We start from the raw sequence: 461,373 nt of genomic DNA, 5'->3' as shown, positions 1-461,373 counted from the left end.
CGCGCTTTGTTGTGAGTGCCGTCGAGCTCAATGAGTGTGTGATCCAAAAATGCTTGTTCGCTTGCATCAAGACCAAGAATAGATTCGGCGATTTCAATATTAATATTTTGTACGGCTTTCAATACGCCCTTACCTAAGTAACGCTCTTTGTCGCCATCACGTAATTCAATAGCTTCGCGCGAGCCGGTGGATGCACCAGAAGGAACCGCTGCTCGACCCATAACACCAGATTCAAGTAAAACATCGCACTCAACCGTTGGGTTACCGCGGGAATCTAAAACTTCTCTACCGATGATGTCAACAATGGCGCTCATGCACCTTCTCCTAAATAAAAATAAATGGGGGTTACTTAAAACTATCTTCTAAAAATGTGCCAGATTTCTTCACTACAGAATCAATAGCAACTAAAGACTCAAGCAATTCTTTTATGCGATTTAAAGGCACTGCATTGGGCCCATCTGACAATGCTTTGGCGGGATCCGGATGGGTCTCCATAAATAATCCACTGATTCCGACAGCTACCGCTGCACGGGCCAAAACAGGCACAAATTCACGCTGACCGCCACTAGCATTGCCTTGACCGCCTGGAAGCTGAACCGAGTGAGTAGCATCAAATACCACCGGGGCATTCGCTTCGCGCATGATCGCTAGGCTTCGCATGTCGGAAACTAAATTGTTGTATCCAAAAGAAGCACCACGTTCGCAAACCATGAATTGATCGGGAAGATTTTTTTCAAGCGCTGCAGCGCGTGCTTTTTCGATCACGTTCAACATCTCATGAGGAGAAAGAAACTGTCCCTTCTTGAAATTTACCGGCTTACCACTTTGTGCGCAGGCGCGAATGAAATCCGTCTGTCTACACAAAAATGCTGGTGTTTGCAAAACATCAACCACCTGAGATACAGGCTCAATCTCGCTGATATCGTGAATGTCTGTTAATACGGGAACACCAATTTCACGTTTAACGCGCGCCAAAATCTCAAGGCCCTTTTCCATGCCAAGCCCACGGAATGAAGTCCCCGAAGATCGATTGGCTTTATCGAAAGAGGATTTATAAATGAACGGTATACCAAGAGATGAGGTAATTTCCTTGAGTTGACCAGCGATATCCAGTGCCGACTGCTCAGACTCAATGACGCAAGGCCCCGCAATCAAAAAGAAACGGCGATCAAGACCGACATCAAAACCACATAACTTAAATGTGCTCATCTGACTTCCTTAGGCGATCTGCTTAGCCGTAGCAGCTTGGTGAATTAATGACGCCTTAATGAATGCTGAAAACAATGGATGCCCATCACGCGGCGTTGATGTGAACTCCGGATGAAATTGGACACCAAAGAACCAGGGATGCATTGAACTTGGTAACTCCATCATCTCGGGGAGAGACTCATTCGGAGTTCTAGCGGAAATAATCAATCCAGACTTTTCCAAGCGAGGAACGTATGCATTGTTGACTTCATAACGGTGACGGTGGCGTTCGTTCACTTCGGCGCCATAGATGTCATGGGCCAGGGTACCTTCTTTTACAGGGCAACGCTGCGAACCGAGGCGCATCGTGCCGCCAAGATCGGATTCATTGTTACGCTTCTCAACACGCCCCTCTCGGTCAACCCACTCCGTAATTAAGGCTACAACTGGGTGCTCGGTCTCTGGATCAAATTCCGTACTATTAGCGTGAGAAATATTTGCCACATGTCGTGCAAATTCAATAACAGCCAACTGCATACCCAAGCAAATTCCAAGGTAAGGCACATTATTTTCGCGAGCATATTGAATTGCGGCAATCTTGCCTTCTGTGCCACGCTTACCAAAACCGCCGGGAACCAAAATTGCGTCTAAATTTTTAAGGCAATCTACACCGTCTTTTTCAATCACTTCTGAGTCGATGTAGTTAATGTTCACCCGAGTGTGATTATGAATGCCAGCATGACGCAAGGCCTCAATCAGAGATTTATAAGACTCGGTTAACTCGACATACTTTCCTACCATGCCAATAGTCACCTCATGCTGAGGATTGGCTAATTCATACACTAGATTTGCCCAAACAGATAAGTCTGCAGGCTTAGCTTCAATTTCAAGCTCACGGCAAATCAAATCATCCATACCCTGCGCTTGGAGCATTTCAGGAATCTTGTAAATAGTATCTACATCCCATACGGAAATAACCGCCTCTTCCCGAACATTCGAAAAGAGCGAAATCTTCGAGCGCTCATCCTCGGGGATTGGGCGATCGGCACGGCACAACAAAACGGTTGGCATGATGCCAATCTCACGCAGCTTTTGAACGGAATGTTGAGTTGGCTTAGTTTTCAATTCGCCTGCGCTACTGATGTATGGAACCAATGTAAGGTGCACAAACGCGCAGCTATGCTTGGGTAGGCGAATGCTCATTTGACGAGCTGCTTCAAGGAACGGAAGCGACTCAATATCACCCACTGTTCCGCCAATTTCACAAATAGCGATATCAGCATTGCCATCATGACTGGCTTTGGCGCCCCGCTCTACAAAAGCTTGGATCTCATTCGTAATATGGGGAATGACTTGAACCGTCTTGCCAAGATATTCACCTCGGCGCTCTTTGCTAATTACAGATTCATAGATCTGACCGGTAGTGAAGTTATTACTTTTGCGCATTTTTGCCGAAACAAAACGCTCATAGTGGCCAAGGTCAAGATCTGTTTCGGCGCCATCTTCAGTCACAAAGACTTCGCCATGTTGAAGCGGACTCATGGTGCCCGGGTCAACGTTGATATAAGGGTCTAATTTTAGGAGGGTGACTTTCAGGCCGCGGGATTCGAGAATCGCGGCAAGCGAGGCAGCTGCGATTCCTTTCCCTAAAGAAGAAACCACACCACCAGTGACAAAAACGTATTTGGTCATCGCTTAAGCTCTGTTGGAAAAAGTAATTATAACGATAGCTTGAGCAATACTCCAAAATTGTGAGGGGTAAGATAGACCTACCCTGGTCAATGAAACAAATTAAAAAATGAACAAAAACCGTCACTTAGCCTTGAATTTTCTATTTTTTATTATTGCCATGGGCTCCCAAGCCTGTGGTGCACAAGATCTAGGGTCTATTAATGGCGTTTGGAAGACCTATGATGACGAAACCAATCAGCCCGCCGCCCTCGTCGAAATCAGCTCTAAGGATGGGGTTTATAGCGGCACAATTAAAAAGCTTCTAGACCCCAATTCCCCAAGCACGTGCGATAAGTGCACGGATCAACGCAAAGGCAAGCCGGTTCTGGGCATGCAAATTCTTACGGGACTACGCTGGGTAGAAGGCTCTTATGTCGGTGGTCGCATTCTGGACCCTGATGACGGCGAGATCTACCGAGTGCAAATCAAGCCAATCGATCAAGGCGCCAAACTAGATGTGCATGCCTATATTGGAATCCCCCTACTAGGCAGAACTCAAACCTGGATAAGAGAAAAATAAGCTAACAACCCCATTATTTTAATTTATTTATATAAATCAATTACTTACACAAATTCAATTGAATTTTTGACCAGCTGTCAATCGACACCAAGGAAAATTAAGTCTTATATAAGACATGAATTCCGAATTACAATAGACTGGATAGGGAAATATCCCTGCTTAGCCTTACTGTCGATAACTCTTACCCAATAGGAAACACGATGCTAGAAGCCTACAACGCCCAAGTTGCCGAACGCGCAGCCCTTGGAATTCCAGCCCTCCCACTAACTAAAGATCAAACAGCTGAGCTAGTAAGCTTGCTGAAAAACCCGCCGAAAGGCAAAGAGGCTGAGTTAGTTGAGCTAATTACCCATCGTGTTCCAGCAGGCGTTGATGAGGCAGCTAAAGTAAAAGCTGAATTTTTAGACGCAGTTGCAAAAGGTGCGGAAAAGTCACCATTAATTTCTCGCATCAAGGCGACCGAATTATTGGGTACCATGCTCGGCGGTTACAACATTAAGCCTCTAGTTGAATTGCTATCTGACTCAGAGTGCGCCTCGGCTGCTGCGGCCGCCCTCAAAAAGACTTTATTGATGTTCGACTACTTCCATGATGTTCAGGAATTAGCGGAAAAGGGTAACGTTCACGCCAAGGAAGTATTGCAAAGCTGGGCTGATGCTGAATGGTTCACAAGCCGCCCTGCTGTCCCTGAGAGCATGAAGCTGACAGTCTTCAAGGTTACGGGCGAAACAAATACCGATGATTTATCACCAGCACCAGATGCCTGGAGTCGTCCTGACATTCCATTGCACGCAACAATCATGCTCAAGAATCCGCGTCCAGGAATCGAGCCTGATGAAGTTGGCGTTCGTGGCCCAATGAAGCAAATCGAAGCCCTGCAGAAAAAAGGCAATCAAATCGCCTATGTTGGTGACGTTGTTGGTACAGGATCATCACGTAAATCCGCCACGAACTCTGTATTGTGGTGGACTGGACAAGATATTCCTTTTGTCCCTAATAAGCGCTTTGGTGGCGTTTGCTTGGGCACAAAAATTGCTCCAATCTTCTTTAATACTATGGAAGATGCAGGTGCACTACCAGTTGAATTAGATGTTTCCGATATGAATATGGGCGATGAGATTGAATTACGCCCGTACGAAGGTAAAGCATTTAAAAATGGCAAGGAAATCGCCTCTTTCTCACTCAAGTCCCCTGTCATCTTGGATGAAGTGCGTGCTGGTGGTCGCATTCCATTGATCGTTGGTCGTGGACTCACAGCAAAGGCTCGTGCAGCCCTGGGCCTGCCAGCCTCAACAGAATTCCGTATCCCTGTCAGCCCTCCTGATAACAAAAAAGGCTTTAGCTTGGCGCAGAAGATGGTTGGTCGCGCTTGTGGCTTGCCAGAAGGTCAAGGCGTACGCCCAGATACCTACTGCGAGCCACATATGACTACCGTTGGCTCACAAGATACTACTGGCCCAATGACTCGCGATGAGTTAAAGGACTTGGCTTGTTTAGGTTTCTCTGCCGATTTAGTGATGCAGTCTTTCTGCCACACATCAGCCTATCCAAAGCCAGTAGATATTCGCACTCACCATGAATTGCCAGCCTTCATGACAAACCGTGGTGGCGTTGCATTGCGCCCAGGTGACGGCGTTATTCATAGCTGGTTGAATCGCTTACTGATGCCAGATACCTGCGGTACTGGTGGCGATAGCCATACGCGCTTCCCAATTGGCATCTCCTTCCCTGCGGGTTCAGGTTTGGTTGCATTCGCTGCAGCAACAGGCGTGATGCCACTAGATATGCCTGAGTCAGTATTAGTTCGCTTCAAAGGCAAGATGCAGCCTGGCATCACTTTGCGTGACTTGGTAAATGCAATTCCTTTGTATGCAATTAAAAAGGGGTTGCTCACAGTTGAGAAGCAAGGCAAGAAGAATATTTTCTCTGGCCGCATCCTTGAAATTGAAGGCTTGCCTGACCTTAAGGTTGAGCAGGCATTTGAATTGTCCGATGCTTCAGCAGAACGCTCAGCAGCTGGTTGCGCTATTGCGCTGAGCAAAGAGCCAATCATTGAGTACATGCGTTCTAACATCACTTTAATGAAGTGGATGATCGCCAATGGTTACGAAGACAAGCGCACTTTGGGTCGTCGCATTAAGGCTATGGAAGCTTGGATTGCTAAGCCTGAGTTACTTAAGGCAGATGCTAATGCTGACTATGCTGAAGTCATTGAGATTGATATGGGCGAAATTAAAGAGCCAATTTTGGCCTGCCCTAACGATCCAGATGATGTGAAATTCCTCTCCGAAGTTGCTGGCGAAAAGATTGATGAAGTATTTATCGGTTCCTGCATGACCAATATTGGTCACTTCCGTGCGGCTGGCAAAGTTCTCGAAGGCAAAACAGATATGCCTACTCGTTTATGGATAGCACCTCCAACCAAGATGGACCAAATGGTTCTGACTGAGGAAGGCTACTACGGCGTATTAGGTCGTACTGGTGCACGTATGGAAACGCCTGGATGTTCACTCTGTATGGGTAACCAAGCGCAAATCCGCAAGGGTTCCACAGCCGTTTCTACATCAACACGTAACTTCCCGAATCGCTTAGGCATTGATACTCGCGTGTTCTTGGCGTCAGCTGAGTTAGCTTCTGTAGCCGCCCTCTTGGGTCGCCTACCAACTCCGAAGGAATACTTTGAACAAGTTGAGTCACTCAATGCTAAGGCAGGTGAAGTTTATAAATACATGAACTTTGACAAGATCAAATCATTCAGCGATGTAGCGGATACCGTTACCATCTAAGACTGATTTACTTTTTGAGGGAATAAAAAAGGCGATCATTTGATCGCCTTTTTCTTTGCCTGAAATCACGGTTTAATGATGGCAAGATTTAAAGCACTAGATGCAGAGCCCAGTTTCTTGATGGGCATTCTCACGGTTTAAGCCAGATGCCCATGTATTTGTTGGTAAGCCAGTTTTTTCCATAATCAATTTGGCTCGCTTGGAAACCTCTTTCCATTCAACGTCCAAAATGGGGCCCTTAAATGCAATAGCTACAACATTGCAGTCGTGAGATTCCGGAAAGAGCAACACCCTATTATCAAATGCCTCACAAATATTATTGAGATTGACCTCAAAGCTTTTGTGACGCGAAAACAGATTCACCGTTAAGACGCCCGGGGACTTGAGAATGTTGTAGCAGCCTTTATAGAATTCCAAAGAGCTAGCTGCCGGGCCATCGCAAATCGCATCATAAAGATCGACTTGCACTGCATCGAATTGATGATGATACTTAGAGTTCTGAACAAAAGTCTTAGCATCTGTTTGAAGCGTTTCCAGTCGACGATCATCATCTGGCGTGAAGAACATGCTACGTGCGGAAACAATTACCGATGGATTCAGTTCTACAACGGTAGATTTCACAGCTGGGCAATAGCGATGAGTAAATTTGGTTAAGGCGCCAGTACCTAGGCCTAGCTGTGCAACGCGCATGCCAGGCTTCGTTTCTAGAAAAAGTAGCCAAGCCATCATTTGCTGGTTGTACTCCAGATAAATTTCATCCGGATCTCGAATACGCATAGCCCCTTGAATGAGTTCGCTACCAAAGTGCAGATAACGAACGCCGCCACTCTCCGAAAAAGTAACGGGCTCCATTGACATTGCTAATTCAGTCACAGAATTACTTCGCCCAAACCCTAGCGTTGCGGAATAAACGCATCCAAGGGCTTGCTCCATCGGGGGTATCAAGCCACTCAGGAGGACACCAACTCATTTGTACCGCCCGGAATACACGCTCTGGATGCGGCATCATTACCGTGAATCTACCATCGGGGGTTGTCACGCCAGTAAGACCGCCGGGCGAACCATTGGGATTCATAGGGTAAGACTCAGTAGGATTGCCCTTGTGATCCACAAAACGTAAGGCAGCTAAACCCTGTTGTTGCAATGCCTCAAGATTGCCCTGCTGACTAAAATTAGCAAAACCTTCGCCATGCGCAATTGCAATCGGCAGTTGACTACCAGTCATACCTTGAGTAAAGATTGATGGTGAAGCCATCACCTCAGCCATTACCAAACGTGCTTCATACTGTTCAGATTGATTGCGGGTGAACTTTGGCCAAGCCTCAGCGCCAGGAATAATTCCGGAGAGGTTGCTCATCATTTGGCAACCATTGCATACACCCAAGGCAAAGCTGTCTTGGCGACTGAAGAATGCGGAAAATTGATCACGCAATTGTGAGTTAAATAGAATGGTTTTGGCCCACCCCTCACCAGCCCCCAACACATCGCCATAACTAAATCCACCACAAGAAACCAATCCGCGGAAGTCTTCCAGCCGAGCTTTTCCTGAAAGCAAATCCGACATATGCACGTCGTAGCTATCAAAACCAGCCCAATTCATGGCATAAGCCATTTCTACGTGAGAGTTAACACCCTGCTCTCGCAAGATGGCAACTTTTGGTCTCGCATTTTTGTTAATAAAAGGGGCTGCAACATCTTCCGCAATATCAAACGAAAGCTTTGGAGACATACCTGAATCAGCAACATCATCCAGCAAAGCAAATTCACTATCAGCGCAATCAGGATTGTCTCGTAAGCGTGCAATCTGATAGCTGGTATTGCTCCACATCTTTTGCAATACCTCACGTGGCTCTGCAAATATATTTTTGGCATCTCGCCAAATTTCAATCCGGCCATTGGTATTCGGCTTGGCAATGACATGGCTATAAGCACTCAAGCCAAGCTTTCGCAAAATAGCAAAGACCGCATCACGATCTGCCTTACGAATTTGAATGACCGCACCAAGCTCCTCATTGAATAAAGCCCGCAAGGTTTGTTCGTGACGACGACCCGAGACTTGTTCAGCCCAATTCTTTGCATCACCGTAATCAGGCTCTTGGCCAATATCAACAGCAATCATATCGACATTCATGGAAATACCGCAGTGAGAAGCAAAAGCCATCTCAGCGATACAGGCAAACAATCCGCCATCAGAGCGATCGTGATAAGCCAGTAACTTATCTTCTTTGCGCAATTCGATAACGGCATCAGCTAAGGCCTTGAGATCCTCGGGATGATCCACATTCGGGGCGGATTTTCCTGATTGATTGAGAACTTGAGCCAGAATACTACCAGCCATGCGGTTCTTGCCGCGACCCAAATCTATCAAGATGAGCTCTGTTTCTAGTGCGGCACCAGACTGATCCCGAAGTTTGAGCAATGGCGTAGTCGTTTTACGCACATCTTGCACCGAAGCAAAAGCAGAAATAATCAAGGAAACCGGAGAGACAACCTTCTTGGCTTGATCCCCCTCCTGCCAAGCGGTAGCCATTGATAAGGAATCCTTACCTACAGGAATGGAGATTCCCAAAGCAGGACAAAGATCCATGCCGATAGCCTGTACTGAATCGTATAACTTGGCATCTTCACCCCGTGCGCCGCAAGCTGCCATCCAGTTGGCGGATAACTTAACATCTTCAAGACGACGTACATCAGCTGCAAGCAGATTAGTAATCGCCTCACCAACAGCCATCTTCGCAGCTGCAGGCGCATCAATAACAGCCAATGGCGTCCGCTCACCCATTGTCATTACTTCACCACGATAGCCTTTGTAATCCATGATCGTGACAGCACAGTCGGCTACCGGAACTTGCCAAGGACCAACAAAAGGATCGCGCGCATTTAAGCCTCCAACCGTACGATCGCCGATAGTAATCAAGAAAGATTTACTAGCTACCGTAGGTTGCTGCAATACCCAGGCGATGCATTGAGACAGATCGGCATCAGTTACGTTGAGCTCATCAAAATGCTGTTCAACACGCTTTACATCACGATGCATACGTGGTGGTTTACCAAGCAACACTTCCATTGGCATATCGATCGGCAATGCAGCATCAGAGTCTGTTGACTGTTTACTGTCACTCAATTGCAATTGACGTTCTTGAGTTGCTTCGCCTACTACCGCAAACGGGCAACGCTCACGCTCACACATCGATTTGAGTAAATCGAGATCTTTAGATTCAATAGCCAGAACATAACGCTCTTGAGATTCGTTACACCAAATCTCTGCAGGACTCATACCGCTCTCTTCTAGAGGAACGTTACGCAATTTAAATTGAGCGCCTAAACCCGCGCCATCAGCAAGCTCTGGGAAGGCATTAGATAGGCCGCCAGCTCCAACATCGTGAATGGAAACAATGGGGTTATTCTCACCCATAGCGCGACAAGCATTAATGACCTCTTGCGCACGACGCTCCATCTCTGGATTGCCTCGTTGAACAGAGTCAAAATCTAAATCCGCAGTATTGGTTCCAGTGGCAACTGAACTCCCTGTTGCGCCACCCATGCCGATACGCATTCCTGGTCCACCCAGCTGAACAAGTAAATGCCCTGGCTTAATTTCTTTCTTTGCGGTGTGAATAGCATCAATGCTACCGATACCACCAGCGATCATGATGGGTTTGTGATAGCCGCGACGGACACCTTCTAAGGTTTGTTCAAATACACGGAAATAACCACCCAAAATAGGACGACCAAATTCATTATTGAAAGCGGCGCCACCCAATGGGCCGTCGATCATTATTTGCAAAGGTGTAGCAATGCGCTCTGGTTTGCCGTACTTCTCAGACTCCCACGGCAAATCTGTTCCGGGAATATTCAGGTTAGAAACAGAGAATCCAGTCAGACCAGCCTTAGGCCGACCGCCAATACCGGTTGCGCCTTCGTCGCGAATTTCACCGCCCGCGCCTGTGGAAGCCCCGGGAAATGGGGCAATAGCCGTAGGATGGTTATGTGTCTCCACCTTCATTAGCGTATGAACTAAACGAGTATCTTTTTCGTAACGATGCTCAATGCCTTGCGGGACCCAAGTTTCGGCTTCACAACCAACCATTACTGCTGAATTATCAGAATAGGCAACGATAGTGCCCTCTGGTTGCAATTGATGCGTATTGCGAATCATTGCAAATAATGATTTTTCCTGATCATCGCCATCAATCGTCCAGCTGGAATTAAAAATCTTGTGACGGCAATGCTCGCTGTTTGCCTGAGCAAACATAATGAGCTCTACATCACTAGGATTTCGCTTCAGGCGAATAAAATTTTCAGTAAGGTAATCCACTTCATCATCAGATAAAGCGAGACCCAAGTCCTGGTTTGCTTTATCCAAAGCTGCGCGACCTTCAGTCAACACTGGAATTCGCACCAGAGGGCGATCCTCTAATGTCTGATACAAAACACCCGCTTCGTTGACGTCACTAATCACGGCCTCGGTCATGCGGTCATGAATCGCCGCCATGACAAGTTGCTCTTGATTCGGGCTTAACGCTTTTTTACTCTGCCACGAATATTGAACACCGCGTTCTATACGTAACACGCTCAATCCACACTGCTGAGCAATATCCGTTGCCTTACTCGCCCATGGCGAAACAGTACCAAATCGAGGAATGGCAATAGCGGTATTAAGAGATGAGCCCTTGCTAAACCACGAGCCACCTTCTTTCAGTTGAGCCTCAAAAGGCTGCCCATAAGTCAAAAGACTTTCTAGGACTTCTTTGTCTTTCGCATTGAGCGAAGACTCGGACCAAACAAAATGAAGATATTGAGCCTCGATAGACTCAAGTTGGACACCTTGGGCTGCCAGCGAAGCTAAAAGTCGCTGTTGGCGGAAGGCTGAAAGGGCATTTGCCCCGGGCAAGCAACAGTATGAAGACATCCCTAGATTATAAGGTTTTGATCAAGCCAGGCGACCGCCGCTGAGGCGGATTTGACGATTACACCGTGCAGCCAAGGCTGGATCATGAGTTACCAAAACCAATGTTGAGGAATTCTCACGATTTAGCTCAAAAAGTAGCTCAATTACCCGCTTCCCACTAGCCTCATCCAGACTCCCCGTTGGCTCATCAGCAAATAGGATGGCCGGTTGATTTATAAAGGCCCTAGCCAAGGCGATTCTCTGTTGCTCGCCACCCGATAAGGTATTAGGAAAGTGGCTGGCCCTACTTTGCAGGCCGACCTTTTCAAGCCAAACCTCACCTGCCAACTTAGCCTCAGACTGGGATGTGCCAGATAGCTCAAGCGGCAACATGACATTTTCCAAGGCATTCAAATGTGGGAGGAGTTGAAATGACTGAAAAACAAACCCCACACATTCACCCCTGAGTTTGGCCCTGCCATCTTCGTCCAGCTCGTTGAGATTTTTACCCATGAGCGTCACCTGCCCGACCGAGGGCAAATCTAAGCCAGCCAACATACTTAATAAGGTACTTTTTCCAGAACCAGATGCGCCAATAATGGCGACACTGTCGCCTTGACTGATTTCAAAATCAATGTCGTGCAAAATGGCCAAATCACCATCGGATGTTTTGACAGACTTACCCACATGGTTAGCGGCGATTGATTTAGGCTGATGGCTCATGTGGAAATTTTTCTAGAATGAATAATGCGAATAAATACTTGTAATTTCAAATCATTACTAATGGGCCTATTTTGCCTGTTATTAAGCATTCATTCATGGGCCAACACCAACCCAGTGATTTTAGTACTCGGTGACAGCCTCTCAGCAGAATACGGGCTGCCACGAGGCTCCGGATGGGTCGGCCTGCTACAAGCTCAGTTAAAGCAAGATTCAAGTTCGTGGACGGTATTTAATGCCAGCATCAGTGGCGAGACAAGTTCAGGTGGACTCACTCGATTACCCTTGCTTCTATCCCAAAAGAAGCCCGGCATTGTTATCATTGAACTGGGTGCAAATGATGCCCTTCGCGGGCTTTCGATTTCTCAAACAGATGCCAATTTACGCAGGCTAATCTCTCTAAGCAAGCAATCAGGTGCCAAGGTTTTGCTACTAGGAATGCAAATACCGCCGAACTACGGTCAGGGCTACACAGCTCAATTCAAAGCGCTCTACCCCGCCTTGGCTAAAGAAGAGAAGATTGAATTGCTGCCTTTTTTCTTGGAAGGTGTTGCCACAAGACCGGAGTTATTTCAACCCGATCGAATGCATCCAAATGTGGATGCTCAGGTGCTCCTATTTAAAAACGTATGGGGCTCGATGGCCCCATATCAAAATATACTCAAGCAGACGGGAAAATAATTAGCTGCCAGCCGATCCAGAGTTTGTTTGCTTCAGGGGGTTAATCACCTTAACCCCAGCGCTATTGCGCCAATATGCCATAAACCCAGCAAACTCTGATTGCGCAGCCAGGGCTTGTATCTGTTGCGCCTGGGCCTTGTGAACTTTTGCATCTACGGATGCTGGTTGACGCAATTGATCGATTCGATAAAGGGTTGTACCAACACCAGGATTGGACACAGATACAACAGCAGGCAACTTATCTGCGTTGATGGACATCACATCATCTAGGGACTGACCAACTAAGTTACCAGGCTTGTTCCGTGAAACCCAAATCGGAGCAGCAAAACCAGCGCCACCCTTTGGATCTTTTTCAAGCTCTGCATATTTTTCCGTGGCGGCTGAAACAGCTAACTTCTCAGCAGCGCGCTGGCTAACCTGGCGCTTTACTTCAGCCGATACTTCAGAGAATGGCAAAACTTGTGCTGGGTGCAGTGTCACAACACGAGCTGAAACAAATACGCCGGGAGAAGTTTGCACTGCCTCGATATTGCGTTTATTTCTAAGCGCCTCATCACCGTAGAGTGACTGAACCACTTTGGGGTTTGCTAATGGGTGATCCTTTGATAACCCAGGCGCACCACTGCGAGTCACGCCTTTTTGCGTTTGAATAGAAAGTTTGAGCTTATCCGCAGCCGGCTTCAAACTGTCTGATTGGTCATACGTCAGGTTGGCGAATTGATCGGCCTTCTCGTTAAACGCCTTTGAATCTTCTTTGGAATCCGCCTTAAGCACAATGTATTCAACATCAATAAATTCTGGCTGTTCAAATAACTTCGCGTTAGAGTCATAGAACGCTTGTAACTCCTGGGCACTAGGATTGACCTTACTTAGGTAATCCTTAGCATTAAATTGAAGTGCTTGAACTTGGCGCTCCGTCTCATACAAAGAAGAAACAATCTCAGCAAGTTTTGGATTTGCTAATTCAGTACGGGCAACAGAATTTACCAGCTGCTGAATTTTTAAGTCGAAACTTTGTCCAGCGTAGAACTGCTCTTCATTCATGCCATTGCTCGCCAGCAACTGCTTAAAGCGGGCGTCATCAAACGTACCGTCTTGACGATAAAGCGCACGAATCTGTGGAATTTTTTGTAGGCTATTGACCAACTCTTGTTTGCCAACTTGCAATCGTAGGTCACTCACAGCGAAACCTAAAATTCGTTGCTGCAATAACTCATTCAATATAGCTTGACGAAACGGCAGGCTTTGCGCAATTTGCGCATTGCCACCTACACGCTCAGCTTGGCGTTTAGCAGCTGAATCCACCTCTTGCACAGTGATCGGCTTGCCATTGACCTTGATGACGTCAGTCTCCTTGTCCATGAAGCTGGAATAGCTGGAGATGCCAAACATGGCGAATGATGGAACGATAAACAGCATCAACACAAGCTGCAAAATCTTTTGGTGCTTACGTACGGTATCAAACATGAATTAATCGCTAGGAAATGAAGTCAATGATGCGAGTTTACTAGGCTGAGAGTCTAGGTGATCTAGAGGGCCTGAAAAGAGAAGCAAGTGCGATTTGGGAAACTGGTGGGCGCTGACGGGATCGAACCGCCGACATTCTGCGTGTAAGGCAGACGCTCTACCATCTGAGCTAAGCGCCCCAAATTAATACAGACGAGATTGTAACCTAGAGTGAGAACAAAAGAGGGATTCTTCATCAAATCTTGTAAAAAGAGGTGAGCTAATAGATAAAAAATCCCTCAAATACCAACCAATCTCAATGCTTTAAGGCCTCCGGAGGGGAAATCTTCTCGTTGGCTTTGCTGGCCTCAGCAGCCTTTTTAGCAAGCTCCTCCGGAGTTGGATCCGGCAAGGCGACTGGTTGTCGCTCTAAAGCCAATTCCAACACCTTATCAATCCAACGAACGGGAACTATTTCAATAGCGTTCTTCACGTTATCTGGAATATCGATCAAATCTTTGACATTCTCTTCCGGGATTAACGCCAGCTTGATGCCGCCACGATGCGCAGCTAAAAGCTTTTCCTTGAGGCCGCCAATTGGCAGAACTTCACCGCGCAAGGTAATCTCACCAGTCATAGCTACATCCGAGCGAATAGGAATGCCTGTGAAGACTGACACCAGCGCAGTAGTGATGGCAATACCTGCAGATGGTCCATCTTTAGGTGTAGCACCGTCCGGGAAGTGAATATGAATATCCTTCTTCTCAAACGCCTCATCAGCAATACCAAGCGATCGAGCGCGAGAGCGCACAACGGTTTTCGCCGCCTCAACAGACTCCTTCATGACATCACCAATCGAACCTGTGCGCGTAATAACCCCCTTACCTGGCATTACGGCAGCTTCAATAGTCAACAAATCTCCACCAACCTCGGTCCAAGCCAAGCCAGTAACCTGGCCAACTTGATTTTCCTTGGCAGCTAGACCGAAGTCATACATTCGCACAGATAAGAATTTCTCAAGATTGTCTGCGTTCACCGTAACTGGGGCGGCTTCCTTCTTGAGGAGCAACAACTTCACTACCTTGCGGCAGATTTTGCTAATTTCACGCTCTAAAGAACGCACACCCGCTTCACGCGTGTAATAGCGAATCATGCTACGCACTGCACTTTCCTCGATCTTCAGCTCGTCCTTCTTCAGGCCATTATTTTTAATCTGTTTAGGGATTAAATAATTGGTAGCAATACTGGTTTTTTCATCCTCGGTGTAGCCCGCAAGACGAATAATCTCCAGGCGATCTAACAATGGGCCAGGAATGTTTAAGGAGTTTGATGTGGCAACGAACATCACATCAGATAAATCGAAATCTACCTCAACATAATGATCTTGGAAGGTATGATTCTGCTCGGGATCTAGCACCTCAAGCAAGGCGCTTGCAGGATCGCCGCGGAAGTCCATGCCCATCTTATCCACTTCATCCAAGAGAAATAGTGGGTTACGTACTCCAACCTTGGTAAGGCTAGTCAAAATCTTTCCAGGCATAGAGCCAATATAGGTGCGACGATGTCCACGAATCTCGGATTCATCGCGAACACCACCCAAAGCCATACGCACAAACTTCCGGTTTGTTGCTCGCGCAATCGATTGCCCTAAGGAAGTTTTACCAACACCAGGAGGCCCAACTAAACAAAGAATAGGCGCCTTCACTCGGTCAACACGTTGCTGGACTGCGAGGTACTCTAGGATGCGTTCTTTAACCTTATCAAGACCATAGTGATCCTCGTCCAATACCTTTTCAGCATTGGCTAGATCATTATTGATTTTGGTTTTTTTCTTCCAAGGGAGGTTCACCAAGGTGTCAATGAAATTGCGAATCACTGTTGCTTCAGCAGACATGGGTGACATGAGCTTGAGCTTCTTCAACTCAGACTCAGCCTTCTTCAAGGCCTCCTTAGGCATACGTGCCGCCTTGATGCGCTTCTCAAGCTCTTCAAGATCGGCGCCCTCTTCACCTTCACCCAATTCTTTCTGAATGGCTTTAACTTGCTCATTGAGGTAGTACTCGCGCTGACTCTTTTCCATTTGACGCTTAACACGTCCACGAATACGCTTTTCCACTTGAAGAATGTCAATTTCACTTTCGAGATCAGCCAACAAACTCTCTAAACGCTGAACAACATCAGTCATCTCAAGTAAACGTTGCTTTTGCTCGAGTTTCACTGGCAAATGGGCGCAAATCGTATCCGCCAAGCGGCTTGGATCATCAATCCCACCCAGAGAAGACAAGATCTCCTGAGGAACCTTCTTATTCAGTTTTACGTATTGATCAAACTGCGCCATGATGGCGCGGCGCAAGGCTTCAGTTTCATGGGCATCCAGCGCAGAAATAGCGGTGGGCGTAGCCTCACAGCCGAAATAACCTTGGCTATCTTCAACTTGACTCACCTCAGCGCGCTGAACGCCTTCAACCAGAACCTTTACGGTGCCGTCTGGCAGTTTTAGCATCTGCAAGATGTTGGCAATACAGCCGACTTCATAGAGATCTTCTACGCCAGGCTCATCCTTGGCTGCAGTTTTTTGGGCAACCAAGAGTACATTTTTTCCGGTTTCCATAGCCGCCTCAAGGGCTTTAATGGATTTTGGGCGACCCACAAATAAGGGGATCACCATATGTGGAAAGACCACGACATCCCGCAATGGGAGCAAAGGCAATTGAATAGGTTCAGAGGGTAGTAATAAGTGGCCAGGCATGGGGCAATTCCTCCAAAATAGTCATTCCGTAAAATTCTCTAAAAATGCCGCACCACTACATACGGACATTATTTAGGAATAGGATACTACCTATATGGGTGCCTACCACGGAAAAACAAGGGGGAAAAACGCTAAAAATGTGTAAAAAGTGGTCGAAAACCACTAAAAAAGTGAAAAATTAAGCTTTTTTGCTCAATTCAGCAGATTCTTCGCCTGGTTTGTAGATCAGAATGGGCTTTCCGCCATCCTGAATCGTAGCTTCGTCGATCACTACCTTCTCTACATTCTTTAAAGAGGGTAAGTCATACATCACATCCATGAGGGATCCCTCGAGGATAGAACGCAAGCCTCTTGCGCCGGTTTTACGGGCAATCGCCTTCTTGGCAATTGCAGATAAAGCTGCTGGACGAACCTCCAACTCAGAGCCCTCCATTGTCAGAAGGGCTTGATACTGCTTCACTAACGCGTTTTTAGGCTCAGTCAAAATCTGAATTAAAGCAGCTTCATCGAGTTGCGCCAAAGTTGCCACTACTGGCAAACGACCAATCAACTCTGGAATCAAACCGAACTTAATCAAGTCTTCAGGCTCAACTTCTATCAAGAGATCGCTGACACCGCGGTCATCTTTGCCTGGAACAGTGGCATTAAAGCCAATGCCTGTTTTCGCAGTGCGCTGTTGAATAACCTTCTCTAGACCATCAAAGGCACCGCCACAGATAAATAGGATGTTGGTGGTATCCACTTGCAGGAAATCCTGATTCGGATGCTTGCGCCCGCCCTGCGGAGGAACAGAAGCCATCGTACCTTCAACTAACTTGAGCAATGCCTGTTGAACACCCTCACCCGATACGTCACGAGTAATAGATGGGTTATCTGATTTACGAGAAATCTTGTCGATCTCATCGATGTAAACAATGCCACGCTGCGCTTTTTCGACGTTGTAATCACAAGCTTGCAATAGCTTCTGAATAATATTTTCAACGTCCTCACCTACATAACCAGCTTCGGTCAAAGTAGTTGCATCAGCCATTACAAATGGCACGTCGAGCATTCGGGCAAGAGTCTGGGCTAGTAAAGTTTTACCGGATCCAGTTGGTCCGATCAGCAAAATATTACTTTTCGCCAACTCAACACCATCCACCATGGCCTTAGCCGGGACTTTAGACTCTTTCTTATCGGCAGCCTCTACCGGCTTGCCGTCTTTATCCAACTTCTCTTTTTTTAGCTTTGGTAAATACTGCAAGCGCTTGTAATGGTTATAAACCGCAACAGCCAATGTCTTTTTGGCGTGATCTTGACCGATCACATACTGATCTAAGTTTTCACGAATCTCATGAGGCGTTGGTAAAGAATCGTCGCCATCACTTTTCGGAAGCTTAGCAAGCTCTTCTTGAATGATGTCAGTACATAAATCAATGCACTCATCGCAAATGAAAACGGAAGGACCCGCTATCAACTTCTTCACTTCATTCTGGCTCTTGCCACAGAAAGAGCAATACAGAATTTTGTCGGTGCTAGGAGTGTTGGTATCGCTCAAAATAAATGCCTAATATGTGCAGCGTCTTATTAAGGACGCTTGTCGATAACTTTATCAATCAAGCCATATTCTTGAGCCTGCTCGGCAGACATGAAGTTATCTCGATCAGTATCTTTGGCGATAGTCTCAATGGATTGACCTGTGCGATCAGCCAAAATCTTATTGAGACGTTCGCGCAAATAGAGAATTTCACGCGCTTGAATTTCAATATCAGAAGCTTGACCACGTGCGCCGCCGAGCGGCTGATGAATCATTACGCGGGAGTTAGGCAAAGCATAGCGCTTGCCTTTTTCGCCAGCACACAACAAGAAGGCGCCCATACTGGCAGCCATACCCATGCACAGCGTGCTCACGTGAGGCTTAATAAATTGCATCGTGTCATAGATAGCCAAACCAGCAGAAACGGAGCCACCAGGAGAATTGATATATAGAGAAATTTCTTTATCAGGGTTCTCGCTCTCCAGGAAGAGCAGCTGAGCAATCACTAAATTTGCTGTTTGATCATTTACTTCGCCAACTAAGAACACTACGCGCTCTCTTAGTAAGCGAGAGTAAATGTCATAGGCCCTCTCACCTCTGCCAGAAGTTTCAATCACCATTGGAACCAAACCCAAACCTTTTGGCTCTAAATTCTCAGACTGGAAGTGATTGTGATTCATGTGATTAGACCTTTATTTAATAAATACTCAAGCTTAGTTTAATTTGCTCAACTCTTCGAAGGTGACAGCCTTATCAATCACTTTAGCTTGTGATGTGAAATATTTGATGACGTTATCTTCTAAAACTAAGTTCTCAATATCTTTGAGGCGACTTGGATTGCTGTAGAACCAACGCACCACTTCTTTTGGATCTTCGTATGTAGCGGCTTGCTCATCGATCTCAGCTTTAATTTGATCCGCAGTAGCGGCCAAATTTTGCTGCTTAACCAAATCACTCAAAATCAAGCCGAGACGCACGCGCTTGAGCGCTTGCTCAGCGAAAATTTCAGCAGGAATTGGCGCATCTTTTGCATTAGGAACGCCTCGTTGCATTAAGTCTTGACGAGCTGACTGAACTAAACGCTCTTGCTCTTGCGCCACTAAAGACTTGGGCGCATCCAATTCGCATAAGCTATTGAGCTTGTCCATTACTTCGCTCTTTAACAAGGACGTAATACGACGTTTTGTTTCACGGTCCAGATTCTCTTTAACTTCTTCGCGCATCTTAGCAACGCCACCCTCAGTCACACCGAGAGACAATGCAAACGCATCATCAACGGCTGGCAGATGAGCCCAGTTCACTGACTTCACAGTGATTGTGAATTCAGCTGTTTTACCGGCAACATCTTTGCCATGGTAATCCGCTGGAAAGCTTAATGGGAAGGACTTGCTCTCACCTGCTTTGAGGCCCAAAGTAGCCGCTTCGAATTCAGGAAGCATGCGACCTTCACCGAGAACATACTCAAAGTTTTCAGCCTTGCCGCCAGCGAATTCAACACCATCGATCTTGCCAACAAAATCAATGACGACTTGATCGCCATTTTGAGCAGCAGTGTTTGCACCGCCATCGCCATGGGCACCAGCTTCACCACGTGGGTGGTAGTGCACTTGCTGTTTGCGCAATACATCTAATGCGCGATCAATTTCCGCATCGGAGATATCGGTTACGTATTTGGTTACTTCTGCTTTGCTGAAATCGCCAATTTTGACTTCTGGCAACACTTCAAAGAACACATCAAAAACAATCTTGTCTGCGTCTAACTCACTCTTTGGGTCAAGACGTGGCTGACCAGCCAAAAGAATATTTTCCTTCTTAGCCAATTCAAAAAAGAGTTCAGAGGCTTTATCGAACTGGAGCTCAAAATCCACTTGCATGCCATATTGCTTTTCAACCATGGCCTTTGGTACTTTGCCTGGACGGAAGCCTGGAGCCTTCATGGTTTTACCCAATTTGGCCAATTGGGCTTCTTTTGCCTTAGCCAAATCGGCACGAGCGAACTCTAAGGTCACTTTGCGGTCTAACTGACCTAAATTTTCTATCTGCACAGCCATTCTCGTCTCTTAATTGAAAATCAGAATATGTGAAGCCCAAGCCAAGTAGCTATCTTGTGGTGCGAGGAGGGGGACTCGAACCCCCACACCATTTCTGGCGTCAGGACCTAAACCTGGTGCGTCTACCAATTTCGCCATCCTCGCGCGAATTCCGCAAACACTACCGAGCTAGACTTCACTCTAAAGACCGTAATTCTACAATGCTTAGCGGTTTTGGAGGATCTTTTAGGCCTTATAGAGCAAAGCAACCGCATGAACAGCTATGCCCTCGCCCCGCCCTAAATGGCCCAGAGATTCATTCGTTTTGGCTTTCAGGTTGACATGGCTTGGGGTTACCGCCAAATCTGCAGCGATATTACGTACCATCTCCGGCAAAAAAGTAGCCAATTTAGGCTTTTGACAAATGATCGTTGCATCAACATTTCCAACCTGAAAACCTGCTGCCTGGATCTTCTGTAAAGCCGCTCTAAGCAAAATCCGGCTATCCATATCCTTGAATTGAGGGTCGGTATCCGGAAAAAGTTGGCCAATATCGTTCAATCCGGCCGCACCAAGCAGCGCATCCGTTAGCGCATGTAACAAGGCGTCAGCATCAGAATGGCCCAATAGACCTTTGTCATTAGGGACATGAACGCCACCTAAAATCAATTTGCGATCAGAGACCAGGGCGTGAACGTCGTAACCTTGGCCGATTCTGAACTGGGGGATATGGGGTGTGCTTTGAGTCATTGAAAATCTTTATTTATGGGGCTCTTGACTGCAGAATAGTTTGCATCAATTCCCAGTCGGCCGGATGAGTCACTTTGAAATTGATTGTTGCGCCCTCAACCAAAAGGGGTCTAGCGCCAGTCAATTCCATAGCACTGGCTTCATCAGTAATATCAGCCTCTAATCTGATGCCATTTTCAATAGCATCATGCAGCGCCTTCAAGCCAAACATTTGCGGGGTCTGAGCCTGCCAAAGGTGGTCACGAGAAATAGTCTTTTCAGCCCGAGTTGGGTTGCCTGCAATAGCGGAGGTGCTATCAGCTCTTTTTAAGGTATCAGCCAATGGCATGGCAAGCAAACCACCCTCACCCGCCTGCTGAACAGCAGTTAGCAATTTCTGAATTAATGCCGGGGAGATTCCAGGTCGTGCCGCATCATGCACCAATACCCAATCATTTTCTGAAATACCCGCCTTAAGCATCTCAGCCAGCGTATTTCTGACGGTTTCTTGCCGAGTTGAGCCACCAGTGGCTAAGAAATGCAGTGGTTTTGCACTATCGGAGAGTTGACCAAGGATGGGGTTGTCAATGAATCCAGGGCTTACACCAACCCAAATGGATGTAATTTCAGGAGTTGCCTTAAAAGCATCTACAGCATAAGACAGCATCGGCCTGCCAGCTAGCGATTGAAATTGCTTTGGTAAGTTGCCACCAAGACGAGATCCGCTGCCTGCGGTAGGCAACAAGGCATGGCACTTTGGCAAGCGCTGCTGCGATTGAATTCCTTGGTTCATACCTGATTCTATAATGAGCCAAGATGTCTGATGCATTAAAACCTGTACCCCCCATACCTGCACCGCGGGCTGGGCAGCGCTTTACCTTTTCAGGGTTGGTCGGATCATCCGATGCAGCGCTGATTGCTCAATCCGCCCTTCGTTACCGCGCAGACTTCTCGGTGATGGTGATATTTTGCGCACAAGCCCAAGAGGCGCAGCGCCTGCTCGAAGAAATTCCTGCTTTTGCCCCACAGCTGAAAACCCGCTTATTGCCTGACTGGGAAATCCTGCCTTACGACCATTTTTCTCCACACCAGGATTTAGTATCAGAGCGTCTTGCAACTCTATATGAATTGCTCAATGGTAGTTGCGATATTGTTTTAGTCCCCGTGACTACCGCACTTCAAAAGCTTGGGCCACCCAACTTTTTATCCGGCCACACCTTTTTCTTTCGTCAAGGCGACAAACTCAACGAGGCAGCATTAAAACTACAGCTTCAGCAAGCTGGCTACGACCCCGTTAGCGCAGTCATGCGCCCAGGCGAATACAGTATTCGCGGAGGATTGATAGACCTATTCCCCATGGGATCCAGTCTGCCATATCGCCTAGATCTGTTTGGCGATGAAATTGAACAAATCCGCGCGTTTGATCCGGATACGCAGCGAAGCCTATATCCAGTCAAAGAGGTTCGCTTGCTGCCGGGTCACGAATTCCCATTTGATGATGCCTCTCGCACCGCCTTTCGTGGTCGTTGGCGTGAGGTATTTGAAGGTGATCCCACTAGATGTTCTATCTATAAAGATATCAACTTAGGCATTCCAAGTGCTGGCATCGAATCATACTTGCCACTCTTCTTTGAAGAGTCATCCAGTGTTTTTGATTATTTCCCACGCTCTGGCGATCCCGTTTGGATCGTTAGCATTGGCGATATTGAGGAATCAATTAAAAGCTTTTGGAAAGATACTCTTTCACGCTATGAATTCTTAAAGCATGATCTTGATCGCCCTATTCTTCCGCCAAATGAATTGTTTCTTGATGTTGATGAATTCTTTACCGCTGCAAAACCGAATGCTCGCTTAGTTCTAGACAAAGAAGCAAAAGAAGCTCCGCAATTTTTAGCAGTCCCTGACCTATCAATCCATCGCCGCGATACAGATCCGATTAATCGTCTGCGTGCATTGGTATCAAAAGAAAAAACGAGAATCTTAATCTGTAGTGACAGCGCTGGACGCAAGGAATCCATTCGGCAATTGTTTGAGGAAAGTAATGATGTCTCGGGTCAGAGCGGCAAGCCCCTCTATCCATTAAAGCCAGAAAGCTTCGACGGCATAGCTGACTTCATCAAGAGTAATTCCTTATTTGGTCTAGTAACCGCCCCACTATTTAATGGCTTTACTTGGCCCTCTGAAAATCTCATTGTTGTCACAGAAGCGGAGTTATTCACAGCGACTGCGCGCCAACGTCGTAAAGGCAAGGATAGCGAAAGTGCTGATCCGGATATGCTGTTTAAGGACCTGTCTGAGCTCAAGATTGGTGATCCAGTAGTGCACTCTGACCATGGAATTGGTCGCTATCAAGGTCTTGTTCTGCTCAATTTGGCGCCGCCAAAAGAAGAGCCTATTTTTGAGGAATTCTTGCACTTGGTCTACGCCAAAGATGCCACCTTGTATGTGCCTGTGCAGCAACTACAAATGGTCACGCGCTACGCAGGCTCCGATCCAGACTCAGCACCCCTCCATCAATTAGGCTCAGGCCAATGGGATAAGGCAAGACGAAAGGCTGCCCAACAAATTCGAGATACTGCGGCGGAGCTATTAAGTCTTTATGCAGCTCGCGCCATCCGCAAGGGTCATGCTTTTGAATTCTCGGCCCATGATTACGCAGCCTTTGCTGAAAGCTTTGGTTTTGAAGAAACTCCCGATCAAGCCAATGCCATTGCAGCAGTCATAGGCGATATGACTAGCGGCACTCCAATGGATCGCTTGGTGTGCGGTGATGTCGGCTTTGGCAAGACCGAGGTTGCTTTGCGCGCCAGCTTTGTAGCGGTAATGGGTGGCAAACAAGTAGCGATCTTGGCGCCAACAACATTACTTGCAGAGCAACATGTCGCAACCTGGAAAGATCGCTTCGCTGACTGGCCGGTACGCATTGTCGAACTCTCTCGCTTTAAGACCGCCAAAGAAATTAACGCTGCTTTAGAGGGGATTGCTAAGGGTGAAGCAGACATCATCATTGGCACACATAAATTACTATCCAAAGAAACACAATTTGCCAATTTAGGATTAGTGATTGTTGATGAAGAGCACCGTTTTGGTGTGCGCCAAAAAGATGCTCTCAAAGCCCTTCGTGCCGAAGTCGACATATTGACTTTGACGGCCACGCCAATTCCAAGAACATTGGGGATGGCAATGGAAGGATTACGGGAGTTCTCCGTAATTGCTACTGCACCTCAAAAGCGTTTAGCGATTAAAACGTTTGTGAGGCGTGAAGGTGATGGCGTTATTCGCGAAGCAATCTTGCGTGAAATTAAACGTGGTGGCCAGGTGTATTTCCTGCATAACGAAGTTGAGACTATTCAGAACCGCAAGCATGCGCTACAAGAATTAATTCCGGAGGCTCGCATCAGCGTTGCCCACGGACAAATGCATGAGCGAGAATTAGAATCCGTCATGCGTGAATTTGTCACACAACGAACCAACATCTTGTTGTGCACTACTATTATTGAAACCGGTATTGACGTCCCTACGGCCAACACCATCATCATGCATAGAGCAGATAAGTTTGGTCTAGCTCAATTGCATCAATTACGAGGTCGCGTTGGGCGCTCACACCATCAAGCCTATGCTTACCTACTCGTCCCCGATCCAGAGGCGCTAAGCAAACAAGCACAACTGCGTTTAAATGCCATTCAAGCGATGGAAGAATTGGGTTCAGGCTTTTATTTAGCGATGCACGATTTAGAAATTCGTGGCGCTGGCGAAGTTTTAGGCGACAAACAATCCGGCGAAATTCATGAGATTGGCTTTCAGCTGTATACGGAAATGCTTAATCGCGCAGTAAAGTCCTTAAAGAGCGGGAAAGAACCTGATCTGCTATCGCCACTACAAGCCACTGCCGACGTTACCCTTGGTGTCCCAGCCCTTCTGCCTAATGACTACTGTCCTGACGTGCACGAGCGACTCTCACTATACAAACGATTTGCTGGAACAAATGACTTCTCTGAGCTCATGGGATTACGAGAAGAGTTAGTGGATCGCTTTGGCGATCTACCCGATCAAGCGAAATCGCTTTATGAAACCCACCGTTTACGCCTAGAGATGACCGGATTTGGCATCAAGAAGATTGATGCGACCCCTGTATCGATTCAAATTCAGTTCATCCCCAATCCACCCATTGATCCGATGAAAATCATTCAATTGATTCAATCGTCAAAATATATTCAGCTCAACGGCCAAGATAAGTTGAAAGTTCTCCCCCAAAAGGAACGGGATTTTGAGAAGCTAGAGCAACGTCTTGAGCATATCCGCAAAATACTTCGCAGCTTGAATGAATCCGCCATGCTAACGACGGCTCAAGCAAATTAACCAAAGCAATCCTATGTCAAAGCATCTCACCCTTGTCGCCCTATCTAATGAGTCCATCAGCCTAGAACTCTCTAAAGCGCTCTCTAATCACGCTCAGATACTCGGAATTGAGCTGGAGACAATCAATGGTGCCGCCAAACATGGCTCTTATTTCTCGCAGCGATGGAGCAGTAGCAAGACTCTGCTACCAGAAGCCAAAATGGCGATGAGAGAGATCGCCCTAAAGCATGGATCGGATCTAGCCTTTTTATCCCCCGGATTTAAGCCGCTGGATACCAAAGTGTTAGCGATGGATATGGATTCAACCCTGATCAATATTGAATGTATTGATGAGATCGCCGACTTCACAGGCAAAAAAACGGCAGTATCAGAGATCACAGAAGCTACTATGCGCGGCGAAATCAAAGACTTTAAAGAGAGCTTACGTCGGCGAGTCGCCTTATTAGAAGGGGTCTCCGCTGAAGTGCTGGAATCCGTTTACAGAGAGCGCTTACGACCAAACCCCGGTGCCAAAGAGCTATTGGCCGGCGCTACCGAGCGCGGACTCTACACGCTACTAGTCTCAGGCGGCTTTACCTTCTTTACTGAAAAGTTACGTCTGGAGTTGGGATTCAAACAAGCGCAAGCCAATACCTTAGAAATTGTCGATGGCAAACTCACCGGCAAAGTAATCGGCGAGATTGTTGATGGCGCCGCGAAGGCGGCTTATCTTGATCAAGCCTGCAACTTCATGGGCTGCCAAAAACATCACTCCATCACCATGGGCGACGGATCCAATGACCTTCCCATGATGCATGGCTCAGGCATCAGCATTGCCTATCGAGCAAAGCCAATCGTCAAAGAAAAAGCCGACGCGGCTTTTGACCGTGTCGGCTTGGATGCTGCCTTACTGCTAATCGCTTCATAGTCGACTAGCTATGAGCTGGGGCGCTGCCTTTATTTATAGGCGCTCGAAAATAGTTGCAATACCCTGTCCACCACCAATACACATGGTGACCAGTGCGTATTTACCTTGAACGCGTTGTAGCTCATGAATTGCCTTGGTCGCAATCGCAGCGCCAGAACAACCAATTGGGTGACCCAAAGCGATAGCGCCGCCATTCACGTTGGTTTTAGCTGGATCCAATCCCAAGCCTTTCATCACTGCCAATGCCTGAGCAGCAAATGCTTCGTTGGATTCAATAACATCAATTTGATCCAGTTTTAAACCAGCACGCTCAAGTGCAATTTTCGTAGCCGGAATCGGGCCTTCGCCCATGATGTGGTTTGGAACGCCAGCGACCGCGTAAGAAACAAGGCGGGCGATCGGCTTGTGGCCAGCCTTCTTCGCAGTTTCTGCATCAGCCAATACAAAGAATGCGGCACCATCATTGATGCCAGATGCGTTACCCGCTGTAACACTACCACCCTCTTTTTTGAAGACCGCCTTCATCTTGCCCAAGGTTTCCATGGTGGTGTCAGGTTTGCAATGCTCATCCGTATCGAACACAACATCACCTTTACGTGTTTTGATAGTGATGGGAACGATTTGAGATTTGAAGCGACCCTCTTTGATTGCATTGGCGGCGCGACGATGAGACTCTACTGCCAGCGCATCCTGCTCTTCGCGAGTCAGCTTCCATTTTTCAACCAAGTTCTCCGCTGTTACGCCCATATGACCAACACCAAATGGATCGGTTAACACGGATACCATTAAGTCGAGCATTTTGGTATCACCCATACGTGCACCGCTGCGCATCGCTGGAGAACCATACATACCGCGTGACATGACCTCGACGCCACCACCAATACCGTAGTCACAGTCGCCCAACATAATTTGCTGAGCAGTCGTCACGATTGCTTGAAGGCCAGAGCTACAGAGGCGATTCAACGCCATCGCTACAGATTCCATTGGAAGGCCCGCCTGAATTGAGGCGACGCGCGCAACATAGGCATAACGATTATCTGTAGGAATCGTGTTTCCAACTGTCACATAATTAATCAGCGCTGGATCAACTCCAGAGCGGGCAACCGCTTCTTTCATCACAATCCCGCCGAGCTCAGATGGCTCAAGGCTGCTTAGCGATCCATTGAAAGCACCAATTGCTGAACGTACAGCACTTAATACGACGACATCACGACTCATATCAATCCCCTTAGCTGTGCCTTGTTAGGCTAATTTATGGTCTTGAATACAGACCCAAATACTGTTTTTATTCCAATAGTCAAGTTTCGGCTATTAGGTCATGCCCTTGGGAGCTAATCACCGTAACCTTGATGATTTCACCTGCTCTGTAGCGTTTTGATGGCTTACTGGGCGGTAAAACCCTTACTAAGCCGTCAATTTCTGGGGCATCACCGATGGTTCGACCTATACCGCCCGACTCATCGACCCTATCAATCAATACTTGAATACGTTTGCCTATTTTTTTAGCAAGTCGTTTAACAGAGATTTCTTCAGCCTTAGCCATAAAACGAGCCCGCCTCTCTTCTCGAATGGCATCAGGGATGGGATTTGCAAGCTCATTGGCAGTAGCGCCATCAACCGGCGAATACGCAAAACAGCCTGCACGATCAATTTGAGCCTCTTCCAAAAAGTCCAGAAGGTATTGAAACTCTTCGTCGGTCTCACCCGGAAATCCAGCAATAAAGGTACTGCGGACCACTAGATCTGGACAGGCGTCGCGCCATGACTGAATGCGATCTAAGTTCTTTTCACCGCTCGCGGGACGCTTCATGCGTTTTAGAACATCAGGATGAGCGTGTTGCAAGGGGATATCTAAATATGGCAACACACCATAACCATGATCAGAGAACTCAGCCATCAAAGGGAGAATATCGTCCACATGAGGATATGGATAAACATAATGCAAGCGGACCCATGCCTGGTGCTCGCGGGCGATTTGATTCAAAGCATTCACCAAGTCAAACATCCGCGTTTTAATGGGCTTGCCGTCCCAAAAGCCAGTGCGGTACTGAATATCCACACCATAGGCGCTCGTATCTTGAGATACCACCAACAACTCTTTTACGCCAGACTCAAAAAGTCTTTTTGCTTCGAGCAATACCTCGCCAATGGGGCGTGAAACTAAATCACCCCTTAAGCTTGGAATGATGCAAAAAGTGCAACGGTGATTGCAGCCTTCGGATATTTTGAGATAGGCGTAGTGCTTTGGAGTGAGCTTGACACCGACTGGTGGCAATAAATCCGTAAACGGATCATGTGGCTTAGGCAGATGCTCATGAATTGCCTGCATCACCTCATCAGTAGCATGCGGCCCCGTCACGGCCAGAACCTTAGGGTGAATGCTTTGAATCAAATCCGTACCATCAGCATTCTTGCGTGCGCCGAGGCAACCCGTAACAATCACTTTGCCATTCTCAGCAAGAGCCTCGCCTATAGCAGCAAGACTCTCTTCTACGGCTGAATCAATAAAGCCGCAGGTATTGACTACTACGAGATCGGCACCAGAATAATCTTTAGCTGTCTCATAACCCTCAGCACTCAGTTGCGTGAGAATAAGTTCAGAGTCAACCAAAGCCTTGGGACAGCCCAAGGAAACAAAACCTACTTTTCCAGCCACAACTATTCTTTTTCTGTTTTGTTAGGCGGTGTAAACGGGAAGCCGCTAAAGATCGCTGGTGAATTTTGCATTTGCTCTTGCATTTTCACAAACAGGTCCTTGCTCTGCTCCATATAGTTACCCATCAAACCCTGCATTAATGGATTCTGAAGGTTCAACATTTTTGCCCACGCCTCTGGAGTACTGCCAGCCCCCAAACCCTGAGTTTGGTCACCGAGCTTATTGTGAATATCCACAAAAGACTGCATTGTCTTCTCTAGATAACTTCCCATTAAACCCTGCATAGAGTTTCCATAGAAGCGAATAATTTGAGAGAGCATTTGGGTTGAGAAAACTGGTGCACCGCCAGCCTCTTCTTCCAAAATAATTTGTAACAAAATATTGCGTGTTAAGTCATCTTCAGTTTTGGCATCAACCACACTAAAAGCATCGCCAGACATCACCAAATTTTTGATATCAGCTAGCGTCACATAAGTACTGGTTTGGGTGTCATATAAACGACGATTGGGATATTTTTTAATGAGACGACTCTCGCCGGTCTTCTTAGAACGTGTAACCATATGTTTTCCTAACTCTCGATACTGCAACGCAACATCGACATAGTTTATCCCTAGTTTGGCCTAAAGGTAAATATGCCGACGAGCGAACAACAAAAACAGCGAAATTTACGTGGTTTAACCCGTATGAAGGCCACCATTTAGCGAGAAGTCAGCTCCAGTGGCGTATCCACCATCATCGGATGCAATCCAACAGCAAATAGAGGCGATCTCTTCTGGGGTGCCAAGACGTTTAACTGGAACGCCAGCGACAATCTTTTCCAAGACATCCTCGCGAATCGCTTTGACCATGTCGGTACCAATATAGCCAGGGGAAACCGTGTTCACAGTAACACCCTTGGACGCCAATTCTTGTGACAGGGCCATCGTGAAACCATGCAAGCCAGCTTTGGCGGTTGAGTAATTGGATTGTCCAAACTGCCCTTTTTGACCGTTTACTGAGGAAATATTGATAATTCGACCCCAACCGTTATCTGCCATGCCATCAACAACCTGCTTTGTGACATTAAATAAGGAATTAAGGTTGGTATCGATCACCGCCTTCCATGCATCCGGAGTCATTTTGCGGAATACGCTATCACGCGTAATACCGGCGTTATTGACTAATACATCTACACGCCCTACTTCTGCCTTCACTTTATCGAACGCGGCGACCGTGCTATCCCAATCGGAAACATTTCCCTCGGAGGCGATGAAGTCATAACCCAGGGCTTTCTGCTCTGCAATCCAACGATCCTTGCGCGGTGAATTAGGGCCACATCCAGCAATTACCTTAAAACCATCCTTTGCTAGGCGCTGACAAATAGCAGTACCAATACCACCCATACCGCCGGTTACATATGCAATCTTTTGAGACATGTGTTTCCCCTTGTAAAAATATTATGAAGTAGCTGCTGTTGCTTTTTCTTTCACGTACTTACCAGGCGCAGCTTCTAGTTTTTTGTACCGTGCATTGCCAAACGTTTTGCTGGCCTTAATCTTTTTGCCACCAAACTGTTCTAACCATTGAGCGTAGTTGGGCCACCAACTACCCTTGATATCTTTCGCGGCCGCCAACCATTCATCGGCGGTTTTGGCTAACTTATTATTTTCAAAATAATGGCGCTTATTTTTAGCTGGCGGATTAATCACGCCAGCGATATGTCCAGATGCGCCTAATACAAATCGGTTTTTGCCCTTCAGAGTATGCGTTGATTCATAAGCAGATTTCCAAGGAACAATATGATCATCGTGCGAGGCATAAATATATGCAGGCACAGTAATCTTGCCCAGATCAACCTTCTCGCCACATACAGTTAGCTTGCCCGGTTTGATCAAATCATTTTGCAGATAGGTATGACGCAAGTACCAGCAATACATGGGTCCAGGAAGATTGGTTGAGTCACCATTCCAGTACAGCAGATCAAATGGCGGCGGAGAATTTCCTTTGAGATAGTTCTCCACGACATAGTTCCAAACTAAATCGTTTGGACGCAGGAATGAAAAGGTATTACCAAGATCAAGTCCAGACATCATGCCGTAGTTACCAGCCTCGCCGCCAATAGTGCTCTCACGCAACTTCACCATGCCCTCATCAATGAAGACATCTAAGATGCCTGTATCACTGAAATCCAACAGGGTAGTTAATAGAGTCAGACTCGCGACGTAATCTTTCTTACGCGCAGCTAAGACCGCCAATGCGGTTGAAGTGAGTGTTCCGCCAACACAAAATCCCAGCACATTAATTTGATCGGTTGCGCCAATATCCCTAACCACTTCTATTGCCTTAATAACGCCTTCACCAACGTAGTCATCCCAAGTGATCTTTGACATCGAGGCATCTGGGTTCTTCCAGGAGACCAGGAATACTGTATGTCCTTGTTCAACCATATAACGCACTACCGAATTATCTGGCTGCAAATCGAGAATGTAATACTTGTTAATGCAAGGCGGCACCATTAAGTAGGGGCGCTCATAAACTGTGTCGGTTAATGGCGTGTATTGAATGAGTTCAAATAAATCGTTGCGGTAAACAACTTGACCTTCTGTGGTCGCGATATTTTTACCAACCTCAAAAGCACTCTCATCGGTTTGTGAAACTTTGCCTTTTTTCAAGTCACCCAATAAATTCACAATCCCGTTTTGAATGGATTGGCCTTGGGTGCTAATAATGTTCTCAAGAACCTCTGGATTAGTAGCAATGAAATTGGCTGGCGATAATGCATCAATCATTTGTTCTGTGGTGAACAAAATTTTGACTTTAGTTTTTTCATCTGCGTCTACAGCTTTTGCAAGCGCAAGGAGATGTTTGGAGTTCAGCAAATAAGTTGCCGCAATCATCTTGCTCCAAGCTGAATGCCAAGCCTTTCCAGAGAAGCGACGATCTTTTACTTCAATACCATCAGGATTAGTAGCAAGATGAGCCAGCTCGGTGAAGTATTCATTTTGAATTTCTGACAAACGCTCTGGTGGAATTAATGCCATATGTTGCGGCGCCAAAGATGGCGCAACACCTGAATTCATGCCTGGAAACATATTGATCTCGTAAAGTTGTAGAGACCATTCTCCTTCTATAAGGCTTGAAGGGTTATACGCACTAACCCTAGCCTTAGGGCTAAGCTAGTAATAACCCCGAGATTATTTCTCGGAGGAAATCCAAATCAAAGAAGCAAAACGCCCCGTGACCTGATCGCGACGGTAGGAAAAGAAATGAGCCCTGTCTACGACAGTGCAAAGCCCCCCGCCCTGGATGCTATTAATACCTAATGACCGTAAGCGGTCTTGAGCTAAGAGATAGAGGTTGGCTAAATATTTCCCGGGGCTAGCAGGAATAGGTATAAATGCAGCCGTTAGATCGGAATGGCTCTGACCTAAAAAGACATCGACTACATCTTGACCCACCTCGAACGCCTGAGGCCCGATAGCCGGACCCATCCAAACCAATATATCTTGAGGCAACAAACCAGGAGACAGGGCACGCATTTCCTGAACGGTATTTTCCAATACTCCAGCGCTAAGACCCCTCCACCCAGCATGCGCAGCACCAACAACATCGCCGGCACGACTAGAAAATAAAACTGGCAGGCAATCAGCCGTCAAGACTACCAAAACATCATTTGGGTAGTTGCTTACAGAGGCATCTGCTTCATATGGTTGAGCGCCTTGCAATGCTCTCGATGCGGGGGTGCTCACTTGGGTGCCATGAACCTGCTTTAGCCACTGAGGCTCAGCGGGCAGTACACCCCTCAAAATTTCGCGATTTCTCAAAACATCATTCAAATCATCCCCAGCATTCAGGCCGAGGTTGAATGAGTCAAATGGTGGCTTACTGACTCCTCCGACCCTCGTCGTAAAGGCTGCTTTAACACCAGCCGGCAACAACCAGTCGGGAGATTGATGTAGAGCGAGAGACTTAGTCACGGTGATCATTGTGAATAGAGGCCATTAATGCCTCCTCTTTGGGGAGATCTTGCTCCCCCATAGAGACCTGGTGAAGTAAGCCCATTAAATCTTCGGGAGGCAACTTGAACCATGTCATCCACTCAGAAGTGCTTGGATGTTGCAAGCTCAAGGCGTAGGCATGCAAAGCCTGACGCTCGAAAGGGAGTGATTTAGCTACGCCTGGCGTTCGTTTACGGTAAACCGGATCTCCCAACAAGGGAAAGCCAAGGGATTCGAGGTGAACACGGATTTGATGAGTGCGACCGGTTTCTAGTCTGCACTCTAAGAGTGCAACTGGGGAGTCTAAATAAGAACCTTTAGCCAATCGACGGAACAAGGTGGCCGCGGGCTTGCCTTGGGGGGAGCCAGCAGCCATTTTGAGCCTATCCCGTTGATCACGCCCCACCGAGGCAAGAACCTTCCCTTGGGATGGAGCTTCACCCCATACCCAGGCTAAATAACGACGACCTACGGTTCTATCTTGAAGCTGCCTAACCAATGAAGTCTGAGCAGTATCTGTTCGGGCCACAACCATTAACCCGGAGGTGTCCTTATCCAATCGATGGACAATCCCTGCTCGGGGGAGATTCTTGAGCTCTGGAAAACGATGCAGTAAGCCATTGAGCAAGGTGCCCGTCCAATTGCCAGCCGCGGGATGCACTACCAGCCCAGCCGGCTTATTAATCACAATAATGGCTGAATCCTCATAAATCACATCCAATGGGATATCTTCTGGAGCAAAAGCATATTGCTCCGGCATTTCTTGGGGGAAGACCTTCACGCTTTCCCCGCCACGCAGTAAATACCTGGCTTTAGTGACTTTTCCATCAACCGTAACAGCGCCAGCCTCAACCCAGGCTTTTAGGCGATTACGGGAATAATCAGGCAAAGCGCCGCCCAGATACTTATCTAAACGCTCGCCAGAGACCTCATCGGGTATTTCTAGGGCAATGAAATCCTCTTCATCGATATAATCAATGGGATTCGAATCGGGAGTATGCGGCAATGCCACGCTTAAAGAGCCTTTTAGTTATGTCGGACGTTATTACAGACGCCAGTTTAAGGCTTGCTGCCATTTTGAAGTCATCTTCTAAAAAATCCATCCTTGCCCTGCTGCTTGGCGCCAGCGTTAGCACCCTCTTATTAAGTGGCTGTGCCGGTAGCGATGGCACTAAAGACGATAGCGATCTTTGGTCCGAAACAAAGCTTTACTCAGAAGCTAATGAAAAGCTAAACGACGCTGATTACGCTAAGTGCGGCAAATACTTTGAGAAATTAGAAGGCCGTTTCCCGTTTGGCCCTTACTCGCAACAAGCGCAAATCAATGCTGCCTATTGCTACTGGAAGGGTCAAGAGCAAGCGCAAGCTTTGGTGGCAATTGATCGCTTCATTAAGCTGCACCAAGGCAGCCCAAATTTAGATTATGCCTATTACCTCAAGGGACTCATTAGCTTTAATGATGACTTGGGTTGGCTTGGAAAATTCACTGGTCAAGATCTCAGTGAGCGCGATCCTAAAGCGGCTAAAGAGGCTTTTGAATCATTTAAGGTGGTTGTAGAGAGATTTCCGGATAGTAAATATGCGCCAGATTCTTTAGACCGCATGCGCTATATCGTGAACTCCCTAGCAGAAGCAGATGTCATCGTTGCACGCTTTTACTATCAGCGCGGCGCTTATCTCGCATCCGCAAACCGTGCACAACTAGTAATTCATGATTATGATCGCGCGCCTGCAGTAGAGGAAGCGCTCTATTTGCTAGTAAAGTCTTACGAAAAGTTGGGAATGACTGATTTAAGTAATGACTCATTAAGAGTATTCAAACTGAACTTCCCAGACAGTCAAATGATGGTCACAGGCCAACGCGTTCAAAAAGAGCGCAGATGGTGGCAAATCTGGAACAAATAATTGTGTTGGGGTAATTTGGCTTACCGAATTACCCTGCTCATTATTCAGTAACAACCGGCACACGAGGCGCCAAAGCGCAAATCAACTCGTAACCAATCGTTCCACTCATTTGAGCAACATCATCTACAGGCACCTCGCTACCCCATAACTCAACAACACTGCCAATTTTTGCATTGGGGGCGTCGCGTAAATCAATCGTCAACATATCCATAGATACTTGACCAACGATGGGGCAAACTACGCCGTCATTATCACTGCCTGCGCCTTCAACCCAGACCGGCGTTCCGTCCTGAGCATGTCTAGGATAGCCATCGGCATATCCACAAGCAATCACCGCAATACGCATCTCTTCTGGGGCTTCAAAGCGACCGCCATATCCAACGCGGTCACCCTTCTGAAGAGTCTGTATATCAATAATTTCACTGCGAAGTTGCATTACCGCCTGAAAATCAGATCGCACGATATCGGCATAACTACCCGTTGGAGAAACTCCGTATAACAAGATTCCAGGCCTTACCCAATCGCTTGGCACATTACGGTGCCATAAAATGGCTGCTGAGTTAGCCAATGATGTTGGCGCTGAAAGCCCTTCGATAGCACCCTCAAAACACTCAAGCTGCTCGCCCACGCTTGGCGAACGATCCACCTGATCAGCATTGGCAAAATGCGTCATGTGATGCAAATGGCATCCAACTGAATGAAGGCGATGAAAAGCGGTGCGGTATTCATCAGGCTTGAATCCCAAGCGATTCATCCCCGAATTTAGCTTCAAGAAAACATCGATTGGCTGGCTGGAATGGTGTTGATATGACTCAAGCCATTGAACTTGCTTTTCGCTGTGAACAACCAGGTCACAATGCAACTGCGCCGCAAGGGTCAACTCTTCTCTCTGAAATAGCCCCTCCAACAGCAAGATGCGTCCACGCCAACCATGATCCCTCAGCCATTGCGCATCAGCAATATCAAGCAGGGCAAATCCATCAGTCGATTCAAGCCCTTTTATAGCTGCTTCGATGGTGTGGCCATAGGCTTTTGCCTTAATAACCGACCAAATCTTAGATTGCGGGGCGAGTTCACGAATTCGGTTTAAATTATGACGAAAGGCCTCGGTGCGAATAGATGCCAAAATTGGCCTATTAATCAAGCGATTAGCTGATAAGCCCATATCCACCCCTCCTTTCATGTTTTAATTGCATTAATGACTAGATTGTACGAATGAACCGCAGTTTTTACATCATTATGGCGGCGCAATTTTTTTCGTCGCTTGCTGATAACGCATTGCTGATCGCAGCAATCGCCCTCTTGGTCCAGCTTAACGCTCCGGCCTGGATGACTCCTTTACTCAAATTATTCTTCGTTTTGTCCTACGTGTTGCTAGCTGCTTTTGTTGGCGCCTTTGCGGATTCACGTCCAAAGGGCAATGTCATGTTTATTACCAACACCATCAAATTCATTGGTTGTGTTGTTATGCTGTTCGGTAGCCACCCTTTGCTGGCTTACGCCATCGTTGGCCTAGGGGCTGCAGCCTACTCGCCGGCTAAATACGGAATCCTGACAGAACTGCTCCCCCCAGAGAAATTGGTGGCAGCCAATGGCTGGATTGAGGGGCTCACAGTAGGCTCCATCATCATGGGTACGGTGCTTGGCGGTGTACTGATCAGCAAAACTGTTTCACAGAGCCTACTCGGTCTTGATATGCCAATCCTGGATACCTCGATTGATACAGCGGCAGAATCCGCCATTCTGATCATCATGATGATTTATGTATTGGCCGCCCTGATTAACCTTCGCATCCCCGATACCGGTGCCCGCTATGTATCCCAAAAAACCAACCCGATTGAGCTGGTAAAGGATTTTGCGATTTGCTTCAAGACGCTCTGGGATGATCGCCTTGGCCAAATCTCCCTAGCGGTAACCACTTTATTTTGGGGTGCCGGGGCCACTCTTCAGTTCATTGTGATTAAGTGGGCACAAGTAGCGCTTCACATGACCCTTTCCCAGGGCGCCATTCTGCAAGCAATCTCGGCTTTTGGAGTCGCAGGAGGGGCAGTTTGGGCAGCTTGGCGCGTTCCATTGCGGCACTCCCTTAAAGTATTGCCTTATGGCATTGCCATGGGCCTTGTAGTCTGCGTTATGGCAATTTACAACTCTGACATGTTGCCCAACACTACTTTGTGGACGGTCGGAGGCCTAGAAGTCAGCTTAAATCTAGTGCCGGCGTATTTTCTACTCATTCTGGTTGGCTGGTTGGCTGGCTACTTTGTCGTACCCATGAATGCCCTACTCCAGCACCGCGGTCACGTATTAATGTCTGCAGGACATTCGATAGCGGTTCAAAACTTTAATGAAAATATTTCCGTCTTAGTCATGCTAATTGTCTACTCAGGATTAATCTGGCTCGACGTTCCAATTCAGTTTGTGATTATTGGGTTTGGCGTGGCTGTGAGTGCAATTATGTGGCTCGTCATCAAGAGACATGCCGCCAATCAAGCTGAATATGACTCGATGCATCTCATTGGTGAACACAAGCACTAATGCATTGTGGTGAACACGACAGCTGATCGTTAGGTATTTTGTAGCACTGATTTAGCTAGCAATAAATCCTGCCAGAATAAAGCTTTATCTTTGGGTCTAGAGGCCAAATGCCCCAACTCAAATGTCGCAATCAGTGGCACATCTTCCGCACCATCGGCATCGATTGCCAATACTGTTTGCCTTAACTCCGGAAGAGAGTCTCGCTCACCAGATAGTTTTTGAGCTGCAGAACCACCGAAAGCAAGCGCGACAATCGGAGTCCCATCCTGAGGAAGTTGCTCAGGAAGAATACTGTCTGCTGGACTTTTCCAGGACCACTCTTGAGGACTCAATCCAAGCACACGAACAATGTTTTGCAATAGGATCTCCGCATCACCCTTCGGTGTATTTCCAAAGAACCACCAAAGCCCAGAAGAAGCCCTTTCAGATACTTGCTCGGGCGCAGATGTCGCTGTAATCGCCTCACGCTCCATCACCACAGGCTGACTAGAGGAAGCGGTAATTGAATGGGACTCCATACCATCACGCGACGTCCATTCAGTGATACCCATTTCTTTTAAGAAGGCGGAATTTGAGCTCATGCCTCTAGCTTAATCGATTTAGCCATCACCAAGGCATCCTCGCGCATCCCCGTAGCAGAATCAGCAGGATAATAATTTTTACGCATACCAATTTGCTGATATCCCAAGCGTTCATATAGCTTCAGAGCGCTAGTATTAGTCGGCCTGACTTCAAGCAGGATACGTGGCATTGACTGTTGAGCAGCCACGCCTTCGATGGCATGCATCATTTTTTCGCCGATACCCAATCTACGTAATTTTGGTGAGACCGTAATATTTAAGAGATGCAGCTCATCAACCGCCGGATACAAAACACAGTATGCCCAAAGAATTTGTGGGTCAAGAAAGCTCCCATGAACGGCATCATCTATTTGCGGGCGAACACAATATGCCCAATGCCCCGCCTCCAAGGAATCCGAAAAATTACCCCGTGTCCAAGGGTGAATATGGGAAATTGACTCAATAGCAAGCACCGCATCTAAATCAGCTACGGCCATAGGCATAAATGACAGTTCAGAAACGTCCTCAGTTGAGCCGCTAGTAAATGAAGATGAATTACTCATTCTGCTGACTACGCTCCGCTGACGTAAATGCAACCTTATTGCGGACATACAAAGGCTCAAGTAAATGAACATCCTGTTGATTGCCGTGAGTCCACTGCATTTTAGCGCAAGCCAATACGCCTAAGGCGTCAACAGCAATCTCTGCATCCATGCGTTCAAGCGGCAATGGTGCCCCAAGGGATGTAAAGAGGCGATCACCAAACTCTGCAATGGCACTGCCTGCTACAAATTCCGTCCCAAGCAAGTCAACGGATTCTGGCGCGCTCAGTTGAATATCTCCGATACGGGCGGGTAAATTTTCTTCCTGTGTTATGTATTTCGCCCAATACACTTCGCCCATCCTGGCATCAACAGCAACCACAAAGGACTGGGCCTGACTTTTCCTAAAGCTAGGCGCTTCAATTAATTGCGCCGCAATAGCATCTAGGCTTGCCACGGAAATGACGGGCAATTTTATCGCAGTCGCCAAACCCTGGACAACAGCAACACCTAAACGTACCCCAGTAAAAGCGCCTGGACCGACATCTACAGCAATAGCATCCAAAGACGCCATCTTAATCTCTGACTCGACCAAAAGCTCGTCAATCCACGGAAGCAGAAGCTGGCTAGCGCCAGCCGATACCCTTTGGCGTCGGACAAATGGCGCTGCATCATCTAAAGATAAAGCCACCGAACACCACGCTGAAGAGGTGTCGATGGCTAAGATTCGAGTCAATTTGGGCTCTCTTACAAACTTATGAACTTAGACCCTGAATGATATCCGGTGGAGCTTGGACCAACTCAATTAAGACACCTTCGCCACACAATGGAAATTCTTCATTCCCTTTTGGATGAACAAACGTGATGTCATAACCAGCCGCACCCTTACGAATGCCGCCTGGAGCAAATCGCAAGCCCTGAGCCGACAACCACTCAACCGCTTTAGGCAGATCATCAACCCATAGGCCGATATGATTTAAAGGAGTTTGATGAACAGCAGGCTTCTTCTCAATATCAAATGGCTGCATTAGATCCACTTCAATTTCATGAGCACCTTTACCAATCGCACAAATATCTTCATCAACATTTTCACGCTCGGAGACAAATGTGCTTTTGTATTCAAATCCAAGTAAATCAACCCATAGCTTACGAAGGCGATCCTTATTTTCGCCACCGATCGCGACTTGTTGAATTCCTAAAATCCTAAATAGCTTAGTCATGTTGAGTCCTATTCGAAGCGGATGATCAATTGATCCACCGCTAAACTTTCACCAACATTGGCACAAATTTCCGCAACAACGCCGTCCTGAGCTGCTACCAAAGTATTTTCCATTTTCATGGCTTCGATTGCTGCCAATTTTTGACCCGCAGTTACAGCCTCACCGACCTTAACGGAGACGTTGGTTAACAAACCAGGCATTGGCGACATCACCAACTTAGAAGTATCCGGCGGAACTTTTACTAGCATGCGACGCTGGAGCTCAGCACCCAAAGGGCTGAGAACCATGCACTCATAATGAGCGCCATCTAATACTAAGGAATATTTCACACCCTTACGATCGACTTGGGCAGTAATTTTGCTGGTGCCGTTAATCGTTGCATACAGACAAATTTGACCAGGACGCCAATCACTGACGATGTTGTAACGACTAATGTCATTTTCCTCTTCGATATAAACAGAGTAAACACCCTCTTTTAACTCCACACGAATCGGAACCTCTTTCATATCATCTTTAGATCCGACGCGTGAGCCCGTCACTACAACGAACTTCTTCGCAATAGTCATTTCATGACCGGCCAATTGACCGTCAATCATCTGAATATGTTCGAGGTAGCGATAGCGCATAAATGCGGCTAAGGCTGCGAGACGCTTAGGATCTGCTGGCTGAACAGAATCTTTCTTAAAGCCATCTGGGTATTCTTCAGCAATAAAGCCGGTGGTGAAGTCTCCAGAGACGAAACGTGGATGCTGCAGCAATGCTGCCTGGAATGGAATATTAGAGTGAATTCCTCGAATAACAAAATCATTCAATGCGCCGCGCATTTTTTCAATTGCCTCAGTACGGTCTTTACCATGCACAATCAACTTTGCAATCATGGAATCGTAGTACATCGGAATTTCGCCGCCTTCGTACACACCAGTATCAACCCGGACACCATTGACCGCTTCGGGCGGACGATATTTCACCAGACGGCCAGTTGAAGGCAAGAAGTTACGGAATGGATCGTCCGCATTAATACGACACTCCATCGACCAGCCATCTAACTTAATGTCCTCTTGTTTAAATGCTAATTTTTCACCAGCGGCAACGCGAATCATCTGCTCTACCAAATCCAGACCGGTAATGCCCTCGGTAACAGGATGTTCCACCTGCAAACGGGTGTTCATCTCCAGGAAATAGAAAGACTTATCTTTGCCGACGACAAATTCAACGGTTCCCGCTGATTGGTAGTTCACAGCCTTTGCTAAAGCAACCGCCTGCTCACCCATCGCCTTACGAGTTGCTGGATCGATAAATGGAGATGGCGCCTCTTCAATTACCTTCTGATGACGGCGTTGGATAGAGCAATCACGCTCACCCAAATAAACGACATTGCCATGAGCGTCGCCCAACACTTGAATCTCAATATGCCGCGGACCTTCAACAAACTTCTCAATAAAGATGCGGTCATCACCAAAGCTATTCATTGCTTCTGTCTTACAGGCTGCAAAACCCTCTGCAGCCTCTTTATCATTGAATGCAACCCGCAGGCCTTTGCCACCGCCGCCTGCTGAGGCCTTAATCATGACTGGGTAGCCAATGCCTTGAGCAATCTTGACAGCCTCTTCGTTGGTGTCAATGGCCTCGTTGTAACCTGGAATGGTGTTGACCTTTGCCTCTAAAGCAAGCTTCTTAGACGCAATCTTGTCACCCATCGCAGCAATAGATTGGTGTTTGGGGCCAATGAACACAATGCCCTCTTCTTCACAACGTTTGGCAAACTGCTCATTCTCAGACAAGAAGCCATAGCCAGGATGAACCGCTTCGGCGCCGGTATCTTTACAAGCCTGAATGATGCGATCCATCACGAGATAGGATTCACGCGAAGGCGCTGGTCCAATAAAAACAGCCTCATCAGCCATTTGCACATGGCGCGCTTCTTTATCCGCCTCTGAATATACGGCAACCGTCTTGATACCCATTTTCTGGGCAGTTTTCATTACACGGCAAGCAATCTCACCGCGGTTTGCAATCAAAATTTTCTTAAACATTTTCGTAGTCATGATGTATCGGCGCCTTAGAGAGGAATGTTGCCGTGTTTACGCGCAGGGTTTGTGAGTTCTTTATCTTTGAGCATGGCCAAAGAACGAGAAATACGTTTACGAGTCTCGTGTGGCAAGATCACGTCATCGATATAGCCACGACGACCCGCTACAAATGGATTCGCGAATTTTGCTTTGTACTCAGCCTCGCGTGCGGCGATTTTCTCCGGATCAGACTTTTCTTCGCGGAAGATAATTTCTACGGCGCCTTTAGGGCCCATTACAGCAATTTCAGCCGATGGCCAGGCAAAGTTCACGTCACCACGTAGATGCTTTGAAGCCATCACGTCATACGCACCACCATAGGCTTTGCGGGTAATCAGGGTAACTTTAGGAACGGTGCAATCAGCGTATGCATAAAGTAACTTGGCGCCATGCTTAATGATGCCGCCGTATTCTTGCGATGTACCAGGCATAAATCCAGGAACATCGACTAAAGTCACTACAGGGATATTGAACGCGTCGCAGAAGCGCACAAAACGCGCAGCCTTAATCGAGGCTTTAATATCCAAGCAACCAGCTAGAACTAAGGGCTGGTTGGCTACGATGCCAATTGAACGACCTTCCATGCGAGCAAAACCAATTAGGATATTTTTTGCGTAATCTGGCTGCAATTCAAAGAACTCACCATCGTCCACAATCTTTTCGATCAACTCTTTCATGTCATACGGTTGATTTGGGTTGCTGGGAACCAAAGTGTCCAGTGAAAAGTCAGGCTCTTCAGTACGCATCGCACCATTGATCATGGGCGGCTTTTCGCGATTGGATAAAGGCAAGTAGTTAAAGAAACGGCGCAACATCATGATGGCATCGACATCGTTATCAAACGCCAAGTCGCAGACGCCTGAGATCGTTGAATGGGTTACAGCGCCACCGAGTTCTTCAGCAGTCACATCCTCGTGAGTAACAGTCTTCACCACTTCAGGACCTGTTACAAACATGTAAGAACTATCTTTCACCATGAAGATGAAATCCGTCAGGGCTGGAGAGTACACAGCGCCGCCAGCGGATGGGCCCATGATGAGGGAGATCTGAGGAATCACACCAGAAGCAGTGACATTGCGCTGGAAGATTTCTGCATAGCCACCCAAAGAAGCTACACCCTCTTGAATACGAGCGCCACCAGAGTCATTTAAACCAATCACAGGAGCGCCAACCTTCAAGGCTTGATCCATGATCTTGCAAATCTTCTCAGCATGCGCTTCAGATAATGACCCACCCAAAACAGTGAAGTCTTGCGAGAAAACAAAAACCAAACGGCCGTTAATCATGCCGTAGCCAGTCACAACGCCATCGCCTGGAACAGTCTGCTCATCCATGCCAAAGTCATGACAACGATGCTCAACAAACATATCCCACTCTTCAAAGGTGCCAGCATCCAGGAGCAGCTCAATACGCTCACGCGCGGTCAACTTACCTTTGGAATGTTGTGCCGCAATACGTTTTTGCCCGCCACCTAATCTGGCGAGTTCACGCTTTGCTTCAAGCTGTTGAATGATTTCCTTCATAACTACTCCTTAGAAAAATTCGTGCCCCATCGCCTCGAGCAAACGTCTCGCGGCAACTGAAGCGGCCATGGTTCCTTGATTCACCTCAGCACTAAGGCTGGGCAACATTTTTTGTACTGCTGGATGATTCTGAAAAGCGTTTTTGAGACCTGCATCAATTCTGTCCCACATCCATGCGCCAGATTGTTGTTGGCGACGCGACTCCAATTTGCCATTGGCCTTCTGGAGCTTTTGAAAATGTAGAATTTTTTCCCATAACTCTGGAACGCCCCTGCCTTCAAGAGCACTTAATGTCATTACCGTAGGGTGCCAAAATTCTTGATCATGGGATGCATGGTCTGGATTGCCCTGAAAACCCAGTAGACGTAAAGAGCTAGTAATAAATAATTGCGCACGCATTGCGGCGTCTGGATCAATATCCACTTTATTGATCACAATGAGATCGGCAATCTCCATCACCCCTTTTTTGATAGCCTGCAGATCATCACCAGCATTTGGTAGTTGCAGCAGCAAAAACATATCTGTCATGCCTGCTACTGCTATCTCGCTTTGACCAACACCAACCGTCTCCACAATTACTACATCAAAGCCGGCGGCCTCTGCAACTAACATGGCTTCACGGGTTTTTTCTGCAACACCACCCAAGGTACAAGATGAAGGACTTGGTCGGATAAAGGCATTGTCCAAGACCGACAACTTCTCCATGCGGGTTTTATCACCCAAAATAGATCCACCGGACAAACTGGATGACGGGTCAATCGCCAATACAGCAACACGATGCCCCTTCTCAATCAGATACAGACCGAGTGACTCAATGAGAGTGGATTTACCGACTCCTGGGACGCCAGAGATGCCGAGGCGAAATGACTTGCCCGTCTTTGGCAATAGGGTATTTAACACCTCATCGGCACGTTGACGATGATCCATGCGCGTAGATTCAAGCAAGGTAATGATCTTGGCCAAAGCCCGGCGCTGCGCAAGCGATGGCGCGTCTGTTAGATCATTAACCAGCGCCTGGTCAACGGCATTAAGCATGCTATTTATCCGAACCGATGCTAAATCAGCTTGGCTTTACAGACTTACGAATCTGCTCGAGCACATCTTTTGCAGATGCTGGAATCGGCGTACCTGGACCATAAATTCCCTTTACACCCGCCTCGTATAGGAACTCATAATCTTGACGCGGAATCACGCCGCCCACAAACACAATGATGTCATCAGAGCCCTGTCTCTTTAACTCAGCAATGATGGCCGGAACCAAGGTTTTATGACCAGCAGCAAGTGTTGAAACACCTAAGGCGTGCACGTCATTTTCAATAGCTTGACGAGCACATTCTTCTGGAGTTTGAAATAGCGGTCCAATATCTACGTCAAAGCCCAAGTCAGCATAAGCAGTTGCAACCACCTTCGCGCCGCGATCGTGGCCATCTTGACCAAGCTTAGCAATCATCACGCGTGGACGACGGCCGAAATCTTTCGCAAAATCAGCAATCTCTACTTTGAGTTTTTCCCAACCTTCGGCTGAATCATAAGCAGCTGCATACACACCAGTCACCTTTTGAGTATCGGCGCGATGGCGCCCGTAAATCTTTTCCAAAGCATCAGAAACTTCACCAACTGTGGCACGCAAACGAATTGCCTGAACCGCCAACTCTAACAAGTTACCAGTGTTACCTTCTGCGGCCCTTGTTAAGGCCTCTAATGCAGCCTCTACTTTTTTGCTATCCCGCTTTGCCTTAATTTCTTTTAAGCGAGCAACCTGGCTTTCGCGCACTTTATCGTTGTCAATCATGAGAACATCAACAATATCTTCTTTACCAAGCTTGTATTTGTTCACGCCGACAATCACATCAGAGCCAGAATCGATCTTTGCTTGCTTTTCAGCGGCGGCGGCTTCAATTTTCAGCTTAGCCCAGCCACTTTCCACAGCCTTAGTCATACCACCCATAGCATCGACCTCTTGGATAATCTCCCAAGCCTTGTCAGCCATTTCTTGAGTAAGGTTCTCCATCATGTAAGAACCCGCCCATGGATCAATTACGCTAGTGATATGGGTCTCCTCCTGGAGAATGAGTTGAGTATTGCGGGCAATACGACTGGAGAACTCTGAAGGTAAGGCGATTGCCTCATCAAATGAATTCGTATGCAAAGATTGGGTACCGCCAAATACCGCAGCCATTGCCTCAACGGTTGTACGGACAACGTTGTTGTACGGATCTTGCTCAGTCAAAGACCAGCCTGAAGTTTGGCAATGCGTACGCAACATTAAGGATTTAGGATTCTTTGGCTCGAATGATTTCATGATGCGCCACCATAACAGCCGCGCAGCACGAAGCTTGGCAACCTCTAGATAGAAATTCATACCAATCGCAAAGAAGAAAGAAAGTCGACCGGCAAAGCCATCAACATCCAAGCCTTTAGCCAAAGCAGTTTTTACATACTCTTTGCCGTCAGCCAATGTAAATGCCAATTCGAGCACTTGGTTTGCACCCGCTTCTTGCATGTGATAACCCGAAATCGAGATCGAGTTAAATTTAGGCATGTGCTTCGCGGTGTACTCGATGATGTCGCCAATAATGCGCATCGATGGCTCAGGTGGATAGATGTAAGTATTGCGCACCATGAACTCTTTCAGAATATCGTTCTGAATCGTTCCCGATAACAATTCCTGCTTAACGCCCTGCTCTTCACCTGCAACGATGTAGCCAGCTAAGACTGGCAGTACGGCGCCATTCATCGTCATTGATACAGATACTTTATCTAACGGAATTCCATCAAACAAAATCTTCATATCCTCAACGGAGTCAATGGCTACGCCTGCTTTACCAACGTCACCGGTAACACGTGGATGGTCTGAGTCATATCCACGATGCGTTGCCAAGTCAAAGGCCACAGAGACGCCTTGACCGCCCGCATCAAGCGCCTTGCGATAAAAGGCATTGGATTCTTCAGCAGTTGAGAATCCAGCGTATTGGCGAATCGTCCATGGGCGAACTGAATACATGGTGGCCTGAGGTCCACGGACAAACGGCTCAAATCCCGGCAATGAATTGGTGTATTGCAAGCCATCAACATCTTCCGATGTATATAGAGCTTTTAGATGGATACCGTCAGGTGTTTTCCAACCTAACTTATCGATATCACCATTGGGTGCCGATTTTTGCGCTGATTTCTTCCAAGCATCCAAATTACTATTCGGCACATTTGGCCATGTATTGGATGCAGACTTTTTTTCACTTGAACTCATAAAGCACTCCTGGTTGGCTTTATTGCATTGTTGCTAAATTTGTAGGGCTATTTTGCTTGACTTTTTTTTATTTGTCTAGATACTGTATACATAATTATGAATACAAAACTGATTAATAGACCTCTTTATGAAGATGTGGCTGAACGCTTACGCGAGCAGATATTCGCCCACGAATTAGCTCCAGGCAGCTGGTTAGACGAGCAAAGTCTTGCAATGCAGTTTGGGATCAGCAGAACGCCGATGCGCGAAGCCATTAAGGTATTGGCCTCTGAGGGCCTAGTAACCACCAAGATGAACAAAGGTGCTTACGTAACCCAGGTAGATCGTAGGGATTTAGAGCAGATCTTCACCGTCCTCTCTTTATTGGAAGGCCAGGCGGCGAAGGAAACGGCTATAAAGGCTACCGAAGATCAGTTAACGCAATTAGATAATCTCCATCACCGCCTTGAAAAAGCTGCCGCCGATAGAGATTTAGAGCAGTTTTTCGAGATTAATGTGAAATTTCATGATCTTGTCCAGGAAATTGCGGGAAATAAATGGATGAATGGCGTTATTGAGGACTTGCGCAAAGTCCTCAAGCTACAGAGACGAGACTCACTCAGCCGCAGTGGACGTCTATTGAGCTCGCTGGTTGAGCATCGTGAGATTCTTCAAGCAATTTTGAAGCGAGATGCGACAGCCGCAGAGGCCGCAATGCGTAAACACTTGGCCCATGGCCTAGAAGCAACGAAATAAATCTATAAATAACAAAGGCTTAGGAATTTAACCTAAGCCTTTATCGGATCCTACAAAAAGCCGATTATTTCTTAACGACGAAATTTCCTGGCAATGTAGAAACATATGCGGCAATGTCTTGCATGTCAGCATTAGAGAAAGTCTGAACTTGCGATGACATCACGGCATTGTTACGGCCAAACTGAGGGTTGGAATTGCCAACCTTGTAGGCACGCAAAGCGTAATACAGATAATCAGAGTACTGACCAGCCAACTTAGGATAAGTAGGCAAAATCGGAGCATTTAAGCCAGCACCGTGGCAAGAAGCGCAATTTGCCTTCTCAACAAGAGCTTGACCTTTATCAGCGCTAGCGGCTTGAGCCACACCAATGCTGGATAACAAAATGGCGGTAATTAGTGCGAATTTCATAAACGTGCCTCTAAATATCACTTCAATGGGTTATTTGGTGAGCTGGCTGTTTGCGCAGCATAGTATTCGCCAAGATCGGCCATGTCTTGATCAGACAAGCTTGCAGCAATAGAACGCATAGTTGGATGCTTTCTTTCGCCCTTCTTATAGGCAGCCAGTGAACCAGCGATATAGGCAGCGTTTTGACCACCTAACATTGGCACTTTATAGACCAAAGGATAGTCTGCGCGATAGTCAGGAATCGAATGGCAACCAATGCAAAGCCAAACTTTGCCTTGACCAGCCTGAGCTGAACCTTTGACATCATCAGCCTGGGCTGAAAAACCAGCAAAAGCTAAGCTTGCGCATACGGCGATTTGGGAAAGAATGAGGTGTTTTTTCATAGAAATCATCATTAACGAGTTTGATTTAGATCAATTTGGAGAGAGTATAGCGGAGAGAGAGCTCTGCCCTCCACTTCAGGCCATCAAAATCAGTGAAAACACTGAAATTAAAGACCCTTTTACCTATACTTGAACGCTCTTTACAGAATTTGAATGCCAAAAACAATGACTAAGACCAAATCCCGCTTTGATGGATCCCAAAGCTATGTCGCTACCGAGGATCTCAAACTAGCCGTGAATGCTGCCATGGCCCTACAACGCCCTCTCCTCATCAAGGGGGAGCCCGGCACCGGAAAAACGATGTTGGCCGAAGAGGTAGCTGCCGCCCTCAATATGCCCCTGATGCAATGGCACATCAAATCCACCACCAAGGCTCAACAAGGCCTCTATGAATACGACGCGGTTAGCCGCTTGCGTGATTCGCAATTGGGGGATGAGAAAGTCAAAGACATTCGAAACTACATTGTCAAAGGCGTGCTTTGGCAAGCGTTTGAGGCAGATGAGCCGGTAGTTCTATTGATTGATGAAATCGATAAGGCTGATATTGAATTTCCAAACGATCTTCTGCGAGAAATTGATCGCATGGAATTTTATGTTTATGAAACACGTGAGCTCATCAAAGCCAAGCACCGCCCTTTAGTCATCATTACCTCAAATAATGAAAAAGAATTGCCAGATGCCTTCTTGCGTCGCTGCTTCTTTCATTACATTGCCTTCCCTGATGCAGGAACGATGCAAAGCATTGTTGATGTGCACCACCCCAATATCAAGCAGGATCTACTCGAAGCCGCCCTGAAGTCTTTCTATCAAATTCGCTCATTACCCGGTTTAAAGAAAAAGCCTTCCACCTCTGAATTGATCGATTGGCTCAAATTACTACTAGCGGAAGAAATTCCTGCGCAAGCACTCTATAGCTCCGAAGAAAAGATTGTTGTACCGCCATTGCATGGTGCATTACTCAAAAATGAACAAGACATTCATTTGTTCGAGCGTCTTGTGCAAATGAACCGAAATCATCGGTAAATATTTCACAAGTAAATGAGTCATGCTGATTCAATTTTTCCTTAACCTAAAAGAGGCTAAGATCCCCGTTTCCGTGCGGGAATTCTTAACCTTGCTAGAGGCATTGAAAGCAGGCGTGATAGAGCCATCGATCGATGATTTTTATCAGCTCGCTAGAATGGCTTTGATAAAAGACGAACAACACTTTGATCGCTTTGATCAAGTTTTTGGCTCTTATTTCAATGGCATTGAACGGATCATCGCCCTATCGCCAGATATTCCAGCCGATTGGCTGGAAAAGAAGCTGCAACGCATTCTCAGCGATGAGGAAAAAGCAGCTCTACAAAAATTAGGCGGCCCCGAGGCTTTACAAAAACGCCTTCAAGAGTTGATGAAAGAGCAAAAAGAATGGCATGGGGGAGGCAATAAATGGATTGGCGCTGGTGGCTCCTCCCCATTTGGTCATAGCGGCTATCACCCCGAGGGAATTCGGATTGGCGGTGAGAGCGCAGGAAATAGGACCGCAATAAAAGTGTGGGAGGCCCGCGAGTTCAAAGACTATGACAGCGACATTGGTCTAGGAACGCGAAATATCAAAATGGCATTACGTCGCTTGAGACGATTTGCAAGAGAAGGCTCCAATCTTGAGTTGGATTTAGATAAGACCATTCACTCGACTGCTGCTAATGCTGGGATGCTGGATATTCAAATGCGTCCAGAGCGTCACAATCAGGTCAAGGTTCTACTGCTGATGGATGTCGGCGGATCTATGGATGACCATATTCAGCGCATCTCTGAACTCTTTACCGCGGTGAAAACGGAATTCAAGCATCTTGAACACTACTACTTCCATAACTGCGTTTATGAGCATCTCTGGCAAAGTAATCGTCGTAGGCGCGATCAGGCGACCCCAACACAAGACATCATTAATAAATATGGTCCGGACTACAAATTAATTTTTGTTGGCGATGCGACGATGTCACCCTATGAAATTCTGAGCCCAAATGGCTCTGTTGAATACAACAATAAAGAAGCTGGCGCCACCTGGATCAATCGACTAATTGAACACTTCCCGCATTTCGCATGGTTAAATCCCGAGCCCGAGTCTGTTTGGCAATATCGTCAGTCAATCGATATTATGCGAGGACTCATGCAAGATCGGATGTACCCCGTAACCTTAAATGGCCTTGAAAGTGCCATGCGTCAACTTTCCAAGTAAGATTTCAACATCCCACAACTAGAGATAAACATGTCGACAAACCACATTAGCGATCGCCTTAAAAACCTTGGCATTGAATTACCACCACCAGGCCCTCCTGCCGCCGCATATGTCATGGCTGCAACTACTGGCAATACCGTATTTCTTTCTGGCCATATTGCGAAGAAAGATGGCAAACCTTGGGTCGGAAAACTGGGCTCCAATATGGATACTGAGACAGGCAAAGCGGCTGCCAAATCGATTGCGATTGATCTGATCTCCACCTTACAGAATCATCTGGGATCACTAGATAAAGTGAAGCGCATTGTTAAGGTGATGGGTCTTGTCAATTCCACCGCAGAATTCACGGAGCAACATTTGGTCATTAATGGTTGCTCTGAATTACTCTTTGAGGTGTTTGGTGACGCCGGCAAACATGCCAGGAGCGCCTTCGGTGTAGCGCAAATCCCCCTGGGTGCTTGCGTTGAAATTGAACTAATTGCTGAAATCTAATACAGCAATTTAATTCTTGCTGAGTTGAAAAGTCTGGATGTCTTGCGGTGTATCGACATCCAGCACAAAAGCGGTATTTTCAGTTTCCATGAAATGAACCTGGTCCTCATGCGCATCCATGTACGGACGACAAACCATATTCGGTAGCGCCAAAATATTCTGAATCGCCTGCCTCGAAAACAAGATAGGATTGCCTCGCTGTCCATTTGCAATCGGGAGAATGATTTCCTTGCCCTCCTGCCGAACGGAAAACTGATCAAGTAATTGGGCAATTTCAGCGGCACCTACTTCAGGTTGATCAGAGAGCGCAATCAACAGCACATCAAATTGACCATGGAGAGTTTCTAAACCCAACCTGACCGATGAGGCTTGACCTCGATCAGCATGAGGATTGTGGATTAACTGGATTTTGTGTGAAAGCTCCAGATTCACCCTGGCAACTTCAGCTTTTATCGCTTCAACATGAAATCCTGTCACCGCAACAAACTCAACTGGCTTGAAGGATTGAGTTGCTTTAGCAAAACGCTCAATCAGCGTCTTGCCCTCTCTCATAAGTAGACCTTTTGGGTAAGAACCCAAACGACTACCCTCGCCAGCTGCGAGCAACAAAATCGCCAAGCGTAGCGGTTGCTGAGTGATGGAGCTTAAAGTTGTCATTAGGGTGATAATAATTAAACTGGCGACAAATAAATAATAAATACAAAAAGTAATAAGACAAAACTAAGATCAAACATGAATAGCACCGATTTAAGCGTTTTAAAGGCAGCCGTTGATTGGCTTAAAAATGGGCATCAAGTGGCAATTGCCACTGTTGTACAAACCTGGGGCTCGGCACCAAGACCTGTAAGCTCATGGGTGGCAATCCGACAAGATGGGCAGGTGATGGGCTCAGTTTCAGGTGGTTGCGTCGAAGATGATCTCATTCGCAGAGTTCAGACTGAAATTCTCACCAAAGACACTCCGGAGATGGTTGTGTATGGAGTAAGCCAGCAGGAGGCCGCCCGTTTTGGCTTGCCTTGTGGTGGCACCCTGCGATTGCTCGTGGAGCCCAAGCCTGAGCTCTCCGTTTTAGAGGAAATTCTGCACGCAATCTCCAATCATCAAATTACTTCCCGCACGATTGATTTGAGTAGCGGCAAATCTTCACTTGAGCCAGGCACCCGAAATACCCCTTTTGTCTGCAATGAGAAATTGATGAAGACGACTTATGGTCCCCGTTGGCGCATGGTCATCATTGGCGCAGGACAGCTCTCCCTATATACGGCTGATTTTGCCTTGGCCTCTGATTTTGAGGTCATTGTGATTGATCCCCGTGAGGAATATGCCGAAGGAATAGATCGCGAGCATATTCAATTTATCAAGGGTATGCCGGATGACGTACTGCTGGAGATCGGTGTAGATTCACACACGGCTGTAGTTGCCTTAACCCATGATCCCAAATTGGATGATATGGCGCTCATGGAGGCTCTCAAGTCATCAGCCTTCTATGTCGGCGCCTTAGGCAGTCGCGTGAACACACAAAAACGCAAAGAGCGCTTACTAGAGTTTGATGTATCAAGAGAGCAAGTTGAGCGCTTACATGGCCCCGTGGGGCTTCATATTGGTGCTCTCACTCCGCCGGAAATCGCTGTATCTATTTTGGCGGAAGTGATTGCCGTCAAATATGGTGTTGCTATACCCAAGAAAGTTTAAAAAAAACCCGATCAAGCTACTGATCGGGTTTTGTATGAACGCCAAATTGAACTCAGTTCGCCTTTAACTTTCCATCTTTCAGACGCGGCTCGACAAAATGACCTTTGCGTGCGCGATTGCCCGCAAATGACTTTAAGGTCTTCGCATCGAGACTAAGCTCAGTTGGTTTACCCGCACGACCAGCACCAGAATAGGTTGCGCCGTCAGGTCCTACCGCAATAGCGGATGCCAACTTCTCTTTATCATCCAGACCCATCAAAATCACACCTTTACCGCCAGTCGGCAAGCGCTTCAACTCATCGAGAGGGAAAACTAATAATTTGGAGTTTTCAGATAAGCAAGCAACCTGCTTCATGCCGGCAGTGACTTTAGCTGCGCCCAAAGGGGCATCTCCGCCAGGGAATTTGCTGTCAATTCCAACAAAGGATTTACCAGCCTTATTGCGAGTCGTCATATCGGCAACGTTGGCCAAGAAGCCGTTACCAGCTCTTGTAGAAATGAGCACCAAATCATCTGGCTGACCTGCGTAATAGGCAACCATCTGAGAGCCGGCCGCCAAATTCACAAAGCTTGTTAATGGCGAACCATCACCCCGGGCTCCAGGTAACTCACTGACAGGGACTGTGTAAACGCGGCCATCGCTACCAAAACCTTGCATCACATCAACAGTGCGACACTCGAAAGTGCCGTACAAGCCATCGCCCGCCTTAAAGCCAAACTGAGTTGCATCATGTTCATGACCTTGACGAACACGCACCCAACCCTTTTGAGAAACAATGACTGTGACAGGCTCATCCAGAACCTTGGTTTCCGCTACAGCGCGCTTATCTTCCAAAATGAGAGTGCGACGATCATCGCCGAACTCCTTCATGTCAGACTCAATCTCTTTGATGATACGTTTACGCAAAACAGTATCGCTTTGCAATAAACCTTCAAGATCTTCGCGTTCAGACTTCAGCTCTTTGAGCTCCTGCTCAATTTTGATTCCCTCTAAGCGAGCTAACTGACGCAAGCGGATATCCAAAATATCTTCGGCCTGACGTTCGCTCAACTTGAATTCCTTCATCAAGTCCGCTTTAGGCTCATCGCTATTGCGAATGATCTTAATGACTTTATCAATATTCAGAAGAACGGTTAAACGTCCCTCCAAAATATGCATACGGTCTTTTACTTTATTTAATCGATGCTGAGTACGACGAGTCACTGTGCCGACCCTGAAAGAAATCCATTCTGAAATGATTTCCTTTAGACCCTTTTGGCGTGGACGACCGTCGGTACCAATCATCACCAAATTCATTGGGGCATTGGATTCCAATGAAGTATGAGCAAGCAGCAAGTTAACAAATTCATTGACGTCAATATTCTTGCTCTTTGGCTCGAACACTAGGCGTACTGCCGCATCTTTGCTCGACTCATCACGCACACCATCCAAGACATTCAAGATAGTGGACTTCAGATTGTTTTGTTCTGGCGTTAAGGTTTTCTTGCCAACCTTTACTTTAGGATTGGTAATCTCTTCAATCTCTTGCAGCACGCGCTGAGATGAGGTTGAAGGCGGCAATTCATTCACCACAATTTGCCATTGGCCTCTTGCTAACTCTTCAATAGACCAGCGGGCGCGCACCTTTAGGCTGCCACGGCCAGTTTCATAGATCTGAGCAATCTCTGCCGTGGAGGAAATAATCTGACCGCCACCCGGATAGTCTGGTCCTGGGATGATTTCCAAAAGCTCGGGGGTAGTCATCTTCGGCGACTTCATTAATGCAATCGCAGCACTAGCCACCTCACGCAAGTTATGCGAAGGAATTTCGGTCGCCATACCCACGGCAATACCTGATGCACCATTAAGCAAAACAAATGGCAAACGAGCGGGCAATAGTTTTGGTTCTTGGAACGAGCCATCGTAGTTGGGTGCGAAATCGACCGTACCCTCATCGATCTCACTCAATAACAAGCTGGCAATCTTGGTTAGGCGCGCCTCGGTATAACGCATCGCAGCTGCGCCATCGCCATCGCGAGAACCGAAGTTACCTTGACCATCAATTAAGGGGTAGCGCAAAGAGAAGCTCTGCGCCAAACGCACCAAGGCGTCATATGCTGATTGGTCACCATGCGGGTGAAATTTACCCAGCACATCACCCACTACACGAGCACTCTTGACTGGCTTAGCATCCGCACGCAAACCCATCTCACTCATGGAGAACAAGATACGACGTTGAACTGGTTTTTGACCATCGGATACATCAGGCAAGGCGCGACCTTTAACCACGCTAATCGCGTAATCAAGATAAGCACGCTCCGCATAAACTGCTAGCGTTAAGCTATCTTTGTCGTCCTCGTTAAGCTCTACCACCTTAGGGTCGTGCGGATCATTAGGGCCGCCAGTAGATGCCAAAGCTGGCGCATCCACCTCAACAATATCCATCTCGATAGGATCGGCAGCGCTTGAAAATAAATCCGCCTGCTCAATAGCACCTGCATCGCCAGGAGTTTTTTTAATAGCCATTAGATATCCGCCTCCACTTCATTACCGCGCTCTTCCAACCAATCTCGGCGCGCCCCGGATTCGGATTTGCCCATCAACATATCCATTGTTTTAATTGTTTCATCTTCAGTCCAACTTCCCAATGTCACCGGTAACAGGCGACGGGTATCTGGATTCAAAGTGGTATCCCACAATTGCTCGGCACTCATCTCTCCCAGACCTTTAAAGCGAGAAATTTGCCAAGCGGATTCTTTAACTCCATCCTTGCGCAACTTATCTTCAATTGCTTGCAGTTCATTTGCGTCCAAGGCGTAAATCTTTTGTGCCGGCTTTTTGCCGCGCGCTGGGGCATCCACTCTAAATAATGGTGGACGAGAGATATGCACGTGACCCAGTTCAATTAACTTCGGGAAATGCTTATAGAACAGGGTTAATAACAAGACTTGAATATGCGCACCGTCTACGTCCGCATCCGACAAGATACAAACTTTGCCATAACGTAAGTTGGACAAATCAGGAGTGTCATTTGCACCGTGTGGATCAACGCCAATCGCCACGGCAATGTCATGCACTTCATTATTGGCAAACAGGCGATCGCGCTCTGCCTCCCAGGTGTTTAATACTTTGCCGCGCAGCGGCAAGATTGCTTGATATTCTTTATTGCGACCCATCTTCGCCGAACCACCCGCAGAGTCACCCTCGACAAGGAAAATTTCATTGAGGCCAGTATCTTGACTCTCGCAATCCGTCAATTTTCCAGGCAAAACAGCTACGCCTGATGATTTTTTCTTTTCTACTTTTTGGCCAGCACGTGTTCTCGCTTGCGCCTGCTTAATGACCAAGTCAGCCAGCTTGCGACCGTAATCAACATGCTCATTGAGCCAAAGCTCTAATGCGGACTTCGCATATCCGGAAACCAAACGCACCGCATCTCGAGAATTCAGACGCTCTTTGATTTGCCCTTGGAATTGGGGATCCAACACTTTAGCGGACAAAATAAATGATGCTCTAGCAAACACGTCCTCTGGCATCAACTTCACACCTTTAGGCTGCAAAGCATGCATTTCAATAAAACCTTTAACAGCATTAAAGAGACCTTCGCGCAAACCGCTTTCATGGGTTCCGCCAGCAGGAGTAGGAATCAAGTTCACATAACTCTCGCGTACTGGCGCACCGTCTTCGGTCCAACAGACTACCCAAGCCGCGCCCTCACCTTCAGCAAATGAATCGTCATCTCCATTCCCAGTGGCATATTGCTCGCCTTCAAATGGTGGAATAACTTCTGCGCCATGACCTGCTTGAGCCATTGCCTCATTGAGGTAGCCACGCAAACCTTGCGCGTATTGCCAAGTTTGACTCTCGCCGGATTTTTCTTGAATGAGGGTTACTTTGACGCCTGGCAGCAACACTGCCTTGGAGCGCAATAAGCGAATCAACTCTGGCATTGGAATGGCAGAGCTATCAAAAAATTTGCCATCAGGCCAAGCGCGTACGCGCGTGCCATGGGACTTATCTTCTTTTCCGGACGCAACGGATTTGAGCTTCTCGATCACTTTGCCGTCCGCAAAGGTCAAGGTAGAGACCTGGCCTTCGCGCCAGACCGTGACTTCTAAACGCTTAGATAAAGCATTGGTAACGGATACACCAACACCGTGCAAGCCGCCGGAGAATGCATAAGCACCGCCAGTGCCTTTTTCAAACTTGCCGCCAGCATGAAGTTGAGTAAATACGATTTCTACAACTGGTAACTTCTCAGTTGGATGCATTCCCACCGGAATACCGCGACCATCATCCTCAATACTGACACTTCCATCGGTATGCAAAGTAACGATGATCTGCTTGCCAAATCCTCCCAATGCCTCATCAGAAGCGTTATCCAACACCTCCTGAATGATGTGCAAAGGATTGTCTGTGCGGGTGTACATTCCCGGCCGTTGACGGACGGGTTCTAGCCCTTTTAGGACCTGAATCGATGATTCGCTGTATTCGGAAGTTTTACGGGTAGCCATGCGCGCAAATTGTAGTCATGTCTGAACTAAAACCGGAATTTTCACAAATTACCCCTCTATTCATGCCAAAATCACAGGATGGGAGCCTTAAGTCATATTCGCGTTTTAGACCTCAGCCGTGTTCTTGCCGGCCCATGGTGCGCACAAAACCTCGCCGATCTCGGTGCCGATGTCATTAAAGTGGAGCGGCCGGGGGCTGGTGACGACACCCGCCACTGGGGCCCTCCCTTTGCCAAAGACGAAAACGGTAACGACACCGCAGAATCAGCCTACTTCATCTGTATTAACCGCAATAAACGCTCGATTACGGTCGATATCAGCAAGCCAGAAGGCCAAGAGATCATTCGTCAGTTGGCAAAAGAGTCTGATGTGGTCATCGAAAACTACAAAGTTGGGGATTTGGCCAAGTATGGCCTGGATTACGAGAGTCTTAAAAAGGTCAAAAATGACCTCATTTACTGCTCCATTACCGGTTTTGGCCAAAACGGGCCCTATGCTCATCGACCTGGTTATGACTTCATCATCCAAGGCATGGGTGGCTTTATGAGTGTTACGGGTGAGGCAGATGACTTTCCAGGCGCTAGCCCACAAAAGGCTGGTGTAGCAATTGCCGATATCTTTACAGGAATGTATGCCAGCACCGCTATTTTGGCCGCTGTAGTACACAGAGACCAAACTGGACAAGGTCAATATATTGATATGGCCTTACTCGATACCCAAATTGCAATCATGGCCAATGTTTCTAGCGCCTATCTCTGCTCCAATCAGGTTCCGCGCCGTTGGGGCAATGCTTCCCCCATTATTGTTCCCTATCAAACCTTCCCGACTTCGGATGGCTGGATGATTGTTGGCGTGGGCAATGACGGCCAATTCAAGCATTTCGTGACCGCTGGAGGAGAGGCTCATTTAGCTGAAAATCCCCTCTATTTAAGCAATCCCTTGCGCGTTGAAAATCGTAAGTTATTGATTCCATTGCTTGAAGTGATGACCCGTCAGAAGACCAAGGCAGAATGGATATCCCTTCTTGAGGCGGCTAATGTGCCCTGTGGGCCAATCAATAACTTCCAGGAAGTTTTTGAAAATGAGCAAGTAAAAGCACGTGGCATCCAGATTGATGTGCCCCATCCTACCGCTGGCACGATGAAGCTGGTTGCTAGCCCAATTCACTTATCTGAAACCCCGGTAGATGTCCGCATGGCACCCCCCACTCTTGGTCAGCACACCAATGAAATCCTACGAGAGCGACTCAAATTAGACGATCAGGCAATTGACGCTCTACATAGCAAAGGCATCGTCTAATTGGCCTCCACCAAACTATCACTCAAGCAAGTCCTGATTTTTGGTGGGCTGATGGTGACCTTTTCCATGGGTATACGCCATGGATTTGGTCTTTTTAATCTACCTATTACTTCTGCCAATGGCTGGGGCCGTGAAACGTTTGCACTCACCATCGCACTGCAAAACCTAATTTGGGGAGCGGTTCAACCCGTTACGGGCGCACTGGCAGATCGTTATGGCGCGTTCAAGATCATGCTTGTTGGCGGCGCACTCTATGCAGTTGGCTTAGCAGGCATGGCGCTCTCAACGGATGCAGTGAACTTTTCACTAGCTGGCGGCTTACTCATTGGGCTAGCGCAAACCGCAACAACATATAGCGTTGTATATGGAATTCTGGGGCGCAACGTTGCCGCAGAAAAACGGGTTTGGGCAATGGGTATTGCTGCGGCCGCAGGTTCATTTGGTCAGTTCTTAATGATTCCTGTTGAGCAAGGTTTACTCAGTAGCTTTGGCGCAAACGATGCATTGCTCATGTTGGCCCTTATGGCCAGCCTCATGATCCCGATTGCCTTCATGTTGCGCGAGCCGACGGTCGCGTCTACACACCAACGTGGTGATCAAACCATTAGACAGGCCTTAAATGAGGCCATTGGTAATCCAAGCTTTCGTTTGCTTACCCTTGGATATTTTGTGTGTGGATTTCAGGTGGTATTTATTGCGGTGCACTTAGCGCCATACCTGAAAGATCTCTCCAAAATCTATCCCGAGGTTGGCGCACCAGCGGTAGCAACTACTGCCTTAGCCTTGATTGGTCTTTTTAATATCTTTGGCACCTATAGCGCCGGAATACTCGGCCAACGCTTTCCGAAGCGCTACCTGCTCTCTGGCATCTATCTGAGCAGATCTATCGCCATTCTCGGTTTCTTATGGCTACCGCTAAGTCCAACTAGCACTTACGTATTTGCTGCCATCATGGGCTTTCTTTGGTTATCCACCATACCCTTAACCAATGCGATTGTGGCGCAAATTTTCGGCGTTAAATACCTCACCATGCTTTCGGGCTTGGTATTTTTCTCTCATCAACTAGGCAGCTTCTGCGGGGCGTATTTGGGCGGCTATCTATTCGATCGCACTGGCTCTTATTCTATTGTTTGGAATATTGCGATCGCACTAGGTATTTTCGCCTTCCTAGTTAACTTGCCAGTGAAAGAGCGTGCAATTCATCGTGTCGCAACCACCTAAAAGTTTTATGCAAGTAAATAACTCAGTCTGGCGTAGCGTTTTTTATATATCCGCATTATTTGTTCTCATCATCGTCTTCGCCTCTTACTTTGCCCCGGACATGATGGTGGCCCTCACGAATCAAGTATGGGCAATGTGTGGCTGGTAAGTTCGAGATGCGTGGATAATGCTTTCGCTGACTACCCTTTTGTACGCGCATTAGATTATTTCTACTGTAGATTTAGTTTTGCCGTAATGATTTTTTGCAATTGCTTTTTATCTCGCCGTAGCACAATGGATAGTGCACATGCCTCCTAAGCGTGGGATACAGGTTCGATTCCTGTCGGCGGGACCAATTTGAAAAAAACTTATCCACAGCCTGTGTGGATAAATACCAAAAAGTTTTCGTAAGTCGTAGATTTGTATAGAGTGACCTGGCTTGCTTAATTTATAAGCAGCACTCTTTGAGAAAAAATATTCACTCGCGCTCTATTGACAAATGAAATTGATTTCAGAATTTTTAATCAATCGGTTTTGAATTCTCTTACACTAAGCGCATGCACAAGATCACTACCAGCACACTAGCCGCGTTAGAAGAAATGCTTCAAAACGTATCAAGATCCGCCCCACAGGACTTCATGCCAATTTATTTTGCTGGCGGACTTGAGTCCAATCAAGTGATTGGTCATTTGAATCCTGAATTCATTCCTTACTTGCAAGAATCATTAGGAAAACAAGCAATTCCGCACATCAGATTGGGGCATGATCGCCTCACTATTGAACATGCTCGACCTATTGCACTTTCAGATAGCCTGTCCAAGCTAGCAGATCGCATGCATCAAGGTGGATTTATTCCAGGTTGGAGACATGAAGATTTTGCCTGGATAGATCAAAATGGGCATGAATACTTCCGCTTAGAGCGCTCCGCTTTCCGCACCTTTGGCTTCAGAAGCATGGCAACCCATATCAATGGATACACCAAAGCAGGCAATCTTTGGTTAGGTCGACGCAGCGAAACCAAGGCCACAGACCCAGGTCGGCTAGATAACTTGGCAGCTGGTGGCATTGGAGCGGATGAAACACCCTGGGTGAATGCCCGTAGAGAATTATGGGAAGAAGCCGGCGTTCCCCCTCAAATTTCTGACCAAATTGAGCCTGTTGGCAGAATTCATATGCGTAGACCCATCCCCAACCGGGGTTTTCATGATGAACAGCTCTATATCTATGATTTAGAGCTGGCAGAGAACTTCATACCCACCAATCATGATGGCGAAGTCAGTGGTTTTATTGAAATTCCCCTCTCTGAGGCTGCGGCACGCATTTTGGCTGATGAATTCACCAGTGATGCGGCTTTCGTTACCGCTGATTTCATCTTGCGAAATACCAGGGCACGCTAAAACCCAATTTACCGTCTTTTCACTTGACCGAAGTCACCCAGCTGACGGTAATTTCGTGGTTAAATTGGCATTAAGGATGAAACAGGGGTGCCCTCTAAGTCCAGTGTTAACTTTGAGGCGCTGAGAAAGACCCTATAACCCGATCCAGGTAATGCTGGCGTGGGGAGATTTCTATCAGACCGACACCCGGTTTCGTCCATCTTAAACAGTCAGGAGATGGACATGAGCAATACCAACAATAAAACCAAACAAGAGATCCCAAGCTTAAAAAGCTTAGAGCGCGATTTCGGTCAAAAATTCGCCTACCCGGCATCCACTAAAACGTATTTAGAGGGCTCACGTCCGGATATCAAAGCGCCGATTCGCATGATTGAGCAACTCCCCACGCGCGTGGGTGAAGAAATGGTTGCCAATCCACCGGTACCGGTTTACGACACATCAGGCCCCTATAGTGATCCTGACATATTGATTAATCTTGAAAAAGGCTTGCCTTTACTCCGGAAAAACTGGATTGAAGAACGTGGAGATACAGAGCAATTATCCGGTCCAAGTTCTGAGTACGGCGTTGCGCGTTCAAAGGACGAAGCGACTCAAAGCTTACGTTTTGCGCATATCAATGCACCACGCGTAGCTAGAGCTGGTCGAAATGTGAGCCAAATGCATTACGCCCGCCAAGGCATCGTGACCCCTGAAATGGAATACGTAGCCTTACGCGAATCCATGGGCTTAGAGCAATTGCGCAAAAACCCAGAGTACAAGCAGTTACTCAAGCAACATCCAGGCAAAAGCTACGGCGCCAACCTGCCGGACATCGTCACCGGTGAATTTGTTCGCTCTGAAATCGCCGCTGGTCGAGCGATTATTCCCGCAAATATTAATCACCCAGAATTAGAGCCAATGATTATTGGCCGAAACTTCCGCGTCAAGATCAATGGCAACTTAGGTAACTCAGCTGTCACCTCCTCCATCAATGAGGAAGTAGAAAAAATGGTCTGGTCAATCCGCTGGGGTGCCGATACGATCATGGATCTTTCCACCGGCAAACATATCCATGAAACACGTGAATGGATTATTCGCAACTCACCAGTGCCAATTGGTACCGTTCCTATTTATCAAGCGCTTGATAAGACCGGCGGCATTGCTGAAGACCTTACCTGGGAAATGTTCCGCGACACTTTAATTGAGCAAGCTGAACAAGGCGTGGATTACTTCACCATTCATGCTGGCGTCTTGTTGCGCTATGTACCCTTAACTGCTGACCGTATTACCGGCATCGTATCTCGTGGTGGCTCCATCATGGCGAAGTGGTGCTTAGCGCATCATAAAGAAAACTTCCTCTACACGAAGTTTGATGAAATCTGCGAAATCATGAAAGCATATGACGTTTCATTTAGTCTAGGTGATGGCCTGCGTCCTGGCTGTATCGCTGACTCAAATGATGCCGCTCAGTTCGGCGAACTCCATACGCTTGGTGAATTAACCGCTAAAGCATGGAAACACGATGTTCAGGTCATGATCGAAGGTCCTGGCCATGTACCAATGCAACGCATTGAAGAAAACATGACCAAGGAACTGAAGCACTGCTTAGAGGCACCCTTCTATACCCTTGGACCATTGATTACCGATATTGCTCCAGGCTACGACCACATCACTAGCGGCATTGGTGCGGCACAAATTGGTTGGTATGGCACTGCCATGCTTTGCTATGTCACACCCAAAGAGCATTTAGGCTTGCCCGACAAAGAAGACGTTCGTACTGGCATCATCACTTACAAAATTGCAGCTCATGGTGCAGACTTAGCTAAGGGCTTGCCTGGTGCGCAAGTGCGTGACAACGCCTTATCCAAGGCGCGTTTTGAGTTCCGCTGGGAAGATCAATTTAATCTAGGCTTAGACCCTGAGCGCGCTCGTGAATATCACGATGCGACTCTCCCGGCTGAAGGCGCGAAAATTGCCCACTTCTGCTCAATGTGCGGACCCAAGTTCTGCTCTATGAAGATCACTCAAGAAGTGCGTGACTACGCTGCCACTTTAGATGCAGATGGCAATCCGAAGACTTCTAAAGTGATTCCGATTGCGGCTGAAGTAGCGCAAGATCCACAAAAAGGCATGGAAGAAATGTCTGCGGAGTTCCGCAAGCGCGGTAGTGAGATTTATCAGTAAGTAATCTTCATACTGAAAAACATTCATTGAAATGAATAGCACTTTCGCAAAAGGTAAATATGCCATCGTCGGTGCCGGCCTCATAGGTCGGTTACTGGCGGTTGCGCTTGCCAAACGCGGGGCGCAAGTCGAGCTATTTGAAAAAGGGGGCTCCGATGCGCTCGAATCCCCCGCTCGAATTGCTGCAGCGATGCTGGCTCCACTCGCAGAGTCAGCCATCACTGAAGATAATGTCGTGGGTATGGGCATTCATAGTCTTCCGCGCTGGAAGCAGTTGATTGATGAACTCGCGAAACCCGTCTTTTTTCAGCAAGATGGTACGTTGATTTTGTGGCATCGCCAAGACGCTAGCGATGCAGAGCGCTTTGCTTCACATCTCGAGCGCAATAGCATGCGCAATGAGTTCTTATCCGCTCCACAACGCTTGGATAGCCATTCATTAAAAGCAATCGAGCCAGGTGTTGCTGATCGGTTTACGCAAGGGCTGTATCTTCCTAATGAGGGTCAATTAGACAACCGCCAATTACTAGAGGCCTTGTTGGTAGAACTCAAGCTCATGAAGGTCAAATGCCATTGGCATACACCAGCCGATCCAGAGCAACTTCGTAAAGAGATTGATCGATTTGATTGGGTGATTGATTGCCGTGGCCTAGGGGCAAAAAAGGCTTGGAAAAATACTGATTCTGCCCCCAAGGATCTACGCGGTGTTCGCGGTGAAGTCATTCGACTGCATGCACCAGAGGTTAAGTTGCGCCGCCCCACCCGTTTAATTCATCCACGCTATCCGATCTATATCGCCCCTAAAGAAGATGATGTTTACGTTATCGGCGCCACTGAGATCGAATCCGAAGACTTATCACCGATGAGTGTGCGCTCGGCCATGGAGTTACTGAGCGCCACCTATACGGTACACAGTGGATTTGCCGAAGCGCGCATCCTTGAGATGGCGACACAATGTCGACCAACTCTCAAAGATAACTTGCCAGAGATTCATGTTGAACGAAGATCGGGAGTTGCGGACTTAATGCTAATTAATGGACTATATCGTCATGGCTTCATGATTTCTCCGGCGATATTAGACTGCGCTCTAGAGTTGATCAGCACAGACTCTAGTCCCACCGCAGAAATACTAGGGCTTGAGGTGAACTCCGACTTGCGCGAGGCGAGCACATGCGCGTAATCGTCAATCAAATTGAGAGACAAGTGCCAGAAGGTAGCACGATTGATGATGTCTTATTACTCATTGCTGCAACTCCACCATACGCTGTGGCAATCAACTATGAATTTGTTCCAAAAACAAAACACGCAGTACAACAATTAAATGAAGGCGATGAAATGGAAGTCATTGCACCAGTTACCGGCGGCTAAATAGACAGCTGACCGACATCCCCCTTCAAAACCTACATCAACCTATTTCATTCAAATGACCGCACCGTTGCCAACTCCACTCAATACAGCAGATCCATTGGTACTCTACGGCGAGACCTTTGCAAGTCGCTTGTTGCTTGGCACTTCACGCTACCCTTCACCACAGGTGTTAGAAAATGCAGTGAAACAATCTAACCCTGGGATGATTACCGTCAGTCTGCGTAGACAAGGCACATCCACTACTGAAGCCCACTCTGGCTTTTGGGATCTCCTGAAGAAAATGGCAGTCCCTGTATTGCCTAACACCGCAGGTTGCCATAGCCCACAAGAAGCTATCACTACAGCACAAATGGCTAGAGAAGTATTTGAAACTGATTGGATCAAGCTTGAGCTTATTGGTGATGACTACACATTGCAGCCTGATACTTTGCGATTAGTCGCCACTGCAGAAACGCTCATCAAAGATGGCTTTAAGGTTCTCCCATATTGCACTGAGGATCTGATCTTATGTCAACGCCTCGTAGATGTGGGCTGCCAGGCAGTCATGCCCTGGGCCGCGCCGATTGGCACCGGCCAAGGCCCACTAAATCCTTATGCCATGAAATTACTGCGCGATCGTTTACCCGTCCCGCTCTTGGTTGATGCCGGCTTAGGGCTACCCTCCCATGCTTGCACGGTAATGGAATGGGGGTTTGATGGCGTCTTACTTAATACCGCTGTAGCGCTCGCCGATGATCCCGTTGCAATGGCTAAAGCGTTTGCTATGTCGGTAGAGGCTGGACGCACCGCCCATCTCTCTGGGGCAGTGCAGCCACAGGAATCCGCGCAGGCAAGTACCCCGCTCGTTGGCACGCCTTTCTGGCATCAAAGCTAAGTACGATAGTCATGAGCCTAGTACGGGACCTTGCCGACCAAATTGTTGCCGCACATATTAAGGATGATTTGTGCATACCTATTCCCAAATTTAGCCTGGAATCGCCTCCGCCAAAAATTGATAATGAGCATGCTGCCGACCACTATGAACTGGCGGGTATGGTTGCTGCGATTTCCATGGGTTTTATCGAGTCCGATGCTAAGACTTTAGGTAAAGCTTGGTCGCGCATGGTTCACCAAGATGGCGGCTTTAATCCTTTCAAGTGGCCTTCGAGACCGGAGCACTTTGATCTGCTTCCCTGGACGCGCAATATGAATCCCAATGCCTTTGCGGAGTGCCCGAAACGTTTGGGCTTGTATGCAGTTATGCCGGATGCGGAATGGGTAAAGCGCATGGTTGAAGCCGAAGTTCCGACCGTGCAATTGCGCTTTAAATCTGATGACAAAAAACTTCTCAAGAAACAGATTACGCAATCTGTTGAGGCCGTTAAGGGCAGTAAAACCCTGCTCTTCATTAATGATTTTTGGGAGGAAGCCATTGAGGCCGGAGCCTATGGCGTTCACCTTGGGCAGGAAGATTTAGAGTTAGCTGATTTAGACGCTATCAGATCAGCCGGTCTGCGCTTAGGTTTAAGCACGCACGGTTATTCTGAAATGGTCTATGCAGATCGATTCTGCCCAAGCTATATCGCCATGGGTGCGGTATTCCCCACCAATCTCAAAAAGATGCCTACTGCACCTCAAGGTTTAGGTCGCCTATACAAATACGCCAAGCTGATGAGTCACTACCCCTTAGTTGCCATTGGCGGGATCGATGAGAGCAGTATTCATGCGGTGGCACAGAGTGGCGTTGGATCTGTGGCGGTAGTCAGAGCAATTAATGGGGCATCTGACCCGAAGGCTGCAGTCAAGCGCCTTCAAGAGTTAATGAAAACTTAAGTTCGCTCAAGGGCGAACTCAGTATTTGCCCTCTTCTTCTGGCAGTGCGGTTGGATAAAAATCATGCATATGCCACAAGGGCCCTGGACCCTCGCCAATACTTAAAAAACATCCGGCCTCCAGTCCCGCCTCTACATAAGCAATCGCCTTAGCAACTGCGTGCGGCAGATCATGACCATCAGCTAAATAGGTAGCAATCGCAGATGCTAAAGAGCAACCTGTGCCGTGGGTATTGGCCGTATTAACGCGGTAGTGCTTGAATTCTTTTGACTGAACTACTTCGAGACCATCTTCCATCGTGCGCCACATCAAGAAATCAGTCAGCTGAGTATGAGTGCTATCTAAATGGCCACCTTTAATCAGCACGGCCTGTGGCCCCATATCGAGCAACTCTTCGGCCGCTTGTTTGAAGTCATCTAGACGAGCAATATCTCGACCTAATAACAATGAGGCCTCTTCTAGGTTGGGCGTGATCAAGCTAGACATTGGAAATAACTCAGCAATCATGGCTTGGGCAGTATCGTCACCACCAAGACTGGCACCTGAAGTGGCTCTTAAAACAGGATCCAAAACAACTCGCCTTGCTCCATGGCGCTTAAGGGCGGAGGCGACGCTGCGAACGATTTCCGGGCTGGCCAACATCCCAATTTTGACAATATCTACCCCGATATCAACAAAGACGGCATCAATCTGGGCTTCGACCACATCCAGATCGACATCCTGAATACGCATGACGCCCAAAGTATTCTGGGCTGTGATGGCTGTAACGACTGTCATCCCATATCCACCAAGGGCTGTGATGACCTTCAGATCGGCCTGGAGCCCCGCCCCGCCGCCACTATCGGACCCAGCAATGGTCAATACTTTGGGAATCTGCACAGAAGTTGGAGTAGTTGGTTTCATCTTGCTATAATATCGGCTTATTCCTCGATAGCTCAGTCGGTAGAGCGCCGGACTGTTAATCCGTAGGTCCCTGGTTCGAGCCCAGGTCGAGGAGCCAAATGCTTGTGTGGTCTGTGTTTAGCGTTGACTTTAATTTGCAACTGTCTGTTGCTCTTTACTGGAGAACCAAACATGGAACATCAAAAAATAGCAGTAAACGCCCCACTGGTCCGGGGCGAGCAGTTCACCCTCAGCGCCCTTGCTGATGCCTATATGGCCAGCTTTACGGGCCGCGACCCCTACCAACACCAACGTTTACACTTTTTTGTCGAGAAAATCGGGCATTTATATGCCTGCGAGATCGACGCCGACCACGTTGATGACTGCCTAGACGCCCTAAAGGCCCGTGGCAAGCTCATGAATAAAGGCGGAACCAGACGTGGTGGCGAGATCATTGCCACCCATAAACCCCTTTCAAACTCGACCTTAAACCGTTATCGCTCGACATTACAGGCCACCCTTACCTGGGCCCGTAAAAAGCGCCTCATGCCGAAAGGATGGAGCAATCCGGTCAATGACACGCAGCGCTTACCGGAAGATAACGCCCGCACCCGCTACCTCAAGCCTGATGAATACGAGCGCTTAATCCAAATGTGCCGTATATCGCATTGGAATAAGCTCACCGCCTTAGTCATGATGGCCGTCACTACGGGCGCGCGCAGAGGCGCCCTCATGGGCCTCAAATGGGAGGATGTGGACCTAGAAAAAGGTGAAGCCTTTGTCTCGCGCACCAAAAATGGTGAACCCTTTGTCTTAGTGCTAATACCCGAAGTCGTTGCGGAATTAAAGCGCTTTGAATCCAAAGTGCGTAAAGATGAATTGGTCTTTGGCGGACTTAATCCCTACAAGCCCGCAAACTTTAATAAAGTTTGGAACACGGCACTACAAGACGCAAATGTAGCTAACACAAATGTAGTGTTTCACACACTGCGTCACACTCACGCGAGTTGGTTAGCTAAACAAGGGGCGCCGCTATTAGCAATCGCTGATTCGATGGGTCATAAATCTTTGGCTATGACTAAGCGTTACTCCCATCTATGCATTGACTCTCGAAAAGAGATAATTCAAAAGACCTTTCAACGCATGTGAAGTCTGGCTAATTTTCACTTTTTTAAGAGGCTATGTATATGAACCCTATAGAAATAAATAATATCTATAGCGCCTATATCTTGGATTTTTTGAATACAGCAACTGTGAAAATTAAATACACAGTTGCTTTTTCTCAAGCTAAAGTTGATCCAAAATTAGACCAGTTACTCGATATCAAAAAATGCACCCTATCGTTTTTAAAAATAGCTAAAAAAATAAAGCTCACCGAACAAAAAATTAAAGGATTTGATGATGCCTGCAATCGATCTAGTTTCGAGTTGGAGCGCTTAAAACTTATTGATGAATGGGCACATAAGAATTCCCCTGTATCCCCTCTATTGGCAGCGATTAAGTGCGCTGCAAGCTATTCAGCTCTTTGTATTTATTTTGGAAAATTAGGCAACGATAAGCAATCACTTCATTACAGTCTGGGTGCAGCAAAATATTTTGGCTACATCGACTCTATCTATGATGAATCCTACAGATACATTATTCAGACCCCAGAAATAAAAAAGGCGTTTGAGCCTGAATTTAAGGAAAAAGCATCAAAAGATTTGGCTGAAAAAGCTTCACAAAGAGCACGAAAACGCCATGCTGAAAGCCCACAAGCAATAGAAAAGGAATTCATATTTAATGAATATATGGCCTGGCGTAGGGGCGAGAAAATGTATAGAAATGTTAGCCACTTCCATCACAAGATGAAAGCTAGATGTACCCATCTAGCACTTCACAGATCAACCTTAGACAACTGGATTAATGTGTGGAAAAAACTACAACCCTAAGCTTAGGGTGTTATTTATTTGAACCTCAAACCTTTTAATCGCCACTTCTAAATTCCATAATTTCCTCACGCCAACATTTGCTGGCTCGTCTGCTAGACCTGCAGACCACACAAAGCACTTAGTAACAAAGGAAATTCAAAATGGAAGATATTTCACTCAAGAATATTCAGAGTCGATCTGAATTTCTCAAAACCCCTGAAGGCAAAAAACTATTTGGCTCCAGTAACGCTCTAGATTGGTTTGAGCGCGTAAACCGGAAATTACTGGTTGAAGCCGGCGTACTTATCAAGGTGCGCGGTGGCTGGTACCGCATTCGGCCAGCCTATGACGCTAAGGTCATAGAAATTGCCAGACAGCTGGCTCGCAAGCAAGTCAATCTGTAACACCCACATCCATCTTACAAAAGGAAGTAAATATGTCTAATGACGTATTCAATATGATTTACATCAAAAATACTGGTAAAGATTTTCAAAAAATTAAGTTGCTACTAGAGACTGCTGAGCACAGCGAAAGGTATGAAGAGCATAACTCAGGGCTATTTAACTCCATTATCCCAATGCCAGAGGGCCTAATTGGATTCCAGGCCATAGCTTCTCAAAAAATCGAAGAGCATATTAACTCACTAATTAAATCAGAATTTGCTGATATTCCCCGTCCTGAAATTGATGAAGAAGGGAGGTTATATAAAAAATATCAGTTTGATTTATCCAGCCCCACAGATCCGGAACTAATCAAGGCATTAGGCATAGAGGAACCTGAACTTACCCCTGTAAATGCCGAAGAAGTCATTTGGAATAAAAAGTACCAATTTCTAAAAAGCATTGCAAATCAGGCAAAAATTATGATGAGGTGCATGAAAAATGTACGCAAATACGGCGCGGAAGATTGGCATGAGTGGCGTCTGGAAAACTGGGGCACCAAGTGGGATGCCCGTGAAATGGAGACAATTTGCTCCAATAAAGATGAAATATGCGTTAAATTTCAAACCCCTTGGAATTGGCCAACAGCAGTTTATGACGCGCTCGCAGTTCAATACCCACAGACACCTATGCTATTTTTTTCGTGGTCATGGGAATCTCGTTTTGCAAAATATGCTGCATATATTCCAGGCAAAGGAAAGTTTTCAGAGCGCCATGATCTCGCTTCAGCAGAGAGCAGTGAGGATGCTTTCTTCATAAACTTGACTCCAGAAATTTTAGAACTATCCAAAGAATTTAAAACCCATCTTCGGACGGAGTTTTGAGTGGCCACTATAAATAACCAAATCCAAATCAAGTGAGCGGGGCAAATTTATGAACCCCATTTATCAATTTCAAAATGCAATCGCTCAAGCAGGCTTAACCCCGCCTTCCGAAATCATTGCCGATGGTCAGATTCACCGCTTCTCAGCCGATGGCAAACCAAGTAATAAAAACGGATGGTATGTGTTCTTTGACGGCGAACCAAGCGCTGGTGTTTATGGCGATTGGAGTAAAGGCCTTCAAGCAAAATGGTATGAAGATGTTGGCAGACCTTATTCTCCTGAGGAAACGAAGATCTACCGCCAAAAAATGGGCTTGGCTAAGGCTGCCTCCAAGAAAGCAAAAGCAGAAAAACAGCTGCAAGCACAAGAGGAGGTTTCCCAATTATGGGCGAGTGTTGAGTCAGTTGAAGCTCATCCATATTTAGATAGAAAATCTATTCGGCCCCACAATATTCGGATATCGGACGATGAGTTGCTCATTCCTATGTATCAGAATAAACAGCTCAAGTCCTTGCAGCACATAAAAGCCGATGGCTCCAAGAAATTTCATACGGGAGGTCAGGTTAAAGGCGCTTACTTTACTATTGGCGGCAAACCCGCCGATGATGGTGTTCTTTGTATATGTGAGGGGTATGCGACTGGAGCATCGATTTATGAGGCTACAAACCACCCTGTAGTTATTGCTTTTACCGCAGGCAACCTACTTCTTGTAGCTCAAAACATGAGAAAAAAATTTCCTAGGGCGAAGATGGTTATTTGCGCCGACGATGACCACAAGACCAATGGCAATGTTGGAATTACGAAGGCTACCGAAACCGCCCTAGCTGTTAATGGATTATTGGCTCTTCCTGTATTTGACGAGCCAAGGCTAGAGCGCCAAACAGACTTTAACGATATGGCCTTAGTGAGAGGTCACGAAACTATCAAAAGCATCATTGATAGTGCTACCCTACCAAAGAAATCTGTATTAAGTCATGAGGGTTGGAAAATACCCATTCCACTCTTAAAGGATCCGCCTGTGAAGAGGTTTGAATATGACTTATTGCCTGAGTCTTTGAGGTCTTGGGTGCACGACATATCCAATCGGATGCAATGCCCTCCTGATTTTGCCGCAGCAGCTGCTATTGTGAGCGCATCCTCATTAATTGGCGCAAAAGCTGTAATCAGACCCAAGGAGAAAGACTCGTGGGAAGTGACCCCAAACCTTTGGGGGTGTGCTGTTGGCAGGGCCGGGGTGATGAAAACACCCGCAGTTAAAGAGGTCTTAAATCCACTCTGGAAGCTCGATTTAAATGAAAGGCAGAACCATGAAGCCGGAATGGCTGACTGGGAGCATGAAAAGTGTTTGATGGAGCTGATGTTCAAAGACAGCACAGCCAAAGCAAAGAGGCTGGCATCCAAGGGAGAGGTCGCTCAAGCGAAAAAGCTAATCAGTGATACCCAAATTCCTTCAAAGCCTATAGCTAAACGACATATCGTTAATGATTCCACGGTAGAGAGTCTACAAGAATTGATGGCAGAGAACTCGTGGGGCTTCCTATGTTTTAGGGACGAACTCTACGGACTATTTAAGTCAATGGAGAAACAGGGTCAGGAAGGCGCGAGAAGTTTTTATTTATCCGCTTATGACGGCAATCAGCCCTTCACGGTAGATCGGATTGGGCGAGGCTCTATTCATATCCCTAGAACCTGCTTATCCCTCTTTGGCACGATTCAGCCCTCAAGACTTGAGGAATACATCCGCAGTGCTATGCAGGGCGGGATAGGTGATGATGGGCTGCTCCAACGCTTTGGATTGATGGTTTATCCAAATATTGATGGTGAATTTAAGTATGTCGACGAAGAACCCAATGTCGATGCTAAAGAAATGGCATGGCCAGTCTTTGAAAGACTTGCGGGACTCGAGTCTAATGGAGATAAACCAAAGGTATGGCGGTTTAGTGAAGATGCTCAGGCTCTATTTCTTGAATGGTATATACCATTTAATAACGAACTTAAAAGCGGTGACCTGCATCCCGCAATGGAAAGCCATTTAAGCAAATACAGAAAGCTAATTCCTGCCCTTGCATTGGTTTTTGCTCAGATTGATACCCCATATTCAAATCAAATAGTCGGCGTGGTTGAGCTGGCTAGAGCATTGGACTGGTGTGAGTATCTAAGAAGCCATGCCGAAAAAATTTATCAATCCGCCACAGCTCCCGAAACATTGGGGGCTCGAGTCGTTCTTAAGAAAATCAAGGCCAAGGCTTTAGTAGATGGCTTTACCCCTAGAGAAATAGCGCAAAAGAATTGGACCGGGCTAAATGATGTTGAGGCAGTCAGAAAGGCTTTGACCCTACTGGTCGACTATGGCTATCTGAGGGTGGAAAGAGGACCGCCTACTTCAGTTGGTGGAAGGCCTAGCGATAAATATTTCATCAATCCAAATATCGGAGATGAAAATGCATAAACCCCTGACTTTAGACGCTACGAAACCTACGAAACTTCAAAAAATAGGTTTTGTAGGTTTTGCAGCCCCCTACTTCGTATACACCCCTGAATCAGAAATGTTTTTTGTAGGTTTTGTAGCCTCATTTTGTGGGGGTAAATCAAAATGACATGGTTGGAGTGGGTCAAGACACAAAACACCATTCGCAGTCATGATTGGTTTAACAAACAAGATGCCTTATTTTGTGACAGAGTGGATTCATTTCAAGCTAGGGGCATTAGCGAGTACGAAGCCAAGTGCATAGCCCTAGAGCTCTACTTAAGAGACTATGACGACCTGAGATTGATTCATTGTCTGGAGTGCCACCACTTAAGGGGTTCATTCCCATTATTTGATTGTCGCAAAGGCAAATCTCATCAACTGGAAGGTTTGCAAAAGTGTACAAACTTCATTCCCCAGACCGGCCTCTAAGAATGAGAAAGCATCAAGATTTACGTCAAATTAAATGGCATAGCATCGGTGCGCAAGCTAGTTCGCACCAAAATGCCCATTTTGAAAATGGCCCGCAGACTCAGAAGTACAGTAACGCCCTCGATAGCGCTGGTCAATACTTAGAAATTTCATGTTAATCACACAATCTCACTGGTACGCAACTAAAAGTGCGCACCAGTGAAACTCAAGCATATGAAATCAATAAAACTAGAAAATCATAGCCAGTTTACGCAAAAATGATTATCAATAACATGGGTGAAGATTAGAATCCAGACCTATCTTAGATCATCGCTTGCATCTTTTATCTTCGACTCAACAACTTCTAGCGAGTCAACAATATCATCTAAATCCGATAGAATTCCACGAAAAATACCAGATCTAATTTTGACTTGCAAATCTTCAACATCCGATTGGGCAGATTGAATTTCAGTTCGAGCATGCATTAAATTGTATTCGGCTGAATCGATCTTCGATTCAAGCTCATGAATTTGCCCCTCCGCCTCCTCAATCTTTGACCGTAACTCATCATTTTCAACATCAACCTTCGATTTCCCACATCCAAATAACAGGATTGAGGAAAGCGTCAGTAGTATGAAGAGCCTCATTTAATGACAACTAGGAATTAGGAAAAGACATGCCAGCAATGATGAACGCCGTTGGTTCATTATCGTAATCAGCTTCAACAATGTGATTTTCTGTTTTAGTGGTCTGCTTTTCGGAAGCCTTTACCGTATCCAGCACCCCCCCATCAACCTTGGGGCACGAACTCTTCGCCTTGATCTTAGAATCAATTGAATTAGCTTTCATCACTGAGCCCTCCGTAAAGCACCTAGATGAATGACTCTACGCCTTAAGACATCAAAATTCAAGGCTGGGGAAAATATTAGCTCAATGAGCAACGGATAGATTATCCATTGGTCTTAAATGGCAGCTAACGACCTTGATTTCAACCCGTCGATGCAACAGTTAGGGCAAAACGTTCTGCCGGTGTTTGATAGTTTAGTGTTTTTCTAGGACGTTCATTGAGTTGCCTTGCTACAGCATTGAGTTTGGCTTGGGAGTAATTAGCTAAGCTCATTCCTTTAGGGAAGTATTGTCTTAATAACCCATTGGTATTTTCATTCGAGCCTCGTTGCCAAGGATGCTGAGGATCGCAAAAATACACTTGCACATCGGTAGCTAGAGTAAAGCGTTTGTGTTCAGACATTTCTTTACCCCGATCCCATGTTAAGGACTTGTAGAGCTCTTGCGGTAACTTGCGGGCATGCTTGATGAGTGCATTGACCACCGTCTCACTGTCTTTACGAGCCACCTTGACTAGCATCACATAGCGAGTCTGGCGCTCCACGAGAGTAGCGATCTGACTATTGGCATCCCCATATAAAAGATCACCTTCCCAATGGCCGGGAACAGCTCTATCTTCTGCTTCGGCTGGCCGCTCTCTGATCGAGACTGCATCCTTAATTTTTCCAAGCCCTGCATCCTTCAGCGTGTGATGCCGTGATCGGCGCATGATGCGGGTGCGTCGTAAATGCTGGGTGAGCTCTTTCTTTAAGGCTCCGCGGGCTTGGATAAAGAGGCTAAGGTAGATCGTTTCGTGTGACACCTGATAGTCCTCCTGATCTGGATAAGTCTCTTTTAGCCATCCGGCAATCTGTTGTGGTGACCAGTAGTGCTGCAGTTTATCTGCCACCAGATGCGCTAAGGCTTTATTCAAGACTAGTTTACAAGTCTGAGGACGCTGCGCTCGATCCCAGGCAGCCTGATTAGATTGGTGGGCTCGATAACTCTTTGGACCGCCATTGCGACCAATCTCACGACTAATTGTGGAAGGTGATCGACCTAACTGAGTTGCAATCGATCTCATGGATTGACCGCTTGCTAGGCCACGTGAGACTGCTTCACGCTCGGCCAAAGTTAATGCCAAGGTTGATCGAGTTCGCTCTGGGGGTCTGATACCGCCACTCTCAGCCAAAATTCGCTGAACTGCCGAGTGGTGGCGATCAAATAACTGGGCAATCTGCTGGAGAGAATCTCCCTTTTTCCAGCGCTCCCACATTAAAGCCTTCTGGGTAGCTGTGTAATAGATTCGAGGTCGTTGTTTCATGAGCAACACTCCTTGCGCTTACGCAGTTTGTAGTGTGTTGCATCGACGGGTTGAAATCAAGACCGATAGTGGACCAACAGATATATCAACCGTTACTCTGGGTCGAGCTCCTAATTACATTCAATGCCAACAGATAGCTTATCCGTAGGCACCATGGACCGGCAAGAACACGGCATTCATTAACTGAACCGGCCAATATTAGGCGGCAACATCTTTGAATATGGATAAACAAGCAAGCATTTCATTGTTTATTTCTTGTGGACTTAGGTCAAGATTGATCGTTTTAATCGAAACCTTATGGCCTTGCATATTGTAGGTGGCATCAACCTTTTCGCCATTTTCGGGATAGATTAGCAGTCCAGATAAGATGCTTTTATCTTTGATTTCCAAGTTTTTTAAATACGCAAAAAGCTGGTAAAGATGGGTGGATATGAATGAGCCTTTGATATTAAGATTGCCTACCGACTTAGCTTGAATAGCTGACTCATAAAACTTACACTCAATCACCAATTTACTTGTTGAATTGAAAAGACTAACATCCGTCTCCATTGTTGGTAAAAAATCTTCTATACCGCCCTCAAAGTTAGTTTCTTGCCAACCAAGGCGCTCTTTCTTGATATTGGTGTAGATAGTCTGATTTAAATGCTTTCTGTAGAAGTTAAAAATGAACCTTTCAAAAATTCTAAATAGCTTTTCATCTGTAATATTTACAAATTCATACCTGCCTGTTGATTCATTTGGCATTAGCTGATCGTAAATTAGCCTGCATACTGAAATTGGAAGGCGGTAACCTCTTATATTTGAATGAAATCTTACTTTGGAAAAAATGTTTGCATCCAAATCTATGGGCTTAATGGCTTTTAGGCGATGAGTTAAGTCAAGAACCTCTTCACGCAACTGATTGTCTAGACCATCAGCATGCACAAGTCTTTCAAGTGTTGTCTTAATAATTTGGTTATGCAGTACTGAATGATCTAGTTCTTCGTAAGCGCAAGTTAACCTTGCTTTGGCAAAACCATTTCTTTTAATTGTGCTGGATATATCAATGCGACCACGAATGCCAAATAACTCCTCACTAACCTCTTTATAGCCCCTATCAAGACCCCTACGAATAACCCTATCAGTAGATATTGTCAGAATTCTTGCTAACAAATTAAGGGCGTCTCCACTTTTATTTGCATCAATCGAAGCCCATTCCATTTCCCATTCCACATCCCAAACATAGGACAGGAGATAGAAGAGGTTGCGAATTGGGATCTTCATTGAAGCAGCTGAGCAGTCAAGGTATCAGCTTTTTCGGGTGCATCAAACCAATATTCTTCGATAAGCGGTTTAATCTCAGCCTTTATTACATTTGCATACCATTCATCTTCTGAGGTTATGGTTTCTGTTGGACAGAAATAGCTATGGCCAATTTGAAAGCCCGGACCCAAATCTCTCCGCTCTCCAGAAATCACTTGATTAAGCGATCCTATTCGGTTTCTGATTTTTTTAACCAACTCCATCGTGCCGCCGGCCTTAGTAATTGCTTGCTGGAACCTATCAGAATCCAATTGGGGGGCAAGACTAAAGAAAGCAAATCTTCTTCTAAGCGCGTAATCGACCAAAGCCAATGATCTATCGGCAGTGTTCATCAATCCAATCAAAAATACATTTTCGGGAACGGAGAATCGCTCAGCTTCAGATTCTGAATAGGTCAACTTAATCGCGTTATCTATGCCACGCTTATCACCTTCAATAAGCATAAGTAATTCACCAAATATTTTGGACAAATTTCCCCGGTTAATTTCATCAATGATGAATACATAGGGTCGACCTAAGTCTGATCTTGCTTTCTCGCAGAAGTTATAAAAAGAACCATTCTTTAAATTAAACCCGCCAGTACTATTTGGCCTCCAGCCTTGAACAAAATCCTCATAAGAGTAAGACTGATGAAACTGAATAAATTCAACTCTTGATGGGTCTTTTTCGCCCATGATTAGATAAGCCAAGCGCTTTGATACAAATGTTTTACCAACTCCGGGAGGGCCTTGAAGAATGATATTCTTCTTCCGTTTGGTGGCGCCTACAATTTCTTCAAGCTCACTCCTGCTCAGGAACAGATCTTTCAACGCATCCTCATACCCATAAGGCTCACTAGCAACGCGCACAACAACTGTTTTATCTGCAATATATGATTCGGCCATATCTTTAAAGGTTGGATACCTGCTAATTTCAGTTAATGTTTTGGTGGTAATGCCAGTACCGGGAAACTCAGCCTTCTGTGTAGTTACCCAATTAACCCTCCTGATGCTCTTGTGTTCTCGACGCTCTGGGTCAAAAATGTAATCAGAGACAATGATTCCTCCGCCAATAACCTTCTTGCGGCCTACTTTTGCCAAAACCAAATCACCCACTTTCATCTCATGGGAGAACTCGTAGCAACAGAGTGAGTCATTGCGTGGAAATGGGCCGACATCACCTTTTAGCTCAAATAGCTTTGTACCAATAGCATCTTGAGAGTCATATTTCGAAAGATCACCTAATTCATCCCACCCAATCGAAATAATCCCTTTTTCGTAAGATTCATTCCATAAGCGACCACCTTCACCCAAGGCTATCGCCCAGATCTTACGGCCATCATCTGCATCATCAGGATTTAAGCCTGCCAGCCGTTGATCTACATATTGCTCATAGCAATCTGTTAATTGCTGAATATCGCCAGCCAACTCTTCGTTACTTGGAATTTCCTCTCGTTTGTAGTATTTGGAGTAGATGGTTGAGGCTTCATACATATTCGTTAATGTGGCGCGCTTTTCATTACTTTCAATCGGGGCGCTATCAAATGCCGTATTCAGCATCTTTGGGAACATAGTCCTGACTTTTTCAGCCCTTCTTTGCAGTTCTTCAGTAGCCGCGATACCGGACCCGTATAACTCTTTGATCTCGGTTACACCTTGACCCAACTTCAAATGGCACCCGTCACCATCAGCCCTGAATAGTATTACTACATAGGTGCCATTTTGTGTGGAGGTCGTCTCTCGAATATCAAGAATGGCAATCCAAGGTGTCTCAGCCCAATTACCCTTGCCATAGGAATACTTAACAAGTAGGTTTTTATTATTTTTAACGAAATCAAGGCTGGCAATCTCTCCCTTGAGTCTCTCAAATAAGTTGCGTATTTCGTGTTGCCCGCCAAATGAGCTGCCAGCCCTTGCCGCCGGGTATTTCTCAAGAATTTCATTTAGTAGATCGTGCATCGTTATTTTTGCCATATATTAGTTATGTATTTCATCAATATATACCGAAAGGATGGCTGTCTTAAGCAAAATGCAGCCATTAGCGCCGTAAAAAATAGGCAATCACGAAGCCTCTATTGCATCCATTAAAATTGTGATAATCTGAGACGGTCAGCGTTAAATAGCGTCCAGACAAGCCTGTTAATCCGTAGGTCCCTGGTTCGAGCCCAGGTCGAGGAGCCAAATACAAGAAAACCACCTTTAAGGTGGTTTTTTCTTTTACAGCCTTGAATAAAGGATTTGGGTTTAGATCAAACCCTTCTTACGTAGATTGGCTAGACGATTATTTAAACTTTTGAGCGTCAGTAGATTGTATTTACCACCTTCAGACCAGTTGCTACCTTTCCACTCAATACCTTCAGGTGTGACATTGGCAAATGGCTCTTTACCTTCTTTTGCATAGCCTTCCAAAATAGCAATTAGCTTAGGACGATCATCGGATCCTCCCGCATCTTTAATTGCATCTAGGATTGGCTTAGTGATCGTATCGCTATAAGTGACCTTGGAATCTAGATGTTTTGCTGTTACTGGCTCATCAAAGATGTATTCATGCGGCCACTCAAATACGTTTCTTGCTGAATTCTTGACCGACCCAGGGCTTACTGTGCCACCCATCGGATTTTTTGGATCATTCGGTAAATTTAATTGTGCAATCCAGGCTTCGAATTCTGCAATACGAGCATAGCGCTTTTCTTCACTGTCACGTTTTTGCTCTTCTTGAGAGAGCAATAAGGTCACCCAGGCCCAGGCTATATCTTTGGGAGTGGCAAATTCTTGAGCCAAGAGACTGCTAGCCTTCTTCAAGATAGTTTTAGATGTGAGTTTGCTCATGGGCGCTTTCCTAGATGCTTATAAATTGGGGTATCGGTGATGCATCGGAGAAAAAACATCTACTTCTACATAAACCGCTTCAGACCCCAAGAATACTCCGATGGAGCTACATGCATTCATTTTGTAATGTATGTGGCGTCCAAATAGAACAAAGCCCCAGATTTTGTCTGAGGCTTTTTTCATACTATTAACAAAATATCGACTAAATTTAACTCTTATTTCTCGGGTTTGAATGTGCTATCCAAAAATTCTTGAACGCCTGCAAACATTAACATCCGATTTTTTTCCATGATGATGGTATGAGTGCCTTCGCTGATCTGCAGCATGATCTTGTAAGGCGCGTTCTCGAGCTTGGTGAAATACTCATACAGCATATAGCTAGGCAAATCCGCATCCCACTCTGCATGTACCAACATCACTGGTACGCGGATGTCTTTAGGTTCATACACTGGCTTTCCGGCAGTCCAATATTCACGGGCATCTTGCACAGTACCATTTGGGGCTCTGAGTTTCTTTGGGTTTTGCATTCTGCCCCATGGATCCGTATCAAATGTGGCATCAGCCCATTTCTCAAACCAGCCATCGGGAATGAGGCTAGCCTTTGCGTTCTCTGGCACACCAGTCAGCCAGCGATTTTTTGCGTCGGCCATAGAAGCAACTCGATAGGCGCCTAACTGACCACCCTTATCAGTTAAAGGAGCACCACCCTGACGAAGCCATTGAGGCGCATATAAAACCAACTTATTTACCTTCTGATTATTTTCAGTGGTGTATTTACCCATAATAGTTGTTCCCCAAGACCAACCCAAGAGATTGATCTTGGATACATTGCGCTTCTTAAGGATGTAATCAACGGCGCTAGAAACATCCCTAACCGCGACATCTGTTCTGACAAGTGGTGCATTTTGCTCTGCAGGTTGATCCATCTCGGGAGGTCTGGTGGATTTACCATAACCACGCAAGTCGACTAGCCAAACGTCATACCCTCTAGCAGCCATGTATTCCATCCAAGAGGTTCCGCCAAGAGATAAATCAAAAGCGGTTTCCGCTGGATAGGTAGAGCCATGAACATAGAGCAATGTTTTCTCGGCAGAAAATTTCTTCATGCCGCTTAAGTGCTTATTGCGAACGTAGAGCGAGATCCCGGGGGTATCGCTTTGAACCATATACTCATTCATTTGAATCTTTTCTGCCGCAACTGCGTGGCCGAAAAAGATACAAGAAATCAGGGCTAGCAGCGACTGGACTGTCAGTTTCATTTCGTCTCCTTTGGGTCAAGACCCGTTTATTTATTTTTGTTAGTCAATATAGCACCCCAAAAGCGCTTCAAAATAGAGGGAAACCCCTCTATTTCAAGGCTTTTTAGGTCTGATTTGCTTGCGGGACCTGAAAACCCAAAAATCGACAAGCCCTTTAAAATGGACCCCATGACTAAAATTCCAGAACTCCTAGCCCCCGCAGGTAGCTTAAGCATGCTCCGCACCGCGTTTGATTTCGGTGCAGATGCAATTTATGCCGGCCAACCGCGCTATTCACTCCGTGTACGGAACAATGATTTCGGCAAGATGGAAACCCTTAAAGAGGGTATTGATACCGCCCATGAATTGGGAAAAAAGTTTTACCTTGTTTCCAATTTATTGCCGCATGGCGGCAAGACGCGCACCTATATTAAAGATATGGATCCAGTGATTGCACTAAAACCTGATGCAATCATTATGTCTGACCCAGGCCTCATCATGATGGCAAGGGAGGCTTGGCCAGATATGCCGATTCATTTATCCGTTCAAGCCAATACTGTCAATGGCGCATCCGCCAAATTCTGGCGCTCGGTTGGTATCAGTCGAGTTATCCTGTCACGCGAACTCTCTTTTGATGAAATTGAGGAAGTGCGTCAGGATTGCCCCGAAATGGAATTAGAGGTATTTGTGCATGGCGCTTTATGCATCGCTTATTCGGGCAGATGTCTTTTGTCTGGCTATATGTCCCATCGCGACTCCAACCAAGGTGCCTGCACCAATGCCTGTCGCTGGGATTACAAAGTAAAACCAGGACAACAAAATACCAGCGGTGATGTCGTTCTACTTCAAGAAGCGCGCAGACCAGATGATTTAATGCCTATGGAAGAAGACGAACATGGCACTTACATCATGAATTCAAAAGATTTGCGTGCCATTGAGCATATTGAAAGACTTACTGCAATGGGGGTGGACTCATTCAAGATCGAAGGTCGCACCAAATCCCCCTATTACGTGGCTCGCACTTGCCAAGCCTATCGTACAGCGATTGATGATGCGGTAGCCGGCCGCCCAATGAATATGTCATTAATTGGTAATTTGGAAGGCCTTGCTAACAGAGGATATACCGATGGGTTTTATGAACGCCATCACGATAAGGAATATCAGCTATACATGCGCGGCCACTCCCTGTCAGGTAGAAGCTTGTATGTTGGAGAAACAGTAGCTATAGATGAAGCTTCGGGACGCGTGAAAATTGATGTCAAGAACCGTTTCTCTGTCGGCGACAAGCTAGAGGTAATTGAACCAGAAGGAAACCAAGATCTAGTATTAGATGCGATGTGGAATATGGCCGGCGAACCGATTGAGGTGGCGCCTGGATCTGGTCACTTCGTCTGGATCAAATCCCCTCTTAAGAGCAAGCATGCCTTTATCGCTCGCTATACCAATGAGCCTGCACCTGTTGAGGCCGTCAGCTCTTGCAGCAACTGCTAAATCTTAGAAAGCCTTCATGAATTCAAATAACAGCACCGCAACCTCATCACACAGCTTTAAGGATAAGGCCAAAGAAGAGTTCATCAAGGCATTCCAGCTGACTATTTATTTTGGTGTTTGGTTTTGCGCTTTAGCATTCTTAGCGGCAACTTCTTTGGATGAACGACCAATCCCTTCATCAATTTTTGGGTTTGCAATCATCAAGGCTGCAGTATGCGCTAAATTTATGCTGATTGGTCAGGCGATATTTCCTATCAAGATTAATAAAAATCATGGCATCGTCAACTCCCTCATCCTTGAATCGATTGTCTATCTAGTGATTGTTTTGGCGCTTAATTACCTCGAGGCTGGAGTTCACGGTCTGATCAATGGAAAAGACTTTATTTCCTCTATGGCTGAATTTGGTCGATCCAATCCATTGCGCGTACTAGCCATGTCTATTGTTTACTGGTTAATTGTTTGGCCTTATTTATTGTTAGTTGGATTTAGATTAGCCGTAGGCAGCACAGCTTCGCTAGAAATCTTATTTGGTCGCAAGACTAAATAACCAGTAAATCGCAGACCCCCTTTAGCCCAAGCCCAGTGAGTAGGAATTTTTCAACTTTAGTTGGGCTGTTGTTGATGGGGATCGCGGTCTTTTCTTCAAGCATATGCGCTCAAGAAATCGAGGCGCGGACCTATTCGAATACGCCTATTGGCATTAACTTTTTAACAGCCGGAATAGCGCAAGCTAAAAGCGGTAGCTACACCCTCACCAGTGAAGTCCTTAACCTCACTCACATCTTCGATGTAGGCGGCCAATCCGGCAAACTCACTATTGTTCTGCCTTATGGCCAGCTCACTGGCTCAACCAGTGTTGGCGGACGGACTGTCAACGCTAGCACCGAAGGCTTATCGGACCCACTGATTAAGGCCGCAGTAAACCTCTATGGAGCTCCTGCGCTCACTCTTGACCAATTTAAAGACTACCAACAAGACCTCATTATTGGCGCCAGCCTTACAGCCTCAATACCTTGGGGAAAATATGATGACAATCAGCTGATTAATGTGGGAGCGAATCGCTGGTTCGTGCAGCCCGGCATTGGCGCATCGAAAGCGATTGGCCCATGGAGATTAGAACTGGCAGGATCGGGAATTTTCTACACCAGCAACACCAATTTTATGGGTGGCAATTCCCTGTCTCAAAATCCAGTGTATTCAGCGCAAACACATGCCATCTATTATTTTCAGAATACCGCCTGGATCTCGGTTGATGCGACCTATTTCACTGGCGGACAGTCTTATGTGAATGGCAATCCCATCAGTGGAAACCAAGAGAATTGGCGCTTTGGCGGAACGATGTCCTACCCAATTGATAAGCGTAACTCCATACGACTAACAGCCAGCACCGGGGCCTATTCAAGAACAAATAATAATTACGACCTATATGGGATATCTTGGCAATACCGCTTTGGCGGCGGCCTATAAATCCCGTAAATAGCGGCGCAAGATTTTGCCAACATTGGATTTTGGCATCTCGTCTATAAATACAATTTTTCTGGGGCGCTTATACCCCGTCATTTGCTCTTTGCAAAATTGAATAACCTGAGCCTCGCTCAGCGTTGGATTTTCTTTGACAATAAAGGCCTTCACGATCTCACCTAACTTGCGATGGGGAAAGCCAATCACTGCGCACTCCTTAACCCCGGGCATCAATGAAATCACTTCTTCGATTTCATTTGGGAATACTTTAAACCCAGCAACCACAATCATGTCCTTTTTACGGTCGACAATTTGCACATAGCCTTCTGGGCTCATGATGCCAATATCACCCGATTTGAAATAGCCATCAGGCGTCATGAATTGCGCAGTTTCTTCCGGCCTATTCCAATATCCAGCCATGACCTGCGGACCCTTAATACAGATTTCTCCAGGCTCGCCAAAAGGAACTTCAACGCCATCATCATCCAAAATCCGAATATCAGTACTGGGCATAGGCATGCCAATTGAGCCAGTAAATTGGGTAATGAGCGGTGTATTGACACACACTACCGGCGATGTCTCAGACAAACCATACCCCTGTGCGATGGGCACACCAGTCATTTTCTGCCACAAATCAGCGGTTTTCTTCTGAACCGCCATTCCCCCACCAATGGTGACAAGAAGATTAGGGAGCTTGACATTAGCAAACTCAGGTCGATGAATCAGCGCATGAAATAAAGTATTTACTCCGGGGAAAATGCTGATCTCGGGATGCTTCATCAATAACTTCATGAAGCCATTGATATCCCGTGGATTTGCAACCAAAATTAACTTCCCGCCTTTGCGCATCCCTAGTAATGCACAGGCCGTCAAAGCAAATATATGTGTCAATGGTAAAGCGCACAAGAAAACCAATTGGTCTTGATGTCTTTGACTCAATCCAGGCTCTAGCCACGATTCAATTTGCAGAACGTTCGCTAAAATATTTCGATGCAGTAATACGGCGCCTTTTGAAATCCCCGTTGTGCCACCGGTGTATTGCAAAAATGCAATATCGTCCAGGCCAATTAAGACCCTCTTAAATCCATGCCCTCTACCAATTTTGAGTGTCTGATTAAACTTCACGCAAGAGAAGCTCCAGTGCGGAACAATCTTTTTAATGTGCCTCGCTATTAAATTGACAATCACGCCCTTGGGCCCTAGAGCTTCACCCAAGCTACTTACAATCACTTTTTTAACTAGCGATTGATCAGCTATTTCTTGATAGACATGCGCAAAATTTTCTAAGATGGCCAATACAGCTGCGCCACTATCGCGCAACTGATGCTCTAACTCCCGAGAAGTGTAGAGGGGGTTAACATTGACAACAACAAATCCTGCGCGTAGCGTCCCTAGCATAGCGATAACATATTGCGGCACATTGGGGAACATAATGGCTATACGTGAACCAGCATCCAAGCCGAGCGTTTGCAGGTAAGCGGCAAATTCTTGGGATAGAGAATCCAATTGGCGATACGTCATGGTGTAACCCATGGAATCGATAACTACTCGATTGGGGAATTTTTGAAATGATTCCTCCAGCAACTCCACTAGAGAGGTATGACCATCCAAATTGACCTCATGGGGAACCCCTTCAAGATAGTGATCGAGCCAAGGTTTTTGAGCATTCATCTGCATCACCAAATCCATTGCCACAGGTTAAGCACTCATGATCTCTTTGAGCTTTTCCAGATAAAGCTCTTGGCCATGATTAACACGATGTGCCCACTCTGTTCCAGAATTTGCATTGGCATCATCTGTAATGTATTTAAATGATCGCCATGGAATATTAGATTGATGGGCGACATTTGCAATCGCGAACAACTCCATATCAACCACATCCACGCCCTCTGCAATCAGCCAAGGGTCGGACTCCATTACAAAACTATCGCCGGTACCGCAAATATGCTCCCCACCCATAGACAGGTATTGAGATGGTTTAGGGCAAAACGGAGTTTGCCCTCTTGGAGCCAGAGGCGCCGTCATCATGTCCCGCTGAATCACTTTGCCTATTTCTAATAAACCGTGTAGATCGGGATTAATCTTTCCAACCGTGCCAAAGTTAATAATTTTTTTAGGCTGAAGCTCATGAATAGCGCGAATACTGGCTACAGCTGCATTGATCTTTCCTACGCCGGAATACACAATGTCCACGCCTGCAGGTAAAGCGCTTTTATCAAGCTCAGACTCTAATGCGGTAATAATGAGTAATCGTGTGTTCATATCGGCCAATAATGAATTTATTAGATTATCTACCCGGAGTTCCGGACTTTCCTAAGCCCGGCATCCTATTCCGAGACATATCCCCTCTATTAGCCGATCCAAGCGCCTTTCAAGAGGCGATCTCACGGCTGAATGCCCTAGCCAAGCAGTTTGACTACACCCATATCCTGGGTATAGAGGCCCGTGGCTTTATCTTTGGGTCGGCCTTAGCGTACAGCGCCCACAAGGGTTTGGCTTTGGCCAGAAAGCCCAACAAACTGCCCCTAGCAAGCTGCCGTGAGTCCTATGGCCTGGAATATGGCTCAGATGCGTTAGAGCTGCAGGAATCCACCCTAGCAAAAGACGCCCGAGTATTAATTGTGGATGACGTTTTAGCCACCGGAGGAACCGTGATTGCAGCTAAGCAATTACTGGAAAAGGCGGGGTTTAAGGTGGCGGGCGCCATTGCCTTACTGGAAATTGCCGGACTGAACGGTGGAGAAAATCTGACAGCGCAAGGAATTGCTAATAAAGCAGTATTAACTGCCTAAATCAGGCTTTTGGCGCTTTTTAACAGCTTCATAGCACCCCAACCCACTGCCAATGCTTTGCTAGCTAACTTTGGACGGTAGTGAGCCAAAACCGCAAAAGCACTTGTCCATAAGATAGGACTGTTTTTCATAAAATTGAAGGCATCCACACCTTTATCCGCCCAAGATAAAGGTTTTTCAATCGGCTCAAAATGCAATGCGAATTCAGTGCGCTCTTTAGCCGCTCTGAGCTGCAATTGCTTTTGCCGAGCCTGTAGCTCTGTCAGTTTGCGATTCATCGATTCGCTAACTCCTGGCGATCTTTAGAAAACTCGGCAATACTAGCCTCAAACAACTTAGGCATTGTTCTAAGCGAGCGGAAAACAACTAAAGCGAAAACCAAGCCTACAGCCAAAAATCCACTAGTTAACAAACTCAATGCCAGCATGCGATTACTTTCCCAACTGTAGATCACAATTAAGAGAGCCAGCATAACCAAACCGAAGAATAAAAAGAATAAGGCGCAAGCAATCATCACCAGCAAACCAAGGAACTTGCTCCGGGCAATTTGCACATCCGTTGAAAGGAGCTCAAGTCGGGTTTGAGCAATTGAAACTCCCGTGGATACTAAATTCTTAATCGAGGATAAGAGATTTTCTTGTGACATAAGTGACTTAGCGACGCCCAATGAAAAGACCGATCAACAGACCAAGCCCAGCAGCGACACCTACTGCCTCCCAAGGATTGCGATGCACAAACTCATCAGCCCCATCGGCAACAAGCTTGGCCTTTTCTGTCAGCGTACCTTCAGCAGATGAAAGGGTCTCTTTCGCATTGGTCAGGGACTCCAAAGCCTTGGAGCGAATTGTGCTCAGCGGACCCTCTTCATGGCTAGCGGTAGCCTTTATCAGGGCCTCAGCGTCAGCCATCAGGGCCTTAAAGTCGCTCATCAGAAGATCCGAACTTATTTGAACTTCATCATGCGCAGCTACAGATTTTTTCGCAGTCATTTCTAATCCTCGATATTGCCGAATAAATTACTTGGTAAGACCATTCTAAGCAATTCTGGGCTTAGATCCCAGTATTAGTACGGTCATTCCAGCGTTGCCTTCTTTAAAGTGCTTCAGATGAACCTTTAAGCCGGGCCGTCGCCTCAATAGCGAATGGTAAGCATCACTCCCATAAGCCGCTTGCTCACCAAAATGGTATTCATCGACCCGGTCTGAGAAATAGTTGTTTTCAAGGGCATCATGCACAGCCCACTTAATTCTTCCGCCCTCACCGCTTGCGCCATAACCATGAATCAAGATCATCGCCTTAATACCCACTTCAGAGGCCCTGCGCAGCGTATTGGTCAATCGATCTAAGGCCACTTCGGCACTTGGATTGTCGTGCTTCAGATTAAACACGATCGTATCGCTTAGCGGCACGGGCAAGGAGACGCTTGCGCATTGACGACAGTCGCCAATTAGCCCCCTGAGGTTGCCACACTCCGGACATTCAAATGAATGAGTCAATTAAGAAATCCTGTTATAAAGTTTAAATAAAAAGGATATGGAGACATCATGAATATAGCTATTATGCGTGGCCTCGTGCTTGGGCTGGTTTTTGCAACAGGCGCAACATTTGCCCATAAGCCAGATGAACCGGCGCATCAGAAATATGCCGAAGGAAACTTCGCCCTCGAGAACGGCTCAGTCATTAAGGACTTTGAACTGTCATATACAACCCAAGGAACCTTAAACGCCGATAAGAGCAATGCCATACTCATGGTTACTGCAATTGGAGGAAATCATCATCGCATTGATTATTTAATTGGGCCAGGCAAGGCATTAGACACCAATAAATACTTTGTCATTTGCACTGATGCTATTGGTAATGGCTTAACCAGCTCACCATCCAATAGCAAACAGCAAGCCAATATAGATTTTCCTGAATTTAATATACGCGATATGGTGAATAGCCAGTATCGACTTGTCTCGGATCATTTTGGAATCCAGAAGCTGGTTGCCGTCGTAGGCGCATCTATGGGCGGGATGCAAGCTTTGCAGTGGGCTGTCTCGTATCCCAACTCAATGCAGGCAATCGCTCCAATCATTCCACTGGCAAAAACTACTGCGTGGACAACTGGCGTACTAGAAATGCTGCGCCAAAGCATCATGACCGATCCAGCATATCAAGGCGGCAAATACGATAAACCCGTAGAGCAAGGAATGCGACTTTGGGCTGGCTGGCTCAGTGGCGTAATAGTAAGAACCCCCGCCTACCTGGATCAACTAAACACTAGCGCCGCAGCAGAAATTGAATATCTTCACAAAGTTCAAGATGGAGGCTGGAAGCGCATGGATGCCAATGATTGGATCTGGCAGTCACGCGCTTACGATCGACATGACCTTGGTCAAACCCAAGGTTTTAATGGCAATACTTCGGCCGCATTAAAGTCCATCAAAGCAAAGACTTTAATACTTGCCGGCACTGGCGACTTACTCAACCCCGAATCTGATGCAAAGCTTACCGCTAAGCTAGTTCCAGGCGCGAAATATTTAGCAATCAATGACCGTCTACCAATGGGTCATCTATCGGGTGCTGGCGCAACTAAAGATGAAAATGCATTTCAAAATAAAGTCATTACGGAATTCTTATCCACACTGAAATAAACAGTCCCGGGTAATTCAATCAACTCAGAATTACCCCGTCCACCCCTACCTAAGGCACTAAAGAGCTAAATCAAAGAACAATCCATTTGATTTAGCTCTTTTTTTGATTAGGAGCAATACTTCGCTTCCAGGGCGGACACTGTATTTACCTGGTCATCCACCATGCGATTTAAGGTTTGTTGAGCAGCCTCTTTGTTTTCTTGAACTTTGAGGTTCACATTGATGAGTCCAGCTACATCTTTACGTATTGAAGTATTGCCATAGCGCAAGCCCTTCAGCGTGGAGACGGCTTCAGCAGAAATCTTACATTGCTGACTCAATAATTCTGATGAATCAGATGAAGTATTGGCGTAGGCAATTGCCGCTACCGAGATTGAGGTAATCGCTAATAGAGTTTTTTTCATCTTATTTCCTTAATTTGTGACCACATGTTGGACAACAACCTAAATCTTTTGCTCTGGTTTTTCTGAGGGCGGCATAAACGCTAGATTCCGAAATCTCCATCTTTCTAGCGGCTTGAGCTGCGGTCATCCCCTTCCCTATCCAATCTAAAGCTTGATGTGTTTTTGGTATCGCTCTTCTCATTTCGCCTCCAATGGTGTCACTATACCACAAAAGTTGTGAAGTTGTGAAGTTGTGAACTTTAAATATACGGTATTTACAGAGTAAAGATATGAAAAATCAGGGTTTGTGCGACAAAACTCAGCCGGTGATAAAGTGAAAGGACTACGTCACTACCAATCAATAAAACATATGAAATCAGCACTTGGACTTACGGAAGCATGCGAACTTATTCAAGCAAAAGAGCTTTCGCCAAACGATTATTTGGGGCAGTGTGTCGCGCGCGCAGATGAGGTAGAGGCGACATTAAAGGCCTTTACAGTCAGAGCAAAACTAGCCGACTTACAGAATCAATCCAAACCCGGACCATTGATGGGTATTCCAGTGGCGGTGAAGGACATCATTGCCACCAAGGATTTTGTGACTACAAACGGATCCCCCATCTACAAAGATTTCACCCCGAAAGAAGATGCCACCATAGCGAAGAAGATACGGAGCCTTGGCGGCTTGATTTTCGGCAAAACGGTGACCACTGAGTTTGCCTGGCGTCATGCGGGGGTTACAACTAATCCATGGAACAGCGCGCATACTCCCGGTGGCTCATCCAGCGGTTCTGCAGCTGCAGTAGCAAGTGGGATCGTTCCCTTGGCGCTGGGATCCCAGACTGCTGGGTCGATTATTAGACCAGCCTCATTTTGTGGAATTGTCGGCTATAAGGCGAGTTTCGGCGCGGTACCTCGAGCCGGGGCATTTCCAGTGTCTGGATCGCTTGACCACATTGGTTTTTTTACGAGATCTGTAAAGGATGCGGTCTTTGCGTTTAATTTACTGAGAAATACTGAAATCGATGAGGAAGATGCCATTCTTATTCCCGAGCTCCATATTAAGCCGATAAGCATGCCGCGTATTGCCATTTTAAGAACACCTTTTGACGATTTACTTAGTAGCGAGCAGATTAAGACCGTAGAAATCGCTGCAACACGCTTGAGTGATGCCGGTGCAAGCATTCATGAGCTCACCCTTCCCCAGCGCTACTGGGATGGGATTGAAGCCTTAGCAGTATTAATGTCCTGCGAGGCAGCGGTCATACACGAACAGCATCTCTTGCAGTCTCGCGACCTGTTAAGCAATGACATCATCGAATTGGCCGACAGGGGTAATGCCTGTCCATCAAGCGTGTATATCAAAGCAAAAAATCTTCAGAGAGAATTGCGCACATCAATCGGAAAGTATTTTGAAAATGTTGATGTGATTATGGCTGCGCCCGCAACAGGTGAGGCGCCTAAGGGCCTGGACTTTACTGGCAACCCGATCTTCTGCTCGCTATGGACGTTTATTGGCACCCCTGCAATTGCATTGCCAGTGAATCAATCGAGCAATGGACTTCCACTAGGAATTCAGTTGATAGGCAATTACAAGGAAGATGAAAAGCTGGTTAGCGTTGCCGCCTTTGCGGAAGATTGCTTTAGAGCGAGTTAGGAACGTTGCCAATCCGCTATTAGGTTGGCAAATAACTTTGTAGCGTCCTCAATCTTATCGACGTAACAAAACTCATCTGTTTGATGAGCCATCTCAGGCTGGCCTGGACCCAGAATCACCGTTGGCGGATTACCAATTGCCGATTTGAGGGCTGAAGCGTCAGTGAAATAGGAAACTGTCTTTTCAATAGGACGTACGCCATTGATACTTTCGCAATGATCAAACACCTTTTTCATCCATGGATCATTTGCGGGGGTATAAACCCCTTCAATATCAATAATCGTATCTAGCTGTACCGTCGACCCCAAAGCCTTACACAAGCAACCATAAATATGAGAATGGCTCTGCCCGGCAACTGTGCGAATATCCAGAGTCATTTCCGCGGCATCTGGAACTGAATTAATGTTTAAACCCGCTTTTGCCGTACCCACATTTAAGGTCCCCTGCCCCATTAATGCGTGAGGCGGCGTATCGAAGGCGAATTTCTCAAGCGTCAACGCAGCTTTAGCCAGCTTGTAAAAGGCATTTTCACCTCTTTCAGGCATAGATCCGTGTGCAGTAATACCTTCCGTCTTAGCCTTTAACCAGTAGGCGCCTTTATGACCTAGTAATGGCTCATTCGCGGTTGGCTCGGCGACAACAAAGCACCCAGCAGGGCCCAAGAACTCAAGAATATCCTGACTTGCAGCCACATGAAATGCGCCCTCACAACCAGTTTCTTCTCCAGCGGTAATAATCATGCTGACACCGGCCCCTTGCTTTGCTTGGTTGGCCATCTGAATGGCAGCAACAACAAAAGCAGCTACGCCACTTTTCATATCGCTAGATCCACGACCATACAGCTTGCCATCGTTGATCACGCCAGCAAAAGGCTCAAACTTCCATGAGCGGGCACCCAAGGGCACAACATCCACATGGCCAGTAAAACAAATGCTCGGTTTATCAGCGCTGCAGGCACCAATTTTCGCTACGAGACTCGTACGACGCGGGGCAAACTCCACCTTGCGACATTCATATCCATTGGCCTCTAGGATTTCCTGCAAATATTCACAGATCTGATCCTCGTTGCCGGGAGGATTGATCGTATTAAAGCGAATGAGTTCCTGCGTTAACTCTACTGGATTTAGATTCTTCATGGTTATCGTCTATCCGAAATAGGCCGCTTGCACTTCAGCGTTTTCAGCCAACTCTTGAGCATCACCCTGAGCAACCACCCTGCCTTTGGAGATGACGTAGCCACGATGGGCTATAGCCAAGGTTTGACGTACATTCTGCTCCACCAAGAGCACTGTCGTTCCCAGTTGATTAATCTCTTTAATGATCTTGAAATTCTCTTTTACAAATAGCGGGGACAAACCTAAGGATGGTTCATCAAAGATCAATAAATCTGGTGAACTCATGAGGCTACGACTAATTGCAAGCATGGCCTGCTCGCCCCCAGACATTGTTCCAGCCAGTTGTGTCGATCGTTCAGCTAGGCGGGGGAAAAGAGTCTTTACATGTTCGCGGCGCTCTTCAATCACATTCTTATCTTTAACCAAATATGCTCCGGCCGACAGGTTCTCGTCTACAGTCATGCGAGAGAAGACACGACGCCCTTCAGGAACACAGGCAATGCCCTGCTCAATAATTCTGTGGGAAGGAAAACTGGTGATATCCACGCCCTTAAAGAGAATCTTTCCTCGATTTGCCGGGGTTAATCCCAGTATGGATCGTATTAGGGTTGATTTACCAGCCCCATTAGCACCTAAGATGCATGTAATTTCACCCTGCTTCACCTCAATTGATACATCTTCCAATACATCAATGCGATCGTAGGCGGTATAAATATTATGAATGTTTAATAAGTTCATGATTACTCTTGCCCCAAGTAGGCGACTTGAACTTCAGGGTTGTTAACAATCTCTTCGTAAGTACCTTCAGCGATTTTTTTGCCGTAATTCAAAACAATACATCGCTCGGTCATGCGCTGAATCAAGCCCATCTCATGTTCAATCAAAATAATCGTGAATGGTTTAATTTTGCTGCGTACCTGCAAAATATCATCCATCACCTCAGCGGTTTCATCATGTGTCATACCTGCCGAAGGCTCATCGAGCAATAGTAGATCAGGCTCGCTAATCAAGGCTCGACAGATCTCGATACGACGTCGGTCAATCATTGGAAGACTCGCTACCGGCTCAAATATTTTTCCAGCCAATTTTGGATTAAATGTCAGCAGTAATTGATTTACCTGCTCAACAACCCGGTCATACTCAGCTTTAAATTGATTGCGTTGAAACAAGTTAAATAAAAGACCGGTATTAAGACGACGATTATCGCCAATTGCGATATTGTCAAATACGGTTAAGGGCAACGATAATCTGGAGCGCTGAAATGTACGAGTAATCGCCTCCCTGTATACGTCCTGAGCACTTGCGTCAGTAAGATCCTTTCCGCGGAAAGTCACATTGCCGGAAGTAGCGCGATACAAACCTGTAATCACATTAAAAAATGTAGTCTTACCCGAGCCATTGGGGCCCAAGAGCCCAAGCACTTCGCCCTCGTTGACATAAAGATCCAAAGAATCAAGCGCGGTGACACCACCAAATCGCATAGTGAGCTGGTGAGCCTCTAGTATTTTATTTTTAGACTGACTCATTTCTTACCCCCTACCTTATTCCCAGGGAAATACTCTCGAATTCGTCGGGGGAGCAAGCCGTCGGGGCGGAATAACAAAATCAAGATGACCACAATTGCATATAAGAGAAAGCGGTACTCTTGGATAAATTGCAATTTTTCAGGAAGGATAACCACAATAGCTGCCGCGGGAATAATTCCCCATGGATTACCAATGCCGCCCAGAATAACGATAGAAACAAGAATCAATGAATCAGCAAAGGTAAAGTTATTCGGAGCCACATAGGCAGTCATCATCCCGTAGAGGGCGCCAGCCATACCAGCAATAAAGTTACCCAGGGTAAAGGCGACAATTTTCCAGTGGGCAATATTGACGCCAAATGTTGATGCAGCAATCTCATCCGTGCGAACCATATCCATACTGAGGCCTACCCATGAACGCTCCAAATTACGAGTGATTTTGAAGCTTAATATCAACAGGATTAACGCGATCAAAAGATATGGAATGTAAAAGGAAACTTCGAATCCAAAGATTTCAATTCCATCGGATAAATTCCATCCAAATAGATTCAGCGGTGGAATCTTCATTCCCTGGGGGCCGCCAAGAGTGTCATTCACCTCTAGAAAATTACGGAACAAAATGCCGAAAGCAATCGTTACCAATGCCGCATAGTGACCCCGAGTTCTCAAAACGGGGTAGATCAAAATGCAACCAATCAAAGCCGAAGCGCAGGCAGCCAAGATTAAGATGGCCAGATGAGGAATGGCGGTATGGGAGGCCAAAATTGCTACTGTATAGCTGCCGATACCAAAGAACGCTGCTCCAGCAAAGTTTACGATGCCGACATAACCGAACTGGATGTTTAAGCCAAGGCACACCATCGAATAAATCAACACTGTTGCGAGCATCAGTAAAGCAAAATGGGAGTTATGAAACACCACCATCGTGATGAGCACGCCAGCAACTGAAGCATAAGCAGGAAATTGCGGATGCTCGCGGACCGCCGATGCGAGGCGCTCCATTAAACCCATTTTCTTTCCAACCAGACTGACAATGAAAGCAAGGGCAACTAAACCCCCTACCTCAAGCTGATTCTCGGAACCTAGCAATAGAATGCTATAGAGCAAACCCAATACAAAAGTAGTCATTAATAGCTTCATACTTACACTCGCTCGCTTGATTTTTCAGAAATCAAGCCAGTTGGCTTTAATCCCATAATAATGATGATGACTGTGAAGGCAAAAACGTCTTTATAGGCACTAGGGACATCCGGCAAGATGGCTGGCAACAAGACGGCGCCAATTGTCTGGAGTCCAGCAAAGAGGAAGCCCCCAACAATTGCTCCATAAAAATTGCCAAGGCCACCAACCACAGCAGCAGAAAATCCAATGACTCCGAGAAGTAAGCCCATACTGAAATTGACTTCGTTGTAATACAGCCCATTCATTAATCCAGCTAAAGCAGCCAGAGCGGAGCCCAACATGAATGTAATTAAAACGATTTGGCGAAAGTTAATGCCCATAATGCGAGCGGTTTCACTGTCTTGTGCAACTGCTCTAATCGCCAAACCAATCTTGCTGCGGGTAATCAAACGTTGAACAGCAACAATGCAAATAATGCCTGTTAGGAGCAAAATCAAACTATCAGATCGCAAGGTGAAATCACCAAGAACAATCCCATCTGTTGGCAGCAACCGTGGGAAAGGCTTTGGATTAGAGCCATTTGGGTAAAACAAGCGTACCGCTTCACGTAGCGCCAAACCCAGCATTAACGTTACCAATAAGGTATTGATGGGAGGCGCTTTTTGCAGAGGTAAGATTAAATATCGGGCGATCACGGCACCCAAAAAAGCAGCAACTGAAAGACTAATTAACACTAATACCAGCAGCTGCAGCCAAGGGGAGTCAAACGTACCCGCAATACCGATATAAGCAGTGAGGCCTGCGAAGGCACCCACCATCAAGATATCGCCATGCGAGAACTTAATAACATCCAAGACACCAAAGTAAAGAGTGAAGCCAACAGCAACAATCGCATATATGACGCCTAACATTAAGCCGTTAAGCAGGTATTGCAAAAAGATATCAAACGACATGTACGACCACCCTCTTCACTTCGGTTGCAAATACAACAAACTAATTATTGCCCTAACTTGCGCTGCTTTTTGGCATACAAGCTATCTTCCCAAACTACCCACTTACCATCTTGGGCGACATATTTAGAAATCAAGGGAACAATGTTCTGACGATGATCATCAAAGCTCACCTTGCCGATAATGGTCTCAACGTTATTCGTTTTATTTAATACATCCATTACCTTCTTGCGATTCGGACCAGCCTTCTCAATCGCGTCCATGATGAGATTGGCAGCAGTGTATGCGAACGGGCCATATGCTTCAGGGGCATCAGGATATTTTTGCTGGTTGTACTTCGCAATAAACTCTAAGCCACCGGGTAATTTTTCCCAAGGCGCGCCTTCAATAAATGACAAGGAGCCTTCTGATAGTTTGCCCAAGCCTTCGATATAGGCGTCAGACTTAATGCCTGAGGTGCCCTCGAATACCGCTTTAATCCCGAGGCGATCCATCTGCGTACGAATACGAATACCAATAGGAGTTAAGCCGCCGAAGTAGACCACTTCAGGCTTGAGCTCTTTAATTTTGGTGAGCTCAGCGGTAAAGTCTTGTTGGTCAGCAGTGACACCGAAAGTACCCAAAATCTGACCGCCATTTTTAGTCAAGAACTGAGTAAAGTATTTGTTATGGCCTTTGCCGTAATCGGTTGTGTCATGAATGATGACCCACTTCTTGTAGCCCAAGCCAGTCAGAAACTTAGCTGCAACCTCATTCTGGTTAATCATCGTGCCGTTTACACGGTGAACCTCTTTGAAGTCATTGCCGTAAGTAATCTCCGGGAGAACTGCGCCCCAAACCATGACTGGCAAACCAAACTTGTGATAAACATCAACAGTACTCATTGCAACAGCTGAGCAGTAATGAGTGACGCCAGCAATAATTGAACTATCAGAAGCAATCTTGGTTGCAACCTGAACACCTACGTTTGGCTTGCACTCATCATCAGCGGTAACGAGTTCATATTTGTATTTCGCATTAGGGTCTTGATTTCTCATGCGTACAGCAAGATCAGCCGAGTTGCGGCCACCTATTCCGTTTGCGGATACCCCGCCGGTCAAAGGTCCAATATAAGCAATTTTGACTGTATCTTTTGCGGAGACGGTAAAGGAAAGACTGGAACAAAGAGCAAGGACTAAAGCTGAAACGATGGATTTCATAACTAATCTCCTAATGATTTACTTGAACATCTATTTCAAACCAGTGTAGCAATAAATTATTTTAAAAATATTGATCTTCATCACCTCTTTTTCATGCTCGTAAACCCTAAAAAGAACCCTAAGAATGTCGGTCAGATGAAGTGTGATCACCTCTGAGCATATAGATCTATGAATATCGAAAATTATGTGCGCCATCTATTCTGGTGCAGAAAATAGCGTCATTAGAGTGCACTGCACCAAATTGATGTTTCGCTCTGAATATAGCGTGATAAGGCGCGGGATGAAATGAAGTGTTGCGGTGTTATAAATGGTGACGTAAAGCTACTTCCAGCAATGCGTAGTTTTCATCATGTAATATTTTTGCTACAACAACAGCACATTAATAAACAGATAGCAATCTCATGTGCGATGAAGAACTAAAACCGGAGATTAAACATGTCGTTCCATTTCGAAAAACGCAGGGGCTTATTGGCTTTACTGTCCACCTTAGTGTTTGCCACTGCCTTTACAGCAAACGCCCAAACCAGTTCAAACTGGCCTGATAAATCCATCAAAATTATTGTTGGCTATTCTGCGGGTGGCGCAACGGATGTATTGACACGCTTGGTTGCTGTAAAGATGAGCAACACACTAGGTCAGCCAATCGTGGTCGAAAACCGTCCTGGCGCTAACAGCAACGTAGGCGCTGAACTCGTTGCGCGCGCACCGGCAGATGGTTACACGCTTTATGCTTTTTCGATTGCCAATACGATCAACATGTCTCTGTATCCAAAACTGGGTTACGACGCCATTAAGGATTTTGAACCAATCGGCATGATTGCGAAGATTCCTAATATCTTGGTGGTAAATCCAAGCCTCCCGATTAAATCAGTCGCGGACTATGTGCGCTATGCAAAAGAATCAAAAGATGGCGTGACATTCGCCTCATCTGGTAGCGGCTCATCTATTCACCTCTCCGGCGAAATGTTTAAGATGCAAGCCAAGATTCAGATGCTGCATATTCCTTATAAGGGTAGTGCTCCAGCGGTTACAGATTTACTGGGTGGCCAGGTCGACTCTATGTTTGATAACACCCCTTCGGCACTGCCTCATGTTCAAAGCGGAAAACTGCGTGCAATCGCCGTCACCAGCGCTCAACGATCACCATCCGTACCGGACGTTCCAACCTTAGCTGAATCTGGATATCCAAATTTTGATGTGCAGTCATGGTTTGCCTTGGTAGCGCCAGCCGGCACCCCAAAACCAATTATTGACAAGCTCAATAGCGCACTCAATAAGGCGCTGACAGCTCCAGATGTTCGCCAACGATTGCAAGAGCTAGCAGCTACTCCTGAGCCCGGCACCCCTGAAAAAATGCGCGACTTTTCCATAGCTGAAGTGAAGCGTTGGCGTGAAGTAGTAAAAGCATCAGGCGCAAAAGCGGAATAAGCACACACCCATCTCAAGGAAGCGACTCACTGCATGTATCCAATTGATTTCTTTTGGCGAGCGTCATTACGCTGGCCAGATCGCATTGCCATTGACACCCCTAATGGCCCCATCAGCTATAGCGTACTGTCCGACAAGGTCAAGGCTTTGGCCGCAGGACTCACCGCGCTTGATTCGACACTGCAAAGTCGCGTGGCGATCTGTGCAGGCAATAGCGCCGATCACATCATTGCTTTGCTGGCAATTTTGGCCTGCGGAAAAGTATGGGTGCCACTCAATCCTAAAAGTACCCGACCAGAAATTCGTCGCATTATTGATATTACGGAGCCCAGTCTTATTATTCATGATGAGGCTTGCGAAGATTTATTAGTCGATGCACCCGGCATGTTTATTCGCACCGGCAAGAATGACGAAAAACAGTCAGGAAATACTGTTGGTGGATTGGTTCAAGCACATGATGGAGCTCCGCTTCCATCGTTTGACTTACCCCTAGATGCTATTCAAGCCATTAAATTTACCGGCGGAACTACCGGTGCACCTAAAGGCGTCATGCAACCCTACCGAGCATGGATGGCCAACATCACGAACCAAATCCATTCATGGGGATTTGATGAGCATGAGCGCTATATCGTGGCAGCACCTATCACCCATGGCACTTCAACCTATATCGTGCCAATCCTCGCTCAAGGCGGATGTCATGTGATTTTGGATGGTGCCGGGGCTGAAGTGGTTCGAACAGCCTTTAAGGAGCGCGGCGGTACAGCATGCTTTATGCCCCCCACCTTGCTGTACATGTTGATGGCACTGCCGAATGCCTCACGCGCTGACTATCCCAACTTACGTAGATTAATTTATGGTGGAGCACCAATGCCCCCTGAAAAGGTCCGGGCCGTACGTGAATTTTTTGGCCCAGTGCTTTGCACCACTTATGGCCAAACTGAAGCACCTCAAATTTTGACGGTAATGCAGCCAGAAGACTTTGAAAATCCAGATAACTGGGCGTCTGTTGGTCGTGCCACCTGGTTTACCGATGTCGCGGTTATGTCGCCTGATGGCGCCCTTCTTCCCACGGGTGAAATTGGCGAAGTTGTAGCGCGCGGCGATCTACTGATGACCGGTTACTGGCGCATGCCAGAAAAAACTGCGGAGACTATTAAGGATGGGTGGCTACATACGGGTGATCGAGGACTGATCGACCATCGCGGATATTTATATCTAAAAGATCGGCTGAAGGATATTGTCATTACCGGTGGATTCAATGTCTACCCAGTGGATGTTGAAAATGCGTTAAGCCAACATCCTGCTGTCCACGAGTGTCTTGTATTTGGGGTGCCTGATGACAAGTGGGGAGAAAGCGTACAAGCTGCCGTGCAAATTCGCCCCAGGCAACAAGCCGATGAAGCAACGTTGATTGCCTTTGTGCGTGAACTCTTGGGGCCCGTACAAACCCCAAAGCGCATCCACTTTTATGACAGTCTGCCACGATCCAATGTGGGCAAATTACTGAAGAGTGCAGTTCTACAAGACATTCTTAACCCCTAATTCTTAATACTTATTTATATTTTCCAAATCAATACACCATGACTAAATCAGCAAACAACGCACCTGTCACGAGTTTATGCACTCACACTCTTACTAGCCTTCACTATAGGGATGCCGATCTTGTTGAGGATTTAATGGGCAAGAAAACCTTTACAGAAGTAATGTTGATGCAGATCTTGGGGAGAACACTCCGACCAGTAGATATCAGAATTACCGATGTAGTGTTGATTGTTCTGATGGAGCATGGACTAACACCAAGCGCAATCGCTACAAGGTTGGTCTACATGAGCGCCCCAGAAAATCTTCAAGGTGCTGTAGCATCAGGTTTGTTGGCTGTGGGTAGCTCATTTATTGGAACAATGGAGAACTGCTCGGGCCTCCTGGACCGTATCATTGCTGCACAAGACCCAGATGCTGAAGCACTCTCCATCGCGCAGCACTACAAGTCCATTAAGGGCGCAGTACCAGGATTTGGTCATCATCTTCATAAGCCAGTTGATCCAAGGGCATACAAGCTATTAGAGATGGGTCGCTCCGAACAAGATTTAAAGGGTAATCACATTCAAGCACTTGAAATGCTTTCTAAGGCAGTTGATCAGATTGCTGGGCGCCCGATCACCATTAATGCTACCGGCGCTGTTGCGGCACTCTTAGGGGAAATCGGCATTCCTACCGCAGTGATGCGTGGCTTTGCCGTCATCTCTCGATCCGCTGGTTTGGTTGCGCATATTGTTGAAGAGCAACAGAGTCCTTCAGGGCGGTTTATTTGGGACACGGTTGAGCATGCCATTCCCTTTGTTGATGGTGCAACAAAAATAGATCCAGCATGAGCACAAAGCAAAGCCGTTCTTCAGGAGAGTTTGCGCTAGTAACCGGTGCTAGTAGTGGCATCGGTCGTGCTGTAGCTCTTCGTTTAATTGAGGATGGAATGCATGTGATTAATTTTGATCTCAATACGCCAGCTGCAATCAATCCACATGAGACCTTCGTTAAAGTCGATGTATCCAACGAGAGTGAATTGCGCTCAGCCCTTGCCAATGTAAGCGCGCAACACTGCATTACCCGTCTCGTTAATAATGCTGGCATTGTTCGTCCAGCCACCATTGAGCATGCCACCACTGCGGACTTACATGCGGTGATGAATGTCAATGTGGCTGCTGCGATTATCTGCGCACAGTCCCTACTCCCAGGAATGCGTGCCGCCAAGTTTGGGCGGATTGTCAATATCTCTAGCCGCGCCGCACTTGGGAAAGCCGAACGAATTGTCTACGCAACTACTAAAGCGGCAATACATGGATTTACTCGCACATTAGCATTGGAGGTTGCAGCCGACGGAATCACGGTAAATGCAATTGGCCCAGGACCCATTGCAACCGAGCTATTCACCAGCGCAAATCCCCCAGAAGCTCCAGCAACGAAACGCATTCTAGAGACGGTTCCCTTGCGCCGCATAGGCAAACCCGATGAGGTCGCACATTTAGTAGCATCCCTCTTAGATGAGCGAGCTGGCTATACAACCGGACAAGTAATTTACGTCTGTGGCGGTATGACTGTAGGGCTGGCGCTATGAAGCCTATAGAACATCCTGCAGCCCTCCCCTTGGATCTTACGGGCCGACTGGTATTTGTAGCAGGCGGAGGATCCGCCGGTCCGGGATGGAGTATTGGACGAGCATCCTGCGTTACCTATGCGCGCCAAGGCGCTAATGTTTGCGTTGTGGATCGTGATCGCGCATCCGCAGAGGAAACAACCTCACTAATTAATGCCGAGGGCGGTAAAGCCACAACCTTGATTGGCGATGTTGCCGAAGAAAAAGATGTCAAAAGACTCTTTCAGGAGGCGCGGGATCATTTTGGTCAGACCATTGATGTCCTGCATCACAATGTCGGCATTGGTAAAGTTGGCGGCCCAATGGAAACCAGCATTGAAGATTTTGATCGCATTCACAACGTCAATGTGCGGAGCGTACTTCTTGCATCAAAAGAAGTTCTGCCAGACATGGTGGCACGCGGCAAAGGCTCAATCATCACGATTTCTTCTGTAGCCGCCATGCGTTATCTTGGCTACCCCCACTTATCCTATAGTGTCACCAAAGCCGCCATCATTCAGTTCACGCGCATGCTAGCGCAACAATATGCGGCCCATGGAGTGCGGGCCAATACTGTAGTCCCCGGTTTAATCGATACTCCACGCATCGCCACAACTGTTGCTAAGATGTTTTCCGAAAACGGTATCGATGAAGCAAGGGCAGCACGAGATCGTCAAGTGCCGATGGGGCACATGGGAACGGCTTGGGATGTAGCCCATGCCTGCGCATTTCTGGCATCGGATGCAGCCTCATACATTACCGGAACAGAGCTCGTTGTTGATGGAGGAATTACCGGGAAATATGTCTAAGGATAGAATTGAATTTGACAATAAAAAAGCCCCGGTTAAGGGGCTTAGTTATTTGTTGTAGCAGCTCAAGCAGTTTAAATCTCAAGGATTTTGGCGGAGACGAGAGGATTCGAACCTCCGATCAGAGTTTTAGCCCCGATGCTCCCTTAGCAGGGGAGTGCCTTCGACCAGCTCGGCCACGTCTCCCTACTTGATGCCTTTACAACGCCCCACAGTTTAACGGATTCCGTCAGCCGCGGGGATTTACAGCTTTTTTACTGCAATTTCTTACTTTTGATCGAGCTCGAAAGCCTTATGCAAGGCGCGTACAGCCAATTCCATGTACTTCTCGTCAATCACTACAGAAATCTTGATTTCACTAGTGGAGATCATCAAAATATTGATACCCTCCTCTGACAATGTACGGAACATCTTGCTAGCGATACCCACATGGGAGCGCATTCCAACGCCAACCACGGAAACCTTGGAGACCTTAGGATCACCAGTAATTTCCTTGGCTTCAATATGGGACTGAACATTATTTTTGAGCAAGTCCAAGGCCTTTTGGTAATCGGCGCGCGGTACTGTGAAAGTGAAGTCTGTCTTACCTTCAAATGACTGATTCTGAATGATGATATCTACATCGATATTGGCATCAGCGATCGGACCCAAAATTTGATAGGCAATTCCTGGACGATCAGGAACTCCAAGAACGGTAATTTTTGCTTCATCACGCGCAAAGGCGATACCGGAAATTACTGCAGCTTCCATGGTGCTGTCCTCTTCAAATGTAATCAAGGTGCCCGACTTCATCTCTTGATCAAGTGGCATCAAAGGATCTGTCAATGATGACAGAACACGGGTTTTAACTTTGTACTTACCAGCAAACTCAACTGAACGAATTTGCAATACCTTTGAGCCCAAGCTGGCCATTTCCAGCATCTCTTCAAAGGTGATCTTGTCCAAGCGACGCGCATCTTCACAGACACGTGGATCAGTGGTGTAAACACCATCTACGTCTGTATAGATCAAGCACTCATCCGCTTTTAATGCTGCAGCCATGGCTACCGCTGAGGTATCAGATCCACCACGACCTAAAGTAGTGATGTTGCCATTAGGATCAACACCCTGAAACCCGGTAACAACCACTGCTCTACCCGCATTGAGATCGGCTAGAATTTTTTTATCGTCAATGCTCTTGATGCGTGCCTTGGTAAATGCAGAGTCGGTGTGAACCGCCACCTGCCAACCAGCGTAACTCACTGCATCGATACCCTCACGCAAAAGCGCTAGAGCCAAGAGCCCTGAGCTAACCTGCTCACCTGTAGATGCAATTTGATCCAGCTCGCGCGGATTGGCATCTGGATTAATGTCTTTTGCCAAGCCGAGTAAGCGATTAGTCTCACCCGACATGGCGGATGGAACCACCACTACTTGATGGCCAGCGCGCATCCACTTGGCAACACGTTTAGCGACATTCTGAATGCGCTCGACCGAGCCCATTGAGGTGCCACCATATTTATGAACGATAAGAGCCATAAAAAACCGTTGTATTGTTGAGGAACAGGGAATCACATTCCCTGGGGTCTAAAAGGGGCTTATTTTACAGGGTTTTATGGGCAGGCTACGTGTTCACAGACCACTCGGGCATGACCCTCTTGCCGCTCGAACACAAATGCGGGTAACTCACTCCCACGCCCGCCACGGCGACTAGCTCGCCATCGATATAGAGCAAGGGTGCCTGCCGCTCCCAAGGAGGGATATCAGCCTCCTGAAAGAGATTCTTGAGGGTTTTATGAGGGGTATTTGCCTTTAACTGAATTTTTTCAGCGCCCTGGCGAGATTTTTGCTCCACGAGCCCTCGCTCTTCAGCATCCTTTACCCAAGCGGCTGGTAAGCCTGGCTTTTTGCTATTTCCTGCAATAGCCTTAAAAATCCAGCGGCCAGAATGAGTCTTGACGATCTGGAGCACCCCGCGCCAGAGTCGAATGCTGGTGTCATCGTGCAACCATTCCAAAGCAGCGCCAGGCTGAACTTTGCTGAGATCTAAGTACCAGGAATCAAGGCGCTCCTGGGATGGCATTGCTAAGCCATTCAACTTGAGCCAATATCGCAAGAGATTATTTGCAGCTGCCCTATCTTGAAGATGAAGCTTCAACAGGGGTGCAAGCTTTAAGGCGCCCGTAAGAAGAATATTTTTACCATCTTGCCGAGCGAGTCGATCTAGTAAAGTTTGTGCCTCAGCAAGCAAGCCTGCACTGCGCGCTAGGTTAGCAACCGCTTCAGGCTGGATCTTGGCAAGCTTTGGAATAACTTGCTTACGGATGGCATTGCGACGATAGCGCGAGTCTTGATTGCTAGGGTCTTCAATCCACTTTAGCCGATGTGCTTTTGCATATGCCTCGAGATCTGCTCTGCTTTGATTTAAGAGCGGCCGCCATAAGGTAATGGGATGCCCATGCTCCGCATGAATGCGTTGCTCAGGCATTCCGGATAAGCCAGCCACCCCGGCGCCTCGCAATAACTGCAGAAGAATGGTTTCAGCCTGATCATTTTGATGATGGGCTAACAGAAGATCTTCAATCTGGTGCTCAGCACAGAGTTCAGCCAATGCTTCGTACCGCCCTGCTCTTGCCCGCGCCTCGATGTTGCCCGTTGATTGGTCAGCGAAATGCAGCAAGCGGAAATCAAATTGGGCTTGATATTTTTTAGCTAAGCTCTCGCAGAAAACTAGCCACTGATCAGCGGGCTTTTGTAAGCCGTGATGAATATGGAAAACCCAAACTTCGGTATGGAGTTCGGGATTATTTCTTGAACTTGCTTGCGCAGCCTTGCAAACCGTATCGAGCAATACAACCGAATCGAGGCCGCCACTAAGGGCTACCGCGATTCGTTTAGCCATATTTTGGCCAACGTTAAGACTTGGCTTCGATTTCCTTGAACTTGCCATAGCTCATTAAGCGCTCATGGCGACGCTCGAGTAGCGCATCCACTTTCATACCATCGAAAGTTTTGAGGGACTCAGCTAGCGCCTTACGCATATTCGCCATCATAGTCTCGTAATCACGATGGGCACCACCAGTAGGCTCGGCAACAATCTTATCGATCAGACCTAGCGTCTTCAAACGTTGGGCGGTTAAACCCAGTTGCTCTGCTGCTTCAGGCGCCTTCTCCGCAGTCTTCCACAGAATAGAAGCGCAGCCTTCTGGCGAAATAACTGAGTAGGTTGAATTTTGGAGCATGAGCACTACATCACCCATGGCAATAGCCAAGGCACCCCCAGAACCGCCCTCGCCAATAATGGTGGCAATAATAGGCACCTCGAGCTCTGCTTGAACATATAAGTTTCGCCCAATCGCTTCTGACTGATTGCGCTCTTCAGCATCAATACCAGGGAACGCTCCAGGCGTATCAACAAAAGTGAATACAGGTAGCTTGAATTTTTCTGCCAAGCGCATTAAGCGCATCGCCTTACGATAACCTTCGGGACGACTCATGCCAAAGTTTCTTAAGGCGCGCTCTTTAGTATCACGCCCCTTTTGATGGCCGATCACCATACAAGGCTGATTATCAAATCGCGCCAAGCCAGCAACAATGGATTGATCATCTGCAAAATTACGATCGCCATGCAACTCATGGAAATCTGTAAATAACGCATTCACATAATCCAAGGTATAAGGACGCTGTGGATGACGAGCCACTTGTGAAACTTGCCATGGCGTCAGATTGGCATAAACATCTTTAGTCAGTTGCTGACTTTTTTCGGTAAGTGTTTTGATCTCGTCGGAAATATCTACAGATGATTCATCTTGCACAAATTGCAGCTCTTCAATCTTTGACTCTAGTTCAGCGATTGACTGCTCAAAATCCAGGAAAGTCGTTTTCATAGCTTGATTTTAATATTCAACGGGGATGGGGTCGATACTTCTCCACATATACCAGGTGGCAACCGTGCGCCAAGGGGCCCAATTTGCAGCCACTTCGCGAGCTTCATGCCGGCTAACAGGCTCTCCACTGAAGTAATTGAGGGAAATTGCCTTGATTAGACCCACATCATCCAAAGGGAGGATATTAGGGCGAACCATGTTGAAAATGAGGAACATTTCCGCAGTCCAGCGTCCAATTCCCCGAATTGCGCTCAATTCCTTAATGATCGCCTCATCTTCCATACCCTTCCACTGATTGGCATGTAATCGACCAGAATCGAAGTGCTCAGCCAAATCTCGGATGTATTCAACCTTACGACCAGAAAGGCCTGCGGCGCGCAATTCTTCAACTGTGAGGGCCAAAATATTCTTGGGCGTGACTTTCTTTTTGAGAGTCAAGAGCATTTTATTCCAAACTGACTGGGCCGCTGCTACAGAAATTTGCTGACCAACTATAGATCTTGCGAGAGTGCCAAAAGCATCTCCCCGAGTCATTAAAAAACCAGCGCCATATTGAGGAATGATTTTTCGCATAATACGATCATGCTTCATGAGTTCGGCGCAAGCTTGCTCCCAATATTCAGGAGCCACTTCTTCAATCACGATCTGCTCTGCTGCTTTACTCAAAATAAATCCACTAGTTGATTTCTTATTCGCTTGATATTGATGATCAACAGACCCTAGGCTCTGCGCCACTCGGTAATGCCGCCTGGTTTATCTTCCAATACTACGCCCTGCTCTAATAATGTCTTGCGAATCAAATCAGCCCTAGCAAAATCTTTTGTTTGTTTAGCGGCAACTCGAGCAGAAATCTGCTCTTCAATTGCTTGCGCATCCAAGGCTTCATCGCCACCGCGAGATCCTGATTGCAAAAATACGGTTGGGTCTCGCTGCAAGAAATTCAGCGCTCCCGCGAGGCCTTTTAAAACATGGGCTAACTCTGATTTTTCAGCGCCTTGCGTACGATTTACTTCACTCGCTAAATCAAACAACACTGCGATCGCTTCAGGCGTATTGAAATCATCATTCATTGCATCCGTAAATCGTTTAGCCCACGAGGAATGTAGATCAACCGGCTTATCTAATGCTGGGACCTGGGCCAAAGCGGTATAGAGCCGCAGTAGGCCTGAGCGCGCCTCCTCAAGCTGAGCATCGCTGTAATTAATAGGACTACGGTAGTGAGCGCGCAACATAAAGAAACGCAACACCTCTGGATCAAAGTTCTTGAGCACATCGCGAATCAAAAAAAAGTTACCAAGAGATTTGGACATCTTCTCTTCATTTACTCGAATGTGTCCGTTATGCATCCAGTAATTTACAAAAGGCTGGTAATCCGCTTTGTGGTTCTGGCCATATAAAGCACCCTCACTTTGAGCGATTTCATTTTCATGATGCGGAAACTGCAGATCAGCACCACCACCATGAATATCAAAATGTTCGCCCAGAAGATCGCAAGACATCGCAGAGCACTCGATGTGCCAGCCTGGACGACCTTCGCCCCATGGGGACTTCCAGCGTGTATCCGCTGGCTCTTCCGCTTTTGCGCTCTTCCACAATACAAAATCCAATGGGTCACGTTTTCCGCCACCAATCGCGACGCGTTCACCAGCATTTAATTCATCTAAAGACTTGCCTGATAGGCGACCATATTGCGGAAAAAGGCGCACAGCAAAATTCACATCGCCGTCATCGCCTTGATACGCTAATTCTTTTTCAACTAGGCGCCCAATAATGCCCTGCATTTGCGCAATGTAATCCGTAGCCCTTGGCTCATGATCTGGGTGCATTAAACCAAGCTCATCAGAGTCGGCATGCATTGCATCGATAAAGCGTTGCGTCAAGGCCGCAATAGGCTCACCATTCTCAATAGCGCGGTTAATGATTTTGTCGTCAATATCGGTGATATTGCGAACATAAGTCACCTCATAGCCGCTAGCCCGCAACCACCGCACCACCATATCGAACACAATCATTACCCGCGCATGCCCAATATGGCAAAAGTCATAAACCGTCATGCCACAGACATACATCTTGACCTTGCCCGGTTCGATGGGTTTGAAGGCCTGCTTGGAACGACTCAGAGTGTTATAGATTTGCAGCATAGGGGCTATAAAGGTGGGGCAAGTAGCGCCAATTTGTTAGACTGAGCGCTGAGTATATCGAATGAGCCAGTTTTCTACCCCTCCCCCTTATGTTATTTAACGTCTCAGTAATCCCAGTTGCAGTACGCAGAGCCCTTGTGGGGGTCACCAGCTTCGCCTTCGCCCTTGTAACGATGGTTGGGTGCAGCACCCCGGGCCAACAGCTGGCTGAGGCTGAAATTAAGGCCGCGAACACCAATTGTGCTTGTGAAGCTGCAAAAACAGCCCCCCAGCCGTATTTGGGCTCTTACAACCCAGGAGAACCCCCTAGACTCTCTACAAATGCTTCAGCCTATGACCAGTTCAACCCAGAGCTCTCAGACTCTGTTGCGGTGCCTTTTCTCTCATTTCTGATTATTGAACCGGACCCAGTAACTAAAAATGGTGTCCCATCAGATATCGAAAAGCAAATTAAGGCCAAGAGATATCCTGAGGCGATCGACCTCATTAATCTGCAACTCAATAAAACCCCAAGAAATGTCCAGTTACGCTACGTCAAAGCCCGCCTTCAAATCGAGTTGCGCCAATGGACTGCAGCCAAAAAAACCTTAATTGAAATTACTCAACAGTTCCCTGAATTACCTGAGCCTTATAACAACTTAGCCGCACTAGCCGCAAATCAAGAAAACTGGATTGAGGCCAGAGATTATTTAGAGCTTGCTCTTAAACTCCGCCCTACCTATGCGACCGCCTCAGCGAATTTAGGAGAGGTTTATATTCGCCTTGCTGCTCAAGCTTACGATAATGCCGGCAGAGATGCCACGCTAAACCAACGCCAATACACCAATCGCGCTAAAGCACTAATGGAAATATTGAAGCCTCAAAAAAGAGCAACTCCTGTAGTCGCTCCTGTGGCTCAATAGATATCCTTTGATTCATTCTCCATCTTTTTAATACTCATTCATTAACCAACATCTTAGAAAGTCGATCACATCATGGCTAAAGTTCTCCTCAAAACCAACAAGGGTGACATCACTCTCACACTCGATGCTGTTAAAGCGCCAAAGAGCGTTGCTAACTTTTTGCAATACGTTAAGAGCGGTCACTATGACGGCACCATTTTTCATCGTGTCATCGATAACTTCATGATTCAAGGCGGCGGCATGACTGCTGGCATGAAGCAAAAGCCAACCGGTACCGAGATCGAGAATGAAGCAAACAATGGACTCAAAAACGAACGTGGCACAGTAGCAATGGCTCGCACGAGTGATCCTCATTCCGCTACAGCCCAGTTTTTCATTAACGTCAATGACAATGACTTTTTGAATCACACAGCCCAAAATGCTCAAGGTTGGGGTTATGCGGTATTTGGAAAAGTCACTGACGGACTCGATGTGGTCGATACCATTCGCAAAGTCAAAACTGGTAGCGCAGGCTTTCATCAAGACGTTCCTACTGAAGATGTTGTGATTGAGAAGGCAACCGTTCTCGAGGAATGATTCCGCAATACGCGAGCGCCCTGCTCATTTCCGACTTACATCTCACGCCGTCAATGCCCCTGACGGCCCAACGTTTTTTCGACTTCTGTGAAAAAGATGCTCCCAAAGTAGAGGCTGTATTTATTTTGGGAGATTTATTTGAGTATTGGGTTGGCGATGATGCAGCTTTGCAATCTCCATTCCAGCAAGAGGTCAAGCGCGCGCTAGCGACACTATCCACCAAGGTAAAAACGTATTACCTGCACGGTAATCGCGATTTTCTAATTGGCAGTGACTTCATCAGCAAAACAGGCATGACCTTGCTGCAGGATCCATCAAAGATTAATATCGCTGGCAGCGATTATGTGATTGCTCACGGCGATGCTTTGTGCACTGCGGATGTGGGGTACCAAGTCTTCCGAGGATGCGTACGCAAGCCTTGGATTCAGAAACTATTTCTCAGGCTACCTTTGCATTGGCGCCGATCTATTGCAAATCATTTGCGCAGCAATAGCGGGGCTCAGTATCAACGCGCCCCACACTCTTTGGAAACGCTTACACAAGTAAAAACCAATGTCACCAATATCGCATGCGCCGCAGTACTTAGGGATCAGGCTGGAGATAAGCTCATCCATGGGCACACGCACTTACCAGCGCATCACCACGAAAAACTACAAGAGCAAGAATGGCAACGCTGGGTCTTGTCCGACTGGGATTTAGATCACCCTGAAAGCGCACCACCTAGGGCAAGTGCGCTACTCATAGATCAAGATGGGGTGCGTTACAGCAATTTAATCAAGACCTAGACGAGGTTCATCAGTCTGGATTGAGTCAGATTAGCAGGTCGAATATTTAGACAGGCATTGCACCATCTGAGCAAAGATACGGGGATTTGCACACATTACTTCACCACTTTGCAAGAAGCCTTCTTCCCCACGGTAATTACCAATCAATCCACCAGCCTCAGTAATCAATAAAGCGCCTGCCGCCATATCCCATGGCTTGAGATCACTTTCAAAGAAACCGTCATAGCGACCAGCAGCTACATAAGCCAAATCTAAAGAGGCGGCGCCGGGACGGCGTAAGCCAGCGCATTGGCGCGACATGTCTGCAAAGATTTTTAAATACTTTTCGAGATCTTGATCATCGCGGTATGGAAAGCCTGTACCCAGCAAAGAATTTGCGAGACGATCCTGAGTGGCAACACGCAAACGCCGACGATCCAAATACGCACCAGCGCCACGCGTTGCAGTAAAAAGTTCATCGCGATTAGGGTCATATACAACCGCTTGTTGTGTAACACCATTGACTGTCAAAGCAATCGAAATCGCATACTGTGGAAAGCCGTGAATGAAATTCGTAGTGCCGTCTAAAGGATCAATGATCCAAACATTTTCAGCATCCGTATTTTGAGCGCCAGTTTCTTCAGCCAAAAATCCATGGCTTGGATAGGCCTCGCTAAGCGTCTCAATAATGGCCGCTTCAGCTTGTTTGTCCACCTCAGTTACGAAGTCATTATGTTGTTTGCGGTCAACCTGAAGTCGCTCTAAATTGAGAGACGCTCTATTAATGACGGTTCCGGCACGACGGGCAGCCTTGACGGCCACATTTAACATGGGATGCATAGTTTTGATGGACAAATTAAATAAGAACGAGCTCAGCATATTGCAAAGTGCGTCACAATAAGGAGCTAACACCCTGATTCTAAACGATTGCCCCCTAAAGTGCCCATAACGAAGTAGCCCACACCCCATATGAATAGCTCTCAAGCTCAATTAATACGCTGGGTACTCGTCGAGACCAGCCATCCCGGAAACGTAGGTTCAGCCGCGCGGGCGCTCAAAACCATGGGCTTTAGCGACCTCCGCTTGATTCAACCCAAAATCCCTGGCGTTGCCCATGAGCCTGAGGCAATTGCCCTGGCAAGTGGCGCGGTAGATATCTTGGAATCGAGCCAAGAATCTCATTCCCTAGCCTTGGCAGTACAAGATTGCAGCCTCGTTTTAGGCCTTACTAGCCGCGACCGTGAATTCGGCCCCCCGGCTTTGGGTTGGGAGGATGTCCGCCCACTTATACAAGCCGCAACGGGCAACGGGCAGAACGTAGCCCTAGTCTTTGGCCCAGAGCGTACTGGACTGGACAACGAGCACCTGTCTTTATGCACACACCGCGTTTGGCTTGATGCCAACCCTGCCTACCCTTCCCTCAACCTTGCGCAAGCCATGATGGTATGCGCCTTTACTCTCAGGGAGGCATTGGGTAAAAGCTCCAGTACAAGCACCCCAGAGCCAGATTCTGCAGACTATGCGGATCCTGCGGCCGTTCTGGCAATGCTGGACCACTGGCGCCAGGGTTTGGAGGCAATCGGCTACCTTGATCCGGCTAACCCAAAGAAACTAATGCCGCGACTCCAAGCTCTCTTTGCCAGAAGTCGCCTTCACAAGGAAGAGATCGACCTCTTGCGGGGGATCGCTAAACAGATGCTTCTTAAAAAATAAATTCAGGCTTTACCGTTAAAATCGCCTGATGTTTAATACGCTTTTCGACCAAGTCGACTCCATCATTGTTCGAGATCCTGCCGCCAGAAATCGCCTGGAGGTCATCACCTGCTATCCAGGCCTGCATGCGGTATGGATACATCGGGTATCCCACAGCTTATGGAATCTCGGCTTGAAATGGATTGCACGCTTGCTATCTATGATTTCTCGCTGGATCACCGGTATTGAGATTCATCCGGGGGCAAAAATTGGGCGTCGCGTATTCCTAGATCATGGTTTAGGCATTGTGATTGGCGAGACTACAGAAATTGGTGATGATTGCACGATCTATCAAGGCGTCACCTTAGGCGGAACTTCTTTATACAAAGGTGTAAAGCGTCACCCGACTTTAGGTAAAGGTGTGGTTGTGAGTGCCGGCGCTAAAGTGCTCGGCGGCTTTACCGTTGGAGATGGCGCGCGCGTAGGATCCAATGCTGTTGTTCTAAAAGAGATCCCCGCTGGTGCTACCGCTGTTGGAATTCCAGCTCGAATTCTGCACCCAGATCTTCCTCAAGTAGCCAGCACAGACAGCAAGACAAAAGAGTATTTCTCCGCCTACGGAGTCACGCCAAATGTAGATGATCCAGTATCGATGGCGCTGAAAGGCTTGATTGATGCCACGCTCGAACAGGAGGCAAAGATTGCCGTTCTAGAAAAAGCCTTGGCAAAATTAAGTAATGCGCCGGCAACAAGCCAAGATACTGGTGAAGCGAGCGATACAAAGCGCGACCTAGGCGCGCTTAAAGAATGGCTTAAGGAATAAAAAGGTAGACTGCAAGCGCGAGGAGGAAATCCCTCGCCTGGAATTAGTGCAAGGTTGGTGAAGAACTACCTGCACCAGAAATATCGCCAGTGAAGTCATCATCGGCATCGTCGTCATCCGGCATGCCAAATGCAAAACCTTCGCTACCTTCGGGATGGCGATTTTCGATCTCCTCATCGGTAGCAGCACGAACATCCTCAACTTGTACCCAGAAACGCAAAGCCATACCTGCAAGCGGATGATTTCCATCAAGCACTACTTGACTATCGGCAACATCGGTCACCGTATAGATCAAGGGCTCATCATCCACATCAGTCGTATTGTTTTCTTCTTCAGAGTCTGGAACGCCTTCAAATTGCATTCCAACCTCAAGCGGCTCTGGAAAGCGTGCTCGTGGCTCAATCTTCAAAAGCTCAGGGTCATACTCACCAAAAGCCTCGCTCGGCTCAAGCTGAATACTGGCCTCATAGCCTATATCTTGACCATCTAACACTGTCTCAATCTTCGGGAAAGTACCCTCATAGCCACCATGCAGGTATACCATCGGAGAATCTGGTTCCTCGATAATATTGTTTTGCGCATCAGTTAACTTATAGCGTAGGGATACAACCGTATTTTTTTCGATCTTCATGCGTAATTCATTCAACATTGTGTTTTAAACAGCTTCTTATATTTACTTTATGACCTCATTTTACTTGAGCAAGCCCTACCAACCCCCTCAGGCACCCCAAACCCTTCTCCTAGGCCACCCATGGGCCCTATTGGGCGGAATGAGTCCCGAGAAGTTCATGAAAGACTATTGGCATAAAAAGCCGCTATTAGTCCGTGGAGCTATTCCCGCGTTTAATCTTGCCAAAAAATTAAACGAGCCCCTGGGGAGCGCCATCAGCCCCGCAGAATTATTTAAGCTAGCCAGTAATGAAGATGTGGAATCTCGATTGATCAAATCAAAGCCTTGGAGTTTTACTGAGGGACCCTTCAAGCAAAAATCCCTTCCTTCCTTGGAAGCGCGCGACTGGACCTTATTGCTACAGGGCATGGAAGCAAGACATCCTGCTGCTGCAAAAGTGCTGTCTTGGTTTCGCTTTATTCCAGATGCGCGCTTAGATGACCTCATGATTAGCATCGCAGGTCCTGGCGGCGGCGTTGGCCCGCATTTTGATTCCTATGATGTTTTTTTAATTCAGATGGCCGGGCGCAGACGTTGGCGAATATCTGAACAAAAAGATCTTAGCCTCAACCCCAAGCTTCCTCTCAAAATTTTGCAAAACTTTACCGTCGAGCAAGAATGGGATTTGGAACCGGGTGACATGCTTTATCTCCCGCCACACGTGGCGCATGATGGAATCGCACTTAATCCAGGATGCCAAACTTGGTCGGTCGGATTTAGAGCGCAAAGCTATAAAGAGTTATTACAAGAAGGTTTGTGGCGCCTCGCCGAATCACTCGAAGATATTCCTGAACTAGAAAAACGTTTTGCCGATCCAAAACAAAGAGCGACGCATGCTGCAGAGCAACTTCCCGAAGAGATCGTTCGTCAATTAAAAAGAAAATTGCAAGATTTGAAACTGGATCAAATAGAAACTTTTCTCCCTGGTATCGCCGCCTATCTTAGCGAACCCAAACCTCAGGCATTTTTCAACGGCACAGAAGTATCTCTTAGTGAATTCATACAATTACTGACCCAGCACGATCTTACCCCCCACCCTCAAACACGGCTACTGGCTCTTGGTAAAACCATTTTTTGCAACGGTGAGAACATGACAAGCGGGCAGCCCAGCGAGACGCAAAAAGCCTGGCGCTTGCTCGCTGGCAAGAAGCTGCTAAAGGCGGGCAAGGGCCGAAAAATTGAGCTTGATAGCACCCTACTTGAAGCCTATCATGCTGGCTGGCTGGTTTTTCAGCAGTAAATCTGGAGATGGCTATAATCATTACTGGAAAGTACCTAAGGGTTTCCCTGTGCAATCCAAGCATCAATTACCGGTAATTAATGATAATTTTTTAAGAGGAAATTACAAATGAAGAAGTCACTCGTACTCGTAGCAATGTTTGCAATCGCTTTGGCCGCTTGCGGTAAAAAAGAAGAAGCAAAACCTGTAGAAGCTGCTCCTGCTGCTGCTCCAGCTGCTCCTGCTGCTGAAGCTCCTGCTGCTGCTCCAGCTGCTCCTGCTGCTGACGCTAAGAAGTAATCTTCTCTTTGAAGAAAAAAAGCCGCTGCAAAGCGGCTTTTTTATTGTCTGCAATTTCTTGCGTATATCTATCAGCGAGTCAACTGCTCAGTAAGCAAGGTTAAGAGTTGCAAACCGGCGGCTGTATTTTCAGGTCTACCATCGGCATCCTGAACATACACGGTAGAAGAACTATCACCAGTCGATTTAACGACCACCAAGTATTTCTTCGCTTTTAGACTTGAGTCGTCTTTGCTACTAAAGAGATTAGAGAAGAAGCCTTTGGTATCACCCAAATCCTTTGGATTGACATAGCGCACGTAATAGACACCATTGGTGCGATTACGATCTTCAACTGTGAAATTCGAACGATCCAGTGCCAAGCCAGTATCACGCCAAGCACGATCAAATCCAGCAGCCATTTCGATATGGGCGGTGTTAGGGCCATCTTGAATGAGCTTTGCCTTCGGAGTCTTGGGACCCAAAGGTACTGCCACTTGAGCTTTAGCTTGCTCCTGAGTCATACCCAAGCGCTCCATCAAGCGTGCCAAAAAGATTGCCTCAAGCTCAGGATCATTGGGGCGAGCAGTCCAGATTGTGGAGATGCAATTACCAGTTGAGTCGGATGTACATTTTTCAATGGCGCCGCGCTGTGTGATGTAAATCTCCGTTTCACCAGGCTTTGAAACCTCTAGGCGTGTCTTATATTTATCACGCTCGCCAGTATCGTAAATGGAATCTAATGCGCTGCCCACAATAGAGCGGATGAAATCTTGAGAAATCTTCGCGCGATTCTCAGACCAATCTGTCTCCATGATTCCGGTAGACGGGGAATCGATTACCAATAAGAAACCATTTTCTTGCCAGAAATCTTTAATTTGTGGATAGAGCTCGGGTGCAGGTTTTTCAACAACCAGCCAACGACGCTCACCATCACGAGCAATACGCATACCCGGAATACCGGTCATCACATTCTTGCGTGTATCTACTGATTTTTTGACGGCAGCATTGTATTCAGACATGGTCGCAGTACCATCCTGAACGATATAGCGACGATCTGCCTGAGCAGTAATCAAGTCAGGTGGGTAAGCTAAATTCGGGCCGCGTACCGCCCCAGAAGACTTATAGTCCACCGTATCGTTGGTTGTTACAGATTTGCAAGCAACAACACCTAAAGTGGTAACTCCAATAACCAGGGTCATGGCGCCATACTGGCGCAGGAGTTGCATCAAATTCATCATAGTAAGCCGGCCTGTTTCATTGCAATCTTCAAAGGTTCACGCAAGGCAACGCTCAAAGGGGTTAATGGCAAACGAATTCCAGCGGTAATTTTGCCCATTTCATATAGAGCCCACTTCACTGGAATTGGATTTGCCTCAGTAAACATGGCCTTATGAACAGCCAAGAGTTGATATTGAATAGCGCGTGTTTTCACAACATCATCGGACATTGCGGCCTGGCAAAGGTCGTGCATTAAGCGTGGTGCGATATTGGCGGTAACAGAGATATTTCCCTTACCACCCATCAACATGAGCAAAGCGGCGCTAAGGTCATCGCCAGAAAAAACGGAGAAATCTTCGTGGCCAGCACGCTTTAAATCAGCAAGCAACAAGGTACCGCGCTCAATACTGCCAGTAGCATCTTTAATCCCGATTACACCAGGAACGCCCGCTAAACGAACGACAGTCTCACCCGCTAAATCAGCAACAGTTCTACCGGGTACGTTGTAAAGGATGACCGGGAGATCTACCGACTCAGCAATTTTCTTGAAGTGGGCATACATACCCTCTTGAGTTGGCTTGTTGTAATAAGGGACCACTTGGAGGCTGGCATCAGCACCAACCTCTTTAGCAAAACGGGTCAATTCAATAGCTTCAGTCGTTGAGTTTCCACCCGTGCCAGCAATCACAGGGATTCTTCCAGCGATATGTTCAACCGTGGCTTTAATCAGCTCACAATGCTCTTCAACCGATACCGTTGGAGACTCACCGCTAGTGCCGACAATCACAATGCCATCCGAACCTTCAGCAACATGCCAGTCCAACAAAGAACGCAAAGCTGGAAAGTCCAAGCTTCCATCCTCAAACATCGGCGTCACTATAGCCGGCATGCTGCCAGCAATGGGCTTTTTACTTCCTTTAGATTGAGCTGTATTTGTCACCGAATATGCACCGATTTTTAGCTATATTAACCATGAAATTGTAACGGAATGCGCCCTTTTAAATGCCCTTTTAAATGCCCTTTTACGGCACATATACGCTGAACCATAGCTGGTTTGGGTTGATCGAGGTAAATATCCTCATAGGCAATCACTTTTAGACCTGATGATGCTGCCAAACCAAGCAATTCTGCGGGTTTTAGAAGGAAATTGGGGTTAGAGGGTTTGCCAAACTCAGCATTTCCTTCGGCAAAGGTTTCATAGATCAAAACACCCCCATCCACCAACATCTTTGGAAGTTGCTCTAGAAAGGGTCGATAAAGGTAATTAGTCACCACAATCCCGGCAAATTGCAGGCCTTGCAATGGCCAAGTTTCACCCTCTAGATTTTCTTGCCGCGGATGAATCAATGAATCACTCCATTGCTGTATGGCATTGATATCCTGATCAACAGCCAACACCGAATAACCTAAAGAGGCCAAGAGAGCAGCGTTTCTTCCACCGCCACAGGCTAAATCCAGGACGGAACCTTCTTTGGGAATCGATAAGGCAAAACGCTTCACCCAAGGTGAAGCGTCCAGCAAAACATCGTGCGCATTAGTCAAATCTATCTCGCGCTTAATCGTAAGCTAGGCCCATTGACTCGCGAACCTCGCGCATCGTTTCTTGGGCAACTTTGCGAGCCTTATCGCAACCATCCGCAATAATCGAACGCAAAAGACTTGGATCATCCAAATACTTCTGGGCACGCTCAAACATCGGCTGTTGTTCAGCAAGAATCGCATCAATCACCGGCTGCTTACATTCCAAGCAACCAATTCCAGCAGACTGGCATTCTTTTTGCACCCAAGCCTTAGTATCTTCGCTGGAATACACCGTATGCAACTGCCAAACTGGGCAGCGCGCAGGATCACCTGGATCGGTTCTGCGAACACGCGCCGGATCCGTTGGCATCGTACGAATCGAGCGAATCACCTCTTCCGGCTTCTCGCGAATGCTGATCGTATTTCCATAAGACTTGGACATCTTCTGGCCATCGATACCAGGCATACGAGAAGCTGTTGTTAGCAAAGCCTGAGGCTCTGGCAGAATAATTTTGCGAGCGCCTTCTAAGAAACCAAATAATCTCTCACGATCGGCCATCGAAAGGCTTTGCGCTTCCTGCAGTAAGGCTTTCGCTTGCTCAAGAGCTTCGTCATCTCCACGCTCCTGAAAAGCGACACGCAATTCAGCGTACATCTTGGCACGCTTGCTACCCAATTTTTTAACTGCCTCAAGCGCCTTCTCTTCAAAACCTGGCTCGCGACCATAGAGATAGTTAAAACGACGGGCTACTTCACGAGTCATCTCCACGTGCGGAATTTGATCCTCGCCTACCGGCACAAATTGCGCGCGGTAAATCAAAATATCAGCAGCCTGCAACAATGGGTAACCCAAGAAGCCATAAGTCTGTAAATCCTTTTCTTTTAACTTTTCGATTTGGTCTTTGTAGGTCGGCACACGCTCAAGCCAACCCAAAGGCGTACCCATCGACAGCAATAGAAAGAGTTCAGCGTGTTCAGGAACCTTGCTTTGTATAAATAAAGTAGCCTGGTTAGGATCAACACCACAGGCCAACCAATCGATCACCATATCCCATACGGACTGCTCAATCACATCCGGAGTTTCATAATGAGTGGTCAACGCATGCCAATCGGCCACGAAAAAGAAACAGGGGTACTCGGACTGCAAGCGTACCCAGTTCTTTAAAACACCATGGTAGTGGCCTAAATGCAAACTACCAGTTGGTCGCATGCCAGAGAGAACGCGTTCAGCAAACATCTTGATCTTTATTCTTTAAAAGTAATTAAAACAGGTTGAGGTGTGAGAAATTTATCAATGAAACATCGACCATACAGGTGTCAGGTGATCAGGCAAGCGTGGCAAAGCACCTAGATCAATATAACTCTCTTCGGGATCATGAAAATCTGAACCCCGCGAAGCCAAAAATCCATAATGCTGGGCAATCTTGCCATAGGTCTGATATTGGCTCGGACTATGGCTACCGGTAATCACCTCAATTGCCATGCCACCAATCTCCTTGAAATGCTTATAGAGCTCATCCATCTGCATGGCACTGAGTTTGTAGCGGCCAGGATGCGCAATCACGGCAACGCCACCAGCCGCTTTAATCCAAGCAACAGCTTCATCTAGGCTGGCCCACAAATGTGGCACGTAACCAGGCTTATCTTCGATAAGGTAGTTTTTAAATACATGGTCTGTATCACGGCACACCCCCTGCTCCACTAAAAAGCGGGCGAAGTGGGTGCGAGAAATTAATTCAGGATTACCAGCAAAATGCAGCGCGCCTTCATAGGCGCCAGGAATGCCCGCTTTGAGCAGTTGCTCAGCCATTAATTTGGCACGATTCCCCCGGCCATCGCGAGTACGGCGCAACCCCTCCAGAATCCCCGCATGGGCAGCATCAATTCCGAGACCAACAATATGAATGGTTTGCCCCATCCAAGTAACTGAAATTTCCACCCCCGCCAGATAATCCATTCCGAGTGCACTGGCCGCAGATCTTGCTCTAGCTTGACCACCAAGTTCATCATGATCAGTAAGGGCCCACAAATGCACCCCATTCGCATGGGCGCGCTCCGCCAATTCCTCGGGCGTCAAAGTCCCGTCGGAAACTACGGAGTGGCAATGTAAATCTGCGTTTAGGCTTGAAATACTGGTCATGACCCTATTTTAGGTCAAGCTGGTGTCAATTACACGACGAGGCGCATCTAGGTAATCGCGGGACTGCATCTCAATCAAGCGAGAAACCGTTCTGGAGAACTCGCTAGTGATCTGACCCTCGGTATAGAGCTCTGTTGCCGGAACCTCTGCGGAGATGATTAACTTGATCTTATGGTCATATAGGACGTCTATGAGCCAAATAAAGCGCCGAGCCTCATTAGTCATCCTGGGAGGCATATAAGGTGCGCCAGACAAAATCACCGTATGAAACTGATTAGCGATCTCCAAGTAGTCATTTTGAGACCTTGGACCACAACAAAGGGTTTGAAAATCAAACCAAACCACCCCCTCCGCCATGTGGAGAGGTCGCAATTCTCGGGACTCAATCCGCAATACTGGACGGACCGTTTCTTTTTGATTGCCAATCAACGTTTGGAACATCTGCATCAAGATCGCATGGGTTTGCGCATTGACGGGCGTGAGATATGCCTCAACCTGCGCCATCTGTACCCTGCGGTAATCATTACCCGCATCTACATTCATCACATCTAGCTTTTCTTCTAAAAGCTTAATTGCGGGCAATAGACGATCCCGATGCAAACCGTTTGGATAGAGTTCGCTTGGTTGATAGTTAGAGGTCATAACGAACTGAACGCGATCCTCAAAGAGCGCACTCAGCAAGCGATACAAAATCATCGCATCGGCAATATCGTTAATGTGAAATTCATCAAAACAAATTAAGCGGTAGCGCTTGGCAATTCGCTTTGATAGCTCATCCAATGGATCTGCTAAGCCTGATAATTCATGAAGTTCACGATGGACTTCGCGCATGAATTCATGAAAGTGAATTCGAATCTTTTTTTCCAAAGGCGAAGCGGCATAGAAGCAGTCCATTAAAAAGGATTTGCCACGGCCTACTCCACCCCATAGGTAAACACCACGGGGTAATTTTGGTTTAAAGAGCTTCTTTTTTAACCCGCTGCTGCGGATTTCTTTATAAGCAATCCACTCATCTTCGCAGCGCTGCAAACGCTCGATGGCGGCAAGTTGCGCGGGATCACTGTGATACCCGCGCGCCTTTAACTCTTGATGGTAAAACTCTAATGCTTTCAATTACATATTTAATGCACGTGAATCCGTCGCTAGAGCAGCTTCGCGCATCACCTCAGACAGGCTAGGATGCGGATGACAGATACGAGCAATATCCTCGGCAGCGGCTTTAAATTCCATTGCTACAGCTGCTTCGGCGATTAAATCAGATGCATTTGGTCCAATGATATGAACGCCAAGAATTTCGTCAGTCTTAGCATCAGCCAACACCTTAACAAAACCGTCAGCACGATCCATACCTAAAGCGCGGCCGTTTGCAGCAAATGGGAATTGACCCGCTTTGTAAGCAATGCCAGCTTCTTTAAGTTGTTGCTCTGTCTTGCCAACCCAAGCAATTTCTGGATCAGTGTAGATAACCCAAGGGATGCAGTTGTAATCGATATGCGGTTTTTGGCCGGCAATCACTTCAGCAACCAATACACCCTCATCTTCAGCTTTGTGGGCCAACATTGGTCCACGCACTACGTCACCTACGGCGTACACGCCAGGAGCCGCAGTTGCGCAAGTATGGTCGTCAATTGGAATGAAACCTCGCTCATCCACCTTGAGGCCGATCTTATCAAGACCCAACTTCTCAGTGTTTGGCACGCGACCAACAGAAACAATCAAGCGATCACACTCTAACTTCTGAGCCTTACCTTCGCTATCGGTGTAGTTAACCACAACACCTTTTTTATCTGCCTTCACTTCACCAATCTTAACGCCCATATTGATCTTCAAGCCTTGCTTGGTGAAAATCTTTTGCGCCTCTTTCGCAATACCTTGATCGCAAGCACCTAAGAAAGATGGGAGCGCTTCCAAGATAGTGACGTCAGAACCTACACGGCGCCATACAGAACCCAACTCCAAACCAATCACACCAGCGCCAATAACGCCAAGTTTCTTTGGAACAGAATCAAACTTCAGACCACCTTCGTTGTCGCTAATAAGAACATTATCGACGGGGATATTTGGCAAATGACGCGCTTTAGAGCCAGTCGCAATAATGACGTTCTTTGCGGTAACAGTTTCCTTGTCTTTGCCATCAATTTTCACTTGATAACCGTCAGCACTCTTACCCTCGAATGATGCATGACCTTTGAGCAAAGTAACTTTGTTCTTACGGAACAAGAACTGAATACCGGCAGTCATCTTCGTCACGATTGCATCTTTACGCGCAATCATCTTGTTTGAGTCCAGCTTCACAGACCCTACGGTTATGCCGTGATCGGCAACATGATGACTGATCTTCTCGAACTCCTCTGATGAAGCCAGCAACGCTTTAGAAGGAATGCAACCGACGTTCAAGCAAGTTCCGCCTAGACGTGGCTCACCCTTAGGATCGTCATACGCATTAGATTCTGCGCAAGCAACTTTAAAACCCAGTTGCGCTGCGCGAATTGCGGCGATGTAACCACCAGGGCCACCACCAATAACTAATACATCAAATGATTGGCTCATGATCTTCCCTCTTACAAATCAAGGAGGAGACGTGAAGGATCTTCCAACGCATCCTTCATCGCAACCAAGCCAAGAACCGCTTCGCGACCGTCAATGATGCGATGGTCATAAGACAAAGCCAAGTAGTTGATTGGTCGAATCACAATTTGGCCATTCTCAACAACAGCGCGCTCTTTAGTCGCATGGATGCCCAAGATTGCAGACTGCGGAGGATTGATGATTGGAGTAGACAGCATGGAGCCAAATACGCCGCCGTTAGAGATGGAGAATGTGCCACCAGTTAATTCCTCAATAGACAACTTACCTTCACGTGCCTTAACGCCAAACTCAGCAATCTTCTTCTCGATGTCAGCCAAGTTCATTTGATCAACGTCACGCAAAATTGGAACCACCAAACCACGTGGTGAGCTCACTGCGATACCGATATCAAAGTAACCGTGATACACAATGTCATTGCCATCAACAGAAGCGTTCAGCAATGGGAATTTCTTCAAAGCGTGTGTAGCTGCTTTAACAAAGAAAGACATGAAGCCCAACTTTACGCCATGAACTTTTTCAAACTGATCTTTGTACTTATTGCGCATTGCAATCACAGGAGCCATATTGACTTCATTGAATGTAGTCAAAATCGCATTGTTCGCTTGTGACTCAAGCAAACGCTCAGCAATACGAGCACGCAATCGGCTCATTGGTACGCGCTCTTCTGGGCGATCGCCCATAGGGATTGGTGCGCTTGGCAATGCAGCAGCTTTTGTGCCGCCAGCTACTGCATTGAGTGCATCACCTTTAGTAACGCGACCATCGCGACCAGAGCCGGCAACTTGACCAGCACTGATATTGTTTTCAGCAAGTATTTTTGCAGCAGATGGCGCCGCAGAAGCGCCAGCAGATTTAGCAGGTGCAGCAGCTGGAGCTGCTTTTGCAGGAGCGGCTGCAGGTGCTGGCGCAGCTGCTGCAGGAGCGGCAGTAGCTACCGCAGTACTATCAATCTTCGCGATCAACTGCTCAGCGACAACTGTGCCGCCGTCTGCAACAACGATCTCTGTCAAAACACCAGCAGAGGGAGCTGGCACTTCCAACACCACCTTGTCTGTTTCGATTTCAATCAAAATTTCATCTTGACCGACGGCATCGCCGACCTTCTTTTTCCATTGCAACAATGTAGCTTCAGCTACTGACTCGGAGAGTTGGGGAACTTTAACTTCAAAAATAGCCATGATTAATCCTATTTAGTGTTTGTGTATTGAGTGACGTCTACGATTACTTCGTAATGACATAACCCTTAAGTTTTGCGAATGCTGCTGTAAGGAGAGACTTCTGTTGTTCTTGATGGAGATGCGCATATCCACAAGCTGGCGAAGCTGATGCTGGACGACCTGCATATGCCAACTTCATGCCCTCAGACATGTTCTCCAAAATATTATGCTGAACAAAGAACCAAGCGCCTTGGTTTTGCGGCTCATCTTGACACCACACAACCTCCTCGAGCTTCGGATACTTCTTCAACTCAGCAGTCAATGCTTTATGCGGGAATGGATATAACTGTTCCAAGCGAATAATGGCGACATCGTCTTGCTTTTTCTCTGTACGTGTTTTAGCCAAGTCGTAGTAGACCTTGCCAGAACACATCAACAAGCGAGTGACCTTCTTCGGATCAATAGCTTCATCACGCTCAGGCAGGATTGTTTGGAACCCACCCTTAGTGAACTCAGTCAATGGCGAAGCAGCTTCTTTGTTGCGCAATAATGATTTAGGCGTCATCAAGATCAGCGGTTTGCGGAACTGACGAATCATTTGACGGCGCAATACATGGAAAATCTGCGATGCGGTTGTTGGTTGAATGACCTGCATATTCGTATCCGCACACAGTTGCATGAAGCGCTCTAAACGCGCGGATGAATGCTCAGGACCCTGACCCTCATAACCATGCGGCAACATCATGACTAAACCGTTTGCACGACCCCACTTCACTTCACCAGAGGCGATAAATTGGTCAATCACCACTTGAGCGCCGTTTGCGAAGTCGCCGAACTGGGCTTCCCAAATCGTCAAGGTATTTGGCTCGGCAGCGGCGTAACCATATTCAAAACCAAGAACCGCCTCTTCCGACAGGATTGAATCGATTACCAGGAATGGAGCCTGATCTTTGGCAACGTGCTGGAGCGCAATATAGGTGCCGGTGTCCCACTTCTCACGGTTTTGGTTATGCAATACCGCATGACGGTGCGTAAAGGTACCGCGACCACTGTCCTCACCAGATAAACGAACTGGGTAGCCACTGGCAACCAAGGATGCGAAAGCCATGTGCTCACCCATACCCCAGTCAATATTTGTCTCGCCACGACCCATTGCCGCGCGATCCCTATAGACCTTCTCCACTAATGGATGGGCTTTGAAGTCCTCCGGAATAGTGGAGATCTTCTCAGCCAAACGCTTCCACTCAGTTAACGGAATAGCGGTATCAGCTTCATCGGTCCATTTCTTATTCAAGAATGGTGACCAATCTACTGCAAACTTACCTTTGAAGTTACTCAAGACTGGATCTGAAGTTTGCTTACCGGCGTCCATCGCAGCGCGATACTCTTTCACCATCAAATCGCCGGTACCGGCTGGCAGAACACCTTGGGTTTCTAACTTGTCTGCATAGAGCTTACGTGTACCAGGATGAGCGGCAATGATTTTGTACATCAAAGGTTGAGTCATCGCAGGCGTATCTTGCTCGTTGTGACCAAGTTTTCTGAAGCAAACAATATCAATCGCCACGTCTTTGTGGAATTGAGTGCGGAACTCAACAGCTAATTTTGTTGCGAGCACAACCGCTTCAGGATCATCGCCATTGACATGCAATACAGGCGCATCAATCACCTTCATGATGTCTGTGCAATATAAGCTTGAGCGAAGATCGCGTGGATCAGAGGTTGTAAAACCAATTTGGTTATTAATGACGATATGGATCGTGCCGCCAGTAGAATAGCCACGTACTTCAGCCATTGCCAAGGTCTCCTGCATAACACCCTGACCCGCAATCGCCGCGTCACCATGAACCAACACAGGCATCACTTGCTCACCCAACAAATCACCACGACGCTCCATACGAGCACGCGCTGAACCCTCAACCACTGGGTTCACGATTTCTAAGTGAGATGGATTAAATGCGAGTGATAAATGCACTGGGCCTGCTGGTGTGGAGATATCACTAGAGAAACCTTGGTGATACTTCACGTCGCCTGCCGGCAATGTTTCAGGACCTTTGTGCTCAAACTCGGCAAACAAATCTGTAGGCATCTTGCCCAAGGTATTAACGAGTACGTTGAGACGACCACGGTGGGCCATACCAATCACAATCTCTTGAACACCTTTAGCGCCAGCTTCGCGAATCAACTCATCCATACAAGCGATAAAGCTTTCACCGCCCTCGAGAGAGAATCGCTTTTGACCAACATACTTAGCCTGGAGATAGCGCTCCAAACCTTCGGCCGCTGTAACACGGTCAAGAATCTGACGCTTCTCATCAACATTGAAATGAGGAACCGAGCGAATAGACTCTAATTTCTCTTGCCACCATTTTTTAATTTTTTGGTCGGCAATAAACATGTACTCAGCACCCAAAGTACCGCAGTAGGTTTGACGCAAGGCCTGCAATAAATCACGCAAGGTCATCTCGGTCTTACCGAAGAAAGTATTACTGGTGTTAAAGACGATATCCATATCGCCATCACCGAAGCCATAGAAGGCGGGATCTAATTCTGGAATATCCGGACGCTCAGTGCGTTTCAACGGATCAATATCTGCCCAGCGATTACCAACGTTGCGATACGCGGCGATTAACTGCTGAACTGCTACACGCTTACGACCCATCTCAGAATCAGCTGAATCCGCTGAAACAGTTCTAATCGGGCCTTGCTTAGCGCGCTCTGCAAAGGAAGCAACAATAGGTCCATGGGCTACGTCAGTTCGAGATGAACCATCGACTGCTGGGATCTGCTTCACATTATCAAAATAATCTCGCCAATGATCGGCTACAGAAGCCGGATCGTGCAAGTAGGATTCGTAGAGTTCCTCTACGTAAGGGGCGTTTCCGCCGAAGAGATAGGAATTATCCCTTTGATCCTGCATCATGATGCTCACCTTTCATCGGGTTTCCCGAATAAAAACTGTGGTTAAAACCATTCGCTCTACGGCTAAACCGCTTTACGAATTGATCTGTGCGAATACTCTTATAACTCTGCTAATTTAACACGATTACCCATTGATACATAAAGGGCTTTCCCTGATTTTGCGGGCCACAGGGGTATTTCCCTATCTCAGCCACTGAATAAGAATTTTCCTACCTGGATTTAAACCACTCCTGACAGATTCTCATAGATTTGATTCGTATTCTCTAAATCTTCAATTGAATTAATGAGATTAAGGAAATATGAAAGCAATTACCCCAGAAATGGAATATCTAAGCACCAGACAAAGCGCCAAAGTTTTACAGGTTTCTCTTGGCACCGTCCAGAAAATGGTTGAATTGGGTGAATTAATCGCCTGGAAAACCCGTGGCGGCCATCGACGCATCCTTGCGAGCTCACTGGACCAGCAATTAGCTAGACGCAAGAGAGCGATGCGCCAGAAAACCACTCAAAATTGCATTGCCATGGGGATATTCAGGAGAGTCGAAAATAGTCAGGAGTTAATAGAATCCATTCAATGCTGGCAACTGAAGGTGGATATGGAGGTTGCCGTTGATAGCCTCGAGGGACTAATGAGATCAGTCTCAATAGCACCCGACCTCATCTTCCTCGATGCCCTAATACCGCCAGTAGAGCAAGTTCATCTCATCCATTATCTGAGCAAAAACAAGGACACCCAGCGAATTCCTATTCTGGTGGATGAGGGATTCATCAAGCTGCACCCAGGCGTTCTGGGGCTGGCAGATGAAAACACTGTAGGCGTGCGCTCTAGCTATCCTGATGTATTGCAAGAAGAGGTAGAAAACGGTCTTATCGACCAAAATCCACTGATTATTGGATATCCGGCCACAAATCCTGAGTTAGAAGCCACCCCAGGAGATCAAAATAGACATGAACTTCTAGAGCCTATTTTTATACAAGCCCTCAATAGAAAGTGCGCTTAAACCCAGAAATATCAGTTATTTCAACATAAAAGCCACCCAAATAACTGGGTGGCCTTTCATATACTTCAGTAAAATCAGAAACTTAGATCAAATAGTTACTGCGATCTCTACCTTCAATCCATTTCGGAGCCTTACCGCGGCCAGTCCAAGTTTCACCTGTTGCGGGATTGCGGTACTTGGGGGCAACCTTACCGCCGGCACTACGGGCACCCGCTTTACGGCTAAAAAGATCTGAAACCATTAAATCATATTCCTCAATAATGAGTTTCGCTTTAGCTATTCCATCAGCCTTTTCGCGTTGAACAGCTTCTTTTATCTGCTTATCCAATTGCTCGCGCTGAGCTAAAAGTTCTTTATAAGAGGACATGTATTGATTTCTCCGAATATTAGTTTTATGAAATAACCTTAATTGGTAATTTCTAAGAAAACATTATATAAGGAGATTATTGAATATGCGAATATATTTCAATATTGCATATAAACCTTTATGAAATAATGGTTTATAACTTAAATAATCAATCAAGTTACATAATGATTATAAATAATATATTCATTATATCTATCTAAAACTACCTTCTTAACATGAAAGTGCCGCTGGATTTAGCGGTTATCTCACCAGCCTCATTTAAAACAACTGCCTCGCAATAATTGATGGTTTTCCCAGACTTCAGAACACTACCCTCAACAATGATTTTGCCGATACTGGGTCGCAAGAAGCTGACGCTCATATCAATGGTCATTGCACCTAATGGCTGATTTACCGTACTTCTGGCAGCCGCCCCCATTGCGAAATCCAAAAGGGTCATGACCACTCCCCCGTGGGCAATATGAAAGCTATTCTCAAATTCAGGCCTGATCTCCAGGCTAATACGGGATTTACCACCTTCCGCAAACTCAGGAATAACGCCTAAGTGCGCCAAAAAGGGAATATTTAAGCCAAAGTACGTCGTGTTGTTCTGATTTGAGCTCATGAGAATGGGAGTTTTGAGGAGATTGAATGGTCGGGGCGAGAGGATTTGAACCTCCGACCACATGCACCCCATGCATGTACGCTACCAGGCTGCGCTACGCCCCGACGAAAGACGAAATTGTATCAGTAACTATTTAGACAGAATTTGCAGAACGGCTTGAAGTTCATCACGTAAACGCAACTCTCCGCGAGCCTCATCAAGGCGATTTCTAGCACCGCTGATGGTAAAGCCCTCTTCATACAGAAGTGCCCGAATCTTGCGAATGAGGACCACTTCATGATGCTGGTAGTAGCGACGGTTACCGCGTCGCTTTTGAGGGCTTAATTGGGAGAATTCCTGCTCCCAGTAACGCAAAACGTGGGAGCGCACACCACAAAGGTCTGCCACCTCACCTATGGTGAAATAACGCTTAGCTGGAATTGGAGGGAGCTGCGAACTTAGCAGCACCGCCCCAGCATCAAATGCTGTTTTCTCGAGCATGTGACTCAACTACATCTTTGAGTTTTTGGCTTGCGTGGAAAGTAACTACGCGACGCGCAGCGATCGGAATCATTTGGCCGGTCTTAGGGTTCCTGCCTGGTCGAGCTGATTTATTGCGCAACTGAAAGTTGCCAAATCCAGAAATCTTAACCTCAACCCCAGTCTCTAAAGATTGGCCAATGCGGTCAAAGAAGGCATCAATCATGTCCTTTGCTTCGCGCTTATTCAGACCTACTTGATCAAAGAGTGCTTCAGATAATTCGTTTTTAGTAACAGTATCGTTATTAACTAATTCATTCATTGCGGCACTCTCTTTGTACTTATTTATCGCTGTTAATCTGGGGGCTGCTTGATGCTTTGATTTTAGCTATACGCTCAATACTAAACCTAGCGCAGACGAGCCGCGCAATTTTTCTCGAGGGAAGCCAACAAAGCTTTCATAACCGGTTCAATTTGGGCATCTTGCAATGTTTCCTGCGGATTTAACAAAGTGACTCGGAATGCCAAACTCTTTTCATCATCAGCCATACTGCTTGATCCGACTTTGGGTCTGAATTCATCAAATAACTCAATGCCCTTAACAAAAGGTTGCTTACTTTTAGCCATTGCATCCAATAAAGACTGAGCAGAAACAGATTGCTTTACAACCACCGCCAGATCTCTCTGCACAGCAGGAAACTTGCTCAGCTCCTCAGGTTGAGGAATTCCCAAATGACGAATGGCTTCTAAATCCAATTCAAATAGGACGGGGGCTTGAGGCAATTCATAGGCCTGCTGCAGACCAGGATGCAATTCCCCTATCCAGCCGATATTGATCTTACCGTTTGGGCTTAATAGTTGAATTTGCGCACTACGACCAGGGTGTAGAGCTGGATGAACGGCAGATTCAGTATTGAAGTGCAAAGGATCCAAGACACGCTCAAGATCACCCTTCACATCAAAGAAGTCAACCGCGCGGTTATCGCTTGCCCACTGCTCAGGCACAAAAGAACCATAGGCGAGACCGCCAACCTGCTGCGGTTGATAGAAGCCAGCGACTTTGCCAGCCTCTTCTTGAACGCTAGTATCACGCTTATATACACGCCCCGCTTCGAATAAGCGCACACGACTTGCGCCACGATTCAAGTTTGACTTGAGGTTGCCCAATAGGCCACCCCACAAATTGCTCCGCATCACACCGTATTGATTGGCAATGGGGTTTAGAACTGCAATGATGTCTTTTTCTGTTGCGCCTGTTAAACGCTTTTCACTATCGAGATCCGTAAAGCCAAAGTTCACCGCCTCTTGATAGCCCTGCAAAGCCAAACGCTGGCGCAATAAATGGATACCGCGTTTTGCTTCGGCCTTAGCACTCATCTTTAATGAGGCAACAGGCGGTACATCAGGAATATTTTCGAAGCCGTACATACGCGCGACTTCTTCAATCAAATCTTCTTCAATTTCAATGTCAAAGCGATAGCTTGGAGGGGTAACAATAAATGTATCGCCCTCTTGCTTAAATTCAAAACCAAGACGCTTAAATACATCGGCAACAATTTCAGTCGTGAGTGGAATCCCAATCACTTTCATGGCACGTGCTAAACGCATGCTGACAGGTTTACGCACCGGCAACGCCAATACCTGATCATCGATTGGACCAACTTGGCCACCGCAAACCTCAACAATCAGTGCGGTTAAATACTCTAAACAGTTCACCGTATTTTGCGGATCCACTCCCCGCTCAAAACGATGAGCGGCATCAGTACTGAAATTAAAGCGGCGCACACGTCCTTGAATTGCGGAAGGCTGCCAGTAAGCAGCTTCAACATAAATATTTTTTGTATCGTCAGTTACAGCGCAGTGATTACCGCCCATAATCCCAGCCAAAGCAACCGGGCCAGCTTGATCGGCAACTACACCAGCATCTTGGATCTTGCCCGCAGAATCCAGGCCCTGCAATGTGACTGTCTGGCCATTCAGCAGCTCAAGACTTTCGCCTGGTTTTGCCCAACGGACCGATAAGTCGCCTGATAATTTATCAATATCAAATACATGAGTAGGTTGCCCCATCTCTAGCATGACGTAGTTTGATAAATCCACTAATGGAGAAATACTTCTTTGTCCGGCTCGCGCTAAACGCTGTACGATCCAATCTGGTGTTGTTGCTTGCGGATTAACGCCACGAATGACGCGACCGGCAAAGCGGCCACAGAGATCAGTATTTTCAACAGTAACTTTGAGCTTATCTTGAATCGCTACAGTGGCATCAGTCCACTTTGGCGCAGATAACGCTGCGCCAGTAATGGCAGACACTTCACGAGCCATACCCATCAGAGATAAGCAATCCGCTTTATTAGGGGTCAGCTTGATAACAAAGATTTGATCATCCAAATCCAAGTACTTGCGAATATCTTCCCCGACCGGCGCATCAGCTGGCAGTTCGAGAATACCCTCATGATCATCACCAAGACCAAGTTCGCGACCAGAGCACAACATGCCTTGGCTTTCTACACCGCGTAACTTGCCAACCTTGATCATGAAAGGCTTACCACCTGCTTCAGCCGGCGGCAGTTCTGCACCAACCATGGCACAAGGAATTTTGATACCAGCACGCGCATTAGGCGCACCGCAAACAATCTGTAATTCTTGGCCAGTCCCAGCATCCACTTTGCATACGCGCAAACGATCCGCATCAGGGTGTTGCTCTGCAGACAGAATCTGCGCAATCACAATCTTAGTAAAAGCTGGTGCAACTGAATGCTGCTCCTCTACTTCAAGACCTGCCATGGTCATTGCATGACCTAGGGCATTGCTATCAAGAGAAGGGTTTACATATTGGCGTAACCAAGATTCAGAAAATTGCATATGCGCTATCTACTATTAGAAGGTTAGCTAATTAAGCTGGGAATTGCGCTAAGAAACGGAGATCGTTCTCAAAGAAAAGACGTAAGTCATCGACGCCATAACGCAACATCGTCAGACGCTCTAAACCAGAGCCAAAAGCAAAGCCGGTATAGCGCTCTGGGTCGATACCCATATTGCGCAAGACATTAGGATGCACCTGCCCTGCTCCAGAAATCTCTAACCAACGACCGGCTAACTTGCCGCTGCCGAAGGCCATATCAATTTCAGCAGATGGCTCAGTGAATGGGAAATAGGAAGGACGGAAACGAACTTGCAATTCGTTCGTCTCAAAAAAAGTTCTCAAGAAATCGGTGTAAACACCTTTGAGATCGGCGAAAGAAACACTCTCCGCGATCCATAAACCTTCAACCTGATGGAACATCGGTGAGTGCGTTGCATCGCTATCCACGCGATAAGTTCTGCCAGGCGCAATCACTTTGATCGGAGGCATTACATCAGCGTTGGCATATTTCTTAACATGCTCGCTTGCATATCGAACCTGAATCGGACTGGTATGCGTGCGCAACAACAAAGGCTTTCCATTGGAATCTTTGCCATCAATATAAAACGTATCCTGCATTGAGCGCGCAGGATGATTTTCTGGACTGTTTAATGCCGTGAAGTTAAACCAATCGGTTTCAATTTCAGGGCCATCAGCAACATCAAAACCAATCGAACGGAAGATCTCTTCAACACGTTCCCAGGTACGCATCACTGGATGCAGGCTACCTACTGCTTGGCCACGGCCAGGCAAGGAAACGTCAATGGACTCCGCCGCAAGACGTTGCAAAAGCACGGCATCAGCCAACGCCTGACGACGCTCTTGTAATGCAGCTTCTACTTGGGTTTTGATTTGATTAATTTGGGCGCCAGCACTCTTGCGCTCATCAGGCGACATTCCACCAAGCGCTTTTAAACGCTCAGTGAGAACACCTGACTTACCGAGATACTTGGCTTTCGCGTCCTCTAGAGCTGCCGCATCGGCAGCTCCGAGGAAATCACGTTTAGCATCCTCGACAATTTGGTCGAGAGAAACCATTGCAGCTTAGTTTTTAAATGAATTAAAAAATTAAGCTGCAGCGTTTACTACGGATTTGATCCGAGTAACCAAAGCAGCGAAAGCCGCTTTGTCAGCAATGGCCATATCAGAAAGCACTTTGCGGTCGAGTTCGATCGCGGCCTTCTTCATACCATTCATGAATACGCTATAGGTCATGTCATGCTGACGAACTGCCGCATTGATACGAGCAATCCACAAAGCGCGGAATACACGTTTCTTATTACGACGGTCACGGTAAGCATATTGACCGGCACGCATAACTGCTTGCTTAGCAATACGGAATACATTTTTACGACGTCCACGATAGCCAGATGCGGCATCGGTGATTTTCTTATGGCGGGCTCTTGCTGTAACCCCACGTTTGACTCTTGGCATTTAATTCTCCTAATTTAGTCTGAGGTTAAGCGTAAGGAAGCATGGAGCGAATTGACTTAACGTCTGCCTTCGCAACTTCAGTGGAACCACGCAAATGACGCTTGTTCTTTGTGGTTTTCTTAGTGAGGATGTGGCGTTTGAAAGCCTGACCTCGTTTAATCGTTCCGCCTGCGCGAACCGTGAAGCGCTTTTTAGCGCTACTCTTGCTCTTCATCTTGGGCATAAAGCACCCCTTCATCTGCTTGTGCAACATAGGTGGCAACCGACGGTTACTCTTCCTGTACCTAGAAGCACTTCTAACTACCAGAGTCTTACGACTCCTCCCTACTTAAACAACAAACCCAATCTTGCGAATCGGCTTGCTATGTTTATTACTTTGCCTTACGGATGGGGGCCAATACCATCACCATCTGGCGACCTTCCATCTTGGGAAACTGCTCAACTTGGCCGTACTCTTGTAAGTCCAACTTCAAGCGCTCCAACATTCTGACTCCAATTTCTTGGTGGGCCATTTCACGACCCCGAAATCGCAGCGTAATCTTTGTCTTATCGCCATCTTCCAAAAAGCGGATTAGATTGCGTAGCTTCACACCATAGTCACCATCATCTGTGCCGGGACGGAATTTCACTTCCTTCACCTGAATCACTTTTTGCTTGAGCTTAGCTTCATGCAAACGTTTGGCTTCTTGGTATTTGAATTTGCCGAAGTCCATGATGCGGACTACAGGTGGCACAGCAGTCGGAGCAATTTCAACCAAATCGGTTTCTTTCTCTTCAGCCAAAGCCAAGGCTTCACTCAACTTAACTACACCGATGGGTTCACCATCAAGTCCAATCAGACGCACTTCAGGAGCAGTAATTTCCCGGTTTATGCGCTGCGATTTATCAGTAGCGATCTTCTTAATTCCTTTAAAAAAACAATAAAAACCATTCCACCCCTAGCTAGGCTCGGGTCCGACTTTCTGGGAAATATCCTGCTGGAGTCGGGCAACGAAGGCATCAAGAGGCATTACGCCTAAATCCACTCCGCCACGGGCACGAACGGCCACCGAATTACTTTCAGCCTCTTTATCGCCAACAACTAGCAAAAATGGGATCTTCTGTAATGCGTGCTCGCGTATTTTATACGTAATTTTCTCATTCCGCAAATCAGACTCGACTCTAAACCCTTGTTTTTTCAGAGATTGCTGGACTTGTTGTGCATATGCAGCAGAATTTCCCGAGATATTGAGGACTACAGCCTGAGTTGGAGCAAGCCAAACAGGCATGTTTCCAGCGTGATTTTCGATCAAAATACCAATAAAACGCTCTAAAGAGCCCACAATTGCCCTATGGAGCATGACGGGAGCTTTGCGAGTGTTCTCCTCGGTCACATACTCAGCACCTAAACGGGCCGGCATGGAGAAGTCAACCTGAATAGTGCCGCACTGCCAAGTACGCCCAATGGAGTCCTTCAGGTGATATTCGATCTTCGGACCGTAGAAAGCACCCTCTCCTGGCAATTCTTCCCATTCTTGGCCTGATGCGGTCAAAGCGCCGCGCAAGGCATCTTCTGCCTTATCCCAAATAGCATCGTCTCCAACACGCTTCGCTGGACGCAAAGCCAACTTCACAGCAACCTCAGTAAACCCAAAATCCTGATAAACCTCACGCACCGCTTTATCAAAAGCAGCTACCTCCGACTGAATCTGATCTTCTGTACAGAAAATATGGCCATCATCCTGAGTGAAGCCACGAACGCGCATCAAGCCATGCAAGGCTCCCGATGGTTCGTTGCGGTGGCACTGTCCAAACTCGCCGTAACGCAATGGCAACTCACGATAGCTGTGTAGGCCAGAGTTAAAAATTTGTACATGGCCCGGGCAGTTCATCGGCTTTAAGGCGTAAGCGCGATTCTCCGACTCAGTCGTGAACATATTTTCTTTGTAGTTATCCCAGTGGCCAGACTTTTCCCAAAGTCCGCGATCCAAAATTTGCGGCGCCTTCACCTCTTGGTAGCCTTCGCGTTGATATACGCGACGCATGTATTGCTCAACCTCTTGCCAAATAGACCAGCCTTTTGGGTGCCAGAATATTAAGCCGGGAGCTTCTTCTTGAAAATGAAACAGATCAAGCAACTTACCTAAACGACGGTGATCACGCTTCTCCGCTTCTTCAAGCATATGGAGATAAGCATCTTGATCTTCTTTTTTCAACCAAGCCGTGCCATAGATACGCTGGAGCATCTCATTCTTGCTATCGCCACGCCAGTAAGCGCCAGCAAGCTTCATGAGCTTAAATACTTTTAACTTACCCGTAGACGGCACATGCGGCCCACGACACAAATCCGTGAACTTACCCTCTGAGTACAGGGAAACATCTTCACCTTGAGGAATGCTCGCAATCAGTTCCGCTTTGTAGTTTTCACCCTGATCTTTGAAGAATTTGACTGCCTCATCACGCGGCATGACAGTGCGGACAACGGGCTCATCTTTTTTGGCGAGCTCAGTCATCTTCTTTTCAAGCGCCACCAAATCCTCAGGGGTGAAGGGGCGATGAAAAGAGAAGTCGTAATAAAAACCGTTTTCAATGACAGGACCAATAGTGACCTGCGCTTCAGGGAATAATTCTTTGACAGCATAAGCAAGCAAATGGGCTGTGGAGTGACGCACAATCTCTAGCGCCTCAGAACTTTTATCCGTGATGATCGCAAGTTGACTATCTTTATCGATGACATAGCTAGCATCAACCATCTTGCCATCCACGATGCCGCCCAATGCGGCCTTAGCAAGGCCACTACCGATACTTTGCGCAACATCAAGGACGCGAACGGGAGCTTCGAACTCGCGCTTAGATCCATCCGGAAGAGTAACTACCAGCATGACAACTCCATCTTCTGTGCTTTACATCTACATGTCACCAAAAAGAAAGCGCGGTAGCTGGAGGCAACCGCGCTCTTTTGGGTCTTTATTCGTTGGTAGGCTCGATTGGACTCGAACCAACGACCCCCACCATGTCAAGGTGGTGCTCTAACCAGCTGAGCTACGAGCCTATATAGCCCTAGAGTTTATCACCGGCGGCGAACCTGCGTGACACCTTTGACTTCTTCCAAGCTATTTTGGACTAGGCGCAAGGCTTCTGAGTCTTTAATTTCAACGGTGAGCAGTATTTGAGCAAGACCCCGTTTGGCAGACTTACGCAGGTCGATAACATGTACGCCCTGCCTCGTGAGAATCTCAAATAGCTCCCGCATGAGCTCGGGGCGATCCAATGCTGTCACCGCTAAATCCGCAGGAAATACCCGCTTAGACTCGTTTCCAGACTCAATTGCAGGGCCCGGTTCATTCCACGCCGTCTGAATTACCCGCTCAGGAGCCCTCTCGAGAAGCCCTCTAAAGGTTTTGCATGAGCGACGATGTATGGACACCCCGCGTCCCTGAGTCACAAAACCAGCAATAGCATCGGGAGGTACCGGCCTGCAACAACGCGCCAACTGGGTTAATAGAGAATCAACCCCCACAACCAATACATCCCCCGCTTGACCATGCTTACGAGTACTTTGCCACAAAACAATCTCTTGTTGCGATGTAGCGGTTTTCAGTTCTGACTTTTGCTCAACCTTTGCCTCTGATGATTTATTGCCAGCCTCTTCATCATCTAAGGCATTAAACCAAGCACGCACACGAGTACGGGCCCGTTGAGATCTTAAGTAATTGCGGTTCGGACTAATCCAGTCCCTCGATGGCCCGCCATGTTTGACCGCGATGATTTCAACGGTTTGACCATTCTGAAGTGGTGTATCCAGAGGCACCATCGCTCCATCAACACGCGCACCCCGGCAACGATGACCCAAATCCGTGTGGACCGCGTAGGCAAAATCGATTGGCGACGACCCCTTCTCCAAGGAGATCACCTTACCCAATGGAGTCAGCACATAAATATGATCATCAATCTCATGGTGCTTCAGTTGCTCCCAGGCATCCTCTTTCCAAGAGATGAGCTGCCTTGCCCAAGCGATTTGGCGCTCGTAAGCAACGGCGGCACTGTGCGTACCAGTTTGATGAGTTGGACTGGAGTTTGTTGGCGGCGGTAAGCCTTTGTTTGTTTTTGGGGGCGTAGCAGCACCCACATAGGCCCCCTCTTTGTAACGCCAATGCGCAGCCAAACCATACTCGGCTTGTTGATGCATTTCTTGGGTACGAACCTGAATCTCAAACGCGGTACCGTGCTCATCCATCACTACGGTATGCAATGATTGATAACCGTTTGGTTTGGGTCTAGCAATGTAATCATCAAACTCACGTGGTACTGGCTGCCAAACGTTATGCACTAACCCCAAAATCGCGTAACAAGATTTGACATCCTCCACTAAAACTCTAAAAGCCCTGACGTCATATAGATTGGCGAAGTCCAAAGACTTGCCCTGCATCTTTTTCCAGATGCTGTAAATATGTTTTGGACGACCCTGAACCTCGCCATCAATGTGCGCGGCACTCAACTCAGCCTGAAGACGCGCAACAATGTGCGCAACAAAAGATTCACGCTCGATACGTTTGCCATCTAACATCTTGGCAATATCACGATAAAAGTCCGGAGAAAGAACGCGGAAGGCTAAATCCTCCATCTCCCATTTCATTTGCCAAATACCTAAGCGATTTGCAAGGGTGGCGTCGATATTCAGAATCTCTTGAGCCCAAGCCTTAGGCATGGCGATTTTTTCTTGAGTAATCCAGCGCAAAGTTTGTAGGCGCGAAGCGAGATAGATGAGCACTACACGCAGGTCATCACCAAATGCCAACAACATCTTGCGCAGCATCTCTTCTTGCCCAGAGATGCTCAAGCCACCATCATCACGAACCAGTTTTGCTTGTGCCTGCCTTAATCCACGATACCCAATCAGAAGCTTAGCCGGCTCTTCGCCAATCAGTTTGATGAGTGACTCTTTCCCATGGGTTCGAGCAATATGATTTGCAGCGGTTAATGTCGCCTCGTCTAAATGAAGGGCTTGAAGAATGCGAAGAACGCCAGCAGCATGATTCTCGGCTGGCTCGCCATACCACCCATCTATGATTTTAAATTGCCCAGATGCATTTCCAGCATTTGACATGGGTAGATATGATCCTTAGCTAAAGAACTCTTTTGCCAAGGCAATTTGTTCAGCCTTAACAAATGCAGGCGCATGACCTACACCCGGAATCTCAATGCTACGAACATGTGGATTTACTTTACACATTTCCTCAACCGTTTTGGCAGATAACAAATCAGAATCGCCACCTCGAACAATCAACATCGGAATATGAATCTGCTTAAAGGCATGCCACATCGCCATCTCGCCAGCTTTCGCCATGATGGGATTCACAGAGGCAAAAGGCACCGCAATATCCGGATCGTAATGCATGCCCCAAACGCCATCTTTCTGCACTAGCATTGGCCCGTTATAGATCTCCCACTCTTCTGGCGTATGAGTACCAAAGGAAGAGCAGATTACATTTAAACGCTCGAGCGCATCAGCGCGATTACTAAATGCAAATGGCTGGCCTACGTAAGAGCCCAAACGCTTAATAGCCTCAGGTTCAATGCGCGGACCAACATCATTGATCAGCATACGACGAATCGGATTATTTGGGATGGAGGCATAGACCATACCAATCAGACCCCCCATGGACGTTCCAAACCAATCTACTTGAGTAACACCCAGTTGCTTAATCAAGCAAGCCATATCGGCCACATACTGAGGAACGGCATACAGCATGGGGTTTTTTAATCGATCTGAATCGCCGCGACCCACGACATCTGGGCATACGACGTAATACTCCTTACTCATTGCTTCGGCAAGGGTTTTGAAATCACTGCCACGCCTAGTTAAGCCATGAACACATACAAGCACCTTGGGATTACTTGGGCTCCCCCAAACGTGGTAAGCCATACGGTGTGAGCCATCAGGACTGGAGCAGTTCACATAGAAGGTGTCGCCTTCATGGCGCACGGTGGAGGCATTTACCTTGTCATTCAAGTGCTCGTCATGCGTATGCTCATCGACTTCACCAACTACCTCTGGCTGTAAAGTCACATGATCAATTCCATGTTTATCTAACAGCATGACATTGATGCGATCCATAATTTCTGGCCACTCATTAATACGCTCGATCTCAATATGCCCAATCAGCGCTGGAAAGCTCGGCGTCATTTCCCAAACATGCAAATCGTGCACAGCCAATACGCCCGGGACCTTCTTCAGATCATTACCGACCGCCAAATAATCAATATGGAGCGGCACCCCCTCCATTAGGAAGTGATAGGACTCATGGAGAATGGAAATGGTCGACTTGAGAATTAAGAGAGAAACCAAGATGGATAAAATCGCATCGATTGGCATCCATCCAGTAAGCTGAATCACAACACCAGCGATCAAGGCCGCTACGGAGCCCAATAAGTCACCCATCACATGAACCAGTGCAGCGCGCGTATTGACGCTCCTCTTATCGCGTGACAACACCCAGGCGACAACAATGTTCATCACCAGACCAATGGCGGCAACAACCGTAACAGTTAAACCGTCTACTTTATGAGGGTCATAAAAGCGACTGATCGCCTCAACCATAATCCAAACAACTAGAGCCAGCATCACGATGCTGTTCACAAAAGCTGCTAATGCCTCAGCCCTTCCAAATCCAAAGGAATGCTTTGGTGATGGAGGACGGCGGGAAATAATTTGAGCTAACAATGCTAGGCCGAGAGCTGCGGCATCGGTGACCATATGTCCAGCATCGGAGATCAAGGCCAAAGAATTGGCGAAATAAGCTGCCGCACCCTCAACCCCAGAAAAGCCCAAAGTGAGAACCAAGGCAATCAGCAATAAATTTTGGTTCGAAACTTCTTTGCTATGGGAATGTTTTGCATCGCCCTTCTTGTGCGCATGCAGAGAATGGTCTACGGCATTCATAAGGGAGTCTTTAAAAAAGAAATGGGGTCATAGAGACCCCATTATTTCATCATCCGGTGAAAAACGTTAGAAACCCGTTGTATCTACAGGGGCACCCGTTTTAGCCAATACCTCATCCTTAGAAACACCTGGAGCCAGCTCAACCAGCTTCAAACCTTTAGGAGTGATATCTAACACGCATAAGTCGGTAATGATGCGGCTGATAACACCCACACCTGTTAGCGGCAAAGTACATTTAGGCAGAATTTTGATCTCTTCAGTGCCGTCTTTCTTTTTGGCTACATGCTCCATCAAAACCACTACATGCTTCACGCCAGCAACCAGGTCCATTGCGCCGCCCATGCCCTTCACCATTTTTCCTGGAATCATCCAGTTGGCTAAATCGCCATGTTCGCTTACCTGCATTGCGCCCAAAATTGCAATGTTGATTTTGCCGCCACGAATCATCCCAAATGAATCAGCAGAAGAAAAAATGGATGAGCCAGGCAAGGTAGTGATAGTTTGCTTGCCCGCATTAATTAAGTCCGCATCAATTGTTTCTTCTGTTGGAAATGGACCGATTCCGAGTAGACCATTCTCAGATTGCAGCCACACTTCCATTCCTTCTGGCACATGATTCGCCACTAGGGTTGGCATACCAATCCCCAAGTTCACGTAGTAACCATCTTTCAACTCTTTTGCGGCACGTGCCGCCATTTCATCTCTATTCCAAGGCATATCGATCTTCCTAAATATTCTGTACGGTAAATGAGGCTGATTAGGCCGCGGATAAAGTGCGTTGCTCAATACGCTTCTCAGGCGTAGTGTTGAGCACTAGGCGGTGTACGTAAATGCCAGGGGTGTGAATCTCATCCGGATCCAATTGACCGTTCTCAACAATCTCTTCAACTTCAGCAACTGTGATCTTTCCTGCCATGGCAACTACTGGATTGAAGTTACGAGCGGTATAGCGATAAACCAAATTGCCAGACTTGTCTGCTTTCCAAGCCTTCACTAAAGAAATATCAGAGATGATTGAGCGCTCCATGATGTATTTCTCACCATCGAATTCTTTTTCTTCTTTGCCTTCAGCAACCAAAGTGCCGACACCCGTTTTTGTGTAGAACGCAGGAATGCCGCAACCACCAGCGCGCAACTTTTCCGCCAGAGTACCTTGAGGTGTAAATTCCAACTCCAGCTCACCGGCCAAATATTGACGTTCGAACTCTTTATTCTCACCCACATAAGAAGCAACCATCTTTTTAACTTGGCGTGAATTCAGCAATAAGCCCAGACCAAAGCCATCAACACCAGCGTTATTAGCAATCGCAGTCAAATTTTGCGCGCCAAGATCCTTCACCGCAGCGATCAGGGCCTCCGGAATGCCGCAGAGACCGAAACCGCCAACGGCGAGCTTTTGTCCATCCTTGAGAATGTCCCGCAAGGCATCCACTGCTGTTGGGTAAGTCTTATTCATAAATTCGTCCTAATATTGCCAAAAAGGGTAAAAAAGCAATCATAACGCTTTAGGCCCCTAAGCCTAGTGGCAAGGGGCACCAACCTGGTTTTTACGGCTTGGAACTAAACTAGAGAGGTAATTTGAGGGGTAAGCCATATGAAATTACGGAAAATTGCCCCGGCACCTTATTTTTAAGAGTTATTGGAGAGATTAGATGAACGCCCAGGAATTGCTCGAACAGTTTGGACCCAGAGAATCCATGGACTATGACCTGGTCATCGTGGGAGGTGGCCCTGCAGGGTTGTCCGCGGCAATTAAAGCCAAACAGTTGGCAAATGAATCTGGCAAAGAGATTAGCGTTTGCGTCTTAGAAAAAGGTTCAGAAATCGGCGCTCATATTCTGTCGGGTGCCGTCATGGATCCTAAGGCACTCACCGAACTCTTTCCGAACTGGAAGGAAATGGGCGCACCTTTGGACACAGAGGTCACTCAAGATCAATTCTTATTTTTGACTAAAGACAGCTCTATTCAAGTTCCGAACTGGATGCTGCCCCACTGCTTTAAAAATGAAGGCAATTACATTGTTAGCCTCGCAAACGTCACGCGTTGGCTTGGGCAACAAGCAGAAAATCTGGGCGTGGAAATTTTCCCCGGCTTTCCTGCTGCTGAAGTGTTGTACAACGAGCAAGGCGCTGTGTGCGGAGTAATCACTGGCGCAATGGGTCTTGATAAAGAAGGTCAACCTACTGATCAATTCCAACTTGGCATGGAGTTGCGTGCCAAGTACACCCTGTTTGCCGAAGGTGCTCGCGGCCATCTCGGTAAACAACTTATTTCAAAGTTCGCGCTAGATAAATATGCGGATCCTCAAAGTTACGGTATCGGCATTAAAGAGCTATGGGAAGTTGAACCCTCTAAGAGCAAGCCTGGTCTAGTAGTACATACCGCAGGTTGGCCATTGGAGAGTGACACCTATGGCGGTTCGTTCTTGTATCACCTAGGTGACAACAAAGTTGCTGTTGGTCTTGTTGTCGGCCTGTCTTACAAAAACCCATACCTCTCACCCTTTGATGAATTCCAGCGCTATAAATTGCACCCTAAGATTCGTGAAACCTTTGAGGGTGGAAAACGGATTGCTTACGGTGCGCGTGCATTAACTGCTGGCGGCTTAAACAGTCTTCCAAAAACCGTATTCCCAGGTGGCGCATTAATTGGTTGTGATGCAGGTTTCTTAAATGCTTCACGCATTAAAGGTAGCCATGCTGCTATCAAGACCGGCATGTTAGCTGCTGAGGCTGCAGTAGCGGCTCTAGGTGAAAACCGCTCTGCAGATGTACTGGCTGCGTATCCAAACGCATTTAAGCATAGCTGGTTGCATACTGAGCTGAGTCAAGCGCGCAACTTCAAACCTTGGATGTCCAAAGGACTCTATTTGGGCACGCTGATGGTGGGTCTAGAGCAAAAACTATTAGGCGGCAATATGCCCTGGACGGTGCATTTGAAACATGCTGACCATGAGTGCCTTGAACCCGCCTCACAGCACAAGCGAATCGACTATCCGAAACCTGATGGCAAAATTACTTTTGATCGCCTCTCTTCGGTATTTATTTCCAATACCAATCATGCTGAGAATCAACCGATTCATTTGACCCTGAAAGATGAATCAGTTCCCGTCAATCTCAATCTCAAAACTTATGCGGGCCCAGAGCAACGCTACTGCCCCGCTGGTGTTTATGAATACGTTGAGACCGATGGAAAAGCGCGCCTGCAAATCAATTCACAAAATTGCGTGCATTGCAAAACATGTGACATCAAGGATCCGAGTCAGAATATTGTTTGGATCACACCAGAAGGTGGTGGTGGACCAAACTACGCCTCAATGTAATTCTGTTATTGAATTACCTAGATGGGTAATGGCGAGGACGCAACTTCTGAATCGCCATACCCGCTAGACCGCAGGCGAGAGCCGACATCACAAATACATTGCGCGGTTGCGTAGCATCCCAAAGCCAGCCAGCACATAGGCCGCCTAAAGTCCCGCCCAGACCATAAGACACCGTAGCCATCAACGCTTGTCCACGTGCCTGTAATGGACCTGTAAACCAACGTTGCAGCAATTTAGTCGCAGCACTATGGTGAGCCCCAAAGGTGCCTGCATGCATCAGTTGCGCAACAATCAGCACCCAAGTGATAGGGAAGAAAGCGATTAAGGCAAAGCGGATTACACCAATCCCAAATGCGGCCTGCAAGACCACTTCAGCATCTAGGCGACTTAGCACCTTGCTTTGGAAATAGAAGAAGATCACTTCAGCAGAAACACCCAAGGCCCAGAACAAACCAATCTGGAGCTTGTCGTAACCGAGATCAGCCAAGTACAGCGAATAGAAAACATACAGCGCCGCATGAGCAAACACCATAAAGAATCCCGATAACAAGAACCAGCGCACATCTGGATTGAATAAAACAATTAAGAGCTCACCCTTCACCATCTTGCGACGCTCCATCTTTGGCTCATGCAGGCGAAATGTAATGAAAGCCAAGAGAATTAAAACAATCGTGCCGACGATAGGATAGAGTTCGATCCCTTTGCGCTGGAATAACTCGCCAGCGAGAAGTACCATAGCGATAAATCCAATGGAGCCCCATAAGCGCAACCGGCCATAGCGCTTATCAAATGAATTGTCTTTGAATAAGGCGTGAACAGTTGCCGACTCACCTAAAGGCATCAGGCTACTCAAAATGGTATGGAGCACAAACATCCATACGAAGAAAGCGGAATAACTATGCAAATAAAAGATGAATAAGAAAATAACTGCCGCCAAGCAAGCGCAAAAGCGAATAATGCCAATACGGTTCGAAAGATAGTCGGACAACCATCCCCAAGAGAAAGGGCCAACAATGCGGGTGATCTGCAACATCGACATCAAGACTGCGATCTCGATAACGCTAAAGCCGCGATCTACAAAGAAGAGGCTGGCATACGGAGATACCAAGCCAACATAAGCGAAATATAAAAAGAAAAAGGACCCGAAGGCCCACCGCACTGAAGGTGTCATTTTCTTTTTCTGAGCTTATCTTGTGAATTAATCAGATGCTGAGCCAGGGCGAGCCGCTGGAATTGGGGGAACAGCGTGAGTGACATCGCCACACTGAGCGCGATGACGCAAGGCATGATCCATGAGTACCAGAGCCAACATCGCTTCGGCAATCGGTGTCGCACGAATTCCTACGCAAGGGTCATGACGCCCTTTGGTTTGAACAGTAATCGGCTTGCCGTCGAGATCAATCGACTGCTTGGGACTCAAGATGCTTGATGTTGGTTTGATAGCAATGGAAACACGTAAGTCTTGCCCGCTACTAATACCGCCTAGTGTGCCACCAGCATTGTTGCTAGCGAAACCATCGGGATGCAATTCATCACCATGCTCGCTACCGCGCTGCGCAACTGATTTAAAGCCAGCGCCGATTTCCACGCCCTTGACGGCATTAATACCCATCATGGCATGTGCAATATCGGCATCCAACTTATCAAATAAAGGTTCGCCCAAGCCAATCGGCACATTACGCGCGCGCACTTCAATCCGCGCCCCGCAAGAATCCCCTGCTTTGCGCAGTTCATCCATATAGGTTTCCAATTGAGGAACGATATCGGCATTAGCGGCGAAGAATGGATTACTCTCGATCAGGCCTGCATCTTTAAAGGGAATCTCAATCTCACCAAGTTGACTCATGTAGCCATAAAACTCGGTGCCATATTTTTCATGCAACCACTTCTTCGCGATGGCTGCGGCTGCAACCACTGGTGCAGTTAATCTTGCTGAGGAGCGACCACCGCCACGCGGGTCACGCAAACCGTATTTGTAGTGATAGGCGTAATCGGCATGCCCAGGCCTAAATGTCTGCAGAATATTGCCGTAATCCTGACTACGTTGATCTGTATTGCGAATCAACAAGCCAATAGGTGCGCCAGTCGTTTTACCTTCATACACTCCTGACAGAATTTCTACCTTATCAGCCTCTTGGCGCTGAGTTACATGACGAGAAGTGCCGGGCTTTCGGCGATCCAAGTCAATCTGCAAATCCGATTCGCAGAGCGACATGCCGGGAGGGCAGCCGTCAACAACAGCACCAATCGCGGGACCATGGGATTCACCAAAAGTGGTGACAGTAAAGAGAAGGCCTAATGTATTTCCTGACATAGCGACATTATGTCATCTGTCAGGGTTGTTGGGCTAGCCCAGCCCATGAGCGCTTGTTTTGCTTAAGTCGATGCTTTTTCAGCATCCTCAGGCCAATCGCGGATATAGGCCTTGAGCATGGTGTTCTCAAAATCCTGCGCCTCAACAACCGACTTGGCGACATCATAGAAAGAAATCACACCCATCAGCATCTTTTGATCAATCACCGGCAAATAACGGGCATGATCTACCAACATCATGCGGCGCACTTCATCAATCTCCGTTTCCATATTGCAAGTGAGCGGCTTGGCATTCATAACAGACTGGACCTTAAGATCATCCAATTTGCCATGGTGTTTTGCCAGAGCTGCAATCACCTCGCGGAAAGTCAGAATACCGACCAGCTTGTCGTACTCCATGACTACTAGCGAGCCAATATCGTGCTCACTCATTACCAAGACGGCGGTTTGGAGCGCGGTCTCAGGAGCAACAGTAAATAGTGTGCTGCCTTTTACGCGCAATATGTCACGAACTTTCATTTGGTCTCCAGCAATGAATTTCTTATTAGGACAATATATTCCCAAGCCCTTGCAGAATCAAGGGTGAAATCAGGCATTTCAGTAACGAATAACCCTAACCACCCCACTCCGTATGCTGGGCAGGTTAGCTACTAAGACAGCCCCTGCCAGGGTAATCCACCAAGTCAGGTAGATCCAGATCAGCGCCAAGGGGAAGATAGCAAAGGCGCCATAGACGGTCTTGTAGAAAGCCACATTCGTCAAAAAAAGTCCGAAGCCGAACTTCATCAACTCAAAGGTCATCGCGGCAAAGAAGGCACCACTCAATGCATCAGTCCACAGAATTTGCGCATACGGCAGGATTTTGTAGGCCACCGAAAACACAGAAATCGCCAATAGGATGGGCACGACTGTTGCAACCAAACTCAGACCAAAGCTCAACGACTCAGTCCAGCCCTCAGCCGCACTCAGCAGAAGTCCGCTCAAATACGTCCCAACACCGAGCAAGATAGGACCCAAAATAGTTGCTGCAGAGTAAATGGCAACCTTCTTCAAAATTGGCCGCTTCTTCGTTACCCTAAATATTTGATTAAAAGCGCCCTCAATCACAGCCATGGTCATGATGGTGGTAATCACCAAGCCAATTAAGCCAATTAAGGTAAGGCCCTTGGCCTGCGAGGAAAATTGATCCAGATAATTAAAGACCTGTTGATTTAAACCTCCAGGAATATAGGTATCGAGCAACCAAGCCTGAATGGCGTACTTAATTCGAATCACGCTGGGTAGGTAACCAACCAAGATAGAAGCAACCGTCAGCATGGGAACAAGTGCAAGCGTTGTCGTGAATGCAAGGCTAGCGGCAATCTGCTTGAGATTTTGGCCACGATTGCGCTCCCAGATCTCTTTCCCAAGAGAGAGCCATAATTGAGGATTACGAATCAAGCGCATCGCCGTATCATAAGAGAAGAATATGAGCCAATCCGATATTTTAGTGTTGTACTACTCCCGCTACGGCGCAACTAGGGATTTGGCGCGCCTGATCGCCGAAGGAATTGAGAGCGTCCCAGGGGCTAATGCCAGACTGAGAACAGTGCCAGCAATTTCCACCGTTTGTGAGAGCACAGAAGCCGCCGTCCCAGCCGATGGCGCCCCATATGCGGAGTACGCGGACCTCAAAGAATGCATCGGCCTGGCCCTGGGTTCACCTACCCGCTTTGGCAATATGGCTGCACCCATGAAGTACTTTTGGGATGGCAGCTCTTCAGAATGGCTTAGTGGCGCCCTCATCGGCAAACCTGCCTGCGTCTTCACCAGCACGGGCAGCCTGCATGGCGGTCAAGAAAGCACCCTGCTCACCATGATGATCCCCCTACTTCACCACGGCATGATGTTGATGGGCTTGCCTTATAGCGAGCCAGACCTGATGAGCACATCAACTGGTGGCAGCCCCTATGGCCTAACGCACCTCGCCCATGCCGATGGGAGAGCCCCCATCAGCGCAGAAGAACAACGTTTAGCCAAGGCTCAGGGCAAGCGCCTAGCTCAAACCGCCCTTAAGCTAATCTAAGGGTAATTCACAATGAAAAATTGGCTCACCAAGAATCCTTATCAGCTCCTCGCTACTGCAGCTTTTATTGATCTTTTTATCCTTTGCGTTGCCTGGGAATGGTTCATTTCCCCGCTCAGGCCAGGCGGATCCTGGTTAATCCTCAAGGGCATCCCCCTGCTATTTGCCATCCCGGGCCTTTGGAAAGGCAAGGTTTACACCATGCAGTGGGCCTCTATGCTGATCCTGCTCTACATCACTGAGGGCTTGGTACGCATTTTGGAAACGGGTGCCAATTTTTGGATGGCTGCCCTAGAAACCACCCTTGGAACCATCGCCTTTGTATGCCTGCTGATTTACCTCAAACCCATCAAAGCACGGGCCAAAGCAGCTAAAAAAGAACGGGAAGCAGCCCAAAACCCTTAAATTTGCCTCGATTGGGTTGATTTATTTAAAAATTTCTGTATTTCCTGTCATCTCAGTCACTTTTCCATGCGTTGTATGGGCATGGAGGTGACAAATATGTCAACAAGACTTAAACGTTGGGCCCGCGCAATTCAACAGATCGACTTGTCCAAGAGGACAGATCCTGAGGTGGCTATTGGCTACCTAGACAGCAAATACCGCGATATCGCTTGGCGCTACATCCGCATTCTGGGCTTTGAGCGCACCATCAGCTTCATGGCAAGCAACAACTTCCACCCAGAATAAGCCGTATCCTGAATCAAAAAACCCCAGATTGATGCCTATTCTGGGGTTTTTGCATTAAAAGAGGTTCACCAGTGAATTAATTGGTTTTAGCCTTTAAAGCCTCTTCAAGCTGATTGAGTCTATTTTGCATATTGGCCATCTTGGCGTTTAATGCCCCCACATTCAAGAAGGTCTCATCGGCAACTGGCGCTTTCAAGTTATTGCCCCAACCTAGCCATGCCGAGTCATACACCTTGACCTTTTTAAATCCTAGATCTTTTAAAACAACAGCGGTCTCCGCGGCACGAACACCACTTTGGCAATAGACAACAGTTTCTTTATTGGGATCAAGACTGGAATATAACTTTTTCAAGTCAGTCCGATTTTTAAGAGCCATGCCTGAATTGTCTGTCACTTGCTTCTTGCTCAACTTGATTGCAGCACTAGGATCCTGCCAATTATCCTCGAACGGAATATTGACCGCATTCGGAATATGTCCACCACGAATCGCTCTCACATCTTTACCTGAATACTCATCCGGTGTTCTTGCATCAATAATTTGAGCAGACTTTGATTGCGCGATCTTCATCATCTCCTCGTTTGAAACCACGAGTTGTGGCTGAGGGGTCAAGGCTACTGAAACCGGGGTTAAGGTGGCGCGCTCTTTCTGAAGAGTGAGGCCAGCGGTCTTCCAAGCATCGATACCGCCGTGATAAATCTGCGCTTGCTTGCCGCCAAAATAATTGACAGTATACAAACCAAAATAAGCATAAGGATTGCCCCGAGCGCCATACACCACAATATCTCGATTGACATCCAGCCCTGCGTCATTAAACAGCTTCTGGATTTTCTCGGTAGCAATGTAGTCTTCTTTATTGGGATCACGCAGCACTACTCCCGCATCACCAATGTTGATCGCACCAGGAATATGCCCTTCCAAATAACTCTTTTCGTCACGTACATCCCAAATGATCGCGCCACGGGCAATGGCCTGCTGGACTTGTTCCGTGTCAATAATTGCATCATTCTGTTGCGCAAAGGCAAAGGCGGAAATGAATAAAGAGAACAGCAATAGAAAATGTTTAATGGTGCGATTCATATAGGATGCCTTCATTGAAAACTTCATGGGTCAGTACTAGATTCTAATTTGATTTTCATGATCAGACTTAAATACCCAAAACGCCAACAAAAGAAATGCCGAGGCTGCGCATGAGCCTGAGAACAAAAATGCATAGCTTGGGCCGAGATCCTCATAAAGCCAGCCAAATATGAATGATGCTGGCAGCAACATCACACCCGAGATCAGATTGAACCAACCAAAAGCAGTACCCGCCATTCCTCTAGGAGCCATATCCGCAACGAGCGCCTTCTCCACCCCCTCGGTTGCAGCCTTAAACAAGCCGTAGACACCAAATAGCGCACAAAGCATCCAAATCGAGATTCCGGAATAACTCATGGCAATGTAAAAAAAAGCAAAAGCACTCCAAGCAAGCGAAATGAAATGCTTTCGACCGAAGCGATCTGATAGCGCTGATAGAGGTGTGCCAAATACAGTCGTAATCAGAGAGATGGCTGCCCAGAGCAAAGGAATCTGCGCTTGCGGGACGCCAAGTTCTCGCGCTCTAAGTAATAAGAACATGTCCGATGAATTTGCCAAAGCAAAGATTCCAGCTACCAAGATATAACGCTTAAATTGTGAAGGCAAGCCCTCAAGGGACCAGGAAAATGGCTGAACTATTCCCCGCTCACCCGGCGGCTCTTTCAGACACAGAGCCAAGCCCACGGTGATAAGACCCGGAATAATCGCCCATAAAAAAATATCCCTTAAAGGGATCTGTATGGACAATAAAAAGGCTGCCAATAGCGGGCCAACCACCGCGCCGGCATTGTCCATGGACCGATGCAAGCCAAAAGTAATTCCGCGTTGATTGGCTGCAACACTCTCTGCGAGTAATGCATCTCGAGGAGAGCTTCTCAAGCCCTTGCCCAGCCTGTCCGTAAACCGAATACATAAGACCCACGCCCATGAACTTGCGATGGCCACCAACGGCCTCCCAAGCCCAGCCAAAAGATATCCCATCACTATCCATGGCTTTGTCTTTTTGGTTCGATCAACGATCACGCCAGAGACTAACTTAAAAATACTGGATGTCGCCTCGGCGATTCCTTCAATTAATCCCAAAGCCTTAGGTCCAGCCATCAGTACGGAAGCCAAATATAGAGGCATGAGCGGATAAAGCATTTCACTAGCCGTGTCATTCACAAAGCTAATGAGGCCAATAAGCCAAACTGTGCGGGGTAGAGAAAATAAAGCTGCAAACATATCAACTCAATGTAGCACTAAATATGGAACAGATAAAAAAGTAGCTTGAAGTGTCACAATCGCTTGAAACTAGATCGAATAAAACGTAGCATCAAAGAGTAGGCATTAGCCAATGGAAGATTAATCACTCTTTATAGGAATACACCATGAGTCAGAAAAAATTAGTAAAGCAACTATTGAAAAAGTTAGATAAGCTCGAGGCGGACAGAGAGAAATTAATCGATAAGCTTGCTAAAGCCCTTGATAAGTTAGAAAAGAAGGCTCCCGCCAAAAAGGCCCCTGCAAAGAAAGCCACCGCCAAAAAAACTCCGGTCAAAAAGGTTGCAGCAAAAAAAGTAGTGGCCAAGAAAGCGCCCGCGAAGAAAGTTGTCGCAAAGAAGGCTCCTGCTAAAAAAGTGCCTGCAAAGAAAGTTGCCCCAGCAACAAGCGTTTAATTAAAAGCTAAATACCAGTAAAGGCTGCCCGTGAGTAAATCTGCGATATCTGAAAATACTTACGAGGCAGAACTTCGCCTATTACAAATTGAGCTGGTCAAACTCCAGCGTCAAATTATTAGCAAGGGTATGCGCCTACTCATCATTCTGGAAGGTAGAGATACGGCAGGCAAAGATGGCAGCATCAAAAGTATTACAGAGCACTTAAGCCCGAGAGACACTAAAGTAGTTGCTCTCAATAAGCCCTCGCCGCGCGAAGAGGGAGAGTGGTATTTTCAAAGGTATGTCGCGGAACTCCCCAGCGCTGGTGAATTCATTCTTTTCAATCGCAGCTGGTACAACCGTGCCGGAGTAGAAAAGGTAATGGGGTTTTGCTCTAGCGACCAGTACAAACAATTTATGGCCACAGTCAATGATTTTGAGTCGTTGTTGATTGGCTCTAATATCCAATTGATGAAGTACTACTTGGATATCTCCAAAGAAGAGCAGGCAGTACGCCTTGATGCGCGAGCCAAAGATCCGCTAAAGCAATGGAAAATCAGCCCTATCGATCAACAAGCCCAAAAGAAGTGGAATGCGTATTCAGAAGCGCGCGATCTGATGTTAAAACATACCAGCAGTAGCGATGCTCCCTGGACAGTCATTAGCGCCAATGACAAAAAGCTTGCCCACCTCAATCTCATTAGAGATCTTCTTGCTCGAGTCACCTATCCAAACAAGGATAAGAAGCTACTGAAGATTGACCCCAATATCGTATTGAGCTGGCCGGCAAACTCTAAAAAATTACCAAAACTATATAAGTAAGCTTGTTTATTTAAAGAACTGCTCCACTTCCGCCAACAGCTCCTCAGGCATCTCTTCCGGTATGTAGTGGCCGCATGCAACCGTTCTGCCAGACACCTCATTAGCGGCAACCTGCTTCCAATCCTCAACCGGCGAGAAGCATTTCTCAACCAGGCCATGAGCGCCCCACAGAACTCTTAATGGCATAGTCAGTTTTTTACCAGCATCACGATCTGCACGATCATGAACCAAGTCAATTGTGGCTGCAGCACGATAGTCTTCACACATCGCGTGCATTGATGTCGGGTTACTAGCCCCGGCAAGATACTCATCCCAACATGCGGGAGCAAATATTTCTGTGCTGGCATGGCGTCTCATATGGTTTCTCAGCCAATACTCTGGATTGGCGCCAATGAGTGTCTCTGGCACTGGAGAGGGCTGGATCAAGAAAAACCAATGCCAATATCCTTTGGCAAATTCCATTGTGGTGTTCTCATACATGGTGAGTGTTGGAGAGATATCTAGCACCATTAAACGCATCACACTTTCAGGAAAATCGACTGCCAATCGGTGTGATACTCGTCCGCCTCGGTCATGACCCAGTAGGAAGAATTTCTGATGGCCAAGGGCTTGCATCATGGCGTGCTGATCTGCCGCCATTGCTCTTTTTGAATATGTCGAATGATCTGCTTTACTAACGGGCTTAGATGAAGCGCCGTAACCGCGAAGATCGGCTACAACCACAGAGAAATGTTTCGCCAATTTTGGGGCAATACGATGCCAAATCGCCTTGGTCTGCGGAAAGCCATGAAGTAGCAGGAGAGCCGGGCCAGTTCCACCTGTCTGACAGGAAATCTCAATCGGACCATCTGCAGATGGGACAGTAATGCGCTTTTCTTCAAATCCTTCAATCACAAATGACATAGTATTCACCAATAAAAAAGAGCCTCGTAAGAGGCTCTTGGAAAGTATCTTTTCTATTTATCAGCCATTGCCTCAATTTCAGCAACGGTGACATAACCCTTATTCATACTGTCAATATAACTGAAATTTCTGTAGATGCGGGGCATGCACCCGTTTGCTTCCTCAAGCGTTAATTTGCCATCGTGATTGGTATCGCATTTCATAAAGCGCTCCTGAATTTCTTTGTTCCGAGATGCATCATCGGCAAAAGAAAATATCGGCGACAGCAATGTCGCAGCAATCCCAATACAACAGAGTAGTTTTAACGGTAGTGACATCAATATCCCTTATTTAGCAGCAGTTGGTCGTGGATCGGCGGAAGTTTCCATTGCGACTCGTACAACTTTCTTCGCCATTCCTACAAATGATTCAACCGAACCACCACCAGTTCTAAAAGACTCGCCCTGCACCGTCACCAAGCCCTCGCCTAATAATTCTTTAGATTGACTATCCGTGATCTTGCTTTCAACCAACATGGCAGGAGTCTTAGAGTTCACACCACCCGCATACGCGGCAGCATTTAATGCCAAACCGATTGGCGTGAAACTCCATGGCTGCAAACTATCCGTAGAACTTTCCGCGCCTGTGATGCCAACAGAGATACGCGCAACACCTGGTCCTGGCTGTGTCACGATCTTAATATTGCCGCGATCCATCACTGCATTGGCCATCGAGTCTTGTAACGCGATCTTGGCTTGATTAATTACAGTGGGTGTAATTTCTTTAGTGGCATTTTGATTCAGATAAATCGGATCCAAAATAACAGCGGTGTATGCACCGGGATTAACTCCTGTTGCGCGATATCTCCATATGCGGGTGTCGGATTCGCTAGTAGCCATAGGCACTAAGATTGAATAATTGGGCAAGAAACCTGACTTTGGCATTGGCTGACTCGCCAACTTAGGAGTATTGCTACAGGCAGCCAACAATGCCGCAAAAGATAGTGCCGCAGCTACAGTAGCGAGTTTTTTCATGTGGATTCCAGTAAGGTGATTAGCTCTAGGGCTAGTATATCAATCACGAGACCTTGACGGAATTCAGGGATGGGGCGTCAAAGAAAGATGGCACCTACGCGAGGAAGGGAGAAAAGACTGAAGAGATCGAATCTAGTGATTCGATCTCGGCGTTCGAGCTTCGATTAATGAGCCAGGATCTTGGATAAGAAATCTTTTGCGCGTGGAGAGCGTGCATCGGGATTACCAAAAAACTCATCCTTGCTGCAATCCTCAATAATTTTTCCCTGATCCATGAAAATGACGCGATTGCTGACTTTACGAGCAAAGCCCATTTCATGAGTCACGCAACACATCGTCATACCCTCATGAGCGAGCTTCACCATCACATCTAAAACCTCACCAACCATTTCTGGATCTAGGGCAGAGGTTGGTTCATCGAATAGCATCACAATCGGATCCATGCTCAATGCGCGAGCAATGGCAACTCGCTGCTGCTGACCGCCTGAAAGCTGACCAGGAAACTTATCTTTTTGCGCCATCAGACCAACGCGCTCTAAGTATTTCAGTCCATGCTCTTTTGCTTCATGAGCCGATCTACCAAGCACCTTCATTTGGGCAAGCGTTAAGTTCTCAGTAATGCTTAAGTGTGGGAAAAGCTCAAAGTGCTGGAATACCATCCCTACCCTGGCCCTTAGCTTTGGCAAATTGGTTTTCGGGTCATGCAGGCGAATGCCGTCAACAGAGATCTCTCCAGATTGAAATGGCTCAAGGGCATTAATCGTTTTAATCAGCGTCGATTTTCCAGAACCGGATGGTCCACAAATCACAACCACCTCGCCTTTTTGGATCGATGTAGAGCAATCCGTTAAGACCTGGAAAGAGCCATACCATTTTGAAACGTTTTGAAGTTCAATCATGATGATCTATCTAATTTCGACTAAAAAAGTAATTAACGAATGATGGCAACTTTGGCCTGAATAATACGAACCACCTTGGAAAGCGAGAAGCAAATCACAAAGTAAGTAGCAGCAGCCAAGATGTAGGTTTCGATTGGGCGACCGTAATTCTTGCCGGCAATTTCAAAGCCCTTCAGCAAGTCATATGCACCAATGGCGTAAACCAAAGAGGTATCTTGAAACAGCACAATGGTCTGAGTCATGAAGACAGGGATCATATTTCTAAAGGCTTGTGGCAGCACAATAAAACGCATGTTCTGACCGTATGTCATTCCTAAAGCTTCGGCGGCATAACCCTGTCCCTTCGGCACTGATTGAATACCAGCCCGTACGATCTCCGAAAAGAATGCCGCCTCAAATGCGATGAAGGTAATCGTTGCCGAAAGATCTGCGCCAATAGGTCTCCCAATCAGCATTGGAATCAATAAGAAGAACCAAAGAATGACCATCACCAGCGGTATAGAGCGCATGGTGTTGACGTAAAAAGTCGCGGGGTATACCAGCGCAGGCTTTCCAGACAGGCGCATCAAAGCCAGGAACGTACCGAACAAGATGCCACCAACAGTAGCAAATACAGTTAACTGAACACTGAACAACAAGCCCTTAAGGATGTAGTTAGTAAAGAGTTCCCAGTTATAAAAACTTAGATCTAAGCTCAACATATGGTCCACCCTTAATGAGCCAAGCTTGCATCATTCGATGCAATGAAGCCGGGAATGCGAGTGCGTCTTTCAATCAGCGCCATTACACGATTTACCGAGAATGCTGAGAGCGCATATAAGAAAGTCACAGCGAGATAAATTTCAACACCTCTCGAGGTTTCCTCTTGCGCCTGCATTGCAAACAAGGTGAGCTCTGGAACCGATACAGCAAAAGCGACTGATGAGTTCTTGATGAGGTTCATGCTTTCGGAGGTGATTGGCGGAATCACAATACGGAGCGCCATCGGCAGAATGATGTAACGATAGCTTTGAGCGGTAGTGAGACCCAATGCGGTCGCAGCAGCTCTTTGACCACTAGGAAGCGCCTGAATGCCCGCCCTGACCTGCTCTGCAATACGCGCCGAGGTAAAGAATCCCAAAGCAATACTGACCAACCAATAGGATGGCAGCGCCTTGAGGGGTAGAACAAATGCGGGGATGACGTGATACCAAAGAAACACTTGGACCAAGATGGGAATGTTTCGGAATAATTCAACCCAGGTAGTCGAAAACCGCACTAACCATCGGTTTAGAGAGCCAGTATCAGGCAATGTGCGCAAAGTGCCCATTACCGCCCCAAGAATTAAAGCAAGCATTAGGCCAAGGCCAGCTACAGCCAGAGTCCAACCCCAGGCCTTCATCAACCAATCGAGATAACTTGGATCACTATTTTTAGCAAGACCAAAAATAGCGGAGAAGCAGTGATCTACCACTTCCCCATCCAAGGTGTTCCTACAAAAAACACCCAAATCTAACGCCATAGCTTTAACTCGTCTTTAGTAAATTATTTCTTTTGATAGTCTTCAGCAGGCTTGTCATTGAGGTTGGCCCAAGCATTTTTAGTTGCTGGTGATAGCTCGAGACCGACAACAATATTTTTCGGTGGAATTGGCTTCAAGAACCATTTGTCCCACAGCTTAGGCATATTGCCATTTGCGACAATCTTAGCGATCGCAGCATTTACAGCAGCCTTGAACTCAGGGTCATTTTTTGGAACCATGATGGCGATTGGCTCAGTACTCAAAACCTCACCAACGATTTTGTAATCTTTAGGATTCTTAGAGTTGGCAATGTTGCCAGCCAAAATAGAACCATCCATCACGAAAGCATCAGCGCGGCCAGACTCAAGCAACAAGAAGCTGTCAGCATGATCCTTACCAAACACTTCATCAAAATTCACGCCATTCGCTTTTTCATGTCTACGCAACAACTGCACTGAAGTCGTACCAGTAGTTGTGGCAACTTTCTTGCCTGACAATTGAGAAATGGAATTGATTCCTGAGTTTGCTTTAACGGCAATACGAACCTCTTCAACATAAAGAGTATTGGCAAAGCCAACATCTTTTGCGCGGGCAGTATTGTTTGTTGTTGTACCGCACTCAATATCAACGGTACCGTTTTGAACCAAAGGCACGCGGTTTTGTGAGGTTACAGGCTGATAATTAATGCGCAGCGTGTTCAAACCCAACCTATCTTTAACATCAGCCAAAATCATTCGGCAAATTTCAACATGGTAGCCATCAAAACGGCTATCACCAGTGGTGTAGGACATTGGTATGGAGGATTCACGAACACCCATTGTCACTGTGCCAGTAGACTTAATCTTATCCATAGTAGCGCTTGCAGCATTGGCATTCACAGCGCCCAACAATAAGGCTGTAGCAACCAAACAATTTCTAGTCAGTTTCTTGCTTTTCACAAATATCTCCTATTAACTATAAATACCAAAAATTACGCCCCTAGTATATCGAGTGTAGATTGAGTGAATAGCGTACAAACCCCAAATAGAGGCATAAAACTGCAAATTAAGCCCAAAAAGCCGAGGGAGAGACTGGCCTCACGACCACAATGCGTGAAACTCAATGCATTTCAATGAATTAAAGACCGACTATTAAAGCAAGGCGCCATTAATCAATCCAGCTTGGATGCTTATCCATTACTGAATGAAAGAGCTCGGAGGCAATGCGTTGCTCTAGCCATTTTTTGATTGCGGGATACGGCATTTCACCAAACCTTTGCGGGTTAACCGCTGCAAACTGCCTAATAAACGGAAAAATGGCAATGTCTACCCAGCTTAGCTGATTCCCCATGACATAAGGACTAACCTGCAGAGCAAGCTCCAAAGGCTGAAGCATCAAATCGACCACATCCCTTAGTACCTCTTCCTGATTGAGGTCGGGATATCGATTGGGGTATTTATATTGATCCAATAGTTTTTTAAATGGGCCATCATTTTTCTGAATCCACCCATCAGCAATGGATTGATCGACAAACCTCCAACCATCGGGGTCGGCTCGCTCTAGCGCCCAAAACATAATATCCAAACTTTGGTCGAGAACAAGCCCATCTGCGCACAACACTGGAACAGTTCCCTTGGGTGATGCACTCAAAAGAGAGCGTGGCTTATCTCGCAGCACTATCTCCCGGTACTCCACTTCAATGCCCGCATATTTCAATGCCATGCGTGCTCTCATCGCATAGGGACATCTTCGGTAGGTATATAAAACTGGCTTCATTGATTCATTGTGCGACATCACTCAAGTCTCCAGCATATGCCAAAGTAAACCAATGGAGCAGCTTGGGGAAATTTGAATAAAGGGTTTTGGCCTGCCCAGCACGATTCGAACGTGCGACCTACGCCTTAGAAGGGCGTTGCTCTATCCAGCTGAGCTATAGGCAGTGTGTACTGGGACTAAATAAAACTATAAGAGAAAGTGGTCGGAGTACAAGGATTCGAACCTTGGACCCCCTGCTCCCAAAGCAGGTGCGCTACCAGGCTGCGCTACACTCCGACGGAATCGATATTCTACACCGAGATGGCCCATTGGGGCAAATCCTGTAAGATTCGGGGCATGGAAGCCTTATTTTTAAGCAAATATCAAAAGCAGTTCAAGGGATTTATTGCCCTGAGTTTGCTCCTGATTTGCTTGATCGGCACCCACTGGATAGGCTTTTCCCACGGCATTTCTCATTCGGGCCTTGGCAATCAGAGCGCTGAACTCAGCTGCATTGATCAAGCTAGCAACGTTCAGCACAGCTCCGCGAGCTGCCATCTATACGATGCACTCACACTGGCTGGGTTTGTGGCTTCTAGCTCCACACCATTTCTGGTGCCTGCGCAGTTTGGCGCCGCACATTTTGCATTCGATCAATCAATCCTTCCTAGGATTCAGGCTGGGCTTTATCAATCCCGGGCACCACCCTTCTTCACCCTGTAAATCATCATAGTTGTTCAGCTTTTGCTCAGCATATCGATTTAGAGATTGGCCCGCACACAAGTGCCAAACTCACCAGAAGAAGGTATTACCAATGCATGACCTCTTACGCCTCAACACCAAACCAAAGTTGGTCTGCCTGCTCATGGCAAGCCTCTTTACTGGAAGTGCTTTTGCTCAAACCGAAAGCGCATCCCTGGAAATTACTGCCACCGGATCTCAAGAGGCTATCCAAAGCATATTGACTCCAACGAAGATTTTGCAAGGTGATGAGCTACTCAATAAATTAGGCACTACCTTAGGCGCAACACTTGCAAATGAGCTCGGCGTATCCGCCACTGGATATGGCGCAGGATCATCACGACCCGTTATTCGAGGCCTCGAAGGCTCGAGAGTACAAATACTGCAAAACGGATTGTCAGTGGGCGACGTATCGAATATCTCCCAAGATCATGCTGTGGGCAACAATATGCAGAACGCCCACCAAGTAGAAATCTTGCGTGGTGCAGCCGCCCTACTCTATGGTTCAGGATCTAGCGGTGGTCTGGTCAATGTTGTGAACGATCGTATATTGACCAATCTACCAGACCGCCCAACAGGCGCAGTCAATACTAGCTACGAAACCGTCAACAATGGCAGAGCTGGAGCACTTGAGTTGGATGGCGGGTTTGGTTCTGTAGCAGTACATGTGGACACTGCAATTAACAATGCGAATAACTATCGCATTCCCGGAAATGCTACCCAATCTCAGGGTGAGCCTGCGGGTGGGTGGACGGTTCCGCCAGATCGTAACGGTGGCAATAATTACAGCGGCAAACTACCCAATAGCTTCAGCACTCAAAATAATTTTGGTGCTGGCATCTCCCATATTGGCGAATCAGGCTATACCGGGGTTTCTGTAGAGCGCCTTAATAATAATTACGGAATCCCGACACCCGAGGGTGGATCGATTAATCAATCCCAGAATCGCTACGATCTACAGCATCAAACGCGCAACCCTTTTGAGGGATTCTCCTCCTTTAAATTGAGCGTAGCGAACTCCAATTACAACCATACTGAATTTAATAATGTGGGAGCAGCTGCAGCTGTTTGGAAAAATATCGCCAATGAGGCGCGCCTTGAGCTAGCTCACAATCCGATAGCGGGATGGAAAGGAACCTTCGGCGCTCAGATGACGGCAGCTTCACTCAATGCTACTGAAGTGGGTACCGGCAGTTATGCCATCGTTCCGCCAACCAAAACCAATTCAAATGCCTTGTTCTGGATTGAGGAAGGGAAATGGAATGCATTACAAGGTAGCCTGGGTCTTCGTTATAACAATGTTGCTCAAAACCCAAATCTCGGAACCACTCTAGATCCACAGCCCACCGTTTATCCTACAGGGGTTACGCCAAGCATCACACTCCAAAATAGAACATTTAATCTACTCTCCTATTCTGCAGGTGGCTTGTGGAATTTCATGCAGGGTCATGGTGCGGGAATTGCATACACAGTCTCGCAGCGAGCTCCAAGCGCTCAAGAACTCTACTCATACGGAGCACATGAATCCACCGCGACCTTTGATATTGGTAATCCCAATCTCAATAAAGAGACTTCGCACAACCTGGAGTTGAATCTTCAAAAAACAAGTGGCTTAGTACGCGCTAAAGCTAGCGTGTATGCCAATCGCTTTAATAATTACATCTATGGCTACTACACCGGGTCTTACATCAACAATCCCGGTCAAGAAGGCAATGGCTTTAACGTGGTTAGTGCGCAGCAAGCTGGTGCAACGATCAAGGGAATTGAAGGGGAGCTCACCTACAACTGGAATCAAACGGGTTTAGGTGGTCGAGTCTTTGGGGATGCCTCTCAAGGAACCTTTGACGCTGGCGGCAATCTCCCTCTGCAGCCTGCCCCTCGCCTAGGAGCGGAGATAGCGCACCAAAGAAATGGCTGGCTAGTCAATGCCACTTACATCTATAGTTATCAGCAAAATCGCTTAGCCACTTGGGAGCAAGGTCCTGCACCGAGCTACAACCTCGTTAATGCTGGCGTCTCCTATACAGAGAGAATCAAGGATGTGAATTGGACGGTATTTATGAATCTGAAGAATTTGCTCAATGAGCAAATTCGTTATGCCACTACCCCCATGGCAGTCAGACTATACGCACCCCAACCTGGAAGAAGTTTGATGGTTGGATTGCGAGGCGCTTTCTAATTAATAGACTTCAGGAACGTACATCTCTGGGGGCACTGGACCACGCAAATAATCGGGGTTATGCACGCGCTCAGGTAAGGTAATTTCTGGATGATCAATTTCTTGATAAGGAATTTGATCTAGCAAATGGGTAATGCAATTTAGGCGCGCTTTTTTCTTGTCATTGGCAGCCACAACCCACCAAGGCGCTTCTGGGATATGGGTGCGCTCTAGCATGGTCTCCTTGGCTTTTGTGTAGTCTTCCCACAAGCGCCTTGCCTCTAAATCCATCGGACTCAACTTCCACTGCTTTAATGGATCATGAATGCGCATCATGAAACGGTTGTATTGCTCATCGTCAGAAATGGAGAACCAGTATTTAATAAGAATAATTCCTGAGCTAATCATCATGCGCTCAAGATCGGGAACAGTCCGAAGAAACTCCTCGTACTCATCATCAGTACAAAATCCCATCACCTTCTCCACACCAGCGCGGTTGTACCAGCTGCGGTCAAATAGGACAATTTCACCGCCAGCAGGCAGTTGTGAGATGTATCTCTGAAAGTACCACTGCGTTTTTTCACGCTCATTGGGCGCCGGTAACGCAACCACCTTACAGACTCGAGGATTTAGTCTTTGAGTAATGCGCTTAATCGCCCCACCCTTACCAGCCGAATCACGACCTTCAAATAAGACGGCAACTTTGAGTTTATTTTGTACAACCCAATCCTGAAGCTTGACCAACTCCCCTTGAAGGCGAAACAACTCCTTAAAGTACAGCTGTCGAGGCATCTGAGACCCGCTACCCCCGTCTGGAGACATGCGGTCATCATCAAGCTCCATTTCAAGCTCTTCATCCATGCTATCCAAGATTTCTTCTTGGGCACGCTGATACCACTCAGCCATCTCTTTATGCTTTGACGTCATTTCATCCTCTAGACAATATTAACTTTGTATCCCAAGGATGTGACACTTTTATTACAGATGACGTTTAAAGGCCGTTTGCAATGGATTTCTGACAATAATCCGCCAACTCCTTGCGATCGAAATCTGACCGCGAATCGGTTAAATAAGGCGAAAGAATGGTGATTTTGGCTATCAAAGAGCGATGCTTGATCACCCTAGACATCGACTCTAATAGACCCATATCCCCAATAAAGGCCGGCGCATCACTTCTCAGGCCTGTGGATTTGGCGATGTATTGCAATGCAAGCGGGAAAACCGTCACGCGAGAGGCGATAGCCGATTCAAATAGATTGGGCTTAAAAGGCAAAACATGCTCCCCATTAGAGGATGTGCCCTCTGGGAAGATGCAGATAGATTCCGCTTGAAGTACCTCAGCCATTTGATGGACAACTTGTCTTGCATGACGAGAGCTATCTCTGCGAATGAATACCGTACCCAGTTGGCTCGCCATCCATCCAAATACCGGCCAATTCTTGACCTCCGATTTAGCAACAAAGCGAATAGGCTTAAATGCATTAATTACATGAATATCTAACCAAGAAATATGATTAGAAGCGAGCAAACATGGCGTGTGGCCATAGGATTCAGGGGCGCTCACGACAAGCTTGACATTCAATATCCGTAACAGCTTCTTTGACCAAAGCTGAATCTCTCGATTTTTTTTCTTGCGATCCAAAAATGGAAAGAATAAAGAGAGAATAAACACCCCGCAAATAACATGAACAACTATCTGCATCCATACCCATGCTTGCACGAATATTGAGGCCTCGATTGTCTCTTGGGTGTGATCAACGTTTTTCATAAACAAGCAACAATATAAATCAAGTCATCAAACTGACTTAAAAGTGTCACGAGGCTTTCATGATGTTTGGGCTTAATGCTTACTCATGATGCATTACAGAGCTATCTGGATTTCAGATGTACACCTAGGAACATCAGGGTGTCAGGCGAAGTACCTTCTCGATTTCCTAAAACACAATGAAGCCGATACCTTTTACTTGGTTGGCGACATTATTGACGGCTGGAAGCTGCGCCGCTCATTCTATTGGCCACAATCCCACAATGATGTAGTGCAAAAGTTATTAAGAAAAGCGCGTAAGGGTGCCGAGGTCATCTATGTACCTGGCAATCATGATGAAAGCGCCCGCCAATATTTTGGTATGTCTTTCGGTGACATCAAGGTTGAAGAAGAAGTCATTCACACCACACTGGACGGAAGAAAACTCTGGGTCACACATGGCGATCTCTTTGATGGCGTGATGCAATACGCGAAATGGCTCGCCTATGTAGGTGACTCCATGTATTCATTCATCCTCTACGTTAATCGTTACTTCAACATGCTGAGAGTGCGAATGGGCTTGCAGTACTGGTCCCTCTCTCAATATTTGAAACACCAAGTAAAGAATGCGGTGAGTTACATCGCCGATTTCGAGCACATTATGGCGCGAGAAGCACGCTTACGTGGTTGCGATGGCGTTGTTTGCGGCCATATCCATAAAGCGGAAATCCGTGAAATCGATGGACTGCTGTATTGCAACGATGGCGATTGGGTAGAAAGTCTGTCCGCTCTCGTTGAAACCACTAGCGGCGAACTCAAAATCATTTACTGGACGCACATTAAAGGCGACCCAATTGAGCTTACTGAACTTTCTCCCCAACCAATCGTTGAAGCACTAATGAAAGAGGCTGCCTTATGAAAATTATGATCATCACCGATGCATGGGACCCACAAGTAAATGGCGTGGTTAGAACGCTCAAGCAAACTCGTGCTGAACTTATCGCCATGGGTCACGAAGTAGAAATGATTACCCCCAATGGATTTAAATCCATTCCATGCCCCACCTATCCGGATATCGCCTTGTCACTGTTTCCGGGCAAAGAAGTGGCCCGCAGAATTAAAGAATTTGCTCCAGACGCAATGCATATTGCAACCGAAGGACCACTGGGTCTATCAGCTCGGGCATATGCGGTGAAAAACGATCTGCCCTTCTCTACCGCCTATCACACCCGCTTTCCTGAATACGTTAAAGCGCGGGTAGGCATTCCACTCTCCTGGACATATGCTTTTCTACGCTGGTTTCATGGTCCGTCAATGGCAGTCATGGCACCTACGATCGTCGTTAAGAATGATCTCGAAAAATATGGAATGACCAATGTAGTGCTGTGGTCTAGAGGCGTTGATTTGGATATCTTCAAAATGCAAGATTCAAAAGCCCTGAATACAGCGCACCCGATCTTCCTCTATGTAGGTCGCGTGGCTGTAGAAAAAAATATCAACGCATTTTTAGAAATTGATCTGCCTGGCTCCAAGTGGGTAGTCGGCGATGGCCCAGCCATGGCAGCAATTAAGGAAAAATATCCCAACATTAATTACCTAGGCGTCTTACAGCAACACGAGCTGGCGAAAGTGTATGCGGCAGCAGATGTATTCGTGTTCCCTAGCAAAACAGACACCTTTGGACTGGTATTGCTTGAGGCGATGGCTTGCGGTACGCCAGTTGCCGCCTATCCTGTTACTGGGCCTATTGATGTGCTGGGCAAATCACCAGCGGGTGCAATGAATGAGGATTTGCGCAAGGCTTGTTTGCAAGCTCTCAAGATTCCACGGGATGTTGCTCGATGCCATGCTGAGAAATTCTCCTGGAGAGCCGCATCCGAGCAATTTGTGAGCCACCTCAAGCCAGTTCCCTCTACAGAAGTTCACGTGACTGCATTGGCATAAGGCGCCCACTTGAATACCCCCTATCACATCGACCAAAACCCGCATAAAGGGAATCGCGGGATTGCTAGAGCTTGGCATGCCGCCAAGAACTCTTGGTGCGGAATTGTGTATGCATTGAAAGAAGAAAGCGCCTTCAGGCAAGAGTTGACGCTACTTGTCTGCCTCACTCCAGTAGCCCTCTATCTACCACTCAATTCACTAGAAAAATGCGCACTGATTGTTTCTTTGATCATGGTTCTAGTAGTGGAGTTATTGAACTCCAGCGTTGAGGCGGCAATTGATCGAATTTCATTTGACCATCATGATCTCTCTAAGCGCGCTAAAGATTTTGGGTCGGCCGCGGTCATGCTAGCCCTACTAGCAGCCGCCCTATTGTGGATCACGATTTGCGCCCCGCTTGTGATGCATTGGTAATGCGGGACTTTAACCATTCAAGAACAATATTTAAGGAACTAATATGTCAGACATCCCAAACCCATTAGGCGCATTTGATATCTTCAATTCTCGCTTTGAAGGTAAGCCAAAAAAGAAGAAGAAAAATAAAGCAGAGGCTATCAAGAAGCTTTTTTCCAAAAAATTAGCTAAAAAGTTATTTGGTAAGAAATTCGCTACTCTTGCACGCGCCGAGCTAGAGGTGCCAGCAGCAACGATCGAGAAGAGCATCGCTAAGCCTAAGCGGCCAGCACTTCAAGTGACATGGGCAAGCAATGTCAGTGAAATCAAAGAGGCACAGCGACTGAGATATAAAGTGTTTGCAGAAGAGATGGGCGCCAATCTACCGGCGAATCCTGAAAACCTAGATATTGATGAGTTTGATGCCTATTGCGATCATTTACTGATTCGCGACCAAGAGGCGCTCAAAGTCGTTGGAACCTATCGAGTTCTTCCGCCACATAAAGCACTGGAAATTGGCCGCCTCTATTCCGACTCTGAATTTGATTTGTCACGCCTGAATCATTTACGACCAAAAATGGTTGAGCTTGGTCGCTCATGTGTACATGCGGACTATCGCTCTGGCGCTGTGATCATGGCGCTATGGAGTGGACTGGCACAGTACATGCAAAAACACGAATATGAAATCATGCTAGGTTGCGCAAGCATCCCTATGGCCGATGGCGGTCACTTTGCAGCAAGCCTATATAACTCGCTCACCAATGAGCAAATGGCTCCAGTAGAGCAGCACGCTTTCCCGCGCCTGCCACTTCCGTTGGATCGCCTTAATGGCGGACTTCAAGTGGAGCCGCCGCCATTGATTAAAGGCTACCTCAAATTAGGCGCAAAGATTTGTAGCGCCCCAGCCTGGGATCCGGATTTCAATACCGCGGATGTCTTAACCATGTTGCGCTTATCAGAAATTAATCCGCGGTATGCAAAGCATTTCTTAGGGCTGTAAAGATAGGCACCCCAGTTCGGGGTTTTCTGATGATTATTTCAGACTAATGCTGTAAGGCCGTCCAATGCGTTCCCATTCGGCGGCTTCTTTTTGCAAGCTAAATTCGGTTAAGGGATGCTCTTTAGCCCACTCTTTTGACAGGCTTACTAAATAAGAGCCATTGCTCTCAGAGACTTTAACCTTGGGTAAATGCCCATCGCTACGACCGCGGCAAAGTACTTGCGCCAAACGTAAACAAAATAACATGCGCCAATCTAAGAAATTGGCATTATTTGCCAGCTTGCCTAATTTGCCAGCATGCCCAATCAGTAAAGCGGCTAAGCGCGCTTGATCATTCTTTGAGAAACCAGGCATATCGGCATTACCAGCGATATAGGCAGAATGCTTGTGATATCCGTTATGTGAAATCGATAAACCGATTTCGTGTAAATTGGCGGCCCACTGCAGCAAAGCAATATTGTCCGCCCTACTTTCAGCATCAGGCTTTGGCAATTGCGCTAAAAATTCTGCAGCTAGATTGCCAACCCGTTTCGCCTGTTCGCGATCAACCGCATACCGCTGCATAAATTGCTCTACCGTGACAAAACGCATATCGTCGTGCTGAGAGCGACCCAATAAGTCATAGAGCACACCAATGCGCAAGGCTGCATCGGTTACTTCCATACTCTCAATACCCAGCTCATCGAAAACGGCAATCATGATGGCAAGACCACCGGGCCAGACAGAGCGACGATCATCCTTCAGACCCAATAACTCGACCTGACTTACATGTTCATATTTCAATAAGTGCTTTTTCATGGCCCTTAAGCCATCGCGAGTGATTAGGCCGCTTGAGCCATTTACCCTGCCCATCGTTAGGCCATCCACTTGACCATTGAAATTATTATCCGCAATCAACTCGGCCAATGCGCGCGCCGTTCCAGAAGATCCAATGACCTGCTTCCAACCGCTTTTCAAGTAAGCGCCGGAGATCACCTGAATCTCTCGTCTAGCAGCCAATTCAGCCTCTTTAAAAGCATGTGAATCGATATTTCCTTTTGGAAAAAACCGCAGACTGTGGGATACACAGCCAATGTAGAGGCTTTCCATCAGCCTGGGTTCATATCCTTTGCCAATAATGAGCTCTGTAGAGCCGCCGCCGATATCAACAACCAACCGATTACCCTGGATTGCGGATACCTCATGGGCCGCCCCAATGTAGATCAGTCGGGCTTCCTCTACGCCCGCAATGATCTCGATCGGGAAACCTAACGCCTCTTGCGCATCATGTACAAAATTAGGGGCATTTTTTGCCACACGCAGTGTATTGGTCGCGACTGCGCGAACCTGTGATGGATCAAAGCCCCGAATACGCTCCCCGAATCGACGAATCGCCGTCAGACCACGCTGGTAGGCGTCATTACCTAAAAGTTTGTTATCCGTTAAGCCAGCCGCCAGACGAACGGATTCACGAAGGGTATCTATAGGTCGTAATTGAGTGCCTGATGGCGTATGCACTACTTGCGCTACCAGCATACGGAAACTGTTGGAGCCCAAATCAACGGCAGCTACCAGATCTGATGCGTTTTTTTCTAAGACGTCTTGATGAGATGCCAAAATAGTTCCAATAGAGCCACGCTAAATGAATATGTCTATTTTATGAAATTATCGTGACATATTCGTGAAATGAGCTTGTAGTCTACTGGTTCCGGCGGAAAACAGCTATGCCGCTAAATTTTGCTCTGAACTAGCGCAATCTAAACTACCAAAACTACAGAAAATACAGCAGTCGCCAGATTTTGGCTTCAAAATTGTGCTGCAAGATGGGCAGCGATACAGGTGCTGCGAAGTGCCTTGAGGGACTTCGAGAATTTCATGTCCCTGACAATGGGGGCATGTAATGATGGAGTGCTGGTTTAGGGTTTTAGTATTCACAGGTGGATATTGAACCTGAAATATTTCAGAAAAAAGTCAGCCTGACTTAATCCGTGGTGCTAGGACTCCAAAAAGCCTGATTAACGAAGTCCATGCTGGCGATCTTTGCAATCAGAGCATCCATCTGCTCACCCTCTACAGCGGATGCCGTCAACACGGCTTGAATTTCAACTTCCTCAGACCCAAACTGATGAACCTCAACATCTTGTGTTTGGTACCCAGCAGCTTCCAAGGTATCTATAAAACGCTTCAAGGCAAATTTTTGAGAATGCTTGGGTGCAATGATGTATACGGAATTAGTCACCTCAACCGACGCAGTATCTAGAGGCTGTCGGTTAATGAGACTCACGACTGGACGCAATAATGTATTGGCTGCCAAGACAAAGATGGTTGCCAAACCCGCCTCCAAAATCAGATCCGCACCCGCTAAGGCGCCAACAGCACCAGAACCCCATAGAGTAGCCGCCGTATTAATGCCGCGAACATTCCCCTCCTCGCGCATAATAACCCCCGCGCCAAGAAAGCCAATCCCGGACACGACATACGCCATTACGTGAACAGCGCCTTCGTGGCCAACTAAACGATTCGCAGCATCAACAAATATTGCCGCACCAAGCGCCACCAATATATTGGTACGCAGTCCAGCTGTTCGCTGCCGATACTGGCGCTCTAAACCAATTAAACCACCAAAGATAAAAGCAGCAGCCAGGCTAATGGCCGTATCTCGCAACGAGAGAAGATTAATGTTGTTGAAAGATTCCATGATTACCGACAGGAGATTTACTTTTGACCTAGGCCAAGGGAGTCGACCATCACCTTAAAGACTTCAGTGTTGTCCATAAAACCTCGAAATTTTTCTGACCCAGGACCCATTGCATTCAAAACGGCATCATCTGCCGTATGGACACCGACGTCCTGATGCGATGGCAAGTTTCCACCAATATGAATCGCATCCTCCTGCAGTTGTATATATTTTGGGTTAGCCACATATTTACCGCCATCACCTTTAATCGCAGGCTTAAAAGTCCCATCTAACTTTGGATGCATGGTTTCGTAGTGATCGGGGTAATTCCCGTAAAAGTACGCCAGTCGCTTTGATACGTCGATCTGATTGGGATAGCCGTTCACATCTGCTTTTGGATAGTTGGGATATCCAGCATCAGCATAGACGCCCACCCTCTCTCTTAAAGGGCCTGGCTTAGCATCATCAATAACTCCGCTAATCGATCCGCTATGGGTATGATCCGGCGTAACAATAATTAATGTATCCGGATGAGTTTTGGCGAAATCTTTTGCGATTTGTACCGCATTACTGAGCATGATAGTGTCGAAAGCGGCACGCTCCCAATCTAAGGGGTGATTGAATTTATCAATCAATGCAGCCTCAACCATCAAAAAGAAGCCATTGGGATTCTTAGATAGGACATCAATTGCCGACTTAGTCATATCAGTTAAATCAGGCTGATTTGGATACTGCTCAACCGTATTCTTCTTGAGAAAAAAGCGATCTAAAGAGCCGTCCATATTGTCAGGATGAAATACCCCGAACACTTTCTTGGTTGAATTTGAGTTGCTGGCACTCATCAACTGTTCTTTAGTAAAAACAACTTGGTAGCCATCTGATTTGAATTGCCCTATGAGGTCTTTTTCATCCTTACGCTTTGAACCTTTGATTGACTGTGGATAAAAATATGCCGATCCACCGCCGAGGATTACTTCGGCCCCACTAGCAAATAATTGTTCCGCAATATATGACTTATCTGCGCGACGTCGTGTATGGGATACCATTGCTCCTGGGGTGGCATCCTGCAATTCAGCATCTGACACAATACCCACCGACATCTTGGTATTCCGCTTAATGATTTCAACGATGGTTTCAACCTTGGGATGAGATAAATTATCTTCAGCCCTAGAAACATAAACACCCATAGCATTAACAGCAGTCTTATGTCCAGTTGTATAAGCGCTCATGGAGTTCGCTGAGTCGGTAATGAGAGAATCTGAACCTGATGTACCAATGAGAGCCATATTCGGCATATCGTCAAAGGCAAGCTTACCTTGATAGCGGCCTTCGTATATCCCCTTAGATAAAACACGTGCGGAAGTTCTATTGGCAATAGTCATTCCATCACCAATAAAAAGAATGACATTCTTAACTCTTCTTGGGCCGCTCTTATAAACATCCCAACTCACTTGCAGCGATTGCTTAGGGGATGTCGCGGATAAAACATATTTTCCCGCCCTATTCAATTGGACGTCCCTATAGGTAATGGAGCTACCTTTGCCAGATTCATTAGAAATAAAAATCGCATCCCTAGCGATAGGCTTAGAATTCAATCGAACCGTTACATCTTCTAAGGTGACAACATCATCTAGTTCAATTTTGATATCGAACTTTGAACCTGCCAAGATGGATGCGCTTTCAATTGGGTAAATTGCCGCAGCACTAAGTTGAAATGATTGAATGAAGGCGAAACATGCAAACGCTACCCGAACAAGGCGAAATATAGTCATATGGTAAATAAGATAGGAGGCTAGAAATAATGACCTCCTAATATCGTCAAACTATGTGACAAACTGATGACGCCTATTTATTGCACCCTGATTAAGCCGAGTTTTCTGAATTTCCGAACTTGAGTCGATGATGAATACTTTGTAGGCGGTCTTTTATTTCGAGTCGATCAAGCTTTTCGACGGGCAGGTCCAATAAAAGCTCAATTCGATTGCGCAGCCCCATCTCCACTTTCTTAAATGCCAATAACATATCCTCATCACCCGTATTAACGGCTGCAGGATCCTGAAACCCCCAGTGAGCTGTAGCCGGATGACCGGGCCAATAGGGGCAAGTCTCTCCTTGCGCAGAATCACAAACAGTAATAATGAAATCCATTTTGGGGGCGCCCTCCCGACCATATTCATTCCAACTCTTGCTTCTCAAAAGCTGCGGGGGATAGCCCATGAATTTAGTAAGCTCGAGAGCAATTGGGTGAACAGTGCCTACAGGTCTTGATCCCGCCGAATACCCAATAAATCGTCCGTGGCTCAGGGTGGTTGCCAGAGCTTCAGCAAGAATTGATCTAGCCGAGTTCCCGGTACACAAAAATAGAATGTTGTATTGACGATCCATCGTAGCTACTGATTAAATTAACTCATCAAGTTGTAGGGTGTATTTTCGATCAATGACAAACACACTTGCCCGATACTCTGTATTTACAAACTCTACTGACGGAGCCCTCCCCAGATGGTCTCGACCATCTTCAGGTAATCGCTCTTCTCCTCGACGAAAAATGCTGGCTAAATTAATATTGGCGGCTTGATCCATGTGCATCCAATCCTCTGATCTGGGTATGATGACCCAGCATACAAACTGAATATTTCAATTTGATTAAGCCCTTTAATAAAATTTTCTGCAATCTTTAATTTAACAATTACATGATGCTGTAACAAAAGCCCACTAACTTAGTGCTTTATGGAAGATATGGCCTTTTTCGCTATGCGCTTGGCCCTAGCCTCTTTTCTACTGCTACCAATCCTCGCCAAGGCATTTGAGCCCCTCAATACTGATGATGCTGGCACAGTATTAAAGGGCTCCAATCAAATTGAGCAATATTTCTTTAAAACAGCAACTCATGGCGAGGGTGCTGCAAGCATGGACATCATCACGCCGGGTGAAGAATATTTCGGGGGAGGAAGTGCTCAAGCATTTCCACTAAGCTATACAAGGGGCATAGATGACAATATGGAGGTCTCTATGGGGGCAACCTATTTTGCCAAGCCCCAAGGAAACTACTCCCCCATATCAAATAAAGTGGTCTCCCTAAAGTGGAGATTTTCCGAAGATACTGATGGTCACTGGGGATTAGCCATTAAACCCAGCATCACCTTAGCGGGAACGCCGCAGCAACAAGTGCACGGCTTAAATCTAGCCTTACCGAGCTACAGCCTCAACCTCATTAGCTCCCATTACTGGGATATCGTTGAGGTTCATCTCAACGCTCTATATATGAATTCACCATACAACACGAATTATCAAATTGGGGGCAGCCTGACCCCAAATAGAACCAATATCGTCTTTTTTTCAGCAGCCCCGGTATGGCGAGTGAGTCAGACTCTAAGATTAGCGCTAGATGTTGGCATCACAACAAACCCACCAAGCACCGAACAATATCTTAGCAACTACGCACTTGTAGCCGCAATCATCTCTGTAAAAGAAGATTTAGATATTGGCCTATCCTATATGCTCAGCGCTGCGAATATAGGCTTAGTCATCTCCAATTCGGGCGTAAATGCCTCGCGATCCGAGCTTGGGTTTACCTGGAGGTTTTAACTTCCTAGTCTGTGGCCAATGTATCGATTTCGATATGACACCCTAACATCATGCCAAATAAGCATTAGCTGAATAATCAATCTTTTCATGATTTAGATTCCATTCTAGAGTTAATCAATAACACTAAATGCAGTCTACTGAGAAATTAAGTCAGGCTTGTGTCATGTGCAATCAAATGGACACATCATGCCCCTACAATCGCGCAATGTCATTCATAGCCAACCACAACGCCAACATTAGTACTCCGCCAATCATGCAACCCTTCCCTATTAACGGAGTTGTGTTCGCATGGGAAATGACCCTCTCAGGTAAAAACCGTGAAATCCCACTTTTTGAAATAGCTGATGCACTCATCGATCCGGAAGCGTCTATCTGGCTACATCTCAATCTATCCAATTCTCAGGTACAGCGCTGGCTAAAAAATACACCACTGATCCCTGATCGCGTTGTTGAGATGATCGATGAAGGCGTAACGCGTAGTCGACTGGAAAGAATTGAAAAATTAGACGACTGTCTGTTGATGGTAATGAATGATTTCCACCATGAATTCGGTGACAAAGATGGCGACTCCGGCTTGGGGACATTATGGGCAATTCTCACGCCAAGATTGATGATCTCCTTGAGAAACAACCCACTTAGAACAACCGACCGACTCAGATCCGACCTGAGAAGTGGATTGCTTAACCCATGCTCTACCATTGAACTATTTCATGAGTTAATTGATTTGCGCGCAGAATACCTTCGCACTTTACTCATTCGCCTTTCCGAAACGATGGATGATTTGGAGGAAATCCTACTCAAAGGAAAAGATTTACCTGAACACGAACATCTTGGCCGCATACGCGTTCAATGTAGCCGTCTTAGGCGCCAGTTTTCGCCAGAATTAATTGCCCTACATCGCCTTCATAAAAGACTGCCCTATTGGTTTTCAGACGATGATAAAAATAGGCTAAATGACGACTTAGACCTACTCTCTTATTTAGTGCAAGAGGTATCCAACCTATATGATCGGGCCAAGATATTGCAAGATGAGCAGGCAGCTCACGTAGCAGAATTTAATGCGCGCAATCTACAGGTACTCTCAGTAATGACAGTCATATTTCTGCCCATGACACTTTTGACTGGAATCATGGGAATGAATATGGAAGACCTGCCCGGCCTAAAAGAATCCTTCTATATTATTATGGCCTTAATGGCAACGGCTGGAGCTGCCGTTTACCTTGGCCTGAAGGTTCGAAAGATTATTTAGTTGTACTAGCAAAAATCACTGCGGGCGTCATCCACCCCCAAACGATCAATATGCACAATTTTAGTGCAAATCCCCCCAAACCGATTTATGGGGAGGCAACCCCTCTTAACGACCCCTAAAAGACACTTTTGTCACATTACTTTGCTAGGATTCAGTCGTTCTCACCACTTAACTTGGAATTCAATGAGCGAATATAAATATGAAGATGCCGTGAAACAGCTTCAAGAGTCCGGCGCAATTGGCTTGCAAGACTTCAAAAACCTGTCTTACGAAGACCTTCACGAACTACTTGAAGAGATCAAAGTATGGTGCCTATATGCCAATGGGAAATTAGATAAACTCCCGAAAGAATCTAAGAAGAAAAAGAAGGACAAGAAGAAAGACAAGAAGGACTAAAACGCCCATTTATCCTTGCTGCAAAATCCTCTCTTTTGGGAAGCGCAAGGTAAAAGTGCTTCCCTTCCCCGGAGTACTCTCAATAATTAACTGGGCCTGATGGCGATTAGCAATATGCTTCACAATCGCCAGACCCAAACCAGTTCCACCCGTTTCCCTGGATCTACTTCGATCTACCCGGTAAAAGCGCTCAGTTAACCTGGACAAGTGTTCTGAAGCAATACCAGGTCCGGTATCAGTAACCGAGAACTCACCTTCACCATCCGCATTAACGCGCCAATTTGCACTAATAGAAGCCACATCAGGTGAGTAACGAATTGCGTTAGAGACCAAGTTTCCAAACGCCGAGAGAATCTCGCGCTCCTCACCCATCAACTCCCCGGAACTGGAAATATCAAAATTAAACGCATGGCGTCCCTGCGAAAGTGCTTCAGCATCATTCTTCAACAAAGCCATTAAGGTCGGGATCTTAATGGCCTGCATGGGAGCGGGCAAGGTATTAGCCTCGAGATTGGCCAAGGTTAATAGGTCCTCAACCAGACTTTTCATTCGCTGGGCTTGGGACATCATCATTTCAAAATATTGGTGCTGTTGAGACTTATCAAGATCAAGCGATTGCATCGTTTCCAGAAAGCCCATCAACACCGTAATTGGAGTCCTCATTTCATGCGAAACATTCGCCACGAAATCACGACGCATCGCATCCGCCTTTTGCAGATCCGTTACATCCTGAATCAATAGTAGATGTCGTTTATCGCCATAAGGAAAGGCTTGCAGCATGAGGCTTAGGTTAGCCCCCGGACCCATGCGCTCAAGCAATAAAGGCTCCTCAAACTGCCGCTTATGAAGATATTGAATAAACTCTGGTCGACGTATCAGAAAGTTGACTCGCTGGAGCGCGTCACGCTTGAAGTTCAAACCGAAAAATCGCTCTGAAATGGCATTGCACCACTCAATTTGATCTTGATCGTCAAGCATTAAGATGCCGTTTGGGGAGGCCTGGAATGCCTCTATGAATCTACTGTGCTGCTGTTCAACAGTTCTGATTTCTTGCTTTAGATTTCTGACAAGACGTTGAAGCCTAAAAAAAACCTCCTCCCAAAATCCGCTGGGCAGAGGCATTGTTTCAACGGCATCAGACAGGACATATCTTCTTAAGCGCGCAAGATTGATATATGAGTAAATAAGCGGGACAGCGAGAACGCTCATGCCAGCGATGATCGCCGAATCAACACCCCAGTTAGACAAGACGATATATGCAGCCAAAAGCGCAAGGCAAATAAGGAAGGCAAAACGAGTTAAGGCGGATAACATACGTCAATCTTAGAGCATCTCGAGGATCCCCGATAAAAACCGGGGCTACCTCACCCTTTAGGTCTGGGTTGGGGTCTTTGTGATGCGATATCCACTACCCCTGACAGTCTCGATATAGCGATCACATTCTGATGGGGCTAAAGCGGCTCTAAGCCTTTTGATATGGACATCAACAGTGCGCTCCTCGATATACACCTCATTGCCCCAAACCTTATCGAGCAAATTGCCTCTTGAGTGAACGCGCTCAGGATTAGCCATCATAAATTGGAGCAAGCGATATTCCGTTGGTCCCAAAGATAGTGTTTGGGGCTCCATATTTGGCCAAACCGCACTAACCCGATGAGAAAGTGGATCCAACCTTAGGGGGCCTACTGCCAATGGCCCGCTATCCTCAACCGGTGTTTGACGGCGCAAAAGCGCCTTAACACGCGCCACCAACTCTTTAGGGGAGAATGGTTTTGTAACATAATCATCAGCGCCAGAATCAAGACCAAGAACCTTGTCGGACTCTTCGCTCTTGGCGGTCAACATCAAAATAGGCAGCACCCGAGTTCTCTCGTTTCCCCTCAACTCCCGAGCAAACTGTACGCCGGACTTTCCGGGTAACATCCAATCCAAAATTAATAGACTGGGAAGCTGATCACGCATCATATTTAACGCGATATCAGCCTGAAGGGCCTTCTCAACTTCATAGCCAGCATGTGTGAGATTAATCGCGATCAACTCTGCGATTGAAGGCTCATCTTCCACAATCAATATGCGGTGCGTCATCTTAAATTCCGTATTGATTTGTCTTGCTATTTTATTTATTCGCTTCGCGTACTAAATCCTCGTGAGGAATATGACGCACATCAGAACCCTTCGCTACATAGATCACAAACTCAGCGATATTTTTTGCATGATCACCAATACGCTCAATGGCTTTCGCAATAGTCAGCATATCCAATCCTGTTGTGATTGTGTGCGGATCTTCCATCATGTAAGAAATGAGCTTACGAACAAATCCCCTAAACTCCTCATCAATCTGACGATCTTCTTGAACCACTTCTGCTGCCGCAACCGTATCTAAGCGAGCAAAAGCATCCAAGCTACGACGCAGCAAGGAGATGGCCATTTGACCGGATAAACGAATTTCAGCCACATTAATGTTATGGGTAGCTCCAGCCTCAATCAGACGCTTCGTTCTTTTAGCAACGCGCTCGGCTTCATCTCCAGCACGTTCTAAGTTAGTAATTGCCTTGGATACAGCCATCACCAAGCGCAAATCTCTAGCTGTGGGCTGGCGACGAGCAATCACCTCAGTACAAGCCAAATCAATCTGAATTTCCAGATCATTCACTGCTTTTTCATTTGCAATAACGACATTGCAAGTTTCAATATCCATTTGCGTAAAAGCGCGCATCGCGGTAGAAATCTGCGACTCAACTAAGCCGCCCATTTCTAATAAACGACTAGATAAGGAATTTAAATCGGCATCAAATTGTGATGAAAGGTGTTTATCTGGCATTCTTGTCTCCAATTAACCGAAACGGCCGGTAATGTAATCTTCTGTCTCTTTACGCTTAGGCTTAATGAAGATCTCGTCAGTTTTACCGTATTCGATCAGGCTTCCAAGGTACATATAAGCGGTGTAATCAGAAACTCGTGCTGCTTGCTGCATATTGTGCGTCACGATTGCGATAGTGTATTCATGCTTCAGTTCATTGATCAACTCTTCAATCTTTCCGGTAGAGATTGGATCCAGTGCAGAAGTAGGTTCGTCCAGCAAAATCACCGATGGCTTGACAGCCACGCCACGAGCAATACATAAGCGCTGCTGCTGACCGCCTGATAAAGAAAGGCCACTTTGGTTTAGCTTGTCTTTAGCTTCATTCCATAGGGCCGCTTTATTCAACGCCCATTCAACACGCTCATCCATTTCAGAGCGAGAAAGCTTTTCGTACAAACGTACGCCAAAAGCAATGTTCTCGTATATCGACATTGGAAATGGTGTTGGCTTCTGGAAAACCATACCAATACGGGAGCGCAATAAATTTAAGTCCTGACCTGGAGTCAGAATATTTTGACCATAAAAATTAATCTCCCCTTCCGCGCGTTGACCCGGATAGAGGTCATACATGCGATTGAGGGTTCTGAGCAAGGTGGACTTACCGCAGCCTGATGGTCCAATAAAGGCGGTGACCTTACCCTCTTCAATATTCAAATTGATGTTCTTCAGACCCTGAAATGCGCCGTAAAAGAAATTAAGATTGCGTACCTCAAGAGCGTTTACAACCGCTTTTGGGGCTTGCCGATTATTTGTTGAATCCACTCTAGCTCCTTGACTATCCACCTGATTTAAGTCAAACATTGTTTTCATATTACTCATCATCCCTGCACCTTCTCGCGGAACACTACCCGAGCCAGGATATTTAAACCCAATACAGCAAAAGTAATTAATAAAGCACCACCCCACGCAAGCTCAACCCAGTTGTCGTAAGGGCTCATTGCGAACTGAAAAATCACTACTGGTAAGTTCGCCATGGGGGCATTCATATTGGTAGAGAAAAATTGATTATTCAGCGCAGTGAACAGTAAGGGTGCAGTTTCTCCGCTAACACGCGCTAGCGCCAACAAGATACCAGTCATCACACCACTTTGGGCTGCTCTGAGGGTGATCATAAATGCCACCTTCCATTTTGGGGTACCTAGGGCGTATGCGGCTTCACGCAAACTTCCAGGAACGAGACGCAACATATTCTCCGTGGTACGAACGACCACTGGAATCGCAATCAGCGCCAATGCAATCGTACCCGCCCAACCGGAGAAGTGGCGAACTTGCGCAACCACAAACGCATAGACAAACAAGCCAATCACGATGGACGGTGCTGAAAGCATGATGTCGGTGACAAAACGAGTAACCGCAGCAACACGGCTTCGGTCACCATACTCAGAAAGGTATAGGCCAGCCAAAACACCAATTGGGGTGCTAATCAGCGTGCAGCAACCAACTAACAATAAGCTGCCAACGATAGCATTGGCGAGACCGCCGCCATCCGAGCCAGGAGCTGGAGTACTTTGGGTGAACAGCGTGATGTCTAGCGCTGAAAAGCCTTTAAATACCAGGACACTCAAAATCCAGAGCAGAAAGATCATTCCTAGGCCCATGGCACCCATGGATAAAGTTAAACCAATCTTATTGGCGCGCTTACGTCTAGCAAAAACTGCTGGGTCGATATTAGAAGCGTTGTTCATGTTTTTAAGCCCTGCTTTTTCTCCATATTGCTCAGCATCCATTTAGCGAATGCCAACACAACAAAAGTAATGATGAAGAGTGCCAAGCCTAAGGCAAATAAGGAAGATAAATGATTGCCAGCCTCAGCCTCACCGAATTCATTGGCAAGAGTAGATGCAATAGAAGTTCCAGGCGCAAACAAGGAGGGAGATAAGCGATGTGCATTACCAATCACAAATGTGACGGCCATTGTTTCACCAAGCGCCCTACCCAAACCGAGCATCACACCGCCAATCACGCCAGCCTTGGTGTAAGGTAAAACAACGTTCTTCACCACTTCCCAGGTTGTGCAGCCAATGCCATAAGCGGACTCTTTCAACACCGGCGGAACAATCTCAAATACATCGCGCATGACAGAAGCAATGAACGGCAAGATCATCATCGCGAGGATCAAGCCAGCACACAAGACGCCGATACCATTAAAGGCCCCAGAAAACAGAATTCCTAAACCAGGAATCTGCCCAAGTGTTGCAGCCAAAGCAGGTTGAATGTATTCAGCAAACAGTGGCGCAAAGATAAATAAGCCAAACATTCCGTAAATAATCGAAGGAACTGCGGCCAGTAACTCCACAGCGGTGCCCAAGGGTCTGCGCAGCGATCCTGGACATAACTCCGTCAAGAAAACAGCGATCCCAAAACTCAGGGGAACGGCGATTAATAACGCAATCAAGGAAGTCACTAGCGTTCCATAGATGGCAATCAAGCCACCAAACTCACCATTCACAATGTCCCACTCTTGAGTAAAGAAAAATCCAATACCAAAAGTACTTAATGCGGGCCAAGCGTTAATCACCAAAGAGATCATAATTCCCAGCAAGGCGATCAACACAGACAAGGCAAAGAACTGCGTAATCCCATGAAAGAGAAAATCTTGAATGCGCTGCACCTTGGCGATACGAAGCGCTTGAGGCGTAGGCGCTGAGTGAGACTGGGTTGATTCAATCATAAATTGTGCTTATTTAAATATTGAAACAGCCCCACCTGTGGTGGAGCTGTCTTTAATGATTATTGAGATTTATCAATGATCAAGTTTTACTTAGTAACAACCTTGGAAAATACATTCTTGCGAATAAAATCTGTTGTTGCGTCAGGCATTGGCACGTAGTCCAACTCTTCAGCCATTTTCTTGCCATCTTTAAACGCGAAGTCAAAGAACTTGATGACTTCGGCAGCATTCGCCTTGTTTTCAGGATTCTTGTAAATCAAGATGAAAGAAGCGCCAGTGATAGGCCATGACTTAGCACCAGAAGCATTGGTAATAAATGTACCCATACCTGGAACCTTAGACCAATCAGTGCCAGCGGCAGCGGCAGCAAAAGTCAAATCGTCTGGTGCAACAAAATTGCCATCTTTGTTTTTCAAAGAGATATAGGTCATTTTGTTTTTCTTAGCGTATGCATACTCAACATAGCCAACAGAGTTTTTAACGCGAGTCACGTTTGCGGCAACACCTTCGTTACCCTTGCCACCTACTGATGAAGCGGCAGGCCATTTAACCGCTGCGCCAGAACCAACAGCATCTTTCCAAAGAGCACTGGTTTTTGCTAAGTAGTCAGTAAAAATTGCTGTCGTGCCTGAACCATCGGCACGGTGAACTACGGTAATTGGGCCGGAAGGAATCTTCACGCCAGGGTTCATGATCGCAATGCGCTTATCACCCCAATCAGAAATAACACCCTGGAAGATATCGGCCAATGTTGGGCCGTCTAATTTGATTTCGCCAGGCTTAACACCTTCAACGTTAATCACCGGCACTACACCGCCAATAATTGCTGGGAACTGTAGCAAACCGTCTTTTTCTAAATCTTCGTATTTCACTGGATTGTCAGATGCGCCAAAATCCACTGTTTTAGCTTTGATCTGCTTGATACCACCGGAGGAGCCGATAGATTGGTAGTTCAAGTTTGAGCCAGTTTTTGCTTTATAGGCTTCTGCCCATTTAGCGTAAATTGGATACGGGAATGTTGCGCCAGCGCCAGTCATATCCGCCGCAAAAGCAACTGGAGCAATTGAAATCGCGCTGATGACCAACGCTTTTTTCAAGAAAGATTTCATGTAGATCGATCCTCAGATTAATAACGCAAGATTGCGATATCAGAACGATACGATTTGAGTGTGACTCTTTTGTGACAATTGACTTAATTCTAAATTAGTCAATAAATTCAATGGCTTATGCAGTAGGAACCAGGTTGGCAATACTCTTGGCTGAACTCATAGCGACATCACCATCCTGAGCCTCCACCATGACGCGCAAGACGGGTTCAGTCCCCGAGGCGCGGATGAGCACCCTACCCGTACCTTGAAGCTGCTGCTCAACCTGGCTAATCTTGGATTTGAGCTGATCATCAGACTTCCAGTCGTAGCCTGCCCTAAATTTAATATTCAAAAGCACCTGAGGGAAAATTTGCACAGAATCTAAGAGCTGAGCCAAGCCCTGCTTGTTTTGGCTCATTGCTGCCAAAACTTGCAATGCCGCAATAGTGCCGTCCCCGGTTGAATGCTGATCCAAACACAATAAATGGCCCGAACCTTCTCCACCAATTAACCAGCCCTTTTGTTTCAAGAGCTCAAGCACATAACGGTCGCCCACATTGGCGCGCTCAAACCCAATACCTAAGGCCTTAATGGCGTTCTCAACGGCAAGGTTGGTCATTAGCGTACCTACTACACCACCCAAAGCTTGGCCACGCGCAATGCGATCTTTGGCGAGAACATATAAAAGCTCATCGCCATTAAACAGACGCCCAGAAGCATCCACCATTTGCAGGCGATCAGCATCACCATCCAGCGCAATACCTAAATCCGCACCCACCTCTTTTACTTTCGTAATTAGGGCATTAGGAGCAGTGGCACCACAACCATCATTAATGTTTCGACCATCAGGATGTACACCAATAGAAATCACTTCTGCACCCAATTCATGAAACACATGAGGGGCAATGTGGTACGCGGCACCATTAGCGCAATCGACCACCAGCTTGAGGCCTTTTAGATTGAGACTTCCAGGGAAAGTGGATTTACAAAACTCAATGTACCGACCTGCTGCATCATCCAATCGAAAGGCTTTACCAAGCTCTTTAGAATTAACGCAACCCATCGGCTTTTGCAGTTCCGCTTCGATAGCAAACTCAAACTCATCCGTGAGCTTGCCACCTTCGGCGGAGAAGAATTTAATACCGTTATCTTGGTAAGGATTGTGTGAGGCGGAAATCACCACACCAGCCGTCAGGCGTAACGCCTTAGTCAAATACGCGACACCTGGGGTTGGCATCGGACCACACAACATCACATCAACGCCAGCTGCGGCAAAACCCGCCTCTAGAGCAGCCTCTAATAAGTAGCCCGAGACCCGAGTATCTTTACCAATGAGTACTTTGCAACGCTCGCCAGACTTGGCATTAGCAACCAATACTTTTCCAGCGGCATAACCGAGGCGCGTAATGAACTCTGGAACAATCGGAAATTGCCCCACTTCGCCGCGGATGCCATCAGTGCCAAAGTATTGTTTTTTCATGGGGTTGATTATAAAACCTACGGGTATTTAGCCCTGAATTGCTTCCCAGATCTTCAAAGCATCAACCGTTTCCGCTACATCATGGACTCTGATAATCTGGGCGCCACGATCTGCGGCCAAAATGGCTGCGGCAATACTCGGGGCTACCCGCTCATTGGTATCGCGACCCGTCACCTTGCCCAGCATCGACTTACGAGAAATGCCTGCCAAAACGGGATAACCCAACTCAGAGAATTGATCAAAATCCGCCAGCATCTTTAGATTGTGCTCAAGACTTTTACCAAAACCAAATCCTGGGTCAATCGCTATTCTATTGGGGGCGACACCCCTACCCTCTAACAAAGTAGCGTGCTCTTGCAGGAATATTTTTACCTCAGCAATCACATTCTCATAGTGAGGATCAAACTGCATAGTCATTGGATCGCGTTGCATATGCATCAGCACAATGCCGCAGGAGTTTACCTCCGCATTACTTTCCAATACAGCCTCAAGGGCGCCTTCTTGCCGTAATGCCCAAATATCATTCACACAATCAACACCCGCCCTGAAAGCCTGACGCATTGTTTCGGCTTTATAGGTATCGATTGATAAAGCGACACCACAATCTTTCAGCACCTCAATGACCGGCAGAACGCGATCCAATTCTTCCTGCAAAGAAACAGGCTCAGCACCAGGACGAGTAGACTCGCCACCAATATCAATAAGATCTACGCCATTAGCAATCATGCGCTCCGCTTGCGCAATCGCATCACTTGGAGCGCGAAATTTTCCACCATCAGAAAAAGAATCGGGAGTGGCATTGAGAATGCCCATCACCAAAGGTGACTTACGTTTACTAAAGTCAAAAAGAAAACGCCCGCAACGCCATGTTGCGGGCAGATTTTGCTTATTCACTTAAAAATACTAAGAGAGTAGTTAAGCAGTAGCCGGTGCGCTACCAGCTGCTGGACCAGTGGCTCCAGCTGAATTACCGAACTGTGTAGCAGGCGGAGGCTTAGGCGCACGAGGAGGACGACCCTCCATGATGTCGTTAATTTGCTCGGCATCAATAGTTTCCCACTCGAGCAAAGCGGCAACCATCGCTTCTACCTTGTCACGGTTTTGCTCGAGAATGGATCTTGCCAGCGCATACTGACTATCCACGAGCGCACGAATCTCGGCATCCACTTTTTGCTGAGTCAATTCGGAAACAGTTTTTGAGCTAGTGCGACCGAACATGCTCTCGGATTCGGTATCCACATAAACCATCGTACCCAAACTATCACTCATACCGTAGCGAGTAACCATGTCACGCGCCATTTTGGTGGCTCGCTCGAAATCGTTTGAAGCGCCGGTACTCATCGAATGTAAGAACACTTCTTCAGCAGCACGGCCACCAAACAAGATCGCCAACTCTTCCATCATGCGATCTTTATAGAGGTTCACGCGATCAAACTCAGGGAGCTGCCATGTCACGCCCAATGCCATGCCACGAGGCATGATGGTGACCTTGTGTACAGGGTCCGCCTTAGGCAAAACCTTAGCAACTACTGCGTGGCCAGACTCGTGATAAGCGGTATTGCGACGTTCTTCTTCGCGCATCACCGCAGACTTACGCTCAGGACCCATGTAGATCTTGTCCTTAGCATCTTCAAAGTCTTTCATATCGACAGCACGCTTATTGCGACGCGCCGCAAACAAGGCGGACTCATTTACCAAATTGGCTAAATCAGCGCCCGAGAAACCGGGAGTGCCGCGCGCTAGAACAGCGGCATCTACATCCGGATCAATTGGAACTTTACGCATATGTACTTGCAAAATCTGTTCGCGACCACGAATATCTGGCAGGCCAACATGCACTTGGCGATCGAAACGACCTGGACGCAGTAAAGCGCGATCCAATACATCTGAACGGTTTGTTGCTGCAACCACGATCACACCGCTGTTACTTTCAAAACCATCCATCTCTACTAGCATTTGGTTGAGCGTTTGCTCACGCTCATCATTACCGCCACCCATACCGGCGCCACGATGGCGACCTACCGCATCAATCTCATCGATAAAGATAATGCAGGGTGAATTTTTCTTAGCGTTCTCAAACATATCGCGTACACGAGATGCGCCAACGCCCACGAACATTTCTACGAAGTCTGAACCAGAGATCGAGAAGAAAGGCACCTTTGCTTCGCCTGCAATCGCACGTGCTAACAAAGTCTTACCAGTCCCTGGAGGGCCTACTAGCAACACACCATGAGGAATACGGCCACCGAGTTTTTGAAACTTTTGCGGATCTTTCAAGAAGTCCACAATCTCAAATACTTCTTCCTTCGCCTCATCGCAACCAGCAACATCGGCAAAAGTAACAGTATTACTGTTCTCGTCAATCAAACGCGCTTTGGATTTTCCGAATGAGAATGCCCCGCCCTTACCGCCGCCCTGCATCTGACGCATCATGAAGAACCAAAAACCAATAATCAATAAAGTAGGTCCAAGGTAGTACAAAGCAGATACCAACATATTTGGTTCATCGTCCGCTTTTCCAGTTACCTGAACGCCGTACTTCATCAGGTCACCAACCATCCAAATATCTCCCGGAGAGATGATGGAATACTTATTGCCGTCATTCGGGGTCACTTGCAATGTGCGACCTTGCACATCCACGCGCTTCACTTTGCCAGCTTTGGCGTCATCCATGAATTGAGAATACGTGACTTGGTTTTGATCCTTAGGCTTGTCAAACTGCTTGAAAACAGTAAACAGCACCAGACCCACAATGAGCCACACACCGATTTTTTGCAACATATTGCTGTTCAAAAAGAGACCTTTGCCGGATTAATCCGGGAGTTAAAGCGGATTGCTATACCTAAGTATTTGATTCTACTACCAGCCTTTTTCAAGGGCTTGAGCTAGGTTTATTTAATAAACCCCTATTTAAAGTGGGTTATTGAGTATTTTTCCTGATCGGAGGCTCACTTCGGCGGCTTGAGGTTTCGGCCCAAAAGGAAGATTTCAGAGGATCGGGCTCTAGAGGCCTTAGGCTTTCTAGAGGCAACGGTTTTAAATACCTTTTTGAAGGATTCCACGATTTGACTGTAGCCGCTACCGTTAAAGCACTTAATCAAGAGAGCACCCTCTGGTTTGAGGTGCTGAACAGCAAAATCCAAGGCAATTTCAGCTAAAAATGCCATCCGGGCAGCATCAGCTACACCAACCCCAGAAAGATTGGGCGCCATATCAGAAAGGACTAGGTCGACTTTTCCATCGGCATCCGCTGGCAAAAGTGCTTCCAAGGCCTTTAAACCCTCCTCTTCCCGGAAATCCCCTTGAATGAAGCTGACATCGGCAATATCTTCCATCGGTAAGATATCGATCGCAATAATCGTGCCATCTGGTTTGCCAGATTCAATTTTAGGATTGCTCTTACCCAACTCCGTTAGTCGATTGCGGGCGTACTGAGACCAGCTCCCTGGGGCGCTTCCTAAATCCACAATCGTCATACCGGCTTTGATGAGATGGTCTTGATCGTCAATTTCGCTGAGCTTGTAAACGGCTCTAGCGCGATAGCCCTCTTTTTGAGCCATCTTGACGTACGGATCCGTCAAATGATCCTGCAACCAACTTTTATTAAATTTATTCTTTGCCACAACTTACCCACTTTCGACGCCTATTTTCCTTGTTTATGCCCAGTAAGGCAAAAGGATTCGGCTTAAAACTGCCTGATTCCTGCATATATATGGGCGAAAGCCCCGTTTTACAAGCCCTAATGCTCTATCATCGAGGCCATGACTGCACTTACTATTACCCCTGCACAACGCAAATCCCTTAAAGCCGACGCTCATGACCTCAGTCCAGTGGTCATGATCGGTGGCGACGGCCTCACACCTGCGGTGATCAAAGAAGCTAAATTAGCCATCTCTCACCACGGCCTGATTAAAGTTCGCGTCTTTGGTGACGACCGTGAAGCCCGCATCGCGATGTATGAAGAACTTTGCGACAAACTCGACGCCGCCCCAGTTCAGCACATTGGCAAATTGCTTGTGCTCTGGAAACCAAAAGATATGGTGGATGAGGCTTTTTCCAATCTCGGCAGATCCAGCAAGCAGACCAAGAAATCATTACAAGCGCCACGTACTAAGCGTCAGCCAAATCGCACCGTTGCAAAAGCTGGCGTTCGCACCAGCGATTCCGAGAGATCTGATCGTCGCTCCGCTGCAAACAAATCACCGTTTGCTAGAGCTGCTGCTGTAAAGAGCGCCACTCCGAAGAAGCGCGTTTTACGCTCGGAAGCTGCTGAATCCAAAATTGGCTGGTCATCTCCTGGCTATCGCAAAGCAGCTGCCGCACCTGCACCAATCAAGAAACGTAAAGTGCGCATGAGCAGCACCAAGAAAAAGTCTTTGGGGTCTTAAGCTTGGAACTGCCCAAAGCTTGTTGAAAAGAAAAACGCCGCTAGTCGGCGTTTTTTGTTGCTCGCCACACTAAGGCAAGACCCAGCAAAAATTGAATCATGAACAAGGTGCTGGAGGCGCCATGAAGTCGATTGAACACAACAGCGTTGGCAGACTCTCGCACAGATAATCCGAGGTACAGCGCTTGGTCTCTTAAAGAATTCATCCAAGGAATGATGATGAATGCAGACCCTACAGCGCAAGCCAACATTCCCAACAGAATCCAACGGATCAGGTGATAGTGAGCGATGCCCTGCTTCACCAGGTAGTTCGCCATGAGCATCAAGAGAGCGCTGATGGCAACACCCATATAGGCGATTGTTTTAAAAAGGCTTGCCGCAACCAAGCCAGCAACCTGACGATCGCCAAGCGTAGAAAATAAAACAGGAACAACCAGAAATCCTACGGTAATAAAGCTTCCAACCCAAAGACCAGAAATGACACTGAAAGTTCTTTGGGTTCGAAGCTGTAGCATTAGATGTAACGTACCGCCAGAATTTCTACTTCGCGATTACCGCCAGGCGCCTGAACCGCAACCACATCACCCTCTTCTTTGCTAATTAAAGCGCGCGCGATTGGTGAGCTAATGGAAATCTTGTTTGATGCGATGTCAGCCTCGTCATCACCCACGATTTGGTAAGTCAGCTTAGTGCCATCTTCTAAATCCTCGAGATCGACAGTGGCACCGAATACAACACGGCCTGTGACATCAAGCGCGGCAGGATCGATAATTTGCGCAGCAGATAACTTACCTTCAAGCTCCTGAATACGACCTTCGATAAAGCCCTGCTTTTCTTTGGCAGCATCATACTCAGCATTCTCAGAGAGATCGCCTTGAGCGCGCGCTTCAGAAATCGCGTTAATAACCGCTGGACGCTCAACATGCTTGAGGCGATGCAACTCATCTTTCAAGAGTTCTGCACCGCGCTTAGTAATTGGAATTGTGCTCATGCTTCTAACCTAACTTAAATTAATTGAGAGTCTTGTGCAAATTTTGCAATGAATACACTTCAAGAGACTCTTTACTACCGTTTTGCGAAGCCATCAAACCATCCATTACCGCACGAGCAGCGCTAATCGTCGTGTAATACGTCACGCCATTAGCCTGTGCACTAGTGCGTATGGATCGTGAATCAGCAATCGCAGTACGAGTTTCATCAACAGTAGTAAACACTAAAGAGATTTCACCATTCTTGATCAAGTCAACGATGTGTGGACGACCATCCTTTACCTTGTTCACAACACGAACTGGTAAACCAGCCCCTTCAATAGCTGCGGCAGTACCCTTGGTAGCCACCATTGGGAAACCCAATTGATGCAAAAGCTTGGCTACTTCAACTGCCTTGGGTTTATCACTATCTTTAACTGTCAACACCACGGTGCCACTCTTTGGCAACTTGATGCCGGCACCTAGCTGGGACTTAAACAAAGCCTCGCCAAAGGTTTTGCCAACACCCATTACTTCACCAGTGGAGCGCATCTCTGGCCCAAGAATTGGATCGATACCTGGGAATTTATTGAACGGGAATACCGCCTCTTTTACAGAGTAGTACGCTGGCTTCACTTCGCTCTTAATACCCTGTTGATCCAAGGTTTGCCCAACCATGCAACGTGCCGCAATCTTTGCCAATTGCAAGCCAGTAGCCTTTGATACAAATGGCACAGTACGGGAAGCGCGTGGATTTACCTCGAGCACGTAAATAACATCTTTGCCATCCACATTCTGAATCGCGAATTGCACGTTCATCAAACCAACCACATTGAGACCCTTAGCCATCGCCGCAGTTTGACGCTTAATTTCTGCAATCGTCTCATCTGATAAAGAGTATGGCGGCAATGAACAGGCAGAGTCACCCGAATGCACGCCAGCTTGCTCAATATGCTCCATTACGCCACCGATAAACACGCGCTGACCATCGCTAATACAGTCAACGTCGCACTCAATCGCGTCATTTAAGAAACGATCTAGCAATACTGGTGAATCGTGAGACACCTTCACCGCTTCACGCATATAACGCTCGAGGTCACGGCCATCGTGAACGATTTCCATAGCCCGGCCACCCAATACATAGGAAGGACGCACAACCAATGGGTAACCAATTTCGTCGGCCAACTTCAATGCCTCATCTTCCGCACGCGCTGTGCGGTTTGGCGGCTGACGCAAATTCAAGTCATGTAATAACTTCTGAAAGCGCTCACGATCTTCCGCGGCATCAATCATGTCTGGTGAAGTGCCAATAATCGGAACGCCATTTGCCTCAAGATCCAACGCCAACTTCAATGGAGTCTGTCCGCCATACTGAACAATCACACCCTTTGGTTTTTCTTTGGCCACAATCTCCAAAACATCTTCCAAGGTCAAAGGCTCAAAGTACAAGCGATCGGAAGTATCGTAGTCTGTTGAAACAGTCTCTGGGTTGCAGTTGACCATGATGGTTTCATAACCATCTTCACGCATTGCCAAGGCAGCATGTACGCAGCAATAGTCAAACTCGATACCCTGACCAATACGGTTTGGACCACCACCCAAGACCATGATCTTGTCTTTGCTGGTCGGCTGAGACTCGCACTCGCCATGCTCTGCTTCATAGGTGGAGTACAAGTAGGCTGTATTGGTAGAAAACTCGGCGGCACAGGTATCCACGCGCTTGTAGACAGGCGTGACTTTTAAGCGATGACGCGCGGCGCGAACTGAAGATGCATCTACACCCAATAATTTCGCTAAGCGGCGATCTGAGAAACCTTTTTGTTTGATGAAACGCAACTCCGCAGCAGATAAGCTATCGATCTTGCGTTGCTTGAGCTCAGCTTCCATAGTGATGAGCTCTTCGATTTGCTCCAAGAACCAAGGATCCACCTTAGTCTCGTTGTAAATCTCATCTAGGCCCATACCCATGCGGAATGCATCAGCCAAATACCAAATACGATCTGGACCTGGCTCGCCAATCTCTTGAATGATGTCATCCAAATCAGTCGAGACTTCATCTAAACCATCTACGCCGACCTCTAGGCCACGCAATGCCTTTTGGAAGGACTCTTGGAAGGTGCGGCCAATCGCCATCACCTCACCTACGGATTTCATCTGCGTTGTCAAACGAGAATCCGCTTGCGGGAATTTCTCAAATGCAAAACGCGGAATCTTCGTAACAACATAGTCGATAGATGGCTCAAATGAGGCCGGAGTCGCGCCACCAGTAATGTCGTTTTTCAACTCATCCAAGGTGTAACCAACAGCTAGCTTTGCGGCAATCTTTGCGATTGGAAAGCCAGTTGCTTTAGAGGCCAATGCGGATGAACGTGAAACCCGTGGGTTCATCTCAATCACGATCATACGGCCATCAACTGGGTTGATCGAGAACTGGACGTTCGAACCACCTGTATCAACCCCAATTTCACGCAACACCGCAATCGAGGCGTTTCGCAGAATTTGATACTCTTTATCGGTCAATGTTTGCGCAGGCGCAACCGTAATGGAATCGCCGGTATGAACACCCATTGGATCTAAGTTTTCGATCGAGCAAACGATGATGCAGTTATCGGCGCGATCGCGCACCACTTCCATCTCAAACTCTTTCCAACCCAAGAGTGACTCTTCAATCAAGAGTTCACGCGTTGGTGACAGATCCAAACCACGTTTACAAATCTCTTCAAATTCTTCGCGGTTATACGCAATACCACCACCAGATCCACCCATCGTAAATGAAGGACGAATCACTACTGGAAAGCCAAGGCTGCCAGTTTCTTTTTGGATGCGCTGTTGCACTTCATGCGCCTCATCCATAGAGTGGGCAATACCAGACTTTGCAGAACCAAGACCAATCTTGGTCATCGCATCTTTAAACTTCTGACGATCTTCCGCCTTATCAATGGCTTCTGGAGAAGCGCCGATCAGTTCGCAACCGTACTTCTCAAGAACGCCGTGACGATGCAAATCGAGCGCACAGTTCAAGGCGGTTTGACCACCCATCGTTGGCAAAATCGCATCGGGTTTTTCTGTCGCAATAATGCGCTCAACCACTTCCCAAGTAATAGGCTCAATGTAAGTCACATCAGCCATCTCAGGATCAGTCATGATGGTTGCAGGATTGCTGTTGACCAAAATAACTTTGTAACCTTCGTCTCGCAAAGCTTTACAAGCCTGCGCGCCAGAATAATCAAACTCACATGCCTGGCCAATCACAATTGGACCAGCGCCAATAATCAGAATGCTTTTAATGTCGCTACGCTTAGGCATTATTTGCCCTCCTTCTTGGCAGCATCGTTAACATTCATGAGCTCCACAAAACGATCAAATAAATATGCAATGTCATGAGGGCCTGGTGAGGCCTCTGGATGACCTTGGAAACACAAGGCAGGCTTATCTTTCCAAGCAAGCCCCTGCAAGGATCCGTCAAACAATGAAACATGCGTTACCCGAATGTTGTCAGGCAATGTATTCGCATCCACTGCAAAGCCGTGATTCTGGGAGGTAATGGCTACGCGCCCCGTATCCAAATCCTTTACAGGATGGTTTGCACCGTGGTGACCAAACTTCATCTTCAAGGTTTTGGCGCCAGCAGCTAGGCCCATGATTTGATGGCCCAAACAAATACCAAAGGTAGGAATACCCTTTTCAATTATTTCTTTTGCGGCAGCAATAGCGTAATCACAAGGACCAGGATCGCCAGGTCCATTCGAGAAGAACACGCCATCTGGATTCATCGCTAATACTTCAGCAGCGCTCGTTTGTGCAGGTACCACCGTTAATTCACAGCCACGTTCAGTGAGCATGCGCAGAATATTGCGCTTGACGCCCAAGTCGTAAGCAACGACCTTCTTGACGGGCTTGCTTTGATTCAGAGTTCCGTATGCCGGTTTGCCATCAGCACCTTGCAAATTCCACTCGGCTTCACGCCACTCGTAAGGCGTTTTAGCGGTGACAACTTTCGCTAAATCTAAGCCATTCATACCTGGGAAGGCTTTTGCAAGCTCCAAGGCTTTTTTGCCGAGAGTCTCTAGATCATCACCCATCTTGCCAGCCACAATGGCGCCCGACTGAGCACCCTTATCGCGCAAAACGCGTGTGAGCTTACGAGTATCAATCCCAGAAATACCCACGACTCCCGCTTTGGAGAGGTAGGCATCAAGACTTTCTTCGGAGCGGAAATTAGAAACCCGCTTAGAGAGGTCCTTAACCACGAGGCCAGCCGCATGAATTTGAGTAGACTCAGTATCTTGCCCATTCACACCAACATTTCCGATATGCGGATATGTCAAAGTGACAATTTGGCGGCAATAGCTAGGATCAGTAATGATCTCTTGATAACCAGTGAGTGCGGTATTGAAAACGACTTCGCCGGCAGTTTCGCCAGGGGCGCCAATGCTAAGGCCGGGAAATAATGTGCCGTCGGCTAAAGCCAACACGGCGGGAGGAAAAGAAGGAAGCAAGGGTGACAAACCATCTCCAGTCCCTGCTCCATCCGACGCTCAACACCCCAAAAAGACCAACCCAGGACTGTTTGTGCGGGAGGTGAGTGTCTTTAAGCGCTAGGGTAATTTATTAAGTTTTGAACCTAGTAATGATACCAGTTTTGCGCCCTAAACCCTTGAATCCCCAGCCTATTGGGCTCAAAAGGAGATTACCCCCTCAGCCATCAGACTAAAGGGGTAATTTTTACATCTTTTTAGAGCTAAATTAGGACTTTGCGCTTTGCTCGATGATGGTCTTAATTTGCGCTAAAACGTTCTGATCTTCCATGGTGCTGATATCGCCAGGATCACGGCCTTCTGCTACAGCCTGGAGTGCGCGGCGAACAATTTTGCCGGAGCGTGTCTTTGGCAAGGCAGTCACTACATAAACACGGCCAGGACGGGCAATCGCGCCCAAAGTGCTATCTACGGTCTTCATGCACTCCGCTTCCAAAGTGGCTGTTTTCGAGGCATCTTTAGGAATTACAAATGCAATGGCTGCCTGACCCTTGAGCTTGTCCTCAATGCCCACCACTGCCACTTCTGAAATATTGGGATGACTAGAGATGCTTTCCTCAATCTCACGAGTGCCCAGGCGATGGCCCGCAACGTTAATCACATCATCGGTACGGCCCAAGATAAAGAAGTAACCGTCTTCGTCCTTGATGCCCCAGTCAAATGTGGAATAAATCGTCTTGCCGGGAATGGTTTCCCAATAGGTGCTTACAAAACGCTTGTCATCACCCCACACGGTTTGCATACAACCTGGAGGCAGCGGGCCTTCAATAGCAATGACACCCTTCTGGTCTGGACCCAACTCTTCTGAAGTGGCATCATCCAAGAGCTTCATGTTGTAACCAAAAGATGGGACGCCGGGTGAGCCAAACTTGTGTGGCATCACTTCTACGCCACGCTGAATCGCCAGCATTGGCCAACCAGTTTCAGTTTGCCAGTAGTTATCCACAATCGGCTTCTTAATCGCATCATGAATCCAAGTAGCCGTCGGCTCATCCAGAGGCTCGCCCGCCAAGAACAACGCGCGCAAACTCGAGAGGTCATATTTGGTTAAGAAAGCGGGATCTTGTTTCTTGAGCACGCGCACTGCTGTTGGCGCGGAGAACATGACAGATACTTTGTACTTCTCAACCAATTCCCACCAGATGCCCGCATCCGGACGCAATGGCGTACCCTCGTACATGATGGTTGCCATACCATTTAGCAATGGCGCGTAAATAATGTAACTATGTCCCACAACCCAACCAATGTCTGAAGTGCAGAACATCGTCTCACCTGGATTGCCGCAGAAAATATGCTTCATGGTTGAAGCTAAAGCAACCGCGTAACCCCCGGTATCGCGCTGCACGCCCTTGGGCTTACCTGTAGTTCCTGAGGTGTACAAGATGTACGAGGTATGGGTAGCATCTACCCATTCAATAGGCACTAAATCATGAATATGTTTTTGACGCTCTGTAGCGTAGTCCAGATCACGGCCCGCCACTGTAGTGAACTCCGTTAAACCGCGATTCACGATCAATACTTTTTCCGGCTTATAACTTGCGAGTGAAATAGCTTCATCCAACAAAGGCTTGTAAGGCACCGCTTTGCCGCCGCGCGCGCCCGCTTCAGCGGTCACAATCATTTTTGGCTTTGCATCGTCGATACGCGATGCCAGACTATGTGATGCGAAACCACCAAACACTACGGAGTGGATAGCACCGATACGCGCGCAAGCCATCATCGCAAAGCACGCTTCAGCAATCATCGGCATGTAGATCAATACACGATCACCCTTTTTAACACCATTGGCTTTATAAATGGCAGCCATACGATTCACTTCTTCATAAAGCTCTTTGAAAGTGTAGGCTTTCTCTAAATTGGTTTCTGTTGAAACGGCAACTAGCGCAATTTGATCAGGGCGATCCTGGAGATGACGATCGACTGCGTTGTAGCAAAGATTAGTTAAACCACCCTCAAACCACTTCGCAAATGGAGGGTTGTCGTAATTCAGAACCTTATTAAATGGCTTTTCCCAGTGAATTAACTTTGCCTGCTCTCCCCAGAATCCATCTGGGTCTTTAATCGAGCGCTCGTGTTCTGATTTATAGGACATGGTCAACCTAAATAAGTAAATAAAAGTGTCTGAAATTACTGAATCTTGCTAGTTCCTTTGCCAGTGGATGTGTTGGCGACGGTGCTAGAAGTTTTCGCTGAATCATTTTTCGCAGATTTTGCAAGCCCTGTCGATGCGGATTTATGCTGAGATGCAGCATTTTTTGCGGAAGAATTACCCTTAGTCGCCCCTTTTGCCGGGTTTGCAGAGTGGCATTTAGCGCCTTTTGCACATTTTTTAGGCGGTGGCGGTGGCTTATCCAAACTCAGGCTGCCATTTTCTGCCATTGCCAGGGAAATATCTCCAGGACGACGACTTGTCTTTGGAACCAGGACCGTTGAGCCGGATCGGATGCGCATACCCTTGGGAATGCCATTCACCTCTCGCAGGGTATCCACATCTACACCAAGTGTTTTAGCGGCCTGATCCACCGACTCTGTCTTGGTAACTTGCACCGCGGACCATGAAGACAGTGGCTTAGTGTATTTCTTCAGATTTGCCTGAAAAATTTCCGCATGACCGAAAGGCAGCAAAATTTGCTGATTGGCGTTACTCAAAATCACAGGCTTATTAAAAGAGGGATTGAGGCTATGAAATTCATCCGGAGGTATCTCGGCCAATTTAATCGCCAACGCCACATCAATATCCGCGCCAACATCTACTGCTACAAAGTATGGGTGATTCTCCAGTTCGGGCAACACAATGCCATAGGCTTTAGGGTCCAAGACAATCTGGCGATAGGCCATTAGCTTAGGCACATAGTTCCGAGTCTCATTGGGCAACTTCAGACTCAAGTAGTCCGTGGGCAGGCCTGCGGCCAAATTACGCTTTTGCGCTTTTGCGATATTTCCCGCTCCCCAGTTATAAGCCGCCAAGGCAAGTTCCCAACTACCAAACTGTTTATTTAGACGCTGAAGATAATCCAGCGCGGCATCGGTAGATTGCAAGATATCCCTTCGCTCATCCCTAAAGACGTTTTGCGTTAAGCGAAAATCTTTTCCAGTGGCTGGCATGAATTGCCATAAGCCCATTGCTTTTGCGCTCGATTTGGCATTAGTTACAAATGCGCTTTCCACAAAAGGCAGCAAGGCAATTTCTGTTGGCATGTTGCGAGCGTTGACCTCTTGCACGATATAGAAGAGATAACGAGAAGAGCGCTCCATCGAGCGGTGAACATAATCAGGCCGCGCGCTTAACCAACGCACTTGCTCAATCTCCAAAGGAGTATTCATGGGCTCCAGTTCGAAGCCATCCCGAATGCGAATCCATAAATTACTAGACGGAGCATAAAGATCACTGACAGATTGATCTTGGAGATTTACCCGCTTTGCCTTGGCTGCGCGCGGATCTTTCCGGGTAGGTGTATCCGAAGACCAATCCCCTGTACTAGCGCAACCAGAAAGTGCGGCAATCAGCAAAATTGCCGCATAACGCCAAAACATCAGAATCGATCCTTCCAGGCACGAATCACCGCAAGCACATGCGCAGGCGTTGGCAAGGATTTTTCACCCGAAACTTGCAATGCAGATTCGATCACCTCTTTATGATCGCAACGCATAAATGGGTTGACCTGCAATTCTTGCCCAATCGTGGTTGGCAATGTCGAGAGGTTTTGTTCGCGCAATGCTTTGGCCGTCTGCGCCCAAGTAATCAAGTTGGCATTATTAGGCTCAACAGCTAGAGCAAAGCGGATATTCGATAAGGTGTACTCATGCGTGCAGTACACCAAGGTATTTTTTGGCAAGGCAATGAACTTGGCTAAAGACTGACTCATCTGAGTCGGAGTGCCCTCGAATAGGCGACCGCAACCCGAAGCGAATAAGGTATCGCCACAGAACAGCATTGGCTCAACCACATTGGCCTGCATGTTCGCAAAATAAGCAATGTGACTCAAGGTATGGCCAGGAACCTCATATACCTCAAGGCTAATACGTGGCCCAGCAATTTCAATCTTGTCGCCATCCATCATGGGATTGGTTCTACCCGGAATATCGATCGTTGCAGGACCATAAACAGGGATTTCGCTTCCGAGCGCCTTCAGCAATGCCAGAATACCGCCGGTATGGTCGGCGTGATGGTGGGTAATTAAAATACCGGTGAGGGTCAGATTTGCTTGGTTGAGGTACTTCAATGCCGGAGCGGCATCGCCTGGATCAACAAGCAAAGCAGAATGGCCATCATGGATGCACCAGATGTAATTGTCATCAAAGGCCGGTATCGGCCAAACTTGCAATAAAGTATTCTTCACCATAGACCGATGATACCAATCCCACCCTCCCCATCCCAGATGCCTGCACCACCATGGAGTTCATGGGAAAAGTGGTTGCAATCCCCTCCCGGGCAGTATGTGCTCGCGTGGGAGCAAAAATGCTTCGATCACATCGTGGCGGATGTCTTTGGCTTTCATGCAGTCCAAATTGGCTTACCGCAAATGAACACCCTGATGGAAAATCGCATGCCTTTGCATGCCCTCTTAATGGATTCCAATGATCGTCAAAAGCGAGTAAGTCAATTTAATTGGCACCAAATTGAAGGCAATGCGAACGAACTCCCTTTTGCATCAGAGTCGATTGATTTACTAGTTCTGCCACATGTCCTCGAATTTGCGGCTGATCCGCATCAAATTCTGAGAGAGGTAGAGCGAGTGCTACGCCCAGAAGGTCGCCTCGTCATTTCTGGATTTAATCCAGCAAGTCTTTGGGGTGCTCGCCAATACTTGAGCAGACTGATCGGTAGCCCTTACCTCCCAAGAGACGGCCAATTTATCAGCCTCATTCGCGTAAAAGACTGGCTCCAGCTCCTCAACTTCTCACTGGATCGTGGTCACTTTGGTTGCTACAAACTCCCTTTAAGTGGTGAGTCCGAGATGGCTAGAATGGATTTCTTAGAGCCCATGGGCAACCGCTGGTGGCCTATTTTTGGCGCAGTCTTCTTGGTTTCTGCAATTAAGCGTCAGCAAGGGATTCGCCTAATTGGGCAGATTCAGACCAAGCGCATCCCCGCCATTTCCCAGCTTAGTCCGGCAGCCGAGAGTCGTCAAAATCTCCAGCATCACGAAGACCAAGTAAATTAACGCCATGCCCCTCACCAAAACTCCTCCTCATATCGTCATTTACACCGATGGCGCCTGCAAAGGGAACCCAGGCCCTGGAGGCTGGGGTGCGGTACTGCGCTCTGGCGGACATGAAAAACATCTCCATGGCGGCGCAGAACTGACTACCAATAACCGCATGGAAATTAGCGCCGTCATTCATGCGCTGCGCGCGCTCAAGCAAACCAGCTCCGTTGAACTCTGGACAGACTCTCAATATGTCCAAAAGGGAGTGACGCAGTGGCTTGAGGGTTGGAAGAAGCGGGGCTGGAAGACTGCCAGCAAGGATCCAGTTAAAAATGCAGATCTTTGGCAGGAATTGGATGCCCTCCTCCCCAATCACAAGATCTCCTGGCACTGGGTTCGGGGCCATAACGGCCACCCCGGAAATGAGTTAGCCGACCTCTTGGCAAACCGTGGTGTCGAGGAATTTCTGCCTTAAGCGCCATACCAGCCCTGCAGTCCGTTTTTAGCGGTCTTATGAGAGAATGGACGGATTCAGAATTCGCCTTTAAACCCATATAAAACCAAGAAAAACTCCGAGACCGTGTCAAAAATTGAATCAAAACTCGATAAAGCGGTAGCCAAGCTGCCAGGACTTAAAAACTGGATCAAGACTCGTCTTTGCGATCTTTGGCAAAAGCTCTCTCCCCACCTTAATCAACTCAAAAAAGTTGATCACGCCACCGCTAAAGAATTCACCCTCAAATACAAGTGGCGCATTCTGGCAGCGTTGATTGTTTTATATGCCGGATCAAAAGCATATGATTATTTCTTTCCAGCGGCGGACAAAGCTGGCGGCCCAGTCACCGTCACCACAATCGTCGTAGAGAAAAAAGAGGTTCCTCTCATCATTGAGGCGACCGGGACTATTGTTTCCAACAGCATTGTTGATATTCGCCCAATGGTGACCAATACCGTTGCCAAAATTCATGTCAAGGATGGCGAAGAAGTCAAAGCCGGACAACTCCTTTTCACCCTCGATGATCGCAATGACAAAGCCAATTATGAAAAGCTAAAAGCCTTGGCTGATGATGCGCAAAAGCAATATCTACGCGCTAAGGAATTGGTTGCCAAAAACTTCATCTCAAAAGCTGGTCTTGAGACTTCGCTAGCCAATGCGAAGTCCGCTCAGGCTGCAGCACGTTCCGCGGAAGTGCAACTCTCATTTGATTCAATCCGCTCACCCATTGATGGGCGCGCTGGTATCGTCAACGTCTTCCCTGGATCCTTGGTGCAAGCGAGCAACGTTGTCACCACTGCCACCAGCTCTACAGCAACATCTAGCGTTGGTTCGATGGTGACCATCACCCAACTGAACCCCATTAATGTTCAGTTCGTCATCCCAGAAAAAGATATTCCGGTCCTACTTGAGAATCAAATGGATGGGGAGCCTCTTGCCGTCAAAGTCACCGTTGGTGATGCCAGCAAAAAAATCTACGAAGGCAAAGTGCTTGTAATTGACAATCAAGTAGACCCTTCTATTGCCGCTGTTCGCGTCAAGGCGCAAATTCCAAATGATGCAATGACACTGCTTCCAGGCCAATTCGCCCGCGTGTCTTTAGTTGCTAATAATCTGAAGGATGCTCTATCCGTTCCATCACAATCTATCGTCATTAGCCCACGTGGCAAACTTGTCTACACAGTAGATAAGGATGGCAAAGCAGTATCAAAACCAGTGAAGGTAGTTTATGAATACCAAGGCTCTTCCGTCATCACTGGCATTGAATCCGGTGATCGAGTAGTTATTGAAGGTAAGCAAAACTTGCGAGCCGGCAGCAAGGTTAAGGAAGCCAAGGGCACTACCCCAGCCCCTGATGCAGCAGCCAATACCAATCCTCAAACCCCTGCACCAACACCTTCACCAGCGGCTGAAAAGAAATGACCTTATCCGAGTTATGTATTCGCCGTCCGGTGATGACGGTGTTGCTGTCTGTAGCAACTGTCATCGCAGGAACGGTCGCTTATTTAAATATTCCAGTAGCGGCTCTGCCGAGTTTTAATACTCCCGTCATTTCTGTCAGCGCATCCCTACCAGGCGCCTCACCAGAAAATATGGCCTCAGCAGTTGCCCTGCCTCTGGAAAAAGAATTCTCCACCATTGATGGTGTAAAGGTCATCAGCTCCACCAACTCCCTGGGTAGCACCAGCATTACCCTTGAGTTCAACAATGATCGTGATATTGATAAGGCTGCGGTAGACGTACAGGCTGCTCTGCTTCGAGCACAGAAGCGTCTCCCTATTGAAATGACGGTTCCTCCGTCTTATCGCAAGATCAACCCTGCCGATACTCCAGTATTGGTGGTGCGAATGCAGTCCCCCTCCATTAGCCTTTCTGAATTAAACGCCTACGCAGAAAACTTACTCTCACCAAACCTATCGACCATTAGCGGTGTGGCACAAGTACTGGTTTACGGTGCTAAACGTTACGCAGTGCGTGTTCGCGTTCATCCAGATGCGCTGGGTAATCGCAATCTCACCATGGATGATGTCGCGGTTGCGGTAAACAAAGCGAACTCCAACAGTCCAGTGGGCGTCCTGGATGGCCCTCGCCAATCCATCACTATTTATGCCAATCCACAATTAGTAAAACCTGAAGAGTTTGGCAACCTCATCATTAGCCAAAAAAATGGTTTACCGATCTATCTCAAAGATGTAGCGGAAGTAATTGAGAGCTACGAGGATGTCAAAACATTGGCGAGCGCTAATGGTGAACGATCCATTGCGATTGCCGTGCTGCGTCAGCCAAATGCGAATACGGTCGAGGTAGTGAAGTCAGTTAAAGAATTGCTCCCGCAACTGCAAAAGCAAATGCCGGAATCCATCAAGCTACAGCTTCTAAATGACCGCTCCCTATCCATTATTGAAGCGATCCATGATGTGAACCTCACGCTCGCGCTCACCGTATTGCTCGTGGTGCTAGTGATCTTTTTATTCTTAAAGCATATTTCCGCAACGATCATTCCATCGATCAGTCTACCCATCTCTCTAATTGGCGCCTTCTTCTTGCTGTATTTCTTGGGCTACAGCCTAGACAATATTTCGCTCTTGGGAATCACGCTTGCCGTTGGACTAGTAGTTGATGACGCGATTGTGGTTCTTGAAAACATCATGCGTTATGTCGAGCAAGGCATGGATCCACTGAAAGCCTCTCTTAAGGGAAGCAAAGAGGTTGGCTTCACCATTATTTCGATTTCGATTTCCTTGGTGGCAGTCTTTATTCCCCTCTTCTTCATGCCTGGTCCGATTGGCTTGCTCTTTAGAGAATTTGCCGTGGTGGTATCGCTGTCGATCTTGGTTTCCGCGCTGGTATCACTCACAGTCGTTCCAATGCTGTGCAGTCGCTTCCTACCAAAACCGGGGGAGCACGCCAAAGAATATGCCATCAATAAGAAGTTTGATCATTTTTTTGATTGGATGCTCAAGACCTATGTTCATTATTTAGACTTAGCCCTGCTGAACCGCAAAAAAGTGTTATGGGGCGCCCTATCTACTTTTGTCCTAACGGTTGTCCTATTCATCAATAGTCCTAAAGGCTTCTTCCCCGAGGAGGATATTGGTCAGATCCTAGCAACCACCGAGGCATCCGAAGACATCTCCTTCAAAGCAATGCTGACATTGCAGGATCAGGCTGCAGCCATGGTCAATCAAGATCCCAATGTAGCGAGCTCTATCTCTGTTGTTGGCGGTGGTAATAGCTCCGGAAGCAATACTGGTCGCATCTTCATCATCCTCAAGCCAAAGAGTGATCGCGCGAAGATGGCCAAGATCATGGAAGGCTTGCGTGCGAAATTCAAAGAGATTCCTGGGCTGCAGGTGTATATGCGCCCTGTTCAGAACTTACAACTCGGTGGTCGCAGCAGTAAGAGTCGTTACCAATTCACACTACAAAGTGTTGGCTTTGAAGGCGTCAATGAATGGGCCGACAAGCTGATGCAAAAGATGCGCGCCGACCCTATCTTCCGCGACGTCACCAGCGATTCACAGTTAAAAGGCTTGAACGTCAAGATTGATATTGATCGTGAAAAAGCTGCTAGCGCTGGCGTGACTATCACCGATATTCGCTCCGCTCTCTATAACTCGTACGGCGAAAAACAGGTATCCACGATTTATACCCCTGTGAATACGTATTACGTGATCCTTGAAGCTGCAGAAGAAGATCGCCAATACGAAACGGATTTGAATAAGATCTTTGTTCGAGGTCGCGCGACAGACAAGCTCATCCCGCTTTCTAGCGTGGCCAGCTTCACCAGAACCATTGGCCCTACGGCAGTGAACCATCAGGGTCAAATTCCGGCCGTTACCCTCTCCTTCAACTTAGCTCCAGATGTGTTTTTGGGTGATGCCACTAAGAAGATTGAGGCGTACACCAAAGAAATTAACCTGCCACCCTCCATCATTACTAGCTATGGTGGCGATGCCGCGGTCTTTAAAAGCAATCAATCGGGTCAGCTGATCTTAATTTTTGCCGCTCTCGGTGTGATTTACATTCTCCTTGGCGTACTGTACGAAAGCTATATACATCCCCTCACCATTTTGGCCGGCCTGCCTTCAGCTGCTATTGGTGCGATTTTGGCGCTACGTATTTTTGGATTCGAGCTCACCATCATCGCCTCCATTGGTATCTTGCTGTTGATTGGTATCGTCAAGAAAAATGCGATTTTAATGATCGACTTTGCATTGGATGCTCAGCGCAATCAAGGCATGTCTCCAGAAAAAGCGATTCGCGAAGCTTGTATCTTGCGTTTCCGCCCCATCATGATGACTACCTTTGCCGCCCTCATGGGTGCGCTTCCGATTGCTTTTGGTATTGGTGCGGGCGCGGAGCTCCGCCAACCTCTTGGTATCAGCGTTGCAGGCGGACTGATCTTCTCTCAATTTGTGACCTTGATTATTACGCCCGTAATTTACCTCTATTTGGATAAATATGCCGGCACAGGTCCAATGGAAATCTCACCATCTGTATTGGAGGGCACCTAATGCGCCAAGTGATCTTAGATACTGAAACAACTGGACTGAATCCCGCAACAGGGGATCGCATTATCGAGATTGGTTGCGTGGAGATGATTGGCCGCAGACTAACTGATCGCACCTTCCACCACTACATCAATCCCGAGCGCGATATTGATGCCGGCGCTTTTGCGGTACACGGCCTGTCGCGCGAGTTTCTATCGGATAAACCGGTCTTCGCCAACATTGTTGAAGAGCTCATTGAGTTTGTGGATGGCGCAGAAGTTGTTATTCATAATGCAGCCTTTGACTTAGGATTCTTAGATAACGAGTTTGCTTTACTCAAGCGCCCTCCTTTTAGAGGTCTAGCTGCTAAAGTAACCGACACCCTCTTAGACGCTCGCCAAATGTTTCCAGGCAAGCGGAACTCATTAGACGCACTCTGCGAACGTTTCTCGATCAGCAATCAACATCGAACCTTGCACGGCGCGTTACTTGATGCCCAATTGCTGGCAGAAGTTTATGTGGCAATGACCCGTGGTCAAGAAGATCTGTCGATTGATTTAATTGATTACACCGTAGGAACCGACTCCTCCGGTCAGATAAAAGCATTGCCAACCAAACTTAAACTCATGGCAGCAAGCGACGAAGAGTGCCAACTGCACGAGAAAATTTTGGCGGAGATTGCTAAGGCAAGTAAAAAGGACCCCGTATGGAGTCCTTCTAGCACGACCAACTAATCAATCCAAAACTTAGCTAATTGCCCGGCGGATCTCATCTGCCTTGGGCTTGGTACTGCCAAGGGATTCGCTATCGAAGTCGGTGGTATTTTCAATAGTCTCCGGAATATCTTCTTGCATACGGATATTGTCTTTAGGACAAATCGGCGCGCCGTAGGTTGCCCACTTTTTTAATAAGGTCACTTCGTAACCGCACTGGCCGCATTTAGCCTTATTCCGACTGGCATTGCTTGGTCGTGGCGGAGGAAACACAATTGCTTGATGCGGATACGGTCCGAGTTCTTGGCTAATCATCATCAAGCGCACCATTAACTCTTCGGTAGCATGGGCCATTCTTGCGGGGCCTTCAAGACCAACCGTTTGAGCAATACCCTTGAAGTCTTCTCCGTGACCACTAAAGCAATCATCCACTGCATGACAAAGCTCGTGAACCAAAGTATCTAATAGCTGAACAGGATCATCCAGCTTGGGTGAGATAAAGATCTCATTGACACCGCCACCAGAGCGCTCCCGTGGCCAGCACTGTCCCAAGGTAGTTCTTGGGCTGCTGGAGGCCGGAAAGCCGCACGACACCCTAACCGGAGGAATAGCATATCCAGCCTTAGAAAAAACTGGCTCTAGATGTCTCACGGCGTCTTCCAGCCAGGCTTCTCGTACGGTATGTTGCTTCATCAATGATTCATTCAATATTTATTTAAGAAAAGTGACACTCTTTAATCCAGCGAAATATTCGCGGCTTTAATCGCCTTATGCCAATAAGGAAGTTCTTTTTTCAGCAAGGCGTCCATCGCAGTTGGATTCAGATAACGCAGCTCAACACCCGCTGCGTCAGCGCGCTCCTTCACCTCGGGTAAGGCCAGGCTCTTTTTAACCGATTCAGTCAATTTAGCAATTACTGGAGCCGGTGTTCCTGTTGGCGCATATAAAGCCACCCAGGACTCTAGTTGAAATGATGGCAAGCCAGCTTGGGCAGTGGTTGGCACATTGGGCATACCAGGATGGCGATTTTTTCCAGTCACCGCCAACCCCTTAAGCTTGCCGCTTTGCACATGCTGCATTACAGAAGGCGGCGTTGTAATAAAGAGCTGAACCTGACCAGCCAATACATCTTGCACTGCAGGACCAGACCCTTTGTAAGGAACATGGACTATATCTACGCCTGTATTTTGTTTAAAGATTTCAGTGCCAATATGGGATACAGAACCATTACCTTGAGAAGCGTAATTGAGCTTGCCGGGATTGGCTTTGGCGTAAGCGATTAATTCCTTAAGATTATTTACTGGCACAGATGGATGAACCGCGATCACATTCGTGGAGACGGTGAGCAATGCCACTGGTGAGAAATCGGCAATTGGATCCCAAGGCAGCTTATCCATGAGTGCTGGGTTGCCAACGTGATAGCCAGAATAGGAAATCAATAAGGTGTAGCCGTCAGGCTTGGCCTTAGCAACATATTGATAGGCCACATTACCGCTAGCTCCGGGCTTATTGTCAACAATAACGGGCTGACCAATGACCCTCGTTAAGGGCTCACTTAAGAGACGGGCCGAAGTGTCGACTAAGCCTCCTGGAGGATTTGGAACGACTAAGGTAATAGGTCGATCTGGAAAGGATTGGGCGTGCGCTAAGGTGGTTGCAAAAACAATGCTAGTGATAGCTAATGCCTGGCGGATTACGGATTTCTTTTTCATCAATATCTCCATTGATTCAATCTTGAATGCTTCAGCGTCATTATCGCTGGCCTACCTTGACATCGCCAAAAATAGCCTGAGCCTCTCGCGGCAAACAGCGCCAGTAGCGCTCATTTGACGGTACAGTACCGCCCAGTGCTGCAGCAGCCTCCCAAGCCCAGCGTGGCTTGTACAAAAAGGCTCTGGCCAGCGCAATTAAATCCGCGTCTCCTTTTTGCAAGATATCCTCAGCCTGGTGTGGGTCAGTAATTAAGCCCACCGCCATCGTCGGAATGCCAGACTGGTCTTTAACAATCTTGGCAAATGGCACCTGGTAATTGGGTCCGATCGCAATCTTCTGCAATGGCGATATTCCGCCAGAGGAGATGTGGACAAAATCACAACCCAAAGGTTTGAGCTGAGCTGCAAAGTGAGCAGTCTCCTCTGGTGTCCAACCACCCTCAATCCAATCACTTGCAGAAATACGAATACCGAGAACACCCTGATAGGCGGCACGGACCGCCTTAAACAATTCCAGAGGAAAGCGAATGCGGTTCTCATAAGATCCACCGTATTCATCTGTGCGCTGATTGGCAATTGGCGACAAAAACTGGTGAAGAAGATATCCATGGGCACCATGCAACTCAATGCCATCGATACCGATACGTTCCGCTCGTTGGGCAGCAGCTACGAAGGCGGTAATGATGTCCATTAATTCGGCTTTAGAGAGCTCATGGGGCAATCGCTCACCTGCCAACTGAGGAATAGCTGAAGGCGCAAGCGTTTCCCAACCGCCCTGCTCCGCCGCTAAGAGCTGACCACCATCCCATGGAGTGGCGCTAGAGGCCTTACGGCCAGCATGCGCAAGCTGTATGAATACTGGTGTAGCGGGAGCCAATGTACGGGCCCTAGTCAGCTTATCGTTCAGGGCAGCCTCAGTGCGGTCATCCCACAAACCCAAACAAGCTGGGGTAATACGGGCCTCTGGAGTGACTCCCGTGGCTTCAATGATAAATAGTCCCGCGCCGCTATTTAGCAGGTTGGCCCAGTGCATTAAATGCCAATCCTGAGCCTCCCCATTAACCGCGGAATATTGGCACATGGGCGCAACCACAATGCGGTTGGCCAAGCTCAGAGAGCCCTTTGGGGAGCCTAAGACAAAGGGGGAGAATAAAAGACTCATAACAGGACCTTTTTGACACTAAATATAGGGGGCAAGAATGCGAAATTCAGCCGAAAGCGATAGAATAACTAAAGTAGGATAAACGAGACTTTAAAGACGTGTTGGCGAGCAGCCACAGCCTTTATTTAACTAAAACTATTAGAAACTATTAAGCAAAACACTATGAGCGCACCGCAAGCTTTTGAATCAAAAGAAGATATTGGCCACTTTGTTGGCGGCAAGATCCTGAACCCTAAAAACGGTCGCTTTGCAGACGTATTTAACCCTTCTACTGGCGCTGTTGCTAGGCGTGTAGCGCTGGCAAGCCGTAAAGAAATTGACGATGCCGTAGCTATTGCCCAAACCGCGTTTCAGACATGGAGCCAAACCTCCCCACTGCGCCGCGCGCGCATCATGTTCAAGTATCTTGAACTGCTCAATGCCAATCGCGATGAACTAGCCGCCATCATTACTGCGGAGCATGGAAAAGTATTTACCGATGCCCAAGGTGAAGTCACCCGCGGCATTGATATTGTGGAGTTTGCCACTGGCATTCCCGAGCTTCTCAAGGGCGATTACACAGAACAGGTGTCTACAGACATCGATAACTGGGTCATGCGCCAACCGTTGGGCGTCGTTGCCGGCGTCACGCCATTTAATTTTCCAGTCATGGTGCCAATGTGGATGTTCCCTGTGGCCATTGCATGCGGCAACACCTTCATTCTGAAGCCAAGCCCAACCGATCCATCCGCATCCCTATTTATGGCTAAGCTCCTCAAGGAGGCTGGCTTGCCTGATGGTGTATTTAACGTGGTACAAGGCGACAAAGAAGCGGTTGATGCTTTGATTGAGAACCCTGACGTGAAAGCAGTGAGCTTTGTTGGCTCAACCCCGATTGCAAACTATATTTATGAGCGTTGCGCTCACTTTGGTAAGCGCTCCCAAGCACTCGGCGGCGCCAAGAACCACATGGTTGTCATGCCTGACGCCGACATCGACAAAACAATTGATGCCCTCATTGGCGCAGCTTACGGCTCTGCCGGCGAGCGTTGCATGGCAATTTCTGTAGCAGTCCTCGTGGGCGATGTTGCAGAAAAAATCATGCCAAAACTGATTGAGCGCACCAAGACACTCAAAGTGAAAAACGGCATGGAACTCGATGCTGAAATGGGCCCGATTGTTACCAAGGCCGCTTTAGAGCGCATTACTGGCTACATCGAGAGTGGCGTTGCTTCTGGCGCAAAACTCTTGGTAGATGGTCGCGGTCTCAAAGTACCAGGCCATGAAAATGGCTTTTTCATCGGAGGGACTCTCTTCGATAACGTGACCCCTGACATGAAGATCTACTTGGAAGAAATCTTCGGACCAGTACTGTCTTGCCTGCGCGTAGCGAACTTTACCGAGGCTTTGAATCTAGTGAACTCTTGCGAGTTTGGCAACGGCGTAGCTTGCTTTACAAGCGATGGCAATATTGCCCGTGAATTTGCGCGCCGCGTTCAAGTTGGCATGGTTGGTATTAACGTACCTATCCCTGTTCCAATGGCTTGGCATGGCTTTGGTGGCTGGAAGAAATCCCTCTTTGGCGATATGCATGCGTATGGCAAAGAAGGTGTTCGCTTCTACACCAAGCAAAAGAGCGTCATGCAGCGCTGGCCTGAGAGCATTGCTAAAGGCGCAGAGTTTGTGATGCCGACTTCGAAGTAATGTGACGAGTTAGCCACATAACAAAATAGCGATCTTAGGATCGCTATTTTTTTGTCTCAGCTAAATGATTTACTAGGCCGGAATGAAGTAACGCCGCTCGATTGCGCGTGAACACAAGACGATCGCGGAAACTAAAGCCAAATAAACCAAAGCCGCCACTAAGTAAGCCTTGAAGAATTGAAAATTGGTGGCGGCCAATTCTTGGATTCTGGCGAAAAATTCAGTGTACTGAATCAAGAAGGCAACAGAGCTATCCTTCAGATTGGCAATCACTTGATTGGTCAGCGCCGGAATGGATAGGCGAATGACCTGTGGCAATGTAATGAGTCGAAATATTTGCAAAGGAGTAAAGCCTTGAGCGCTAGCCGCCTCAAGCTGGGTCTTATCTAAGCCGTTATATGCAGTCTTAAGGTAAGCCGCGTTATAGGCGGCCACGTTGAAGCTAAAGCCGATAAAAGCCACTGTAAATGGGGATAAACGAATGCCCCACTGCGGCAAACCGTAGTACATCAAGAACAGCAATACGATTAAAGGCATCCCAATAAAGAAAGAGATGTATCCGTTGATGCAATTACGAACAGCAGCATTTTTACTAAGCGTCAGATAAAAAACCACAATACCTAAGAGCAAGCCAGAAATACTAATGAGACCGGCAAGCTGAATGGTTTTGAGCAAACCAGCGAAAATTAAAGGCAACTGCTCCGAGAGATCCCTCGCAAAGGAGGACCAAGAACCCATCAAGTCCTTTCCTTACTTCCAAAGAATGCTTGAATTTCTGGATCGGAATGCTTTGCAAGCACATCTATTCGATCATCTGCACGAATGACACCGCGATCTAAAAACATCGCCGTATCGGAAATATTGCGTGCTAAATTGAGATCATGCGTTACGCAAATCATCGAAATACCATCGCCATGTAGGCGATTAATCAAATCAGCAACATCTCTTGACATGACCGGATCTAAAGCGGAAGTGGGTTCATCTAAAACAAGCACCGCAGGATCCATTGCCAGCGCACGAGCAATTGCCACCCGCTGCTTTTGACCACCCGACAGCTGGGAGGGATATTTATCTTGATGCGACGTCATATCAAAATGGGAAAGCTCTAATAGCGCCCTCTCCTTAGCGGCAGATTTGCTCATGCCATGCAATTTACGCAAACCAAGGGAAACGTTATCCAGAACATTGAGATGGCTATATAGAGCGAATTGCTGAAATACAAAACCAATTTGCTTGCGTAACTCTCTGACGTTGACATTAGGACCCAGCACTTCATTGCCCTCAAAGATGATTGAGCCGGAGGTCGGCTCAATCAAGCGATTTAAGCAACGCAATAGCGTGGACTTGCCTGAGCCTGAAGCGCCCATCAGAACTCTGACATCACCCTCATTTAAATCGAGGTTGATATTAGATAGAACGGTTTGGCCGTCGAATTCTTTAACGAGATCTCGGACTTGAATTAATGCCACGCGCTAGCCTCGCACAAAAAAGGAATTGGATATTGGTGTTGGGGTTCTAACTGAAATTGCATGATCATGCAGGACTAATCCCTGGAATCTGAAAACGTTTACTCAGAACCTGCACACCAACCAAGCAGACTCGATAAATAACAAAATATAAAATGCCAACTGCCAGATAAATCTCCACTCCACGCAAGGTCGTTGAGGTTAGCGTCATTGCCTGTTTAGTAATTTCTGGAATACCCACGGTATATGCAAATGGGGAGTACTTCAATACAGAGGTAAATTCATTCACCATGCCGGGAACAGAAAATCGCAGCATCTGCGGCAACTCGATATACCAAAGCACTTGAATGCGACTCATACCCATAGCTTGCGCCGCCAGAACCTCTGCTGAGTCTACCGAAAGGAATGCGCCCCTAAATACCTCCGCCAAATAAGCTGAGGCAACCAAGCCCAAACTTAATGCCATTGCCATCAACGGTGGCACCTTAAAGCCCAGGCCTGGCAAGCCGAAATAGACCATGAATAGCAATACTAGAACCGGTACACCTCGAAAAATATAGGTGTAGCAATCAATACAAGCGGTAAGAACTGGAAGATGTAGTCGATGAAGGCTAGCCAGTATGAGGCTAACAACTAAGCCAGTGGAAGAACAAACAAGCGTCACAATGACCGTGTAAGAGACTCCTTGCGCTAGTTGAGCAAGAATATCGAAGAAAGTCACGGAAGAAGCCTTCTTATATCAACGATGATTGAGGGCGCTGAGCTAGCTTATTTCATCCACTTATCAAGGATTGACTTGATTTTTTCAGGACCAAGTTCGTTGAGGTACTTATCAAAGTCATCACGCAGTTTTGAGCCCTTAGCAAAAGCAAATCCCAGCTTATCAAAACCCTTGAATACATAACTACTCTGAATGGGCAGCTTAAGCTTATTTTCATAATTGAGGAACACAGGCTCTTCAATAAAAGCTAAATCCAGATTTCCATTTTGTAGATCGGTGATCACTTCGGCATATGAAGGATAGAGCTTGACCTTGCTTAATGAGTAGTAGCCCTTTGGCTCTAATTCATTCTTAATAAGATCATCGTAGGCCATGCCACGCGGATAGCCAATCGAGTATTTTTTCAGCTGATTCAAATCGGTAATCTGAATATTTTTATTCTTCATACTCACGAGATGCCAGGCATTGTCGTAATAAGGCTGGGAAAAATCCATCGCCTCTTTACGCTTATCGGTGATGGAGATTCCGGAGAAAGCAACATCGGCCTGACCGCTAGAAACCGCGCCAAGCATGCCAGCCCAATCATACGGAGTTACCTTCAATGTACAGCCGCGGGATTGGCAATATCCCTGAAATATATCCATATCGACGCCAACAATCTGACCTTTATCATCAAACAACATTGGAGGAGATGCAGGAGAAACAGCCACCTTGATTTCTTTAGAACCTGGAGACTTGGAGCAAGCCAAAATGCTTAGCGCTAGAACGGCGGCAATCAATGCCAGAAAAAGGCGTTTCATGAGGTGTTACTCCTATCCTGTTGAGATGGTAAAGCCCCGTATTGGGCTCTCAGGCAAGTATAGGGGATTTAGGGTGAAACTTGACTACTGCAGAGTGTTTTTCAGGGCTGGCAACATTGGCATAGCCATTACCTCGATACCCTCTTCCCGCAAAGCCTCAGCCTCATCGAGCGTAGTTTGCCCCCGAATACTTCTCTCAGGAGACTCTTTGTAATGAATCTTGCGAGCCTCTTCAGCAAAAGAGTTGCCCACATCCTCAGAGCGCCCCATTAGCTCACGCATGCCCTTCAAAAAGGCCGCCTGCACCTGGGCTTCCAGCTGAGAATGGTCGCTACCCGTTAAGGCAACCACATCGCCGCTTAAAGCACTGCCCATACTGCCAACATCCGCATTCGCTACGGCTAACTCTGTTGAGGCCGGTGCTTCTTTGCTGGAACCTGATTTAGCAATATGAGGTGCGGAAGGCATCCGGGTAATTTCGGTGCTATCGCAAATGGGGCACGCAAGCATCCCTTTGTCTTGCTGAGCAAGGCAATCCTCTTCCGAGGCAAACCATCCTTCAAAGCGATGGTCTAGTGGGCAAGCGAGGTTATAAACTTTCATAAGAGCTATATAGGGGCAAAACTGCTAAATTCAATACCCCTATTTTAATAGGTTTCAGAAGGTCCTACTCAATGGCTTGGGGAGCAACCAGCCCACGGCGATAGCGATCTAGCCAGTAGGTGGCAATCGTTGTCTTAACGTCAGTAATCTCGCCCTGCTCCACCCATGCCAATAATTGATCAAGAGATGCGGCAAAGACATCTAAAAATTCCTCTTCGTCTAAATGGCTTTTGCCTGAGACCAAACCTTCGGCCAAATAGATATCAATGAATTCGGTTGAATAAGAAATCACCGGATGAATGCGGCGGATAAAACTCCATTTACTAGCTGAATAACCAGTCTCTTCCTCGAGCTCACGCTTGGCGCATAAGAGTCGATCTTCACCAACCTCAAGCTTGCCTGCAGGAATCTCAATACACGCTTTTGCAATCGGATAACGGTATTGCCGCTCCATCAGCACCCTACCATCATCCAAAATTGCCAGAATGGCTACAGCGCCAGGATGCGTAAGATATTCACGCACCGCTTGCCTGCCATCAGGAAGACGCACCTGATCGCGCTTCATATTCAGAAAAATACCGCTGTAAATTTCCTCACCCGAGACACGTTCCTCCTTTAAATGCAAGTCTCCTGAAGGAAGATCTTGAAAAGTTTTTTCGGTCATAAGTCAGCTTTCTAATAAGGAATGGGCATCTTACAAAACCTTTGTGACATAAAAGACAAAGGCCCCTTTTTGGAGCCTTTATTTGATGCTGTAGTGGTGATGCTTAAGAACCCAAAAGAGTCCTACGCATCGCGTCAAGGCAGATCGCCATCAAACCTGCCGGGAAAGTCCCCAAGGCAAGAACCAATACCGCATTCAGACTCAGGAGTCCGCGGGCAAATCCAGATCCAGAAACCTCGGATGCATGCTCCTCTTTTGGCTCATCAAAGTACATTACCTTAACCACTCTGAGGTAGTAGAAAGCACCGATCAAAGAAGCGATCACGGCAATCACAGCCAAGAAGGTGTGCTCTGCATCAACCAAAGCCTCTAATACACCCAACTTAGCGGCAAAACCGACCGTTGGTGGAATACCTGCCAAAGAGAACATCATCACCAAACCAATAAATGCGAACCATGGGTGGCGTTTATTAAGCCCTTTGAGGTCATCCAAGGTCTCACAATCGTGACCTTTACGGGATAGCATCATCAAGAGGCCGAAACTACCCAGGGTAGTTAAAACATAAGTCACGGCGTAAAACATGGATGCGCTAAATGCATGGTCATCAAACACCGACAACATACCCAGCAATACAAAACCCATCTGCGCAATCGCGGAATACGCCAACATACGTTTGATATTCGTTTGAGCAATCGCCGTAACGTTACCCACTACCAAAGACAATAGGGCCAGCAACACCAACATGGGTTGCCAGTCACCCAACAGTGGCAACAAGGTATTGACTAGCAAGCGGAATAGCAAAGCAAACGCCGCCAATTTCGGCGCCGCCGCAATCATTAAAGTCACAGCAGTTGGCGCACCTTGATATACATCGGGCACCCACATATGAAATGGCACGACGCCCAATTTAAATGCAAGGCCAGAGACAATAAACACCAAGCCAAATGCCATCACCAAATGATTGACACGTGGATCGGCAACCGTTCTAAAGATTTCGATTAAATCGAGAGAGCCGGTTACGCCATACAACATCGACATGCCGTAGAGCAAGAAACCAGATGCCAAGGCGCCCAGAATGAAGTACTTAATACCAGCCTCAACGCTCTTCTCGCTGTTGTGACGCATCGCTACTAAAGCATAGGTTGGCAATGCCATTAGTTCAAGACCGAGGTAGAGCGTCAGAAGATTGGCGCCGGAGATGAGTACGCATTGACCCAAGAGGGCCAATAAAGCCAGCACAATAAAATCTGGGCGGAACATCGCGCGATCGGTGAGGTATTGCTTGGAATACACCAGGCTCACCAATACCGCGCCGCATGAGCAGGCCTTCAACAGATTTGAGAGCGGGTCTGATTGAAACAAACCATTCATCGCAACTAGCGATACATCACCCATGCGACCGACAAATGCAAGGATCAAATAAACCAAGAGGATGATAGAGAAGAAGTAAACAAAGCCAACACCGCGCGGTGTATGGAATATATCCTGCTCTGCTCCCGGAGTTGCTGGCTGACGCTCAGGCACATAAACGCTAGCCACCAATAGCAAACAGGTGGCTAGGAGTAAAACGAGTTCCGGCAGGATGGCGTATAGGTCGAATGCTTGCATTAGCTTTTACTCAGAGTTTGCTGACAGCAACATGCTGCAACAGATTAATCACGGCTGGATGAATAATGTCGGTAAAAGGTTTTGGATAAACACCCATACCGATGACACAGATAGACAGCACCGCCATCATGAAATACTCGCGCGCATTGAGGTCTTTCAACTCTTCAACATGCTCGTTGGTAATTGCGCCAAAGAACACACGCTTGACCATCCACAAGGAATAAGCCGCGCCGAGAATCAATGCTGTAGCCGCCAAAATACCGATCACAAAGTCGTAATCAACTGCAGCCAAAATCACCATGAACTCACCCACGAAACCAGAGGTTGCTGGTAGACCACAGTTCGCCATCGCCATCAATACCGCAAAGGCAGTAAACGCAGGCATACGATGCACAACGCCTCCGTAATCAGCAATTTGACGGGTGTGCATACGGTCGTACAACACGCCGATAGAAAGGAACATTGCACCAGCAACAAAGCCATGTGAAATCATTTGCACGATACCACCCTCAATGCCCAATGGGCTAAAGAGGAAGAAACCTAAAGTCACAAAACCCATGTGAGCCACTGATGAATACGCTACCAGTTTCTTCATGTCTTTTTGAACGAGCGCCACAGCACCAACATAGATCACGGCAACCAAGGATAGGAAAATCACAAATGGACCCAAGTACTGACTTGCGTCAGGTGCAATAGGTAATGAGAAGCGTAAGAAGCCATAGGCACCGAGCTTCAACATAATCGCAGCCAAGACTACAGAGCCACCTGTTGGTGCTTCAACGTGCACGTCTGGCAACCATGTATGCAATGGCCACATTGGCACCTTAACGGCAAAGGCCATAAAGAAGGCAAAGAATAGGAGGATTTGCTCAAGAATATCGAGGCGAGCATTTTGCCAAGCCAAGATATCAAAGGTATTGGTAACGTTGTAGAGATAAAGCATGGCAACCAAAGTCAACAAGGAGCCAAGCAAGGTGTACAAAAAGAACTTAAAGGCGGCATAGATACGGTTATGACCTCCCCATACACCAATGATGATGTACATCGGAATCAAGGTTGCCTCGAAGAATACATAGAACAACAATGCATCTAAGGCGGCAAAGACACCAATCATTAATCCGGAAAGGATTAAGAAAGAAGCCATGTATTGAGAAACCTTCTTATCAATCACTTCCCATGCTGCAATCACCACAAAAATATTGATAAATGCTGTCAATACGATGAACCATACTGAGATGCCATCAATACCTAAATGGTAGTTAATGTCATAACGAGGAATCCAGCTAATCTTCTCTACGAACTGCATTCCAGGATTGGCAATATCAAATTGGATCACCAATGGCAGAGTGGCGATAAAGCCCAGCACCGCGCCAAAGAGTGCCAACCAGCGAACTCCGGCTGAGGGCTTCTCTGAACCGTAGAACAGAATGATGATGCCGAAGAAAATCGGAATCCAGATAGCGTAAGAAAGAATCATGATGGCTACTTAAGTAACAAAGGCCTAGCGAACAAAAGGCAGGTAAGCGTACAAAACCCAAGCTAACAATATCGCGAGGCCCGCAATCATTGCGAAGGCGTAGTGATAGAGATAGCCGGATTGCAAATGGCGAATCACGGCAGAAAAGCGCCCTACTGCATGCGCGCTGCCGTTAACAATAAAGCCGTCGATTGCCTGTTGATCGCCACGATGCCACAAGACACCGCCAATCCACAGCAAACCTTTAGCAAATACAGCTTGATTCAAGTCGTCGAGATAGTATTTGTTATCCAAAAGTTTCTTGAGTGGCGCCAGCGCCTCTGCAAACTTGCCCGGCAATTTTGGAGCCCAAAGGTAACCAATTGCCGCGGCCAGAACACCCAACACCACCAACAGCAATACTGGCGAAGTGAAAGCGTGAATAGCCATAGCCACAGGACCGTGGAACTCTTCTGCAAGCGCTTTCATCGCCGGGTGCTTGCCGATATCTACAAAAATTGAATCACCGAAATAGGTGGCGAACAGCAATGGGGTGATTGTGTAAAAGCCAATGATCACTGATGGGATCGCCAACAAAATCAATGGCAAAGTTACAACAAACGGGGACTCATGTGGCTTTTCGCCTGGAGCCAAACCATGGTGAGCGTGGTCATCACCCTGCTCTGCATGCTCATGATGATCATGGGCGTGCGAATCTGCATGGCCCCAACGTGCTTTGCCGTGGAATACATAGAAGTACAGGCGGAATGAATATAAAGCCGTAACAAATACGCTAGCCATTACAGCGAAATACGCAAAGCCAGAGCCGGGAATATGGCTGGCCGCTACCGCCTCAATAATGGAATCTTTGGAGTAGAAGCCGGAGAAGAAAGGTGTACCAATCAAAGCCAGGTTACCCAATAACATCATCAGACAAGTAATTGGCATGTACTTCCAAAGGCCACCCATCTTGCGCATATCTTGTTCGTGATGCATACCTAAGATCACACTACCGGCAGCAAGGAACAAGAGTGCCTTAAAGAATGCATGTGTCATCAAATGGAAGATCGCTACTGGGTAAGCAGAAACACCCAGTGCTACAGTCATATAACCCAATTGAGACAAAGTGGAATATGCCACTACCCGCTTGATATCGTTTTGGACAATTCCCAAGAAGCCCATAAAGAGCGCGGTAATAGAGCCGATCACCAAAATGAAGCTCAAAGCAGCATCAGACAACTCAAACAATGGTGACATGCGTGACACCATAAAAATACCTGCTGTAACCATTGTTGCCGCATGAATCAATGCGGAAATTGGCGTTGGACCTTCCATTGAGTCTGGCAACCAGACATGCAATGGGAATTGCGCAGATTTACCCATCGCACCAATGAATAGGCAAATACAAGCAACCGTTACCAGGTTCCAACTAGTACCAGGCAATGTTTGTGCTGCTAAGGCATTGTTCTGAGCAAAGATCACGTCATAGTTCATCGAACCAGTGCTAGCCAACAATAGGCCAATACCTAAGATAAAGCCGAAGTCGCCCACACGGTTTACCAAGAAAGCCTTCATATTGGCAAAAACTGCGGATTGACGCTCGAAATAGAAACCAATCAATAGATATGAAACAACGCCTACCGCCTCCCAGCCAAAGAAGAGCTGCAAGAGGTTATTGCTCATGACCAACATCAACATGGCAAAAGTAAAGAGCGAGATATAAGAGAAGAAACGGTTATAGCCTTCTTCACCTTGCATATAGCCAATGGTGTAGATGTGAACCATTAATGAAACAAAAGTCACTACACACATCATGGTGGCAGTGAGTGGATCAATCAAGAAACCAATATCTAGATTGAGTTCGCCCAATTGCATCCAGCGGTATACAGTGCCGTTGAAATAGAAACCGTCCATGACCTGCACTAATACAAAGCAAGACAATACAAAGGCAATCATCACACCAAGAATGGTGACAAACTGGCAAGCGCCATTCCCAATCCGCTTACCGCCTAATTTGGTACCAAAGAAGCCAGCAATCGCAGAACCAAATAAAGGCGCCAGCGGAATAGCGCAGAGAACAGGAAGAGATAAGGTCAATTGCATGACTAGCCTTTTAGGTGGTCAAGATCTTCGGCATTGATGGTGTCGACCTTACGGAAGAGCACTACCAAGATTGCCAAGCCGATTGCTGCCTCAGCAGCAGCCACAGTCAAAATAAAGAATACGAATACTTGACCAGCCATATCACCCAGATAGTGGGAGAAGGCTACAAAGTTCATGTTCACCGAGAGAAGCATTAATTCAATGGCCATCAATAGCACGATGACATTCTTACGGTTTAGGAAAATACCAATCACGCTGGTCGCAAACAAAATTGCGCCAAGCACTAAATAGTGAGCCAGAGTAATAGTCATTTCTTCTCTCCGCGAGCATCTTGCTTTGCGGCCATATCTGAACCCATCTTCACGATGCGCATACGATCCGCTGCATTGACATTCACTTGCTCATGAATATTCTGAGACTTGGAATCCTTACGGTTACGCAAAGTCAAGGCTACGGCAGCAATAATCGCCACCAACAAAATGACGCCAGCAACCTCAAAGGCGTAAACATAATCAACAAAGATCAACATGCCCAAAGCTTGGGTATTGTTTGCCATCATCTCTTCTGGCATTGGCTGAACTGGTGAACTTGTGCCAATAAAGCTACGAATCAATACGATGGACAACTCCAAAACAATCACGGCACCCATGAGGAATGCCACCGGCAGAAATTTCTTAAAGTCGCGACGAAGATGCTCTAAATCCAAATCCAGCATCATCACTACGAACAAGAAGAGCACCATAACGGCGCCAACATAAACCAGAATCAAGGCCAAACTTAAGAACTCAGCCTTCAGAAGCATCCACAGACCAGAGGCGCAGAAGAAAGCCAAAACCAAGAACAAAGCGGCATGGACTGGGTTGCGCGCGGTAATCACACGCAAACCGGAAATCACTAATAGGCCTGCAAAGGCATAAAAGAATGCGGCAAATAATGTAGAAGTATCGAATGTCATATGTCGTTTTGCTCTATTCGATTAACGGTAAGGCGCATCAGCTGCGCGGTTAGCGGCAATATCTTTTTCATACTTATCACCGACTGCCAAAAGCATTTCTTTAGTGAAATACAAATCACCGCGCTTATCGCCGAAATACTCAAAAATATTGGTTTCAACAATCGCGTCTACCGGGCAAGCCTCTTCGCAGAAACCACAGAAAATGCATTTAGTTAAATCAATGTCATAACGACTTGTACGGCGTGTGCCGTCATCACGCTCAGCGGTTTCAATTGTGATGGCATATGCCGGGCACACTGCCTCGCACAACTTACAACCAATACAACGCTCTTCCCCGTTCTCGTAGCGACGGAGTGCGTGTAAACCACGGAAACGCGGAGACAGAGGAGTCTTCTCTTCTGGATATTGAACGGTAATTTTTGGCTTGAAGAGATAACGACCGGTGATGGACATGCCAGTCAAAATATCTTTGAGCATTAAGCTATCGAGGAATTGGGAAATTTTCTTAAACATGATTGATCAACTTATTTCCAAATATTCCATGGGGATACCACCCACGCGCCAACGACAACCACCCAAAATACAGAGATGGGAATAAAAATCTTCCAGCCCAAACGCATGATCTGGTCATAGCGATAGCGTGGCAATGTGGCACGCAACCAAATGACGCAAGACAAGAGGAAGAATGTTTTAGCGAACAACCAGAAGAAGCCTGGGATATCGCGCAAGATTGGCAAGTCAACAATCGGCAACCAACCACCTAAGAACATGGTTGAAGCTAATGCAGCGATCAAGATCATATTGGCATATTCAGCCAAGAAGAACATCGCAAACGCCATACCGGAGTACTCAACCATATGACCAGCAACAATCTCGGACTCACCTTCAACCACGTCAAATGGGTGACGGTTGGTTTCAGCAACGCCAGAGATGAAGTAGATCAAGAACATTGGGAGCAATGGCAACCAGTTCCAGGACAGGAAGTTCAAGCCGATGCTAGCAAAGTAACCCTGCTCTTGCGAGGCAACGATGGTACTGAGGTTCAAAGAGCCTGATGTCAGTAACACGGTTACCAATGCAAAGCCCATCGCAATTTCATAAGAAATCATTTGCGCTGAAGCGCGCATAGCACCAAGGAATGGGTACTTAGAGTTAGAAGACCAACCTGCCAAGATCACGCCATAAACACCGATAGATGAAATAGCCATCACATATAGCAAGCCTGCATTGACATCGGCCAATACCATTTTGGCCTGGAAGGGAATTACAGCCCAGGCAGCGAAAGCTGGCATGATCACCATTACCGGAGCGATAACGTAAAGCACTTTGCTTGCTTGTGTTGGAGAAATAATCTCCTTCATCAACAACTTCAAGGCATCAGCAATTGGCTGTAGCAAGCCCAATGGGCCAACGCGATTTGGACCAAGCCGAATATGCATCCAGCCAATTAATTTTCTTTCCCAGAGGGTGAGATAAGCAACGGCGCCAAACATCGGCAATACGATGATGACGATGCGAACCAATGCCCATACTCCTGGCCAGAGAGAGCCAAAGATGGCCTCACCCTGGGTAGTAATGAGGTTCAAGAAATTATCCATCTCGTCCCTTATGCCTTGCTAACAGTTACAGGACCGAACATGGATCCCAATTTAGCGCTAGCTGCAGTGCCCGCAGAAATTCTGACGGCACCATTAGCTAAATTCGCTTCCAATGTTGCTGGTAAATCTAGCGACTGGCCACTCTGGGTCACTCGAACGGCATCACCCTCTTTCAATCCCAACTCAGTAAAGAGTTTTTGGCCAAGGCCAACTTGATTACCACGCTTTGCATCACGCGTTAATTGCAACGCAGACGAGCGACGCACGATTTGATCTCCACCATAGATGGTGACATCAGATAGACGCTCTAGGCCAGCTGTTCCAGTCGTTATCGCAGAGGCTGCGACAGTGGCTGTACCTTGATTATTTAGACGCTTGCAATAGTCTTCTGGCAACGCCTCACCCAAGACCTCTTCAGGCATATTGAATAAGAAGCCGTTTAGATTTAAGAGGCCGCCTAACACTCGCAACACTTTCCATGCTGGACGGCAATCGCCCAACAGCTTGACTGCAGGCTGAATAGTTTGAGTGCGACCTTCGGCATTCACAAAGCTAGAAACAGTTTCTGTATAAGTAGCGATCGGCAAAATAACATCAGCCACTTCCAACAAGTCGGCACTCTTGTAAGCGCTCAATGCGATTACTGTACTGGCCTTAGCCAAGGCGGCACGAGCCTGCTCTGGGTTCGGCAAATCAGCATCTGGCTCGATATTCATCAAGAGTACGGCACGACGATCACCAGAAAGAACAGACTCAACACCTGCGCCATTGGCATTTACCAAACTAGCACCAACAGCATTTCCACCGACTGGCAAGAAGCCTAAAGTAGCGCCTGTTTGAGCGGCAATAAATTGCGCTAAAGCATGCAAGCTAGATGCAGCCGGATGAGCCTGCGCCGCAGAACCCATGAATACTGCAGTTGTTGCGCCAGATAGCAAGCTATCGGCAATTGCTTGCGCTGCTGGAGAAATGCTTGATACAGAAACCCCTGCAGGCAACGATCCAGATTTTGCCTTGGCAACAGCACTTGCCACTTCTGCAAGCGCGCCAATCCAAGCACTCGGAGCAGATGAAATGCTTGCGGCAGTTGGAATGAGCCAATCGTCACCGCCAGCATCAATACGTGAAACTTGTAAGCCACGCTTACTAGCAGCGCGCAGACGCAAAGCAACTAATGGTTGATCTTTGCGTAAGAAGCTGCCGATTACCAGCGCACAATCCAATTCGCTTAATTTAGCAATGGGCATACCGAGCCATGGTGCAGAAGCCGCACCATTGATATCAGTCTGACGCAAACGAGTTTCAACCTGCTGAGAACCCAAACCACGAACAATCTTTTGCAATAAATACAATTCTTCAGTGCTTGAGATTGGGTGTGCCAAAGCACCGATTGCCTCTGGACCGCTTTCAGATGAAATGGTTTTGAGTGAACGAGCGACGTAATCCATAGCGGATTCCCAATCAGTTTCCAGCCACTGACCACCCTGCTTCACCATTGGCGTTGTAATGCGATCGGCGCTATTCAAGCCCTCATAGGCAAAGCGATCACGGTCACTAATCCAGCATTCGTTAATGGCTTCATTTTCTAATGCCACTACACGCATTACTTTATTGGCTTTAGTTTGGATCGTCGTATTTGCACCCAAGCTATCGTGCGGGCTAACCGAACGCTTGCGTCCCAATTCCCAAGTACGCGCTGCGTAGCGGAATGGCTTGCTCGTCAATGCGCCTACTGGGCACAAATCAATCATGTTTCCAGATAACTCTGAATCAATAGTCTGACCAGTAAAGGTGGTAATTTCTGAATGCTCGCCACGGTTCACCATACCCAATTCCATTACGCCAGCCACTTCTTGGCCAAAACGTACACAACGGGTGCAGTGAATGCAACGTGACATCTCTTGCATAGAGATGAGTGGACCTACATTCTTATGAAATACAACACGCTTCTCTTCTTCGTAGCGTGAGTTTGATTTACCGTAACCAACCGCTAAATCTTGTAACTGGCACTCACCACCCTGGTCGCATATTGGGCAATCTAAAGGATGGTTAATGAGGAGGAACTCCATCACAGAACGCTGAGCATCTACCGCCTTAGCGGAATGCGTAAACACTTTCATGCCTTGTGTTACTGGTGTTGCGCAAGCTGGCAATGGTTTTGGTGCTTTCTCTACTTCCACCAAACACATACGGCAGTTAGCGGCGATAGATAATTTCTTGTGATAGCAAAAGTGTGGAATATAAGTGCCGAGCTTGTTCGCGGCGTGCATCACCATCGAACCCTGCGGAACTTCTACTGCCTTACCATCTAATTCGATTTCAACCATGCTCACTTTAAGATGTCCCGTGCTCAATGTCTTATAAAGGTTTCGCAGAATCTAAGCAGCGCTTATGTTCTACGTGATACGCAAATTCATCCATGTAATGCTTCAACATGCCACGAACCGGCATAGCAGCTGCATCGCCCAAGGCACAAATCGTACGACCTTGAATATTGGCTGCTACATCATTCAATAAATCCAAATCTTCTGGACGGCCTTGGCCATGCTCAATTCGATGAACAATGCGCCACAACCAGCCGGTACCCTCACGACATGGGGTGCACTGACCGCATGACTCTTCGTGATAGAAATAAGACAAGCGTTCCAGCGCACGAACCATGCAGCGGGTTTCATTCATCACGATCACCGCGCCAGAACCCAACATGGATCCAGCTTTAGCAATACTGTCGTAATCCATTGTGAGATTCATCATCTCAGCACCAGGAATAACTGGCGAAGAAGATCCACCAGGAATAACAGCTTTTAATGCCTTGCCGTCACGCATACCGCCAGCAAGTTTTAATAATTCTGCAAATGGTGTGCCTAATGGGATCTCATAGTTGCCTGGATGAACCACGTCACCAGAGATGGAGAAAATCTTCGTTCCACCATTGTTCGGCTTGCCTAAATCCAAGTAAGCCTGACCACCGATAGCCATGATGAATGGCACAGCAGCAAATGTTTCAGTGTTATTGATCGTTGTTGGTTTGCCATACAAACCAAAGCTTGCTGGGAATGGCGGCTTAAAGCGAGGCTGACCCTTCTTACCCTCAAGCGACTCCAATAAAGCGGTTTCTTCACCACAGATATACGCACCCCAACCCGGGGCAGCATGCAGCTGGAAGTTGAAATCACTTCCCATGATCTTGTCACCAAGATATCCAGCGGCACGAGCCTCCTCAAGAGCCTCTTCAAAACGGGAATAGACTTCCCAAATTTCACCGTGAATATAGTTATAGCCCGTGGTGATGCCCATAGTGTAGGCGCCAATGATCATGCCCTCAATCAAGGCATGCGGGTTGTAACGCATGATGTCGCGGTCTTTAAATGTACCCGGCTCACCTTCGTCACTATTACAAACTAAATACTTTTGGCCTGGGAATTGGCGTGGCATAAAGCTCCACTTCAATCCTGTTGGGAAGCCCGCACCACCACGACCACGTAATGATGAAGCTTTTAACTCGGCAATGATGGCGTCTGGAGAAATCTTGTCATTGATGATGCGACGTAGCTGCTGGTATCCACCGCGACTCTCGTAATCTTTTAAACGCCAGTTATCGCCATTTAAACCAGCAAGAATTAAGGGCTTAATGTGTCTGTCGTGCAAGCTGGTCATGCTGCTTTCCCTTCTGCACGGAGCTCATTTAATAGAGCATCAATCTTTTCTTTGCTCATAAAGCTGCACATACGCTTATTGTTCACGAGCATCACAGGTGAATCACCACAAGCCCCCATGCACTCACCCTCCTTGAGAGTGAAAGTGCCACAAGGAGTGGTCTCGTTGTAACCAATACCTAAAGTTTCTTTTAAATAGGTCGCAGCAGTCTCACCATGCGTTAATTGGCAAGGTAAATTCGTACAAATCACCAACTTGTATTTACCAATCGGCTTGGTGTCATACATGTTATAGAAAGTAGCAACTTCATCGACGGCAATCGTTGGCATGCCAAGGATTTGCGCTACGGTCTCAATCACCTCTGGTGAAACCCAACCTACTTCGGTTTGCGCAGCAATGAGAGAGGCCATCACAGCAGACTGCTTTTGTTCTGGGGGATATTTCGCGACATTGCGCGCAATGTCTGCGAGCGTTTTGTCAGATAGTTGAAGCGTTGTTGTCATGAATTCATCCTTGGCGCGCTGCATTAGCGGTCAATCTCTCCGAACACGATATCTTGGGTACCAATAATAGTTACAGCGTCAGCCAACATGTGGCCGCGTGACATCTCATCCATTGCGGACAAGTGCACAAATCCTGGCGCACGAATCTTCATGCGGTATGGCTTATTAGCTCCGTCAGAAATCAGGTAAATACCAAACTCGCCTTTTGGATGCTCGACGGCTGAATATGCTTCACCATCAGGAACGTGAATACCCTCAGTAAAGAGTTTGAAGTGGTGAATCAACTCTTCCATATTGGTCTTCATATCCACACGCTTTGGTGGGGATACCTTATGGTTGTCGCTCATGACAGGACCGTCATTCGCCTTCAACCAAGCTACGCACTGCTTGATGATGCGATTGGATTGACGCATCTCTTCCATGCGAACTAAATAACGATCATAAGAATCGCCGTTGACGCCGACCGGAATATCAAAATCAAGTTTGTCGTAAGTTTCGTAAGGTTGCTTCTTGCGCAAATCCCACTCAATACCAGAACCGCGCAGCATAGGGCCTGTAAAGCCAAGCTGCAAAGCGCGCTCTGGAGAAACAACGCCGATACCCACTAAGCGCTGCTTCCAAATACGATTATCAGTTAATAGATTGCAGTACTCGTCCACATTGGCATCAAAGCCATTAGAGAACTGCTCAATAAAATCCAGCAAGGTACCGCTACGGTTTTCATTCAAACGCTTAATGGCGGAGGCGCTGCGAATCTTCGACTTAGAGTACTGCGCCATTTGTGTAGGCAAATCACGATAGACGCCGCCTGGACGATAGTAAGCAGCATGCATACGCGCACCAGAAACCGCTTCGTACATATCGAAAATATCTTCACGATCACGGAAGGCGTACAAGAATACCGCCATAGCGCCAACGTCGAGACCATGGCAACCAATCCACAACAAGTGATTGAGCAAACGAGTTAACTCGTCAAACATCACGCGAATATATTGCGCGCGCAATGGCACATCCACTTGCAGCAATTTCTCAATCGCCATTACGTAAGCATGCTCATTGGACATCATGGATACATAGTCCAAACGATCCATGTATGGAACGTTTTGAATCCACGTACGTGTCTCTGCTAATTTCTCGGTTGCACGGTGCAGTAAACCAATATGTGGGTCAGCGCGCTGAATAACCTCACCATCTAACTCAAGCACCAAACGTAATACGCCGTGTGCCGCAGGATGTTGAGGTCCAAAATTGAGGGTGTAGTTCTTAATTTGTGCCATGACTTAAACCGGGCCTCCGTACTGCTCTTCGCGGACAATACGCGGCGTAATTTCACGCGCTTCAATCGTGACGGGCTGATATACAACGCGCTTTAACTCTGGGTCATAACGCATCTCTACGTTGCCAGAGATTGGGAAATCTTTTCTGAATGGATGGCCAATGAAGCCATAGTCCGTCAGGATGCGGCGCAGATCTTCGTGACCCTCAAACAAGATGCCATAGAGGTCAAATGCTTCGCGTTCAAACCAGTTAGCCGCAGCCCAAACTGGCGTCAATGAGGCAACCACAGGATAAGAATCTTCTGGCGCAAATACGCGAACACGCAAACGCCAGTTGTGCGCAATAGACAAGAGATGACTCACAACGCCAAAACGCTGACCGCCCCACTGCCCTTCACGGAAGTCCTGATAATCCACACCACACAAATCAATCAACTGCTCAAAAGCCAATGATGGATCGTCACGCAATAGCATGGCGGATTCAAAATAAGTATCTGCATTAACAACAACAGTCACTTCACCTAAAGCAACCTCAATGGACTGAGCGCGCCTACCTAAAACTTTTTCTAAATTAGCCGCGAGCTGAACTAAACGATCTGACATTGCTTAGGCCTTCCGTGCAATCGTGCTGGTACGAGCGATCTTGGATTGCAGCTGAATAATTCCGTAGATCAACGCTTCCGCAGTTGGGGGACAGCCAGGCACATAAATATCTACTGGCACGATGCGGTCACAGCCGCGCACTACTGAATAGGAGTTATGGTAGTAACCACCGCCGTTAGCGCATGAACCCATAGAAATTACCCAACGTGGCTCTGGCATTTGGTCGTACACCTTACGCAGTGCCGGCGCCATCTTGTTGCACAAAGTGCCAGCAACAATCATGAGGTCTGATTGACGAGGAGATGGGCGGAAAACCACGCCAAAGCGATCCAAGTCATAACGAGAAGCGCCTGCGTGCATCATTTCCACAGCACAGCAAGCAAGACCAAAAGTCATTGGCCATAAAGAACCATTACGCGTCCAGTTAATCAACTGGTCAGCTGTAGTGGTAACAAATCCTTCTTTGAGAACGCCTTCTAATGCCATATCGATCACTCCCAGTCGAGAGCGCCCTTTTTCCAGATATATACAAAGCCCACGATGAATTCCAATAAGAAAATCACCATAGAGGCGTAGCCGAGCCAGCCAATATCACGTAGAGCAACACCCCAAGGAAATAGGAATGCGGTTTCTAAGTCAAATAAGATAAAGAGAATGGCAATTAAGTAGTAGCGCACATCGAACTTCATACGCGCATCTTCGAAAGCTTCAAAACCGCACTCATATGGAGAGAGTTTTTCAGCATCTGGCTTCGAAGGGGCCAAAATTTTGCCGAGGAACATGGGGACTAAACCAACCCCAATACCTACGAGGATAAAAAGCAGAACGGGAAAGTAATTAGCGAGATTCAAAATGGCCCTGAGTCGTTCGTCTGGTAAGTCCTAGAAGCTATAAATTATCAATTATTCCAGTACATAAAACCTTGATTTACAGCATAAACCACTACAAATTTTACAATTTGGTGCCGACGGCGAGACTCGAACTCGCACAGCCTAAGCCACTACCCCCTCAAGATAGCGTGTCTACCAATTTCACCACGTCGGCATCTTGTAAAACTTGTCAATTCTACTGCATTGCACCACTCAACTACCCCAAAATTAGCGGTAGGAATACTCTAAAACGCTTTTTACTTTGGAACAGCCGGCTTTGTTGGGTCCTGTGGTGTCGCTGGCGCAGCAGCTGGAGCAACCACCGGAGCAACAGTCCCTGACAGAACGCCTGGGCTGACTTCTTTCTTATTACCAATCCAGGTAATGCCTAGAGTGCAAATAAAGAAGACGGCTGCAAAAATAGCAGTTGCGTGAGACAGGAAATTGGCAGAACCACTAGCACCAAAAAGACTGCCAGACGAACCTGAGCCAAAAGCAGCCCCCATATCAGCACCCTTACCCTGCTGAAGCAATACCAACAGGATCACAGCCACAGCTGAAATTACCTGCAAAACGATCAATAAAGTCTTAAACCATTCCATGGCTTATCTCCAAATAAAAAATCTAGGCCTGACAAATGGCTAAAAAATCCTGGGGATTCAAAGAAGCACCCCCAATCAATCCACCATCAATATCCGGCATTGCAAACAGTTCAACGGCATTATCAGGCTTGACACTGCCGCCATACAAAATCCCCACATGGGAAGCTACATCTTCGTTAAATTCAGCCAGCTGAAGGCGAATAGCGCGATGCATATCTTGAGCAACATGGGCGCTAGCGACTTTACCTGTGCCAATAGCCCAAACAGGCTCGTACGCGATCAAGCAATCCGCCAAGCGGTCCTGCAAAACGGCGACCTGCCTTGAAATCTGAGCTCTGACTACCTCAACCTCACGACCAGAATTACGCTCATCAGCTGACTCGCCAACACAAATAACCGGAGTCATCCCGCTATCCAGAACCTGAAGCGCTTTTTCTGCAACCTGCTCATCCGCTTCTTGGTGATATTGGCGACGCTCAGAGTGACCCACGATAACGTAGGTGCAACCCAACTCTTTGAGCATAGAAGCAGCAACCTCGCCGGTATAAGCCCCAGCAGCAAAAGCTGATGCATCTTGCGCACCCAAAGTGAGAAAAGCCAAAGAACAATCTCGAATCAGTTCGCCGCACTGCGCCAAATAGGGCGCTGGAACACAGACAGCATATCTACGACCAGCAGGCATTCCCTGCTCCATGCCACGGCAAACGGTCTTCACCCAGTCCGCATTAAATGCAAGACTGCCGTTCATTTTCCAGTTGCCAATAACAGTGAGAGGACGCATAACTATTGAGATTGCCTAATGCTTAAACAGTTAAAACAATCTTGCCTACATGCTCAGAAGATTCCATCAAGCGATGGGCATCCGCAGCCTGGTCCAAAGAAAACGTCTTGTAAATCACCGGCTTTAATTTGCCAGTATCAAGCAATGGCCAGATATGCGCATGCAGCTGTTGCGTAATTTGCTTCTTAAATGACACGGGGCGTGGACGTAAAGTCGAGCCTGTAATAGTCAAGCGACGACGCAAAATTTGATTGGTACTAACTTCCGCTTTTGATCCGCCTTGGATAGCAATAATCACAATGCGACCATCATCAGCCAGGCAATCAATTTCTTTTTGAACATAAGCGCCTGTGACCATATCAAGAATGACATTAACACCCTTGCCATCAGTAGCCTTCTTCACCTCTTCCACAAAGTCTTGTGTCTTGTAGTTGATAGCCAAGTCAGCGCCCAATGCCATACAAGCAGCGCACTTCTCATCAGTGCCGGCAGTCACAAATACTTTGTGACCCAAAGCCTTAGCAATCAAAATGGCGGTAACGCCAATGCCACTTGAGCCGCCCTGCACCAACAAAGTTTCGCCTTCAGACAATTGACCGCGCATGAAGACATTGCTCCACACGGTGTAAAAAGTTTCAGGCAATGCAGCGGCTTCTTGATCAGTGAATCCCTTGGGGTAAGGCAAGCACTGGGCAATCGGCGCAGTACACAATTCCGCGTAACCACCACCCTGCACCAATGCACAAACCTTATCGCCAATCTTCAAGCCAAACATATTGTCAGCATGAGCTAAATCACCGCCCACGATTTCACCAGCAACTTCAAGACCGGGGATATCAGATGCACCAGCAGGAACGGGGTAATGGCCTTTACGCTGTAAAACGTCTGGGCGATTAATCCCAGCGGCAATTACCTTGATCAAAACTTCGCCCGTTCCAGCGACAGGAGCCACTGGATCAGGACGAGTGGCAACCACCAGCATTTCTGGGGCACCAAATTCTTTGATTTCCATTACGCGCATATGAACTCCCGCTCGCTCAATTGACTTAAGCAGTTTCGCCAGATGCAGGAGCCGCTTCAGCAGTCGCCTCAGCAGCACCGGCTAGAGGAGCAATCGTGCCGCCCTCATCCGCCATTGCAGCCTTAAGAGATAAACGCAAACGACCACGCTCATCAGCAGCTAACAATTTCACGCGAACTACCTGGCCTTCGGCCAAATAATCTTTCACTTCTTTGACACGCTCATTAGAGATTTCAGAGATATGTAAGAGTCCGTCTTTACCTGGAAGAATATTTACCAAAGCACCGAACTCGAGCAACTTCACAACTGGGCCTTCGTAGATCTTGCCTACTTCAGCTTCAGCAGTAATGCCTTCGATGCGCGCTTTTGCTTCAGCCATACCCTCAGCAGAAGTAGAAGCAATCGTTACAGTACCGTCATCTTTGATATCGATGCTGCAACCAGTTTCTTTGGTCAAGGCTTGAATAGTTGCGCCGCCCTTACCGATCACTTCACGAATCTTGTCTGGATGAATCTTGAAAGAAACCATGCGTGGAGCATGAGCAGATAACTCAGTGCGAACTGAACCCATCGCTTCTTGCATCTTGCTCAAAATGTGCAAGCGACCTTCTTTAGCTTGAGCCAAAGCAACTTGCATAATTTCTTTAGTAATACCTTGAACTTTGATATCCATCTGCAAAGCAGTAATACCGTTAGCGGTACCCGCCACCTTGAAGTCCATATCGCCCAAGTGATCTTCATCACCCAAGATATCGGTCAACACGGCGAAACGGTTGCCATCCAAAATCAAGCCCATTGCTACACCAGCAACGTGCGCTTTCACTGGAACACCAGCGTCCATCATTGCTAAACAGCCGCCGCAAACAGAAGCCATGGATGAAGAACCATTGGACTCGGTGATTTCTGAAACCACACGAATGCTGTATGCAAAATCTTCTGCACTTGGCAATACTGGAATCAAAGCGCGCTTAGCCAAACGGCCGTGGCCAATCTCACGACGCTTAGGGCTACCTACGCGACCTGTTTCGCCAGTAGCGAACGGAGGCATGTTGTAGTGGAACATGAAGCGATCACGGTACTCACCTTCGAGCGCGTCAATGATCTGCTCGTCACGCGCTGTACCTAAGGTAGCAACTACGAGAGCTTGTGTTTCACCACGAGTAAACAATGCTGAACCGTGTGTACGTGGCAATACTCCATTACGAATTTCAATTGGACGAACAGTGCGTGTATCGCGACCATCAATACGCGGCTCACCATTCAAAATCTGGCTACGCACAATCTTGGCTTCGATTTCAAACATGATGTCGCTCACAGCAACCGCATCAACATCACCCTCTTCAGCCAACTTAGCCAATACTTCTTTGGAGATCTCTTTGAGCTTGTCTGAACGCGCGCCTTTTTGACGAATCTGATATGCCTCACGCAGTGGGCCTTCAGCCAATGCAGTAACTTTGGCAATGAATGGCTCATCTTTAGGAGCGGCAGTCCAATCCCACTCCGGCTTACCAGCCTCAGCTACCAATTCATTGATTGCATTGATGGCAGTTTGCATTTGGTCATGGCCATATACAACCGCGCCCAACATCACTTCTTCAGATAATTGATTGGCCTCAGATTCAACCATCAATACCGCAGCTTGCGTACCAGCAACAATCAAATCCATCTCGCTAGTAGCTTGCTCAGTACGAGTTGGGTTCAACAAGTATTGACCGTTAGCGTAACCAACACGCGCCGCGCCAACTGGACCAGCAAATGGAATGCCTGAAACAGCCAATGCCGCAGAGGCAGCGATTAAAGCAGGAATATCAGAAGGAACATCTGGGTTGATAGACAACACATGAACCACTACCTGAACTTCGTTCAAGAAACCTTCTGGGAACAATGGACGCAATGGGCGATCGATCAAACGGGAGATCAATGTCTCACCTTCAGATGGACGGCCTTCGCGACGGAAGAAACCACCAGGAATTTTTCCTGCAGCGTAAGTTTTTTCTAAGTAATCAACTGTCAATGGAAAAAATGATTGGCCAGGCTTTGCTGATTTAGAAGCAACTACTGTACCCATTACTACTGTGTCATCGACGTTGACGATGACGGCACCACCAGCTTGACGAGCGATCTCGCCTGTTTCCATAGTTACCTGATGATTGCCCCATTGAAACGTTTTTACTGCTTTTTTAAACATAGTCATTCTGATCTTCTCCAAATTGTTCACGTAAAACCCACATGGGTTGCACGCTTGTCGTGGGATAAAGCAGTGTCACGACAACACTGGAGCGTTTGAAGATCACAAGGGATGCCATTCCAGGGAGGCACTGGATTCATCAACCCAGAAACTCATTGGAATGACACGATCCCCTACTCAAATAATCTTGAAGCGCTCAAAAAACATGCCATCTACTTAAGACTGATTCTGTTAAGAAACAACCCTAAGAAAGATGGCATTGCATACCGATAAAGAATTACTTACGGAGACCTAATTTCTCGATCAATGCGCGATAGCGACCCAAATCCTTGCCCTTGAGGTAATCCAAGAGGCGGCGGCGGCGTGAAACCATCTTCAACAAACCACGACGGCTGTGATGATCTTTAGCGTTAGCTTTGAAATGGGGGGTTAATTCATTGATGCGGGCTGTTAGCAATGAAACTTGAACTTCAGGGCTACCCGTATCGTTTGCGCTGCGCGCGTTTTCTTTGACGATTTCCGCCGTTTTAATATCAGCAACTGCCATTTTCATACTCCTTACTTGCGAACACCTGAGCTTTCACCCAATCTGTGTCGTGCACTTATTAATCAAATAAAAACAAAAAAGCTTTAAAAATCAAAGCCCTCGAATTGTAGCAGAGACAGGTCAAAAATTGGGTTGCCCAGCCCAGAACTTGCTATTCTCTAGGGAGCCACTCAGTATCCAGAATAAAATTATTTAATAAAATCAATAAGTTATGAAAATTCATCACATTGCCCCCACCCTATTTGCCCTCGTTTTAGGCGTTTTTAGCCTACAAAGTACTGCTTTTGCTCAATTTTCGAACCCTTTTGGCCCACAAAAGACGCTTACTCAGCAACGCCAGGACATCCTCAAGAAGAATGATGAAATCCTCAAGCAACTGTATGTTGTCCAGCCCAAAGCCAAGGATCTCATTGAAAAGTCTGTTGGCTATGCCACTTTTAGTAACTTTGGGATGAAGATTTTGATTGCTGGCGGAGGCACGGGTAGCGGCGTTGTCATTCAAAAGGATGGTACTAAGCCCGTTTATATGAATATGGCAGAAGTCCAGGCTGGACTCGGTATGGGCATCAAGTCCTTCCAAAACATCTTCGTATTTCAGACAAAAGCTGCTTTAAATGACTTCGTAAACTCCGGGTGGACCTTTGGCGGCCAGGTCACTGCAGCAGCCAAGTATGAAAATAATGGGGATGCTTACCAAGACGCAGTGGCAGTTGCCCCTGGCGTATTAATGTATCAACTGACAGACTCAGGCCTTGCAGCAGAAATCACCGGCAAGGGCACCAAGTACTACAAAAATACCGACCTCAATAAGTAATGGGGTCACCTCAGATGACCCCAAGCAAACCTCAGGGAGTCATCTGCGCATTGAGCTTAACTTGGCTAGGGTCATGCAATTTATTCAATGCGGATAGATACGCTTTAGCTGAAGCGGCAATGATGTCTGGGTCTGTTCCCACCCCATTCACAATGCGTCCACCCTTAGACAATCGCACTGTCACCTCACCCTGAGACTGCGTGCCTGAGGTAATCGCATTTACGGAGTAAAGCAACTGCTCCGCCCCACTCTTCACGATTTCCTCAATCGCATTCAAGCTTGCATCAACCGGTCCATTACCCTCGGCCTCGGCACTTGCCTCTTTATCGCCTACGCGGAAAGTGACTTTAGATTTTGGACGCTCACCCGTTTCAGAGTGCTGACTTAAGGAGATAAATTTATAAAACTCACCGGCTTCAGCGGCCGCTGAATCAGACATGATGGCAATAATGTCTTCATCAAAAATTTCTGCCTTTTGATCAGCCAATGCCTTAAATCGCACAAAGGCTTCATTCAAATCCGCTTCAGCTTCGATGGCGATACCCAATTCCTGCAAGCGTTGCTTGAACGCATTGCGGCCAGATAACTTGCCCAATACGATCTTGTTAGCTGACCAGCCCACATCTTCTGCGCGCATGATTTCATAGGTATCGCGATTCTTCAAGATACCATCTTGATGAATGCCAGAGGTATGCGCAAAAGCATTTGCACCTACTACCGCTTTGTTTGGCTGAACAACAAAACCGGTAATTTGTGACACCAATTTAGAGGCTGGAACGATCTGGGTAGCATCGATGCCGCACACCATATCAAAGTAATCTTTGCGAGTACGCAAAGCCATCACAATCTCTTCCAGGGCGGTATTACCAGCGCGCTCACCCAAGCCATTAATAGTGCATTCGATTTGACGAGCGCCACCAATCTTTACGCCAGCCAATGAGTTGGCTACAGCCATGCCCAAGTCATTGTGACAATGGACTGACCAAACCGCCTTATCGGAATTTGGCACACGCGTCCGCAAAGTTTTAATGAACTCACCATACAATTCTGGTGTGGCATAGCCAACCGTATCAGGGATATTGATCGTTGAGGCACCTTCATTAATCACCGCCTCTACCACCCTGCACAAGAAATCCATTTCAGAGCGGTAGCCATCCTCCGCAGAGAACTCAATATCTTCAGCCAAGTTTCTGGCAAAACGAATGGAGCGCTTCGCTTGCTCTAAAACCTCTTCAGGAGACATGCGCAACTTCACTGCCATATGCAATGGGCTAGTTGCCAAAAACGCATGAATCCGTTTTGCATTCGCAGCCTTCAAAGCATCAGCAGCGCGAGTAATGTCTTTATCGTTAGCGCGAGCGAGCGAGCAAACGATAGAGTCTTTCACTGCCGCAGCCACAGCAGAAATCGCCTGAAAGTCTCCCTCAGAGCTAGCAGCAAATCCAGCCTCGATCACATCAACCTTGAGACGCTCTAACTGACGAGCAATACGAACCTTCTCGTCCTTAGTCATAGAAGCGCCAGGCGATTGCTCGCCATCACGCAAGGTGGTGTCAAAAATGATTACTTTGTCGCTCATCACTACTCTCCGATTCAATATTGCTTAATTATGTTTGCTACTTATCTATATTTACTAATGACCCATCTCTAAAAACAAAAACCCCAGCAATGTGCTGGGGCTGGTATGGACGGCTAATGAACTACTGTAATCTCATTAACTCAGGCCTTACCTGCCCCAAGCTTTAGGCTTAGTGCGAGTAGAAGAAGGCTGGATAAAAGTGAGAAATTCATCAACATGGATTAAATATAACCTAAAAATACCGTTTTAGCTAAAACGGCGCCCGCTCAGACGCTCCCAAGCCCAGATCACATACCCTGAAATTGAGTAAATGACGAATAAACCAAATAATGTTAAGGGTGGATTAGAGGAAATCAATACAAAGGTCAAAATCATCAAGACCATGACACCAAAAGGTACGCGGTAACGAACATCCAAAGCCTTACCGCTATAAAAACGAGCATTAGAGACCATGGTTAATCCTGCATATACCGCCAGAAAGAAGGTAATCCAAGGAATAGCGCTATCGCGCACTGGAATCTTATTGTCGTCAGCTAGCCAAATAAAACCAGCCATCAAGGACCCAGCTGCCGGGCTTGGTAAACCCTGGAAGAACTTCTTATCCACAACGCCAGTATTTACATTAAAGCGCGCCAAACGCAAAGCAGCTCCAGCGCAATAGGTAAATGCAGCCAGCCAGCCCCACTTACCCAAATCCTTCAAAGCCCACTCGTAGGCAACTAAAGCCGGAGCAACGCCAAAGGACACCATATCAGCCAAGGAGTCATACTGCTCACCAAAGGCGCTTTGTGTATTAGTCATCCGTGCAACGCGACCATCCATTCCATCTAATACCAAGGATGCGAAGATGGCGATAGCAGCCATCTCAAATTGGTGGTTCATCGCATTCACGATGGCGAAAAAGCCACAGAATAAAGCTGCGGTAGTAAACGCATTTGGCAGAAGATAAATGCCCTTGCTGCGTTGACGCGGCTTGTCAGCATGCAACTCTTCAACTTCAAAATCGATGCCGTCACCCAAATCTTCCGCCCACTGATCTTGAGGACGCTCAGTGCGCTTATGAGCCAGACGACTGCGATCTATACGGCCACGACGGCGAAATGTAGTCAAAAAATATCCCAGTAAAAGAGACCTAGATTAATCTAAGCCGGGTACACGAGCTAATGCGGTATTGGTAGCAAATACTTTATCGCCAACACTCACCAAAGGCTCCGCAGTTAAAGGCAAATATACATCTACGCGCGAACCAAATCGAATAAAGCCATAGCGCTCGCCTGCCTTCAGCCTATCACCTACATGGATATAGCAAAGAATACGACGGGCAATCAAACCGGCTACTTGAACCAGGGTCACGATCTGACCGTTTGCATCAATCACAACGGCATTACGCTCGTTCTCTGTGGATGCTTTATCCAAATCGGCATTGACGAACTTGCCAGGAAAATACTGAATCTCTTTAACCAAGCCATTTACTGCACTTCGGTTGGAATGAACATTAAATACGTTCATAAAAACACTAATCTTTAAAGCTTCACGACCCGCATACGGATCATGCGCCTTTTCCACAACGACGATACGTCCATCCGCTGGAGATAGCACTAAATCACGACCAAGCGCGGCAATGCGCTGGGGATCGCGAAAGAACTGCAGAACAAAGATAAAGATGATCCACAAAGGCCATGACCATGCAATGCCGCCAAGATAGTGGATTAGCAAAGTCACAGACCCCACTAGCGCCAAATACGGCCAACCTTCTTTCGCAATAATGGGGTGTGGATACATCATCTTTGTTCTGAGCCTTTTAATGAAAACAACTAGTTTCTAACTGAGTGATTGCTTAGTTCTTGGTTTGGTCAACCAACTTGTTCTTCGCAATCCAAGGCATCATGGCGCGCAACTTAGCACCAACCACCTCAATGTCATGCTCAGCATTCAAGCGACGACGTGAAATCAAAGTAGGCGCACCTGCTTTGTTTTCCAAGATGAAGCTCTTAGCGTACTCACCAGTCTGAATATCTTTCAAGCACTGACGCATTGCGTTTTTAGTATCTTCAGTCACAACACGTGGACCAGTCACATACTCACCGTACTCCGCGTTATTAGAGATTGAGTAGTTCATGTTCGCGATGCCGCCTTCGTAGATCAAGTCAACGATCAGCTTGAGCTCATGCAAGCACTCGAAGTAAGCCATCTCAGGAGCGTAACCAGCTTCAACCAGAGTTTCAAAGCCAGCTTTGATCAATTCCACTGCGCCACCGCAAAGCACAGCCTGCTCACCGAACAAGTCAGTTTCAGTTTCTTCGCGGAAGTTTGTTTCGATAATCCCAGCGCGACCGCCACCGTTAGCTGTTGCATATGACAAAGCAACATCACGTGCAGCGCCAGATTTATCTTGATACACAGCGATCAAATGCGGAACACCGCCACCTTGAGCGTATGTACCACGAACAGTGTGGCCAGGCGCTTTAGGAGCAATCATGATCACATCCAAATCAGCGCGTGGCTGAACTTGACCGTAGTGAACGTTAAAGCCATGAGCGAAAGCAAGCGCAGCGCCCTGCTTGATGTTGCCATGCACTTCTTTGTTGTATACATCAGCGATTTGCTCATCAGGCAAGAGCATCATGACGACGTCAGCATCTTTAACTGCTTCAGCAACTTCTTTCACTGTCAAACCAGCATTTGCCGCTTTGCTCCAAGAAGCACCATCTTTACGCAAACCAACAGTAACGTTAACGCCAGAATCCTTGAGGTTCAATGCGTGCGCGTGGCCTTGTGAACCGTAACCAATGATGGTTACTTTTTTGCCTTTAATAAGGGACAAATCCGCGTCTTTATCGTAAAAAACTTTCATGCTCTTTCCTTGTGTTGAGAATGTAATTAATGCAGTAATCAGTTAAAAAAATTAAACCTTCAAAATACGCTCGCCGCGCCCGATACCAGAACCACCCGAGCGGACGGTTTCTAAAATCGATGCACGATCAATCGAATCAATAAAGGCGTCTAATTTGGCACCATCACCAGTTAATTCAATGGTGTAACTCTTATCGGTCACATCGATGATGCGGCCACGGAAGATATCCGTTGTTCTTTTTAGCTCTTCACGCTCTTTCCCTACCGCGCGCACCTTAATCATCATGAGCTCACGCTCAATATGAGGACCTTCGCTCAAATCGAAAACTTTCACTACTTCAACCAAGCGATTTAAGTGCTTTGTGATTTGCTCAATCACATCATCGGAACCAAAGGTAACGATCGTCATGCGAGAGAGAGATGGATCTTCAGTAGGAGCAACGCTTAAGGTATCAATGTTGTAACCGCGAGCGGAAAATAAACCTACCACTCGTGACAATGCACCTGGCTCGTTCTCTATCAGTACAGAAATAATATGTCGCATTAGAGGTCCTCGCTACCCAAAAGCATTTCAGTAATACCCTTACCTGCTTGAACCATTGGCCAAACGTTTTCCTCTGGGTCTGTCTGGAAATCCATAAACACGGTACGATCCTTCAAGCGAATTGCCTCTTTAAGAGCGCCCTCAACATCAGACTTCTTCTCAATGCGCATGCCAACGTGACCATACGCCTCAGCCAACTTCACGAAGTCTGGCAATGAGTCCATGTATGAGCTGGAATAACGCTTGTTATAAGTGAGCTCTTGCCATTGACGAACCATACCGAGGTAGCGGTTATTCAATGAAACAATCTTCACTGGAGTGTCGTACTGCTTGCAAGTAGACAACTCCTGAATACACATCTGAATAGAGCCTTCACCAGTGATAGTGAACACATCTTTTTCAGGGAATGCTTTCTTGATACCCATGGCATAAGGCAAGCCTACGCCCATGGTTCCCAAGCCACCAGAGTTAATCCAGCGACGTGGTTTATCAAACTTGTAGAACTGTGCTGCCCACATTTGATGCTGACCTACGTCAGAGCAAATAAACGCATCACCGCCAGTGAGCTCCCATAACTTTTGAACTACATACTGTGGCTTGACGATCTGAGATGCTTCGTCGTATTTCAAGCAATCTTTCTTGCGCCACTCGTTAATCTGCTCCCACCATGCCGCTAACTTAGCATCATTCTTAGGTGGGCCAGCTGCTTTGAGCTGAGCAGTCATCTCTTGCAAAACTTCTTTGAGATTGCCAACAATAGGAACATCCACTTTCACCCGTTTAGAAATAACGGATGGGTCGATATCGATATGAATGATCTTGCGCGGGTGACTTGCAAAGTGTGCAGTATTACCAATCACGCGGTCATCAAAACGCGCACCAATCGCAATCAACACATCACTGTGTTGCATCGCCATATTGGCCTCATAGGTGCCGTGCATACCCAACATACCCAAGAACTGAGGGCTAGTGCCTGGGAAGCCACCTAAGCCCATCAAGGTATTGGTTACTGGATAGCCCAATAAATCCGCAAACTCTTTTAACTCAGGCGCAGCATCGGCCAGAATCACACCGCCACCGGTATAAATGTATGGGCGCTCCGCTTCTTGCAATAAAGAAACCGCTTTACGAATTTGTCCGCTATGCCCTTTAACAACCGGGTTATAGGAGCGCATCTCCAAAGTCTCTGGATATACAAAGGGCGCTTTTGCTGCTGAGACATCCTTCGGGATATCAATCAACACTGGACCCGGACGACCTGTCTGCGCAATGTGGAAGGCCTTCTTGATTACCAAAGGCAGATCCCTCACATCCTTTACCAAGAAGTTGTGCTTTACCACTGGGCGAGTAATACCAACAGTATCCGCCTCTTGGAAAGCATCCTCACCAATCGCATAAGTTGGAACGTTACCGCTGATGATCACCATAGGGATCGAGTCGGTATATGCAGTAGCAATTCCGGTAACGGCATTGGTTACACCAGGGCCAGAGGTAACTAGGGCTACGCCAACCTTGCCGGTGGCGCGCGCATAACCATCGGCCGCATGAACTGCTGCTTGCTCATGGCGAACCAGAATATGTTCAAACTTGTCCTGCTTAAAAATTTCATCGTAGATAAAGAGAACTGACCCGCCTGGATAACCCCAAACGAACTCAACCCCTTCGTTGTGCAATCCATTCACCAGCATCTCGGCACCAATCATCTCTGGCGCGGCTGCTACGGAATTTGGATTTGCTATGTCTTTATTAGCTTTGGTGGCTAAAAATTCGGCGCTGCTTGTATTCATTTTCTTTCGTCCTTTGCAATTTTCGGCAAAAAATTGTTTGGTCTGTTCTGTCTCCTGCTTGTGGCCTGAGTTCGAACGGCGCTGCTACCGGAAAAAACCACTTCTTGAATGAGATTCTAGGTAGTAAGCCCTATATTCTATAGCAATCCCCTAAAATGGACGAATTCCATCTGATTCAGGTCTAATCCACTGAATGGCTTCATCCCAAGAACTTTCTGACTTTTTGAGCAGCGTCGAGCAGCGTGCCTTTAAGCAAGCGGTCTACGCTGTACGAGATGATGATGCCGCCCTAGACATTGTTCAGGATGCCATGATTAAGCTGGCGGAGAAGTATGGGGATCGCCCTGCCGCAGAATTACCTTTGGTTTTTACTCGAATCCTTCAAAACCGCATTCATGACTGGTTTAGACGGCAAAAAGTTCGAAATACCTGGGTCACTCTTTTCTCCAACATGGGGAAGAAGTCCGATGAAAGTGATGATTTTGACCCTCTGGAGGCACTTTCTGCCCCGGATGACAGTGAAGCCCACCAAGATGGGGAGCAAAAGCTAGAGCGGAGTCAGCTTTTACAGGCCCTAGAGTCAGAAATATCAAAATTGCCTGTCCGTCAACGAGAAGCCTTCCTGATGCGTTATTGGGATGAGCTGAGCATTACTGAAACGGCCCTTGCCATGAGTTGTAGCGAGGGTAGCGTCAAAACCCACTGCTCAAGAGCCACTCAGGCTCTAGCTAAAGCATTGAAATTAAAAGGAATTACGCTGTGAATCGCACCAAAGAAGATCTTTTAAACCCTACAGAAGTCGACCAATTCGGTCTGGCTGCTGCCACCCTGCTCCGCCATGGATCCCAATCCCTGCCAGCAGGCATCAAAGATCGTCTATATGCGGCGCGTTTGAAGGCGCTTTCAGTTAAAAAGCCTGAAAAAGTACGCATTCAGCAGCATGTATTCGCCAATTCCACTGGAAACTGGTCTTCTGGATCACGTTCATTTTGGGACAGCATCAGTTGGATTGCGCCATTAGCGGTTCTTGTTTTTGGCTTAATTGGCATCGCTCAATGGCAAGAAGACTCTCGTATCAACGATATTGCCGAAGTGGATGCAGCGCTTCTAACAGACGATGTTCCGCCTGATGCTTACGCTGACAGCGGTTTTATGGGCTTCCTTAAAAATGGCCCTCTAGCCGACTCCGAACAAGATGGCATCACGTCCAGTAAATCACCAAACTAATTCCAAGCCTTAGTGCATGCCAAAAAACTATAGATCGTTACCCACAAAACTCCTCATTAGTGCAACGCTAATGATGTCGGTGGGCGCATTTGCTCAGGCACCGGCAGGCGGCCATAGCAAAGCAACCGGCATTCCCGAGAAAAAGCTGGACGGCACATGGGAAGGTTTAAAGCCAGAGCAACAACGCATCCTAGCCCCGCTTGAAAGCGACTGGGATTACATGCTTCCAGAAAGTCGCAAGAAATGGATTCAGGTTGCCAACCTCTATCCAAAAATGAGTGCGGCAGATCAACAACGTCTTCAGTCACGCATGACGAGTTGGTCAAACCTTTCTCAAAAAGATCGCCGTATTGCTCGTGAAAATTACTTAACTAGTTTGAACTTCCCTGCTGAGAAAAAAGCAGAAGCCTGGAGCGCTTATCAAAAATTAAGTGATGAGCAAAAAAAGAAATTGGCTCAAGCTGAAGTGAACAAGAAAAAACCGACGGCTGCTAATGCACCTACACTGCAACAGCATCCAATCACTCAGAAATCAAATTTGGCACCCACCCTGCCAGCACCTAGCGCACCTGCGCAAGATGCTCCACCTCCTAGCGCTAACGAAGCTAGTTCGAGCAATCCATAACCCTCAATGACGCCTGCTGAATTAAACGCATTACCGGCACCGCAATTTTGGCGACGTGTATCGTGTGCGCTCTACGAACAACTAGTGCTACTGGGTGTAATTGCCTTCACCTTCTTAGTTCCTAACTTGGGTCTGGGTATTTTGTTTGGTGTCTCACTACCTAGCTGGCTCACTTTTCTCTATCTCTATACCGTCTTAGGCATTTATTTTGTTTGGTATTGGACCAAATCCGGTCAAACACTGGCGATGCAAACTTGGCGTGTGCGCATGATCGGCCCCGGAGGCTATCACTTAACGCGTCGCCAAGCAGTTTGGCGCTATGTATTCGGATCTCTATGGCTAGTGCCCTGCGTGTTTCTGCAATGGCTTCTTGAATTACAGAGATGGCAAATCATTGAAATGCTTTTTACAGTTACATTATTTCTTTGGCCACTAACCATCTATTTAGACCGAGTAAATCCCCTGCTGCGTCAAAGCTTGCCAGATCGATTTGGCGGCACTCGCCTAGTTGAGCTACCAAAAAACCTGGTTACGCTGTCGTAAGACTAAAAGAGGCCTGTGAGCGTCAGATCTCGCGCAGGCACTCCATCGCAGTCGCTGTTTGGATTCTTCTCTGAAATCGATAACCTGCCAAGAGACAGGCGCCCACTCCAAAAATAATGCCCATTACTAGAGATTGCGCAAACGCATGAAACTCAATCTCGAGCACAAAACGGCCTAAGGCCCAAGCAGCTATACCGGCGGCAAGTCCAGCGAGGGTGCCCGCTAATATTCCAATAATTAAAAGCTCGGTCATGGCAATCTTCCCAAGAAGATTGCGAGACGCACCCACTGCCTTCAATAAGGCCGCACTTCTAAAGCGCTCATCCTGGGTAGCCGCAATTGCCGCAAGCAATACCAACACCGCGGCAGCAATCGTAAATGCGAATAACAATCCTAATACTGAAGACAGGCGATCCAATACATCCTGTATTTGACGCAGAGATGTCGCCACATCCACGATGGTCAGATTGGGATAAGCTTGCGTCAACTGAAAATCTATACCGTCAATAGCAGGACTTTGATAGTAAGACGTGATCCAAGATTGGGGCATGCCACTCAGCTGGGCTGGAGACATAATGACAAAGAAATTGACCTTCATGGAGCCCCAATCCAACTTGCGCAATGAAGTTACGGGCGCAGTAACTTTCTCACCGGCAAGCTCGAAGCCCATTTGATCTCCCAGCTTGATATGCAAGGTCTTGGCAATTCCAGCTTCTAAAGAAATTTGAGGGGCGTCACCCTCAATCCACTTTCCAGCGGTAATGCGATTGCCATCAGGTAGTTGATCGGTGTATGAAAGATTAAATTCACGATCTACTAAGCGCCGAGCGTTTTCTTCTGAATAATCACTGGAATGAATTTCCTTACCATTCACTTCAATGAGTCGCGCTCGAACCATAGGATAAAAATGAGGCTGACTCAAACCTGCACTTTCTAAAACTTGAGCAATCCCTGGCTTTTGATCTTCTTGAATATTAATCATGAATCGATTGGGAGCATCGACTGGAATATTGCCGCGCCAAGTCGCCAATAGATCTTGGCGTAGAAGCAAAATCATGAGTAAAGCCATTAAAGCGATACCCAAGGCAGTAATTTGCATGACCGCAAAACCAGCGCGCCGGGCTTGGGTGCCTAAGGCAAATCTCAGAGCAAAACTATTTGAACCCCAACGAGACAGCACAAACTGTAATGCGCGCAGAGCCAACCAAGCGATGAGTGCAAATAGCGCGACGGCTAGACTAAAACTCAGTCCGACCCAAAAGGCAAGCTTCCAATCTTGTGCGGCAACCGCAATCAAGGTGAGGCAAGTCAGCAAGCCTAATAACGCCACCCAAATCGACCGGATACTAACAACCCCAAGCTCTTTTCGAACAAGGCGTATCGGGGCAATCGTTACCAAACTGAATAATGGAGGCCCAGCAAATCCGATCAGTAAAAATAGGGAAAATAAAATACTCCACGCAAGAGGCCAGAGAGAAATGGATGGAAGATTGGCCAAAACAAAATTGCCCAATAGAGCTATTAGCACTTCTTGAACTGCAAAACCGATAGTTGCGCCAATCACTGACGCTAGCAGCGTTAAGCCCATCAGAATTTTGAGCTGCCCCAGAAGAATGGTGTTTTGAGTTGCACCAAGACATTTCATGACAGCGCAAACATCAGCTTGCTTGAGTACATAACGACGAGCCGATAAGGCAATAGCAACTGCGGCGACCATGGCCGTGAGTAAAGCGACTAAAGATAAAAAGCGCTCAGCCCTTTCTAAAGTTTTACGCATCATCGGCTGCGCATTCTCCAGCGTCTCAATCCGAACGCCACGAATCCCTTCTCTTGCAATCCATTGGGACGCCCATGCGTCATAGGCGGCAATCGCAGTATCGGGGCCAGCCACGAGCAGACGATAAGTCACTCGGCTGCCCAGACCGATCAGCCCAGTTGAAGGCAGATCTTCTAAAGACATCATGACGCGTGGCGCAAAATTCATGAAGCCCGCGCCACGATCTAATTCGCGCTCGAGAATACCCGCAATGGCAAATGATCGATCGCCTAAAGCCATCCGATCTCCCACCTTAGCATTGAGACTTGCCAGCATCGCTGGATCAACCCAAACGGAGCCTGTAGGCGGAACGGTGTCGGACGATGTGGCAGCAAGCTCAAGTCGGCCGCGCAGAGGATAAGTGGGGCTCACCGCCTTTAGAGAAGCAAGTTTGCTCTGAGAGCCCACAGTGGCCATGCTCGAGAACACAATGGTCTGAGCAATCTGAAGCTGACGCCCCTTAGCTTCTTGAATAAACCGCTCAGGAATTGGCTGATCACCAACCAAGAGTAAATCCGCGGCAAGCAACTGACGCGCATCAAACTGAAATGCGCGCTGCATACGATCAGCTAAAAAGCTAACGCTAGATAGCGCCACCACTGAGAGTGTTAGCGCAACAAAGAGCCACACTAACTCACTAGATCTGAAATCCCGCCTAAGACCCTGTAAAAAACGAATCAGCACTGCGCTTAGATTGCCTGAATCTGACCGCCATCAACGCGTATGACTGATCCAGTAATGAAAGATGCATTTTGACTGGCCAAGAATGTCGCTGTATCGCCATACTCCTGAGGATCTCCATAGCGCCCCATCGGAATTTGTTTCAGGCTAGCTTGAACCACAGAGTCATAGCTCACATTCTCACGCTGGGCACGTGCTTCATCTAGCTGACGCAAACGATCAGTGGCAACTCGTCCCGGCATGATGATATTGACCGTAACCCCATCGGCAGCCACTTCAGCAGACAATGTCTTAGACCAGGCAAGCAAGGCCGCTCGCAAGGTATTGGAAATAGCGAGATTTTTAATTGGGGCAATAGCACCCGATGTCGTGCTGGTGATAATGCGACCCCATTTACGCTGACGCATACCTGGAAGAACACGATCCGTAATACTGATCAGAGACAAAACCATATCGTTGAAACTCTTCTGCCACAGCGCTGGATCTTGGCCTACAGCTAAAGTTGGAGGAGGACCACCAGTATTGTTAATCAAGATGTCCACAGGGCCCAATTCTTTTTCCACCCTGCTAACCAAGCCATCGATGACCGATGCATCAGACAGATCCCAAGACAAAGCTAATGCTGTGCCGCCCGCAGCCTCAATCAGCTCAACAGATTTTTTCAGGCCTTCAGGATTGCGTCCGGTAACTGCGACCTTAACACCCTCTCGCGCCAAAGAAACTGCCATTGCCTGCCCTAATCCACGGCTTGACGCCAACACTAAGGCAACTTTGCCCTTAAGTCCTAAATCCATATCTTCTCCACCTACTTGTATTAATGAAATGCCTAAATAATTATTGTCCCAAAGGTTTGGGTAAATTGCCGGCGTACTGATAAAGCTGCGCCTCATACTCTTTAAGAATTTGCGCCAAAGCCTCTTGCTGACCGGTCACTAAAGCACCTGGAGTGTTGTCCTTCAGGGCAATACGCTTGCTATAGCGGTTAGCCCCAATCACAGGGTTGGTTTTTGCGGCGGTAGTCGCTGTTAAAAAGAACTCGACAGTCACCACAGCCTCAGGGCGAACGCGGTAATCGCCATAAAACTCCTCAACAGATGCCTGCAAGGTGTAATAAGGGAAAAAACTATTGCTTTGCCCTACCGTCATGGCAAAGATTTGCGCATTGTTCATCCACTGACGGGTAGCACTAGCAATCATGTCGTTAGGCAACGCTGAATAGATGTTGTAAAAATCTTTTTCATAGCGCTGGTCACCCAAGCGATACACCAAAGACCTCCCATCAAATGGGGGCGATGTCGATACAGGGCCCATCTTGAGCCAAATATCAGTGCGAGGTTTATGTGCCTGCCCAGTTCGCTCGGGAGCTAGCATCCAACTCGCGGTCTCCAGCGCGGGACGCTTAGGTAGAGAACAGGCAGCTAATGCTGCCACAAACAATGTCAATGAGGCGAACTTTACTAAACGCACAACAGGCATTTGATGAGTCTTCATTTTTGCGCTCCATTCATCGGAGGAGTAATACGAGGCGGAGGTTCACCCCAAATCAAGGTTGAAGGAGATTGACTTGCGATGCGCGTGAACTCATTAAGTTGTTCGCTTGCCTGGCGTAAATTTTCCATGGTCGCCGTCGTATCACCCTGCACGCTACTGACGGTTTGGCGTAAAGACACCATAGTGGCAACCAACTCGCGCATGAGCACCTCCAGCTCACCTTTATCAGTCACCTTGGCAATGCGTGCCAACAATACATTCAGGTCCTTGACGGAGTTAGCCAGACCGGAGTTATCTTTACCGTCACCAGCCATCAAGATGTTCAGGTTTGATAAAAGAGCGTCAAACTTCTTCTGAGTGCCATCAACATCCAAGCTATTTAACGCGCCGATCAACTTCTGAATGCCCGACAGAATTTCATCAGCTTGATTTGGCATTGAGGGAACAACTGGATATTCAGGCTCCCATGAATATGGCAACGGGACATACTGAGTTGCGCTAGGATAAAAATCTAACTCCACATAATTAACACCTGTAATACCCATAGATTTGATGCGCGTACGAAGATTATCTTTTAGATAGGTTTGCAAATTACTCAACTGAAGGTTATCTCCAAAAATTTGCATTCTTACCACTACATATTCGCGTCTATCGGGCATAGGCACATCTCTTTCATAAAGGCCTCCCGAAAGGCTAATTGAGCTAACCTGACCAATTTTTACACCCCGGAAACGCACAGCAGCGCCGGCGTCCAAGCCGGTAATAGACTGCTTGATGTAGGTTTCAATCGTGAAGGACTTTTTAAAGAACTGTCCCGAACCAAAAATCAAAATCACCGTGATGAGAACGCCGATCGCGGCAAGAACAAAAACGCCAAGACGAAAATAATTGGGATTGGAGTTATTGCTCATGCTGCGTCCTTGCTCATAATGCGATTGAAGAATTGATGCACTCTAGGATCTTGACTGGTATCTCGTAATACTTTGGGGTCGCCCTCGGCGATGATGCCCTTAGCATCCTTATCTAACATAATGACCTTATCCGCAATGGAATAAATGCTAGCTAGCTCATGGGACACAATGACAAAGGTAAAACCCAAATTTTTAGAGAGGTCCAAAATGGTGCTGTCCAAATCCGCGGATGTGATGGGATCAAGGCCTGCTGATGGTTCATCTAAAAATAGAATCTTAGGATCTAATGCCATCGCTCGCGCGATTGCCGCACGTTTTTGCATGCCGCCGCTAATCTCACTGGGCATATAGGACTCATAAGGCAGCAGGCCAACCAAATCCAACTTACAGCGGGCCAATAAATTCATCTGCTCTTTAGTGAGCTGGGTGTACTCCTCCATAAATAGCGTCACGTTATCTATCAGATTCATCGAACCGAATAAGGCACCCTGTTGATACATCACCCCAAAGCTCGTCATAATTTTTTGACGCTCAGCCCCTGCAGCCGTAGTGATGTTTTGCCCCTCAATCAAGACATCACCCGATAAGGGCTGGTACAAGCCAAACAGATTTTTAAGGAGGCTAGATTTTCCGCAACCCGAACCACCCAAGATAACAAATATCTCACCATTCTTGACGGAAAAATTGAGATCTTGCAATAACACTTTGGAGCCGTAGCCCACCGTGAGATTTTGAACGTCGATAGCGAGATCGTTGCTAATAGCGCCCATCAGAAACCCGTTCTATAAGATATGTAGGCAAAGATACCGTCCACCAACACAATCATGACAATGCTACTCACGACTGCACGTGTAGCGGAAATACCAACCGCTGCCGCACCTGTACCTGTTTGCATTCCGCGCAAGCAGCCGACGGCGGAAATAACCACGCCAAATAAGGTGGCCTTTAATAAACCAGAGAGAATATCTTCCACATCTACAGCAGACAGCATGCCGTTATAGAAGTTAATAAAAGGAATCCCGTAAATTTGCATCGTCATCATGGAGGCAAAAATACTCACGATGTCTGCGTACAAAGTCAGAATGGGCATTACCAAAATCCCAGCAAGCACTCTTGGCACCACCAGAAACCGAATTGGACTTAAGCCACCCGTTACCAAGGCATCAACCTCGCTATTTACCGTCATTGTTCCAATCTCCGCAGCGAATGCGGCAGATGATCGGCCGGCCAGCAGAATTGCGGTGATCAAGGGGCCCATTTCGCGAACAATCCCTAGTGCGGCTAATGGCCCTACAAAAGAAACCGCGCCAAACTGCTCCATTCCGATGGCGGCCTGAAACGACAAAATAACGCCAATCAAAAATGCCACCAAACCAACAATAGGCAAGGCCGCTATACCAGCCTCTACAGCGGCATTCACAAAATCCCCCCAGCGCACTTGATTGATATGGCGTATGGACCACGCTAGGTCTGCCGAGAGGTGGCCAGCAAAAGTAATGAGACCGTTGGCATCATCTAACAGTGCTTGCGTACCTTTGCCCGTACTGACCACAAAATTGGTTTTTGGCTTAGGGCTTGGTGCGGGGAACAAATTATTGATTGGATCAAATTCTTTTAAGAGCGGCTGATACTTCGGATCTAAACCCTGAATATCAAACTGACCACCTGCTTTTTGCTGCGCCTCTTCAAGATCGATCAAGAAGGCAAATGCGGATCCATCAAGAGAGCTCACCTTGGATGCATCGAAAATGAGGGTTTGAGACTTGCCACCACCCTGCTGCAGCCAAGCGGTTTGCTTCTGACGAACATCGGTCCAAACACCCGCTAAAGAATAGACGTTAACGACGCCACTTAAAGAGACCTGAGCATGTGCCTGGTCAACCTGCGACCAAACCGCTACCGGCGCAAGAGAAGGCAATGAAACGGCATCTGAAGTGCTCATAAGCAAACTATACGGGATCCATATGAAACTGCGGTGAAACGCCTCAAAAAGAAAAAGGGCCCAGTTTTTCAACTAGGCCTTGTATGGGATGGTGCGGCTGGCAGGAATTGAACCCACGACCCCTTGGTTCGTAGGCATCACCACTGAACAGCGATTTACTCAAACAATACAAAGGCTTGCAGCATTATAAGTGCACGATAAAACTTACAAAAAATCGCTGTAACTCTTTGATACTTGGCAAAACTCAAAAAAGTATCGTGCAGTTTGTAGTGTGTTGCATCGACGGGTTGAAATCAAGACCCAAAGCAGACATTCAAAGAAAAATCACCCGAAGGTGGCGTTCCGACTGCTGTGGGGTACTTTTTATCGTACAAACCCCCGAATATCGTGCAAATCGAAATTTGCATGGGCCGGAGAGTCCCGTGTAATGGTGCAGCCGGCAGACATTCAACCACGACCCTTTGGTACGCAGAAAACAACTGACTCGCACCATTACTCAAATAGAACAAAGGCTTACGTCATAATAAGTGCACGATAAAACTCCTAAAAACTCGCCAAAACTGCCTCATAAGGGAAAACGGATCGTCTAACTCAGGCTAATTTTCAAATAGCGAACAATTGCCTCATCCAGACGACTTTCTATAGTCGATTCCGACAGGGTAATTAAATCCTCATACAACGCCTTAGAGATTGACTTAAATATCTCTACAACCTGTGGATCGAAATGGCTACCACTCGCCGCATCAATAAAAGCTAGCGATGTTTCGTAATCAAAAGGCTCTTTGTATGGCCTTTTAGAGGTTAAGGCATCAAACACATCGGCCACGGCAAAAATTCGAGCAGCCAACGGAATTGCTGCCCCCTTTAGCCCTCTTGGATAACCGCTACCGTCCCACCGCTCATGGTGTCCACTGATCACATCATATGCGTCATGTAGCCACCCTTTATCTTCAATAATGTTCTCACCCTGGTTTACATGGGATTTCATGATTTCAAATTCTGCGTCCGTTAATTTTCCGGGCTTTAGCAAAATGTTGTCGGAAATCGCAATCTTCCCAATATCGTGCAACAGCGCCCCTACGATCAAGGACTCCATGCTTTTGGGGGGAAACTTCATGGCCTCCGCAATATTAATTGCTAGTAATGTGACACGATTGTTGTGCGCTCCAGTTTCGCTATCTCGCCTTGCAATAGCCTCGCCCAATGATTTCATGACTAGAACATTTGATTGAAAGAGCTTCTCTGCCTTTCTCTCCCTCTCCTTATTTAGATCTAGCATGATTGGATACAGCGCTAACCCACAGATCAGCACAGCAAGCGTTACAAATAAAACGCTGCCATAAGAGAGATTGCGCATTTGCTCAACTCGCCACTCAGGAGCAATGTAAAGACCCTCGAAATACCCCAAAGGTTTGCTAGTTAAATCGTCGGGAGTCTCAAGATAGGGAACGAACACATTGATGGCAAGTCGCCCATCTTTGAGTTTATTCGTCGTATAAATTGGCTGGGTATATTGCTTAAAATGATCCACCCGAGTGAGTTGAGAAAGCTCATCAACAAAGTCATTATCAACTTCCGCAAGCTTGTGCCAGTCAGCATCATATAACTCGGCTGCATCGAAATTACCAAACTTGATAATGTTATTAAGCTGAGAAATAAGCTGCGAGTTGTCTTTTCTAAGACTCGCTACTGTCTTTGAATTTAGTGCCCATCTTAATGAATTTGAAGTTTCAGCTGCCTGCCTGGCAATTGCCCCCTCAAATGCAATTTGAGTAATCCAATATGTGGCGACACCAAATAATATCGCTAGGCCTAATGCTGACGCCATAATTCTGATTGCTGCTTGCTGTTTAAAAGAGCCCATGCTCTCAATCTAACAGAATTTGATGAATACCCTAAACCATATTTTAGATATTAGACCGATTTAAGCCATTGCTTTAAATGCTGTGAAGTCACAATGTAAATCTAAATAGATGATTTCGAGCTCAAATCGCCTCTGACCTGTCAACTGCCAAAGATCGTCTTCTCCTAGGTCGACATTGACAACGAAAAGCAACAAGACTTAGCCAAAGCCCTTCAACCTTTTTTCCGAGCTTTCGCTACTGCCTATTTGGATAAAGCCTGGATAACAACATCAATATTTGGGGAAAACCAATCACTCAATTGATAAAAATAATGCAATAGATTGCAAAAATCTTACCCTGGGGCCTTTTTCTATATAGGATTTCACCAAAATCTAGGCAAAAAAAACGCCACCCGAAGGTGGCGTTCCGACTGCTTTGGGGCACTTTATATCGTGCAAACCCCCGAATATCGTGCAAATCGAAATTTGCATGGACCGGAGAGTCCCGTGTAATGGTGCGGCTGGCAGGAATTGAACCCACGACCCCTTGGTTCGTAGCCAAGTACTCTATCCAGCTGAGCTACAGCCGCAACAGCCATAATTATGCCATGGAAGAGAAGAACTACATCACACCCGCTGGTCATGAACGTATTAAAAGTGAGCTTTTACAGCTCCTGAACCTTGACCGGCCTGAGGTTGTCAGGGTTGTGCACTGGGCTGCTTCGAACGGGGATCGCTCTGAAAATGGGGACTATATCTATGGAAAAAAGCGACTTCGGGAGATTGATCGCCGAATTCGCTTCCTAAATCAGCGCCTGGAATTTGCCGTAGTGGTCGATAATTTGGCCAGAAAATCGGGGGAAGCTGACGCTGAACAGGTGTTTTTTGGGGCTACCGTCACTTATGCCAATGTCGACGGAGCAAATTCCGGCAAAGAAACCACCATTACCATCGTAGGAGTCGATGAAGTCGACCTAGATAGGGGTTATGTCAGCTGGGTATCCCCTATCGCCAAGGCCCTCATTAAGGCTCGATTGGGTGATTGCGTCAAGATTCAAACGCCTACCGGCCCCACTGAAATAGAAATTCTAGACGTTCAATATCTGTAAATCGGAACTTAAGTCGTTCTGGTTCTTGTCACACGCATCACGTCATGGTTGGCCCGTAGGCTGCGCATCACCTTAGAAAGGTGCAGTCGGTCGAATACCTGGATCGTAAATCGTATGGTGACCGCATCCTCTTTGTAGCGATCATCCATGGAAACATTCATGATGTTGGAGTCGGCTGCAGTCACGCTGCTAGCAACTCTCGCCAAGACACCTTTACCTTGACGAGTATCGATGGCTAGGTCTACTTCAAACTCACGATTGACCTCTTTACCCCATTCGACCTCCACCCACTTGTCACTGTCTTTAGAAAGCCTCCTAAGAGCTACCGGGCAGTCATTGGTGTGAACTTGCAGTCCCTCGCCCTTACCAAGGTAGCCAATGATATTGTCGCCAGGAATGGGGTGGCAGCAACTCTGAAAGCTAATGGAGTTTCCTTCGCGACCATCCACTAGGATCGCCTGACGCTGATGATGGCTAGCAATCTCCTGTTGAGGGGAAACCCAATCCGCCGCGCCCAAGCGCATTTGCTCATCACCGCCTTCATCATCAATCAAAATCTTCAAGCGAATCGCCAACTCTTGAGCGGATCTACGGCCCAATGCAATATTGACGCAAGCTTCTTCGCGCGTTTTATCGCCAGTCCAATGCAACAGTTTTTCCCAGATCTCTGGTGACAACAATCCAGCATCAACACCCTGCTGGCGCAAGGCGCTAGCCAAGAGGCGTTCGCCCAACTGCAATGACTCTGCATAATGTTTCGTTTTCAAGGAGTGGCGAATCGAAGCACGAGCTTTACCGGTTCTCACGAAAGCCAACCAGCCAGGATTCGGTTGAGAGTTAGACGAGGTAACCACTTCGATAATGTCACCGTTCTTGAGTTCACTACGCAACGGGAGCTGCATGCCATTAATCTTGACGGCTACGCAGGTATTGCCCACATCACTATGAATGGAATAAGCAAAGTCTAATGCGGTAGCGCCCCGTGGCAAGGCTCTAATCTGCCCCTTCGGAGTGAAGACATAAACCGCATCAGGGAACAAATCAATCTTGACGTGCTCTAAGAATTCTTGAGAGTCACCGCTGCTATCTTGAATATCAATCAACGATTGCAACCATTGATGCGCGCGGCTTTGCACCTCACTCATATCAGGCGAACCGTCTTTATATGCCCAATGAGCGGCAACACCCGCCTCAGCAACTGCATGCATATCACTAGTACGAATCTGAAACTCCACCGGCACGCCTGAAGGCCCTAGCAAGGTGGTGTGTAAAGACTGGTAACCATTGAGCTTCGGGATAGCAATGTAGTCCTTGAATTTACCCGGCATTGGCTTGTATAGAGAATGCAAAATACCTAAAGCGCGATAACACTCATCAATAGAGTGAACAGTAACCCTAAAGGCATAAACATCGAGCACCTGAGAGAAACTCAAATGCTTGCTGCGCATTTTGTTGTAGATGCTAAAGAGTGTTTTTTCACGACCCTGCAGATCCACCTCGAGATTCGCTTTTGCAAAAGCCATACGAGTGTTCTGCAGAATCTTTTCGACCATCTCCTTGCGATTGCCGCGCGCCCTCTTCACAGCCCCTTCAATCACCCTAAAGCGCATTGGCATGGAGAAGCGGAAACTTAAATCTTGTAAATCGCGGTAAATAATATTGAGGCCAAGGCGGTGTGCAATCGGCGCATAGATCTCAATGGTTTCAGCGGCAACCCGACGACGCTTTTCCATGGGAACAGCGTCCAGGGTGCGCATGTTATGTGTGCGGTCCGCCAGCTTAACCAGAATGACGCGGACATCGCGCGCCATCGCCATAAACATTTTTCGAAAGCTCTCCGCTTGCGCTTCAGCATGACTCTGAAACTCCAGCTTATCGAGCTTGGTTAGACCCTCAACCAGTTCAGCAACCTTACTTCCAAACTTTTCGACTAGATCCGCCTGAGTGCAACCAGTGTCCTCGATCACATCATGCAGTAAAGCGGCCATGATGGAAGGCGCATCCAAGCGCCAAGTGGCGCAGAGTTCCGCTACCGCCACAGGATGAGTAATGTAAGGCTCGCCGCTATGGCGATATTGACCCAAGTGAGCGGCATCGGCAAATTGAAACGCTTTTTTAATGAGCGTAATTTCTTCAGGCTTGAGATAGCCAAGCTTAGAAATTAATCCTTCAATGGATACAACCTGGTGTTTTAGCGGCAGATTGGGCGCAGAGGTAGGCCCAAATAAATGTCGACTCGATTGAGCCAACAGCGTGGCAATAATGGATGCCTTATCGCCCTTGGTGGTCTCTTTAGGCGAGACCTGGCCATGAGAGTCCGATGTGTTTGGGTCGCCTAAGGGGAGCTCCACACCGGAACCCCTAAATTACAAAGGTACTTTGGTCAACATGTCACGGTCAGTTACACCAGCAGCAACTTCACGTAACGCAACTACAGTTGCTTTATCTCTGGACTCAACACGTGGGGAGTGACCTTGAACCAATTGACGTGCGCGATAAGTCGCAGCCAATACCAGTTCAAAACGATTAGGAATAGTTTTTAGACAATCTTCTACAGTAATACGGGCCATGCTGGACTCACTTAATTTAGCTTCAATACCTATAGGATAACTGATTAGACCCCAAGACGCCTTAAAAGCGCGGGGTTGCGAGCCATAATCGGGCCTGAGCGGAGACGGCTGGCAGCGACCACATGTCGTAAATCGGTCAAGGCCTGCTCAAAATCATCATTCACCACAATGAAATCCGCCTCGTGGGCATGCTGGAGCTCTACATGCGCTGCCGCCAAGCGTCTTTGAATGGTCGCCTCGTCATCCTGCCCTCTTTTGCGCAAACGCTCCTCTAGAGCCTCAATTGAGGGCGGGAAAATAAAAATCCATTGCACCTCAGGAATAATTTGCCGAATCTGTTGAGCGCCCTGCCAATCAATCTCTAACATGACATCGCGCCCGGTCTTCATTTGGGCTTCAATCCATGCTCGGGAAGTCCCATAAAAATTTCCATGCACTTCGGCGTATTCCAAGAAATTTCCCTGATCGCGCTCCGTAATAAATTCTTCTCTAGCGACAAAGCGGTAATCCTTGCCATCTACTTCACCTGGCCTTGGTGCGCGCGTAGTCGTTGATAGGGATAACTTCAAAGCAGCATCTTCTTGAAGCAAGGCATTTACCAAAGAAGATTTGCCGGCTCCAGATGGCGCCACAATCATCAACATACTGCCTTGATAGGCTGGAGATAAATTTGCTTTGGGTTTAGGGCTAGCCATCATGATTGGTATTGGTAATGATTACTCTAAATTTTGCACTTGTTCACGCATCTGCTCAATCAAGAGTTTGAGCTCTAAAGCCGCTTGCGTACATTCTTCTGAAACCGATTTGGAGCTCAGCGTATTGGCCTCACGATTAAGCTCCTGCATGAGAAAGTCTAAACGCTTACCAACCGGTCCTTTGCCTGTCAGAGCGTTGTCCACAGCCTGAAGATGAGTCTTTAAACGGGCGAATTCTTCTGCAACATCAATCCGTACCGCATACAGCACGACCTCTTGGCGAATGCGCTCCATCAACTCTGTGCCGCCCTTAGATTGCTCCTGGCTAGCCAAGGCTTCGGACAAGCGCTCAGTCAGCTTTTCTTGATATTGCGCCACGTACCCAGGCACCTTTGGTTCAATTGTTTTCACAATTTCACGCATCTTCGTGGTGATGTTGGTCAGAACCGTAACTAGCGCCTTACCTTCTGCATGGCGACTATCCATCAAAGCAGCCAAAGCTGCTCGAGCTGCCTCTACAGTTGCGGCAATCCAACCCTCTTCCTCGCCTCTGGGCTCAGAAACAATGCCAGGCCAACGCAAAATATCAGCCATGGTCAGCTCTTGCGCCTTGGGGAAAGATCCTTGGGCTTTTTCCTGGAGGGTGTACAAGGCGTCTAGGCGATCCTTATTGAGGGCTCCCAGAGCATGAGGATTAGTCTTAGCGGCTCCTGCAGCACCAGAATTCACCCGCCAAGCGGCACGGAACTCCACCTTGCCTCGCGACAAGCTTTGGGTAGCCATTTCGCGAAGCGCTGGCTCAGCCCCACGACACTCGTCCGGAAGACGAAAGCCTAAATCCAGAAAGCGGCTATTGACAGCCCGACATTCCACCTGCAGATCAGCAACTACACCAGCTCCCAGGGAGACTTGGCAAGAAGCGCTGCCATAACCAGTCATGCTCGATATCATATGGACATTGTAGATCTTTAGGACCACACCCCATGAGCAAAGCCAACATCACCCGCCCTAGCGGCCGAACCGCAACTGAATTGCGCCCCATTAGTATTAGTCGCGCCTTTACCAAGCACGCAGAAGGCTCGGTTCTGATTGCCTTCGGAGATACCAAGGTACTGTGTACAGCCAGCGTCCTGGAAAAGGTACCTCCCCACAAAAAGGGCTCCGGCGAAGGTTGGGTAACCGCGGAATATGGCATGCTGCCCCGCTCTACGCACACCCGCAGCGATCGTGAAGCGGCTCGCGGCAAACAATCTGGTCGCACCCAGGAGATCCAACGTTTGATCGGTCGCGCTATGCGTAGCGTCTTTGATTTAAAGATCCTGGGCGAACGCACCATTCATTTGGATTGCGATGTATTGCAAGCCGATGGCGGAACAAGAACTGCATCCATCACGGGCGCCTATGTTGCTGCACGTGATGCCATCAATACCCTCCTCGCAAGCGGCGCGCTAAAGGCTGACCCTATCATTGATAGTGTTGCTGCGATTTCCGTAGGCATCTATCACGGCGTACCCGTGCTCGATTTGGATTATCCAGAAGATTCTTCATGTGATACAGATATGAATGTCGTCATGACTGGTAAGGGCGGCATGATTGAAGTGCAAGGCACTGCCGAAGGCGCAGCATTTTCTCGTGATGAATTAAACGCATTACTCGATCTTGCGAAAGCAGGTATTCGTGATTTAACCCAATTACAAAAAGAAGCTTTCAACTAAGGGATGATGGTGCAAAAGCTGGTTCTCGCCTCTAACAATGCTGGCAAGGTTCGCGAGTTTCAAGAACTGCTGGCGCCATTTCATTTTCAAGTAATTCCCCAAGGGGATCTAGGCATTCCATCCGCAGAAGAGCCGCACTTGACCTTTGTGGAGAATGCTTTGGCGAAAGCACGCCATGCCAGCGCTGCGAGTAGCTTGCCTGCACTAGCTGACGACTCGGGAATTTGTGCGCACGCCTTAAATGGAGAGCCTGGAGTTTTCTCTGCCCGCTACGCGGGGCTTGATGGCGACAACACAGCGAACAATCGGAAACTGATTGAAGCTTTGCAAGGCAAAACGGATCGTGGAGCGCATTATGTTTGCGCACTCGTGATGGTCAATAGCGCTAATGATCCAGAGCCACTCATTGTGCAAACGCGCTGGTATGGTCAAGTGATTGATGAGCCCAGAGGTAATCATGGATTTGGGTATGATCCACACTTCTTTTTGCCTGAGCTTGACAGCACTGCTGCTGAACTAGAGCCGTCTGAGAAAAATCTCATCAGCCACCGCGGTCAAGCCTTACGCGAACTCATTGCACAATTACAAAGCCGTGTTTAATTCTCTTCAACCTGCCTTGGGCCAACAGCCTGCGTTAAAGGCATTACCTCTACTGTCTTTGTATATTCACTTCCCCTGGTGCGAAAAGAAGTGTCCTTACTGCGACTTTAATTCACATCAAGTAAAAGATAGCAAAGGGCCTGGCGGCGGCTTTGACGAAGTACGCTATATCAAAGCACTCATTGCCGATCTCGAAACCGAGTTGCCACGCACTTGGGGTCGACAGGTGCATAGTATTTTTATTGGTGGCGGCACTCCTAGCCTGCTATCACCTCATGGCATGGATGAATTACTCTCTGCCACCAGAGCGCGCGTCAACTTAGAACCCAATTGTGAAATCACAATGGAAGCCAATCCTGGATCAGTGGAGACGGAAAAGTTTGCTGCTTTTGCCAGATCCGGCATTAATCGCGTATCCCTAGGCATACAGAGCTTTCAAGATGAGCAACTCAAGGCCTTGGGACGCATTCATAACGGCGCAGAAGCAAAGCACGCCATCAAGATCGCCTTGGAACACTTCAAATCGGTCAATCTCGACTTAATGTATGGCCTACCCAATCAAAGTTTGACTGCCGCAAAAGCCGATATTGAAACCGCCCTCTCCTTCAAGACGCCTCACTTATCGTTTTACAACCTGACCCTCGAACCCAATACTTACTTTGCGAACTTCCCGCCAAAACTTCCCAATGAAGATGAGATAGATGCGATTTTTGAACAAAATCTCGCGCTCTTGGAGCAAGCCGGTTATCAACGCTATGAAGTATCTGCCTACGCTAAAAAAAATCAGGAGTGCAAACACAATCTCAATTACTGGCGCTTTGGCGACTACATCGGAATTGGTGCTGGCGCCCATGGCAAGATTTCTTTTCCAGACAAGATTACAAGGCAAGTGAGAGAACGTCATCCAGAAGCCTATATGGAAGCAATGGAAACCAAAGGGAATGCATTGATTGAATCCAGAGAGATTCCCGCGAAAGACCTTCCTTTTGAATTCATGCTCAACGCTTTACGCCTGACGGATGGCGTGGACACCCATACCTATTGCGAACGCACCGGCTTAGCACTCAGCACAGTATCCAAAGGATTGGATGAGGCAAGCAAAAAAGGGTTGTTGGATTCAAATCCGAGCAAGCTGAAGGCTACTGAACAAGGCTTGCGCTATCTCAATAACCTCCAAGAAATGTTTCTCTAGATTAAGAAAAACTTACTTACCAATCCAAACTGGCGGTTTGCCGTCCAAGAATGCGGTCACCCCATTCTTAAAGTCCTCACTCCCGTAGCACTCTCGAATGAGATCGCTGCAGTCAGGTAGATTGTTTTTTATGATGCGCGCTAGCACTAGCTTGCTCGATTTTTGGGTGATAGGTGCAAGACCCATCAAACGCTCAGCCAGCTGACGTGCATGCAACTCCAAATTCTCTGCTGGATAAGTGGCCGTGAGATAACCCGTCTTTAGCAACTCTGGAGCCAAAACCAATTCAGCCAATAACAGCATGCGTTTTACTATATTGACACCTAAGTGAGCTACTAACCATGCAACATTGCTTGCTGATAAGCAATTCCCCAAAGTCTTCGCAATCGGCACACCAAACCTAGCGTCGGGAGTAGAGATTCTGAAGTCACAACAACTCGCAATAGCTAAGCCGCCGCCAACCGCCATTGCATCGATCACCGCAATGGTCGGAATCGGCAACATGGCCAGCGGCGCCAAGTAGTCATCAATACCTTCTTCATAACGAATTCCATCATCCCCAGACCTAAAGCTGGAAAACTGCGCAATATCACTACCCGAGACGAATGACTTCCCGCCCGCACCACGCAAAATCACCACGCGCGCCAAAGGATTCTGAGCTAGGTCTTGGCAAATGGTTTTCAAACTGTGATACATACCTACCGTCATCGCATTTCTGGCGGCAACGTGATCAAAGGTAATGTACGCAATACCATCGCTAAGCTCGCATCGAACTTCGGCAACGTGCTCAGGAGAAATAGATGGATTAGATGTCATGGAATAAAAAACCCTCCCTCATGAACGAGAGAGGGTTAAAAAGATTGTATTGGGGTTGAGCTTATTTCGTAAATACTGGAAATTACTCAGCCTTGATATTTAAGCTCTTCACTAAGCGTTGGTATTTAGCCAACTCGCCAGCCAAAAACAAACTAAATGCCGCTGGAGTTGCAGGGCCTTCAGGCTGCAAGCCTTGCGAATCTAAAGTCTTTTTAATCTGAGGATCAGCCATCGCCGCTTTTACCGCCTGATCGATTTTATTAACTACCGCCGGATCCATGCCCTTAGGCCCCATAACGGAATACCAATTGGTCACATCAAAACCTTTGATACCCACCTCATTGAATGTGGGGACATTTGGCAGAATGGAGAGACGTTTAGGTGTTGAAATCGCTAAAGCCTTGAGGCTGCCATCTTTTATCTGCTGCAAGTTTGGCGGTAGCGTATCGAAGTTCATCGTGATTTGGCCACCAAGCAAATCGATAATAGCCTGACCACTGCCCTTGTAAGGAACATGATTTAACTCAATACCTGCAATCTTGGCAAAGAGAGCGCCAGCCAAATGCTGAGTACTTCCAATTCCAGATGAGCCATAAGTCATTTGACCGGGATTGGCTTTAGCCAAAGCAATCAACTGGGCAACAGAATTCACGGGCAAAGAGGCCTTTACAACCAAGACATTCGGCACATAGCCAAGGTAGGTAATTGGCGTGAAATCTACAGCCGCATTGTAGGGAACATTAGGCAAAACAAATGGGGCAATCGCATTGGAATTAGAGTGTCCAACCAACAAGGTGTAACCATCAGGCGCGGACTTTGATACTTGATCAGCGGCAATCGTTCCCGCAGCACCAGATTTGTTTTCCACAATCACACTTTGACCCAAGATCTCACCCATCTTAGGGGCGATCGCGCGAGCCACGATATCAGTACCGCCACCAGGAGCGAAACCAACAATCAAACGAATCGGCTTGCTTGGAAAGTTTTGTTGAGCGCTCGCAGAAAAAGGTAATGCGCTAAACACACCTATCGCCAAGAAAGCGAAACTGCGCAAAATCCACCGAGGGGATTTATTGATCATACGGTCTCCATTTTTTGTTTTATATTCATGGCTATAAATCAGCATTTCATTCTAAACATATAAAAACAACCGAGACAATGATGAAAACACCTACCAGCAAGCCTTTGCCTCTGGCTGGCGTCAGAGTTCTTGACGTGAGTCAAGTAATGGCTGGTCCCTACTGCTGCATGCTACTTGCTGATTTAGGCGCGGATGTCATCAAAATTGAGCCGCCTGGTACAGGCGACCAAACTCGCGGCGCCATGGGATTCAAGATGAAGGGCTCCGATAGCATGGGCTTTCTGAATATGAATCGCAATAAGCGCAGTGTCACACTCAACCTAAAAACAGAAGGAGGTAAGAAAGTTTTTTTTGAGCTGGTAAAGACGGCTGATATCTTGGTTGAAAACTATCGTCCCGGGGTGATGAAAAAGCTTGGAATTGACTACCCCTCTCTTCAAGTGATCAACCCAAGCTTGGTATATGCCAGCATCTCTGGATTTGGGCAAACAGGCCCTTGGGCTGATCGCCCCGGCTTTGACCTAATGGCCCAAGCGATGTCAGGCGTCATGAGTGTGACTGGCTATCCTGATGGACCCCCAGTCAAAGCAGGTGTCCCTGTTGCGGATATCGGCTGCGCCCTATTTGCTGTTTACGGAATCTTGTCCGCCTATATTGGCAAAACGAAATCCGGTGAAGGTCAATTTATTGATGCTTCTTTATTTGACTCCGCCCTTGCCTTCTCTATTTGGGATACGGCGCAATACTGGGGCACTGGCGTTGAGCCATATAAGCTTGGCACAGCCAATCACATGAGTGCACCTTATCAAGCCATGAAAGCATCTGACGACTACTTTGTGATGGGCGCAACCAATCAAAAGCTCTGGAAGTTGCTTTGTGAAAAGATTGGGCGCCAGGAGCTGTTTGAAGACGCGCGCTTCAGAACCAACCCCTTACGCCTAGCCAATCGACTAGAGCTAGCTACAGAGCTTGAGAAAACGTTTGCATCCAAAACCAGTGCGGAGTGGGTTGATTTGCTGTTAGCCGCAGGGATACCAGCGGGCCCTATCAACACCTATCCAGAGGCGTTTGACAGTGAACATGGCAAGCACCGCAAAATGCGCATGGAGATTGATCACCCCATTGAAGGCAAGGTACCAAATATTGGTTTTGCTGTGAAAATGATGGGGACTCCACAACAAGTTTCCCGGCACCCCCCGCTGTTAGGTGAACATACTAACGAACTCCTGAAAGAATTAGGAATTACCGGAAATGAACTAAAGATACTTGAGGAAGGTGGCGCTTTTAATCCCTAGGGCGTTAGCGCAACTGCCCGTTCAGAAACAAAAAAGGACTCATGCGAGTCCTTTTTCTTATGCCGCCGGAGACTTACTCACCAGACGTTATAGCAAGTTCCTGCGCTTCAAATGGATCCTTGTTTGGTTTTGCAGGGGCAACCTTCTTGGGCTTTGTTCCAGGCATTAATTCAAAGTCTGGAGTGAAAGTGGTCAATGTACTTCTGAGCTGATCAAACGCCTTACGATCGCCCTCAAACTTCACCTTGCCTTCAGCCAACAACTGATCGAAAGTCGTTTGACCACCCATAATTCTTTCCAAGTCGCTGCGATTTATCACGATCGTTAACGTTGGGTTCTTTGCTTGCTGACCTTTGATGTTAGTCAACGCAGAGTTGCTCATCTCCACCACAAACTTCTCACCGTTATCTGGCGTATCAAGATTGATAATGAATTTCATGCCCGCGGCTTTCTTACTATCCATGCTAATAGCCAAGGAATTGAGCCACAACTCAGTAGTCATTGCCTTAATCATGTCAGGGCCATTAGATTTTGGCGAAGCACCAGATGGCATACCATGACGCAATTCATAGGCGGCGCCCAAGAAACTATTGCGTACGCTAGGACTTTCTTTTTGGTAGCCAATTTGCTCAAAAATGTCCGCCAATAAATCTTTGGCGGCAGTATTATTCGGCTCGGCATATACCAACTTATTGACAATCTCCATCGCCTCACGATATTTGCCTTGTTGATAGAGTTGCTTACCTTTAGCCATAATCTTAGCCGAGCCACCCATCATCTCCACATACAGTGGCGCAGAATCTCTTGGTGACAAAGGAATCAAGGTCGCAGGATTGGCATCCCAGTAACCCAAGTAACGATTAATCACAGCGCGACTATTGTGCTCTTCTGAGCCATGGTAGCTATGGGCTGCCCACTGAGATTTCAAACTCTCAGGCTGCTTATATACGTTATGCACTTCGTTAATGGTCACGCCATTATTCGCTAAATGCAAAACTTCGTTATTCAGATGCGCATAGCTATCGCGCTGAGTACGCATTACTTCCTGAATGCGATCATTACCCCAACGTGGCCAAGAGTGAGAGGCAAACATTACCTGCGCCTCATTGCCATAGCGATACAAAGAGTTATTAATATTCTTTGACCAAGCTAATGCATCGCGCACCAACGCGCCACGCAAGGTGTAAATATTGTGGATCGTTCCAGTGATATTTTCAGCCGCCCAGAATGCCTTGAATTGCGGGAAATAGGTATTCATTTCCGCTGGCGCTTCCGTACCTGGCGTATTTTGGAATTCCATTTCAACGCCATCAACAGTCATTTTTTCGAATGGTTGATTAATGTATACATTAGGCTCAATTAAACCCAAATTACCAGCTGCAGTATTTTTACCGATCGACTGATCAACGTGGCCAAATGGACTACGTGGCAACAAGACACCATACTGAAAATACATTCGGCGCGTCATCGCGTTTCCGGCGTAAACGTTTTCCGCTACGGCATGATCCATGAAACCTGCAGGAGCAATGACTTTCACTTTGCCACTCTTCACATCAGCCTCATCCACTACGCCACGCACACCACCAAAGTGATCGCCATGCGAGTGGGAGTAAACCACCGCCACTACTGGGCGTTTACCTAATTTTTCATTAACCAACTCTAGAGCAGCCCTTGCGGTTTCTTTAGCTGTCAATGGATCAAAAACTATCCAACCGGTATCGGTTTTGATAAAACTGATATTGGCCAAATCGAATCCACGCACCTGATAAATCTTTCCCGGCACAACTTCGTATAAGCCATAGCCCATATTGAGAATGGCCTGGCGCTGCAAGGAAGGATGCACACTATCAAAATCCTTACCCTGCAAGAGGAACTCGTAACTACCCATATCCCATGCAACATTACCCGCATCGGCCATGATAGTTTTATAAGAAGGTGCAGCAATAAATCCCTTTTGAGATTCTTCAAAATCACGCTTGTCCTGAAATGGCAGCGATTTACGCAACCCATTCTGTAGCTCAACGGTAAAGGTAGATGGCGCCTTACCTTTAGGATCAAAGTGCTTACCTTGCATCGCTCCTGGATCAGCGACCACCCCGCCACCCCCGGCGGCAATGGCAGAGTTGCCAGAGATCAATGCGATCGACAATGCAATAAGCGTGAGTTTAGTTTTCATGGGAGACCTTGAATTCGAGTAGTAAATGCTGCAAAAGTGACACTACAAATGTAAAGACTGGCCTATCTTTGGGCAATTAGCCTCAGAGCTAATAATCTATTCTTGCGCAAAAGGTAAAAAGGCGACAAATTGAGCGCCACCCTGAGGCAATGTCTCATACCAAATGCGACCACCATGGCGAGCAATGATGTGCTGACAAAGCCAAAGGCCTAAACCCATGCCGGCTTTATTGTTGCCACCCGCCAATAATTCAAAAAGGTGGGATTGAGATTCCGCATCGATACCAGGACCATTGTCAGCAACCAGAATTTCAACGCCCTCAGCCACATTCCTACTCTCAATTTTGAGCTCTTTCGAGATGATGGCAGACCTAGATAGCGCCTGTATAGCGTTATTCATTAAATTAAGTAGCACCTGCTGAATTTCACCACTATTAATATTGATCAAGGATCTTGCCCTAAGCTCGAGCACCACCTGAATATTTTTGGAGTGAATTTCTGGTTTAGTGATTCTCAGCACTGATTCAATTAAATCATTGATATCGACCCCTATTGCTCCAATTTTTCCGTCTGAAAAGATAGATCTCAATGATTGAATAATATTGGCCGCACGCTGGTTATCCGACAACAAAGCTAAAAGCACCTCATTATTTTGCTCTGGAGTTAATACACCTTCAGATAGTTTTTTCTGGAGAAATTGAATGTTGAGATGAGTAGCCCCCAAAGGTTGATTTAGCTCATGAGCAATTGAAGCCGACAACGCGCCGGTTGCAGCTGTTTTATTAGCACGCAATAAATTTGCAATCAAACCCTCTCGCTCTTGCAGCAAGACTTTAATCTTCTGATTTTCAGTTTCTGATTTAAGATTTGCCAAAGCAATTTTTTCGGCCCAATAACCCCCAAGAGCGATATACGACAAAGTATTCATTACCATTTGAGCAACGGTCAAGAAAATCAATAGCTGCGGAATTTGTTCTACTTGTTTAATGGTAAGGCCAGACGCAATGAGGGCGATGATGCGTCCAAGCGCAAACATGAGTTCAGCGCTGGTAGCGTACTGCACATACGTCAATTGTTTGGAGGGATCCGATGCTCTTTTGGTATTGAGTTGCAAAATTTGCCAAACAAAAAAGATGCTGGACATGATGCATAAAAAAGCCGTACGCATCTCAAAGCTTCCATAGAGACGCATTAACTCGAAAGCAGGGACAAAGATAATGACAGAAAAAATGAGGAGGTGCTTTAGGTTCTTACTAATTTCAGCATTCAAAGAGCTACAAAACAGTAACTGCAAAATGGCCGCAATATAAAACAAAGAGTTTGCTATCGTGAAATTAAACTCTGGCTTCTCAACATCTCCGATTCCTACAATGCCACCCCCAAAAATAATGAGGGCCAAGATATTGATGGCCAAGGACCCCATCCAATAGGAGCTTGGTCTAAGCGTATTCTGAGTACGATAGTAGTGATAAATGCCAAGTAATAGCCCCAATTGAATAGTGGCAAGAATAAAAAAATAGATGGCAATCAGTAACTTCATGCTATGAATGGTACATCCTCGCAAATGCAGAAAATCCAAGTCCGATCAAGAAAATATCGGAAATCAATTTCAGCATCATAAATAGCTCTTGTTGTTATAACTACCTTATCAGTATGCACCTTGACTATGACGGCAGCCAATCATAAATAAGTGAAATAGTCAGGTATTGGTTACCCCCCTAGTGAAATCAACTGGCCCCAATGAATGCTAATGATTATCAGAAGTAATACAATGCCCACTAATGCCAAACATGGCATGTATTAACCAATATTCCAAAGGATCAATACCGTAATGAAAAAATTATTAATTGTTGTTGTATTAGTTGCAATCGCAGCAGGCGCATATTTCATGCTGAACAAACCAAAAGCTCCAATTGCTGGTGTTACTGCTGAAGAATCTGCTCTCATCTATGACGGTGAAGTAACTAAGATTGATGCGGCAACTCGCACTGTTACCCTCAAAAATCAAGATGGTGAATCCACTATCGTTGCTGGCCCTGAAGTAAAGAACTTTGCAGAAATTAAAGTGGGCGACCATTTTGACGTTGTCTACGAACTTGCTGTAGCCATCGAGTTGGTGAAGGTTAAAAATCCTGGCGCGCCGACTGAGCAAATCACCACTAGCACTACAACTGCTCCCCAAGGCGACAAGCCTGGCATGGTTACAACGAATGTTGTTACTGCAGTAGCGAATGTTGAAGCAATTGATACAGCAAAAAGTATCGTTTCTTTAAAAGGTCCTCAAGGAAATATCTTCAAGGTAAAAGTGAAGAATGCTGACCTCTTGAAAGATATCGCCGTAAATGATCAAGTAAAAGTTGTTTATGCCGAAGCGATTGCTGCAGTAGTAAGCGCACCAGCTGCTAAGAAGTAATATCGACAAAGGGGTTTGACCCCTTAAAAGACAAAACCCCAGTAAGTTTCCTTGCTGGGGTTTTTAATTTGGCGGAAGAGGTGAGATTCGAACTCACGGAGGACTTTCATCCTCGCCAGTTTTCAAGACTGGTGCATTCAACCGCTCTGCCACTCTTCCTTGCGATTTGAGTCCTAGATTATAAAGAACTTTTGATTTGGGTCTCTAAATGCTTCGCTATAGCCAAGCAGGAGGTCAGCCCAGGGGATTCAAAGCCATAAAGGTTAAACAATCCTTGAAGCTGATGCTGCCGGGGTCCGTCGAAACAGAAGTCGCCGGCTGGAGCATTCGGAGGAACAATTTTGGCCCTCACCCCCGAATAGTCGGCCTGCAACGCCCCATCTTTTAGACCTGGCCAGTACTCTCTTACTGCGGCATAAAAGCCCTCTCCGCGCTGAGGATCAACCGTGTAACTAATTTGCCCCTCTTCTTCAATATCAAGCCACTCCACATCGGGACCAAACTTTGCCTGACCCCCCATATCCAAGGTGAGATGAACGCCCAAGCCGCCTGGCTCTGGAATGGGATAAATCAAATGGCTAAAGGGGGATTTACCAGATAAGGAGAAGTAATTACCTTTTGCAAAATACGCTTTTGGAATGAGCTCCTTTGGCAAACCCTCTATACGCTGGGCCAATGCGGGGGCACTCAAACCCGCGCAGTTAATGAGGAGCTTGGTTTGAATGCGCATCCCATCAGCGCCACCAATCTCTAGCTCAAACCCACCCTCAGCATTTGCACCAATCGGCTTGGCGCTGACTAGAGGGGATTGATAGGCCACCATGCCGCCAGCATCCTCAAAACCGCCCAACAATGAAAGCATCAAGCCGTGACTATCGACCACTCCAGTTGATCCAGACAACACAGCGGCCTCGCACTGAAGCTGGGGCTCCAGAGTTTTGGCTTGCGCACCAGAGATCATTTTGATGTCTGGTACCTGGTTATTTTGAGCTTTGTAGAGAATCGCCTGTAAGTCATCGAGCTGGCTCGCGTCTTTAGCAACAATCAACTTGCCATAAGGCTTGGTACTCACTTGATGGCTGCGGCAGTATTCATACAAAAGGCGGCTACCCTCAACACATAGCTTTGCCTTGAGGGAATCCTTGGGGTAATAAATGCCAGCGTGGATCACCTCGCTATTACGGGCGCTACTAATCGTGCCAAAGGAGTCTTCCCTCTCCAGCAGAATCGTTTCACGGCCTTGCAGAGCCATCTCACGGGCAACCGCTAGCCCAACTACACCAGCCCCGACCACTACGCAATCAACCTGCTCCATTCTGCTTTTCCTGACTCTAGCGCTAATTTGTCTCTATTTTGTAATAGCCCATGTCTACACTTGAGGCCTTATATAGCTGAAATCGTAACATTTTCAGTGTTTTGAGGGGATTTTGATGGCCTTATTGATAAAATCTAGAAATGTCTTTGCAATCCCATTCCGCAACCAATAGCGTGCATTCAGCCATTGAAATCGTCCTAGATACCGCCTATCAAGGCATCGATGCTGCTCATTGGAAGAAGTTGTTTACCAGCGCCCGCAAATCTCACCTCGAGCAATTTATCGCTGACATGTTTGCCGGCAAACATATTAATAACAGCGAAGATCGCCCTGCACTCCATTCGGCATTACGCAATCTGACCAAAACACCAGTGATGATTGATGGCAAAGATGTCATGCCAGCAGTCGCGGATGTTTGGCATCGCATCGAAGCACTTTGCAATAAGTGGGTTGGAGTCACGGACGTCATTCATATTGGTATTGGTGGATCTGATTTTGGCCCCCGTCTAGCAATTGAAGCGCTTGCCCATGTACCCGGCATTGAGAGCCGCGGTATGCGCATGCATTTCTTAGCAAATATCGATACTGCTGAATTAGCCCGCATTTTGGCTCGCGCCCAACCCCATAGCACTAGGGTCGTGATTGTTTCGAAATCATTTACGACTCTAGAAACCACCATGAATGCCAAGGCAGTGCTTGCTTGGCTAAAAAATAGTGGCTGCACTAAGAGTCAAATTTCACATGCTTTATATGCGGTGACAGCCAACATTCCTGCCGCAAAAGAGTTTGGCATTGAAGAGGACAACATCTATCCATTTTGGGATTGGGTGGGTGGCCGCTACTCAGTATGGTCAGCAGTTGGCCTACCAATCGCCCTGCAATATGGCTTCGAGACATTCAAACAGTTTTTGGCTGGTGCCGAAGCGATGGATTTGCATTTTAAGAATGCGCCTTTAGAAGAAAACCTGCCTGTCATCATGGCACTTTCTTTGCTACACCAGCAAGAGCAGCACGACATCAAGGCCTATGCAGCCATACCCTATGCGGATGCCTTAGATTGGTTTCCAAAATGGTTGCAACAGCTCGATATGGAAAGTAATGGTAAGAGCGTTGATCGCAACGGTAAGCCGGTCAAGCACTCCTCACCCGTGGTATTCGGTAGTGCCGGCAGCAACGCTCAGCACTCCTACTTTCAGCTCTTTCATCAGGGTACTGAAATTATCCCCATTGACTTCATCGCAGTGCGTGAGCCCATGAGTGATCGCCCTGAGGCTCTGGCACATCATCGAATTTTGCTTTCCAACTGCTTAGCGCAAGCTCAAGCATTAGCAAACGGTAAAACTGCCAACAACCCAAATGATGTTTACCCAGGTAAACGCCCAAGCAACCTTTTATTGCTACCCAAGCTCAATGCCTTCTATCTCGGCGCCCTACTAGCGCTTTATGAGAACCGCACAGCTACTCTAGGCGCCCTCTGGAATATCAATAGCTTTGATCAACCTGGTGTTGAATACGGCAAAGTACTGGCTAAACCGATTGAGAAAGCCCTTGCAAGCCATCAACATGATATTGCTGCCAGTGCAGATATTGACGCAGTTACTGCTGCTCGTATCAATCTATTAAATTCAAACAACTAATTACCCACCCAAGCAACTCTTGGGTATCTTTACTGAAGGATCTGTAATGCAATTGTCTCCATCCATTTTTAAAGCATATGACATCCGCGGCATTATTGATGAGACCTTAGATCCCTCTATCGCCAAACTGATTGGTCAAGCATTTGGCACAGAGATGCGCGAGCTTGGTGAAAGCGATATCGTCATCGGTCGCGATGGCCGCTTATCTGGTCCTAGCTTGATTGAGGCTTTAACAGAAGGTCTGCTTTCTACTGGCATCAATGTGATTGATCTAGGCATGGTTGCAACGCCGATGGTCTACTTTGCTGCCAATCACACCATTGATGGCAAGACTCCGAAGTCCGGCATCATGATTACCGGCAGCCACAATCCCCCGAACTACAACGGCTTCAAAATGGTCTTGGGTACATCAGCTATTTATGGTGAACAGATTCAGGATTTACGTAAACGGATTGAAGCTAAGCAGTTTGCGACCGGCCAAGGAACAAGAAGCACTTTTGATATTTTCCCGATGTACATTAATTACATCGTTGGCGATGTGAAGTTGGCTCGCCCAATGAGAATTGCCGTAGATTGCGGTAATGGTGTTGGTGGTGCTTTTGCGGGCAAACTATTCAGAGCTCTTGGTTGCGAAGTGCAAGAACTCTTTTGCGAAGTAGATGGTCATTTTCCGAACCACCATCCTGACCCAGCGCATATTGAGAACTTACAAGATCTCATCAAGAATCTCCAGACTACCGATAATGAACTAGGCCTCGCTTTTGATGGCGATGCTGATCGCTTAGGTGTCGTGACTAAAGATGGTCAAGTAATTTTCCCTGACCGTCAGATGATGCTGTTTTCTAAGGACGTTTTGTCCCGAAATCCAGGTGGTCAAATTATTTACGATGTGAAGTGCACTCGCAATCTCGCCACCTATGTAAAAGAACATGGTGGTGAGCCCATCATGTGGAAAACCGGCCACTCCTTAGTCAAAGCGAAATTAAAGGAAACTGGCGCCCCACTTGCTGGCGAGATGAGCGGCCATATCTTCTTCAAGGACCGCTGGTTTGGATTTGATGATGGTCTCTACACGGGCGCACGCTTGCTTGAGATCCTCAGTAAAGAGAAGAATCCGAGCGACACCCTCAATAACTTACCCAATGCGATCTGCACTCCAGAGTTACAGCTTGCTTGCGCTGAAGGCGAACCTTTTTCATTACTTGAAACCATCAAGGCCAATGCGAAGTTCCCTACTTCTGAATCCATCAACACAATTGATGGTGTTCGCGTGGAATATGCTGATGGCTTTGGTCTAGCTAGACCATCCAATACCACTCCAGTGGTGGTGATGCGCTTTGAGGCTGATAGCGAAGAGGCTATCAAACGCATTCAGGCAGAATTTAAGGCGGTACTGTTGGCTGCTAAGCCGGAGGCGAAACTTCCCTTCTAAAGCGCTGAATGCAATACCCACATAATTTGTGCGCATATTGACTGCGTATATATTATGCATATAGTTGGCTCATGATCATTCATAACTCCACCCGCGCTCAAGACAAAGTCTTAAAAAAGGCGACTAACCTCACCTTAAATGCTGAGGTTTTGGCTGAGGCCAAGAAGCTAGGAATCAATATCTCAAAGGCCTGTGATGCATTCCTTGAGTCCCTTGTTCGGCAAAAAAAAGAGCTGCTTTGGAAGCTGGAAAATGCTGATTTCATTGCCGGCTATAACAAAACCATTGAAGATGAAGATTTGCCGTTGGATGGCTGGAGAACTTTCTAATGGCGAGATTTTGCGTTTATGAAAATATTGGGGGGTATACCAAGACCGCACCTTTTCTGCTGAATGTATAAACCGACCTATTCAGTGGTCTTGATGCCCGAATGGTCTTAACCCCAAGAAAAGCCGGCCTCTATAAAAAAGTGCGGTCTCCTCAAGATCTCATGCCGATCTTTTTAATCAAGGGCACTGACTTTGCACTTGAAACTCCAAAGATGGCAGCTGCACCAAGCAAAATCCTTAAAAAAGAAATTGTTAGCTTAAAGAGCCAGCAACATCTCGTGATGACTGCAATCGATAGACTCTTTCATGGATTCTAGGAGCTTATCAATGAACCGAAGGTTTGATACCCTCTTTTATATTGTCAGCACCACGAGTAGCCGCCTCAGCTACTGAGGGCACCGCACCCCAAACAGCATGTTCACGCAGTTGATTGAGTAAAGCGCACAAAGCCTGCAAGGTTGGGCCCGCCATCTTGACGTTGATATTGGCGCCACCTGGCAAGACTAGATCTAGTGACACTCCATCTTCTGAGCCCTGCTTCTCAGGCGTGCATTTAGCATCCATCACCAATAAGGGGTCTGCCCCCAAAGGATAGTTTGCGGCGGGCTGATACGCCTCAGCCTTCGAGACACCCTGAGACTCTGGGTTGCTCTGCATGACTTCTTTGTCAAAGTCCGCTATTGCCTTGGCGATCTCGGGAGCATGAGTCTGCTCAAGGCTTTTAACAATCAAATGCTGAGTTGCAGCCAAGATAAAGAGCGTTATCCGGCGCGTGAACCAAAAGCGAAACTCCGTATCTTCGGTGGTATTAAAACGAAATAGCAGCCGATCATCTGGTGCCAGATAAGTAGCGTTGAATTGTTTAATACTCATAGCCGTAGCTTACCGCATAAGTTAATCGAATTTCCGTATTAAGCCACCAAATCCCCTCAATAGATGTAGCAATTCCGCTCTCCAGCATGAACTTAGCATTGAAATAATCCATTCTCCTGCAAGATTCAGTCAACAGCTCCTGGTGATAGCTAACTGCCGACTGATTTGACAACATCTCTCGTAAATACGATTTAATGTCAGCTACAAGTATGGAATTAATTTGAGCCTGGCTAAGATATTGTCTAACCTATCTATAGGTTTGGGCTGATGAAATCCGCATCACGATTCACTTTCTGAGACAGTCGCCATTGTTGCCAATGAGGGCAGGAAGCAACTCGTGATCCAAATCTTGGCTGGGATATCCTTCCGCCCCCAAAATAAACCTAGCAGCAATAGGCCGCAAAATATACTGACGGCGCTATAGAACAGGAAGACAGATTGAATTGTAAAAAATGACATAACTTATTCTAACGGTGATGTCAGCATGACTACAAACTTAACTCGCTATGTGAGCCCAGTCTTGTGAGCATGAGTATTTCTGGGTTGGGCTTCGCATATATGAGAAGTAGATCGGGCTTGATGTGGCAATCTCGAAAATCTTTCCACTGCCCAATTAAAGCGTGATCGAAATATCGTGATGGCAGTTCCACATCAACTATTAGCAGCTCAAGCACTTCAATCAACGCAGACTCTAATGTCGACCTATATCTGCCCTTCGTCTCTCGCTTTTAGTCTTTTTTAAATTGAGAGGTGCGCTCAATTCTCCTCATTAAGGTCCTTTAATAACCCCTTTATTGATCCGAATGACATTAAATGCCGCTCTCTCACTTCTCTCATTGCCGCTATAGTCTTTGCATTCGGAACTAGCGGTTCAAATGGGAGCGATTTTTCAACCGCCACCCTTATCAACATCATCCTCAATGCATCTGACACAGTTAAGCCCATAGCCTCCAACACTAGGCTGGCTTCATTCTTAATGTCCTCATCTATCCGAGCTCGCACCACCGAATTTGCAGCCATATATGCCCTCTTGATCTCTTATTATTTAAGTAGCTACATTGTAGCTACATTCATTAACAGAATCAAGCCCATTAAATCTACGATTAAGAGGGCTAAAATTGCGCATGACCTCCATTATTAGTTCCCCCATCGCCTTTGACTACCCCCAGCAGAATGCTGATGGTGCGACCTGCACGGCCCAGGCTTGGGCTAAGACTCCTCCCCCTCTACATGGGGATCAGAAAGCGACTGTGATTGCCCGCATTAAGCAATTGTTGATCGAGAAGGATGCTGCATTAGTGGCTCACTACTATGTAGACGGTGATATTCAGGATTTAGCTTTATCAACTGGTGGGTTTGTAGCCGACTCTTTGGAGATGGCGCGCTTTGGTAAGAATCATCCTGCTAAGAATCTCATCGTCGCTGGTGTGCGCTTCATGGGGGAGTCTGCCAAGATTCTGAGTCCTGAGAAACGCGTGTTTATGCCAGACTTAGATGCAACCTGTTCTCTAGATTTAGGTTGTAATGCCGCTGACTTTGCGGCATTTAGAGAATTGCATCCTGATCGCGTTGTAGTTGTCTACGCCAATACCAGCGCTGCCGTTAAAGCCCAGGCTGATTGGATGGTAACGAGCTCTTGCGCCTTAGCAATCGTGCATCAACTCAAAGTCGAGGGCAAGAAAATTCTGTGGGCACCTGATCGTCATTTAGGTCGATACATTCAAGAGCAAACTGGCGCTGATATGTTGTTATGGAATGGCGCTTGCATTGTTCATGATGAATTTAAAGCAGTTGAATTAGAGATGCTGAAAGCTGCACACCCCAATGCCATGATTTTGGTTCACCCAGAATCACCGCAAGCAGTGGTGGATTTAGCAGATGTTGTTGGCTCCACATCCGCAATGATTAAAGCGGTCGTGGAAGGCTCTGCCACTGAATATATCGTGGCGACTGACAATGGCATCTTGCACCGCATGCGCCAACTGGCACCCAATAAGGTATTGATTGAAGCCCCCACCGCTGGCAACAGTGCGACCTGTAAGAGCTGTGCACACTGCCCCTGGATGGCCATGAATGGCTTGCAAGGAATCCTGAACTGCCTTGAAAATGCCTCTGGTGAAATCTTCATTAAGGAAGATGTTCGAGTTAAGGCGCTAGGCTGCGTTGAACGCATGCTGGACTTCACCCAGAATCATCCTGACCTGCTTGCCAAAGCACAGCATGGCTTTGTCAAGAATATTGGTGTGGCTTAATTGCTTATTTTGTCTTTTGATTTTTTCTTAATTTAGATCGATTCATTCATGTTTGAGTACAACGAGACTTTAGAGCAAGCCCGTCAACGCAATATTGCTGATGCGCTGATGGAAGATATTGGCAAGTGCGATTGGACTGCACAATTAGTTCCTAGCAAACCGGTTGATGCCCAATTAATTGTTCGTGAGCAGGCTGTTCTATGTGGGGTGGATTGGTTTGAGGGCACTCTCAAGAAATTAGATCCCTCAGCAAAAGTGACTTGGCACTACCTCGAGGGCGACTTGATGAAGCCCGATACCAAAGTTTGCGATATTGAGGCCAACTCTCGCGCCCTTCTCTCTGCTGAGCGCCCCTGCATTAACTTCCTGCAAACGCTCTCTTGGACGGCCAGCATTGCGCGTCAGCATGTCGATGCCATCGCAGGTGTCAGCCCAAATCCTAATGGCTGCGCAGTGCTCGACACTCGCAAAACGATTCCTGGATTACGGCAGGCGCAGAAATACGCAGTACGTGTCGGCGGCGGTCAAAACCAACGTCTCGCTCTATGGCATGGCATCCTCATTAAAGAGAATCACATCGCTGCTGCAGGTGGCGTTGCTGCGGCAGTCAAGGCTGCCCAGGCATTGAATTCTGGGGTGGATATTCAAGTAGAGGTAGAAAGTCTTGCGGAATTGAAAGAGGCTTTGGATGCTGGAGCAAAGAGCATCTTGATTGATAACTTCACTACTGAGCAAATGAAAGAAGCCGTTGCCTTTACCAATGGTCGCGCTTTATTAGAGGCTTCTGGTGGTATCGACTTAGATCAGATGCGTGCGATTGCCGCTACTGGCGTTGATCGCATCTCTCTTGGAAAGCTGACTAAAGATATTAAGGCTGTGGATTTCTCGATGAGAATTTTATAAGTCTTTCACCCTATTCCCCGGTCAACATCAAGCCCATTCTTTGACCTAGTGTATCCTATTGGATACACTAATGCATGATCGAAATTAGAAAAACAGAAGAATTTATAGTCTGGCTAGATAACTTATTTGATTTAACAGCAAGAGCGAAGATACAAGCAAGAATCAAAAGGCTGTCCGAAGGACATCCAGGTAACACCAAATCAGTGGGTGAAAAAGTATTTGAGATGAAGATTGATTTTGGCCCCGGGTACCGGGTGTACTACACCAAACATGGCCAAAAAATTACCATTCTTTTATTGGGTGGCGATAAAAAATCACAAAATCAAGATATCAAACTAGCGCAACGTTTAGCGAAAAATCTATAAATGACTATTATGAAAAAAACAATCACAACTCCATACGATGTAGCTGAACATCTGCGTACACCTAAAGAAATGGCTGCCTACCTAGAGGCTTGTATTGAAGAAGCAAATGGAGATGCTGCATTTATTGCCAAGGCACTAGGGGATATAGCAAGAGCCAAAGGGATGACTCAGGTTGCTAAAGATTCAGGACTTACTAGAGAGAGCTTATATAAATCTCTCTCAGGCGAAAGAAGCCCAGGTTTCGACACCATCCTTAAAGTCATTGCTGCATTAGGCTTAAGCCTTCATGCTGAACCTGCCATCAAGAAGTGATTAAGTCTCAGAATTTTCCGATGTACCTTCAGCCTGAGGCGTCAGAATAGTCGGATAAGAAACTGCCCAAGTACCCGGGTAATCGCGGCTGTAATGCAATCCCCTGCTCTCTCTGCGCATCAGCGCTGATCTTACAATCAGCTCTGCACATTCCAACAAGTTACGAAGCTCTATGAGGTCGCGCGTCACTTTAAAGTTGGCGTAGTACTCTTGCACTTCGTATCGGAGGAGTTTGATTCGATGTAGCGCTCTCTCAAGACGTCGATTGGTTCTCACAATGCCAACGTAGTTCCACATCAATGAACGCAGCTCATCCCAGTTATGGGCAATTACCACTTGCTCATCCGCATCCTCAACCTGACTCTCATCCCATAAAGGCAAATTGGGCATAACAGGAGTCTTGAGCGATGAGATATCTTCAGCAACCGCTTTGCCAATGACTACGCACTCCAATAATGAGTTGCTGGCCAAGCGGTTAGCGCCATGAAGGCCTGTATAGGTCGCCTCACCTACCGCATATAGACCCGCTAAATCAGTGCGTCCTTTAAGATCAGTTACAACACCGCCACAGGTGTAATGCGCTGCCGGCACCACTGGAATAGGCTCTTTAGTGATGTCCAGACCCAGACTCATACAGCGCGCATAGATCATTGGGAAATGCTCTTTAATAAAGTCTTCACCCAAATGCGTCGCATCAAGATGCACGTAATCTAAGCCGTGCTTTTTCATCTCAAAGTCAATTGCTCTAGCAACAATGTCACGAGGAGCTAACTCATTGCGCTCGTCATGCTCAGGCATAAAACGAGTGCCGTTTGGTAGCTTGAGTAAGCCACCCTCACCTCGCATCGCCTCTGTTATGAGGAAAGTGCGATCACTAGGGTGATACAAGCACGTCGGATGAAACTGAATAAATTCCATATTGCCAACGCGGCAACCTGCACGCCAAGCCATGGCAATGCCATCGCCTGTAGCAGTGTCTGGGTTGCTGGTATATCGGTAGACCTTACCCACGCCGCCAGTAGCCAGTACGACTGACTTAGCTTCAATTGTTTCTACGCGGTTATTTTTAATATCGAGGGCATACACCCCGTAGCAACGATTTGGCTTGGTGCGCTGCGTCTTCGCATCTAAGTGACGATTGGTAATCAGATCTAAAGCAATCCAGTGCTCTAGCAGTTGAATATTTTTATGGGCTCTTGCCTTATCGAGCAATACCTCGTGAATGGCTTTGCCAGTGGCATCAGCTACGTGCGCAATGCGACGTTGACTGTGGCCACCTTCACGGGTGAGATGCAAACCCATTGGGCCTGTCTCATCAGCAGTAAATGGTACGCCCTGCTCCACCAACCAACGAATCGCTTCAGCACTTTCTTGGGCGATATATCGAGCGGTGGATTCCACCACAAGGCCTGCGCCTGCATCTAAGGTGTCAGCAACATGAGAGTCCACACTGTCATGCTCTTTATCAACTACCCCAACAATGCCGCCCTGGGCCCAAGCAGTTGCGGCCTCACCTAGACCGCGCTTAGCCATCACGATGACTGGCTGGGTCTCGGCCATATGCAAAGCTACAGTTAGACCCGCAAGACCCGCTCCAATAATCAGGACGGGTAATTCTGCTTTGGGATTAACTGCTGAAGGTTGGGGTTTTGAACTGGCCATAGATGATCAATTCTAAAGGGCAATCGAATATTGTGTTGATTATCTCTTGATATCTCGATAGAAGTTTTCATGAGCGGCGATTGCCTCGAGATATATCAACCTCAAACCGTCATCAAGCGAGTAACCAAGCAAATAGAGTTGGCCGTTACTTTTGAACTTGTATACCAACAATGCAGCTAAATCACCCTTCTTTCTTTCGCCGATTGAAGGTTTATTTGAAACAATTCCTACGGCACCATCTACATCCTTGGCGATATTGTCATTTAGCTTTTTATATTGTCTGGCAAATCGGCGCGTTTGAATAACTGAATGCGCCATTAAACCTTCTTAGAGCGAGGAATGAATGGAGTGGCATCTGTCCTTGGCTCTGCTAATGATGCCAAAGAAGCGGTAATAAATGAAATTGGGAGATCTGGGTTATCAATTGCAGCCCTACCTACTGTAGCCCAAAACTCAAGCTGGCCAGCAATGGTCCGATGCTCAGATTTGGCCTCTGATTTCGCCGCTTCATATAGATTCTCGTCAATTCTGACTGGCATGCTCATCAAAAACCTCCCTTTCGGGCTATTTTACTACAAAAGTAGCAAGATAGAAAGCAAGGCCATTTCAAAAGAAAAAACCGCCCGAAGGCGGCCTTTTTTAAAGTGGACCCATGATCAGTGAGCCGATTCAACCTTCTGCCTCTTAGGATCATTAGTGCCGTAGCCCATTACTGGGGCAGCCTGTCCGCCTTTAGCAAGCTTGACAGCGCAGTACTTAAATTCCGGAATCTTGCCAAAAGGATCTAAGGCAGAGTTGGTGATTAAGTTAGCTGCAGCTTCATAGTAAGCAAACGGAATAAAGATCACACCACGTGGAGTGCCATCATCTCTACGGACATGGATACCTACCTCACCACGACGAGATTGAACAGTGATGACATCACCAGCAGAAACCCCTAGCTGAGTCATGTCTTCGCCATTCATGGAGACGGTAGCCATTGGCTCAATTGCATCCAAGACGGTTGCACGGCGAGTCATACTGCCGGTATGCCAATGCTCTAACTGACGACCTGTAATCAATACAAATGGGTAATCAGCATCCGGACGCTCATTTGCGGGAATGATGTCAGCAGGAACCAACTTGACCTTGCCATCTGGCGTCGCGAAGTTGTCATCAAATACGATTGGACGACCTGGGTCTTCTGCAGACAAACATGGGTAGGTCACGCTAGATTCTTTTTCTAATCGATCCCAAGTAATACCATTGATGGCTGCATGCATTGCTTGACGCATTTCGTCATATACAGCTGCCACCCCATCATCTGGACCTTGGTAGTTCCAGTTCAGACCCATGCGTTTCGCAATTTGCTGAATGATCCACAGATCAGGCTTGGCATCTCCCGGAGGATTAATCGCCTTCTTACCCATCTGCACCATGCGATCCGTATTACTTGCAGTACCGACCTTCTCTGGCCATGCGCTTGCTGGCAATACTACGTCGGCCAAGAGTGCGGTTTCTGTCATGAAAATATCTTGCACAACCAAAAGATCTAAAGAGGCCAATGCGTGACGAGCATGGTTCAAATCCGGATCGCTCATTGCAGGATTCTCGCCCTCGACATACATACCGCGAATCTTGTCTGGATCACTATCCGGCGCAGTGATCTTATGCATGATCTCTACTACGGTGTAGCCAGGCTTCTTATCTAATGGGGTATCCCAGAACTTCTCAAACCACGCATGTGCTTCTGGATTGTCAACACGTTGGTAGTTCGGGAACATCATCGGGATCAAGCCAGCATCACTAGCGCCCTGCACGTTATTTTGTCCACGCAGTGGATGCAAGCCAGAACCAGGCTTACCAATTTGTCCGGTAATGCTGACTAAGGCAATTAGGCAACGGGCGTTATCGGTACCGTGAACGTGTTGGCTCACGCCCATGCCCCACAAAATCATAGCTGACTTAGTGGTAGCAAACTCTCTAGCTACTTCGCGCAAAGTCTCTGCCGGAATACCGCAGAGTGGTGCCATTGCTTCAGGGCTATAGCCTTTGATATTTTCTTTAAGCGCTTCAAAATTATTAGAGCGGTTCTTGATAAAGTCTTTATCAACCAAACCCTCTTCAATGATCGTATAGATCATGGCATTGAGCATAGCAACGTCAGTATCTGGCTTGAACTGCATGGTGCGCCAAGCATGCTTACTGATCTCGGTTTTACGTGGGTCGCACAAAACAATCTTGGCACCCCTTTTTGCCGCATTCTTAAACCAAGTGGCTGCTACTGGATGATTTGCGGTTGGATTCGATCCAATCAACATGATCAAACTGGAATGCTCCACATCATTCACTTGATTACTTACAGCACCAGAACCCACACCCTCTAAAAGCGCGGCCACTGATGATGCATGGCAAAGACGAGTGCAATGGTCGACGTTATTACTTCCAAAGCCAGTGCGTACTAGTTTCTGGAATAAGTAAGCTTCTTCATTGCTGCCTTTTGCAGAGCCAAAGCCAGCCAATACTTTATTGCCGTATTGATCTTTAAGCTTCTTCAGTCCACCACCAGCAACTTCCAGCGCCTCCTCCCATGTAGCTTCACGGAAGATATCGGACCAATCTTGCTTGCCTTCTAGCAAAGCCTCATCTTTAGCAACACCCGCTTTACGAATGAGGGGCTTTGTTAAGCGCTGTGGGTTATGGATGTAATCCATACCAAAGCGACCCTTTACACAAAGACGATTGTGATTAGCCGGGCCATCACGACCCTCAACACTTACAATCTTTTCATCTTTCACGTTGTAAGTGATTTGGCAGCCGACGCCGCAGAAAGGACAAACTGAATCCACTTTGCGGTCTACGGTTTGTGAACCAATTAAACCTTTTGGCATTAATGCGCCCGTTGGGCAAGCCTGTACACATTCACCACAGGCAACGCAGGTGCTATCACCCATCGGATCATTAAGATCAAATACGATTTCACTATGCGCGCCACGCATTGCATAGCCAATCACATCATTAACCTGCTCTTCACGACAAGCCCGTACGCAACGATTACATTGAATGCAGGCATCCAGATTAACCGCCATCGCCGGATGCGAGATATCACTACTGACTTTTTCACGACGTAATGCTTTGAGCTCTGGTCGAACTGAAACATCCAAGCGCGTTGCCCAAGTGCTGAGTTGGCCATGTTGATTTTTTTGCTCTTCTTCCTTGCTGTCTCCAACCCACTTAAAACCCTCATCCGGCATGTCAGACAACAACATCTCCAAGACAAGTTTTTGACTCTTTAATGCACGCTCGCTATTTGCCTGCACTTCCATTCCAGGCGTCGCGCTTCTGCAGCAACTTGGTGCCAAGGTACGCTCGCCGTTGATTTCCACAACGCATGCGCGGCAGTTGCCGTCTGGACGATAACCATCTTTAAAACATAAATGTGGGATATCAATACCATGGCGTTTTGCCGCCTTGAGAATGGTCTCGCCTTCGTAAGATACGATGGTTTTTCCATCTAACTTGAACTCAACTGTTTGCAGTTCGAGTTCTTTAGGATTTGTTGGTGCGTTCATATTTGTCTCGTCTTTCCCTTGGCTTTCGTGTGCTTGCTAATTAAGCAACCTCTTGTGGGAAATATTTATGGATACAACGAATTGGATTTGGTGCAGCTTGACCTAGACCACAAATAGAAGCATCAACCATCACAGTTGCTAGATCTTCTAGGGTATCTTGATCCCAGGACTTGGACTGCATTAACTTCGCAGCCTTGCTGGTACCGACACGACACGGCGTACATTGTCCGCAACTCTCATGCTCAAAGAAGTGCATCACATTAAGCGCCATATCACGCGCCTTATCTTTGTCACCAAACACCATGACCGCAGCAGAACCAATAAAGCATCCATAAGGCTGCAAAGTATCGAAGTCCAACGGAATGTCGTTCATGGTTGCTGGCAAGATACCGCCTGATGCGCCACCAGGCAGATAACCATAGAACTGATGGCCATCTTGCATGCCACCACAGTACTCATCAATCAACTCTTGAATAGTGATGCCAGCCGGGGCTAATTTGACGCCAGGATTTTTGACTCGGCCACTAACGCTGTAGCTACGCAAACCCTTGCGATCATGACGGCCAAAGGAGCTAAACCACTCTGGGCCGCGCTGAACAATATCACGCACCCAATATAGAGTTTCAAAATTATGCTCGAGGGTTGGGCGACCGAACAAGCCTACCTGTGCAATGTATGGAGGGCGCATACGAGGCTCACCGCGCTTGCCTTCGATACTTTCAATCATGGCAGACTCTTCACCACAAATATAAGCACCGGCGCCGCGACGCAACTCAATTAACGGCAATGCAAATGGCGGATTTGCTTTGAGCTTGGCTAACTCAGATTCCAGTAACTCACGACAACCGTGGTACTCATCACGCAGATAAATATAACAAGCATCGATGCCAACTACATTGGCAGCAATTAACAAGCCTTCCAAGAAACGATGTGGGTCACGCTCCAAGTAGGTGCGATCTTTAAATGTACCCGGCTCACCTTCGTCAATGTTTACCGCCATCAACTTAGGAGCAGCTTGATCTTTCACGATGCGCCACTTGCGACCCGCTGGGAAGCCGGCGCCACCGAGGCCGCGAAGGCCGGAGTTTTCCATAGCCTTGATGATGCTCTCATCATCTTTTTTGCCTTCAGCAATTTCTTTTGCTAAAGCGTAACCACCTTGAGCGCGATAAGACTCATAGCCTACATAGTCCGGCGAAACCGCTTGATTCTCACCCTGAGGAGATACGCCTTGTTCAGCTAAAGCTGCAGGATCAAAATTGGCGCCGTCCTTGGCCATTGGCTGGGTAGTCATGTTATTTTTGACTGCGGCAGACACTTTATCGGTAGTAGCAAACAGTACTGGGTACTGGTGCACTACAGCTACCGGAGCCTGTTCGCAACGACCTACACATGGTGCGGCCGCCACTTTGACATTCGGGTTGCCCAAAATTGCTGGCAACTTTGCCAAGAGATTTTGCGCACCCGCCAATTCACAAGCAATGCCGTCGCATACGCGTACAGTGATATCAGCAACAGGATCGTTGCCACGCACCACCTCAAAGTGATGGTAGAAAGTAGCAACCTCATAGACTTCAGCCATGGGCAAATTCATTTCTTTTGCGAGGGCAACTAAATGTCGGTCATGCAAAGCACGATACTCATCATTGAGCTTGTGTAAATTTTCAATCAACAGATCACGGCGATGCGGTGCGGCACCAATGAGCTGGCGAACCTCTGCAACAGAAATGTCATCCGCTTGACGACCCTTCAGTTTGCTTTTGCGACGAATGGTTTCCCTTAAATCATCTGCGGTTGCCACAGCAACAGCCTTGATTTCTCCAGAGGGTTTTGGGTGATTCATAGTGTTTGTCTCTAATTTCTTGTCGCAATAATGATGCTGTTTTGATGTACTTAAAGCCCTGCTTGAGAACTCACGACATGGCGAGCAATGGATTGCGTCGCTATATATAGGAAATTCCCAAAATCACAAATGATTTTGGGTTATTTCTGCACTCAAGTCCTTGACGGAGCTCAAGTGAATTTAATAAGGGTAAACCCTTGATTAGATCACTGATGGGGATGGCTTGTCGCCAGGCGGGAGAGAGTAATCCAACTGACGCTCATAAACACGTGCTTTAAAGCAGTCGTTGTAGCCTTTACTGCCAATTTGCCAACCAATGGAGGTGCAATCATCCTGAGCTGCCGACTCTATCGAGCTACACCCAGTCAAGGCAATGACAGCAATCGATACAAGAATAGTGAAGGGGCGCAATGTAGTTGAATTCATACCTCAAGTCTACTTGATTCTGACCTCCACCTCGAGGGGAACACCCTCCTTACCTGCCGTGACAGTCTTGACCTCGCCCAAGCTAATCCGATCTTTCAGAGCGGGATTACTTTTCACCATGAAACTTAAGGCCAGCTTTGCTCGATTGTTAGCTAGGCCCGTTAAATCTTCCACTGACACGGGAATGCTGGCAATGAGTTCTGTATGCAACTGTTCATTTCGTTCAGCACCGGCCGGTAGGGTCAGCAATCTCTGGCCTAATTTAATTCTGCCAACATATTGAGCGTAGACCGACTTCAACCCAGACTGCACCTTCGAGTCCAAGAAATCCGGACTAGGGATTGGGTCATTGGGGGCGATATTCATACCAGCCGCCTTCAGAATGGCAAGATCGGCAGTTGCACGGGCTAAAGCCGCTTTATCTGCGACTGGATCATAAGTTCCCGCGAGCTCCAACGTAGCATTCGGCTTCTTAGCCAAGAAGTCACCAAACTTCTCTAAACGATCCTGATCCGCCGGTAAGAACACTGCCTCGCCCAATATGGCATTTACCCCGTCATCAGCCCCCATCCCTAGGAGAGCGCCCAAAGCTCTAAAGGGTGCAGTGGCAACATTGGTCAAGATATTACTAATGGCCTGCCACAACAAGCCGCTCGCACTGAACTCCGGCGCATCCACATTGCCGGCAATGTTGATGGTGACATCAATCGTATCGTCAGAATCCTCAAGCAAAGCAATCGCTAAACCTAGCGGTAATTTTTTACCCTGAAAATCAGCTACCTCCTCGCCAAGCTCGATCTTTTTGATGATGATTTGATTGCCGCCCTTGAGTTCGCCATCCTTTGCGCTGTAATGCAAGTTCAAATTCACTCGACCACTAGCGATTTGGTAGCCAGCAAAGGTCATCACAGCAGGATTAAAGGCATTGAGCGGAATATTTTTAAAATTCAGTGTGACATCGTTATTACGACGTGGGTCATCGAATGAAATCTGCCCCCTACCCCGCAGCGACCCAGAGTCTGCCAAGACTCCATCCAAGGTCATTGCTGTTGAATGACCAGGAAGAGCACTCACATTGGTGAAACTCGCATTGAACTTTCTCAGATTAACTTTGAAGTTAGGTTTCATGGCCAAGTCAGCAAACCGCACTTCACCTTCGCGCAATTTCAATACTTTAATATCTAGAGCAAAAGATGTCTTCTCCTTTGAGGGTGCTGGCAATCGATCAACTCCTGCCACCTCAGAACCTCCTTTGGAAAACAAGCGCCTGAAATTAGAAAAGCCTTTGTCATCGATTTCAAACTGGAGCACAGGCTGGTCAATGGAAATTGCATTAGCAATCAAACTGGATCCGGCACGCTTTGAGTTCTGATAGATAAATTGCTGAATATCCCCCGATTTCCACTTCATGAGCGATTGCTTTTGCCCCTGCTCGTGCAAATCTAAATCCAGTAGATGCAAATCTCCAGATACAGTCAGCTCATCACCCTTTAGCCCGATCTCTAGAGCGGATTGAATCACCCCACCCCGAGCTTGCAGTTCTTTATTAGCAGGTAGCAATCCGATAAAAGGTGCAAGCGAAAAGTTCTCCACCTGAACTCTTCCAGCGATCGATTTGTCGGACTTCAAATCCCAGTGGGAGTTAACGCGCCCATCATCAACCTCCAAATCAAGCTGAGCTCCAATAACATCTGGCGCAGGATTATCTAAAGCGCCCTTGATGGCAACATGCCTAAATGCAATCTTCTGATTTAGCCCCGGCAAATTAAAGTGCAGCGCACCCAGATTCAATCCGTACTGGCCACGTACACCATTGACATCACCCCGCTTGTCGTAGTTTGCAATATCCAATAGCTCAATAGAAAAAGACTTTAGTTGTTCGTGTAATTTTTTATTGAGATCTACTACCTCCAAGCCGGCATCAGAGACTCGGAATTCATCAATTGAAATTTTGAAATTCTTTTTTAGTGCAGTGGGATCTGACGGCGGAACACTGCGCGTAATGGCAACAATCAATTCCTGCCAATTCCATTGGGAAGCACTCCCTTTAGCTCCGCGTTTCTCGAGCAGCACATTGGGCTCATCAAAAAGGACCTCCTCAAACCCCAGCTCACCAATTGCGAGGCGAGACCACTTCAGCATCACAACTGCTTTCTTTAGCCCAAGTAATTTCTCCTGATGACCATCGATTACACGAAGCCCATCAATCTCAATGCGCAATCGCAAGGGAGAAATACTCAGATCTTGATAAGTAATTTCGTAGCCAATTTTTTTGCCGTACGACTCTACTGCACTCTTGATGGCGCCGGGAACCCAAAGGTGGCATACACCCCAAAATAAAAAGAGCAGTGCAAGAATGCCCCCTGTAATTCGGAGCAACCAGGTTCCCACAGCAAGTCGCTTGAATGAAATCATTGTTGTAGTAATTTAAATCTTGAATGGAAATATAGAACGCGATTTAAGCTACTGGTGGAAATCCTACCTTTTGTGTCCATACATTATTAAATGCATGAATAAGGGGTTTTTCATAAACACCTGCTTTAGTGAATGGCTCATCTGCCAACCAAGCCTCAACATCCGCCTTGCTTGGGAAATCCATCACCAATAAGCTACCAACCGTAGTGCTGCCATCCTCGGATGTCAGTGGGCCAGCAAAAGCCATCTTGTCAGCAAGCTTGCCTAGATAGGCACGATGCTCTGGTCGAACTTGAATACGCAACTCTGCTGTGCCGGGACGATCCATCAAAAGGATTGCAAAGATCATGTTTTCTCCAATTTAGTCGTAATACCTAGATCTTACGGCAAGCGCAAAAAGAAAAACCGCCCGAAGGCGGTTTATTACTTAAAGCAATTAAAACGAATTAAGCAGCTTTGCGGCTTTTTGCTGCTGGTTTAGCAACAGCGTATTGACCTTGAACGTTTGCAAAAGCAGCGTCAACGCTCTTCTCAAAGTTTGCAAATGCATCAGCTGCAGAAGCGCGCACTTGATCAAACTGTTGGAGTGAAGATTCAAATACAGTTTTAAATGCAGATACAAAAGCCTCTGAGCCAGCAGGAGCAGTCTTAGTAGCTTCTTTAACAAACTTCACCAAATCAGCACGTGCGTCATCGATAGAAGCGTCAACTACTTGAGCAACTTCTTTATTACCGTTACGCACTACTTTGTTTACTTTAGCTTGGTAAGCAGCAGCGTACTTAGCAGCTTCTTGAGCAACTTCTGGCTGAGCCAATTTTGACAATTGTTGCGCATCTTTAATTGCCAACAACTGAGCGCTAGCTTCTTGAGCAGCAGCCAAAGCATCTTTAGCAGCAGCTTGATTGATTTCAGCTAATTCTTGGGCGCTTTCAACGGCTACTTGAGCTAAATACTTAGCGTTTTCAACGGCTTTAGTTTGAGCTTGTGTGAGTTGGTCATTCAATTGAGCTTGAAACATGATTTTTCCTAACTTTTTAAATTGATAAAATTTATTGCGATGCACCATTTTAAAAAGTTTTATGTGGCAACGCAACAATTATTTGCGGCAATGCAACATAAATAGCTCAATTTTTCGCTTTATCCATATAAAACAGTTACTTGCGGATTTCTTAGATTGCAGTAATCCGGATAAATACTTAAAAAGGTAAGAAAAAACCACCCGAAGGTGGTTTTGGACTACTGGCGGAAGAGGCGGGATTCGAACCCGCGGTAGGCTATTAACCTACGCACGCTTTCCAGGCGTGTGACTTAAACCGCTCATCCACCCTTCCGTACAAACGATGATTATACGTTTCCTGAAAGGATTGAGCTCTAAAAGCTTACAGAGACTCTTTGAGCTGATCCAAAATGGCTGGATTTTCCAGGGTTGACGTATCTTGAGTAACCTCTTCACCCTTAGCAATCACGCGAAGCAAGCGACGCATGATCTTGCCAGAACGAGTTTTAGGCAAGTTATCACCGAAACGCACATCCTTTGGTTTAGCGATTGGGCCGATTTCCTTACCCACCCAGTTACGCAACTCAGTGGCGACCTTCTTAGCCTCTTCACCCGTTGGGCGACCGCTCTTAAGAACCACGAATACACAAATGGCTTCACCAGTTAAATCATCTGGACGACCAACTACTGCCGCCTCAGCAACCAATGGATTGGCAACCAAGCAAGACTCAATCTCCATCGTGCCCATGCGGTGACCTGAAACGTTCAACACGTCATCAATACGACCGGTGATGGTGAAGTAGCCAGTGTCTTTATTACGAATTGCGCCGTCACCTGCGAGATACAGGGTGCCACCCAACTCTTCTGGGAAATAAGACTTCACAAAACGATCTGGATCATTCCAAATGGTACGGATCATGGAAGGCCATGGACGTTTTACAACCAAGATACCGCCCTGGCCGTTTGGAACATCCACACCAGCTTCGTCAACGATTGCCGCTTGAATACCCGGCAAAGGCAATGTGCAAGAACCTGGAATCATTGGTGTTGCACCAGGCAACGGAGAAATCATGTGTCCACCAGTCTCAGTCTGCCAGAAGGTATCCGCGATTGGGCAGCGTGAACCACCAACATTCTCGTAATACCACATCCAAGCTTCTGGATTAATTGGCTCGCCGACTGAACCCAGGAGGCGCAATGAAGATAAGTCATAGCTCTTTGGATGCACTGAGGCATCGTTACTAGATGCTTTAATCAATGAACGAATCGCGGTTGGCGCTGTGTAGAAAATAGTAGCCTTATGTTTTTGGATCATGTCCCAGAAACGACCAGCATTCGGATACGTTGGCACACCCTCAAACACAATCTCAGTAGCGCCTACTGCGAGTGGGCCATAGGTGATGTAGGAGTGACCTGTTACCCAGCCAATGTCGGCAGTACACCAGAACACATCATTGGGCTTGATATCAAAGGTCCACTTCATTGTGAGAATTGCCCACAAGAGATAGCCGCCAGTGGAATGCTGCACCCCTTTTGGCTTACCAGTAGAACCGGATGTATAGAGAATAAATAGTGGATGCTCTGCGCTTACCCACTCTGGCTCACAAGAAGTCGCTTCATTAGCAACGATTTCTTGCATCCAAACATCGCGCCCTGCTGTCATAGCGATATCGGCGCCAGTGCGCTTGCTAACGATCACATGCTTAACCTTAGGACATTCGCCAGTAGAAAGTGCTTCGTCACAAATTGTTTTTAATGGCAATGCCTTGCCGCCACGGAACTGCCCATCGGCAGTAATCACTGCAACCGCGCCGACGTCCATAATGCGATCACGCAACGCTTGGGCGGAGAAGCCCCCAAACACTACGGAGTGAATCGCACCAATACGAGCGCAGGCTTGCATAGCAACAATGCCTTCGATGGTCATTGCCATATAAATAATGACGCTGTCACCAGACTTGATGCCCATCTTACGAAGTGCATTTGCCATTTTGCAAACGCGCTCAAGCATCTCTTTGTAAGTTACCTTGGTGACTGTGCCGTCATCAGCCTCAAAAATGATGGCGGTTTTGTCGCCTAAACCATTCTCAACCTGACGATCTAAGCAGTTGTAAGAGGCATTCGTTGTGCCGTCTTCGAACCATTTATAGAAAGGCGCTTTTGATTCATCTAGCACTTTAGTGAAGGGCTTCTTCCAGTAGATGTTCTCTTTTGCAAGGCGCCCCCAAAAACCGTCATAATCCATTTCAGCTTCAGCGCAGAGCTTGTTGTAAGCATCCATCCCCGAGATAGCGGCACTCTTAACAAAGTCTGCAGGTGGGTTAAATACGCGGTTTTCTTGCATTAATGGTTCCATGCTTCACAGCCCTTCTATCAATAATCAGTCGTCTTTTTCCGCGAAAATAACGCAGAATTAGGGTATTACAAGCCCAAGAGCTAACAAGATAAGTGAAAACACGCAGGATTTGCTCTATGGCAAACCCTTAAAATAGGAAAAACCTTACTTAAACTAAGCCCATAACCATGACAAACATTAAACAAAACGACCTCATTCAAAGCGTTGCGGACGCATTCCAGTTTATCTCTTACTACCACCCCAAGGACTTCATTTCCGCTATGGGCAAGGCTTATGAGCTAGAACAAGGTGCCGCCGCCAAGGATGCGATTGCCCAAATCTTGACCAACAGCCGCATGTGCGCAGAAGGTCATCGTCCGCTTTGTCAGGACACGGGCATTGCTGTGGTTTTCCTCAAAATCGGTATGAACGTGCAATGGGCCGATGCCACGATGAGCGTTTCTGAGATGGTGAATGAGGGTGTGCGTCGTGCTTACATGAACCCAGACAACCCACTGCGTGCTTCCGTATTGGCTGATCCAGCAGGAAAGCGGAAGAATACGGGCGACAACACTCCGGCTGTCATTCATTATGAAATCGCCCCTGGTGACGATGTCGAAGTCATTTGCGCAGCTAAAGGTGGCGGCTCTGAAAACAAGGCCAAGATGGTCATGCTCAACCCTTCTGACTCAATCGTGGATTGGGTAGTCAAAACTGTCCCTACTATGGGTGCAGGCTGGTGCCCTCCTGGCATCCTGGGTATTGGTATTGGTGGCACTCCCGAAAAAGCGATGTTGATGGCTAAAGAGTCTCTGATGGGTCCTGTAGATATTCAAGAACTCATCGCACGCGGCCCACAAAATCGCATTGAAGAACTTCGTTTAGAGATCTTCGAAAAAGTAAACAAGCTTGGTATTGGCGCCCAAGGATTGGGTGGCTTATCTACCGTTCTTGATATCAAGATCTTGGACTATCCAACTCATGCCGCATCTTTGCCAGTAGCCATGATCCCGAACTGCGCTGCTACACGTCACGTGCATTTCCACTTGCATGGTGATGGCCCAGCAAAATTAGAAGCGCCCTCATTATCCGATTGGCCAGATGTCACTTGGACACCAGATACCAAGAAATCCAAACGCGTGAACTTGGACACCCTAAGCGCTGAAGAAGTGGCTGGCTGGAAAGAAGGTGAAACATTGCTGTTGAATGGCAAGATTTTGACTGGACGTGATGCCGCTCATAAGCGCATTCAAGACATGCTCGCTAAGGGCGAGGAGCTTCCAGTAAGCTTTAAGAATCGTGTGATCTATTACGTAGGTCCTGTTGATCCAGTTGGCAATGAAGCGGTTGGTCCAGCAGGTCCGACTACCTCAACACGCATGGATAAGTTCACCGAGATGATGCTTGCTAAGACCGGCCTGATCTCCATGATTGGTAAAGCCGAACGTGGTCCCGCAGCTATTGAAGCAATTAAAAAACATAAGTCTGCCTACCTCATGGCTGTTGGTGGTGCAGCGTACTTAGTATCCAAAGCGATTCAGACAGCCAAGGTCGTAGGGTTTGCTGATCTTGGCATGGAAGCGATTTATGAATTCGATGTGAAAGATATGCCAGTCACTGTAGCCGTTAGTTCAGCTGGTATCTCCATGCATGAGACTGGTCCGAAAGAATGGGCGGCAAAGATTGGCAATATTCCAGTCAAGATTGCTTAAGTCTAGATTCATACAGTAGCGACTAATTACTTGGCACTCATCGGAGTATTTGATTCTGGCGTAGGTGGCTTATCCATTTTGGACGAGGCACTGCGCCAGCTTCCAAAACATGACTACATCTATCTAGCAGACTCGGCTAATGCGCCCTATGGGGAAAAGTCAAGCGAATGGATTGCCTCTCGGAGTATGGAGTTATGCCAGTACCTAGCCAAACAAGGTTGCGATGCCATCATGGTGGCATGCAATACGGCAACTGCTGAAGCCATTGCTCATATTCGTGCAAAGCTCAGCAGTATCCCTATTATCGGCGTTGAGCCGGGTATTAAACCAGCAGCTATGCAGTCGGCCAATAGCATTGTTGGCGTGCTTGCAACTGAGGCTACGCTCAAGAGCGAAAAATTTAACGCCTTATTAGCAACCCTCCCTTCTAACTGCCTCTTTATCAAACAGGCTGGTGCCGGTCTTGTTCCCCTCATTGAAGCGGGTCGGGCCAATAGCGAAGAAACCTTGGAATTACTCGCCCAACATCTCGCCCCTATTCAAGAAGCGGGGGCTGACACCATTGTTCTGGGCTGCACTCACTATCCATTTCTCAGAAAAGCAATTCGTAAGCTACTAGGCGACTCCATCAACCTGATTGATACTAGCGACGCAGTAGTACGGCAACTCAAGAGAAAATTAGAGTCACAAGAGGGTGGCGTAGAGAAATCTTCACACGGTTCCGTGAAATTCATTAGCAGCAAGAATGCGGAAAATCTCCTGAAGATGGCCCAAGAATTAATTCAATCGGATCTCAGCAAGCATCGAATTGATTCTGCATTAGTGAGCGCATTCCATTGAGCCCATTCTTATCTCGCATGAGCGTGCAACTCCCGTTCAATAAAACTGAACGCATCATCATCGGTCTGGTGGTTGCCTTGCATCTACTGTTTTTAATCGGCTTTCAAAGTAGCATGAAGCCTGATAACGACAATAACCAAGATGATGCGCGCGTCATGGCCAATTTGGTGAGTCCAGAAGCTGCCAAGCAGCCACAAGCAGCACCCACTCCACCGCCACCCAAGCCCAAGCAAGAACAAAAGAAGAAGGTCGTGGACGAGAAGTCCACTCAAGCACCAACACCCCCTCAATCCCAACAGCAAGCCGCAACCCCGCCCACTCCCCAGCAAACCAAGAGTGAGTCCCAAACCCCAAACGCAACCGTTGCACCCTCAACCTCATCCGGATCGAGCGGCACACCGATTCAGACTGATATTGGTAAACTGGTTGTGGTGTTTCAGCCAGATGCGGATGCTTACTACCCCTCCTTCTCCAAGCGCTCTGGAGAGCAAGGTGAGGTGGTGGTGAGATTAATTATTGATGAAACCGGTAGCGTGGAAGATGTCGCCTTATTGCGCTCTAGCTCATTCCCACGCCTAGATCGCGCAGCAACCGACATTGGTCGGCGTTATCGCTTCAAACCTTTTTTAGTTAACGGCTCACCCCAAAGAATATCCACCAACCTTTTAATTAAATTTAATCTCAAGAATTAATATTATGAATACACCATTTGGCTTAGCTAATCTGTGGCTTGAAGGCGATGCAATTACCCGCTTTGTGGCGCTTGCTCTACTCACCTGCTCTATTGTGACTTGGGTGATTTTGCTTTCTCGTTTTTGGGATTTGCGCAACCTACGCAAACTCAAACCAGAATTAGATCAATTCTGGCGGGCAACTTCATATGATCAGGGCCTTAGTGCTTTTACCAATCCCGCAGCCAATCCCTACCTTCAGATTGCCAAAGCGGCGAGCGGCGCTTCTGCCCACCATCAAAGCCAGTCCAATAATCATCGCGAGTTATTGCAAACACTCAATTATTCAGAGTGGATGGCTCGCAGCGTCAAGAACAGCATTGATGGCGTAGCGGCTAGCCTGCAAAAGGGTTTAACTTTCTTGGGCTCTACTGGCGCAACCGCTCCATTTATCGGCCTGTTCGGCACTGTATGGGGCATCTACCATGCTTTGATTTCGATTAGCAGCTCCGGTAGCGCGCAAATCGATCAGGTTGCAGGCCCCATTGGTGAGGCCTTGATCATGACAGCCTTAGGGCTGGCTGTGGCGATCCCAGCGGTGCTTGGCTTTAACGCTATCAACCGCGCCAACAAATTACTAGTTGCCGATCTCAATCGCTTTGGCAACGATCTCCTCGCCTATTTCGTGACTGGCGCACGCGTTAAGTCCGGGGAATAAATATGTCTTTTCATCTACAAGACGATCAGAGCGAAGACAGCATCATGGCTGAAATCAACATGACACCGATGGTGGATGTCATGTTGGTGCTTTTGATTATCTTCATCATTACTTTGCCTGTTATTCAACAGGCAGTAAAGGTGGAGTTGCCAAAAGCCAATAGCGTACGCAATGAAGTCAAGCCTGAGTCAGTACAGCTGTCTATTGATGCTAAAGGTCAAATCTTTTGGAATAGCACACCCATTGATTTAGAAACATTTAACGGCTATGCAGAAAAAGCAGCTCAGAAAGAGCCACAACCAGAAATCAATCTACGCGCTGATAAATCCGTGAAGTATGAGTATGTCGCTCAGGTACTAGCAGCATCAAGACGAGCCGGCCTAACCAAGCTAGGCTTTGTCACAGAACCTAATTAATGTATTCAGAGTCGACCAATTATAAAAACCACCTTCGGGTGCTTTTTATTAACTAGCTATTATCAAGCTACGAGTGAATTGAGGCGCTGAAAAGACCCATTCTAGGGCTGAGCAACGCAACTCTCTTCAGTTGTCTTAGTGCCATTACCCATATGCACCCCCAAGAGTCCGCCTTGAATGGTTTCAACCTTCTTCAGTTTGCCGGTGTTTTGATTCAGAGTGAGCTGAGTCAGCACTTTTCCGGGGGGATAAGTAATGCCATCAATCAATTCGGGCTCGAAACGCGCTTCAACTGTCATCAAGATATTGGGCCCTGAAAATGTGACGCTCTTGACCTCTTGATATCCGCCATCATCTTTTCGATCTAAGTCTCGATCATCTAAATAGATTTTGGCTTTTTGCCGCTGACTTGCGGGAATGATCCCAAGCACGTAACTCTCCGTGTAATCCTTTTCAACTCTAGTGCAATCAAAAACAAACACATCCTGGGCATAAGCCATGGATGAACAAGCAGGGAGAATCGAAAGTGAGGAGAGGGATTGCTTCATGGTCTTGAAAAAAGTAATTCAAAGTTAATCGATTGGTGCCCGAGGCCGGAAACGGCATTCTTTTAAAATCAATACTTTACATTGTTTTTTCGGGATTTAATCGGGATGATTTATAAACAACAAAGCATCAATACCAATTGACCAAATAAAAAATGCGTTTAGAATCAAGCCCGTTCCGCAATATTAACCTAATAGCGCCAAATTAATGGCATACAGAAATAAATAGTTAATGACCACTAATGTTTTTGATAAAGAAGCAGGAGTTTTGGCAACTGATTCAAGATGGAGTTATTCGCTACCAGGAGTTGCGAATATATACGTTGATAATGTGGAGTTTGAAAAAATTGCTTCAGATGGAATCTTGGCTTTCATGTTTGCCGGAGATTCATTAAAGATTAACGAATGGAAAAACTGGATTAATAGCCCAAATAAAGTGGTTATGAATCAACCAAAGCCCGTTGAGAATGGATTTTCGATTTGCATGGTAGATGTAAAAACGCAAGAAATCGTTTTAGAGAAGTATCAGGAAATTAGGCGAGATGGCGCTAGATTTGCTGGTACTGGAGCTATTGCAGCAAATAGGTGCTGGGAAGAGAATAGAGACCCTAAAAAGGCCGTGGAATCTGCAATAGTAGAAGATTGCTTTAGTGGTGGGGATGTAAAATACTTAGACTTGTTGAGTGGAAAAAACAATCTTTCAAAAAAAGATGAATTTAGCTCAATTAAGTCTGGAGTTCAAACGAGAGGTTATGTTATGTATTTTCAAAATCAAAATCAAAACCATATTCCAGTTTCTGAAGCTGCAAATGCTGATGAGCGGATTTCACAAACCATAGCAAAAATTGCAAAAGGTGATGTGGGTATGACTGCCCCAAGTCCTGCAGCTGAAAGCCAGTGGAGCGATCAGGATAGGGAAGATCTGACAAACGCTCTTTTAAAATATTACCCAGCAAAATAAATTAACCCGCTAAGGCGGGTTTTTTATCGCCCTGCTATTCTGCGAATTTTCTCTTGCAGCTCATAATCTTCACGGCATTCAGCCGAGCAAAATCTACGATCTGAAAGCGCCTCATTGCACGATAGGCAAAATCCAGTGATTTTTAAAGGTTGATTTTTAGAGCGTGCGGCGCGAATAGCCAGATCACGATCTCGCTCTTCTTTTTCACTTGCCCTATCAAATATATCTGTCATGATGGCACCTTCAATTTAAATCTCCAATAAATGCTGTCCTTGTATGACCAAGGGTTTCTAGGTTTGTAGATCTTGAATCCACAGTTAATGAGAGAGTTCGATGAGGGTGGGTTTTGCGTTGTATCGGTGATGACCCAATGCCAGCCCAGGGCTTTTGCCTTACGTACCCTAGCCTGTATCAGGCGTTTTTGAAGGCCGTGACCTGTATAACCATCAAGTACCCCTGCTCTGCATAGGTACCCAGCATTTGTCCAAGTAGCAGATCGCATCAATCCGGCAAACCCTACCGGCTTACCGGACTCAGTATAGGCAATCCACCAATGACCATACTTACAGCTCATAGGGGTATCTGCAGGCAATATTGATTTTTGTAACTCTATTAGCAGCTCAACAAATTCGCTCTTTTTGATGTTGACTTTCTTGATCTTGAAAATCATTTGGTCCATCCAATCCACTCAGTTTTTTGAACTTCTTTTTTGCGCTCTACATTGACTGCGCATGAAAAGGTAATCCCATGGCTAGGATGTGTAATCCAGAGCGCTTGGCGGGGAGGCTCAAATCCAAAGTTATTGGAATAGGCGTATTCGTCATACCCTTTTAGGCTGCCGTTGACGATTAAGCGTTGTAATTGAATCAATTGATGCCAGTGACCCAGTAGCATCGTGTCGTATTCTTGATCGATCTGAGCATTGCGTGAGCGCTTTTTGTGATCTCCTCGGATGATGGGCCCAAGAGCGCCGATAACGCCGTCACCGCCCCTAAATTGGTCCCCATGAGTCAATAGATAGCGGTGTCCATAGATTGAGTAATACGCATCTGACCCATCTGGAATAAAGAATTGCACTCGCTTATCACCCTCAAATCGCTTGGCCAAGAATTGATATAGCAGCCAATCAAAGTTTGTGTAATTGCGGTTTTTGGCCTGAATCTTAAAAGTATTTCTGCCATGATTACCAGTGACGCATGGGACAAATACCTTGCCAAATTCATTGGCCAAAGTTTCAATACACCAAACCAATACGCCCCATAGATCCAATACAGAGGGCATGACTTCAATATCGTTGGTGGTGGCTAGCTCTTGATGAATATTGCCACTAAACATATCCCCGCCCAGGGCAAAGACTATGCCTGGGTACTCTGGATTATTGAGGTGGTTGCGCAGCAGATCGATGGCCGTTTCAACCATGGCCCTTGCTCGCTCTTGAGCTATTTGAATGTTGTATTCATTCACACCGCCAATTTGCTTAGCATCAACATTTTCAGCCCAGTGCCAATCAGAGGCAAAAAGCGTTGGTACGCCGGTTGTATCTTTTTTGGGTAGCTTTACGAGCCAATTAGGCACATCAATATTAGAGTCGGCCAGTTTAATGATTTGCTTTTTAACGTATTCGGCTGAAAGCGTTTCTTTTGCTTGTGATTTGGCAGCAGTTTCTAATGCTCGAATCGTAGCTTGCGCTTCAGCCAATTGCTGAGCAATATCAGCATCTTGATTAATTTTGGCTTTTTTAATATTGGGCAAAATATTGCGCTTTTCAGCTTCAATTAATCTATGCCGTAGAGTTGAATAAGGGATTTTTAAAAAGTCTGCAGCTTTCTTTTTTTCACCAAACTGGTGATATAGGTCGACTGCTTGTTGTAATATTTTTTCAGGTGTTTTTAACGCAGACATTATGCAATTACTCCACCGGCGTTTAAATATGCCGTTTTTAGGTTGCTCAATTGGTTGGTGTGTTGACCATACTTAGAACCAGGCAAGCTTGCCCAGATGTTGTTGCACTTCTCAATGGCCTGCTCGAGACGGCCTGCATTAATGTCATCGATGGCTTTACGCTCTTTAATTTGCTGTAAAGCAATCGCATCTTGAGAGGCGGGAGAAAAATCAGGAAGGTCCAATTGCTTTTTGTAAACATCAAAATACCTTGAAAGCAATTGATAGCGCCCTGCAGCCGTGGATTGCAAGAATTCTCCCAGGCGAACCAGTTTTCGAGGGTGATTAGCGTAGGAGGTAAATAGATCTGGCTTGGTAGGTGTACTACCCACAATCACGTTATAGCCATTGTCTGAAACAGCTAGCAAAGCTTCTCCAATTTCAGAATAAGCCAACATATCTAAAAAAGCTTTTTCGTTAGGAGTCATTGAGGCCACGCTTTCTCAAGCATTTTGGTTTCAGCTATTGCGGTGTCAGCATCGTTTGCCACTTCAATAAGTCTTGCTGAACAATCTGCGACCACGGAATCGAGGGATGCGATTCGCTTAATAAGGGCTTCTCGGGATTGACTGGACACGCTGCTGTCGAAGGTATTGAAGTTGTCCCGCAACTTGCCAACATAGCTACGATTAGTAAGAGTAAGAGCCAATAAATCAGATTTTGCTTTTGAAAGTTCATTTTGTGCCTCATTGAGTTGATGTTGAAGGTTTTGAGTTTTGGCTTTCGCTTCAATCAAATCCTTATTAAGATTGATCTGATCCTCAGATACGCGCCGGTCATATCCAACTTGTTCAATATGCATCGTTGTGGCGTACAAAGCTCCAACGATCAAGCCAATAATGGCAATCCAGCCAACTACTTTGAAAATCAAAGATTGGGGGGTGAGATCCGATAAGTTCATGGTTTGGTCTCCGGAGAGTCTTTTTTTAGCCCTAGGGCAATTCCTACACCCGCAAAGACAGCTCCCATACCGACTCCAAAATCTTGAATCACAAAGGCTTCTTTGAGATACAGATGATGAAATCCAGCAGTAGCCAAGGCATAGATAACAGTAAACCCAGCGCCAATCTTGACAATGCAATAAGTAGCGTTATCCGGCTCGGTAAAAATGTTTTTAAATAAAGCTTTAATAGCGTTCAATTCAGTTCCTTTGGACGTAAAAAAACCCGCGCATAGCGGGCTTTATGAAGCAGTCAATATATTTAAACTGGAAACTTAGACTTTAAAAAATCTTCAAACAAAAACAAAGCCCGAGATCCCATATGCCCCGATACGCCGACTAATGCAGCCGTCATTAAAGGAGCGATCTGAGCATTCTCGCAAAGCCAAAAAGTGATTACGCCTGCAAATCCAGCGGTCACTATTTCACCCACAAGCTCAACCAGGTTAAATGCCCTGACATGGCCTGCCTGAAGCTTACGCATGAAATTGACAATTCCGCCAAGGATGGCGAGCATAAATACCCATGAGTAGGTAATTAACGAATAAGAGGTTGGATCTTTATCTACCATATTGGCCACGCTATAAAAAAGCCCCCGTAGGGGCGTTGATCAAATCACTTCCGAAGGATTAAGCAAAATCCGCTTTAGAAAAGCCGTAGCGTTTAATGGTGGAAAGGTCTTCAACATCAACCCAAACAGGGTCGACTTTAGCGCCTTCATAGCCTGGTTGGCCATAACCTTCAGGATAGACGGCTGTATCTTGTTTACGGGTCATGCTGCCCTTGAGGTAAGCCATGAATTGATCATGCTCAGGGGTGCCGTTAATTGCATCTAAATCATCGCGATTGTTAATTACAGGAAATACCATGATGTTTCTCCATCCAGTTAAAAAGATTGTTTGTATCTGCCCATCTTGCATGGCCAGCCCATGAAGCTAAAAACTTAGTTAATGCAATATCGTCTTGATATTTAATATATTTTGTAATTTTTCTTTTAGCGCGCAATACTGAATCATGTCTTAGCAATTTATGCGTAGGCCATATTCGATACCCTAAAAAATTAATCCCCCGTACCACTCCAGAGCTTGACCATTTACTAATGCGCATGCCCATTCGCTCATTAGAAAATGCTTGAATCTTATAAAAGTCATCTCGCAACTTCACAGGGTCATCACCCAAAATTACAATATCATCCATATATCGAGCCCACCTACGATGCCCTAGTTGATCATGAATGTAGCGATCGATCAAACCGCCATACACATTGGCGAATAATTGACTTGTTAGGCTACCAATTGGAATGCCGCAACCACTAGCTGGAATAATCTCTCGCAAGATTCTTAAAGTCTTTTCACAGCCGATCTTACGATTAATAAGGCCATGCAATATTTCTCGATTAACCGAAGGAAAAAACTTGCTGTAATCCGTTTTTAGGTAATGCGTTGCTCCTGGCTTACGTAGCTCAGATTGCACGTAGCGCACGCCAGCATGCGTACCCATCCCAGGTCTACATGCAAACGTGTTATGCAACAACGTGCGCTCAAAGATGGGCCCAATAATGTTGCAAACTGCATGCTGAGTTAAGCGATCCTTAAAATCTAATGCAGAAATTAATCTAGGTTTTGGCTCATAAATAACAAATTCTCGGTACCGACCAATTTGATAGCCCCCATCTAATAACTCTTCACGCAGGGTAGTTAGATTGACTGAAGCGTACTCTTTAAACTCCAAATATCCGTACGTCATGCGCTTGGCTTTAGCGGTTTTCCAATAAGCATTTTGCAAATTTTCCACTGTAGCAATCTGCTCAATCAGATTTTTGTGTCTTTTCATAAAAATTGCCGGTTGCGCTGTTCTCAATAGTGTTTTGGCTGTTGTTACCAAGCGCAATACCGAACCCAGAAAAGTATTTCCCGAAGGAGGATAAGCAGGCTGACCACATTACAAAGGTCTGCTTGTAATGCCTTAACATTTACAAAGCGGTAAAAATTTGCCGTCACAGACACCGCGAGCCCCGATGTTGTTGTTCGAGTTCGTAGGAGAGTTGTTCCAATTCGAGTAGCGCGAACCAGCGTTCGCACCGTTGTCCCAGTTGCCCCCAAAGATCACGGCGTTTTTACCCTGCTTGCCCCTTACGTTTTACCTTAACGATCCATGAACCCATAAATTTACCAACTTCAGAAATCAGCATGAGGGCTGTTTCATTTTGATGTAAAGACATAGCTCGCACAGATTTTCCCGATAAAAAGCGTAACCAAAACCGCAAATGCGAAAGCCCTGCATCTGCAGCGTATAGGCGAGAAATCTGACTCGATTTACCCGCTTCTACAAATAACTTCACTTGACCTAGCAAGCACTCCAAAAACATATCCCTAGCTATGGAGTGCTTTCTAGGGATGTTTTGAGCGATTGGGTAAAGATAAGCAATGATGGCCTCATACTTTTCCACAATCGCCATTTGGTCATATGACGTATTTGCCTCTTTGATCGGTTGCATTGGGTCTATCGACCCAATTAACCAAGTTGCAAGTGGTCACAGACACCGCGAGCCCCGAAGGTGCTGTACGAGAGCGTAGGAGAGTAGCCCCAACTCGAGGAGCGCGAACCAGCGTTCGCACCGTTGGCCCAGTCGCCCCCAAAGATCACGGCGTTAGGCAGTTGATAGGTTTGACCGCGGCCAATCGTATTGTTAGTCCAACCTGCAGCAGCTGCGCCTCCGCCAAAGTCTGCGCCCCATTGCTGCAATACTCCGGATACTTGATTGCATCCCCAGCGTGATACATAAGCTGCATTCCAGATGGTGGAGTTTTGATCTGATCCAATAGAGGCTGCTTCAGTAGTGCCATATGCTAAAGCGGCAAACTCATCATAGCGTGGCAAGCGTTTGCCCCATGAGCGCATGACTTCACCGGCTTCCCACCAGTTAAATTCGCTATAAGCGTTTGTGCCAGAACCACCAAACAAGGTAGGAATCTTTGGAGGGCTTGCACCATCAGCCATGGTGACGTTGTACTTAGAAGAGCCATTAGTGAGGTGGTCAACGCCTAACAAATAGATGTCAGACCAAAAGCTATTAGCCACTAAGGTCATACCGCGGGGGTCTGGGCATTCCGGCTTAAAGTTCAAATCCCAGAATGAATAGGCATTGATCTGAGGCGTTGTATTGCCTCCAGAGGTACCTGCAGCATTATCGCCAGGCGCATAGTGAAATCCGCCAATTTTGCGCCAATTACCCGAGCCAGGAGCCGAGGTAAAGGATGCTGTAGCTTGAATCGTGGCATCATCTTTCACCCAGATTGCATAGTCGGTACCTGCGGTCAAAGTAGGCATCGTAATGGCCGTTTGCGCGGCAAAAGAGACGAGCGTAGATCCTACGAATATGAAGGTACCCGCTTTAATACTTGCAGTGCCTGCAGCCGTTTTAACAAACCCCACAGTGGATGGATCCGCTTTAAAAAAGGTGCCATAGGGATTGGGTACGCCCAAAACGCCACGTGCAGTTAAAGGATTGCCATCTGAGCCCAATAAACCTGATAGGTAATCATTGAGTTGATCTAATGCAGCCTTAAATGCACCTTCGGTAATCGTTGATGCGGTTAGTGCTGTTTTTGCTGGTAGTGCCTGAGTCATGATTGCTCCTTAGAAATAAAAAAACCGCCAAAAAGGCGGTTTAAAAAATAATGAAAGTTAAATTTTGCTTATTGCGTCCACATTAAATTTGCATCAGCAGTCCACATGGGGGCAGCGCTACCCAGTGGGTTTTGTCCAGCTAAAACCAGTACAGTCTCAACACCGCCAACGGATTTTTTAAAGAATATCTTGCCGTCATTAGTATTAATCAGCTCTTCACCTAATCCCAATGAAGAGGCTGCAGGCACCGCTCCAGGACTACTGCTTTGCGTTTGCGGGAAATCAAAAGAGACACTAGTGCCATTGGTTTTGATGACCTTACGCGCATTGCCTGTTTGACTAGGTATACCGCTATTACTGACCGCGGTATTGAGTGCCTTAATATCTGCACCGACTGCTGTAATGAACGCCTGCAATTGAGTAAGCAGGCTCATGGTTTAAGCCTTAGCGGTAGCGTAAGCTGCGGCTAAATCCGTTGTGGGATCACCCACACCAATATTTTGACAGGCCTGAATTTGCTGAGGCGATGTCAAAGATTGTGAAGAATCAAAACGAATTCGATTGCCAACGGCGGTAACTAGGCCAGCAATACCAGACTCATCGCTTGCAATGGCGGTCGCCAGCTCATTTAACGTATCGAGTGCAGTAGGTGCTCCAGCAACTAAAGCGCTAACGGCTGCACTAATCTGAGAATTAATCTTATCGATCGAGTACGTTTTACTAGTTGAGGAAGCAGTTGAATCGCTAATTAAGGCCGTCAAATCAATTGAGTTAATCGAGCTTTTTAATTCATTTAATGCGGCTACCAGATTGGTTTTGGTAGTGGTATTTAGGGTGGTTAAATTACCTTGATTTGCCAATAATGCTTTGATATCGGTGGCAATGGAGGTAATCAGGGACTGCAGTTGACTTTGTAATGACATGGCTTGCTCCTATTAAAGTTTGTAAATTTCGTACAGCAGGGGTAAATCGAGACTTGGATCAATTGGGTCTCCAGGATCCCCTTTATCTCCTTTAAGACCTACCGCAGCAAAAGCCAATTCAATGCTTGGCGCGGTAGTTTGATTAATTTCTATTGCGAATTCTTTGGTCTGATTGATCTCAATAGAAAATAATTGTTCACTATGAATTTCAATGGTGTCGGTCATTTGGTGACATCTTCAATAACGGGGACGATGAAAGAGTCAGATGAACGCTTAAGACCATCGGCATTAATCACCTCTAAATCGCAAATCATTTCTCCTAAAGGCCATGTCGAAGTATCGGCAATGGTTGGAGTCAGCGTAAATACGCCCAAATGAGCCGTTTGATCAGCGGCTGGAGTTACTGTCATGGCGGCCACTAACTTCATATTTTGTGGATTGCGAATTTGCGCAGCAATCGTCAAACCTACTAAAGAAGCAGCCACTCCATTTTCCTTCCAGGTACACGTCAAACTAAATCCGTCACCTCGTTTAAATTGCGCTAGTGAATTCATATGCATTCCTTTTTTAATAACCTTGAATGGTTGCGTCTACTTTTCCGATGATGGGCGTATTGGTGACATCAAAGCACTGCACCAATGGTCCAAGGACAGGATCTTTATCAATGACTTTGGCAATAAAAGTATTGCTGGTATCAGCGATCAAGGTCAAATTGACTGTCTTAATGCTGAAATAGTCTTTTACGATAGGCAAGCGAGATCCAGAGGCCGAAATATTGATCTCGCTTAAGACTTCGGATTTATCGGGTACATCAAAACTAGCAACTAAGCTAGAAATCATGCCTTGTGTAGATCCGCGTCCAATCGTAATCTTGACCTGATATTGATCTTCAGTAGTAATTACTGATCCAGGCCATGGCAAATAATCTGGAATGCTCCACATCGATTTTTGATCATCAGTCCACATGAGGTTTGCATCGGTAGTCCACATGATGGGACCGCTAAATGACCACATGGGATTACCATCGGCAGACCACATCAGATTGTCATCTGAAGTCCACATCGGCGGTGTTATTTTGCGATATTCAATCTTCCAGTTATCGCCATTAATGAGGGCAGGCAAAGTCAATTGACTGCCTGCAGATCCTAAGGGCGATTGGAAAGTGGCCTCATAAACCATTTGCGCAAAAGTTTGCGCAGGCCACATATTTTGCAGGTTGGAGTGCCACATGTTGACTGAATCATTGGCATTCCAATAGATGCCCTCTTCATCAGCTACCACGACTCCATCAACTACAGAACCGTGAGATAGGCCGCCTGGAAAGCCTAACGCTCCAATATCAACCTCAGCAATGACATTGGCGACTAAAGCATCGCCCAAATTAATCACAATGGCTGAAGAATTGACGCTTTCATTACCAGAGGTATCTACCGCTTTGATCATGAGGGTGCCAAAACCAGTAGGCCGAACCGCCGATATATAGGGGCTTGATAACAGTAAGCCATCATGAATCGGAGTGGCAGATCCCCAGTCTCGAGAATCGCCATTGATCCAACGAATGCGATAACCCGCTACATCAATATCACCGACTTTTTGCCAGTTCAAGGTAAAAGCATTAGCCTTTAAATCTACTGTAAAACCTTGCACATTTTCAGGTGGTAGGGTTTTCCCATAGACTTGAGCGCTTGCGCTAACTTGTTGGCCTACAAAAATGCCATTAATAGGCAATGCCGTCACTTCAACCAAGCCGTACCCATCAAAATCGTAATCAATCGAATTGGAGTTATAGGTGGTTTTTGCTTGCCAGGTGCCGTTATTAATTCTGCAACGAAGCTCTACTCGCTCAACTTGACCAATGTTTTGTGCCCAGCTAATAGTGACCCTTGTGACAATCTGCCCAGCGCCAACAATTGCCAAACGCTCAGTGATCTTGAGATTTTTAATTACTGGTAAATTGGATTTTAATAAGGTGCTAGGTGTTGCTGATTGCCAGGTGCCATCCCAGGCTGCATAAAACTGGGGATCCTCATCGGTAGCAATGACAGTCAGACGGGACTCGCTAGTAGGTTGTACCGAAAGGATTTTGACTTTTTTCCCAGGTGTAGGCAATGGGGAGAAAAACCAAATATGGTCGATTAAATCAACACCATCCTGAAAGGTCGGATGCGTTGTTAAAGTAATCGTATCGCTATCAGCACTACCGGCTAACACCTGATAAGTGGTCATGGTGCCGTCAGGACGCTTGAGCATCAAATACTCTAAAGCGCCACTACGAGGAATGGCGCGATCTAGAACAAGCGTGGACCCTGAAGTGCTCACAATCCGCCCAGAATAGCCCCATTGCGTGAGATCGTGAGATAGGAGTACCACGTCCCCACGTTGGCATACAAAGCCCTCAAAATCGCAATCCCACTGAATTCGGCGTTTGCGATAATACTGTTGAGCGGCAAAGTAATTGGCAAATTTGCCTGCCATAGCAGTATTGGTACAGCCGAGTAAATCAATGGTGCTACTACGTCTTGGAGTGGTAATGCCAGGCACCAAAACCCGTACTTGATCCTGATTCCAGCTATTGTCCGGATTGATATATTGAACAATGACTTCTTCGGCCAATTGCTCCGTGATGTAGCTCACCTGAAAGCTACCACGAATAATATTACTCATGCCAAAAGCAGCTACTGGAGATGCATTACGCGCATCCCAAATGACACCGATCTTGCCCGAATCCCATGAAGGGGATCCAAATCCACATCTAGCGATTGCCGTTAAGATGTCGGCGGCTGTTTGCGAGCCATCTAACACCGCATTAAAACTTAAATTTTCAGCTGCGCAAAAGGCCGCCCAAGCGTTTAAGCCCGCAAGATCAATCTGTGCCTCTGGCATACCTACGCCATACATCAAATTGCCATTGCCATCCCTACGCCCAATTGCAAAATCCATAAACCAATGCGCAGGGTTGCTAGTCGGCCCAGAGACCCAGCTAGATCCATTCCAATAATTGGCATTGGCGCTTGCGGTAACAGATAATTGCTGAATCGTGCCGTTGAGTTGCTCGGATGCACGAATGGTCAATCCTCGGCGATTTTGGCCATTGTAGTTAGTCGAGTCGACCTGATAGCTACGCAGCGTGCTCCAAGAGGTTTTATTTTGCAATCTTGCATCAGTGCTATCAGCTGTATTGCGCCGAATTCTGACATCATAAGTGCCCGATGGCACGTTAATAAAGAGTGTGGCGCGGCGAGCTGTTTGAGTAGCTCCAGATATAAGAATGACGTTTCCAGATCCCGCAACATAGCGACTTTTGGTTTCGTAATGACTAGTATCGTGCCAGCCATACGTTTCATAAGTGTATGGATTGCCATTGTCATCAGTGGTAGTAGCGGTGTAATAACCCTCTTCACCACTTTCGACCCATTCTTGATATTGCTCAAAATGTCCGGCAACAAAGCCACTGCCTTGAGTGATAACGCTATCTGGAGCAAGCCATGTTGAGCTACCAGATGGCTTATATTGAATTTCTAATTGAACACTAGTGCTATCGAGTCCGCCATTATTGTTGGCGTAATACAGGACACCTTCAATATCAATGCCAAGTCGATAGGTTTTGGCTGAACTAGTGAGTGTTACCCATCCATTGGCAGCGGTTAAATCTGCTCCAGGAATGCTATCTACGTTATTTGGAAAATTGGTAATCCGTCCGGCAGCATCCGGATATTGCCAAGAGTATTCCTGATAATTGGTAATCGGATTGGTGCCAATTCTCCAATCGGCTAGCAAACAACTAGAAAGCCCCAAATGAAATATCTGATACAGATACTGATCTTCACCCTGATATTCCAAAAATGGTTTGGCTGCCAAGTCTGGAAAAAATTGATGAGCGCCCATAACCACTGGCATAGACTCATAAGGGCGCATGCGATTGCTACCACCACTTAAGCTATAGGTGGGAGAAGCAGCGCCATAGACACCGGAGGCATTATTTAATGAAGTGCTGGGATTACTAGCGGCAAATACAGCATTTACAAGCATAGCACCAGTAATACTCAGAACAGCAGTTCCAACTGCTGCTGCAGTAGCCCCAGTAAAGCCAGCAAAAGCACCTACTGCGGGACCAAAATATGCTGCTAATACAACAACAGCAATTAATGCCACCACTTGAACGGGATTTGATCCACCACCACCGCCGCCACCACCCATCACAGTAGCTTGTACGTTGATGATTTGACCAGGTTTTGGACAAATGGTATTCCATTCGCTCACCTCTAAAAGGCGATCATCTAACCAAATAATAATTGGCTGCTTAGTATCAATCCCTGCAGAAATCAAAATATCTCGCACTGTCGATCCAGGCGATAAAAGACAGGCAAAGCTTTCTTTATTGGCCGATGACAGTGCCGGATGAGGCCGCCAAATCACATCGAGGGACTTGGCTTTTGATGGCATACGCTCAATCACTTCCATTTGTAATAACCCTCAACCTTTAAAAAATACTTATCTAGCTCACGAATTTTGTGCAATACAACCATGCCAGCATTTTCCATGGCGTGTAGCACGCACTTTTCATTGTTTACTTCGCAGTACACGCCTATATGGCTTGGCCTACCAGCACAAACCATTAACACTGCATCGCCTTCTTTTGGGCAATCGGTAGATTCGCCATAGGTGGCTACCAAATCATTCATCTGCCCTACTCGACCCAATCGAGATTCCAATCGATCTACTTCAATTTCGTCAGGTACGGGCAGATTAAATACTTCTTTACGTACGCGACTCAATAGACGAGCACAATCTGCGGATCCTAGCTTATAGGGTTGTCCGATATAGCGAGATGACCAATGCATTAGAAAATTCCGGCGCTGTTATCTGGGCGGTATTGCATGGATATGGCGGGCTTTGAAAAAAGACTTTCAAAACCCAATTCAGCAGTTATTTCTTGCATAGTTACCACTACGTTATACAAATTCATAGTGATTTCCCATTCAACCAGATCAGGACGAGAGCGCATCACTTGCATAAAGCGTACAGAACTACCTTGGCCGCCATTGCTTGTTTCAATCCAATACATTAAATCGCGGCCTACGTTATCAACTGCAAGCCTAGCTTTTGGTAATTGACCTTCATAATCATCTGGCAAAATGCATTTAAAAGGACATCCAATAAAAAGATTGCCATTGCTAGTAAGGTCTTGCGTGTCATTAATCACACGTACAGGCGAACTTAATAGCGGATGACTAATTTCTAGCAAAATAAATGGGGCTTCAGGGGCGCTTACAGCCGCTAAAGTGGATTTAAATTGAGAAGAATAAGCACGTGTCACTTTTAACCCCAGGTCTCAATTTTTAAATCAATTTGCCATTTACTTAAATCCGGCACTAAAGGAGTGGCGGTATATCCACCACCAACAAAGCGACCAGATTTTACGGAGCCACTGACTGGATCAGTAAAATTAAACCAAAGTGAACCTTCATTAGCATCGCCTGCATACCAAGCTTCAAATGAATTAAAGTCCGCCTCACTATCAAAAAATAGATTGCAAGTGCGTGTGACCATGACCCGTGAACGTACTTTATTTTGCCTGGGAGGTCCAGACTCCATATCAGTGCGTAGTAATGCAGACTCTCTTTGCTGCTGATAGCCCGCAAATAATATTTTTGCGTATGAAGGAAGTGTAGGAGTAGTCATAAATATCCGTTAAACAGCCCGCTTAAGGCCAAAGGTATTAGACATTTGCTGAGTTATTTGTCCGTTTTGACGCAAATCTTTTTGAATGGCGCGGCGCACTAATATTTCAACGTCTAGACCGCTACCATTATCTTTTGCCGAAGCCACGGCCTCAAAGCCAGAACTGCCAGCTTGATTATTAACAGTAATATTAATTTGATTTCCAGCGGTAGATTTTCCGATTGTTTTGACACCAAGTTTGCCAGAAGAATCTCTGGATAAAGGCATAACTGCTTCAGTGCCAGCCTCACCCATCAACCCTGTATTTCCGCCTGCCATAGGAAATAATGTTGGACTAGAAATTACGCCGCCATTAGCAAAAGGAATGACATTGCCACCAGAAAATATATTTCCATTGGCATTTGCTAGAGCAGCAGGAGGTCCAATAAAGTTTGAAGAACCTTCAGTTGCAGAACCGTAGCCACCCATGCCTAGCGCTTGACCTAGACTACCGGCTATGCCAGAGATAGCGGCTCTAGCCTGTATTCGAATTAAATCACTAATGACGCTTGTTGCAAAATTTGCAAAACTCAATTTTCCAGTCATGGCAAAATTAACAACCGCATCCTCCATGTTTCTAAATCCGTTAGAAAAGACAGTAGAAGCACCAGCGGCTGTATTGGCAGCATTGTAGGCATAATCGCCCATAGCTTTACTAGCCCCAACATTCCAATCCGTTTCAGCCGCTTGACGTTTACGAATGGAAGCAATTTGATAAGCAGTAGCTGATTCAGTGGCATCCGTCATGCGTTGAATAGTCTCATCGGACAAAGTGCCATTTGTTTTGGTAATTTGTTCAATTTGTTTTTGTAACTCAATGGTGTTTTTATGCTGCACATTGAGTATTTCAACTTCTTGAGATGTCTTGCCAATTAATGTTTGTTGAAAATCAAGATCACTATTTTGACGATTAAGAGCATCTTCGTATAATTTTGCAGAGCGCCCTTCGTCTAATTGTTTTAATTTTTGAATTAATGGCTCAGCTTGATCTGCAACTCCTTTTTCAGCGGCTTGCAACTCTAGCATTGCAAATTTTCCTTGATCTACTTTAGAAATTTGCGCTTGAAGTCCTTGTAAAAAATTATCGCCTGCTGTCTGATTTTTTGATCCCAATGCTTTTCTAGTATTAGCATTCTTATCTTCATCTAATGGGTTTGCCAGCCCAAGATTATTTTTTTCTTTGTATTTTTGTAAAACTTCAAGAGTACGCTCTAATTCTTCACGTGTTTTACCAGACAAGCCAAATGGATTTTTATCACCAAGCCCTTTAAATAAAACAGACTGATTGCCTTCTTTATCCAACAATTCCAATTGATACTTAACACTCATAATCTCTTGATTGACATGAGATAAATCAATTCCAGCGATTTGCCCTTCCATCTGCCAGGCAGCTTTTAAGCTAGAGAAAAATCCTTCTCCTTCCATGCGAGCATTTCTAAAAGCTTCAATTGTCAGATTAATTTGAGGCAATAATTTACTAGCAAATGCAACACCAAGGTATTTAGTATCCTCAGTCATGATTTTTAAGTTATCACTAAACTCTTTTGCATCTGTTGCAAATTGAGTTGAAATTTTTGCATGAGTATCATCAAAACGCTCATTTAACTCGCGCAAAAACACTAGCGCTTCAGAACCACCTTTACCGCCAATTTGTTTCATGACATCTTGCACAACCATGGGATCTAAACCCTGAACGGCCTTTGCAACTCTTGTCATTAATTCATCAGGAGCAAGCGTTTTTAATTCTTTTATGCTAATGCCAATTGCTTCATAAACAGCCGCTAAGTTTTTATTGCCTGCAGTAGCTTCCACTGCAGAAATAGACAGCTTTTTCATTAGTCCAGATACTGTGTCCATATCAGTACCGGCCAATCGAGCAATCGTAGAAAACTTACTAATTGATTCCACGCTTAAGCCCGTTTTGATAGACAAATCAGCCATGGATTCGCCCATTTCTACCGCCTTAACGACCGCTTCAGCAAAGGTAGCTCCTACACCGATAACAACCCCAGCCGCTGCTCCCATTTCTCCAAACTTCATGATCGATCTAGAGACAGGGTTTTCAAGCAATCCAATTTTTTCACCTAAGACAGTAAATCCGTGAGAAGCTTGATTGGCCGCGTCAAGCATGGTTGCTTTGATGTCCTGCCCTTTAGTGCGCGCAATTTGAGCCATCCGACCCATATCAGAATCAAATTTGGCAGTATTGGCCGATATTTCAACTACTAAGCCTGGAGAGGTTGCCATTTTATTTTCCTTTTTTACTAAAAAGCGCTTTTAATCGAACTACTTGAGACTTCACGTCCATTTGAGGTGGCTCTTTTGGTTTTTCTTCTTCTTTTGCTTCTTGTGACCATGGCATGAAATCAATTGGAAATGCAGGTTCTGATTTTTCTGGATCACGATGCACGTTATTGAGCAATGCCAATGTTTGAGCAGATAAATAATCCGCTCTGTTATCGGCATCTGGTTCAATTTGAAAATAGGCGGCCCACTCTGCAAATTGTGCTGAAGTAAGCCGTGGAAGTAGCTCATCTGGATGAACTACTCCAAGTTTTAAGCAGAGGCGGAATGCAAGCCGTCTCCAGGGACGGCTTCGGAGTTTTTTTCAAGCTCTTCCAAATCTTTTTGAGAAATTCGGTTAATTTCAGAAACTTTTTCAAAAATCCGATCAATTGCTCCAGCAAATTTAGTTCCTAACATGGGCAACTCTTCATCTGTAAAGAGGCGTTGCCCATGCTCATCCACAATTGCTAGACCAACGTATGCAGCCCTAAGACCAACACCACTTTTTTTACTCAAGTTCATGAGATTAAATTCAATGGCATCTTTAGCATCAGCGGAAAAGCTAGTAACCCAAACTTTTCCACCCCACTCGGGCACATCCACTTCAACTCGCTTTAAATCATTAGCAGCGAGAATATCTTGCTTGCTGAGAAATTTAGACATTACATGCCTGCCCAAGTAACTGAACCAGAAATGCGAATGTCAACAGAGCCTTTAACAACCTGATCAACACCGCCAGCCATGCTAAATTTCTTAACATAACCAGTAAAAATAGCGTTTTCGCCATTAGGCAGCAACAATTTAAATTGTTTGCCAGCCTGGCTATCGCGGGCAGCTAAAAGCGCAGTTTGACCAGCGTCAGAAAAATCACGATCTAATTCAAGAGTGAATTGGCCGTTATCTTCGAGTCCTGGACGCACTTCTTTTGCAGGGCTGGAAAGATTAGTGACATCGATCTCTGAAGCGCTGCCATCAAATCCTGAAAAGGTTTTGATATTAGAAATCGCAGTAAATGATGGGCCACCAGAAATCGATGTATCAATCGAGAATGTAGTGCCTTGAGCTGGAATTGCGGTAGAAGTCATAATGTTTCTCCATAAATAAAAAACCGCCAAAAGGCGGTCATAAAAAATCACGTCTTAGGTGATCAAACTAGTTGTACTGCAAACTTATTTTTTAAACCAAATTGAAAAGTCTTGCGTGACGCGATACAGCTTTACTTCACCTTCATACAAATCACCGGCTGAAAGAGGAATTGCGCCCAGATTCATCATTGCTGATCGAATTTGATCAGACAAATCTTGAACTTCGGAATATGTTTTTGAAAACACATCTACCTGAACGCGAGTACTTTCAACTGGAATAGTGTTTTCCATTGTGACTTCAGGGGTATTGCTTACCTGCATATAAATTGCATATGGCGCTACTGGCTTTTCAGGCACTGTTAATGGGTAGCATCTTCCAACAACACCCGCTACAGCTGCTTGAATGTCTTTCATTGAAATCATGATTTAAAAGCCTCTTCAATTCGCTGAGATAAGCGAGTGCATATTGCATCTTGCGCTTCTGTTTTTTTACTATCAAATGCAGGACGCATGAATGGATGGGCAGCTATATACATTGACCCGCTAATCACTGCAGATCCAGATCGAACCGCTTGCATGGCTTTGGCCCTACTGCCGTATCCATGTTTTCCTTTAGGAGCATAGTGATGCCCATATTCAACCCAATTGGCATAAAAAGCATCTTGGCTTAAATTCCCTTTTTTGCCTTGCTTTTGATATTTTTTTCCTTTGCGCACTGTCACATAAAAGGTTTGATTAAATTGATTCGATTTTTCTGGAATTTGTTTAGTAATAATTGAGCGTTTTAATGTGCCAGGGGGTGGATGGCCTTGCGATACGGGTCCGGTATATACCGGTGCGCGTAACTTAGCCTCATCTGCAACTGTTTTAGCTCCTGCATAAACAGCGGCTCTTAAAGCATTTTTTGCTATTTTTTTTGGCAATTCAAGCAATAAAAGCTGCAATTCCTCAATACCGCGCACATCGACATTGATTGAGTTATCCATCACTTAAGCCCTCTACGCAAAGTAAGGTTAGCATGCGGTGACGCTCATTTTCATCAATTACATCTTGAATATCAAAAAAACGATTGTCATATTTAATGCGCATTTTTGCCGTAATACCAGGTCGATAACGCATTACCACTTGATATGTCACTGAAGATTGCATTGCATCTGCAGAAATCGATTCTCTGCCGCTAACAGGCTCTACAGCACCCCAAACAGTCTCTACATCTACCCATGCTGTCAGTGGTTGGCCATAATCATCTTGTACTTGGCTACGACTTTGAATAATGAGACGTTTACGTAATAGGGCTGCTTGCATAATTAGAACTTAATACAACGATAGGGGTCTAATAGACCATCAACAAAAGGCATACTTTGTACTGATCCGCGCTGCACTAATACATCTGCCTCGCGGTTTTCATACATGGCTGCAATCTTATGCAACATCCATTGCTTGACAGCCTGAGGTACAAGATCAGGCGTGCCATAACCACAAGTAAAAGTGATTCGAACGGCATTAATGACGTTTTGAACGCCAGGCCAAGTCTTTCCGAATGCAGGCATCAATCGCGCCGGTTCAGCTACATCATCAACAATAAAATCAACATCTTTTGTTAATGTTCGCAGAATACCTGTGGTATCGATATATTCAAGTACGTCAACTGATTGCAATGGCGGTAATGGCAAATAGATTTCGTAACCAGTTTTTCCATCTGGACTGAGGACAGTTAGTGGTCCAGGTGATACACCCCATTGAGGACCATACCAAGTAGCACTGCCAATATTCATATTTGGCATTGGAAAACGATCCAATACCACTTTCCATTGTTGCGACACAAATGCTCTGCGACAAATAGTCTCAGCTTGTTGGCGAGCCGTCACGATCAAATCACTAATGAGCTCATCATCCTCACTAATATCAACACGCAAATGGGCCTTGGCTTTTTTTAAGCTAAGGGGCTCATCATCAGGGCCGGTTAGGATCTTGGAGGACATTTATTTTGTTTCTGGAGCTTGCACAAATGAAGCAACTTCGGGCGCTTTTTCAGTAGCTACTGTTTTTTCAGGCGCTACTGATTTTGTAATAGGTTCTATTGAAGGTACGGCTTTTCCAGATGCAATGGCATCGGTAGCAACTTGATCTTCAACAATGACAATTTCGTTTGTTTCAATATATTTAATTTGACGCATGATGACTTCCTTTAAAAAGAAGGGGAAGGCATGGCCCTCCCCTATCTTAAGTTTTAACAACTAATTAGCTAGCAGCAAACTTCATTACTTTGTAAGCTTCGCTATTTACTACTGCACCACCAACACGCTTGGTTGTGTAGAAGCCAATGTATGGCTTGTTGCTAAATGGATCACGGATGATGCGTGTACCAACGCGGTCAACAATCGTATATGCACGTTTGAAATCACCAAACAATACAGATAAGGAGTTGGCACCAATGTCTGCTACATCTTCAGCTTCAATTACAGGGTAATTGAGCAAATTGCCAGGTACGCCAGGAGCGGATACTGGATTGAAGATATAACGACCTGAAGTGTCCTTAAAGGCTGCAATTGCAAACAAGACAGACTTAGGCATTACCCAGCTTGCGTTTGCACGATAGCGAGCTTTTAATTTGCTTACCAAAGCAATCAGGCTATCTGAAGGATTAGTAGATGCAAATGCACCAGCTGCACCAGATGCCAAATACTCTACAGTGCCAAAAGCACGTGTTTTATCAGCAGTAGCAGCCATTGTTGGGTTTAGCAAGCCCTGAGCTTGATTAGTGCCGTTGCCGTTGATAAACAAGTTACCTTCTTGACGACCAAACTCTTCTGACAATTCTTCAGCCATCCAAGTTTCAGCATCAAAGAATGCATCATCAAGCATTTGCTGAGTGATTTGTGGATTGCCATAGATATCATATGGAGTAATCTTGATGTCAGCCAGCGTTGGAGTAGCTGTTGCTGCACGAGCTGCAGTTTCAGCAACGGATGCGGAGCCAGTACCTTTCAAGTTCACCAATTTATGGTAATCGCTAGTGCTGATTTGAACCACATTAGCTAATTGACGAATTGGAGAGATATTAACTACCAAGTTTTCAATCATTTGATCGATCACTTTTGGTACTGCATAGCCGCCATCTGCGCCAGAGTTAGTGCCAACAGCAAGAGCCTTAGCGTCTAATTCTTTTGCATCACCTTTGGTCATGTAGTTGCGGAAAGCAGACTTATATTCTGCATCAGCAACATCTTGATCGTTACCCGATTGGCCAAAGCCAGGGCGATTGAGCTTAGCTTCAAGAGTTTCGTGAGCCTTTTTAACATCAGATAATTCATTAAATACTTTTTCAAAGGATTCTTTGAACTCACCGGCTGTTTTTTTATCTTGCTCTTCACGAACGGCGATAAAGTCAGCAACTGTTTTGTTTCCTTGCTCTACCAGAGCTTTTAATTCTTGATCCATGGTTTTCTCCTAAAAAGATCAATAGAAATGAAAAAACCCGCTCTAGGCGGGTAACTTTTTACAAAATGACAGCTATTTAAGCTTTTAGAATCGCGTAACGATCTGAGAGCAAGTCAATAAGCTGTTTTGCTTCGGTGTCTTTTGCAGAATCACTCTGCTTGAGACCATTTAGACGTGACATAAATGCCACAGCTGCAGAGCGCGATAGGCCACAAGAATCTCTCAGGTAGCGTTCCGCACTCTTTAAATCGGTAACTTCTTCAATATTTTTGACAGTATTGATGCGTGCTGAATCATTGCAAGGGAAAGTAACCAAAGAGACTTCCCACAAATCACCTTTTTTAATGGTGCGCACCCCCGTTTTTTGATCGTATGAATCTTCACGGGTCATAAATCCAATCGAAAGTCCCGATATGGCTTTCATTTGCATCAATTCATATGCTTCAGCGCCGCGCTGAGTTTTTAATGCCAATTTACCTTCAACGTATAAGCCAATCTCATCTTCGCGCATGGCGGTATATACGCCACACGGATCAGCAGAGTTGTGCTGCCATAACATGGCGGGCATACGTCCTTTTGCCGATAACTCTGCTAGCGAGTCTGTGAACGCGCCTGAAGCAACAATGTCATCCCCTTGATCGATCACGTTATAAACAGATCCATAGCCGGAAAATGTGCCATTAGACTTGAGGTCTTTAATTTCAAAGCCGATGTTATGAATATTCATATGCGGCCCTCCTTATTGAAGATTGGTAAGTTTGTAAATCGTACGTTGGTAAATGGCAACTAAGCTATCAATCAAGTTACCAATCGATGCGCTACCATTGGCTAGCTGATCTCGATTAGATGCAATCCAATCCATTTCTGATTGAATCCAGGCGGTAATGTTGGCTACTGGAGAAGTTTCAATTTGATAATCACCCAATAATCCAAATTGACCTTGATAGCTCTCTACGATTTCATCGATTTGATCAATGATTTCATCATAAAAAGCATTTAAAGCCATATGTTGTGAATATGATTGCGTACGCAAATGCTCACGATGCGCTACATCACGCGCAGCAAATACGCGTATAACTAACTCTTCCATTATTCACTTTCCTTTCCATCGGAACTTGATGGATCTGCATTGGCCAGATCTTTTACGGGATCGGCACCAGTGGTGGCATCGAGCAACCGATCGGGATCATCCGTACCATCAGTCATATTGAGTGGCATCAATGGAATGTCCAATCCTTCAATTGGATTGAGGACATTACCAAGCTCAGATTCTGCGCTGCGCGCTTCATTGCGCGTCATCCAGCCATCCAAAATACCCGCATGGTAATACTCAGAACGGGCTTTTGCATCTCCGCGAAGCAAAGATCCTACGTTAAATTTCACTGAATATTCTTTGCGTTCTTGGGGAGTCAACAAATCACGACAAATTGCTTTTTCAAAGCGTGTAAGCCATGGCATCAATGTAAAAGTGACAAATTCCAAGCTTTGTTGCTCGATATTGCTAAAAGTGGCTTTTTCCAAATCACCAATCATGTGTGGAGGCACACGAAAAATCGAAGCAATTTCTGAGCGTTGATATTTTCGAGTCTCCAAAAATTGACTGTCATCAGCAGTCATACTGACTTTGGAAAACTTCATGCCCTCTTCTAATAAGGCAGTTTTATGAGCGTTATCGCCCGAATATGCTTCATCAAACGAATTTTTAAGGCGGTTATAGGACTCTTCAGATAGTTTGCCTGGGTGCTCTAAAACACCGCCCATTTTTGCGCCATTGCGAAACAATTGACCACCAAATTTTTCAGTAGCCAATGCCAAGCCAATTGATTCACGTGCATAAGCAATTGGAGATACGCCAAGCCAGCCATTTAAGGTTAAGCCGCGCACATGAAATAACTCTCCTGGTACCAAAGATTTAAAACTGCCATCTGGCAATGTGACTTGATATTCAAGCCTAAATCCTTGGCCCATACTGACTCGGACCATATCGGGGTGTAATGGCAACAATTCCACCACACGGCCAGACTTAGTGCGATTGACATAGGCATATGCATTTCCTCGCAAACATAAACTTGCTACCAACATTTCAAAAAATTCAATGCTGGTTTGCCAATCATTAGGCTGCTCTCGCAAGATGCGATATAAATCATGATTCATGGCGGTCTTTTTAGAACCATCAGTAGCCTGCTGATACAAAGTACAAGGCAACATCGCAATAGACTGCGCCAATACCTGAATGCACGCATAAACAGTACTTGCCTGCATGGCAGTTTGTGGGTTCACCACAATGCCGGAAGCTGAAGCGCCACCACCAAATGCCCAGGCAATATATCGCTCTAATGTGCCCCAATCAGGGCTAGCATTTTTCAGCCGGACAGCGCTAGTTATTTTTTGGAGAATACCCATAATCTTCCTTAAAGCATTAATACGCCACGCTCTTCATACACACTTGAGCCTGTCGAGTCTTTGTTAATGACACCAATTGCCATTACTGCCGCTACGATTCCGTCAACTCGGCCGCTTGACTTTTCTTTAGTTACTTTTCGATTACCGGCTGGGTCTGTTGAAACGATGGCATTGGCTGCGCACCAGGTCATCAATGGATTGCCAGTGTGTTTAATTTGATTGCCAAGTAACTTACGCTCAAATTCATCAATCGCTGGGGCCATATCTTTAAAGCCTTGACCAAATGGAGCAAGCGGCAATGAAATACCTTCTTGATCTAAGATCATTTTTAAATCTTCAATTCGCCAGCGGTCATATGCAATCGATTGCAAGTCATAAGATCCCATGGCTTTTGCAATCACCTGCACTACTGATAAACGATTAATTGCTTTACCTTCAGTTACTTGCAAATATCCGTCATCGCGCCATAAGGTGTAGGGCACTCGATCTTGATCTGCTTTATTGTGCAGATCATCTCCAGGAAGCCAAAACCATTCGCGCATACGCCAATGTGGATCATCTTCGGTTGGTTCAAATACCAATACAAAAGCGGTCAAATCCTGTGTACTTGAAAGATCTAGTCCACCCCAGCAACGGCGACCCTCAAGTAAATTGAGGTCATACTCTTTGTCTTCGCAAGCAAACCAAATATCCGAGCTAATCCAAGGATTTTTAGCTTCTACCCATTGGCAGAAATTTAAACGTCTGACTACGCTTTCCTTGCTCGGCATTCCTCGCGCTTGATGCACTTGCTCACGCAAATACGTCATGGTTGGTAAACCATTTTTTAAGCTAGGGTTTGCTTTATGCCAACATTTCTCAGACTTAAAAGGGTCATCCGTAATATCCAATGCGCAGATATACGCAAAGAATGAATCATCTTGCATTTGCCCAGAACAAACTTTAGAGCCGTAATCGTGATAATCCCAGCACACTGATTTTTTATCGGTACCGCTATTGGTAATACCAATCAATAAAGGCTGCCTGCGGCTTTTCTGACCCGCTTTAAGCATCTCGACCACATATGCATCCTTATGCTCATGAATTTCATCAAGCAAAGAAATATGTGGTCGAGGTCCTGATTGGCCATCATCCGAAGAGATCGGCCTAAAGAAGCTTCGTTTTTCAACCCAGGCAAGAGACCAAACCGCCAAGCCCCTGCCAGATTGCGTAATACGATTACGTAAATCGGGTGACATGTTGACCATCGAGACAGCATCTCGAAATAAAATCATGGCCTGATCTTTTTTGGTAGCAGCTGCATAAACTTCAGCGCCGGATTCGTTATCGGCCATCATGCCGTACAATCCAATTCCGGCAATCAGTGGTGACTTACCGCTGCCCTTGCCTGTTTCAATATAGGCAGTACGAAAACGGCGATAACCATCTTGCGTTTTCCAACCAAAAAGTGAGCCAACAATAAACGCTTGCCAATCGCCTAAAACAAAAGGTAAACCTTCATACCCACCCCCGCTTAGTTTGAGGACATCGGGATAAAAATTTATCGCCCTACTAGCGGCTTCGATGTCCCATATGAGGCCCCGTCCTAAACCCTCTTTTAAATCTTTAAGGTGACGCGCACAAGCATCCCTAACGTGAGGCCCAGCAGTAATCTTCTTGGAGACAACTTGTTTTGCATATGTAGTGACCGGATCAATTAAAGTACTTTTGCGTTTTGTGGTTATCTTGGTCATCGAACATATCACCTTGCGGGTTAATCGCAATGCGAACTCGCGCTGCAGGCGTTTTTCCAAACTCTCTATAAAGCATCATGATTTGCTTCAAATACATGGATTGCTGGTTTAACAATGGATTGGTGTACACCGACTTTTCGCCAGAGATTACAAACTCCAATCCAATTTTGTCGGTCACTTCCCAATAATTCATTTCGGCAATGCACAACTTTTCAAGCGCTGAGACATCCAACTCTGTCAATAACCTTGCCTTCCTTAGCTTTGGTGCAAGATCGTTCCAAAATTTTTTTGCACGCTCGGGCAAGTGCGCTGGGGCTCCTAAGTCATCCAGGTAATCAGGGTCGGGCTCTTGCCGATTGATGGCCCGCTTACCAGGATTGCCGGTTACGAGTTTTAAAGCTGTTGGTTTTGGGGGTCTACCTGCCATAAATCATCAGGGGGGTACCCCTATCCATTTCGCGGTTGTGAAAACAGTGGCTCACGGTCGGTCTGGGAACATAAATCTGCAGAGATTTACTACCCCCTACCCTTCTTCCAATGATGATTGGGATCAAGCGGGATGCCACTTATATTGCAGCCAGGCAGTACGCCTGACTTCTCTAGTCGTTGCTTGTGAGCATCATGACAATGCTTGCACAAAGCTTGGTGATTCCTGGGATCCCAAAACAATTTATGGTCTCCCTTATGTGGCGTAATGTGATCAACGACTTCAGCTGCTACCACTTGACCGAGCTCAGCATGCATCACACATAACGCATGAGACCTAAGGTAAGTCAATCGGTAACGCTGCCACCTGCCTCCGTAGCCACGCTTAGCCGAGCTTAAACGGGATTGATCAAACATGTTTTGCCCACAAAAAAACCTGATTAAAAACATAACCAGGTTGTAGACGGAATTCGAGGACTATCGAATTAGTGCCAACTTTACGCATGTTTTGACCAAAGCGCAATTTACGCAATTACCGAGATTGATTGCAACTTATCCGAAATCGCGCCATAAGCCTGCGACTCCATAATCTTTAAAAACTTTGAAACCTTTGAAACATATGCGCCTGCGCTATTTCTTGCGATACCGCAAGAATCTGCCAGGGCTTCCAAAGTAATTCGTTGTTGTTTTCCTTGAAAGTGTCGAATGATGCAAGAACGGCGTACGCGATAGTCGGCATAGGTACCAGAGAGTGCTGTGTTGCGTACATGATTGGCTAACCATGCAATCGAGCCTGACCATTCTGGATTGATCTGCTTGCCACTACAGCATTTAGAGCGGCATGAGCATGGATGAAAACTGGGGGCAAATCGAGCCGTGAGGATATTTTCAGCAAGATCCCCTAGCGCATGTATCTCCGCACGAATCATGCCAGCCTGGGCGGCTCCATCAAGTCCAGATAAACCTTTGGAGTCACTGCGTGCTGGAGTAGCCATACGTGCCAGCAAAGGACGATCAAAGCACTGGGTAGAAATATTGAAAGCAAACACCATGGCGGCATGTGCACTATCGAACAACGCTTCTTGCTCACAAACTGTCATTCTTATTCCCCTTTAATTTACTCATTACCTTCTAAGCCTTAATGTGAAAGCATGTGACGGGTAAATAAATAACATGTCACACCACTAACCCTTATACATAAAGGAATGTGATAGGTGTGACGGGTGTGACGGGCAGTTTCCGTATGCGTGAGAGAATAAATACTCACCCATAAAAACACTCACTCGCGTATACGCGTGCGATTTACCCATCACACCCGTCACAACCTTGACAACATCAGCCTTTCAAGCCAATTTACCCATCACATTACCCGTCACATCACCTGTCACACCCGTCACATTTCGAGATGGCCTCCACTCCGATAGCTCGAAAATGTCTCTTTAAAACTGTTGACGCACTCTGATAACCACTCCACCTGAGTTTTTCCCTCGGGTGTTTCAAATTGATTTGGAGGGAAAATGAAGCTCGATTGCTTATCTCGCACGCCATCGAGATACCGCCCTTTACTCTTCTTAATATCTGGACGCTTACCCAGTTTTCCGGTAAGCACATGCATCGGAGCAAATTTCGTGATCCCCACTCGACCGCACCAGGTGCGATACAGTTGAAAAATATCCTCAGATTTAATGGGCATCGGCTTAAAGCCATCGATGAGCTCTCCGGTATAGGAGGTCCAAAAGCGCTCAGTTGAGTCCATACTGAGTTCGATGAGCTCTCTCTTACTCTGAGTCATAGGGGGTAGGGAATGAGCCTTAAAGTCACCCAAATCCAAGTTCAGCAAATAATGATGCAAAGCTGCAATTCCACCATCATCAATCTCAGCTTTTACATCAGCATAAAAATTGGTAGGCAGCTTAGCTGGGGTCCAGATAACTGCATAGCGCCGGTCATCTTCATCTAGCACTAACGGCTGAGCCTCATTAGATAAAAAGACCACGTTCACGTGATTTTTTTCAGTATGAGCAGCCATATTCTTTGGGTTGATACGAATCGTATCTCCAGTGACAAACCCTTTTAATTTATTTTTGGTGTGATACAGCTCTTGCCGCGCAACTACTTCATCACCAATCAAAAATAACTTTGCTGAAAAAAGACTATTAAATTTATCTTCTACAGCCTCTTGATCCACCACTAGGCCATATTTACCGTATATAGATGAATAGGCTTCGAAAAACATATTCTTACCAGCGCCTTGAGGGCCATGAAAAATCAATGCTGTTTTCATCTTTGCGCCTGGGTGCTGAATCGGGTACGCAAGCCACTTTAAAACCCATTGATAAACTTCTTCAGACTGATCTTCATTCATGGTGAGATAGCGCAGCAAATCTAATAAAACTTCGCAGCTACCCTCTTTTGGCTCAGTTGGCCAACCACCCCACAAATTGCACTTAATCGTTTCATCAGTGCAGCTAGGATCAAACCCCACTTCATCTGGACGCACCAATCGGCGCACTAAACTTTCTTGCCAGCGGCGGTGAATGTCCCTGGACAAACAAGCATCACGCATATCAGACAAAGCAAGCACCCTGCGCTCTTGAAAATCAAAGACGCTACCACCATGGCCATAAATCAAAGCAAAACGCTCTAGTAATTCGTCATAGGTATCAATTGGCTTTAATACACTAGAATCGCCATCCTCAGGAAGCACGTAGCTTGACTTATGGTCCATGTGTTCACGCCATCCAAGTTCAGCAATTTTCTCGCGCACTTGTTTTTCAACTACAGCTAAACCTTCCATCTTGGCCAGATCATTGAAGTCGGTATTTTTTTGCCCTTGCTCAGAAAATAATTTATCTCTTAATTCTTCATCTGCAAACTTGGGACTAATCCATGAACCATTGACAGAGAGCGCAGCAGTTGAAGCACACTCCACTCCAGGATTCCACGCGGATCCATCATTTTTCTTTGTCCACTTATCATCATCTGCGCAAATCAAGATACGCAAAAAACGATAGCGATCCTTAAATGAGTCAGCAACCGGCTGTAAATTATTGGCATCAAAAGCAATTGCTACTGGTAATCCGGTAGCCATATGTAAACTAGCTCCAGTGGCAAATCCTTCAGCCACTAGTAAGATGCCATCAGGCTTGCCAATCAAATGAAAGTGAGCCTTCTTTTGCAATCCAGCAGGCCAATACTCTTTATCGCGATTGGTCTTAGCCATTCGGCTACCATGAGTTGATTTTGATAGAACAAACTGCAAACCATGCACGCGACCGCTATGGTCAACCATCGGAATAACCAATGCGCCATTGGGGCTAAATCGAGCGCCGTATGCCTGGTCAATTCCCTTACGATCTAAGTAGTCTGAATGACCACTAGGCAAACACTTACGCCAGGCTGATTCTGCACGTCCAGCAGCTCTATAGGCCTCTGCATCACGCTCTGCCTTAGCACGCTTATTATCTTCAGCCAAACGCTTCTTAAAAGCCGCCTTTTGTTCTGCAGACAAAGAAACATTATTGAGAGCAACCTTTTGCGCATTATTGCTAGAACCTTGCCATACACCAAAGCTCCCAACAAGCAATTCTTCACCATCATCTTTACGCCATTCATGCAATAGATACCAACCACGCTTCTCACGGCTGTTCTCAACCTTGCAACGCTTAACCTTGCCATACTCAAGATGATCAACCACCAGCCCTATCGAGCGGAGTTGACTTAACACGTCATCGTAATTAGATGCCACAAAATACCTCTATTTCTTAATGATTATTTGTTGCTTGCTTTTTTATTCGCAAGTCCAGAAAGCAATGCCTGTAAGTGCTGCGTACGCGCTAACACTTGGATCACTTCCTCTTCCAAATACTTTCTTTCAGTTTGAGTGATTTCTCCATTTGCCAGAGTCTTATCAATCAAATCCATGTAACGTCCAAACTCACCAACATCCTTACGAATGGCGGTTGACAAATCTTCATCATCATTTACAGCTGGAAGCTTTACTAGCGCATAACCCATGTCATCCGCCATCGCTTCAAGAATGTCGCTGCGATTGGTCAACATCCCCATCCGATGCGCTTCATCTAATGTCAGGTGATGCGTTGGTGTATTAGGGTTTAGCTTGCTGTTAAACACTGCTTGGTTAATTCCTAGGCGTTGCGCCAAAAGCTTTGCGCCACCTGGATAGCTATGGCCTATGTTGTAGGCGGCATCGAGAATGTTCATGAGGGCTCTCTTTATACGTTGCAAGGGTTATTCAAAAAAACTAAGCTACAAATATGAAATTTGTGAGCAGTACACTCAAAAGGCTCACAAAAAGGAAAAATATGGAAAACACAAAAAACACCTTTATCGTGGTAGTACGATTTGTATCAATAGATAAAGAAGAAATGATGCGAATTAGAGGTGTTATTCGAGCCTTGACCAATAAAGAGCCAAATCCTATTACTGACAGGGTTGACACAGCCATGTACCTAGTCCATGCGGTATATGAGGATTTGCTGCATGAATTAGATTCTGTAAGGGCATCAAGCACTAGCGTATTCATTGCACGCCTTTCAGAACCCTGCACCACCATTGGGTTCTCTTCTTTGAGGGCGACCCTTCAGGCATATGATCTAGGTCATGCCAAGCGCCACAATAAACAATAAGCTGCGCATGTCTATATTCAACAAAAATGTTATATGCCGGAGATCTTGTAATGAACTCAGCAACTGCTATCGCTATTTTGAAAAAAAGTTTTTTCATAGCGCCTTTCCATGGAAGAACTTAGTCATCCCAGCCCTCCCGTTGAATATGGTGACCACCCCAATTCTGAAAACTTGGAACCCTCACGCAACAAGCCTTCAGAAAAGGGGCAATCGTAGAAAAGAATGTTTTGGATTGACTCATTGGGGCTCGCTTTCAGCCGTCATCTTTAATAAAGCCTGTCCAATTCCAAATCCAGGCTGGGCCGTTTTACCTCGCAAAATATCTGAAATAGTGGCCTGCCCACAATTACATCGCCTAGCTATTTCCTGCTGGGTTAAGCCTTTTTCTTTCAAGTTTTCGATGATTTTTTTCCAATCCATTAAATCAATATATCGGAATTCCGTATTTTACGCAAGTGGTTTTCCGATATTTGAATTCAATAGACTTTAAAAATGACTACAGAATTTGGAAAACGACTAAAAAAGGCTAGGGAATTTGCGGGTTTGACTCAAGTTCAGCTTGCCAGAGATACGGCTACTCCATTGAGTACGCTTGCGTCCGCAGAATCAGAAGGTAGCGGATCTTCTCATGCAGTACTTTGGGCAGATAGATGCGGGATAGACCCTATGTGGCTAACTACTGGAAAAGGGAAAATGAACCCATCCAAAATGGAAGTTATAAAATCTAAAACTAGTGAAATAACAATTCCGCAATTTAATGCTGCAGGCTCTATGGGGAATGGCCTAGTTATGCGAGATCAATCTGGAATCATTGAAAGCTGGAGAGTATCTCCTGATTGGCTTACAAAAAATGTGAAAGCTCATTCATCTGTTTCTAATTTATGCATAGTTACCGGATTTGGTGATTCAATGAGGCCCATGTTTAATTCAGGAGACCCTCTTCTTGTAGATATAGGAGTGAAATCTGTAGAATTCGATGCAATTTATTTTTTTCGAGTTGGAGATGAGGGATTTATTAAGCGCCTTCAACGCATTCCAGGCGATGGCATTAGAGCTATATCAGAAAATAAAGGGTACGATAGCTGGACTATAAAACCAAATATGGATTTTGAAGTGTTTGGTAGAGTCCTTAAAGTTTGGTGCAGCGAGGATTTTTAATATGTTTGATTTATGGATTTTTATTAGTTGGCTTTTATTGTCTATTGTTGTGGGTGTCTACGCCGGAAATAAAGGCAGATCTGTTGGTGGGTTTATTGTTCTTTCATTAATTTTAAGTCCGCTAATTGGATTTGCATTTGCAGCAGTTGCAGAAAATATTTTTGATAAAGAATCTGTGCCAAATTCAAGCACTCATAAAAAATGCCCATTTTGTGCAGAATTGATTTTAAAAGATGCAAAGAAATGCAAACATTGCATGAGTTTAATAGGCTTGGAGCATTGAAAAATATTTTATTAACTTGCATTTTATGTACTTTGCAAGCTTGTGCCAATTTAGATTTTGGCGCAACAAAATTTCAACCGCTCAAGACAGATGCTAATGCCAATTATTTTACTTTTACTGCTTACGGCGATGCTGCCTATCCAGAAAATTCAAACGAAGCAGAGCAAATACGTATTGAATGGCTTAATCGATGGTTAAGCGAGAACAACATTACCAATAAAAACTTAACAATAGTTAGCCGGTCTGCAGTCAAAAAGCAAGTTGGACTTTTTGGAACCATTTACGATATTTACTATGTCGTAAAAGTGGATAAATAGCTTTAACCTAGCTATTTCTAATGCCCGTTTTGTGCGGGTTTCTTTTGCATTTTCGAGACATATTAGGGTTTTCCTTACTCTTTTTTTTCAAAATATATCGTTTTTTCGATAAATAGCACTTGCAAGACTATCGGAATACCGATACGATCACTCCCATTGCTAACAAAAAAGGAGTGTCGAAATGAAAAACGATTACATCACCCCAGACCAACGCTTGATCCGCTCACGCGACCACATTGATTCATCCGATGTTTGGTTTAAATGGTTTTTGATCTTAGCTGCCATGTTTTTTTTCTTTGAACTTGCTAGAGCGGCATTTGTTTAAGCAATGAAAACAGCATCACCTTACCTAGAAAACCTATTGGCCATTAGCGAAAAAGCTTTTGATGCCGGTATTGATGAGCAATTTGATGGCGAATTGATGAGTGAGCAAGATAGCATTTCCAATCAAATTGTCATTTCAGCCAATGAGACTGAATAACCGCCCGATTGGTGAATGAAATGATAAATATTCAAATTAAAAATTTAAGCGGCGTTTGTTTAATTAAAAAGCTAATCAACAGGACTGATATTTCCGCCAAAAACTTTATCGATATAGAACTCAAGGCTATTACTTGTTCCGGCAACAATTTGCAAATCGAGTCCAGGAGCCAATGTAGTCGTAATGACTGTCCCATCGGAAAAAACAATTCTTATGTTTGTAGATAGTCCAGGTTCTGCAATGTACCTAAATTTTGATCCCGCTGTTAATGAAGATTTCACGACGATTTCCATGGTTGTTAGAGGTAACAGCATGGTAGCACCACCCCTTAAAGGTGCTGAGTTATGGGGTGACACCTCGGAGAGACGGGGATTTCTAAAGGAGATTAGCAAAATGAGTGAATTAGCTAGTGTTGAGATTGCCAAATGCAAAGCCATTCTTGGCATGCAATTAGATGTAGACCGATTTGGTCAAACATGGGATCGCGCCAATTTGAATGCAAAAGAAATTCTTGCCAGGAGCGCAAAGCTGGAATTAGACATCACCCTACTCCCATGGAGTGAAGTGCCGTATGCAAAAAAATTGGTTTTAAAGGGCGCTGCCAAGCGATTTAAAGCCGATTTTCAAGAAATTATCCGAAGCATTACTCCCTAAATTTATTACACATCAATACTTACATGAAAAGACTTCTTCTTCGCTTAAAAGACACGATTTGGTTTAAGAGAAATTGCAAAGATTACAGTTGGCGCAAAGCGTGGCACGTCTCCGGAAATGTTTTTTATGGCTAATGCCAATTCTTTCTACTACCTAAGCGGGGGCGGGTTGATGGCAAACCAAATGGCCTGCTGCGCGAAGGTAATTCATTTAATCCTTCAGACCAAGAAAGCCGCCAATGTCAGCGCTTGAGAATGATTTAAAAGTATTCAAGTACGTCATCGATAACCCAGGATGCACCGCTTATGAAATCATGCGCGGACTGGCAATGAAAGAGAGTACCGCCAGGGGAATCTTAAGACGCACTCGCAAATACTATGAGATTGAGCGCGAATCAATTGGCTCAGCAACAAATCATGGTGGGTATTCTTTTTATTACTACGCAAAAGATCCCAATATACCGCCCAAAAAGGTTCCAAAACCTTTGCGCATTATTCATCATCCGATTACCAAAGCATTGTTTGCGCATCACTTTGCGCAGCTGGAGATGGCATGAAACACGCTTTGATTTGCCTGGAGCATTTTGATCGTTGGTGGAATAACAAACCCGAGCCACATATCTCTGCACCCAAAGAATCTTGCGTACATCACGAAAAGATGATGGCCGCTTGGATATGCGGATGGAATGCAGCCCTAACTCATAAGGAGCAAATTCATCATGAGCCCAAATGAAGCTCTCGCATTTTCTGCAATTGTGATTGTTGGAATCATTGTGGTTGTGATCATTCTCATTGGGAGCGATCGATGAGTCAATCACGTTTAGGCTCATTTATCGAAGCCTGCATCAATGTAGCGATTGGTTTTTGGATTAATTATTTTGCCAATCTACTGATCTTTCCTCATTTTGGCTTTCACATATCGCTAGAAGCCAACTTTGTGATGGGCTTGATCTACACAGTGATTTCGGTGGTACGCAGCTACCTCATAAGACGATTTTTTAACGCCAAGATACACAAGGCGGCCATGAAATTAGCAAAGGAAATGTAATGGGTAAATATCAAGATGTTAGAGCTGTTCTAGTAGGGTTAGACATCAATTGGATCAAGATTTTAGATGGTTTAGCAGGGTTAATTGCTTGGACCATAGCGCTCTATTACTTATTTAATAAAGACTACCCAGCGGCCCTGTGTTGGATAGCGTTTGTTATTGCAAACAAAATGAAGTGAGCCAAATATGACAGATACAAAACAAACCAATCCAAAAGATATGGTAGGCACTCGCAAAGCGGGGATCTCATGTGTCCCACAAGCGGTATTAGCTGAGTTGGGAGTGGCCATGCTCGAAGGAGCTTGTAAATATGGGCGCTTTAATTGGCGTGCATCTGGAGTAAGAGCGTCCGTTTATTTAGATGCACTTCATCGTCATATTTTTCAGCAATGGTGGGATGAAGGCGAAGACATCGATCTTGATAGCCAGCTTTCTCATTTGACCAAAGGAATTTCAACATTGGTGGTGTTAAGAGATGCCATGATTCAAGGGATGTTAGTGGACGATAGGCCTCCTAGGAGCAAACCTTTCATGAGCGATTTGAATCAAGCAGCTGGAGCAGTGATTGATCGTCATGCTGATAAAAGCCCACGTCATTTCACAATTGAGGATACGGGGTTAAAGCTATGAATCCCGTCATGCTTTGCCCAAAGTGTCATGCGCCCGAGAACAGACTGCTACGACTAACACAGCACAAACAACACAATTATTTGCGCCGAAGAAGGGTTTGCAAGGCTTGTGAGTATCGCTGGAATACTTTAGAGATTGTTGAAAAAGAAATAGAGATAGAGGAACAAGAGCAATGAAAGCACCACATAAACATGCAGAGCTCATCAAAGCTTGGGCAGATGGAGAAGAAATCCAAGAGCTAGTCATTAGCAGGTACACGCTGGGAAAAATGTTTTTATCAGAATCGACTTGGATTGATACCAAAAATCCTAAGTGGAATGAGGATTGGCGGTATCGAATTAAGCCAGTGCCAGACGTTGTAGTACTCACCTACATCGATATGAATGATGGAGTCCATTTACGTCAAAGCAATGCCATGCCAGCAAACGTGAAATTTGTATTTGATGGACATACTAAAACCATTAAAGATGCAAAGGTAATCAAATGAATATCACTATTGAAGAAAACACATTGCAAAGCATGTTAATTGAATCTGCCAGACGCGGTGCTGAGCAAGCATTTAGGCGCTTTGTGCGATACAACTACACCGAAGCCGCCAGGCTGCTGAGCATCACTCCAAAAACACTATCAAAACGGGTGATGGAGGGAAAACTAAAAGCCGTTGATGGGTTGATTACTGGGGAAGAGATCGATCGCTATTTGAGGGGATGTTAATGCGGATTTATGAATATGGCTTCATTCCAAAAGACATGTTTGCACTTTTACCAACAATCATGTGGTTTAGAAATGGATCAGATGCAGAGCATAAAAGTGCTAAAGAAAACGATTTAACTTTTATTTGGTTCAATGTAGGAATTACTTTTCGGTGGGGTGAAAGATGATTGAATCGGTAACTATTATTTGCGAGACGATTATGTTTATTGCAGCACTAGTATTTTTTTATTTTCTCATTACAAGGATGTAAATTATGGCAAATGAAATGACTGAATTTGCTATTTCATTGAATGACAAACCGCTTGAGGAAATGTTAATCATGATGACGCGCCATGGAAAGCCAAGAGTGTCTCAGATGAGTGATGGTGCTTGGTTTTCTTGCGTTGAAATGCGCGTTGCATCTAAGGGTGTTAGTTTTGATGTGCAAAGTGACTTTAACTGCTCTACTCCGTCCATTGCAGCAAAACAATGTTTAACTAGGATCATGGAAACGCTTAGTAAATATGGAGTGAAAGTATGACTACTTTTACCAGCGAAGATAGAGAAATGGCTGCAAAGCATACCCATCCAGAAAAAATAACAGATGAGGAAATATTACAAGTAATGATAAATGTATATTCCGATACTGTTCCACCTATTAGGGGTGTTGAATTTGCTAGAGCAATACTAAGAAAGGCACAAGAGGTCAATCCAATCTAGCAGCGACATCTTCAGGGTCCGGATTATAGTAATCAAGTGCTCGATTCATATCTGTCCAACCAAAAATTTTGCACATATCAAATACGGCTTGCTGAGCGCTAATATCTTTGTTGCTTTTGAAGGTTTTAGCAATCCATGTAGCAGCCGTATGCTTGGTGTCATGAAATGTAAAAGTTTTCCTCTTATCAATTTCATGATCTGGCAGGCGAACAGTTAAGCCCACTTCTTCTCGAATATCTCTAAATCTAGCATCTAGCGTTTGAGACTTTAAAGCAAAAACCAATTTCTTATCAAACCCGCGCATTTTTTCAATGATGCGTACCGCTTTCTTGGAGAGGGGCACATCACGGCCAATACCTTTGCGCCGACCTACTTTATCGAGCTCGATGACAACATAACGTGGGTAGACATTCTCCCAGGTCAAACCAGTCATATCTCCAGCACGCATGCCAGTGCGCAAGGCCAGTAAAAAGCAGACAGCTATTGCATGAATAGTCCCCGTAGCATGAGGCGCAGCTGGATGGTAATCCATGCCTCTTAGCATGCGCTTGATTTCTGAGCGAGTAATAAGACGATCTCGCGGTGCAGGCTCTTGAGGCTTTTTGACATCCTTAATGGGGTTTTCTTTAATCCACTTCCATTCTTTGCGCACCACCTCCATCATGGCAGAGAGAATGCCAAACTCACGCAAGACAGTGCCAGGCTTGACAGTCTTTAACCGCTCATCTCGAAAAATACCAAAGTCCTCCGTGGTGACTTGGCCAACCTTTTTATCTAAGGGTAGCCATTGGGGCTGGGCTAAAAAAGCATTAATACGCACTTTTTCCCAGCGAGCGCCTGTATTGCGATCAGTGATCTCATCTCGATATTTCTCAAGCGCATTTCGCAGGGTATGTTTTTCGCCAGGGGAAAGCGTTTTTTCAACGATAATCGATTGCTCTTGATCGTGAGCCCAAGCCATCGCTTCCCGCTTGGTGGGAAAGGTTTTACTCTTGCGAATGCCTTTAAGCTCGATCTGAGCTTGATAACCTTTACTGGTTTTTTTGATGTACGCCATGAGGGTTGATGTCGGGATTTCGGTCGGGATTTTGTCGGGATTGGGGTTCTAATTTGCTCTTTTATAACAGAATCAACTAGAACAGACAACCCGTAAACCCTTGTATTTACTGACTTTTACTTTTTAGTGGGAATTAAAAAGTAATCTTTGGTGCCCGAGGCCGGAATCGAACCGGCACGACTTTTTTGAGTCGGCAGATTTTAAATCTGCTGTGTCTACCGATTTCACCACTCGGGCTTGCGCGAGCAGTAAAGCCACGCCAATAAATCAAGACAAGCAAAATTTTAGCATGTGGGGGCCAGAATGTAGCGGAAGCTCGGTTACATCAAGGTTCTGCTCCAGCCCAGACAAACCCACTAAACTATTGCCATGAAAATACCAGCCCCCAGCTCAGGCCTCAAAACCCTATTCAGGGGCATCCTTTGGGTCGGGTCGGCGGCGCTTTTGCTGCTGGTTGCGCTTGGATTGACCTACCTGCTCTCAGCCCATAGCAGCCCATCAGGCAAACGCACCATCAAAAGCCTGGGCGACTCTGTTGTCATTACTTTTGATGCCAGCGATATCCCTCATATACAAGCCAAGACATCGACTGACGCACTATTTGCCTTGGGCTACTTGCATGCAAGTGAGCGCTCTTGGCAGATGGAGATTAATCGCAGACTGGCCAGTGGACGCCTCTCGGAAATCCTCGGAAAAGAAACGGTTTCCATCGACCGCTTCATTCGCACCCTAGGCATTAAGCATGCTGCCGAACAACAATTTGATCGTTACCCCATCGCCACCAAGAGATTGCTACAAGCCTATGCAGATGGGGTGAATGCCGGCAATGCCCATTTGGGTTGGGCCCTTCCAGTGGAATATTTTTTGACTGGATCAAAACCGGGGAATTGGTCCCCCACTGATAGCGTGGCATGGATGCTGATGATGGCGCTCGATCTCGGCGGTAACTGGAATAAAGAATTGCAGCGCCTCGAACTCTCTCAGTTTCTGACGACCAAACAAGTTTGGGAAATTGTGCAGCCGTACAACGAGGGCGAGCTGGTTACCAATGTGGATTTCGCCAAGATGTACCACGATATTGGGGTCTTCAATCAAAACCCTCAACCCAAAAATCTAAAGTCAAAGAAACTACCTTCCACTGAACTCACCTTAAATGAAGTCCCTGGCGGTAAAGATGGTATTGGCTCCAATAACTGGGCTTTAAGCGGCAAACTCACCTCTACCGGAAAGCCCCTGCTTGCAAACGATCCACACTTAGGATTATCAGCACCAGCTGTTTGGTACTTCGCCCACCTTGAAGCCCCTGGACTAAATGTGATTGGGGGAACATTGCCTGGTATTCCAGCGGTGGTACTCGGTAGAACAGATAAGTTTGCCTGGAGCTTCACCAATACCGGACCAGATGTGCAGGATTTATACATTGAGCAACTAGACCAAAAAAATCCTGGGCAATATCGCGGTCCAGACGGACCTCTCGCATTTAAAGTTCGTCAAGAAATGATTGATATCAAGGGCGAGCCTCCCTTACGCTTTTTAGTGAAAGAGACTAGGCACGGCCCCGTCATTTCGGATTCCTATGAGACTGCAAAGCGCGCCATTGATACCCAACGCTTTGCTTTAGCATTACGCTGGACAGCGCTGGATGTAGAAAATCAATCTGTCGCAGGATTGATAGAAATGAATCAAGCTAAAGACCTCAGTACTTTTGAGCAAGCCCTACGAAAAAATTACGCCCCCATGCAAAACGTTGTGATGGCCGATATCGAGGGCAACATTGCTTATCAAGCCGCAGGAGTTGCACCCAAGCGCACCCTTCATCAAGGCCTCTATGGCGTTGCACCAGCCCTTGGCTGGGAAAGGCAATATGACTGGCAAGGCTATGTACCGTTTGACCATCTCCCAAGTAGCCGCAACCCAGAGTCTGGTTGGATTGCTACTGCCAATCAAAAAATTCTTGCTAGCAATGATCCCAATCCTTTGACTGCTGACTGGGATCTGCCCACACGCTACGATCGAATCGTTGAACTCATTAAATCAAGATCCACTCATGATTTTGACTCCATGAAATCCATGCAAGCGGATACACTTTCTTTGGGGGCAACGCCTCTACTGGAGCTATTTAAATCTAGTCAGCCAAAACATTCGCTAGGTCAACAAGCGCTAGAACTGAGCAAGAACTTTGATGGTGATATGCGAGCTGATAGTACTGCTGCGTTAATTTTTAATGCCTGGGCTGACCAGTTGACGCAGAAAGTCTTTTCTCGTCTGGGATATTTATTTTCAGAAAACTATGGTCCCCGGAACTTTAGACAGCCTTTACTAAGTCAGCTAAAAAATCCGAATAGCCCCTGGTGCGACAATCCCAAAACCGAACAGATAGAAACTTGCGCAGAAGCATCCAATGCTGCATTCGATCAAGCCCTGGAACAACTCAGCAAGCAATATGGAAGCAATCCTAAAAATTGGGTTTGGGGAAATGCCCACATTGCCGTTTCCGAACACCGCCCATTAAGCAAGATTCCATTACTGGGAAGTCTTTTCAACCTCTCTCAACCCTTCCCGGGAGATAGCTTTTCGATCAACGTGGGTCGCCTCGAACTCTTTAAGGCGGACAACCCGTTTGAAACCAAGCAAGCTCCAAGCTTAAGAACCTTGTACGATCTTTCGAATCTAGAGCAGTCGCTCTTCATATACCAATCCGGCCAATCTGGCTGGGTTCAAAGCAAGCTTTATCGCAATATGAGCGCGCTCTGGGCTAAAAATGAATATCTGCCCCTACAAATGAAGCCCGAGAAAGTTAACCGACAGCTTGAGCTAAGCATTAAGGAAAAATAGACTTATGCAGTTTAAAATGAGTTTTCGTAACCGCGCCGTACACCCAATCCACTTAACCGATATGTGACGCACCATGAAAAAAATCTACGCACTAGCCATCCTCGCCCTTACTACCCTCCCCGTGACCAATGCTTTTGCTGAATGGAAAGAATTGGGATCAAATGAGTTAATGGTGGTGTATGTTGATTTAGACACCATTAAAGATACTGGTGAAAAAGCACAAATTCTCTCAATGCTCGATTTTAAAAAACCTGGCGCTAATCCAAAAACGAAGCAGCCCGTCAGCTCCATTATTGGTATCAATGAGTACAACTGCCCCGCAATCAGTTATCGCCCAATTGAATATAAGGAATTTTCCGGAAATAAAGGTTCGGGGAAAGTTGTCTCAGATAACAAAACACCAAATAGCGAATTCGAGCCTGTCATCAATGAATCTTGGACTGCGGGTGTTTTTAATGTTGTTTGCGTTCGCAAGTAAACAAACCACTCTATTAAGCAGATCGAGTCGCCAGATTCGGTCTGCTTTTTTTATGCTCATCCACCCCGTGGTGGGCGGTCTCATTCTTGGCACCATGCTTTGTGGCTGTGCCGCACCGTTGGTCGCCCTAGGCAGCTCTACTACCGCAGCCGCTAGCTCTGCAGGAACAGCAGCTGCGTCTGTAGCTGTAGCCAACCCTAGCACTGCAGCCAGCATCCTCTCTACCGCCACTACTGGCAAATCCCCTTTAGAGCACGCCGCCTCGGCCGCCACCAAGCAAGATTGCAATTTCTTGAATGCGCTGGGACCAAAGCCTATTTGCGTGGATATCCCCATTCCACCAATCCACGACCTCAGCGAGCCCTACCTTGGCCCAGCAGATATCGCACCTCCCCACTCGCCTCAAATGTAGTCAACCCGCTCTAAATAGCCCAAATTGAGGCTTATAAGCTTAAGCAGTCTAAAATTAGGGCTTGTAAGCAATCTTATTTAGATCCATCGAAGCCATGACCACAGAAAACTATTACCTCACACTCACCTGCCCTAATCGTCCAGGCATCGTTGCCGCAGTCTCAACCTACATCTTTGAATTAGGCGGCGATATTGAGGAGGCACAGCAATTTGACGACAAAGCCTCTAAGCGCTTCTTCATGCGTGTGAGCTTTAGCTGCAGTGCGGATGTCAACACTCTCAAAGCTGGCTTTGTTGAGATTGCCAAACGCTTTGATCTGACCTGGGATCTGCGCGCCGTCAAAGAATTAAAGCGTGTACTAATCATGGCATCCAAGTTAGATCATTGCCTGGTCGACCTGTTATATCGCTGGCGCATTGGTGAATTACCGATGATTATTTGCGGCATTGTTTCTAATCATCCGCGCGATGTATACGCTAGCATTGATTTTGCTGACATTCCTTTTTATCACCTCCCAGTAACGCCAGATACCAAGCCGGCACAAGAAGCTAAATTACTAGAGATCGTTGCCGACTCTAAAGTGGATATGGTGATCTTGGCCCGCTATATGCAAATTCTGTCAGACGATCTCTCTACCAAACTTTCAGGACGATGCATCAACGTTCACCATTCATTCTTGCCAAGTTTTAAAGGTGCTAAGCCTTACCACCAAGCGCATGCCCGTGGCATTAAGCTGATTGGCGCAACAGCCCACTTTGTGACGAGTGATTTGGATGAAGGCCCAATCATCGAACAAGACGTTACTCGCGTAACCCATGGCGATACCCCTGAAGATTTGGTTCGTAAGGGCCGCGATCTGGAGCGCACCGTACTATCTCGCGCCCTACGCTACTACCTACATGATCGCGTACTGATTAACGGCGCTACTTCCGTAGTCTTCTCAGATTAAGGTCTCACCCCTGGAGATTCCAGGGGCATTCCTCTCGCACGCCACATCAAAAATAGTTCTAGCTGAGCCATTTCTATAGAGCCGTATTCAAATTGCTTGGCCCGCACGCCACTCATGCAATTGCGTAAACGTCTTTGCAAAGATCCCAGCGTCTGCCACTCAATACGATAGATGGGATATGCGGTAGGATGTCCTTGCGGAATCAAGCTGCCGCCCAACCTCAATCCAGCCCTCTCTTGATGGCATTGTGCGCAGGATAAATTCAGTTGACCCATTCTTTCATTGAAAAAGATTTTGCCCTGCTTGAGGTCTTGTGAGTTTTGAGATGTTTCTCGAATGGCAATGGGCAAGCCCTTAGATTGAGTGGCGACGAACGCTGTTAAAGCCAAAAGTTCTTTGCTTTCATAGGCCAATGGCAAAAGCCCTTGGCGCGAGCTACGGCATTGATTGATTTGCCCTTCAAGGGTTTGTAGCTTTCCTTGTATTACTTTTGGAAATTGAGCTGCGACACCCTTCATGCTATTTCCTGAATCTCCGTGGCATGAAGCGCAAGCTTGATTACTCTTTCCCGCTTTTTCTTTCCAGAGGCTGTGACCGTCCATTACCCAAAACATCGCCGGGTTCAAGTTTGGATCATCCTGCATGGCCTTATTTTCAGAGGTCATCAAATCATAACTAGACTGACGGACATCCTTCTGGGGATTCGCCGCAAAAGCAAGATTCAGGCTGGTAAAAAGAAAAACGGCGCTCCACCAGCGAATACAAAAGATAGTCAATTTCACGTGACAGTAATTTGCGCCTGATTCACCGCCTCATAGCCATCATCACCGACCCAATGAAACTCCAATGTGCCAGATGCAATCGCGACAGTAGTAAAAATAATCAGCGGGTTAGCGCCGATACCAGGATAAAAATCGGCCTTGAATACTTCTTCGCCGTTATAGAGACAGGTAAAGGCCCGAATAATATCTCTGGGTACGCGCTTGCCATCTTCCGTATAGCGAAAACCTGTTTCCATATCATGCTGAGCGATCGCGCGAATCTCAATAATGGAATCTTTTTTTGCCTGTGAAGGCATCGTAATAGCGGTGCGAGAAGTTTTACTCATACCAACTCCGTACAAGCAGACAAGGTAACTAAAGTATCGGCATAGGTTTGCCAAAAGCTGCCATCACTCATTTGCGCAATTGCCCAAACTCGCTGCGAATCCGCTAAACGCACACGGGTAGTGACATCGGCCCGACCCGATCGGGGTGTGAAATAAGCGGTGAAAATATTGGGTAGTGGATTACCTTCGGCAATGATATGCACTGCTTTGACGTAGTCGCTTGAAGTCATAGGACTCTCGATGCTCACTTTGAGAACCACTAAATTCCCACTCTCTACTAGAGGCGGAATAATCAGTTTGACTCGTCCATCTCGGACCGGACTAGAACCCACGATCTTGGTAATTGCCTCCATCGCCTCAGGTTTTTTGGCTATCGCCATCAAAGGCATCATCCAACTAGAGATGCCCAAGACTCCAAGCGCGCTCATATAAAGACGGCGCCCAAGGTTTGGAATATCGCTACGCTTATTTGGCTGCGTCATTTCTCTATCCTTAAGTTTTGCATCCTACTGAACCGCCTTGGTTTTCATACTCACCAAAAAAGCGACTACATCCTCAATCTCTTGACCACTCAATATAGGCTCGCCAATAAACTTCGGTGCAACTTGATTTAAACCTTCAGTTTTGAAATAGGCAGGCATGATGCTAGATGCATTAAAACGACTGGGATCCACAAGCCGCGCTCTCAGCTGGGCAGCCGATAAGCGCGCCACGCTGATACCCAAATCTGGCGCTAAATTTCCTTGGAAGCGCTCCTCTGGAAAAGGTCCACTATGACACAACAAACACAAGCCAACTTGACGATTACCAACAATGGCACGACCTTTAGAGGCATCTCCAGGAACTACTGTCAGGGGCTCGGCAATCGAATCCCCGTCCCAAGCCGGAGTTTGTGACCAGGCCGAATGAGCCAGAAAAAGAGTCAGCATTCCCAGCAACACCGCCGCCAGCTTGCCACTCATTTCCTGCTCATTCCTTATTGCCTGACCATAGACTCATTCATTAAACCAATTTAATCCCACTATTTTTCAATGGCACAGTACGCAAACGCTTACCAGTGGCACGATAGATAGCATTCAATACTGCTGGTGCCGCTACAGCGATGGTTGGCTCACCAACGCCACCCCATTCTTTGCCGCCACCTTGAATGATGATGGTTTCAACCTTAGGCATTTGTGAGAGACGAATCGAGTTGAAGGTGTCAAAGTTCTTCTGCACAACCGCGCCCTTCTCCAAGGTAATTTCTTCCTCAAAGAGTGCAGACAAACCATACACAAACGATCCGGACACTTGGCGAGCAACCTGAGCAGGATTGACTACATAACCTGGGTCAGTGGCCGCAACAATTCGATGAATCTTCACTTCATTGTCTTTAGTAACTGACAGCTCGCACGCAGCGGCGACATAACTACCGAACGATCTCATCTGCGCCACTCCACGGAAGACTCCCGGTTTAGCTGGCTTGGTCCAACCAATTCCATCAGCAACCGCATTCAAAACCGCTATGGCACGTGGATACTGCTGCATATGTTTGCGGCGGAACTCCACAGCATCAACGCCAGCAGCTTCAGCCATCTCATCCATGAATGTCTCAAGGAATACCGCATTTTGGTTCACGTTCACGCCGCGCCAGAATCCAGGTGGCACATGTGTATTGCGCATCGCATGATCAATGTTCAGATTCTGGAAGCTGTATGTAATGCCATGCTCACCAGAGGGATCCAAACCTTGGAACACTAAAGGATCTTTACCTTTATTTGCAGCCAAGACTGCTGGACGGACTGATGCCAAAATAGATTGGCCTGAGAGTCGCATATTGAGGCCGGTAATATTTTTCTGATCGTCTAATCCCGCAGTCAATTTACACATCATTACGGGGTGATAACGACCCTGAGTCATATCCTCTGCGCGAGTCCAAATCAACTTAATTGGAGTGCCTGGCATTTGCTTGGCGATATTGACCGCTTGGGTTGTGTAGTCCTGGAATGCGCCACGACGACCAAAACCACCGCCCAAGTTGACCTTATACACATTGCACTTTTCTGCAGGCAAGCCTGAAGCCGCAATCACAGCAGCTAAAGACGCTTCACCGTCTTGAGTAGGAACCCATGCTTCACAAGAGTCTGCAGTCCACTTCGCGGTAGCGGTTTGTGGCTCTAAAGTAGCGTGGTTTAAAAATGGATAGAAATACGTTGCCTCAATCGTTTTAGATGATTTTGCGATAGCCTCTTTAGCATCGCCATTAGCGTTGCCCACGAAAGCATCATTCGCAGTCAGACCTTCTTCCAACATCTTCTTAATAGAAGCGCTTGAGACATTGGCATTGGCACCATCATCCCAAACAATACTCACGGCATCCATGCCAGTTTTTGCCTGCCAAAAAGTATCGGCAACCACGGCCACCGCTGAATCACCAACCTGCACAACCTTCTTCACCCCCTTCATGCTGGAGGCCTTTGATGCATCAAAGCTCTTCACCTTGCCGCCAAAGACAGGGCACTCTTGAATAGTAGCGACCAACATACCTGGTAATTTGAGGTCGATAGCATAAATCTGTCTGCCAGTGACCTTGTCGGATACGCCATCAATACGATTGACTGACTTACCAATTAAAGTCCATTCCTTAGGATCTTTTAAAGGGATCTCTTTTGGCACTTCAAGCTGAGATGCGGCAACAGAAACTTTGCCGAAAGTAGTTTTGCGCCCAGAAGGTGTGTGTGTAATTACACTATCTTTGGCAATGCACTCTGATGCTGGAACGCCCCACTGACTTGCGGCAGCCTCTACCAACATCATGCGCGCCGCTGCACCACCCTTGCGAACATATTGCTCGGATGTGCGAATTCCTCGACTACCACCAGTGGAGTAACTACCCCATGCTTGCTTGCGCTTTAAGCTCTCTGCAGGAGATGGGTACTCATAAGAGACCTTCTTCCAGTCGCATTGCAATTCTTCAGCAACCATTTGCGCTAAGCCAGTAATGGTTCCCTGCCCCATCTCGGAGCGCACAATGCGAACAACAATGTCATCATTGGGCTTCACCACTACCCAAACGCCAATCTCAGGCGTAGCCAAAGGTGCCATTGAAGTAGTACCAGTCCCCATTGCTGCATTCGCTGCGGAAATAAAAGGGAACTCAAAACCAATCGCCAAGCCAGCACCAATGGCGCTAGCACCCACTACGAAATTGCGACGGGAAGTATTTAAAGTTGCTGTATTGAGATTTTTAGTCATGATTGCTCCTTATGCCTTGCTCACGGCATGAATTGCATCACGCACTTGTTGGAAGGTTCCGCAACGGCAGATATTGGTTACCGCAGCTTCAATCTGTTCATCGGTAGGTTTAGGATTGTTACGCAACAAAGCAGTGGTTGCCATAACCATGCCAGACTGGCAGTAGCCACATTGTGGAACTTGATTATCAACCCAGGCTTTTTGAACCTTAGAGAGTTGACCATTCTTCTCCAAGCTCTCGATCGTTTCAATCTTCTTACCTTCAGCGGCACTTACCGGAATAGAGCAGCTACGAATCGCCTGCCCTTCGAAAAGCACTGTGCAAGCACCGCACTGACCAACTCCACAGCCATACTTGGTGCCGGTCAAACCTATCTGCTCACGAATAATCCACAATAACGGGGTATCGGGATCGGCATCCACCTTGTATTTTTTGCCGTTGATGTTTAAGTCAGCCATGAGCGCTCTCCTGTGCGTTATCTGTATTGAGACTTTATCGATAAAGCCCCTGCTTTTGTTGTGATTATCTTAACCAAAAAATGATTTATTGCGATGCAACATATATTGCGGGGCAGTAAGATCGGAGCATGATCTCCGGTCTCGTCCAAATCCTGTTTTTTCAAAGCCTCGGCGAACTCATTTCCAAGTTCGCACTGCCCACTTTGCCAGGGCCCGTCATTGGCCTGGTGCTACTCATTGTTTGGCTCATGCTCCGCAAAGGGATTAACCACGACCTAGCCACAGTAGCTGATGGCTTTAGCCAATATTTTGGTCTTCTATTTGTGCCAGCGGCAGTTGGTGTCGTCCTCTTCCTCCCTCAACTGAAGGCAAATGCTTTAGCTATTGTCAGTGCCTTGGTTGCCAGCGTCGTTCTAACCATAGCCACTAGTGCAATAGTCGTTCGTTTTTTGAGTGCTAAATCCCGCGAGGTGGATTGATGAGCGAAAAACACTCCATCGTTGAAATTTGGGTTTACTTATCTGGCAGCCCCCTATTTGCACTATTCATCACTCTGGCCGCTTATCAAATCGGATTATGGGTCTATAAAAACACCAAACAAAATCCATTGGCCAACCCAGTGGCGATTGCCATCATTTTGGTTGCTAGCGTGATTCAGTTGATTGAGATGCCTTATTCCACCTACTTTGAAGGTGCGCAGTTTATTCACTTCCTATTAGGCTCTGCCACGGTATCCCTGGCTATTCCTATTTATAGGGGTCTTAGCAGCCTCAAGGGGCGCTCTATCCCCTTACTTGCCTCTTTGCTTGCCGGCGGCTTGGTCTCGATTGTCAGCGCCGTCAATATCGCCAAATTATTTGGTGCTGACTCCAGCATTACCGGAGCAATGTATCCGAAGTCAGTCACCGCACCAATTGCAATGGGTATTGCCGAGCGTATTGGGGTATCGCCAACTCTGACAGCCATCTTTGCTGTAACCACCGGAATACTGGGTGCCATTTTGGCACCCTTTATTCTGAATGCCTTAGGTATGAAGGCATGGTGGCAACGTGGCTTTGCCATTGGTATTGGCGCCCATGGCATTGGTACATCGCGCGCATTTAGCATCCACCCGGAGGCTGGAACTTATGCCAGCCTCGCCATGGGGATGAATGGTGTGATCAGCGCCGTTGCCGTTCCTATTCTGTATCACCTATTTAACAAATAGGTACGCTCTGCAAGCTAGGTTTTAGCTGACCTTCATTGCATCATCAATCGCATCACCCAATACGCTTACCAAGAACTCCACTTCAGCGGGGCTTGAGATGAATGGAGGCCCGACCGCAATCGTATCGCCCGTGATGCGCACTAAGGCGCCTCTTTCAATACAAGCTTCCAAAGTTTTCATCGCCCTGAGGCCTGGCTTACCAGGAATAGGCTCGAGATCTACCGCGCCTGAAAGCCCGAAGTTACGAATATCCAATAATCCCGATTTGCCTTTCAGCGCATGCAGTGAATTTTCTAAAACGGGTTCTAAAGCCTTGGCGCGATTCACTAAATCATCTGATTCAAAAATATCCAAGACTGCATGGGCTGCCGCCGTTGGAATTGGATGTCCAGAGTAGGTATAACCATGGAAGAATTCAATAGCCTGCTCCTGTCCACCTTGGGACATGATGGCATCGTATATATCACCGCGCACTAGGACGCCGCCCATTGGAATCACACCATTAGTGATCGCTTTCGCGAAGGTGATCATGTCTGGCGTAACACCAAATCGATCGGCACCAAAATTTGCGCCCAATCGACCAAAGCCCGTGATGACCTCATCAAATATCAACAAGATGCCATGCTTGGTGCAAATATCCCGAATCTTTTGCAGATACCCCTGTGGCGGAACAATCACACCAGTAGACCCTTGCACCGGCTCCAAGATGACTGCCGCGATCGTATTCGCATCATGTAAAGCCACAATGTTTTCTAACTCATCAGCTAAGTGAGCACCCCAAGTAGGCTGCCCTTTAGAAAACGCCATCTGCGAGAGGTTAAATGTATGGGGCAAGTGATCCACTCCGGGCATCATCATGTTGGCAAACGATTTTCTGTTGGCAACAATGCCTCCCACAGAAATCCCGCCGATACCCACACCGTGATAAGCCCGCTCTCTTCCAATCATTCGAAAGCGCGATGCGTTTCCTAAGGCACGATGGTAGGCAATGGCAATCTTCAGAGCGGTATCAACCGCCTCAGATCCAGAGTTAGTAAAAAATACTTTACTCAAACCTTCTGGTGCCATTTGAACAATTCGACTGGCTAATGTAAATGTCGCTTCACTAGCCATCTGAAATGCTGGGCAATAGTCCATGGTTTCGTATTGCTTCTGAATCGCTGCACCAATACGCGGATCACCATGCCCCAAAGGAGAGCACCACAGGCCCGAAAGTCCATCAAATAGCTTTCGGCCATGATCATCAAAGTAGTAAGCTCCTTTGGCTGACTGCATTACCTTAGGGTGCTGATGAAAGTAACGATTTGGGGTGTATGGCAACCAATATGCCGACATGTCAATAGAAGCTGGAACCTTTGGTGCTGCAGTCATATTTGTCTCGATGGATGTTTGTCATTTGTCGCACACCCTTTGGTGTGATTTCCAATACTATATTACTTATTAACCCACTGGAATTTGAAATGAATACCTCAAAATATCTGTCACGACTATTCCTCGGCCTATCCACACTGGTGATCCTCTGTGGGTCGGCACTTGCTGCACCAGATAGCGACTGGCCCAAGAAACCCATCGTGGCAATACTCTCCTTTCCAGCGGGTGGCTCTACCGACGCCTTTGCACGCGCGGTAGCAGTACCATTGGGAGAATCGCTCGGCCAATCCGTTGTCATTGAAAACAAACCTGGTGCAGGGGGAATGATTGGCCTGGGTGCGGCAGCAAAGGCCGCTCCTGATGGCTACACCATTCACATTAGCGCAATGACCAATCAATCGATTTCTCAAGCGCTCTTTAAAAATCCACCAGCTGACCTCACTAAAGACTTTGTGCCAGTCGCATTAATTGGGACCGTGCCTCACTTAATTGTGGTGAACCCTACAGTGCCCGCAAAAAACTTACCGGAACTGATTGCCTTCATTAAGTCGAAGAAGGGAAACTTTAATTACGCCTCTCAGGGTAATGGCAGTCTTTCTCATCTAGAAGCAACCATGTTCATGCAGCGGATCGGCGCGACAGGAACACACATCCCATACAAAGGCAGCTCTTTTGCGTTACCTGACCTCATCGCAGGAAACACGCTGATGATGTTTGATAGCGTGACTGCCTCCCTACCTCATATTCAAAGTGGAAAGCTTCGCCCCATCGCTATTGCGGCGGCAGAACGTTCCCCGCTCATGCCTACCGTTCCAACTTTAGGACAGGATGGCATGAAGCAATTTGATGTAGAAAATTTTTATGCAATCTATGCGCCTAAGGGCACTTCACCTGTGATCGTTGCAAAGCTTGAAAAAGAAATTCGGAAAATTTTGACCAACCCCGATTTCAAAGCGCGTCTAGCAAATCAAGGCATCCACCCCCAATTTGCTAATTCAGAGCAATTACAGGCCATTACCCAAAGCGAGCAAGATAAGTGGGCAAAAGCAGTAAAGTCAGCAGACGTTAAAATTGATTGAGCACATACCAGCTTCAAATAGCCACTTTTAGAATAGATTAATCCCATGCTTATTTCCCCTCCTTTTGGTGGCGGCCGCGCGCCCGTCCTTGCAAAGAATGCTGTGGCCAGTTCCCAGCCACTCGCCACTCAGGCTGGCATTGAGGCACTTCAAAGCGGAGGTAATGCTGTCGATGCAGCTCTTGCTACGGCCATCACCCTCACTGTTGTAGAGCCTACGATGAATGGCTTAGGTGGCGATGGCTTTGCATTGATTTGGGATGGTAAAAAGCTACATGGAATGAATGCATCTGGCAGAGCGCCGGCAGCATGGACGCCAGAATATTTCGCCGGCAAAACTGCGATGGATCTGATTGGGTGGAATACCGTTACCGTGCCTGGCATGGTATCTGGGTGGATTGAACTCTCTCGCAAATTTGGCAAACTCCCATTTGCGCAACTCTTTAAGCGTGCAATTGACTATGCCGAGAACGGCTTTCCAGTTTCACCAGTCATTGCGCGCCAATGGCGCGAGGCCATTCCGATTCTGAAAAATCAGCCGGGCTTTGTTGAATCATTTTTGATTGATGGCAAAGCACCTACTGCCGGCCAAATCTGGCGCTACCCCGCTCAAGCCAAAACGCTTCGTGAGATAGCCGATACTGAAGGAGAATCCTTCTATAAGGGCACTCTTGCCCAATCCATGGTCGACTTTGCCCAAAGTACTGGGGGCTGTTTCACGATGGCGGATTTCGCAGCTAACAAAACTGAATGGGTTGAGCCTTTAGCCTTTGACTATGGCGATTACACCCTTCATGAAATTCCTCCAAACGGTTCCGGCATTGTGGCGCAAATGGCTCTGGGAATTTTGCAAGCAGCTAATGTGAAGCAATACCCCGCCAACTCTGCGCAACGCATTCACTTGCAAGTAGAGGCGATGCGCATCGCTTTTGCCGATGCTTATGCGCATGTATCAGATGCCAACACCATGAAAGTGCCTACTAGCGCCTTATTGGATAGAGACTATTTAGCAGGTCGCGCCGCCCTCATTGATCATCAACACGCTGGAAGCTATGGCGCCGGAGATCCACATGCGGGAGGCACGGTGTATCTTTGCGCCGCCGATGAATCCGGCATGATCATTTCTTATATTCAATCAAACTTCAAAGGCTTTGGCTCAGGTGTCGTTGCCCCTGGTGGCATTGCTTTCCATAACCGTGGCATGAGCTTTAGCTTGGTTGAGGGTCACCCCAATCAAGTCGCCCCTGGAAAGCGGCCTTTCCACACTATCATCCCGGCGTTCTTAACAAAAGGCGAACAACCCGCAATGGCGTTTGGTGTGATGGGCGGCAATATGCAGCCCCAGGGTCATATTCAGTTTGTAATGCGCTTTGTTGATGAGTATCTCAATCCACAAGCCTGCTCTGATGCGCCACGCTGGAGAATTGATGACTTAGGTAAGCTCACAGTGGAAGCCTCAATGCCTACCGCAGTAGTTGAAGGCCTTAAAGCAATGGGGCATGAAGTTGCTGTGATGCCAGCCAACAGCCTAGACTTTGGTAGCGCACAAGCTATTGCATTGCTCGATGAAAATACTAGCGCTGCGTATATCGCCGGTAGCGATCATCGCCGCGATGGATTAGCGGCTGGGTTCTAAGTCGTTAAAACGTAAAAGTAGCCTGCAAAACCTCAAGGCTGGCTACTAGTGTTTTATTGCTGACAGCACCTAGCCTCTTAACAAGCCGGGCCTTATCAATCGTGCGGATTTGATCGAGTAGCACCAACCCTTTTTTTCCGTCATGTGTAATTGGCACTCGGTAGGAGGCTTGTCGACCTTTGGTGGTCATCGGCGCAACAATGACTGTTCGCAAAAAATCATGCATTTCTTGCGGAGACACAACAACACAAGGTCGAGTCTTTTTAATCTCACTGCCAAGAGTTGGGTCTAGATCAATTAACCAGATATCGCCGCGAGAAACAATACTTTTTACCAAGCCCAATCCCCATCAGCTTCGTTCATAAAATCGCCCATCACCAGTTGATCTTCGCCAGCCTCGGCAATTGCCCTAGAATCCTCAGCCCAGCCTTCACGAGGATTTTTTTTAGGCTTACTCAAGACGAGTTTGTTGCCTTCAATAACTAAATCCGCTGAATCATCGAGGCCAACCTGTTCAAGAATAGCCTTAGGAATAACCACTCCACGAGAATTGCCTATCTGGCGAATTTGAAGATGTAGCTGTTTTTTCATAGTAATAACAATGTTATAACAATGTACAGCCGAAGTCAATCCAAGGATTGACGCCTAATTGGGGAGGCAGCTCAAATAGAAACGCTTGACCTCTTGATCGCAACTCACGTCCTTAGGCTGAATAGGCCGCTCTAGAGTGATGCCCTCAATAGAGGTGCAGCGACTGAGGGCCACATAGACTTGGCCGGAGGCAAATGCCCCTGAAGAGAGGTCTACTTTAATCTTGTCGAGTGTCTTACCTTGACTCTTATGAATAGTGACGGCCCAAGCAAGCATTAATGGAATCTGCACAAAGGTACCGATGATGTTCGGGGAGATTTTCCCGGACATCATGTCGTGATCGTATCGATACGATTCCCACTGATGTCCTTTCACCTCTACTGTATTAGAGTAAGGTCCGTTTTGTACCATCACCTTCACGGTATTGGGCAGCAGTTCCCGTACAACTCCAATAGTGCCATTTACCCAACGCTTCGGAAAGTTGCTATCAGTGGCGGTAAACATTACCTTTGCCCCGACCTTCAGGGTGAGATGATTTGGTGATGGCAAATTGCGATCATCTACGTTGAATTTGCCAGTGCTATTACCCGCATAAACCTTTGCGTCGCTTGTTAAAGCCCTTAATCCAGCATTATTGATTTGATCAGCGCGTGCGTTAGTTGTAGTTAATGTGATGGTTTGATCATCAACTTCTCTTTTAACCTCGTAACATACTGCATTTAAGGTATCCAGCGCTTCATCAATATCTTGATTAATGCGGATCTGATTTAACAAGCCTGCAAAATGCGCGTCCTTCTGGCGGAATATCTTGGATAACTCCACCATGGTGACATCCTTGCGATGCAAGGCCATGGCGCAAAAGAAATAAGGCCCTTCGTAGCCACGCTCCGCTAACACCTGCATATCAGCGTTAGAAACCACGGGAGGCAACTGAAATAAGTCACCCACAAACATGATCTGGATTCCGCCAAATGGTTGACTTTTATGCGGGCCATTGGCGCGCAAGAACAAGTCTATTGCATCAACCACATCCGCTCTCACCATCGATATCTCATCAATGATGAGCAAACGAATATCTTGATATAGGCGCTTATCCTTGAGAGGCTTAATATCTTCCTCTGGAAAAATTAAGCGAGGCGGCAGGCGAAAGAAAGAGTGAATCGTGACACCCTTGACCTGGAGTGCCGCTACGCCAGTCGGCGCAACGACAACAACATTTCCGGGAATATGTTCACGCAGATAACCAATCAGCGTAGTTTTACCCGTACCCGCTTTACCACTGACAAAGATATAAGGGTCATGACGCTCGATGGCATCAATGACCTCCTGATATTCAGGGGTGATTTCAATGGCGGATGGGTCGACTACGGGATTGGTCATCCCCTATTGTTTCATGGGATTAACTAACGCAGCGAAAGCCTATATAAACCACGCCAATATCAGCTGGCTTAGACTCTACATCAGACTCTTTTTGCCTTTCTGGACCATACCACCAGGAGGCGCCACGGGTAATGAATCTGCCATTACGCTCAGTAGATGTCCACTCCCAAACATTGCCACCCATATCGAATAAGCCATTCACACCTGGCTTGGTAGTGCCAGTAGGTACATGACCAGTACCGCGGTTTAATGCACCCGCTGGGGCTACACCTTTGTAGTTGCCGCAGCCGCTGAGGCAATGGGAGACCTCTGGGGTTGCTCCACCCGGAAACGGATAACGTTGACCCCTGGTGAAGCCAGCTGGAGGGAGTTCTCTTTGCTCCAGAAAGGCAGCTGAAGTCCATTCATCATCCGTAGGTAAACGCTTGCCATAGAAGCGGCAAACAGCCGCAGCTTCAGCTTGATTTAGATGCACTGCAGGCTCGCTCACTTTTGCAGGAACACCATAAGGAGCTTTCCAAGTCCAGCCGGGTTTCTTCACAAAACCAGCCTCATAAGAAAGTCCGCCGCCGTTTTTCTCGGCCTGACTCATAAAACCGGTGGCATCGGCAAAGGCTTTGACATCGGCTATCGTCATCTCGGTTTGATCCCAGGAGAGATTACCCACCGTCATAACGGGACTAGTGGATGCTGGAGCGCTAGTTGCAGCAACTGGTCTCAACATGAAATACAAAGTAATAATTGAGAGCAGTAAGCCAAAGGGAATAGACAGAAAATCGAATTTTTTCATAAAACCAATTAAGCCAAATCTACTAAGGCAGCTTTCAGAACATCCTCACCAAATACTTTAATTTGATTTCTGCCGGAAGACTTTGCTTCATACATCGCCACGTCAGCATTATTAATTAAATCGGTCTCATTTTCGCCATGCTCAGGATATAAGGCCACTCCGATGCTAGCGCTGGTAGAAAGACTGATTCCCTCCACCTCAATGGGCTCAGATAACGCTAGACGAATTTTTTCAGCCACCTGAACTGCCCGGTCTTCAGTATCAATACCAGGCAATATCAAAACAAATTCATCCCCACCTAATCGACCAACCGTATCAGACTCTCGAACACATTCACGCATTCTCCGAGCAACCTCTTTCAACAATGAATCACCCGCATTATGGCTATAGACATCATTGATCGTTTTCAAATTATCCAGATCAACAAACAAAATAGCCAATTTGGTTTGATGTCTTTTACATACTGCGAGAGCCTGCTGCAAGCGATCAGAAAATAGAGTTCTATTTGGTAATTCCGTTAATACATCATGATGTGCACGATATTGCGTTTCCGCATTACGGCGATAGGCACGAAGTAAAAGATACGTACCAATCGCTAAAGCAATCAGGCTGAGCCCTGTCGCCATAAAGACGCCAATCGCGTTTTTATTGAGATTCGCTAAATAGAGTGTCTCCGGCACAACGGCGCCCACAATCAATGGGTAGCCCTTCACGGCCCTGTAAGACAACATACGTTCAACCGGCGCATCGTTTTGGCGTGCAAATCCAGGGCCAGAACCAAAGATCACGCCACCATTGACATTCACATTTGCCAAGGAATCATCAATAAAAGTATTTGGATTGGTTTTGCCAATCAAATTCTCAACCAATGGCCAGCGCGTTAAGAGCGTCTTATCTTTGCGATAGAGGGTTAAAGCCGCTCCCTCTCCTAGGTTCCCACCAATTCGCTCATAAAGTGAAGAAAACACCTCAACAGAAACGCCTACCAGCACCACACCTAAAAATTGGCCATTCTTGCCATTTACCCTGCGAGCCAGATAAAACACCCACTTACCGTTGCCCTTGTTCCGCACAGGAGTGCTGTAGTAAGTGTCTAGATCATTATTTTCACTGAGGTACTTAAAGTAATCACGATCAGCTAGACTTATCGGCGGGGGCGGGTAAGAACGGGAAAAATTCAGAACCTTGCCATCTGCCGCGACAAAGGTGCTCACATCCAAAATCGAATTAGAGCTAGTGCGCTCTTGGAGTAGATCAAACTGCGCTTTTTTACTCGCAAACTCTTGATAATCTTTTTCGTCACCAATCTTGGCTCGATCTAGAATCTCAATGACACTTGATAAGGCTGTGTTAGCTGAGAACATGGTTTGGGAGGTATGCTCCGCCAAAATGATTGTTAAGTTGGCCAGCTGATCAGCTCGATCCTGAATACTATTTTTACGTAATAAGTAGGTTGAAACTAAAGCATTGATGAAAAAAATTGCAGCTAACGCCACTGCTGCTAGCAAAATTAAACGCGTATTGCGCTTAATGTTGGAGTCGGATTCAAAACTGATCGTCATTTTTCATCCCTGTATAAATCAGCAATGCGTACAAAATTATCCCGCTCCATCATGAATGCCTCAACGATTGCAGGATCAAAACGCGTCCCTTTTAATCGAGCAATTTCTGCACAAGCATCTGCATGCGACCACTTATCTTTGTAAACGCGTTCGCTGACCAAAGCGTCATACATATCCGCAATAGACATAATGCGCGCAGCGAGCGGAATATCCAGACCATGAAGGCCTCTTGGGTAGCCCGACCCATCCCAGCATTCATGATGACCACCGGCAATCTTGATTGCCATGTCCAGCACCTTAGTATGGCGAGCATCCTCCACCATTGCCGCCCGCAATACATCCTCACCAAGAGAAGCATGTGTCTTCATGATCACCCACTCTTCATCAGATAAGGATCCATTTTTCTTGAGAATATTATCTGGAATACCAACCTTACCAATATCATGCAATGGCGCAGCTTTCGACATCTCATCAATTGCCGCTTCTGTTAGCTCTTGCTTATAAAAACCCATTGCTCGAAGTCTTGTAGCAATGAGTTGCACATACTGCTTGGTGCGAAGAATATGGTTTCCAGTTTCGTTATCGCGCACCATAGAGAGTGCATTTAAGCTATGCAGCATCCCGTCTTCAATTGCATGCGCACTTCTTAGATGCTCCTGCATCAACTTCTCAAGATAGTAGTTGGTAATCAAAATGCAAACCATCAGATTCGACAGGAATGAGGAAATGCGCAATGAGAACCCTAAAGTATCCTCTTGATATAAGCTTGTTAACCCAGCATCAGGATTCATCAGAATCAGTACAGAACGCAAAATACGGGTGCTTAATTGAAAAAACTCAACCGCAATGAGTAATTTAATCTGATAAGCGCACTCCTTTTTCGCAATTGAAAACAAAGTGCTTAATTGCCAGATAGAGATTGCGGCCAATCCAATATTCATTAAGTGAATACGATCTTGCGTAGTCCCCGAATTTAGCAAGTAAAGATAAATGCTCGATACACCAACAAACCAAATACTTGAAAAAAGTGTTTTGCTTAAGGTCAGAGAGTTATTCCACTGACTAAACAACAACGAGATACACAAGGCTCCAGCAACAAGAGATAAATTAGCGATTGCCAAGATAGGCTTGCCAGCCCAAGGCGCAATGAAAAAAGCTAAAGAGGATGCAGCAAACAAACCCAAAGCAGATGGCCAGTAAAGCACCCGATATTGATCTTTTTGATTACCTTTACCCCAAAAAAAGGAGGCCATTAACCCTAAAAAGGTAATTAATGTTGCAAAGTAAAAAGTTTGGTTTGCTAAGAGCATCCGATAGGAAAAGGTAGAGGGTGAAATCGATCCTAGAATATATATGAATCAATGTCTTATCGTACCAGCATACTAGGGGGTAAATTAGTAAAAATCAGGGATACCGCTATATTTTTCTCGAAAAAACTAAGTCAATTGAGCTAATATTACTTATAGAAATGAGATCAAAATGCGCAATCCACTAATTCGCTTTAAAAAACATGAAGACGGCGTCGCCGCAGTCGAGTTTGCCCTCATTCTGCCGCTATTGATGATGATAGTTTTTGGCATCATCAACTATGGTATTTTGCTATACGACCAAGCCGTCATCACCAATGCAGCCCGTGAGGGCGCTCGCTGGGGTGCGATCAATACTTCCGCCTCTATTAGCTGCGCAGGAACGGCAACCGGTACCGCCGACCCTTGTCAAATAGCCAACAGCTACACCCAAGCCAACCTCATTACCTTTGGTGGCGCAACCACTTCTACCTCAACAGCAACGGGCGCCGGAACATCAGGAACCACAGTCACTGTGACGGTGAGTTACACCTTCACTCAGATCGGCTGGATTATTGGCAATACAAGCAATGCCCTAACAGCCACCGCTGTGATGTATCACGAGTGATGACTTCAGGCAGGGTCTAAATACTACTGCACCAAGATAGTTGTCCCAGAACCCAGATTCAAATTCTGACAAGGGTCAACCGATGTTTGCGCAGTCATATTACCGTTCAGGCGAACTGAACTGAGATACAGACTACCGGTAACGGACAAGGATGTTGGTGTGCCACTAAAAGTGAGGTCTGTATTGGGCAACTGCACCTTACCCGTTAAATTCACAGTATTCCCGGAACCACTCACCGTCCAAGTCTGATAAGTATTCGTTAGCGATAAAGGCTGATAGATCACCATGCCCCCACCCGCTGTTCCGCAAGTGGAGCCACCGGAGCTACTATTCAAGTTAACATTGCCACTGAGGCTGAGCGGTTGATCAGCGCCGATGATGAGCGTTACACCGGCACCAGATAACGATTTTCCATTGCTATTTAGGCCGCCATTAAAATAATAAGTGCCTGCCGCTAGAGTATTGCTTGCGCAATTGAGGGTAACGCCAGAGGAGTAAGTGCCAGGCTGGAAGGCGCCTAAGTTACCGACACAGGCAGGAGCTGTTTGTGCAGCTGGCGATGAAGGCGGCGTATATGGTGCCGGGGACGGTAACGGCGCACTTGTGGTGTTTACTGCCGGAGTACATGTGCCACAGCTGGCCGTGGAATTGTTATAGGCAGTGATAGTTGCATTGGGTGATGTGGCATTGATGCCCGATTGATTTGTAGTGGTAATGCCGCCTCCAATAGCAATCGATCCATTAGTAACTAACATAATATTAGTACCATTTGCGCTAAAGTTACCGCGTACGATCATAGCGTCTGATGCAGCCCGCTTGCCGGCAATGGCCGTTTTACTCAAATTGAGAGCATTAAATCCAAACAGAGGCAAAAAAAACGTATTCCAATTCGTGCTTGCAACTGCCTGAACACAATTATTTTGAGTAACTGGATTTGGGCAAGCCACAGGATTGGTAGTGACTACAGTAAATCCGTATGGGTTGGTTAGCGGAAATTGATCGCCTCCACTGGTACAAGTTGAGTACGTTCTAGCACAAGCTAGCGCCTCCGCATCAGCGACAGACTGCAACTGGGCTTGACGCATGTAAGCAAAGCCGAAATCTACTGCAAATGCAGCAAAGCCCAATAGCACAACTAGAAGAATCGCAAAAAATGGGAGAACTGCACCACTCTCGTCATCATCAGTTTGATGCGTTTTACCGAATTCATTATTCGCCATGGTTCATGTTACCCCTAGTAATTTGCACTATGCAAGCCCATTAATCAGGCAAGGATCGACTGGTCAGATAAAAGACTAGAAATCCAAAGAAAAAATAAAACAAATAAGATCCAGCTACTAAAGACTCTACTGTGTAGGACCTCAGTAAACGTGGTTGCACAACAAGATAAATGAGTGGAGAGGTAATAAGGGTAAAAATTAAAGAGTAAAGCGCAGCCAATCCAATCGCCTCAAGAATAGTCTGAAGACGCCCTTTTATTTGCTTCTGAATAATGTCGTCCTTGTATTGGGGCGAACTAAATAGTTTTTTTTGCTCCTGCTCAGCCAGTTCAGCATGACTCAAGTATTGCCGCATTGCCTCTGATTGAATCAGAGCCTCTTTAGGTGTCTTTGCATATCCATGTAAACCATAAAAGATCGGGGATCCGCAATGAGCGCAGTTACGAAGTACGACTTGAGAATCGATTGAGGCCCCACAAAATGGACAATTCATGTGATGTTGACCCCGCTGATTGAATGCTTCATTTCACCACCCCAAGATAACGTCGCCCCAATAGATGGGATGGCTTTTCAATTAAGAAATAAAAGAGTATGGACATCAATAGCGCAATAAAAATAATCGCAATCCAATTCAAATAAGAATTGAAATGGATAGGTAAGACAATAAACATTGGGATGCTAAGCACATGCATGAGATAAATTGAATATGCTCCCACTCCTAGTGGGCTTAAAAGTCGATAGAAAGCTCCCACATGCTTTTGCGCAATTTCAGCATAAAGCCAGCAATAAATGATTGGGCTAAAGAGTAAAAATGAATACTTGGTATTCAGAAAGAATAGGCTTGGAAAATCAGGAATTACATCGTCCAAAAAACTCAATATTGGTAGACCAAACCCCAAAATGATGATGAATGCTCTCAACATCCCAACACGCGAGAAGCGTGGCGCCCGCTTTGCAGCAATCGATTGCGCAAGTAAGCAACCCAGCAACCAGATAGGAAAAGCCAAGACCGCCGTTGCAATCCAAGATGCAGAGCCCTCGAAATAAAAGAAGTTGCCATGATTGTGATCAGGAAGTAATGCCGTCAGTAAAGCCAGCGGGATGGCGAATAGCAATACACGTAAAATACCAATACGAGCAAACAAAAGTCGCAAGAAGGGATACATCAAGTAGTAAATCATCTCGCAATAAAGTGACCATAAGATCTTGTCTAAATTAGCCTGCAGCACCCAAGATAGCAAGCCGGCGAAAAAAAGTGGGATAGCAATTCGACAAAATCTCGAAATCAAAAAGTCAGAAGTATGAAAAAGCTTGCCTGAAACATACGGTAGATGAATACAAAGTCCAGAAATAACGAAAAAAATCATTACAGCCCAGCCGCCATCGCTCATGCCCAGTGTTAGTAGAACCTGCAGTGCCGAAGGAAGCGCGGAGAGCGGCGGCTGAATATGTCCAATCATTACGTACAAAGCACATAAACAACGTATTGCATCAATCGCATTCAGATGGGGTATTCGGGGGACCGATTGAATATGCTGCATTGATTCACCCATCCAAATTGCTGCTTTGCAGCCCTACTTTGCTATGCCAGTAAAAATGGGGGAAAGCGATTTTCCAAAAGTAATAATGGCAGGGCCCAGCAGCACCACCATTAAGGCGGGGAAGATGCATAAGATTAAGGGGATAGTCATCTTGACTGGGATTTTCGCGGCTACTTCTTGAGCCATTAAGGCGCGCTTTTCCCTTAAAGCCTCAGCATGAACGCGTAGGGCTTCAGCAATACTGGTACCGAAATGCTGCGTCTGAATTAACATGGAAACCAGAGCATGGATATCCTCTACACCAGTGCGATCAGCCAGATTCTTCAGCGCATTTTCACGTGTAGCACCAGTACGTAACTCAAGATTCAAAATATGAAACTCCTGCGCCAGTGCCTGACTTTCAATTTGCAACTCTTTACCTACTCGCTCAATAGCAGAGTCCAATCCCAGTCCAGCGGTTACACAAACACGCATGAGATCCAAGGCATTAGGAAGACTTTCAAATATTTGCTGCCTGCGCTCTTTGCTTTTTCTTGAGAGCCAGAGATCTGGTAAGTAATAGCCTATACCTGATAAAAATACGGCCACAGATAGGATGCTCAAGAAGGAGCTCGAAGACCCGCTCACCAAAGAAAGCAAGATATAAAAGACAGGCAAAACGAAAGTAAGGATGGTTTTAAGCGCAAAGAAAATTAAAGCATCGAGCTCGCGATAGTACCCAGCACTCATAAAACGCATCCGGATTTGAGAGGTTTCCCACTCCCCATCAGGCATCGAAAAATGAATTAACTTCTCTAAAGCGGTTTTAGAAGCTATCTCTAAACGGGTGCGCATAGGATTTAACTCATCAAGGGTTTCAGAGCGAATAAAACCCAGCCTCCGATGCACCGTTCTTTCTGAGAAGTAGCGAATAATGACGTAGTAGCTTGTGCTGGTTATCAACACAAATAGCAATATAAAAACAAGGATTCGAATAATTTCCATGATCCCGCCTAAACCCTGATCTTAGCCATGCGCTGCATCCAAAAAATTCCCACAAACATGAGGACCAGGGTATAGCCAACCATAGATCTCCCAAGCTGCTCACTCCACAAAACAGCAATGAAATCAGGCCTCACAATTAACATTAGTAGAGCCACTGCAAATGGCAAAATACTCAATATCCAGGCTGAAGTACGAGCCTCTGAGGTCATTGCATGCAAGGTCATCTTGGTTTGCAAGCGCTCCCGAATAAGCTTGGCAACACCAGTAATGAGGCTAGCCAAATTACCGCCAATTTCTTGATTAACAAAAACAGCAACGGCAAAATAACGCATTTCCGGACAATCAATTCGAGTAGATAAATCCGACATTGACTCTTGAACAGATCGACCAAAGCTAATTTCCTGAAAAGTCTTTTGAAATTCAGAAGCAATGGGCTCATTTGACTCATTGGCAGCCATCTGCATAGAGCCTACAAAAGTATGGCCGGCCTGCATTGCTCGAGCAATAAAATCTAAAATTTCTGGCAGTTGGCGCTCTAATTTCGCCTGCCGTTTTGCCAACTCAAATCTCAAATAAATAACAGGGCACACCGAAATAATCAAAGCAAATGAAATGGCCAGGAGGAAAGATGTTCCAAGCTTAAGAAATACAAAACTCGTAGCAATAAAAAGAATGCCAATCAGCAAAATAAACTGGTCTAGACGAATATTCCACTTTAGCTTCTGAATATCTGCATTGATTTTTACTGCCAAGGTAAATTGCTTCAGCCAGACATCAACCCTGGGATCTGAACTCAGCATCACCTGTGGTGCAATCCTCGTACTCAAACGACGATTATCAGTAGAAATTGCCTCTAGACGCTTATCAATTCGCAAACGCATACGACTAAAGCGCACTTTTACAAAAGAATAGAGTGCGTAGGACAGCCCAATGAAGAAGACTGTAAAGGCAAAAATCGTGAAGATGAACTGAAAGTTCATCTAGCGCTCCTTAATTCTGCTCGGATCAAAAAGATAATCTGCAAGAGGCGCTCCACGGGCTTGAAGTCGATCAGCAAATCGTGGTCGAATACCAGTTGCTTTGAAGTGACCAAGAACGGTTCCATCTGGCGCAACACCAGTTTGCTCAAAGCAAAAGATTTCCTGCATGGTAATGACATCACCCTCCATGCCAGTGATCTCTTGGATACTCATGATCTTTCGACGTCCATCACTCAAGCGGGCAACCTGAATAATTACAGAAATACCTGAAACAATTTGCTCTCTTAGAGCTTTTTGCATCACATTAACACCCGCCAAACCCACCATATTCTCCAAACGGGTTAGAGCATCTCGTGCTGTGTTTGCATGAATGGTAGTGAGGGAACCCTCATGACCAGTATTCATAGCCTGAAGCATGTCGATCACTTCAATTCCTCGAACCTCACCCACAATAATCCGGTCGGGTCGCATCCGCAGAGTATTTTTCACAAGAGCGCGCTGACTAACCTCGCCCTTGCCTTCAATATTTGCTGGTCGAGTTTCCAATCGAACAACGTGTGGCTGCTGCAGACGTAATTCGGCGGCATCTTCAATCGTAATAATTCGCTCGTTATCAGGTATGTAGCCAGACATGACATTTAATAACGTGGTCTTTCCGCTACCGGTACCGCCAGAAATCAAAATATTAGTCTTCACCTTGACCAATGCGCCAATGATCAAAGCCATATCGCTGGTCATTGAGCCGTACTCAATCAGATTGGATACCGTTAAAGGAACTTCAGAAAATCGGCGAATGGACAACGAAGGACCATCCAGAGCCAATGGAGGAATAATGGCATTTACACGAGAACCGTCCGGCAAGCGAGCATCAACCATTGGACTAGATTCATCAATACGTCGCCCTACTCGCTCTACAATTTTTTCAATTACCTTAAGTAAGTGAGCGTCATTGTCGAATTGAATCTTCGTTCTCTCAAGACGGCCCTTGCGCTCAACGAAAATGGTTTTATAGTTATTTACCAAAATATCGGAAATGCTAGGATCAGAAATCAAAGGCTCAATAGGACCAAGGCCAATAATTTCATTTTGAATTTCGTAAACTAAATGCGCTAAATTATCCTCACCGATAACAATTTGATCATCGGCAACAATTTTTTGAATACAGGATTTGAGATACGCCTTTAACTCAGAATCCACCATTCGATCAACCGCGGATAAATCAATGGTCTTTAATAGACGTTCATGCAAAGTAGCTCGAAGATTTGCAGCCCCTTGAGCACGCTCGTCGATTAAGGTTTTTTCACTTAAAAAACCTCCATCGCGATTTAAGTTTCCTTGAATTCGTTCCCTCAATGACATTTTTATCTACCAGTAAATTATTTAAACCACTTTTGCCACCAAGGAGCACTCTCGACAGAGTCCAGCTTAATGCCGGCAATATCACAAGCCATCGCAGTAAAGGTATCGCTCAATGGAATATGTGCTTGAAGCTTTTGAATAGGAATACCCGTATTAACTGATTCAGTTGCATTCAAAAAGTCATTTGGGAAGACCCAATCTATAGGCTTCTGAATAGCATCCTCCATCTTATCAAGTGAAATTGCCACCGCTTTATCCATACGATTCAGAACGGTACCAATTTTTCGTGACTCGTAACCAAGCAAGGTAAATAGATGGAGGACCTTAGCCAAGGCTCGCAAATACGAAACCACCGGCTGAAAGACCACGTAAATCTTGTCGGATCGATCCAAGACCTTCATTGTGATAGCCTCGATCTCTCGGGGTAAATCAACAATAACAAAGTCATAATCCTGAATGGCAACCGTGAGTAAATTATCAATATGCTGAGGCTTGATGCCAACCGCTTTATCCGGACTATCAGGGGCTTGCAAGAGATAGAAATTCTCAGTTACTTGTGTTGTAGCAGATGCAATGACACTTGAATCCAAACCTGTTTGACTAATCACATCGGTCAATGTGCTGGGACCTGCCGACTCAACCAAATAAAAGGCAGCATCGCCAAATTGCATATGTAAATCAATGAATAAAACCTTTTGTTTGCAAATAGAGGCCAATGCATAACCAAGGTTTCCGGCGATAAAGGTAGCTCCAGCACCTCCCTTTGCAGAGATGAATGAGAGAATTTTTCCTCTTGGACGATACGAGGAGGAAATATAACGACGCGACCTCAATCGCTCAATAGCCTCAAGCAATTCCGATTGCGACACTGGAAATCCAATTACTTCCATTACACCCGCACGCATCAACTCGAGCATCTGACCATCATGCGCATTGCTTGTTGCATAAATAATGGCAGGATTTGCGTGCTCATTAGTGCAAGATGCAATCGTTTTTAGGTCACTCTTAGAGACAGCCTCAGAATCAACAACTAGAATATTGGTTGAAAATAAATCCAAACGATCGATATCTAAACCGCCCTCACGGCGCTCTAAAAAAACGAATTGATCTTGGGAAACATTGGTCTCCAGAATCTCTTTGATTCTGATAAGAGACTCGGGGGAGCTAGCAATAGCTGCAATCTTCATTTATCGACCTCCAGAAGAAGTGCCCATCGTAGCCCCTGTTGGGTATGTGCCACTACTGGTTGGTGTTCTTACTTCGAAAGACTTTTGATAGTTATCAACAGCACCTTTTGCTGCACCACCATCTAATCCAGTGGTAACTTTTTTATTTCCAACTGGAGCATTTGGATTAACCAACTGAGATTGCACGGCGTCATTTACCGTCCCACCAAAATCAGGTGCAGTTTCCCAAATGGATTGGCACGCAGAGAGCCCCACAATAAGTACGGCACTAGTTAACACTCTCAACATTAATTTATATCCAAAGTTCAGTTTCATTATTTGGCAGCCCCATCAGTAATATTTTCTGGCCTTGAGCCTTCCAACTTTCCATTTACAAAGAAATCAACTTGAGTTGGGGGGATATATTTATCAGTAGGCAATGTCACCTTATTGGCGACCGGCTGAACAATATGCGGAGTCACCACAATTAATAACTCGCTACGATCCGCCTTGAAAGATGCGCTTCTAAATAGCGCGCCTAAAACGGGTAAATTTGCTAAACCAGGGAATGCGCTAATCACCTCAGCTACGTTATTTTTAATTAATCCGCCTATGGCGAAACTTTGACCGTCATAAAGCTGGACCGTAGTAGAGGCCTGGCGCGTAGTAATTGAAGGCAGCACAGAGGTTGAGCCTCCAGCGCTTACCGTGATGCCTTGGGTTTGCACCTCAGAAACTTGCGGGCTTACCTTTAGATTGATTCGGCCTTCAGATAAAACAGTTGGAGTAAATTTAACGCCCACTCCATAGTTTTGAGCTTGCAGCGTGATGACTGAGCCACCTGTACCGCTTGACTGAGGAACGGGTAAAAACACAATTCCGCCAGAGAGGAACTCGCCCTCCTGCCCGCTGATCGCCATAATATTGGGTTCAGCCAAAATCTTAATCAAACCGCTATTAATTTGGGCCTGAAGCCAAGCATTGGTAGACCCTACCGAACCAGCAGCATTGGCCGCAAAGCCCAGAGGAGCAGTTGCACCGTTTAGCATATTGAAGCTAAAGTTCGAGCCTTGCACTTGGACACCCAAGGAGTCGGCAACAGCCTTATCAATTTCAGCAATTTTGACCTCAATTAATACCTGCGGAAGATGGTCGGTAGTCATCATATTGAGGACTTTTTTTCCGGTGTACTCCTGAGCAATTTGAATGGCTTGCTGTACCTTCACAGAATCGGAAACCTGTCCACTCAAAACCAGAGACTCCCCTGCCGAAGATGCGCGTATATTTTTCTCACCAGGAATTAATTTTCCCAATAAGCTCTGAAGTGCACCAGCATCAACACCAACCGCCACATCTAAGGTTGAGAGATTTCCATTGGCATGCCACATAAACACATTGGTGGAGCCCACCTTCTTACCAAGCAAGTAAATCTGATTGGGGCTGACCACCATCACGTCAGCAATAGCGGCATCGCCTACTGAAATTCTATTAATTGGATCTGCATATTTATAAAGGCGTGATTTACCAAGCGAAATCTCAATACTGGAAACCTTACCCACCTCCTTAGAGACCACCGCTTCAGCAGCAAATAAAAAATTGGGGGCCAACAACATCCAACTGAATGTGATGAGGCTCGTCCAAACGCCAGCTTTATTAAAAATTTTCATATTAACGACCCAATCCAGATTCCATACGCACAGATGTACCGCGAATTACTTCAACCCCATTCTCACTAGAAGTATGGGTTTGCGTTTGAGTAGACTCCCCAGGTCCAGAGCCCTCCGTCTGATTACGCAACACGAGCGATAGCGTTCCAGCCATCCGAGCGGCATCAAGCACCTCTGCCTGCTGTGGAGACACTTCCAGAGTCACTGAGCTAGCTAAACGTGGCTTAGCATCCTCTGTCGCGACACGATCTTGAGCAACGGCAAGCACCAACACACGCTGCATAATGATTCGGGAGCTAAATCGACCGGTGTCATCCTTGCTACTAAACAAAACATCGACATAGGATCCAGGGGTTACAAAACCAGCAACATCCGACACTTCATTCACAGTCATGGTCATCGCCCGTTTACCAGCGGAGATCGCAAAAGCGAGGCCTGATGAAGAATTAGCTGAGTAAAGCATGCGGTCAAAAATGACTTCGCCAGCCTTAATTTCCCCCTTGGGTATGCGACCAACTAACTCTTCAACGGTATGAGCAACACCACTAGGTTGACCCTCACCGGAAAACTTGATTAACTTTAATTGAGCGCTGGAAATCGGCGTGCCCATGGGAATCGTTTCCCCGGCGGCTACAACCATAGCGGCCTTAATGGCTTCCTCATCTTTTACTACAAATGAGGCGATAAATAAGGCCATCAGGCCAACAACGGAAGCGACAATAAGAGAAATGAGGATGCGTCTATTTTGCATATTTATAGAGGGGTAGAGTTAAATAGAGCCAGGCATGCCCCAAGAGAAATGGCGAATGCGTATGGAATGCGTGTACCACTGAATCGCAGTCTGAATGCCCTGCTGGCCGACTCAGTCAAAACACCTTTGTAGAGCAAATAGATCAAGATACATAGTCCACCAATGATGGAGGCATACAACGCTGTCAGCAAGATGGCATTAGGGCCTAGAAAAGTACCGGCTACCGCCATTAACTTGACATCACCCGCACCCATCAGCGACTTCGAGTAAGGGTAGATGAACACCAGCAAACCAATAATCGCTCCAAGCATAGAGCTAGCCAATGCGCTTAAGCCACCATTGATATAGGCCAGGGAAAGGCCAAGAGACAAACCGAAAAGAATGAGGTAGTTTGAGATTCGCCTAGTTGCGAAATCTAATAATGTCGCCAGGGACATTACTGCTAAAAACGGAAAAGTCACAGACATGCAATTTTACTTTCCGCCCATCTCTGCATAGCTTATGCAAAGAAAAAGCTTGGATGCTTTGAAACATCACGCCCACAAAGGCACGGCACAACTACAGCAAAGACTCTTCAACACCCCTTGGGTGTTGAAGAAAATCAATTAAATCTTGCCGGCGATGTTTGTGAACAAGGTATTTAAGTTAGTACCCAACAGCGTAGCGCCACCGATAATAACCACGGCAACCAGAGCGGCAATCAATGCGTACTCAATCGCTGTAACACCCTCTTCGCCTTTAGCGAAATTTGAAATGAAAGATTGGATTTTTTTCAACATAACTTAATTCCTAATGAAAACAACAAAAAAACTATTTACGAGAATGATAATGAAATCAACAACTTCATCTTAATGCTATTTTTACCAAACTTGCTATAAAAAATTGATCCAAATCAACAAAAAGCAACGGTAATCCTATGGCAAACCCTAATTTTGGGCTTAAAGACCAAAATAGACGCGGTATGACGGAAAAATATCGGTGTAGTAAGCGCAACACTCCGGCATCTGAAAGGCCAAACCATATATCACACAGAACGCCAATAAGGTGACTCCACCAGCCAGAACAAGGCGTCGATCCAGAGCCAGTAAGAGCGGAAAGTCTTCAGGCTTGTAGGATAAATCAGCTCGCCGAAGCACAAACATCAACAAAATTAACTGACTACTCATCGAAGCAAGCCACCTTCCCCAGTCACTGGCCAGCAAAAACATGGGGGTCAATGCCAGTCCACCAAGCAAAATCCAGCGTAAATATTGCGATGGAAGTCCGTCAACTACCACAGGCCGAACCACGGAGTAAATGTAGATCAACACCAGCACGTTTCCAAGGCCGAAAAACAGCCAAATAAAGATGCCGCCGGAGCTAAATACCCCGTAAATCGTAGTGAGATGCTGATCTAGGCCCCAACCCAAAGAACTGATGGCGCCAAAGACGGAATATGGCGCGCTTGGGGATAGCAGCAAGCGATCCCCAAATGATAAGGAGTCCCAAATCGCCTGCGCCATGAAAACGTCGCCATGGAAGCGAGAGCACACCAAAAAGGTAAATAACACCTCAGCAAATAAGAAGATGGATGCAAGGCGCAGATAGCGTAAATTAGGCCGCTCTAGGGCAAGCACCCAAAGCAATAGAGCTGATATTGGGTAAGCCATGAATAGATAGGCCTCATGTATGAGCACTAAAACAGGAGACACGATGAATAAAGCTACTAGATAACAGTAAATCCAAAATTGCTGCCTAGACACTGGAGCTAAACGGATTTGGAAATAAAGCAAACACTGAATAGCAAAAAATATTAAGAACAAATTTTCTTTGCGGGTATAGAAGTCTGCGCTCATACCCATATGAAATATACCGCCCTGAATCAATATTGAAACCAGCAACACATTGCCGTTACGAATACCGGATCTCCAGTAAACCAACAGAAATGAAACGATATACGCAATATAGGAAGCAAACATCAAGACATACAAGGGCTTAATTAACCCGTCTTGCCCAAATACCTGCAGGAGGAATTCACCTGCTAACCCCCTTCTGACAAAGCCCGCCTGATAATTGATGAGCCATTCTGAAATAGGCCACACATTAAAACGGGGGATCGAATAGTCACCAGTCATCCAAGCAAAAGCCAAAATAATCGGCAGCTCTAGGCTAAGGATTAGCGCTAGAGCACGCACCAATGAAACGATGCGGCTAGACATGATTGAATTCCGAGAAGTTAAAGGAGCGCCCTTTTTTGCGGCACTGATAACGGCCCTGATTCCGAATCACTCGCTGATCAAGCTTGCGAGAGTCTTTCATGAGCAACTCGCCACTCTCGACATTAAAAATACCCATGCGGTAAAAATCTATATTTGCCTGGCATCCACGCATCCCAAATTGAATACTAGAGGAAGATGCATTCTTCACACTATCGTCACTACAAATGGAATAACCACCACTAAAGCTACCCTGCAAAAATTGATAAACGTGACTACCCCATATCTCTAGCATCAGCGGCTCATTCCCTTCGTATCGCTCAAGCTCTGCACCCTGGGAATCCAAAACCAATTGCTGGGAAGTGCCACTACATAACCAATATTCAGGCAATTGCAGTCTGTCACAAGCTGACAGAAAAAGAACCGTCACTGTTAACAGCAAGAATCTGGAGAGTGAAGTGGGTAATTGGCACATCTTCATTTACGCATTGAGTCAATTAATTTCTGGCCATCCAGCGGAGCCGCCCGCAAAACAAAAATAGTGGCAAGCTTATCCTCATAGATATTTTTCCACTGCTCACGACTGTCAAAGTAAGTCCTTGCAGAAGAATCTGGCGGAATGAGCACCCAGGTGATTTTGTAGTCCCGCATCAGGGAATCCAAAACACTTGCCGACCCATCTCGTATCGCCTCTAAATAGGGCCCCAATATTGCCTCATCGTATAAATCCGCCCTGCCATCAATAAATACCGGAATGCCGCGACTAATGAGGTATCCACCAAACTCATAGGCATTGAACACAGGGCCGGTAATCTGATGATTGATAGCAAAGTCGACGGCAGCAACTGGATAAGCCTCTTTTGAAGGCTCATGATGATGGCCTCTAGAGAGAAAGAATGCCGAGGCAAGAATGATTGCGCCAAAAAGTAGTGTGGCCTTTTTAGTGGCCGGCACAGAAAGGCGGTTAAATATCTCATCAACGCGTGATGGATGTTGACTCTCATCAGACGCATGCACTAGTTTGTATCGAGCGCCAAATGAGCTGGCAATAATCATCGGCGTGATGAGTCCAAAGATGGATGCATAGCGATTATGGGTCAAGGCCTGATGCAACAAGCCCACAATAATCAGCGCATTAATGATGCCAATATCAATGTAGCCAATCAACGCCAAAAACAGATAAGACAAAATCACAATCTCCAGACCACTCAATCCAGAAAAATGATATGGCATCCATTCATTAATGGCAGTAAGGTGAGTTAACTTCAGTAATGAGAGTGGAAACAGCAAGCCCTGCCAGCCGAGGGGCGTTGCCACACAACTGATCACAGACAGCACCCAAAACAAGATCCAGGATCTAGCTAGCGCACCCCGTAGCGATGATGGAGCAATCCATACCGCCTGCACCCCCAAAGGAATTGCGATAGCTAGGCCTAAGATAAAACTGCCGTGCAGATTGGCCCACAGTACCATCAGAGCCAGTAAATACATTGGCGGCTTTATTTGCCTCTCAGAAGCATTGATCAGGACGCCAACCCACATTACCAATATGGGCCATGAAAAAATATGAGGCCTAATCAACAAATGACTGACTAGCGCTGAATAGGCTAAAGCGGTAAATAGAATGGCATAAATAGCGGGAACGCGATGCAATAAGAAGCGCACTAAGAATGCTAGCGTTAGCGCAAGAGATAAGGCTGTTACTAATACCAGCGCAGTCCATCCCCCGAGGGCATATAGGACCGCCAGAATATATTCAGATAACCATTCATGGGCAACCCAAGGGTGGCCGTGTAATGAGTGAGAGTACATATCCGTACGCGGTATGGCCCCATGATCCAAGATCCATCGCCCAATCGTGAGATGCATATACGTATCAGGATCGACTGAGGTATGCCAAGTTGTCAAAGTCAGCAAACCAAGGCAGACCACCACCCCCACAATCAGCGGCCATGAGAGCCCATAAAAAGGGCTTGGCCTTTGCTGCAGCAACTCAGGTAGCTCGTATTTCATATGCCCATCATAAACATACAATGGGCAAGCAACTGAAATCCTCTAAGGCGAAGGGCGATGCCCCTCCTCTTGCCAGCAACAAACTCTATTCCTGCCACCAAGCTTTGCCTGGTACATAGCCTGATCAGCAAGATCTATGTACTTCTTGTGCAACTCTTGCTGCAGAGTGACATCCTCCCTCTCCGGATACAGAACCGCAACACCGAGACTGATAGTAATTTTTATATCTCGACTATCAATCACGGCACATGCGTGATTCGCCACACTCAACCTTAATCTTTCAGAAACTTCAAAAGCTTGCTTTTGACTGGTATTCGGCATGACGATTAAAAACTCCTCACCACCAAAGCGCCCCAAAATATCAATACTTCTTAGAGAGCTCTGCGAATGTTTTGCCAGATCTTGCAAAACGAGATCACCAGTTTCGTGTCCATACGTATCATTTACCAGCTTAAAGTGATCAATATCAAACATGACAAAAGCCAAGGGAACGCCTTCGCGAAATGAGCGATTGATTTCCAGCGTAATCCTTGACTCAGTCTCCTTGCGATTTAATAGGCCAGTCAAAAAATCAACCTTGGCATCATGCTCATATCTTCTCCCCTGCTCCTCCATAAACAAAAAAATATTTCGCATGAAAAACATGCCGAAGAATGAAAGAAGAGAAACTATTAAGGCGCCAATAGCATCAAATGCATCGACTGCGCCACCATGAAAAATCAAAAGAATAGGATAGATTCGCCTGACATTCATCATCAGGAATCCGGCAGCCAAAAGACCGAATCCTATGCGATAAATTGTTGAGCGAAAAAATAGTCGTAGGGCCAGCACTGCAGCACCAATTTGGGCTATCAAAGCGGTAGCGTAAATCGCAATGGCTATCGAAACCATAGACACTCCTCTTTTGGACTTCAGCGCTTATGTCAGAAATTGTTGCAGACCAGATGACTCAAGTAATTTCACTGCAGCATCAACATAAATAGGGTCAAACTTAGTACCAGCATCGGCACGAATTTGCTTAATTGCAGCTTCTGAACCTAAAGAAGGTCTATAAGGCCTGTGGGATGCCATGGCCTCAATCGTATCGGCGACCGCTATCAACTTAGCCTCGTCTAATATTTGGTCACCTTTTAGGCCTAATGGGTAACCCGAGCCATCAAGTCGCTCGTGATGCTGTCTCACCATCTCAGCAATTGGCCATGGGAATGGCACATCTTTCAGGATTTGATAGCCCGTCTCTGGATGCTCCTGCACCAACCTCATTTCAAGATCAGTCAGGCGAGTCGGTTTAGTCAAAATCTCCGAAGGAACCGCTACCTTGCCGATATCATGGACCATTGCTGCCATATAGAGCCCACGGATCTTATCGTCAGACCAAGCTAAATTTTCCGCGATAGCAACAGCGATACTCGCAACTCTTTTCTGATGCCCTGCCGTATAAGGATCACGCCACTCCATTGTTTTCGACATCGCCTCAATCGTGGCTCGCAGAGCATCGGCCAACTGTTCTTGGGTCTTTAATTTTTTAGCAATCTCCTCATCAAGCAAATGCTCGCGCTCGATCGACTTCAAGCCATACCCAATCTCTTTGGCAAGGCTTTCAAACAGCCTGACCTCAGCATCACCGAATGCATCGGGTATAGATGCATAGACAGTGAATGCTCCTATCGGCTCAGGCACATCATCCCTAATGGGTACTGCAACGGAAGATCGGATACCATAAATTCTGGCGCGCTCTCTCCAAGGAGCGAATCCTGGATCTGTTTCGGTATCAATAACGATCTGCGACTCACCTGTCTCAATGCACGAGCCCGTAGGGCCTTGACCAGAAACAGTTGAATCGGACCAAGTGACATCTATACCATCCGCATATTTAGCCGCCAGCCCATGCGTACCCAAAACGCTAACTGTTTTTCTTTCATCATGCTCAGCGATGCCAACCCAAGCAAGGATGTAAGGCCACTGGCTTACTACTCCCTGACAGACGCCCTCAATTAAGTCACGCGTGTTATTAGAGCGAGCCAATGCTGTGGTCGCCGCCGCATGTGCTAACAGCGCCCAATTTTGCTTCTCCATATCGGTACGACGATCCACCTGGTCAGCCACACCAAAATGGGTAAAGGGTGTCTTTTCAGTCAATTGAACTCACTTACGTATTCATAGTGCCCAGGCAATGAGGGCCCCTGTAACCAGTCTACACCTATAGACCAATGGGCTCTATAAGATGAAAAAAGGGGGTTCGAATGCTCAATTTGCCCAAGACATAAGGCAAACCCCTAACCAGACAAATTTCATACTAATATTCATAAGCTTATGTTAACGTTAGCCCTATGGCTAATACCAAGAAACAGCTCCAACTATGGCGCCTAGAGCATATGGATAACTGAAAAATGCGTCAATCGACCGCCAAATACTGCCAAGCGCTATTGTGCGGTTCTCTTATTTGCTTCTTTAGCACTGGATTATGTTTCGCCAAGGGGCCCACTAGGGATAAAGTCAGCCTGCAACTGCGCTGGATGCCACAGTTTCAATTTGCCGGCTTCTACATGGCGGAAGCAAAAGGGTTTTATAGGGATGAGGGGATAGATATCCAGATCATCCCAGGTAATGGCAATAGAACCCAAATTATCGAAGAGGTGCTATCAGGGCGAGCAGATTTCGGAATTGGAAACTCTGGCCTAGCGCTCATCAGCATGCAGATGAAGCCCGTCACCGTTGTAGCTGATATCTTCCAGCGCTCGGCTGCAGTCATGCTTGTGAAACCTGGGTATGAGAACTCAATTAGGAATCTCAGTAAACGGAATTTAGCCCTACGCGCCCTGCAAGATAACCCAGAAATATATGCCATCTTCAATAGTCTTGGCATAAAGCCGTCAGATCTTCCGGTCATGTCCACGTCCAGCAATGGGTTGGAGGAATACATCAATGGAAAAGCCGATGCCATTAATGCCTACCTTAGCAATGAGCCATTTTTTCTCAAAAAAAGAAATGTGCCCTACAAAATAATTGACCCGGCCAACTTTGGAATCGACTTCTACGGGGATGCCTTATTTGCGCGTAGTGTTTATGTAAAAAATAATGGCGATATTGTTAAACGATTTGTAAGGGCCTCCATCAAGGGCTGGGTATACGCTCTGGACCATACGGAGGAGACTGTTGACTACCTTCATCAAGGCCCAGCATCATATAAAAGCAAGGATCACCTCTTATTTGAAGCGCAAATCATTAAAGAACTGATCTTGCCAGACTACATACCTATCGGGCAGATTAGCGAGGTACGCTGGGAAAAAATTGCCACCATTTTTAAAAAACTAGGTCTAGCGCCCGAACAAAGTGAAATTCAGCCTGAGTTCTTCTTGTCCTACTGGGAAAATAAAAATGCAAAGCTTACGCTGTGGAGCTATTTAGGGGGGATTATTTTTTTCGTCTCCATAGTACTGGGAATTGGCATCTGGTATTCAAAAGTTAACATGCAGCTGAGTAAATTGTTGGTAGAAAAAAATAGTTTATTAAGCTCTGTTGAAGAATTAGCCAACCATGATTTCCTAACCAAACTACCTAGCAGAAGATTGATTTATGACAGGATTGAAAAGGGCATTAAAACTGCAAGTCGGAACAATTCAAAGCTGGCTGTATGTCTACTGGATTTGAATGGCTTTAAAAAGATAAATGATGAGCATGGGCATCTGGTTGGGGATCAAGTATTAATTGAGGTTGCTAAAAAACTTTCTTACTGGGTAAGGGAGTCTGACTCGATCGGAAGAATTGGTGGTGATGAATTTTTAATTGCTATTGAAAATATTCAAACCCGTGAAAATATAGATGCGCCCATCGCACGACTAAAAGAAGAATTTGAGCTACCATTTCTGGTGGGGCAGCAGGCATTTAAAATCTCCTTCAGTATTGGCGCAGCGCTTTTCCCGGAGGATGGATCAACTCCAGATGAGCTAATACAAGTTGCTGATCAGAACATGTATCAAGACAAAAGAAAAGCATCCCACAAAGCATAAAGACCCCGAAAAGGAGTCTTTATTAATGAAAATCCGTGGGGCGAACGACGGGGCTCGAACCCTCGACAATCAGAATCACAATCTGAAGGCTTATATCAAGAGATATATGGCTTACAAGGTGATTCATGGTTACTTTTTCAATTTTTCAACCCAATAAAATCAAAGGCTTACAAATCCTAGTAACCATGAAAAGATAAATTCTCTTGAGCAAGCTGAAGGAGTCTATTTTAAGATTTCAACAGCGATCAACAACTGCCATCGACCAGAGCTCGGGGTATTTAACCCCACCTCCAAACTACTTCCAGCTAAGGTTTAACTTCTTATGAGATGCCGCACAATCACGCAAATAGAGATTAATGAGGCTTTGATAAGGAATGCCAACTTCTTCTGACACGGACTTAAAGTAGCTAACAGAATCTTCGTCTAAACGAATCGTAATAGGCTTCTTGAGCATAGAAGCATATGGATTTTTACGAGCTTTTGAGAAATCATATTCTTTACGCATGTTCATCACCTTTAATAAGCTTTTGACTCTTTAGGCGTCGCCTTACGAGCCGAAATAATACGAATGGCATTACCTTCACTTCGATAACAATGGCAAACCAAAATTGCCCGAAGAGCGTGGCTTACGCCTAGCAAAATAAATCTGTCTTCATCCTCCGAATGATCGGGATCGGAAATTAATTTGGCACCCTCATCAGAAAACACAGATTTCGCTTCTTCAAACGAAACGCCGTGCTTTTTCAGATTAGCCGAAGCTTTTTTGGGTTCCCATTCAAATCGCAATGAAGTAATATGTACATTGTACATATAAATATGAGGGCAAGCAACTGGGTTGAATAATTCACAATAAAATAATCTTATCCACAAAAAGCAAAAGCAAATACTCTGCATAAGTAGGGTATTACTGAATTTGGTAACTTGAGGCCGATTGCCGCCAACCAGTCTTTTGATATTCCGACTAGCATCAACCTGATTAGATGCGAAACATAAGTATCGCTATCTGGTTGTCGCGCAGGAAAATATGATCCTGAGCGCTTGAAATGAGGCTTATCTGAACTTAAATGAGAAAAGTAACCATGTGGTTACTTTTTTGGAACCCCTTTAAGGCCTCTAAAAACCTTAAGAGCCATATAGAATATGGGGCGAACGACGGGGCTCGAACCCGCGACAACCAGAATCACAATCTGGGACTCTACCAACTGAGCTACGTCCGCCACTGAAGATCTAGGATTATAGCTTTTGAGGCAAAACCCTGTCAAAAATGGCTTAGATGCAGGGCTTAAGCGCCCTCGAACTCAAAGGCGGCCCAGTCACCGAGGGTTAGGCTGGCATCGATAAAGAAATCCACAATAGCGGCCTTGCTCTGGACTTTAGCCAAGGCATGATGATCAGATAGGCGTTGGCGCCAATACCTGGAGCCTGCCCTACCATGGGCTAAGCCCAGGATATGACGGGTAAAGGCTCCAATATAAAAAGGCTTGTCTTTGGATCGGCATTCGTCATACCAGGCCTGAACCTGCTTAACTAAGGCAATCTGAATGCGATGCCATTCAGTCTCGCTAAATAAATACCCGGCTGCCTCGCCATCGGTAGCGATGAGATCGTCCCAGCCCAACAACATGGCTGGGAAATGATATGCCGCCCTGCCCACCATAAAGCCATCAAAATCATCCCAGTGGCCGGCAATTTGCTCATTACTTTCTAGTCCACCATTGAGCAAAACCTTCAAATTCGGAAATTGCTTTTGAGCATCTAAACGTAGCTTTGCCGCCACTTCATAGCGAAGGGGTGGCTTACTGCGATTCTCTTTAGGAGATAAACCCTTCAGCACAGCATTACGCGCATGAATGGTGACCTGGCTTGCGCCAGCATCAGCAACGGCCAGAATAAAGTTCAGTGCAAATTGATAGTCTGCCTCAGAGTTAGCAGCATCCATTGAATCCAAGCCAAGCCGATGCTTTACAGTGATCGGGGTATCAACGGCCGACTTCATTGCTTTAACGCAATCAGCAACCAACTTAGGCTCAGCCATTAAGCAAGCACCAAAAGCACCGCGTTGAACACGTTCGGATGGGCAGCCGCAATTCAGATCAATCTCGTCATAGCCCCACTGCTGTGCTAACTCAGCCGCTTTAGCCAAATCAGATGGCTCCGAGCCACCTAATTGCAATACAACTGGGTGTTGATCTTGGGAATAATCTAAGTGTCGCGGCACATCGCCATGGATAAGCGCTCCCGTTGTCACCATCTCTGTATAAAGAACGGCATCCTTAGTCAGCGTACGATGAAAAGAGCGGCAATGGCGATCCGTCCATTCCATCATGGGCGCCACGGCCAGTCGCTTCTTCTGAAGCCCCGTATTTACAGGGCTATCAGGTCGTTCGCTTTGCCTAATTTCGGTCATTTGCACAGAAATTGCACAGAAATTGCACACTCTGCGTATGCGTTTTGTACGATAAATGTATATAAATTGCTCATGATTTATGCAGCTTGAATATGCCTATGGATACTGAATCTTCTCATTATCCAGCAATCGCAAAATGTCTAAGGATTGCCTAGATATTGTGTACTTGCAAGCCACGAGCATCGCCTTTCTATGTGTGCTCGCCTACCGAACACTCTGCGGGCGTCAAATCTTAATGCGAAATCAGCCAGCGCTTAAGTTAGAACTAGATTACTAAGAGTAAACCCAAATAAGGCTTTCAGCCACTGGAATCTAATAGCCAGTTGTCGCTAATAATTCTATGAATACATACACTATCTTCGTCTTATTTACCCCCACTTGACTTGAAAAATACCTATACTTTAAGTATCGCCATGAGAAAAAGTTTGCAGCAACTCAATCCCATATTTTCAAGGGGCGATAGATTGGAGTGCAATCAAATTAATGTGGTATCAACCCCATTCAAACAGAGCAAAAGATGATGACATCAGAGAATCGTTCAGATAAAAATCAAGAGCTCTTAGACCGCATTATTAATTCATTCCAAATTCGGATGTTTTGGAAGGATAAGGATTCTCGATTTATCGACTGCAATCAAGCATTCGCTGAAGATGCAGGCTTTAAAACTCCTGCAGAAGTTATTGGTAAAACAGAGTTTGATATGCCCTGGACGAGCGATGAGGCTAACTACCACCTGCAGACTGATCGCACACTCATGGCCAATGGCGAGCCAATACTTTCATTTGAGCAGGCACTTACTCGGTCGGGCAATAGGAAAAGCTGGATTCTGACATCGAAAATACCTACTCGAAATAATAGTGGTGATATTGATGGAATCCTGGTGCTCTATCAGGATATGACATTTATCAAAGAGCTGGAAAAAGAAGGCTACAAAGTAAATCGGGCATATCAGTTATTACGTAGCGCTAATAAAGCTATTATTTCAGCCACCGATGAATCGTCACTATTTAAGCAGCTATGTGATTCTATTGTTGCCCATGGCTACAAAATGGCTTGGATTGGGAGCTTGGAGTCGGATCCAGCAAAGACGGTTCGGCCCGTTATCTCAGCAGGCTCTCAAGACCATTATTTGGAAAGCATCAAAATTAGCTGGGCAGATGATGTCTTTGGCCACGGCCCAACTGGAACCGCCGGCAGAGAGGGTCGAGTTATTGTTAATCAAAATTTCTTAACAAACCCAGACACGTTGCCTTGGCGAGAATCAGCCATCAAACATGGCTACCAGTCTAGTATTGCGCTACCCCTAAGAAATGGATTGGGATCTATATTCGCAGTTCTCACAATTTATGGCGCAGAACCCAATGCTTTTCATGAAGATGAAGCTTCAAAGCTAGATGAGCTGGCGCAATTGCTGTCTTATGGACATGAAGCACTACTTGAGCGAGAAAAGCGTTTTGATGTGATGGTCAAATCGGTTGCAGCCCTGGCGGCAACTGTCGAATCTAGAGATCCCTACACAGCGGGACATCAAAACCGGGTGGCTAAAATTGCATTTGCAATTGCGCAAGATATGGGCTTAGATGCAGATACCTGTAATGGAATCAAATTAGCTGCCTCCATTCATGACATCGGGAAGATGCAGGTTCCTATTGAAATTTTGACTAAACCCACCAAGCTCTCAACACTGGAGATGGATATGATCAAAATTCATCCACAAGTGGGTTATGAAATACTCAAAGACATTCCCTTTCCTTGGCCGGTTGCAGAAATGGTTCACCAGCACCACGAGCGCTATGATGGCTCCGGATACCCCTTAGGCCTCAAGGGAACAGAAATCGTGCTCGGAGCCCGCATTATTGCTGTAGCCGATGCGCTTGAAGCCATCTCTTCTCATAGGCCATATAGACCCGCACGAGGAATGGATGTGGCAATGAAGGAACTAGAGACTCAGCGAGATATCTTATTTGACCCAAGTGCTGTTGATAGTTGCATCCGCCTTCTGAATGCAGGCCAACTTCCAACTTAAGCAAGATCAATCCACAAAAGATGATTGCTTAACCTAATTAATACTCACACTAAAGGCCTAATAAGCCAAGAGGTGGAGCCCACATCTTGAGTAGCGCACCGAGAAATCGATATAAAGTCATGCGCTCATACATCTGAAACCCTGGAAATATTCATTTAATTATGAATTGAATAGATCTTTAGGTCATTTGATAGCAGAGAAATTATCAGCCCTAAAGATAATATTCATGAAAACCTATCTAAAAACAATCTCTTTCAAGATTGATTTGAAACAATCATACAAAAATTAGTTATAGTATTCATTAGCAATATATCATTTAGGAGCGTAAAGTTAGGGAAAGGAGTATTCAATATGGCCGAAAAAGAGATCGATCCCTACACCCAAAGCTTGCTTGGCAGGATTGTGTCAATGACTCAAGAAATAGACAACTTGCGAGCCGCCTATATGATCGTTAACGAGAGATTGAATAATCTCACTGCACTAACGGAATACAACGTCAAAGAAATACTTGAAGAAGCGGCGAGAGTAGAAGATTTTGCAAAGCTAGCAGTTGATGCAAGCAAATTAACCGAAGAGTCTGCAATTGTTACCAAAAATAACCTACTAATTGACGCCGCAAAGAAATCGACACTAGCTGCTTGTACAGTACATCACTTGGCAATCGAACTGAGGGCTACTAAGCTCGCCAATATTAAAAAGGGATTAAGCCCATAGTCACAGACTAATGTAATGCATAAGATCTGGATGCTACTGTTCGTCCAAATCCAGACTCGCATGGTAGCCAGCCTGATTGAGCAAGTGAATAATGTCTGACGATTCATTATTCAACCTAAGCACCTGAACTCGACCCGACTCCCAGTCAACATGGATGCTACTGATATCCGATAAAGACTTCAGTGCCTTTGTAATTATCTGAATACAAGAGGCTGAGGAAATTCCTTGAACATTTAAATTAATTGAAGCCATTAATTTTTCTCCCGTTACACCTCTGACATTACTCGTTCACCCTATCGCCAGGGCTCGCTGCTTGTATAGCAACCAATTTAACACCATCCCTAAAGTTCAAGCCCAGTAAAACTAGAGCAATCAAATCAAAAATATACTCAATTGCCTGCACAAGGAAATACCAAAGATCAAACTCGCCTTTTTGAGCCATGGCGTCCAATGTATAGGCAGCGGGAAATAAGATGGCAATACAGAGCAGCACGATCCAGAGCATTCTTTTTTTCTTACTCTCAACCACTCTTCCCTGCCTATTTTTTGCAAGAGATAGGCCCAACAACCCGGTGGCCAGCAAAAACGGAATCAGCCAAAAGAACCCTTGGAGCACTAGAGACTTCACGCTGACAATCACATCCCCTGCATACCAATACTGCGTGACCAAGGAGGCCGCAAAGAATGAAGAAATCATTGCCAGCAGTAGGGAGCCAAACATTGCGTGAAATATCACTTTCATAAAGCAATCCTATCTTGCAAGTACTGCCTACGCTTTGCATTTGTTAGGCACTATCAACCCGAAGGCACATTACGCATTAACCACAATTTCATTATGAAACTTCTTTAGAAAAATATCCAAATAAAAAATTGTCCGCTTATATTGGGGAAAAATCGATAAAGCCAAGCGGTACATGGGTATAAATTAACTTCACACGCAATAGCGTACCCAACGGGAAATCCTCCAGGCTATGCACCAACTTACCCTCAACCGGAGGATCAAAAATCCGCACCCACGTACCCTTATCATTCACCCCCGATACAACCCCATCGAAACTTTGCCCAATTCGGGGTTTTAGCAATAGAGCTGCCTCAGACTTACGTAACTGACGCTCTACTTTCCTGGCGGCATCTTCCTGCAATGTGCAATGCTGTGCCAAATATTTCAATTCCGGAACACTGTAGGGCGGTGGCTTACCAGCCAACACTGATTTGATGAGGCGCAGGGTAATAATGTCTGGATATCGCCGATTAGGTGCCGTGGAATGCATATAGTCGCTCACCGCCAAACCAAAATGGCCAATAGGCTCATTAGACGGCTTTTCAGCGATATATTCTCCGGAGCCCATTAACTTCACAATTTGTAACGACAGATCAGGAAATCTCACTGGGTCTTCGCGGTGCTGCTTGGCCAAAAACTTCTCTAGCGCCTGCGCATTGGGCTGATCCGGCAAAACATAAGCATGCTCTAGCGCCAAAGCCACAATACGTAACCACCTCTCAGGGGAGCGCACTACCCTACGAATCGAATAAATACCCGCATTCGACAAAAAACGGGAGGTACAGCCATTGGTGGCGATCATGAACTCCTCAATCAATTGGCGGGCCCGATTGTGGGGTTGCTGTTTAATTTCAGAAATAGCTTCACCATCAAAACTTGCTCTTGGCTGGAAAATATCGAACTCCAAAGATCCGCGCTCATGGCGCTTCACCCTCAGAACCTGCGCAAGGGCATCCTGCTTTCTGAGTTGCGCATCCATACCAGCCACCATTTGTGCGGGCTCAGGTAGCTCACCCTTGCCCTCCAGCCAATCTGATACCGCATCGTAAGCCAGCTGTGCTCGGTTATGAACTAAAGCCCTATAGATTAATGACTTCTCTAGAACACCCTCTTCTGAGAAATGCATTTCACAAACCATAGCCAATCGATCTTCACCGGGATTTAAGGAGCTTAGATTATTGGACAGCTTCAAGGGTAGCATTGGAAATACTCTGGCCGACGTATAGACTGAGCGGGTATTCATAAGGGCGTGCTCGTCAATGGGGGAATCTTTACCGACCAAGGCATCCACATCCGCAATGGCCACTAAAAGATTCCAGCCGCTATGATTGGTCTTCTTGGTGACGGTGAGTTGGTCCAAATCTTTTGAATCATCATTGTCAATTGAGCACCAGGGCAGACTTCTTAAATCGACAATCGATGGATCATGATCGATGGCCGGCTCATTCATTTGATTTAACTGCTCCCGAACTTGAAATGAAAATTCTGGCTCAAGTCCACGAACCATCATAATTCCCACCGCTATACGAGAAAGCTCTTCTCGATCGTTTTTATGATTTCTTGACCTCAAGTTAGGATTGATCGCGGTATACAAAATAATTAAATTCCCTTATTAATGGATGCCCAATTGATGAATCGATCTATCCAACTTTTTATAAATTTACGACTAGCCTCATTTACATTGCCTGACCCGTCGAAAAAACTATCTTTTAATTGTAGGAACATTTCAGGCTGGCATAAGGTAGGCATGTCTAATGCCGCTAAGATACCCCGTAAATGTTGTTGGGCAATTGCGGTGCCGACGGGACTTGGTGAAATTCCAATAATGGCCGCCGGCTTCTTCGCCCATGCATTTTGTCCATAAGGCCTTGATCCATGATCTAAGGCATTTTTAAGAACTCCGGGTATTGATCTGTTGTATTCAGGGGTAATAAATAGGACCGCATCGCATTGATGAATATCCGCCTTTAACTTCCGAACTGATTCCGCTTGATGCTCATCATCATCTTGGTTGTAGAGAGGTAAATTTCCAATTTCTACGAACTTAAAATCAACACTGGTAGGGGCCATTTTCACGATAGCGTTGGCCAATTGCTTATTAATAGAATCTTTGCGCAAACTACCTACTACTATCGCTATTTGTAGATTTCCCATTTCACACCCCGCCTAAATTACTGAATGAAGGAAGCAATGTCGCCAGGCTTTCTCAGCATCTTATTCACCTCATCAAGATGCATCTCCTCTTGCACAATCATCTCTCTGGCATATTCCTCTAGGAGTACAGACTGAACCCCGTTAGTTTCTGGATGAGTGGAGGTAGAAATCTTCAATAGGTCATAGTAGGCAGCTAAAGCAAGGGTTTCGTGCTCTAAGCTTTCACGCAAAATATCACCAATATCGTGCCGCTCTGTTTCCAGCAGAGAGCCAATTCTTAGAGATGGATGACCACCCAGCAAAGTGACAAGCTCCCCCGCTTTATACGCATGATCCAAACTTTCAGTGGCATTACCTTTGAGCCAAGAGACGATTGGAATTCGGTTGTAACCAAAGACCATCAAGGAATAGTGGGTGTACTTTACAACCCCAGCCAATTCCAGTTCCATGATCTTATTCAGCGCCTGAACGGCTGCCTTAGAATGCTCGGTAGTCATATTGCCTTCCCTCCATAAATGTTAGGGGTATACGCCTTTACCTCATGTGTTTACTCTACTCTTTTTGGGGTGCAATTCAACTATTTATACAAATATTCTTAGATCAATTTACTAGGATCCACCCACAGATCAAATTCTTCTGAACTAAGAAAACCACTAGCAATCGTAGCCTCTCTCAAGCTGATATTTTTTTCATAGGCCTGCTTGGCAATGCTAGCCGCTTTGTCATACCCAATATATGGATTTAAGGCAGTTACAAGCATCAATGAATCCCGCATCAACCGATCAATTCTGGGGAGATTTGGCTCAATCCCCTGAATGCAGTACCTAGAAAATGATGTGATTCCGTCGCTTAGCAACCTAATACTTTGTAAAAAATTATGCAGAATGACTGGCCTAAATACATTCAATTCAAAATTTCCAGAGGCAGCACTTAGCCCAATCACCATGTCATTACCTAACACTTGATAGCAAATCATGGCGAGTACTTCGCATTGGGTAGGATTTACCTTTCCCGGCATGATTGAACTCCCTGGCTCATTTTCAGGAATGAAAATTTCACCCAAGCCCGACCTTGGTCCAGAGGACATCCACCGAATATCTGTGGAAATTTTCATGAGCGCGGTTGCCAGCAACTTTAGAGCCCCATGAGCAAAAACAAGTGCCTCACAACCGGCAAGCGCAGAAAATTTATTTGGCGCTGATACAAACGGAAAACCCAAGAGATGCTTGAGCTCAGCACTAACATGTTCACCATAATGCCTCGGGGCATTGATACCCGTGCCGACGGCGGAGCCTCCAATTGCTAATTCATAAAGACCGGGCATCGCCAAGTCGATCGCCCCGATCGCAATCTCTAATTGCTGAACATAGCCAGAAAACTCTTGACCCAAAGTGATTGGAACAGCATCTTGCAAATGCGTTCTACCAACCTTAATCACAGATGAAAAATGTTGTTCTTTTTCAGACAGATCATGAATTAATTCACGCAAACTAGGCAAAAGATACTGATGTAGCTGACACACAACTGCAACATGAATCGCCGTAGGTATCACATCATTTGATGATTGCCCCAAATTGACATCGTCATTTGGATGAATGTAATGATCTAATCCAAGCACACCTCCCAGAAGTTGAACTGCTCGATTCGCCAATACTTCATTCATATTCATATTGGTTTGGGTTGCCGAACCCGTCTGCCATATCGAAAGTGGAAATTCAGAGGAATGTTCGCCGCGGAGAACCTCATTGACCGCAGCCAATAGGGTATCCACCTTATGGGCAGGCAACCGCCCCGCCCTGCCATTCACCGCTATACAAGCCTTCTTGACATATGCCAATGCCTCAATAAATTCAACAGGCATCTTCTCGGTCGAGATATGGAAATGCAATAAAGACCTTTGGGTCTGGGCGCCCCACAAAGCCGTGGCTGGCACTTCAATAGCACCAAAACTATCATGCTCACTTCTGACTTTATCCATTGCTTCATCCTATACCTCCTGGGACAATTTTCAAGTGGTATTGAAATTACCCTCTACAAGGCGTATACATTAGTTATGAAGTCTATTTAGGAGGCAAATCATGAACTCAACATTTCATCCTTTAACGGAGCTTTTTGAGCAATTGGGGCTCCCTTCAGATCGTATATCAATTGAAAATTTTTTATGCAAACATGCCCCAATGAAGCCATCTATTGTTTTGTCGGAGGCAGATTTTTGGACCCCAGATCAGCGCAATTTTTTAAACGAGGAATTGCTAAATGACGCCGACTGGGCAGAGGCCATTGATTTACTCAATAGCCAACTCAGGCAATCTTGTTAGACCTTTACTGAAGGGGTGATTCATATGAAACGCATAGTTGATATCTTCACCAAAGACTGGGCAAGTGAAATAGCATGGACTTATGTCATCAACTTAGGAGATGAACATGTTGCGCTTGACATAGACGCATTTGAAAACGAAGCATTGAGAATGGCTACCGATGAGGGCAAAGGTACTCCTGAAACAATCTTTGCAAAAGTGAGAGAGTAAAGATCTTTTTAGGATCTATACCGCTATCACCGAGATGATCATTTATTAAAGCCAAAGACATTCTTAGATTGCATGGGATTACTTTGGCAAACTATACCCATGCTTTAACAATATATCCCTCGCCTTAGGCGATTGCATAAATTGATAGAGGTCGATGGCTTCTTGTGGAGCATCTTTAATGACCACCATTCTTTGTTTGATCGGCTCGTATAGCCCTTCACTAACTTGTAGGTAACGAGTCTCCTTAGCAATTTGTGGTGATTGCGCAAGAGATAAGGCGGTGAAGCCAACATCGGCCGCCCCGGTGGCAACAAACATAGTCGCTGCACCCACATTATCGCCATAAACCAATTTAGCCTTGGCTTGATCCCATAAGCCTTCAGCCTTTAAATACTCAATTGCCGCCTTGCCATAAGGCGCTAGCTCTGGTTTGGCAATAGCAATCTTATTGGCCTTTGCTATGACCCTTGCTAACTCAGCCTTGTCATTTGTGAGCTTGATATCGGATGCCTTACCAGCAATCAGCGCGAGTTTTCCAAGGGCGTACACCTTGCCCGAATCCATGGTTTTTCCCTGCCTATACAACTCCAAAGGAAATTGCTCATCGGCGGCAATAAAGATATTGAACGGCGCACCATTCAATATCTGCGTCGCAAAGTTTCCAGAGGAGCCATAAACCACCCTCACATCCGATTTTCTATTTACTTTAAACGCGGTATATATTTCCGTGAAGGCGTCTTTCATATTGGAAGCTACCGCTACTGAAGTGGTTTGGCCGACCGCAATAGAGACATACATCCACAACGAAAAATAAAATAGGCACTTAAATAACTTCAATTCATTTTCCCAATGAGAGGCGGTGAATGTAGTGTACTGACTTAGTCATCTGAGCCCAACTGTCTTTGACTGATAAAAATCCTGTCCTCACCCGTGATTGGATCCTTAAATGCAATTTCCTTTGCTAAAAGCTGTAAAGGCTTTGAAAAGTCTAAGTCATATTCTTGATAAGGAGTCAGAATGGGGTAAATCTGATCATGCTGAATGGGTATGCCCAGAGCATTGAGATGACAGCGTAATTGATGTTTCTTGCCGCTGCCTGGCGTAAGCCGATATCTAGCCCAGGGTCTCATCACTTCAATTAACTCAATCAAGGTATCAGTATTGAAGTCGCCGGCCACCTCTCTCATTTGCAAGAAATGTTCAGACTCCTCTAGGCGACTTTGATAGGTCATGGGCAACTTTGCCGCCAGATCTTCGGCGTAAGGTGCGATTGCCTCGTATACCTTTGTTACCACACGATCTCGAAATAAATTCTGATACGCACCACGCTCATGGGCTTGCACTGAAAAGACAACCAAGCCAGCGGTATCTCGATCAATGCGATGCAAAGGACTCAAATGCTGCAAGCCAGTAATTCGCCTCAATCGATTTAAGAGTGTTTGCTGCAAATACAGACCGCTTGGAGTAACGGGTAAAAAATGAGGTTTATCCGCAACCAAAATATGGTCATCGTGATACAGAACTACCTCCTCAAAAGGAATCTCTGGTTCGCGAGCTAGGCGCCTGAAATACAGTAAATGGGTGTTCGGTAGATAAGTATCATGAGCTGCCACTCGCTCACCTTCTAGGGTCATTACAAGACCTTCACCAAATCTAGCATTCCACTCCGAAACATTAATATGAGGAAACTTGCTGACAAAAAACTCTAGCAAGTTCGCATATGACTGGCCTGCAGGCAGATACACCCGCGATGAAGACACTCCTTCGGAATTGATTTTCATGAGCCGTAGATTTATTGCGATTTATTCAATACCCTAGATTATCCACCCCACTAGAGGCGCCCATTGAATGCCGATAGGCCCAATACTAGAAAGCCCTCTAAAATAAGAATGCACCCCCTTTAAAGAATAATTAAATAATGTTTGACCTCTCTATATTCGACATCAGCCTTTTAATCGCCTGCGCCCTCATGGCCGGCCTAGTGGATTCTATTATTGGTGGCGGTGGAATGATTCAGGTTCCAGCCCTTTTCGCGGTTTTACCGGGCTTTCCGCCTGCCACACTACTTTCCGTCAACAAATTAGCTTCGATTGTTGGAACTATTGGTGCGGCCATTCAGTACAGTCGGGCCAATAAAAGTCCTTGGGGGCTAGTAATCATTTCTTCTATATTTGCTTTCTTGGCATCTGTCGCCGGAGCATTTTTAGTAACACAACTACCAACCCAGTGGCTTCGCGGCGCATTGCCATTTCTACTATTAGCTCTATTGATATTTAATATCAAATCCAATGCTGGATTAATTCATGCGCCAAAGCACCAACACCACAAGCAAAAAGCTATCGCCTCCACGGGCGCTGGAATCATTGGTTTTTATGACGGCTTTCTAGGGCCAGGTGCGGGCGCCTTTTACAAAATCTTTTATACCCGAATATTGGGGTTTGACTTCCTTCGCTCCGCAGCGCCTGCGAAGTTTCTCAATATCGCATCCAATTTTGGGGCACTTTGCGTCTTTTTATATCTCGGCTATTTTGACTGGAAATTAGGTATTTTGATGGCGATTGCGAATCTACTTGGTGGCCAAATTGGCACAAGCATCGCCATTAAGCATGGCAATGTATTTATTCGCAGGGGATTCTTTATTTTAGTAACCATCCTCATTGTCAAAACTTTTTATGATGCTTTTTTGAAGTAATCCCCCTCATAGACATCCTTTAGTTATATTTGATAGATTTATACAAATTTTCATAGTAAATTGGTACTTGAGAATTACTTTTCATTCATTGCAAAAATAGAGGGAAATATGAAAATTCTTTTACCGGTTGACTGATCCAAGTCATCTCTAAATGCCGCCAAATATGTAGGCAAACTGGCCAAAAATTTACGCAGTAAATGTACTGTTACCTTGATCAGCATTCATGACGACATCGGCCTTGGTCACGTGAAACAGTTTGTTGCCAATAGTGTGATTGATGACTACCTCCGGGAAGTCAGCGAAAAAGAACTTAAAGCCTCGCAAAAAGCACTCGATGCTGCCAGCGTAAAACATAATATGGTGATTAAACGTGGCAATGTTGCCGCTGAAATTATTGCTTTAGCGAATAAAGAAAAATTTGACCTGATCGTAATGGGCTCAAAAGGTAGAACTGGGATTGTTGACGCCATCATGGGCTCGGTAGCCCAGAAGGTAAGCAATGCAGCCAAGCAACCTGTTTTATTGATTAAGTAATTAAAAAGAGAGTATTTGTTCGATTGATTCTCAATAGGCCGTCTCAATGACGGCCTATTTTATGGGGTACTAAATGAGTATTTTGCTTCTCTTGCTAGCACCAGGTATCTTCGCTATCTACCTACTCATTCGCCTACAGATTTGCCTATCAAGAGTGCGCTATCTCGTGGATACCTACGGATTGGATCGCAAGAAGTTGCGCAAGCTCGGGTGTGGTCAGCTCAAGGGATTGCGCCAATCTATCGATGCATTCAGAAGGTCTAATGATGCTTTTGGGTTAGAGGCTCTTGTTAGGCCGTATCGAGCCTAAGCACCCCTACCCTTTGGCAAAGTAACGCTCTTTAAACCATAAAGCTACCGTTACTAAACCAATCATGATGGGCACCTCTACTAGAGGGCCAATTACAGCGGCGAACGCTGCCCCCGAGTTAATCCCAAACACCGCGATCGCAACAGCAATGGCCAATTCAAAGTTATTACTCGATGCTGTAAATGACAGTGTGCAGCAGCGCTTGTAATCAATCCCCATCCTGCCTGTCACGAAGAATGTCAGCAAAAACATCACCATGAAAAAGACCAGGAGCGGGATAGCGATTGTAAGAACATCCATTGGTAGACTGAGAATCAACTTACCCTTCAAACTAAACATCACCACAATCGTAAAGAGTAAGGCGATCAAAGTTAACTTACCAATTCGGGGAACAAACTGCGTATGGTAGAGATCCTTAGAAATAAACTTTAGGCTAATTACCCTTGTCAGAATTCCAGCAACACAAGGAATACCCAAGTAAATAAATACAGTCCCTGCAATTTGACTCATGCTTACGCTGACATTTGAAGATGCCAAGCCAAAGTACGGCGGCAGCACAGTCAGAAAGAAGTAGGCATACACACTAAAGAAAAGGACTTGAAAGATAGCGTTAAACGCCACTAAGCCAGCAGCGTACTCAGTTGAGCCTTTCGCAATATCGTTCCAAACAATCACCATTGCAATACAAGGCGCTATACCAATCAAAATAAGGCCAGCCATATACTCAGGCTGATCTGGCACAAAAGTGATTGCCAAAAAGAACATGAGCGCTGGTGCGACTAACCAATTCATCAAAAGAGAAATGAGGAAGATCCGCTTGTCTTTAAAAACATCCGGTAAATCCTCATAACGCACTTTTGCAAATGGCGGATACATCATCAATATTAGGCCGATGGCGATAGGAATATTGGTAGCTCCCACCTGAAAGGAATTTATTAAACCTTCCACCCCAGGAAACAGATAGCCAAGCCCAATGCCTAGGGCCATAGCTGTGAAGATCCACACCGTTAAATATCGATCAAGAAAAGAGAGTTTTTTAGTTAAGGTATTCATGCTTTGGTATGTACTTCCTTGAGACTCATAGAGTCTAATTTATCAAGCGGCATAGCAGCTAGGATATCCAGCCGCTTCTGAAGGCCATTCATTACAGAAATAAAGGCGGCCTTCTTTTCAATATCAGTTCCCTGAACTTGCGACGGATCGGGAAATCCCCAGTGTGCCGTCGCAGGTTGACCCGGCCAAAATGGGCATACCTCACCAGCCGCATTGTCACAAACCGTAATAATGAAATCCATCTTCGGTGCATTAGCCTCGCTAAATACATCCCAACTCTTCGACCGAAGGCGCGTACGATCCATGCCCAACTCCTCAGCAATATCAGCGGCGATCGGGTTGACACTAGTGCCCGGAGTAGACCCGGCCGAGAAGCCAACAAATTTTCCACTAGGGTGAGTGGAGGCTAAGGCCTCACCCAATATCGAGCGAGCAGAATTATGCGTACAGAGAAACAGAATGTTGTAAGTCTTCATAACTGCTTTGCCTTCTTTGATGTTTTTTCTGGGATACAGGACTTGCCGCCGCAACAGTTATCCAGCAAGAAGTCGCTTAATGAATTCACCAAGGCGGCATTAGGGCGGTAGATCAAATTTCGGCTTTGGCGCTCAACCAACAATAGCCTTGCCTGAACCAACTCTTTCAAATGAAAGCTTAATGTCGCATTGGGAATGCCCAGCTTCTCAATCACTTGGGATGGAGTTAAGCCGATATCACCTTTTTGCACAATAAGACGAAAGATATTAAGCCGTGACTCTTGCCCTAAGGCAAGAAAGGCGGAAATAGCGTCTGTATTTTTCATATTTCCAATTATATAGAAATATATATTACGAGTTGATGACAGAAAAAAAGGGGGCTGATGCCCCCGCTTATATTGCTGCCTTACTTTTTCAACTTTCCAAAGGCTGCCGCCATCGCGTTATTCATTGGCGGAGCACTACGTCGATCCTCTTGAGGTTTTCTGTCTGGGGATCTTGGCGTGCCAGGTCTATTAGGCCTTTGCTCCGCCTTCTCACCAGGGCTGGTTTTTGGAGCTTCATCCGAGAGGCGCATGGTCAGCGCAATCCGCTTACGCTTCTCATCCACCTCAAGAACCTTAACCTTAACCACTTGTCCAGCCTTCACTACGGTATGAGGATCTTTGACGAAGGTATTCGCTAAAGCGGAGATGTGCACGAGGCCATCTTGATGAACGCCAATGTCTACAAATGCTCCAAAAGCTGCGACGTTAGTAACAACACCCTCCAGAATCATGTCGGCCTTGAGGTCGCTGATTTTTTCTACGCCGTCTTTAAATGTGGCGGTGGTGAACTCTGGACGTGGATCACGTCCTGGCTTTTCCAGCTCTTTAATGATGTCAGTGACCGTTGGTACGCCAAATTTTTCATCGGCATATTTTTCCGGATTGAGACTCTTAAGAATGTCAGCATCTCCGATGACCTCCTTAACGCCCTTCTTGATATCCTTCAAAATCTTTTCCACCAGAGGGTAGGATTCTGGGTGAACCGCTGATGCATCCAAGGGATCAGCGCCATTCATGATGCGTAGGAAGCCGGCTGCCTGTTCAAAGGTTTTCTCACCCAGACGAGGCACGCTACGTAAGTCTGCTCGCGTCTGAAATGCGCCATTGCTATCGCGATAAGAAACAATGCCTTCGGCAACAGTACTACTTAAACCCGAGACCCTTGCCAATAAAGGGGCCGAGGCAGTATTAACGTCTACACCCACAGCGTTCACGCAATCCTCAACGACAGCAACCAAAGACTTTGCCAACTGGGTTTGCATCACATCATGCTGGTACTGCCCTACCCCGATCGACTTCGGATCAATCTTCACCAATTCCGCCAATGGATCTTGCAAACGTCTAGCGATAGATACTGCGCCGCGTAAAGACACATCCATACCAGGCAATTCTTTTGAAGCGTACTCAGACGCGGAATATACCGATGCGCCCGCTTCTGACACCACGATCTTAGTTAACTTCAGTTCCGGCTTAGCTTTGATTAAGTCTTGCGCTAATTTATCAGTCTCGCGCGACGCTGTTCCGTTACCGATTGAAATCAGGGTGGCCTGATGCTTTTCAGCCAACTTGGCAAGCGCATGTAAAGAGCCGGCCCAATCATTCTTAGGCTGATGCGGATAAATCACATCGGTATCGACTACTTTTCCAGTGGCATCGACTACGGCAACTTTCACCCCTGTACGCATTCCAGGATCTAGGCCAATAGTTACCTTAGGTCCAGCAGGAGCGGCCAACAGCAAATCTTTGAGATTCCGAGCAAATACATTAATCGCCTCAGTTTCAGAGCGTTCACGCAAAGCGCTCATTAACTCAGACTCTAAATGCATGGAGCATTTAATTCTCCAGGTCCAACGTACAGTCTCGGCCAGCCACTGATCAGCGGGACGACCTTCATTTTTGATCTTAAATTGATTTGCAATACGGGATTCGCAAGGATTGTGTGGAGCATCCCACCTTGGCTTTTCTTCTTCGGTATCGAGACGAAGATTTACCATCAGAATCTGTTCGCGGCGACCCCTGAATAACGCTAAGGCACGATGCGATGGAATCGCCTGAATAGGCTCTGAGTAATCAAAGTAATCCGCAAACTTCTCGCCCTCTTGCTCTTTACCGGCGATCACTTTAGATTCAACAACGCCATGATCTTGCAGGTAGGTTCTTAGAGATTGAACTAATCCAGCATCCTCAGCAAAGCGCTCCATCAAAATTTGGCGAGCAGCCTCCAATGCAGCCTTCGCATCAGGCACGCCCGGGTTATCACCCTGATCAGAGGTAAATGCCTCCTTAATGTATTTAGCAGCCTCTATTTCTGGCTCAAGCATAGGATTAGCCAATAAATCATTCGCCAATGGCTCCAAACCTGCTTCCAACGCAATTTGCGCTTTAGTGCGGCGCTTTGGCTTATAGGGGAGATAGAGATCCTCTAGGCGCGTCTTATCCTCCGCCAACATGATTGCCTTGAGCAGTTCCGGCGTCATCTTGCCTTGCTCTTCAATGGAGGCAACGATCGCTTTACGACGATCCTCCAACTCCCGTAAATAGGTCAAGCGCTCTTCCAGCAAGCGAAGCTGAGCATCATCCAAACCGCCTGTAGCCTCTTTTCGATAGCGAGCAATAAAAGGAACAGTAGCCCCCTCATCCATTAAAGCAATAGCAGCGGCTACTTGGGCAGGCTTAGCGGATAACTCTTGGGCAAGGCGTTGTTCAATGGATGGCAGCATAGGTTTTTTGGTTTTTATTGATTTAGTTACTGAATGGATGACTTGGTGTATTTGTTATTTCAAGGTCTACATAGTTAAAAGCCACCCGAAGGTGGCCTTTAACTCAGCTTCGCAGCTGATATATGCGATTACATTACTCGCGTGAAGCCTTCTTACGCTCATGCTCCTTGAGGTAACGCTTACGAATACGGATGCTCTTCGGTGTTACTTCCACCAATTCGTCATCATCAATAAATTCAACAGCGTATTCCAAATTCATAGCGATTGGCGTTACCAAGCGAACGGCTTCGTCAGTACCAGAGGCACGAACGTTGGTTAATTGCTTACCTTTAATTGGGTTAACAACTAAGTCGTTATCACGGCTATGGATACCGATAACCATACCTTCATACAAAGGATCGCCAGGACTTACAAACATACGGCCGCGATCTTGCAACTTCCATAATGCATAGGCAACAGCTTCACCATCATCTTGACTAATCAATACACCGTTATGGCGCTCACCCAAGATGCCATCTTTTGCTGGCGCATAAGAATCAAAAGTATGACTCATCAAACCATTACCACGAGTCATGGTCATGAAGTCGCCTTGGAAACCAATCAAACCACGCGCAGGAATGCGGTACTCAAGACGTGTGCGACCTTTACCGTCACTCACCATATCGAGCAATTCACCTTTACGCTTACCCAAGTCTTCCATGACAGCGCCTTGAGTAGTGTCTTCTACGTCAACCGTTAAGTTTTCGTATGGCTCCATCTTCACGCCATTCTCTTCATGGAATACCACACGTGGACGGGAAACAGCCAACTCGTAACCTTCACGACGCATAGTTTCAACCAAGATAGTGAGGTGCAATTCACCGCGACCAGACACTTCGAATACAGTGTCGTCATCGGTTTCTTTAACGCGCAACGCCATGTTGGACTTCAACTCACGATCTAAACGCTCACGAATCTGACGGCTAGTAACGAACTTTCCTTCACGACCTGCCAATGGGCTAGTGTTCACCATGAAGTTCATTGTCAAAGTAGGCTCATCAATCTTGAGCATTGGCAAGGCTTCTGGAGTATCTGGAGCACAAATGGTTGTACCAATTGCTAAATCTTCAATACCGTTTACCAGCACAATGTCGCCCGCTTGAGCTTCATCAACCAACTCACGCTCAAGACCACGGAATTTCAATACTTGATTAATACGGCCTTTACGTTGGGCACCTTCAGGGCCATCCATAAACACAACATCCATCAATGGCTTAACGGTTCCACGGTTGACACGACCAACGCCGATCTTACCGACGTAAGTGCTGTACTCAATAGAAGTAATTTGTAACTGCAAAGGACCCTCTGGATTGTCATCACGCACTGGAACATGCTTGAGTACCGTATCAAACAAAGGACGCATATCACCTTCGCGCACATCATCAGTTAAACCAGCGTAACCATTCAGACCAGATGCGTAAACAACTGGGAAGTCCAACTGCTCTTCAGTAGCGCCTAATTTATCGAACAATTCAAAGGTCGCATTGATCACATAATCAGTACGAGCACCAGGACGGTCAACTTTATTAATCACAACAATTGGCTTCAAACCTAAAGCCAACGCTTTTTTAGTGACGAAGCGAGTTTGCGGCATTGGACCTTCAACCGCATCCACCAATAGCAAAACACCGTCTACCATGGAGAGCACACGCTCTACTTCACCACCGAAGTCCGCGTGTCCTGGTGTGTCAACGATGTTGATGTGTGTGCCGTCATACTCAACCGCACAGTTCTTGGACAAAATAGTAATGCCACGCTCTTTTTCCAAATCATTTGAATCCATGACGCGTTCAGTCATTTTTTCATTTGAACGGAATGTGCCAGATTGGCGCAAGAGTTGGTCAACCAAGGTAGTTTTACCGTGGTCAACGTGGGCGATGATGGCGATATTACGAAGTGCGCGTTTAGTCATGTGAAGCTTCTAAAGTTAAGAATGAGGTTGATAAATAAGAATTCGAGTTTGTTAAGGTTAGTAAATCAATAAGTCAAAAGAATTAATGTGCCGAGGAAATCAGACGCTTCGGGTGCAATACACCAGAGCGCCAATCGCCTGTACCAATAAAGTTATGCGGAGCAGCGGTAGCGCGATAAATACGCACCAAGGCCTCTACAGAAGGTAAATTCAGAGGAACGCGCTGACCCATCTCGAGTCGCTTCGCCTGCTGCTCATCTACCGTGAGATGAGGCAGGGTCTGTAAGAGTGCATCCACAGGCAGAATGTAGCTAGAGCTGTCTTGCAAGCCCTTTTGAATAGACTCGATTGTGAAAGACTGTTCGAGCGTTAAGTGACCTACTTCAGTGCGACGCAAACCCACTAAATGAGCGCCGCATCCCAAGGCTTTGCCAATATCTTCCGCTAGGACGCGTATATACGTACCTTTACTGCAGCTGACTTCCAAAGTCACTTCAGGCCATTGGATGTTGGTCCAGCGAATTGCATGAATAGTGATGTCTCGTGGCGCGCGCTCTAACTCAACACCGGCTCGGGCATATTCATATAGAGGCTTGCCATCGCGTTTAAGCGCTGAATACATCGGAGGCACTTGGCTAATTGGACCCGTAAATGCTGGTAGCAAAGATTCCAGCGCAGCTTTCATGGCAGACTCATCTGCAAATACTGGTAGCGGCAATTCTTCAATCACCTGACCTTCAGCATCGCCAGTGTCGGTACGTTGACCGAACTTCACTTGAGCAATATAGGTCTTGTCAGCCTCGAGCAAATCTTGTGAATATTTAGTTGCTTCACCTAAACAAATCGGCAGCAAACCTGTAGCCATTGGATCTAGCGTGCCAGTATGGCCAGCTTTTTCCGCATTGAAAGCGCGTTTGACGGCAGTCACCGCACCCTGCGAACTCATGCCCGCAGGTTTATCTAGTAATACGACGCCATCGATCCGTACAGACATAAATTACGCGTTCTCGTCTTTGCGATCGCTATCCACAGCCTGATCAATGAGCTTAGACATTTCAATCCCATGCTCCACCGAGCTGTCGTAATGAAAATGCAAAGTGGGGACTGTATGGATATGCAAACGTTTAAACAATAAAGAATGTAAATAGCCCGCCTTATCCTGCAAAGCTTTTTGCGCAATCTCAGGCTCAGCACCCAAGACCGTAAAAAATACTTTGGCATGCGCTAAATCTGGCGTGAGCTCAATACTTTGTAAAGTGATTAAACCCAAGCTTGGGCTACGTAACTCGCGCGGGATCAGTTCGGCCAGGTCTCGCTGAATTTGATCGGCGAGACGCTGGTTACGATGAGGACTAGTTTTATGCATTGAATCTGCGTTTCTTAGAGTGTTCTTGCAACTTCAGTAACTTCGAACACTTCCAATTGATCGCCTTCTTTAATGTCGTTGTAGCCTTTTAATGACAAGCCACACTCAACACCGGCGCGAACTTCTTTTGCGTCGTCTTTAAAGCGCTTGAGGGAATCGAGCTCACCAGTCCAGATAACTACGTTGTCACGTAGGAGACGAACACTTGAAGTGCGCTTAACGACACCATCGGTGACCAAGCAACCCGCTATCGCGCCAACTTTAGATACCAAGAAGACTTGACGGATCTCGACCATACCGGTGATCTCCTCTTTCTTATCTGGTGTCAACATGCCACTCAAGGCTGCCTTCACTTCGTCAACCGCGTCATAAATGATGTTGTGATAACGAATATCCACACCATTGTTTTCAGCCAACTTACGCGCCGCAGCATCTGCACGAGAATTGAAGCCGATGATGACCGCTTTAGAAGCAACGGCTAAGTTCACGTCAGTTTCAGTGATTCCACCGACTGCAGCATGAACGATTTGAACTTTGACTTCTGGAGTAGAAAGCTTTTGCAATGATTGTGACAAAGCCTCTTGTGAGCCCTGAACGTCGGCCTTGATGATCAAAGGCAATAACTTCGCCTCGATCGCGCCTTCGCCCATGTTTTCCATCATGGTTTCAAGTTTGACTGCTTGCTGTTTAGCCAACTTCACATCGCGGAACTTGCCTTGACGGAAGAGTGCAATCTCACGCGCCTTACGCTCATCAGGAACCACTTGAACTGACTCACCTGCCGCTGGAACTTCGGATAAACCTTGAATCTCTACTGGAATAGAAGGGCCCGCTTCATTACATGGCTTGCCGTTCTCATCCAACATCGCGCGAACACGACCGTAGGTTGAGCCAGCTAGCAACATATCGCCACGCTTCAGAGTGCCGGACTGTACAAGCACTGTTGCCACTGGGCCACGACCTTTGTCCAAGCGAGCCTCAATCACGAGGCCCTGTGCTGGAGCATCTTTAGGTGCCTTGAGTTCCAGAATTTCTGCTTGCAAGAGAACGTTCTCGAGCAAGGCATCAATGCCTTCACCAGTTTTAGCGGAAACGCCAATAAATGGCACATCGCCACCGTATTCTTCAGGAACCACTTGCTCAGCGACCAACTCCGTTTTTACACGCTCTGAGTTTGCTTCTGGTTTATCGATTTTGTTGATAGCAACAACCAAAGGAACACCACCTGCAACCGCATGGTGAATCGCCTCTTTAGTTTGCGGCATCACACCGTCATCAGCAGCCACCACCAAGATCACGATATCCGTTGCCTTAGCACCACGAGCACGCATTGCCGTAAAGGCTTCGTGACCCGGAGTATCGAGGAAAGTAATCATGCCGCGTGGGGTTTCCACATGGTAGGCACCAATATGCTGAGTAATACCACCAGCTTCGCCAGTAGCCACTTTCGCAGCACGAATCTTATCGAGCAAAGATGTTTTACCGTGGTCAACGTGACCCATCACCGTGACAACTGGTGGACGCGGCAACAACTCCGCATCATGACCAGAAGTGCCGAGATCTAAATCCGGATCATCCAACTTGGCTGCATGGGCTGTATGGCCCATTTCTTCCACGATGATCATCGCGGTATCTTGATCCAAAATTTGGTTGATCGTTACCATCTGACCCATACCCATCAAGAGCTTGATCACTTCAGCACTCTTCACGGCCATTGCATGAGCAAGCTCAGCAACGGTAATGGTTTCTGGAACATGAACGTCGCGAACTACCGGCTCTGTTGGAACTTGGAAGTTCGTATCAACGTTAGCTTCAGCAATTTGACGCTGCTTTCTTCTGCCGCCGCCTGAACGCCAACCGCCCACACCACCGGAGCTATCGCCGCGAGTCTTGAGGCCACCCGGCTTCTTGGCGCCTTCTTCTTGCCAAGTAGATGAGGTTTCCGCAGACTTAATTGTCTTACCGCCAACTTTCGCAGGAGCCTTCTTCTTATCGTCAGCACCTTCAGCCTTGGCAGGCTTATGTAAGGTGCCCTTCTTCGCTTCCTCAGCCGCGATTTCACTCGGCGCCTTCAGCACACGAGCTGGCGCACTCATCATGTCGCGAATCGCTAATGCTTCAGCTTCTGCAGCCGCACGACGTTTTGTAATGTCCGCTAATTGCGCTTTATTGGCATCGGCTAAATCTTTAGCTGCTTTATCCGCATCCGCCTTCTTGCTAGCGGCATCAGCAGCCGCTTTGGCAGTTGCTTCAGCCGCAGCTGGAGCCTCATCGACTGATTTAGCAACCTTTTCAACTACGGGCTCTGCAACACTCGCAGCAGCTACGGCCACTGCCGCTTCTTTTTGGCGAGCATCTTCTGCCGCTTTCATTTCAGCTTCTTGACGCGCAAGCAATTCAGCCTGACGTGTAGCTTCAGCCGCACGCTTTTCCAACTCTTCGGCCGATAAGATCGGTTTAACTGGAGCAGCAGGAGCGGCCGCTACCGGAGCCTCTTCTACCGCAGGAGCTTCAGCAGCCTCGTCACCACGCTTAACGAGTACGCGCTTTTTGCGCACCTCAACTTGAACGGTACGAGTACGTCCGGCAGAATCCGCCTGACGAATCTCAGAGCTCTCGCGTTTGATCAAAGTGATCTTCTTGCGATTACCCGCATCCGCATTGCCATGCGCTTTTTGCAAATGCTCGAGCAGGACAGTCTTGTCCTTTTCGGTAATGCTGTCGTCCTCGGAACCTTTTTCGATACCGGCCGCCTTCAACTGCTCCAGGAGGTCTGGCGCGGTACGTTTTAATTCTTTAGCGAGTACTTTTACTGTTGTTGCCATGCACTACTTCCTCTCATGAAGTAAACCAATGTTCGCGCGCTTTCATGATGAGCGTTTTCGCAGCTTCTTCGTCAATTTGTGTCGCCTCAACTAGCTCATCAACAGCCAGTTCAGCTAAGTCGTCACGGGTATGAACTTGATTGTCAGCAAGCTTGGCAATCAACTCAGTGGTCATTCCCTCAAGGGAACGTAAATCTTGTGAGACCTCGCCAACGCGCTCTTCTTTAGCCAATTCCATGGTCAACAAAGAGTCACGCGCACGAGTACGCAATTCATTTACGGTGTCCTCATCGAAAGAATCGATTTCTAACATTTCAGACAAAGGTACGTATGCAACCTCTTCCAATGTGTTGAAACCTTCTTCAATCAAGATATCAGCCACTTCTTGATCAACGTCCAATTTGTCCATGAACAATTGACGTACAGAAGCAGCTTCTTTTTCAGTCTTCTCAGCAGACTCTTCAGGAGTCATGATGTTGATCTGCCAACCAGTCAATTCACTTGCCAAGCGTACGTTTTGTCCGCTACGGCCAATAGCAATTGCTAAGTTCTCTTCATCAACCACCACATCCATCGCGTGACGCTCTTCGTCAACCACGATTGAGGACACTTGAGCTGGAGCCAAAGCGCCAATCACAAACTGCGCTGGATCTTCAGACCACAATACGATATCAACTGCTTCGCCTGCTACTTCGTTACGGACAGCGGTCACGCGTGTGCCACGCACACCAACGCAAGTACCGATTGGATCGATGCGCTTGTCATAAGTAATCACGGCAATCTTTGCGCGGATACCAGGATCGCGAGCTGCGCCCTTAATCTCCAATAAACCCTGCTCCATTTCTGGAACTTCATTCTCAAACAACTTGATCAGGAAATCTGGACAAGTGCGGGAGAGCTCAATCTGTGGACCGCGAGCTTCACGGTCTACCTTCAGGATGTAAGCGCGAACACGGTCACCAGAGCGCAAATTCTCTTTTGGAATCATTTGATCGCGACGCAACAATGCCTCAACACGACCAGATTCAATAATCAATCCATTCTTGTCAGCACGCTTCACGGTACCGGTCATGACTTTTTCGCCACGCTCAAGGTAGTCGTTCAAAATCTGCTCACGCTCAGCATCACGAATGCGTTGCAAAATGACTTGCTTAGCAGCTTGCGCGCCAATACGGCCGAATGCTAAAGATTCGATTTGCTCTTCGATGTACTCGCCAACTTCCATATCCGGAAATTGCTCGAGAGCTTCAAAGTGAAGAATCTCTTTATCTGGCTCTTGCAGACCAGCTTCATCAGGAACAACCAGCCAGCGGCGGAATGTTTCATATTCACCAGTTTCACGATCAATCGATACACGAATATCAACGTCTTCTGTCGCATAACGTTTTTTAGTGGCTGATGCCAACGCCATTTCTAGCGCCTCAAACACAATTGCTTGATCAACGTTCTTTTCACGCGCTAAGGCGTCTGCCAACATGAGAACTTCTCGACTCATGACTTTCTTCCTTTGAAATCAATAACAGGGACCAACCGAGTCTTATCGACCTCGGCCAAAGAAAACTCCAATTGAGATTCGGTGCCATCAGCACCTTCAAACAACAAACCAAATTTCGCATCTGGTGAATCCAACTCACCACTCAGCAAACCTTGCAACACACCACGAAAATTCTTACGATTGCCCACGGCAACGCGCAATTTCATATCTACTTCCATGCCCGCAAAGCGCTCAAAATCCGCAGCGGATTTCACTGGACGATCCAGTCCTGGAGAGGAAATCTCTAAACGCTCAAAAGGAATGTTCTCAACCGGCAAGGTGTAGCTCAGTTGATGACTTACCTTTTCGCAATCCAGAACTGTGATCAAACGCTCGTAATCGGGGTTTTCAATCGTGACGCGCAGCAAACCTCCGGCTTCACGCTCGATATCCACTAGCGCGTAACCTAAGTTTTCTACTTCGGCAGAAATAATCCGCTGATCTTTCACGACTTCCCTTCAATACAAAACGGCAAAAAAAAATGGGCTTCAAAGCCCATATTCTCGAAATTCAGAACAGGCCGACTTACGTTGATCGCAACATCAGTCGGTAACAACCTAAAACAGCAGCGAACTGCCGTAAGACCAAAATTATAGCCGATTTAGAGGAAAACCGATCAAAATCAGAAGCTTTCGCCTGGATTTCGCGGTTTTCTAGGTCCCTTATTGAATGGTTTGCGCCCTTTTGGTGCATTCCGCTTGGGCCCATTTCCTGGACTTTGGGGATTGGCCGTCACAAAAGCAGACTGTCCATGATGGACTTTCTTGCCTTTATTGCGATTTTGACCCTGCCCACCTTGACCACCCTGGCCAGCCGCCCCAGGTCTACCACCCTGAGTACGACCCCGGAAGGGACCGCGCCCACCGCCAGCATTACCACCGCCACCCTCAGGTCTGCCGCCTCGACCTTGATGAGTGAGACCGTTATGGCCACTCGCCAAGGTGAGCGCGTCACGAGAACCCCAGTAAGAAACAGAGGTTTGCATAGGATCAGGCTGAAAGTCTTCGTCTGCAGGAGAGCGACGATCGCGACCCTGAGCATTCGGATTGCGGCCTTTATCTTGCGGCTGCGGCATTTTTAAGCCTGCAAACTTCATCAGGTTATAGATGCCACCAGCCTCAATCTCCTCCCATTTCCCGCGCCTCAAGCGTGGAGGCAACAAGAAAATGCCATATCGGGTTCGGATTAAGCGGGACACCGTATGCCCAACCGCCTCAAACATACGACGCACTTCGCGATTACGACCCTCAGTTAATGCAACGTGGTACCAACGGTTAGCCCCGTCACCACCACCCATTGATATGCGCAAGAATTTCGCTTGACCATCATCCAAAGTAATGCCGCTCTTTAATTGAGCCATATTTTCTTGACTCAACTCACCCAAAATGCGGACGGCGTATTCACGCTCGACGCCGTAGCGGGGATGCATCAGACGATTAGCCAACTCACCAGAAGTTGTAAATAACAGAAGACCTTCGGTATTAAAGTCCAAACGTCCCACCGCGATCCAACGACCTTGACGTGGTTTTGGCAAGCGATCAAATACGGTTGGGCGACCTTCTGGGTCCGATTGACTCACGATTTCGCCTGAGGGCTTGTGATACATGATGACGCGTGGCGGCTTAGTCTGAATCTTGCGATGAACTTGTTTACCGTTAATGCGCACTTGATCTGTTGGCCCAATACGTTGACCAATATGAGCGGGTAAACCGTTTACCGATACGCGCCCTTGAATAATCAAGTCCTCCATATCGCGACGAGAACCCATACCAACGTCAGCTAAAACTTTGTGTAATTTGACTGTATCTTCATCATCAGCATCATCATCCAATCCATCTAGATCGGACCACACTTCATCACGCAAGCTGAGTGGTAAATCATCTACGTTCGCAAACTGCAAACTACTCATTTCATCTTCGCTTGGCACATCTGCGTCGTCGTCATGACGAACGCGTTGCGCGCGACGTTCGGCAGCAGTTTGATGAGAAATCTCGTTCTCATTGACACCATCCGGATTTTTGACTTCTTCGACTTCAGGCGCATCTAATGCGGCATCAAACTCACCTGAAACCACTGAAGCAAATAAAGCCTCGCTTTCAGCAGCATTGGGGGCAAGCTTTGCGGCAGAATTACCAGCGCCTTCACGGGGACCATTCGCATCACCACCTTCTCGACGTGGCCGATCTTTATTGAAGGGACGCTTCTTATTGAATGGATGTTTACCGGCACCACCACCCGAACCCTGGCGGCGCGGACGGCGTTGACCACCCTCACGGCCTTCAGCCTTACCACCACCTCCATTGGAGGATGGGGAGTCGGTACTAGGGGAATTATCCGATGAAGCTGCTATCGGGGATGAATCGTTTTCGTTGGGGCTTGTCATTAATAATTATTTTTGTTCGTCTGAGTGTTCTTCAGACTCTGGGGTAACTTCTTCAATTGATACTTCTGATGCTGCTGTTTCCTCAACATCAGACTCAGTCATTTCTTCTTCTTGTACTTCAATCACCACTTCATCAATCGTGGTGGCATCTTCAACCAACACTACTGTTTCTACAGTAGCGCTAGGATCAAACTCCATGACTGCTTGACCTAGTTGTTCTGCCGCAGCCATTGGCGCAGCATCCTCCAACATTGGCAAGCTTTGCAAATTCGTCAAACTGAGATCATCTAAAAATTGCTTGGTGGTGGCGTACAAACCTGGGCGACCAACTGTCTCTTTATGGCCAATCACCTCTACCCAGCCACGATCTTCCAACTGCTTCATCACATTGCTACTCACCGCAACGCCACGAATCTCTTCGATCTCGCCGCGAGTAACCGGTTGACGATAGGCAATAATCGCCAAAGTTTCCATCACCGCGCGGGAATATTTTGGAGGTTTCTCCGGAGTCAAACGATCGAGGTACTCACGCATCGATAGGCGACTCTGAAAACGCCAGCCGGTAGCGATATGCACTAACTCCATGCCGCGATCTTCCCAGGCCTTTTGTAACTCCAATAAAGCATCGTCAATTTCAGCAACAGGAATATCTTCAGCAAATAATCGCGTGAGATCGGCAACTGTCAGTGGTTCTTGCGCGCACAAGAGGGCTGTTTCAATTACGCGTTTATTGTGATCATCCATAAAATTCGGGCTATCAGGCAATGACCTGATGAAGCTTTAGTAAGGTATTTCAGTAATGGGTTGGTGGTGTTCTTTAGCTACTACGGGCAATTGTTCCCCCGAAAATCCAATGGGGGGCTGTCCGCGCTGAAACGAAGTTCTTTTCGTTCACCGTCGAGCCATTATAAGGGAGGCTCAATACAATAGCCACATGCACGACATTAATACCTCCCACCCCCTCTCACCCCTCGAGACCCATAAAAGACGCCGCTTTCTGAGTCTAGGCCTTGGTCTAGGGGCGCTCGCAGGTAGCGCCAGCTTGGGGGGCTGTAGCTTAATTTCGAGCCGCAAACCCCTTATCGGTCTAGCGCTGGGAGCGGGCGCAGCCCGTGGCTTTGCCCATATTGGCGTCATTAAAGCCCTTGAAGCCCAAGGTATCCGCCCGGATGTCGTCGTCGGCAGTAGTGCTGGCAGTGTGATTGCCGCCCTTTTGGCCTCAGGCGCAACTGGAAACGATTTAAATCGACTGGCGCTCAATCTAGATGAAGCCACGATTGCCGATTGGGGCTTACCGTTCGCAGGCAGGTTTGGCGGCCTCATTAAAGGCGATGCCCTGCAAAACATGGTTAATCGTGAAGTCCAGAATAAAGCGATTGAGCAGATGCGCATCCCCTTGGGAATCGTAGCCACGGAATTACAGTCAGGCAAAGGGGTGCTGTTTAGAACAGGCAATACCGGCTTGGCAGTCCGCGCATCTTGTAGTGTTCCAGGCGTATTTCAGCCGGCCGTCATTAGCGGAAAAGAGTATGTGGATGGTGGTTTAGTGGCACCAGTGCCAGCTAGCTATGCCCGGCAGATGGGCGCTACTCTAGTGATTGCAGTCAACATCTCTTCAGAGCCTGTTCATCAAGATGCGAGCGGCACATTCGGCGTGTTACAGCAGACTATCTCAATCATGCAACGAAGCATTAATCAATATGAGTTGAAAGGTGCCGATATCGTGATCACCCCCCATCTCAAGCAAATGAGTAGTGGCGATTTCAAATCGAGGAATGCGGCAATCTTGGCTGGCGAAGTGGCAGCCCAAGAGCAAATGGCAGTAATCAAAGACAAGCTCAGAAGCTAGCCATAGGGCTAATTACCCCGGCCCCTGGTATTGATTTAGCATTCCGTGCAGCGATGAAACCCATATTCACCCTCCTCAGAATCTGCATTGCCTTGGCAATGGTTGTACAAGCGCATCATGCTGTTGCGCAAGCAGATGGTCAATTTTCAGTTGCGGCCAATAATTTTCTGAAGAAAAGAACAGATGCCTTTATGACCGTCACGGGTTATTCACTTACCCCAGATGTCACAACGGGTTCACTATCCATCACCGATAAAGGTGGTGACAATCCCAATCTACAAATGATTTCACTGGGCGGCGGTGATCGCATTAGCGCGAACTTTCCGCTGTATCTCGAAGGAACGATTGCGGTAAATCGCTACAACCCGACCTTTACCGATGGCATTGGCGGCACTGGAATGACGGTGCCAGTTCATTGGAACGGCATCACGGGAACCGGCGGAATTGGCTGGGACTTTCCATTGACAGAAAACTTGAGAATTAGACCGATCGCCAATGTGATGCTCGGTCATGTTGAGAGCGATCTTTCGCTTGCAGGTCGCTACCTCAATAATCAAAAGGGAGTAGATCTGCAATTCTTAAATAGAGGTCGCATGAATGCCTACGGTACCGGTGGCTCGCTAATGCTTGACTACGAAGATTACAAACCTGAACGTGAATACGACGTTGAACTTCGCTACACCAATATCCCCATCAATACTTTTGATAGCTCAACAGCAGTTCAAGGCTCGGCTGACTCTCAAAGCTTGGGTCTTTGGGCCCGAGCTAGATACCCAACCCCCCTTACCGTTTTAGAAAGACCTCTAAGAGCGGTATTTGAAATCGCCCATACAGAATTCTTGGGTCAACTCAGAGGTGCCTTAGGTTTTGATTCACTATCCTCCGTCGGCACTGGCTTAGAAATAGATCGCAGCGCGTCAGACCCTATGTTTAGCAGGGTGAGATTGGTATTTCGGTATCAGTTTGGACAGAACGTCCGGGGTACATCCATTGGCTTGGCAGCGAGCTTCTAAAAAACGAGAAGCAAATTAGAGGCTACGTGAATTGCGCTTGAGTTTATTGACTTCGTTCAATAACTCTTGACGCTCAGCATCACCCAAGTTGTCGCTACCGTCTAAACGACGGGCGCCATCAAAACGCTTGTCCCAGTAAAGACTACCTAGATCATCTACGCGCACGCTCGTTCCCTTGGATGGCGAATGAATAAATTTATTGTCACCAACATAAATACCAACGTGAGAAAACGTTAAGCGCATGGTGTTGAAGAACACCAAATCACCAGGCTGCAATTCATCACGAGTAATGGGCTTGCCTACGCGACTCATTTGAGTGGATTTACGTGGCAATAAAAATCCAAGCTTGTCTTTAAAAACGTAGCCGACAAAACTGCTGCCATCCAAACCAGACTGCGGCAACTCAGCATCCCAGCGATAACGCACACCAATCACTTCCATGGCACGGTTAATCAACTCATCGGATTTACCTGTCACAGAATCAGCTAAGCGATCTGATACACGAGCAAAGTAAGACTTACCAGCCTGAAACATGCTTTCTTTTGGAGTCTCTTTAGCCAATTCAGCAGGTATATCTTTAGCCGCTTCGACAGGAGTATCAAGAGCCAATACAGGTTGAGCAAGCAAAGCAGTTGCCACAACAAACGCCAATGGCGTTCGCTTCATCAGCGTCTGCAGGAAGTCTTTTTGAATGGACATCTGATCAGTTTAACAAAGAAGCCCTATTTCACCAAGAGCTAGCCATAGGGCTAACTCCTTGTTTTCACTGAAATATTTTGATGTTACCCAAATAAATGCACCAATTTCGCGCCCAAAAACAGGGTCGCCTTGGGTTCTTAGGTCAGCCCTGCGGCCGCAAAAAGCTCTTTGGTATAAATTTGGCGAGGATGCTTAATGAGCGTCTCTGTATCACCAAACTCCACTACCTTGCCTGCCTTTAGCACCATCACCTCATGTGACATTGCTCGAATGACAGCTAAATCATGGCTAATCATGAGATAGGCTAAGTTATATTTTTTCTGGAGCTCAGTCAGCAATGCCAGCACTTGCTTTTGAATGGATACGTCCAAGGCAGAAGTCGGCTCATCCAGCACCAAGATTTGAGGCTTAAGAATCAATGCACGAGCAATGGCGATTCGCTGTCGTTGACCACCAGAGAATTCATGGGGATAGCGCATCAGCGCGGAACGATCTATGCCAACCTCTCGCAAAATATCTAGAACGCGTGTTTCACGCTCAGCAGCTGACAATTTGGGGAAATGCACATCCAAACCTTCAGCAACAATTTGCATGACATTCATACGCGGCGAGAGCGAGCCAAAAGGATCCTGAAAAATCACTTGCAAGCTCGAGCGCATTGCCCGACGTTCCACGGGCTTTAACTGTTGCCAGTCACGGCCAAGCACTTCCACTTCGCCAGTAATTTCAGCAGCAGAGTCTCCGAGCAAACCCAAGACCGCCATGCCCAAAGTTGTCTTGCCCGAACCGGATTCTCCGATCACCCCAATGGTCTGCCCCTGCTTTAACTCAAAGCCGACTTTACGCAATACAGCATGGCGCGGGGATTTTTTAAACCACGCGACTGACTCCGTACCAGGATATGACACCGATAAATGATCAGCCTTAAGTAACACTGGGGCCAGAGGCATTACCGGAGCCAAATCTCTCACGGGCTCGCTATTGACCAACGCATTTGTATAAGCATTCTCGGGGTGATCAAACACTTGCTTGGTGGGCCCTACCTCCATCAGGTTACCTTGATTTAAAACGGCAACCCGATGGGCAAAGTGCTTCACTAAATTCAAATCATGTGTGATCAACAAGATCGCCATGCCGCCATGATCTTTGGACTCTTCTTGAAGTTCCTTCAGAAGATCTAATATCTGCAAACGCAGACTGACATCCAGCGCGGTAGTTGGTTCATCAGCAATGAGCAGTCTTGGCTTACAAGCCAAAGCCATAGCAATCATGGCGCGCTGACGTTGGCCACCAGACAATTGGTGAGGGTAGGAATGAAAGCGCTTCTCTGGTTCGGGTATGCCAGTTTTCTTGAGCAATTCAATTGCGGCAGAGATGCAATCCGCTTTTGAAATCAGTGGTTGATAGATCTGTACCGCTTCGACGATTTGATTACCTACCGTAAACAATGGATTTAAAGCGGTCATCGGCTCCTGAAAAACCATTGCAATCTCGCGACCCCGAATCTCCCGAATATCCTGAATCGGCAGTGATAGCAAATCGACAGGGGATTTATTGGCCCGATTACCATTCCATAAAATTCTCCCCGAGACTTTTGCACCCTCTGGTTCGAGACGCAGTGGCGCCAATGCGGTCAGCGTCTTGCCAGAGCCAGACTCCCCTACCAAAGCGACTCGCTCGCCCATGCTAATTTCTAAATCGAGATGATTGACCGCGAATTTCTCGCGACGGCCCGACCCAAAAGAAATGGAGAAGTCTTCGTACTTCAATAAAGGATGATTGCTTGTCAAAGAGTTCATTTCACTCATGAACGACCTCCATTTGCCACACCCGCTTTACGAGAATCGAAAGCATCGCGCAAGGCTTCACCCATAAAGGTGAGCAAGAGCAAGGTAGCAACAAGCACCACAAAGGTGGAAAGCGAAATCCACCAAGCATCTAGATTACTCTTTCCTTGGGAGAGTAGCTCGCCAAGACTCGGCGTTCCAGGAGGCACACCCAAACCTAGAAAATCCAAACTTGTGAGAGACAAAATTGCGGCGCTCATTCTGAATGGCAGGAAGGTGATTACTGGCGTCAAACTATTTGGGAGAATATGGCGACGCATGATCTGTAAATTTGTCAGGCCCAATGCGCGCGCGGCACGCACATACTCTAGAGCGCGATTACGGAAAAACTCTGCTCGCACATAGTCCGATAAACCCATCCACCCAAATGCAGCTAACAAAACAATGAGTAACCAGATACTTGGATTAAAGATGGAAGCAAAAATAATCAATAGATAGAGCTCAGGCATTGCCGACCAGATCTCAATTAAACGCTGCGAGATCAAATCAAACTTCCCTCCAAAAAATCCCATTAATGAACCAGTAATGATGCCAACACTCACCCCGACAATAGTCAGAGCTAGCCCAAACAAAATGGATAAACGAAATCCATAAATGAGGCGGGATAAAACATCGCGCCCACGATCATCGGTTCCCAACCAGTTATCTAGGGATGGTGGCGCAGGATTAGGAACCTTTGAAAAGTAATTCAAGGTCTCATAGCTATAAGGAATAGGAGGATAGATCGCCCAATTACCATCGCCAGTAATGTTGTGACGAATATCCGGATCCAAAAAATCGGTGGGCGTTGCGAAGTCTCCACCAAAGACTTTCTCTGGTTGGGATTTCACAATCGGGAAATAAAATTTCCCTTGATAGCGCACAATCAAAGGCTTGTCATTGGCAATCAGCTCAGCGCACATGGAGAGACCAAATAAGACCATGAAAATCCAAAGGCTGGCATAACCCATGCGACTATTTTTAAAGCGGTTCCAACGACTCATGATCCACCCCCTGCGCCGAACTGAATGCGGGGATCAATGTACACATAGCAAAGATCTGAAATCAGCTTGGTAAATAAACCAATCAGGGTAAAGAGGTATAGCGTTCCAAACACTACAGGGTAGTCACGTCGCATGACCGACTCATAGGACAATAAACCTAAGCCATCTAGCGAGAATAAAGTTTCAATCAAGAGGGAGCCGGTAAAGAAGGCGCCAATAAATGCCGCAGGGAAGCCGGTTACCAATGGCAATAGGGCGTTTCGGAAAACGTGCTTCCACAGCACCTGCTTTTCAGTAAGCCCCTTCGCTCTCGCAGTCAGAACGTATTGCTTGCGGATCTCCTCCAGGAAGGAGTTTTTCGTCAACATCGTAATGACGGCAAAGCTTCCTAAAACAGAGGCGGTGATGGGCAATACCAAATGCCACAAATAATCCATCACCTTACCCATCATACTGAGATCACTCCAGTTATCTGAAGTCAGTCCGCGCAAGGGGAATATCTGCAAAAAACTACCGCCACCAAAGATCACCAAGAGCAGCACGCCTAGTACAAAACCTGGGATCGCATAGCCCACCAAAATCATCGTGCTGGTAATCGCATCAAAACGTGACCCATCTCGAACCGCCTTCGCTATCCCCAATGGGATTGATACTAAGTACGTTAAGAAAAAGGTCCACAAGCCAATACTGATCGATACTGGCAACTTAGAGACTACCAATTGCCAAACGCTTTGATGTTGATAATAGCTTTCACCCAAATCAAATTGCGCAAAACGCTTAAGCATCATGAAATAACGTTCTACAGGGGGCTTATCAAAACCATACAAAGCCTTCACTTCCGCTAAGCGCTCCGCATCGACACCTTGTCGGCCGCGGTAATTACTGCCGCCGCCAGAGGACTCCGAACTGCTCACGGCTGCATCGCCCTTCCCTTTAAGCTCCAGCATTAACTGTTCAACCGGGCCACCCGGCACAAACTGGACCACCGCAAAAGTGAGCGTCAAAACGCCCAATAGCGTTGGAATCATCAAGAGCACGCGCTTGAAGATGTAAGACCACATTTGACCTTGCATTAGCGCACCCCTTCTTTCCACCAGTTGAGCAGAATCCATGATTCAGCGGTGTAATACAAAGGAGGTTCTGGATAGCGCATTTCCTTACGATACGCGATTCGGTGCGTCGGGTTGTACCATTGTGGAATCACGTAATAACTATTCCACAGCACACGATCCAAAGCTCTTGTGGCCGCACGCAACTCTTCGCGGGTTTGTGCTTTGACAATCGCATCAACCAAAGCATCCACCACGGGCGATTGAACGCCAATCACATTGTCTGAACCTTTTTCTTTAGCGGCCTGACTACCAAAGCGATCCCACAGCTCATTTCCAGGATTTTGAGAATCCGGAAAACGAATCGTTGTCATATCAAAGTCGTATTCATCCATGCGTTTTTGATGCAAAGCAAAGTCGCTCGTACGAATATCCACCTGAATACCGAGCTTCTCCAAGTTACGCACGTAAGATGAAATCACCCTCAAGAAAAATGGGCCATCTTCGACCATTTCAAAACGGAAAGGCTCGCCTTGCATATTGCGAAGTGCGCCATCACGGTATTGCCAGCCTGCTTGTGCGAGTAAATCACGCGCCTTACGTAAGTTCTGACGCAAACTATCCGGCGGAACAGTAGAAGGCGCTGCCGGCATCGGTCCAAATACCGCATCAGGCACCCACTTTGGATATTGAGCCTTCAAAGGCTTGAGTAATTTCAGCTCAGCATCGGTAGGCTTACGGGGTCCATCAAAGTTAGCGCTCAAATCACTGTTCGTGAAATAGCTATTGATACGGCTATATTGCTCAAAAAATAATTGTCGGTTTAGCCACTCAAAGTCGAGTGCATAAGATAAGGCTTGGCGAACGCGTGGATCTTGAAAAATAGGTCTACGCATATTCATCGCAAAACCTTGCATGCCCGCACCATTGTGGTTTAAGAAGGCTTTCTTCTCCAGAGTGCCATCGTTAAAGCGTGGACCCACATAACTTTTGGCCCAGTTCTTGGCGCGATACTCTACTAGCGCGTCAAACTCACCCGCCTTGAAAGCCTCCAAGCGAACAGCATCATCACTGTAAAGCTTGTAAACCACGCGATCAAAGTTATAAAAACCAACACGCACATTTAAGGTCTTGCCCCCTTGATCCGCCCAATAATTTGGGTTGCGCTTAAAGATCATCGTCTTGCCAGCTTTATAAGACTCGATCACATAAGGGCCACTCGCTATTGGCAACTCAAAGGTCAACTTATCAAAGGGTGTGATCGTGCCATCAGGTTTCTTGCCCCAGTTACGAGAGAACACCGGTAAGGTACCCACCATCACTGGTAATTCTGGATTGCGATTTTTAAAGTCAAAACGAATCACGCGATCTGAGACTACCGAGGCTTGCTTAACATCGGCATACACCGTTTTGAACTGTGGATTAGCGAGTGAGCTCATCAAAGTATCAAAGCTATATTTCACATCAGCCGCCAGAATTGCATTGCCATCAGAGAACTTCGCCTCAGGGCGAATCCGAAAGGTAACGGACATCTTGTCAGGCGCTACTTGAATATCTTCAGCAATCAAGCCGTAAGCACTGGAAACCTCATCGGCACTACCAACCGCCAAAGACTCAAACATCAACTGCGCTACTCCAGGAGCAGCAACCCCCCGCAAGGTAAATGGATTGAACTTATCAAAGCTGGTACGACGATCGGGGTTGGGGAGTATTAATGTCCCTCCCCGAGGGGCATTCGGATTGACGTACTCAAAATGGCTAAAGCCATCGGCATATTTAGGTTTGCCGTACTGAGCGATACCCTGGGCCCCATAGGCTACGCTGGCCGCCATCCCGCTAAGAGCGGCAATCAGCACTAGGGCGGGGATTCGGCAGATGGGGGTAAGTTTGGGCATATATGCAACAATTGTAGATAGCAAACCATATTTGAAGCAAAGGACACGACATGGGCTTTCTCGCTGGCAAAAAAATTCTGATTACCGGCCTTCTCTCTAACCGCTCTATTGCCTATGGCATTGCCAAGGCATGTCACCGTGAAGGCGCTGAATTAGCCTTTACCTACGTAGGTGAGCGCTTTAAGGACCGCATTGTTGATTTTGCGAAAGAATTCAATACTGAGCTCATTTTTGACTGCGATGTTGGCAGTGACGAGCAGATCTCCGCCCTATTCAAGGATTTAGCGAAATCTTGGCCCCAATTTGATGGCTTTGTTCATGCCATTGGCTTTGCGCCACGTGAAGCGATTGCCGGCGACTTTTTAGAAGGCCTTTCCCGTGAAGGCTTCAAAATCGCCCATGACATCTCCGCTTACAGCTTCCCCGCGATGGCTAAAGAAGCGTTGCCAATGTTGCGCGACAAATCCTCATTACTAACCCTGACCTACCTGGGATCCATGAAGAATGTCCCCAACTACAACACGATGGGTTTAGCCAAAGCTTCCTTAGAAGCATCCGTTCGCTATCTCGCAGGCTCCGTAGGACCTAAGGGCATTCGCGCGAACGGTATTTCCGCTGGCCCGATCAAAACCTTGGCCGCCTCAGGTATCAAAGGTTTTGGCAAGATCTTGGAAGCAGTTGAGCAGACCGCCCCATTGCGTCGCAATGTAACCATTGATGACGTTGGCAACACTGCCGCATTCTTGTTGTCCGATTTGGCTAACGGTATTACCGCTGAAATTATTTATGTGGATAACGGCTTTAGCCAAGTCGTTGGCGGAATGGATGAAGTGTGAGCATTCCCCTTGGCGAAGCCCTCAAGTTTTGGGCTAAGCTAGGCTTCATTAGCTTTGGTGGGCCCGCAGGACAAATCGCCGTCCTCCACCAAGAGCTCGTTGAAAAGCGTCGCTGGATTTCTGAGCGGCGCTTTTTACATGCTCTAAATTACTGCATGCTACTCCCAGGGCCAGAAGCCCAACAATTAGTTACCTATATCGGCTGGCTAATGCACCGCACCTGGGGCGGCATCCTAGCAGGATCCCTCTTTGTATTACCCTCACTATTGATCCTGATTGGCCTTTCTTGGGTGTACATCACCTTTGGCCAAGTGCCTTGGATTGCCGCTATCTTTTTTGGCATTAAACCTGCGGTTACTGCGATCGTCTTACATGCCGCCGTCAGAATTGGTAAACGCACTCTTCATCATCAGGCGCTTCACTGGATCGCACTTGCGTCGTTTCTTGCCATCTTTCTACTGAATCTAGCCTTCCCCATCATCGTGCTGTGTGCCGCGCTAATCGGCTTCTGGGGAGGTAAGCGCTATCCAGAGTGTTTTCAACAACATGGATCGCATGGCAAAGATAGCAATCAGAATTACGGTCCAGCCATCATTGATGATGAGACCCCCACCCCAGAGCATGCGCGCTTCTCTCGAAACAAATTAGTACGTCAAATTGCTATCACTGCCCTGCTGTGGATGATTCCTTTTTTTGCTCTTACCGCATTATTTGGCTGGAAAACCCTCTACCCACAAATTGCTTGGTTCTTCACTAAGGCAGCGTTTCTGACTTTTGGTGGAGCATATGCGGTACTGCCTTATGTATACCAAGGCGCAGTCGATCAATTTCAGTGGCTCAGCGCTGGGCAAATGATTGACGGCTTAGCGCTAGGAGAAACTACCCCGGGACCGCTCATCATGGTGGTGGCATTTGTGGGCTACCTTGCTGGACACATCCAACATCTGATTGGCAATAGCAATCCATTTTGGTTTGGAGTTCTCGGCGCTTGTGTTGCTACCTGGTTCACATTTCTACCCTCCTTCTTCTTAGTTTTAGTGGGCGGCCCACTGATTGAATCTACCCACGGCAAGCTCAGCTTTACAGCAGCCCTCACCGCGATTTCTGCAGCGGTAGTTGGTGTAATTGCGAACTTAGGCCTCTTCTTTGCGTATCACGTCTTTTTCCCGCATGGACTAGGCGGGTCAATCTCATGGATTTCTATTGCGATCACCGTATTTGCAGGTCTCGCACTCTTTCAGTTTCAAAAAGGTGTGATGACTGTCCTGGCCGGCTCGGCAATAGCGGGACTCCTCAGCCATTTAGTAGCCACCTTATTGATCTAGTCGTACTATATTTTTGGCTGAAATTGGCATAATGGAAGTTATGCGAATCGAACCTCAAACCATCACCCATCTCCAAGAATGGCTCGGCAAAACTGAGTCTCTTCACGATACCGTTACTGCCGCTCCCGTAAGAGCACTCTCAGCAACCTTAGACCGCCCAGATCCGGAGCCGACTAAAGGAACTTTTCTTCCTGAGCTTTGGCATTGGCTGTATTTCTTGCCCCATGCTCGCCAATCTGAAATCGGCCCAGATGGCCACCCTAAGCGCGGTGGCTTTCTGCCGCCAGTGCCACTACCACGGCGTATGTGGGCAGGTAGCCGTGTGCAGTGGCTTGCACCACTTACTGTAGGCGATGAGATTACGCGTGTTTCCAAGATTGAATCCGTTACCCACAAAGCAGGTCGCACTGGCGACCTCATCTTTGTTTTAGTAAAGCATGAGATCTCAAACCAACATGGCTTAGCCTTAATTGAAGAGCATGACATTGTGTATCGCGATGCTCCAGGCCCAGACGACAAACCGGTTGCGCCAACCCCTGCCCCTACTGATGCCACGTGGACAAAAACGATTACGCCGGACGATGTTTTATTGTTCCGCTACTCAGCACTCACTTTTAACGGTCACCGCATTCATTACGATCGCAAATACGTGACTGAGATAGAAGGTTATCCCGGCCTGATCGTGCACGGCCCACTCATTGCCACCCTATTAGTAGATTTGGTTCGCCAAAGCATTCCGGGCTGCACGCTGAAGAGTTTTGAATTCAGAGCTATTCGCCCCACTTTTGATATCAACATCTTCAAAGTGAGCGCTAAGCCTGATTTAGAAAAAGATCCTTCTAGAAAAACGATTTCCATCTGGGCGCAAGATCATGAAGGCTGGCTTACGATGCAGGCTAGCGCTGTTTTAGCGTAAGAGCCGGTTGCATCATTACTGCATCAGCGTTTTACTTACTAGGAAATTGACTATTTATGTCCACCCCGCATTTATCTAAAAAGCTCGCCACCTTTGCCTCTCAATTACAAATCGCTGATATTCCTCAGGATGTAATCAATCGCACCGAAGATTTATTGGTGGATTGGTTTGGCTCGGCGATTGCAGGCAAAGGCTCGCGCCCAGTAGAGACGATTACCCAATTTGCGCAAAATATGGGAGGCTTTGATGCAGCCCATCCTGGCTCTGCTGAAATCCTGATTACGCGCACAAGCTCAAGCCCCTTCTTAGCAGCCATGGCCAATGCCGCAGCGTCACATGTGGCCGAGCAAGACGATGTGCACAACGGCTCCGTCTTTCATCCAGCAACAATCGTCTTTCCTGCAGCGCTGGCAACAGCACAAACGATTGGCGCATCTGGAGACGATCTTCTGGTGGCTGCGGTAGCTGGCTATGAAGTGGGCATTCGTGTAGGTGAATTTTTAGGTCGCTCCCATTACAAGATATTTCATACCACTGGCACTGCTGGCACCTTGGCTGCGGCAGCTGCCGTAGGTCGACTGTTAAAGCTCAATCCAGAGCAAATGCTCCATGCCTTCGGTTCTGCTGGCACGCAATCCGCAGGTCTTTGGGAATTTCTCCGCGATGCTGCTGACTCCAAGCAATTGCATACTGCCCATGCCGCTTCCACAGGGCTAATGTCCGCTTATTTAGCGCAGTCTGGCTTTACGGGCGCTGAGCGCATCTTAGAAGGTAAGCAAGGTTTAGCAGCGGGCATGTCGAGTGATGCCAATCCAAGCAAGCTCGTTGATAGCTTAGGCTCTCGTTGGGCCATTGCTGAGACAAGCTTTAAATATCACGCCTCTTGCCGCCACACTCATCCTGCTGCCGATGCTTTACTGCAGGTGATGTTAGCGCACCAACTTAAACCGAGCGATATCGCTAAAGTGGAAACCTTAGTACATCAAGGTGCAATTGATGTGCTTGGTCCAGTAATCGATCCCGCAACCGTGCATCAATCCAAATTTTCGATGGGCACTGTATTAGCGCTCATCGCACATTATCAATTTGCGGGCCTTCAAGAATTTGATCAACACTTTCATGATGATGATATTTGCGCCTTCCGCGATCGCGTGACGATGACCCTGGACCCCGAAGTGGATGGTGCTTACCCTCAACGCTGGATTGGGAAGGTGAAGGTCCACTTAAATAATGGTCAGGTACTAGAAGGTCGCGTAGATGAACCCAAGGGCGACCCTGGCAATACCCTCAGCCGCGCTGAGATTACCGATAAAGCAATGCGCTTAGCAGCCTTTAGTGGTGGAGCCAATCCAACTGAAATGGCGGCAGCAGTTGAGCGCTTGTGGAATATCCGCAAACAAGCAAAGATTGGCGCATTACTTTCCTCAACTTAATTTTCCCGTGCGCTACTCACTAAGGCCTTATATGAACCCTCTCGATACCCCCATTGGCTATAGCAGCAGTTTTTTATTCGTTCCAGGCACACGTCCAGAGCGTTTTCAAAAAGCTTTAGACAGTAATGCAGATGCAGTCATTATTGATTTAGAGGATGCCGTAGCCGAAGAAGATAAAGAAAGAGCGCGTGACGCCATTCGGTCTGCATGGCCTACTTTTTCAGCGGAACAAAAGAAACGTCTCATCATTCGCTCCAACTCACCAGGTAGCAAGTTCTATGCCGCCGACCTCATCTTGGCGCAAGAATTGGAAGTAGCCTGTTTGTTAATTCCAAAAAGCGAATCGCTTGATCAAATCAATGGAGCTGCGCAAATTCTGCCAAAGACGGCCATCATTCCAATGATTGAAACCGCCTTAGGCTTAGACCACCTAAAGGAGATTGCCAACTCAGAACAAGTATTGCGCCTCGCTTTAGGCAATATTGATTTGCAAGTCGACTTAGGTATGGTCTGCGATCCACAAGAAACAGAGTTACAAACTGCCCGCTATCAAATCGTTCTTGCCTCACGTTTAGCGCAAATTGCCCCTCCAATAGATGGGGTTACTCCATCGACCGATGATGTGGAGCGGATTGAGGATGATGCGCAGCGCAGCAAAAGAATGGGGTTTGGCGGAAAACTCTGTATTCACCCAAAACAGGTGGGTCTAGTCAAGGCTGCATTCATGCCGACAGCGGCCGAAATCTCTTGGGCCCAGAGGGTCATTGAGGCGGACAAAGCCTCAAAAGGCGGTGCGGTAAAACTGGATGGCCGCATGATTGATCGCCCGGTGGTCTTACTAGCACAAAGAACCTTAGCTGTTGCTGGTAAACCCTAAACCCTATAGCATCCAATAATGGCAAAATTGCGATGCATCACATTTACGGAGACATTGATGAAATTAAAGAAAACCTTATTCGCTGGAATTGCTGCGGTTGTTAGCGCTAGCGCCTTATTGAGCAGCAATATCGCATCCGCTCAAAAAGACTGGCCAACCAAATCCATTCAGCTAATAGTTCCTTTTGCGGCCGGTGGCCCAACTGACTCCATTGCACGCTTAATCGCTGTTCCAATGGGTCAAGCTTTAGGCCAAACAGTGGTTGTTGAGAACGTTCCTGGCGCTGGCGGCACGATCGCTTCCACCAAAGTGGCTCGCGCCGCACCAGATGGCTACACCATTTATATTCATCACATGGGTATGGCAACAGCAAACGCCCTGTACGACAAACTCCCATACGATCCAATGACTAGCTTTGAATACATTGGACAGGTAGCTGATGTGCCGATGGTATTACTAGGCAAGAAAGATTTGCCAGCAAACAACTTTAAAGAGCTCGAAGCCTACATTAAGGCGAATGGATCTAAAGTGACGATGGCCAATGCCGGTCCTGGCGCAGTGTCACAACTGTGCGGCCTCTTATTCCAAAGCCGCTTGGGCGTGAAATTGACCAACATTCCTTACAAAGGAACTGGCCCTGCTTTGACTGACCTCTTGGGTGGCCAAGTTGACCTCTTGTGCGACCAAACTACACAAACGATTCCTTACATCAAGGATGGCCGCGTGAAGGCGTTTGGCACAACAACAATGAAACGCTTGCCAGCGATTCCGAATGTTCCAACTTTGAACGAACAGGGACTAAAAGGCTTTGAAGTTAAAGTTTGGCACGGTGTTTATGCGCCTAAGGGCACTCCACAGCCAGTCTTGGACAAGATCAATGCCGCATTGAAGAAAGCCCTCAATACGCCCGATGTTCAAAAACGCTTGAATGATTCCAATATCGATATCGTGCCAATGGATAAAGTATCCGCCAAAGGCCTCAAGTCTCATCTTGAAAGCGAAATCAATATCTGGGGTCCAGTCATTCGCAAATCCAATATTCCAGATTAATTGGAATAGCGGTCAAAAGAAAAGCCACCTCGCAACAGGTGGCTTTTTTGTTTTTCTGATTAGCCTGCCCTGAATAAATATCCTGATTGGGCTTTCTCACGACGCTTTTGTTGGATGCCGTTGACTATCGCAAAAAGAGCCCAAAGCGCCAGAAATGGATCTAGCAGGTAATCCCACAAGTTGGCAGACTCATGCCAATGGGCTGCCCAAGCAATGATTGCCAAAGCCATGATCCATACCCCCTTGGTCCATCCGGCGATACCGCAAACGATTGCAAAAATAATCACCGCAGCAAAGAATCCCAGGGAGCTATAGCCCCAGGCATAAGGGTCTAGCATCCCAACACCTAAAGCCAAGGGATAGAACAATATCGCGATGAATACAACAACCACCTTAAATCCCAGGGGCGTTGTTTTAGATGTAGGCAAAAAAACACTCCATAGCAAGAGCAGACTCACAATACTGAGATCACCCGTCACGCCGCGGATGTATGCCGCCAAAGGTAATTCGAGAGACATACCGAGGGGCCAGAAAAATAGATTTCCTAAAAGCACCAACAAAGCAATACGGACAGCTAAGGGGATATCGATTTGAAATATTTTCTGAGTTGCCCAAATCAATACTGCTGAACAAGTTATTGCCATTTCGATCAGCGCAATGAGCTGAAGATATGAAGTCATCATGGCGCCTCCTTTAGACCAGTAAGCGCGTGCTTAAGCCAAGCATCTGGGAAATACACGTGACGAATCTTCTTGCGATCCCAGGTGTAAACCAAATGCGCATCTTCGCCATTGACGGAAGTCAGATAGGGATAAGAGAACTCGCGACGTTGTTCATTGGCCAAAGACTCATCATCCTCAAGCACTGTTACTTGCTTCCATTGTGCGGAATTCGCATCACTCATGACCATGACTAGGCGATAGCGACCCGCCTCAATATTATTGAGCACCATGATGCGAGCGCCATTCTTTAAACTTAAGGCAGCAATCGCGGAATTCGGGTTGGCAATTTCTATATCCTTATCAACACTCCAAGATTGCCCAGCATTACTAGTGACGCTAACGGGAATTTGCTTCACTTGCGAGCTTGAGCGAGTTTGACGAAAGAGTGCACCCGCCTCTTGTGGGCCTGCCACAAACACTACTGGCTGGATTGCACCCCTGCCCGAGCTCATACGACGTTTATCAATGACCTGACTCGCTTCAATTCTTAAGAACTCCCCAAATCGACCAATCCACTCGTGGTACGCAGGCAAACCCATGCGACCATCGGCGAACTGAAGGGGTGGCGACTTCACCAAAGTGCTCAGATTAATTAATGGGGAGGTAATGAGACGCTGCGGCTGACTCCAGGTCAGACCCTCATCATCTGAAATAACTGAAGAGATTGAGCTACCCGCCCAACCACCAATGGAAACCGTTACAAAAAATAATTGGATGCGCCCATCAACCATTCTGGCGGGAACGGGATTGCCTAACTTGGCGATATATCGGGATAAGCCCTTCTCCGCGCTAACGCGATCCATGACTACCGTTGGCGCACTCCAGCGAGCCGAGTGAGGATCAAATACCGCCGTATTAATCACGACGTCTGGAGCACCTTCTCTACTACCTGCAAACCAAAAGGCTCTAAGAGCTCCGTCCTGCAGCGCAATCAATGATGCGGCATGTACCGAAGGCGCGCCCGTATCAGGCAACCAATCCGCATGCATGCTCATCGAAGCTAGTTGAGTGGGAGCAGTATTTTTAATTGCCTTGCTTTTTGTAAGCGGCATCGAAGAAGACTCGCCTAATTCAAGGGACTCTTCCTGAGTGTTGATGGCAGAAGATTCAGGTGTTGCGAATGGCGCCCATATAGGACGACTATCTAAGTGCAAATAGCCCAAGACAGCAGCAAGCAACAACACACAAAAGGCAATCACGCGACTCATCGACAGGCATCCTTACCAACGAGTGGCAATGCGATTGTTGCAGGGGTAGAAATTAAATACTCATTCACAAAAAGATGTTCTCCAATTTGACCCATGAGTATCGCCCGAATCTCTTCATTGGAATGACGCGCCCGCATCTCCATGCGTTTACCCAGAATCTTGCAAGACTCACAAAGCACCGGCTCAACACCAATCGGCGTCTGAACGGCAACCAATGGATAAGTACTGCTTAACAGGGGAATGTCGCCCGCATCTTTTGCGAGATAGCCATGCAAATTCACCTTGGGCAATAAAAGTCGGTACTCTTCATCTTTGGCGCGATAGTCACATGGCACCCAAACGTCACGCGCTATCACTGAATCGATCGTGACTTGATCGTAGCGACCCAAGGCCCCTTCTAATGGAGAGAGACTGCTGGTGAGCGCACAGTAACAAAGGAAAGATCCCGCCAATGCCAATATCTTGGAGCGACTTGGATTGAATAAACCGATCAATACCAAGATCAGTGACGCACCCATGAGCACCCAATGCCAATAGGAGTAATTCCAAATACCGGGCTGACCTAAAAAATTCGATAACTGCAAGTTCTCACCGACCCAAGCAAGAACGCCAAGTAATATCAACTGCAACACCAAGGCAATCCTAAAGCCCCACAAAGGCAGGCGATCCCAATACAAAGCAATCAATGTAGCCAAGGCAGGCATGATCGGCAATAGATAACGGCCAGAGCGTTGACTGGGCAAACTAAAGACAATAAAAAAGGCTAGCGTAAGCAGGAGAAGGAGACTCTCCTCCAGGGAAATAAAGCGGCGCTGCTTCCAGCATTGCATCAACGCTGAAACTAATACAAATAGGAATAGACCAGCGTTTGCTAAGGTCGTTAAGATCAGCATCCAGATGCTATCGCCGCCCCGCAACAAATCTAAAAGATAGTGAGAGCTACGCGCCTCAAACTTACCCGCGTTTTCTCCAAGTACAAACTCCTTCCAAATTGCTTCAGGATAGGGGTCTAGTGCGAACCAGAGTGCGAAGACACCTAAGGCCAATGCCACAACCAAGATCAGCTTGTATAGATCCTGAACCAATAGCTTTGGAATACTCCATTGACGCCAACGCCAATAAAACAATCCCAGTGCAAATGAGGCGGGAACAATATAAGCAAATGATTTGGCAAGCAGTGCCATCCCTAAGGACAAGCCTGCTAAAACTGGAAAGATCACTGTAGAGTTAAAGGCCGCCTTACCCCAATAGAGAAGTGCGAAAAATGGCAGACTCAACCAAAATACTTCTGGTGGGTCCGTTAGAAAAGGACGGCCATAGCGATAGGTCGCAAAAAAGGAAAGCCAAACCAAAGCAGCCAATAAACCAGTTTGTCGCCTGCCACTAAAACGGGCTACCGCAAAAAATAAGAAAAGTGCCGTTAAGCCGGTATACAAAAGACTGGGCCAACGCAAGGCACTCAGCGCCCAATCACCGCCCCAAGCAGTGCTTGCAATGCCCTGCCAAAACACCAAAGGAGGCTTAGTGTTTTTAATTCCATCCATCTCGGATTGAAGCGGCAGCCAGGCACCCGCATCGGCAGTCATCCGCACAATATGCATATAGGGATACTCATCCCCATTTTTTGGAGCAAAGCGACTATCTAAACCATATAGGTAGGTAAATACACCTAGAATCAGGATCAGAATTGCGCTACGGAAAGTAAGGGAACCTCGCATACCCGTAGTTTATAGGTCATTACCCACAAAACTGAAAAGTGACTTGTTTGAACCCCATTTCGAGTTATGAGCTTAGCAAAAATCAATCTAAGTAAAAACACCAATTTCTCGCCCATCTGATTAAGATAGAACTTGTTAGCTTCACCCTTAAAACAGTCTGTATCTAGGACGGAGAATATTTCCATGCACCTCAAGAATTTCAAACCGATTTTTATAGCGGGCGCACTCATTGGCTTGTGTCAATGGAGTAGTGCCAGCATGGCACAAACTGCCGATCAACTGTACAAGCGTGGCTTAGCCGCTACCTGCGCCAATTGCCATGGGACAGATGGCAAAGGTGTCGTTGATGGCGGGATGCCCTTGATCAACACTCTCACTAGCGAGCAAATGTTGACTCAATTAAAGGCGTTTAAGTCTGGTGCTCGCGAAGGCACGATCATGCCCCAACTCGCTAAGGGCTATACCGACGAACAACTCACTACGATTGCCAATCAACTTGGCAATAAACAATAAGGAGACATCATGGATCGTCGACATTTTATTGGCCAAAGTGCTGCCGCACTCGGATTACTCGCAGGCTTCTCTACACAAGCAAAAGCAAATCTACAAAAAGCAGAAATTCTGGTGATTGGTGGTGGCTACGGTGGTGCAACCGCCGCTAAATATCTCCGCCTGCTATCAAACAATACTGCGCGCGTCACATTAATTGAGCCCAATGCTTCGTTTGTGTCATGCCCCCTTTCCAACCTAGTGGTTGGTGGCTCACGCACCATGTCTGAGATTACATCCCCATACGACACTCTCAGCAAAAATCATGGCGTGAAAATCATTCAAGATAGCGTTTCCAGCATTGATGCCGACAAGAAAATCGTTAAGCTCGCCTCTGGAAAAACCTTGCGCTATGACAAGGTAGTGGTTTCCCCCGGCGTCTCACTCATCATGAATAGCATCGAAGGACTGGCGCAAGCCAATAAAGATGGGGTTACCTTACAGGCATGGAAGGCCGGAGCTGAAACCCTTGCATTGCACAAGCAACTCGCTGCAATGCGTGACGGCGGTACATTCATCATCAGCATTCCAGAGGCGCCATATCGCTGCCCTCCTGGACCGTATGAGCGCGCCTGCCAAGTCGCCAACTACATCAAGCACAATAAGGCGAAGTCCAAAGTGCTTATCCTCGATGCGAACCAAGATGTCACCTCTAAAGGCGCCTTGTTTAAAAAAGTTTGGGCAGAGCAGTACTCTGGAATTATTGAGTACCTACCAAAGCACAACGTCACTGGTGTGGATGCCAAAACCAAGACAGTCAAACTAGAGGTTCAAGATGACATCAAGGGTGATGTACTGAACTTACTGCCCGCGATGAGTGCCGGAGAAATTGCAGTGAAGACAGGCTTAGCGAATTCGAATGGACGCTGGGTGAATGTGAACTTCCTCAACTTTGAATCCACTGCTCGCAAAGATATTCACGTCTTGGGTGACTCAATTCAAATCGCACCACTCATGCCCAAATCCGGCCACATGGCCAATCAACACGCCAAAGTGGCAGCTGCGGCAATCGTTGCGGAATTGAGTGGCTGGGAAATTAACCCAGCACCAGTGCTTACCAACACCTGCTACAGCTTTGTGAACGACCGTGAGGTGGTTCACGTAGCTAGCGTCCATCAATACAACGCGGCCGAGAAAACCTTTAAAGCGGTTCCCGGCTCCGGTGGACTCTCGCCGGCCCCCTCTGCCCTAGAGGGAGTTTATGCATGGGGCTGGGCTCACAATATCTGGGCGGATAGTTTGGCTTGATTTAAGTCAATAGCACACAAAAAAGAGGCCTTAGCGCCTCTTTTTTTATTCATTTTGAGTAATTGCGAAATATACTGAGATTCATAAATTTAAAAATAAGGAGATCTCAAATGAACATGCCCACCGGTACACCCAAGGATGCATACAAACTAGAAGCAGCGATAGAACGCTGGACAGTGCCAATTGGCAACCTATTCGTTTCCCTCTTTCACCGCATTGCCCTATTCGGAATTGGTGCAGCAACAGTCTGGTCGGCCGCAGTCGCATTCTTAGGCATGGTCTCCAAAGGGTCTGCCTCTATTGAGGATTTGCTCTTGCTCTTTATCTATTTAGAAATTGGCGCCATGGTGGGCATTTACTTTAAGACCAACCATATGCCAGTTCGCTTCTTGATCTATGTGGCCATTACTGCTGTAACGCGCCTCATCATCGATTTAGTCAACACCAAGCATGAGGCAGACATGGCGATTCTGTTTATGGGAATCACCATCCTGATCCTCGCTCTAGCCAACGCTGTAGTTCGCTACGCTTCATTCAAATTCCCGAGTAAGTCCGGAGAAAACGAATAACTACAGTAGCGTTTCTTCGCCAATAACCTGATAGGGGCGTGTGCCCCGATTCAGGCAATTGCGCACATAGTCGATACTGGTACGTAGAGAGTAATAATCCCCCGCCATACTCTTAGGCACCTGTAACTTCAGAGCCTCATATTCCAGTAAGTCGAGTTTTTGCAGATACTGATCTTTGGTGGCAGGCTGAAAATCATCCGTCAGCTCCTGCTCATAGCCCTTTAAGACGCCGTATAGCTTATTAATCTTGCGACGGATGCGTTTATTGCGATAGCCAGGCAAAGTTAACAAAACTGGGTAGGCCACAGCGCAAAATGGCAACAATACAAATATCAATCGATTAATAAGCTCAGCCAACCAAAACGGTAAATAAGCCATTAAGAGTGGTGAGCCATTTTTCTCATAATGCAAAGCCACGGGACTTTCAGGAAGACCAGTGTTCTTGAAGGAAGGAAACTGCCCGTGCTCTGAGAAAAAACTCGCTTTACCGTTAATCTCACGCGCCGCTTCTAAGAACAAAAATTGCAGGGCCGGATGCATTCTGTCATCAATCAATAAATTGGTTGTTGAAGCCATTAGTTTGATGTCCTTGGAGGGGAAATTGCGCACTAAACTAAACGCCCCCGTTGGAACATTGAGAATCTGCATAAAGGGAAATAAACGTGCATAGGCCTCTGCTCGAGGAAATGCAGATAAATGTAAGGTTGGATCAGCAAGCAAGGTCTGCACATTCGGAGCCTCATAGGCATCCACAATAAATGCAGCATCGATCTCACCTTTTTGTAAGGCTCTGACAGATTGTGAGCCAGAGAGATAAAGAAAATGAGCGCCCTCATCAAACCCATTGGCCTTCAAGATATGCATGGCTTGGGCGTGAGTACCGCTCCCCTTTGCGCCAACTGACATTCTTGAGTTGAGAAAATACTTGGATCGCGCCTGAATCTCCTGAAAATCATTTTCCTTGACCTCGGGACCTCGATAAAACAGCCAAATTGGATCATAAGAAATCGTACCAAGCGATTGCACCCCAGTAACCGTATGAGGATCAAATGCGCCCGCCTGAACAAAGGCGGCTTGCACGGGATCCTTGCGATCCGCTAAGTGCTCAATATTTTCTTGGGCCCCCTTCGTTGCGAGCAACTCCAGAGTGATTCCCTTTTTCTCAAAAAAGGCTGCGTATTTCTCGCCTAGGGCGTGATAGGACCCTCCGAGCTGGCCGGTCGCCATCACCACATGTCTAGGTGGCGGCGGATCGGCGTACCACCATACCCCTATTAATCCCACCAACAGAATGGTTAAGAGGGGCCATGCCTCCATCAGAAACTGGGTAAAGTCATTCCATTTTTCCTGGACGGTCTCAAAAAGACCCAGGTAGGTTTCTTTAATGTCTTGTTTGATACTTCCCATGGAAGGCCAATCAGCAAATATGTCAAAAGCTAATGATAATGTGCTTGTTGACCAACAGAAAAGCACCTCATATATATGCTAACCCTCAGAAAAGCCCAAGATCGAGGTTATGCCGATCATGGCTGGCTCAAAAGCTTTCATTCCTTCTCATTTGCCGGCTATTACGACCCCCAATTCATGGGCTGGGGCAATTTAAGAGTCATCAATGAAGATCGAGTGGCGGCGGGCATGGGCTTTGGTAAGCATGGCCATCGCAATATGGAGATCATTAGCTACGTCCTGTCTGGTGAATTAGCTCACGAAGACAGTATGGGCAATGTCAAAGGCATTCCCCCAGGCGATGTGCAGCGCATGAGCGCAGGAACCGGTGTAACGCATAGTGAATTCAATCACGCCAAAGATCAAACTACCCATTTTTTGCAAATCTGGATTGAGCCCAACACTTTAGAGGTGGCTCCCAGCTACGAACAAAAAACAATTCCCTTGGCCGATAAGCAAGGAAAGCTGTGCTTAGTTGCCTCCCCCGAAGGTCAGGGAAATTCCGTCAAGATTCATGCGGACGCCAAAATGTATGCAGGTCTTTTTAATGGAGACGAGACAGTCAAACTCGATCTCAATCCTAAACGCAAGGCATATGTACACCTCATCAAGGGCAAGCTCAATATTAATGGAGTGGCACTCCAAGGTGGCGACGCTTTATTGATAGAAGATGAGAATTTTCTATTGATTAGCGAAGGAAGCGATGCTGAAGTTTTAGTCTTTGATCTCAGTCAGCAATAAAAAAGGGTATTGGCTAAAACCAATACCCCGCACTTCAATCAGACCTCATTTAATCTAGTTTAATTTTTGCTTTTTCGATGACGACCTTCCATCTAGCAATATCCGAGAAATACAAATCGGAAAATTGCTGAGTATTCATTGGCGCAATCTGAACGCCAGCTTTTGCAAAACGCTCCTTCATTTCTGGCGTATCTAAGATTTTTAGCACGGCGTTATTTAAGGTGTTCACAATTGCGCGAGGGGTGCCAGCTGGTGCAAACATCCCCTGCCATAAGGCCATTTCATAACCCTTCACGCCTGCCTCCTGAATTGTCACCAATTCAGGCGCACCATTAAATCGATTCTTTCCAGTAACCGCCAAAGCATTTACCTTATCACCCTTGTATAAAGGGAGGCCTACCGGCATGCCCGCAAAATAAAAATCAATTTGGCCACCCACTAAATCCGTTGCTGCTGGAGAGCCCCCTTTATAGGGAATGTGAATTGCTTGCGTGCCAGTGGTTGCTAAAAATAATTCTCCGGCCATATGATCTGAATTTCCAATCCCAGAGGAGCCAAAGCTCAGCTTTCCTGGATCGGCTTTGAGCATAGCAATTAAGTCTGGCACTGTTTTAGCTTTTGAATTTTGATTCACAATCAAAATATGAGGCGTTGCAGCCACACCAACAACCGGTAATAAATCCTTTTGACCATTAAATGGTAACTTCGGATTTGCCGCAACATTAATTGCTAAACCATTCTGAGCAAATAGAACGGTATACCCATCTGGGGCGCTCTTGGCAACCGCATCTGCCGCCAAACTACCTGCGGCACCACCCCTATTCTCAACAATCACGGCTTGTTTTAAAACAATGCTCAGTTCATTAGCAATCATTCTGCCTACAATATCCGTTGAACTCCCAGGCGCATATCCAACTAACATCTTGATTGGCTTCTCGGGATACGCGGCAAACGCTGAGCCAAATACAAATGGCGCTATCAAGGAACTTAGTACTATTTTTTTAATATTTTTATTAATCATGTTGTCTCCTCCGAAAATTTATCAATCTAATCTTGCAATGCCACACTCCTCCGCACATTGATTCAATGAGTCTCTTAATTCTGGAGAAATCGGAATGCCTTGATTTAATCTCTCCGCCATTAACTTAGCTGCGCCATCGCCCGGCACTCGAATTTGATTGACGCCCGGCAATTTGGATGATGCCTTCAAGTCATTCACCAAAGCGATTACTCTTTGCACAAATTGCTCTCGATCACCAAAAGCACTTGGATCAACTGCGATGATGGTTTGTCCAGTATTGGTAATCAAATCATGATGGGCATTAAAGTCAATGGTTCCCTTACCAACGGCTGCATTATTTAAGGCGCCAGCGAGCAGACCAATCATGACTGCTAAGCCATACCCTTTATATCCACCAATTGGCAGCAATGAGCCCTCATGTGATTTTTTTGGATCGGTAATCGGTTGACCATTTTTATCGATCATCCAAGTATCCGGAATGGATTCGCCTTTTTGAGCGGCCAATTTCACCTTACCGTAGGCTGCAACTGTAGTTGCAATATCGAGCAAAACCATTGGGTGTTCACCCGCCGGAACTGCTATGGCGATCGGATTGGTAGATAACAATAGATCAATGCCGCCCCATGGCGCCATATGATTTGCATTACCTACTGCCATATAGATGCCGATATAACCTTGCTCAGCTAGCTTACGTACATAGACTGATGCGGCGCCAGAGTGATTGCCATAATGACTCCCCACCCAACAAACACTATGTTTTTTGACCTTTTCGATGGCAAGCTCAACAGCCCTATTCATCACTAGGTGACCTAAAGCGTTATCCCCATTAATCAATGCGGTTGCACCCTGCTCGCGCTCAATATGAATATTGGGATTGAGGTTGATGCCGCCCGCCCGAATTCTCTTGATGTAAGCAGGTAACCTAAAAATCCCGTGACCATCGGCACCAACTAAATCAGACTTCACCATCAATTGCGCAACAATTTTGGCATCAGCCAAAGGAACACGATTAGCCTGAAGAGTATTGGCGATAAATTCTTCGGCCTTAGTAATTGACAAATATTCCATATTCATTCTTGCAATTTAATTACCCGAACCACTCTTAAAATCCATCTGATAAGTGTATTTATTTTCAGGGTGATAGGTAAACGTGATTTCAAAAAGTTTGTCTTGGTCATCAAAATAACGTCGCACAATAACCAAACATGGATCGCGCGCTTTTAATTGAAGCTTTTTGGCAAGACTGGCAGAGGCGCTAATGGCATACACATCAACCTCAGCTCGATCAATTCTGGTGCCATACTTTTTTTCAATTTGCTCAAATACCATGACCTGGCTATGCTCAGGATCGGATGTTAAAGACGCAAACTGGGGAAGAATATAAATGTCTGTCCAGGCAATAATTTGCTCAGAATCTTGCTGCTTACGAATGCCGCCAATGTGATACCAAGATGAGCCAACGGCGCCCCCAATCATTTCACTAAGAGGCTTGTCTAGCTCAATAAATTCTTCAACAATATTTTCTCGATAGGTATTTCTTGGATAACTCAAAATATCAATTGGAGAATTGAAGCTTTGAGTAAATCGGCGTACTTTCTGCCTAGAGATCACCTGAGTTGGCGCGCCTTGACGGCGCAACACTAACCCATCAGCCTCTAAGACTTGAAGGGCATGCCTTAAGGTATGTCTACTTGCCTTAAATTTTTCACAAAGGGCTGCCTCGGAAGGCAAATGAGACCCTACCGCCCACTCACCATCGCGAATGTGCTCAGCCAGCACATTCGCTAAGGTTTTATAGAGTGGTAGGGAGTCTTTCAACTTAAGAGAGCCCAAACATTTTTTTGCCAGCAACTGGCAGACGCGCTCTCAGAATGTCGCCAGAGAGAGATTCAGTAATGTAGAGATCTCTTCCGTCCTCACCACCAAAGCACATATTGGCCAAATGATGATGATGTGGATTGTCAGAATAGATCAAATGCGTTGGGAGCATATTGCTATCAAATCTCCAGATGCCAATACCAAGATGACAGACTAACAATCCATTTTCAGAATCCATCTCAATACCATCAGGACCAGCTACACCACCAGTCAACTGAATAGCGACACCAGTTTTGGATACAGAACCATCCGCCATCAAAGGCATTCTCCAAATCTGCTGAGATCTTGTTGCAGCAACAAACACATGCTTCTCTTGAGTGTTCAAGGTGATGCCATTTGGACTTGGAACGTTAATGGCAAGTCTATCTAACTGACCATTCTCACGCAAGCGGAACACTCTACCTGTTGGATCCGCAATTCCGGTTTGACCTTGATCGGTAAAGTATAGGTCGCCGTTAGATGCGAAGTGCAGATCGTTTAAACCTTTAAAGCTTTCGCTATACATTGAACCCAAGATGGTTTCTACTTTCCCGGTTTTTGGATCTAAAGCCAACAAACCCAGCTTGTAGTCACAAATAAAAGCACGGCCATCTTTATGAAATTTCAATCCATTAGGCCAGCCATCAAACTGAGTGACCAAATCCCAATCCCCTTTAGGGGTGATCCTAAATACCCTACCAAATGGGATATCTAAGAACCATAAGTTGCCTTCACGATCAAAAGAAGGGCCTTCTAAGAAGCACTCTACTTCCGAGTTCTGGCGGTTAGGGTCAGACCAGCCTGTACGCGTTTTTTTCCTAAACTTGTCAGGCATTGACATAAATACTTCTGCCTTGATTTTTTCAACCGGCTGAAAGGGATTGTGCATAGTCATTTGTAGAAATCCTTAATAAAGTTATACGGATAAGTTATTTGAATTGATAAACCATTAAACCATAAATAATGATAACCTTAAGGAAATATCAATATTTATATGTTGAGACCCATTTATAACTTAACCGTATAGGTTTAAAAATATGAAATATGTAGCCGTCATTGGAACAGGCATCATGGCCGCAGGCATCGCCGCGGGCTTTATCGCAAAAAGCATCCCAGTCGTCATTCTGGGTAGGGGCAAAGAAAAGGCGGATAGCTGTCTAGATAAAGCAGTAACAATGGCTGAAAAAATTGGCATCACCGGAACCAATGCACAAAAGGACAGCGCCGCCATTCGATCGATCCAAACGACGGAAATTCTGGAAAAATGGAAAAACTGGATTGACTGCGAATGGATTATCGAAACCATCGCCGAAAACTTGGACCTGAAGAAAGCTATCTTCCAGTATTTAGATGAATCTGTTCCAGCGCATATCCCTATTGGTAGTAATAGCTCAGGCTTTCCAATTAGCAAAATTGCTTTTGGGCTAAAAACAGCCAATCGCATGATGGGTGCGCATTACTTTATGCCAGCAGAAGTAGTGCCATTGGTGGAGATCGTGATGGGCGAAAAGACCGATATCCACTTTGCAGAGCAAGCATGCCAACTCTACAAAAATATTGATAAAAAGCCTGTGCTTGTTAAGAAAGACATACCAGGATTTTTAGCCAACCGAATTCAACATGCGCTAATGAGAGAGGCGCTCTCACTCGTACAAGAGGGAATCGCGAGCCCTGAAGATATTGATGATGCTGTGCGCTATAGCTTTGGATTTCGATATGCCGCTGTTGGCCCCATGACGCAAAAAGAAATCTCCGGATGGGATGGCATGGCAAATGCTGCAAAAGAAATTTATCCCTCCCTATCGAACATCACAAGCCTGCCACCAAAGGTGGTTCAGCTAATGAGTGAAGGTAAGACGGGCATGAAGGCTGGTGAGGGGTTTAGAAAATGGTCGCCTGAAGAAATTCAAAAAACCTCAGACTCCTATTCGAAGAGATTAAAAGCAGCTTTCGATGTGCTTAATATCGAATAACTGAATACCCCTTGGCAATGACTTCATTTACTCGACTGACATTCGGAGTGACTCCTACCCCGCTCTGCGACAACTGGGATGCATCTATATGCCCATTGATCGCAAGCAATGGAGCGTCGCAGATATCCATTTGCAGATACTGATTTGACATGCTAAATCCCCAATCCACATTGCCAACAGCAAAACCAAGAGATGCCGTAGCCGCTGCAGATAAGGATGTTTCGGCAACCTTGCATGCCAAGTTGAGTTCTAACTTATTGCGCTTGAGCAAGCTAGCACACTCTAAAGCAGGGATCACTCCACCAGTCTTGATTAGCTTTAAGCTGGCTCCGTTAAATGCATCGGCCTCAATAAATCTCTCCAACTCGTCTATGCCGTGGATAGACTCATCCAAGCCAATAGCAATTGGGGATCGTTTTTTAAGCTCTACGAAATCGCCAATAGGCAAATCCGCTGGAATCAATTGCTCGGCAAACGTTAGTCGGGCAGCTTCCCCCGATTCACAAAAGCGAATTGCATTGGCCAGATTTAGAGCACAATTTGCATCCACGGAAACGACATCCCCATGCAATAACTCGCAAAGTGCTTTGACTCGGTGGAGATCCTGCTCCAAGGGTAGCGAGCCAATCTTAATTTTCCAATGCTTGAAGCCAAGCTCACGAAATGCCTGCGCATCGCTTAACTCTTTATCCAAGGAACCGCCTAACATTCGTAGTAAAGGAATAGCCTTAGGGGAGGCGTCCTGCGATACACCATTCTTCTCACGCAAATATTTCCATAGAGGCAACGATCTGCCTTGTGTGTATAGATCCAATAAAGCCATCTCTACACAAGATTTAGCGGACGGGTTCGAATACAAAATACCATCCAATATTTCTGCAAAACCGCTTGGATCACCCCAATCATATTCGCGTGCTTTTTCAGCTAAATACTTAATGCTGCCAATCAGGCTGTCTAAAGTTTCCCCGGTCATCAAAGGCGCAACAGATGCCTCACCCCAGCCTTGCCTACCCTGCTCATCAGTCAGGCAAAGTAGAACGGTCTTGGCATCAACAATCATTTCACGCGACATCTTGATTGGCTCAATCAAAGGAATCGACAGAGGATAGATTTCTACACGCTTGATTTTCATTTTTTGCTTTACTAGGAATTGAATGCAATAAATATATTAAAAAAATTAAGGAGACAATACATGAGAAAAATTATTTTGGCATTGACAGCGTTGGGAGCACTTCTTCCAATGCTGACAAATGCGCAAAGCTACCCCACACAACCCATTAAGATCATTATTCCATTCGCGGCAGGTGGGCCCTCAGACGTGTTAGCGCGTGGATTTGCACCCAAGCTAGGAGAAAGTCTTGGGCAACCCATCATTATTGAAAATAAGCCTGGCGCAGGCGCAAACCTAGCTGCGGAATATGTGGCGAATTCAAAAAATGATGGCTACACCCTTTTTCTAATGATGGTGGGTACACAAGCAATTAATGAAACCCTGTATAAAAAATTAAATTACAACGTCGTTAAAGATTTCTCCCCAGTATCGCTAGTAGCATCCTCGTCTTTGATGCTGGTAGCCAATCCCGCAGTTCCAGTGAAAAATGTAAGCGAACTCATTGCATATGAAAAAGCAAATCCAGGAAAAATTAGTTTTGGTTCTTCTGGAGCGGGGACGCCACTACACCTCGCGGGGGAGCTCTTCAACACGCAAGCGGGAACCAATATATTGCATGTGCCGTATAAGGGTGCTGCGCCAGCGCTCACAGATGTATTGGGCGGACAAATTCAAACAGCAATTGTTGGCACACCCGCGGCCCTACCCTACGTAAAGTCTGGAAAATTGACTGCTTTGGGCGTAACAAGCTTAAAGCGCGCCTCTAATGCACCAGAAATTCCGGCGATTTCCGAGACATTGCCAAAATTTGAAGTTGAATTAGTCTATGCCATCGTTGCTCCAGCAAACACACCAAAAGCAATTGTGGATAAACTGAATTCTCAACTGATTAACGTACTAAATAATCCAGAAATTAAAGCTCAATTAAATTCGAAGGGCTTTGATGTGGTCACTAGCACCCCAATTCAAACGGCAGACTACATTAAGTCTGAAGTGAATAAGTGGGGGCCCATTGTTAAAAAATCAGGCGCCACTGCCGAGTAACATCTAAATAAAATTGAAAGATATCGATGATTGAAACTTCTGAAAAAAAATTAGCTGGCCCAATTATTCGCCTTCATCCAGGCGACAACATTGTTGTTGCACGGGTAGATGTTGCCATTGGCGAAGCCGTCCCTAGCGAGAACTTCACCAGTCGTAGTCAAGTCCCCGCAGGCTACAAAATTGCCGCCAAAAAAATTCTAAAGGGCGAGCCCATCCTCAAATACAACGTCACCGTGGGATTTGCGAATACCGATATTGAGGCAGGCACGATGGTGCATAGCCACAACACGGAGTTCCGTGAATTTGATCGAGACTATGCCTATGCCAGTGAATATCGGCCTACCAAGCTTTTGCCTGAATCTGAGCGCGCTACCTTCCAGGGATACGTGAGGGCCAACGGAAAAGTGGGCACACGTAATTACATCGGCATCTTATCTACCGTCAATTGCTCTGCGACGGTGGTGAATAAGATTGCGGATTGGTTTACGCCTGAACGATTAAAAGACTTCCCTAATATTGATGGTGTTGTCGCGTTTAGCCATGGTATTGGTTGTGGCATGGAAATGACCGGCGAACCAATGCAATTACTGCGCCGCACCATGGCTGGCTATGCACAGCACCCTAATCTTGCTGCCGCACTCATTATTGGCCTTGGTTGCGAACGCAATCAACTCAAAGGTCTCATGGAGCAAGAGGCGCTTCAAGAAAATTCCACCTTGCACACTTTCATCATGCAAGAAACAGGTGGTACGCGCAAAACAATTGAAGCAGGCATTGAAGCGGTCAAAGCTTTGCTGCCGGAGGCCAATAAAGCCAAGCGTGAAACCGTCTCAGCCAGCCACCTCTGCGTAGGTTTACAGTGCGGCGGCTCGGATGGTTTTTCTTCCATTACCGCCAACCCTGCTTTAGGTGCTGCCATTGATATTCTGGCGCGCCACGGTGGCACGGGCATTCTGTCTGAGACCCCAGAAATCTATGGTGTCGAACACACTCTTACCCGTCGTGCTGCCAGCCAGGAGATCGGTGAAAAACTGATCAAACGTATTCGCTGGTGGAAGGATGAATACTCAGTGGGTCGTGACGTACAGATTAATGGGCAAGTTAGTCCCGGCAATCAGATCGGCGGACTAGCCAATATCTTTGAAAAGTCACTCGGCTCTTCCATGAAGGGTGGTACGGGACCACTCATGGAGGTGTATCGCTACGCCGAACCAGTCACCGCTAAAGGTTTTGTATTTATGGATACGCCAGGATTTGATCCCGTCTCCGCAACCGGTCAGATTGCCGGTGGCGCAAACTTGGTGGCCTTTACTACTGGTCGTGGCTCTATGTTTGGCTCTAAGCCCGCTCCCTGTATCAAGCTTGCCACCAATACCCCGATGTACGAACGCCTGACCGAAGATATGGACATCAACTGCGGTGAAATCTTGGATGGCACGGTATCCGTTCAAGAGATGGGTCAACGCATCTTTGAGCTATTTCTCAAGACGGCGTCTGGCGAGCCCTCTAAGAGCGAATTACTAGGCCTAGGGGATTATGAATTCGTGCCCTGGCAAATTGGGGTGATGAGCTAAGCAAATATTCAAACCGATGACATACACAAGCGGGCTTTAGGCCCGCTTTTTCTATGCCCAAAAGATACTGGAAATTAGGGTCAAGGACTGTAGAATGAAGCCTATTGACTCAACTGGAACTCAATCAGGCTTATGAAATTCAGGGATTATTACGAAACACTGGGAGTAGCGCGTGGCGCTACTGAGGCGGAAATTAAAGCGGCCTATCGCAAGCTCGCTCGTAAATATCATCCAGACGTCAATAAAGAAGCTGACGCTGAAGAGCAATTCAAAGCAGTTGGTGAAGCCTACTCCGTATTAAAAGATACCGAGAAGCGCGCCGCCTATGATCGCATGGGCGCCAACTGGAAAAATGGTCAGGACTTTACCCCTCCACCAAACTGGAATGAAGGCTTTGAATATTCTGATGGTGGCTTTGGCGGTGGTCATGGCGGTTACGGTGGCGGCTATGAAGGTGATCAAAGCGAATTCTTTGAGTCTCTCTTTGGCAGAGGTCGACATCGCCAAGGTGGTCGTGGCGGTCACCCTCGCCAAGGCATGAACTTGAAAGGTCAAGATCACCATGCGAAGATTTTGATTGATTTGGCTGACGCCTATAACGGAGCAAAACGCACCATCGCCCTGCACATGCCTACTCAAGATGCTAGCGGCCACGTGACTACTCAAGAACGTAAATTAGATGTCAGCATTCCCAAAGGCATTAAGGCTGGACAAAACTTACGTCTGGCGGGCCAAGGTGGTCCAGGCATGGGTGAAGGTGGCGCTGGTGATCTATATCTAGAAATTGATTTTCATCCCAATCCTGTATTCCGCGTGGATGGCAAAGATGTATACCTAGACTTGCCATTAGCTCCATGGGAAGCGGCGCTCGGCGCCACTGTCAATGTACCCACCCCCGCTGGCACAGCTTTGGAATTAAAAATCCCAGCCGGAACGGTAGCTGGTCGCAAGATGCGTCTCAAAGGCAAGGGTATTCCAAGCAAAGAACCGGGTGATCTCTATGTTGTGCCAACAATTAGCCTGCCAAGCGCGGAAACGGATACCCAAAAAGAAGCCTACCAAGCATTTGAAAAGGCCTTTGATTTCAATCCTAGAACCCACTTGAAGGGATGATGAACATGACGCAAACACAAATCACCTGGATTGAAGGTGCAATTGTTGAAGATGAAGTACATATGAGCATTGTGGAACTCTCACAAGCCTCTCGTACCCCTCAAGACCTCATCATGTCTTGGGTATCGGAGGGTGTTCTTAGTCCTGTGGGATCTTCACCAGAAGATTGGCGCTTTAGCGGCAACTCTTTGCAGCGCGCCAAAACAGCCGCGCACTTGACGCACGATCTAGAGCTCAATACACCTGGTGTAGCTCTCGCACTCGATCTGCTTGATGAAATCACTCGCCTGCGCAATCAACTGCGTCGCGAGAATTTAGGTTAAACCTATTGAACTCGGATTTACTTAAACACAGCAAAAAGCAAGCTAACGACATTAGCCTTTTTTCCGCTACCGCACTGGGCATCGGCGGAATGATGGGTGCCGGCCTCTACTCTCTATTAGGTTTAGCTAGCTCCCATGCGGGAACAGATGTGCCACTCGCCTTTCTGATTGGGGCAATCGCAGCATCATTTTCGGTCTACTCATACGCAAAACTCGGGGCGGCTTTTCCTAGTAGTGGTGGTGGCGCAACCTTTACGGTGATGAGCTTCGGGCCCGGCATTATTTCTGGCGGAATCAATTTATTTCAATACATCGCCTACTTAATTGCAGCAGCACTCTATGCGGCAGGCTTTGTTGAATACACCAATACTTTGTTCGGCGGAGATCTTTCACCTCTTACCCTGAAATGCATTACTGCTGCCATCATTGTGATTTGTACTTTTATCAATCTATTGGGACCCAGTCTTGTTGGCAGAGCGGAAACATTGGCAATTGGCCTGGTCGTCGTTAGCTTGCTAGTATTTTCGGCGATGGGATTTGGGCAGGCGGACTTCAAACACTTCCAGACGGCTGGCGGATCCATTGAAGGAATCGCGGTAGCTGCTGGCATTCTGTACATTAATTTTCAGGGCTTTGGCGTTGTCACCAACTCTTCATCCGCTATGAAGAGCCCACAAAAAGAATTGCCTCTCGCGATGTTCTCCGCGCTGATCCTAGTGACGATTGCTTATTTGGCAGTAAGCACCGCGGTAGTGCTCTTGATGCCTTTAAGCTCCATCCAGTTGCACAACGGCCATGTCCTGGCCAACGCCGCCCAAATAGTAGCTGGGAAAATTGGTTTTTTTGCTATTAGCATTTCAGCCTTACTTGCCTGCGCCGCCGCAGTGAATGCGACGATATTTGCCGCATCGAATATTGCAGCTGATCTTACTAGTAAGAAGGAGGTCTCAAGCGCTCTTGGAAATAGTGTGCTGAAAAATAATCTACACGCCCTCACTGTTTCATCAATTGGTGTGATTATTCTGGCACTGATCTTTCCACTGAGTGAAGTCGGTCAAATGGCTAGCTTAGCGTTTTTATTGGTGTATGCGGTGATTACTTATGGGCATCTTCGCATTCACCAGAAAACTGGCGCAAAGCCCAAGATTCTATGGTGCGCCATTATCATCAATTTGAGCTTATTTACCGCCCTCATGATTAATACGGTAAAAACAGCACCGTCTAGCGCGATCGCATTAGTGTTCGCACTACTAGCCTCTTTTGGACTTGAGGCGTTATCACGCTACAAGTCCAATAGACTCAAATCCCGTTAAGATTCAGAACGACTTAAGAGTAGTTCCCAGCGCTGTAGCTTGAGATCAAGATCGGCAGTGATTTCCGATAGGCGAGCCTGCATACTTGCCGCTAATTCTGGCTCGTTCTTATAGAGATCTGGGTTGCTCATGGCAATCCCAATCTCAGCCTGCTCAGTCTCTAGCGTTTCAATCTGCAATGGCAAAGCCTCTAATTCTTGGCGCTCTTTGCCATTGAGCTTTTGGACGCCACTCTTTGCAACTACCGGCTTAGACTCCGCTCTTTTCTCAGCCCTCACTTCAGGCTTGGCCTCAGCCTTATCCACTGACTTTGCGCCACCATTGGTAGCGCGAATCTTATCTGAACGCGCCTTTTGAATCTTCCAATCTTCGTAGCCACCCTCGTACTCGCGCCAGAAGCCATCACCTTCATTAGCAATGATGCTAGTAACCACGTTATCCAGGAAGTAACGATCATGACTAACCAAAAAGACTGTTCCCTTGTATTCCTGCAGCAACTGCTCCAGTAAATCCAAGGTATCAATATCCAAGTCATTGGTTGGCTCATCCAATACCAAAACGTTGGCCGGCCTTGCAAACAGGCGAGCTAACAAGAGTCGATTGCGCTCACCACCTGACAAAGTACTTACCGGGGAATTGGTGCGCTCAGGCGCAAATAAGAAATCGCTTAGATAACTCTTTACGTGCTTCTTATTGCCATTGATTTCAATCCACTCACTACCCGGGCTAATGTAATCTTCAAGTGAGGCATTGAGATTTAAGCCCTCACGCATCTGGTCAAAGTAGGCAACCTCAATCCGGGTGCCCATTGTTGCGGTACCTGAGTCGGGAGCAATTGTTCCAAGGATCAATTTCAACAAGGTTGTCTTACCGGCTCCGTTAGGACCCAGCAGACCGACCTTATCGCCACGCAATATCGTTGCCGTGAAATCGTTGACGATTGAGCGATCACCATACGACTTAGAAACATTTTGCAAATCCGCCACAATCTTGCCACTACGATCACCAGCGGATACCGCAAGCTTTACTTGGCCCATAGCATCGCGTCGCTGCGCACGGCTAGCGCGGAGGTTCTCTAGGCGAGCAATCCGCGCGACACTTCGCGTACGCCTTGCCTCTACCCCTTTACGAATCCATACCTCCTCTTGAGCCAATAGCTTATCGGCTCTTGCATTAGCAAGGGACTCAGCATTGAGCTCTTGATCTTTTAACACTTCATAAGCAGAGAAGTTGCCGGGATAGCTGCGCAATATACCGCGATCTAACTCAACGATTTGCGTACAGACGTTATCTAAGAAAGCGCGATCATGGGTAATGAGAATGACTGAGCCTTTGTATTCCTTAAGCAACTCTTCCAACCAAGAAATCGAATCTAAATCCAAATGGTTAGTTGGCTCATCTAGCAGGAGTACGTCTGGCATTTCCACCAAAGCGCGGGCAAGCGCCACACGTTTTTTTGTTCCGCCCGAGAGGTTGCTAATTTTGACATCCGCCTCCAAATGCAAGCGATCCAATGTCTCATGCACTCGCTGCTCCCAATTCCAGCCACTGAGAGCCTCTAATTGAGACTGCACTTCATCCAAACGATGGTGCGAGGCATCATCCCACTCACCCACACTTAAAGCCTCATATTCTTCACGTAGAGCTTTAGCCTGGGATACCCCCTTTGAAACGGCATCAAATACGGTTTCTTCAGCCTCGAAAATTGGCTCTTGGGGAACATAGGCAATGCGTAGACCTTGCTGGTATTGCAAGAGCCCATCATCCATTTTTTCTATGCCGGCCAAAATCTTCAATAAAGAGGATTTACCAGTGCCATTGCGGCCAATTAAGCCAACGCGCTCCCCAGATTCCAGGGAAAAAGCGGTATTAGCGAGGAGGTCAACGTGGCCAAAAGCCAGTTTTGCATCAGTGAGTACGATTAAAGCCATAGCGACATTATCGTCACTTCAACCAAAGTCGTGATATTTCCAATAAACATGGGATTAAGAATAGAATTTAATCAGGCACAAAACCCAAATAAAGAGATAAATGACCTGTAAATTAACCCCCGGTGCACCACGCTTAATTCTCTTTGCGGGCCATGCCGGAACGGGCAAAACAACATTGGCCAAAAAGGCCTTGCCACTCATTGTTGAAAAAACCGGGGAAGATTTTTTCTTTCTAGACAAAGATACGGTTTATGGAGCTTATAGCGCCCATGTTATGGATCTCACCACCAATAATCCAAACGATCGTGATAGCCCCTTCTACCTCAAAAATCTGCGCGATTGGGAATACGCCGGATTAATTGCAGTCGCCAAAGAAAACCTTCAGCTTGGCGTCAATGTCATTTTGGTGGGGCCGTTCTCGAACGAAATTGCCAGCGGCAAAATATTTAATCCCGATGCCCTAGGAATTCCTTCGGCATCCAGCATCAAGATTGCATGGATTGACTTGGATGAAGGTGAAGCCAGACGCCGCATGGAAAAGCGTGCTGACCCCAGAGACGAGTGGAAGTTACAACATTGGGATCAATATGCACAGCGTAGAGTGAACCCACCAACCCATTCAGCAATTCAGCACTTTGATAATTTAAATTTCGATCAAGATAAGTTCAATGAACTCATTGAACATCTCACAAATCATTAAGCAATCCACATGAAGAAATAAGGCTCTATATGCAGGGCCTTATCATCAAACGTCAGAAAGCAAATACTTAGAACTTGTATGTCACGCCAACTGCTGGCATCCATGGATTGAGAGTTAACTTTCCAGCGCTTGGTCCATATCCAGGAGTAGAAACATTTGTCGACATCGTCGCATATTTCACATCAACGTTAAGACCCCAATTTTTTGTAAGCATATAATCTGCACCAATTTGACCAACCGCACCTACGCTAGATTTGTCTACGGAATAGACTCCATTCCCCAGATTGTTACGATTACTAAAAATTGTGTAATTTACACCCACACCAACATAAGGCTTGAATGCGCCCAAGTCGGTGAAATGATACTGAAGTAATAATGATGGAGGGAGGGCCTTAACTGTTCCCAACTTGTTGCCACTAGCGTCAATTTGAATAGTTTGCGGGTAAGTTAATACCAACTCAGTGGCAATATTTTTAGTGAAAAAATAAGACACATCAAATTCAGGAATGACTTGATTTTTTGCCTTTACATCTAAAGACTGAACCGCGCCTGACTGACCATTCTGCCAAAGCAAATCAACGGCACGCACACGAATCATCCATGGATTTTCTTCGGCTGCTTGTGCTTGAGCTGCCACCGGGGCCAATGCTGCTACTGCTGCCATTGCGGCTACGAGAGTTTTAATACGCATGATGGTTTCCTTTGTGTTATCAATTTGATGTTTCTATTTTCAAATTGAATAAAGGAAGGTAATTTGATGCAAATCAAATAGACCGGCTGCTCAATTTTTTTATTTGTATTTAAGCAACACTGTTTTTATGATTTTTTGATCTATATCAAATTGATGTTGTTTTGATACTTTTTAACCTACAGAACCTTGGAATATGTTCCACGCGCTTGAGATTCTCTTAAGTGGCGATCAAAGGTCATCGCAACCCGTCTAGCAAGTAAGCGTCCCTTAATGGGGACTGTCATAGTGGCGCCCTGCCACTCCAAGAGCCCTGCCGCCTCGAGCTCCTTTAGCTCTTCAAGCTCTGTCTTAAAGTACTTCGAGAAATCAATTTGGTGAGTTTGCGCGAACTGCTCAGTATTTAAAGAGAATTGGCACATTAACTCCCCAATTAATTCTCGACGCAATAAATCATCATGGTCTAAACGCAAACCTCTCAAGGTGGGCAAATGAGCAGCATCAATTGCTGCGTAGTACTCATCTAGAGTACGTACATTCTGGGCATAGCAGTCGTCCACCTTGCCAATAGACGAGATTCCAAAAGCCAAGAGATCACATTCCGCTTGCGTTGAGTAGCCCTGAAAATTGCGGTGTAGCTTTCCTTCTTTTTGAGCGATAGCCAATTCATCATCAGGCTTGGCAAAGTGATCCATACCAATAAAGACATACCCAGACTCACCTAATCTCTCAATCGTATTTGAGAGAATATCCAGCTTGTCAGCGGCGCCCGGCAGATCCGCCTCAGAGATTCTGCGCTGAGGCTTAAAGATATGAGGCAAATGCGCGTAGTTGTAAACAGACAATCGATCGGGACTCATTTTGAGTACCGCATCCACCGTTTCCTTAAAAGTCTCTGGTGTTTGCTTAGGCAAGCCATAAATTAAATCTACGCTTCTCGACTTAAAGCCATATTTTCTAGACCAATCCATTACCGCCTGGGTCTCTTCAATAGTCTGCACCCGATGCACTGCTTGCTGAACTTCCAAATTAAAGTCTTGAACACCTAAGCTAATTCGGTTAAAGCCCAACTCTGCCAATAAGGCAATATCCGCTTCGGTCACGCGGCGAGGATCAATCTCAATGGAATATTCACCACCAGGAAGCAAATCAAAATACTCTCGGGTGTGATGCATTAGTTCAGTCATCTCTTCATGAGATAAGAAAGTAGGCGTTCCGCCACCCCAATGCAACTGCGTTATGGGGATCTTTTTCTGTGTAATCATGGCCGCACAAACCATCGCCATCTCTTTAGCCAAATACTTAATGTACTTTGCGCTACGACCATGGTCCTTGGTGATAATTTTGTTGCAGCCACAGTAATAGCAAATATTAGGGCAGAACGGCAAATGGAAATAGAGTGAAAGCGGCTCATCAACCTTCGCCACTCGCTCGAGAGCACCTAAATAATCAGCTTCAGCAAACTCATTATGAAAGCGATCCGCACTTGGGTATGAGGTATAGCGCGGTCCATTGATATCAAACTTCTGTAATAGCTCAGGATGAAAAAGAACTTCTTTTTCTTCAGAAGCAGTCGCGATGACTTGAGAGCTCATGGAGTTAGATGTGAAATGAATTTATTGAGGGAGATAGTCAAGCGCTACGGCTTCTGCTACTTTAATCCCATCAACTCCCGCAGACAAGATTCCACCAGCATAGCCGGCACCCTCTCCTGCTGGATAAAGACCTTTGATATTCAAACTCTGAAAGTTGGCACCCCTTGTAATGCGCAATGGGGAAGATGTCCTTGTTTCCACTCCAGTGAGCACTGCGTCTTTCATGGAAAAGCCTTTGATTTGCTTCTCAAATGCTGGAATAGCCTCCCGAATAGCCTCAATTGCGTAAGGTGGCAAGCTTTCAGCCAAATCCGTGAGATGAACGCCAGGCTTATAAGAAGGGATGACGCTACCAAATTCAGTCGACGGCTTACCTGCTAAAAAATCACCTACCAACTGACCGGGCGCTTCATAAGTTGAGCCGCCTAATTCATAGGCTTTGGATTCCAGCGCTCTTTGAAAATCAATGCCGGCCAATGGGCCGCCTGGGTAATCTTCAGGAGTAATCCCAACCACAATACCCGCATTCGCATTGCGCTCGTTGCGAGAGTACTGGCTCATGCCGTTAGTTACTACTCGGTTTGGCTCTGAGGTAGCGGCAACGACAGTGCCACCGGGACACATACAAAAGCTATATACCGCCCTGCCATTCTTGGCATGGTGCACTAGCTTGTAGTCCGCAGCACCAATGAGTTCATTGCCAGCATGTGGGCCTAAGCGCGCTTTATCAATCAAAGACTGTGGGTGCTCAATCCGGAATCCCACTGAAAATGGCTTGGCCTCCATGTATACACCTGCCTCATGCAAGGCCTTAAAGGTATCGCGAGCACTGTGGCCTAGCGCCAGGATGACATGATTTGCCGGAAGGTCATCATGGCCCTCAATCTTGACCCCTTTAATTTGATCGCCTTCGATATGAAAGCCAATCACCTTCTGTGAAAAACGGATCTCACCACCAAGCTCAATGATTTCTTGGCGCATTCTCTCAACAACACCAACTAAGCGGAATGTACCAATATGGGGCTTAGCAACATAGCGGATTTCTTCAGGAGCTCCAGCTTTAATAAATTCAGCAATGACCTTGCGGCCGTAAAACTTAGGATCTTTAATTTGACTATAGAGCTTGCCATCTGAAAATGTCCCCGCCCCGCCCTCACCAAATTGCACATTAGATTCGGGGTTCAGTACATTCTTGCGCCATAAACCCCAGGTATCTTGAGTACGCTCACGGACCTGTTTGCCGCGCTCCAACACAATTGGCTTAAATCCCATTTGCGCCAAGACCAAGGCCGCAAAAATTCCACAAGGTCCAAAGCCGATCACCACGGGCCGCAAGAATGCCCCTGAATCTACTTGCGAAGCATTGGCTACAAAGTGGTAGCTTGTATCTGGGGATGGCCGCACATGAATATCATTAGAGAACTGCTGCAGCACCTTTTCTTCATTCTTCACCGAGAGATCAACGGTATAAATAAAAGCTAAAGCAACATTTTTTCGGGCATCGTAACTACGCTTAAATACCTCAGTCTTGATGAGATCCTGAGAGTTGAGATGTAAACGCTTCAGAATAGCCTCTTCCAACGCTTCAGGAGCGTGGCCAATGGGCAGGCGAAGTTCAGTAACACGAATCATGGAGCTCTACGATACACAGTAAATAGGGGCGAATTCCGAAATAATACTGGGATCGCCATATCAGCCTATTTTAAAGGCGATAATACGCCATGGCCCTACGCGCAACTATTCATAAAGCCGACCTCCACGTCGCAGACTCCGACCGTCATTATTACGGCAGTCACTCCCTCACTATTGCCAAGCACCCTTCCGAAACCGAAGAGCGGATGATGGTGAGAATCATCGCTTTTGCACTCCAAGCCCAAGAGGACCTAGTGTTCACCAAAGGCCTCAGTGACACGGATGAGCCAGATCTGTGGGTCAAAGACCTGACCGATGCTATTCAGCTTTGGATTGAAATTGGCCAACCTGACGAACGTCGCATTCTGAAAGCCTGCGGCCGCTCAGACCAGGTCATCGTATATTGCTATGGTGGTCACACCAGCAAAATTTGGTGGGATGGCATTGCCAATAAATTAACGCGCGCCAAAAATCTTCAAGTGATCTCCATTCCGGCAGAGCAAGCCAAGGAACTGAATACATTAGTTGAGCGCAGCATGGTCCTTCACGTCAATATTCAAGATGGTGAGGCATACGTTTCTTCGGACAAGGGCCAAGTCACGATAACTCCAGAGATTTGGCGCAACAACCAGGAATGAAGCCTGTCGTTTTAGACACCAATATTTTGCTCGATGTCTTTGTCTTTAATGACGAGAGGGCGGCAGATCTCAAGAAATCCATTCTTCATGGCGACATAGAGGTCATAGCCAGTCAAAAGACGCTGACGGAATTAGCTGATGTGATTTCTCGGCCACTGTTTGATCTGAATACGACCGCACAAAATTCCATCCTTCATCAGTGGCGCGCCTTGGCTAAATTGCAGGATGATTCGGATTTAGGCTCGGCCCCATGGAAATGCCAAGATAGCGATGATCAAATTTTCCTGGATCTGGCTTATGCCTTCAGACCAGCGATATTGATCAGCAAAGACAAAGCGGTATTGCGACTAGCGACGAAAGCCGCCAAAGATGGCATTGTTATTACCGCTAATTACAACGCCTTCAAGCCGCAGACTTAAAGCGCAAGCCCCTGGCTGCCTCAGCCGCAATCTCAAAGGACTTGAGGCGCGCCTGATGATCATGAATCTGGCCGGTAATGATGATTTCATTGGCGCCGGTGTGATCAAGCCAATGCTGCATCTGATCTCGCACAGTCTGAAGCGACCCTACAGCTGAGCATCGCAAAGTATGGGCTGCTGAGGCTTTTTCTTGGGGCTCACAAAAATCATCCAAGCTCGCAATCGGTGGCGGTAATTGGCCACGAGTATTGCGACGCATGCGGATCACGTTTTGCTGCAAGGTGGTAAATAGATGCGCAGCCTCTTCATCTGTATCGGCTGCGACCACATTCATCACAAAGGCTGCATAGGGCTTAGCCAATTTGTCGGAAGGCTTAAATAACTCACGATAGGTAGGCATGGCATCTAGCAACTGCTCAGGGGCGAAGTGCGAGGCAAAGGCATAAGGTAAGCCAAAGTGCGCCGCCAATTGCGCGCCATACAAACTCGAGCCTAAGATCCAGATAGGCACTTCAGTACCCGCCCCAGGAATCGCCTTCACCGCCTGCCCCTCCTGTATGGGCCCAAAGTAATACTGCAACTCTCGCACATCCTGCGGAAAGCGATCATCGCTACCAAGCAAATCACGCCGCAAGGCTCTAGCGGTCATTTGATCGGTACCTGGTGCACGACCAAGACCCAACTCAATTCGCCCCGGATAGATGGAAGACAAGGTTCCAAACTGCTCTGCAATGACCAAGGGGGCGTGATTAGGCAACATCACCCCACCAGACCCCACACGGATAGTCGATGTACCAGAAGCGATATAGCCCACTAAAACCGCAGTTGCGGAACTGGCGTTACCGGTCATATTGTGGTGCTCTGCCACCCAGTAGCGGGTATAGCCCCAACGCTCCGCATGCTGAGCAACATCCAAGGAGTTTCGCAAGGCATCCGCAGCAGTAAATCCCTGCGGGATCGGGGATATATCTAGAATGGAGTACGGAACAGAATTTATCATTCATAGATCATACTGAGAAAGCGCTTTTTGACATGAGCAAACCTAAAATGGCAGACCCCGATGACGGCCTTTTTAAACCAGGCTGCAAGCTAAGACACAAAAAGACTGGCGGATTTTATAAAGTCGTTTTGCTTGCCAATATTGAAGCAAGCTTAGAACCTGCCTATGTATACGAATCAATGCAGTCGCACGACTTTTGGATCCGGCCCCAAGCAGAGATGGAAGATGGCCGCTTTGAAGTAGTCGATACAAAAGAATAGGATTAAGTCATGACCGAAGATCGTATTACCAACTTAGAAATCAAGCTCAGCTTCACAGAAGATCTCATTGAGCAACTCAATCAAACCGTATACAAGCAACAGCAGCAGATTGAATTTCTGTATCGGGAACTGAAGTCCATCAAAGAACAAGCCAGTAGTAGTGATGGCCCTGGAGGCAATAGCCTGAAGGATGAAATTCCTCCGCACTATTAATAATCAGAGTTTCTGAGAGATTTCTATATATATCATTTTTGATATAATTATTCGATGACCAAGATTTCTAATTTACACAAGAAGTGGATTAAAAACCCAGACTACAAAAAAGCCTATGATGAATCCAGCGTAGAGTTTGAAATTGCTAAAGAGGTGATCGAGACTCGCATGAAAAGCAGACTCTCCCAAGAGGATCTGGCCGCACTGATGAATACATCGCAATCAGCTATTGCTAGACTGGAGAGTGGCGTTAATCTACCATCACTCAGAACATTAACCAAATTGGCTGCGGCGACTAATACGCATATCGAAATTCACTTCAAGCCAAATAAAAGCTCAAAACAAAAGATGGCAGCTTGAGCATTAGTTAAAATAAATCACAATATATATAACTAAATAGGAATCACATCATGGGTAACTTAGTACCATTTCTAGTTCAGTGGGGATTAACCTCTCTATCACTTTGGGTGGCTAGCTATCTCTTTAGCGGACTTCGCTTTGCGGATGGTGGATCACTCTTAATTGCCGCCCTACTACTTGGCTTTGCCAATGCGGTTGTAAAGCCTTTATTGATTCTCTTCACGCTGCCACTTACCGTACTAACAATGGGCTTATTCCTGTTGGTAGTAAATGCATTGGTATTGATGTTGGTATCCGCATTGGTTAGCGGATTTACTATCTCTAGCTTCTGGACCGCATTCTTTGCCAGCATCTTTATTTCTCTGTTCAGCCTCTTTATCGGCGGCGTACTGTTCTAAGAATTAATTCGCTCCTGGATAAATCTCCGCCCACGGGCGGAGAGCATCCTTGCAAGGATTTGTTTTTGAAGTAAGTGATCTAGCATTCTCCGCCAAGAGAGTAGCGCCACCTGTCAGTATTCCCAGTCCAATGGACACTGCGCTATTCACCACACCAGCCTGATTTAAGACTGCCTGGGGGCTACTCAAGGTCCCACCCACCTTTACCAATCCCGCTAAGTCTAAGCCAGTAGTAAGTCCTGATTTTTCTTGAGGATTGATTGTGAGATTGACCGCTTCAGTCTTTAAGTTAATAGAACCGGCCATCACCACTTTCAAGCGATCAGTTTCAGTGCCGACCGTATTGGCGATATTAATTTGGCCATTATTAATCGGTAAATAGGCAACAGAACACTCCAATACCGTATTACTTGATTTCTTGCGCAGAGGGTTCATGGAATCAAGTACCGTCATAACAAAATCGCCGGCATCGTTCAAAAAGTTAGAGCCCATTGTTGCCTGATCAATGCTCAACTGAATCTTTCCACTGGAATTGCCTGCCAATTGATGAAGGCTTTTCCCGGTCGATTTCAGATCAAAGGCCAGCTTCATATTTCCACCACTCACCTTCGAACTAGGATCAAGGCTAGCCATCAATCCTTCTAAGGTGAAGTTTTGAGTCACCCCCTTCAAAGCAAAGCTCGGAGCTGGACCGGAGAATTGGGACGCTCTCCCCTGAATATCCGCACGTCCGCCGCCCAACTGAAATGAACCCTGAGAAATTTCAATAACATCACCCTTCAACTGAATCTGTGCTGTCAGGTTCTGCAATGGCTTGCGCTTGGGCAAAGAAAGTTGATCAATATTGACTGAGATATTTCCCATTGCCTGCGGCAAAGAATCCAGTGGCAAAGTCTCATCGCTAAATAAAAATCTTGAACTGGAGCTGGAACGATGTGTGCTAGCCTGCCCTGGCCCCGAGGAACCAACAGCGGGGTTTGAAAAATTAGGCCACTCAAATAACTTGGAGCTCAACGCCAAGTTCAGCGCCGTCATAGATTGAGCATTTTTAGAGATATCGCCTTTTATCTGCAACGTCTTCCCATTCAAACTTAGCACCAGATCAACTGGAACCTTGTTATCTGAAGCGCCCCATTCTTTATAAGCCTCAGATAGTGATCCCGCTTTACCGGTAAGACCTATATCCACTGAGTTGTATTTCATTGCAAGCGTAATGGCTGTTTTGTCTCCACCATCCGATAAGGCAAGGCGTTGTACTTGATAGTTGGTTTTCTCGCCACTGGCATCTTGATAGTGAATGTTGGCATTTTGCATAGCCACATTCTTGAGGCTGATGAAGCTATCGCTAGTGGCATCATCTTGCGCCGGGCTGATAGCAAGCGATGAGTTGGCGCTTGGGGCAGAACCCATATCCCAATTTGCTTTCCCAGCTGAATTCGTTCTGAGATAGAGCTCTAGACCGCTTAAGTTAACGCTATCAATCTCAATCCGCTTACTCAGAAGCGGAAGAATTTTGATATCCAACTCAATATGCTGGAGTTTCAACATATCGGATTCTGTTGCCCAAGGCGCATTACTCAGACTCACCTGCTCTGCAGAGACGGCAATTGACGGAAAGAGACGCAGAGTGACTGGGCCAGAGATTTTGAGATCCCTTCCAGTGGCGTTTTTCACAGAGCCTGCTAGCAGCTTCACCAGTTGGGCTGGATCAATTGTCGAAGAGGCATACCAAAGGCCTGCTACGGCCATCAGCAATAGGCTGCCAACGGAGATTAAGGCTATCTTGACTCGTTTACTCATGGTGAGTTCATTCTAGCTTTTTGCACTAGCCAGTGCACTAAAATCAAGCCCTACATTACTTTTATCGATAGCGCCTCATGAACACCTCTAGCAATCTTCCAAAATGCCCTGCCTGCCAAGAGGATATGACCTATCCAGACGGGGACAATTACGTTTGCGCCCAATGTGGACATGAGTGGCCTATGGCCGCTGCTGCAGAAGAGGAAGAAGGCGGTCTGATCGTAAAAGATGCCAATGGCAATCTACTAGCCGATGGCGATACCGTGACCCTAATTAAAGACTTGAAGGTAAAGGGCTCATCCACCACCCTGAAAGTCGGCACCAAAATCAAGGGTATCCGATTGGTCTCGGGCGACCATGAAGTGGATTGCAAAACTGAAGCTGGAAATATGCTCTTGAAAGCCTGCTTCTTAAAGAAGGCTTAAACGCCAACACCTGATTGAATCGGACCCAGAGGCTTGGCCCGAAATCCGCGCTAAGACCTTAGGCGCTGGCCTTCTTAAGGACGGCGTAGAGCTGATCCTTAAGAAGTAACTTTTCTTTCTTGAGGGTTTCTATTTCCTCGGGAGTGCTTGGCTCACTATGAGCCTCCATTCTCTGAATCTGCTGATCTAATTTATTGTGCTTATCAAATAGATGGGAGAAGTGACGATCAGATGTTTTTAGCTTAGTAATTAACTCACGATATTCAGGGAACATAGATTCTCTTTAAGTTGAGGTTATTAATAACTGCGCAGTTCCAGTGTAGCAAGAAAGCGTTTAAATTCAAGCGCCAGAACTCGCCACAGAAAAATATCAAACCCCCAGCGCCGAACCCCTTGATATCCCAAGGTTAATCCCCATATAAGTATCAGCAAAAGTAGATTGAAACTGAAGTAATATCAACTTGTGCACTAGGCACATTAACTACCAAAAAGAAGGGTAATAAGACCATGGCTACAAAGAAGTCACCAGCAAAAAAGAAAGTAGCTACCAAGGTGGTAAAAAAAGCCCCTGCAAAGAAAGCCGTCAAGAAGGTTGCCGCTAAAAAAGTGGTAGCTAAGAAGGCTGCAAAAAAGGTAGTGAAAAAACCAGCGGCTAAGAAAGTGGTTGCTAAAAAAGCTGCCGTCAAAAAGCCGGTAGCAAAGAAAGCAGTAAAAAAGGTTGTGGCTAAAAAGCCAGCAGCCAAAAAGCCTGCTCCAAAGAAGGCTGCTAAAAAATCCACAAAACAGGCTGCTCCTAAAGCGCTAAAAGTAGACCAATACGGACTTGAAGAAGATGATGAGTTCTATGGTTTGTACTTTGCCAAGGCAACCAAGAAGGGTTTAGTTGAAGTGAAACCTTGCACCTTCTCACTGATGTACTGGTGGAAAGGATTGCTTGGCTACCCTGACATGATCGAGATCTCCAAAGATAGCAACACAGCTATGTTGCAATTTGAGTCCACATTTGGTGGCGGCGATTCAGGTGAAACTGAGTTGACAGAAAAAGATGTGTTTGATGTAGATCACATCATTGAAGTCGACGAAGAAGAGCGATTAGTGTCCCTCTACTCCTATGTGCCAATTCCAGTGCCTGAGAAGTTGATTGGCGCATTAGGTCTTTCTATTCTGAATATCAATCCAGAAACCCGTTATGGCAGCCTAGAAATCTGCTCTACGGATAATGAAGATGGCAAGAATGAGCACTTCCTGCGCTACCGCGCCGCCACATACTTACGTGGCATTAAATCTGGCAAGGTAGAGGCTATTGAAAGCATGATCACCAACGGATCAGAGTTCTTTGGCTTAGCTTTAGATGCAATGTGTGTAAACAAATCCATTAAGAAATGGTTGCTTAGCTAATATCTAGTAGGTATTGCACACAAAAATGTAGGTTATAGGAAAGCGATCGTTCACTGTTTTACGAGTTTCAACAATAGTGGCGTTACGCTTTCCTAGTTTTTTACACTCTTCTGCTGCGGCTGCTTGCGCCTCAGTATCTTTGGCGGACTTGGGAGCATGTACTCCAACCGTACCATCTGATTGACGATAAACGCCAAACTCGCTTTGCGGTGTAGAGCAGGCGTTAAGCGCAACAGCAATGGCAAGCGCCGATATTCTCAAGATGGTTTGCATAGAAAATGAGTCCTGGATAAAGGGATAAGTCATTCTATCCGTCTTTACCGAGACCACAGGCAAACAGCATCAGCGTCGTTTTTTACCTTAGTGAAATTCACCAAACTTTTCTACTAGCCCAGCAAGCCTGGAGACAGACTCAAGAGACCCAGCAGCATTAGCTGCAACATCCAGATCCTCCCAATTCAACTCCACAGAAAAGTGGGCAGATTCAATGATGAGCTCATAACTAGAAGAGGCCTTTTCTGAATCCGTATCGGCGTATTGCAAGACCGGTATCTCTACTGCTTTAATGGCAGCAATTAACTCACCCACCTCTGCAGGCAACAAGTCTCGGGTGTGCAGCACATCATCCGTTTTCTTTACGGAGAGTGATGAATGCTCGTCAATAGTAATTTCATACTGATTGATTCCCAACTCAAACCAAACAGTCAGCTCGAGCGCAATTGGATAGATTTTCATCAAGCCCCCTTCTTATGAAGTCGTAGTGCCTTTTTAAGAAAGGCATGATGCAATCCTATGCCTATCGCATTGCAGTGTCTAGCACTCAGTAAGAGGGTCTGCTCTGATTAATACACCACTCTTTGCCAACCACTGGGGCAAGCCTGAGTTTGGGGGTAGTAGAGGCCATTCTCAGGGCAAAAGGCTGCAGTTTGCTGTATTGGTGCGCGATAGTAAGCTGGTGGGCCGTAGTAAACCGGAGCTGGCCTGTAATAAGCATTGGCAATAACCGCCCCAGCAACGGCGCCCACAGCAAATGGTGCCCAGCCACCACCATGCCAACCGCCGCGGTGCCAGCCCCCCTCATAACCACCCCTACCTCCATGAGCGCTTGCAGAAGAAGCGCCTCCAAGCAAGGTAACAAGAACGCATAAAGAAACTAAAAGCTTTTTCATACCAACCTCCGCTGATGAGTCTATATCTACATCAGCGTTTATTGATAGCTACAGGTTGACACCTAAATATCGAATAATCTATTTATTGGGGATTTAAAATCAAGGCCTCATCTCTACCGAGCGGCTTGCCTGCAGTCTTTTTCTCTGCACACAAAAAAATAGAGGCTAGTTGGCAGTGAACAAAGTCACCGCCTATGCCTTGGACGCAAGACTAGAAAGAGTAGCTTGCGTTAATCCAGAATCAACCCATTTTGCTCCAATGATTTACTATAGAAAAACTCTCTTTGGTTGTGGGCCTAAATTGACAGCAGTTCAGTTTGATACTGCGATCAGCATCGACCGTCAATTGAAAAGATTATTAACAATCAATAAATTCCATAGCGGCGACACGCAGTTACAAACTGCAAAGCCTTCCACCCTGCCTTGCTCACAAGGGATATATGGGCCGCCTTGAGTTGTGCAAATAGCGGTTAAGACGGGCTCTCTAGGCCTTCCCGAATGACTTCAAGAAAGTGCTCTCCATAACGCTCCAACTTGGCTTGCCCGACCCCACCAATACGACTAAATTGCTCTAAGGTGGCTGGCGCAAATTTGACCATCTCCAGCAAAGTACTGTCATGAAAAATCACATAGGGTGGCACCCCTTGCTCGCGGGCGAGCTCAGTACGCTTGGCCTTAAGCGCTTCCCATAAGTTTTCATCCTTAATATTACTAAAGGGATGTGTGGAGCTTTTCTTTGCTCCTGACTTCGTAGCATTGCTCTTGGAATAGCCTGTTTCTTTTCGTAGCCAAACTTCTTGCTCTCCGCGTAATACGGGTAAGGCAACGTCATCCACCAACTTTAAACCACCATGTAATTCAATATCAGCGTCTAAATATCCACCCGCTACCAATTGACGATAGATGCTATTCCACTGCGCCTGATTGAGTTCCGCACCAATGCCAAATGTACTCACTTGCTCATGAAAATATTGCCTCACCCTAGGAGTCACTTTACCCAACAGCACATCAATTAAGTGCGTCACACCAAAACGCTGGCCTGTGCGATACACGCATGACAATGCTTTTTGTACTTCCTGCGTAGCATTCCAAGTCGCCACTGGTTCTAGGCAGTTATCGCAATTACCGCAGCCACCAGCATGCGCCTCACCAAAATAACGCAAGATCGTTTGATGACGGCAGGTTGTGGACTCACAATAACCCAGCAAGGCATTCAGCTTTTGGCGCTCTACCCGTTTACGATCTTCAGAAGCCTCACCAGAATCTACCATTTGCCGCAAGCTCACCACGTCACCAAATCCGTAGGTCATCCAAGCATTTGCAGGCAAGCCATCACGCCCTGCTCGGCCAGTTTCTTGGTAATAGCCCTCCATGCTTTTGGGTAGATCGAGATGAGCCACAAAGCGGACATTGGGCTTATCAATACCCATACCAAACGCTACGGTGGCAACCATGATGACGCCCTCTTCACGCAAGAAACGTTTTTGATTGGCGCTTCGCGTTTCCACACTTAAACCTGCGTGATACGGCATGGCATCCCACCCGCGGTCTTTTAACCATTGCGCAGTCTCCTCTACACTGCGACGCGATAGACAATAAATAATTCCTGAGTCATTGGAATGTTCGGCATTTAAAAAGTGCTCTAACTGTTGTTTAGCACTCTGCTTTTGCAGAACTCGATACTTAATATTGGGACGATCGAAGCTAGAGACAAACTGCTCAGCAGATTCCAGCGAAAGACGCTCCACAATTTCCGCTCTGGTTGGCGCATCCGCAGTGGCCGTTAAGGCGATACGAGGCACCTTTGGAAATCGTTCGTGCAACACAGTTAACTGGCGATATTCTGGGCGGAAATCATGACCCCATTGTGAAACGCAGTGCGCCTCATCAATAGCGAATAATGCAATGCCAGGACCAGCATTGAGACTATCGAGCATTGATAGAAAGCTATTACTCATCAGACGTTCTGGCGCTACGTAGATCAAGTCTAGATCTCCGGCTAATAATTGACTGATCACCTTTTGTGATGCGGCCGCATCCAGGCTAGAATTTAGAAAAGAAGCCTTCACACCCAGCTGGGTTAAGGCATCAACCTGATCTTGCATCAGCGCTATTAAGGGCGAAACCACTACCCCTACACCGCGGCGAACTAGTGAGGGAATCTGATAGCACAGCGACTTGCCAGCGCCGGTGGGCATGAGAACCAAAGCATCCCCACCTGCGACTACATGCTCAACAATAGACTCTTGGGCGCCCCGAAATTGATCAAAGCCAAAAACATCATGAAGTACTTGGCGGCTCGATTGCAACAGTCATGCTCCTTTGGAATAAAAAAGCCCCACGTCATGGCGGGGCTTGTAAATATCTTCTCCGTATCTACAGATACAGAATCTGGCTAGCGGTGAACCTAGTCATCACCCATATTATCTCAGCAACCCACCCTGCTTACAGGGAAATTTACATACCCTCCAATTATGCGCAGAGCAGTGGATGATATGTCTGTTAACCCAAACGACTGCTAACGACCCACAATAGACTGATGGTGACCCGGGGCGGAATCGAACCAGGGCCGAGGATGCCTAGTCCATTTGCCAACATACCCTAAGCAGACTAATAAGCTATATTTGCACTCTTTTTATCAAATGAGATCCATTCTCAATAATGTATATAATGAGAATCATTATTATTTGATAAAAATCTCATTTTATGAAAAACACCGTTGCTAATGCACTATTTTGCCTAATGGTTGGGGTTGCTACCTTGGCAAGCGCTAATCCGTCAGAAATTACAATCAAGATTCAAAAGGGGCGCTTCTCACCCTCTCAAATTGAGATCCCCGCTGACACCAAAGTAAGACTGGTCATTCAGAACTTAGATGACACCCCAGAAGAATTTGAAAGTCACGAACTTAATCGTGAGGTGCTCATTAAAGCTAACGGTAGTGCCTCTTTTTATATTGGCCCACTCTCACCAGGACTCTACAAGTTTGAAGGTGAGTTTAGCCCTGAGACGGCTCAAGGCGTGGTTATTGTGAAATGAAATGGATTGTCTTTGCCTTTCTTAAGTGGGTCGGAGCATCCATCTTTTTATTAACTGCCACAGTTACACATGCAGCCGAATATCTCAGTGGGCCCGCTGACTACATCTATAGCCCTAGAGTAGAAGAGGGAGAAAGAGAGATCGATACGAAGTTTGGGACTCAAACCCCAAGAACTGCTGGAGACCCGAGACAATCAGGCGCCTCCATTGGTTTTGGATATGGGGTGACTTCTTGGTGGTTTACTGAGATCTATGGAAAAAATACTTGGGATGGTAATAACTCACAATTTGACGCTATCGAGTGGGAAAATAAATTCCAACTCACCGAGACGGGGAAATATTTTGTAGATGTGGGATTCTTGCTTGAACTGGAGCGCCCACAAAATCGTAATGAGGGTTACGAAGCTAAGTACGGCTTTTTACTGCAAAAGGATTGGAATAAGTGGCAGGCAAACCTAAATCTACTCATGCAAGGTCATTACACTGGCACTGAAAATCAGGGCACCTATTTTGGCTACCAAGGGCAGTTAAAGTACCGATTACAACCCGAGCTTGAGCTGGGAGCGCAATTGTTTTCCTGGCTTGGGCAGCTTAATAGCTGGAATACCAATCAACAGCAGCAAACCAGTGTTGGTCCAGCCATATTTGGGAAAACAAAACTAGGACGAAAAGAGGCGCTTGTCTATAACTTTGCCTACCTTTGGGGAACAACTACGGCATCTCCAAAGAACACAATTCGGATGCAGGTGGAGTATGAGTTCTAATTTATTAAACCTATAAAGTTAATGGCGTCTCTTAATGGCCGATTTGAGACTTTGGGATCGATTCAGGCAATCGGCCACTTCTCGACCCAAAGCAGGCTTTAACGTTAAGTTCTAACAAATAATCATCTTCACTCCTAATTCCCTGGATTAGCATGGACCACCAAAAATCAATTGAATTTTTTTATCGATTTAATAGATTAATAAGTTTATATTAATTCATTAGACAGATCAATGGCGAAGGATCAACATAAACCTATCGAAACACACAACACGAAGAGAGTTAAAAATGACAATTCAAAACCGATCAGCTGGGATAGCAGAAGGCTTGTACTTCCTTAAAAATCAATATGAAAGGGAGTTGACAAGAATTTCGAACCTAGAGCACACTCCCAAAGCAGGCGAAGCATGAATATTCTGATCGCATTCATGGCTGGCGAATAGGTAACCATACCCAATAAATACAAACAATTGCTTTATCAGTTAATCTGAACTGGTCAAGGTTGAAAAACCACAAATGATTTACCTACAAGGAGATCTAAATGACATCACAAGGAATGTGCCCAGTTGCTCACGGCGCCAATACCGAATCAAGTAACACCCCTATGGCATGGTGGCCAAAATCACTGAATCTCGATATTCTGCATCAGCAAGATGCCAAGACAAACCCCATGGGTCCATCATTTAACTACCGAGATGAATTAAAAAAGCTCGATGTAAGTGCACTTAAGTATGATATGAAGGAGCTACTACTCAATAGCCAAGATTGGTGGCCAGCAGATTGGGGTCACTACGGCGGCCTGATGATTCGTATGGCTTGGCACTCTGCAGGTAGCTATCGCATTGCTGATGGTCGCGGTGGCGCCGGCACAGGCAACCAACGCTTTGCGCCACTTAATTCTTGGCCCGATAACACCAACTTAGATAAAGCCCGTCGCCTCTTATGGCCCCTCAAAAAGAAATACGGCAATAAAGTCAGTTGGGCCGATCTGATGATCTTGGCTGGTACTATTGCCTATGAATCCATGGGTCTCAAAACATTTGGCTTCTCCTTTGGTCGTGAAGATATTTGGCACCCAGAAAAAGATATCTCTTGGGGCTCTGAAAAAGAGTGGCTCCAAAAAAGTGGTGGCGAAGGCAGCCGCTACTCTGGTGAGCGAGATTTAGCCAATCCTCTTGCCGCCGTCATGATGGGCTTGATCTATGTAAATCCAGAAGGCGTAGATGGCAATCCTGATCCATTAAAAACGGCTCATGACATTCGAGTAACGTTTGCTCGGATGGCCATGAACGACGAAGAGACTGTTGCCCTAACTGCAGGCGGCCATACCGTTGGCAAAGCGCACGGCAACGGCAATGCGGCCAATCTTGGGCCAGCGCCAGAAGGAGCTCCGATTGATGAGCAGGGTCTTGGCTGGATGAATCACAAGAATCGTGGCATTGGCAGAGATACCGTAACCAGCGGCATTGAAGGCGCTTGGACAACACATCCAACCCAGTGGGATAACGGCTACTTCCGTTTGTTACTGAATTACGAATGGAGGCTGACCAGGAGCCCGGCGGGTGCGTGGCAGTATGAGCCCGTCAACATCAAAGAAGAGGATAAGCCGGTAGATGTTGAGGATGCCACCATTCGCCTTATGCCAATGATGACAGATGCAGACATGGCAATGAAGATGGATCCTGAATATCGCAAAATCTCAGAGAAGTTCCACAAGGATCAGGCTTATTTCTCGGAAACGTTTGCTAGGGCTTGGTTTAAGTTAACCCATCGCGACATGGGGCCAAAAGCGAGATACTTCGGCCCAGATGTACCTCAGGAAGATTTAATCTGGCAAGACCCAGTACCAGCTGGCTCAAAAGACTATGGCATTGAGGCCGTTAAAACCAAGATCAAAGCCAGCGGTCTATCCATCAGCGATCTAGTGACCACCGCTTGGGATAGCGCTCGCACTTATCGCGGCTCAGATAAACGCGGCGGCGCTAATGGTGCACGCATTCGTTTGGCACCTCAAAAAGACTGGGCCGGAAACGAGCCTGAGCGTTTGGCAAAAATACTGTCGGTCTATGAAAAAATTGCCAAAGAATCCGACATTAGCATTGCTGACACCATCGTACTGGGTGGCAATATCGGCATTGAACAGGCTGCCAAAGCTGGAGGATTTGACGTCAAGTTACCATTTACTCCTGGCCGTGGTGATGCTACTCAAGAAATGACAGATGTAGAGTCATTTGAAGTTCTTGAACCACTCGCAGACGGCTATCGCAATTGGTTAAAAGAAAACTATGTTGTGATGCCAGAAGAAATGCTCCTAGACCGTACGCAGTTGATGGAACTCACCGCCCAAGAGATGACTGCGCTGGTAGGAGGCATGCGTGTAATTGGCACAAACTATGGTGGAATGAAACACGGGGTATTTACAAAAAGAGAGGGCGCATTAAGCAATGACTTTTTCGTCAATCTAACTGATATGAATTACCAGTGGAAACCTACCGGCAGAAATAGCTACGACATTGTTGAGCGCAATACAGGCGACACGAAATGGACTGCTACTCGAGTTGATCTGGTGTTTGGCTCTAACTCTATCTTGCGCGCCTACGCAGAAGTCTACGCACAAGACGACAATAAGGAGAAGTTTGTGAATGACTTTGTTGCCGCCTGGACTAAGGTCATGAACGCAGACTTGTTTTAGTTTATACGGCAATAACTTTGCATTAATAAGGGAGGCTTTGCCTCTCTTACCTTTACTTGAAAAACAGATGTATATTGCTTAAGGGAAATTAAAAATACCTGCGCAAAAATTTTTAATACTCCGACCGTTACTGGCCGAAAGCAGCCGAATAGGCCGCCCTTAAATTAACCAAACCAACCGACGAGAATCTAAAAACAAAAAAGCCCCGCGTACCGTGGGGCCTGTTCGTAACTATCTCAGTACGTCCGAAATATAGAGACTGGCTGGCGGTGGCCGTAGTCTCCACCCGTATTGTCTCAGCATCCTACCCTGATTACAGGGAAATTTACAGGGTATTTGGGTAGAAATGAGCCCAATTTTTCAGAAAACCAATAACCACCCTATTGTTTTCCAGTATAGAAGCCAAAATAAATATTTTGGAACAGGGAATAACAGGGATAACTAGTCATTAAATTTAAAAGTAGATCCTAAGGGTAATATGTATATTGACTCAATTTAAAACTAAGTTAACTTGTACAGTTTTGCGATTAACTGAATCCCAAAGAAAATTAAATTCAACAGGGTAAAGATATGCCATTAGTTTCAGACCTCTCTCTTATATTGGCCATTAAAAACATTTATACACATGGCGATACGGACATCTTTCCCTTTCCAATAGAAAATCATTTATTCCATGACAAGCCTAATGAAGTTCTTGGCGTATTGCGAGAAATTGATAGAGATTTTGAAGGAGCTATTTCAAAGATACCAGTTCTAACATCCAAGGAGCTCGCAGCGGTTGGCTATAGCGGTTTCCGACTCGGCACCCAAATTGACCCGCTATGGAATGCATATTTGCTTGGTCTCATCATTGAAATTGGGCCAGACATAGAAAAAAAGCGGGTAAATACAACAACCGTATTCTCATACCGCTTTATGCCAGACGAGCCTATAGGAACAATTTTTAACAAAGGCATCGGGTGGCATCAATTTCAAGAAACAATAAAAGCAACAACAGAAAATTATCCATTTGTATTGCGCTGTGACATTTCAGACTTCTACCCGCGAATTTACCATCATCGATTAGAAAATGCCTTGAATATGGCTGCTGTAAACCAGCCTGAGATCTCACGCAGAATTATGGCATTAATAAAGGCAATTTCCGATGGCCCATCTTACGGACTCCCAGTAGGGGGTGCCGCCGCTCGCCTGTTAAGTGAAATTCTCTTAAATCGAGTAGACCGACTATTAATTAGTGAAAATATAAAATTTTGTAGGTTTGTGGATGATTTTGTCATATTTTCAAAGTCTCGCGAAGAAGCGCAATCCTCACTAATAACCCTAACAAAGTTACTGTTAACCAATGAAGGACTTTCATTACAAAAGGCAAAAACTCGCGTTATGACAGCAGCCGAATATTTGGCAACGTCTGATTTTTCCGAGCCCCCTGAAAATGAATCCCCCGAAGACGAAAGAGCACGAACCTTTCGAAGACTAAGAATACATTTTGACCCATACTCTCCAACTGCCGAAGAGGACTATAAGGCCCTAGCTTCGGAGCTCAGTAAATTTGATATTGTCGGCATGCTTGGAAGAGAATTAGCTAAAAGTCGGATTGATGAAGGCCTTACAAGACGTCTAGTTGGGGCAATAAAACTCCTAAATCCAAATCAACAAAATGATGCAATTAGATCAATGCTTGCAAGTCTTGATCTTCTCTACCCAATATTTCCATCGGTTATGCAACTTTGTAGATTTTTGCTTCCGAATTTAGATCCAACGGTAAAGGAGTTACTGTTTAAATCCCTAAGAGAGCTAATTACATCCAACTCCTACATTACCCAAGTTCCAGCAAATTTAGCCTTTGCGCTCAAAGTACTTTCAACAGATTTTTCAGAGGAAATGGAATTGCTTCTTGCAAACCTCTATAAACAGTCCTCCAGCATGATGATTAAGCGAGATATCATCCTCTTGATGGCTAATAGATCAGCAGATCACTGGGTTTCAAATTGCAGAACAACCTTTTCCACTGTAACGGCGTGGGAAAAAAGAGCGCTCATGATTGCCTCTTATATGCTTGGTGACGAAGGCAAGCATTGGCGTGAATCCATAAAGAAGGAGCAGAATAACTTTGACCAGTTGGTAATGCAGTGGATTGGCGAGATGAAGAGTAAAAAAGGTACTGGCTGGAAGCTACCAATATGATCTCAGAGCATCAATTTGCATCAGGGTACACATCAACTTGGCGCACCGTTACCCCTTTAAGCGATGGATATTGGCACATGGAAAATATGCTGACCACTAGAATATCTTCACCATTAAACCAAAGGGCCTCAAAAAAAATGCGCGGTGCGGTAAATGAGGTTGCCTTTAGAGCCTTTTCCAGGATCCGGCACTCAAAAATTACACCCGATAGAACGAACGTCCAAAAAGCAATTTCTGAATCAATCGAAGAGGCAATAGGATATGTAAACAGATTTATATCTGATGCTAAAAATACTATTTCTGAATTTGATGAAAACTGTATACGTGAATCTACATTTCTAGCCTTCAGATTACTCCACTTTTTCCCTAACAAGGGTAGCCTTACCATCCAACCTGCATTTGTCGGATGCGGTCTAATCTCTGCATGCGAGGGAGATGTAATAGTTGACAACTGTCTATACGAAATCAAAGCTGGTGATCGGGCGTTTCGCATATCTGATTTAAGACAGCTTCTTATTTACACAGCTCTTGCCTACTCAAACAGATCGCTAACATTCAACTACATTGGCCTATTTAATCCAAGGACTGGGGTCACCTGGAGGCGCTCTATCGATCACGTATGTCTTGCTGTCGCTGGGCAAAGGGCAAATGATGTCCTCCCAATTCTGGTTGACCACTTCTCGATGGCATCGGTTTCCCGATAATTATTAAGCGGATCGTAAATATGATTACCTGCTCCAGTTGTAATAATCTATTTTTAGAAAATTTAGCAGGCTCACTATGCCCAACCTGTGGGAGTAGTGCAAAAACCATTCACGTCGAAATTATTGAGAAAGTTAATGCCAGAGATGGCGTTGGAATGAAGGCCAAAAGGCCTGGAGAGAGGCGACCTTACATTGAAGATTTAAGCATTCCTGAGCATAGTCACAGCCTTGAAAAGATTGTTCACAGAGCTAGAATCATTGATCGTGACAAGGACCGCTATTTTGAAAAGATTACTGATTATGAGACAGGTGAAATAATTCACCATTGTGAGGAACCATTAAGCCAACACCAGGGTCATGGTTCAGCCAAAAAGAAGTCTGAATAACATAACTCCAACTATGCGCAAAGGACCCAATTAAAAATCGGCCCTACCGTGGATTAAAACGAATAGCTGGCGTTAATCCAACCACGAGGCTGAGTAGCTAAACCATCATTGTTCACAGGATTACCAGCATAGGTATAGAGCGGATTTTTGCCGACCATCCAAGCAATTGAACCGTTAATATCCCAGTGGTCATAACTCCATTTAAGGCCCAGACCTGCTCCCATCAAAGAATAGGTATTGTTAGCGTTTGATTGACCCTTAAAAGTGTTGTAGGCGATCATATTGTTCTTGTATTGCTGGACGATACCGGCATCAAAGAACCCTGAAATCGTCAGATTTTCAGGCAATTTATGACGCAGCTCTACTGTCCCTAGTCCACCTTGCGCGCCACCACCTTGAGCTACTGGATAGGCTCTGACTCCATAAGGGCCGCCTAAATAAAATTGCTCAGCAGAATTGAGCTCCACGCTAGCAAACTGCCCAGACACAGCCATATACAAAGAGGTTAGGCCCTCAGCATCCAAAGATTGATTCCGGCTTCCTGAAAAATTGAACTTGGTAAACGCAGAAGGCGTATAAGTACCGTAGCCTCCAATACTGGTGGACAAAATATCGAGGGAACCGAAAGTCATCGACACTGAGCCATCATTGATGGCGCCACCACCAAAGCCGTCATAGATGTTTCCTGATAATCCAGCGACCACATTGCGAATGTTGTAAGCACTATTGGTTGTGTTCGTTGCCATGAACCTATTGGTATAGCTCTTGATGTCATATCCCAAGGTAGCGTTAAGGTTAGAGCCCTGGGTTCGAACCAATGGATAGGCAGCGCTAAATCCGGTGGTCCAGGCATCACCGTTGTTACCATTGGGACTGGCATAGCTACTCACATTTTTATACTGCAAAAAGGTGCCCGATACCCCTAAGCGCAAACCATCGGTCGAGCCTGGGAAAGAATAAGCGCCTTGAACGTACTGCGACCCTTCTGAACTAATTCCATTGAGCGCCGCCTGATCACCAATACCTGTCAGGTTGTTTAGGCCCAAGGCAGCAGTCGCTTGATTAGCACCCGTTGTGCGGCTACCGTAGTTATTGAGTCCCACCCTGCCCTGAAACAACGGGGCGTCTTGCAAATTCACATTCAGATCAGTCTCTCCAGGATTCTTGCCAGCTTCTAATTGGCTACTCACCATCACTCCGGGAGTTTCATTCAAAATAATCAGTACACGCTCAATACTATTGAGATTTAAATTTTCACCAATGGGGTTAGCATTGGTAACGTATTTCTCCACCCTTTCAGCACCAAAGCGACTGGGGCCATTAGGAGTTTTAACAACCACACTGCTCAATTTTGCTTCGGTAATACGCAGCTTCACAGTGCCCCCGGTTTTGGCAATACTTTGGGGTAAAACCACGGCTTGAACTGAGTACCCATGCTGACGATATAACGCAGTAATGGCATCACAGGCTTTTTCTAAATCAGCAAAGGTAATAGAAATGCCGACGTAAGGCTTTAGCACTTCTTGAACCTGCGCATCGGGCAGAATGTTGACCCCTTCTAATGCAAATGCGGCAAGCACAAAAGTAGCCTCCCCTTCTTTAGGGGTGCTCAACTGGGGAGCTTTTTCTTTGCCTGGCTCTGGCAATGCAAGAGGTGATGGCAGAGGCAGTTGCTTTTCTAAGTTTTGTTGCAATGCGCCAGCATCGACCTGAGCCTGCGCATTTTGAACGGCAAGAGATAAAAATAGCAATTGAGATGCAATTGCAAACTTAAATGTGGCGGTACTTTTTTTCATTGTTCTATTCATCAAGCTGATAGCTGTTTAATCACTACTCTATTAATATGTGCACCCTTGGGAATCTTGCTGAGAGCTACACACTTCAGCTCCCTGTGGAGAGCTCACCGTAACGCCTCCAGCATCACTTCCAATATTTGCAATTTGAAAATTGTTATTACCCGTCAAGCTAGCATGCAATTCACCGGCAGAATCACGATTACCACCGATTTTAGCGAATCTACCAGTTTCAGCAGACTTATTGAGCCGGCCAGCTACCCCGCCTGGCAATCCAGCAAAACCAGCCACAGAATCATCATTCAGAACATTCAGATTAACCTGAGTCAGTAAAGCGCCATCTTTTACTACAAAGCCGCCAGGGGCTGAATTTCTGGTATTAAAAATAATCTTGCCCTGAGCTGACGTGAAATTTAAAATACCAGATCCTTGGCTTCCACCCAAGGCAATCTTGCTAGCGGTATAGGTTTGATTGCTCATCGTACTTACATCGCCGGCAATCGTAACGTCACCAAAATACTGGGCCAGATCAACGTTAATAGAGCCTACTTTAGAGAGCAAGGTCATATCTTGAAGGCCTACTACGACGTCCATAGCAAATAATGGAGCGGTAGAGCCAACTGCCCCATCGAATGTGATGGTTGGCTTAGCGGAGTTAAATGAAGCTGCGTAGGCCAATAAGGTATGGGTATTGGCGATTGCATCATCCACAGTACTTGTAAAGGTAATGCTTGGATCAACAGAAAGCAAGCTTCGAACGCGACCATTAGAGCCGTTATCACCAATCACCACTGGGCCACGATAAATCTGTGCATCGACTGTCTGCACATCAGCATTAATGAAGATCTTGCTAGCAGCTACATCCAAAACAGCAATATTAGGCGCTTTTCCAGATTGGCGGTATTGACCATAGGTGTATGAAATATCTCCCACCTTGCCATTAAAGGTAACCTGACCAGATCCGGCATTGAGGGTTAAGGAGCGGTTAGCTCCTTCCGTATTTAATGTGCCGCCAAAGCTAATATCAGCATTGGTTGTGGTCAAAGTAATTGGATTGGATGCATCTCCAGTAGCCACCAGAACTGAGCCCGCGTAATTTTGCGCGCCAAGGGTAGTGATGTCGCTAGTGAGTTTAACTGGGCCAACCACACTCAAACTAGGCAAGCGAATTCCGGAAGATACACCTAGATATCCGTTATCAGAAATGACCTTGCCCAAGCCTAGGGCATTTTTATTATCCAGAATTAGGCTAGAGCCGCTAGCAAGCAAAACGTTACCAGTCATTGATATGTTGTTGCCACTAATCTTTAATGCGCCAGTACCGGATTGGGTAATAGAACCAGATCCAACTACTGGTGCAATAAAGTTAGTGATATTTGAAAATTGAATCGATCCTTGGTTATAGATTGTGCTTTGTACTGGATCAACCACCGCACTATCGTACTTAACGATAACCCCAGAAGGTATATATACAGTAGCTACGTCATTGCCAATTGGCATTGCGCCATTTGTCCAGTTACCTGCAACAGACCAGTTTCCACCCGAAGAGCCAACATAAGTCGTGCTACCAAGTTGAGTAATGGTGCCCGCAACGGTTTTGCTCGTGGCATCTAATACATAGTCACCCGCAACCGAGCTCTTATTACCGGTAATGGCCGTAATCACTAAGCCAGCAGCGGTCACGGTAGTGGCATTGGCCACGTGGGCATCGTTGTACGTC

469 protein-coding genes, 15 tRNA genes, 3 pseudogenes and 1 riboswitch (1 of these 488 running past the window's edge) are annotated in these 461,373 nt (G+C 46.6%); of the genes and pseudogenes, 162 read left to right on the top strand and 325 right to left on the bottom strand.

Going from position 1 to position 461,373, the window contains the following annotated elements; all coding sequences use genetic code 11:
• The 3 genes in view from eno to FD960_RS05195 are tightly spaced (at most 31 nt apart) and all read right to left on the bottom strand, a layout consistent with a single transcriptional unit that may run on beyond the window.
• Positions 1–314: the 5' portion of a phosphopyruvate hydratase gene (gene eno, locus FD960_RS05205; protein ID WP_215300479.1), read on the bottom strand. Its footprint begins 973 nt before the window's first position; the window shows 314 of its 1,287 coding nt (coding positions 1–314); the start codon lies at positions 312–314; the stop codon falls past the left edge of the window.
• Positions 315–345: 31 nt separating this feature from the next.
• Positions 346–1,209, bottom strand: a complete 864-nt coding sequence (gene kdsA / locus FD960_RS05200; RefSeq protein WP_215300477.1) for a 3-deoxy-8-phosphooctulonate synthase — start codon at positions 1,207–1,209, stop codon at positions 346–348.
• A gap of 9 nt (positions 1,210–1,218) precedes the next feature.
• Positions 1,219–2,880: a CTP synthase gene (locus tag FD960_RS05195; RefSeq protein ID WP_215300475.1), complete on the bottom strand. Its 1,662-nt coding sequence runs from the start codon at positions 2,878–2,880 to the stop codon at positions 1,219–1,221.
• Between the two features lie 106 nt (positions 2,881–2,986).
• On the opposite strand from FD960_RS05195, the gene FD960_RS05190 reads away from it, so the two are divergent.
• Together FD960_RS05190 and FD960_RS05185 are read left to right on the top strand one after the other, a co-directional pair.
• On the top strand, positions 2,987–3,439 hold the full coding sequence (locus tag FD960_RS05190; protein WP_251369860.1) for a DUF2147 domain-containing protein: 453 nt from the start codon (positions 2,987–2,989) through the stop codon (positions 3,437–3,439).
• A 200-nt stretch (positions 3,440–3,639) separates the two neighbouring features.
• Positions 3,640–6,225: a bifunctional aconitate hydratase 2/2-methylisocitrate dehydratase gene (locus tag FD960_RS05185; RefSeq protein WP_215300473.1), complete on the top strand. Its 2,586-nt coding sequence runs from the start codon at positions 3,640–3,642 to the stop codon at positions 6,223–6,225.
• Between the two features lie 96 nt (positions 6,226–6,321).
• Here FD960_RS05185 and FD960_RS05180 read toward each other — a convergent pair whose 3' ends face one another.
• From FD960_RS05180 to FD960_RS05170, 3 genes are read right to left on the bottom strand one after another with little or no spacing between them, the layout of a single operon-like run.
• Positions 6,322–7,098, bottom strand: a complete 777-nt coding sequence (locus FD960_RS05180; RefSeq protein WP_251369859.1) for a spermidine synthase — start codon at positions 7,096–7,098, stop codon at positions 6,322–6,324.
• 4 nt (positions 7,099–7,102) lie between these two features.
• The gene (gene purL / locus FD960_RS05175; RefSeq protein WP_215300471.1) at positions 7,103–11,137 is read right to left on the bottom strand and encodes a phosphoribosylformylglycinamidine synthase; all 4,035 of its coding nucleotides are present in this window, start codon (positions 11,135–11,137) and stop codon (positions 7,103–7,105) included.
• 21 nt (positions 11,138–11,158) lie between these two features.
• Positions 11,159–11,839 carry an ABC transporter ATP-binding protein gene (locus FD960_RS05170; RefSeq protein ID WP_215300469.1) on the bottom strand — a complete coding sequence of 227 codons (681 nt, stop codon included), beginning with the start codon at positions 11,837–11,839 and terminating at the stop codon, positions 11,159–11,161.
• Between the two features lie 60 nt (positions 11,840–11,899).
• On the opposite strand from FD960_RS05170, the gene FD960_RS05165 reads away from it, so the two are divergent.
• On the top strand, positions 11,900–12,517 hold the full coding sequence (locus FD960_RS05165; RefSeq protein ID WP_251369858.1) for an arylesterase: 618 nt from the start codon (positions 11,900–11,902) through the stop codon (positions 12,515–12,517).
• On the opposite strand, the gene FD960_RS05160 is transcribed toward FD960_RS05165, so the two are convergent.
• The 9 genes from FD960_RS05160 to ispD all read right to left on the bottom strand — a co-directional run bounded on the left by FD960_RS05160 (position 12,518) and on the right by ispD (position 21,780).
• A complete protein-coding gene (locus tag FD960_RS05160; protein ID WP_215300466.1) occupies positions 12,518–13,984 on the bottom strand; it encodes a peptidylprolyl isomerase in 1,467 nt (488 codons plus the stop codon).
• 103 nt (positions 13,985–14,087) lie between these two features.
• Positions 14,088–14,163: transfer RNA gene (locus FD960_RS05155), tRNA-Val, on the bottom strand.
• A 116-nt stretch (positions 14,164–14,279) separates the two neighbouring features.
• Complete coding sequence (gene lon / locus FD960_RS05150) at positions 14,280–16,712, bottom strand: endopeptidase La (RefSeq protein WP_215300464.1); 2,433 nt, start codon at positions 16,710–16,712, stop codon at positions 14,280–14,282.
• 178 nt (positions 16,713–16,890) lie between these two features.
• Positions 16,891–18,249: an ATP-dependent Clp protease ATP-binding subunit ClpX gene (clpX, locus tag FD960_RS05145; protein WP_215300463.1), complete on the bottom strand. Its 1,359-nt coding sequence runs from the start codon at positions 18,247–18,249 to the stop codon at positions 16,891–16,893.
• 29 nt (positions 18,250–18,278) lie between these two features.
• On the bottom strand, positions 18,279–18,908 hold the full coding sequence (gene clpP, locus FD960_RS05140) for an ATP-dependent Clp endopeptidase proteolytic subunit ClpP (RefSeq protein ID WP_215300461.1): 630 nt from the start codon (positions 18,906–18,908) through the stop codon (positions 18,279–18,281).
• A 33-nt stretch (positions 18,909–18,941) separates the two neighbouring features.
• Positions 18,942–20,279: a trigger factor gene (tig, locus tag FD960_RS05135; RefSeq protein WP_215300460.1), complete on the bottom strand. Its 1,338-nt coding sequence runs from the start codon at positions 20,277–20,279 to the stop codon at positions 18,942–18,944.
• A 57-nt stretch (positions 20,280–20,336) separates the two neighbouring features.
• Positions 20,337–20,423, bottom strand: a tRNA-Leu gene (locus tag FD960_RS05130).
• Between the two features lie 81 nt (positions 20,424–20,504).
• Entirely contained in the window at positions 20,505–21,008 is a 504-nt protein-coding gene (gene ispF / locus FD960_RS05125) for a 2-C-methyl-D-erythritol 2,4-cyclodiphosphate synthase (protein WP_215300458.1), read from the bottom strand.
• 13 nt (positions 21,009–21,021) lie between these two features.
• Entirely contained in the window at positions 21,022–21,780 is a 759-nt protein-coding gene (gene ispD / locus FD960_RS05120) for a 2-C-methyl-D-erythritol 4-phosphate cytidylyltransferase (RefSeq protein ID WP_215300456.1), read from the bottom strand.
• A 23-nt stretch (positions 21,781–21,803) separates the two neighbouring features.
• Between ispD and mfd the strand changes: the two genes are divergently transcribed.
• Complete coding sequence (gene mfd, locus FD960_RS05115; protein ID WP_215300454.1) at positions 21,804–25,346, top strand: transcription-repair coupling factor; 3,543 nt, start codon at positions 21,804–21,806, stop codon at positions 25,344–25,346.
• A gap of 13 nt (positions 25,347–25,359) precedes the next feature.
• Positions 25,360–26,253: a phosphoserine phosphatase SerB gene (serB, locus tag FD960_RS05110; protein ID WP_215300452.1), complete on the top strand. Its 894-nt coding sequence runs from the start codon at positions 25,360–25,362 to the stop codon at positions 26,251–26,253.
• A 33-nt stretch (positions 26,254–26,286) separates the two neighbouring features.
• Here serB and FD960_RS05105 read toward each other — a convergent pair whose 3' ends face one another.
• The 7 genes from FD960_RS05105 to FD960_RS05075 form a co-directional block, all read right to left on the bottom strand.
• A complete protein-coding gene (locus FD960_RS05105; protein WP_215300451.1) occupies positions 26,287–27,471 on the bottom strand; it encodes an acetyl-CoA C-acyltransferase family protein in 1,185 nt (394 codons plus the stop codon).
• Positions 27,472–27,550: 79 nt separating this feature from the next.
• On the bottom strand, positions 27,551–28,909 hold the full coding sequence (rimO, locus tag FD960_RS05100; RefSeq protein ID WP_215300449.1) for a 30S ribosomal protein S12 methylthiotransferase RimO: 1,359 nt from the start codon (positions 28,907–28,909) through the stop codon (positions 27,551–27,553).
• Between the two features lie 2 nt (positions 28,910–28,911).
• Positions 28,912–29,469, bottom strand: a complete 558-nt coding sequence (phaR, locus tag FD960_RS05095; protein ID WP_215300447.1) for a polyhydroxyalkanoate synthesis repressor PhaR — start codon at positions 29,467–29,469, stop codon at positions 28,912–28,914.
• A 114-nt stretch (positions 29,470–29,583) separates the two neighbouring features.
• Complete coding sequence (locus FD960_RS05090) at positions 29,584–30,324, bottom strand: 3-ketoacyl-ACP reductase (RefSeq protein ID WP_215300445.1); 741 nt, start codon at positions 30,322–30,324, stop codon at positions 29,584–29,586.
• 21 nt (positions 30,325–30,345) lie between these two features.
• Positions 30,346–31,980 (bottom strand): class I poly(R)-hydroxyalkanoic acid synthase, encoded by a 1,635-nt coding sequence (gene phaC / locus FD960_RS05085; protein WP_215300444.1) that lies wholly within the window; start codon positions 31,978–31,980, stop codon positions 30,346–30,348.
• Positions 31,981–32,082: 102 nt separating this feature from the next.
• Positions 32,083–32,865: a peptidoglycan editing factor PgeF gene (gene pgeF / locus FD960_RS05080; protein ID WP_251369857.1), complete on the bottom strand. Its 783-nt coding sequence runs from the start codon at positions 32,863–32,865 to the stop codon at positions 32,083–32,085.
• Positions 32,858–33,898 carry an RluA family pseudouridine synthase gene (locus FD960_RS05075; RefSeq protein WP_215300441.1) on the bottom strand — a complete coding sequence of 347 codons (1,041 nt, stop codon included), beginning with the start codon at positions 33,896–33,898 and terminating at the stop codon, positions 32,858–32,860. Before FD960_RS05075 ends, pgeF begins: the two co-directional genes overlap by 8 nt.
• A gap of 20 nt (positions 33,899–33,918) precedes the next feature.
• On the opposite strand from FD960_RS05075, the gene FD960_RS05070 reads away from it, so the two are divergent.
• Positions 33,919–34,791: an outer membrane protein assembly factor BamD gene (locus tag FD960_RS05070; RefSeq protein ID WP_215300439.1), complete on the top strand. Its 873-nt coding sequence runs from the start codon at positions 33,919–33,921 to the stop codon at positions 34,789–34,791.
• 40 nt (positions 34,792–34,831) lie between these two features.
• On the opposite strand, the gene alr is transcribed toward FD960_RS05070, so the two are convergent.
• Positions 34,832–35,932 (bottom strand): alanine racemase, encoded by a 1,101-nt coding sequence (gene alr, locus FD960_RS05065; RefSeq protein ID WP_215300605.1) that lies wholly within the window; start codon positions 35,930–35,932, stop codon positions 34,832–34,834.
• Positions 35,933–36,006: 74 nt separating this feature from the next.
• Between alr and lplT the strand changes: the two genes are divergently transcribed.
• Positions 36,007–37,326: a lysophospholipid transporter LplT gene (lplT, locus tag FD960_RS05060; protein WP_215300437.1), complete on the top strand. Its 1,320-nt coding sequence runs from the start codon at positions 36,007–36,009 to the stop codon at positions 37,324–37,326.
• Positions 37,327–37,355: 29 nt separating this feature from the next.
• Here lplT and FD960_RS05055 read toward each other — a convergent pair whose 3' ends face one another.
• Genes FD960_RS05055 through scpA form a run of 8 tightly spaced genes read right to left on the bottom strand, consistent with a single transcriptional unit; the run spans position 37,356 to position 46,487 of the window.
• Entirely contained in the window at positions 37,356–37,907 is a 552-nt protein-coding gene (locus FD960_RS05055; protein WP_215300436.1) for a hypothetical protein, read from the bottom strand.
• Positions 37,904–38,449, bottom strand: a complete 546-nt coding sequence (gene rimI, locus FD960_RS05050) for a ribosomal protein S18-alanine N-acetyltransferase (RefSeq protein WP_215300434.1) — start codon at positions 38,447–38,449, stop codon at positions 37,904–37,906. The genes FD960_RS05055 and rimI overlap by 4 nt, the downstream gene beginning before the upstream one ends.
• Positions 38,442–39,164, bottom strand: coding sequence for a tRNA (adenosine(37)-N6)-threonylcarbamoyltransferase complex dimerization subunit type 1 TsaB (gene tsaB, locus FD960_RS05045; RefSeq protein ID WP_215300433.1), 723 nt, complete (start codon positions 39,162–39,164; stop codon positions 38,442–38,444). The genes rimI and tsaB overlap by 8 nt, the downstream gene beginning before the upstream one ends.
• A gap of 19 nt (positions 39,165–39,183) precedes the next feature.
• Positions 39,184–39,648 (bottom strand): VOC family protein, encoded by a 465-nt coding sequence (locus tag FD960_RS05040; RefSeq protein ID WP_215300431.1) that lies wholly within the window; start codon positions 39,646–39,648, stop codon positions 39,184–39,186.
• An 8-nt stretch (positions 39,649–39,656) separates the two neighbouring features.
• Complete coding sequence (accC, locus tag FD960_RS05035) at positions 39,657–41,681, bottom strand: acetyl-CoA carboxylase biotin carboxylase subunit (RefSeq protein ID WP_215300604.1); 2,025 nt, start codon at positions 41,679–41,681, stop codon at positions 39,657–39,659.
• A 26-nt stretch (positions 41,682–41,707) separates the two neighbouring features.
• Entirely contained in the window at positions 41,708–43,240 is a 1,533-nt protein-coding gene (locus FD960_RS05030; protein ID WP_215300429.1) for an acyl-CoA carboxylase subunit beta, read from the bottom strand.
• 9 nt (positions 43,241–43,249) lie between these two features.
• Entirely contained in the window at positions 43,250–44,275 is a 1,026-nt protein-coding gene (meaB, locus tag FD960_RS05025; protein ID WP_215300427.1) for a methylmalonyl Co-A mutase-associated GTPase MeaB, read from the bottom strand.
• Positions 44,276–44,300: 25 nt separating this feature from the next.
• Positions 44,301–46,487 carry a methylmalonyl-CoA mutase gene (scpA, locus tag FD960_RS05020; RefSeq protein WP_215300425.1) on the bottom strand — a complete coding sequence of 729 codons (2,187 nt, stop codon included), beginning with the start codon at positions 46,485–46,487 and terminating at the stop codon, positions 44,301–44,303.
• 96 nt (positions 46,488–46,583) lie between these two features.
• Here scpA and FD960_RS05015 point away from each other — a divergent pair, with 96 nt between their 5' ends.
• Positions 46,584–47,222: a GntR family transcriptional regulator gene (locus tag FD960_RS05015; protein ID WP_215300423.1), complete on the top strand. Its 639-nt coding sequence runs from the start codon at positions 46,584–46,586 to the stop codon at positions 47,220–47,222.
• A gap of 64 nt (positions 47,223–47,286) precedes the next feature.
• On the opposite strand, the gene FD960_RS05010 is transcribed toward FD960_RS05015, so the two are convergent.
• Positions 47,287–47,631, bottom strand: a complete 345-nt coding sequence (locus tag FD960_RS05010) for a cytochrome c (protein ID WP_215300422.1) — start codon at positions 47,629–47,631, stop codon at positions 47,287–47,289.
• A 17-nt stretch (positions 47,632–47,648) separates the two neighbouring features.
• Complete coding sequence (locus tag FD960_RS05005) at positions 47,649–48,014, bottom strand: cytochrome c (protein WP_215300420.1); 366 nt, start codon at positions 48,012–48,014, stop codon at positions 47,649–47,651.
• Between the two features lie 165 nt (positions 48,015–48,179).
• On the opposite strand from FD960_RS05005, the gene FD960_RS05000 reads away from it, so the two are divergent.
• The 3 genes from FD960_RS05000 to FD960_RS04990 are packed head-to-tail and all read left to right on the top strand — an operon-like array spanning position 48,180 to position 50,727.
• Complete coding sequence (locus FD960_RS05000) at positions 48,180–49,037, top strand: MoxR family ATPase (RefSeq protein WP_251369855.1); 858 nt, start codon at positions 48,180–48,182, stop codon at positions 49,035–49,037.
• Between the two features lie 22 nt (positions 49,038–49,059).
• Positions 49,060–50,235, top strand: a complete 1,176-nt coding sequence (locus FD960_RS04995) for a VWA domain-containing protein (RefSeq protein ID WP_215300416.1) — start codon at positions 49,060–49,062, stop codon at positions 50,233–50,235.
• Positions 50,236–50,265: 30 nt separating this feature from the next.
• Positions 50,266–50,727: a RidA family protein gene (locus FD960_RS04990; protein WP_215300414.1), complete on the top strand. Its 462-nt coding sequence runs from the start codon at positions 50,266–50,268 to the stop codon at positions 50,725–50,727.
• A gap of 9 nt (positions 50,728–50,736) precedes the next feature.
• Here FD960_RS04990 and FD960_RS04985 read toward each other — a convergent pair whose 3' ends face one another.
• Positions 50,737–51,384, bottom strand: a complete 648-nt coding sequence (locus FD960_RS04985) for an NTP transferase domain-containing protein (protein ID WP_215300412.1) — start codon at positions 51,382–51,384, stop codon at positions 50,737–50,739.
• A 75-nt stretch (positions 51,385–51,459) separates the two neighbouring features.
• Here FD960_RS04985 and FD960_RS04980 point away from each other — a divergent pair, with 75 nt between their 5' ends.
• Complete coding sequence (locus FD960_RS04980) at positions 51,460–52,419, top strand: XdhC family protein (RefSeq protein WP_215300411.1); 960 nt, start codon at positions 51,460–51,462, stop codon at positions 52,417–52,419.
• Between the two features lie 52 nt (positions 52,420–52,471).
• On the opposite strand, the gene parC is transcribed toward FD960_RS04980, so the two are convergent.
• Both parC and FD960_RS04970 read right to left on the bottom strand, forming a co-directional pair.
• The gene (gene parC, locus FD960_RS04975; protein ID WP_251369872.1) at positions 52,472–54,844 is read right to left on the bottom strand and encodes a DNA topoisomerase IV subunit A; all 2,373 of its coding nucleotides are present in this window, start codon (positions 54,842–54,844) and stop codon (positions 52,472–52,474) included.
• An 80-nt stretch (positions 54,845–54,924) separates the two neighbouring features.
• Positions 54,925–56,913 (bottom strand): DNA topoisomerase IV subunit B, encoded by a 1,989-nt coding sequence (locus tag FD960_RS04970; RefSeq protein WP_215300410.1) that lies wholly within the window; start codon positions 56,911–56,913, stop codon positions 54,925–54,927.
• A gap of 78 nt (positions 56,914–56,991) precedes the next feature.
• Here FD960_RS04970 and FD960_RS04965 point away from each other — a divergent pair, with 78 nt between their 5' ends.
• Together FD960_RS04965 and FD960_RS04960 are read left to right on the top strand one after the other, a co-directional pair.
• Complete coding sequence (locus tag FD960_RS04965) at positions 56,992–58,212, top strand: CaiB/BaiF CoA-transferase family protein (protein WP_215300409.1); 1,221 nt, start codon at positions 56,992–56,994, stop codon at positions 58,210–58,212.
• Entirely contained in the window at positions 58,213–59,433 is a 1,221-nt protein-coding gene (locus FD960_RS04960; protein ID WP_215300408.1) for an MFS transporter, read from the top strand.
• Positions 59,434–59,488: 55 nt separating this feature from the next.
• On the opposite strand, the gene FD960_RS04955 is transcribed toward FD960_RS04960, so the two are convergent.
• The gene (locus FD960_RS04955) at positions 59,489–59,632 is read right to left on the bottom strand and encodes a hypothetical protein (protein WP_215300407.1); all 144 of its coding nucleotides are present in this window, start codon (positions 59,630–59,632) and stop codon (positions 59,489–59,491) included.
• Between the two features lie 60 nt (positions 59,633–59,692).
• On the opposite strand from FD960_RS04955, the gene FD960_RS04950 reads away from it, so the two are divergent.
• From FD960_RS04950 to FD960_RS04920, 7 genes are all read left to right on the top strand, one after another.
• A tRNA-Arg gene (locus FD960_RS04950) sits at positions 59,693–59,767 on the top strand.
• Positions 59,768–59,969: 202 nt separating this feature from the next.
• Positions 59,970–60,809 (top strand): NUDIX domain-containing protein, encoded by an 840-nt coding sequence (locus FD960_RS04945; RefSeq protein WP_215300406.1) that lies wholly within the window; start codon positions 59,970–59,972, stop codon positions 60,807–60,809.
• 73 nt (positions 60,810–60,882) lie between these two features.
• A riboswitch (TPP riboswitch) is annotated at positions 60,883–60,992 on the top strand.
• 39 nt (positions 60,993–61,031) lie between these two features.
• Positions 61,032–62,972, top strand: coding sequence for a phosphomethylpyrimidine synthase ThiC (gene thiC, locus FD960_RS04940; protein WP_251369854.1), 1,941 nt, complete (start codon positions 61,032–61,034; stop codon positions 62,970–62,972).
• Positions 62,973–63,003: 31 nt separating this feature from the next.
• Positions 63,004–64,152: an FAD-dependent oxidoreductase gene (locus FD960_RS04935; RefSeq protein WP_215300405.1), complete on the top strand. Its 1,149-nt coding sequence runs from the start codon at positions 63,004–63,006 to the stop codon at positions 64,150–64,152.
• Positions 64,143–64,340, top strand: a complete 198-nt coding sequence (thiS, locus tag FD960_RS04930) for a sulfur carrier protein ThiS (RefSeq protein WP_215300404.1) — start codon at positions 64,143–64,145, stop codon at positions 64,338–64,340. The genes FD960_RS04935 and thiS overlap by 10 nt, the downstream gene beginning before the upstream one ends.
• A gap of 55 nt (positions 64,341–64,395) precedes the next feature.
• Complete coding sequence (locus tag FD960_RS04925; protein WP_215300403.1) at positions 64,396–65,214, top strand: thiazole synthase; 819 nt, start codon at positions 64,396–64,398, stop codon at positions 65,212–65,214.
• Positions 65,215–65,225: 11 nt separating this feature from the next.
• A complete protein-coding gene (locus FD960_RS04920; RefSeq protein WP_215300402.1) occupies positions 65,226–66,152 on the top strand; it encodes a thiamine phosphate synthase in 927 nt (308 codons plus the stop codon).
• 18 nt (positions 66,153–66,170) lie between these two features.
• Here the strand turns inward: FD960_RS04920 and thiD are convergent, their stop codons facing one another.
• Positions 66,171–67,055 (bottom strand): bifunctional hydroxymethylpyrimidine kinase/phosphomethylpyrimidine kinase, encoded by an 885-nt coding sequence (gene thiD / locus FD960_RS04915; RefSeq protein ID WP_215300401.1) that lies wholly within the window; start codon positions 67,053–67,055, stop codon positions 66,171–66,173.
• A gap of 21 nt (positions 67,056–67,076) precedes the next feature.
• Between thiD and FD960_RS04910 the strand changes: the two genes are divergently transcribed.
• From FD960_RS04910 to FD960_RS04880, 7 genes are all read left to right on the top strand, one after another.
• Positions 67,077–67,152 (top strand) — tRNA-Asn (locus FD960_RS04910).
• Positions 67,153–67,226: 74 nt separating this feature from the next.
• Positions 67,227–68,183, top strand: a complete 957-nt coding sequence (locus FD960_RS04905; protein ID WP_215300397.1) for a site-specific integrase — start codon at positions 67,227–67,229, stop codon at positions 68,181–68,183.
• A gap of 38 nt (positions 68,184–68,221) precedes the next feature.
• Positions 68,222–68,965: a hypothetical protein gene (locus FD960_RS04900; RefSeq protein ID WP_215300395.1), complete on the top strand. Its 744-nt coding sequence runs from the start codon at positions 68,222–68,224 to the stop codon at positions 68,963–68,965.
• Between the two features lie 140 nt (positions 68,966–69,105).
• A complete protein-coding gene (locus FD960_RS04895; RefSeq protein WP_215300393.1) occupies positions 69,106–69,348 on the top strand; it encodes a hypothetical protein in 243 nt (80 codons plus the stop codon).
• Positions 69,349–69,380: 32 nt separating this feature from the next.
• Positions 69,381–70,208, top strand: coding sequence for a hypothetical protein (locus FD960_RS04890; RefSeq protein WP_215300392.1), 828 nt, complete (start codon positions 69,381–69,383; stop codon positions 70,206–70,208).
• 49 nt (positions 70,209–70,257) lie between these two features.
• Positions 70,258–72,657 (top strand): DUF3987 domain-containing protein, encoded by a 2,400-nt coding sequence (locus FD960_RS04885; RefSeq protein WP_215300390.1) that lies wholly within the window; start codon positions 70,258–70,260, stop codon positions 72,655–72,657.
• Between the two features lie 144 nt (positions 72,658–72,801).
• The gene (locus FD960_RS04880) at positions 72,802–73,107 is read left to right on the top strand and encodes a hypothetical protein (RefSeq protein ID WP_215300388.1); all 306 of its coding nucleotides are present in this window, start codon (positions 72,802–72,804) and stop codon (positions 73,105–73,107) included.
• 296 nt (positions 73,108–73,403) lie between these two features.
• Here the strand turns inward: FD960_RS04880 and FD960_RS04875 are convergent, their stop codons facing one another.
• The 7 genes from FD960_RS04875 to FD960_RS04845 all read right to left on the bottom strand — a co-directional run bounded on the left by FD960_RS04875 (position 73,404) and on the right by FD960_RS04845 (position 80,603).
• Positions 73,404–73,733 (bottom strand): hypothetical protein, encoded by a 330-nt coding sequence (locus FD960_RS04875; RefSeq protein ID WP_215300386.1) that lies wholly within the window; start codon positions 73,731–73,733, stop codon positions 73,404–73,406.
• Between the two features lie 10 nt (positions 73,734–73,743).
• On the bottom strand, positions 73,744–73,935 hold the full coding sequence (locus FD960_RS04870) for a hypothetical protein (RefSeq protein WP_215300385.1): 192 nt from the start codon (positions 73,933–73,935) through the stop codon (positions 73,744–73,746).
• Between the two features lie 139 nt (positions 73,936–74,074).
• The gene (locus FD960_RS04865) at positions 74,075–75,235 is read right to left on the bottom strand and encodes an IS30 family transposase (protein ID WP_215299530.1); all 1,161 of its coding nucleotides are present in this window, start codon (positions 75,233–75,235) and stop codon (positions 74,075–74,077) included.
• A gap of 198 nt (positions 75,236–75,433) precedes the next feature.
• Entirely contained in the window at positions 75,434–76,498 is a 1,065-nt protein-coding gene (locus FD960_RS04860; protein ID WP_215300383.1) for a hypothetical protein, read from the bottom strand.
• Positions 76,495–78,474: an MrcB family domain-containing protein gene (locus FD960_RS04855; protein ID WP_215300381.1), complete on the bottom strand. Its 1,980-nt coding sequence runs from the start codon at positions 78,472–78,474 to the stop codon at positions 76,495–76,497. The genes FD960_RS04860 and FD960_RS04855 overlap by 4 nt, the downstream gene beginning before the upstream one ends.
• Before the next feature lie 285 nt (positions 78,475–78,759).
• A complete protein-coding gene (locus FD960_RS04850; protein WP_215300380.1) occupies positions 78,760–79,344 on the bottom strand; it encodes a hypothetical protein in 585 nt (194 codons plus the stop codon).
• A gap of 215 nt (positions 79,345–79,559) precedes the next feature.
• Positions 79,560–80,603 carry an alpha/beta hydrolase gene (locus FD960_RS04845; RefSeq protein ID WP_215300378.1) on the bottom strand — a complete coding sequence of 348 codons (1,044 nt, stop codon included), beginning with the start codon at positions 80,601–80,603 and terminating at the stop codon, positions 79,560–79,562.
• Positions 80,604–80,771: 168 nt separating this feature from the next.
• Here FD960_RS04845 and FD960_RS04840 point away from each other — a divergent pair, with 168 nt between their 5' ends.
• The 3 genes from FD960_RS04840 to FD960_RS04830 all read left to right on the top strand — a co-directional run bounded on the left by FD960_RS04840 (position 80,772) and on the right by FD960_RS04830 (position 83,540).
• Positions 80,772–82,073 (top strand): U32 family peptidase, encoded by a 1,302-nt coding sequence (locus FD960_RS04840; protein WP_215300376.1) that lies wholly within the window; start codon positions 80,772–80,774, stop codon positions 82,071–82,073.
• Between the two features lie 16 nt (positions 82,074–82,089).
• Positions 82,090–82,620, top strand: coding sequence for a hypothetical protein (locus FD960_RS04835; protein WP_215300374.1), 531 nt, complete (start codon positions 82,090–82,092; stop codon positions 82,618–82,620).
• Between the two features lie 74 nt (positions 82,621–82,694).
• Entirely contained in the window at positions 82,695–83,540 is an 846-nt protein-coding gene (locus FD960_RS04830; protein ID WP_215300373.1) for a transporter, read from the top strand.
• Here FD960_RS04830 and FD960_RS04825 read toward each other — a convergent pair.
• Both FD960_RS04825 and FD960_RS04820 read right to left on the bottom strand, forming a co-directional pair.
• Positions 83,535–85,211: an AMP-binding protein gene (locus FD960_RS04825; protein ID WP_215300370.1), complete on the bottom strand. Its 1,677-nt coding sequence runs from the start codon at positions 85,209–85,211 to the stop codon at positions 83,535–83,537. The genes FD960_RS04830 and FD960_RS04825 overlap by 6 nt on opposite strands.
• 21 nt (positions 85,212–85,232) lie before the next feature.
• Positions 85,233–85,796, bottom strand: coding sequence for a 5'-methylthioadenosine nucleosidase (locus FD960_RS04820; protein WP_215300601.1), 564 nt, complete (start codon positions 85,794–85,796; stop codon positions 85,233–85,235).
• Positions 85,797–85,807: 11 nt separating this feature from the next.
• Here FD960_RS04820 and FD960_RS04815 point away from each other — a divergent pair, with 11 nt between their 5' ends.
• Positions 85,808–86,326 carry an adenine phosphoribosyltransferase gene (locus FD960_RS04815; protein ID WP_215300368.1) on the top strand — a complete coding sequence of 173 codons (519 nt, stop codon included), beginning with the start codon at positions 85,808–85,810 and terminating at the stop codon, positions 86,324–86,326.
• Here the strand turns inward: FD960_RS04815 and FD960_RS04810 are convergent.
• From FD960_RS04810 to FD960_RS04795, 4 genes are read right to left on the bottom strand one after another with little or no spacing between them, the layout of a single operon-like run.
• Positions 86,323–86,604, bottom strand: coding sequence for a YqjK-like family protein (locus FD960_RS04810; RefSeq protein WP_215300366.1), 282 nt, complete (start codon positions 86,602–86,604; stop codon positions 86,323–86,325). The genes FD960_RS04815 and FD960_RS04810 overlap by 4 nt on opposite strands.
• A complete protein-coding gene (locus FD960_RS04805) occupies positions 86,601–86,972 on the bottom strand; it encodes a phage holin family protein (protein ID WP_215300365.1) in 372 nt (123 codons plus the stop codon). Before FD960_RS04805 ends, FD960_RS04810 begins: the two co-directional genes overlap by 4 nt.
• A 7-nt stretch (positions 86,973–86,979) precedes the next feature.
• The gene (locus tag FD960_RS04800) at positions 86,980–87,315 is read right to left on the bottom strand and encodes a YqjD family protein (protein WP_215300363.1); all 336 of its coding nucleotides are present in this window, start codon (positions 87,313–87,315) and stop codon (positions 86,980–86,982) included.
• Between the two features lie 45 nt (positions 87,316–87,360).
• Positions 87,361–87,822, bottom strand: coding sequence for a Smr/MutS family protein (locus tag FD960_RS04795; protein ID WP_215300361.1), 462 nt, complete (start codon positions 87,820–87,822; stop codon positions 87,361–87,363).
• Positions 87,823–87,870: 48 nt separating this feature from the next.
• On the opposite strand from FD960_RS04795, the gene FD960_RS04790 reads away from it, so the two are divergent.
• Positions 87,871–88,962, top strand: coding sequence for an alpha/beta fold hydrolase (locus FD960_RS04790; RefSeq protein WP_215300359.1), 1,092 nt, complete (start codon positions 87,871–87,873; stop codon positions 88,960–88,962).
• Between the two features lie 107 nt (positions 88,963–89,069).
• Here FD960_RS04790 and FD960_RS04785 read toward each other — a convergent pair whose 3' ends face one another.
• Positions 89,070–89,366 (bottom strand): hypothetical protein, encoded by a 297-nt coding sequence (locus tag FD960_RS04785; RefSeq protein ID WP_215300357.1) that lies wholly within the window; start codon positions 89,364–89,366, stop codon positions 89,070–89,072.
• Between the two features lie 349 nt (positions 89,367–89,715).
• On the opposite strand from FD960_RS04785, the gene FD960_RS04780 reads away from it, so the two are divergent.
• A complete protein-coding gene (locus FD960_RS04780; protein ID WP_215300355.1) occupies positions 89,716–91,002 on the top strand; it encodes an amidase in 1,287 nt (428 codons plus the stop codon).
• Here FD960_RS04780 and FD960_RS04775 read toward each other — a convergent pair.
• The 6 genes from FD960_RS04775 to FD960_RS04750 are packed head-to-tail and all read right to left on the bottom strand — an operon-like array spanning position 90,999 to position 96,913.
• A complete protein-coding gene (locus tag FD960_RS04775; protein WP_215300354.1) occupies positions 90,999–92,138 on the bottom strand; it encodes a M20 family metallopeptidase in 1,140 nt (379 codons plus the stop codon). The two genes, FD960_RS04780 and FD960_RS04775, sit on opposite strands and share 4 nt — an antisense overlap.
• A 9-nt stretch (positions 92,139–92,147) precedes the next feature.
• Positions 92,148–92,855, bottom strand: a complete 708-nt coding sequence (locus tag FD960_RS04770) for an ABC transporter ATP-binding protein (RefSeq protein WP_215300352.1) — start codon at positions 92,853–92,855, stop codon at positions 92,148–92,150.
• A gap of 2 nt (positions 92,856–92,857) precedes the next feature.
• The gene (locus tag FD960_RS04765; protein WP_215300351.1) at positions 92,858–93,643 is read right to left on the bottom strand and encodes an ABC transporter ATP-binding protein; all 786 of its coding nucleotides are present in this window, start codon (positions 93,641–93,643) and stop codon (positions 92,858–92,860) included.
• Positions 93,640–94,782, bottom strand: coding sequence for a branched-chain amino acid ABC transporter permease (locus tag FD960_RS04760; protein WP_215300349.1), 1,143 nt, complete (start codon positions 94,780–94,782; stop codon positions 93,640–93,642). The genes FD960_RS04765 and FD960_RS04760 overlap by 4 nt, the downstream gene beginning before the upstream one ends.
• Before the next feature lie 2 nt (positions 94,783–94,784).
• Positions 94,785–95,717: a branched-chain amino acid ABC transporter permease gene (locus tag FD960_RS04755; RefSeq protein WP_215300347.1), complete on the bottom strand. Its 933-nt coding sequence runs from the start codon at positions 95,715–95,717 to the stop codon at positions 94,785–94,787.
• Positions 95,718–95,761: 44 nt separating this feature from the next.
• Positions 95,762–96,913, bottom strand: coding sequence for a branched-chain amino acid ABC transporter substrate-binding protein (locus FD960_RS04750; protein WP_215300345.1), 1,152 nt, complete (start codon positions 96,911–96,913; stop codon positions 95,762–95,764).
• A 435-nt stretch (positions 96,914–97,348) separates the two neighbouring features.
• On the opposite strand from FD960_RS04750, the gene FD960_RS04745 reads away from it, so the two are divergent.
• From FD960_RS04745 to FD960_RS04725, 5 genes are read left to right on the top strand one after another with little or no spacing between them, the layout of a single operon-like run.
• Positions 97,349–98,341 (top strand): tripartite tricarboxylate transporter substrate binding protein, encoded by a 993-nt coding sequence (locus tag FD960_RS04745; RefSeq protein ID WP_215300344.1) that lies wholly within the window; start codon positions 97,349–97,351, stop codon positions 98,339–98,341.
• 33 nt (positions 98,342–98,374) lie between these two features.
• A complete protein-coding gene (locus FD960_RS04740; RefSeq protein WP_215300342.1) occupies positions 98,375–99,883 on the top strand; it encodes a class I adenylate-forming enzyme family protein in 1,509 nt (502 codons plus the stop codon).
• 38 nt (positions 99,884–99,921) lie between these two features.
• Complete coding sequence (locus FD960_RS04735; RefSeq protein ID WP_215300340.1) at positions 99,922–100,713, top strand: citryl-CoA lyase; 792 nt, start codon at positions 99,922–99,924, stop codon at positions 100,711–100,713.
• A complete protein-coding gene (locus tag FD960_RS04730) occupies positions 100,710–101,453 on the top strand; it encodes an SDR family NAD(P)-dependent oxidoreductase (RefSeq protein WP_215300338.1) in 744 nt (247 codons plus the stop codon). The genes FD960_RS04735 and FD960_RS04730 overlap by 4 nt, the downstream gene beginning before the upstream one ends.
• Complete coding sequence (locus FD960_RS04725) at positions 101,450–102,280, top strand: SDR family NAD(P)-dependent oxidoreductase (protein WP_215300336.1); 831 nt, start codon at positions 101,450–101,452, stop codon at positions 102,278–102,280. The genes FD960_RS04730 and FD960_RS04725 overlap by 4 nt, the downstream gene beginning before the upstream one ends.
• A gap of 91 nt (positions 102,281–102,371) precedes the next feature.
• Here the strand turns inward: FD960_RS04725 and FD960_RS04720 are convergent.
• From FD960_RS04720 to cysS, 6 genes are all read right to left on the bottom strand, one after another.
• Positions 102,372–102,466, bottom strand: a tRNA-Ser gene (locus FD960_RS04720).
• Between the two features lie 81 nt (positions 102,467–102,547).
• The gene (locus tag FD960_RS04715; protein WP_215300334.1) at positions 102,548–103,798 is read right to left on the bottom strand and encodes an aspartate kinase; all 1,251 of its coding nucleotides are present in this window, start codon (positions 103,796–103,798) and stop codon (positions 102,548–102,550) included.
• Positions 103,799–103,883: 85 nt separating this feature from the next.
• On the bottom strand, positions 103,884–105,161 hold the full coding sequence (gene tilS, locus FD960_RS04710; RefSeq protein ID WP_251369853.1) for a tRNA lysidine(34) synthetase TilS: 1,278 nt from the start codon (positions 105,159–105,161) through the stop codon (positions 103,884–103,886).
• A gap of 13 nt (positions 105,162–105,174) precedes the next feature.
• Positions 105,175–106,146, bottom strand: coding sequence for an acetyl-CoA carboxylase carboxyltransferase subunit alpha (locus tag FD960_RS04705; RefSeq protein WP_215300330.1), 972 nt, complete (start codon positions 106,144–106,146; stop codon positions 105,175–105,177).
• Between the two features lie 9 nt (positions 106,147–106,155).
• Positions 106,156–106,881, bottom strand: a complete 726-nt coding sequence (locus FD960_RS04700) for a DNA-3-methyladenine glycosylase (RefSeq protein ID WP_251369852.1) — start codon at positions 106,879–106,881, stop codon at positions 106,156–106,158.
• A complete protein-coding gene (cysS, locus tag FD960_RS04695) occupies positions 106,866–108,287 on the bottom strand; it encodes a cysteine--tRNA ligase (protein WP_215300328.1) in 1,422 nt (473 codons plus the stop codon). Before cysS ends, FD960_RS04700 begins: the two co-directional genes overlap by 16 nt.
• Positions 108,288–108,376: 89 nt before the next feature.
• Between cysS and FD960_RS04690 the strand changes: the two genes are divergently transcribed.
• The 3 genes from FD960_RS04690 (at position 108,377) to FD960_RS04680 (ending at position 110,550) form a co-directional block, all read left to right on the top strand.
• Positions 108,377–109,189 (top strand): lipopolysaccharide assembly protein LapB, encoded by an 813-nt coding sequence (locus FD960_RS04690; RefSeq protein WP_215300326.1) that lies wholly within the window; start codon positions 108,377–108,379, stop codon positions 109,187–109,189.
• Positions 109,190–109,261: 72 nt separating this feature from the next.
• A complete protein-coding gene (locus FD960_RS04685; protein ID WP_215300324.1) occupies positions 109,262–109,765 on the top strand; it encodes a peptidylprolyl isomerase in 504 nt (167 codons plus the stop codon).
• Complete coding sequence (locus FD960_RS04680; RefSeq protein WP_215300323.1) at positions 109,762–110,550, top strand: UDP-2,3-diacylglucosamine diphosphatase; 789 nt, start codon at positions 109,762–109,764, stop codon at positions 110,548–110,550. Before FD960_RS04685 ends, FD960_RS04680 begins: the two co-directional genes overlap by 4 nt.
• Positions 110,551–110,580: 30 nt before the next feature.
• Here FD960_RS04680 and FD960_RS04675 read toward each other — a convergent pair whose 3' ends face one another.
• Complete coding sequence (locus tag FD960_RS04675) at positions 110,581–111,369, bottom strand: inositol monophosphatase family protein (protein WP_215300321.1); 789 nt, start codon at positions 111,367–111,369, stop codon at positions 110,581–110,583.
• Positions 111,370–111,498: 129 nt separating this feature from the next.
• Between FD960_RS04675 and FD960_RS04670 the strand changes: the two genes are divergently transcribed.
• Entirely contained in the window at positions 111,499–112,242 is a 744-nt protein-coding gene (locus tag FD960_RS04670) for an RNA methyltransferase (protein WP_215300319.1), read from the top strand.
• Positions 112,243–112,270: 28 nt separating this feature from the next.
• Positions 112,271–113,044, top strand: a complete 774-nt coding sequence (gene cysE, locus FD960_RS04665) for a serine O-acetyltransferase (protein WP_215300317.1) — start codon at positions 112,271–112,273, stop codon at positions 113,042–113,044.
• A 43-nt stretch (positions 113,045–113,087) separates the two neighbouring features.
• Here cysE and FD960_RS04660 read toward each other — a convergent pair whose 3' ends face one another.
• Positions 113,088–113,675, bottom strand: a complete 588-nt coding sequence (locus FD960_RS04660; protein ID WP_215300315.1) for a peptidylprolyl isomerase — start codon at positions 113,673–113,675, stop codon at positions 113,088–113,090.
• Positions 113,676–113,724: 49 nt separating this feature from the next.
• Between FD960_RS04660 and FD960_RS04655 the strand changes: the two genes are divergently transcribed.
• Positions 113,725–114,954: a cupin domain-containing protein gene (locus tag FD960_RS04655; protein ID WP_215300313.1), complete on the top strand. Its 1,230-nt coding sequence runs from the start codon at positions 113,725–113,727 to the stop codon at positions 114,952–114,954.
• A 108-nt stretch (positions 114,955–115,062) separates the two neighbouring features.
• Entirely contained in the window at positions 115,063–115,233 is a 171-nt protein-coding gene (locus tag FD960_RS04650; RefSeq protein ID WP_215300312.1) for a hypothetical protein, read from the top strand.
• A gap of 71 nt (positions 115,234–115,304) precedes the next feature.
• Here FD960_RS04650 and bamC read toward each other — a convergent pair whose 3' ends face one another.
• The 9 genes from bamC to FD960_RS04605 all read right to left on the bottom strand — a co-directional run bounded on the left by bamC (position 115,305) and on the right by FD960_RS04605 (position 126,763).
• Complete coding sequence (gene bamC / locus FD960_RS04645) at positions 115,305–116,453, bottom strand: outer membrane protein assembly factor BamC (protein WP_215300310.1); 1,149 nt, start codon at positions 116,451–116,453, stop codon at positions 115,305–115,307.
• A complete protein-coding gene (gene dapA / locus FD960_RS04640) occupies positions 116,450–117,322 on the bottom strand; it encodes a 4-hydroxy-tetrahydrodipicolinate synthase (RefSeq protein ID WP_215300599.1) in 873 nt (290 codons plus the stop codon). Before dapA ends, bamC begins: the two co-directional genes overlap by 4 nt.
• Before the next feature lie 77 nt (positions 117,323–117,399).
• Positions 117,400–117,975 carry a class I SAM-dependent methyltransferase gene (locus FD960_RS04635; protein ID WP_371817446.1) on the bottom strand — a complete coding sequence of 192 codons (576 nt, stop codon included), beginning with the start codon at positions 117,973–117,975 and terminating at the stop codon, positions 117,400–117,402.
• A gap of 13 nt (positions 117,976–117,988) precedes the next feature.
• Positions 117,989–119,191 carry a tryptophan--tRNA ligase gene (locus tag FD960_RS04630; protein WP_215300307.1) on the bottom strand — a complete coding sequence of 401 codons (1,203 nt, stop codon included), beginning with the start codon at positions 119,189–119,191 and terminating at the stop codon, positions 117,989–117,991.
• 54 nt (positions 119,192–119,245) lie between these two features.
• Positions 119,246–120,094 (bottom strand): 3',5'-nucleoside bisphosphate phosphatase, encoded by an 849-nt coding sequence (locus FD960_RS04625; RefSeq protein ID WP_215300305.1) that lies wholly within the window; start codon positions 120,092–120,094, stop codon positions 119,246–119,248.
• Between the two features lie 9 nt (positions 120,095–120,103).
• Positions 120,104–121,207, bottom strand: a complete 1,104-nt coding sequence (zapE, locus tag FD960_RS04620; RefSeq protein WP_215300303.1) for a cell division protein ZapE — start codon at positions 121,205–121,207, stop codon at positions 120,104–120,106.
• Positions 121,208–122,644 (bottom strand): dihydrolipoyl dehydrogenase, encoded by a 1,437-nt coding sequence (gene lpdA / locus FD960_RS04615; protein WP_215300301.1) that lies wholly within the window; start codon positions 122,642–122,644, stop codon positions 121,208–121,210. It abuts the gene before it with no gap.
• An 11-nt stretch (positions 122,645–122,655) separates the two neighbouring features.
• On the bottom strand, positions 122,656–123,861 hold the full coding sequence (gene odhB, locus FD960_RS04610; RefSeq protein WP_215300299.1) for a 2-oxoglutarate dehydrogenase complex dihydrolipoyllysine-residue succinyltransferase: 1,206 nt from the start codon (positions 123,859–123,861) through the stop codon (positions 122,656–122,658).
• A 43-nt stretch (positions 123,862–123,904) separates the two neighbouring features.
• On the bottom strand, positions 123,905–126,763 hold the full coding sequence (locus tag FD960_RS04605) for a 2-oxoglutarate dehydrogenase E1 component (RefSeq protein ID WP_215300297.1): 2,859 nt from the start codon (positions 126,761–126,763) through the stop codon (positions 123,905–123,907).
• 298 nt (positions 126,764–127,061) lie between these two features.
• Between FD960_RS04605 and FD960_RS04600 the strand changes: the two genes are divergently transcribed.
• Positions 127,062–127,763 (top strand): excisionase family DNA-binding protein, encoded by a 702-nt coding sequence (locus FD960_RS04600; RefSeq protein ID WP_215300295.1) that lies wholly within the window; start codon positions 127,062–127,064, stop codon positions 127,761–127,763.
• Between the two features lie 82 nt (positions 127,764–127,845).
• Here FD960_RS04600 and FD960_RS04595 read toward each other — a convergent pair whose 3' ends face one another.
• From FD960_RS04595 to FD960_RS04520, 16 genes are all read right to left on the bottom strand, one after another.
• Positions 127,846–128,130, bottom strand: a complete 285-nt coding sequence (locus tag FD960_RS04595; protein WP_215300293.1) for an H-NS family nucleoid-associated regulatory protein — start codon at positions 128,128–128,130, stop codon at positions 127,846–127,848.
• Between the two features lie 202 nt (positions 128,131–128,332).
• Positions 128,333–128,734 carry a PaaI family thioesterase gene (locus tag FD960_RS04590; protein ID WP_215300291.1) on the bottom strand — a complete coding sequence of 134 codons (402 nt, stop codon included), beginning with the start codon at positions 128,732–128,734 and terminating at the stop codon, positions 128,333–128,335.
• Between the two features lie 27 nt (positions 128,735–128,761).
• Positions 128,762–128,838: transfer RNA gene (locus FD960_RS04585), tRNA-Pro, on the bottom strand.
• A gap of 25 nt (positions 128,839–128,863) precedes the next feature.
• The gene (locus FD960_RS04580; protein WP_215300289.1) at positions 128,864–129,214 is read right to left on the bottom strand and encodes a MerR family transcriptional regulator; all 351 of its coding nucleotides are present in this window, start codon (positions 129,212–129,214) and stop codon (positions 128,864–128,866) included.
• Complete coding sequence (locus FD960_RS04575; protein WP_215300287.1) at positions 129,192–129,515, bottom strand: integration host factor subunit alpha; 324 nt, start codon at positions 129,513–129,515, stop codon at positions 129,192–129,194. The genes FD960_RS04580 and FD960_RS04575 overlap by 23 nt, the downstream gene beginning before the upstream one ends.
• 86 nt (positions 129,516–129,601) lie before the next feature.
• Positions 129,602–132,058 carry a phenylalanine--tRNA ligase subunit beta gene (pheT, locus tag FD960_RS04570; RefSeq protein ID WP_215300285.1) on the bottom strand — a complete coding sequence of 819 codons (2,457 nt, stop codon included), beginning with the start codon at positions 132,056–132,058 and terminating at the stop codon, positions 129,602–129,604.
• A gap of 31 nt (positions 132,059–132,089) precedes the next feature.
• Positions 132,090–133,136 carry a phenylalanine--tRNA ligase subunit alpha gene (pheS, locus tag FD960_RS04565; RefSeq protein ID WP_215300284.1) on the bottom strand — a complete coding sequence of 349 codons (1,047 nt, stop codon included), beginning with the start codon at positions 133,134–133,136 and terminating at the stop codon, positions 132,090–132,092.
• 30 nt (positions 133,137–133,166) lie between these two features.
• A complete protein-coding gene (gene rplT / locus FD960_RS04560; RefSeq protein WP_215300282.1) occupies positions 133,167–133,532 on the bottom strand; it encodes a 50S ribosomal protein L20 in 366 nt (121 codons plus the stop codon).
• Positions 133,533–133,557: 25 nt separating this feature from the next.
• The gene (gene rpmI / locus FD960_RS04555; protein ID WP_011902674.1) at positions 133,558–133,755 is read right to left on the bottom strand and encodes a 50S ribosomal protein L35; all 198 of its coding nucleotides are present in this window, start codon (positions 133,753–133,755) and stop codon (positions 133,558–133,560) included.
• Between the two features lie 148 nt (positions 133,756–133,903).
• Positions 133,904–134,428, bottom strand: a complete 525-nt coding sequence (infC, locus tag FD960_RS04550) for a translation initiation factor IF-3 (RefSeq protein WP_215300597.1) — start codon at positions 134,426–134,428, stop codon at positions 133,904–133,906.
• A 42-nt stretch (positions 134,429–134,470) separates the two neighbouring features.
• On the bottom strand, positions 134,471–136,393 hold the full coding sequence (gene thrS / locus FD960_RS04545; RefSeq protein WP_215300280.1) for a threonine--tRNA ligase: 1,923 nt from the start codon (positions 136,391–136,393) through the stop codon (positions 134,471–134,473).
• A gap of 93 nt (positions 136,394–136,486) precedes the next feature.
• Positions 136,487–136,563, bottom strand: a tRNA-Val gene (locus tag FD960_RS04540).
• 18 nt (positions 136,564–136,581) lie between these two features.
• Positions 136,582–138,618, bottom strand: a complete 2,037-nt coding sequence (locus FD960_RS04535; RefSeq protein ID WP_215300278.1) for a bifunctional (p)ppGpp synthetase/guanosine-3',5'-bis(diphosphate) 3'-pyrophosphohydrolase — start codon at positions 138,616–138,618, stop codon at positions 136,582–136,584.
• Positions 138,619–138,633: 15 nt separating this feature from the next.
• Entirely contained in the window at positions 138,634–140,454 is a 1,821-nt protein-coding gene (locus tag FD960_RS10565; protein ID WP_215300272.1) for an alpha/beta fold hydrolase, read from the bottom strand.
• A 66-nt stretch (positions 140,455–140,520) separates the two neighbouring features.
• A complete protein-coding gene (locus FD960_RS04525; RefSeq protein WP_215300270.1) occupies positions 140,521–141,171 on the bottom strand; it encodes a CoA transferase subunit B in 651 nt (216 codons plus the stop codon).
• 40 nt (positions 141,172–141,211) lie between these two features.
• A complete protein-coding gene (locus FD960_RS04520; RefSeq protein ID WP_215300268.1) occupies positions 141,212–141,910 on the bottom strand; it encodes a CoA transferase subunit A in 699 nt (232 codons plus the stop codon).
• A gap of 196 nt (positions 141,911–142,106) precedes the next feature.
• Here FD960_RS04520 and FD960_RS04515 point away from each other — a divergent pair, with 196 nt between their 5' ends.
• Positions 142,107–143,777, top strand: coding sequence for an electron transfer flavoprotein-ubiquinone oxidoreductase (locus tag FD960_RS04515; protein WP_215300267.1), 1,671 nt, complete (start codon positions 142,107–142,109; stop codon positions 143,775–143,777).
• A 13-nt stretch (positions 143,778–143,790) separates the two neighbouring features.
• Here FD960_RS04515 and FD960_RS04510 read toward each other — a convergent pair whose 3' ends face one another.
• The 4 genes from FD960_RS04510 to FD960_RS04495 all read right to left on the bottom strand — a co-directional run bounded on the left by FD960_RS04510 (position 143,791) and on the right by FD960_RS04495 (position 147,536).
• The gene (locus tag FD960_RS04510; RefSeq protein WP_215300265.1) at positions 143,791–144,948 is read right to left on the bottom strand and encodes an MFS transporter; all 1,158 of its coding nucleotides are present in this window, start codon (positions 144,946–144,948) and stop codon (positions 143,791–143,793) included.
• A 27-nt stretch (positions 144,949–144,975) separates the two neighbouring features.
• The gene (gene aroC / locus FD960_RS04505) at positions 144,976–146,091 is read right to left on the bottom strand and encodes a chorismate synthase (RefSeq protein ID WP_215300264.1); all 1,116 of its coding nucleotides are present in this window, start codon (positions 146,089–146,091) and stop codon (positions 144,976–144,978) included.
• A gap of 62 nt (positions 146,092–146,153) precedes the next feature.
• Complete coding sequence (locus FD960_RS04500; RefSeq protein WP_215300262.1) at positions 146,154–146,609, bottom strand: CBS domain-containing protein; 456 nt, start codon at positions 146,607–146,609, stop codon at positions 146,154–146,156.
• Positions 146,610–146,687: 78 nt separating this feature from the next.
• A complete protein-coding gene (locus FD960_RS04495; RefSeq protein ID WP_215300260.1) occupies positions 146,688–147,536 on the bottom strand; it encodes a YihY family inner membrane protein in 849 nt (282 codons plus the stop codon).
• A gap of 22 nt (positions 147,537–147,558) precedes the next feature.
• Here FD960_RS04495 and wrbA point away from each other — a divergent pair, with 22 nt between their 5' ends.
• From wrbA to FD960_RS04480, 3 genes are all read left to right on the top strand, one after another.
• Positions 147,559–148,155 carry an NAD(P)H:quinone oxidoreductase gene (gene wrbA / locus FD960_RS04490; protein WP_215300259.1) on the top strand — a complete coding sequence of 199 codons (597 nt, stop codon included), beginning with the start codon at positions 147,559–147,561 and terminating at the stop codon, positions 148,153–148,155.
• Between the two features lie 12 nt (positions 148,156–148,167).
• Positions 148,168–148,560: a DUF2069 domain-containing protein gene (locus FD960_RS04485; RefSeq protein WP_215300257.1), complete on the top strand. Its 393-nt coding sequence runs from the start codon at positions 148,168–148,170 to the stop codon at positions 148,558–148,560.
• Positions 148,561–148,656: 96 nt separating this feature from the next.
• The gene (locus FD960_RS04480; protein ID WP_215300256.1) at positions 148,657–148,845 is read left to right on the top strand and encodes a hypothetical protein; all 189 of its coding nucleotides are present in this window, start codon (positions 148,657–148,659) and stop codon (positions 148,843–148,845) included.
• Between the two features lie 76 nt (positions 148,846–148,921).
• Here the strand turns inward: FD960_RS04480 and FD960_RS04475 are convergent, their stop codons facing one another.
• Together FD960_RS04475 and FD960_RS04470 are read right to left on the bottom strand one after the other, a co-directional pair.
• Positions 148,922–149,938 (bottom strand): sulfurtransferase, encoded by a 1,017-nt coding sequence (locus tag FD960_RS04475; RefSeq protein WP_215300255.1) that lies wholly within the window; start codon positions 149,936–149,938, stop codon positions 148,922–148,924.
• Positions 149,939–149,959: 21 nt separating this feature from the next.
• On the bottom strand, positions 149,960–151,147 hold the full coding sequence (locus tag FD960_RS04470; RefSeq protein ID WP_215300253.1) for an MFS transporter: 1,188 nt from the start codon (positions 151,145–151,147) through the stop codon (positions 149,960–149,962).
• Positions 151,148–151,293: 146 nt separating this feature from the next.
• Between FD960_RS04470 and FD960_RS04465 the strand changes: the two genes are divergently transcribed.
• Positions 151,294–151,581 carry a serine/threonine protein kinase gene (locus FD960_RS04465; protein ID WP_215300251.1) on the top strand — a complete coding sequence of 96 codons (288 nt, stop codon included), beginning with the start codon at positions 151,294–151,296 and terminating at the stop codon, positions 151,579–151,581.
• A 30-nt stretch (positions 151,582–151,611) separates the two neighbouring features.
• Positions 151,612–152,385, top strand: coding sequence for a polyphosphate kinase 2 (ppk2, locus tag FD960_RS04460; protein WP_251369851.1), 774 nt, complete (start codon positions 151,612–151,614; stop codon positions 152,383–152,385).
• Positions 152,386–152,391: 6 nt separating this feature from the next.
• Here the strand turns inward: ppk2 (FD960_RS04460) and FD960_RS04455 are convergent, their stop codons facing one another.
• From FD960_RS04455 to FD960_RS04405, 11 genes are all read right to left on the bottom strand, one after another.
• Positions 152,392–153,288, bottom strand: a complete 897-nt coding sequence (locus FD960_RS04455; protein WP_215300249.1) for an alpha/beta fold hydrolase — start codon at positions 153,286–153,288, stop codon at positions 152,392–152,394.
• Between the two features lie 53 nt (positions 153,289–153,341).
• A complete protein-coding gene (locus FD960_RS04450; protein ID WP_215300247.1) occupies positions 153,342–153,605 on the bottom strand; it encodes an EF-hand domain-containing protein in 264 nt (87 codons plus the stop codon).
• A 9-nt stretch (positions 153,606–153,614) separates the two neighbouring features.
• Positions 153,615–154,301 carry a DUF3313 domain-containing protein gene (locus tag FD960_RS04445; protein WP_215300245.1) on the bottom strand — a complete coding sequence of 229 codons (687 nt, stop codon included), beginning with the start codon at positions 154,299–154,301 and terminating at the stop codon, positions 153,615–153,617.
• A 164-nt stretch (positions 154,302–154,465) separates the two neighbouring features.
• Entirely contained in the window at positions 154,466–155,200 is a 735-nt protein-coding gene (locus tag FD960_RS04440; RefSeq protein ID WP_215300243.1) for an amino acid ABC transporter ATP-binding protein, read from the bottom strand.
• Positions 155,201–155,232: 32 nt separating this feature from the next.
• Entirely contained in the window at positions 155,233–155,901 is a 669-nt protein-coding gene (locus FD960_RS04435; protein ID WP_215300241.1) for an amino acid ABC transporter permease, read from the bottom strand.
• A gap of 11 nt (positions 155,902–155,912) precedes the next feature.
• Complete coding sequence (locus FD960_RS04430) at positions 155,913–156,701, bottom strand: amino acid ABC transporter permease (protein WP_215300239.1); 789 nt, start codon at positions 156,699–156,701, stop codon at positions 155,913–155,915.
• Positions 156,702–156,724: 23 nt separating this feature from the next.
• Positions 156,725–157,624, bottom strand: a complete 900-nt coding sequence (locus tag FD960_RS04425; protein WP_215300595.1) for an amino acid ABC transporter substrate-binding protein — start codon at positions 157,622–157,624, stop codon at positions 156,725–156,727.
• A gap of 223 nt (positions 157,625–157,847) precedes the next feature.
• Positions 157,848–158,456, bottom strand: a complete 609-nt coding sequence (locus FD960_RS04420) for a glutathione S-transferase (RefSeq protein ID WP_215300237.1) — start codon at positions 158,454–158,456, stop codon at positions 157,848–157,850.
• 87 nt (positions 158,457–158,543) lie between these two features.
• Positions 158,544–158,620: transfer RNA gene (locus tag FD960_RS04415), tRNA-Arg, on the bottom strand.
• A gap of 35 nt (positions 158,621–158,655) precedes the next feature.
• Positions 158,656–158,732 (bottom strand) — tRNA-Pro (locus tag FD960_RS04410).
• A 75-nt stretch (positions 158,733–158,807) separates the two neighbouring features.
• Positions 158,808–158,993: a hypothetical protein gene (locus tag FD960_RS04405; RefSeq protein ID WP_215300236.1), complete on the bottom strand. Its 186-nt coding sequence runs from the start codon at positions 158,991–158,993 to the stop codon at positions 158,808–158,810.
• Positions 158,994–159,249: 256 nt separating this feature from the next.
• Here FD960_RS04405 and FD960_RS04400 point away from each other — a divergent pair, with 256 nt between their 5' ends.
• The gene (locus FD960_RS04400) at positions 159,250–161,355 is read left to right on the top strand and encodes a TonB-dependent receptor (RefSeq protein ID WP_215300235.1); all 2,106 of its coding nucleotides are present in this window, start codon (positions 159,250–159,252) and stop codon (positions 161,353–161,355) included.
• On the opposite strand, the gene ppk2 (FD960_RS04395) is transcribed toward FD960_RS04400, so the two are convergent.
• Both ppk2 (FD960_RS04395) and FD960_RS04390 read right to left on the bottom strand, forming a co-directional pair.
• Entirely contained in the window at positions 161,356–162,261 is a 906-nt protein-coding gene (ppk2, locus tag FD960_RS04395; RefSeq protein WP_215300234.1) for a polyphosphate kinase 2, read from the bottom strand.
• Positions 162,262–162,325: 64 nt separating this feature from the next.
• Complete coding sequence (locus tag FD960_RS04390; RefSeq protein ID WP_251369849.1) at positions 162,326–163,102, bottom strand: 1-acyl-sn-glycerol-3-phosphate acyltransferase; 777 nt, start codon at positions 163,100–163,102, stop codon at positions 162,326–162,328.
• 85 nt (positions 163,103–163,187) lie between these two features.
• Between FD960_RS04390 and FD960_RS04385 the strand changes: the two genes are divergently transcribed.
• From FD960_RS04385 to FD960_RS04370, 4 genes are read left to right on the top strand one after another with little or no spacing between them, the layout of a single operon-like run.
• The gene (locus tag FD960_RS04385; protein WP_371817445.1) at positions 163,188–163,997 is read left to right on the top strand and encodes a UDP-2,3-diacylglucosamine diphosphatase; all 810 of its coding nucleotides are present in this window, start codon (positions 163,188–163,190) and stop codon (positions 163,995–163,997) included.
• A complete protein-coding gene (locus tag FD960_RS04380) occupies positions 163,994–165,022 on the top strand; it encodes a glycosyltransferase family 1 protein (RefSeq protein ID WP_215300233.1) in 1,029 nt (342 codons plus the stop codon). The genes FD960_RS04385 and FD960_RS04380 overlap by 4 nt, the downstream gene beginning before the upstream one ends.
• A gap of 9 nt (positions 165,023–165,031) precedes the next feature.
• Entirely contained in the window at positions 165,032–165,436 is a 405-nt protein-coding gene (locus FD960_RS04375) for a diacylglycerol kinase (RefSeq protein WP_215300232.1), read from the top strand.
• 43 nt (positions 165,437–165,479) lie between these two features.
• The gene (locus FD960_RS04370; RefSeq protein ID WP_251369848.1) at positions 165,480–166,415 is read left to right on the top strand and encodes a GNAT family N-acetyltransferase; all 936 of its coding nucleotides are present in this window, start codon (positions 165,480–165,482) and stop codon (positions 166,413–166,415) included.
• Between the two features lie 33 nt (positions 166,416–166,448).
• On the opposite strand, the gene FD960_RS04365 is transcribed toward FD960_RS04370, so the two are convergent.
• The 6 genes from FD960_RS04365 to FD960_RS04345 form a co-directional block, all read right to left on the bottom strand.
• Positions 166,449–167,930, bottom strand: coding sequence for a Ppx/GppA phosphatase family protein (locus tag FD960_RS04365; protein WP_215300591.1), 1,482 nt, complete (start codon positions 167,928–167,930; stop codon positions 166,449–166,451).
• Between the two features lie 186 nt (positions 167,931–168,116).
• On the bottom strand, positions 168,117–168,329 hold the full coding sequence (locus tag FD960_RS10530) for a GDCCVxC domain-containing (seleno)protein (protein WP_305849560.1): 213 nt from the start codon (positions 168,327–168,329) through the stop codon (positions 168,117–168,119).
• Positions 168,330–168,375: 46 nt separating this feature from the next.
• Positions 168,376–169,092 carry an MgtC/SapB family protein gene (locus FD960_RS04360; RefSeq protein WP_215300231.1) on the bottom strand — a complete coding sequence of 239 codons (717 nt, stop codon included), beginning with the start codon at positions 169,090–169,092 and terminating at the stop codon, positions 168,376–168,378.
• A gap of 17 nt (positions 169,093–169,109) precedes the next feature.
• Positions 169,110–170,843 carry an alkaline phosphatase gene (locus tag FD960_RS04355; protein WP_215300230.1) on the bottom strand — a complete coding sequence of 578 codons (1,734 nt, stop codon included), beginning with the start codon at positions 170,841–170,843 and terminating at the stop codon, positions 169,110–169,112.
• 91 nt (positions 170,844–170,934) lie between these two features.
• Positions 170,935–171,456 carry an arsenate reductase ArsC gene (locus tag FD960_RS04350; RefSeq protein ID WP_215300227.1) on the bottom strand — a complete coding sequence of 174 codons (522 nt, stop codon included), beginning with the start codon at positions 171,454–171,456 and terminating at the stop codon, positions 170,935–170,937.
• A gap of 12 nt (positions 171,457–171,468) precedes the next feature.
• A complete protein-coding gene (locus FD960_RS04345; protein ID WP_215300226.1) occupies positions 171,469–171,657 on the bottom strand; it encodes a hypothetical protein in 189 nt (62 codons plus the stop codon).
• A 150-nt stretch (positions 171,658–171,807) separates the two neighbouring features.
• On the opposite strand from FD960_RS04345, the gene FD960_RS04340 reads away from it, so the two are divergent.
• The 3 genes from FD960_RS04340 (at position 171,808) to FD960_RS04330 (ending at position 174,301) form a co-directional block, all read left to right on the top strand.
• Positions 171,808–172,656 (top strand): hypothetical protein, encoded by an 849-nt coding sequence (locus FD960_RS04340; protein ID WP_215300222.1) that lies wholly within the window; start codon positions 171,808–171,810, stop codon positions 172,654–172,656.
• A 205-nt stretch (positions 172,657–172,861) separates the two neighbouring features.
• Positions 172,862–173,905 (top strand): CorA family divalent cation transporter, encoded by a 1,044-nt coding sequence (locus tag FD960_RS04335; RefSeq protein ID WP_251369847.1) that lies wholly within the window; start codon positions 172,862–172,864, stop codon positions 173,903–173,905.
• A gap of 183 nt (positions 173,906–174,088) precedes the next feature.
• Positions 174,089–174,301: a hypothetical protein gene (locus FD960_RS04330; RefSeq protein WP_215300220.1), complete on the top strand. Its 213-nt coding sequence runs from the start codon at positions 174,089–174,091 to the stop codon at positions 174,299–174,301.
• Positions 174,302–174,310: 9 nt separating this feature from the next.
• Here FD960_RS04330 and phoR read toward each other — a convergent pair whose 3' ends face one another.
• From phoR to FD960_RS04275, 11 genes are all read right to left on the bottom strand, one after another.
• On the bottom strand, positions 174,311–175,615 hold the full coding sequence (gene phoR / locus FD960_RS04325) for a phosphate regulon sensor histidine kinase PhoR (protein WP_215300219.1): 1,305 nt from the start codon (positions 175,613–175,615) through the stop codon (positions 174,311–174,313).
• A gap of 57 nt (positions 175,616–175,672) precedes the next feature.
• The gene (gene phoB / locus FD960_RS04320) at positions 175,673–176,386 is read right to left on the bottom strand and encodes a phosphate regulon transcriptional regulator PhoB (RefSeq protein WP_215300217.1); all 714 of its coding nucleotides are present in this window, start codon (positions 176,384–176,386) and stop codon (positions 175,673–175,675) included.
• A gap of 31 nt (positions 176,387–176,417) precedes the next feature.
• The gene (gene phoU, locus FD960_RS04315) at positions 176,418–177,122 is read right to left on the bottom strand and encodes a phosphate signaling complex protein PhoU (protein WP_215300215.1); all 705 of its coding nucleotides are present in this window, start codon (positions 177,120–177,122) and stop codon (positions 176,418–176,420) included.
• A 12-nt stretch (positions 177,123–177,134) separates the two neighbouring features.
• Complete coding sequence (pstB, locus tag FD960_RS04310) at positions 177,135–177,974, bottom strand: phosphate ABC transporter ATP-binding protein PstB (RefSeq protein ID WP_371817444.1); 840 nt, start codon at positions 177,972–177,974, stop codon at positions 177,135–177,137.
• An 8-nt stretch (positions 177,975–177,982) separates the two neighbouring features.
• Entirely contained in the window at positions 177,983–178,849 is an 867-nt protein-coding gene (pstA, locus tag FD960_RS04305) for a phosphate ABC transporter permease PstA (RefSeq protein WP_215300214.1), read from the bottom strand.
• Positions 178,846–179,835, bottom strand: coding sequence for a phosphate ABC transporter permease subunit PstC (pstC, locus tag FD960_RS04300; protein ID WP_215300212.1), 990 nt, complete (start codon positions 179,833–179,835; stop codon positions 178,846–178,848). Before pstC ends, pstA begins: the two co-directional genes overlap by 4 nt.
• Positions 179,836–179,921: 86 nt before the next feature.
• On the bottom strand, positions 179,922–180,944 hold the full coding sequence (gene pstS, locus FD960_RS04295) for a phosphate ABC transporter substrate-binding protein PstS (protein ID WP_215300210.1): 1,023 nt from the start codon (positions 180,942–180,944) through the stop codon (positions 179,922–179,924).
• Positions 180,945–181,059: 115 nt separating this feature from the next.
• Entirely contained in the window at positions 181,060–182,403 is a 1,344-nt protein-coding gene (gene glmM / locus FD960_RS04290; RefSeq protein ID WP_215300208.1) for a phosphoglucosamine mutase, read from the bottom strand.
• 27 nt (positions 182,404–182,430) lie between these two features.
• The gene (gene folP, locus FD960_RS04285) at positions 182,431–183,297 is read right to left on the bottom strand and encodes a dihydropteroate synthase (protein ID WP_371817443.1); all 867 of its coding nucleotides are present in this window, start codon (positions 183,295–183,297) and stop codon (positions 182,431–182,433) included.
• Between the two features lie 21 nt (positions 183,298–183,318).
• Entirely contained in the window at positions 183,319–185,196 is a 1,878-nt protein-coding gene (gene ftsH / locus FD960_RS04280) for an ATP-dependent zinc metalloprotease FtsH (RefSeq protein ID WP_215300205.1), read from the bottom strand.
• A 155-nt stretch (positions 185,197–185,351) separates the two neighbouring features.
• Positions 185,352–186,026, bottom strand: coding sequence for an RlmE family RNA methyltransferase (locus tag FD960_RS04275; RefSeq protein ID WP_215300203.1), 675 nt, complete (start codon positions 186,024–186,026; stop codon positions 185,352–185,354).
• A 138-nt stretch (positions 186,027–186,164) separates the two neighbouring features.
• Here FD960_RS04275 and FD960_RS04270 point away from each other — a divergent pair, with 138 nt between their 5' ends.
• Positions 186,165–186,791 (top strand): YhbY family RNA-binding protein, encoded by a 627-nt coding sequence (locus FD960_RS04270; protein WP_215300201.1) that lies wholly within the window; start codon positions 186,165–186,167, stop codon positions 186,789–186,791.
• Between the two features lie 40 nt (positions 186,792–186,831).
• Here FD960_RS04270 and FD960_RS04265 read toward each other — a convergent pair whose 3' ends face one another.
• The 7 genes from FD960_RS04265 to gloB all read right to left on the bottom strand — a co-directional run bounded on the left by FD960_RS04265 (position 186,832) and on the right by gloB (position 196,639).
• Positions 186,832–187,305, bottom strand: a complete 474-nt coding sequence (locus FD960_RS04265) for a DUF4149 domain-containing protein (protein ID WP_215300200.1) — start codon at positions 187,303–187,305, stop codon at positions 186,832–186,834.
• Positions 187,305–187,781: a transcription elongation factor GreA gene (greA, locus tag FD960_RS04260; RefSeq protein ID WP_215300199.1), complete on the bottom strand. Its 477-nt coding sequence runs from the start codon at positions 187,779–187,781 to the stop codon at positions 187,305–187,307. Before greA ends, FD960_RS04265 begins: the two co-directional genes overlap by 1 nt.
• A 19-nt stretch (positions 187,782–187,800) precedes the next feature.
• On the bottom strand, positions 187,801–191,064 hold the full coding sequence (carB, locus tag FD960_RS04255; RefSeq protein WP_215300197.1) for a carbamoyl-phosphate synthase large subunit: 3,264 nt from the start codon (positions 191,062–191,064) through the stop codon (positions 187,801–187,803).
• Positions 191,064–192,257 (bottom strand): glutamine-hydrolyzing carbamoyl-phosphate synthase small subunit, encoded by a 1,194-nt coding sequence (gene carA, locus FD960_RS04250; RefSeq protein ID WP_215300587.1) that lies wholly within the window; start codon positions 192,255–192,257, stop codon positions 191,064–191,066. Before carA ends, carB begins: the two co-directional genes overlap by 1 nt.
• A gap of 247 nt (positions 192,258–192,504) precedes the next feature.
• The gene (locus FD960_RS04245) at positions 192,505–194,388 is read right to left on the bottom strand and encodes a propionate--CoA ligase (protein WP_215300196.1); all 1,884 of its coding nucleotides are present in this window, start codon (positions 194,386–194,388) and stop codon (positions 192,505–192,507) included.
• A gap of 35 nt (positions 194,389–194,423) precedes the next feature.
• Positions 194,424–195,830 (bottom strand): transglycosylase SLT domain-containing protein, encoded by a 1,407-nt coding sequence (locus FD960_RS04240; protein ID WP_215300195.1) that lies wholly within the window; start codon positions 195,828–195,830, stop codon positions 194,424–194,426.
• Positions 195,830–196,639, bottom strand: a complete 810-nt coding sequence (gene gloB / locus FD960_RS04235; RefSeq protein ID WP_215300193.1) for a hydroxyacylglutathione hydrolase — start codon at positions 196,637–196,639, stop codon at positions 195,830–195,832. Before gloB ends, FD960_RS04240 begins: the two co-directional genes overlap by 1 nt.
• 36 nt (positions 196,640–196,675) lie before the next feature.
• Between gloB and FD960_RS04230 the strand changes: the two genes are divergently transcribed.
• From FD960_RS04230 to dnaQ, 5 genes are all read left to right on the top strand, one after another.
• Positions 196,676–197,461, top strand: a complete 786-nt coding sequence (locus FD960_RS04230) for a class I SAM-dependent methyltransferase (RefSeq protein ID WP_251369845.1) — start codon at positions 196,676–196,678, stop codon at positions 197,459–197,461.
• Between the two features lie 4 nt (positions 197,462–197,465).
• A complete protein-coding gene (gene rnhA, locus FD960_RS04225) occupies positions 197,466–197,921 on the top strand; it encodes a ribonuclease HI (protein ID WP_215300190.1) in 456 nt (151 codons plus the stop codon).
• Between the two features lie 105 nt (positions 197,922–198,026).
• Positions 198,027–199,364: an efflux RND transporter periplasmic adaptor subunit gene (locus tag FD960_RS04220; protein WP_215300188.1), complete on the top strand. Its 1,338-nt coding sequence runs from the start codon at positions 198,027–198,029 to the stop codon at positions 199,362–199,364.
• On the top strand, positions 199,361–202,459 hold the full coding sequence (locus FD960_RS04215; protein ID WP_215300186.1) for an efflux RND transporter permease subunit: 3,099 nt from the start codon (positions 199,361–199,363) through the stop codon (positions 202,457–202,459). The genes FD960_RS04220 and FD960_RS04215 overlap by 4 nt, the downstream gene beginning before the upstream one ends.
• The gene (gene dnaQ / locus FD960_RS04210) at positions 202,459–203,169 is read left to right on the top strand and encodes a DNA polymerase III subunit epsilon (protein WP_215300184.1); all 711 of its coding nucleotides are present in this window, start codon (positions 202,459–202,461) and stop codon (positions 203,167–203,169) included. Before FD960_RS04215 ends, dnaQ begins: the two co-directional genes overlap by 1 nt.
• A gap of 12 nt (positions 203,170–203,181) precedes the next feature.
• Here the strand turns inward: dnaQ and FD960_RS04205 are convergent, their stop codons facing one another.
• The 3 genes from FD960_RS04205 to FD960_RS04195 are packed head-to-tail and all read right to left on the bottom strand — an operon-like array spanning position 203,182 to position 206,022.
• Positions 203,182–203,841 (bottom strand): SprT family zinc-dependent metalloprotease, encoded by a 660-nt coding sequence (locus FD960_RS04205; protein WP_215300183.1) that lies wholly within the window; start codon positions 203,839–203,841, stop codon positions 203,182–203,184.
• A gap of 41 nt (positions 203,842–203,882) precedes the next feature.
• Positions 203,883–204,860: a tripartite tricarboxylate transporter substrate binding protein gene (locus FD960_RS04200; RefSeq protein ID WP_215300181.1), complete on the bottom strand. Its 978-nt coding sequence runs from the start codon at positions 204,858–204,860 to the stop codon at positions 203,883–203,885.
• Positions 204,861–204,900: 40 nt separating this feature from the next.
• Positions 204,901–206,022, bottom strand: coding sequence for an NADH:flavin oxidoreductase/NADH oxidase (locus FD960_RS04195; protein WP_215300179.1), 1,122 nt, complete (start codon positions 206,020–206,022; stop codon positions 204,901–204,903).
• A gap of 162 nt (positions 206,023–206,184) precedes the next feature.
• Here FD960_RS04195 and FD960_RS04190 point away from each other — a divergent pair, with 162 nt between their 5' ends.
• Complete coding sequence (locus FD960_RS04190) at positions 206,185–207,705, top strand: CoA-acylating methylmalonate-semialdehyde dehydrogenase (protein ID WP_215300177.1); 1,521 nt, start codon at positions 206,185–206,187, stop codon at positions 207,703–207,705.
• A gap of 72 nt (positions 207,706–207,777) precedes the next feature.
• Here the strand turns inward: FD960_RS04190 and FD960_RS04185 are convergent, their stop codons facing one another.
• From FD960_RS04185 to rpsO, 26 genes are all read right to left on the bottom strand, one after another.
• Positions 207,778–208,443, bottom strand: coding sequence for an amino acid ABC transporter permease (locus tag FD960_RS04185; RefSeq protein ID WP_215300175.1), 666 nt, complete (start codon positions 208,441–208,443; stop codon positions 207,778–207,780).
• Positions 208,443–209,174 (bottom strand): amino acid ABC transporter ATP-binding protein, encoded by a 732-nt coding sequence (locus FD960_RS04180; protein ID WP_215300173.1) that lies wholly within the window; start codon positions 209,172–209,174, stop codon positions 208,443–208,445. Before FD960_RS04180 ends, FD960_RS04185 begins: the two co-directional genes overlap by 1 nt.
• Positions 209,175–209,238: 64 nt before the next feature.
• On the bottom strand, positions 209,239–209,892 hold the full coding sequence (locus FD960_RS04175; protein WP_215300171.1) for an amino acid ABC transporter permease: 654 nt from the start codon (positions 209,890–209,892) through the stop codon (positions 209,239–209,241).
• A gap of 47 nt (positions 209,893–209,939) precedes the next feature.
• The gene (locus tag FD960_RS04170; protein ID WP_215300170.1) at positions 209,940–210,692 is read right to left on the bottom strand and encodes a transporter substrate-binding domain-containing protein; all 753 of its coding nucleotides are present in this window, start codon (positions 210,690–210,692) and stop codon (positions 209,940–209,942) included.
• Positions 210,693–210,776: 84 nt separating this feature from the next.
• Positions 210,777–211,295 carry a DUF1178 family protein gene (locus tag FD960_RS04165; RefSeq protein ID WP_215300168.1) on the bottom strand — a complete coding sequence of 173 codons (519 nt, stop codon included), beginning with the start codon at positions 211,293–211,295 and terminating at the stop codon, positions 210,777–210,779.
• Positions 211,296–211,359: 64 nt separating this feature from the next.
• Positions 211,360–211,959 carry an NUDIX domain-containing protein gene (locus FD960_RS04160; RefSeq protein ID WP_215300167.1) on the bottom strand — a complete coding sequence of 200 codons (600 nt, stop codon included), beginning with the start codon at positions 211,957–211,959 and terminating at the stop codon, positions 211,360–211,362.
• Positions 211,960–212,062: 103 nt separating this feature from the next.
• Positions 212,063–213,568, bottom strand: coding sequence for an NADH-quinone oxidoreductase subunit NuoN (nuoN, locus tag FD960_RS04155; RefSeq protein WP_215300165.1), 1,506 nt, complete (start codon positions 213,566–213,568; stop codon positions 212,063–212,065).
• Positions 213,569–213,578: 10 nt separating this feature from the next.
• Entirely contained in the window at positions 213,579–215,045 is a 1,467-nt protein-coding gene (locus FD960_RS04150; RefSeq protein ID WP_215300163.1) for an NADH-quinone oxidoreductase subunit M, read from the bottom strand.
• Between the two features lie 24 nt (positions 215,046–215,069).
• Positions 215,070–217,127 carry an NADH-quinone oxidoreductase subunit L gene (nuoL, locus tag FD960_RS04145; RefSeq protein WP_215300161.1) on the bottom strand — a complete coding sequence of 686 codons (2,058 nt, stop codon included), beginning with the start codon at positions 217,125–217,127 and terminating at the stop codon, positions 215,070–215,072.
• Between the two features lie 2 nt (positions 217,128–217,129).
• Positions 217,130–217,438 carry an NADH-quinone oxidoreductase subunit NuoK gene (gene nuoK, locus FD960_RS04140; protein WP_062308407.1) on the bottom strand — a complete coding sequence of 103 codons (309 nt, stop codon included), beginning with the start codon at positions 217,436–217,438 and terminating at the stop codon, positions 217,130–217,132.
• The gene (locus FD960_RS04135; RefSeq protein ID WP_215300159.1) at positions 217,435–218,082 is read right to left on the bottom strand and encodes an NADH-quinone oxidoreductase subunit J; all 648 of its coding nucleotides are present in this window, start codon (positions 218,080–218,082) and stop codon (positions 217,435–217,437) included. Before FD960_RS04135 ends, nuoK begins: the two co-directional genes overlap by 4 nt.
• A 21-nt stretch (positions 218,083–218,103) precedes the next feature.
• Positions 218,104–218,595, bottom strand: a complete 492-nt coding sequence (nuoI, locus tag FD960_RS04130) for an NADH-quinone oxidoreductase subunit NuoI (RefSeq protein WP_215300157.1) — start codon at positions 218,593–218,595, stop codon at positions 218,104–218,106.
• 11 nt (positions 218,596–218,606) lie between these two features.
• Entirely contained in the window at positions 218,607–219,680 is a 1,074-nt protein-coding gene (gene nuoH / locus FD960_RS04125) for an NADH-quinone oxidoreductase subunit NuoH (protein WP_215300155.1), read from the bottom strand.
• An 8-nt stretch (positions 219,681–219,688) separates the two neighbouring features.
• Entirely contained in the window at positions 219,689–222,007 is a 2,319-nt protein-coding gene (gene nuoG / locus FD960_RS04120; protein ID WP_215300153.1) for an NADH-quinone oxidoreductase subunit NuoG, read from the bottom strand.
• Positions 222,008–222,038: 31 nt separating this feature from the next.
• Positions 222,039–223,337 carry an NADH-quinone oxidoreductase subunit NuoF gene (gene nuoF / locus FD960_RS04115; protein ID WP_215300151.1) on the bottom strand — a complete coding sequence of 433 codons (1,299 nt, stop codon included), beginning with the start codon at positions 223,335–223,337 and terminating at the stop codon, positions 222,039–222,041.
• Complete coding sequence (nuoE, locus tag FD960_RS04110; RefSeq protein ID WP_215300149.1) at positions 223,334–223,840, bottom strand: NADH-quinone oxidoreductase subunit NuoE; 507 nt, start codon at positions 223,838–223,840, stop codon at positions 223,334–223,336. The genes nuoF and nuoE overlap by 4 nt, the downstream gene beginning before the upstream one ends.
• A 23-nt stretch (positions 223,841–223,863) precedes the next feature.
• Positions 223,864–225,117: an NADH-quinone oxidoreductase subunit D gene (locus FD960_RS04105; RefSeq protein WP_215300147.1), complete on the bottom strand. Its 1,254-nt coding sequence runs from the start codon at positions 225,115–225,117 to the stop codon at positions 223,864–223,866.
• 3 nt (positions 225,118–225,120) lie between these two features.
• Positions 225,121–225,720: an NADH-quinone oxidoreductase subunit C gene (locus FD960_RS04100; RefSeq protein ID WP_215300145.1), complete on the bottom strand. Its 600-nt coding sequence runs from the start codon at positions 225,718–225,720 to the stop codon at positions 225,121–225,123.
• 3 nt (positions 225,721–225,723) lie between these two features.
• Entirely contained in the window at positions 225,724–226,206 is a 483-nt protein-coding gene (locus tag FD960_RS04095) for an NADH-quinone oxidoreductase subunit B family protein (protein WP_011902891.1), read from the bottom strand.
• Between the two features lie 5 nt (positions 226,207–226,211).
• Positions 226,212–226,571 carry an NADH-quinone oxidoreductase subunit A gene (locus FD960_RS04090; RefSeq protein WP_012357790.1) on the bottom strand — a complete coding sequence of 120 codons (360 nt, stop codon included), beginning with the start codon at positions 226,569–226,571 and terminating at the stop codon, positions 226,212–226,214.
• A gap of 108 nt (positions 226,572–226,679) precedes the next feature.
• Positions 226,680–226,764 (bottom strand) — tRNA-Leu (locus tag FD960_RS04085).
• A gap of 82 nt (positions 226,765–226,846) precedes the next feature.
• Positions 226,847–227,191 (bottom strand): preprotein translocase subunit SecG, encoded by a 345-nt coding sequence (gene secG, locus FD960_RS04080; protein WP_215300143.1) that lies wholly within the window; start codon positions 227,189–227,191, stop codon positions 226,847–226,849.
• A gap of 22 nt (positions 227,192–227,213) precedes the next feature.
• Positions 227,214–227,972 carry a triose-phosphate isomerase gene (gene tpiA, locus FD960_RS04075; RefSeq protein WP_215300141.1) on the bottom strand — a complete coding sequence of 253 codons (759 nt, stop codon included), beginning with the start codon at positions 227,970–227,972 and terminating at the stop codon, positions 227,214–227,216.
• Between the two features lie 22 nt (positions 227,973–227,994).
• Positions 227,995–228,993, bottom strand: coding sequence for an NAD(P)H-quinone oxidoreductase (locus tag FD960_RS04070; RefSeq protein WP_215300139.1), 999 nt, complete (start codon positions 228,991–228,993; stop codon positions 227,995–227,997).
• Positions 228,994–229,018: 25 nt separating this feature from the next.
• Positions 229,019–231,187 (bottom strand): polyribonucleotide nucleotidyltransferase, encoded by a 2,169-nt coding sequence (gene pnp, locus FD960_RS04065; protein ID WP_215300137.1) that lies wholly within the window; start codon positions 231,185–231,187, stop codon positions 229,019–229,021.
• A 271-nt stretch (positions 231,188–231,458) separates the two neighbouring features.
• The gene (gene rpsO, locus FD960_RS04060; RefSeq protein WP_015420915.1) at positions 231,459–231,728 is read right to left on the bottom strand and encodes a 30S ribosomal protein S15; all 270 of its coding nucleotides are present in this window, start codon (positions 231,726–231,728) and stop codon (positions 231,459–231,461) included.
• 211 nt (positions 231,729–231,939) lie between these two features.
• On the opposite strand from rpsO, the gene FD960_RS04055 reads away from it, so the two are divergent.
• On the top strand, positions 231,940–232,542 hold the full coding sequence (locus tag FD960_RS04055; RefSeq protein WP_215300135.1) for a YSC84-related protein: 603 nt from the start codon (positions 231,940–231,942) through the stop codon (positions 232,540–232,542).
• A gap of 31 nt (positions 232,543–232,573) precedes the next feature.
• Here FD960_RS04055 and FD960_RS04050 read toward each other — a convergent pair whose 3' ends face one another.
• The 6 genes from FD960_RS04050 to FD960_RS04025 all read right to left on the bottom strand — a co-directional run bounded on the left by FD960_RS04050 (position 232,574) and on the right by FD960_RS04025 (position 239,305).
• Positions 232,574–234,121: a 2-isopropylmalate synthase gene (locus FD960_RS04050; protein ID WP_215300133.1), complete on the bottom strand. Its 1,548-nt coding sequence runs from the start codon at positions 234,119–234,121 to the stop codon at positions 232,574–232,576.
• A gap of 246 nt (positions 234,122–234,367) precedes the next feature.
• Positions 234,368–235,231 carry a CDP-diacylglycerol--serine O-phosphatidyltransferase gene (pssA, locus tag FD960_RS04045; RefSeq protein WP_215300131.1) on the bottom strand — a complete coding sequence of 288 codons (864 nt, stop codon included), beginning with the start codon at positions 235,229–235,231 and terminating at the stop codon, positions 234,368–234,370.
• Positions 235,232–235,258: 27 nt separating this feature from the next.
• Positions 235,259–235,906: a phosphatidylserine decarboxylase gene (locus FD960_RS04040; RefSeq protein WP_215300129.1), complete on the bottom strand. Its 648-nt coding sequence runs from the start codon at positions 235,904–235,906 to the stop codon at positions 235,259–235,261.
• A gap of 52 nt (positions 235,907–235,958) precedes the next feature.
• The gene (gene ilvC, locus FD960_RS04035; protein ID WP_215300127.1) at positions 235,959–236,975 is read right to left on the bottom strand and encodes a ketol-acid reductoisomerase; all 1,017 of its coding nucleotides are present in this window, start codon (positions 236,973–236,975) and stop codon (positions 235,959–235,961) included.
• Positions 236,976–237,026: 51 nt separating this feature from the next.
• Complete coding sequence (gene ilvN, locus FD960_RS04030; protein WP_011902903.1) at positions 237,027–237,518, bottom strand: acetolactate synthase small subunit; 492 nt, start codon at positions 237,516–237,518, stop codon at positions 237,027–237,029.
• On the bottom strand, positions 237,518–239,305 hold the full coding sequence (locus FD960_RS04025) for an acetolactate synthase 3 catalytic subunit (RefSeq protein WP_215300125.1): 1,788 nt from the start codon (positions 239,303–239,305) through the stop codon (positions 237,518–237,520). The genes ilvN and FD960_RS04025 overlap by 1 nt, the downstream gene beginning before the upstream one ends.
• 193 nt (positions 239,306–239,498) lie before the next feature.
• Here FD960_RS04025 and FD960_RS04020 point away from each other — a divergent pair, with 193 nt between their 5' ends.
• The 4 genes from FD960_RS04020 to FD960_RS04005 are packed head-to-tail and all read left to right on the top strand — an operon-like array spanning position 239,499 to position 241,700.
• Positions 239,499–240,068, top strand: a complete 570-nt coding sequence (locus FD960_RS04020; protein ID WP_215300123.1) for an RNA polymerase sigma factor — start codon at positions 239,499–239,501, stop codon at positions 240,066–240,068.
• On the top strand, positions 240,065–240,532 hold the full coding sequence (locus tag FD960_RS04015; protein WP_215300121.1) for a DUF3619 family protein: 468 nt from the start codon (positions 240,065–240,067) through the stop codon (positions 240,530–240,532). Before FD960_RS04020 ends, FD960_RS04015 begins: the two co-directional genes overlap by 4 nt.
• Positions 240,533–240,548: 16 nt before the next feature.
• Positions 240,549–241,157: a DUF3106 domain-containing protein gene (locus FD960_RS04010; protein WP_215300120.1), complete on the top strand. Its 609-nt coding sequence runs from the start codon at positions 240,549–240,551 to the stop codon at positions 241,155–241,157.
• Positions 241,158–241,163: 6 nt separating this feature from the next.
• A complete protein-coding gene (locus tag FD960_RS04005) occupies positions 241,164–241,700 on the top strand; it encodes an RDD family protein (protein ID WP_215300118.1) in 537 nt (178 codons plus the stop codon).
• A 22-nt stretch (positions 241,701–241,722) separates the two neighbouring features.
• Here FD960_RS04005 and FD960_RS04000 read toward each other — a convergent pair whose 3' ends face one another.
• From FD960_RS04000 to FD960_RS03965, 8 genes are all read right to left on the bottom strand, one after another.
• Positions 241,723–244,200, bottom strand: a complete 2,478-nt coding sequence (locus FD960_RS04000; protein ID WP_215300116.1) for an ABC transporter permease — start codon at positions 244,198–244,200, stop codon at positions 241,723–241,725.
• A 5-nt stretch (positions 244,201–244,205) separates the two neighbouring features.
• Entirely contained in the window at positions 244,206–244,991 is a 786-nt protein-coding gene (locus FD960_RS03995; protein ID WP_215300115.1) for an SDR family oxidoreductase, read from the bottom strand.
• Positions 244,992–245,031: 40 nt separating this feature from the next.
• On the bottom strand, positions 245,032–245,688 hold the full coding sequence (locus FD960_RS03990; protein WP_251369844.1) for a membrane integrity-associated transporter subunit PqiC: 657 nt from the start codon (positions 245,686–245,688) through the stop codon (positions 245,032–245,034).
• Positions 245,685–246,599 carry an MlaD family protein gene (locus FD960_RS03985; RefSeq protein ID WP_215300112.1) on the bottom strand — a complete coding sequence of 305 codons (915 nt, stop codon included), beginning with the start codon at positions 246,597–246,599 and terminating at the stop codon, positions 245,685–245,687. The genes FD960_RS03990 and FD960_RS03985 overlap by 4 nt, the downstream gene beginning before the upstream one ends.
• Positions 246,596–247,369, bottom strand: coding sequence for an ABC transporter ATP-binding protein (locus FD960_RS03980; RefSeq protein WP_215300110.1), 774 nt, complete (start codon positions 247,367–247,369; stop codon positions 246,596–246,598). The genes FD960_RS03985 and FD960_RS03980 overlap by 4 nt, the downstream gene beginning before the upstream one ends.
• A complete protein-coding gene (locus tag FD960_RS03975; RefSeq protein WP_215300097.1) occupies positions 247,369–248,541 on the bottom strand; it encodes an ABC transporter permease in 1,173 nt (390 codons plus the stop codon). Before FD960_RS03975 ends, FD960_RS03980 begins: the two co-directional genes overlap by 1 nt.
• 586 nt (positions 248,542–249,127) lie before the next feature.
• Positions 249,128–250,405 carry an HD-GYP domain-containing protein gene (locus FD960_RS10475; RefSeq protein WP_251369843.1) on the bottom strand — a complete coding sequence of 426 codons (1,278 nt, stop codon included), beginning with the start codon at positions 250,403–250,405 and terminating at the stop codon, positions 249,128–249,130.
• 492 nt (positions 250,406–250,897) lie between these two features.
• Positions 250,898–250,974, bottom strand: a tRNA-Arg gene (locus tag FD960_RS03965).
• An 18-nt stretch (positions 250,975–250,992) separates the two neighbouring features.
• Here FD960_RS03965 and greB point away from each other — a divergent pair.
• On the top strand, positions 250,993–251,493 hold the full coding sequence (greB, locus tag FD960_RS03960) for a transcription elongation factor GreB (RefSeq protein WP_215300096.1): 501 nt from the start codon (positions 250,993–250,995) through the stop codon (positions 251,491–251,493).
• A gap of 8 nt (positions 251,494–251,501) precedes the next feature.
• Here the strand turns inward: greB and FD960_RS03955 are convergent, their stop codons facing one another.
• The 4 genes from FD960_RS03955 to FD960_RS03940 are packed head-to-tail and all read right to left on the bottom strand — an operon-like array spanning position 251,502 to position 255,709.
• Entirely contained in the window at positions 251,502–253,844 is a 2,343-nt protein-coding gene (locus FD960_RS03955; RefSeq protein WP_371817442.1) for a bifunctional (p)ppGpp synthetase/guanosine-3',5'-bis(diphosphate) 3'-pyrophosphohydrolase, read from the bottom strand.
• A 15-nt stretch (positions 253,845–253,859) separates the two neighbouring features.
• On the bottom strand, positions 253,860–254,063 hold the full coding sequence (gene rpoZ, locus FD960_RS03950; RefSeq protein WP_011902918.1) for a DNA-directed RNA polymerase subunit omega: 204 nt from the start codon (positions 254,061–254,063) through the stop codon (positions 253,860–253,862).
• Positions 254,064–254,107: 44 nt separating this feature from the next.
• A complete protein-coding gene (gene gmk, locus FD960_RS03945) occupies positions 254,108–254,758 on the bottom strand; it encodes a guanylate kinase (RefSeq protein WP_215300583.1) in 651 nt (216 codons plus the stop codon).
• 21 nt (positions 254,759–254,779) lie between these two features.
• Positions 254,780–255,709, bottom strand: coding sequence for a YicC/YloC family endoribonuclease (locus tag FD960_RS03940; protein ID WP_215300094.1), 930 nt, complete (start codon positions 255,707–255,709; stop codon positions 254,780–254,782).
• A 32-nt stretch (positions 255,710–255,741) separates the two neighbouring features.
• Between FD960_RS03940 and rph the strand changes: the two genes are divergently transcribed.
• The 3 genes from rph to hemW are packed head-to-tail and all read left to right on the top strand — an operon-like array spanning position 255,742 to position 258,265.
• Positions 255,742–256,473 (top strand): ribonuclease PH, encoded by a 732-nt coding sequence (rph, locus tag FD960_RS03935; protein ID WP_215300092.1) that lies wholly within the window; start codon positions 255,742–255,744, stop codon positions 256,471–256,473.
• A gap of 9 nt (positions 256,474–256,482) precedes the next feature.
• The gene (rdgB, locus tag FD960_RS03930; protein ID WP_215300090.1) at positions 256,483–257,073 is read left to right on the top strand and encodes an RdgB/HAM1 family non-canonical purine NTP pyrophosphatase; all 591 of its coding nucleotides are present in this window, start codon (positions 256,483–256,485) and stop codon (positions 257,071–257,073) included.
• Positions 257,048–258,265 carry a radical SAM family heme chaperone HemW gene (gene hemW / locus FD960_RS03925; protein ID WP_251369842.1) on the top strand — a complete coding sequence of 406 codons (1,218 nt, stop codon included), beginning with the start codon at positions 257,048–257,050 and terminating at the stop codon, positions 258,263–258,265. Before rdgB ends, hemW begins: the two co-directional genes overlap by 26 nt.
• A 12-nt stretch (positions 258,266–258,277) precedes the next feature.
• On the opposite strand, the gene FD960_RS03920 is transcribed toward hemW, so the two are convergent.
• Positions 258,278–259,081, bottom strand: coding sequence for an enoyl-CoA hydratase/isomerase family protein (locus tag FD960_RS03920; protein WP_215300088.1), 804 nt, complete (start codon positions 259,079–259,081; stop codon positions 258,278–258,280).
• An 82-nt stretch (positions 259,082–259,163) separates the two neighbouring features.
• Complete coding sequence (locus FD960_RS03915; RefSeq protein ID WP_215300086.1) at positions 259,164–260,162, bottom strand: tripartite tricarboxylate transporter substrate binding protein; 999 nt, start codon at positions 260,160–260,162, stop codon at positions 259,164–259,166.
• Positions 260,163–260,242: 80 nt separating this feature from the next.
• Here FD960_RS03915 and FD960_RS03910 point away from each other — a divergent pair, with 80 nt between their 5' ends.
• Positions 260,243–261,457 (top strand): CaiB/BaiF CoA transferase family protein, encoded by a 1,215-nt coding sequence (locus FD960_RS03910; protein WP_371817441.1) that lies wholly within the window; start codon positions 260,243–260,245, stop codon positions 261,455–261,457.
• Positions 261,458–261,530: 73 nt separating this feature from the next.
• Here the strand turns inward: FD960_RS03910 and FD960_RS03905 are convergent, their stop codons facing one another.
• Positions 261,531–263,633, bottom strand: coding sequence for an alkyl/aryl-sulfatase (locus tag FD960_RS03905; protein ID WP_215300083.1), 2,103 nt, complete (start codon positions 263,631–263,633; stop codon positions 261,531–261,533).
• Between the two features lie 96 nt (positions 263,634–263,729).
• Positions 263,730–265,172: a sensor histidine kinase gene (locus tag FD960_RS03900; RefSeq protein ID WP_215300081.1), complete on the bottom strand. Its 1,443-nt coding sequence runs from the start codon at positions 265,170–265,172 to the stop codon at positions 263,730–263,732.
• 291 nt (positions 265,173–265,463) lie between these two features.
• Here FD960_RS03900 and FD960_RS03895 point away from each other — a divergent pair, with 291 nt between their 5' ends.
• On the top strand, positions 265,464–266,045 hold the full coding sequence (locus tag FD960_RS03895) for a hypothetical protein (RefSeq protein ID WP_215300079.1): 582 nt from the start codon (positions 265,464–265,466) through the stop codon (positions 266,043–266,045).
• Positions 266,046–266,114: 69 nt separating this feature from the next.
• Here FD960_RS03895 and FD960_RS03890 read toward each other — a convergent pair.
• Both FD960_RS03890 and FD960_RS03885 read right to left on the bottom strand, forming a co-directional pair.
• Positions 266,115–266,204, bottom strand: a tRNA-Ser gene (locus FD960_RS03890).
• Between the two features lie 19 nt (positions 266,205–266,223).
• On the bottom strand, positions 266,224–267,360 hold the full coding sequence (locus FD960_RS03885) for an NAD(P)/FAD-dependent oxidoreductase (RefSeq protein ID WP_215300078.1): 1,137 nt from the start codon (positions 267,358–267,360) through the stop codon (positions 266,224–266,226).
• 140 nt (positions 267,361–267,500) lie between these two features.
• Between FD960_RS03885 and pgi the strand changes: the two genes are divergently transcribed.
• The 4 genes and pseudogenes from pgi to FD960_RS03865 all read left to right on the top strand — a co-directional run.
• Complete coding sequence (gene pgi / locus FD960_RS03880) at positions 267,501–268,997, top strand: glucose-6-phosphate isomerase (RefSeq protein ID WP_215300076.1); 1,497 nt, start codon at positions 267,501–267,503, stop codon at positions 268,995–268,997.
• A 46-nt stretch (positions 268,998–269,043) separates the two neighbouring features.
• Positions 269,044–270,429, top strand: a complete 1,386-nt coding sequence (locus FD960_RS03875; protein ID WP_215300074.1) for a phosphomannomutase/phosphoglucomutase — start codon at positions 269,044–269,046, stop codon at positions 270,427–270,429.
• 71 nt (positions 270,430–270,500) lie between these two features.
• Complete coding sequence (locus FD960_RS03870) at positions 270,501–270,758, top strand: type II toxin-antitoxin system CcdA family antitoxin (RefSeq protein WP_215300072.1); 258 nt, start codon at positions 270,501–270,503, stop codon at positions 270,756–270,758.
• Between the two features lie 86 nt (positions 270,759–270,844).
• Positions 270,845–271,075, top strand: a pseudogene (locus FD960_RS03865) (CcdB family protein); the annotation flags it as partial.
• A gap of 7 nt (positions 271,076–271,082) precedes the next feature.
• Here FD960_RS03865 and FD960_RS03860 read toward each other — a convergent pair.
• From FD960_RS03860 to FD960_RS03850, 3 genes and pseudogenes are all read right to left on the bottom strand, one after another.
• Positions 271,083–271,631 carry a hypothetical protein gene (locus FD960_RS03860; protein WP_215300068.1) on the bottom strand — a complete coding sequence of 183 codons (549 nt, stop codon included), beginning with the start codon at positions 271,629–271,631 and terminating at the stop codon, positions 271,083–271,085.
• A 488-nt stretch (positions 271,632–272,119) separates the two neighbouring features.
• Positions 272,120–272,401 (bottom strand): annotated as a pseudogene (locus tag FD960_RS03855) (type II toxin-antitoxin system YafQ family toxin).
• On the bottom strand, positions 272,388–272,651 hold the full coding sequence (locus tag FD960_RS03850) for a type II toxin-antitoxin system RelB/DinJ family antitoxin (protein WP_215300066.1): 264 nt from the start codon (positions 272,649–272,651) through the stop codon (positions 272,388–272,390). Before FD960_RS03850 ends, FD960_RS03855 begins: the two are co-directional and overlap by 14 nt.
• A 104-nt stretch (positions 272,652–272,755) precedes the next feature.
• Between FD960_RS03850 and nadA the strand changes: the two genes are divergently transcribed.
• The 4 genes from nadA to FD960_RS03830 all read left to right on the top strand — a co-directional run bounded on the left by nadA (position 272,756) and on the right by FD960_RS03830 (position 275,463).
• Positions 272,756–273,883 carry a quinolinate synthase NadA gene (gene nadA / locus FD960_RS03845; RefSeq protein ID WP_215300064.1) on the top strand — a complete coding sequence of 376 codons (1,128 nt, stop codon included), beginning with the start codon at positions 272,756–272,758 and terminating at the stop codon, positions 273,881–273,883.
• Positions 273,884–273,931: 48 nt separating this feature from the next.
• The gene (gene nadC, locus FD960_RS03840) at positions 273,932–274,786 is read left to right on the top strand and encodes a carboxylating nicotinate-nucleotide diphosphorylase (protein ID WP_215300062.1); all 855 of its coding nucleotides are present in this window, start codon (positions 273,932–273,934) and stop codon (positions 274,784–274,786) included.
• 74 nt (positions 274,787–274,860) lie between these two features.
• Positions 274,861–275,151 (top strand): type II toxin-antitoxin system RelE/ParE family toxin, encoded by a 291-nt coding sequence (locus FD960_RS03835; protein ID WP_215300060.1) that lies wholly within the window; start codon positions 274,861–274,863, stop codon positions 275,149–275,151.
• Between the two features lie 9 nt (positions 275,152–275,160).
• On the top strand, positions 275,161–275,463 hold the full coding sequence (locus tag FD960_RS03830) for an addiction module antidote protein (protein WP_215300581.1): 303 nt from the start codon (positions 275,161–275,163) through the stop codon (positions 275,461–275,463).
• Here the strand turns inward: FD960_RS03830 and nadB are convergent, their stop codons facing one another.
• The 11 genes from nadB to acs all read right to left on the bottom strand — a co-directional run bounded on the left by nadB (position 275,464) and on the right by acs (position 288,714).
• Positions 275,464–277,125, bottom strand: coding sequence for an L-aspartate oxidase (nadB, locus tag FD960_RS03825; RefSeq protein ID WP_215300058.1), 1,662 nt, complete (start codon positions 277,123–277,125; stop codon positions 275,464–275,466).
• Between the two features lie 39 nt (positions 277,126–277,164).
• On the bottom strand, positions 277,165–277,443 hold the full coding sequence (locus FD960_RS03820) for a type II toxin-antitoxin system RelE/ParE family toxin (protein WP_215300056.1): 279 nt from the start codon (positions 277,441–277,443) through the stop codon (positions 277,165–277,167).
• A complete protein-coding gene (locus FD960_RS03815; RefSeq protein ID WP_215300054.1) occupies positions 277,443–277,670 on the bottom strand; it encodes a ParD-like family protein in 228 nt (75 codons plus the stop codon). Before FD960_RS03815 ends, FD960_RS03820 begins: the two co-directional genes overlap by 1 nt.
• Before the next feature lie 111 nt (positions 277,671–277,781).
• Positions 277,782–280,676: a formate dehydrogenase subunit alpha gene (gene fdhF / locus FD960_RS03810; RefSeq protein ID WP_215300052.1), complete on the bottom strand. Its 2,895-nt coding sequence runs from the start codon at positions 280,674–280,676 to the stop codon at positions 277,782–277,784.
• 40 nt (positions 280,677–280,716) lie between these two features.
• Positions 280,717–282,519 carry an NAD(P)H-dependent oxidoreductase subunit E gene (locus tag FD960_RS03805; RefSeq protein WP_215300050.1) on the bottom strand — a complete coding sequence of 601 codons (1,803 nt, stop codon included), beginning with the start codon at positions 282,517–282,519 and terminating at the stop codon, positions 280,717–280,719.
• Between the two features lie 201 nt (positions 282,520–282,720).
• On the bottom strand, positions 282,721–282,945 hold the full coding sequence (locus tag FD960_RS03800; protein ID WP_215300049.1) for a hypothetical protein: 225 nt from the start codon (positions 282,943–282,945) through the stop codon (positions 282,721–282,723).
• A gap of 9 nt (positions 282,946–282,954) precedes the next feature.
• The gene (locus FD960_RS03795) at positions 282,955–285,360 is read right to left on the bottom strand and encodes a DUF748 domain-containing protein (RefSeq protein WP_215300048.1); all 2,406 of its coding nucleotides are present in this window, start codon (positions 285,358–285,360) and stop codon (positions 282,955–282,957) included.
• A gap of 43 nt (positions 285,361–285,403) precedes the next feature.
• Positions 285,404–285,709: a YciI family protein gene (locus tag FD960_RS03790; protein ID WP_215300046.1), complete on the bottom strand. Its 306-nt coding sequence runs from the start codon at positions 285,707–285,709 to the stop codon at positions 285,404–285,406.
• 97 nt (positions 285,710–285,806) lie between these two features.
• The gene (locus tag FD960_RS03785; protein ID WP_215300044.1) at positions 285,807–286,379 is read right to left on the bottom strand and encodes a phasin family protein; all 573 of its coding nucleotides are present in this window, start codon (positions 286,377–286,379) and stop codon (positions 285,807–285,809) included.
• Positions 286,380–286,601: 222 nt separating this feature from the next.
• Positions 286,602–286,692 (bottom strand) — tRNA-Ser (locus FD960_RS03780).
• Between the two features lie 48 nt (positions 286,693–286,740).
• On the bottom strand, positions 286,741–288,714 hold the full coding sequence (gene acs, locus FD960_RS03775) for an acetate--CoA ligase (protein WP_215300042.1): 1,974 nt from the start codon (positions 288,712–288,714) through the stop codon (positions 286,741–286,743).
• Positions 288,715–288,881: 167 nt separating this feature from the next.
• Between acs and FD960_RS03770 the strand changes: the two genes are divergently transcribed.
• The 5 genes from FD960_RS03770 to FD960_RS03750 are packed head-to-tail and all read left to right on the top strand — an operon-like array spanning position 288,882 to position 293,050.
• Positions 288,882–290,405 (top strand): fumarate hydratase, encoded by a 1,524-nt coding sequence (locus FD960_RS03770; RefSeq protein WP_215300040.1) that lies wholly within the window; start codon positions 288,882–288,884, stop codon positions 290,403–290,405.
• 30 nt (positions 290,406–290,435) lie between these two features.
• Positions 290,436–291,245, top strand: a complete 810-nt coding sequence (murI, locus tag FD960_RS03765; protein WP_215300038.1) for a glutamate racemase — start codon at positions 290,436–290,438, stop codon at positions 291,243–291,245.
• A gap of 17 nt (positions 291,246–291,262) precedes the next feature.
• Positions 291,263–291,937 carry an energy transducer TonB gene (locus tag FD960_RS03760; RefSeq protein WP_251369841.1) on the top strand — a complete coding sequence of 225 codons (675 nt, stop codon included), beginning with the start codon at positions 291,263–291,265 and terminating at the stop codon, positions 291,935–291,937.
• 4 nt (positions 291,938–291,941) lie between these two features.
• Positions 291,942–292,634, top strand: coding sequence for a MotA/TolQ/ExbB proton channel family protein (locus FD960_RS03755; RefSeq protein WP_215300034.1), 693 nt, complete (start codon positions 291,942–291,944; stop codon positions 292,632–292,634).
• 2 nt (positions 292,635–292,636) lie between these two features.
• Positions 292,637–293,050 carry a biopolymer transporter ExbD gene (locus FD960_RS03750; protein ID WP_215300033.1) on the top strand — a complete coding sequence of 138 codons (414 nt, stop codon included), beginning with the start codon at positions 292,637–292,639 and terminating at the stop codon, positions 293,048–293,050.
• Positions 293,051–293,151: 101 nt separating this feature from the next.
• Here FD960_RS03750 and FD960_RS03745 read toward each other — a convergent pair whose 3' ends face one another.
• Positions 293,152–293,598 carry a hypothetical protein gene (locus tag FD960_RS03745; RefSeq protein WP_251369840.1) on the bottom strand — a complete coding sequence of 149 codons (447 nt, stop codon included), beginning with the start codon at positions 293,596–293,598 and terminating at the stop codon, positions 293,152–293,154.
• 229 nt (positions 293,599–293,827) lie between these two features.
• Between FD960_RS03745 and FD960_RS03740 the strand changes: the two genes are divergently transcribed.
• Positions 293,828–294,556 carry a hypothetical protein gene (locus FD960_RS03740; RefSeq protein WP_215300031.1) on the top strand — a complete coding sequence of 243 codons (729 nt, stop codon included), beginning with the start codon at positions 293,828–293,830 and terminating at the stop codon, positions 294,554–294,556.
• Positions 294,557–294,579: 23 nt separating this feature from the next.
• Here the strand turns inward: FD960_RS03740 and FD960_RS03735 are convergent, their stop codons facing one another.
• The 38 genes from FD960_RS03735 to FD960_RS03550 form a co-directional block, all read right to left on the bottom strand.
• The gene (locus FD960_RS03735; RefSeq protein WP_215300029.1) at positions 294,580–294,789 is read right to left on the bottom strand and encodes a hypothetical protein; all 210 of its coding nucleotides are present in this window, start codon (positions 294,787–294,789) and stop codon (positions 294,580–294,582) included.
• The gene (locus tag FD960_RS03730; protein ID WP_215300027.1) at positions 294,786–295,226 is read right to left on the bottom strand and encodes a GNAT family N-acetyltransferase; all 441 of its coding nucleotides are present in this window, start codon (positions 295,224–295,226) and stop codon (positions 294,786–294,788) included. Before FD960_RS03730 ends, FD960_RS03735 begins: the two co-directional genes overlap by 4 nt.
• On the bottom strand, positions 295,223–296,458 hold the full coding sequence (locus FD960_RS03725) for a hypothetical protein (protein ID WP_215300025.1): 1,236 nt from the start codon (positions 296,456–296,458) through the stop codon (positions 295,223–295,225). Before FD960_RS03725 ends, FD960_RS03730 begins: the two co-directional genes overlap by 4 nt.
• Positions 296,458–296,925, bottom strand: coding sequence for a glycoside hydrolase family 104 protein (locus FD960_RS03720; protein ID WP_215300023.1), 468 nt, complete (start codon positions 296,923–296,925; stop codon positions 296,458–296,460). The genes FD960_RS03725 and FD960_RS03720 overlap by 1 nt, the downstream gene beginning before the upstream one ends.
• Complete coding sequence (locus FD960_RS03715) at positions 296,922–297,398, bottom strand: hypothetical protein (RefSeq protein ID WP_215300021.1); 477 nt, start codon at positions 297,396–297,398, stop codon at positions 296,922–296,924. The genes FD960_RS03720 and FD960_RS03715 overlap by 4 nt, the downstream gene beginning before the upstream one ends.
• Positions 297,395–297,637 (bottom strand): hypothetical protein, encoded by a 243-nt coding sequence (locus FD960_RS03710; RefSeq protein WP_215300020.1) that lies wholly within the window; start codon positions 297,635–297,637, stop codon positions 297,395–297,397. Before FD960_RS03710 ends, FD960_RS03715 begins: the two co-directional genes overlap by 4 nt.
• Before the next feature lie 62 nt (positions 297,638–297,699).
• Positions 297,700–298,008, bottom strand: coding sequence for a phage holin family protein (locus FD960_RS03705; RefSeq protein WP_215333587.1), 309 nt, complete (start codon positions 298,006–298,008; stop codon positions 297,700–297,702).
• Between the two features lie 58 nt (positions 298,009–298,066).
• On the bottom strand, positions 298,067–298,306 hold the full coding sequence (locus FD960_RS03700) for a hypothetical protein (protein ID WP_215300016.1): 240 nt from the start codon (positions 298,304–298,306) through the stop codon (positions 298,067–298,069).
• Positions 298,287–299,270, bottom strand: coding sequence for a reverse transcriptase/maturase family protein (locus FD960_RS03695; RefSeq protein WP_215300015.1), 984 nt, complete (start codon positions 299,268–299,270; stop codon positions 298,287–298,289). Before FD960_RS03695 ends, FD960_RS03700 begins: the two co-directional genes overlap by 20 nt.
• A 283-nt stretch (positions 299,271–299,553) precedes the next feature.
• A complete protein-coding gene (gene avd, locus FD960_RS03690) occupies positions 299,554–299,934 on the bottom strand; it encodes a diversity-generating retroelement protein Avd (protein ID WP_215300013.1) in 381 nt (126 codons plus the stop codon).
• Positions 299,935–299,951: 17 nt separating this feature from the next.
• A complete protein-coding gene (locus FD960_RS03685) occupies positions 299,952–301,067 on the bottom strand; it encodes a hypothetical protein (RefSeq protein ID WP_215300011.1) in 1,116 nt (371 codons plus the stop codon).
• Positions 301,068–301,135: 68 nt separating this feature from the next.
• Positions 301,136–301,501 (bottom strand): hypothetical protein, encoded by a 366-nt coding sequence (locus FD960_RS03680; RefSeq protein WP_215300009.1) that lies wholly within the window; start codon positions 301,499–301,501, stop codon positions 301,136–301,138.
• Positions 301,502–301,504: 3 nt separating this feature from the next.
• Entirely contained in the window at positions 301,505–301,990 is a 486-nt protein-coding gene (locus tag FD960_RS03675; RefSeq protein WP_215300007.1) for a hypothetical protein, read from the bottom strand.
• A gap of 12 nt (positions 301,991–302,002) precedes the next feature.
• Positions 302,003–302,215, bottom strand: coding sequence for a hypothetical protein (locus tag FD960_RS03670; RefSeq protein WP_215300005.1), 213 nt, complete (start codon positions 302,213–302,215; stop codon positions 302,003–302,005).
• Positions 302,212–302,544, bottom strand: a complete 333-nt coding sequence (locus FD960_RS03665) for a hypothetical protein (RefSeq protein WP_215300003.1) — start codon at positions 302,542–302,544, stop codon at positions 302,212–302,214. The genes FD960_RS03670 and FD960_RS03665 overlap by 4 nt, the downstream gene beginning before the upstream one ends.
• A 13-nt stretch (positions 302,545–302,557) precedes the next feature.
• On the bottom strand, positions 302,558–306,451 hold the full coding sequence (locus FD960_RS03660; protein ID WP_215300001.1) for a host specificity factor TipJ family phage tail protein: 3,894 nt from the start codon (positions 306,449–306,451) through the stop codon (positions 302,558–302,560).
• Entirely contained in the window at positions 306,442–306,831 is a 390-nt protein-coding gene (locus FD960_RS03655) for a hypothetical protein (RefSeq protein ID WP_215299999.1), read from the bottom strand. The genes FD960_RS03660 and FD960_RS03655 overlap by 10 nt, the downstream gene beginning before the upstream one ends.
• On the bottom strand, positions 306,831–307,307 hold the full coding sequence (locus tag FD960_RS03650) for a DUF1833 family protein (protein ID WP_215299997.1): 477 nt from the start codon (positions 307,305–307,307) through the stop codon (positions 306,831–306,833). Before FD960_RS03650 ends, FD960_RS03655 begins: the two co-directional genes overlap by 1 nt.
• A gap of 2 nt (positions 307,308–307,309) precedes the next feature.
• Positions 307,310–307,672, bottom strand: a complete 363-nt coding sequence (locus FD960_RS03645) for a hypothetical protein (protein WP_215299995.1) — start codon at positions 307,670–307,672, stop codon at positions 307,310–307,312.
• Between the two features lie 9 nt (positions 307,673–307,681).
• Complete coding sequence (locus FD960_RS03640; protein ID WP_215299993.1) at positions 307,682–309,958, bottom strand: phage tail tape measure protein; 2,277 nt, start codon at positions 309,956–309,958, stop codon at positions 307,682–307,684.
• Position 309,959: 1 nt separating this feature from the next.
• The gene (locus tag FD960_RS03635; protein WP_215300579.1) at positions 309,960–310,187 is read right to left on the bottom strand and encodes a DUF4035 domain-containing protein; all 228 of its coding nucleotides are present in this window, start codon (positions 310,185–310,187) and stop codon (positions 309,960–309,962) included.
• An 80-nt stretch (positions 310,188–310,267) separates the two neighbouring features.
• A complete protein-coding gene (locus FD960_RS03630; RefSeq protein WP_215299991.1) occupies positions 310,268–310,660 on the bottom strand; it encodes a hypothetical protein in 393 nt (130 codons plus the stop codon).
• Positions 310,660–311,082, bottom strand: coding sequence for a phage tail tube protein (locus FD960_RS03625; RefSeq protein ID WP_215299990.1), 423 nt, complete (start codon positions 311,080–311,082; stop codon positions 310,660–310,662). The genes FD960_RS03630 and FD960_RS03625 overlap by 1 nt, the downstream gene beginning before the upstream one ends.
• Before the next feature lie 84 nt (positions 311,083–311,166).
• Entirely contained in the window at positions 311,167–311,505 is a 339-nt protein-coding gene (locus tag FD960_RS03620; RefSeq protein ID WP_215299988.1) for a DUF3168 domain-containing protein, read from the bottom strand.
• Complete coding sequence (locus tag FD960_RS03615) at positions 311,502–312,068, bottom strand: HK97-gp10 family putative phage morphogenesis protein (RefSeq protein WP_215299986.1); 567 nt, start codon at positions 312,066–312,068, stop codon at positions 311,502–311,504. Before FD960_RS03615 ends, FD960_RS03620 begins: the two co-directional genes overlap by 4 nt.
• Positions 312,061–312,387, bottom strand: a complete 327-nt coding sequence (locus tag FD960_RS03610) for a phage head closure protein (protein ID WP_215299984.1) — start codon at positions 312,385–312,387, stop codon at positions 312,061–312,063. The genes FD960_RS03615 and FD960_RS03610 overlap by 8 nt, the downstream gene beginning before the upstream one ends.
• Positions 312,388–312,389: 2 nt before the next feature.
• The gene (locus FD960_RS03605; RefSeq protein ID WP_215299983.1) at positions 312,390–313,064 is read right to left on the bottom strand and encodes a head-tail connector protein; all 675 of its coding nucleotides are present in this window, start codon (positions 313,062–313,064) and stop codon (positions 312,390–312,392) included.
• On the bottom strand, positions 313,065–313,259 hold the full coding sequence (locus FD960_RS03600) for a hypothetical protein (RefSeq protein ID WP_215299981.1): 195 nt from the start codon (positions 313,257–313,259) through the stop codon (positions 313,065–313,067).
• Positions 313,260–313,323: 64 nt separating this feature from the next.
• Entirely contained in the window at positions 313,324–314,523 is a 1,200-nt protein-coding gene (locus tag FD960_RS03595) for a phage major capsid protein (RefSeq protein WP_215299979.1), read from the bottom strand.
• A gap of 76 nt (positions 314,524–314,599) precedes the next feature.
• Positions 314,600–315,250: an HK97 family phage prohead protease gene (locus FD960_RS03590; protein ID WP_215299977.1), complete on the bottom strand. Its 651-nt coding sequence runs from the start codon at positions 315,248–315,250 to the stop codon at positions 314,600–314,602.
• Positions 315,251–315,262: 12 nt separating this feature from the next.
• Positions 315,263–315,613: a DUF5856 family protein gene (locus FD960_RS03585; protein WP_215299975.1), complete on the bottom strand. Its 351-nt coding sequence runs from the start codon at positions 315,611–315,613 to the stop codon at positions 315,263–315,265.
• Complete coding sequence (locus tag FD960_RS03580) at positions 315,613–316,926, bottom strand: phage portal protein (protein ID WP_215299973.1); 1,314 nt, start codon at positions 316,924–316,926, stop codon at positions 315,613–315,615. Before FD960_RS03580 ends, FD960_RS03585 begins: the two co-directional genes overlap by 1 nt.
• Positions 316,927–316,934: 8 nt before the next feature.
• A complete protein-coding gene (locus FD960_RS03575) occupies positions 316,935–318,659 on the bottom strand; it encodes a terminase large subunit (RefSeq protein WP_215299972.1) in 1,725 nt (574 codons plus the stop codon).
• Positions 318,619–319,086 (bottom strand): phage terminase small subunit P27 family, encoded by a 468-nt coding sequence (locus FD960_RS03570; RefSeq protein ID WP_215299970.1) that lies wholly within the window; start codon positions 319,084–319,086, stop codon positions 318,619–318,621. The genes FD960_RS03575 and FD960_RS03570 overlap by 41 nt, the downstream gene beginning before the upstream one ends.
• An 89-nt stretch (positions 319,087–319,175) precedes the next feature.
• Positions 319,176–319,502: an HNH endonuclease signature motif containing protein gene (locus FD960_RS03565; protein ID WP_215299968.1), complete on the bottom strand. Its 327-nt coding sequence runs from the start codon at positions 319,500–319,502 to the stop codon at positions 319,176–319,178.
• 107 nt (positions 319,503–319,609) lie between these two features.
• Complete coding sequence (locus FD960_RS03560) at positions 319,610–320,185, bottom strand: DNA-binding protein (protein WP_215299966.1); 576 nt, start codon at positions 320,183–320,185, stop codon at positions 319,610–319,612.
• 293 nt (positions 320,186–320,478) lie between these two features.
• On the bottom strand, positions 320,479–322,833 hold the full coding sequence (locus tag FD960_RS03555) for a DUF5906 domain-containing protein (RefSeq protein ID WP_215299963.1): 2,355 nt from the start codon (positions 322,831–322,833) through the stop codon (positions 320,479–320,481).
• Positions 322,834–322,856: 23 nt separating this feature from the next.
• The gene (locus FD960_RS03550; protein WP_215299962.1) at positions 322,857–323,309 is read right to left on the bottom strand and encodes a phage regulatory CII family protein; all 453 of its coding nucleotides are present in this window, start codon (positions 323,307–323,309) and stop codon (positions 322,857–322,859) included.
• Positions 323,310–323,410: 101 nt separating this feature from the next.
• Between FD960_RS03550 and FD960_RS03545 the strand changes: the two genes are divergently transcribed.
• The gene (locus tag FD960_RS03545; RefSeq protein WP_215299960.1) at positions 323,411–323,734 is read left to right on the top strand and encodes a hypothetical protein; all 324 of its coding nucleotides are present in this window, start codon (positions 323,411–323,413) and stop codon (positions 323,732–323,734) included.
• Between the two features lie 237 nt (positions 323,735–323,971).
• Here the strand turns inward: FD960_RS03545 and FD960_RS03540 are convergent, their stop codons facing one another.
• The gene (locus tag FD960_RS03540) at positions 323,972–324,154 is read right to left on the bottom strand and encodes a helix-turn-helix transcriptional regulator (protein ID WP_215299958.1); all 183 of its coding nucleotides are present in this window, start codon (positions 324,152–324,154) and stop codon (positions 323,972–323,974) included.
• 72 nt (positions 324,155–324,226) lie between these two features.
• On the opposite strand from FD960_RS03540, the gene FD960_RS03535 reads away from it, so the two are divergent.
• The 5 genes from FD960_RS03535 to FD960_RS03515 all read left to right on the top strand — a co-directional run bounded on the left by FD960_RS03535 (position 324,227) and on the right by FD960_RS03515 (position 325,973).
• Positions 324,227–324,892 (top strand): LexA family transcriptional regulator, encoded by a 666-nt coding sequence (locus FD960_RS03535; protein WP_215299956.1) that lies wholly within the window; start codon positions 324,227–324,229, stop codon positions 324,890–324,892.
• A gap of 1 nt (position 324,893) precedes the next feature.
• Positions 324,894–325,175: an inorganic phosphate transporter gene (locus FD960_RS03530; RefSeq protein WP_215299954.1), complete on the top strand. Its 282-nt coding sequence runs from the start codon at positions 324,894–324,896 to the stop codon at positions 325,173–325,175.
• Positions 325,136–325,492, top strand: a complete 357-nt coding sequence (locus tag FD960_RS03525; protein WP_215299952.1) for a hypothetical protein — start codon at positions 325,136–325,138, stop codon at positions 325,490–325,492. The genes FD960_RS03530 and FD960_RS03525 overlap by 40 nt, the downstream gene beginning before the upstream one ends.
• Positions 325,493–325,673: 181 nt before the next feature.
• Positions 325,674–325,817, top strand: coding sequence for a hypothetical protein (locus tag FD960_RS03520; RefSeq protein ID WP_215299950.1), 144 nt, complete (start codon positions 325,674–325,676; stop codon positions 325,815–325,817).
• 3 nt (positions 325,818–325,820) lie between these two features.
• On the top strand, positions 325,821–325,973 hold the full coding sequence (locus tag FD960_RS03515; RefSeq protein ID WP_215299948.1) for a hypothetical protein: 153 nt from the start codon (positions 325,821–325,823) through the stop codon (positions 325,971–325,973).
• A gap of 71 nt (positions 325,974–326,044) precedes the next feature.
• On the opposite strand, the gene FD960_RS03510 is transcribed toward FD960_RS03515, so the two are convergent.
• A complete protein-coding gene (locus FD960_RS03510) occupies positions 326,045–326,254 on the bottom strand; it encodes a hypothetical protein (RefSeq protein ID WP_215299946.1) in 210 nt (69 codons plus the stop codon).
• Between the two features lie 112 nt (positions 326,255–326,366).
• On the opposite strand from FD960_RS03510, the gene FD960_RS03505 reads away from it, so the two are divergent.
• The 11 genes from FD960_RS03505 to FD960_RS03460 all read left to right on the top strand — a co-directional run bounded on the left by FD960_RS03505 (position 326,367) and on the right by FD960_RS03460 (position 329,717).
• Positions 326,367–326,627, top strand: a complete 261-nt coding sequence (locus FD960_RS03505) for a hypothetical protein (RefSeq protein WP_215299945.1) — start codon at positions 326,367–326,369, stop codon at positions 326,625–326,627.
• Between the two features lie 238 nt (positions 326,628–326,865).
• Positions 326,866–327,183: a hypothetical protein gene (locus FD960_RS03500; RefSeq protein WP_215299944.1), complete on the top strand. Its 318-nt coding sequence runs from the start codon at positions 326,866–326,868 to the stop codon at positions 327,181–327,183.
• Positions 327,180–327,359 carry a hypothetical protein gene (locus FD960_RS03495; RefSeq protein ID WP_215299942.1) on the top strand — a complete coding sequence of 60 codons (180 nt, stop codon included), beginning with the start codon at positions 327,180–327,182 and terminating at the stop codon, positions 327,357–327,359. Before FD960_RS03500 ends, FD960_RS03495 begins: the two co-directional genes overlap by 4 nt.
• Before the next feature lie 72 nt (positions 327,360–327,431).
• Positions 327,432–327,674 (top strand): hypothetical protein, encoded by a 243-nt coding sequence (locus FD960_RS03490; RefSeq protein ID WP_215299941.1) that lies wholly within the window; start codon positions 327,432–327,434, stop codon positions 327,672–327,674.
• Positions 327,674–327,853: a hypothetical protein gene (locus tag FD960_RS03485; protein WP_215299940.1), complete on the top strand. Its 180-nt coding sequence runs from the start codon at positions 327,674–327,676 to the stop codon at positions 327,851–327,853. Before FD960_RS03490 ends, FD960_RS03485 begins: the two co-directional genes overlap by 1 nt.
• 7 nt (positions 327,854–327,860) lie before the next feature.
• Positions 327,861–328,304, top strand: coding sequence for a dATP/dGTP diphosphohydrolase domain-containing protein (locus FD960_RS03480; RefSeq protein WP_215299938.1), 444 nt, complete (start codon positions 327,861–327,863; stop codon positions 328,302–328,304).
• On the top strand, positions 328,301–328,480 hold the full coding sequence (locus tag FD960_RS10560; protein WP_371817440.1) for a hypothetical protein: 180 nt from the start codon (positions 328,301–328,303) through the stop codon (positions 328,478–328,480). Before FD960_RS03480 ends, FD960_RS10560 begins: the two co-directional genes overlap by 4 nt.
• Positions 328,477–328,791, top strand: a complete 315-nt coding sequence (locus tag FD960_RS03475) for a hypothetical protein (protein ID WP_215299936.1) — start codon at positions 328,477–328,479, stop codon at positions 328,789–328,791. Before FD960_RS10560 ends, FD960_RS03475 begins: the two co-directional genes overlap by 4 nt.
• Positions 328,788–329,018, top strand: coding sequence for a helix-turn-helix domain-containing protein (locus FD960_RS03470; RefSeq protein ID WP_215299934.1), 231 nt, complete (start codon positions 328,788–328,790; stop codon positions 329,016–329,018). Before FD960_RS03475 ends, FD960_RS03470 begins: the two co-directional genes overlap by 4 nt.
• Positions 329,019–329,283: 265 nt before the next feature.
• Positions 329,284–329,538, top strand: a complete 255-nt coding sequence (locus FD960_RS03465; RefSeq protein ID WP_215299932.1) for a hypothetical protein — start codon at positions 329,284–329,286, stop codon at positions 329,536–329,538.
• Entirely contained in the window at positions 329,535–329,717 is a 183-nt protein-coding gene (locus FD960_RS03460) for a hypothetical protein (protein WP_215299931.1), read from the top strand. The genes FD960_RS03465 and FD960_RS03460 overlap by 4 nt, the downstream gene beginning before the upstream one ends.
• On the opposite strand, the gene FD960_RS03455 is transcribed toward FD960_RS03460, so the two are convergent.
• Both FD960_RS03455 and FD960_RS03450 read right to left on the bottom strand, forming a co-directional pair.
• On the bottom strand, positions 329,704–330,774 hold the full coding sequence (locus FD960_RS03455) for a tyrosine-type recombinase/integrase (RefSeq protein WP_215299929.1): 1,071 nt from the start codon (positions 330,772–330,774) through the stop codon (positions 329,704–329,706). The two genes, FD960_RS03460 and FD960_RS03455, sit on opposite strands and share 14 nt — an antisense overlap.
• Before the next feature lie 148 nt (positions 330,775–330,922).
• Positions 330,923–331,011: transfer RNA gene (locus FD960_RS03450), tRNA-Leu, on the bottom strand.
• Positions 331,012–331,143: 132 nt separating this feature from the next.
• On the opposite strand from FD960_RS03450, the gene FD960_RS03445 reads away from it, so the two are divergent.
• The 4 genes from FD960_RS03445 (at position 331,144) to purU (ending at position 335,448) form a co-directional block, all read left to right on the top strand.
• The gene (locus tag FD960_RS03445; RefSeq protein ID WP_215299927.1) at positions 331,144–333,609 is read left to right on the top strand and encodes a penicillin acylase family protein; all 2,466 of its coding nucleotides are present in this window, start codon (positions 331,144–331,146) and stop codon (positions 333,607–333,609) included.
• A 73-nt stretch (positions 333,610–333,682) separates the two neighbouring features.
• Positions 333,683–334,087 (top strand): surface-adhesin E family protein, encoded by a 405-nt coding sequence (locus FD960_RS03440; RefSeq protein WP_215299925.1) that lies wholly within the window; start codon positions 333,683–333,685, stop codon positions 334,085–334,087.
• 52 nt (positions 334,088–334,139) lie between these two features.
• Entirely contained in the window at positions 334,140–334,499 is a 360-nt protein-coding gene (locus FD960_RS03435) for a hypothetical protein (protein ID WP_215299923.1), read from the top strand.
• A gap of 94 nt (positions 334,500–334,593) precedes the next feature.
• Complete coding sequence (gene purU / locus FD960_RS03430; protein ID WP_215299921.1) at positions 334,594–335,448, top strand: formyltetrahydrofolate deformylase; 855 nt, start codon at positions 334,594–334,596, stop codon at positions 335,446–335,448.
• Here purU and soxA read toward each other — a convergent pair.
• Genes soxA through FD960_RS03400 form a run of 6 tightly spaced genes read right to left on the bottom strand, consistent with a single transcriptional unit; the run spans position 335,445 to position 340,249 of the window.
• The gene (gene soxA, locus FD960_RS03425; RefSeq protein ID WP_251369838.1) at positions 335,445–336,230 is read right to left on the bottom strand and encodes a sulfur oxidation c-type cytochrome SoxA; all 786 of its coding nucleotides are present in this window, start codon (positions 336,228–336,230) and stop codon (positions 335,445–335,447) included. The two genes, purU and soxA, sit on opposite strands and share 4 nt — an antisense overlap.
• A complete protein-coding gene (locus FD960_RS03420; RefSeq protein WP_215299919.1) occupies positions 336,227–336,556 on the bottom strand; it encodes a thiosulfate oxidation carrier complex protein SoxZ in 330 nt (109 codons plus the stop codon). Before FD960_RS03420 ends, soxA begins: the two co-directional genes overlap by 4 nt.
• A complete protein-coding gene (locus FD960_RS03415; RefSeq protein ID WP_215299917.1) occupies positions 336,553–337,038 on the bottom strand; it encodes a SoxY-related AACIE arm protein in 486 nt (161 codons plus the stop codon). Before FD960_RS03415 ends, FD960_RS03420 begins: the two co-directional genes overlap by 4 nt.
• A 24-nt stretch (positions 337,039–337,062) precedes the next feature.
• A complete protein-coding gene (gene soxX / locus FD960_RS03410; protein ID WP_215299915.1) occupies positions 337,063–337,518 on the bottom strand; it encodes a sulfur oxidation c-type cytochrome SoxX in 456 nt (151 codons plus the stop codon).
• Positions 337,519–337,558: 40 nt separating this feature from the next.
• Complete coding sequence (locus FD960_RS03405; protein WP_215299913.1) at positions 337,559–339,790, bottom strand: xanthine dehydrogenase family protein molybdopterin-binding subunit; 2,232 nt, start codon at positions 339,788–339,790, stop codon at positions 337,559–337,561.
• 9 nt (positions 339,791–339,799) lie between these two features.
• Entirely contained in the window at positions 339,800–340,249 is a 450-nt protein-coding gene (locus FD960_RS03400; RefSeq protein WP_215299911.1) for a (2Fe-2S)-binding protein, read from the bottom strand.
• Between the two features lie 128 nt (positions 340,250–340,377).
• On the opposite strand from FD960_RS03400, the gene FD960_RS03395 reads away from it, so the two are divergent.
• Together FD960_RS03395 and FD960_RS03390 are read left to right on the top strand one after the other, a co-directional pair.
• Complete coding sequence (locus FD960_RS03395) at positions 340,378–340,728, top strand: CidA/LrgA family protein (protein ID WP_215299909.1); 351 nt, start codon at positions 340,378–340,380, stop codon at positions 340,726–340,728.
• On the top strand, positions 340,728–341,456 hold the full coding sequence (locus FD960_RS03390) for an LrgB family protein (RefSeq protein ID WP_215299908.1): 729 nt from the start codon (positions 340,728–340,730) through the stop codon (positions 341,454–341,456). The genes FD960_RS03395 and FD960_RS03390 overlap by 1 nt, the downstream gene beginning before the upstream one ends.
• A gap of 21 nt (positions 341,457–341,477) precedes the next feature.
• Here FD960_RS03390 and FD960_RS03385 read toward each other — a convergent pair whose 3' ends face one another.
• Positions 341,478–342,827, bottom strand: coding sequence for an aminotransferase class III-fold pyridoxal phosphate-dependent enzyme (locus FD960_RS03385; protein WP_215299907.1), 1,350 nt, complete (start codon positions 342,825–342,827; stop codon positions 341,478–341,480).
• Positions 342,828–342,916: 89 nt separating this feature from the next.
• Between FD960_RS03385 and FD960_RS03380 the strand changes: the two genes are divergently transcribed.
• Positions 342,917–343,906 (top strand): tripartite tricarboxylate transporter substrate binding protein, encoded by a 990-nt coding sequence (locus FD960_RS03380; protein WP_215299905.1) that lies wholly within the window; start codon positions 342,917–342,919, stop codon positions 343,904–343,906.
• A gap of 45 nt (positions 343,907–343,951) precedes the next feature.
• Positions 343,952–345,541, top strand: coding sequence for a gamma-glutamyltransferase family protein (locus tag FD960_RS03375; RefSeq protein ID WP_215299903.1), 1,590 nt, complete (start codon positions 343,952–343,954; stop codon positions 345,539–345,541).
• A gap of 4 nt (positions 345,542–345,545) precedes the next feature.
• Here FD960_RS03375 and FD960_RS03370 read toward each other — a convergent pair whose 3' ends face one another.
• Genes FD960_RS03370 through FD960_RS03345 form a run of 6 tightly spaced genes read right to left on the bottom strand, consistent with a single transcriptional unit; the run spans position 345,546 to position 351,117 of the window.
• A complete protein-coding gene (locus FD960_RS03370; protein ID WP_215300577.1) occupies positions 345,546–345,866 on the bottom strand; it encodes a type II toxin-antitoxin system PemK/MazF family toxin in 321 nt (106 codons plus the stop codon).
• A gap of 5 nt (positions 345,867–345,871) precedes the next feature.
• Positions 345,872–346,132 carry an AbrB/MazE/SpoVT family DNA-binding domain-containing protein gene (locus FD960_RS03365; protein ID WP_215299902.1) on the bottom strand — a complete coding sequence of 87 codons (261 nt, stop codon included), beginning with the start codon at positions 346,130–346,132 and terminating at the stop codon, positions 345,872–345,874.
• Positions 346,133–346,186: 54 nt separating this feature from the next.
• Complete coding sequence (locus tag FD960_RS03360; protein WP_215299900.1) at positions 346,187–347,512, bottom strand: ATP-dependent RecD-like DNA helicase; 1,326 nt, start codon at positions 347,510–347,512, stop codon at positions 346,187–346,189.
• Between the two features lie 19 nt (positions 347,513–347,531).
• Positions 347,532–348,302 carry an SUMF1/EgtB/PvdO family nonheme iron enzyme gene (locus tag FD960_RS03355; protein WP_215299898.1) on the bottom strand — a complete coding sequence of 257 codons (771 nt, stop codon included), beginning with the start codon at positions 348,300–348,302 and terminating at the stop codon, positions 347,532–347,534.
• An 8-nt stretch (positions 348,303–348,310) separates the two neighbouring features.
• A complete protein-coding gene (locus FD960_RS03350) occupies positions 348,311–349,864 on the bottom strand; it encodes a sensor domain-containing diguanylate cyclase (protein ID WP_215299896.1) in 1,554 nt (517 codons plus the stop codon).
• A complete protein-coding gene (locus tag FD960_RS03345) occupies positions 349,861–351,117 on the bottom strand; it encodes an HD-GYP domain-containing protein (protein WP_215299894.1) in 1,257 nt (418 codons plus the stop codon). The genes FD960_RS03350 and FD960_RS03345 overlap by 4 nt, the downstream gene beginning before the upstream one ends.
• A gap of 226 nt (positions 351,118–351,343) precedes the next feature.
• Between FD960_RS03345 and FD960_RS03340 the strand changes: the two genes are divergently transcribed.
• Positions 351,344–351,778 (top strand): TadE/TadG family type IV pilus assembly protein, encoded by a 435-nt coding sequence (locus FD960_RS03340; protein WP_215299892.1) that lies wholly within the window; start codon positions 351,344–351,346, stop codon positions 351,776–351,778.
• Between the two features lie 23 nt (positions 351,779–351,801).
• Here FD960_RS03340 and FD960_RS03335 read toward each other — a convergent pair whose 3' ends face one another.
• The 17 genes from FD960_RS03335 to FD960_RS03255 all read right to left on the bottom strand — a co-directional run bounded on the left by FD960_RS03335 (position 351,802) and on the right by FD960_RS03255 (position 367,793).
• Positions 351,802–352,998: a pilus assembly protein TadG-related protein gene (locus tag FD960_RS03335; protein ID WP_215299890.1), complete on the bottom strand. Its 1,197-nt coding sequence runs from the start codon at positions 352,996–352,998 to the stop codon at positions 351,802–351,804.
• A gap of 40 nt (positions 352,999–353,038) precedes the next feature.
• Entirely contained in the window at positions 353,039–353,491 is a 453-nt protein-coding gene (locus tag FD960_RS03330; RefSeq protein ID WP_215299888.1) for a zinc ribbon domain-containing protein, read from the bottom strand.
• A 28-nt stretch (positions 353,492–353,519) separates the two neighbouring features.
• On the bottom strand, positions 353,520–354,539 hold the full coding sequence (locus tag FD960_RS03325; protein ID WP_215299886.1) for an acyltransferase: 1,020 nt from the start codon (positions 354,537–354,539) through the stop codon (positions 353,520–353,522).
• Between the two features lie 33 nt (positions 354,540–354,572).
• Positions 354,573–355,523 carry a type II secretion system F family protein gene (locus tag FD960_RS03320; protein ID WP_215299884.1) on the bottom strand — a complete coding sequence of 317 codons (951 nt, stop codon included), beginning with the start codon at positions 355,521–355,523 and terminating at the stop codon, positions 354,573–354,575.
• Between the two features lie 8 nt (positions 355,524–355,531).
• The gene (locus FD960_RS03315; RefSeq protein WP_215299882.1) at positions 355,532–356,503 is read right to left on the bottom strand and encodes a type II secretion system F family protein; all 972 of its coding nucleotides are present in this window, start codon (positions 356,501–356,503) and stop codon (positions 355,532–355,534) included.
• Positions 356,504–357,862 (bottom strand): CpaF family protein, encoded by a 1,359-nt coding sequence (locus FD960_RS03310; protein ID WP_215299880.1) that lies wholly within the window; start codon positions 357,860–357,862, stop codon positions 356,504–356,506.
• 17 nt (positions 357,863–357,879) lie between these two features.
• Positions 357,880–359,049 carry an AAA family ATPase gene (locus tag FD960_RS03305; RefSeq protein ID WP_215299879.1) on the bottom strand — a complete coding sequence of 390 codons (1,170 nt, stop codon included), beginning with the start codon at positions 359,047–359,049 and terminating at the stop codon, positions 357,880–357,882.
• Positions 359,050–359,364, bottom strand: a complete 315-nt coding sequence (locus FD960_RS03300; RefSeq protein WP_215299878.1) for a hypothetical protein — start codon at positions 359,362–359,364, stop codon at positions 359,050–359,052.
• Positions 359,364–360,695 (bottom strand): type II and III secretion system protein family protein, encoded by a 1,332-nt coding sequence (locus tag FD960_RS03295; RefSeq protein ID WP_215299876.1) that lies wholly within the window; start codon positions 360,693–360,695, stop codon positions 359,364–359,366. The genes FD960_RS03300 and FD960_RS03295 overlap by 1 nt, the downstream gene beginning before the upstream one ends.
• Before the next feature lies 1 nt (position 360,696).
• Complete coding sequence (gene cpaB / locus FD960_RS03290) at positions 360,697–361,446, bottom strand: Flp pilus assembly protein CpaB (RefSeq protein WP_215299874.1); 750 nt, start codon at positions 361,444–361,446, stop codon at positions 360,697–360,699.
• A gap of 2 nt (positions 361,447–361,448) precedes the next feature.
• Complete coding sequence (locus FD960_RS03285) at positions 361,449–361,913, bottom strand: prepilin peptidase (protein ID WP_215299872.1); 465 nt, start codon at positions 361,911–361,913, stop codon at positions 361,449–361,451.
• Between the two features lie 138 nt (positions 361,914–362,051).
• Positions 362,052–362,225, bottom strand: coding sequence for a Flp family type IVb pilin (locus FD960_RS03280; RefSeq protein ID WP_251369837.1), 174 nt, complete (start codon positions 362,223–362,225; stop codon positions 362,052–362,054).
• A 159-nt stretch (positions 362,226–362,384) separates the two neighbouring features.
• Complete coding sequence (locus FD960_RS03275) at positions 362,385–363,644, bottom strand: hypothetical protein (protein ID WP_215299871.1); 1,260 nt, start codon at positions 363,642–363,644, stop codon at positions 362,385–362,387.
• Positions 363,637–364,122, bottom strand: a complete 486-nt coding sequence (locus FD960_RS03270) for a hypothetical protein (protein WP_215299870.1) — start codon at positions 364,120–364,122, stop codon at positions 363,637–363,639. Before FD960_RS03270 ends, FD960_RS03275 begins: the two co-directional genes overlap by 8 nt.
• Positions 364,119–365,654 (bottom strand): hypothetical protein, encoded by a 1,536-nt coding sequence (locus FD960_RS03265; RefSeq protein WP_215299868.1) that lies wholly within the window; start codon positions 365,652–365,654, stop codon positions 364,119–364,121. The genes FD960_RS03270 and FD960_RS03265 overlap by 4 nt, the downstream gene beginning before the upstream one ends.
• 42 nt (positions 365,655–365,696) lie before the next feature.
• The gene (locus tag FD960_RS03260) at positions 365,697–366,545 is read right to left on the bottom strand and encodes a GGDEF domain-containing protein (protein WP_215299866.1); all 849 of its coding nucleotides are present in this window, start codon (positions 366,543–366,545) and stop codon (positions 365,697–365,699) included.
• Between the two features lie 27 nt (positions 366,546–366,572).
• Positions 366,573–367,793, bottom strand: a complete 1,221-nt coding sequence (locus FD960_RS03255) for an HD domain-containing phosphohydrolase (RefSeq protein ID WP_251369836.1) — start codon at positions 367,791–367,793, stop codon at positions 366,573–366,575.
• 251 nt (positions 367,794–368,044) lie between these two features.
• Between FD960_RS03255 and FD960_RS03250 the strand changes: the two genes are divergently transcribed.
• A complete protein-coding gene (locus tag FD960_RS03250; protein ID WP_215299865.1) occupies positions 368,045–369,664 on the top strand; it encodes a GGDEF domain-containing protein in 1,620 nt (539 codons plus the stop codon).
• A 295-nt stretch (positions 369,665–369,959) separates the two neighbouring features.
• On the opposite strand, the gene FD960_RS03245 is transcribed toward FD960_RS03250, so the two are convergent.
• The 4 genes from FD960_RS03245 to dusA form a co-directional block, all read right to left on the bottom strand.
• Positions 369,960–370,169 (bottom strand): BrnA antitoxin family protein, encoded by a 210-nt coding sequence (locus tag FD960_RS03245; protein ID WP_068949841.1) that lies wholly within the window; start codon positions 370,167–370,169, stop codon positions 369,960–369,962.
• A gap of 11 nt (positions 370,170–370,180) precedes the next feature.
• Complete coding sequence (locus FD960_RS03240; protein WP_251369835.1) at positions 370,181–370,450, bottom strand: BrnT family toxin; 270 nt, start codon at positions 370,448–370,450, stop codon at positions 370,181–370,183.
• Between the two features lie 355 nt (positions 370,451–370,805).
• A tRNA-His gene (locus FD960_RS03235) sits at positions 370,806–370,881 on the bottom strand.
• A 65-nt stretch (positions 370,882–370,946) separates the two neighbouring features.
• Positions 370,947–372,071, bottom strand: a complete 1,125-nt coding sequence (gene dusA / locus FD960_RS03230) for a tRNA dihydrouridine(20/20a) synthase DusA (RefSeq protein ID WP_215299861.1) — start codon at positions 372,069–372,071, stop codon at positions 370,947–370,949.
• Between the two features lie 517 nt (positions 372,072–372,588).
• Here dusA and FD960_RS03225 point away from each other — a divergent pair.
• Both FD960_RS03225 and FD960_RS03220 read left to right on the top strand, forming a co-directional pair.
• Positions 372,589–374,097, top strand: a complete 1,509-nt coding sequence (locus tag FD960_RS03225) for an HD domain-containing phosphohydrolase (protein ID WP_215299859.1) — start codon at positions 372,589–372,591, stop codon at positions 374,095–374,097.
• 351 nt (positions 374,098–374,448) lie between these two features.
• The gene (locus FD960_RS03220) at positions 374,449–374,811 is read left to right on the top strand and encodes a hypothetical protein (protein ID WP_215299856.1); all 363 of its coding nucleotides are present in this window, start codon (positions 374,449–374,451) and stop codon (positions 374,809–374,811) included.
• A gap of 33 nt (positions 374,812–374,844) precedes the next feature.
• Here the strand turns inward: FD960_RS03220 and FD960_RS10555 are convergent, their stop codons facing one another.
• The 6 genes from FD960_RS10555 to fumC form a co-directional block, all read right to left on the bottom strand.
• Positions 374,845–375,063, bottom strand: coding sequence for a heavy-metal-associated domain-containing protein (locus FD960_RS10555; RefSeq protein WP_215299855.1), 219 nt, complete (start codon positions 375,061–375,063; stop codon positions 374,845–374,847).
• 28 nt (positions 375,064–375,091) lie between these two features.
• A complete protein-coding gene (locus tag FD960_RS03210; protein ID WP_215299853.1) occupies positions 375,092–375,553 on the bottom strand; it encodes a hypothetical protein in 462 nt (153 codons plus the stop codon).
• A 136-nt stretch (positions 375,554–375,689) separates the two neighbouring features.
• A complete protein-coding gene (locus tag FD960_RS03205; protein WP_215299851.1) occupies positions 375,690–377,102 on the bottom strand; it encodes an RNB domain-containing ribonuclease in 1,413 nt (470 codons plus the stop codon).
• A gap of 89 nt (positions 377,103–377,191) precedes the next feature.
• Positions 377,192–377,746 (bottom strand): NADPH-dependent FMN reductase, encoded by a 555-nt coding sequence (locus FD960_RS03200; protein ID WP_215299849.1) that lies wholly within the window; start codon positions 377,744–377,746, stop codon positions 377,192–377,194.
• 17 nt (positions 377,747–377,763) lie between these two features.
• Positions 377,764–378,243, bottom strand: coding sequence for a bacterioferritin (locus tag FD960_RS03195; protein ID WP_215299847.1), 480 nt, complete (start codon positions 378,241–378,243; stop codon positions 377,764–377,766).
• Positions 378,244–378,341: 98 nt separating this feature from the next.
• Positions 378,342–379,724, bottom strand: coding sequence for a class II fumarate hydratase (fumC, locus tag FD960_RS03190; RefSeq protein ID WP_215299845.1), 1,383 nt, complete (start codon positions 379,722–379,724; stop codon positions 378,342–378,344).
• A gap of 100 nt (positions 379,725–379,824) precedes the next feature.
• Between fumC and FD960_RS03185 the strand changes: the two genes are divergently transcribed.
• A complete protein-coding gene (locus FD960_RS03185; RefSeq protein ID WP_215299844.1) occupies positions 379,825–380,064 on the top strand; it encodes a DUF2789 family protein in 240 nt (79 codons plus the stop codon).
• 24 nt (positions 380,065–380,088) lie between these two features.
• Entirely contained in the window at positions 380,089–380,274 is a 186-nt protein-coding gene (locus FD960_RS03180) for a hypothetical protein (protein ID WP_215299842.1), read from the top strand.
• 78 nt (positions 380,275–380,352) lie between these two features.
• Here the strand turns inward: FD960_RS03180 and modA are convergent, their stop codons facing one another.
• Positions 380,353–381,111: a molybdate ABC transporter substrate-binding protein gene (modA, locus tag FD960_RS03175; RefSeq protein WP_215299840.1), complete on the bottom strand. Its 759-nt coding sequence runs from the start codon at positions 381,109–381,111 to the stop codon at positions 380,353–380,355.
• Positions 381,112–381,152: 41 nt separating this feature from the next.
• Positions 381,153–382,055 carry a pseudouridine synthase gene (locus FD960_RS03170; protein WP_215299838.1) on the bottom strand — a complete coding sequence of 301 codons (903 nt, stop codon included), beginning with the start codon at positions 382,053–382,055 and terminating at the stop codon, positions 381,153–381,155.
• A gap of 137 nt (positions 382,056–382,192) precedes the next feature.
• Here FD960_RS03170 and FD960_RS03165 point away from each other — a divergent pair, with 137 nt between their 5' ends.
• From FD960_RS03165 to FD960_RS03155, 3 genes and pseudogenes are all read left to right on the top strand, one after another.
• A complete protein-coding gene (locus FD960_RS03165) occupies positions 382,193–382,966 on the top strand; it encodes a TSUP family transporter (RefSeq protein ID WP_215299836.1) in 774 nt (257 codons plus the stop codon).
• Between the two features lie 147 nt (positions 382,967–383,113).
• Positions 383,114–383,500: pseudogene (locus tag FD960_RS03160) on the top strand (universal stress protein); the annotation flags it as partial.
• Between the two features lie 73 nt (positions 383,501–383,573).
• Positions 383,574–383,810, top strand: a complete 237-nt coding sequence (locus FD960_RS03155) for a hypothetical protein (RefSeq protein ID WP_215299834.1) — start codon at positions 383,574–383,576, stop codon at positions 383,808–383,810.
• A 6-nt stretch (positions 383,811–383,816) separates the two neighbouring features.
• Here FD960_RS03155 and arsB read toward each other — a convergent pair whose 3' ends face one another.
• The 12 genes from arsB to scpB form a co-directional block, all read right to left on the bottom strand.
• Positions 383,817–384,863, bottom strand: coding sequence for an ACR3 family arsenite efflux transporter (gene arsB, locus FD960_RS03150; RefSeq protein ID WP_215299832.1), 1,047 nt, complete (start codon positions 384,861–384,863; stop codon positions 383,817–383,819).
• Positions 384,860–385,339 carry an arsenate reductase ArsC gene (locus FD960_RS03145; RefSeq protein WP_215299830.1) on the bottom strand — a complete coding sequence of 160 codons (480 nt, stop codon included), beginning with the start codon at positions 385,337–385,339 and terminating at the stop codon, positions 384,860–384,862. Before FD960_RS03145 ends, arsB begins: the two co-directional genes overlap by 4 nt.
• The gene (locus tag FD960_RS03140; protein ID WP_215299829.1) at positions 385,336–385,665 is read right to left on the bottom strand and encodes a helix-turn-helix transcriptional regulator; all 330 of its coding nucleotides are present in this window, start codon (positions 385,663–385,665) and stop codon (positions 385,336–385,338) included. The genes FD960_RS03145 and FD960_RS03140 overlap by 4 nt, the downstream gene beginning before the upstream one ends.
• Before the next feature lie 80 nt (positions 385,666–385,745).
• Complete coding sequence (locus FD960_RS03135) at positions 385,746–388,106, bottom strand: Tex family protein (protein ID WP_215299827.1); 2,361 nt, start codon at positions 388,104–388,106, stop codon at positions 385,746–385,748.
• A 133-nt stretch (positions 388,107–388,239) separates the two neighbouring features.
• Entirely contained in the window at positions 388,240–390,057 is a 1,818-nt protein-coding gene (typA, locus tag FD960_RS03130; protein WP_215299825.1) for a translational GTPase TypA, read from the bottom strand.
• Positions 390,058–390,139: 82 nt separating this feature from the next.
• The gene (gene truB, locus FD960_RS03125) at positions 390,140–391,051 is read right to left on the bottom strand and encodes a tRNA pseudouridine(55) synthase TruB (protein ID WP_215299824.1); all 912 of its coding nucleotides are present in this window, start codon (positions 391,049–391,051) and stop codon (positions 390,140–390,142) included.
• Between the two features lie 3 nt (positions 391,052–391,054).
• Entirely contained in the window at positions 391,055–391,423 is a 369-nt protein-coding gene (gene rbfA, locus FD960_RS03120; RefSeq protein WP_215299822.1) for a 30S ribosome-binding factor RbfA, read from the bottom strand.
• Positions 391,424–391,437: 14 nt separating this feature from the next.
• A complete protein-coding gene (gene infB / locus FD960_RS03115; protein WP_215299817.1) occupies positions 391,438–394,248 on the bottom strand; it encodes a translation initiation factor IF-2 in 2,811 nt (936 codons plus the stop codon).
• A 13-nt stretch (positions 394,249–394,261) separates the two neighbouring features.
• Entirely contained in the window at positions 394,262–395,743 is a 1,482-nt protein-coding gene (gene nusA, locus FD960_RS03110) for a transcription termination factor NusA (protein WP_215299816.1), read from the bottom strand.
• Positions 395,740–396,231: a ribosome maturation factor RimP gene (gene rimP, locus FD960_RS03105; protein ID WP_215299814.1), complete on the bottom strand. Its 492-nt coding sequence runs from the start codon at positions 396,229–396,231 to the stop codon at positions 395,740–395,742. The genes nusA and rimP overlap by 4 nt, the downstream gene beginning before the upstream one ends.
• 173 nt (positions 396,232–396,404) lie before the next feature.
• The gene (rluB, locus tag FD960_RS03100; RefSeq protein WP_215299812.1) at positions 396,405–398,165 is read right to left on the bottom strand and encodes a 23S rRNA pseudouridine(2605) synthase RluB; all 1,761 of its coding nucleotides are present in this window, start codon (positions 398,163–398,165) and stop codon (positions 396,405–396,407) included.
• 6 nt (positions 398,166–398,171) lie between these two features.
• A complete protein-coding gene (gene scpB / locus FD960_RS03095; RefSeq protein ID WP_215299810.1) occupies positions 398,172–398,909 on the bottom strand; it encodes an SMC-Scp complex subunit ScpB in 738 nt (245 codons plus the stop codon).
• A gap of 190 nt (positions 398,910–399,099) precedes the next feature.
• Between scpB and FD960_RS03090 the strand changes: the two genes are divergently transcribed.
• Together FD960_RS03090 and FD960_RS03085 are read left to right on the top strand one after the other, a co-directional pair.
• The gene (locus tag FD960_RS03090; protein ID WP_215299809.1) at positions 399,100–400,014 is read left to right on the top strand and encodes a patatin-like phospholipase family protein; all 915 of its coding nucleotides are present in this window, start codon (positions 399,100–399,102) and stop codon (positions 400,012–400,014) included.
• Positions 400,015–400,067: 53 nt separating this feature from the next.
• A complete protein-coding gene (locus FD960_RS03085) occupies positions 400,068–401,027 on the top strand; it encodes a hypothetical protein (RefSeq protein ID WP_251369834.1) in 960 nt (319 codons plus the stop codon).
• A gap of 15 nt (positions 401,028–401,042) precedes the next feature.
• Here FD960_RS03085 and FD960_RS03080 read toward each other — a convergent pair whose 3' ends face one another.
• The 5 genes from FD960_RS03080 to FD960_RS03060 all read right to left on the bottom strand — a co-directional run bounded on the left by FD960_RS03080 (position 401,043) and on the right by FD960_RS03060 (position 407,500).
• Positions 401,043–401,726, bottom strand: a complete 684-nt coding sequence (locus FD960_RS03080; protein WP_251369833.1) for a C40 family peptidase — start codon at positions 401,724–401,726, stop codon at positions 401,043–401,045.
• Positions 401,727–401,863: 137 nt separating this feature from the next.
• Positions 401,864–403,534 (bottom strand): ABC transporter ATP-binding protein, encoded by a 1,671-nt coding sequence (locus FD960_RS03075; RefSeq protein ID WP_215299808.1) that lies wholly within the window; start codon positions 403,532–403,534, stop codon positions 401,864–401,866.
• Complete coding sequence (locus FD960_RS03070) at positions 403,531–404,556, bottom strand: ABC transporter permease (protein WP_215299807.1); 1,026 nt, start codon at positions 404,554–404,556, stop codon at positions 403,531–403,533. The genes FD960_RS03075 and FD960_RS03070 overlap by 4 nt, the downstream gene beginning before the upstream one ends.
• The gene (locus FD960_RS03065; RefSeq protein WP_215300572.1) at positions 404,553–405,617 is read right to left on the bottom strand and encodes a microcin C ABC transporter permease YejB; all 1,065 of its coding nucleotides are present in this window, start codon (positions 405,615–405,617) and stop codon (positions 404,553–404,555) included. Before FD960_RS03065 ends, FD960_RS03070 begins: the two co-directional genes overlap by 4 nt.
• Positions 405,618–405,628: 11 nt before the next feature.
• Positions 405,629–407,500, bottom strand: coding sequence for an extracellular solute-binding protein (locus FD960_RS03060; RefSeq protein ID WP_251369832.1), 1,872 nt, complete (start codon positions 407,498–407,500; stop codon positions 405,629–405,631).
• Positions 407,501–407,550: 50 nt separating this feature from the next.
• On the opposite strand from FD960_RS03060, the gene fabI reads away from it, so the two are divergent.
• From fabI to FD960_RS03030, 6 genes are read left to right on the top strand one after another with little or no spacing between them, the layout of a single operon-like run.
• Positions 407,551–408,336 carry an enoyl-ACP reductase FabI gene (fabI, locus tag FD960_RS03055; RefSeq protein WP_215299806.1) on the top strand — a complete coding sequence of 262 codons (786 nt, stop codon included), beginning with the start codon at positions 407,551–407,553 and terminating at the stop codon, positions 408,334–408,336.
• The gene (gene chrA / locus FD960_RS03050) at positions 408,333–409,661 is read left to right on the top strand and encodes a chromate efflux transporter (protein ID WP_215299805.1); all 1,329 of its coding nucleotides are present in this window, start codon (positions 408,333–408,335) and stop codon (positions 409,659–409,661) included. Before fabI ends, chrA begins: the two co-directional genes overlap by 4 nt.
• A 31-nt stretch (positions 409,662–409,692) precedes the next feature.
• Positions 409,693–410,577, top strand: a complete 885-nt coding sequence (locus tag FD960_RS03045) for a MaoC family dehydratase N-terminal domain-containing protein (protein ID WP_215299804.1) — start codon at positions 409,693–409,695, stop codon at positions 410,575–410,577.
• A gap of 56 nt (positions 410,578–410,633) precedes the next feature.
• Complete coding sequence (locus FD960_RS03040; RefSeq protein WP_215299803.1) at positions 410,634–412,010, top strand: MmgE/PrpD family protein; 1,377 nt, start codon at positions 410,634–410,636, stop codon at positions 412,008–412,010.
• Between the two features lie 31 nt (positions 412,011–412,041).
• Positions 412,042–412,887, top strand: coding sequence for a CoA ester lyase (locus tag FD960_RS03035; protein ID WP_215299802.1), 846 nt, complete (start codon positions 412,042–412,044; stop codon positions 412,885–412,887).
• 57 nt (positions 412,888–412,944) lie between these two features.
• A complete protein-coding gene (locus tag FD960_RS03030; RefSeq protein WP_215299801.1) occupies positions 412,945–413,937 on the top strand; it encodes a tripartite tricarboxylate transporter substrate binding protein in 993 nt (330 codons plus the stop codon).
• 59 nt (positions 413,938–413,996) lie between these two features.
• Here FD960_RS03030 and FD960_RS03025 read toward each other — a convergent pair whose 3' ends face one another.
• Genes FD960_RS03025 through FD960_RS03015 form a run of 3 tightly spaced genes read right to left on the bottom strand, consistent with a single transcriptional unit; the run spans position 413,997 to position 417,585 of the window.
• On the bottom strand, positions 413,997–414,620 hold the full coding sequence (locus tag FD960_RS03025) for a hypothetical protein (RefSeq protein WP_251369831.1): 624 nt from the start codon (positions 414,618–414,620) through the stop codon (positions 413,997–413,999).
• Positions 414,617–415,867, bottom strand: coding sequence for an exo-alpha-sialidase (locus tag FD960_RS03020; protein WP_215299800.1), 1,251 nt, complete (start codon positions 415,865–415,867; stop codon positions 414,617–414,619). The genes FD960_RS03025 and FD960_RS03020 overlap by 4 nt, the downstream gene beginning before the upstream one ends.
• A complete protein-coding gene (locus tag FD960_RS03015; protein ID WP_215299799.1) occupies positions 415,864–417,585 on the bottom strand; it encodes a glycosyltransferase family 39 protein in 1,722 nt (573 codons plus the stop codon). Before FD960_RS03015 ends, FD960_RS03020 begins: the two co-directional genes overlap by 4 nt.
• A 183-nt stretch (positions 417,586–417,768) precedes the next feature.
• Here FD960_RS03015 and FD960_RS03010 point away from each other — a divergent pair, with 183 nt between their 5' ends.
• The 3 genes from FD960_RS03010 to FD960_RS03000 all read left to right on the top strand — a co-directional run bounded on the left by FD960_RS03010 (position 417,769) and on the right by FD960_RS03000 (position 419,951).
• Positions 417,769–418,098 carry a c-type cytochrome gene (locus tag FD960_RS03010; RefSeq protein ID WP_215299794.1) on the top strand — a complete coding sequence of 110 codons (330 nt, stop codon included), beginning with the start codon at positions 417,769–417,771 and terminating at the stop codon, positions 418,096–418,098.
• Between the two features lie 9 nt (positions 418,099–418,107).
• Positions 418,108–419,382, top strand: a complete 1,275-nt coding sequence (locus FD960_RS03005) for an NAD(P)/FAD-dependent oxidoreductase (RefSeq protein ID WP_215299792.1) — start codon at positions 418,108–418,110, stop codon at positions 419,380–419,382.
• Between the two features lie 110 nt (positions 419,383–419,492).
• Positions 419,493–419,951: a phosphate-starvation-inducible protein PsiE gene (locus FD960_RS03000; protein ID WP_215299790.1), complete on the top strand. Its 459-nt coding sequence runs from the start codon at positions 419,493–419,495 to the stop codon at positions 419,949–419,951.
• Here the strand turns inward: FD960_RS03000 and FD960_RS02995 are convergent, their stop codons facing one another.
• Positions 419,952–421,358, bottom strand: a complete 1,407-nt coding sequence (locus FD960_RS02995) for a TAXI family TRAP transporter solute-binding subunit (RefSeq protein WP_215299788.1) — start codon at positions 421,356–421,358, stop codon at positions 419,952–419,954.
• Between the two features lie 75 nt (positions 421,359–421,433).
• Between FD960_RS02995 and FD960_RS02990 the strand changes: the two genes are divergently transcribed.
• The gene (locus FD960_RS02990) at positions 421,434–422,138 is read left to right on the top strand and encodes a pirin family protein (RefSeq protein WP_215299787.1); all 705 of its coding nucleotides are present in this window, start codon (positions 421,434–421,436) and stop codon (positions 422,136–422,138) included.
• Positions 422,139–422,187: 49 nt separating this feature from the next.
• Here FD960_RS02990 and FD960_RS02985 read toward each other — a convergent pair whose 3' ends face one another.
• Genes FD960_RS02985 through FD960_RS02970 form a run of 4 tightly spaced genes read right to left on the bottom strand, consistent with a single transcriptional unit; the run spans position 422,188 to position 425,911 of the window.
• Positions 422,188–423,159, bottom strand: coding sequence for a tripartite tricarboxylate transporter substrate binding protein (locus FD960_RS02985; RefSeq protein ID WP_215299785.1), 972 nt, complete (start codon positions 423,157–423,159; stop codon positions 422,188–422,190).
• A 21-nt stretch (positions 423,160–423,180) separates the two neighbouring features.
• The gene (locus FD960_RS02980; RefSeq protein ID WP_215299783.1) at positions 423,181–424,227 is read right to left on the bottom strand and encodes an Ldh family oxidoreductase; all 1,047 of its coding nucleotides are present in this window, start codon (positions 424,225–424,227) and stop codon (positions 423,181–423,183) included.
• Positions 424,228–424,242: 15 nt separating this feature from the next.
• Complete coding sequence (locus FD960_RS02975) at positions 424,243–424,977, bottom strand: GntR family transcriptional regulator (protein ID WP_215299781.1); 735 nt, start codon at positions 424,975–424,977, stop codon at positions 424,243–424,245.
• A gap of 1 nt (position 424,978) precedes the next feature.
• The gene (locus tag FD960_RS02970) at positions 424,979–425,911 is read right to left on the bottom strand and encodes an SMP-30/gluconolactonase/LRE family protein (RefSeq protein WP_251369830.1); all 933 of its coding nucleotides are present in this window, start codon (positions 425,909–425,911) and stop codon (positions 424,979–424,981) included.
• A 142-nt stretch (positions 425,912–426,053) separates the two neighbouring features.
• Between FD960_RS02970 and FD960_RS02965 the strand changes: the two genes are divergently transcribed.
• Positions 426,054–426,989: a 3-hydroxyacyl-CoA dehydrogenase NAD-binding domain-containing protein gene (locus tag FD960_RS02965; protein ID WP_215299779.1), complete on the top strand. Its 936-nt coding sequence runs from the start codon at positions 426,054–426,056 to the stop codon at positions 426,987–426,989.
• Here FD960_RS02965 and FD960_RS02960 read toward each other — a convergent pair.
• Entirely contained in the window at positions 426,976–428,121 is a 1,146-nt protein-coding gene (locus FD960_RS02960) for a mandelate racemase/muconate lactonizing enzyme family protein (RefSeq protein ID WP_215299777.1), read from the bottom strand. The two genes, FD960_RS02965 and FD960_RS02960, sit on opposite strands and share 14 nt — an antisense overlap.
• A 60-nt stretch (positions 428,122–428,181) precedes the next feature.
• On the opposite strand from FD960_RS02960, the gene FD960_RS02955 reads away from it, so the two are divergent.
• From FD960_RS02955 to FD960_RS02935, 5 genes are all read left to right on the top strand, one after another.
• Positions 428,182–429,144 (top strand): tripartite tricarboxylate transporter substrate binding protein, encoded by a 963-nt coding sequence (locus FD960_RS02955; RefSeq protein ID WP_215299776.1) that lies wholly within the window; start codon positions 428,182–428,184, stop codon positions 429,142–429,144.
• 26 nt (positions 429,145–429,170) lie between these two features.
• Positions 429,171–430,718 (top strand): UxaA family hydrolase, encoded by a 1,548-nt coding sequence (locus tag FD960_RS02950; protein WP_215299774.1) that lies wholly within the window; start codon positions 429,171–429,173, stop codon positions 430,716–430,718.
• 132 nt (positions 430,719–430,850) lie between these two features.
• Positions 430,851–431,831 (top strand): DnaJ C-terminal domain-containing protein, encoded by a 981-nt coding sequence (locus tag FD960_RS02945; protein ID WP_215299773.1) that lies wholly within the window; start codon positions 430,851–430,853, stop codon positions 431,829–431,831.
• A gap of 5 nt (positions 431,832–431,836) precedes the next feature.
• Positions 431,837–432,154 (top strand): chaperone modulator CbpM, encoded by a 318-nt coding sequence (locus FD960_RS02940; protein ID WP_215299771.1) that lies wholly within the window; start codon positions 431,837–431,839, stop codon positions 432,152–432,154.
• A gap of 5 nt (positions 432,155–432,159) precedes the next feature.
• The gene (locus FD960_RS02935) at positions 432,160–433,467 is read left to right on the top strand and encodes an APC family permease (protein ID WP_215299769.1); all 1,308 of its coding nucleotides are present in this window, start codon (positions 432,160–432,162) and stop codon (positions 433,465–433,467) included.
• Here the strand turns inward: FD960_RS02935 and FD960_RS02930 are convergent.
• On the bottom strand, positions 433,464–435,398 hold the full coding sequence (locus tag FD960_RS02930) for an ATP-binding cassette domain-containing protein (protein ID WP_215299768.1): 1,935 nt from the start codon (positions 435,396–435,398) through the stop codon (positions 433,464–433,466). The two genes, FD960_RS02935 and FD960_RS02930, sit on opposite strands and share 4 nt — an antisense overlap.
• A 100-nt stretch (positions 435,399–435,498) precedes the next feature.
• Between FD960_RS02930 and FD960_RS02925 the strand changes: the two genes are divergently transcribed.
• On the top strand, positions 435,499–436,098 hold the full coding sequence (locus tag FD960_RS02925; RefSeq protein ID WP_215299766.1) for an AAA family ATPase: 600 nt from the start codon (positions 435,499–435,501) through the stop codon (positions 436,096–436,098).
• A 67-nt stretch (positions 436,099–436,165) separates the two neighbouring features.
• On the opposite strand, the gene FD960_RS02920 is transcribed toward FD960_RS02925, so the two are convergent.
• From FD960_RS02920 to FD960_RS02910, 3 genes are all read right to left on the bottom strand, one after another.
• Positions 436,166–436,789: an OmpW family protein gene (locus tag FD960_RS02920; RefSeq protein ID WP_215299764.1), complete on the bottom strand. Its 624-nt coding sequence runs from the start codon at positions 436,787–436,789 to the stop codon at positions 436,166–436,168.
• Between the two features lie 176 nt (positions 436,790–436,965).
• The gene (hemN, locus tag FD960_RS02915) at positions 436,966–438,381 is read right to left on the bottom strand and encodes an oxygen-independent coproporphyrinogen III oxidase (protein WP_215299762.1); all 1,416 of its coding nucleotides are present in this window, start codon (positions 438,379–438,381) and stop codon (positions 436,966–436,968) included.
• A gap of 21 nt (positions 438,382–438,402) precedes the next feature.
• Positions 438,403–440,013 (bottom strand): NAD(P)/FAD-dependent oxidoreductase, encoded by a 1,611-nt coding sequence (locus FD960_RS02910; protein WP_215299760.1) that lies wholly within the window; start codon positions 440,011–440,013, stop codon positions 438,403–438,405.
• A gap of 89 nt (positions 440,014–440,102) precedes the next feature.
• On the opposite strand from FD960_RS02910, the gene FD960_RS02905 reads away from it, so the two are divergent.
• Positions 440,103–440,651, top strand: a complete 549-nt coding sequence (locus FD960_RS02905; RefSeq protein ID WP_215299758.1) for a YaeQ family protein — start codon at positions 440,103–440,105, stop codon at positions 440,649–440,651.
• A complete protein-coding gene (locus tag FD960_RS02900; protein ID WP_215299757.1) occupies positions 440,648–441,070 on the top strand; it encodes a putative toxin-antitoxin system toxin component, PIN family in 423 nt (140 codons plus the stop codon). The genes FD960_RS02905 and FD960_RS02900 overlap by 4 nt, the downstream gene beginning before the upstream one ends.
• On the opposite strand, the gene FD960_RS02895 is transcribed toward FD960_RS02900, so the two are convergent.
• The gene (locus FD960_RS02895; RefSeq protein ID WP_215299755.1) at positions 441,054–442,070 is read right to left on the bottom strand and encodes an LLM class flavin-dependent oxidoreductase; all 1,017 of its coding nucleotides are present in this window, start codon (positions 442,068–442,070) and stop codon (positions 441,054–441,056) included. The two genes, FD960_RS02900 and FD960_RS02895, sit on opposite strands and share 17 nt — an antisense overlap.
• 32 nt (positions 442,071–442,102) lie before the next feature.
• Here FD960_RS02895 and FD960_RS02890 point away from each other — a divergent pair, with 32 nt between their 5' ends.
• From FD960_RS02890 to FD960_RS02875, 4 genes are read left to right on the top strand one after another with little or no spacing between them, the layout of a single operon-like run.
• A complete protein-coding gene (locus tag FD960_RS02890; protein ID WP_215299753.1) occupies positions 442,103–442,330 on the top strand; it encodes a hypothetical protein in 228 nt (75 codons plus the stop codon).
• A gap of 9 nt (positions 442,331–442,339) precedes the next feature.
• Positions 442,340–442,543 (top strand): SlyX family protein, encoded by a 204-nt coding sequence (locus FD960_RS02885; RefSeq protein WP_215299751.1) that lies wholly within the window; start codon positions 442,340–442,342, stop codon positions 442,541–442,543.
• 54 nt (positions 442,544–442,597) lie between these two features.
• Positions 442,598–442,903: a helix-turn-helix domain-containing protein gene (locus FD960_RS02880; RefSeq protein WP_215299749.1), complete on the top strand. Its 306-nt coding sequence runs from the start codon at positions 442,598–442,600 to the stop codon at positions 442,901–442,903.
• Positions 442,904–442,950: 47 nt separating this feature from the next.
• Positions 442,951–443,301 (top strand): phage holin family protein, encoded by a 351-nt coding sequence (locus FD960_RS02875; protein WP_215300568.1) that lies wholly within the window; start codon positions 442,951–442,953, stop codon positions 443,299–443,301.
• A gap of 3 nt (positions 443,302–443,304) precedes the next feature.
• On the opposite strand, the gene FD960_RS02870 is transcribed toward FD960_RS02875, so the two are convergent.
• Complete coding sequence (locus tag FD960_RS02870; RefSeq protein WP_215299747.1) at positions 443,305–445,101, bottom strand: AsmA family protein; 1,797 nt, start codon at positions 445,099–445,101, stop codon at positions 443,305–443,307.
• A 77-nt stretch (positions 445,102–445,178) separates the two neighbouring features.
• On the opposite strand from FD960_RS02870, the gene FD960_RS02865 reads away from it, so the two are divergent.
• On the top strand, positions 445,179–445,526 hold the full coding sequence (locus tag FD960_RS02865; protein WP_215299745.1) for a zinc ribbon domain-containing protein YjdM: 348 nt from the start codon (positions 445,179–445,181) through the stop codon (positions 445,524–445,526).
• Between the two features lie 58 nt (positions 445,527–445,584).
• On the opposite strand, the gene FD960_RS02860 is transcribed toward FD960_RS02865, so the two are convergent.
• A complete protein-coding gene (locus tag FD960_RS02860) occupies positions 445,585–445,800 on the bottom strand; it encodes a YdcH family protein (RefSeq protein ID WP_215299742.1) in 216 nt (71 codons plus the stop codon).
• 233 nt (positions 445,801–446,033) lie between these two features.
• Between FD960_RS02860 and FD960_RS02855 the strand changes: the two genes are divergently transcribed.
• Entirely contained in the window at positions 446,034–446,924 is an 891-nt protein-coding gene (locus tag FD960_RS02855; protein WP_215299740.1) for a hypothetical protein, read from the top strand.
• A gap of 3 nt (positions 446,925–446,927) precedes the next feature.
• Here the strand turns inward: FD960_RS02855 and FD960_RS02850 are convergent, their stop codons facing one another.
• The 3 genes from FD960_RS02850 to FD960_RS02840 form a co-directional block, all read right to left on the bottom strand.
• A complete protein-coding gene (locus FD960_RS02850; RefSeq protein WP_251369829.1) occupies positions 446,928–447,230 on the bottom strand; it encodes a hypothetical protein in 303 nt (100 codons plus the stop codon).
• Positions 447,231–447,284: 54 nt separating this feature from the next.
• On the bottom strand, positions 447,285–447,659 hold the full coding sequence (locus tag FD960_RS02845) for a hypothetical protein (RefSeq protein ID WP_215299738.1): 375 nt from the start codon (positions 447,657–447,659) through the stop codon (positions 447,285–447,287).
• A gap of 107 nt (positions 447,660–447,766) precedes the next feature.
• On the bottom strand, positions 447,767–448,093 hold the full coding sequence (locus FD960_RS02840; RefSeq protein ID WP_215299737.1) for a hypothetical protein: 327 nt from the start codon (positions 448,091–448,093) through the stop codon (positions 447,767–447,769).
• A gap of 175 nt (positions 448,094–448,268) precedes the next feature.
• Here FD960_RS02840 and FD960_RS02835 point away from each other — a divergent pair, with 175 nt between their 5' ends.
• Positions 448,269–448,547: a hypothetical protein gene (locus FD960_RS02835; protein ID WP_215299736.1), complete on the top strand. Its 279-nt coding sequence runs from the start codon at positions 448,269–448,271 to the stop codon at positions 448,545–448,547.
• A gap of 16 nt (positions 448,548–448,563) precedes the next feature.
• Here the strand turns inward: FD960_RS02835 and recQ are convergent, their stop codons facing one another.
• Positions 448,564–450,402: a DNA helicase RecQ gene (gene recQ, locus FD960_RS02830; protein WP_215299735.1), complete on the bottom strand. Its 1,839-nt coding sequence runs from the start codon at positions 450,400–450,402 to the stop codon at positions 448,564–448,566.
• A 397-nt stretch (positions 450,403–450,799) separates the two neighbouring features.
• On the opposite strand from recQ, the gene FD960_RS02825 reads away from it, so the two are divergent.
• The 7 genes from FD960_RS02825 to FD960_RS02800 all read left to right on the top strand — a co-directional run bounded on the left by FD960_RS02825 (position 450,800) and on the right by FD960_RS02800 (position 457,860).
• Entirely contained in the window at positions 450,800–451,132 is a 333-nt protein-coding gene (locus FD960_RS02825; protein WP_215299734.1) for a cupredoxin domain-containing protein, read from the top strand.
• Entirely contained in the window at positions 451,129–451,896 is a 768-nt protein-coding gene (locus tag FD960_RS02820; RefSeq protein ID WP_215299733.1) for a hypothetical protein, read from the top strand. Before FD960_RS02825 ends, FD960_RS02820 begins: the two co-directional genes overlap by 4 nt.
• 286 nt (positions 451,897–452,182) lie before the next feature.
• Complete coding sequence (locus tag FD960_RS10510) at positions 452,183–452,305, top strand: hypothetical protein (protein ID WP_256441754.1); 123 nt, start codon at positions 452,183–452,185, stop codon at positions 452,303–452,305.
• A 130-nt stretch (positions 452,306–452,435) separates the two neighbouring features.
• Entirely contained in the window at positions 452,436–454,586 is a 2,151-nt protein-coding gene (gene katG, locus FD960_RS02815) for a catalase/peroxidase HPI (RefSeq protein ID WP_215299732.1), read from the top strand.
• 570 nt (positions 454,587–455,156) lie between these two features.
• Positions 455,157–456,770 carry an RNA-directed DNA polymerase gene (locus tag FD960_RS02810; protein ID WP_215299731.1) on the top strand — a complete coding sequence of 538 codons (1,614 nt, stop codon included), beginning with the start codon at positions 455,157–455,159 and terminating at the stop codon, positions 456,768–456,770.
• 77 nt (positions 456,771–456,847) lie between these two features.
• Positions 456,848–457,474 (top strand): hypothetical protein, encoded by a 627-nt coding sequence (locus tag FD960_RS02805; RefSeq protein WP_215299730.1) that lies wholly within the window; start codon positions 456,848–456,850, stop codon positions 457,472–457,474.
• 20 nt (positions 457,475–457,494) lie between these two features.
• A complete protein-coding gene (locus tag FD960_RS02800) occupies positions 457,495–457,860 on the top strand; it encodes a hypothetical protein (protein WP_215299728.1) in 366 nt (121 codons plus the stop codon).
• A gap of 53 nt (positions 457,861–457,913) precedes the next feature.
• On the opposite strand, the gene FD960_RS02795 is transcribed toward FD960_RS02800, so the two are convergent.
• Together FD960_RS02795 and FD960_RS02790 are read right to left on the bottom strand one after the other, a co-directional pair.
• A complete protein-coding gene (locus FD960_RS02795) occupies positions 457,914–459,656 on the bottom strand; it encodes a ShlB/FhaC/HecB family hemolysin secretion/activation protein (RefSeq protein WP_215299726.1) in 1,743 nt (580 codons plus the stop codon).
• Positions 459,657–459,698: 42 nt separating this feature from the next.
• Positions 459,699–461,373 (bottom strand): hypothetical protein (locus FD960_RS02790; protein WP_215299724.1); only part of this gene is annotated, 1,675 nt, incomplete at its 5' end.

The organism is Polynucleobacter sp. AP-Nino-20-G2 (genome assembly GCF_018688235.1).
Taxonomy (GTDB): Bacteria; Pseudomonadota; Gammaproteobacteria; order Burkholderiales; family Burkholderiaceae; genus Polynucleobacter.
This window is presented reverse-complemented; position numbering and strand designations above follow the sequence as displayed.

Bases quoted from the DNA above. Each gene is read 5' to 3' on its own strand.
- kdsA (WP_215300477.1), bottom strand. From the start codon at position 1,209: ATGAGCACATTTAAGTTATGTGGTTTTGATGTCGGTCTTGATCGCCGT.
- FD960_RS05195 (WP_215300475.1), bottom strand. From the start codon at position 2,880: ATGACCAAATACGTTTTTGTCACTGGTGGTGTGGTTTCTTCTTTAGGG.
- FD960_RS05190 (WP_251369860.1), top strand. From the start codon at position 2,987: ATGAACAAAAACCGTCACTTAGCCTTGAATTTTCTATTTTTTATTATT.
- FD960_RS05185 (WP_215300473.1), top strand. From the start codon at position 3,640: ATGCTAGAAGCCTACAACGCCCAAGTTGCCGAACGCGCAGCCCTTGGA.
- purL (WP_215300471.1), bottom strand. From the start codon at position 11,137: ATGTCTTCATACTGTTGCTTGCCCGGGGCAAATGCCCTTTCAGCCTTC.
- FD960_RS05170 (WP_215300469.1), bottom strand. From the start codon at position 11,839: ATGAGCCATCAGCCTAAATCAATCGCCGCTAACCATGTGGGTAAGTCT.
- FD960_RS05165 (WP_251369858.1), top strand. From the start codon at position 11,900: ATGGGCCTATTTTGCCTGTTATTAAGCATTCATTCATGGGCCAACACC.
- FD960_RS05160 (WP_215300466.1), bottom strand. From the start codon at position 13,984: ATGTTTGATACCGTACGTAAGCACCAAAAGATTTTGCAGCTTGTGTTG.
- lon (WP_215300464.1), bottom strand. From the start codon at position 16,712: ATGCCTGGCCACTTATTACTACCCTCTGAACCTATTCAATTGCCTTTG.
- clpP (WP_215300461.1), bottom strand. From the start codon at position 18,908: ATGAATCACAATCACTTCCAGTCTGAGAATTTAGAGCCAAAAGGTTTG.
- tig (WP_215300460.1), bottom strand. From the start codon at position 20,279: ATGGCTGTGCAGATAGAAAATTTAGGTCAGTTAGACCGCAAAGTGACC.
- ispF (WP_215300458.1), bottom strand. From the start codon at position 21,008: ATGACTCAAAGCACACCCCATATCCCCCAGTTCAGAATCGGCCAAGGT.
- ispD (WP_215300456.1), bottom strand. From the start codon at position 21,780: ATGAACCAAGGAATTCAATCGCAGCAGCGCTTGCCAAAGTGCCATGCC.
- mfd (WP_215300454.1), top strand. From the start codon at position 21,804: ATGTCTGATGCATTAAAACCTGTACCCCCCATACCTGCACCGCGGGCT.
- serB (WP_215300452.1), top strand. From the start codon at position 25,360: ATGTCAAAGCATCTCACCCTTGTCGCCCTATCTAATGAGTCCATCAGC.
- FD960_RS05105 (WP_215300451.1), bottom strand. From the start codon at position 27,471: ATGAGTCGTGATGTCGTCGTATTAAGTGCTGTACGTTCAGCAATTGGT.
- phaR (WP_215300447.1), bottom strand. From the start codon at position 29,469: ATGGTTACACGTTCTAAGAAGACCGGCGAGAGTCGTCTCATTAAAAAA.
- FD960_RS05090 (WP_215300445.1), bottom strand. From the start codon at position 30,324: ATGTCTCAAAAGATTGCATATGTAACCGGCGGTATGGGTGGTATTGGT.
- phaC (WP_215300444.1), bottom strand. From the start codon at position 31,980: ATGTTTCCAGGCATGAATTCAGGTGTTGCGCCATCTTTGGCGCCGCAA.
- FD960_RS05070 (WP_215300439.1), top strand. From the start codon at position 33,919: ATGTCGGACGTTATTACAGACGCCAGTTTAAGGCTTGCTGCCATTTTG.
- lplT (WP_215300437.1), top strand. From the start codon at position 36,007: ATGAACCGCAGTTTTTACATCATTATGGCGGCGCAATTTTTTTCGTCG.
- FD960_RS05055 (WP_215300436.1), bottom strand. From the start codon at position 37,907: ATGAGCTCAAATTCCGCCTTCTTAAAAGAAATGGGTATCACTGAATGG.
- rimI (WP_215300434.1), bottom strand. From the start codon at position 38,449: ATGAGTAATTCATCTTCATTTACTAGCGGCTCAACTGAGGACGTTTCT.
- FD960_RS05040 (WP_215300431.1), bottom strand. From the start codon at position 39,648: ATGACTAAGCTATTTAGGATTTTAGGAATTCAACAAGTCGCGATCGGT.
- accC (WP_215300604.1), bottom strand. From the start codon at position 41,681: ATGTTTAAGAAAATTTTGATTGCAAACCGCGGTGAGATTGCTTGCCGT.
- FD960_RS05030 (WP_215300429.1), bottom strand. From the start codon at position 43,240: ATGAAGGAAATCATTCAACAGCTTGAAGCAAAGCGTGAACTCGCCAGA.
- meaB (WP_215300427.1), bottom strand. From the start codon at position 44,275: ATGCTTAATGCCGTTGACCAGGCGCTGGTTAATGATCTAACAGACGCG.
- scpA (WP_215300425.1), bottom strand. From the start codon at position 46,487: ATGAGTTCAAGTGAAAAAAAGTCTGCATCCAATACATGGCCAAATGTG.
- FD960_RS05015 (WP_215300423.1), top strand. From the start codon at position 46,584: ATGAATACAAAACTGATTAATAGACCTCTTTATGAAGATGTGGCTGAA.
- FD960_RS05010 (WP_215300422.1), bottom strand. From the start codon at position 47,631: ATGAAATTCGCACTAATTACCGCCATTTTGTTATCCAGCATTGGTGTG.
- FD960_RS05005 (WP_215300420.1), bottom strand. From the start codon at position 48,014: ATGAAAAAACACCTCATTCTTTCCCAAATCGCCGTATGCGCAAGCTTA.
- FD960_RS05000 (WP_251369855.1), top strand. From the start codon at position 48,180: ATGACTAAGACCAAATCCCGCTTTGATGGATCCCAAAGCTATGTCGCT.
- FD960_RS04995 (WP_215300416.1), top strand. From the start codon at position 49,060: ATGCTGATTCAATTTTTCCTTAACCTAAAAGAGGCTAAGATCCCCGTT.
- FD960_RS04990 (WP_215300414.1), top strand. From the start codon at position 50,266: ATGTCGACAAACCACATTAGCGATCGCCTTAAAAACCTTGGCATTGAA.
- FD960_RS04985 (WP_215300412.1), bottom strand. From the start codon at position 51,384: ATGACAACTTTAAGCTCCATCACTCAGCAACCGCTACGCTTGGCGATT.
- FD960_RS04980 (WP_215300411.1), top strand. From the start codon at position 51,460: ATGAATAGCACCGATTTAAGCGTTTTAAAGGCAGCCGTTGATTGGCTT.
- parC (WP_251369872.1), bottom strand. From the start codon at position 54,844: ATGGATATTGTTGAGGTGGATGCGCCAGCTTTGGCATCTACTGGCGGC.
- FD960_RS04970 (WP_215300410.1), bottom strand. From the start codon at position 56,913: ATGGCTACCCGTAAAACTTCCGAATACAGCGAATCATCGATTCAGGTC.
- FD960_RS04965 (WP_215300409.1), top strand. From the start codon at position 56,992: ATGGGAGCCTTAAGTCATATTCGCGTTTTAGACCTCAGCCGTGTTCTT.
- FD960_RS04955 (WP_215300407.1), bottom strand. From the start codon at position 59,632: ATGCGCGTACAAAAGGGTAGTCAGCGAAAGCATTATCCACGCATCTCG.
- FD960_RS04945 (WP_215300406.1), top strand. From the start codon at position 59,970: ATGCACAAGATCACTACCAGCACACTAGCCGCGTTAGAAGAAATGCTT.
- thiC (WP_251369854.1), top strand. From the start codon at position 61,032: ATGAGCAATACCAACAATAAAACCAAACAAGAGATCCCAAGCTTAAAA.
- FD960_RS04935 (WP_215300405.1), top strand. From the start codon at position 63,004: ATGAATAGCACTTTCGCAAAAGGTAAATATGCCATCGTCGGTGCCGGC.
- thiS (WP_215300404.1), top strand. From the start codon at position 64,143: ATGCGCGTAATCGTCAATCAAATTGAGAGACAAGTGCCAGAAGGTAGC.
- FD960_RS04925 (WP_215300403.1), top strand. From the start codon at position 64,396: ATGACCGCACCGTTGCCAACTCCACTCAATACAGCAGATCCATTGGTA.
- FD960_RS04920 (WP_215300402.1), top strand. From the start codon at position 65,226: ATGAGCCTAGTACGGGACCTTGCCGACCAAATTGTTGCCGCACATATT.
- thiD (WP_215300401.1), bottom strand. From the start codon at position 67,055: ATGAAACCAACTACTCCAACTTCTGTGCAGATTCCCAAAGTATTGACC.
- FD960_RS04905 (WP_215300397.1), top strand. From the start codon at position 67,227: ATGGAACATCAAAAAATAGCAGTAAACGCCCCACTGGTCCGGGGCGAG.
- FD960_RS04900 (WP_215300395.1), top strand. From the start codon at position 68,222: ATGAACCCTATAGAAATAAATAATATCTATAGCGCCTATATCTTGGAT.
- FD960_RS04895 (WP_215300393.1), top strand. From the start codon at position 69,106: ATGGAAGATATTTCACTCAAGAATATTCAGAGTCGATCTGAATTTCTC.
- FD960_RS04890 (WP_215300392.1), top strand. From the start codon at position 69,381: ATGTCTAATGACGTATTCAATATGATTTACATCAAAAATACTGGTAAA.
- FD960_RS04885 (WP_215300390.1), top strand. From the start codon at position 70,258: ATGAACCCCATTTATCAATTTCAAAATGCAATCGCTCAAGCAGGCTTA.
- FD960_RS04880 (WP_215300388.1), top strand. From the start codon at position 72,802: ATGACATGGTTGGAGTGGGTCAAGACACAAAACACCATTCGCAGTCAT.
- FD960_RS04875 (WP_215300386.1), bottom strand. From the start codon at position 73,733: ATGAGGCTCTTCATACTACTGACGCTTTCCTCAATCCTGTTATTTGGA.
- FD960_RS04870 (WP_215300385.1), bottom strand. From the start codon at position 73,935: ATGAAAGCTAATTCAATTGATTCTAAGATCAAGGCGAAGAGTTCGTGC.
- FD960_RS04865 (WP_215299530.1), bottom strand. From the start codon at position 75,235: ATGAAACAACGACCTCGAATCTATTACACAGCTACCCAGAAGGCTTTA.
- FD960_RS04860 (WP_215300383.1), bottom strand. From the start codon at position 76,498: ATGAAGATCCCAATTCGCAACCTCTTCTATCTCCTGTCCTATGTTTGG.
- FD960_RS04855 (WP_215300381.1), bottom strand. From the start codon at position 78,474: ATGCACGATCTACTAAATGAAATTCTTGAGAAATACCCGGCGGCAAGG.
- FD960_RS04850 (WP_215300380.1), bottom strand. From the start codon at position 79,344: ATGAGCAAACTCACATCTAAAACTATCTTGAAGAAGGCTAGCAGTCTC.
- FD960_RS04845 (WP_215300378.1), bottom strand. From the start codon at position 80,603: ATGAAACTGACAGTCCAGTCGCTGCTAGCCCTGATTTCTTGTATCTTT.
- FD960_RS04840 (WP_215300376.1), top strand. From the start codon at position 80,772: ATGACTAAAATTCCAGAACTCCTAGCCCCCGCAGGTAGCTTAAGCATG.
- FD960_RS04835 (WP_215300374.1), top strand. From the start codon at position 82,090: ATGAATTCAAATAACAGCACCGCAACCTCATCACACAGCTTTAAGGAT.
- FD960_RS04830 (WP_215300373.1), top strand. From the start codon at position 82,695: ATGGGGATCGCGGTCTTTTCTTCAAGCATATGCGCTCAAGAAATCGAG.
- FD960_RS04825 (WP_215300370.1), bottom strand. From the start codon at position 85,211: ATGCAGATGAATGCTCAAAAACCTTGGCTCGATCACTATCTTGAAGGG.
- FD960_RS04820 (WP_215300601.1), bottom strand. From the start codon at position 85,796: ATGAACACACGATTACTCATTATTACCGCATTAGAGTCTGAGCTTGAT.
- FD960_RS04815 (WP_215300368.1), top strand. From the start codon at position 85,808: ATGAATTTATTAGATTATCTACCCGGAGTTCCGGACTTTCCTAAGCCC.
- FD960_RS04810 (WP_215300366.1), bottom strand. From the start codon at position 86,604: ATGAATCGCAAACTGACAGAGCTACAGGCTCGGCAAAAGCAATTGCAG.
- FD960_RS04805 (WP_215300365.1), bottom strand. From the start codon at position 86,972: ATGTCACAAGAAAATCTCTTATCCTCGATTAAGAATTTAGTATCCACG.
- FD960_RS04800 (WP_215300363.1), bottom strand. From the start codon at position 87,315: ATGACTGCGAAAAAATCTGTAGCTGCGCATGATGAAGTTCAAATAAGT.
- FD960_RS04790 (WP_215300359.1), top strand. From the start codon at position 87,871: ATGAATATAGCTATTATGCGTGGCCTCGTGCTTGGGCTGGTTTTTGCA.
- FD960_RS04785 (WP_215300357.1), bottom strand. From the start codon at position 89,366: ATGAAAAAAACTCTATTAGCGATTACCTCAATCTCGGTAGCGGCAATT.
- FD960_RS04780 (WP_215300355.1), top strand. From the start codon at position 89,716: ATGAAATCAGCACTTGGACTTACGGAAGCATGCGAACTTATTCAAGCA.
- FD960_RS04775 (WP_215300354.1), bottom strand. From the start codon at position 92,138: ATGAAGAATCTAAATCCAGTAGAGTTAACGCAGGAACTCATTCGCTTT.
- FD960_RS04770 (WP_215300352.1), bottom strand. From the start codon at position 92,855: ATGAACTTATTAAACATTCATAATATTTATACCGCCTACGATCGCATT.
- FD960_RS04765 (WP_215300351.1), bottom strand. From the start codon at position 93,643: ATGAGTCAGTCTAAAAATAAAATACTAGAGGCTCACCAGCTCACTATG.
- FD960_RS04760 (WP_215300349.1), bottom strand. From the start codon at position 94,782: ATGAAGCTATTAATGACTACTTTTGTATTGGGTTTGCTCTATAGCATT.
- FD960_RS04755 (WP_215300347.1), bottom strand. From the start codon at position 95,717: ATGTCGTTTGATATCTTTTTGCAATACCTGCTTAACGGCTTAATGTTA.
- FD960_RS04750 (WP_215300345.1), bottom strand. From the start codon at position 96,913: ATGAAATCCATCGTTTCAGCTTTAGTCCTTGCTCTTTGTTCCAGTCTT.
- FD960_RS04745 (WP_215300344.1), top strand. From the start codon at position 97,349: ATGTCGTTCCATTTCGAAAAACGCAGGGGCTTATTGGCTTTACTGTCC.
- FD960_RS04740 (WP_215300342.1), top strand. From the start codon at position 98,375: ATGTATCCAATTGATTTCTTTTGGCGAGCGTCATTACGCTGGCCAGAT.
- FD960_RS04735 (WP_215300340.1), top strand. From the start codon at position 99,922: ATGACTAAATCAGCAAACAACGCACCTGTCACGAGTTTATGCACTCAC.
- FD960_RS04730 (WP_215300338.1), top strand. From the start codon at position 100,710: ATGAGCACAAAGCAAAGCCGTTCTTCAGGAGAGTTTGCGCTAGTAACC.
- FD960_RS04725 (WP_215300336.1), top strand. From the start codon at position 101,450: ATGAAGCCTATAGAACATCCTGCAGCCCTCCCCTTGGATCTTACGGGC.
- FD960_RS04715 (WP_215300334.1), bottom strand. From the start codon at position 103,798: ATGGCTCTTATCGTTCATAAATATGGTGGCACCTCAATGGGCTCGGTC.
- tilS (WP_251369853.1), bottom strand. From the start codon at position 105,161: ATGGCTAAACGAATCGCGGTAGCCCTTAGTGGCGGCCTCGATTCGGTT.
- FD960_RS04705 (WP_215300330.1), bottom strand. From the start codon at position 106,146: ATGAAAACGACTTTCCTGGATTTTGAGCAGTCAATCGCTGAACTAGAG.
- cysS (WP_215300328.1), bottom strand. From the start codon at position 108,287: ATGCTGCAAATCTATAACACTCTGAGTCGTTCCAAGCAGGCCTTCAAA.
- FD960_RS04690 (WP_215300326.1), top strand. From the start codon at position 108,377: ATGTTATTTAACGTCTCAGTAATCCCAGTTGCAGTACGCAGAGCCCTT.
- FD960_RS04685 (WP_215300324.1), top strand. From the start codon at position 109,262: ATGGCTAAAGTTCTCCTCAAAACCAACAAGGGTGACATCACTCTCACA.
- FD960_RS04680 (WP_215300323.1), top strand. From the start codon at position 109,762: ATGATTCCGCAATACGCGAGCGCCCTGCTCATTTCCGACTTACATCTC.
- FD960_RS04675 (WP_215300321.1), bottom strand. From the start codon at position 111,369: ATGCATCCCATGTTAAATGTGGCCGTCAAGGCTGCCCGTCGTGCCGGA.
- FD960_RS04670 (WP_215300319.1), top strand. From the start codon at position 111,499: ATGAATAGCTCTCAAGCTCAATTAATACGCTGGGTACTCGTCGAGACC.
- cysE (WP_215300317.1), top strand. From the start codon at position 112,271: ATGTTTAATACGCTTTTCGACCAAGTCGACTCCATCATTGTTCGAGAT.
- FD960_RS04660 (WP_215300315.1), bottom strand. From the start codon at position 113,675: ATGAAGATCGAAAAAAATACGGTTGTATCCCTACGCTATAAGTTAACT.
- FD960_RS04655 (WP_215300313.1), top strand. From the start codon at position 113,725: ATGACCTCATTTTACTTGAGCAAGCCCTACCAACCCCCTCAGGCACCC.
- FD960_RS04650 (WP_215300312.1), top strand. From the start codon at position 115,063: ATGAAGAAGTCACTCGTACTCGTAGCAATGTTTGCAATCGCTTTGGCC.
- bamC (WP_215300310.1), bottom strand. From the start codon at position 116,453: ATGATGAATTTGATGCAACTCCTGCGCCAGTATGGCGCCATGACCCTG.
- dapA (WP_215300599.1), bottom strand. From the start codon at position 117,322: ATGCCGGCTATAGTGACGCCGATGTTTGAGGATGGAAGCTTGGACTTT.
- FD960_RS04630 (WP_215300307.1), bottom strand. From the start codon at position 119,191: ATGTTTGCTGAACGCGTTCTCTCTGGCATGCGACCAACTGGTAGTTTG.
- FD960_RS04625 (WP_215300305.1), bottom strand. From the start codon at position 120,094: ATGACCAGTATTTCAAGCCTAAACGCAGATTTACATTGCCACTCCGTA.
- lpdA (WP_215300301.1), bottom strand. From the start codon at position 122,644: ATGAGCCAATCATTTGATGTATTAGTTATTGGTGGTGGCCCTGGTGGT.
- odhB (WP_215300299.1), bottom strand. From the start codon at position 123,861: ATGGCTATTTTTGAAGTTAAAGTTCCCCAACTCTCCGAGTCAGTAGCT.
- FD960_RS04605 (WP_215300297.1), bottom strand. From the start codon at position 126,763: ATGATGCAGGATCAAAGGGATAATTCCTATCTCTTCGGCGGAAACGCC.
- FD960_RS04600 (WP_215300295.1), top strand. From the start codon at position 127,062: ATGAAAGCAATTACCCCAGAAATGGAATATCTAAGCACCAGACAAAGC.
- FD960_RS04595 (WP_215300293.1), bottom strand. From the start codon at position 128,130: ATGTCCTCTTATAAAGAACTTTTAGCTCAGCGCGAGCAATTGGATAAG.
- FD960_RS04590 (WP_215300291.1), bottom strand. From the start codon at position 128,734: ATGAGCTCAAATCAGAACAACACGACGTACTTTGGCTTAAATATTCCC.
- FD960_RS04580 (WP_215300289.1), bottom strand. From the start codon at position 129,214: ATGCTCGAGAAAACAGCATTTGATGCTGGGGCGGTGCTGCTAAGTTCG.
- FD960_RS04575 (WP_215300287.1), bottom strand. From the start codon at position 129,515: ATGAATGAATTAGTTAATAACGATACTGTTACTAAAAACGAATTATCT.
- pheT (WP_215300285.1), bottom strand. From the start codon at position 132,058: ATGCAATTTTCTGAATCTTGGTTACGCCAATATGTAAACCCTTCTCTT.
- pheS (WP_215300284.1), bottom strand. From the start codon at position 133,136: ATGGTTTCTCTCGACCAAATTGTCGAGGATGCTAAACGTGATTTCCTC.
- rplT (WP_215300282.1), bottom strand. From the start codon at position 133,532: ATGCCAAGAGTCAAACGTGGGGTTACAGCAAGAGCCCGCCATAAGAAA.
- rpmI (WP_011902674.1), bottom strand. From the start codon at position 133,755: ATGCCCAAGATGAAGAGCAAGAGTAGCGCTAAAAAGCGCTTCACGGTT.
- thrS (WP_215300280.1), bottom strand. From the start codon at position 136,393: ATGCTGGTAGTTACTCTTCCGGATGGATCTAAGCGCGAGTTCGAAGCT.
- FD960_RS04535 (WP_215300278.1), bottom strand. From the start codon at position 138,618: ATGTCAAATGCTGGAAATGCATCTGGGCAATTTAAAATCATAGATGGG.
- FD960_RS10565 (WP_215300272.1), bottom strand. From the start codon at position 140,454: ATGAATGCCGTAGACCATTCTCTGCATGCGCACAAGAAGGGCGATGCA.
- FD960_RS04525 (WP_215300270.1), bottom strand. From the start codon at position 141,171: ATGCCTTGGAATAGAGATGAAATGGCGGCACGTGCCGCAAAAGAGTTG.
- FD960_RS04520 (WP_215300268.1), bottom strand. From the start codon at position 141,910: ATGAATAAGACTTACCCAACAGCAGTGGATGCCTTGCGGGACATTCTC.
- FD960_RS04515 (WP_215300267.1), top strand. From the start codon at position 142,107: ATGAACGCCCAGGAATTGCTCGAACAGTTTGGACCCAGAGAATCCATG.
- FD960_RS04510 (WP_215300265.1), bottom strand. From the start codon at position 144,948: ATGACACCTTCAGTGCGGTGGGCCTTCGGGTCCTTTTTCTTTTTATAT.
- aroC (WP_215300264.1), bottom strand. From the start codon at position 146,091: ATGTCAGGAAATACATTAGGCCTTCTCTTTACTGTCACCACTTTTGGT.
- FD960_RS04500 (WP_215300262.1), bottom strand. From the start codon at position 146,609: ATGAAAGTTCGTGACATATTGCGCGTAAAAGGCAGCACACTATTTACT.
- FD960_RS04495 (WP_215300260.1), bottom strand. From the start codon at position 147,536: ATGCGCTTGATTCGTAATCCTCAATTATGGCTCTCTCTTGGGAAAGAG.
- wrbA (WP_215300259.1), top strand. From the start codon at position 147,559: ATGAGCCAATCCGATATTTTAGTGTTGTACTACTCCCGCTACGGCGCA.
- FD960_RS04485 (WP_215300257.1), top strand. From the start codon at position 148,168: ATGAAAAATTGGCTCACCAAGAATCCTTATCAGCTCCTCGCTACTGCA.
- FD960_RS04480 (WP_215300256.1), top strand. From the start codon at position 148,657: ATGTCAACAAGACTTAAACGTTGGGCCCGCGCAATTCAACAGATCGAC.
- FD960_RS04475 (WP_215300255.1), bottom strand. From the start codon at position 149,938: ATGAAGGCATCCTATATGAATCGCACCATTAAACATTTTCTATTGCTG.
- FD960_RS04470 (WP_215300253.1), bottom strand. From the start codon at position 151,147: ATGTTTGCAGCTTTATTTTCTCTACCCCGCACAGTTTGGCTTATTGGC.
- FD960_RS04465 (WP_215300251.1), top strand. From the start codon at position 151,294: ATGAGTCAGAAAAAATTAGTAAAGCAACTATTGAAAAAGTTAGATAAG.
- FD960_RS04455 (WP_215300249.1), bottom strand. From the start codon at position 153,288: ATGTCATTTGTGATTGAAGGATTTGAAGAAAAGCGCATTACTGTCCCA.
- FD960_RS04450 (WP_215300247.1), bottom strand. From the start codon at position 153,605: ATGTCACTACCGTTAAAACTACTCTGTTGTATTGGGATTGCTGCGACA.
- FD960_RS04445 (WP_215300245.1), bottom strand. From the start codon at position 154,301: ATGAAAAAACTCGCTACTGTAGCTGCGGCACTATCTTTTGCGGCATTG.
- FD960_RS04440 (WP_215300243.1), bottom strand. From the start codon at position 155,200: ATGATTGAACTTCAAAACGTTTCAAAATGGTATGGCTCTTTCCAGGTC.
- FD960_RS04435 (WP_215300241.1), bottom strand. From the start codon at position 155,901: ATGTTGAGCTTAGATCTAAGTTTTTATAACTGGGAACTCTTTACTAAC.
- FD960_RS04430 (WP_215300239.1), bottom strand. From the start codon at position 156,701: ATGGCGTTAGATTTGGGTGTTTTTTGTAGGAACACCTTGGATGGGGAA.
- FD960_RS04420 (WP_215300237.1), bottom strand. From the start codon at position 158,456: ATGAAGCCAGTTTTATATACCTACCGAAGATGTCCCTATGCGATGAGA.
- FD960_RS04405 (WP_215300236.1), bottom strand. From the start codon at position 158,993: ATGGCAGCTCGCGGAGCTGTGCTGAACGTTGCTAGCTTGATCAATGCA.
- FD960_RS04400 (WP_215300235.1), top strand. From the start codon at position 159,250: ATGCATGACCTCTTACGCCTCAACACCAAACCAAAGTTGGTCTGCCTG.
- ppk2 (WP_215300234.1), bottom strand. From the start codon at position 162,261: ATGACGTCAAAGCATAAAGAGATGGCTGAGTGGTATCAGCGTGCCCAA.
- FD960_RS04390 (WP_251369849.1), bottom strand. From the start codon at position 163,102: ATGAAAAACGTTGATCACACCCAAGAGACAATCGAGGCCTCAATATTC.
- FD960_RS04385 (WP_371817445.1), top strand. From the start codon at position 163,188: ATGATGCATTACAGAGCTATCTGGATTTCAGATGTACACCTAGGAACA.
- FD960_RS04380 (WP_215300233.1), top strand. From the start codon at position 163,994: ATGAAAATTATGATCATCACCGATGCATGGGACCCACAAGTAAATGGC.
- FD960_RS04370 (WP_251369848.1), top strand. From the start codon at position 165,480: ATGTCAGACATCCCAAACCCATTAGGCGCATTTGATATCTTCAATTCT.
- FD960_RS04365 (WP_215300591.1), bottom strand. From the start codon at position 167,930: ATGCTGGTAGCGCAAGTAGTGCATACGCCATCAGGCACTCAATTACGA.
- FD960_RS04360 (WP_215300231.1), bottom strand. From the start codon at position 169,092: ATGGAATCTTTCAACAACATTAATCTTCTCTCGTTGCGAGATACGGCC.
- FD960_RS04355 (WP_215300230.1), bottom strand. From the start codon at position 170,843: ATGACTATATTTCGCCTTGTTCGGGTAGCGTTTGCATGTTTCGCCTTC.
- FD960_RS04350 (WP_215300227.1), bottom strand. From the start codon at position 171,456: ATGGATCGTCAATACAACATTCTATTTTTGTGTACCGGGAACTCGGCT.
- FD960_RS04345 (WP_215300226.1), bottom strand. From the start codon at position 171,657: ATGCACATGGATCAAGCCGCCAATATTAATTTAGCCAGCATTTTTCGT.
- FD960_RS04340 (WP_215300222.1), top strand. From the start codon at position 171,808: ATGGCCTTTTTCGCTATGCGCTTGGCCCTAGCCTCTTTTCTACTGCTA.
- FD960_RS04335 (WP_251369847.1), top strand. From the start codon at position 172,862: ATGTCATTCATAGCCAACCACAACGCCAACATTAGTACTCCGCCAATC.
- FD960_RS04330 (WP_215300220.1), top strand. From the start codon at position 174,089: ATGAGCGAATATAAATATGAAGATGCCGTGAAACAGCTTCAAGAGTCC.
- phoR (WP_215300219.1), bottom strand. From the start codon at position 175,615: ATGTTATCCGCCTTAACTCGTTTTGCCTTCCTTATTTGCCTTGCGCTT.
- phoB (WP_215300217.1), bottom strand. From the start codon at position 176,386: ATGACGCACCGCATATTGATTGTGGAAGATGAGCCTTCAATCGCAGAG.
- phoU (WP_215300215.1), bottom strand. From the start codon at position 177,122: ATGCCAGATAAACACCTTTCATCACAATTTGATGCCGATTTAAATTCC.
- pstB (WP_371817444.1), bottom strand. From the start codon at position 177,974: ATGAAAACAATGTTTGACTTAAATCAGGTGGATAGTCAAGGAGCTAGA.
- pstA (WP_215300214.1), bottom strand. From the start codon at position 178,849: ATGAACAACGCTTCTAATATCGACCCAGCAGTTTTTGCTAGACGTAAG.
- pstC (WP_215300212.1), bottom strand. From the start codon at position 179,835: ATGATTGAATCAACCCAGTCTCACTCAGCGCCTACGCCTCAAGCGCTT.
- pstS (WP_215300210.1), bottom strand. From the start codon at position 180,944: ATGAAATCTTTCTTGAAAAAAGCGTTGGTCATCAGCGCGATTTCAATT.
- glmM (WP_215300208.1), bottom strand. From the start codon at position 182,403: ATGAAAAAACAATACTTTGGCACTGATGGCATCCGCGGCGAAGTGGGG.
- FD960_RS04270 (WP_215300201.1), top strand. From the start codon at position 186,165: ATGACTGCACTTACTATTACCCCTGCACAACGCAAATCCCTTAAAGCC.
- FD960_RS04265 (WP_215300200.1), bottom strand. From the start codon at position 187,305: ATGCTACAGCTTCGAACCCAAAGAACTTTCAGTGTCATTTCTGGTCTT.
- greA (WP_215300199.1), bottom strand. From the start codon at position 187,781: ATGAGCACAATTCCAATTACTAAGCGCGGTGCAGAACTCTTGAAAGAT.
- carB (WP_215300197.1), bottom strand. From the start codon at position 191,064: ATGCCTAAGCGTAGCGACATTAAAAGCATTCTGATTATTGGCGCTGGT.
- FD960_RS04245 (WP_215300196.1), bottom strand. From the start codon at position 194,388: ATGTCCTATAAATCAGAACACGAGCGCTCGATTAAAGACCCAGATGGA.
- FD960_RS04240 (WP_215300195.1), bottom strand. From the start codon at position 195,830: ATGTTTTGGCGTTATGCGGCAATTTTGCTGATTGCCGCACTTTCTGGT.
- gloB (WP_215300193.1), bottom strand. From the start codon at position 196,639: ATGGTGAAGAATACTTTATTGCAAGTTTGGCCGATACCGGCCTTTGAT.
- FD960_RS04230 (WP_251369845.1), top strand. From the start codon at position 196,676: ATGCCTGCACCACCATGGAGTTCATGGGAAAAGTGGTTGCAATCCCCT.
- rnhA (WP_215300190.1), top strand. From the start codon at position 197,466: ATGCCCCTCACCAAAACTCCTCCTCATATCGTCATTTACACCGATGGC.
- FD960_RS04215 (WP_215300186.1), top strand. From the start codon at position 199,361: ATGACCTTATCCGAGTTATGTATTCGCCGTCCGGTGATGACGGTGTTG.
- dnaQ (WP_215300184.1), top strand. From the start codon at position 202,459: ATGCGCCAAGTGATCTTAGATACTGAAACAACTGGACTGAATCCCGCA.
- FD960_RS04205 (WP_215300183.1), bottom strand. From the start codon at position 203,841: ATGAAGCAACATACCGTACGAGAAGCCTGGCTGGAAGACGCCGTGAGA.
- FD960_RS04200 (WP_215300181.1), bottom strand. From the start codon at position 204,860: ATGAAAAAGAAATCCGTAATCCGCCAGGCATTAGCTATCACTAGCATT.
- FD960_RS04195 (WP_215300179.1), bottom strand. From the start codon at position 206,022: ATGAGTCTTTTATTCTCCCCCTTTGTCTTAGGCTCCCCAAAGGGCTCT.
- FD960_RS04190 (WP_215300177.1), top strand. From the start codon at position 206,185: ATGAGCGCACCGCAAGCTTTTGAATCAAAAGAAGATATTGGCCACTTT.
- FD960_RS04185 (WP_215300175.1), bottom strand. From the start codon at position 208,443: ATGGGTTCTTGGTCCTCCTTTGCGAGGGATCTCTCGGAGCAGTTGCCT.
- FD960_RS04170 (WP_215300170.1), bottom strand. From the start codon at position 210,692: ATGAAACGCCTTTTTCTGGCATTGATTGCCGCCGTTCTAGCGCTAAGC.
- FD960_RS04165 (WP_215300168.1), bottom strand. From the start codon at position 211,295: ATGAAAGTTTATAACCTCGCTTGCCCACTAGACCATCGCTTTGAAGGA.
- FD960_RS04160 (WP_215300167.1), bottom strand. From the start codon at position 211,959: ATGACCGAAAAAACTTTTCAAGATCTTCCTTCAGGAGACTTGCATTTA.
- nuoN (WP_215300165.1), bottom strand. From the start codon at position 213,568: ATGCAAGCATTCGACCTATACGCCATCCTGCCGGAACTCGTTTTACTC.
- FD960_RS04150 (WP_215300163.1), bottom strand. From the start codon at position 215,045: ATGATTCTTTCTTACGCTATCTGGATTCCGATTTTCTTCGGCATCATC.
- nuoL (WP_215300161.1), bottom strand. From the start codon at position 217,127: ATGCAATTGACCTTATCTCTTCCTGTTCTCTGCGCTATTCCGCTGGCG.
- nuoK (WP_062308407.1), bottom strand. From the start codon at position 217,438: ATGACTATTACTCTGGCTCACTATTTAGTGCTTGGCGCAATTTTGTTT.
- FD960_RS04135 (WP_215300159.1), bottom strand. From the start codon at position 218,082: ATGACATTCGATACTTCTACATTATTTGCCGCATTCTTTTATGCCTTT.
- nuoI (WP_215300157.1), bottom strand. From the start codon at position 218,595: ATGTTTAAGAAAATTTCCCAATTCCTCGATAGCTTAATGCTCAAAGAT.
- nuoH (WP_215300155.1), bottom strand. From the start codon at position 219,680: ATGGATAATTTCTTGAACCTCATTACTACCCAGGGTGAGGCCATCTTT.
- nuoG (WP_215300153.1), bottom strand. From the start codon at position 222,007: ATGGTTGAAATCGAATTAGATGGTAAGGCAGTAGAAGTTCCGCAGGGT.
- nuoF (WP_215300151.1), bottom strand. From the start codon at position 223,337: ATGACCAGCTTGCACGACAGACACATTAAGCCCTTAATTCTTGCTGGT.
- nuoE (WP_215300149.1), bottom strand. From the start codon at position 223,840: ATGACAACAACGCTTCAACTATCTGACAAAACGCTCGCAGACATTGCG.
- FD960_RS04105 (WP_215300147.1), bottom strand. From the start codon at position 225,117: ATGGCACAAATTAAGAACTACACCCTCAATTTTGGACCTCAACATCCT.
- FD960_RS04100 (WP_215300145.1), bottom strand. From the start codon at position 225,720: ATGTCAGATCGTTTAGTTCAGCTCGCGGCTAATTTAGAAAAAGTTTTA.
- FD960_RS04095 (WP_011902891.1), bottom strand. From the start codon at position 226,206: ATGGCATTAGAAGGCGTTCTCAAAGAAGGATTTGTTACCACTACAGCT.
- secG (WP_215300143.1), bottom strand. From the start codon at position 227,191: ATGGAATGGTTTAAGACTTTATTGATCGTTTTGCAGGTAATTTCAGCT.
- tpiA (WP_215300141.1), bottom strand. From the start codon at position 227,972: ATGCGTCCTCTCACTGTTATTGGCAACTGGAAAATGAACGGCAGTCTT.
- FD960_RS04070 (WP_215300139.1), bottom strand. From the start codon at position 228,993: ATGCGCGTAATGGAAATCAAAGAATTTGGTGCCCCAGAAATGCTGGTG.
- pnp (WP_215300137.1), bottom strand. From the start codon at position 231,187: ATGACTATGTTTAAAAAAGCAGTAAAAACGTTTCAATGGGGCAATCAT.
- rpsO (WP_015420915.1), bottom strand. From the start codon at position 231,728: ATGGCAGTTGCTGATATTAAAACGGCGGAAATCGTCAAAGAAAACGCG.
- FD960_RS04055 (WP_215300135.1), top strand. From the start codon at position 231,940: ATGAAAATTCATCACATTGCCCCCACCCTATTTGCCCTCGTTTTAGGC.
- FD960_RS04050 (WP_215300133.1), bottom strand. From the start codon at position 234,121: ATGAGCGACAAAGTAATCATTTTTGACACCACCTTGCGTGATGGCGAG.
- FD960_RS04040 (WP_215300129.1), bottom strand. From the start codon at position 235,906: ATGATGTATCCACACCCCATTATTGCGAAAGAAGGTTGGCCGTATTTG.
- ilvC (WP_215300127.1), bottom strand. From the start codon at position 236,975: ATGAAAGTTTTTTACGATAAAGACGCGGATTTGTCCCTTATTAAAGGC.
- ilvN (WP_011902903.1), bottom strand. From the start codon at position 237,518: ATGCGACATATTATTTCTGTACTGATAGAGAACGAGCCAGGTGCATTG.
- FD960_RS04025 (WP_215300125.1), bottom strand. From the start codon at position 239,305: ATGAATACAAGCAGCGCCGAATTTTTAGCCACCAAAGCTAATAAAGAC.
- FD960_RS04020 (WP_215300123.1), top strand. From the start codon at position 239,499: ATGGCTTCATCCCAAGAACTTTCTGACTTTTTGAGCAGCGTCGAGCAG.
- FD960_RS04010 (WP_215300120.1), top strand. From the start codon at position 240,549: ATGCCAAAAAACTATAGATCGTTACCCACAAAACTCCTCATTAGTGCA.
- FD960_RS04005 (WP_215300118.1), top strand. From the start codon at position 241,164: ATGACGCCTGCTGAATTAAACGCATTACCGGCACCGCAATTTTGGCGA.
- FD960_RS03995 (WP_215300115.1), bottom strand. From the start codon at position 244,991: ATGGATTTAGGACTTAAGGGCAAAGTTGCCTTAGTGTTGGCGTCAAGC.
- FD960_RS03990 (WP_251369844.1), bottom strand. From the start codon at position 245,688: ATGAAGACTCATCAAATGCCTGTTGTGCGTTTAGTAAAGTTCGCCTCA.
- FD960_RS03985 (WP_215300112.1), bottom strand. From the start codon at position 246,599: ATGAGCAATAACTCCAATCCCAATTATTTTCGTCTTGGCGTTTTTGTT.
- FD960_RS03980 (WP_215300110.1), bottom strand. From the start codon at position 247,369: ATGGGCGCTATTAGCAACGATCTCGCTATCGACGTTCAAAATCTCACG.
- FD960_RS03975 (WP_215300097.1), bottom strand. From the start codon at position 248,541: ATGAGCACTTCAGATGCCGTTTCATTGCCTTCTCTTGCGCCGGTAGCG.
- FD960_RS10475 (WP_251369843.1), bottom strand. From the start codon at position 250,405: ATGGGCTCTTTTAAACAGCAAGCAGCAATCAGAATTATGGCGTCAGCA.
- greB (WP_215300096.1), top strand. From the start codon at position 250,993: ATGGAAGAGAAGAACTACATCACACCCGCTGGTCATGAACGTATTAAA.
- rpoZ (WP_011902918.1), bottom strand. From the start codon at position 254,063: ATGGCCCGTATTACTGTAGAAGATTGTCTAAAAACTATTCCTAATCGT.
- gmk (WP_215300583.1), bottom strand. From the start codon at position 254,758: ATGGCTAGCCCTAAACCCAAAGCAAATTTATCTCCAGCCTATCAAGGC.
- FD960_RS03940 (WP_215300094.1), bottom strand. From the start codon at position 255,709: ATGATATCGAGCATGACTGGTTATGGCAGCGCTTCTTGCCAAGTCTCC.
- rph (WP_215300092.1), top strand. From the start codon at position 255,742: ATGAGCAAAGCCAACATCACCCGCCCTAGCGGCCGAACCGCAACTGAA.
- FD960_RS03920 (WP_215300088.1), bottom strand. From the start codon at position 259,081: ATGACATCTAATCCATCTATTTCTCCTGAGCACGTTGCCGAAGTTCGA.
- FD960_RS03915 (WP_215300086.1), bottom strand. From the start codon at position 260,162: ATGATCAATAAATCCCCTCGGTGGATTTTGCGCAGTTTCGCTTTCTTG.
- FD960_RS03910 (WP_371817441.1), top strand. From the start codon at position 260,243: ATGAAAACACCTACCAGCAAGCCTTTGCCTCTGGCTGGCGTCAGAGTT.
- FD960_RS03905 (WP_215300083.1), bottom strand. From the start codon at position 263,633: ATGAAAACTAAACTCACGCTTATTGCATTGTCGATCGCATTGATCTCT.
- FD960_RS03900 (WP_215300081.1), bottom strand. From the start codon at position 265,172: ATGAAGTTACTGATTGCCATCTATTTTTTTATTCTTGCCACTATTCAA.
- FD960_RS03895 (WP_215300079.1), top strand. From the start codon at position 265,464: ATGAAAAAATTATTAATTGTTGTTGTATTAGTTGCAATCGCAGCAGGC.
- FD960_RS03885 (WP_215300078.1), bottom strand. From the start codon at position 267,360: ATGGAGCAGGTTGATTGCGTAGTGGTCGGGGCTGGTGTAGTTGGGCTA.
- pgi (WP_215300076.1), top strand. From the start codon at position 267,501: ATGTCTTTGCAATCCCATTCCGCAACCAATAGCGTGCATTCAGCCATT.
- FD960_RS03875 (WP_215300074.1), top strand. From the start codon at position 269,044: ATGCAATTGTCTCCATCCATTTTTAAAGCATATGACATCCGCGGCATT.
- FD960_RS03870 (WP_215300072.1), top strand. From the start codon at position 270,501: ATGATCATTCATAACTCCACCCGCGCTCAAGACAAAGTCTTAAAAAAG.
- FD960_RS03860 (WP_215300068.1), bottom strand. From the start codon at position 271,631: ATGAGTATTAAACAATTCAACGCTACTTATCTGGCACCAGATGATCGG.
- FD960_RS03850 (WP_215300066.1), bottom strand. From the start codon at position 272,651: ATGGCTGCAAATTCGGTGGTGCGAGCTCGGATAGATGAGGACATTAAG.
- nadA (WP_215300064.1), top strand. From the start codon at position 272,756: ATGACCTCCATTATTAGTTCCCCCATCGCCTTTGACTACCCCCAGCAG.
- nadC (WP_215300062.1), top strand. From the start codon at position 273,932: ATGTTTGAGTACAACGAGACTTTAGAGCAAGCCCGTCAACGCAATATT.
- FD960_RS03835 (WP_215300060.1), top strand. From the start codon at position 274,861: ATGATCGAAATTAGAAAAACAGAAGAATTTATAGTCTGGCTAGATAAC.
- FD960_RS03830 (WP_215300581.1), top strand. From the start codon at position 275,161: ATGAAAAAAACAATCACAACTCCATACGATGTAGCTGAACATCTGCGT.
- nadB (WP_215300058.1), bottom strand. From the start codon at position 277,125: ATGGCCAGTTCAAAACCCCAACCTTCAGCAGTTAATCCCAAAGCAGAA.
- FD960_RS03820 (WP_215300056.1), bottom strand. From the start codon at position 277,443: ATGGCGCATTCAGTTATTCAAACGCGCCGATTTGCCAGACAATATAAA.
- FD960_RS03815 (WP_215300054.1), bottom strand. From the start codon at position 277,670: ATGAGCATGCCAGTCAGAATTGACGAGAATCTATATGAAGCGGCGAAA.
- fdhF (WP_215300052.1), bottom strand. From the start codon at position 280,676: ATGAACGCACCAACAAATCCTAAAGAACTCGAACTGCAAACAGTTGAG.
- FD960_RS03805 (WP_215300050.1), bottom strand. From the start codon at position 282,519: ATGAATCACCCAAAACCCTCTGGAGAAATCAAGGCTGTTGCTGTGGCA.
- FD960_RS03800 (WP_215300049.1), bottom strand. From the start codon at position 282,945: ATGAATTCAACTACATTGCGCCCCTTCACTATTCTTGTATCGATTGCT.
- FD960_RS03795 (WP_215300048.1), bottom strand. From the start codon at position 285,360: ATGATTTCATTCAAGCGACTTGCTGTGGGAACCTGGTTGCTCCGAATT.
- FD960_RS03790 (WP_215300046.1), bottom strand. From the start codon at position 285,709: ATGATCTTTGCAATCCTTTTGATGGATCGTCCCGGCACAGCAGAGTTG.
- FD960_RS03785 (WP_215300044.1), bottom strand. From the start codon at position 286,379: ATGTTTCAAGCTCAATTGAATGACCAACTCACACAAGCTCAAACTAAA.
- acs (WP_215300042.1), bottom strand. From the start codon at position 288,714: ATGGAACCATTAATGCAAGAAAACCGCGTATTTAACCCACCTGCAGAC.
- FD960_RS03770 (WP_215300040.1), top strand. From the start codon at position 288,882: ATGACAAACATTAAACAAAACGACCTCATTCAAAGCGTTGCGGACGCA.
- FD960_RS03760 (WP_251369841.1), top strand. From the start codon at position 291,263: ATGAGCGTGCAACTCCCGTTCAATAAAACTGAACGCATCATCATCGGT.
- FD960_RS03755 (WP_215300034.1), top strand. From the start codon at position 291,942: ATGAATACACCATTTGGCTTAGCTAATCTGTGGCTTGAAGGCGATGCA.
- FD960_RS03750 (WP_215300033.1), top strand. From the start codon at position 292,637: ATGTCTTTTCATCTACAAGACGATCAGAGCGAAGACAGCATCATGGCT.
- FD960_RS03745 (WP_251369840.1), bottom strand. From the start codon at position 293,598: ATGAAGCAATCCCTCTCCTCACTTTCGATTCTCCCTGCTTGTTCATCC.
- FD960_RS03740 (WP_215300031.1), top strand. From the start codon at position 293,828: ATGACCACTAATGTTTTTGATAAAGAAGCAGGAGTTTTGGCAACTGAT.
- FD960_RS03735 (WP_215300029.1), bottom strand. From the start codon at position 294,789: ATGACAGATATATTTGATAGGGCAAGTGAAAAAGAAGAGCGAGATCGT.
- FD960_RS03730 (WP_215300027.1), bottom strand. From the start codon at position 295,226: ATGATTTTCAAGATCAAGAAAGTCAACATCAAAAAGAGCGAATTTGTT.
- FD960_RS03725 (WP_215300025.1), bottom strand. From the start codon at position 296,458: ATGTCTGCGTTAAAAACACCTGAAAAAATATTACAACAAGCAGTCGAC.
- FD960_RS03720 (WP_215300023.1), bottom strand. From the start codon at position 296,925: ATGACTCCTAACGAAAAAGCTTTTTTAGATATGTTGGCTTATTCTGAA.
- FD960_RS03715 (WP_215300021.1), bottom strand. From the start codon at position 297,398: ATGAACTTATCGGATCTCACCCCCCAATCTTTGATTTTCAAAGTAGTT.
- FD960_RS03705 (WP_215333587.1), bottom strand. From the start codon at position 298,008: ATGGTAGATAAAGATCCAACCTCTTATTCGTTAATTACCTACTCATGG.
- FD960_RS03700 (WP_215300016.1), bottom strand. From the start codon at position 298,306: ATGGTATTTCCTGTAATTAACAATCGCGATGATTTAGATGCAATTAAC.
- FD960_RS03695 (WP_215300015.1), bottom strand. From the start codon at position 299,270: ATGAAAAGACACAAAAATCTGATTGAGCAGATTGCTACAGTGGAAAAT.
- avd (WP_215300013.1), bottom strand. From the start codon at position 299,934: ATGCAACCGATCAAAGAGGCAAATACGTCATATGACCAAATGGCGATT.
- FD960_RS03685 (WP_215300011.1), bottom strand. From the start codon at position 301,067: ATGACTCAGGCACTACCAGCAAAAACAGCACTAACCGCATCAACGATT.
- FD960_RS03680 (WP_215300009.1), bottom strand. From the start codon at position 301,501: ATGAGCCTGCTTACTCAATTGCAGGCGTTCATTACAGCAGTCGGTGCA.
- FD960_RS03675 (WP_215300007.1), bottom strand. From the start codon at position 301,990: ATGTCATTACAAAGTCAACTGCAGTCCCTGATTACCTCCATTGCCACC.
- FD960_RS03670 (WP_215300005.1), bottom strand. From the start codon at position 302,215: ATGACCGACACCATTGAAATTCATAGTGAACAATTATTTTCTATTGAG.
- FD960_RS03665 (WP_215300003.1), bottom strand. From the start codon at position 302,544: ATGAATTCACTAGCGCAATTTAAACGAGGTGACGGATTTAGTTTGACG.
- FD960_RS03660 (WP_215300001.1), bottom strand. From the start codon at position 306,451: ATGGAAGTGATTGAGCGTATGCCATCAAAAGCCAAGTCCCTCGATGTG.
- FD960_RS03655 (WP_215299999.1), bottom strand. From the start codon at position 306,831: ATGCATTGGTCATCTCGCTATATCGGACAACCCTATAAGCTAGGATCC.
- FD960_RS03645 (WP_215299995.1), bottom strand. From the start codon at position 307,672: ATGACTACTCCTACACTTCCTTCATACGCAAAAATATTATTTGCGGGC.
- FD960_RS03640 (WP_215299993.1), bottom strand. From the start codon at position 309,958: ATGGCAACCTCTCCAGGCTTAGTAGTTGAAATATCGGCCAATACTGCC.
- FD960_RS03630 (WP_215299991.1), bottom strand. From the start codon at position 310,660: ATGTCTAAATTTCTCAGCAAGCAAGATATTCTCGCTGCTAATGATTTA.
- FD960_RS03625 (WP_215299990.1), bottom strand. From the start codon at position 311,082: ATGACTTCTACCGCAATTCCAGCTCAAGGCACTACATTCTCGATTGAT.
- FD960_RS03620 (WP_215299988.1), bottom strand. From the start codon at position 311,505: ATGATTTCAATGAAAGACATTCAAGCAGCTGTAGCGGGTGTTGTTGGA.
- FD960_RS03615 (WP_215299986.1), bottom strand. From the start codon at position 312,068: ATGGATAACTCAATCAATGTCGATGTGCGCGGTATTGAGGAATTGCAG.
- FD960_RS03610 (WP_215299984.1), bottom strand. From the start codon at position 312,387: ATGCAAGCAGCCCTATTACGTAAACGTCTCATTATTCAAAGTCGTAGC.
- FD960_RS03605 (WP_215299983.1), bottom strand. From the start codon at position 313,064: ATGTCCTCCAAGATCCTAACCGGCCCTGATGATGAGCCCCTTAGCTTA.
- FD960_RS03600 (WP_215299981.1), bottom strand. From the start codon at position 313,259: ATGCGTCAAATTAAATATATTGAAACAAACGAAATTGTCATTGTTGAA.
- FD960_RS03595 (WP_215299979.1), bottom strand. From the start codon at position 314,523: ATGGATCAAGAATTAAAAGCTCTGGTAGAGCAAGGAAACAAAACAGTT.
- FD960_RS03590 (WP_215299977.1), bottom strand. From the start codon at position 315,250: ATGAATATTCATAACATCGGCTTTGAAATTAAAGACCTCAAGTCTAAT.
- FD960_RS03585 (WP_215299975.1), bottom strand. From the start codon at position 315,613: ATGGAAGAGTTAGTTATACGCGTATTTGCTGCGCGTGATGTAGCGCAT.
- FD960_RS03580 (WP_215299973.1), bottom strand. From the start codon at position 316,926: ATGGGTATTCTCCAAAAAATAACTAGCGCTGTCCGGCTGAAAAATGCT.
- FD960_RS03575 (WP_215299972.1), bottom strand. From the start codon at position 318,659: ATGACCAAGATAACCACAAAACGCAAAAGTACTTTAATTGATCCGGTC.
- FD960_RS03570 (WP_215299970.1), bottom strand. From the start codon at position 319,086: ATGGCAGGTAGACCCCCAAAACCAACAGCTTTAAAACTCGTAACCGGC.
- FD960_RS03565 (WP_215299968.1), bottom strand. From the start codon at position 319,502: ATGTTTGATCAATCCCGTTTAAGCTCGGCTAAGCGTGGCTACGGAGGC.
- FD960_RS03560 (WP_215299966.1), bottom strand. From the start codon at position 320,185: ATGACAGTTTGTGAGCAAGAAGCGTTGTTCGATAGTGCACATGCCGCC.
- FD960_RS03550 (WP_215299962.1), bottom strand. From the start codon at position 323,309: ATGAACATTCTCGATGCCGCCTACAACATAGGCCATAGCTATCCAGGT.
- FD960_RS03545 (WP_215299960.1), top strand. From the start codon at position 323,411: ATGGAAAACACAAAAAACACCTTTATCGTGGTAGTACGATTTGTATCA.
- FD960_RS03540 (WP_215299958.1), bottom strand. From the start codon at position 324,154: ATGGATTGGAAAAAAATCATCGAAAACTTGAAAGAAAAAGGCTTAACC.
- FD960_RS03535 (WP_215299956.1), top strand. From the start codon at position 324,227: ATGACTACAGAATTTGGAAAACGACTAAAAAAGGCTAGGGAATTTGCG.
- FD960_RS03530 (WP_215299954.1), top strand. From the start codon at position 324,894: ATGTTTGATTTATGGATTTTTATTAGTTGGCTTTTATTGTCTATTGTT.
- FD960_RS03525 (WP_215299952.1), top strand. From the start codon at position 325,136: ATGCAAACATTGCATGAGTTTAATAGGCTTGGAGCATTGAAAAATATT.
- FD960_RS03520 (WP_215299950.1), top strand. From the start codon at position 325,674: ATGAAAAACGATTACATCACCCCAGACCAACGCTTGATCCGCTCACGC.
- FD960_RS03515 (WP_215299948.1), top strand. From the start codon at position 325,821: ATGAAAACAGCATCACCTTACCTAGAAAACCTATTGGCCATTAGCGAA.
- FD960_RS03505 (WP_215299945.1), top strand. From the start codon at position 326,367: ATGAGTGAATTAGCTAGTGTTGAGATTGCCAAATGCAAAGCCATTCTT.
- FD960_RS03500 (WP_215299944.1), top strand. From the start codon at position 326,866: ATGTCAGCGCTTGAGAATGATTTAAAAGTATTCAAGTACGTCATCGAT.
- FD960_RS03495 (WP_215299942.1), top strand. From the start codon at position 327,180: ATGAAACACGCTTTGATTTGCCTGGAGCATTTTGATCGTTGGTGGAAT.
- FD960_RS03490 (WP_215299941.1), top strand. From the start codon at position 327,432: ATGAGTCAATCACGTTTAGGCTCATTTATCGAAGCCTGCATCAATGTA.
- FD960_RS03485 (WP_215299940.1), top strand. From the start codon at position 327,674: ATGGGTAAATATCAAGATGTTAGAGCTGTTCTAGTAGGGTTAGACATC.
- FD960_RS03480 (WP_215299938.1), top strand. From the start codon at position 327,861: ATGACAGATACAAAACAAACCAATCCAAAAGATATGGTAGGCACTCGC.
- FD960_RS10560 (WP_371817440.1), top strand. From the start codon at position 328,301: ATGAATCCCGTCATGCTTTGCCCAAAGTGTCATGCGCCCGAGAACAGA.
- FD960_RS03475 (WP_215299936.1), top strand. From the start codon at position 328,477: ATGAAAGCACCACATAAACATGCAGAGCTCATCAAAGCTTGGGCAGAT.
- FD960_RS03470 (WP_215299934.1), top strand. From the start codon at position 328,788: ATGAATATCACTATTGAAGAAAACACATTGCAAAGCATGTTAATTGAA.
- FD960_RS03465 (WP_215299932.1), top strand. From the start codon at position 329,284: ATGACTGAATTTGCTATTTCATTGAATGACAAACCGCTTGAGGAAATG.
- FD960_RS03460 (WP_215299931.1), top strand. From the start codon at position 329,535: ATGACTACTTTTACCAGCGAAGATAGAGAAATGGCTGCAAAGCATACC.
- FD960_RS03455 (WP_215299929.1), bottom strand. From the start codon at position 330,774: ATGGCGTACATCAAAAAAACCAGTAAAGGTTATCAAGCTCAGATCGAG.
- FD960_RS03445 (WP_215299927.1), top strand. From the start codon at position 331,144: ATGAAAATACCAGCCCCCAGCTCAGGCCTCAAAACCCTATTCAGGGGC.
- FD960_RS03440 (WP_215299925.1), top strand. From the start codon at position 333,683: ATGAAAAAAATCTACGCACTAGCCATCCTCGCCCTTACTACCCTCCCC.
- FD960_RS03435 (WP_215299923.1), top strand. From the start codon at position 334,140: ATGCTCATCCACCCCGTGGTGGGCGGTCTCATTCTTGGCACCATGCTT.
- purU (WP_215299921.1), top strand. From the start codon at position 334,594: ATGACCACAGAAAACTATTACCTCACACTCACCTGCCCTAATCGTCCA.
- FD960_RS03420 (WP_215299919.1), bottom strand. From the start codon at position 336,556: ATGAGTAAAACTTCTCGCACCGCTATTACGATGCCTTCACAGGCAAAA.
- FD960_RS03415 (WP_215299917.1), bottom strand. From the start codon at position 337,038: ATGACGCAGCCAAATAAGCGTAGCGATATTCCAAACCTTGGGCGCCGT.
- soxX (WP_215299915.1), bottom strand. From the start codon at position 337,518: ATGAGTGGCAAGCTGGCGGCGGTGTTGCTGGGAATGCTGACTCTTTTT.
- FD960_RS03405 (WP_215299913.1), bottom strand. From the start codon at position 339,790: ATGACTAAAAATCTCAATACAGCAACTTTAAATACTTCCCGTCGCAAT.
- FD960_RS03400 (WP_215299911.1), bottom strand. From the start codon at position 340,249: ATGGCTGACTTAAACATCAACGGCAAAAAATACAAGGTGGATGCCGAT.
- FD960_RS03395 (WP_215299909.1), top strand. From the start codon at position 340,378: ATGATCTCCGGTCTCGTCCAAATCCTGTTTTTTCAAAGCCTCGGCGAA.
- FD960_RS03390 (WP_215299908.1), top strand. From the start codon at position 340,728: ATGAGCGAAAAACACTCCATCGTTGAAATTTGGGTTTACTTATCTGGC.
- FD960_RS03385 (WP_215299907.1), bottom strand. From the start codon at position 342,827: ATGACTGCAGCACCAAAGGTTCCAGCTTCTATTGACATGTCGGCATAT.
- FD960_RS03380 (WP_215299905.1), top strand. From the start codon at position 342,917: ATGAATACCTCAAAATATCTGTCACGACTATTCCTCGGCCTATCCACA.
- FD960_RS03375 (WP_215299903.1), top strand. From the start codon at position 343,952: ATGCTTATTTCCCCTCCTTTTGGTGGCGGCCGCGCGCCCGTCCTTGCA.
- FD960_RS03365 (WP_215299902.1), bottom strand. From the start codon at position 346,132: ATGAAAAAACAGCTACATCTTCAAATTCGCCAGATAGGCAATTCTCGT.
- FD960_RS03360 (WP_215299900.1), bottom strand. From the start codon at position 347,512: ATGACCAATCCCGTAGTCGACCCATCCGCCATTGAAATCACCCCTGAA.
- FD960_RS03355 (WP_215299898.1), bottom strand. From the start codon at position 348,302: ATGAAAAAATTCGATTTTCTGTCTATTCCCTTTGGCTTACTGCTCTCA.
- FD960_RS03350 (WP_215299896.1), bottom strand. From the start codon at position 349,864: ATGACGATCAGTTTTGAATCCGACTCCAACATTAAGCGCAATACGCGT.
- FD960_RS03345 (WP_215299894.1), bottom strand. From the start codon at position 351,117: ATGGCCTCCTTTTTTTGGGGTAAAGGTAATCAAAAAGATCAATATCGG.
- FD960_RS03340 (WP_215299892.1), top strand. From the start codon at position 351,344: ATGCGCAATCCACTAATTCGCTTTAAAAAACATGAAGACGGCGTCGCC.
- FD960_RS03335 (WP_215299890.1), bottom strand. From the start codon at position 352,998: ATGGCGAATAATGAATTCGGTAAAACGCATCAAACTGATGATGACGAG.
- FD960_RS03330 (WP_215299888.1), bottom strand. From the start codon at position 353,491: ATGAATTGTCCATTTTGTGGGGCCTCAATCGATTCTCAAGTCGTACTT.
- FD960_RS03325 (WP_215299886.1), bottom strand. From the start codon at position 354,539: ATGCAGCATATTCAATCGGTCCCCCGAATACCCCATCTGAATGCGATT.
- FD960_RS03320 (WP_215299884.1), bottom strand. From the start codon at position 355,523: ATGGAAATTATTCGAATCCTTGTTTTTATATTGCTATTTGTGTTGATA.
- FD960_RS03315 (WP_215299882.1), bottom strand. From the start codon at position 356,503: ATGAACTTTCAGTTCATCTTCACGATTTTTGCCTTTACAGTCTTCTTC.
- FD960_RS03310 (WP_215299880.1), bottom strand. From the start codon at position 357,862: ATGTCATTGAGGGAACGAATTCAAGGAAACTTAAATCGCGATGGAGGT.
- FD960_RS03305 (WP_215299879.1), bottom strand. From the start codon at position 359,049: ATGAAGATTGCAGCTATTGCTAGCTCCCCCGAGTCTCTTATCAGAATC.
- FD960_RS03300 (WP_215299878.1), bottom strand. From the start codon at position 359,364: ATGAAACTGAACTTTGGATATAAATTAATGTTGAGAGTGTTAACTAGT.
- FD960_RS03295 (WP_215299876.1), bottom strand. From the start codon at position 360,695: ATGAAAATTTTTAATAAAGCTGGCGTTTGGACGAGCCTCATCACATTC.
- cpaB (WP_215299874.1), bottom strand. From the start codon at position 361,446: ATGCAAAATAGACGCATCCTCATTTCTCTTATTGTCGCTTCCGTTGTT.
- FD960_RS03285 (WP_215299872.1), bottom strand. From the start codon at position 361,913: ATGTCTGTGACTTTTCCGTTTTTAGCAGTAATGTCCCTGGCGACATTA.
- FD960_RS03280 (WP_251369837.1), bottom strand. From the start codon at position 362,225: ATGTTGAAAAAAATCCAATCTTTCATTTCAAATTTCGCTAAAGGCGAA.
- FD960_RS03275 (WP_215299871.1), bottom strand. From the start codon at position 363,644: ATGTCTAGCCGCATCGTTTCATTGGTGCGTGCTCTAGCGCTAATCCTT.
- FD960_RS03270 (WP_215299870.1), bottom strand. From the start codon at position 364,122: ATGAAGATGTGCCAATTACCCACTTCACTCTCCAGATTCTTGCTGTTA.
- FD960_RS03265 (WP_215299868.1), bottom strand. From the start codon at position 365,654: ATGAAATACGAGCTACCTGAGTTGCTGCAGCAAAGGCCAAGCCCTTTT.
- FD960_RS03260 (WP_215299866.1), bottom strand. From the start codon at position 366,545: ATGGTTTCGATAGCCATTGCGATTTACGCTACCGCTTTGATAGCCCAA.
- FD960_RS03250 (WP_215299865.1), top strand. From the start codon at position 368,045: ATGCGTCAATCGACCGCCAAATACTGCCAAGCGCTATTGTGCGGTTCT.
- FD960_RS03245 (WP_068949841.1), bottom strand. From the start codon at position 370,169: ATGCGTAAAGAATATGATTTCTCAAAAGCTCGTAAAAATCCATATGCT.
- dusA (WP_215299861.1), bottom strand. From the start codon at position 372,071: ATGACCGAAATTAGGCAAAGCGAACGACCTGATAGCCCTGTAAATACG.
- FD960_RS03225 (WP_215299859.1), top strand. From the start codon at position 372,589: ATGATGACATCAGAGAATCGTTCAGATAAAAATCAAGAGCTCTTAGAC.
- FD960_RS03220 (WP_215299856.1), top strand. From the start codon at position 374,449: ATGGCCGAAAAAGAGATCGATCCCTACACCCAAAGCTTGCTTGGCAGG.
- FD960_RS10555 (WP_215299855.1), bottom strand. From the start codon at position 375,063: ATGGCTTCAATTAATTTAAATGTTCAAGGAATTTCCTCAGCCTCTTGT.
- FD960_RS03210 (WP_215299853.1), bottom strand. From the start codon at position 375,553: ATGAAAGTGATATTTCACGCAATGTTTGGCTCCCTACTGCTGGCAATG.
- FD960_RS03205 (WP_215299851.1), bottom strand. From the start codon at position 377,102: ATGATGGTTCGTGGACTTGAGCCAGAATTTTCATTTCAAGTTCGGGAG.
- FD960_RS03200 (WP_215299849.1), bottom strand. From the start codon at position 377,746: ATGGGAAATCTACAAATAGCGATAGTAGTAGGTAGTTTGCGCAAAGAT.
- FD960_RS03195 (WP_215299847.1), bottom strand. From the start codon at position 378,243: ATGACTACCGAGCATTCTAAGGCAGCCGTTCAGGCGCTGAATAAGATC.
- fumC (WP_215299845.1), bottom strand. From the start codon at position 379,724: ATGGATAAAGTCAGAAGTGAGCATGATAGTTTTGGTGCTATTGAAGTG.
- FD960_RS03185 (WP_215299844.1), top strand. From the start codon at position 379,825: ATGAACTCAACATTTCATCCTTTAACGGAGCTTTTTGAGCAATTGGGG.
- FD960_RS03180 (WP_215299842.1), top strand. From the start codon at position 380,089: ATGAAACGCATAGTTGATATCTTCACCAAAGACTGGGCAAGTGAAATA.
- FD960_RS03170 (WP_215299838.1), bottom strand. From the start codon at position 382,055: ATGAAAATCAATTCCGAAGGAGTGTCTTCATCGCGGGTGTATCTGCCT.
- FD960_RS03165 (WP_215299836.1), top strand. From the start codon at position 382,193: ATGTTTGACCTCTCTATATTCGACATCAGCCTTTTAATCGCCTGCGCC.
- FD960_RS03155 (WP_215299834.1), top strand. From the start codon at position 383,574: ATGAGTATTTTGCTTCTCTTGCTAGCACCAGGTATCTTCGCTATCTAC.
- arsB (WP_215299832.1), bottom strand. From the start codon at position 384,863: ATGAATACCTTAACTAAAAAACTCTCTTTTCTTGATCGATATTTAACG.
- FD960_RS03145 (WP_215299830.1), bottom strand. From the start codon at position 385,339: ATGAAGACTTACAACATTCTGTTTCTCTGTACGCATAATTCTGCTCGC.
- FD960_RS03140 (WP_215299829.1), bottom strand. From the start codon at position 385,665: ATGAAAAATACAGACGCTATTTCCGCCTTTCTTGCCTTAGGGCAAGAG.
- FD960_RS03135 (WP_215299827.1), bottom strand. From the start codon at position 388,106: ATGCTGCCATCCATTGAACAACGCCTTGCCCAAGAGTTATCCGCTAAG.
- typA (WP_215299825.1), bottom strand. From the start codon at position 390,057: ATGACTAAACGCGCACTTCGTAATATCGCCATCATCGCCCACGTTGAC.
- truB (WP_215299824.1), bottom strand. From the start codon at position 391,051: ATGTCTGTACGGATCGATGGCGTCGTATTACTAGATAAACCTGCGGGC.
- rbfA (WP_215299822.1), bottom strand. From the start codon at position 391,423: ATGCATAAAACTAGTCCTCATCGTAACCAGCGTCTCGCCGATCAAATT.
- infB (WP_215299817.1), bottom strand. From the start codon at position 394,248: ATGGCAACAACAGTAAAAGTACTCGCTAAAGAATTAAAACGTACCGCG.
- nusA (WP_215299816.1), bottom strand. From the start codon at position 395,743: ATGAGTCGAGAAGTTCTCATGTTGGCAGACGCCTTAGCGCGTGAAAAG.
- rluB (WP_215299812.1), bottom strand. From the start codon at position 398,165: ATGACAAGCCCCAACGAAAACGATTCATCCCCGATAGCAGCTTCATCG.
- scpB (WP_215299810.1), bottom strand. From the start codon at position 398,909: ATGGATGATCACAATAAACGCGTAATTGAAACAGCCCTCTTGTGCGCG.
- FD960_RS03090 (WP_215299809.1), top strand. From the start codon at position 399,100: ATGCACGACATTAATACCTCCCACCCCCTCTCACCCCTCGAGACCCAT.
- FD960_RS03085 (WP_251369834.1), top strand. From the start codon at position 400,068: ATGAAACCCATATTCACCCTCCTCAGAATCTGCATTGCCTTGGCAATG.
- FD960_RS03080 (WP_251369833.1), bottom strand. From the start codon at position 401,726: ATGTCCATTCAAAAAGACTTCCTGCAGACGCTGATGAAGCGAACGCCA.
- FD960_RS03075 (WP_215299808.1), bottom strand. From the start codon at position 403,534: ATGAGTGAAATGAACTCTTTGACAAGCAATCATCCTTTATTGAAGTAC.
- FD960_RS03070 (WP_215299807.1), bottom strand. From the start codon at position 404,556: ATGAGTCGTTGGAACCGCTTTAAAAATAGTCGCATGGGTTATGCCAGC.
- FD960_RS03065 (WP_215300572.1), bottom strand. From the start codon at position 405,617: ATGTGGTCTTACATCTTCAAGCGCGTGCTCTTGATGATTCCAACGCTA.
- FD960_RS03060 (WP_251369832.1), bottom strand. From the start codon at position 407,500: ATGCCCAAACTTACCCCCATCTGCCGAATCCCCGCCCTAGTGCTGATT.
- fabI (WP_215299806.1), top strand. From the start codon at position 407,551: ATGGGCTTTCTCGCTGGCAAAAAAATTCTGATTACCGGCCTTCTCTCT.
- FD960_RS03045 (WP_215299804.1), top strand. From the start codon at position 409,693: ATGGAAGTTATGCGAATCGAACCTCAAACCATCACCCATCTCCAAGAA.
- FD960_RS03040 (WP_215299803.1), top strand. From the start codon at position 410,634: ATGTCCACCCCGCATTTATCTAAAAAGCTCGCCACCTTTGCCTCTCAA.
- FD960_RS03035 (WP_215299802.1), top strand. From the start codon at position 412,042: ATGAACCCTCTCGATACCCCCATTGGCTATAGCAGCAGTTTTTTATTC.
- FD960_RS03030 (WP_215299801.1), top strand. From the start codon at position 412,945: ATGAAATTAAAGAAAACCTTATTCGCTGGAATTGCTGCGGTTGTTAGC.
- FD960_RS03025 (WP_251369831.1), bottom strand. From the start codon at position 414,620: ATGATGACTTCATATCTTCAGCTCATTGCGCTGATCGAAATGGCAATA.
- FD960_RS03020 (WP_215299800.1), bottom strand. From the start codon at position 415,867: ATGAGTCGCGTGATTGCCTTTTGTGTGTTGTTGCTTGCTGCTGTCTTG.
- FD960_RS03015 (WP_215299799.1), bottom strand. From the start codon at position 417,585: ATGCGAGGTTCCCTTACTTTCCGTAGCGCAATTCTGATCCTGATTCTA.
- FD960_RS03010 (WP_215299794.1), top strand. From the start codon at position 417,769: ATGCACCTCAAGAATTTCAAACCGATTTTTATAGCGGGCGCACTCATT.
- FD960_RS03005 (WP_215299792.1), top strand. From the start codon at position 418,108: ATGGATCGTCGACATTTTATTGGCCAAAGTGCTGCCGCACTCGGATTA.
- FD960_RS03000 (WP_215299790.1), top strand. From the start codon at position 419,493: ATGAACATGCCCACCGGTACACCCAAGGATGCATACAAACTAGAAGCA.
- FD960_RS02995 (WP_215299788.1), bottom strand. From the start codon at position 421,358: ATGGGAAGTATCAAACAAGACATTAAAGAAACCTACCTGGGTCTTTTT.
- FD960_RS02990 (WP_215299787.1), top strand. From the start codon at position 421,434: ATGCTAACCCTCAGAAAAGCCCAAGATCGAGGTTATGCCGATCATGGC.
- FD960_RS02985 (WP_215299785.1), bottom strand. From the start codon at position 423,159: ATGATTAATAAAAATATTAAAAAAATAGTACTAAGTTCCTTGATAGCG.
- FD960_RS02980 (WP_215299783.1), bottom strand. From the start codon at position 424,227: ATGGAATATTTGTCAATTACTAAGGCCGAAGAATTTATCGCCAATACT.
- FD960_RS02970 (WP_251369830.1), bottom strand. From the start codon at position 425,911: ATGACTATGCACAATCCCTTTCAGCCGGTTGAAAAAATCAAGGCAGAA.
- FD960_RS02965 (WP_215299779.1), top strand. From the start codon at position 426,054: ATGAAATATGTAGCCGTCATTGGAACAGGCATCATGGCCGCAGGCATC.
- FD960_RS02960 (WP_215299777.1), bottom strand. From the start codon at position 428,121: ATGAAAATCAAGCGTGTAGAAATCTATCCTCTGTCGATTCCTTTGATT.
- FD960_RS02955 (WP_215299776.1), top strand. From the start codon at position 428,182: ATGAGAAAAATTATTTTGGCATTGACAGCGTTGGGAGCACTTCTTCCA.
- FD960_RS02950 (WP_215299774.1), top strand. From the start codon at position 429,171: ATGATTGAAACTTCTGAAAAAAAATTAGCTGGCCCAATTATTCGCCTT.
- FD960_RS02945 (WP_215299773.1), top strand. From the start codon at position 430,851: ATGAAATTCAGGGATTATTACGAAACACTGGGAGTAGCGCGTGGCGCT.
- FD960_RS02940 (WP_215299771.1), top strand. From the start codon at position 431,837: ATGACGCAAACACAAATCACCTGGATTGAAGGTGCAATTGTTGAAGAT.
- FD960_RS02930 (WP_215299768.1), bottom strand. From the start codon at position 435,398: ATGGCTTTAATCGTACTCACTGATGCAAAACTGGCTTTTGGCCACGTT.
- FD960_RS02925 (WP_215299766.1), top strand. From the start codon at position 435,499: ATGACCTGTAAATTAACCCCCGGTGCACCACGCTTAATTCTCTTTGCG.
- FD960_RS02920 (WP_215299764.1), bottom strand. From the start codon at position 436,789: ATGCGTATTAAAACTCTCGTAGCCGCAATGGCAGCAGTAGCAGCATTG.
- hemN (WP_215299762.1), bottom strand. From the start codon at position 438,381: ATGAGCTCTCAAGTCATCGCGACTGCTTCTGAAGAAAAAGAAGTTCTT.
- FD960_RS02910 (WP_215299760.1), bottom strand. From the start codon at position 440,013: ATGATTCGTGTTACTGAACTTCGCCTGCCCATTGGCCACGCTCCTGAA.
- FD960_RS02905 (WP_215299758.1), top strand. From the start codon at position 440,103: ATGGCCCTACGCGCAACTATTCATAAAGCCGACCTCCACGTCGCAGAC.
- FD960_RS02900 (WP_215299757.1), top strand. From the start codon at position 440,648: ATGAAGCCTGTCGTTTTAGACACCAATATTTTGCTCGATGTCTTTGTC.
- FD960_RS02895 (WP_215299755.1), bottom strand. From the start codon at position 442,070: ATGATAAATTCTGTTCCGTACTCCATTCTAGATATATCCCCGATCCCG.
- FD960_RS02890 (WP_215299753.1), top strand. From the start codon at position 442,103: ATGAGCAAACCTAAAATGGCAGACCCCGATGACGGCCTTTTTAAACCA.
- FD960_RS02885 (WP_215299751.1), top strand. From the start codon at position 442,340: ATGACCGAAGATCGTATTACCAACTTAGAAATCAAGCTCAGCTTCACA.
- FD960_RS02880 (WP_215299749.1), top strand. From the start codon at position 442,598: ATGACCAAGATTTCTAATTTACACAAGAAGTGGATTAAAAACCCAGAC.
- FD960_RS02870 (WP_215299747.1), bottom strand. From the start codon at position 445,101: ATGAGTAAACGAGTCAAGATAGCCTTAATCTCCGTTGGCAGCCTATTG.
- FD960_RS02865 (WP_215299745.1), top strand. From the start codon at position 445,179: ATGAACACCTCTAGCAATCTTCCAAAATGCCCTGCCTGCCAAGAGGAT.
- FD960_RS02860 (WP_215299742.1), bottom strand. From the start codon at position 445,800: ATGTTCCCTGAATATCGTGAGTTAATTACTAAGCTAAAAACATCTGAT.
- FD960_RS02855 (WP_215299740.1), top strand. From the start codon at position 446,034: ATGGCTACAAAGAAGTCACCAGCAAAAAAGAAAGTAGCTACCAAGGTG.
- FD960_RS02850 (WP_251369829.1), bottom strand. From the start codon at position 447,230: ATGACTTATCCCTTTATCCAGGACTCATTTTCTATGCAAACCATCTTG.
- FD960_RS02845 (WP_215299738.1), bottom strand. From the start codon at position 447,659: ATGAAAATCTATCCAATTGCGCTCGAGCTGACTGTTTGGTTTGAGTTG.
- FD960_RS02840 (WP_215299737.1), bottom strand. From the start codon at position 448,093: ATGAAAAAGCTTTTAGTTTCTTTATGCGTTCTTGTTACCTTGCTTGGA.
- FD960_RS02825 (WP_215299734.1), top strand. From the start codon at position 450,800: ATGAAAAACACCGTTGCTAATGCACTATTTTGCCTAATGGTTGGGGTT.
- FD960_RS02820 (WP_215299733.1), top strand. From the start codon at position 451,129: ATGAAATGGATTGTCTTTGCCTTTCTTAAGTGGGTCGGAGCATCCATC.
- FD960_RS10510 (WP_256441754.1), top strand. From the start codon at position 452,183: ATGACAATTCAAAACCGATCAGCTGGGATAGCAGAAGGCTTGTACTTC.
- katG (WP_215299732.1), top strand. From the start codon at position 452,436: ATGACATCACAAGGAATGTGCCCAGTTGCTCACGGCGCCAATACCGAA.
- FD960_RS02810 (WP_215299731.1), top strand. From the start codon at position 455,157: ATGCCATTAGTTTCAGACCTCTCTCTTATATTGGCCATTAAAAACATT.
- FD960_RS02805 (WP_215299730.1), top strand. From the start codon at position 456,848: ATGGAAAATATGCTGACCACTAGAATATCTTCACCATTAAACCAAAGG.
- FD960_RS02800 (WP_215299728.1), top strand. From the start codon at position 457,495: ATGATTACCTGCTCCAGTTGTAATAATCTATTTTTAGAAAATTTAGCA.
- FD960_RS02795 (WP_215299726.1), bottom strand. From the start codon at position 459,656: ATGAAAAAAAGTACCGCCACATTTAAGTTTGCAATTGCATCTCAATTG.